The 461373-nt window shown below is 55.6% G+C and carries 415 protein-coding genes, 2 tRNA genes, 8 pseudogenes and 1 riboswitch (2 of these 426 running past the window's edge); of the genes and pseudogenes, 199 read left to right on the forward strand and 226 right to left on the reverse strand.

Going from position 1 to position 461373, the window contains the following annotated elements; translation table 11 throughout:
* On the forward strand, positions 1 to 1358 hold the 3' portion of the coding sequence (locus tag ACR0NN_RS04925) for a caspase family protein (protein ID WP_170725837.1). The gene continues 571 nt to the left of window position 1, outside the view; the window shows 1358 of its 1929 coding nt (coding positions 572-1929); its start codon lies beyond the left edge, outside the window; the stop codon is at positions 1356 to 1358.
* A gap of 19 nt (positions 1359 to 1377) precedes the next feature.
* Here ACR0NN_RS04925 and ACR0NN_RS04930 read toward each other — a convergent pair whose 3' ends face one another.
* Complete coding sequence (locus tag ACR0NN_RS04930) at positions 1378 to 2433, reverse strand: OmpA family protein (RefSeq protein ID WP_170725842.1); 1056 nt, start codon at positions 2431 to 2433, stop codon at positions 1378 to 1380.
* 127 nt (positions 2434 to 2560) lie between these two features.
* Between ACR0NN_RS04930 and ACR0NN_RS04935 the strand changes: the two genes are divergently transcribed.
* Together ACR0NN_RS04935 and ACR0NN_RS04940 are read left to right on the forward strand one after the other, a co-directional pair.
* A complete protein-coding gene (locus tag ACR0NN_RS04935) occupies positions 2561 to 4072 on the forward strand; it encodes a caspase family protein (RefSeq protein ID WP_480684022.1) in 1512 nt (503 codons plus the stop codon).
* Positions 4073 to 4351: 279 nt separating this feature from the next.
* Positions 4352 to 5263 carry an adenylate/guanylate cyclase domain-containing protein gene (locus tag ACR0NN_RS04940; protein WP_170725846.1) on the forward strand — a complete coding sequence of 304 codons (912 nt, stop codon included), beginning with the start codon at positions 4352 to 4354 and terminating at the stop codon, positions 5261 to 5263.
* Positions 5264 to 5352: 89 nt separating this feature from the next.
* On the opposite strand, the gene ACR0NN_RS04945 is transcribed toward ACR0NN_RS04940, so the two are convergent.
* From ACR0NN_RS04945 to ACR0NN_RS04970, 6 genes are all read right to left on the reverse strand, one after another.
* Complete coding sequence (locus ACR0NN_RS04945; RefSeq protein ID WP_170725851.1) at positions 5353 to 6696, reverse strand: DUF4384 domain-containing protein; 1344 nt, start codon at positions 6694 to 6696, stop codon at positions 5353 to 5355.
* A 5-nt stretch (positions 6697 to 6701) separates the two neighbouring features.
* Complete coding sequence (locus ACR0NN_RS04950) at positions 6702 to 7112, reverse strand: ExbD/TolR family protein (RefSeq protein ID WP_170725854.1); 411 nt, start codon at positions 7110 to 7112, stop codon at positions 6702 to 6704.
* Complete coding sequence (locus ACR0NN_RS04955) at positions 7109 to 7543, reverse strand: ExbD/TolR family protein (RefSeq protein WP_170725859.1); 435 nt, start codon at positions 7541 to 7543, stop codon at positions 7109 to 7111. The genes ACR0NN_RS04950 and ACR0NN_RS04955 overlap by 4 nt, the downstream gene beginning before the upstream one ends.
* Before the next feature lie 10 nt (positions 7544 to 7553).
* Entirely contained in the window at positions 7554 to 8174 is a 621-nt protein-coding gene (locus ACR0NN_RS04960) for a MotA/TolQ/ExbB proton channel family protein (protein ID WP_170725862.1), read from the reverse strand.
* Positions 8175 to 8177: 3 nt separating this feature from the next.
* Entirely contained in the window at positions 8178 to 8594 is a 417-nt protein-coding gene (locus ACR0NN_RS04965) for a hypothetical protein (RefSeq protein WP_170725864.1), read from the reverse strand.
* Between the two features lie 491 nt (positions 8595 to 9085).
* Complete coding sequence (locus ACR0NN_RS04970) at positions 9086 to 10018, reverse strand: LysR family transcriptional regulator (protein ID WP_170725869.1); 933 nt, start codon at positions 10016 to 10018, stop codon at positions 9086 to 9088.
* 93 nt (positions 10019 to 10111) lie between these two features.
* On the opposite strand from ACR0NN_RS04970, the gene ACR0NN_RS04975 reads away from it, so the two are divergent.
* From ACR0NN_RS04975 to ACR0NN_RS05020, 10 genes are all read left to right on the forward strand, one after another.
* On the forward strand, positions 10112 to 11764 hold the full coding sequence (locus ACR0NN_RS04975; RefSeq protein WP_170725872.1) for an ABC transporter substrate-binding protein: 1653 nt from the start codon (positions 10112 to 10114) through the stop codon (positions 11762 to 11764).
* A 143-nt stretch (positions 11765 to 11907) separates the two neighbouring features.
* A complete protein-coding gene (locus ACR0NN_RS04980; protein WP_170725876.1) occupies positions 11908 to 13587 on the forward strand; it encodes a BCCT family transporter in 1680 nt (559 codons plus the stop codon).
* 584 nt (positions 13588 to 14171) lie between these two features.
* On the forward strand, positions 14172 to 14429 hold the full coding sequence (locus ACR0NN_RS04985) for a hypothetical protein (RefSeq protein ID WP_480684027.1): 258 nt from the start codon (positions 14172 to 14174) through the stop codon (positions 14427 to 14429).
* A 6-nt stretch (positions 14430 to 14435) separates the two neighbouring features.
* Positions 14436 to 14714: a hypothetical protein gene (locus ACR0NN_RS04990; RefSeq protein ID WP_170725882.1), complete on the forward strand. Its 279-nt coding sequence runs from the start codon at positions 14436 to 14438 to the stop codon at positions 14712 to 14714.
* A gap of 1 nt (position 14715) precedes the next feature.
* Complete coding sequence (locus tag ACR0NN_RS04995; RefSeq protein WP_170725887.1) at positions 14716 to 14994, forward strand: hypothetical protein; 279 nt, start codon at positions 14716 to 14718, stop codon at positions 14992 to 14994.
* Positions 14991 to 15512, forward strand: coding sequence for a phospholipase D family protein (locus ACR0NN_RS05000; protein WP_170725891.1), 522 nt, complete (start codon positions 14991 to 14993; stop codon positions 15510 to 15512). The genes ACR0NN_RS04995 and ACR0NN_RS05000 overlap by 4 nt, the downstream gene beginning before the upstream one ends.
* A complete protein-coding gene (locus tag ACR0NN_RS05005; RefSeq protein ID WP_170725897.1) occupies positions 15499 to 16770 on the forward strand; it encodes a phospholipase D-like domain-containing protein in 1272 nt (423 codons plus the stop codon). The genes ACR0NN_RS05000 and ACR0NN_RS05005 overlap by 14 nt, the downstream gene beginning before the upstream one ends.
* A gap of 93 nt (positions 16771 to 16863) precedes the next feature.
* Positions 16864 to 18876 carry a hypothetical protein gene (locus tag ACR0NN_RS05010; RefSeq protein WP_170725900.1) on the forward strand — a complete coding sequence of 671 codons (2013 nt, stop codon included), beginning with the start codon at positions 16864 to 16866 and terminating at the stop codon, positions 18874 to 18876.
* A gap of 3 nt (positions 18877 to 18879) precedes the next feature.
* Positions 18880 to 19893: a ubiquitin family protein gene (locus tag ACR0NN_RS05015; RefSeq protein WP_170725904.1), complete on the forward strand. Its 1014-nt coding sequence runs from the start codon at positions 18880 to 18882 to the stop codon at positions 19891 to 19893.
* Between the two features lie 17 nt (positions 19894 to 19910).
* Positions 19911 to 20600 (forward strand): hypothetical protein, encoded by a 690-nt coding sequence (locus tag ACR0NN_RS05020; protein ID WP_170725909.1) that lies wholly within the window; start codon positions 19911 to 19913, stop codon positions 20598 to 20600.
* Between the two features lie 345 nt (positions 20601 to 20945).
* Here the strand turns inward: ACR0NN_RS05020 and ACR0NN_RS05025 are convergent, their stop codons facing one another.
* Positions 20946 to 22472: an aromatic amino acid ammonia-lyase gene (locus ACR0NN_RS05025; RefSeq protein WP_170725913.1), complete on the reverse strand. Its 1527-nt coding sequence runs from the start codon at positions 22470 to 22472 to the stop codon at positions 20946 to 20948.
* Position 22473: 1 nt separating this feature from the next.
* On the reverse strand, positions 22474 to 23481 hold the full coding sequence (locus ACR0NN_RS05030) for an ornithine cyclodeaminase family protein (protein WP_170725916.1): 1008 nt from the start codon (positions 23479 to 23481) through the stop codon (positions 22474 to 22476).
* A 130-nt stretch (positions 23482 to 23611) separates the two neighbouring features.
* Here ACR0NN_RS05030 and ACR0NN_RS05035 point away from each other — a divergent pair, with 130 nt between their 5' ends.
* Positions 23612 to 24514: a LysR substrate-binding domain-containing protein gene (locus ACR0NN_RS05035; RefSeq protein ID WP_480684032.1), complete on the forward strand. Its 903-nt coding sequence runs from the start codon at positions 23612 to 23614 to the stop codon at positions 24512 to 24514.
* Between the two features lie 270 nt (positions 24515 to 24784).
* Positions 24785 to 25573: pseudogene (locus ACR0NN_RS05040) on the forward strand (IS3 family transposase); the annotation flags it as partial.
* Between the two features lie 215 nt (positions 25574 to 25788).
* Here ACR0NN_RS05040 and ACR0NN_RS05045 read toward each other — a convergent pair.
* Complete coding sequence (locus tag ACR0NN_RS05045; RefSeq protein WP_170725930.1) at positions 25789 to 26703, reverse strand: LysR substrate-binding domain-containing protein; 915 nt, start codon at positions 26701 to 26703, stop codon at positions 25789 to 25791.
* Between the two features lie 105 nt (positions 26704 to 26808).
* Between ACR0NN_RS05045 and ACR0NN_RS05050 the strand changes: the two genes are divergently transcribed.
* From ACR0NN_RS05050 to ACR0NN_RS05065, 4 genes are read left to right on the forward strand one after another with little or no spacing between them, the layout of a single operon-like run.
* Positions 26809 to 27930, forward strand: a complete 1122-nt coding sequence (locus tag ACR0NN_RS05050; RefSeq protein ID WP_170725933.1) for a mandelate racemase/muconate lactonizing enzyme family protein — start codon at positions 26809 to 26811, stop codon at positions 27928 to 27930.
* Entirely contained in the window at positions 27927 to 28934 is a 1008-nt protein-coding gene (locus ACR0NN_RS05055; RefSeq protein ID WP_480684035.1) for an Ldh family oxidoreductase, read from the forward strand. The genes ACR0NN_RS05050 and ACR0NN_RS05055 overlap by 4 nt, the downstream gene beginning before the upstream one ends.
* Positions 28931 to 29803: a phosphotransferase gene (locus ACR0NN_RS05060; RefSeq protein WP_170725941.1), complete on the forward strand. Its 873-nt coding sequence runs from the start codon at positions 28931 to 28933 to the stop codon at positions 29801 to 29803. Before ACR0NN_RS05055 ends, ACR0NN_RS05060 begins: the two co-directional genes overlap by 4 nt.
* Positions 29793 to 30749 (forward strand): sugar phosphate isomerase/epimerase family protein, encoded by a 957-nt coding sequence (locus ACR0NN_RS05065; protein ID WP_170725944.1) that lies wholly within the window; start codon positions 29793 to 29795, stop codon positions 30747 to 30749. Before ACR0NN_RS05060 ends, ACR0NN_RS05065 begins: the two co-directional genes overlap by 11 nt.
* A 191-nt stretch (positions 30750 to 30940) precedes the next feature.
* Here ACR0NN_RS05065 and ACR0NN_RS05070 read toward each other — a convergent pair whose 3' ends face one another.
* From ACR0NN_RS05070 to ACR0NN_RS05080, 3 genes are all read right to left on the reverse strand, one after another.
* Positions 30941 to 31726 (reverse strand): SDR family oxidoreductase, encoded by a 786-nt coding sequence (locus ACR0NN_RS05070; RefSeq protein WP_170725951.1) that lies wholly within the window; start codon positions 31724 to 31726, stop codon positions 30941 to 30943.
* A gap of 66 nt (positions 31727 to 31792) precedes the next feature.
* The gene (locus ACR0NN_RS05075) at positions 31793 to 32254 is read right to left on the reverse strand and encodes an ester cyclase (protein ID WP_170725956.1); all 462 of its coding nucleotides are present in this window, start codon (positions 32252 to 32254) and stop codon (positions 31793 to 31795) included.
* A gap of 78 nt (positions 32255 to 32332) precedes the next feature.
* On the reverse strand, positions 32333 to 32542 hold the full coding sequence (locus ACR0NN_RS05080; protein ID WP_170725964.1) for a hypothetical protein: 210 nt from the start codon (positions 32540 to 32542) through the stop codon (positions 32333 to 32335).
* Between the two features lie 33 nt (positions 32543 to 32575).
* On the opposite strand from ACR0NN_RS05080, the gene ACR0NN_RS05085 reads away from it, so the two are divergent.
* From ACR0NN_RS05085 to ACR0NN_RS05105, 5 genes are all read left to right on the forward strand, one after another.
* On the forward strand, positions 32576 to 33784 hold the full coding sequence (locus ACR0NN_RS05085; RefSeq protein WP_170725970.1) for an ABC transporter substrate-binding protein: 1209 nt from the start codon (positions 32576 to 32578) through the stop codon (positions 33782 to 33784).
* Between the two features lie 88 nt (positions 33785 to 33872).
* On the forward strand, positions 33873 to 34601 hold the full coding sequence (locus ACR0NN_RS05090; protein WP_170725979.1) for an ATP-binding cassette domain-containing protein: 729 nt from the start codon (positions 33873 to 33875) through the stop codon (positions 34599 to 34601).
* Positions 34594 to 35268, forward strand: coding sequence for a branched-chain amino acid ABC transporter ATP-binding protein (locus ACR0NN_RS05095; protein ID WP_170725982.1), 675 nt, complete (start codon positions 34594 to 34596; stop codon positions 35266 to 35268). Before ACR0NN_RS05090 ends, ACR0NN_RS05095 begins: the two co-directional genes overlap by 8 nt.
* Positions 35265 to 36137 carry a branched-chain amino acid ABC transporter permease gene (locus ACR0NN_RS05100; protein WP_170725985.1) on the forward strand — a complete coding sequence of 291 codons (873 nt, stop codon included), beginning with the start codon at positions 35265 to 35267 and terminating at the stop codon, positions 36135 to 36137. Before ACR0NN_RS05095 ends, ACR0NN_RS05100 begins: the two co-directional genes overlap by 4 nt.
* Position 36138: 1 nt before the next feature.
* Complete coding sequence (locus ACR0NN_RS05105) at positions 36139 to 37137, forward strand: branched-chain amino acid ABC transporter permease (RefSeq protein WP_170725992.1); 999 nt, start codon at positions 36139 to 36141, stop codon at positions 37135 to 37137.
* A 42-nt stretch (positions 37138 to 37179) separates the two neighbouring features.
* Here ACR0NN_RS05105 and ACR0NN_RS05110 read toward each other — a convergent pair whose 3' ends face one another.
* Positions 37180 to 37758, reverse strand: a complete 579-nt coding sequence (locus ACR0NN_RS05110; RefSeq protein WP_170725998.1) for a VOC family protein — start codon at positions 37756 to 37758, stop codon at positions 37180 to 37182.
* Between the two features lie 305 nt (positions 37759 to 38063).
* On the opposite strand from ACR0NN_RS05110, the gene ACR0NN_RS05115 reads away from it, so the two are divergent.
* From ACR0NN_RS05115 to ACR0NN_RS05140, 6 genes are read left to right on the forward strand one after another with little or no spacing between them, the layout of a single operon-like run.
* Positions 38064 to 38759 (forward strand): DUF1989 domain-containing protein, encoded by a 696-nt coding sequence (locus ACR0NN_RS05115; protein ID WP_480684040.1) that lies wholly within the window; start codon positions 38064 to 38066, stop codon positions 38757 to 38759.
* Positions 38760 to 38778: 19 nt separating this feature from the next.
* Positions 38779 to 40314: an amidohydrolase family protein gene (locus tag ACR0NN_RS05120; protein WP_170726017.1), complete on the forward strand. Its 1536-nt coding sequence runs from the start codon at positions 38779 to 38781 to the stop codon at positions 40312 to 40314.
* Positions 40311 to 41198 (forward strand): polysaccharide deacetylase family protein, encoded by an 888-nt coding sequence (locus ACR0NN_RS05125; RefSeq protein ID WP_170726108.1) that lies wholly within the window; start codon positions 40311 to 40313, stop codon positions 41196 to 41198. Before ACR0NN_RS05120 ends, ACR0NN_RS05125 begins: the two co-directional genes overlap by 4 nt.
* Positions 41198 to 42481, forward strand: coding sequence for an amidase family protein (locus ACR0NN_RS05130; protein ID WP_170726118.1), 1284 nt, complete (start codon positions 41198 to 41200; stop codon positions 42479 to 42481). Before ACR0NN_RS05125 ends, ACR0NN_RS05130 begins: the two co-directional genes overlap by 1 nt.
* Entirely contained in the window at positions 42478 to 42954 is a 477-nt protein-coding gene (locus tag ACR0NN_RS05135) for a hypothetical protein (protein ID WP_170726124.1), read from the forward strand. Before ACR0NN_RS05130 ends, ACR0NN_RS05135 begins: the two co-directional genes overlap by 4 nt.
* Positions 42955 to 42974: 20 nt before the next feature.
* Positions 42975 to 43622, forward strand: a complete 648-nt coding sequence (locus tag ACR0NN_RS05140; protein WP_170726147.1) for an NAD(P)H-dependent oxidoreductase — start codon at positions 42975 to 42977, stop codon at positions 43620 to 43622.
* Between the two features lie 123 nt (positions 43623 to 43745).
* On the opposite strand, the gene ACR0NN_RS05145 is transcribed toward ACR0NN_RS05140, so the two are convergent.
* Both ACR0NN_RS05145 and ACR0NN_RS05150 read right to left on the reverse strand, forming a co-directional pair.
* Complete coding sequence (locus tag ACR0NN_RS05145; RefSeq protein WP_170726159.1) at positions 43746 to 44384, reverse strand: Clp protease/crotonase-like domain-containing protein; 639 nt, start codon at positions 44382 to 44384, stop codon at positions 43746 to 43748.
* A 2-nt stretch (positions 44385 to 44386) separates the two neighbouring features.
* A complete protein-coding gene (locus tag ACR0NN_RS05150) occupies positions 44387 to 44911 on the reverse strand; it encodes a hypothetical protein (protein WP_480684043.1) in 525 nt (174 codons plus the stop codon).
* 159 nt (positions 44912 to 45070) lie between these two features.
* Here ACR0NN_RS05150 and ACR0NN_RS05155 point away from each other — a divergent pair, with 159 nt between their 5' ends.
* The 17 genes from ACR0NN_RS05155 (at position 45071) to ACR0NN_RS05235 (ending at position 60413) form a co-directional block, all read left to right on the forward strand.
* Positions 45071 to 46543 carry an amidase gene (locus ACR0NN_RS05155; protein WP_170726171.1) on the forward strand — a complete coding sequence of 491 codons (1473 nt, stop codon included), beginning with the start codon at positions 45071 to 45073 and terminating at the stop codon, positions 46541 to 46543.
* An 89-nt stretch (positions 46544 to 46632) separates the two neighbouring features.
* Positions 46633 to 47019 carry a hypothetical protein gene (locus ACR0NN_RS05160; RefSeq protein ID WP_170687095.1) on the forward strand — a complete coding sequence of 129 codons (387 nt, stop codon included), beginning with the start codon at positions 46633 to 46635 and terminating at the stop codon, positions 47017 to 47019.
* Between the two features lie 95 nt (positions 47020 to 47114).
* Entirely contained in the window at positions 47115 to 48122 is a 1008-nt protein-coding gene (locus ACR0NN_RS05165; protein ID WP_170726182.1) for a sugar ABC transporter substrate-binding protein, read from the forward strand.
* 25 nt (positions 48123 to 48147) lie between these two features.
* A complete protein-coding gene (locus ACR0NN_RS05170; RefSeq protein WP_480684045.1) occupies positions 48148 to 49704 on the forward strand; it encodes a sugar ABC transporter ATP-binding protein in 1557 nt (518 codons plus the stop codon).
* Positions 49701 to 50690 (forward strand): ABC transporter permease, encoded by a 990-nt coding sequence (locus tag ACR0NN_RS05175; RefSeq protein ID WP_170726191.1) that lies wholly within the window; start codon positions 49701 to 49703, stop codon positions 50688 to 50690. The genes ACR0NN_RS05170 and ACR0NN_RS05175 overlap by 4 nt, the downstream gene beginning before the upstream one ends.
* A 69-nt stretch (positions 50691 to 50759) precedes the next feature.
* Positions 50760 to 51695, forward strand: coding sequence for a LysR substrate-binding domain-containing protein (locus ACR0NN_RS05180; RefSeq protein ID WP_170726196.1), 936 nt, complete (start codon positions 50760 to 50762; stop codon positions 51693 to 51695).
* Positions 51696 to 51875: 180 nt separating this feature from the next.
* On the forward strand, positions 51876 to 52988 hold the full coding sequence (locus ACR0NN_RS05185; protein WP_170726199.1) for a polyamine ABC transporter substrate-binding protein: 1113 nt from the start codon (positions 51876 to 51878) through the stop codon (positions 52986 to 52988).
* Between the two features lie 121 nt (positions 52989 to 53109).
* Positions 53110 to 53970, forward strand: coding sequence for an ABC transporter permease (locus ACR0NN_RS05190; RefSeq protein ID WP_170726204.1), 861 nt, complete (start codon positions 53110 to 53112; stop codon positions 53968 to 53970).
* A gap of 3 nt (positions 53971 to 53973) precedes the next feature.
* Positions 53974 to 54771, forward strand: coding sequence for an ABC transporter permease (locus tag ACR0NN_RS05195; RefSeq protein ID WP_170726213.1), 798 nt, complete (start codon positions 53974 to 53976; stop codon positions 54769 to 54771).
* 59 nt (positions 54772 to 54830) lie between these two features.
* Positions 54831 to 55916 carry an ABC transporter ATP-binding protein gene (locus ACR0NN_RS05200; RefSeq protein WP_170726283.1) on the forward strand — a complete coding sequence of 362 codons (1086 nt, stop codon included), beginning with the start codon at positions 54831 to 54833 and terminating at the stop codon, positions 55914 to 55916.
* Between the two features lie 22 nt (positions 55917 to 55938).
* Entirely contained in the window at positions 55939 to 56610 is a 672-nt protein-coding gene (locus ACR0NN_RS05205; protein WP_480684049.1) for an SGNH/GDSL hydrolase family protein, read from the forward strand.
* Positions 56611 to 56667: 57 nt separating this feature from the next.
* A complete protein-coding gene (locus ACR0NN_RS05210; RefSeq protein WP_170726230.1) occupies positions 56668 to 57060 on the forward strand; it encodes a hypothetical protein in 393 nt (130 codons plus the stop codon).
* A 114-nt stretch (positions 57061 to 57174) separates the two neighbouring features.
* Positions 57175 to 58074, forward strand: a complete 900-nt coding sequence (locus ACR0NN_RS05215) for a LysR substrate-binding domain-containing protein (RefSeq protein WP_170726236.1) — start codon at positions 57175 to 57177, stop codon at positions 58072 to 58074.
* A gap of 104 nt (positions 58075 to 58178) precedes the next feature.
* Entirely contained in the window at positions 58179 to 58877 is a 699-nt protein-coding gene (locus tag ACR0NN_RS05220; RefSeq protein ID WP_170726242.1) for a GDSL-type esterase/lipase family protein, read from the forward strand.
* Between the two features lie 26 nt (positions 58878 to 58903).
* Positions 58904 to 59302, forward strand: a complete 399-nt coding sequence (locus ACR0NN_RS05225) for a hypothetical protein (RefSeq protein WP_170726252.1) — start codon at positions 58904 to 58906, stop codon at positions 59300 to 59302.
* A 2-nt stretch (positions 59303 to 59304) separates the two neighbouring features.
* Positions 59305 to 59886, forward strand: coding sequence for an invasion associated locus B family protein (locus ACR0NN_RS05230; RefSeq protein WP_480684052.1), 582 nt, complete (start codon positions 59305 to 59307; stop codon positions 59884 to 59886).
* Between the two features lie 368 nt (positions 59887 to 60254).
* The gene (locus ACR0NN_RS05235; RefSeq protein WP_170726264.1) at positions 60255 to 60413 is read left to right on the forward strand and encodes a hypothetical protein; all 159 of its coding nucleotides are present in this window, start codon (positions 60255 to 60257) and stop codon (positions 60411 to 60413) included.
* Positions 60414 to 60939: 526 nt separating this feature from the next.
* Here ACR0NN_RS05235 and ACR0NN_RS05240 read toward each other — a convergent pair.
* The 5 genes and pseudogenes from ACR0NN_RS05240 to ACR0NN_RS05260 all read right to left on the reverse strand — a co-directional run bounded on the left by ACR0NN_RS05240 (position 60940) and on the right by ACR0NN_RS05260 (position 65913).
* Positions 60940 to 62056, reverse strand: a pseudogene (locus ACR0NN_RS05240) (IS3 family transposase).
* A gap of 142 nt (positions 62057 to 62198) precedes the next feature.
* Complete coding sequence (locus ACR0NN_RS05245; RefSeq protein ID WP_170723443.1) at positions 62199 to 63230, reverse strand: putative sulfate exporter family transporter; 1032 nt, start codon at positions 63228 to 63230, stop codon at positions 62199 to 62201.
* A 69-nt stretch (positions 63231 to 63299) separates the two neighbouring features.
* A complete protein-coding gene (gene pta, locus ACR0NN_RS05250) occupies positions 63300 to 64307 on the reverse strand; it encodes a phosphate acetyltransferase (RefSeq protein ID WP_480684053.1) in 1008 nt (335 codons plus the stop codon).
* A gap of 194 nt (positions 64308 to 64501) precedes the next feature.
* Positions 64502 to 65212, reverse strand: a complete 711-nt coding sequence (locus ACR0NN_RS05255; RefSeq protein ID WP_170723003.1) for an aspartate/glutamate racemase family protein — start codon at positions 65210 to 65212, stop codon at positions 64502 to 64504.
* Positions 65209 to 65913 carry a GntR family transcriptional regulator gene (locus ACR0NN_RS05260; RefSeq protein WP_170723005.1) on the reverse strand — a complete coding sequence of 235 codons (705 nt, stop codon included), beginning with the start codon at positions 65911 to 65913 and terminating at the stop codon, positions 65209 to 65211. The genes ACR0NN_RS05255 and ACR0NN_RS05260 overlap by 4 nt, the downstream gene beginning before the upstream one ends.
* 111 nt (positions 65914 to 66024) lie before the next feature.
* On the opposite strand from ACR0NN_RS05260, the gene ACR0NN_RS05265 reads away from it, so the two are divergent.
* Positions 66025 to 67719, forward strand: a complete 1695-nt coding sequence (locus tag ACR0NN_RS05265; protein WP_170723007.1) for a thiamine pyrophosphate-binding protein — start codon at positions 66025 to 66027, stop codon at positions 67717 to 67719.
* Here ACR0NN_RS05265 and ACR0NN_RS05270 read toward each other — a convergent pair.
* Positions 67680 to 68600 (reverse strand): LysR family transcriptional regulator, encoded by a 921-nt coding sequence (locus ACR0NN_RS05270; RefSeq protein WP_170723013.1) that lies wholly within the window; start codon positions 68598 to 68600, stop codon positions 67680 to 67682. The genes ACR0NN_RS05265 and ACR0NN_RS05270 overlap by 40 nt on opposite strands.
* Before the next feature lie 97 nt (positions 68601 to 68697).
* On the opposite strand from ACR0NN_RS05270, the gene ACR0NN_RS05275 reads away from it, so the two are divergent.
* The 7 genes from ACR0NN_RS05275 (at position 68698) to ACR0NN_RS05305 (ending at position 75767) form a co-directional block, all read left to right on the forward strand.
* The gene (locus tag ACR0NN_RS05275; protein WP_170723015.1) at positions 68698 to 69831 is read left to right on the forward strand and encodes an enolase C-terminal domain-like protein; all 1134 of its coding nucleotides are present in this window, start codon (positions 68698 to 68700) and stop codon (positions 69829 to 69831) included.
* Positions 69828 to 71078 carry an NAD(P)/FAD-dependent oxidoreductase gene (locus tag ACR0NN_RS05280; protein ID WP_170723021.1) on the forward strand — a complete coding sequence of 417 codons (1251 nt, stop codon included), beginning with the start codon at positions 69828 to 69830 and terminating at the stop codon, positions 71076 to 71078. Before ACR0NN_RS05275 ends, ACR0NN_RS05280 begins: the two co-directional genes overlap by 4 nt.
* Positions 71079 to 71128: 50 nt before the next feature.
* Complete coding sequence (locus tag ACR0NN_RS05285) at positions 71129 to 72106, forward strand: TRAP transporter substrate-binding protein (protein ID WP_170685755.1); 978 nt, start codon at positions 71129 to 71131, stop codon at positions 72104 to 72106.
* A gap of 68 nt (positions 72107 to 72174) precedes the next feature.
* The gene (locus ACR0NN_RS05290; protein WP_170723024.1) at positions 72175 to 72708 is read left to right on the forward strand and encodes a TRAP transporter small permease; all 534 of its coding nucleotides are present in this window, start codon (positions 72175 to 72177) and stop codon (positions 72706 to 72708) included.
* Positions 72709 to 72712: 4 nt separating this feature from the next.
* Entirely contained in the window at positions 72713 to 74026 is a 1314-nt protein-coding gene (locus tag ACR0NN_RS05295) for a TRAP transporter large permease subunit (RefSeq protein ID WP_170685753.1), read from the forward strand.
* A gap of 6 nt (positions 74027 to 74032) precedes the next feature.
* Entirely contained in the window at positions 74033 to 74965 is a 933-nt protein-coding gene (locus tag ACR0NN_RS05300; protein WP_170723030.1) for a hypothetical protein, read from the forward strand.
* A gap of 79 nt (positions 74966 to 75044) precedes the next feature.
* Positions 75045 to 75767, forward strand: a complete 723-nt coding sequence (locus tag ACR0NN_RS05305; protein WP_170723031.1) for a response regulator transcription factor — start codon at positions 75045 to 75047, stop codon at positions 75765 to 75767.
* Here ACR0NN_RS05305 and ACR0NN_RS05310 read toward each other — a convergent pair.
* The gene (locus ACR0NN_RS05310) at positions 75746 to 77122 is read right to left on the reverse strand and encodes a sensor histidine kinase (protein ID WP_170723033.1); all 1377 of its coding nucleotides are present in this window, start codon (positions 77120 to 77122) and stop codon (positions 75746 to 75748) included. The genes ACR0NN_RS05305 and ACR0NN_RS05310 overlap by 22 nt on opposite strands.
* A gap of 297 nt (positions 77123 to 77419) precedes the next feature.
* On the opposite strand from ACR0NN_RS05310, the gene ACR0NN_RS05315 reads away from it, so the two are divergent.
* The 7 genes from ACR0NN_RS05315 (at position 77420) to ACR0NN_RS05345 (ending at position 91998) form a co-directional block, all read left to right on the forward strand.
* Positions 77420 to 79201 (forward strand): type I secretion system permease/ATPase, encoded by a 1782-nt coding sequence (locus ACR0NN_RS05315; protein ID WP_170723035.1) that lies wholly within the window; start codon positions 77420 to 77422, stop codon positions 79199 to 79201.
* Positions 79202 to 79239: 38 nt separating this feature from the next.
* Positions 79240 to 80571, forward strand: coding sequence for an HlyD family type I secretion periplasmic adaptor subunit (locus tag ACR0NN_RS05320; RefSeq protein ID WP_170723038.1), 1332 nt, complete (start codon positions 79240 to 79242; stop codon positions 80569 to 80571).
* A gap of 299 nt (positions 80572 to 80870) precedes the next feature.
* The gene (locus ACR0NN_RS05325; RefSeq protein ID WP_170723040.1) at positions 80871 to 81521 is read left to right on the forward strand and encodes a hypothetical protein; all 651 of its coding nucleotides are present in this window, start codon (positions 80871 to 80873) and stop codon (positions 81519 to 81521) included.
* Positions 81522 to 81827: 306 nt separating this feature from the next.
* Complete coding sequence (locus ACR0NN_RS05330) at positions 81828 to 84518, forward strand: hypothetical protein (RefSeq protein WP_170723042.1); 2691 nt, start codon at positions 81828 to 81830, stop codon at positions 84516 to 84518.
* Positions 84519 to 84870: 352 nt separating this feature from the next.
* The gene (locus ACR0NN_RS05335; RefSeq protein ID WP_170723044.1) at positions 84871 to 87435 is read left to right on the forward strand and encodes a hypothetical protein; all 2565 of its coding nucleotides are present in this window, start codon (positions 84871 to 84873) and stop codon (positions 87433 to 87435) included.
* A gap of 293 nt (positions 87436 to 87728) precedes the next feature.
* Positions 87729 to 88103: a hypothetical protein gene (locus tag ACR0NN_RS05340; RefSeq protein WP_480684057.1), complete on the forward strand. Its 375-nt coding sequence runs from the start codon at positions 87729 to 87731 to the stop codon at positions 88101 to 88103.
* A gap of 469 nt (positions 88104 to 88572) precedes the next feature.
* A complete protein-coding gene (locus tag ACR0NN_RS05345; RefSeq protein WP_170723055.1) occupies positions 88573 to 91998 on the forward strand; it encodes an autotransporter domain-containing protein in 3426 nt (1141 codons plus the stop codon).
* A gap of 75 nt (positions 91999 to 92073) precedes the next feature.
* Here the strand turns inward: ACR0NN_RS05345 and ACR0NN_RS05350 are convergent, their stop codons facing one another.
* Both ACR0NN_RS05350 and ACR0NN_RS05355 read right to left on the reverse strand, forming a co-directional pair.
* Complete coding sequence (locus ACR0NN_RS05350; protein ID WP_170723058.1) at positions 92074 to 94167, reverse strand: tetratricopeptide repeat-containing sulfotransferase family protein; 2094 nt, start codon at positions 94165 to 94167, stop codon at positions 92074 to 92076.
* Positions 94168 to 94558: 391 nt separating this feature from the next.
* A complete protein-coding gene (locus ACR0NN_RS05355) occupies positions 94559 to 95881 on the reverse strand; it encodes a UDP-glucose dehydrogenase family protein (protein WP_170723060.1) in 1323 nt (440 codons plus the stop codon).
* Positions 95882 to 96406: 525 nt separating this feature from the next.
* Between ACR0NN_RS05355 and ACR0NN_RS05360 the strand changes: the two genes are divergently transcribed.
* The gene (locus ACR0NN_RS05360; protein ID WP_170723062.1) at positions 96407 to 99406 is read left to right on the forward strand and encodes an adenylate/guanylate cyclase domain-containing protein; all 3000 of its coding nucleotides are present in this window, start codon (positions 96407 to 96409) and stop codon (positions 99404 to 99406) included.
* An 8-nt stretch (positions 99407 to 99414) separates the two neighbouring features.
* Here the strand turns inward: ACR0NN_RS05360 and ACR0NN_RS05365 are convergent, their stop codons facing one another.
* From ACR0NN_RS05365 to ACR0NN_RS05375, 3 genes are all read right to left on the reverse strand, one after another.
* Positions 99415 to 101067, reverse strand: coding sequence for a peroxidase family protein (locus ACR0NN_RS05365; protein WP_170723067.1), 1653 nt, complete (start codon positions 101065 to 101067; stop codon positions 99415 to 99417).
* Positions 101068 to 101085: 18 nt separating this feature from the next.
* Positions 101086 to 102153, reverse strand: a complete 1068-nt coding sequence (locus ACR0NN_RS05370; protein WP_170723069.1) for a catalase family protein — start codon at positions 102151 to 102153, stop codon at positions 101086 to 101088.
* Between the two features lie 877 nt (positions 102154 to 103030).
* The gene (locus tag ACR0NN_RS05375; protein WP_480684060.1) at positions 103031 to 103465 is read right to left on the reverse strand and encodes a DUF1330 domain-containing protein; all 435 of its coding nucleotides are present in this window, start codon (positions 103463 to 103465) and stop codon (positions 103031 to 103033) included.
* On the opposite strand from ACR0NN_RS05375, the pseudogene ACR0NN_RS05380 reads away from it, so the two are divergent.
* The 7 genes and pseudogenes from ACR0NN_RS05380 to ACR0NN_RS05410 form a co-directional block, all read left to right on the forward strand.
* Positions 103397 to 103546 (forward strand): annotated as a pseudogene (locus tag ACR0NN_RS05380) (LysR family transcriptional regulator); the annotation flags it as partial. The gene ACR0NN_RS05375 and the pseudogene ACR0NN_RS05380 overlap by 69 nt on opposite strands.
* Positions 103547 to 103630: 84 nt before the next feature.
* Positions 103631 to 104305 carry a LysR substrate-binding domain-containing protein gene (locus ACR0NN_RS05385; RefSeq protein WP_480684325.1) on the forward strand — a complete coding sequence of 225 codons (675 nt, stop codon included), beginning with the start codon at positions 103631 to 103633 and terminating at the stop codon, positions 104303 to 104305.
* Positions 104306 to 104367: 62 nt separating this feature from the next.
* Entirely contained in the window at positions 104368 to 104988 is a 621-nt protein-coding gene (locus ACR0NN_RS05390; RefSeq protein ID WP_480684326.1) for a helix-turn-helix domain-containing protein, read from the forward strand.
* A gap of 260 nt (positions 104989 to 105248) precedes the next feature.
* Positions 105249 to 105533, forward strand: a complete 285-nt coding sequence (locus ACR0NN_RS05395; protein ID WP_170723077.1) for a hypothetical protein — start codon at positions 105249 to 105251, stop codon at positions 105531 to 105533.
* Complete coding sequence (locus ACR0NN_RS05400; protein ID WP_170723078.1) at positions 105530 to 105811, forward strand: type II toxin-antitoxin system RelE/ParE family toxin; 282 nt, start codon at positions 105530 to 105532, stop codon at positions 105809 to 105811. Before ACR0NN_RS05395 ends, ACR0NN_RS05400 begins: the two co-directional genes overlap by 4 nt.
* Before the next feature lie 192 nt (positions 105812 to 106003).
* Positions 106004 to 107006: pseudogene (locus tag ACR0NN_RS05405) on the forward strand (IS110 family RNA-guided transposase).
* 305 nt (positions 107007 to 107311) lie between these two features.
* A pseudogene (locus ACR0NN_RS05410) lies at positions 107312 to 107563 on the forward strand (IS5/IS1182 family transposase); the annotation flags it as partial.
* Positions 107564 to 108083: 520 nt separating this feature from the next.
* Here the strand turns inward: ACR0NN_RS05410 and ACR0NN_RS05415 are convergent.
* From ACR0NN_RS05415 to ACR0NN_RS05425, 3 genes are all read right to left on the reverse strand, one after another.
* The gene (locus ACR0NN_RS05415; RefSeq protein ID WP_480684328.1) at positions 108084 to 108554 is read right to left on the reverse strand and encodes a class I SAM-dependent methyltransferase; all 471 of its coding nucleotides are present in this window, start codon (positions 108552 to 108554) and stop codon (positions 108084 to 108086) included.
* A gap of 151 nt (positions 108555 to 108705) precedes the next feature.
* On the reverse strand, positions 108706 to 109740 hold the full coding sequence (locus tag ACR0NN_RS05420; RefSeq protein ID WP_170723081.1) for a glycosyltransferase family 2 protein: 1035 nt from the start codon (positions 109738 to 109740) through the stop codon (positions 108706 to 108708).
* A complete protein-coding gene (locus tag ACR0NN_RS05425) occupies positions 109737 to 110840 on the reverse strand; it encodes a glycosyltransferase (RefSeq protein ID WP_170723082.1) in 1104 nt (367 codons plus the stop codon). The genes ACR0NN_RS05420 and ACR0NN_RS05425 overlap by 4 nt, the downstream gene beginning before the upstream one ends.
* 426 nt (positions 110841 to 111266) lie before the next feature.
* Here ACR0NN_RS05425 and ACR0NN_RS05430 point away from each other — a divergent pair, with 426 nt between their 5' ends.
* Positions 111267 to 112580 carry a flippase gene (locus ACR0NN_RS05430; RefSeq protein ID WP_480684063.1) on the forward strand — a complete coding sequence of 438 codons (1314 nt, stop codon included), beginning with the start codon at positions 111267 to 111269 and terminating at the stop codon, positions 112578 to 112580.
* 12 nt (positions 112581 to 112592) lie between these two features.
* On the opposite strand, the gene ACR0NN_RS05435 is transcribed toward ACR0NN_RS05430, so the two are convergent.
* The 4 genes and pseudogenes from ACR0NN_RS05435 to ACR0NN_RS05450 form a co-directional block, all read right to left on the reverse strand.
* On the reverse strand, positions 112593 to 114206 hold the full coding sequence (locus ACR0NN_RS05435) for an ArnT family glycosyltransferase (protein WP_480684065.1): 1614 nt from the start codon (positions 114204 to 114206) through the stop codon (positions 112593 to 112595).
* A 43-nt stretch (positions 114207 to 114249) separates the two neighbouring features.
* Positions 114250 to 115239 carry a glycosyltransferase family 2 protein gene (locus tag ACR0NN_RS05440; RefSeq protein WP_170723094.1) on the reverse strand — a complete coding sequence of 330 codons (990 nt, stop codon included), beginning with the start codon at positions 115237 to 115239 and terminating at the stop codon, positions 114250 to 114252.
* A 414-nt stretch (positions 115240 to 115653) separates the two neighbouring features.
* A complete protein-coding gene (locus ACR0NN_RS05445; protein WP_480684067.1) occupies positions 115654 to 116043 on the reverse strand; it encodes a response regulator in 390 nt (129 codons plus the stop codon).
* 121 nt (positions 116044 to 116164) lie between these two features.
* Positions 116165 to 117281, reverse strand: a pseudogene (locus ACR0NN_RS05450) (IS3 family transposase).
* Between the two features lie 64 nt (positions 117282 to 117345).
* Here ACR0NN_RS05450 and ACR0NN_RS05455 point away from each other — a divergent pair.
* The 5 genes and pseudogenes from ACR0NN_RS05455 to ACR0NN_RS05475 form a co-directional block, all read left to right on the forward strand.
* Positions 117346 to 117494, forward strand: a pseudogene (locus ACR0NN_RS05455) (IS3 family transposase); the annotation flags it as partial.
* A gap of 214 nt (positions 117495 to 117708) precedes the next feature.
* Positions 117709 to 117916: riboswitch (cobalamin riboswitch) on the forward strand.
* A 107-nt stretch (positions 117917 to 118023) separates the two neighbouring features.
* Entirely contained in the window at positions 118024 to 118362 is a 339-nt protein-coding gene (locus tag ACR0NN_RS05460) for a DUF1636 family protein (protein ID WP_170723096.1), read from the forward strand.
* Entirely contained in the window at positions 118359 to 119144 is a 786-nt protein-coding gene (locus tag ACR0NN_RS05465) for an ABC transporter ATP-binding protein (protein ID WP_170723099.1), read from the forward strand. The genes ACR0NN_RS05460 and ACR0NN_RS05465 overlap by 4 nt, the downstream gene beginning before the upstream one ends.
* Before the next feature lie 16 nt (positions 119145 to 119160).
* On the forward strand, positions 119161 to 120108 hold the full coding sequence (locus tag ACR0NN_RS05470; RefSeq protein ID WP_170723101.1) for an ABC transporter substrate-binding protein: 948 nt from the start codon (positions 119161 to 119163) through the stop codon (positions 120106 to 120108).
* 1 nt (position 120109) lies between these two features.
* On the forward strand, positions 120110 to 121123 hold the full coding sequence (locus ACR0NN_RS05475; protein WP_170685455.1) for an iron ABC transporter permease: 1014 nt from the start codon (positions 120110 to 120112) through the stop codon (positions 121121 to 121123).
* A 39-nt stretch (positions 121124 to 121162) separates the two neighbouring features.
* Here ACR0NN_RS05475 and ACR0NN_RS05480 read toward each other — a convergent pair whose 3' ends face one another.
* Positions 121163 to 122056 (reverse strand): LysR substrate-binding domain-containing protein, encoded by an 894-nt coding sequence (locus ACR0NN_RS05480; protein WP_170723102.1) that lies wholly within the window; start codon positions 122054 to 122056, stop codon positions 121163 to 121165.
* Between the two features lie 256 nt (positions 122057 to 122312).
* Here ACR0NN_RS05480 and ACR0NN_RS05485 point away from each other — a divergent pair, with 256 nt between their 5' ends.
* Genes ACR0NN_RS05485 through ACR0NN_RS05500 form a run of 4 tightly spaced genes read left to right on the forward strand, consistent with a single transcriptional unit; the run spans position 122313 to position 128701 of the window.
* On the forward strand, positions 122313 to 124766 hold the full coding sequence (locus tag ACR0NN_RS05485) for a GcvT family protein (protein ID WP_170723105.1): 2454 nt from the start codon (positions 122313 to 122315) through the stop codon (positions 124764 to 124766).
* A 15-nt stretch (positions 124767 to 124781) separates the two neighbouring features.
* Positions 124782 to 126302 (forward strand): trimethylamine methyltransferase family protein, encoded by a 1521-nt coding sequence (locus tag ACR0NN_RS05490; RefSeq protein ID WP_170723107.1) that lies wholly within the window; start codon positions 124782 to 124784, stop codon positions 126300 to 126302.
* Positions 126303 to 126362: 60 nt separating this feature from the next.
* Positions 126363 to 127376, forward strand: a complete 1014-nt coding sequence (locus ACR0NN_RS05495; RefSeq protein ID WP_170685459.1) for an Ldh family oxidoreductase — start codon at positions 126363 to 126365, stop codon at positions 127374 to 127376.
* A gap of 11 nt (positions 127377 to 127387) precedes the next feature.
* On the forward strand, positions 127388 to 128701 hold the full coding sequence (locus tag ACR0NN_RS05500; protein ID WP_170723110.1) for an FAD-dependent oxidoreductase: 1314 nt from the start codon (positions 127388 to 127390) through the stop codon (positions 128699 to 128701).
* On the opposite strand, the gene ACR0NN_RS05505 is transcribed toward ACR0NN_RS05500, so the two are convergent.
* From ACR0NN_RS05505 to ACR0NN_RS05515, 3 genes are read right to left on the reverse strand one after another with little or no spacing between them, the layout of a single operon-like run.
* Positions 128607 to 129995, reverse strand: a complete 1389-nt coding sequence (locus ACR0NN_RS05505) for an MATE family efflux transporter (RefSeq protein WP_170723113.1) — start codon at positions 129993 to 129995, stop codon at positions 128607 to 128609. The genes ACR0NN_RS05500 and ACR0NN_RS05505 overlap by 95 nt on opposite strands.
* 12 nt (positions 129996 to 130007) lie before the next feature.
* On the reverse strand, positions 130008 to 130595 hold the full coding sequence (locus ACR0NN_RS05510; protein ID WP_170685462.1) for a helix-turn-helix transcriptional regulator: 588 nt from the start codon (positions 130593 to 130595) through the stop codon (positions 130008 to 130010).
* 11 nt (positions 130596 to 130606) lie between these two features.
* Positions 130607 to 131185 (reverse strand): peroxidase-related enzyme, encoded by a 579-nt coding sequence (locus ACR0NN_RS05515; protein WP_170723116.1) that lies wholly within the window; start codon positions 131183 to 131185, stop codon positions 130607 to 130609.
* A 283-nt stretch (positions 131186 to 131468) separates the two neighbouring features.
* Here ACR0NN_RS05515 and ACR0NN_RS05520 point away from each other — a divergent pair, with 283 nt between their 5' ends.
* From ACR0NN_RS05520 to ACR0NN_RS05535, 4 genes are read left to right on the forward strand one after another with little or no spacing between them, the layout of a single operon-like run.
* Positions 131469 to 132215, forward strand: coding sequence for an amino acid ABC transporter ATP-binding protein (locus tag ACR0NN_RS05520; protein ID WP_480684071.1), 747 nt, complete (start codon positions 131469 to 131471; stop codon positions 132213 to 132215).
* A 1-nt stretch (position 132216) separates the two neighbouring features.
* A complete protein-coding gene (locus ACR0NN_RS05525; protein ID WP_170723118.1) occupies positions 132217 to 133059 on the forward strand; it encodes an amino acid ABC transporter permease in 843 nt (280 codons plus the stop codon).
* A 36-nt stretch (positions 133060 to 133095) separates the two neighbouring features.
* The gene (locus ACR0NN_RS05530) at positions 133096 to 133929 is read left to right on the forward strand and encodes a transporter substrate-binding domain-containing protein (RefSeq protein ID WP_170685465.1); all 834 of its coding nucleotides are present in this window, start codon (positions 133096 to 133098) and stop codon (positions 133927 to 133929) included.
* A gap of 54 nt (positions 133930 to 133983) precedes the next feature.
* Positions 133984 to 134865, forward strand: a complete 882-nt coding sequence (locus tag ACR0NN_RS05535) for an amino acid ABC transporter permease (protein ID WP_170723121.1) — start codon at positions 133984 to 133986, stop codon at positions 134863 to 134865.
* 7 nt (positions 134866 to 134872) lie between these two features.
* Here ACR0NN_RS05535 and ACR0NN_RS05540 read toward each other — a convergent pair whose 3' ends face one another.
* The 3 genes from ACR0NN_RS05540 to ACR0NN_RS05550 all read right to left on the reverse strand — a co-directional run bounded on the left by ACR0NN_RS05540 (position 134873) and on the right by ACR0NN_RS05550 (position 137378).
* Positions 134873 to 135190 carry a non-heme iron oxygenase ferredoxin subunit gene (locus ACR0NN_RS05540; RefSeq protein ID WP_170723123.1) on the reverse strand — a complete coding sequence of 106 codons (318 nt, stop codon included), beginning with the start codon at positions 135188 to 135190 and terminating at the stop codon, positions 134873 to 134875.
* 3 nt (positions 135191 to 135193) lie between these two features.
* The gene (locus tag ACR0NN_RS05545; protein ID WP_170723125.1) at positions 135194 to 136138 is read right to left on the reverse strand and encodes a fatty acid desaturase family protein; all 945 of its coding nucleotides are present in this window, start codon (positions 136136 to 136138) and stop codon (positions 135194 to 135196) included.
* 154 nt (positions 136139 to 136292) lie between these two features.
* Complete coding sequence (locus ACR0NN_RS05550) at positions 136293 to 137378, reverse strand: hypothetical protein (protein WP_480684074.1); 1086 nt, start codon at positions 137376 to 137378, stop codon at positions 136293 to 136295.
* A 95-nt stretch (positions 137379 to 137473) separates the two neighbouring features.
* Between ACR0NN_RS05550 and ACR0NN_RS05555 the strand changes: the two genes are divergently transcribed.
* Positions 137474 to 138394: a LysR substrate-binding domain-containing protein gene (locus tag ACR0NN_RS05555; protein WP_170723129.1), complete on the forward strand. Its 921-nt coding sequence runs from the start codon at positions 137474 to 137476 to the stop codon at positions 138392 to 138394.
* 104 nt (positions 138395 to 138498) lie between these two features.
* Positions 138499 to 139548: an aromatic ring-hydroxylating dioxygenase subunit alpha gene (locus tag ACR0NN_RS05560; RefSeq protein ID WP_480684076.1), complete on the forward strand. Its 1050-nt coding sequence runs from the start codon at positions 138499 to 138501 to the stop codon at positions 139546 to 139548.
* Positions 139549 to 139581: 33 nt separating this feature from the next.
* Here the strand turns inward: ACR0NN_RS05560 and ACR0NN_RS05565 are convergent, their stop codons facing one another.
* On the reverse strand, positions 139582 to 140370 hold the full coding sequence (locus ACR0NN_RS05565) for a phytanoyl-CoA dioxygenase family protein (RefSeq protein ID WP_480684077.1): 789 nt from the start codon (positions 140368 to 140370) through the stop codon (positions 139582 to 139584).
* 285 nt (positions 140371 to 140655) lie between these two features.
* On the opposite strand from ACR0NN_RS05565, the gene ACR0NN_RS05570 reads away from it, so the two are divergent.
* From ACR0NN_RS05570 to ACR0NN_RS05595, 6 genes are all read left to right on the forward strand, one after another.
* A complete protein-coding gene (locus tag ACR0NN_RS05570; RefSeq protein ID WP_480684079.1) occupies positions 140656 to 141906 on the forward strand; it encodes an FAD-dependent oxidoreductase in 1251 nt (416 codons plus the stop codon).
* A 14-nt stretch (positions 141907 to 141920) separates the two neighbouring features.
* Positions 141921 to 142178 (forward strand): sarcosine oxidase subunit delta, encoded by a 258-nt coding sequence (locus ACR0NN_RS05575; protein ID WP_170723143.1) that lies wholly within the window; start codon positions 141921 to 141923, stop codon positions 142176 to 142178.
* Positions 142165 to 145035, forward strand: coding sequence for a 2Fe-2S iron-sulfur cluster-binding protein (locus tag ACR0NN_RS05580; RefSeq protein ID WP_170723145.1), 2871 nt, complete (start codon positions 142165 to 142167; stop codon positions 145033 to 145035). The genes ACR0NN_RS05575 and ACR0NN_RS05580 overlap by 14 nt, the downstream gene beginning before the upstream one ends.
* 1 nt (position 145036) lies before the next feature.
* On the forward strand, positions 145037 to 145534 hold the full coding sequence (locus tag ACR0NN_RS05585) for an aminomethyltransferase family protein (protein ID WP_170723148.1): 498 nt from the start codon (positions 145037 to 145039) through the stop codon (positions 145532 to 145534).
* Positions 145535 to 145549: 15 nt separating this feature from the next.
* A complete protein-coding gene (locus tag ACR0NN_RS05590) occupies positions 145550 to 145960 on the forward strand; it encodes a RidA family protein (protein ID WP_170723150.1) in 411 nt (136 codons plus the stop codon).
* Between the two features lie 261 nt (positions 145961 to 146221).
* Entirely contained in the window at positions 146222 to 149011 is a 2790-nt protein-coding gene (locus tag ACR0NN_RS05595; protein ID WP_170723152.1) for a bifunctional aconitate hydratase 2/2-methylisocitrate dehydratase, read from the forward strand.
* A gap of 129 nt (positions 149012 to 149140) precedes the next feature.
* On the opposite strand, the gene ACR0NN_RS05600 is transcribed toward ACR0NN_RS05595, so the two are convergent.
* The 7 genes from ACR0NN_RS05600 to ACR0NN_RS05630 form a co-directional block, all read right to left on the reverse strand.
* Complete coding sequence (locus ACR0NN_RS05600; RefSeq protein WP_170723155.1) at positions 149141 to 150373, reverse strand: Tm-1-like ATP-binding domain-containing protein; 1233 nt, start codon at positions 150371 to 150373, stop codon at positions 149141 to 149143.
* Positions 150370 to 151320: a phosphotransferase enzyme family protein gene (locus tag ACR0NN_RS05605; RefSeq protein WP_480684082.1), complete on the reverse strand. Its 951-nt coding sequence runs from the start codon at positions 151318 to 151320 to the stop codon at positions 150370 to 150372. The genes ACR0NN_RS05600 and ACR0NN_RS05605 overlap by 4 nt, the downstream gene beginning before the upstream one ends.
* Positions 151317 to 152612 carry an aminotransferase class III-fold pyridoxal phosphate-dependent enzyme gene (locus tag ACR0NN_RS05610; RefSeq protein ID WP_170723157.1) on the reverse strand — a complete coding sequence of 432 codons (1296 nt, stop codon included), beginning with the start codon at positions 152610 to 152612 and terminating at the stop codon, positions 151317 to 151319. Before ACR0NN_RS05610 ends, ACR0NN_RS05605 begins: the two co-directional genes overlap by 4 nt.
* 15 nt (positions 152613 to 152627) lie before the next feature.
* The gene (locus tag ACR0NN_RS05615) at positions 152628 to 154112 is read right to left on the reverse strand and encodes an aldehyde dehydrogenase (RefSeq protein ID WP_170723159.1); all 1485 of its coding nucleotides are present in this window, start codon (positions 154110 to 154112) and stop codon (positions 152628 to 152630) included.
* A gap of 5 nt (positions 154113 to 154117) precedes the next feature.
* A complete protein-coding gene (locus ACR0NN_RS05620; protein WP_170723162.1) occupies positions 154118 to 155650 on the reverse strand; it encodes a tripartite tricarboxylate transporter permease in 1533 nt (510 codons plus the stop codon).
* 9 nt (positions 155651 to 155659) lie between these two features.
* Entirely contained in the window at positions 155660 to 156196 is a 537-nt protein-coding gene (locus ACR0NN_RS05625) for a tripartite tricarboxylate transporter TctB family protein (RefSeq protein ID WP_480684084.1), read from the reverse strand.
* A 61-nt stretch (positions 156197 to 156257) separates the two neighbouring features.
* On the reverse strand, positions 156258 to 157187 hold the full coding sequence (locus ACR0NN_RS05630) for a tripartite tricarboxylate transporter substrate binding protein (protein WP_170723166.1): 930 nt from the start codon (positions 157185 to 157187) through the stop codon (positions 156258 to 156260).
* 108 nt (positions 157188 to 157295) lie between these two features.
* Here ACR0NN_RS05630 and ACR0NN_RS05635 point away from each other — a divergent pair, with 108 nt between their 5' ends.
* Positions 157296 to 158075, forward strand: coding sequence for an IclR family transcriptional regulator (locus ACR0NN_RS05635; RefSeq protein ID WP_170746971.1), 780 nt, complete (start codon positions 157296 to 157298; stop codon positions 158073 to 158075).
* A gap of 33 nt (positions 158076 to 158108) precedes the next feature.
* Positions 158109 to 159461, forward strand: a complete 1353-nt coding sequence (locus tag ACR0NN_RS05640) for an aminotransferase class III-fold pyridoxal phosphate-dependent enzyme (protein WP_170723169.1) — start codon at positions 158109 to 158111, stop codon at positions 159459 to 159461.
* A 34-nt stretch (positions 159462 to 159495) separates the two neighbouring features.
* On the opposite strand, the gene hpaR is transcribed toward ACR0NN_RS05640, so the two are convergent.
* A complete protein-coding gene (gene hpaR, locus ACR0NN_RS05645) occupies positions 159496 to 159936 on the reverse strand; it encodes a homoprotocatechuate degradation operon regulator HpaR (protein ID WP_170723171.1) in 441 nt (146 codons plus the stop codon).
* A gap of 105 nt (positions 159937 to 160041) precedes the next feature.
* Between hpaR and ACR0NN_RS05650 the strand changes: the two genes are divergently transcribed.
* The 7 genes from ACR0NN_RS05650 to ACR0NN_RS05680 all read left to right on the forward strand — a co-directional run bounded on the left by ACR0NN_RS05650 (position 160042) and on the right by ACR0NN_RS05680 (position 166651).
* On the forward strand, positions 160042 to 160425 hold the full coding sequence (locus ACR0NN_RS05650) for a 5-carboxymethyl-2-hydroxymuconate isomerase (RefSeq protein WP_170723175.1): 384 nt from the start codon (positions 160042 to 160044) through the stop codon (positions 160423 to 160425).
* 2 nt (positions 160426 to 160427) lie between these two features.
* A complete protein-coding gene (hpaE, locus tag ACR0NN_RS05655; RefSeq protein ID WP_480684087.1) occupies positions 160428 to 161939 on the forward strand; it encodes a 5-carboxymethyl-2-hydroxymuconate semialdehyde dehydrogenase in 1512 nt (503 codons plus the stop codon).
* A 50-nt stretch (positions 161940 to 161989) separates the two neighbouring features.
* Entirely contained in the window at positions 161990 to 162841 is an 852-nt protein-coding gene (hpaD, locus tag ACR0NN_RS05660; protein ID WP_170723182.1) for a 3,4-dihydroxyphenylacetate 2,3-dioxygenase, read from the forward strand.
* A gap of 12 nt (positions 162842 to 162853) precedes the next feature.
* The gene (gene hpaD / locus ACR0NN_RS05665) at positions 162854 to 163837 is read left to right on the forward strand and encodes a 3,4-dihydroxyphenylacetate 2,3-dioxygenase (RefSeq protein WP_170723184.1); all 984 of its coding nucleotides are present in this window, start codon (positions 162854 to 162856) and stop codon (positions 163835 to 163837) included.
* Between the two features lie 88 nt (positions 163838 to 163925).
* Positions 163926 to 164780, forward strand: coding sequence for a fumarylacetoacetate hydrolase family protein (locus ACR0NN_RS05670; protein WP_170723186.1), 855 nt, complete (start codon positions 163926 to 163928; stop codon positions 164778 to 164780).
* Positions 164777 to 165577 carry a 2-oxo-hept-4-ene-1,7-dioate hydratase gene (gene hpaH, locus ACR0NN_RS05675; RefSeq protein WP_170723189.1) on the forward strand — a complete coding sequence of 267 codons (801 nt, stop codon included), beginning with the start codon at positions 164777 to 164779 and terminating at the stop codon, positions 165575 to 165577. The genes ACR0NN_RS05670 and hpaH overlap by 4 nt, the downstream gene beginning before the upstream one ends.
* 12 nt (positions 165578 to 165589) lie before the next feature.
* Positions 165590 to 166651 carry an aldolase/citrate lyase family protein gene (locus tag ACR0NN_RS05680; protein WP_170723191.1) on the forward strand — a complete coding sequence of 354 codons (1062 nt, stop codon included), beginning with the start codon at positions 165590 to 165592 and terminating at the stop codon, positions 166649 to 166651.
* A gap of 69 nt (positions 166652 to 166720) precedes the next feature.
* Here ACR0NN_RS05680 and ACR0NN_RS05685 read toward each other — a convergent pair whose 3' ends face one another.
* The 4 genes from ACR0NN_RS05685 to ACR0NN_RS05700 are packed head-to-tail and all read right to left on the reverse strand — an operon-like array spanning position 166721 to position 169862.
* Positions 166721 to 167503, reverse strand: a complete 783-nt coding sequence (locus tag ACR0NN_RS05685; RefSeq protein ID WP_170685495.1) for an ABC transporter permease subunit — start codon at positions 167501 to 167503, stop codon at positions 166721 to 166723.
* The gene (locus ACR0NN_RS05690; RefSeq protein ID WP_170723193.1) at positions 167500 to 168252 is read right to left on the reverse strand and encodes an ABC transporter permease; all 753 of its coding nucleotides are present in this window, start codon (positions 168250 to 168252) and stop codon (positions 167500 to 167502) included. The genes ACR0NN_RS05685 and ACR0NN_RS05690 overlap by 4 nt, the downstream gene beginning before the upstream one ends.
* A gap of 9 nt (positions 168253 to 168261) precedes the next feature.
* Positions 168262 to 169026, reverse strand: coding sequence for a transporter substrate-binding domain-containing protein (locus ACR0NN_RS05695; RefSeq protein ID WP_170723194.1), 765 nt, complete (start codon positions 169024 to 169026; stop codon positions 168262 to 168264).
* A 38-nt stretch (positions 169027 to 169064) separates the two neighbouring features.
* Positions 169065 to 169862, reverse strand: a complete 798-nt coding sequence (locus ACR0NN_RS05700) for an ABC transporter ATP-binding protein (protein ID WP_480684090.1) — start codon at positions 169860 to 169862, stop codon at positions 169065 to 169067.
* A gap of 77 nt (positions 169863 to 169939) precedes the next feature.
* Between ACR0NN_RS05700 and ACR0NN_RS05705 the strand changes: the two genes are divergently transcribed.
* From ACR0NN_RS05705 to ACR0NN_RS05720, 4 genes and pseudogenes are all read left to right on the forward strand, one after another.
* A complete protein-coding gene (locus ACR0NN_RS05705; protein WP_170723195.1) occupies positions 169940 to 170596 on the forward strand; it encodes a TetR family transcriptional regulator C-terminal domain-containing protein in 657 nt (218 codons plus the stop codon).
* Entirely contained in the window at positions 170593 to 171777 is a 1185-nt protein-coding gene (locus ACR0NN_RS05710; protein WP_170723196.1) for a pyridoxal phosphate-dependent aminotransferase, read from the forward strand. The genes ACR0NN_RS05705 and ACR0NN_RS05710 overlap by 4 nt, the downstream gene beginning before the upstream one ends.
* Positions 171774 to 171932, forward strand: a pseudogene (locus ACR0NN_RS05715) (thiamine pyrophosphate-binding protein); the annotation flags it as partial. The gene ACR0NN_RS05710 and the pseudogene ACR0NN_RS05715, both read left to right, overlap by 4 nt.
* 87 nt (positions 171933 to 172019) lie before the next feature.
* Positions 172020 to 172802: an arginine deiminase family protein gene (locus ACR0NN_RS05720; protein ID WP_170723197.1), complete on the forward strand. Its 783-nt coding sequence runs from the start codon at positions 172020 to 172022 to the stop codon at positions 172800 to 172802.
* Between the two features lie 44 nt (positions 172803 to 172846).
* On the opposite strand, the gene ACR0NN_RS05725 is transcribed toward ACR0NN_RS05720, so the two are convergent.
* The 11 genes from ACR0NN_RS05725 to ACR0NN_RS05775 form a co-directional block, all read right to left on the reverse strand.
* A complete protein-coding gene (locus ACR0NN_RS05725; RefSeq protein WP_170723198.1) occupies positions 172847 to 174316 on the reverse strand; it encodes a M81 family metallopeptidase in 1470 nt (489 codons plus the stop codon).
* A gap of 16 nt (positions 174317 to 174332) precedes the next feature.
* On the reverse strand, positions 174333 to 175187 hold the full coding sequence (locus ACR0NN_RS05730; protein WP_170723199.1) for an alpha/beta fold hydrolase: 855 nt from the start codon (positions 175185 to 175187) through the stop codon (positions 174333 to 174335).
* Between the two features lie 68 nt (positions 175188 to 175255).
* Positions 175256 to 177274, reverse strand: coding sequence for a CocE/NonD family hydrolase (locus ACR0NN_RS05735; protein WP_170723200.1), 2019 nt, complete (start codon positions 177272 to 177274; stop codon positions 175256 to 175258).
* Positions 177271 to 178272: an ABC transporter ATP-binding protein gene (locus ACR0NN_RS05740; protein ID WP_170723201.1), complete on the reverse strand. Its 1002-nt coding sequence runs from the start codon at positions 178270 to 178272 to the stop codon at positions 177271 to 177273. Before ACR0NN_RS05740 ends, ACR0NN_RS05735 begins: the two co-directional genes overlap by 4 nt.
* The gene (locus ACR0NN_RS05745) at positions 178269 to 179255 is read right to left on the reverse strand and encodes an ABC transporter ATP-binding protein (RefSeq protein WP_170723202.1); all 987 of its coding nucleotides are present in this window, start codon (positions 179253 to 179255) and stop codon (positions 178269 to 178271) included. The genes ACR0NN_RS05740 and ACR0NN_RS05745 overlap by 4 nt, the downstream gene beginning before the upstream one ends.
* Positions 179255 to 180097, reverse strand: a complete 843-nt coding sequence (locus ACR0NN_RS05750; RefSeq protein WP_170685506.1) for an ABC transporter permease — start codon at positions 180095 to 180097, stop codon at positions 179255 to 179257. Before ACR0NN_RS05750 ends, ACR0NN_RS05745 begins: the two co-directional genes overlap by 1 nt.
* A gap of 16 nt (positions 180098 to 180113) precedes the next feature.
* Positions 180114 to 181058: an ABC transporter permease gene (locus ACR0NN_RS05755; RefSeq protein ID WP_170685507.1), complete on the reverse strand. Its 945-nt coding sequence runs from the start codon at positions 181056 to 181058 to the stop codon at positions 180114 to 180116.
* A gap of 54 nt (positions 181059 to 181112) precedes the next feature.
* Positions 181113 to 182672, reverse strand: a complete 1560-nt coding sequence (locus ACR0NN_RS05760; RefSeq protein ID WP_170723203.1) for an ABC transporter substrate-binding protein — start codon at positions 182670 to 182672, stop codon at positions 181113 to 181115.
* Between the two features lie 72 nt (positions 182673 to 182744).
* Positions 182745 to 183449 (reverse strand): XRE family transcriptional regulator, encoded by a 705-nt coding sequence (locus ACR0NN_RS05765; RefSeq protein WP_170723204.1) that lies wholly within the window; start codon positions 183447 to 183449, stop codon positions 182745 to 182747.
* 129 nt (positions 183450 to 183578) lie between these two features.
* On the reverse strand, positions 183579 to 185618 hold the full coding sequence (locus tag ACR0NN_RS05770; RefSeq protein WP_170723205.1) for an NADH:flavin oxidoreductase: 2040 nt from the start codon (positions 185616 to 185618) through the stop codon (positions 183579 to 183581).
* On the reverse strand, positions 185615 to 186277 hold the full coding sequence (locus ACR0NN_RS05775) for a cupin domain-containing protein (protein ID WP_170723206.1): 663 nt from the start codon (positions 186275 to 186277) through the stop codon (positions 185615 to 185617). The genes ACR0NN_RS05770 and ACR0NN_RS05775 overlap by 4 nt, the downstream gene beginning before the upstream one ends.
* Positions 186278 to 186441: 164 nt before the next feature.
* On the opposite strand from ACR0NN_RS05775, the gene ACR0NN_RS05780 reads away from it, so the two are divergent.
* Positions 186442 to 188406, forward strand: coding sequence for a CocE/NonD family hydrolase (locus ACR0NN_RS05780; RefSeq protein WP_170723207.1), 1965 nt, complete (start codon positions 186442 to 186444; stop codon positions 188404 to 188406).
* A gap of 245 nt (positions 188407 to 188651) precedes the next feature.
* Here ACR0NN_RS05780 and ureG read toward each other — a convergent pair whose 3' ends face one another.
* The 8 genes from ureG to ACR0NN_RS05820 are packed head-to-tail and all read right to left on the reverse strand — an operon-like array spanning position 188652 to position 193554.
* Positions 188652 to 189299 carry an urease accessory protein UreG gene (gene ureG, locus ACR0NN_RS05785; RefSeq protein ID WP_170723208.1) on the reverse strand — a complete coding sequence of 216 codons (648 nt, stop codon included), beginning with the start codon at positions 189297 to 189299 and terminating at the stop codon, positions 188652 to 188654.
* A complete protein-coding gene (locus ACR0NN_RS05790) occupies positions 189296 to 189949 on the reverse strand; it encodes an urease accessory UreF family protein (protein WP_170723209.1) in 654 nt (217 codons plus the stop codon). Before ACR0NN_RS05790 ends, ureG begins: the two co-directional genes overlap by 4 nt.
* Positions 189933 to 190385 carry an urease accessory protein UreE gene (locus ACR0NN_RS05795; RefSeq protein WP_170723210.1) on the reverse strand — a complete coding sequence of 151 codons (453 nt, stop codon included), beginning with the start codon at positions 190383 to 190385 and terminating at the stop codon, positions 189933 to 189935. The genes ACR0NN_RS05790 and ACR0NN_RS05795 overlap by 17 nt, the downstream gene beginning before the upstream one ends.
* 16 nt (positions 190386 to 190401) lie before the next feature.
* Positions 190402 to 192111 carry an urease subunit alpha gene (gene ureC / locus ACR0NN_RS05800; protein ID WP_170723211.1) on the reverse strand — a complete coding sequence of 570 codons (1710 nt, stop codon included), beginning with the start codon at positions 192109 to 192111 and terminating at the stop codon, positions 190402 to 190404.
* The gene (locus ACR0NN_RS05805; RefSeq protein ID WP_170723212.1) at positions 192111 to 192416 is read right to left on the reverse strand and encodes an urease subunit beta; all 306 of its coding nucleotides are present in this window, start codon (positions 192414 to 192416) and stop codon (positions 192111 to 192113) included. The genes ureC and ACR0NN_RS05805 overlap by 1 nt, the downstream gene beginning before the upstream one ends.
* A complete protein-coding gene (locus ACR0NN_RS05810; protein ID WP_170687640.1) occupies positions 192413 to 192574 on the reverse strand; it encodes a peptidase M23 in 162 nt (53 codons plus the stop codon). Before ACR0NN_RS05810 ends, ACR0NN_RS05805 begins: the two co-directional genes overlap by 4 nt.
* A gap of 19 nt (positions 192575 to 192593) precedes the next feature.
* Complete coding sequence (locus ACR0NN_RS05815) at positions 192594 to 192896, reverse strand: urease subunit gamma (protein ID WP_170723213.1); 303 nt, start codon at positions 192894 to 192896, stop codon at positions 192594 to 192596.
* A gap of 1 nt (position 192897) precedes the next feature.
* Positions 192898 to 193554, reverse strand: coding sequence for an urease accessory protein UreD (locus ACR0NN_RS05820; protein WP_480684098.1), 657 nt, complete (start codon positions 193552 to 193554; stop codon positions 192898 to 192900).
* 556 nt (positions 193555 to 194110) lie between these two features.
* On the opposite strand from ACR0NN_RS05820, the gene urtA reads away from it, so the two are divergent.
* Genes urtA through urtE form a run of 5 tightly spaced genes read left to right on the forward strand, consistent with a single transcriptional unit; the run spans position 194111 to position 200073 of the window.
* Positions 194111 to 195391 carry an urea ABC transporter substrate-binding protein gene (gene urtA / locus ACR0NN_RS05825; RefSeq protein ID WP_170723214.1) on the forward strand — a complete coding sequence of 427 codons (1281 nt, stop codon included), beginning with the start codon at positions 194111 to 194113 and terminating at the stop codon, positions 195389 to 195391.
* Positions 195392 to 195451: 60 nt separating this feature from the next.
* Complete coding sequence (urtB, locus tag ACR0NN_RS05830; protein ID WP_170723215.1) at positions 195452 to 197404, forward strand: urea ABC transporter permease subunit UrtB; 1953 nt, start codon at positions 195452 to 195454, stop codon at positions 197402 to 197404.
* A 3-nt stretch (positions 197405 to 197407) separates the two neighbouring features.
* Positions 197408 to 198637, forward strand: a complete 1230-nt coding sequence (gene urtC, locus ACR0NN_RS05835) for an urea ABC transporter permease subunit UrtC (RefSeq protein WP_170723216.1) — start codon at positions 197408 to 197410, stop codon at positions 198635 to 198637.
* Positions 198634 to 199374 carry an urea ABC transporter ATP-binding protein UrtD gene (gene urtD, locus ACR0NN_RS05840; protein WP_170723217.1) on the forward strand — a complete coding sequence of 247 codons (741 nt, stop codon included), beginning with the start codon at positions 198634 to 198636 and terminating at the stop codon, positions 199372 to 199374. The genes urtC and urtD overlap by 4 nt, the downstream gene beginning before the upstream one ends.
* A gap of 3 nt (positions 199375 to 199377) precedes the next feature.
* Positions 199378 to 200073: an urea ABC transporter ATP-binding subunit UrtE gene (gene urtE / locus ACR0NN_RS05845; protein ID WP_170723218.1), complete on the forward strand. Its 696-nt coding sequence runs from the start codon at positions 199378 to 199380 to the stop codon at positions 200071 to 200073.
* A 133-nt stretch (positions 200074 to 200206) separates the two neighbouring features.
* On the opposite strand, the gene ACR0NN_RS05850 is transcribed toward urtE, so the two are convergent.
* Positions 200207 to 201823: a GMC family oxidoreductase N-terminal domain-containing protein gene (locus tag ACR0NN_RS05850; RefSeq protein ID WP_170723219.1), complete on the reverse strand. Its 1617-nt coding sequence runs from the start codon at positions 201821 to 201823 to the stop codon at positions 200207 to 200209.
* 237 nt (positions 201824 to 202060) lie between these two features.
* Between ACR0NN_RS05850 and ACR0NN_RS05855 the strand changes: the two genes are divergently transcribed.
* From ACR0NN_RS05855 to ACR0NN_RS05910, 12 genes are all read left to right on the forward strand, one after another.
* Entirely contained in the window at positions 202061 to 203293 is a 1233-nt protein-coding gene (locus tag ACR0NN_RS05855; protein ID WP_170687649.1) for a TRAP transporter substrate-binding protein, read from the forward strand.
* 78 nt (positions 203294 to 203371) lie between these two features.
* Positions 203372 to 204037, forward strand: coding sequence for a TRAP transporter small permease subunit (locus ACR0NN_RS05860; RefSeq protein ID WP_170687650.1), 666 nt, complete (start codon positions 203372 to 203374; stop codon positions 204035 to 204037).
* Positions 204037 to 205395 carry a TRAP transporter large permease gene (locus ACR0NN_RS05865; RefSeq protein WP_170723220.1) on the forward strand — a complete coding sequence of 453 codons (1359 nt, stop codon included), beginning with the start codon at positions 204037 to 204039 and terminating at the stop codon, positions 205393 to 205395. Before ACR0NN_RS05860 ends, ACR0NN_RS05865 begins: the two co-directional genes overlap by 1 nt.
* Positions 205396 to 205406: 11 nt before the next feature.
* Positions 205407 to 206186: an IclR family transcriptional regulator gene (locus ACR0NN_RS05870; RefSeq protein ID WP_170723221.1), complete on the forward strand. Its 780-nt coding sequence runs from the start codon at positions 205407 to 205409 to the stop codon at positions 206184 to 206186.
* Between the two features lie 157 nt (positions 206187 to 206343).
* A complete protein-coding gene (locus ACR0NN_RS05875; protein WP_480684099.1) occupies positions 206344 to 207984 on the forward strand; it encodes a thiamine pyrophosphate-dependent enzyme in 1641 nt (546 codons plus the stop codon).
* Entirely contained in the window at positions 207984 to 209174 is a 1191-nt protein-coding gene (locus tag ACR0NN_RS05880) for a pyridoxal phosphate-dependent aminotransferase (protein WP_170723223.1), read from the forward strand. The genes ACR0NN_RS05875 and ACR0NN_RS05880 overlap by 1 nt, the downstream gene beginning before the upstream one ends.
* Complete coding sequence (locus ACR0NN_RS05885) at positions 209174 to 210517, forward strand: MmgE/PrpD family protein (protein WP_170723224.1); 1344 nt, start codon at positions 209174 to 209176, stop codon at positions 210515 to 210517. The genes ACR0NN_RS05880 and ACR0NN_RS05885 overlap by 1 nt, the downstream gene beginning before the upstream one ends.
* 69 nt (positions 210518 to 210586) lie before the next feature.
* On the forward strand, positions 210587 to 211492 hold the full coding sequence (locus ACR0NN_RS05890) for a LysR substrate-binding domain-containing protein (RefSeq protein ID WP_170723225.1): 906 nt from the start codon (positions 210587 to 210589) through the stop codon (positions 211490 to 211492).
* Positions 211493 to 212032: 540 nt separating this feature from the next.
* A complete protein-coding gene (locus tag ACR0NN_RS05895; RefSeq protein ID WP_170723226.1) occupies positions 212033 to 212197 on the forward strand; it encodes an RSP_7527 family protein in 165 nt (54 codons plus the stop codon).
* Between the two features lie 370 nt (positions 212198 to 212567).
* Positions 212568 to 214064, forward strand: coding sequence for a trimethylamine methyltransferase family protein (locus ACR0NN_RS05900; protein ID WP_170723227.1), 1497 nt, complete (start codon positions 212568 to 212570; stop codon positions 214062 to 214064).
* Between the two features lie 4 nt (positions 214065 to 214068).
* Positions 214069 to 216486, forward strand: coding sequence for a GcvT family protein (locus ACR0NN_RS05905; protein ID WP_170723228.1), 2418 nt, complete (start codon positions 214069 to 214071; stop codon positions 216484 to 216486).
* A 5-nt stretch (positions 216487 to 216491) separates the two neighbouring features.
* A complete protein-coding gene (locus ACR0NN_RS05910) occupies positions 216492 to 218906 on the forward strand; it encodes a GcvT family protein (RefSeq protein ID WP_170723229.1) in 2415 nt (804 codons plus the stop codon).
* A 34-nt stretch (positions 218907 to 218940) separates the two neighbouring features.
* Here the strand turns inward: ACR0NN_RS05910 and ACR0NN_RS05915 are convergent, their stop codons facing one another.
* From ACR0NN_RS05915 to ACR0NN_RS05940, 6 genes are all read right to left on the reverse strand, one after another.
* Positions 218941 to 219939 carry a helix-turn-helix domain-containing protein gene (locus ACR0NN_RS05915; protein ID WP_170723230.1) on the reverse strand — a complete coding sequence of 333 codons (999 nt, stop codon included), beginning with the start codon at positions 219937 to 219939 and terminating at the stop codon, positions 218941 to 218943.
* Between the two features lie 24 nt (positions 219940 to 219963).
* Positions 219964 to 221223: an aminotransferase class V-fold PLP-dependent enzyme gene (locus ACR0NN_RS05920; RefSeq protein WP_170723231.1), complete on the reverse strand. Its 1260-nt coding sequence runs from the start codon at positions 221221 to 221223 to the stop codon at positions 219964 to 219966.
* A 19-nt stretch (positions 221224 to 221242) separates the two neighbouring features.
* Positions 221243 to 222256, reverse strand: a complete 1014-nt coding sequence (locus tag ACR0NN_RS05925) for a glutamate cyclase domain-containing protein (RefSeq protein ID WP_170723232.1) — start codon at positions 222254 to 222256, stop codon at positions 221243 to 221245.
* Positions 222257 to 223549, reverse strand: a complete 1293-nt coding sequence (locus tag ACR0NN_RS05930; protein WP_170723233.1) for a PLP-dependent aminotransferase family protein — start codon at positions 223547 to 223549, stop codon at positions 222257 to 222259.
* The gene (locus tag ACR0NN_RS05935; protein WP_170723234.1) at positions 223516 to 225000 is read right to left on the reverse strand and encodes an aldehyde dehydrogenase family protein; all 1485 of its coding nucleotides are present in this window, start codon (positions 224998 to 225000) and stop codon (positions 223516 to 223518) included. Before ACR0NN_RS05935 ends, ACR0NN_RS05930 begins: the two co-directional genes overlap by 34 nt.
* A 111-nt stretch (positions 225001 to 225111) precedes the next feature.
* Positions 225112 to 226488, reverse strand: a complete 1377-nt coding sequence (locus ACR0NN_RS05940) for an aminotransferase (RefSeq protein WP_170723235.1) — start codon at positions 226486 to 226488, stop codon at positions 225112 to 225114.
* Between the two features lie 105 nt (positions 226489 to 226593).
* Between ACR0NN_RS05940 and ACR0NN_RS05945 the strand changes: the two genes are divergently transcribed.
* A complete protein-coding gene (locus ACR0NN_RS05945) occupies positions 226594 to 227520 on the forward strand; it encodes a LysR family transcriptional regulator (protein ID WP_170723236.1) in 927 nt (308 codons plus the stop codon).
* A 314-nt stretch (positions 227521 to 227834) separates the two neighbouring features.
* Here ACR0NN_RS05945 and ACR0NN_RS05950 read toward each other — a convergent pair whose 3' ends face one another.
* From ACR0NN_RS05950 to ACR0NN_RS05960, 3 genes are all read right to left on the reverse strand, one after another.
* Positions 227835 to 229265: an NAD-dependent succinate-semialdehyde dehydrogenase gene (locus ACR0NN_RS05950; RefSeq protein ID WP_480684105.1), complete on the reverse strand. Its 1431-nt coding sequence runs from the start codon at positions 229263 to 229265 to the stop codon at positions 227835 to 227837.
* A 126-nt stretch (positions 229266 to 229391) separates the two neighbouring features.
* Positions 229392 to 230342: a LysR family transcriptional regulator gene (locus tag ACR0NN_RS05955; protein WP_170723238.1), complete on the reverse strand. Its 951-nt coding sequence runs from the start codon at positions 230340 to 230342 to the stop codon at positions 229392 to 229394.
* Positions 230343 to 230352: 10 nt separating this feature from the next.
* A complete protein-coding gene (locus ACR0NN_RS05960) occupies positions 230353 to 231114 on the reverse strand; it encodes an aspartate dehydrogenase (RefSeq protein ID WP_480684107.1) in 762 nt (253 codons plus the stop codon).
* A 145-nt stretch (positions 231115 to 231259) separates the two neighbouring features.
* On the opposite strand from ACR0NN_RS05960, the gene ACR0NN_RS05965 reads away from it, so the two are divergent.
* Positions 231260 to 232213, forward strand: a complete 954-nt coding sequence (locus tag ACR0NN_RS05965) for a dihydrodipicolinate synthase family protein (protein WP_170723240.1) — start codon at positions 231260 to 231262, stop codon at positions 232211 to 232213.
* 57 nt (positions 232214 to 232270) lie between these two features.
* Here the strand turns inward: ACR0NN_RS05965 and ACR0NN_RS05970 are convergent, their stop codons facing one another.
* The 4 genes from ACR0NN_RS05970 to ACR0NN_RS05985 are packed head-to-tail and all read right to left on the reverse strand — an operon-like array spanning position 232271 to position 238416.
* Entirely contained in the window at positions 232271 to 233632 is a 1362-nt protein-coding gene (locus ACR0NN_RS05970) for an aminotransferase class III-fold pyridoxal phosphate-dependent enzyme (RefSeq protein WP_170723241.1), read from the reverse strand.
* Between the two features lie 29 nt (positions 233633 to 233661).
* Positions 233662 to 234765 (reverse strand): mandelate racemase/muconate lactonizing enzyme family protein, encoded by a 1104-nt coding sequence (locus ACR0NN_RS05975; RefSeq protein WP_170723242.1) that lies wholly within the window; start codon positions 234763 to 234765, stop codon positions 233662 to 233664.
* Between the two features lie 13 nt (positions 234766 to 234778).
* Entirely contained in the window at positions 234779 to 235894 is a 1116-nt protein-coding gene (locus tag ACR0NN_RS05980) for a mandelate racemase/muconate lactonizing enzyme family protein (protein WP_170723243.1), read from the reverse strand.
* Positions 235895 to 235941: 47 nt separating this feature from the next.
* A complete protein-coding gene (locus tag ACR0NN_RS05985) occupies positions 235942 to 238416 on the reverse strand; it encodes an FAD-dependent oxidoreductase (RefSeq protein WP_170723244.1) in 2475 nt (824 codons plus the stop codon).
* A gap of 216 nt (positions 238417 to 238632) precedes the next feature.
* Between ACR0NN_RS05985 and ACR0NN_RS05990 the strand changes: the two genes are divergently transcribed.
* Entirely contained in the window at positions 238633 to 239724 is a 1092-nt protein-coding gene (locus ACR0NN_RS05990; RefSeq protein ID WP_170723245.1) for an aromatic ring-hydroxylating oxygenase subunit alpha, read from the forward strand.
* A gap of 118 nt (positions 239725 to 239842) precedes the next feature.
* Positions 239843 to 240226, forward strand: a complete 384-nt coding sequence (locus ACR0NN_RS05995; protein ID WP_170685539.1) for a carboxymuconolactone decarboxylase family protein — start codon at positions 239843 to 239845, stop codon at positions 240224 to 240226.
* Between the two features lie 81 nt (positions 240227 to 240307).
* Here the strand turns inward: ACR0NN_RS05995 and ACR0NN_RS06000 are convergent, their stop codons facing one another.
* The gene (locus ACR0NN_RS06000; RefSeq protein ID WP_170723246.1) at positions 240308 to 240601 is read right to left on the reverse strand and encodes a hypothetical protein; all 294 of its coding nucleotides are present in this window, start codon (positions 240599 to 240601) and stop codon (positions 240308 to 240310) included.
* Between the two features lie 218 nt (positions 240602 to 240819).
* On the opposite strand from ACR0NN_RS06000, the gene phnC reads away from it, so the two are divergent.
* From phnC to ACR0NN_RS06025, 5 genes are all read left to right on the forward strand, one after another.
* Complete coding sequence (phnC, locus tag ACR0NN_RS06005) at positions 240820 to 241635, forward strand: phosphonate ABC transporter ATP-binding protein (RefSeq protein WP_170723247.1); 816 nt, start codon at positions 240820 to 240822, stop codon at positions 241633 to 241635.
* A gap of 58 nt (positions 241636 to 241693) precedes the next feature.
* On the forward strand, positions 241694 to 242605 hold the full coding sequence (gene phnD, locus ACR0NN_RS06010; RefSeq protein WP_170723248.1) for a phosphonate ABC transporter substrate-binding protein: 912 nt from the start codon (positions 241694 to 241696) through the stop codon (positions 242603 to 242605).
* A 64-nt stretch (positions 242606 to 242669) separates the two neighbouring features.
* Entirely contained in the window at positions 242670 to 243545 is an 876-nt protein-coding gene (gene phnE / locus ACR0NN_RS06015; protein ID WP_170723249.1) for a phosphonate ABC transporter, permease protein PhnE, read from the forward strand.
* Positions 243542 to 244867, forward strand: coding sequence for a phosphonate ABC transporter, permease protein PhnE (gene phnE / locus ACR0NN_RS06020; protein WP_170723250.1), 1326 nt, complete (start codon positions 243542 to 243544; stop codon positions 244865 to 244867). The genes phnE (ACR0NN_RS06015) and phnE (ACR0NN_RS06020) overlap by 4 nt, the downstream gene beginning before the upstream one ends.
* Positions 244867 to 245484, forward strand: a complete 618-nt coding sequence (locus ACR0NN_RS06025) for a DapH/DapD/GlmU-related protein (protein WP_170723251.1) — start codon at positions 244867 to 244869, stop codon at positions 245482 to 245484. Before phnE (ACR0NN_RS06020) ends, ACR0NN_RS06025 begins: the two co-directional genes overlap by 1 nt.
* Here the strand turns inward: ACR0NN_RS06025 and phnF are convergent.
* Positions 245481 to 246200 (reverse strand): phosphonate metabolism transcriptional regulator PhnF, encoded by a 720-nt coding sequence (gene phnF, locus ACR0NN_RS06030; protein ID WP_170723252.1) that lies wholly within the window; start codon positions 246198 to 246200, stop codon positions 245481 to 245483. The genes ACR0NN_RS06025 and phnF overlap by 4 nt on opposite strands.
* A gap of 81 nt (positions 246201 to 246281) precedes the next feature.
* On the opposite strand from phnF, the gene phnG reads away from it, so the two are divergent.
* Genes phnG through phnN form a run of 7 tightly spaced genes read left to right on the forward strand, consistent with a single transcriptional unit; the run spans position 246282 to position 251238 of the window.
* Positions 246282 to 246737: a phosphonate C-P lyase system protein PhnG gene (gene phnG / locus ACR0NN_RS06035; protein ID WP_170723253.1), complete on the forward strand. Its 456-nt coding sequence runs from the start codon at positions 246282 to 246284 to the stop codon at positions 246735 to 246737.
* Positions 246737 to 247300: a phosphonate C-P lyase system protein PhnH gene (gene phnH / locus ACR0NN_RS06040; protein ID WP_170723254.1), complete on the forward strand. Its 564-nt coding sequence runs from the start codon at positions 246737 to 246739 to the stop codon at positions 247298 to 247300. The genes phnG and phnH overlap by 1 nt, the downstream gene beginning before the upstream one ends.
* Entirely contained in the window at positions 247300 to 248388 is a 1089-nt protein-coding gene (locus ACR0NN_RS06045) for a carbon-phosphorus lyase complex subunit PhnI (protein WP_170723255.1), read from the forward strand. The genes phnH and ACR0NN_RS06045 overlap by 1 nt, the downstream gene beginning before the upstream one ends.
* The gene (locus ACR0NN_RS06050) at positions 248385 to 249236 is read left to right on the forward strand and encodes an alpha-D-ribose 1-methylphosphonate 5-phosphate C-P-lyase PhnJ (RefSeq protein WP_170723256.1); all 852 of its coding nucleotides are present in this window, start codon (positions 248385 to 248387) and stop codon (positions 249234 to 249236) included. The genes ACR0NN_RS06045 and ACR0NN_RS06050 overlap by 4 nt, the downstream gene beginning before the upstream one ends.
* Positions 249233 to 250003, forward strand: a complete 771-nt coding sequence (phnK, locus tag ACR0NN_RS06055) for a phosphonate C-P lyase system protein PhnK (RefSeq protein WP_170723257.1) — start codon at positions 249233 to 249235, stop codon at positions 250001 to 250003. Before ACR0NN_RS06050 ends, phnK begins: the two co-directional genes overlap by 4 nt.
* A gap of 3 nt (positions 250004 to 250006) precedes the next feature.
* A complete protein-coding gene (gene phnL, locus ACR0NN_RS06060) occupies positions 250007 to 250690 on the forward strand; it encodes a phosphonate C-P lyase system protein PhnL (protein WP_170723258.1) in 684 nt (227 codons plus the stop codon).
* Positions 250687 to 251238 (forward strand): phosphonate metabolism protein/1,5-bisphosphokinase (PRPP-forming) PhnN, encoded by a 552-nt coding sequence (phnN, locus tag ACR0NN_RS06065; protein ID WP_170723259.1) that lies wholly within the window; start codon positions 250687 to 250689, stop codon positions 251236 to 251238. The genes phnL and phnN overlap by 4 nt, the downstream gene beginning before the upstream one ends.
* On the opposite strand, the gene ACR0NN_RS06070 is transcribed toward phnN, so the two are convergent.
* Complete coding sequence (locus ACR0NN_RS06070; RefSeq protein ID WP_170723260.1) at positions 251214 to 251885, reverse strand: DUF1045 domain-containing protein; 672 nt, start codon at positions 251883 to 251885, stop codon at positions 251214 to 251216. The genes phnN and ACR0NN_RS06070 overlap by 25 nt on opposite strands.
* On the opposite strand from ACR0NN_RS06070, the gene ACR0NN_RS06075 reads away from it, so the two are divergent.
* On the forward strand, positions 251884 to 253077 hold the full coding sequence (locus ACR0NN_RS06075; RefSeq protein WP_170723261.1) for an alpha-D-ribose 1-methylphosphonate 5-triphosphate diphosphatase: 1194 nt from the start codon (positions 251884 to 251886) through the stop codon (positions 253075 to 253077). The two genes, ACR0NN_RS06070 and ACR0NN_RS06075, sit on opposite strands and share 2 nt — an antisense overlap.
* Before the next feature lie 97 nt (positions 253078 to 253174).
* Here ACR0NN_RS06075 and ACR0NN_RS06080 read toward each other — a convergent pair whose 3' ends face one another.
* The 5 genes from ACR0NN_RS06080 to ACR0NN_RS06100 all read right to left on the reverse strand — a co-directional run bounded on the left by ACR0NN_RS06080 (position 253175) and on the right by ACR0NN_RS06100 (position 257677).
* Positions 253175 to 253429 carry a DUF6525 family protein gene (locus ACR0NN_RS06080; protein WP_480684114.1) on the reverse strand — a complete coding sequence of 85 codons (255 nt, stop codon included), beginning with the start codon at positions 253427 to 253429 and terminating at the stop codon, positions 253175 to 253177.
* A complete protein-coding gene (locus ACR0NN_RS06085) occupies positions 253429 to 254064 on the reverse strand; it encodes a DUF1826 domain-containing protein (RefSeq protein ID WP_170723262.1) in 636 nt (211 codons plus the stop codon). The genes ACR0NN_RS06080 and ACR0NN_RS06085 overlap by 1 nt, the downstream gene beginning before the upstream one ends.
* Positions 254061 to 255275 carry a CobW family GTP-binding protein gene (locus ACR0NN_RS06090; RefSeq protein ID WP_170723263.1) on the reverse strand — a complete coding sequence of 405 codons (1215 nt, stop codon included), beginning with the start codon at positions 255273 to 255275 and terminating at the stop codon, positions 254061 to 254063. Before ACR0NN_RS06090 ends, ACR0NN_RS06085 begins: the two co-directional genes overlap by 4 nt.
* A 3-nt stretch (positions 255276 to 255278) precedes the next feature.
* Positions 255279 to 256391, reverse strand: coding sequence for a CobW family GTP-binding protein (locus tag ACR0NN_RS06095; RefSeq protein WP_480684116.1), 1113 nt, complete (start codon positions 256389 to 256391; stop codon positions 255279 to 255281).
* 149 nt (positions 256392 to 256540) lie between these two features.
* Positions 256541 to 257677, reverse strand: coding sequence for a metal ABC transporter solute-binding protein, Zn/Mn family (locus ACR0NN_RS06100; protein WP_170723264.1), 1137 nt, complete (start codon positions 257675 to 257677; stop codon positions 256541 to 256543).
* A gap of 56 nt (positions 257678 to 257733) precedes the next feature.
* Here ACR0NN_RS06100 and ACR0NN_RS06105 point away from each other — a divergent pair, with 56 nt between their 5' ends.
* Genes ACR0NN_RS06105 through ACR0NN_RS06115 form a run of 3 tightly spaced genes read left to right on the forward strand, consistent with a single transcriptional unit; the run spans position 257734 to position 259786 of the window.
* A complete protein-coding gene (locus tag ACR0NN_RS06105; protein WP_480684118.1) occupies positions 257734 to 258246 on the forward strand; it encodes a transcriptional repressor in 513 nt (170 codons plus the stop codon).
* A 2-nt stretch (positions 258247 to 258248) separates the two neighbouring features.
* Positions 258249 to 258989: a metal ABC transporter ATP-binding protein gene (locus ACR0NN_RS06110; protein WP_170723266.1), complete on the forward strand. Its 741-nt coding sequence runs from the start codon at positions 258249 to 258251 to the stop codon at positions 258987 to 258989.
* Entirely contained in the window at positions 258989 to 259786 is a 798-nt protein-coding gene (locus ACR0NN_RS06115) for a metal ABC transporter permease (protein WP_170723267.1), read from the forward strand. The genes ACR0NN_RS06110 and ACR0NN_RS06115 overlap by 1 nt, the downstream gene beginning before the upstream one ends.
* On the opposite strand, the gene ACR0NN_RS06120 is transcribed toward ACR0NN_RS06115, so the two are convergent.
* The 7 genes from ACR0NN_RS06120 to ACR0NN_RS06150 all read right to left on the reverse strand — a co-directional run bounded on the left by ACR0NN_RS06120 (position 259783) and on the right by ACR0NN_RS06150 (position 267592).
* Complete coding sequence (locus ACR0NN_RS06120; RefSeq protein WP_170723268.1) at positions 259783 to 261066, reverse strand: amidase; 1284 nt, start codon at positions 261064 to 261066, stop codon at positions 259783 to 259785. The two genes, ACR0NN_RS06115 and ACR0NN_RS06120, sit on opposite strands and share 4 nt — an antisense overlap.
* Entirely contained in the window at positions 261059 to 262255 is a 1197-nt protein-coding gene (locus ACR0NN_RS06125; protein WP_170685564.1) for a YlbE family protein, read from the reverse strand. The genes ACR0NN_RS06120 and ACR0NN_RS06125 overlap by 8 nt, the downstream gene beginning before the upstream one ends.
* Positions 262252 to 262878 carry a hypothetical protein gene (locus ACR0NN_RS06130; protein ID WP_170685565.1) on the reverse strand — a complete coding sequence of 209 codons (627 nt, stop codon included), beginning with the start codon at positions 262876 to 262878 and terminating at the stop codon, positions 262252 to 262254. Before ACR0NN_RS06130 ends, ACR0NN_RS06125 begins: the two co-directional genes overlap by 4 nt.
* Positions 262869 to 263510, reverse strand: a complete 642-nt coding sequence (locus ACR0NN_RS06135; RefSeq protein ID WP_170723269.1) for a hypothetical protein — start codon at positions 263508 to 263510, stop codon at positions 262869 to 262871. The genes ACR0NN_RS06130 and ACR0NN_RS06135 overlap by 10 nt, the downstream gene beginning before the upstream one ends.
* Positions 263507 to 264889: an aromatic ring-hydroxylating dioxygenase subunit alpha gene (locus ACR0NN_RS06140; RefSeq protein WP_170723270.1), complete on the reverse strand. Its 1383-nt coding sequence runs from the start codon at positions 264887 to 264889 to the stop codon at positions 263507 to 263509. Before ACR0NN_RS06140 ends, ACR0NN_RS06135 begins: the two co-directional genes overlap by 4 nt.
* A 219-nt stretch (positions 264890 to 265108) precedes the next feature.
* On the reverse strand, positions 265109 to 266569 hold the full coding sequence (locus tag ACR0NN_RS06145) for an aldehyde dehydrogenase (RefSeq protein WP_170723271.1): 1461 nt from the start codon (positions 266567 to 266569) through the stop codon (positions 265109 to 265111).
* Entirely contained in the window at positions 266570 to 267592 is a 1023-nt protein-coding gene (locus ACR0NN_RS06150; RefSeq protein ID WP_170723272.1) for a succinylglutamate desuccinylase/aspartoacylase family protein, read from the reverse strand.
* A 128-nt stretch (positions 267593 to 267720) separates the two neighbouring features.
* On the opposite strand from ACR0NN_RS06150, the gene ACR0NN_RS06155 reads away from it, so the two are divergent.
* The 3 genes from ACR0NN_RS06155 to ACR0NN_RS06165 are packed head-to-tail and all read left to right on the forward strand — an operon-like array spanning position 267721 to position 269932.
* Positions 267721 to 268815, forward strand: a complete 1095-nt coding sequence (locus ACR0NN_RS06155) for an aminotransferase class I/II-fold pyridoxal phosphate-dependent enzyme (protein ID WP_170723273.1) — start codon at positions 267721 to 267723, stop codon at positions 268813 to 268815.
* Positions 268815 to 269363, forward strand: a complete 549-nt coding sequence (locus ACR0NN_RS06160; protein ID WP_170723274.1) for a decarboxylase — start codon at positions 268815 to 268817, stop codon at positions 269361 to 269363. The genes ACR0NN_RS06155 and ACR0NN_RS06160 overlap by 1 nt, the downstream gene beginning before the upstream one ends.
* Complete coding sequence (locus ACR0NN_RS06165) at positions 269360 to 269932, forward strand: thiamine pyrophosphate-dependent enzyme (RefSeq protein WP_170723275.1); 573 nt, start codon at positions 269360 to 269362, stop codon at positions 269930 to 269932. The genes ACR0NN_RS06160 and ACR0NN_RS06165 overlap by 4 nt, the downstream gene beginning before the upstream one ends.
* Here ACR0NN_RS06165 and ACR0NN_RS06170 read toward each other — a convergent pair.
* The 5 genes from ACR0NN_RS06170 to ACR0NN_RS06190 form a co-directional block, all read right to left on the reverse strand.
* Entirely contained in the window at positions 269919 to 270809 is an 891-nt protein-coding gene (locus ACR0NN_RS06170) for a LysR substrate-binding domain-containing protein (protein WP_170723276.1), read from the reverse strand. The two genes, ACR0NN_RS06165 and ACR0NN_RS06170, sit on opposite strands and share 14 nt — an antisense overlap.
* Positions 270810 to 270909: 100 nt before the next feature.
* On the reverse strand, positions 270910 to 271491 hold the full coding sequence (locus tag ACR0NN_RS06175; RefSeq protein ID WP_170723277.1) for an XRE family transcriptional regulator: 582 nt from the start codon (positions 271489 to 271491) through the stop codon (positions 270910 to 270912).
* Positions 271492 to 271633: 142 nt separating this feature from the next.
* Positions 271634 to 272413 carry a carnitinyl-CoA dehydratase gene (locus tag ACR0NN_RS06180; RefSeq protein WP_170685575.1) on the reverse strand — a complete coding sequence of 260 codons (780 nt, stop codon included), beginning with the start codon at positions 272411 to 272413 and terminating at the stop codon, positions 271634 to 271636.
* A gap of 3 nt (positions 272414 to 272416) precedes the next feature.
* On the reverse strand, positions 272417 to 274432 hold the full coding sequence (locus ACR0NN_RS06185; RefSeq protein ID WP_170723278.1) for an acetate--CoA ligase family protein: 2016 nt from the start codon (positions 274430 to 274432) through the stop codon (positions 272417 to 272419).
* A 7-nt stretch (positions 274433 to 274439) separates the two neighbouring features.
* A complete protein-coding gene (locus ACR0NN_RS06190) occupies positions 274440 to 275600 on the reverse strand; it encodes an acyl-CoA dehydrogenase family protein (RefSeq protein ID WP_170723279.1) in 1161 nt (386 codons plus the stop codon).
* A 97-nt stretch (positions 275601 to 275697) separates the two neighbouring features.
* Here ACR0NN_RS06190 and ACR0NN_RS06195 point away from each other — a divergent pair, with 97 nt between their 5' ends.
* Positions 275698 to 276615 (forward strand): GlxA family transcriptional regulator, encoded by a 918-nt coding sequence (locus ACR0NN_RS06195; RefSeq protein WP_170723280.1) that lies wholly within the window; start codon positions 275698 to 275700, stop codon positions 276613 to 276615.
* Here ACR0NN_RS06195 and ACR0NN_RS06200 read toward each other — a convergent pair.
* On the reverse strand, positions 276612 to 279047 hold the full coding sequence (locus ACR0NN_RS06200; RefSeq protein ID WP_170723281.1) for a GcvT family protein: 2436 nt from the start codon (positions 279045 to 279047) through the stop codon (positions 276612 to 276614). The two genes, ACR0NN_RS06195 and ACR0NN_RS06200, sit on opposite strands and share 4 nt — an antisense overlap.
* Before the next feature lie 185 nt (positions 279048 to 279232).
* On the opposite strand from ACR0NN_RS06200, the gene ACR0NN_RS06205 reads away from it, so the two are divergent.
* The gene (locus tag ACR0NN_RS06205) at positions 279233 to 280750 is read left to right on the forward strand and encodes a trimethylamine methyltransferase family protein (protein WP_480684125.1); all 1518 of its coding nucleotides are present in this window, start codon (positions 279233 to 279235) and stop codon (positions 280748 to 280750) included.
* A gap of 14 nt (positions 280751 to 280764) precedes the next feature.
* Here ACR0NN_RS06205 and ACR0NN_RS06210 read toward each other — a convergent pair whose 3' ends face one another.
* Positions 280765 to 281739, reverse strand: a complete 975-nt coding sequence (locus ACR0NN_RS06210; RefSeq protein ID WP_170723283.1) for a LysR family transcriptional regulator — start codon at positions 281737 to 281739, stop codon at positions 280765 to 280767.
* A gap of 101 nt (positions 281740 to 281840) precedes the next feature.
* Positions 281841 to 282527, reverse strand: a complete 687-nt coding sequence (locus tag ACR0NN_RS06215; RefSeq protein ID WP_480684127.1) for a GntR family transcriptional regulator — start codon at positions 282525 to 282527, stop codon at positions 281841 to 281843.
* 102 nt (positions 282528 to 282629) lie between these two features.
* Between ACR0NN_RS06215 and ACR0NN_RS06220 the strand changes: the two genes are divergently transcribed.
* The 5 genes from ACR0NN_RS06220 to ACR0NN_RS06240 are packed head-to-tail and all read left to right on the forward strand — an operon-like array spanning position 282630 to position 287448.
* Entirely contained in the window at positions 282630 to 283232 is a 603-nt protein-coding gene (locus tag ACR0NN_RS06220; protein WP_170723285.1) for an amino acid synthesis family protein, read from the forward strand.
* Positions 283204 to 284016 (forward strand): alpha/beta fold hydrolase, encoded by an 813-nt coding sequence (locus ACR0NN_RS06225; protein ID WP_170723286.1) that lies wholly within the window; start codon positions 283204 to 283206, stop codon positions 284014 to 284016. Before ACR0NN_RS06220 ends, ACR0NN_RS06225 begins: the two co-directional genes overlap by 29 nt.
* Positions 284013 to 284933, forward strand: a complete 921-nt coding sequence (locus tag ACR0NN_RS06230) for a flavin reductase (protein WP_170723287.1) — start codon at positions 284013 to 284015, stop codon at positions 284931 to 284933. The genes ACR0NN_RS06225 and ACR0NN_RS06230 overlap by 4 nt, the downstream gene beginning before the upstream one ends.
* Position 284934: 1 nt before the next feature.
* Complete coding sequence (locus ACR0NN_RS06235) at positions 284935 to 285972, forward strand: LLM class flavin-dependent oxidoreductase (protein ID WP_170723288.1); 1038 nt, start codon at positions 284935 to 284937, stop codon at positions 285970 to 285972.
* 9 nt (positions 285973 to 285981) lie between these two features.
* Positions 285982 to 287448, forward strand: coding sequence for an aldehyde dehydrogenase (locus ACR0NN_RS06240; protein WP_170723289.1), 1467 nt, complete (start codon positions 285982 to 285984; stop codon positions 287446 to 287448).
* Positions 287449 to 287477: 29 nt separating this feature from the next.
* Here the strand turns inward: ACR0NN_RS06240 and hisD are convergent, their stop codons facing one another.
* The 4 genes from hisD to ACR0NN_RS06260 form a co-directional block, all read right to left on the reverse strand.
* Entirely contained in the window at positions 287478 to 288752 is a 1275-nt protein-coding gene (gene hisD, locus ACR0NN_RS06245) for a histidinol dehydrogenase (RefSeq protein WP_170723290.1), read from the reverse strand.
* An 8-nt stretch (positions 288753 to 288760) separates the two neighbouring features.
* Positions 288761 to 289456: a cysteate racemase gene (cuyB, locus tag ACR0NN_RS06250; RefSeq protein WP_170723291.1), complete on the reverse strand. Its 696-nt coding sequence runs from the start codon at positions 289454 to 289456 to the stop codon at positions 288761 to 288763.
* 32 nt (positions 289457 to 289488) lie between these two features.
* On the reverse strand, positions 289489 to 290502 hold the full coding sequence (gene cuyA, locus ACR0NN_RS06255) for a D-cysteate sulfo-lyase (protein ID WP_170723292.1): 1014 nt from the start codon (positions 290500 to 290502) through the stop codon (positions 289489 to 289491).
* A 229-nt stretch (positions 290503 to 290731) separates the two neighbouring features.
* Positions 290732 to 291706: a LysR family transcriptional regulator gene (locus tag ACR0NN_RS06260; protein WP_480684131.1), complete on the reverse strand. Its 975-nt coding sequence runs from the start codon at positions 291704 to 291706 to the stop codon at positions 290732 to 290734.
* A 181-nt stretch (positions 291707 to 291887) separates the two neighbouring features.
* Here ACR0NN_RS06260 and ACR0NN_RS06265 point away from each other — a divergent pair, with 181 nt between their 5' ends.
* The 3 genes from ACR0NN_RS06265 to ACR0NN_RS06275 all read left to right on the forward strand — a co-directional run bounded on the left by ACR0NN_RS06265 (position 291888) and on the right by ACR0NN_RS06275 (position 295025).
* Complete coding sequence (locus ACR0NN_RS06265; protein ID WP_170723294.1) at positions 291888 to 292883, forward strand: ABC transporter substrate-binding protein; 996 nt, start codon at positions 291888 to 291890, stop codon at positions 292881 to 292883.
* A gap of 73 nt (positions 292884 to 292956) precedes the next feature.
* Positions 292957 to 293763 carry an ABC transporter ATP-binding protein gene (locus ACR0NN_RS06270; protein WP_170685594.1) on the forward strand — a complete coding sequence of 269 codons (807 nt, stop codon included), beginning with the start codon at positions 292957 to 292959 and terminating at the stop codon, positions 293761 to 293763.
* A complete protein-coding gene (locus ACR0NN_RS06275) occupies positions 293760 to 295025 on the forward strand; it encodes an ABC transporter permease subunit (protein WP_170723295.1) in 1266 nt (421 codons plus the stop codon). Before ACR0NN_RS06270 ends, ACR0NN_RS06275 begins: the two co-directional genes overlap by 4 nt.
* Positions 295026 to 295174: 149 nt before the next feature.
* On the opposite strand, the gene ACR0NN_RS06280 is transcribed toward ACR0NN_RS06275, so the two are convergent.
* The 12 genes from ACR0NN_RS06280 to ACR0NN_RS06335 form a co-directional block, all read right to left on the reverse strand.
* A complete protein-coding gene (locus ACR0NN_RS06280) occupies positions 295175 to 296101 on the reverse strand; it encodes a carbohydrate kinase family protein (protein WP_170723296.1) in 927 nt (308 codons plus the stop codon).
* A 39-nt stretch (positions 296102 to 296140) separates the two neighbouring features.
* The gene (locus tag ACR0NN_RS06285) at positions 296141 to 297997 is read right to left on the reverse strand and encodes a family 1 glycosylhydrolase (protein WP_170723297.1); all 1857 of its coding nucleotides are present in this window, start codon (positions 297995 to 297997) and stop codon (positions 296141 to 296143) included.
* 73 nt (positions 297998 to 298070) lie between these two features.
* Positions 298071 to 299978, reverse strand: coding sequence for a beta-galactosidase (locus ACR0NN_RS06290; RefSeq protein WP_170723298.1), 1908 nt, complete (start codon positions 299976 to 299978; stop codon positions 298071 to 298073).
* A complete protein-coding gene (locus ACR0NN_RS06295; protein WP_170723299.1) occupies positions 299975 to 300835 on the reverse strand; it encodes an SMP-30/gluconolactonase/LRE family protein in 861 nt (286 codons plus the stop codon). The genes ACR0NN_RS06290 and ACR0NN_RS06295 overlap by 4 nt, the downstream gene beginning before the upstream one ends.
* A complete protein-coding gene (locus ACR0NN_RS06300) occupies positions 300832 to 301437 on the reverse strand; it encodes a 2-dehydro-3-deoxy-6-phosphogalactonate aldolase (RefSeq protein WP_170723300.1) in 606 nt (201 codons plus the stop codon). The genes ACR0NN_RS06295 and ACR0NN_RS06300 overlap by 4 nt, the downstream gene beginning before the upstream one ends.
* Complete coding sequence (locus ACR0NN_RS06305; protein ID WP_170723301.1) at positions 301434 to 302327, reverse strand: 2-dehydro-3-deoxygalactonokinase; 894 nt, start codon at positions 302325 to 302327, stop codon at positions 301434 to 301436. Before ACR0NN_RS06305 ends, ACR0NN_RS06300 begins: the two co-directional genes overlap by 4 nt.
* A gap of 4 nt (positions 302328 to 302331) precedes the next feature.
* Entirely contained in the window at positions 302332 to 303099 is a 768-nt protein-coding gene (locus ACR0NN_RS06310; RefSeq protein ID WP_170723302.1) for an SDR family oxidoreductase, read from the reverse strand.
* Complete coding sequence (locus ACR0NN_RS06315) at positions 303099 to 304808, reverse strand: IlvD/Edd family dehydratase (protein WP_170723303.1); 1710 nt, start codon at positions 304806 to 304808, stop codon at positions 303099 to 303101. Before ACR0NN_RS06315 ends, ACR0NN_RS06310 begins: the two co-directional genes overlap by 1 nt.
* 57 nt (positions 304809 to 304865) lie before the next feature.
* Positions 304866 to 306206 (reverse strand): alpha-glucosidase/alpha-galactosidase, encoded by a 1341-nt coding sequence (gene melA / locus ACR0NN_RS06320; RefSeq protein ID WP_170723304.1) that lies wholly within the window; start codon positions 306204 to 306206, stop codon positions 304866 to 304868.
* A 22-nt stretch (positions 306207 to 306228) separates the two neighbouring features.
* Positions 306229 to 307077 (reverse strand): carbohydrate ABC transporter permease, encoded by an 849-nt coding sequence (locus ACR0NN_RS06325; protein WP_170723305.1) that lies wholly within the window; start codon positions 307075 to 307077, stop codon positions 306229 to 306231.
* Position 307078: 1 nt separating this feature from the next.
* Entirely contained in the window at positions 307079 to 308005 is a 927-nt protein-coding gene (locus ACR0NN_RS06330) for a carbohydrate ABC transporter permease (RefSeq protein WP_170685606.1), read from the reverse strand.
* Positions 308006 to 308095: 90 nt separating this feature from the next.
* Positions 308096 to 309355 (reverse strand): ABC transporter substrate-binding protein, encoded by a 1260-nt coding sequence (locus tag ACR0NN_RS06335; RefSeq protein ID WP_170723306.1) that lies wholly within the window; start codon positions 309353 to 309355, stop codon positions 308096 to 308098.
* Positions 309356 to 309495: 140 nt separating this feature from the next.
* On the opposite strand from ACR0NN_RS06335, the gene ACR0NN_RS06340 reads away from it, so the two are divergent.
* From ACR0NN_RS06340 to ACR0NN_RS06350, 3 genes are all read left to right on the forward strand, one after another.
* The gene (locus ACR0NN_RS06340) at positions 309496 to 310290 is read left to right on the forward strand and encodes an IclR family transcriptional regulator (RefSeq protein ID WP_170723307.1); all 795 of its coding nucleotides are present in this window, start codon (positions 309496 to 309498) and stop codon (positions 310288 to 310290) included.
* Positions 310287 to 311345: a sn-glycerol-3-phosphate ABC transporter ATP-binding protein UgpC gene (locus ACR0NN_RS06345; RefSeq protein ID WP_170723308.1), complete on the forward strand. Its 1059-nt coding sequence runs from the start codon at positions 310287 to 310289 to the stop codon at positions 311343 to 311345. The genes ACR0NN_RS06340 and ACR0NN_RS06345 overlap by 4 nt, the downstream gene beginning before the upstream one ends.
* Before the next feature lie 64 nt (positions 311346 to 311409).
* Positions 311410 to 312432 carry a trans-3-hydroxy-L-proline dehydratase gene (locus tag ACR0NN_RS06350; protein ID WP_170723309.1) on the forward strand — a complete coding sequence of 341 codons (1023 nt, stop codon included), beginning with the start codon at positions 311410 to 311412 and terminating at the stop codon, positions 312430 to 312432.
* A gap of 26 nt (positions 312433 to 312458) precedes the next feature.
* Here ACR0NN_RS06350 and ACR0NN_RS06355 read toward each other — a convergent pair whose 3' ends face one another.
* Positions 312459 to 313040, reverse strand: coding sequence for a YceI family protein (locus tag ACR0NN_RS06355; RefSeq protein ID WP_170723310.1), 582 nt, complete (start codon positions 313038 to 313040; stop codon positions 312459 to 312461).
* Between the two features lie 98 nt (positions 313041 to 313138).
* Here ACR0NN_RS06355 and ACR0NN_RS06360 point away from each other — a divergent pair, with 98 nt between their 5' ends.
* From ACR0NN_RS06360 to fcl, 5 genes are all read left to right on the forward strand, one after another.
* Positions 313139 to 313663 (forward strand): RNA polymerase sigma factor, encoded by a 525-nt coding sequence (locus tag ACR0NN_RS06360; protein WP_480684136.1) that lies wholly within the window; start codon positions 313139 to 313141, stop codon positions 313661 to 313663.
* A complete protein-coding gene (locus ACR0NN_RS06365; RefSeq protein ID WP_480684138.1) occupies positions 313660 to 314397 on the forward strand; it encodes a hypothetical protein in 738 nt (245 codons plus the stop codon). Before ACR0NN_RS06360 ends, ACR0NN_RS06365 begins: the two co-directional genes overlap by 4 nt.
* A gap of 59 nt (positions 314398 to 314456) precedes the next feature.
* Positions 314457 to 315536: a helix-turn-helix domain-containing protein gene (locus ACR0NN_RS06370; RefSeq protein WP_480684140.1), complete on the forward strand. Its 1080-nt coding sequence runs from the start codon at positions 314457 to 314459 to the stop codon at positions 315534 to 315536.
* A 93-nt stretch (positions 315537 to 315629) separates the two neighbouring features.
* Positions 315630 to 316754 (forward strand): GDP-mannose 4,6-dehydratase, encoded by a 1125-nt coding sequence (gmd, locus tag ACR0NN_RS06375; RefSeq protein ID WP_170723314.1) that lies wholly within the window; start codon positions 315630 to 315632, stop codon positions 316752 to 316754.
* 1 nt (position 316755) lies between these two features.
* Positions 316756 to 317742 carry a GDP-L-fucose synthase gene (gene fcl, locus ACR0NN_RS06380; RefSeq protein ID WP_480684330.1) on the forward strand — a complete coding sequence of 329 codons (987 nt, stop codon included), beginning with the start codon at positions 316756 to 316758 and terminating at the stop codon, positions 317740 to 317742.
* Positions 317743 to 318289: 547 nt separating this feature from the next.
* On the opposite strand, the gene ACR0NN_RS06385 is transcribed toward fcl, so the two are convergent.
* The 7 genes from ACR0NN_RS06385 to ACR0NN_RS06415 form a co-directional block, all read right to left on the reverse strand.
* A complete protein-coding gene (locus tag ACR0NN_RS06385) occupies positions 318290 to 319726 on the reverse strand; it encodes a mannose-1-phosphate guanylyltransferase/mannose-6-phosphate isomerase (protein WP_170723315.1) in 1437 nt (478 codons plus the stop codon).
* A 66-nt stretch (positions 319727 to 319792) separates the two neighbouring features.
* Positions 319793 to 320686 carry a UTP--glucose-1-phosphate uridylyltransferase GalU gene (gene galU / locus ACR0NN_RS06390; RefSeq protein ID WP_170723316.1) on the reverse strand — a complete coding sequence of 298 codons (894 nt, stop codon included), beginning with the start codon at positions 320684 to 320686 and terminating at the stop codon, positions 319793 to 319795.
* 243 nt (positions 320687 to 320929) lie between these two features.
* A complete protein-coding gene (locus tag ACR0NN_RS06395) occupies positions 320930 to 322735 on the reverse strand; it encodes an ABC transporter ATP-binding protein (RefSeq protein WP_170723317.1) in 1806 nt (601 codons plus the stop codon).
* A 1-nt stretch (position 322736) separates the two neighbouring features.
* On the reverse strand, positions 322737 to 323666 hold the full coding sequence (locus tag ACR0NN_RS06400; RefSeq protein ID WP_170685620.1) for an ABC transporter permease subunit: 930 nt from the start codon (positions 323664 to 323666) through the stop codon (positions 322737 to 322739).
* A 10-nt stretch (positions 323667 to 323676) separates the two neighbouring features.
* The gene (oppB, locus tag ACR0NN_RS06405) at positions 323677 to 324600 is read right to left on the reverse strand and encodes an oligopeptide ABC transporter permease OppB (protein ID WP_170723318.1); all 924 of its coding nucleotides are present in this window, start codon (positions 324598 to 324600) and stop codon (positions 323677 to 323679) included.
* A 66-nt stretch (positions 324601 to 324666) separates the two neighbouring features.
* Complete coding sequence (locus ACR0NN_RS06410; RefSeq protein WP_170723319.1) at positions 324667 to 326295, reverse strand: peptide ABC transporter substrate-binding protein; 1629 nt, start codon at positions 326293 to 326295, stop codon at positions 324667 to 324669.
* Between the two features lie 392 nt (positions 326296 to 326687).
* The gene (locus ACR0NN_RS06415; RefSeq protein ID WP_170723320.1) at positions 326688 to 327917 is read right to left on the reverse strand and encodes a lytic murein transglycosylase; all 1230 of its coding nucleotides are present in this window, start codon (positions 327915 to 327917) and stop codon (positions 326688 to 326690) included.
* Between the two features lie 147 nt (positions 327918 to 328064).
* Here ACR0NN_RS06415 and ACR0NN_RS06420 point away from each other — a divergent pair, with 147 nt between their 5' ends.
* Genes ACR0NN_RS06420 through ACR0NN_RS06445 form a run of 6 tightly spaced genes read left to right on the forward strand, consistent with a single transcriptional unit; the run spans position 328065 to position 334559 of the window.
* Complete coding sequence (locus ACR0NN_RS06420) at positions 328065 to 329012, forward strand: cytochrome ubiquinol oxidase subunit II (RefSeq protein ID WP_480684143.1); 948 nt, start codon at positions 328065 to 328067, stop codon at positions 329010 to 329012.
* Positions 329009 to 331099 carry a cbb3-type cytochrome c oxidase subunit I gene (locus tag ACR0NN_RS06425; protein WP_170723321.1) on the forward strand — a complete coding sequence of 697 codons (2091 nt, stop codon included), beginning with the start codon at positions 329009 to 329011 and terminating at the stop codon, positions 331097 to 331099. Before ACR0NN_RS06420 ends, ACR0NN_RS06425 begins: the two co-directional genes overlap by 4 nt.
* Positions 331096 to 331728, forward strand: a complete 633-nt coding sequence (locus tag ACR0NN_RS06430; protein WP_170723322.1) for a cytochrome c oxidase subunit 3 — start codon at positions 331096 to 331098, stop codon at positions 331726 to 331728. The genes ACR0NN_RS06425 and ACR0NN_RS06430 overlap by 4 nt, the downstream gene beginning before the upstream one ends.
* Complete coding sequence (locus tag ACR0NN_RS06435; protein WP_480684146.1) at positions 331721 to 332047, forward strand: cytochrome o ubiquinol oxidase subunit IV; 327 nt, start codon at positions 331721 to 331723, stop codon at positions 332045 to 332047. Before ACR0NN_RS06430 ends, ACR0NN_RS06435 begins: the two co-directional genes overlap by 8 nt.
* Positions 332048 to 332067: 20 nt before the next feature.
* A complete protein-coding gene (locus ACR0NN_RS06440; protein ID WP_170723323.1) occupies positions 332068 to 333045 on the forward strand; it encodes an HlyD family secretion protein in 978 nt (325 codons plus the stop codon).
* Complete coding sequence (locus ACR0NN_RS06445; protein ID WP_170723324.1) at positions 333042 to 334559, forward strand: DHA2 family efflux MFS transporter permease subunit; 1518 nt, start codon at positions 333042 to 333044, stop codon at positions 334557 to 334559. Before ACR0NN_RS06440 ends, ACR0NN_RS06445 begins: the two co-directional genes overlap by 4 nt.
* Here the strand turns inward: ACR0NN_RS06445 and crcB are convergent.
* Together crcB and ACR0NN_RS06455 are read right to left on the reverse strand one after the other, a co-directional pair.
* Complete coding sequence (crcB, locus tag ACR0NN_RS06450; protein WP_170723325.1) at positions 334556 to 334918, reverse strand: fluoride efflux transporter CrcB; 363 nt, start codon at positions 334916 to 334918, stop codon at positions 334556 to 334558. The two genes, ACR0NN_RS06445 and crcB, sit on opposite strands and share 4 nt — an antisense overlap.
* Positions 334915 to 335436, reverse strand: coding sequence for a fluoride efflux transporter FluC (locus tag ACR0NN_RS06455; RefSeq protein ID WP_480684148.1), 522 nt, complete (start codon positions 335434 to 335436; stop codon positions 334915 to 334917). Before ACR0NN_RS06455 ends, crcB begins: the two co-directional genes overlap by 4 nt.
* A 98-nt stretch (positions 335437 to 335534) precedes the next feature.
* On the opposite strand from ACR0NN_RS06455, the gene ACR0NN_RS06460 reads away from it, so the two are divergent.
* Positions 335535 to 337115 (forward strand): FMN-binding glutamate synthase family protein, encoded by a 1581-nt coding sequence (locus tag ACR0NN_RS06460; protein ID WP_170723453.1) that lies wholly within the window; start codon positions 335535 to 335537, stop codon positions 337113 to 337115.
* 6 nt (positions 337116 to 337121) lie between these two features.
* Here ACR0NN_RS06460 and ACR0NN_RS06465 read toward each other — a convergent pair whose 3' ends face one another.
* From ACR0NN_RS06465 to ACR0NN_RS06480, 4 genes are read right to left on the reverse strand one after another with little or no spacing between them, the layout of a single operon-like run.
* A complete protein-coding gene (locus ACR0NN_RS06465; protein WP_170723326.1) occupies positions 337122 to 337778 on the reverse strand; it encodes an ABC-type transport auxiliary lipoprotein family protein in 657 nt (218 codons plus the stop codon).
* Positions 337775 to 339091 (reverse strand): MlaD family protein, encoded by a 1317-nt coding sequence (locus ACR0NN_RS06470; protein WP_170723327.1) that lies wholly within the window; start codon positions 339089 to 339091, stop codon positions 337775 to 337777. Before ACR0NN_RS06470 ends, ACR0NN_RS06465 begins: the two co-directional genes overlap by 4 nt.
* Positions 339092 to 339096: 5 nt before the next feature.
* A complete protein-coding gene (locus ACR0NN_RS06475; protein ID WP_170723328.1) occupies positions 339097 to 339912 on the reverse strand; it encodes an ABC transporter ATP-binding protein in 816 nt (271 codons plus the stop codon).
* 1 nt (position 339913) lies between these two features.
* On the reverse strand, positions 339914 to 341038 hold the full coding sequence (locus ACR0NN_RS06480) for an ABC transporter permease (RefSeq protein ID WP_170723329.1): 1125 nt from the start codon (positions 341036 to 341038) through the stop codon (positions 339914 to 339916).
* A 420-nt stretch (positions 341039 to 341458) separates the two neighbouring features.
* Between ACR0NN_RS06480 and aspT the strand changes: the two genes are divergently transcribed.
* Genes aspT through ACR0NN_RS06500 form a run of 4 tightly spaced genes read left to right on the forward strand, consistent with a single transcriptional unit; the run spans position 341459 to position 347423 of the window.
* Positions 341459 to 343129, forward strand: a complete 1671-nt coding sequence (aspT, locus tag ACR0NN_RS06485; protein ID WP_480684151.1) for an aspartate-alanine antiporter — start codon at positions 341459 to 341461, stop codon at positions 343127 to 343129.
* A gap of 18 nt (positions 343130 to 343147) precedes the next feature.
* Positions 343148 to 344764, forward strand: a complete 1617-nt coding sequence (locus ACR0NN_RS06490; RefSeq protein WP_170723331.1) for a bifunctional aspartate transaminase/aspartate 4-decarboxylase — start codon at positions 343148 to 343150, stop codon at positions 344762 to 344764.
* Positions 344765 to 344819: 55 nt separating this feature from the next.
* A complete protein-coding gene (locus ACR0NN_RS06495; protein WP_480684153.1) occupies positions 344820 to 346721 on the forward strand; it encodes a PAS-domain containing protein in 1902 nt (633 codons plus the stop codon).
* Positions 346722 to 347423, forward strand: coding sequence for a response regulator transcription factor (locus ACR0NN_RS06500; protein WP_170723333.1), 702 nt, complete (start codon positions 346722 to 346724; stop codon positions 347421 to 347423).
* A gap of 78 nt (positions 347424 to 347501) precedes the next feature.
* Here the strand turns inward: ACR0NN_RS06500 and ACR0NN_RS06505 are convergent, their stop codons facing one another.
* From ACR0NN_RS06505 to ACR0NN_RS06525, 5 genes are all read right to left on the reverse strand, one after another.
* Positions 347502 to 348812: an HlyD family type I secretion periplasmic adaptor subunit gene (locus tag ACR0NN_RS06505; protein ID WP_170723334.1), complete on the reverse strand. Its 1311-nt coding sequence runs from the start codon at positions 348810 to 348812 to the stop codon at positions 347502 to 347504.
* Complete coding sequence (locus ACR0NN_RS06510; RefSeq protein ID WP_480684154.1) at positions 348796 to 350886, reverse strand: type I secretion system permease/ATPase; 2091 nt, start codon at positions 350884 to 350886, stop codon at positions 348796 to 348798. The genes ACR0NN_RS06505 and ACR0NN_RS06510 overlap by 17 nt, the downstream gene beginning before the upstream one ends.
* Before the next feature lie 38 nt (positions 350887 to 350924).
* Entirely contained in the window at positions 350925 to 352088 is a 1164-nt protein-coding gene (locus ACR0NN_RS06515; protein ID WP_480684155.1) for a TolC family protein, read from the reverse strand.
* A gap of 166 nt (positions 352089 to 352254) precedes the next feature.
* On the reverse strand, positions 352255 to 353061 hold the full coding sequence (locus ACR0NN_RS06520; RefSeq protein ID WP_170723337.1) for a SapC family protein: 807 nt from the start codon (positions 353059 to 353061) through the stop codon (positions 352255 to 352257).
* 65 nt (positions 353062 to 353126) lie between these two features.
* Positions 353127 to 356972, reverse strand: coding sequence for an Ig-like domain-containing protein (locus ACR0NN_RS06525; RefSeq protein ID WP_170723338.1), 3846 nt, complete (start codon positions 356970 to 356972; stop codon positions 353127 to 353129).
* 222 nt (positions 356973 to 357194) lie between these two features.
* Here ACR0NN_RS06525 and ACR0NN_RS06530 point away from each other — a divergent pair, with 222 nt between their 5' ends.
* Positions 357195 to 359240 carry a M10 family metallopeptidase C-terminal domain-containing protein gene (locus ACR0NN_RS06530; protein ID WP_170723339.1) on the forward strand — a complete coding sequence of 682 codons (2046 nt, stop codon included), beginning with the start codon at positions 357195 to 357197 and terminating at the stop codon, positions 359238 to 359240.
* A gap of 20 nt (positions 359241 to 359260) precedes the next feature.
* On the opposite strand, the gene ACR0NN_RS06535 is transcribed toward ACR0NN_RS06530, so the two are convergent.
* The 3 genes from ACR0NN_RS06535 to ACR0NN_RS06545 form a co-directional block, all read right to left on the reverse strand.
* On the reverse strand, positions 359261 to 360568 hold the full coding sequence (locus tag ACR0NN_RS06535; RefSeq protein WP_480684158.1) for an HlyD family type I secretion periplasmic adaptor subunit: 1308 nt from the start codon (positions 360566 to 360568) through the stop codon (positions 359261 to 359263).
* A complete protein-coding gene (locus tag ACR0NN_RS06540; RefSeq protein WP_170723341.1) occupies positions 360568 to 362307 on the reverse strand; it encodes a type I secretion system permease/ATPase in 1740 nt (579 codons plus the stop codon). The genes ACR0NN_RS06535 and ACR0NN_RS06540 overlap by 1 nt, the downstream gene beginning before the upstream one ends.
* A gap of 393 nt (positions 362308 to 362700) precedes the next feature.
* Positions 362701 to 364017, reverse strand: a complete 1317-nt coding sequence (locus tag ACR0NN_RS06545; protein ID WP_170723342.1) for a nucleotide sugar dehydrogenase — start codon at positions 364015 to 364017, stop codon at positions 362701 to 362703.
* A gap of 244 nt (positions 364018 to 364261) precedes the next feature.
* Here ACR0NN_RS06545 and wecB point away from each other — a divergent pair, with 244 nt between their 5' ends.
* Positions 364262 to 365335, forward strand: coding sequence for a non-hydrolyzing UDP-N-acetylglucosamine 2-epimerase (gene wecB, locus ACR0NN_RS06550; protein ID WP_170723343.1), 1074 nt, complete (start codon positions 364262 to 364264; stop codon positions 365333 to 365335).
* Here the strand turns inward: wecB and ACR0NN_RS06555 are convergent.
* Positions 365332 to 366834 carry a glycosyltransferase gene (locus tag ACR0NN_RS06555; protein ID WP_170723344.1) on the reverse strand — a complete coding sequence of 501 codons (1503 nt, stop codon included), beginning with the start codon at positions 366832 to 366834 and terminating at the stop codon, positions 365332 to 365334. The two genes, wecB and ACR0NN_RS06555, sit on opposite strands and share 4 nt — an antisense overlap.
* A 153-nt stretch (positions 366835 to 366987) precedes the next feature.
* Between ACR0NN_RS06555 and ACR0NN_RS06560 the strand changes: the two genes are divergently transcribed.
* Together ACR0NN_RS06560 and ACR0NN_RS06565 are read left to right on the forward strand one after the other, a co-directional pair.
* A complete protein-coding gene (locus ACR0NN_RS06560; RefSeq protein WP_170723345.1) occupies positions 366988 to 367938 on the forward strand; it encodes a Gfo/Idh/MocA family protein in 951 nt (316 codons plus the stop codon).
* A 184-nt stretch (positions 367939 to 368122) separates the two neighbouring features.
* Positions 368123 to 369205 (forward strand): DegT/DnrJ/EryC1/StrS aminotransferase family protein, encoded by a 1083-nt coding sequence (locus ACR0NN_RS06565; RefSeq protein WP_170723346.1) that lies wholly within the window; start codon positions 368123 to 368125, stop codon positions 369203 to 369205.
* 67 nt (positions 369206 to 369272) lie between these two features.
* Here the strand turns inward: ACR0NN_RS06565 and ACR0NN_RS06570 are convergent, their stop codons facing one another.
* The 5 genes from ACR0NN_RS06570 to ACR0NN_RS06590 all read right to left on the reverse strand — a co-directional run bounded on the left by ACR0NN_RS06570 (position 369273) and on the right by ACR0NN_RS06590 (position 373775).
* Positions 369273 to 370286 carry an NAD-dependent epimerase/dehydratase family protein gene (locus ACR0NN_RS06570; protein WP_170723347.1) on the reverse strand — a complete coding sequence of 338 codons (1014 nt, stop codon included), beginning with the start codon at positions 370284 to 370286 and terminating at the stop codon, positions 369273 to 369275.
* A 140-nt stretch (positions 370287 to 370426) separates the two neighbouring features.
* Positions 370427 to 371875: a phosphonoacetaldehyde dehydrogenase gene (gene phnY / locus ACR0NN_RS06575; protein ID WP_170723348.1), complete on the reverse strand. Its 1449-nt coding sequence runs from the start codon at positions 371873 to 371875 to the stop codon at positions 370427 to 370429.
* 41 nt (positions 371876 to 371916) lie between these two features.
* Entirely contained in the window at positions 371917 to 372252 is a 336-nt protein-coding gene (locus ACR0NN_RS06580; protein ID WP_170586778.1) for a carboxymuconolactone decarboxylase family protein, read from the reverse strand.
* A gap of 10 nt (positions 372253 to 372262) precedes the next feature.
* Entirely contained in the window at positions 372263 to 373024 is a 762-nt protein-coding gene (locus ACR0NN_RS06585) for an amino acid ABC transporter permease (protein ID WP_480684162.1), read from the reverse strand.
* Between the two features lie 10 nt (positions 373025 to 373034).
* Positions 373035 to 373775 carry an amino acid ABC transporter ATP-binding protein gene (locus ACR0NN_RS06590; protein WP_170723350.1) on the reverse strand — a complete coding sequence of 247 codons (741 nt, stop codon included), beginning with the start codon at positions 373773 to 373775 and terminating at the stop codon, positions 373035 to 373037.
* 122 nt (positions 373776 to 373897) lie between these two features.
* Between ACR0NN_RS06590 and ACR0NN_RS06595 the strand changes: the two genes are divergently transcribed.
* Together ACR0NN_RS06595 and ACR0NN_RS06600 are read left to right on the forward strand one after the other, a co-directional pair.
* A complete protein-coding gene (locus ACR0NN_RS06595) occupies positions 373898 to 374668 on the forward strand; it encodes a transporter substrate-binding domain-containing protein (protein WP_170723351.1) in 771 nt (256 codons plus the stop codon).
* A 45-nt stretch (positions 374669 to 374713) separates the two neighbouring features.
* Positions 374714 to 375451, forward strand: coding sequence for a creatininase family protein (locus ACR0NN_RS06600; RefSeq protein WP_170723352.1), 738 nt, complete (start codon positions 374714 to 374716; stop codon positions 375449 to 375451).
* Positions 375452 to 375482: 31 nt separating this feature from the next.
* On the opposite strand, the gene ACR0NN_RS06605 is transcribed toward ACR0NN_RS06600, so the two are convergent.
* The 7 genes from ACR0NN_RS06605 to ACR0NN_RS06635 all read right to left on the reverse strand — a co-directional run bounded on the left by ACR0NN_RS06605 (position 375483) and on the right by ACR0NN_RS06635 (position 385927).
* Complete coding sequence (locus ACR0NN_RS06605) at positions 375483 to 377195, reverse strand: ABC transporter ATP-binding protein (RefSeq protein ID WP_170723353.1); 1713 nt, start codon at positions 377193 to 377195, stop codon at positions 375483 to 375485.
* A gap of 4 nt (positions 377196 to 377199) precedes the next feature.
* The gene (locus tag ACR0NN_RS06610) at positions 377200 to 378150 is read right to left on the reverse strand and encodes an ABC transporter permease (protein ID WP_170723354.1); all 951 of its coding nucleotides are present in this window, start codon (positions 378148 to 378150) and stop codon (positions 377200 to 377202) included.
* Positions 378147 to 379124: an ABC transporter permease gene (locus ACR0NN_RS06615; protein WP_170685658.1), complete on the reverse strand. Its 978-nt coding sequence runs from the start codon at positions 379122 to 379124 to the stop codon at positions 378147 to 378149. Before ACR0NN_RS06615 ends, ACR0NN_RS06610 begins: the two co-directional genes overlap by 4 nt.
* A 25-nt stretch (positions 379125 to 379149) precedes the next feature.
* The gene (locus ACR0NN_RS06620) at positions 379150 to 380094 is read right to left on the reverse strand and encodes a glutathione S-transferase C-terminal domain-containing protein (protein WP_170723355.1); all 945 of its coding nucleotides are present in this window, start codon (positions 380092 to 380094) and stop codon (positions 379150 to 379152) included.
* Between the two features lie 3 nt (positions 380095 to 380097).
* Positions 380098 to 381663 carry an ABC transporter substrate-binding protein gene (locus tag ACR0NN_RS06625; RefSeq protein WP_170723356.1) on the reverse strand — a complete coding sequence of 522 codons (1566 nt, stop codon included), beginning with the start codon at positions 381661 to 381663 and terminating at the stop codon, positions 380098 to 380100.
* Positions 381664 to 381812: 149 nt separating this feature from the next.
* Complete coding sequence (locus ACR0NN_RS06630; RefSeq protein ID WP_170723357.1) at positions 381813 to 383393, reverse strand: ABC transporter substrate-binding protein; 1581 nt, start codon at positions 383391 to 383393, stop codon at positions 381813 to 381815.
* A gap of 227 nt (positions 383394 to 383620) precedes the next feature.
* The gene (locus ACR0NN_RS06635; RefSeq protein WP_480684166.1) at positions 383621 to 385927 is read right to left on the reverse strand and encodes a Tex family protein; all 2307 of its coding nucleotides are present in this window, start codon (positions 385925 to 385927) and stop codon (positions 383621 to 383623) included.
* A 165-nt stretch (positions 385928 to 386092) separates the two neighbouring features.
* Here ACR0NN_RS06635 and ACR0NN_RS06640 point away from each other — a divergent pair, with 165 nt between their 5' ends.
* The 4 genes from ACR0NN_RS06640 to ACR0NN_RS06655 all read left to right on the forward strand — a co-directional run bounded on the left by ACR0NN_RS06640 (position 386093) and on the right by ACR0NN_RS06655 (position 391591).
* The gene (locus ACR0NN_RS06640) at positions 386093 to 387559 is read left to right on the forward strand and encodes a DUF4153 domain-containing protein (RefSeq protein WP_170723359.1); all 1467 of its coding nucleotides are present in this window, start codon (positions 386093 to 386095) and stop codon (positions 387557 to 387559) included.
* The gene (locus tag ACR0NN_RS06645; RefSeq protein ID WP_170723360.1) at positions 387537 to 388214 is read left to right on the forward strand and encodes a response regulator transcription factor; all 678 of its coding nucleotides are present in this window, start codon (positions 387537 to 387539) and stop codon (positions 388212 to 388214) included. Before ACR0NN_RS06640 ends, ACR0NN_RS06645 begins: the two co-directional genes overlap by 23 nt.
* Positions 388202 to 389167, forward strand: a complete 966-nt coding sequence (locus tag ACR0NN_RS06650) for a sensor histidine kinase (protein WP_170723361.1) — start codon at positions 388202 to 388204, stop codon at positions 389165 to 389167. The genes ACR0NN_RS06645 and ACR0NN_RS06650 overlap by 13 nt, the downstream gene beginning before the upstream one ends.
* Before the next feature lie 210 nt (positions 389168 to 389377).
* Positions 389378 to 391591, forward strand: a complete 2214-nt coding sequence (locus ACR0NN_RS06655; protein ID WP_170723362.1) for an NADP-dependent isocitrate dehydrogenase — start codon at positions 389378 to 389380, stop codon at positions 391589 to 391591.
* A 386-nt stretch (positions 391592 to 391977) separates the two neighbouring features.
* On the opposite strand, the gene ACR0NN_RS06660 is transcribed toward ACR0NN_RS06655, so the two are convergent.
* From ACR0NN_RS06660 to ACR0NN_RS06715, 12 genes are all read right to left on the reverse strand, one after another.
* The gene (locus ACR0NN_RS06660; protein WP_170723363.1) at positions 391978 to 393084 is read right to left on the reverse strand and encodes a transporter substrate-binding domain-containing protein; all 1107 of its coding nucleotides are present in this window, start codon (positions 393082 to 393084) and stop codon (positions 391978 to 391980) included.
* 44 nt (positions 393085 to 393128) lie between these two features.
* Positions 393129 to 394391, reverse strand: coding sequence for a transporter substrate-binding domain-containing protein (locus tag ACR0NN_RS06665; RefSeq protein WP_170723364.1), 1263 nt, complete (start codon positions 394389 to 394391; stop codon positions 393129 to 393131).
* A 23-nt stretch (positions 394392 to 394414) separates the two neighbouring features.
* Positions 394415 to 395194, reverse strand: a complete 780-nt coding sequence (locus ACR0NN_RS06670) for a protein phosphatase 2C domain-containing protein (RefSeq protein ID WP_170723365.1) — start codon at positions 395192 to 395194, stop codon at positions 394415 to 394417.
* On the reverse strand, positions 395194 to 396186 hold the full coding sequence (locus ACR0NN_RS06675) for an FHA domain-containing protein (RefSeq protein ID WP_170723366.1): 993 nt from the start codon (positions 396184 to 396186) through the stop codon (positions 395194 to 395196). Before ACR0NN_RS06675 ends, ACR0NN_RS06670 begins: the two co-directional genes overlap by 1 nt.
* A 200-nt stretch (positions 396187 to 396386) precedes the next feature.
* On the reverse strand, positions 396387 to 398576 hold the full coding sequence (locus ACR0NN_RS06680; protein WP_170723367.1) for a serine/threonine protein kinase: 2190 nt from the start codon (positions 398574 to 398576) through the stop codon (positions 396387 to 396389).
* A 340-nt stretch (positions 398577 to 398916) separates the two neighbouring features.
* Positions 398917 to 400206 (reverse strand): dynamin family protein, encoded by a 1290-nt coding sequence (locus tag ACR0NN_RS06685; protein ID WP_480684170.1) that lies wholly within the window; start codon positions 400204 to 400206, stop codon positions 398917 to 398919.
* A complete protein-coding gene (locus tag ACR0NN_RS06690) occupies positions 400203 to 402245 on the reverse strand; it encodes a dynamin family protein (RefSeq protein ID WP_170723369.1) in 2043 nt (680 codons plus the stop codon). Before ACR0NN_RS06690 ends, ACR0NN_RS06685 begins: the two co-directional genes overlap by 4 nt.
* Positions 402246 to 402313: 68 nt before the next feature.
* Positions 402314 to 403177 carry a hypothetical protein gene (locus ACR0NN_RS06695; RefSeq protein ID WP_170723370.1) on the reverse strand — a complete coding sequence of 288 codons (864 nt, stop codon included), beginning with the start codon at positions 403175 to 403177 and terminating at the stop codon, positions 402314 to 402316.
* 22 nt (positions 403178 to 403199) lie between these two features.
* The gene (locus ACR0NN_RS06700; protein WP_170723371.1) at positions 403200 to 403601 is read right to left on the reverse strand and encodes a hypothetical protein; all 402 of its coding nucleotides are present in this window, start codon (positions 403599 to 403601) and stop codon (positions 403200 to 403202) included.
* Positions 403602 to 403627: 26 nt separating this feature from the next.
* Entirely contained in the window at positions 403628 to 405277 is a 1650-nt protein-coding gene (locus tag ACR0NN_RS06705; protein WP_170723372.1) for a dynamin family protein, read from the reverse strand.
* 8 nt (positions 405278 to 405285) lie between these two features.
* Complete coding sequence (locus ACR0NN_RS06710) at positions 405286 to 407286, reverse strand: dynamin family protein (protein ID WP_170723373.1); 2001 nt, start codon at positions 407284 to 407286, stop codon at positions 405286 to 405288.
* 2 nt (positions 407287 to 407288) lie between these two features.
* A complete protein-coding gene (locus ACR0NN_RS06715; protein ID WP_170685678.1) occupies positions 407289 to 407702 on the reverse strand; it encodes a hypothetical protein in 414 nt (137 codons plus the stop codon).
* A 768-nt stretch (positions 407703 to 408470) separates the two neighbouring features.
* On the opposite strand from ACR0NN_RS06715, the gene ACR0NN_RS06720 reads away from it, so the two are divergent.
* Positions 408471 to 408555, forward strand: a tRNA-Leu gene (locus tag ACR0NN_RS06720).
* Between the two features lie 41 nt (positions 408556 to 408596).
* On the opposite strand, the gene ACR0NN_RS06725 is transcribed toward ACR0NN_RS06720, so the two are convergent.
* On the reverse strand, positions 408597 to 409214 hold the full coding sequence (locus ACR0NN_RS06725) for a TetR/AcrR family transcriptional regulator (protein ID WP_170685694.1): 618 nt from the start codon (positions 409212 to 409214) through the stop codon (positions 408597 to 408599).
* A 159-nt stretch (positions 409215 to 409373) separates the two neighbouring features.
* Here ACR0NN_RS06725 and ACR0NN_RS06730 point away from each other — a divergent pair, with 159 nt between their 5' ends.
* From ACR0NN_RS06730 to ACR0NN_RS06750, 5 genes are all read left to right on the forward strand, one after another.
* Positions 409374 to 410303, forward strand: coding sequence for an AEC family transporter (locus ACR0NN_RS06730; protein ID WP_170723374.1), 930 nt, complete (start codon positions 409374 to 409376; stop codon positions 410301 to 410303).
* 103 nt (positions 410304 to 410406) lie between these two features.
* Complete coding sequence (gene fghA / locus ACR0NN_RS06735) at positions 410407 to 411240, forward strand: S-formylglutathione hydrolase (protein ID WP_170723375.1); 834 nt, start codon at positions 410407 to 410409, stop codon at positions 411238 to 411240.
* A 3-nt stretch (positions 411241 to 411243) separates the two neighbouring features.
* The gene (gene sthA / locus ACR0NN_RS06740; protein WP_170685697.1) at positions 411244 to 412704 is read left to right on the forward strand and encodes a Si-specific NAD(P)(+) transhydrogenase; all 1461 of its coding nucleotides are present in this window, start codon (positions 411244 to 411246) and stop codon (positions 412702 to 412704) included.
* The gene (locus ACR0NN_RS06745) at positions 412701 to 413156 is read left to right on the forward strand and encodes a YaiI/YqxD family protein (RefSeq protein WP_170685698.1); all 456 of its coding nucleotides are present in this window, start codon (positions 412701 to 412703) and stop codon (positions 413154 to 413156) included. The genes sthA and ACR0NN_RS06745 overlap by 4 nt, the downstream gene beginning before the upstream one ends.
* Positions 413157 to 413285: 129 nt before the next feature.
* Positions 413286 to 413906 carry an HAD family hydrolase gene (locus tag ACR0NN_RS06750; RefSeq protein ID WP_170723376.1) on the forward strand — a complete coding sequence of 207 codons (621 nt, stop codon included), beginning with the start codon at positions 413286 to 413288 and terminating at the stop codon, positions 413904 to 413906.
* A 1-nt stretch (position 413907) separates the two neighbouring features.
* Here the strand turns inward: ACR0NN_RS06750 and ACR0NN_RS06755 are convergent, their stop codons facing one another.
* Complete coding sequence (locus tag ACR0NN_RS06755) at positions 413908 to 415149, reverse strand: MFS transporter (RefSeq protein ID WP_170723377.1); 1242 nt, start codon at positions 415147 to 415149, stop codon at positions 413908 to 413910.
* 147 nt (positions 415150 to 415296) lie between these two features.
* On the opposite strand from ACR0NN_RS06755, the gene zapE reads away from it, so the two are divergent.
* A complete protein-coding gene (zapE, locus tag ACR0NN_RS06760; protein ID WP_170723378.1) occupies positions 415297 to 416355 on the forward strand; it encodes a cell division protein ZapE in 1059 nt (352 codons plus the stop codon).
* A 67-nt stretch (positions 416356 to 416422) separates the two neighbouring features.
* Here zapE and ACR0NN_RS06765 read toward each other — a convergent pair whose 3' ends face one another.
* Genes ACR0NN_RS06765 through ACR0NN_RS06780 form a run of 4 tightly spaced genes read right to left on the reverse strand, consistent with a single transcriptional unit; the run spans position 416423 to position 422670 of the window.
* On the reverse strand, positions 416423 to 417697 hold the full coding sequence (locus tag ACR0NN_RS06765; RefSeq protein ID WP_170723379.1) for a bifunctional folylpolyglutamate synthase/dihydrofolate synthase: 1275 nt from the start codon (positions 417695 to 417697) through the stop codon (positions 416423 to 416425).
* Positions 417694 to 418626, reverse strand: a complete 933-nt coding sequence (gene accD / locus ACR0NN_RS06770) for an acetyl-CoA carboxylase, carboxyltransferase subunit beta (protein WP_170685703.1) — start codon at positions 418624 to 418626, stop codon at positions 417694 to 417696. Before accD ends, ACR0NN_RS06765 begins: the two co-directional genes overlap by 4 nt.
* A gap of 59 nt (positions 418627 to 418685) precedes the next feature.
* A complete protein-coding gene (locus tag ACR0NN_RS06775) occupies positions 418686 to 419585 on the reverse strand; it encodes a type II CAAX endopeptidase family protein (protein ID WP_170723380.1) in 900 nt (299 codons plus the stop codon).
* Positions 419575 to 422670, reverse strand: coding sequence for an ABC transporter transmembrane domain-containing protein (locus ACR0NN_RS06780; RefSeq protein WP_170723381.1), 3096 nt, complete (start codon positions 422668 to 422670; stop codon positions 419575 to 419577). Before ACR0NN_RS06780 ends, ACR0NN_RS06775 begins: the two co-directional genes overlap by 11 nt.
* 234 nt (positions 422671 to 422904) lie before the next feature.
* Between ACR0NN_RS06780 and ACR0NN_RS06785 the strand changes: the two genes are divergently transcribed.
* The 3 genes from ACR0NN_RS06785 to ACR0NN_RS06795 all read left to right on the forward strand — a co-directional run bounded on the left by ACR0NN_RS06785 (position 422905) and on the right by ACR0NN_RS06795 (position 425632).
* Positions 422905 to 423666, forward strand: coding sequence for a DUF6478 family protein (locus ACR0NN_RS06785; protein ID WP_170723382.1), 762 nt, complete (start codon positions 422905 to 422907; stop codon positions 423664 to 423666).
* A 10-nt stretch (positions 423667 to 423676) separates the two neighbouring features.
* A complete protein-coding gene (locus ACR0NN_RS06790; RefSeq protein ID WP_170723383.1) occupies positions 423677 to 424030 on the forward strand; it encodes a hypothetical protein in 354 nt (117 codons plus the stop codon).
* Between the two features lie 75 nt (positions 424031 to 424105).
* A complete protein-coding gene (locus tag ACR0NN_RS06795; protein ID WP_170723384.1) occupies positions 424106 to 425632 on the forward strand; it encodes an MFS transporter in 1527 nt (508 codons plus the stop codon).
* A 47-nt stretch (positions 425633 to 425679) separates the two neighbouring features.
* Here the strand turns inward: ACR0NN_RS06795 and ACR0NN_RS06800 are convergent, their stop codons facing one another.
* From ACR0NN_RS06800 to ACR0NN_RS06830, 7 genes are all read right to left on the reverse strand, one after another.
* Positions 425680 to 427023, reverse strand: coding sequence for a S41 family peptidase (locus ACR0NN_RS06800; RefSeq protein WP_170723385.1), 1344 nt, complete (start codon positions 427021 to 427023; stop codon positions 425680 to 425682).
* Between the two features lie 6 nt (positions 427024 to 427029).
* Positions 427030 to 428163, reverse strand: a complete 1134-nt coding sequence (locus tag ACR0NN_RS06805; protein ID WP_170723386.1) for a peptidase M23 — start codon at positions 428161 to 428163, stop codon at positions 427030 to 427032.
* The gene (gene gpmI, locus ACR0NN_RS06810; RefSeq protein WP_170723387.1) at positions 428160 to 429677 is read right to left on the reverse strand and encodes a 2,3-bisphosphoglycerate-independent phosphoglycerate mutase; all 1518 of its coding nucleotides are present in this window, start codon (positions 429675 to 429677) and stop codon (positions 428160 to 428162) included. Before gpmI ends, ACR0NN_RS06805 begins: the two co-directional genes overlap by 4 nt.
* Before the next feature lie 83 nt (positions 429678 to 429760).
* Positions 429761 to 431431 (reverse strand): sulfatase-like hydrolase/transferase, encoded by a 1671-nt coding sequence (locus ACR0NN_RS06815; RefSeq protein ID WP_170723388.1) that lies wholly within the window; start codon positions 431429 to 431431, stop codon positions 429761 to 429763.
* A 15-nt stretch (positions 431432 to 431446) separates the two neighbouring features.
* Positions 431447 to 431677 (reverse strand): (Na+)-NQR maturation NqrM, encoded by a 231-nt coding sequence (gene nqrM, locus ACR0NN_RS06820; RefSeq protein ID WP_170723389.1) that lies wholly within the window; start codon positions 431675 to 431677, stop codon positions 431447 to 431449.
* 15 nt (positions 431678 to 431692) lie between these two features.
* Positions 431693 to 432718, reverse strand: coding sequence for an FAD:protein FMN transferase (locus ACR0NN_RS06825; protein WP_170723390.1), 1026 nt, complete (start codon positions 432716 to 432718; stop codon positions 431693 to 431695).
* Positions 432719 to 432785: 67 nt separating this feature from the next.
* Positions 432786 to 432971, reverse strand: coding sequence for a hypothetical protein (locus ACR0NN_RS06830; RefSeq protein WP_170685714.1), 186 nt, complete (start codon positions 432969 to 432971; stop codon positions 432786 to 432788).
* Between the two features lie 123 nt (positions 432972 to 433094).
* Between ACR0NN_RS06830 and ACR0NN_RS06835 the strand changes: the two genes are divergently transcribed.
* Positions 433095 to 433619 carry a CBS domain-containing protein gene (locus tag ACR0NN_RS06835; protein ID WP_170723391.1) on the forward strand — a complete coding sequence of 175 codons (525 nt, stop codon included), beginning with the start codon at positions 433095 to 433097 and terminating at the stop codon, positions 433617 to 433619.
* A 4-nt stretch (positions 433620 to 433623) separates the two neighbouring features.
* On the opposite strand, the gene ACR0NN_RS06840 is transcribed toward ACR0NN_RS06835, so the two are convergent.
* The 7 genes from ACR0NN_RS06840 to ACR0NN_RS06870 all read right to left on the reverse strand — a co-directional run bounded on the left by ACR0NN_RS06840 (position 433624) and on the right by ACR0NN_RS06870 (position 440384).
* Positions 433624 to 434340 (reverse strand): metallophosphoesterase family protein, encoded by a 717-nt coding sequence (locus ACR0NN_RS06840; RefSeq protein ID WP_480684178.1) that lies wholly within the window; start codon positions 434338 to 434340, stop codon positions 433624 to 433626.
* Between the two features lie 183 nt (positions 434341 to 434523).
* Positions 434524 to 435747, reverse strand: a complete 1224-nt coding sequence (gene nqrF, locus ACR0NN_RS06845) for an NADH:ubiquinone reductase (Na(+)-transporting) subunit F (RefSeq protein ID WP_170393981.1) — start codon at positions 435745 to 435747, stop codon at positions 434524 to 434526.
* A 10-nt stretch (positions 435748 to 435757) separates the two neighbouring features.
* Positions 435758 to 436366, reverse strand: a complete 609-nt coding sequence (gene nqrE, locus ACR0NN_RS06850) for an NADH:ubiquinone reductase (Na(+)-transporting) subunit E (RefSeq protein WP_050603817.1) — start codon at positions 436364 to 436366, stop codon at positions 435758 to 435760.
* A complete protein-coding gene (locus tag ACR0NN_RS06855; protein ID WP_170685718.1) occupies positions 436366 to 437019 on the reverse strand; it encodes an NADH:ubiquinone reductase (Na(+)-transporting) subunit D in 654 nt (217 codons plus the stop codon). The genes nqrE and ACR0NN_RS06855 overlap by 1 nt, the downstream gene beginning before the upstream one ends.
* On the reverse strand, positions 437019 to 437834 hold the full coding sequence (locus tag ACR0NN_RS06860) for a Na(+)-translocating NADH-quinone reductase subunit C (protein WP_170723392.1): 816 nt from the start codon (positions 437832 to 437834) through the stop codon (positions 437019 to 437021). Before ACR0NN_RS06860 ends, ACR0NN_RS06855 begins: the two co-directional genes overlap by 1 nt.
* Positions 437827 to 439035, reverse strand: coding sequence for an NADH:ubiquinone reductase (Na(+)-transporting) subunit B (locus ACR0NN_RS06865; RefSeq protein WP_170723393.1), 1209 nt, complete (start codon positions 439033 to 439035; stop codon positions 437827 to 437829). The genes ACR0NN_RS06860 and ACR0NN_RS06865 overlap by 8 nt, the downstream gene beginning before the upstream one ends.
* Before the next feature lie 5 nt (positions 439036 to 439040).
* Positions 439041 to 440384 (reverse strand): Na(+)-translocating NADH-quinone reductase subunit A, encoded by a 1344-nt coding sequence (locus ACR0NN_RS06870; protein WP_170685721.1) that lies wholly within the window; start codon positions 440382 to 440384, stop codon positions 439041 to 439043.
* Between the two features lie 297 nt (positions 440385 to 440681).
* On the opposite strand from ACR0NN_RS06870, the gene ACR0NN_RS06875 reads away from it, so the two are divergent.
* Positions 440682 to 441797 carry a THUMP domain-containing protein gene (locus ACR0NN_RS06875; RefSeq protein ID WP_170723394.1) on the forward strand — a complete coding sequence of 372 codons (1116 nt, stop codon included), beginning with the start codon at positions 440682 to 440684 and terminating at the stop codon, positions 441795 to 441797.
* A 127-nt stretch (positions 441798 to 441924) separates the two neighbouring features.
* Positions 441925 to 442001 (forward strand) — tRNA-Pro (locus tag ACR0NN_RS06880).
* A gap of 334 nt (positions 442002 to 442335) precedes the next feature.
* Here the strand turns inward: ACR0NN_RS06880 and ACR0NN_RS06885 are convergent.
* The 19 genes from ACR0NN_RS06885 to ACR0NN_RS06975 form a co-directional block, all read right to left on the reverse strand.
* The gene (locus ACR0NN_RS06885; RefSeq protein WP_480684181.1) at positions 442336 to 442515 is read right to left on the reverse strand and encodes a hypothetical protein; all 180 of its coding nucleotides are present in this window, start codon (positions 442513 to 442515) and stop codon (positions 442336 to 442338) included.
* A gap of 3 nt (positions 442516 to 442518) precedes the next feature.
* On the reverse strand, positions 442519 to 442908 hold the full coding sequence (locus ACR0NN_RS06890; protein WP_480684183.1) for a thermonuclease family protein: 390 nt from the start codon (positions 442906 to 442908) through the stop codon (positions 442519 to 442521).
* 122 nt (positions 442909 to 443030) lie between these two features.
* Positions 443031 to 443357, reverse strand: coding sequence for a hypothetical protein (locus ACR0NN_RS06895; protein WP_480684185.1), 327 nt, complete (start codon positions 443355 to 443357; stop codon positions 443031 to 443033).
* Positions 443357 to 444748, reverse strand: a complete 1392-nt coding sequence (locus ACR0NN_RS06900; RefSeq protein ID WP_480684187.1) for a hypothetical protein — start codon at positions 444746 to 444748, stop codon at positions 443357 to 443359. The genes ACR0NN_RS06895 and ACR0NN_RS06900 overlap by 1 nt, the downstream gene beginning before the upstream one ends.
* An 8-nt stretch (positions 444749 to 444756) precedes the next feature.
* Entirely contained in the window at positions 444757 to 445212 is a 456-nt protein-coding gene (locus tag ACR0NN_RS06905; RefSeq protein WP_480684189.1) for a hypothetical protein, read from the reverse strand.
* A gap of 10 nt (positions 445213 to 445222) precedes the next feature.
* The gene (locus ACR0NN_RS06910) at positions 445223 to 445603 is read right to left on the reverse strand and encodes a hypothetical protein (RefSeq protein WP_480684191.1); all 381 of its coding nucleotides are present in this window, start codon (positions 445601 to 445603) and stop codon (positions 445223 to 445225) included.
* Position 445604: 1 nt separating this feature from the next.
* The gene (locus ACR0NN_RS06915) at positions 445605 to 445757 is read right to left on the reverse strand and encodes a hypothetical protein (RefSeq protein WP_480684193.1); all 153 of its coding nucleotides are present in this window, start codon (positions 445755 to 445757) and stop codon (positions 445605 to 445607) included.
* Positions 445758 to 445904: 147 nt separating this feature from the next.
* A complete protein-coding gene (locus ACR0NN_RS06920; protein ID WP_480684195.1) occupies positions 445905 to 446225 on the reverse strand; it encodes a DUF7768 domain-containing protein in 321 nt (106 codons plus the stop codon).
* Positions 446222 to 447292 carry a hypothetical protein gene (locus tag ACR0NN_RS06925; protein WP_480684196.1) on the reverse strand — a complete coding sequence of 357 codons (1071 nt, stop codon included), beginning with the start codon at positions 447290 to 447292 and terminating at the stop codon, positions 446222 to 446224. The genes ACR0NN_RS06920 and ACR0NN_RS06925 overlap by 4 nt, the downstream gene beginning before the upstream one ends.
* A gap of 3 nt (positions 447293 to 447295) precedes the next feature.
* Complete coding sequence (locus tag ACR0NN_RS06930; RefSeq protein WP_480684198.1) at positions 447296 to 447586, reverse strand: hypothetical protein; 291 nt, start codon at positions 447584 to 447586, stop codon at positions 447296 to 447298.
* Between the two features lie 81 nt (positions 447587 to 447667).
* Complete coding sequence (locus ACR0NN_RS06935) at positions 447668 to 447883, reverse strand: hypothetical protein (protein WP_480684200.1); 216 nt, start codon at positions 447881 to 447883, stop codon at positions 447668 to 447670.
* A complete protein-coding gene (locus ACR0NN_RS06940; RefSeq protein WP_480684202.1) occupies positions 447880 to 448143 on the reverse strand; it encodes a hypothetical protein in 264 nt (87 codons plus the stop codon). The genes ACR0NN_RS06935 and ACR0NN_RS06940 overlap by 4 nt, the downstream gene beginning before the upstream one ends.
* 10 nt (positions 448144 to 448153) lie before the next feature.
* Positions 448154 to 448567, reverse strand: coding sequence for a M15 family metallopeptidase (locus tag ACR0NN_RS06945; protein WP_480684204.1), 414 nt, complete (start codon positions 448565 to 448567; stop codon positions 448154 to 448156).
* 12 nt (positions 448568 to 448579) lie between these two features.
* Positions 448580 to 448870, reverse strand: a complete 291-nt coding sequence (locus ACR0NN_RS06950) for a hypothetical protein (protein WP_480684205.1) — start codon at positions 448868 to 448870, stop codon at positions 448580 to 448582.
* A complete protein-coding gene (locus ACR0NN_RS06955; protein ID WP_480684207.1) occupies positions 448870 to 449136 on the reverse strand; it encodes a hypothetical protein in 267 nt (88 codons plus the stop codon). The genes ACR0NN_RS06950 and ACR0NN_RS06955 overlap by 1 nt, the downstream gene beginning before the upstream one ends.
* Positions 449124 to 449474 carry a hypothetical protein gene (locus ACR0NN_RS06960; protein ID WP_480684208.1) on the reverse strand — a complete coding sequence of 117 codons (351 nt, stop codon included), beginning with the start codon at positions 449472 to 449474 and terminating at the stop codon, positions 449124 to 449126. The genes ACR0NN_RS06955 and ACR0NN_RS06960 overlap by 13 nt, the downstream gene beginning before the upstream one ends.
* A 119-nt stretch (positions 449475 to 449593) precedes the next feature.
* A complete protein-coding gene (locus tag ACR0NN_RS06965; protein WP_480684210.1) occupies positions 449594 to 450013 on the reverse strand; it encodes a hypothetical protein in 420 nt (139 codons plus the stop codon).
* Entirely contained in the window at positions 450010 to 451764 is a 1755-nt protein-coding gene (locus ACR0NN_RS06970) for a hypothetical protein (protein WP_480684212.1), read from the reverse strand. Before ACR0NN_RS06970 ends, ACR0NN_RS06965 begins: the two co-directional genes overlap by 4 nt.
* Positions 451757 to 453007: a hypothetical protein gene (locus ACR0NN_RS06975; RefSeq protein WP_480684214.1), complete on the reverse strand. Its 1251-nt coding sequence runs from the start codon at positions 453005 to 453007 to the stop codon at positions 451757 to 451759. The genes ACR0NN_RS06970 and ACR0NN_RS06975 overlap by 8 nt, the downstream gene beginning before the upstream one ends.
* Before the next feature lie 49 nt (positions 453008 to 453056).
* Here ACR0NN_RS06975 and ACR0NN_RS06980 point away from each other — a divergent pair, with 49 nt between their 5' ends.
* Positions 453057 to 453335, forward strand: a complete 279-nt coding sequence (locus tag ACR0NN_RS06980) for a hypothetical protein (protein WP_480684216.1) — start codon at positions 453057 to 453059, stop codon at positions 453333 to 453335.
* On the opposite strand, the gene ACR0NN_RS06985 is transcribed toward ACR0NN_RS06980, so the two are convergent.
* The 13 genes in view from ACR0NN_RS06985 to ACR0NN_RS07045 are tightly spaced (at most 58 nt apart) and all read right to left on the reverse strand, a layout consistent with a single transcriptional unit that may run on beyond the window.
* On the reverse strand, positions 453332 to 454975 hold the full coding sequence (locus tag ACR0NN_RS06985; RefSeq protein ID WP_480684218.1) for a hypothetical protein: 1644 nt from the start codon (positions 454973 to 454975) through the stop codon (positions 453332 to 453334). The two genes, ACR0NN_RS06980 and ACR0NN_RS06985, sit on opposite strands and share 4 nt — an antisense overlap.
* On the reverse strand, positions 454975 to 455154 hold the full coding sequence (locus ACR0NN_RS06990) for a hypothetical protein (protein ID WP_480684219.1): 180 nt from the start codon (positions 455152 to 455154) through the stop codon (positions 454975 to 454977). The genes ACR0NN_RS06985 and ACR0NN_RS06990 overlap by 1 nt, the downstream gene beginning before the upstream one ends.
* Before the next feature lie 8 nt (positions 455155 to 455162).
* Positions 455163 to 455555, reverse strand: coding sequence for a hypothetical protein (locus tag ACR0NN_RS06995; RefSeq protein WP_480684221.1), 393 nt, complete (start codon positions 455553 to 455555; stop codon positions 455163 to 455165).
* Positions 455556 to 455557: 2 nt separating this feature from the next.
* Complete coding sequence (locus tag ACR0NN_RS07000) at positions 455558 to 455953, reverse strand: phage tail protein (protein ID WP_480684223.1); 396 nt, start codon at positions 455951 to 455953, stop codon at positions 455558 to 455560.
* Between the two features lie 31 nt (positions 455954 to 455984).
* A complete protein-coding gene (locus ACR0NN_RS07005; RefSeq protein ID WP_480684225.1) occupies positions 455985 to 456386 on the reverse strand; it encodes a DUF3168 domain-containing protein in 402 nt (133 codons plus the stop codon).
* Positions 456376 to 456783 carry an HK97-gp10 family putative phage morphogenesis protein gene (locus ACR0NN_RS07010; protein WP_480684227.1) on the reverse strand — a complete coding sequence of 136 codons (408 nt, stop codon included), beginning with the start codon at positions 456781 to 456783 and terminating at the stop codon, positions 456376 to 456378. The genes ACR0NN_RS07005 and ACR0NN_RS07010 overlap by 11 nt, the downstream gene beginning before the upstream one ends.
* A complete protein-coding gene (locus tag ACR0NN_RS07015; RefSeq protein ID WP_480684229.1) occupies positions 456780 to 457109 on the reverse strand; it encodes a phage head closure protein in 330 nt (109 codons plus the stop codon). Before ACR0NN_RS07015 ends, ACR0NN_RS07010 begins: the two co-directional genes overlap by 4 nt.
* Positions 457106 to 457681, reverse strand: a complete 576-nt coding sequence (locus ACR0NN_RS07020) for a head-tail connector protein (protein WP_480684230.1) — start codon at positions 457679 to 457681, stop codon at positions 457106 to 457108. The genes ACR0NN_RS07015 and ACR0NN_RS07020 overlap by 4 nt, the downstream gene beginning before the upstream one ends.
* Positions 457678 to 457863, reverse strand: a complete 186-nt coding sequence (locus tag ACR0NN_RS07025) for a hypothetical protein (RefSeq protein WP_480684231.1) — start codon at positions 457861 to 457863, stop codon at positions 457678 to 457680. The genes ACR0NN_RS07020 and ACR0NN_RS07025 overlap by 4 nt, the downstream gene beginning before the upstream one ends.
* Before the next feature lie 57 nt (positions 457864 to 457920).
* Positions 457921 to 459183 (reverse strand): phage major capsid protein, encoded by a 1263-nt coding sequence (locus ACR0NN_RS07030; protein WP_480684233.1) that lies wholly within the window; start codon positions 459181 to 459183, stop codon positions 457921 to 457923.
* Positions 459184 to 459241: 58 nt separating this feature from the next.
* The gene (locus tag ACR0NN_RS07035; RefSeq protein WP_480684235.1) at positions 459242 to 459835 is read right to left on the reverse strand and encodes an HK97 family phage prohead protease; all 594 of its coding nucleotides are present in this window, start codon (positions 459833 to 459835) and stop codon (positions 459242 to 459244) included.
* Complete coding sequence (locus ACR0NN_RS07040; protein WP_480684237.1) at positions 459825 to 461045, reverse strand: phage portal protein; 1221 nt, start codon at positions 461043 to 461045, stop codon at positions 459825 to 459827. The genes ACR0NN_RS07035 and ACR0NN_RS07040 overlap by 11 nt, the downstream gene beginning before the upstream one ends.
* Positions 461045 to 461373: the final stretch of a terminase large subunit gene (locus tag ACR0NN_RS07045; protein WP_480684239.1), read on the reverse strand. Its footprint extends 1441 nt past the window's final position; the window shows 329 of its 1770 coding nt (coding positions 1442-1770); its start codon lies beyond the right edge, outside the window; its stop codon occupies positions 461045 to 461047. Before ACR0NN_RS07045 ends, ACR0NN_RS07040 begins: the two co-directional genes overlap by 1 nt.

The following is a 461373-nucleotide window of genomic DNA, read 5'->3' on the forward strand; positions in this document are numbered from 1 at the left end:
ACAGCTTCTTCACAGAGGCGCTACTAAGCCATATCTACACACCAGGTCAGGATGTTTCGGATCTGATGATCTCGGTTCGAAAGGATGTGCTGGCCTCTACCGGGGGGCGGCAGATTCCGTGGGATAACTCGTCGCTGACGCGTCAGTTCCGCTTTGACAATAGCCCGGTCACTGCGTCGGAAGAAACTTTGCTGTGGCAAGTGGCGGCGAATGCGCAGGACCCGTCGCTGATGCAACTCTATATAGATCGCTATCCAGAGGGCGCGCATGCAGGCGAAGTTTTGGCGTTTTTGGATCAGACTGGCCAGGGAGAGACACAGACCCGCGCTTTGTCTGTAGAGGATGCGGACGAGCAGTCTGAGCGGCTTTGGAAACTGGCGCAACGCAGCCGAATGCGACCACTGCTGGAATTCTATCTTGAACAATACCCGAACGGAAACCACGCAGATCAGGCCCGCCGACTGATTGCATCGATCCCACGCCCCGAGGACAGCACACCCGGCGGGATCTGCGAACGTCTGGCTACGCATCCACGGGATCGCACAGCCAGTATTCCGGGCGTGCCCTTCAGTCGGCTTCAAGATAATGCGTTGACTGCGATTCAGGCGTGTAGCGCGGCTGCTGCCCAATCACCCGATTTGTCTCATTATGTGGCGTTGCTGGCACGGGCGACGATTGCTGCAGGTGATGTGGACCGTGCTGTGACGCTGTATCAGCAAGCAGCGGCCGAGGGCGATTTGCGGGCAATGGTTTCGCTGGCTCAGTTGCACGAAAGCGGAACTGGTGTGCCACAGGACGTGAACATGGCGTTGGACTTGTACGAGCGTGCCGCCGAAGGTGGCAGTTCTGATGCAATGATCAACCTGGCCGTGACCCTGTTCGAAGGCCAAATCGTTCCGAAGGATGAAGCGCGTGCCATCGCACTATTGCAGCGTGCTGCTGAAGGCGGATCGGCGAAGGCCACGTTTAATCTTGGTGTTTTGGCGCAAGATGGTATTGCTGGCGAGCCAGCTCAAGCGCTTGAATATTTTCAGCGGGCAGCTCGGGATGGCGAATTTCAAGGCTATCTTGCGGCAGCAATCCTTTTGGATGAAGGGCGGGGTGTTGAGCGTGACCCGCTTGAAGCGGCGCGTATGCTGCTGCGCGGTGCGGCAGAAGATGACGGCGCGATCCTCAATCAATTGTCTCTGGCGTCTGACCAATGGTCGCAAGAAACAATGATGGAAGTGCAGAAACTGCTGCAGAAGGCGGGGTATTACTCCAGCACAATTGATGGCGTTGCAGGGCCAAACTTTATCTCTGCTTTGCAACAGTGGCGCAGCGGAGGGTTCGACCCTGTCATTCTGGCTGAGAACTGAATGTTTTTGATGCCTGCAATCAGTTCAGTGGGATAAACTCAATCCGACGGTTTCGGCGTTTGCCGTCTGCAGAGTCGTTGGACATCACCGGGCGACTTTCGCCATATCCCACCGTCACAAGACGATCCGAAGCAATGCCTTGGTCCACCAGATAGTTGTTTACGGCCTGAGCCCGCCGCTGGCTGAGGGCCTGATTGGCAGTCTCAGACCCATCGCTGTCGGTATGGCCGCCGATCTCGATTTTCAGGTCAGGGCAGCGGCTGACGATATCGTGCAAGTTTGTCAATAGCGGGATTGAGGCGTCTGACAGACGGGCACTGCCAGAGTTGAAATAGATGTTTCCGGTGCGCGACAAAATCTCCATTCGGCCTTCGCACGCTTCCCGGTCCATTTCGCCTTTAGTCTCCAGCGCTGCAGCCCCCGGTGCTTCTGCAACCTGCTCCAGTTGAGGCGGCGTGCCGGCCTTGGCCCGATCAAAGACGAAACCAAAACTGATAAAGCCAAAGGGCAGAATATCTACGCCTGCCGCTTCCTCTAGTTTGGCGCGGCCTTCTTCAAGATTGAAATCAGGCAGAGCAATCGCGATTGGTGTCGTATTCGCTACCGCTACGCGATCGTTGTCCACCAGCGTAATTGCGACCTGAGCAACACTGTCCTTCTTAACCCCATGCAGGGAAAGCGTGTAGGGCAGTTCAATGATCTTGTGACGCTCTTGATGTAGATTGACCAGCTTGTCAGATGGGAGCTTGGCGGTGATGACCGCTTCGGGATGGTTGAAAGTTTCAAAGAACAAAAACCGCATGCGTACGTTGCGTAGATCGATTTTGGTATCCACACTGTCCATTTGAATCCGGATTTCGGCATCGCCTTCTGGGTCGATCACGCCCGTAAGCGAGGCAAATCCACTGTGTTCGGCAACCGAATTCTTTTTTACGGACAGAAATTGAAGCTCTGACGCGTTGGCGTCCAACTCCCACCCATGTTCGAATGGATCAGTGCTTTGCGCAAATGCAGTACTTGCGAGCAGCAGGCTGGCTAAAGCAAAAGAGTATCGCCACAAGGTTGAATGTCGCATATGTGAACCACTTCCTATACGTGATACTCATATCGGAATATGATACGAGTTGGCCATAAGAAAGCCAAAAATCTGGGGTAGACGACTTCGCACCAGCATGATGCCCTCTTGTCACGGGCAGACTGCAATGGCGGGAAAAAAAGGAACTGACGTGCTTCGCATCTTTAGAACTGTGATTGCGATGATAACATTGCTCTGGTCCTCAGCCGTATTGGCTGAGCCGCGTATCGCGTTGGTGATCGGAAATTCTGCCTATGGTTCGGTTTCGCCGTTGGATAATCCGGTCAACGACGCCAAACTGATCACAGAGAAACTCAGCGTCCTAGGGTTTGAAGTCCGACATTTGTCCGACAGCAATCAAATTGAAATGAAACGCGCAATTGCACAGTTCGGGCGCGACCTGCGCAAGGGCGGTGAAAGCGCCGTTGGACTGTTTTATTATGCCGGACATGGCGTGCAATCCTTTGGGTCGAACTATCTTTTGCCTGTCGATGTCTCACTTAGCGACCCGGCAGATCTGGATTTGATGGCGGTTGAGGCCCGTTCGGTGCTGCACCAAATGGCGTCAGCGAACAACAAGACCAATATTGTCATTCTTGATGCCTGTCGAAATAATCCATTCGAAGAATTGGCCGATATGGATGACAATGGCCTGGCCGAGATGAAGGCGCCGACAGGTACATTTCTGGCCTACGCAACCGATCCCGGCGGCGTCGCGCTCGACGGTGAGTCAGGCAACAGCCCCTTCACGCTCAGCCTTGCGGGTCACATCGAAACGCCAGGCATGGCGATCGAACAATTGTTTAAGAAGGTGCGGGTTGATGTATTGAGCGAGACCCGCGGCTTACAAACCCCCTGGGATACATCTTCTTTGACTCAGGATTTCGCGTTTGCGATTGAAACCGAGACCAAGATTTTGGAACACGAGAACGAAGAAGATCTTTGGCAATCTGCGGTCAACTCTCGCGATCCAGTAAAAATCATGCTTTTCATGAGGGCTTATCCCGAAAGCATACATGCCGATAAGGCCAGCGAACTGCTGCAAACAGTAATGGCTGAATCTTTCGGGACCTCACCTCAGTTTGGCGTTTCGCAGATTGAGACGGATCAATCAGGGCCTGAGCCAACGGAAACCGATCGTCTCATGTATGAATTGGCGCTTGCCGACGACACGATCCATTCCTATGAAGTGTATCTTCATAGTTTTCCAGACGGTGCGTTTTCCAATGAGGCGGTGGATCGACTTGCAGCCCTGCGTCACGGCGAAGAAATTGTGACACGTAAAGCGGAGCCGAGCGCGGCCTTGCCCGAAACTGAGCAGTCGCAAGAAACTTCTGCTGACGCAGTCTTGACGCTGTCCTCCCGTCTAACCTTTGGCAATACCTATGTGCGCGGACATACCATCAGCGAGTTGGTCGCAGGATCGCCTCAATTCCCTCCTATGGAGGGACTGCCGGACGAGCTGTGGAAAGGGCAGTCATGCTCAAATTGCCATCAATGGACACCGGAAACACTTTGTGATCAGGCCGAATCTTATGTGAAACGACCTGCGGCCGGAAACATTACCAAACAACACCCCTATGGCGGCGGCTTGAAAGTTAATCTGCGCCGCTGGGCTTTGGGCGGATGTCAGAGTTAAGGCGGGGCATGCTGCGCTGACTTCACTATTCCTTCCTGGCAGGTTTATCTCCTATGTCAGCGCAAGGGTGATTATCAAAGTTGATAGAAGTGGCGACCTCTTCAATTAGTCCGCAAAATTTTTCACGAACTTTAATTAAAGGTTAAAGATAATCGTGCCTCTGAAATCACACATCAAATCCAGAAACTTCATCATAAAATACGCCCAATATGAGAATGTCGGGTATATACAGTAACACATATTGTCCGATTGTGCCTTAACTCTACCCGAGGATTGAACGTGAATTCCACTTTCGCCATCCTGATCATCGCAGATATTTCAGGCAGCACCCCGCTCTACAAAGCTGTGGGAGACGGCGAAGCACAACGATTGTTACAGCTGGAACTGGATCGATTGCGCCGCGTACTAGCAAAGCATGGCGGTGTTCAGGTCGGTCAAAAAGGTGATGATGTTCTCAGCTATTTTTCTGATGCCGATGCCGCACTTGCTGCTGCTATGGAGCTGATTGGAGGTTCGTCAGAAACTTCGCTTTCGGTGCATGTTGGAATGCATTTCGGACCGATCGTGATAGCCGAGAAAGGTGTATACGGTGAGGCCGTTAACCTGACCGCCCGTCTTGCAACCGCTGCCAATCCTGGCGAGGCTTGCGTGAGCGAAGATGCCGCTGCCTTGTTGCCCGAGGACTTGCGGCGATTGTTGAAGCCGCTCGGGCGGTTGAGCTTGAAGGGCCTCAGCGAACAGACGATGGCCTATTCCTTGGTCAGCCCTGATTCCGACCCATTCACCCAGACCAGATTGCCGTCGTCTTATGGTCGAACGGAAGATCACTGGAGAACGACCGAGCGCATAACCTTACTCCTGAGCCTCGAAGACCAGTCGTGGCAGTGTTATGAGAATGGTGAGTTAAAAATTGGCCGATCCCCCGACTGCGACGTTGTTCTGCCTCAGCCTTGGGTATCCCGGCTTCATGCCGTTATCAAAATCAAGGACGGCAAGCTTATTTTATCGGATCACAGCACGTCGGGTACCTATGTTAAAACCGACTCCGGTCGAGAAATACAGTTGAAACGTGAGACGGTGATGTTGGCCGATAGCGGGCTGATTTCTCCCACTCTGCCTATTCAACATTCAAAGGTCTGTTTGCAGTTTGATGTTCTTGGTCGACTTATTGCTCCAAAGAACGTTGCCTGAAGAATTGGGCGCGTCGATGGTTGAGTTGAAAAGTCTTTGTAGTGAAGAGCCCGCGTAGCTGTGGCGGCCGTCGGGCAAACCCGATGATCTTAACGAGCTGAGGTCGTTACGAAGAAATAGACCCATTCGCCTTTGAAGTCCGGGTGCGCGGCGCGCGCGTTGGTCACGCTCTGAGCAAGGAAGTCCAGATACGGGCCTGCGGGTTCTACAAGCGGGCGGTCGCCTGCATGTAGGGGCACTGATGAGGCAAACGCCGCTACGATCTCTTGCCCATAGGGTGGCCCGATGGTGATGAATAGGCCGGGATCACCCTGTTGTTCTGCGCCGATTTTCAGCGGTGCCTTGGCCGGAGTTTTCGTCAGCGAAACAGAACTGTTTGGGCTGAGATGTATCACCTGTCCTGCCGCATCGAAGAAATCGACATAGATATAGGCGTCATAGTCGGCTCCGGTGAGGTCCAGCACCAGCTGCTGACCTTGGGTGTATCTGAATTCGCGCGCATGGACGTCTTCGCCCACGAGCAGAGGGTTGGTGATCTGATCCGTCGATTGAGGCAGGCCGACAGATGAGATCCCGCTCAGCGCGCCACATTGCGGGCGTGGCAGGATCAGTAAATTGTCAGCCACCTGAATGTTCTCGCCCATCCGCGCCTGCAAGGCGGACAAGACGGGGTCGCGCAGACCATCTTCGGGGATATGACCGATCAGTTCTAGTGTGTTGGTCTCGGGTTGGAACTGAACCTGCAACCGGGCGCAGGGGACTTGCGATAACAGCCCGTCGATCCCGTCACGCAGGTCTTGTGCACTTTGGCCGACATCTTCAGGTCGAGTGAAGCTTTGGAACGCGGCCAGGCTAACTGGGTCTACCGGACCATCGCCAGCGGCCGAGAACACATCAGTGGCTTTGGCGGTTTCGGCTTCAGGAAGCGTCTGGGTCAACGCAACCGGCTGCGCTTCCACGGCTGTTGCGCTTTCCGCTCTTGGCGCCACAAGGGTCACCGCTTGGGTAGGCGCAATCCCGGTCTCAACCGCGTTCAGCGGCAGACTGGCTGCGATCAAAGGGGGGGCTGTAACCTCAGCAGTTTCAAGCGATAGTGGTTTATCCTGTACCGGGGTCAAAGCTTGTTCGCGCGCGGCCTGATCCTCTGGGCGAAGCTCGATTGAGGGAACACTTATGGATGTGGCTGAGGATTGCGGGATCGCGCCTTGTTGCACTTGTGCACCCGCCGCGTCTTCGCTTTGGGCGGTGGTCGTTTCGGGTTGCGCCTCAACCGCGGTGCTTTGGGTGACCTTATGTGCAGACAATTGCATTCTGGTTTCCGGCACCGGCTGTTCGTTGACAGGGTCAGGATCGACCGAGCGCAACAGAACCAAACCAGCCAGCGCATGCAGGGCAACCGAGCACAACAGGGCTGTGCCCCAAATAAACGGCACGCGCATCACCGGATCGGCCCGGGTGGAGTAACGACCAAAACCACATCCCGCGCGCCTGAGGCTTCGAATTCGGCGATCAGCGGCAAAACCTCGCGCAGCGCGGCGTCCTGATGAGCGTTGATGCGGATCAGCAGGTCGGGGTTTCCGTCCAAGGCCGCCTGCACCTGTAGCAGCGCACTTGGGCCGGTCACTTCGGTTCCGTCCAGCGCGAGTGTTCCGTCGATGCTGACCGATAGGGTCAAACCGCCTGCGGGCATATCCGCGCCGGTTTGCGCCACGGGGGGTGATACGTCGAACGGTGCTGTAGCATCCATCCGCCCGATCAACATGAAGAAGACCAGCAGAAAGAACACCACATCTATCAGGGCGATGATTGTTTCGGGGTGACGGCGAGGTACCGGGCGTGTGATCTTCATGGCCGCCCCTCAAGCCGAACGACGCGCAGATTGACCACGCCTGACTGCGTGACCACATCCATCACCGAAACCAGCGATTGCAGCCGGGCGCTGCCGGTGGGCAAGATAATGACTTGCGTGGCCGCGTTTTGCGTCAGGCGTTCACGCAGCAAAAGGGTCAGTGCCGCAGGTTCCAGTTGCCTGCCCTGAAAATGCGGAGCGCCATCCGCGCCGATGCGGATAAGCAGAACGCCTGATGCGTCCTGACGTGTGCTCACCGAAGCCGGAGCAGGGCGGTCGGATTGCGCCAGCGCCGGGATCATGTCGAGATTCAGATAGGTCGAAGTCACCATAAAGAAGACCAGCAAAATCAACATCACATCGATCATCGGCACCAGTGAAATTAGTGGCCGGGTCGGTGTGCGTCGGTTTAGGTTGATCTCGCGCGACATCTGCAGTCCCTCAATGCGCGCCGCGTTCTTCAAGTATCATAAGTTGGCCCACCGCGTTTTCGATCGATTGCGCGCCGGCTTCGGCCCGGCCTGAAAGCAATGAGGCGCCGATGGCGGCAGGAATAGCCACGAGCAGCCCGGCGGCAGTTGTCAGCAACGCTTGCCAGATTCCGCCCGCAAGGACCGACGCATTGGCTGCGCCCTGTGCAAGTTCCAGTTCCTGAAACGACTGGATCATGCCGGTCACCGTGCCCAGAAGGCCCAACAGGGGTGAGATCATCGCGATCAGTTCCAGAACACGTATCCATGTATTCATCGCCGTGAACTCAAGATTGCCGCGCCGTGTCAGTTCTGCCGTCAGGGCGGGGCCTTTGAAGCCATCGATCAGTGCTTGCATTGCGTAGGCACAGACCCGATCTGCCGGGGACTTGCCGGACGCCACAGCGGTCTGAGCGGCCTGCCGATCTCCTTTGGACCATTGAACAAGGGCGGCATCGCGCGCTGATGCGCCGGATCGCACCGAGGCGAGCTGGATGACCTTGAATGCGATCACCGTAAGCGACAGCAATGATAGCGCTCCAAGAACGATCAGGATCGGTCCACCTGTGCCCAAATCTGCAAACCCAAACATCACTTATTGCGCCAAGCTTGCTGAGGTTTTGCTCGCCAACGCAAGCAGCGGGAAGCAATCAATGGGTTCGGCATTTTGTGGCGTACATGCGGGAAGGTCGTGCAAGAGAACTTCCGAGATATTGGCACAGTCGATCTCAGGAATTTCGAATAGTTTCAAAACCGTGCGCTGGACGGGAAGGGGGGCTGCGTCGATGGACAAAAGCCGATCAATCACGCCATTGCCGTCCAGTATGGCCAGCGACATCTCGAAGGCTTCGAAACTGTTGCCCGTCTGGTTGCGAAACAGGAAGAAGGCGCGACATCCGCCGTTCTCGCCGGATTCGAACTTATTTAGCTCGATCGACAGTTTACCCTCTTCCGCATGGGCCGCCACGGGCGATAGCGCCACCAGCAGTGCCGCGACAATTCCTATTCTCATATTTGGTTCCCTGTTTTTCACGCCATGTTTCTTTTAATGAGTGGTAACTCTGACCCTTTGGTGAATCCTAGGCCATGTTTGATCATTGCAGCAACAGCGCTAAGCTAAAAAGACAAAAGCCTGTTTGCTATCTTCCTCAACGGGCAACCCTTCCGAAAGCGCGCGGTAGGTCGTTAGAAAGCATCGAAATAGGCTGATGAAGTAACAGTCTTTAGGAATTGCAGCTCAATGAATTTGAGGTTGTCAGAATACCAATTCTGAGCAGCACAATAGAGCCACGAACGCAGTTTGTACTTGCTCCCGACACAAGGCACTGTCTTGCAAAGGTGATTTGTTGCAACCTGTCGCGAACATTTTCGTCCGGACATTGCAGATCAAAAGTTACGTGGATAATCGAGCTTTAGCTGCCGATTTTATCCTCGCTGTTTGGTAGTCGATCTTCAACTTGGGGCGACCTAAAGGTGGGATCACTTGGGTAGCCCGAAGACGCGTTATTTCAAAGTTGTCGCGAGAACCTGTTCTGCGATCCAGTCGAACACAAGCTTGGGACCTCGGCCCGAGCTAGTATGACTCCGCGACATTACATAACCAGCATTGCTGGAGACCAAATCGTCCGTTACAGCGACCAGAGAACCCTTACTGAGCAGATCATCGATCAAGCCAATCCACCCCAAAGCCACGCCTTCGCCAGACAAAGCGGCCTGGGTCACCATGTCATAGTTGTTGAAACTAATGTAGTTTCTCTTTCTTTCGCCTGTTACGCCTAAATGGTCGAACCATCCTTGCCAGGTTTGCCACGCGGCAGTTGCGGGCTTTGACAAGCTAAGAAGCTGAACATTTAACAGGTCGGCGGCTGATCGGATTGGTCCAATCTTATCCAATAGCTGCGGGCTGCAAACTGCAGCTACAATCTCTTCCAACAGTAATATTTCATCTGGTCTGATTTGGTTTATTGGCGCAACGTGGATTTGAATATCGCAATCGGTATCATCCAGACCGGGTGGCACGGTTGAGGCCAGAATCTGAATTTCGATCTCATCCCCGATTTCCTCTCGAAGATACCCCAATCGCGGCAGCAGCCAGAATGTCGAGAACGCAAAATCAGCAGAAATCCGGACCCTGGGCTTCGACCTGCGATCGATCAACGAGTCAACGGCGTATCCCATTTGCCGCATCGCCGGACTGACCACATTGAGAAGTCTGAGGCCCTCATTCGTTAGCGAGACCCCTCGATGCTCGCGTTTGAACAAAACGACGCCCAGATCAGCCTCCAACCCTTTGATCCGCTGCGAGACCGAGGATTGTGTCAGCCCAAGTGCCTCACCTGCGCTGGTAAAGTTCCCATGTTGTGACACCATTTCAAAGGCATAGAGCGCCACCAGATTGCGGCTGAGGTTGGTATTAATCCTGTTAATGTCATCCATAACTACTCAGCTACTGCAAAACGGACCAGATATGTATCAAAAATTATAAAAAAGGGCTCATAAGCAGCCTTCCAAAAAACATGGGAGCCATAGATGACCGGTAACAACCACAACCAAACCATTCACCCAGCGATTACCATGCACGCCAACGAAGTAGCTGACGGCACCCTTAGTCGTCGCGAGTTTCTGACACGCGCGACTGCACTGGGGCTGTCGGCGTCGGCAGCCTATTCGATGCTTGGTTTGTCGCAGCCTGCGCAGGCCGCAACCGATATTCAGCCAGGTGGGACCATTCGAATTCAGCAAGTCGTGCGCGCTCAGCTTGATCCACCGCTTTATAACTGGCCTCAACTTGGAAACGTGGTCCGCGGATTTTTGGAATACCTCGTCCAGTATAACGCAGACGGCACGTTCGAACCCCGGTTGCTTGAAAGTTGGGAAGTGAATGACGATGCAACCGAATACGTTCTGCGTATTCGGCCAGGCGTGAACTGGAATGATGGGCGTGGCACGCTGACGGCTAAAGATGTCGCGTATAACTTTGGTCGATGGTGTGATGGGAGTTGGGAAGGCAACTCCATGGCCGCGCGCATGGGGTCCTTGCAGAATGATGCCGGCGATGGTCCAGCGGATGGAGCGCTGGAAGTGGTCGACGATCTGACGCTGAAGCTCAAGCTGACGCGACCGGACATCACCATTATTCCTGCGGTCACGGAATATCCCGCAGCAATCGTGCCTGACGGTTGGTCAGGTGATCCGGCGAATGATCCGGTTGGTACAGGGCCATACAAACTGGTTGAGTATCTGGTGGGGGAAAAGGTTGTTCTGGAGAAGAACACAGATCACGAATGGTGGGGCGAAGGCGCCTATTTGGATCGGATCGAGTTCATCGACTACGGCACCGATGGCGCAGCTCATTTGGCTGCGGCAGAAGCCGAAGAAATCGACATGACCTATGAAACGGTCGGAGAATTTGTCGACATCTATGAAAGCATTGGCTGGAATCAGAGCGAGTCCGTTTCTGCTAACACTATGGTTTTGCGCACAAACCGCGACGCCGAAGTGGACGGGGTCAAACCCTATGAGGATGCTCGTGTTCGCCGCGCTCTGGCGATGGCTTGCGACAATGCAGTGTTGCTGGAATTGGGGTACGCCAATCGTGGGACGCTGGGTGAAAACCATCACGTTTGCCCCATTCACCCGGAATATGCCGACATCGGAGCTCCGGAAAAGGATGTTGAGGGCGCACGTGCATTGCTCGAAGAGGTCGGAATGCTCGACTATGAGCATGAGATTTTCTCGATTGACGATGACTGGCGCCGAAACACAACCGACGCGCTTGCGGCTCAGCTCCGTGATGCCGGGTTGAATGTTAAGCGTACCGTATTGCCGGGCAACACGTTCTGGAACGATTGGAACAAATACCCGTTCAGTTCGACAGATTGGGGTCATCGCCCGTTGGGCGTTCAGGTACTGACCCTTGCCTATAAATCAGGCGTGGCGTGGAACGAAACCGGCCTTGCTAGCTCCGAATTTGACGCAATGCTTGAAGAAGCCTCGGCAATAGCTGACGCAGAAACGCGGCGTGGTCACATGGAAAAAATCGAGCAGTTTATGCGAGATGACGGGACGATAATTCAACCTTATTGGCGGTCTCTGTATCGCCATTCCCGTCCCGGCGTCATCGGCGCGGAAAGCCACCCGATCAACGAAATTCACGTGCATAAGTTAGCTCTCGAAAGCTGAGAAAATCGGCAAACATATTTCCCCGGATCCAATGAGATTGGCGAGGCAACTGGTGTGCGTCGTTGGTCTCATTGGTTTCTGGCGAAAAGGGTGATCAAGGCAGAATTACCCGCTCAATAATCAAACTCAGGGAGAAATTAATTATGGCAATAAAGCCACCTCTTTCAGAACTTCCGATTAAGACCGCTGACAACGGTTTTTATCGGGGGTTCAGCGTAAACGTGACGGTGATCAGTAAGATCATCATTAGCCTTCTGGTTGTCTGGTGCATCGTTTGGCCAACCCAGGCTGGCAGGATTCTCGGCGACTGGAACGCAGCCATTCTGGCTCAGTTTGCCGCGTGGTATATCTGGGTTGTCACCGGGTTTGTGATCGTCTGTATCGGATTGGCCATCTGGCCAGCTGCCGGCCGTCTGAACCTGGGTGTTGATGGCGAAAAGCCGGAATTCTCCAATTTCTCGTGGTTTTCCATGATGTTCGGTGCCGGTATCGGTGTTGGAATGTTGACCTGGGCTGTTGCGGAGCCCGTGGCCCATTTCAAGAACAACCCATCGGTTATTCAAGGCGTAACGACCGCACTTGATGCAGACAACGTGCGCACCGCTTATGTTTGGTCCTACCTGCATTGGGGTCTGGGCGCTTGGGCATGCTACGCGATTGCTGGTCTGGCACTGGCGTTCTTCAGCTATCGCCGCGGTCTTCCACTGACGATCCGCTCATCCTTAACGCCACTGTTTGGCAAGGCACTTTCGGGTAACCTCGGTCACTTGATCGATATCGTTGCCGTTGTTGCGACGATCCTTGGCGTGGCGCAGACACTTGGATTTGGTGTAGAGCAGTTCGTCGCGGGCTTGACGCGTATCGGCATCGGCGGTCTGGCGAATACCGATGGCTCAGCCACAACACTGGGTATCATTGTCGCCTTGCTGGTTATCATGGGGGCCTCGACACTGTCGGCTCTGTCCGGTGTTGGCAAAGGCATTAAGTGGCTGTCGAACATCAACATGGCGTTGTCGATCTTCCTATTGGGTTTCTTCATCCTGTTCGGAGCGACATTCTTCGGCGCCAAGGCTTTTTTTGTAGGCATCTGGGACTATCTGGTCGCGCTGCCTTGGCTCAGCTTCAATGTTTACACTTCTGACGGCGTCGAGGGTTCCGAATCCTTCCTGCTGGCACAATGGCAGGGCTGGTGGCCGGTGTTCTATTGGGCCTGGTGGATCGCGTTTGCACCTTTTGTTGGGCTGTTCCTGGCACGCATCTCGCGCGGGCGCTCAATCCGCGAATTCGTACTGGGCGCGATGATTGTGCCGTCGCTGATGTGCTTTGTCTGGTTCGCCTGGGCCGGTGGCACAGCGATTGATTTGGAACTGAATGGCGGCGCAAATGGTGTGATCCTTGATGCGGCCAATGGCGACAAGATCTTTGCCATGACAACCTATATGCTCGCACCCATTGCTGAGTTCCTGGCTTGGGCCATGGCAGTTGTGATCGTTGTGCTGTTGATGACGTTCCTTGTCACCTCAGCGGACTCGGCCGTGCTTATCGTGAATACGATCAACGCAGCTGGAGACGAAGGGCCTAAGGCACGTCCGCACATCATGTTCTGGGGTGCTGCGTTGGCCTTGGTGGTTGGCGGTCTTCTGATCTCGGGCGGAACCGGAGCCATTCAGACCGCGATGGTTATCGGGGCATTGCCGTTCTCGATCGTCATGGCTTTGATGTGCATCGCGTTGATCAAAGCGATCTGGAATGACGGACGCCGTGAAGCCGCCGGTGTTGCATCAACTATTGATCCAGAAACATCAACGATGCCTGCTGAGTAGTACTCGAGTATCCAATTGTGACCCCGGCACAAAACCGGGGTCACAAATATGATAAAGGCTCAAACAAAAATTCAAAAAAAGCGCAGGTTAAGACGCTGTGCTGTGTCTAGTTTCCAACTTGGTTCTGTCACACGCGATTACCCTTCTTATAGGATCGAATGCTGTTCAGGTATCGCACCCTTAAGGATCGCTTTAGAAGGTAAAGGCGATCTCATTCGAATGTGAAAAATTTCCGAGCTAAGTGAATTTGTATGAATTGTTCTTCTATCGCCAATTCAGAGTGCCATCCCGTGATTTGGAAGCAATTGTGGCTGAATAAGGTGTTATCCTGCATCACGCATTGTTGACCCACAACGTCAGCAAACATACGGGTCTCGTGGCTGATATTATATCGCAAAAAACTCCACACTTTCCTTCAAAGACTATTAGGGTGTTAGCAAACAGAAATATCAAGGCGAGTAGCCTCAGAAGCAGTCTGTCACAGCAGACATCTTCAATGCTTTTGATCGCGCCATTTTGGAAATCAGGCAATCTGTGTTAGCTTGAGACATATTTCTTAGCTTTTGATTGCGTACAGTCCGATGTTGACACCGATTGTTCTGAAGCCCCTTCCGTCGTCTTCTGCCGTTTCTGTCGGACAGGCGACATCCTTGACGGCGCGTGTCAACGCCGTGGGTCTTCAAGCCGCAAAAGATGAAGCGCTCAACGCCATGCTGGCGGTTTCACCGGACGATGATGCCTCCGAGCGGCAACGACTAAGGCTGCTTTATATACAGGTATATTCGGTCGATGAGCTGCGCGATCTGATCGGGCGAACCTTCGAGAAATTTGGACTGGAGTAGCGGGCCATGTCGTTCAACCTCGGCAACTGGTGGAAGGAACTGACCTGCGAAATTTGCACGGGGGATACGGACGACATCGATCTCGATCTGCCCGATGACTACTACGACCCGGACTGGGAGGACCCAGACCCGTTTGGACTGGGCGACTATTCCCCGGATCCAGATGAGCCGGGAGGGCCTTTCGACGATTTCGAGGTTCCAGGCGTCCCCCTTCCTGGGGGCGGCGAAGCGACGCCCGACTGGAACGATGGACCCGGCATCAAATTCGAATGGCCATGGGGGTGAGATGACACGCGACGAAGCCACGAAAACGCACAGGGCCGCGGTCAAACTGCAGCGGCTTTATCATGCCTACCGGGCGACGAACCGCGCCATAGGCATGGTAATCCATCGCATCGAAGGCACGATCGCCACTGATCCAAACATGTCCGATGCCGAGAAAATTGAGCGGCTGCAGCAGCTTACTCGGCGAAAGGCTCTGGCACAGGAGCAAGATCTCGCGATCGCAGAACGTATCAATCCGCTGGATCTGCGACTTGCTGAACTGAGGGATTGGAGCGCATGAGCATAGCCTTTGCAGATGGCGCGACAGCGCGGGTCGAGGATCGGTCCTATTTCGACTTCACTCTTGCAGGAGTCGAGCGGGCACGGCGGAGAGTTTGGGCGTCCGTCTTTATCTGCGATATCCGTCCGCAACGCGATATCAGGGGGTTGGTGCTTGATTTGCTGTCGGCGATCATCGAGCGCAAACGCTGGGGCGTCGATGTCAGGGTCATGGTCACCGGAGATGCAAATGCAGCCGATATTATGACGGCCAATCTGGCTTCGGCGCTGTACCTCGACCGAGCGGGGATACCGGTACGACGCACGCTCGGCCATGGGGACGGCAGGCTGGGATCGCATGCGAAATTCGTACTGTTGGATGACGTCGCAGTGGTGGGAAGCCAGAACTGGACCGATGATGGGTTCCGGCTGAACATCGAGGACGCGATACTTGTTAGCGGTGCTCCTGCAATGCGACTGGGTGCGGAGTTTGTCGATCTGTGGAGCCGAGGAAAGGGGGTGCCTCGTGCCGCTGACTGATGGTCGAGCCAAAATCGTGGTGGAGGATTGGGTAGCGCAATCCGGAGCGGCGTTTTCGGCGACAGAGTTACAAACGTTGGCAGATCAGCTCGTGTCGCTTTCTGCGGCCGTTATTCCTAGTATTGCAGAGGATATCCCAATATCGGATGCGGATCGCCAATCTTTTTTGGCACAGCGCACCGTTGCCTTCGCCGAGGATTGGCTGGCTCTTGCAGCCGCCCCGTTGAGGCGTAGTTTTGACGACGAACCGGATTGGCACGAGACCGTGCAGGCGGCCATCCCGACCGGCTTGCGCAGCGCCACGCATGCAGAACGCGTTGCATTGCCTGTGCTGGGGGATGCCCTTGCGCGAGACGTCGCGCGATATCTGGGTCATCACCCCGGTGCCGGACTGGATGATCTGCAAGACATCAATGGAATCGGCCCGGCTGGGATCAGGAAGTTGCGCGAAACTGCCTATATAGATCGTCCGCGCCCGGGATTGACCTCTCCGACGCTGGCGGCTTTTACAGGTTCGCCGGGGATAGTAACACTAATAGGAGTTTTCGAGGCGTCCGATGCGATAATTGTTTTCGGGGATTCATTGACTGTTGCGCGTCGCTTAACAGCGGCGGCAGGAAGCAGCACTGCAGAGCGGCTGATCGATGTCTTATCCACGATTGTCGCATTTGCAGAGGCCGCAAGCTTCGATGCCGGTGGAGTCTTGGCGAGCGAAGCTAAGGCGTGGTTGCACCGGCACAAGCAGTATGAGGATACAATCGCGACTGCAAAACCGGCTAGCGGCGCCATTCTGGTCAATGCTGCGTATGTCGAGGCAGTCCGCGACGCCATCAATGGCGCGCAGAGTTCTGTATGCGTGATGATGTTCCTGGGCACCTCGGCACAACCTGTCAATGGGGGTGTCGGGCCGGAAACGCTTGTCGAGGCGCTTGAAACTGTGGCTCCGAACGTGTCGGTTCGCGTGATTCTCGATCAAGACGACGGGGGCGAGCCATATTTGAGCGCGATCATCAACAAGCCCCTGTTCGACCGGCTGAAGGCGGCTGGCATCCCCACGAAGTTCGACGAAAAGAACGTGCTCTTGCACTCCAAGATCGTCGTCGTGGATGAAAAGATTGCCGTGGTGGGCAGCCACAACTGGACGCGATCCGGCCTGAACACCACCCACGAAATTAGTATTTTGGCCGACCAGGCTGAGACCGCTGCAGCCTATCAGGCCAGATTCGATGCATTGTGGAGCACCTTGCCGAATGTCTGACTGGGGGAATTCGGGAGCGTAGCGATCGCAGAATAAGCAAAAGGAGGAACGACGCTAACTTGATTTCAGGCACCAACGAGGGTTCTTTCCAAGATGAAGACGATCACTCTGAAGACGTTGACGTGTTACGCCACCGAGGATTGGGTGGGTGACGACGAATGCCGCCTGAAAGTCCGCACCGATGGCAGTCATGTAGAGACGCTTGAACGCGATATGTCGGAAGGCGACACATGGTCGATCAACAAGTCGTACCAATTTAACAATACTGTCGAGTTCAAGCTTTATGACGCAGACTGGCCCGACCCTGATGATCATCTTGGTACGCAGACGGTCAGCGGCGTAACACAGTCCATCGGCAACGCGACAGTCTCTTTTACGAACGACGACGCGGATTACGATCTCTCCTTTTCTTTAACCGTACCGGGAGCAGCGCTCGGCGGGATCGGTGATATCAGTTTTCGCAAATTCCTTTCCCGATTGGCGCCCGGCGTCATGCGCGACAACCGCCATCGCAGCGTCGTGCGCAATAAACTCATTTACAGGCAGGACGAGGAGGTCATTAGCTTTCGGGAAACCAAGGCGCATCACGCTCAGCAAGATGACACGAAGAGCAGCACGGTTTCGGTTCGGCGCTGGATCGAAACTCATTGCGATTTTTTCAGCCACGACACCATCATCACCGACAAAGCTGACTACCGGAATTGGGCATCGGTCCTGATCAAAGGCAACTGGGAGTCGGTGAAGGATCACAAGACGCGTGTCATCTCGGGCTTTGGCGACCTAAGCCGCATCACGAACACCGACAATCCGTTCAGTCATGAAACCCGCGACTGGAACATGAACATCGTTCCAGACCCGACATACATGTACCTGCTAGGAACCGGGATGAAGGGCGAGGGAAGTGGGCTTGATCTAGTGCCAATCATGCACAACGAATGGGAATCAGGGTCATTTCCAGGTCAGTGGCGGCCTTTCTGGGGTGAGTATGTTCAGCTTTGGGGGCGGCATATCTGGGATGTGGGGCATGCGCCCGTAACTGCCGAGATCCACCCGCCACACACCGTTGTTCGCCAACACACGACCGCCGCACCGCTAGGGGATAACAACGCCATGGTTCCTACGAACCGAGCCGTGATCGGCATGGGTTTGTCCGGTGGATTTCCCGGCCATTCCGATAGCCGGTGGAATGCGGAATTCAACGGCCTTCCGGGTCCGGTCTGGGGCGACACAACCGATTGCTGGCCAACGAACCTTAAGAAAAACCCACTGACCTTCCGAATCTATCCGCCAGTATCCCGGCCATCCGCTAATGCGCAACTCCGAACACGGATCGTATTGGCGCGATATATCCGGGTGAACAACTGGTCCGAAGGTGACGATTTCCTTGAGCTCACACAATATGACGATCCAGCTTTTGGCGGCGCTGACAAAGGGTTTCGCGATTTCGAGGATGCACATGGCTATCCAGCAGAGAATGCGACGGGGCCCCTGCGCCCGCAATTCACGCTTGGCACTGATAATTCTGGCGAGCCGGCGTTCTTCGATGTCGAAGTTGATCTGAGTAGCCTGTCGGGTATCCCGGTCGGCTACTACGCCATCGTGGAATGCGGTTGGAGTGAGAAGGGAAACCACACGCTACAGCGTTACAGGGCCACGTTTCAGACGATCAAGGCGATCGAGACAGATGAGTGGTGGGACGACTGGCATCTGCATTATGGGATCAACGGCCAATGGGCGTGGTGGTGGACCGACGATTTCATCGAAGAAGGCGACACCTACACCAAAAACAGAGCCTTCACAGTTTGGACCGTTGACGACTTGCCACTGGTGTTTCGCGACTGCGGTGTCGAATGGGACGGTACAGATTTTGGCAACGAACGACTCGACCAGATTGCCCTTGTCGCGACGCCAAAGGCGAGTACCGGCTTCAGCCACCTGATGCGCATCGCAGAACTGTCGTCTTCGAATTCCAACCTGAGCATCGTTTCGCCGGCTATCGAAACAATCGATCAAGGTACCTCTTCGATCCAGTTTCGCTTGACGGGCAGTGGCGGCGACACGCGCCACAGGTGGACGATCAAGCTCGACCGGCAGCAGGTGATTTGAACGATGGATACGAAATTCCTCGCGCTTTCCCAGATCAGAGACACAACCGCGGTGGTTGGCCACGCGCGCGCGCAACGGTTTCAGAGGGGTGATCCTTTGGAATACGCACTTGCGGCAGTTACAATGCTTGCCGGAACGAGGCACGAAATCGCCCGGTATTCAATTCTGACGATTGAGGAACAGAAAGCTGCGCATGTCTCGCTGAAAACTATGCGCCATCAAATCGCGCGCAGGATTCTGTCCCATCATCCAGAAATCGAGAGCAAAATCCTGAAGACGGTGCTAGCGCCGAGAAAGGTTAACGGGGGGCCGTTGCGGCGGATGCCAAGAGAAGATAGGACCGTGCGTCTTCTGTCGAAGCTGCTGCTGGATGTGGCCGAGACGGAAAAATTGAAAAAGCGCGGCTATTTCGGGTGGGATGACGGACGTGCGCAGGCGGCCCTGGTCATCGACTATGCGTGGCGATCGGCGACAGATCACAAGGAATGGCGGACGCAAAAGCCCCGGAATCTGTTGTTTGCCGCCCGATTTTTCGCCCGGTCTGTTTTTCAGGAGTTCGCCGACAATATCTGGGTCCAGGGGGTGCGTGCGCGTTACTTCATGGCTTGGCACGTGCCCGACAAGCGGGCGACCGAAACCGCGAAGGGGGTTTTCAATGACCTTTCGTCTAAGGGCAAGGGTGGGACGGATGCCGCGGACCGACAATGGTTTGCCGCAAGTTCGCTTCTTGATGTAGGGTTGCGGCAACGTGATCCCGATGGCACGCGCGCGGCGCTGCAGATGCTACGGCAGAGTATCGAGCCAATGTTCAAACGGCGAAAAGAACATCCCTTTTTCACGCTAACAGAAGCGTGGTCGCTGGCAATGGGTGGCAAGGACAAACAGGCGATGGATCTTCTGGCAACCGTAACCCGCAGCCGGAATTCCGAAATTCGGGCCAAGGCCATTCCGGTGTTTTCGTTCCTTGGAGAGCATGGTAAGGCATCGAAGCTGGAACAACAATACATAAGAAACTAGGGGGTCAGGAGGGACAAATGACAACCGACGTCAGACTGGATACTCAGGACATCGAATTGCTTGGCCGCCGGATAATGGCCCGGCGCGACAGAAGAACCGCCTCTCGCTTTGTGCTCGATTGCCGCAATGCCGATCTGACGGTGGGCGGCGGCGGTCAGGACGGCGATATAACCTGTCAGCGGTCGAATGGTGAGACGTCAGTGCACCTGAACGGACAATGGGGTAACCTGACACTGGGTGGAAAAGGCTGTGACGGGGATATCGCGCTTCTGGACCGCGATGCCGTCCACACCATCCATCTGAATGGCGATACAGCCTCGGTGCGTCTCGGCGGTGTCAATCAGGATGGCGATCTCTTTCTGCACAACAATCAGAACAAACAGACAATCCATCTGAATGGAAGCTCCGGTAATGCGATCCTCGGCGGCAACGGTCAAGATGGCGACATCACCCTGAAGCGGTCGGACGGAAGTACTGGTGCCACGATTGATGGGCAGGGCGCCAAGATCACACTACGCGATGCCACCGGCGCGATCAGCATTGTTCTCAATGGCGCGAACGGAGAAATCAAATGCCGCGCACTGAAAATCACCGATCCCGCGCCCATCGATGTCGCGGCAAAGATCACAGATCTCGAAACCAAAGTTGCCGCGCTTGAGGCGCAACTAGCAGCGCTTCAGGCCAAAGTTGACCTGCACCATCCTTGATCCGCTTCTACCAAATAGACTTTTTGACTGAGAGGACATCCAGCGATTTTCGAATGGTTTTTTGTTGGTTGATCGCGAAACTGTTTTCTTGCCGAAGGGCCCGGCTATTGCGGTTATGTTCGTGGTTGCAACGGCATTTGGAGTGAAACTAGCAGCTAGCATAAGACCCACGTTGCCAAGAAGGATCAGCATGGGAGGGATTTGCACGCTAAGCCAGCCGATTTGTAAGTGTGCACTGCCATTAGGCAAATCTGCAGGACCACGGTTCAGGAACGTCTTTATCCGCTCGCCAAAGATTGCGGATTGAAACGGCCGTCAATGCACAGAACGGATGTTCACCGCGCGTCAAGAAGCATCGGCAAGCTGATCCGGTGCAGGAATAAACCGGCATTGCATCAAGGGTTCTGTCAGATGTTCGATGTCATTCCCCAATGGCCGATCTTCCGTGAGTGCCGGGGACACTTCTCTAATCTGCGCGCAGACGTCCGACAAAAAATCACCAAGTGTGTCAATGGCCCCGCGCAGTTCCACTGCCTGACAAGCTATGAGCAATTCGATCGCAGTGAGACGTTGCACTAGATCGGCAATCCGAAGCAATGCTTTGACGGCGGTTGGTGAGCCAGCTAAACAATCCTCCACCCCGTTGGCATTGACGCTGGGCCAAATTGACACCGGTTGCGCCGCATGGGTCAGTTCACTCACCAGAGCTTCGGCCACCTTCATTACCGGCGCAAAGCCGTTAGATGCACTATCCGACCGTGCCAAAAATTTTGAAAGCCCACTGAATTGGGGATCCAGGAGTTTGGCCATCCGTGCCAGCTGTGCCATCGCCAAAGGCACCATGGAACGGCTGAGAGTTTCCACTGCGCTGGTGATCTCGGCAGTGAAGTAAGCACCGCACGAGGTGATATCGCCTGTATCCGCGAAGGCGACGGGATTGTCACTGGCGCAGTTGATTTCCAATTCGAGGCATTCATGCGCATGAAACAGTGCCAATGCGGTGGTGCCATGGATCTGGGCGATGTTCCGGAAAGAAAGAGGATCCTGTAACCTCCGCGCCTGGCCATGCTTGAATAGATCACCGCCAGCCAAGCGCTTGCGCAGCCCCTCGGCCGCCAGCAACTGGCCCGGATGAGGTTTGACATTGAGAACATGAGGTGCCAGCGGACCTGTATTGGCGCGGAAACCCTCCATCGATAAAGACGCAGAGGTTTGGGCAGCCTCAAAAACACGCGTGGCCGCCGAGACCGCCAGCGCCGCCATGCCGGCCGTTGCACAGGAATGATTGATCAGCGCCAACCCGTCACGCGGCGCAAGTGTCAACGGTGTGACACCGCGCGATTGCATCATATCCGCGCTGAGACCTGCGCTTCCTTCGGAATCGCACATACGCCCCTCACCAATCAATGCCAGTCCAATAGTGGCATTCAGGACCAAATCCGCCGCACCAATCGAGCCTATTTGCCCGGCGACCGGAGTGAGGCCCGCGTTCAGGCAGGCGGCAATGTGTTTCGCGAGTTCCGGCCGCGCAGCGCTATACCCCTTGAGCAGTGTGTTCAACCGTACGATCAGTCCTGCACGTATGACATTCGGGGTCTCTTCCGGGCCCACGGCATGGGCCCGTCCACGCAGTGTCTGAATCGAGAATTCCGTGAGCGCCTTGGCGCTGAGCACCTCGGTGGCGCGGGCACCGAGACCAGTGGTCACTCCGTAAACCGGAACCTTGTCGCGAATTGCATGCTCCACCAAACGATGGGATCGGGCCATCGTATCAAGCCCTTTAGGATCCAATTCTATCTGAGTGGCATCGCACGCTGCTTCGTTTAGCGCCTCAATGGTCAACGAAGATCCATCCAGTCGAAGAACCTGCATCTCAATTGTCCCGGTAGAGGAGGTTTTGCACGATGCCCAGTTCCCGCGCCTTGTCCAAAATACAGGCACCAAGGGCGATATCACCGGTGGACATGCCGCGATGCCAGAACAGAATTGTTTCATCGTCCGCTTCCCGGCCCGGTTTAAGCCCCGCCGCTATCTCGCCGATTTCGGCATAGAAGCTCTCTTCGCTGATCAACCCGGCATCAATATGCGGACGGAGCGCCCCAAGATGACCTGCCCGCATTTGCCCAAGGTCATCCATTACGAACTTGTCGAATCCCACGGTGAAATCCATCGGCAGGGCACTCATAGTACCGTAGGGGACGACAAAGGCTCCTTTTTTAACCCAAGAGCGGTCAAACATTGGCGTAGGTTGATTGAGGCGGGTCGCCTCGATCAGAATGTCGGCACCTTCCAGACAGCTTTTCCAATCATCTGTTACAACCACTTTCTTACCCAGATCATGACTGAGCCGTTCGCCAAACGCATTGCGGCTTTCCGGGCGACGCGAATGCACTCGAATTTCCTCAAAATCAAACAAGTGATCCAATAGCCGAACGTTCCAGTATGATGTTCCGCGAGCGCCCACATGACCAAGCACCTTAGGGTTCTTTGGGCCTAACCACTTGGCCCCTAGCGCAGTCAGGGCCCCGGTGCGCATGTCGGTGATGCCAGCGGCGTCAATTACCGCACGCGGCACTCCCGTGCGTGGGCAAAACAGATTCAACAGGGCCAGTTCAGACGGCAACCCCTTCTTGTAGTTATCGACGAAATCTCCCACTATTTTGACCCCGGCGTAGCCCAGCGGCTCAACGTAGCCGCGCAACACATTGAAATGCCCGTTGAAGGCCGGGTCCGGTGTCAGATGCATGCGCGGTTCGATCACGGTCTTTCCGTGGCCCGCGGCAATCAGCCCCTGTTCGATGGCATCCAGAATATCATCATTGTTGAGCGCCACCTGATCAATCTCTGGTTGGCCCAAATATTCGATCTCAATCTTCGCCATAAGTGTCTTCCTCATTTTTTGCCATCATGGGCCTTGAGCGCTGGAATGACAGGCCGAAAAATGTAAACCTTGGGTAAGATTTTCTTAGGCTAGTAGAGGGCGTATCATGCGGCTTCCCCCACTCAATTCATTGAAAGCCTTCGAGGCATCCGTGCGTCTAGGCGGCTTCACTTCTGCCGCAAGCGAACTGGGCGTCTCCTCTGCTGCGGTTAGTATGCAAGTCAAGAGAGCCGAGGAATTCTTAGGGAAGAAGCTCTTCATCCGCACTCACAACAGCATTTTACTTACCGACGCGGGGCGCTCTTATTACCCGGTGGTTTCGGATGCGCTAATGGGAATATCAGCGGTCACTGAGCAGATTTTGGAAACGGAGGTTCGCTCGCCCATCGTGGTCAGCACAATCCAGTCTTTGGCAGAAAAGTGGGCGGCCCCTGCGGTTTCTCGCTTTCGCACGCATCACCCCAACACAGGTATTGAGCTGCGGATCGAACCGGATCCTGTAGATCTGCTACGCAGCCGTGTCGATATTCGGCTCACCTATGAAAGCCACCTTTACCCACAGCATTCTTCCACGCCCATATTCAAAGATACAGCTCTTCCTTTCTGCACTCGAGAATTTCATGCCCGGCATATTGTCGACAACAGTATTGCCTCAGTACCGGACAATCTGTTTATTCATACGGTTTGGGGAGAACACTACGCCTCGCATCCGACTTGGGCAGGCTGGTTTCGTGTGGCAGGCACTTCCAGAAACCTGGATGATCGCAAAGGTCTTCGCGTCGGCGGAGCTGCAGTCGCATTTGCACTTGCGGCCCAAGGAAGTGGAATCGCGCTCGTTCCGAAAATGCTGATCGACGCCAGCACGAGCGATAATTACTTCAACTTCCCCGCTCGGCTCGGCATCCCCCTGCCACACGCCTATTTCGCTGTTACTCCCAAACGCGTAGATACTGAACCCCCGACCGGGCGACGGGCGCGTCTGATTCAGAGCCTTCTGGATGAACTCTCTCCGAGTCTACAATTCAGAGCATAAGTTACTTCCGCGGGAGCAACTCCTTCATCGTGCACTGGAAAGTCTGGTGTATGTGGGAAGAAAGAGCTACTCCCCAATTATTGGACAGTTTTCGGCGTAGATTAAGCTACTTTTTGTTCCTGCTGATCGGTTTGGTTTTCTTCTTTTCTCAGACAATTGACCACCGCTGGTGTCTTGCCGCCGAGGTTGGAATGAGGACGCATTCGGCTGTAGAACTCGATCCATTTCCTAACCCCCACTATTACCTCTGATCCGGTCTCCCGGGCATGCAGTTTCCCGACCAACCACCTTTGTAAGGTTCTGGATGTCAGCGAACGCGGCCTGCGCGCCTATCGCGGCCGTCCTACCAGCCAAAGGCAACAGACCGATATGGTCGTCTTGCCGTATTTCAAAGAACAATCTCGTCTTAGTCTTTGCAGTTACGGAAGACCGAGGATGACAGAAGAATTGAAAGAGCTGGGTCTGAACATTGTCCACCGTCGTGTTGGCAGGCTGATGCGTGAGAACGGTATCCGTGACGAACGGTCAAAGAAATACAAGGTGACAACCGACAGCAACCACGCCTTCAACATTGCACCCAACTTATTAAACCGGGACTTCCATGCGGGTCAGCAAAATCAGAAATGGGCTGGCGACATCAGCTATGTATGGATCCGAGAAAGTTGGCTCTACCTTGCTGTTATCCTCGATTTGCAGTCACTCCGGGTGATCGGATGGGCCGTCAGTAATCGCAAGAAACGCGATTTGGTGATCAGGGCTTTGCAGATGGCCGTGGCGCTCAGGCAACCGCCCAAAGATTGCATTCACCACACGGATCGCGGGTCGCAATACTGCTCTCATGATTATCAAAAGGTTCTGCGCCGGCATGGGTTCCGGGTGTCGATGTCGGGCAAAGGCAACTGCGCTGACAACTCCGCTGTGGAAACCTTCCTCAATACGATCAAGGCGGAGCTGATCTGGCGGCGGTCTTGGCAAACGCGTCGAGAAGCCGAAGTGGCCATCTTCAAGTACACCAACGGCTTTCGTAACCTGCGCCGAAGGCACTCAGCATTGGGCTAGAAAAGCCCTGTCGCTTTCGAACGGAAAATGGCCTAAACGAACAATGGGGGGGCACAAATACGCGACAGGTCCACAACGCACCAATGATTACTGCATGGGGGTTTTGGCATTTCGAATATCCTCCTCGGCCAGAGGGTTTCATTACAACAACTGAGTTGGGTCCTGTTATGCTCAGTGGCAATCTAAACATTAAATCGTTGTTCGTTGATCCAATTTTACCGATCAAGCATTAGTTGATTGTACAAGAGTTCGATTGCTCCCGTTGGCTTTTCGTCGCGAGGATATCCCAAGTTGTAGGAAAACCCTGTTCGCAGAACATTTGATGTTACTTCAGTCAGGTCATGATTTGCCAAGTATGGGGCGATCAAAGCACGACTGCCTAGAACCACTCCCTGTCCTTCAAGCGCTGCGTCAAGGGCCATCATATATGTCGGATAAATTGCAGTGGGAGTTAGGGTTGCCTCGCGTCCCGAAACACGGTTCATCCAACTTTGAAGGTTCAACCAACGCGAGTCTGAGAGCATATAGTCATGCAGGTCAAGCTGGAGCAGCTCAGAAGGTGTAACATCAGCTGGGTGTTTCCCTAGCCCTGCAGATTGAAGATATTGCGGGGCAGCCACTGGCGCCAATTCTTCTAGTAACAACGGAGTCAGCGACCAGCCGGGGCAGCTGCCGGCACAGTAGATGATAGCAAGGTCATTGGCGGTATCGGTTATTTCGGAAAGGGTATCTGTACTGTGCACCCGAAGAGGCACATCAGAATGCTCTGCTGCAAACTTGCGAAGCTTGTCATTGAGCCATAAATGCGAAATCGAGTTTCCTGCGGCGATGGTAATAGGAGTGGATGCGGTTTCATCCGCCAGAAACTCAAGCGTATCGCTCAATGACCCCAGAAGATCATGCAATCTGAAAAACAGCTGCTCGCCTCTTTGACTGAAGCACAATTGGCGACCATTCCGAATGAACAAATCATAACCCAATTCGTCTTCTAGATTCTTGATTCTGCGACTGACAGCTGCCTGCGAAACCAACAGCTCACGTGCCGCCGCAGAGAAATTCATGTTTTTGCCGCACACGTAGAATACCCGAAGGGCGTTCAATGAAATTCTGTCCAATGTACGTTTGACCATGACTTTTTGTGTGGGTTGAATGCAGGTATTTAGGCAGTTTGGATACCTTTTGATGGGACGTATGATCAACTCCCAGAACGTCAGCGAGCAGACGGAAGGCGACAATTGTCCATAATATCAGATATTCAAATCACCCATCACCGACAGGTTCTTGACCCACCGTTCAAGGCCAGTTGGGATGGTCGCACACGTGGACACTTTGATGTGACCATTGTTCGGGTGACGGATAGCGATGGCCGGATTGGAATTGGCTCGGGCGATCTGATGGTTGGCTTTGACGGGCATCAGGAGCTGTTTCTTGGCCACGATCCCCGTCATCTGGAACGCCATTACGAGGTGTTGTCACATCTCAATTTTCACTACGGGCGTCCTTGGGCCCTGGATTTGGCCCTATGGGACTTGTGTGGCAAAATTTCGGGTGAGCCGGTGTGGCGGATGCTGGGCGGGCGGTCCAATCGTGTCCGGCTTTATGCGTCATCAGGTGTGCTGCGGGATCCGGCAGCGATGGCTGCGCAGGCGCAGCGGTTTGCTGACGAAGGTTTTCCTGCAATGAAGGTCCGGTTCACGTCAGCTGAGGGTGGGCGCAGTGGCTGGCGCGAGGATATCAAAGCGCTTGAAGCTGTGCGCGCGGCCATTGGCGACCGAATGGAGTTGATGGTGGATTGCAATCAGGGCTGGCGTATGCCCTGGGACACAAACGCCAGCTGGATGTTGAAAGATGCGCTTGCTGTCGCGCGCGAACTTGAACACCTGGGTGTGTATTGGATGGAAGAACCCTTACACCGTGCGGACCGCAAGGGCATGGTCCAGCTACGCCAGATGACAGTTCTGCGCATCGCCGGGGGGGAAATGACCCGCGAACTGGATGCCTTCCGCGATCTGATTGAAGACCGAGCTCTGGACATTATTCAACCCGATGTGGCGCTGACTGGGGGCATCACTGGCGTGCGACGGCTGGCGCTGATGGCGCGTGAGGCAGGCGTGGTGTTGACCCCTCATAGCTGGACCAACGGGATAGGCGTGCTGGCCAATGCGCACCTGTCTGCAGGGGTGGGGGACGTCCCTTGGCTTGAATGGCCATATGATCCGCCCGAATGGTCGCTTGAACGCCGCGATTGGATATTGCAATCGCCCTTGACCGCGCAAGACGGATGGCTTGAATTAGGCGACGCCCCCGGTTTGGGGATCACGCTGACAGAGGATCTGGAGCAGGAGTTGCTACGTTGAGCGAGATCATTTCCCTGACGCCCGATGACGCCCGTTCATTGATCTTTGACGCCCTGACCGGGGCCGGTTTGGCAACTGACAAGGCTGATTACTTCACCGATGCAATTCTCGATACGGAATTGTCGGGGCTGGAGGGGCACGGTTTTTACTGGCTGCAATATTATTGCGAACACCTTTTGAATGGAAAAGTGGACGGAAACGCCGAGCCGGATGTGCGCAAAATTTCAGAGAGCGCGTTTCAGGTGGATGCATGCCATGGGTTTGCGCATCCCGCGATCGAGGCTGGATTTGCCGAATTGATCCCGGCGGCCAAGGCGCAGGGCATCGCGGCGATGGGGGTTCACAAATCTTACAATGCGGCCACTTTGGGATATCACACCGGTGTTCTGGCGCGCGCAGGTCTCGTCGCCTTTGGTGCTACAAACTCGGTACCTGCAATAGCGCCGGTTGGCGGGAATATGCCGGTCATCGGCACGAACCCTTTGTCTTTTGCTGTGCCGGATGGTGCGGGTGGAATTGCCTTTCTGATCGATCAATCGGCCTCGGCGGTCGCGTGGACCGCTGTGAAACGTGCCGCTGACGAAGGCCGCCCGATCCCGCTTGGCTGGGCGTTGAATGCGGAAGGTCATGAAACCACGGTTGCTGAGGCGGGATTGGCCGGGTCGATGGCCCCTTCAGGTGGCGCGAAAGGGTTTTCCATGGGGCTGATTGTCGAGGTGCTCTGCGCCGCCGTGGCTGGCGGAGAGCTGGGCACAACGATGGGGTCCTTTACCGACGATGATGGTCGGCCAATCGACAATGGCCAGTTCTTCATTGCAATTGACCCGCAGAAATTCTCGGGGAATGTGTTTGGTCAACGCATTGGGGCATTGAGCCAAAGTATTTTGTCCCAGAGTGGCGCACGTTTACCCAATCAGCGGCGAGAGGCCAACAAAATCACATTGGCCCAAGAAGGGTTGAAGTTGGATGCCGTGCTCTACGAAAAGCTGGCAGGTTTTCGATGACGCGGAATGCCGAAACGGTGGCTTCTATCCGAGCGCTTTTTCAACGTCTTGAACTGCAAGATATCCCTCAGCGCGTGGATCTGTTGCAAGGTGGGTATCTAAACAGCGTCTATCTGGTTGAAACCGATATACGTAAACTGGTGCTTAAGTTCTTTGCGGAACCAATCAAAGGCACGCTGTTTCCCAACTTGCCTGCTGACGAGGCAGCGGCGTCACGTCTGCTCGCACCACTGTATGTCGCGCCCAACCTGATCGGCTATTGGCCCGACGCACAGGTCATGGCCAGTGCGTATGTTGAGGGCGGAACCTGGGATGGAGACATGAGCGCTGTTGCTGCTTTGCTGTTGCGCAAAGAGGCAGCTGACCCGGTGGGTTTTAGACACGTACCGCTTACGCCGCGTGACATTCTGACCGAAGGCGATCGGTTGTTTGCCCGCAGCGATCTGCCAGCGCCAGCGCGCCCTGTGCCAATCGATTTACCGCCCCCTGTTCGGCTGTCTCTGATCCACACCGATATCGGCGCTTCGAACCTTATTGGGCAGGGAGATGGGCTTAGGCTGATTGACTGGCAATGCCCCGCCGCAGGCGATCTGTGCGAGGACATTTACTCGTTCCTGTCCCCTGCTTTTCAAATCTTGTCCCAGCGCACTCCGTTTTCGCTGCAGGACCGGCAACAATTCTTCAGTTCCCTGAACCTACCCGCTGTCGAGGTGCGCTATCACCAGCTGGAGCCGTTCTTCGCGTGGCGCATGGCCGGGTACTGCGGGCTGCGTGCATCCACGCATGCAGACGCGGATGTCAGAGCACGCTATCGCCGCGCATTAGACGCGGAAACTTTTCTTATTTTGGATCGGGCTAATGCAGATTGACCTAACCATCCATTCTTTCAGCCTTTGGCACCATTTTGAACATGTGCCCGGCTTTGATGCACTGGCCTTTGCCAGATTGGCCAAATCCTATGGCTTGTCGGGAATATCGCTGTCACTGAATGACCCCAACTATCGTCATTTGGGCGGAAAGGACCGCTCTAGGATGGATGCGCTGCGGGAGTATCTGCAATCCGAAGGTATGAGCCTGGAGGTCGATACCTCAGGCACCGATCCGGCGCACATGCGCGAACTGTTAGATGTGGCCGCATACATGGGGGCGGATACACTGCGCACCTATACGCGGTATCGGGGCACACCTTCCGAAATGCTGAATGCCACACAGAGTGATCTGGCTACCGTGGTGGACCACGCGGAGCAAGTGGGCGTTACCGTTGTGCTAGAGAACCACGAAGACTTCACCGGCCCGGAACTTGCCCAGATTGTCGAGGGTGTAGATCATCCTCGCCTGATGATCCTGTATGACTACGGCAACTCGCAAATGGTGCTTGAAGACCCTGAGGCTGCCTTGGACGCGGTGATTGAACATGTGCATTCGGTGCATGTAAAGGACCACGTGATGGTACGTGCCGAAGATGCGGGGCAATTGACGGTCGCTGGCGTACCGATGGGCGAGGGGAGCCTGCCGATCAAGCATCTAACCCAGCGCCTTCTAGATCAAGGTTTGCGCAGGTTCACTTTCGAAAACGTTTGGGCTTATTCAGCGCCTATTCAACCAGGGCGCGTTGTGCAGGGCGGTGTTGTCCTGGGTGAAAGCAGTTTCACTTTCGCTCAGCCGCCGTTTGATCCCAGCCAATTGGTACTAGACCAGTTGCAACTCACTGGACCCGATCTAGTTCGTCTTGAAGAGAGCGCTCTTGTCCGCGGGATGGCGTGGTACAAATCTGTGCTGGTCGAACTCGGCTGCGACGGGCCTTGGAATATGTAAGGCCGATCCGAAACTATCTCCAGGATGCAAAGGCGTGTCCGGATTCTCTCCGAGTTAGATTAATTTGACCAGTTGACTAACGGGAATGGGAAAGAGTGATCTCAGCGAGGTGACTTCGAAAAAGCCCACGGAGGATATCACGTTTTTTACGGGTGTGGGTTCGGCTTTGCGTAAGCCACTTCGCATCTCCCTTACCCCTGTACCGCACCCCTGTCTGCGTTCAACTTCTGCCCAGTTATGTTTGCTGCAAGCGGGGACGCTAGGTAGAGATAACTAAGCGAGATATCCTCGGCAGTTTGCAATCCGGGCAAAGATTGCCCAGCACTTATTTCCGCTTCGATCACTTCTTCGTTTACGCTACGATCCTGGGCCATTTCACGCAGTGTGTTCAGTGCAGGACCGGTCAGCACCCAGCCGGGACAGACTGCGTTCACGCGAATTCCGCGCGGGCTGAGTTCTTTTGCCAGAACCCGCATGAAGCCGATATTGGCATGTTTCGAGGCTATATAGGCTCCCAGCTCGGCCTCCGCAGTGGTGCCCCAGATCGAGGCGGTCACGATGATGCGCCCGTTGTCGCGCAGCAGGGGGACAGCAGCGCGAGTGGACAGATAGGTGCCGATCACGTTGATATCGATCACCCGACGAAAGCGGGCCTCGGCCTCGGCGCTCTGATCGGTGATGGGGGTAACGTCCTCAAGCCCGGCATTGGCCACAAACACATCAAGTGCTGGTAGCTGGGAAAACACCTCGCTTACCCGAGCGCTGTCGGTGATATCGCAGGTCCAACTAGTGACGGTCTGACCACTTTCCTCGGCCAAAGCCCGTGCAGAATCGTGCACATCCTTGCCTTGCGACAGGATATGAACGTCAGCCCCATGCAGTGCAAAGGCGCGGGCAACACCGTACCCGATGCCACGGCTTGCGCCGGTGACCATGATAGTTTGACCTGAAAAGTCGAGGCCTGTGGCCTTATCCATGTTGCGGCTCTCCTGAACGCAAGATTGCCGGGTAAGTACCCGGCAACTGATTGAATTGAATGCGGTTTACTTTTCGGTTCCATCTACGCCAGCAATAGCCAGATGCGGCAGCGGCATAACACCCAGCTGAAAGAACAGACCCAGCGTGTCTTCGTGATAGAGGTAGTCAGTCACCTTGCCGTTCTCATCGAATTTGAACCATTCGGCGCCATAGATATCGACATTGCGATCCGTGCCGGGAACACCGTAAAAGTCGCCCTTATGCGTGCCCCGCAGCCGAAAACGCGACATCACCGTGTTGCCGTCAGCGACCAGATCAATGGCGTCCTCATGGATGTCGGGAAACGCTTCGCGCCAGAATGCGACCAGCTTTTTGAAGCCATCACGCCCAGACGGCCACCCGTCCAGTAACAGGCCGTGGCGGACGTCTTCGTTGAAGATTTCATCGACGCGATTCATATCGGCCTTGTTCCAGCAAGTCGCATAAATGTCGGCCACCGTGGCCTTGTTGCGCTCTTGTTCGGTCATGTCGGTCTCCGTCTGGTTTTGTCCTGATTTGAGCGGGAAAGTCGCAGGCACAGGCGCTGTCTGTCACCCGACGAAACCTCAGGTCTGGGCTGAGGAGATTTCAGGCACGTTCTTACAAAGTTGTCGCATATGACGATTGGCAGCGCCGCAGATGTCCTGGGTTTCCGGGGTCGTGGCGCCGATCTGACCGCGCACTGCGTTTGGGTCAATCATCCGGCGGATAGGTCCGTTGCGCATTGGCATCGGGCGGTGAAATGGCCAGTCAGGCCAGTCGCTACCTCCGCTCAAGAACACGACATGTTCCAAACGGGAGGAACGACAATGGCTACTGACTTTATCAAGACCACCTTGCGGGCCGGGCTTGCCGCCGGGTTGCTGAGTGGCGGTGCTGCGGTTGCGGATACGATTGCGCTGGGTGCACCCATTCCGCTGACCGGGTATTTCGCCGCTGACGGCGAAACCATGGAGCAGGCGATAAACCTCGCCGTCAACGAGATCAACACCGAGGGTGGGTTGCTGGGCAATCAGATCGAAGTTGTAACCTTCGACATTGGTGATCTGACACCTGACAAACTGTCGGCGGCGGCTGCGAACCTGATCGAGCGTGGCGGCGTCAGCGCATTGATCAACGGCTATGGCGGTATGGGGCCTGATATTCCGGCCTTCTGCCCCTATGGCATCCCCTATATCCACAATGACGCAGTGGCTGGTGTGATCGATCTGGCCGAGCGGATGCGGTGCAATGCGATTTTCAACGCGTCCGACATCGATCTGAACTATGGAAAAGCCCAGTTTGATATGATGTTGAACACCGGATATACTTTTGAAACCAACCGCTTGGCGATTGTGCACGGCGATTTCGAATGGGATATCAACAACGCCAAATCCATGGCCGAAGCCGCCGAGGCTGCCGGTTGGGAGGTCGTGTATATTCAGGAAGTCCCCTATGACACCGTCGAATGGACCGGCATCCAGTCTCAGATCCGCGAAGCACAGCCTTCCCTGATCCATTTGGAAGCGCTGGAGCCCGCAGTGGCGACAACCTTCCTGTCGCAGTACAAGGAAAACCCAGCCGGGGATGCCTTGTTGAATGTCGGTTACATCGGTGCGACCACCGGTCTGGACGATGTGATCGCGCAAGGTCAGGCCGAAGGTCTGCTGTCGTTCACCCTGAACGCGCATCAGGATAACGAGGCGGGCAATGCCTTTGTCGAACGTTGGGAAGCAGCCTATGGGTTTGAACCTTCGGTCAGCCTGGCGGCCGCTGTCTATGACATGGTTTATATGTGGGCTGCAGCGGTTGAACAGGTCGGCGACGCGTCAGATCACACCGCTGTCGCTGATGCGATCCGGTCGATGAAATACCAGGGCCTGGTTGGCACCTTTGATTTCAACGACCGCAACTTCATCAACAACGGTTCGGACACGCAACCCGCGCAACTGTTTCAGGTTCAAAACGGTGAGCGCGTGCGCCTGGTCGTCGGTGACCGGAAGGTGGGCGAAATCGTCCAACCGGCCTGGGTCAACTGACGATCACTACAAAACCGCGCCCTTTCTCTCCCTAGTCTCCCCAGGGCGCGGTTTTTCCAATCTCCGGCTCAGCACAGGAATTCGACGCATGACGCAAATGTCGTTGGAAAATGTCACGATGCAGTTCGGGCCATTCCGGGCGCTGACCGACATGTCATTTCACATCGAGCGGGGCGAGATCCTGGGTGTGGCCGGCCCGAACGGGGCTGGAAAATCCACCTTGATGAATGTCTGCACCGGCGGGCTGCGCGCATCAGCCGGTCAGGTCATTTTCAACGGCCAGGACATCACCCGGCTCAAGCGACACAGCCGATGCGGGCTGGGGATCGCGCAAACCTTTCAGATCCCGACGCTGCTGTCCTCGGTCACGGTGGGGGAAAACCTGCTTGCAGGTCGGATTTTTGGCCGCGAGGCGCGTGGGGAAGAAACCGGCATCTCGATGGATGAAATCCTGTTTCTGACGCAGCTGGAAAGCCATCTGCACAGCCCGGCCGCACAAGCCGATCTGTTGACCCGCAAGCGGATCATGCTGGGCGCGGCATTGGCAACAGGCCCCGAGATCATCTTCATGGATGAACCCCTGGGCGGGTTGAACGCCGAAGAGATCGTCGAGTTCCTGCAAGTCATACGCCATGTGCGCGAAGAGCTGGGGATCACCATTGTGATGGTCGAGCACAAGACCCGCGCGCTGGCCGAAATCGCAGACCGCATACTGATCATCAACTTCGGCGAGTTCGTCATGCTGGATGCGCCATCAGTGGTGCTGAACGACGACCATGTGGTCGAGATCTATCTCGGAAAGAAACACGATGCTTGAGGTCTTGGACGTCAACGCCTTTTACGGCGACTTTCATGTATTGCACGACGCATCCTTGCACGTGGGCAAGGGCGAAATGGTCGCTGTTGTCGGGGCGAATGGCCATGGGAAAAGCACACTTCTTAAGGCGATTTGCGGGCTGACACCCATCAAATCGGGCTCGGTCCGCTTTGACGGGTCCGACATTGCCGGACAGCGTGCGCCGCTACTGGTCGGGCGCGGATTGGTCTATGTGGCAGAAGATCGCCGCCTGTTCCCGGACATGACCGTTCTGGAGAACCTGCAACTGGGGGCCTATCTGCCTGCCGCGCGCGCCAAGGAAAAACACAGTCTGGACCGGGTATTCTCGCTCTATCCCCGGCTGGCCGAGCGTCGAAATCAATTGTGCCGATCTTTGTCTGGCGGCGAAGCGCAGATGGTGGCGCTGGGGCGCGGTCTGATGTCGGACCCGACATTGCTGGCCATTGATGAGCCGTCGCTGGGGTTGGCTCCAAATCTGACTGAAACCATGTTGCAGACGATCTCGCACCTGAATGCGGATGGTTTGACCGTTCTGATCGTCGAGCAAAGCCTTGCTCTACTCAAAAGCATGATCAATCGGGTCTATTCGATCGAAGAAGGCATCGTCACCGAGACCGACACAGCCAATATGCAGGAGGTCCTATGACGCAGATCTTCGAAATTCTGATCAGCGGCATCACTCAGGGCGCTGTTTATTGCGTGGTCGCGGTGGGCCTGTCGCTGGTCTATGGTGCGTCCCGCATTCTGAACTTTGCCCATGGATCGCTTTATTCGCTGGGCGGGTTTCTGGCGTGGTTTCTGGTGGCTGGCGGGCCTGGTCTGCCCTTGTGGCTGGCCGTGTTGATCGTGCTGCCCATCCTTGCGCTGACCGGGGCCGGGATTGAACGGGCGATCATCCGACCGCTGCGCGGATCCGATAACTGGAAGATCAACACGATCATGGTGACTCTGGGGCTGGCGTTTATCATCGAAAACGGCTTGCAACTGATCTTTGGCCCCGGCACGCGCACCATTCCGCCTTTTGTCGAAGGATCGCTGGTGATCGGTGGGATCTCGATCACATGGTACAAACTGTCGATCTTTGTAATCTCGCTGGCTTTGGTGAGTGCGCTGGAATTCTTCCTGTCTTCTACGCGTTACGGACAAGCGGTGCGTGCGGTTAGCCAGGACATGCAAGGCGCCAATCAGGTCGGGATCAATGTCAATCAGGTGTTCTCGCTGACCTTTGCCCTGTCGGTGGTACTGACCGGCACCGCTGGCATCTTGCTGGCCCCGGTGTTTCTGGTCTCACCCCTGGGGGGATGGGCCCCGTTCCTCAAGGCCTTTGTCATCGTGGTTCTGGGCGGTTTGGGCAGCACCAAAGGCGCCTTTGTGGCGGCCTTTATCCTCGCCGTGCTCGAAGCCTTTGTCATTTTCTATATCGGCCCAAGTTGGGCAATGCCGGCCTGGCTGTTGATGCTGATCATCGTTTTGATGGTGCGTCCCAAAGGGCTGTTCGGTGTGTGGGAGAACTAAGATGTCGAACCGGAAAGACACGCAAACCTCGTTCATCCCTTCGGTCTTTACCGGGGCAGGCCTGAAACAGGATTCAGCGGTCTATTGGGGCGTGATCGCGGCCCTTGCCCTGATGGGTGGGTTGATTGGAGATAGCTATTTTCACCACATTCTGATCCTGGTGTTCATCTGGTGCATCGTGATCGCCAGCTGGGATCTTATCCTGGGCTATGCGGGCATCTTCAACTATGCGCAGTTGGTGTTCTTTACCTTCGGGGCCTACGGATCGGCGATGCTGTCGATTTATGCGGGGATCACCCCATTGCTGGCCATCACCGCCGCCGCTGGGATAGGCGCGGTCATCGGCGTGATCGTCGCCGTGCCCAGCCTGCGTCTGAAAGGTGAATACGTGGCCCTATTTACCTTTGCCGTGCATCTGGCCTTGCCGCCTTTGATCCAGCAGGGCAAAGCCATTGGCATGGGCGGCAATACCGGTCTTCTGGGAATTCCGTGGCTGAACTTGTTCGGTTATCAGGTGTCCTCGATCGACAAGCTGACATGGTATTGGGTGACGCTGGCGATCGGGTCAATCTGCGTCTACCTGATCTACTTCATCATCCTGCGCGGACGTATGGGGCTGGCCTTCATTGCGATGCGCGACGCGGATACCTTTGCGCAGGCGATCGGAGTGAACGAGTACAAGTACAAGATGCTGGCCTTTGTCGCGTCGGCCACGATCACCGCTGTCGCTGGGGGTGTCTATGCCCATTACACCAGCGTCGTCACCCCGAAAGTCCTGGGTACCGAGTTCTTCCTGATGGCGATGGTCATGCTGGCCATCGGAGGTATGGGTCGGTTCCCAGGCGCAGTTCTGGGTGTGTTCATCGTGGTGATCGGCAACGAATTGCTACGCACTTTTGACGATTACCGTTTGTTGCTTTTGGGGCTTGCGGTTGTGCTGACGGTGATCTTCCTGCCACAAGGTGTTGCAGGGCTGTTCAAAAAGCGCGGTGATACCTGAAACGTAAAGCGGCGGCAGGGTGTCTGCCGCCGTTCTACCCAGTTACCAGTTCAATTGCCCCGGCGGCGGGGCAGGGTACCAGCTTTCAGGCTCTGGGTAGTCCCAATCTTCGGGGAAATGATAGGTTTCAAACGTAGTGCCCGTTGCCTCTTCGGTTTCGAAAAAGGCAAACGCGTTCTTGCCCTGCCATTTGCCGGATTGAACCATTTTGAACCCGCGTGCCTCAAGTTCGGCCAGGCGTTCTTCCCACGGGGCATCGTTGCAATCATAGGCAACGTGGTGCAGAGCGGTTCCATTCTTGTCCAGAAAATCCTGAAAGATCGAGGGCCCCCAAAGGGGCTCCATCAGCTCCCAAATCATGTTGCCGGATTTGGCAAAACAGACTTTCAACGCAAACTCACATAGCGCACCGCGATAGGTCTGATCTGTGACCGTTTCGGGCGAGAATGTGTAAACCGCCCAAGGTCCAATCCCAAGACGGCAAAGGCCCTCCATGGTTTTGACGTGGTCGTTAGTGACGATGGCCAGTTCAACCACATTGCCAAGATATGTGTTCGAGAGTGTTTCTCCGCTGGTCACATCCGGCAGGTTTGACAATAGCGTGTTTGGTTCTAGGGGCATGGTTCTCTCCGATGGGTTGAGATACGGGTCTTAAGCCGCTGATTGCAGTTTCAGCCCTTTTAGCGACGGGTGTCACACGATGAAAAATCATCCGGGACTTGAAGGAATTTCATCCCTGATCAGGGGCAAATACCCCATGGGATCGACGGTACAACGTCATCTCGGCAAAGCTTTACCCGCACTGCATGGAAGACAACCCGGCTAGAGTGCGAATTTCCTTCAGTCAGACCTGAGATTTCCTCAGTTTTCGCCGCAGCCCATTTGGTGTGTGTTAGAAGGAACCTATTCTCATCAAGGTCAGCGCTATGTTTTCTACAGTTTCTCGTTTTGATCCAGGTGAACCAGACGGCACCAATAAGAGCCTTGAGATCGGATTGCCGAATGGCGGAACCCCCGAATTGGGCCGAACCTATGAGATCCCGGCAAGATGCGGCAGGGCGGTTAAGGTGTCCAAGGGGCAGAGCCTGACTATTACCAATCCCGTTGGGTATCAGGTATGTGATTTCTGGATCTTCAATGCGGATGATCCGGACGAATACAGCTCGATGGAGCATCTGCATACCTCGCTGCTATCGATCTTTCCCAAGGTCGGCGATGGGGTGGTTTCGAACCTACGCCGGCCGCTGATGACTATTACGGCGGATAGCTCTCCGGGTATTCATGACACGGTGATCGCAAATTGTGATCACGCGCGGTATCAGCAACTGGGTCTGACCGAATACCACGACAATTGCGCCGATAACCTGCGTCAGGCGCTGATTGCCATCGGCCTGCGCGCCCCGGCGATCCCTGCGCCGTTCAATCTGTGGATGAACGTACCGGTTCAGCCCGATGGCCGTGTAAGTTTTCAACCGCCTGTTTCCAAGCCCGGTGACTACATGAGTTTCCGGGCCGATATGGATGTCATTGCAGTGATGTCGGCTTGTCCTCAGGATGTGACACCGGTGAACGGCGAAGGCACTGTCCCGGATCGGTTGGAGTTCCGGGTCGATCAAGGCTGAGGGCGCAGGGATGTCAGCCATGCTACTTTTTGGTCGATGGGTTGTCCTGTCTGTGGATGACATACGCGCGGATTACGCCGTCCTTGTGCAGGGTGGGCGCGTGGTTGAAGTCGGCCCGATTGACGAGATGCGCCAGAAACATTCTGGCGTGATCGAACATGGCGGCACGGACTGTGCCATTCTGCCCGGTCTGATCAACGCGCATCACCACTGTTACGGGGTCGAGCTGGCCAATCAGAACGTGCCGGACGATTTTCTTGAGCCATGGATGTTTTATGGAACTTCCATGGTTGGTCTGTCTCCTTATGTCTCCAGTGCACATGCAGGGTTGAGACTGATCAAGACTGGCGTGACCGCCGTCGTCGATATGTGCTCTTCCGGGCCAACACGCGCCGATGCCGAGGATCGCCTGTTGGAAAAGGCCCAAGGCTATCGTGAAATCGGCTTGCGGACCGCTATTGCCCCGGGTGAGCGCTGGCAAAATCGCATCGTGCACGGACACGGGGAAGAGGCAGAGTTCCTGGCCAGCCTGCCGGCGACCCTGCGGACGCAGGTGCTGGACAGCGAAGCACGGCGCAACCGTTTGTCGCCAGATGCATATTTTGATCTGTTGTCACACCTAGTCCCTCAAAGCGATGGGTTGATCGATTACTGGTTCGGCCCAACAGGCCCTCAATGGACCCCGGACGACGTTTTGGCGCGTATCGCCACTCAGGCCGAACGTCTGGACACGCGCGTTCAGACCCACGCGTTGGAGAGCTTCTATGAAGGTCTTGAAAGCCCACGTATCCGCGGCAAACGTCTGATGCGCCATTTCTCGGATCTGGGTGTTTTGAACGACCGGCTCTCGCTGGCCCATGTGGTTTGGCCAAGCGATGCAGATATCGAAGATCTGGCTCGGAGCGGCACGCAAGTCAGCCACAATCCCGGCTCGAACCTACGGCTGCGCTCAGGTGTGGCACCAGTCTCTGCGATGCAGGCCGCCGGGGTGCACACCGCGCTGGGAATGGACGGGACAACCTTGGGCGGGGCCGAAGATATCTTTGCCGAGATGCGACTGGCGCTTGCGCTGAACCGTCCGCCGCATCCCGCAGCACCTGCTCTGACGACTCGAGATGTTCTGAGAATGGCGACTGAAGGTGGCGCGCGCCTGATGGGTCGCGCGCATGAGCTGGGTAAGCTGCTACCTGGGTTCTGCGCCGATGCGATAGTTGTAGATATGACGCGGGCGATAAACCCCTGGACCGCTCCGAATGTCGATCCGCTGGATTTGATCGTCGGCCGTGTCACTGCCCGGGATGTGCGCGATGTTGTCGTGAACGGGCAGATTATTTTACGAGACGGTATGGCTTGCGGCGTGGATGAGCCCGCTCTGCTGGACCGTTTGCGGGATGAGTTGGATGCGTCCCCACCAGATCCTAGCGCATTGAAAGTGGCCCAGTCGCTGCGGCCTCATCTGAAAAACTGGTATGCGCGGTGGGAGCGTGAAGGGACGCAGCCCGCGCCCGTGCTGCGCTATTGCGGCGGCCCAAATCAACAGGAGAATTCAATATGATCCGTAATCCGATTAAATGGCCGAATGGTGCGCGCTGTGCTTGCGCAATCAGCTTTGACATCGACGCCGACAGCCTGATCCATATCTCGCGCCCCACAGACGGGCATGATCGGCTATATCCAATTTCCATGGGCCGATATGGCCCGACCGTAGCAATCCCCCGGATCCTCGAGACCTACCAGAAATTTGGCCTCAAACAATCCTTCTTCGTCCCGGGGTGGGTGGTCGAGCAATACCCGGATACGATGGAAATGATCCTAAAGGATGGTCATGAGATTGGACATCACGGGTATCTTCACGAAGACCCCACTGCGCATGGTCCGTCCGAGCAACGCGAATGGTTTGAGCGTGCTCTCGACAGCCATAAGCGGATCATTGGAAACACACCCAAAGGGTACCGCGCCCCGGTCTATAATGTGAATCAGACGGTCATCGATTTAATGATCGAACATGGGTTTGAATATGAAAGCTCGTTGATGGCCGATGACATCCCTTACCTGATGAAGACGGATAAGGGGTCGCTCGTGGAACTTCCTGTGCATTGGGGAACGGATGACTGGCCGCCTTTCGCGCATTATGATGAGATTGGCTATATGATGCCGGTCGCTGGACCCAGTCAGGGTCTTGAAGGGTTCTGGGAAGAGTTCGAGGCACAATATGAATATGGTGGCTTCTGGCTGGCTATCTGGCACCCATTCCTGACCGGTCGTTTGGCGCGCTGGCGTCAGGTCGAGCGATGGCTCGAAGCTATTCTCGAGCGTGGGGATGTTTGGTTTGCGACTATGTCCGAGATTGCAGCCCATGTCCGGGCTGAAGCCGAAAAAGATCCAGCCGCCGTCCGTGTTGAAGAACTGCCTTACTATACCAAACCCGTCCTGTTTTGATGACTGCGCAAAGCAACCTTGCCCACGCTTTAGGGCGTGCAGACCAACCGTCTGCGGCTAATGTGTTTCTGACACGTGGCGCCGAGAGTGCTTTGGAGTTTGCACGCCTCATCGACGCCTCGCCTGCGGCGGATCTGGTGCTGGCTGGGCAGGTTGTGATCATCAAGGGCAATATCGATATCGAAGGCCTAAGCACCACTGCCGGAACCCGTACGTTTTCCGCGAAGCCCGCAACCGGCTCAGCCCCGTTGGTGCAGCAAATTGCTTCGGCGGGTGGCGTGCCACTAGGCCATGCCAATATGTCGGAATACGCCTTTAGCGGGCTGGGCCTGAACCCACATTTTGGCACACCCGCAAATGGGTTGGATGCCAGCTTAGTTCCGGGGGGGTCATCCAGCGGCTGCGCTTCTGCGGTTGCGATGGGCATCGCGGATTTGGCGATTGGATCGGACACCTCAGGCTCGACGCGCGTACCAGCGGCGTATCAGGGTATCTATGGGTTCCGCCCGACAATGGGCCGCTATTGTGATGCAGGTATTCTGCCACTGGCACCTTCGCTTGATACGCCGGGTCCTTTGGCCCACGATATGGCAGGCATTCGTGCGTTGGATGCTGCGATTTGCAATCAAACCCCGCTCGTTGAAAATCTCGGCCGACCGCGCATCGTGATCCCTGACGAAGACAGCCTTGGCCCGTTAGCGCCCGAGATTGCCGCGCTGTTGCCCATTGCGCAGCGCGCATTGAAAACGGCGGGTTATTCAGTCGCGTCCATTCCCATCCCGGTATTTTCGCAGGTACGAAACAGTTTTGAGCGCGAAGGTACCCTGGCCGCGGCCGAAGCGCCGGATGTTTTGGCAAGGTTCGCTCCGCTGAACCATCGGGATATGGATCCCAACGTGCGCAGGCGGATCGCGCAGGGGATGTCGATAGATCCCGGCAAGCTGACGCGACTCAGGGCGCTGCGCATAAGGGCCCAACGGGCGATGACGAGCCTGCTGGGGGACGCACTTCTGCTTATGCCCACTGTACCGAAATTGCCGCCCACACTTGCATCGGTGCAAAACGATGCGGAACAGTTCGCCTTTGAAAACGCAAAAGCGCTCAGCCTGACCATGCTGAGCGCGTTTCTGGACCTGCCTTCGTTGGCCATGCCTGTAGCAGGGCGGGTTCCTGGCCAATCCCTGATGCTGTGCGCCACCACGGGTTGTGACGATGCAATGTTGAGCGCGGCAGATGATATCGCCCAACTCCTTCTCTCCCTCGAAATCAGAGTATTCGCATGACCGACCAGACCCAAATTGCTGCGGACCGGGCCGAGATTGCCCGATTGATCAAACGCCAGTTTCGCGCCCTGTGTTGGGATGAAGCGACCCCTCCCGATCTGGACGCACTGAACGCGGCATATGTCGAGGGCGCGCAGCTCTTTGCTTCGGCCCGACCCGCCAAGGCCCAATCAGCGCAAGCGTTTGGAGAACGGATGCAGGATCTGCGCGATACCGGCAAGATCCCTGTCTTCGAAGAGAAAGGCGTTGGGATGCATGTCTGGATCGCGGGCAACGTAGCCGTGGCCATGGCGGGTTGTGAAATGCATGAAAACCGCAGCGATATTACCGAGGACATAAGCGCCTTTTTGTTGATCAAGAACCCCGACGGTTGGGCCATTGCCTCACAAGCATGGGACATCCTGCCCTCGATTGCTGACGCGTTTGTGGCAACCGGTCTGACTGCAGACCGGTTCGACGTCCGATCCCCCTGACATAACTGGAGACTATTGATATGTCGAAGAAACTACTGGTCGTGCATTCCAGCGCGCGTGAGAACCGTTCACTGACGCGCGAGCTGGCACAGATTTTTGAGGACAGCTGGACCGCCTCGGGTGGCGGAGCGGTTACGCATCGCGATGTGGGCGTGAACCCGCCCAAGTTCATCTCGGAAGCCTGGATTGATGCCTGTTTTACAGCCCCGGAAAAGCGTAGCAATACGCAGAACGCTGAACTGGCCGAGTCCGATGAACTCGTCGCTGAAATCATTGAGGCCGATGTCATCGCCCTTTGCGCTCCAATGTACAATTATTCGATGCCTGCCTCGCTGAAAGCTTGGTTCGACCTGATCGCACGGATTGGGGTAACTTTCAGCTTTGATCTCTCACGCGGAGATGTGCCAATTGAACCGATCCTGAGGGGCAAGAAGCTGATCGTTCTGTCCTCGCGCGGTGAGTTCGGATTTGCCGAAGGAGAAACGCGCGCGCACTTGAACGGGCTGGATCCAGCCATCCGTGCCAGTGCGCACTATTTGGGTGCCGAGGCCCGGGAAATGGAAACTATCGCCATCGAATACCAGGAATTCGGGGATGCGCGTTTTGATGCCTCTGTGGCCGATGCGCAGGCGCAGACCAAAGCGGTTGCAGCGCAGCTCGCCGCGTAAAGAGCGGCTAACAAAAATACGGTATGCACATCTGTGCATGCCGCTATGAACGCAACCTTTTGTCGATTCAATCTGGTTGAGAGGTTTAGCTGGCACCCTAAGGTGGGTTGCCAGCTGTTTTCGTCACAATGTTAACCGGCCAAGGCACCGCTCACTTCGCTGAGCGGCAGTTTCACCACTGGCAGGGACCGGAACGTCGCTGAGGCCAAAGCGGTTGATCTCTTCTGGGGACATCCAATGCACGTCATCAGGCCCTGCAACCTCAAGCGTGAACCAATAGAAATCGCGACTGATGCCGATACTGTCATAGAACTGCAAGTACAGTTGATGCTCGGGCGCGTCGCGTGGCAACTCAGCGCCGGTATCCAGGGCGAAACCAAAGACACCAGCCGCCCAACTGTGCACGCCGACACAAGCGCCGGGCTGGATCACGTGGCGTCTTCCCATCAGGGCCATGTCAGTCCCGCCCGAGGCCACAAGCCCGTCTGACGGCACAACCGTTGAAATATTCTCTGAGCGAATATAGCGGGTTAGCGCCGCCAGCGAGGCTTCGTCATTCGCTGAACCCGGCACGTTCTGCAGCGAAATCGTCGATATGTCGGGGTTTTCTCGGCGGGCTTCTTGAACCGTTTTCAAGGTGTCTTCGTCGATGATGCCGGTCAGAATGAACTGATCGCCGCGCGTCACAATCTCTGTCTGGGGATAGCCACACGCGCTCAACAGAATAAGCAGGGTGGCAGCAAAAGAAATCTTAAGGGACATAATCAGACGCAACCTTTTGATTGCTGAACATCAGCCAGGATTCGCAGACGTTCCTCAAGATCTTCCACCTCATATTCTGCAATGTCACTATCCAGCAGAATATCATCATCACCGGTCACAATGCCTGCAATCGTGCTTACGGCAAAGTCCGTATTGGCCTCGCCCAGACGGTATTGCAAAACGGCTTGTTCCTGCTGCAACGCCGAACAACTGCGCGCCTCATATCCGGCAGCAATTTTCTCAGGGGTTTCGCAGGCGACAAGGCCTAAGAAGCAAAAGCTGGCACCAATTTTTTTCATGTTCATTCCGTTAGGCTTTTTTTTGATTTTACGAGCAACGTCAGCCCTAGATCGAAAACGAAAGATTTCCACGCAACAACGCATCAAGATGGCGTGAGGTGGTGCTTCAGCTGATCTGCGCGTAGCTTTTGCTTGCGCCCAACCCGCGCTCGGCTTGGGTACATCTGGACGAAAGCAACTCGGCACGCTTGTCGAGCGATGACCAACGAACAGGAGTTCGTGGTACATAAGCCCTTCATGAAAAAGTGCTTTTACCTATCAAGTTGCGCGCTCACGCATTGGCTGAGCTTTTCTCAGTTGCTGGAATCTGAGGCTGAGCAATTCTGTTTGCATAACTTGCACCCAGCAAAAAACAGGGTGCGTTACGCACAACAGGGAATACGCATCGTGACAGATCTTGCCAAACTCAGCGCCACCGAAACCGCGCTTGCGATACGCGAAAGACGGGTCTCAGCGACCGAGGTGATGGAGGCCGCCATCAAACGGATCGAGGCCGCAAACCCCAAGTTGAATGCCTTCGTTTTCACTGCGTTTGACGAAGCGATGGACGCCGCCAAAGAGGCCGACGCTGCCGTTGCGCGTGGGGATGAACTGGGTGCGATGCATGGTGTGCCTACGGCGATGAAGGATCTGTTTGACTTCAAGCCGGGCTGGCCTAGCACTTTGGGCGGCATTCCCCAGCTGAAAGAAAACATTGCCGACATGAAATGCGGTTTTGTTGAAAGCATGGAAAACGCAGGCGCGATCTTTGTCGGCAAAACCAACAGCCCCGCCATGGGCTATCGTGGCACTACTGACAACGTGGCCTTTGGTCCTACCTCGAACCCGTTTGATACCAGTCGCAACGCTGGTGGATCTTCGGGTGGATCCGCAGCGGCTGTGGCGGCGAGGATGTTGCCTTTGGCGGAAGGCACAGATGGTGGCGGCTCGATCCGTATTCCGGCGGCTTGGACCAACACGGTGGGCTATCGCGCAACTGCTGGCCGCACGCCTTTGTTGGTGCGACCGAACGGATTTGCGAATACGCTGCCTTATATCTTTGAAGGCACCATCACGCGCAATGTCGAAGACGCCATTGTAAGCCTGGGTATACTCCAGGGAATGCACCCGGCAGATCCGAACAGCCACAACATGGTCAATGATTTTGCTGATGCTGGTTTGCGTGGCATCAAAGGTATGAAAATCGGCTTCAGCCCTAATTTGGATGTGTTCCCGGTTGAAGGCGAAGTGTCAGAGGTCATCGCAGACGCGGTTAAGGTCTTTGAACAAGCAGGTGCCGAGGTCGAAGAGATCAAGATCGGTCTGACCCGTGATCAGTGCGAATACAGCGATATCTGGTGCCGCCTTTTCGTGCCCATCATGCGCCACAGCTTTGATGCCATCAAGGCCAGCGGTCTGGATCTATTGTCGGACGAGCACCGCCACGGCCTTGCCCCCGACCTGCTGGATTGGGTCGAGCGCGTGGGCCCGGGTTACACCGCAGATGACCTTTATCGTGATTTGTCTGTTCGCTCCGAAGTCTTCGATGCCTATCAGGCCACATTCGCGAAATACGACCTGATCGTTTCGCCCACCGTGACAGCCCTGCCGGTGAAGAACACAGATGACGGCAATACCAAAGGTCCAAGTCAGATCAACGGCGTCGATATCGATCCGCTGATCGGGTGGTGTCCCACCTTCCTGACCAATTTCACGGGCCATCCGTCGGTGTCTGTTCCAGCAGGCCTCGGTTCATCCGGTCTGCCCGTCGGACTGCATATCGCAGGCCGCCGTCAAGCGGACTGTGATGTGCTGGCTGCCGCCGCTGCGTTCGAGCGGCTGCGCCCCTGGAACCAGCATTACGACCGTATCTCGCTCTAATCCGTAGCAACCTCCCCGACCGGCGTCTTGTCTGCCCTGCGCTTCAGGGCGTCGGTCCCCTTATGTCCAAATCCAACAGGAGAAATACAATGAAGACCACTTTGAAAGCACTTGCTCTTTCGGCCGCAATGGTTGTTGGCGCTGCCACGACTGTGATGGCGGAAAGCCGTCCTATCACCGACGCCGTGATCGTGGAATATCTGGAATTTAACCTGGTTGATGGCGCGAACCCTGATGAGTTTCTGCGCGAAACCCTTGCGATGGACGAGGTCCTAGAAGGCTATGATGGCTTTGTCGCCCGCCATCTGGCCCGCAACACTGACGGCTCGTGGGTCGAGGTGGTCTATTGGACATCGTTGGAGACGGCCGAAGCCGCCTTGCCGCGCTTTGTCGAAGATCCGCGCACCAAAGGTTTCCTTGCGCTGGTCAATGGCGACTCGCTGTCGGTGAAATACTCCAACGTCTTCGAATTCTAAAACCGACAGGTGCGGCGCAGATTCTGTGCCGCACCCAACAAAAAAATCGATGCGAAGAAACGCGTCTCTTCCCCAACAGAACAACAGGGATAACCATGAATAACCTAGCCAAGAAAATCGCTGCCAGCTTCGCGCTGGTTTCCGCCGCTGGCATGGCCAGCGCTGAAGATTTCAAATCGATCACCTCCGAGCAAGTTCGTTCCGCGGCCGCAGATGCCTGTGCCGACGGCAAGGAGTACAAAGTGGCCTATAGCCATTCGGTCTCAGAGGTGATCATTGTCAAACAGGTTCGTCGCTTTGCCACGGAACGCGCGGCTGATCTGGGCTGTGTCACCGTGCTGCACGACAACACGCAGTCGAACAATCTGGAACAGCAGATCAATGCGATCCAAGGGTGGATCACTTTGGGCGTCGACGCCATCGTGGTTCTGCCGATCGAGCCCACCGCACTGCAGCCCCTACAACGTCAGGCCCAGGCACAAGGCATCAAATGGCTGACTTATCTGGGTCAGATGGAAGGATCGGACGGGTTTGTGGGCTTCGACCACGCGCAATCCGGTCAGATCGTAGCCGATGCTGCTGTCGATTGGGTCAAAGCCAATAACATCGAAGATGCGAAGGCACTTGTGACAACCCTAACGCCTCTTCCGTCGCTCAGCCCGCGCTGGACCGAAGTCAAGCGGATCTTTGAAGAGAACGGGATCGAAGTTGTGGCTGAACAGGATGCCGCTGATCAAACCAACGGCCTGCGTGTGACGGAAACAGTTCTTCAGCAACATCCTGATCTGGATATCGTGATTGGCATGGCCGATGACGCAGCTGTTGGCGCGCTGCGTGCGATCAAGCTGGCTGGTGCAAACCCCGATGCCATGTTCGTGGCCGGTCAGGATGGCTCGGTCGAGGCGCTGACCGCGATCAAGGATGGAGGCGCTTATCGGGCGTCGGCGGCAATTCTTTTGAACGAGTTGGGTGCCAACATCGTCGATCAGGCGCTTAACGCGGTGCGCGGCAATGGTCCGGCCTTTGCCTATACGCCGACAGTGCTGGCCACCCATGACGATCAGGCGCTTCTGGATCAGTTGCTGGCCAATTTCGATAACTGAAGCCCGACCAACGAGGAGTAATTCGATGACTTTGCCAGAGCGACTTGAGGTGAAAGACCTCCGCAAGTCCTACGGATCGGTTGTCGTCCTCAAAGGGGTGGACCTTGTGGTGGAGGCCGGCCAAGTGCTGGCCTTCCTCGGCGCCAACGGGGCCGGAAAATCCACCCTTTTGAATTGTGTAAGCGGAGCACAGGATGCGGATACGGGAGATATCCTGGTCGAGAACGCATCGCTGCGGGGGCTGAACCCCCGGCAGGTTCAGGATCAGGGCGTTGCGATCATTTATCAGCATTTTCAGGTGTTCGAAGGACTGAGCGTGGCCGAGAATATCTTTCTCGGTCATGAAATCCGGCGTGGTGGCCGCGTGGACCGCCACGCTCAGAATCGGCAGGCCCGAGAGCTTTTGGAACGGTTGGGGGTCGATGGAATTGACCCGCGCACCGACTTGGGATCGCTGGGGGTCGGCGAACGCAAAGTCGTCGAGATCGCCCGTACGTTGCGTTTGAAACCCAAGTTTCTGATCTTGGACGAACCCACGGCCTCGTTGTCAGACAAAGAGGCCAAAGCCCTGCACGAGGTGATCCGCCAGGCAGTTGCGCGTGACGGGATCGGGGTAATCTACGTCACCCATTTCCTGGACGAAATCCACAAGATTGCGGATCAGGTCACAATCCTGCGCGATGGCCGCATCCTTTGGACCCGCCCGGTGGCTGAAGTGTCCATCGCTGATATGACGGATGCGATTTCACCTGATGCCTTGATGACCGGTCTGGATAAGACACCCTTTCAGGCCGACGGTCTGGAAGTTGTGCGGTTGGACGAGCTGACGACTGATTTCGTGGGTCCTATCAACGTTGCGCTACACCCCGGCGAGGTTCTGGGCATTTACGGGTTGATGGGGGCGGGGCGTACCGAATTGCTGGAATGCCTGTCAGGTGCGGCGCCGCAATCCGGGGGCCAATTGATGATCGAGGGAAACGCCTGCCATTTCCGCTCACCACGAGCGGCGCAGGAAAAAGGTGTGGCTCTGGTTGCAAGTGATCGAAAAGAGCAAAGTCAGTTCTCCAGTTTCTCGGCAGTTGAAAACCTGTTGGTGCCGCATCTGGGCCGTTCTCCGATGCCGAGGATGCTGCGTAATTTCAACCGTGAGGGGCTTGCCTTTGAGCGCGCTGCGCGGCGGCTGAACATCCAGCCTCCGAATCCGCGTATGCAAGGCCAGCGTTTTAGCGGTGGGAATGCACAAAAGATCATGGTCAGCCGCTGGTTGATTGATGGGGCAGGGGTCAAGCTTCTGCTGCTGGATGAGCCAACCCAAGGCGTCGATATCGGTGCCCGGCATGAGCTGTATGAGGCGCTGGCTGAAGTCAAGCGCAAGGGCACAACCATCATCGTCGCCAGTTCGGACGCGACCGAGATCTGTTTGCTGGCGGACAAGGTCCTGGTTCTGGGGCGGGGGCAACAGGTGGCTCTGATTGAAAATCCACATGACGAAGAACTGCTGATCGAGCTGGCTCACAGGGCCGAACATGGAAACCAACAGGATGTCCCGGCAGGTGAGACAGAGTTGGGAGTGATGCAATGACTGATACGGGACTGACACGCGGCGCAACAGGTGCTCCGCTTGAATCCAAAGCCGAAAAAGACTGGTTTGAACTGGCTGTGGCCGCCGCCCTGCCCATGGCAATCGCCTTGTTGGCGCTGTTTTTCTATATCAAGGCGCCGGTCTTTATGACGGTGAACAACTGGATCGCAATCTCGGTGCAGGTTTCGGCATTGATGACGATCTCGATCCCTTTTTCGCTTTTGTTGATGGCGGGCAAGATCGACCTTTCTGTTGGCTCAACACTTGCGCTGTGCGGAGTCGTCGCTGGTTTAAGCTTTGAGCCACTGGGGATCACTGGCGCTGTGTTGCTGACATTGGTTGTCGGGACGGTGGTTGGCACAATCAATGGCGTGTTTGTGTCATCGTTGGGCATGTCACCAATCATTGTCACGCTGGGAACGCTGACATTGATCCGGGGGCTGGCACAATGGTTGGCACCAAACCCGATCTTTGGATTTCCCGAAGAGTTTCTGATCATCGGCTACGAGCGTGTACTGGGTCTTCCGATCCTGACGTGGATTATGCTTGCCGTGATCGCGTTGGGTGTCGGGGTCATGGCATTGCTGCCAATTGGGCCGCAGATTGTTGCGCTGGGCGTAAACAAGCGCGCCGCTTTCCTTGTAGGCCTGCGTGTCAAAGCGATTGGGATCGGCCTTTATGCGGCAACCGGGTTCTTCGTGGCCGTAGCCGCGTTGATGAGCATCTCACGTATCAATTCGGCCCCAGCTGGAACGTTGGGCATTGGGGTCGAACTCAGTGTTCTGACCGCCGTCCTGTTGGGCGGCATTCCATTTACGGGCGGCAAGGGCTCGGTCCTGCGGGTGGTTTTGGGGGTCTGGTTGCTGGGCATGTTGTCAAACGGGTTGATTCTGATGAATGTGCCAACTGAGTTGAGTCTGATGACAACAGGTATCGTTCTGATTGTGGCCGCCGGGCTCGACGTCTTGCGCGCGCGACGAAGTTGATCGCAGACTGAGACGAAACGGCCTCTCCGCCCGCGGGGAGGCCGGACCTTATTGGGAGGAGGTCCGACAGTGAAAAGATTGCCACCTCTGACGAGCCTTCAAGCGTTCGAGGCCGTGTCGCGCCACATGAGCATCAAGCTGGCGGCCGAAGAATTGCTGCTGACACCTACCGCGATCAGCCACCGACTTAAGACGCTGGAAACCCAGCTTGACGTACAGCTTTTTCACCGACTGACCCGATCGCTAAAGCTGACCACCGAAGGCGAGCTGCTGCGCCCATTTGTGAAAGATGCGTTCTGCAATCTGAAGCAGGGTATCGAACAATTGGGCACCGATGAAGTCGAGGGTGAGCTGATCGTGACCACCACACGGTCTTTCGCCTGGAGCTGGCTCAGCCCGCGCCTGCCAAGCTTTAGCCGCCTTTATCCCGAGCTTGAGGTGAAAGTCATCGCCTCGGACACGGTGTTGGACTTTGCCCGTTTCAGCGTAGATGTATCCATAAGATACACGGATTCTCCTGACCCTTCGGAACATGCAGCCTGGGTGCTGGATGATTATGTGACGCCGATATGTTCGCGTCAGATGGAAAAGAACATCCGCAAACCCGAAGATCTGCTGAGTCGCGATCTGGTGGAATATGAGTGGTTAGGCTTTGAAGAGGGCGATCCGAATTGGTGCGCGTGGTTCAAGTCGGTTGGTATCGACGCCAAAGGCATTCGACCAATCGCCCATTTCAGCGATGAGATCATGTGTATCGAAGCGGCGATGGACAATCGCGCCGCAGCACTTGTCAGCGTGATTGCTGCGTCGCGCGAGATCGAGAGGGGCCGGATTGCCGCTCCGATCCCATTGGCTTTGCGCGATCGCAGCTATTTTCTGGTCTGCCCACAGGAGCGCGCGCAGTCCGCAAAGATCCGCGCCTTTCAGGACTGGTTGCTGCAAGAAGCGGATGTGTTTCGCGACAGCCCTTATGGGTTGCGGTTCATTCCGCAGGATCAGAATTGATTCGCATATTCATATCTAAAAAAATCTGAACGCAGTCAGCTGAGTTAAAACCGCTTAATCAGCTTTGTTGAGCGCCCCTTACAAGGCTGAGAAAAACTTTGCGATGGCTGAAATCTGCTCGATTGTTGGGAAGGGTCAGGTTCCGAATACTCCTTTCATCCAACAAGGGAGGAGCCGAAAATGGCCCGAACCACACTCACGAGACGCGCCTTGCTGAAGTCCGGCGCAGTCGCTGCGGGCGCACTTGCGATCCCGTCGATTGTCCGCGCTCAGTCTAAAACAGAGATGACTATGCTGGCCTGGTATGGCCAGGCCGAGCCTGATGCAGTTGCAGCCTTTGAAGAGCAGCACAACGTCAAGATCACCCCGAAATACTATGTCGGTGGCGAACAGATGCTGGCGCTGTTGGCGCAGTCACCTCCGGGCACTTATGACCTGATCCATGCGGACGCGGAATATGTTCAGCAGCTGGTTCTGGCAAACTTTGTCGAAAAGCTGGATCCGTCAGATTACCACTTTGACGACTTCTATCCTGAGTTCCACAAATTCCCCGGTCACTGGCACAATGATGAGCTTTACGCTGTCATCAGCCGCTTTGGCTTCCTTGGAATTTCGCACAACCTGGATGCGGTTTCGGTCAAAGAGGCGTCGTCTTACGACATGCTATGGAACGAAAAGAACAAGGACAAGGTTGGCCATTTCGACTGGCACCTGCCGAACCTTGGCGTGCTCAGCCTGCGCGATGGCAACAGCAGCCCCTATGACATTGGCGGCGATGACTGGGCCAAGCTTCAGGACACCACACTCAGCCTGAAACCGCAGGTGCGGGGGTTCTATGATTACGGCGGCGTTCTGTCTTCGCTGAAGTCAGGCGAAGTGACCGTGATGCCGGGAATTGGCGAGTGGATCACTGGTGTGCTGCGTCGCGATGGGGCAAATGTCACCACCACGATCCCCGAGCAGGGCGGCATTCAGTTCACCGAAAGCTTCTCGATCGGACGCGGATCGCGCAATGCCGACTTGGCACGCAAGTTCATCCAGTACACATCCAGCCCCGAAGGGCAGTTCACACTGGCGAACCTGAACGTCTTCCCGGCGATCATCCCGTCCAAAGCTGGATGGGAGCGCATGATCAACGAAAAGCCCGAGGACGCCCGTCATCTTGGGATGTTCAAAGGCGATGGCAACTCGATCGATCTGATCCGTAAGGGTCGTATCCATGTTCGACAGCTGCCTGTGCAGCAGGACTTGGCTGACTGGAACGATTTCTGGTCTGCCTACAAGAGCACCTAACCCCTTACCAACTGGGTGCTTACTGTTCCCCGCCATCATTCGTTCTCCCCGATGGCGGGGACGCCTCACATCACATGCTGACTTTTGGAAGGCTCTGCCCTAGGGGCCAAACGAGTAAATCATGACCTCTTCACTTTCCATCCGGCGACTGTCTCGCTTTGCCTACGGAGGTATCTGGAGCCTTCCGCTGCCGCTGTGGCTGGCCGGGTTCTTCCTCGGGCCGATGATCCTGCTGATCTGGTTGAGTTTCTGGGATGTGAAGAATTTCCTGCTGACGCCCGATTTCCAGTTGGAAAACTGGCAAAAGATGCTGACTGCACCGTATTTCTGGGCGGCCTATCTGCGAACCTTCGTTATCGCGATCAGTGCAGCCGCGCTTGTAAGCCTGATTGCCTTGCCCTGCGCGCTGGCGATCAGCTTTTTTCTGAGCGTACGCGCCCGAATGGTGGTGCTGGGGCTGTTTGTGGTCCCGTTTTTTACCTCGTATCTGGTGCGTGTCTATTCCTGGCAGATTTATCTGACCGAAAACGGCATCGTCATGAAGCTGTTGGCCGCCATCGGGATTGACAGCGGCAGCCTATTGAACACGCCGCTCGCACTGATGATCGGGCTGGTCACACTGACGCTGCCGCTGGTGATCGTGATCCAGTCGATCTCGATGCTGTCGCTGGATCGCACTTTGATCGACGCCGCTTATAACCTGGGATGCGGACCGCGCCGGGTGTTGTTTGCGACCGTATTGCCGGCGGTCCGTCCGGGGATCGTTCTTGGTGCGCTGTTCGCCTTTATCTTCAGCTTTGGGGATTTCGTGACCGCGACCTATCTGGGCGGCGGCAAGTTCACCACCATGTCGATCCTCATCGCCGACACCGTGAAATCCGGTCAGCAATGGCCCCGCGCTGCGGTAGTTGCGCTGATGATGATCGCAACTCTGCTGGTCACCGCGCTGGCCTCAATCGCCTACGCCTACCGGAGGAGCTGAGCCATGCGTGTTTCCCCTTTGACCCGACGTCTGGCCGTAATCTTCATGGGTTTGGCACTGGCGTTTCTCTACGCCCCGATCCTGACGAATTTCGTCTTCTCGATGAACTCGGACCGGTTCCCGACGATCCCGCTGGGTGGGTTTACGCTGGAATGGTATCGCCTGATCCTGGCGGATGCGCTGGTGATCGATGCCTTCAAGAACACCATCAAGATCGCCCTGATCGTGGCGCCTATTGCCACTATCATGGGGTTTGCTGCGGCCTATGCCGATTATCGCTTCAACTTTATCGGCAAGAAACTGGTACTGATCTTTGCGCTGATGCCGCCGCTGATCCCCCTCGTGGTCATCGGGTTGGCCATGCTGGCCTATCTTTCGCGCATCGGTCTGTCCGGCACGTTGCCTGCCATTATCGTCAGTCACATCGTCCTGACGTCGCCCTTTGCCATGGCCATCATCCGGCTGCGGTTCTCGCAAATCGACGGAGATCTGGAGTTCGCCGCGCAAAACCTGGGGGCCAGCAACTGGCGCGCCTTTTGGGAGGTCATCATCCCATCAACGAAAACCTCGATCCTGGCGGCGTTCCTGCTGTGCATGGCCGTCAGCTTTGATGAATACGCAGTCACCTGGTTTGTGGGCGGCTTGGAAGAGACCAGCTCGGTCCGCATTCTCAGCTTTCTGCAATCGGCTGTAAGCCCCCGGATTAACGCCATTGGGTCGATCACCTTCATCACCTCGATCACCTTGATCCTTGGCGCACAAATCCTGGTGCTGCGTCGCCTGACACGGGGGAATTCATGAACAGTCTGACCGAAATAAACCCCGCGCACGCCGCCGTGCCCACAGAATTGGAGCGCCCCATGTCGCACGCGAATATCTCGCTGAGGAACATCCGTAAGACCTATGGCGATGCGGTAGCGGTCGAGAACCTGAACCTCGATATCGAAGAGGGCAAGTTCGTTGCCATCATGGGCCCTTCGGGTTGCGGCAAGTCCACCATGCTGCGGATGCTGGCAGGATTGGAAGACGTCACCGGCGGCGACATCCTGCGCGAAGGACAACGCATCAATGATCTGTCGATCTGGGAACGCGACATGCCCATGGTCTGGCAATCGCTGGCCCTGTTCCCGTTCCTGACGGTGCGCGAAAATGTCGAGTTCGGCCTGCGCATGAAAAGCGTTGGCAGGGCTGAACGCAAAACCCGCGCGCTGGACTGGCTGCAAAAACTGGGGCTAGAAGGCTACGCAGATCGCGGCATTGATCAGTTGTCTGGCGGTCAGCGTCAGCGTGTTGCATTGGCGCGGTGTCTGGTGACCGAACCGTCCGTGCTGCTGCTGGATGAACCGCTTTCGGCACTGGATGCGCATTTGTCGGTGCAGATGCAGGGTGAATTGAAACGTCTTCAGCGAGAGTTGGGGATCACCTTTGTCTACGTCACCCACAGCCATTCCGAGGCGTTCTCGATGGCTGACACCGTAGTCATCATGAACCAGGGCCGGATCGAACAGGCTGGCAGCCCCGAAGATATCTATCTGCGCCCTGCAACGCCATTTGTTGCGCGCTTTCTGGGTGGGTCATCCATCTTCGGCTGCAAGGCCCGGCGCCTGAAAAGCGGCGGGATGGTTCTGGAAGGCCCCGATGGAAGTTTCAAATGTACCGGGCCGGAAATGGCCGATCTGGATGAGGGTCAGCAGATCAGCCTGATCGTGCGCGCCGACCAGATATCGGTCACCGCCAAGGCGGGCTGGGCCGAAAATGAGGTCGCCGCGCGTGTTGTGGGCGAAGAATTCATCGGTGCCCTGGTCAATCTGCGGCTAGAAACGGCGGCGGGTACGGCCATCACCGTTCAACTGCAACAGCGCGACATGCAGGCTCTGGATATCGAGGTCGGGGCCACGGTCACCGCCAGTTGGCACCCCGAAGACGGCCACATCATCAACGGATAACGACAGATTAAAGGAGCCAATTATGGCCAAGAAGAAAATCCTTGTGTACGGCGACAGCAACACCTGGGGATGGATCGGTGTTGAAGAGGCGTTTCCCTCGACCCGCTATGGCGACGACGAACGCTGGGCCGGTGTCATGGCCGCCGAATTGGGCGATGAGTATGACGTCGCCGTCGATGGCCTGACCGTGCGCGCCACCAACCTGGACGATGCGATGGATTGGAACGCCATCAAGGCGGATATGTTCAACGGGGCCAAAACACTGCCAGCCGCGATTGCACGCGAAATGCCAGTTGATCTGCTGATCATCGCACTGGGGACCAACGATCTGAACGCCGAAACCAACCGCTCGGCAGAAGACATCGCCGATGCCATCCTTGACGTCGCCAAAGTGGCGCAAGGCTGTGGCGGCGGCGTGGCCTATCACTATGACGCGCCGAAGGTTCTTGTTGTTTCGCCCGCACCGATCAACGACATGCCGCATCCCGATTTTGCAGGCATGTTCGAGGGCGGCAAAGCTAAATCCGAAGCGTTAGGAGCAGCGCTCAAATCAGCAGCCGACGCTGCAGGTATCGCCAGTCTCGATGCAAGCGCAGTTACCGGCAACGTGCAGGGCGTCGATGGCTTGCACCTGAGCAAGTATCAACACGCAAAGCTGGGTCGTGCCATCGCGGAACGGGTCAAATCACTCTGATTTTCAACACCACCACCACTCACACCTACATCTATCATGCAATAGGAGGAGTTTATCATGATGAAACTAACAACGGGCCTGAAAACCGCCGCATTGGCGACCACACTGGCCATCGGAACAATGGGCGCAGCAATGGCCGCTGATCTAAGCAAAGCCGGGACGATCGAATACGTCACCTTCCAGGCCAAGGACGGCGTGAGCGTCGAAGAGATGGCCGAGGTCGCAGCTGGTGGCAAAATCAATGCGAACATGCACGAAACCTATGACGGGTTTGTAGATCGCCACGTGGCGCTGCAAGACGATGGTGTCTGGATCGAAGTTGTTTACTGGGAAAGCGAAGAAAAAGGCCGCGCGGCTTTGGACAAGTTCGTAAAGGACCCGGTGAACAAGCCGTTTCTGGACTTGGTGAATGCTGAAACCGTGACGATCACCTATTCCGATATCCACTAATCAAGTAAACAGACCGCCCACTCGTTGGGCGGTCTGATCTTCTTCGTTTGTGCCTCTTTCATACGGTTTTTTCAGCTTTGTGTGTGCGGACCGTCCATGTCATGAAGGGACAAGATGAAACGACGTTTACCACCACTGAATGCGATACGTGCCTTTGAGGCCGCAGCCCGGCTGGAAAGTATTTCCGATGCCGCGGACGAGCTGTCGGTGACGCCAACCGCAATTAGCCATCAGATCAGACATCTTGAGAACTTGTTGGACATCAAACTGTTCGAACGCTCGGGCCGCAATATCTCGCTAACGGATCATGGCGCTCGAATGTTGCCGGAAATCACCCGGGGCATGGACAGCCTGGCAGCCGCGTTTGCCGAGACATATGGCAATCTTGATACGAACACAGTCACCATTTCGACCACACGGGAATTTGCACGCTATTGGTTGCAACCCCGGCTGGGAGATTTCTACGATGCTTTTCCGCAACTCACGCTAAATGTCTTTGCCAGCGAAAACGCGGTAGACATGAGCGGCAGCGAAATCGATGTCGCCGTTCGCTATGGTGCGAAACCGGCAGAGAACAGTGACGAGATAGCCCTATATCAGGAATACTACGTTGCCGCGGTTAGCCGTGCATTGCTGACACCTGACAGGGCTGCACGTATCGAGTTTCTGACTAAACCTCGGTTGATAGATGTGCGGTGGGAGAATTCGTTGCTTACGGCGCCGTCATGGAAAGTCTGGTTTGAAGTTGCTGGTGCAGCCAATTTCGACAGTTACCGCAGAATGAGTTTTGACGCCTATAATTTGGCATTTGATGCCCTGAAACGGGGTCATGGCGCAGCGCTGCTAAGCCGAACGATTGTCAGCTCGGTCGAATTCGACGATAGCTTTGTAGAACTCGAAGGTCCCCAGCTGCCAGGCTACTTTTATCGGGTTCTGCGATCTCCACAGGCAATGCGGAAACGGGCGGTTAAGCAATTCGTTGAATGGTTGGAAGAAACGGCCCGACATCACTGATATGTGAGCGGAATTGGGGCGGTTACCAAAAGGTGCCTGGTTCGAAACGCATTGCGAAGATGATAGTTTTGGCTTGATACGACCCCTGACCAGAGAATCCAAAGATGATCCGAATTTTTGCACTTATAGTCGCCTTGAGTTGGGTTGCGCCTTCATCGGTTTGGGCGGATTTTCGGATACTGGCTTTGGGTGACAGCAACACCTGGGGGTCAAACGCTTCTGGCCCTCGTCATGGGGCTGATGCGCGATGGGGATCGGTGCTGGATACGGCAGTTCCAAACGCCGTAGTATTTGAGGAAGGTCGCATCGGTCGCCGCACTGATCTGGGCGCGGGTCGACCCCTGAAGAATACCGACAGCCGCGTGAAAACTCCGCTGCCCGAACTGGTGGCGCAACACCTGCCGCTTGATCTGGCAGTGGTAATGCTGGGCACGAACGACTTGCAAACAGGGCAGGGACGCAGCGCTGAGCAGATCGCACTTTCGGCCTTTTCACTGGCGCGGATCTTGCTAGAGGGCGGGGTCGAGCAAGTGCTGGTTGTGACCCCTCCACCCCTGACAAATCCAGAGCGGGGTCGTCTGTCGGGTATCTTTGGTAATTCGCAAGCCCTGTCGGAACAGCTGTCTCGGGCCTATGCGAAACTCTCCGAGGACACCGGAATTCCGGTCTTTGATGCCGGAGCTCTGATCCGGGCAGATGGCGCGGATGGAGTGCATTTGACGGCTAAATCGCAGCGCGCTCTGGGGCAGGCGCTGGCACCGTTTGTGCAAGATTTGCTGCCTGCTGATGGAGCGGGCAATTGAGTTTCGAAAACAGGAGACTGACCAAGATGAACAGACGCATTTTCTGCACCACATCGCTGGCCGCAATGGCGCTGGCCTCGACGCCGCTGGCCGCTGCAGATGATCAAATCACTTTCCATTTTTACGGGGCGCTGGACTGCCCGCCCTGCATGGCGTTCAAACGCAATCACTTGGCTGACGTCCAGGCTGAGGGGGCATCGCTGGGCTTTGTCGTCGAAGAAAACATCATCGACAAAACACGAGATGTACCGAACACCGGTGTCTATGGCGCCCGCGATCCGATCCTGCGTCTGGCTGCGCCGCAACTGGAATACGTCTACCCACCAATCTTTTTCGTAAGCAGGTCTGGTGAGATTGTCTCGGTGCATGGCCACGAATGGCAAGCAGCCCTGGAAGAGGTGCGCCGTTTGGCAGGTCAAACCTAACGATGCTGGCAAAGCTGTTAAGCGCCGGTGCCAGCCTGTTTATTGCAGGCGCCGCATTTGCGCAGGATCTGCAGGGGCGCGATACCGCCAGCAATTGGCGTAATACGCATCACTCGTCCCATGGGATATGGAATACGATTTGTGATGAACGCGAAGAATACGGAGTTCTGAAGCAGCGCTGCTACATCAGGTGGGTTGATGTTTATGCGGTTCATCCAAAATTCGGGGCGTTGTTCACTTTCATTACACCCCGGGACGGCGGATCTGGCGATCAACACGATGTCATGTTCGGGCCAGAGCTTGGTACTGTTTTCCTGCCAAGTGGTTTTACCATCACAAAGGATGGTGATGAGATTTGGCGGATGAAGAACGCAAAGTGCCTTTTGCTCGCGAATTGCACGCTGACCCCTGAGGAGTCTGACGCAGTGCTTGAGGCCATGTTTTCAGGTAATTCACTTGAGTTCTCGTTTGTTGACCCGCATTTCCGCCGCATTGATCTTGAATGGTCGTTGGAGGGTTTCTCTGAGGCCTTTGATGTTTATGCAAGGCAATGGGCGTTGCGCAGCAATTCTCAATCGAATTAGGCGGGTATTTTCTTGCATTAGCTTGTCTGATCTAACAGTTCAGCGATTGCAAATACGTTTCAAGCGCCAGATGTTGTGCAATGTCAGATAGGTTTATCTTCCTGGTTGTTGGAATTTCCATTCATGCTGCCGTAGTTGTAGATCGTCCAGTTATCAAATGTGCCGATGACCGTCGCAAATGAACGGCCCAACTGTTTCAACCGGTAACCCAACCGCACCGAAACGCTTTAAGGGATTGGATCATGGCGGAAGCAAGCCAGAACCGTGGTTAGCCAATAAGCAGCACTGGTCACGTTTCGTTTCGATTTTCGGTGGGAGACGCCGGTAAGTAGTTTCCACCAGTTTGTATAGGAAATGGAGGATAGACAATGGTAAACAAGATCGAGCCTGCGCAGATGAGGTTCGAAGAAATTGTCTCGAAGTTTCGGCAGATCGAAAATCTGATGGGGCAGGGGATGTCCCGTTTTGATGCGATCAGGCAGATCGGCGTTGTTGAACAAACCTATTGCGGCTGTTGCAAGAAATGAGCCGTTACAGACGCCCATGGTTCGAGCTCAACGGCGAACTGTTGAGCCCCGCTCCACCCGTCGTCGTGACTGGATCATCTATGTACACAACCAGCTGAAGGTCTCCGAGAGACTGGCTTACCGCGTGTTAAAACAACATCAGTCCACGCAAAAACCGGTCCCTCAAGGTCGCGCAGATAAAGACCGACTGGCTTGATCGAGCTGAACCACCAACAGGGTTGACATAGCTGTCACAGGGTTTCCACACTGCCGAGAAAGTTTGAATGGACTGTAAGCGACGGACGGACTGAGTGGCGCCTACCATCTGTCTCAGACCGATGGGTCATCATAGCAAACCGGCGAGAGGGGGTGAAAGCGCCAATGAAACAACTAAAATAATGATGGTTCTGGCTGGATAACGGATCATGTGTTCCGCTTCAACCAGAGCATCGCAACCATGTGTGGAGCTATGATTTCGGTCATTGCCAGACTGAAGATGGCAAAGCCTTTGGGCGTGTCACGTTTTCGTGCTGCTCTGATTGCTCACTTAAGCGGCCTTTGCTTTGAGGGCCAAGGGGTTTTTCCAGCCGAGGGTTGAGTGCCTTCTGCGCGGGTTGTAGAAACCGTTGATGTATTTGAAGATTACGATCTCGGCGTCCCTGCGCGTTTTCCAGGATCGCTGCCATAGCAGCTCAGCTTTGAGTGTTTTGAAGAAGGTTTCGACGGCGGCGTTGCCGTAACAGTTTTCGGTCCCACTCATGGACACCCTGAAGCCATTGTGGCGCAAAATCTTCTGATAATTGTGAGAACGGTATTGGCTGCCCCGGTCGGTGTGATGGAGACAGCCGTTTGGCGTCGCCTTAGTGCGATGGCTATTATTCAAGGCGTCACGTTTCATGCGGTCCAAGACAGCCCAACCGATCACTCGCCTTGAATGCAGGTCGAGGATCACGGAAAGATAGAGCCAGCCCTCCTGCGTCCACACATAGCTGATGTCGCCCGCCCATTCTTGGTTGGGTCGCCCTGCGTAAAAGTCCCGGTTTAACAGGTTCGGAGCGATGTTGAGGCTGTGATTGCTGTCCGTCGTCGCCTTGAACTTCTTGTTCCGCTTCACCTCAATACCATTCTCGCTCATCAAACTGCCGACACGGCGATGTCCGACTTGCAGACCCCACTCTTTCAATTCCTCGGTCATACGTGGCCGGCCATAACCGCCAAGAGATAGGGCGAACTGTTCGCGGATGTACGCCAAGACAACCAGATCCTTGCGTTGGCTTTGGCTCAGGGGACGGCTGCGGTATGCACGATGCCCTCTCGGGCTGACATCCAAAATCTGGCACAGCCGCTCGATAGGCAACATCTTTGCGTTCTTTGTGATGAATGCGAACCTTATTGGCTTCGCTCCACAAAGAATTGGGTGGCCTCTTCAACACCTCCCTCTCCTCCCGGAGCATGTGGTTCTATTTCCGTAGCTCGGCGACCTCGCGCTCGAGATCAGACTGGGCGGTTGGCTTCTCAGGATTGCGCCGATCCTATTGTATCCAACGGCTTAGCGTCGAGAAGCCGACGCCAAAATCTGCTGCCACCTGCTAACGCGGCAGGCCGCTGGTCAACGCTACCAGCACTGCCTCTGAGCGAAATTCCGGGGTCGGCATTTGTGCCATGATGTCTCTCCTTTGTGGCAAAATACAAAGTCAAAGGAGCGAAACAATTCAGCGACATGTACAAACTGCTTAATACCGAAGGTTATGTACAATTCTCGGAACTGCGGGAAGCTTCGCATCAGAACTACGAAGCCCAAGTGCGTCAGGTCAACAAGCTGATCCCGGCGAGAATAACCACTGCAATAAATACTGTTTCTGCAACAATTAACGCGATTGCAGCACCGCCGACGGATAGAATCTGTTTGAGATTTGTTTTCATTCCGACAGCGGCTATCGCCACAAGCAACAACCAGCGCGATGTCTGGCTGAGGAATTCTGAAATCACAGGCGGAATCAAACCGAACGAAGATGCCGCTGCCAGAACCAGAAATCCCAGCACAAAACCCGGCAGTATTGGCGGGCGTTTTCCGTTCTCGTCCATTTCAGCAAAGCCGCGGATAATCAGCGAGGCAACCAAGACAACGGGAGCAAGCATCGCCACTCTGAACAGTTTTACCAGCGTAGCGGTATCTCCTGTCTGTTCCGAGATTGAAAAGCCTGCACCGACCACCTGCGCCACATCATGAATGGTGCCGCCCAGAAACACGCCGCCTGCAATCTCGTTCATGCCTAATGTGCGTACGAGGATCGGATAGGCAATCATGGCGATAGTGGACAGAACGGTCACACCCATCACCGTGAAAATCAAGCGCTCTTCCGAGCGTTCATCTTTGGGCAGGATTGCACTGATTGCCATAGCAGCTGACGCACCGCAAATTGCAACTGAGCCCGCCGTCAGAAACGCAAAGCGCCATTTATGGCCAAAGAACCGCGCAATGGATAGGCCGAAGCCTATGGTCAGCAAAACTCCGGCAATGACAAGCGCGATCAGGTCCCACCCCAGACCCAGCATCAGGGTCATCGATACACGCACCCCCAGTAAGGCCACGCCGAGCCGCAGAAGAGTGCGGGCTGCAAATCCGATCCCTTCAACGGTTTTACCTTCTTCGCCCAGAAAACTGACAGCGATGCCCAATAGAAGGGCCAGCAGCATCGCAGGAGTCGCATAATGTTCAGACAGAAATTTGGCTGCAACGGCAACGGTCACGGCAATCATGATGCCGGGAAAGAGCGTGCGAACGCGTTCTTTGCTCCGTTCGATGGGGGATAGGGCTGAGGGTTCGGCGGACGCCATAACGGATATTCTTTCGATTGTAGTCATTGGGTCGCGGGCCTGCGTGAATAGGCAGGCGGGCTGCCAAGTCTAGGGTTCGCGCGATTGTAGGATGGTGACAGCGATGATCTGCGTCACATCTTCGGCGCTGCATCCGCGCGACAGATCGTTTGCTGGTTTAGCGAGCCCCTGCAATACCGGGCCGATTGCCAGATATCCGCCCAGCCGTTGGGTCATCTTGTAGCCGATGTTTCCGGCATCCAGGTTCGGAAAGATTTTGACATTCGACTGACCCGCAACAGAAGAACCAGGCGATTTGCGTTCGCCAATCTCGGGGACAAAAGCGGCATCAAATTGTAACTCTCCATCCACATGCAGTTCCGGATGCTTGGAGCGAAGGATTTCCGTCGCATTGACCACTTTGTCCACTGCAGGGTGTCGCGCGCTGCCTTTGGTCGAAAAGCTTAGCATTGCGATCTTTGGCTCTGCCTGCAGTAACGCACGCGCGGAAACCGCTGACGCCGCCGCAATGTTAGCCAGTTCTTCTGAGTTTGGATCAATCACCAAACCGCAGTCAGAATAGAGCATGGCGCGCGCGCCCTCGGGAGCGGTCTCGGGCGGGTACATCAGAAAAAATGACGAAACCATTCCGGCGTCAGGCTTCATACCAATGACCTGAATGGCCGTTCTGACCACATCGCCAGTGGTGTGGACCGCCCCGCCGACGGTTCCAGTCGCAAGTCCCATCCGTACCAGCATCGCTGCATAGACCAGCGGAGTTTCTGCGGCCTTTCGCGCTTTGGCTTCATCCACACCTTTATGTTTGCGCAGCGCGTGATACTCAGTTGCAAACGTGTCTGTCAGATCCGAATGCGCGGGGTCATGAATGGCTATGCCATCCCCGGCCGTACCGCCTTCGGCCTGCAACGCCGCTTCAACTTCAGCCTTGGGTCCCACGAGGATAATGTCGGCCAACCCGGCCTTACGGGCGGCCAAACCTCCGGCAACAACGCGCGGATCAGTGCCTTCGCTCAGAGCAACAACAGGGCGGGTTTCCGGGGCGCTGGCTGCTAACAACTCGATCGGTGTTTTTGTCATGCGTCTCGGTTCCTGAACGGCTGTTACACGGTGTCAGAACAGGCCACGCTGAGTTTGACGGAGCGTCGTGTTGGTGCTGTCCCAATTTGATTTCTTGATTGCTTGGTTCCAGGTCACCGTCAAGCTGTCGCCGATAGGTCCAGATGTGTCATCTGGCTATAGACGGCTGCCGTTCTGGACTTAGTGGCCATCGGTCAGAATCTTGGTGGGTTCAGTCCGGCCTGAAACCAGTTGATGAATGTGACGATTGAAAATACCGGCAAACCCGTCGCCTTTTGAATATCCGCTGCGTAAGGGCACATATTAGTGCACTCCAGAACGATCGCGCCAAGGTCCGGGTTGCCTGCCTGCAGCGCCAGCGCCGCTTCGACATTGTCAGCGCGGGCTTTGTCTACATCCAGCGTTAATGCGTTTCCAAGGATGGCGGTCGTGAATTCGCTTCCGCCTTCGGTGGTTCCGATCGGAGTACCCTCAGGAACCCGCGCCTTTCGCAGGTGCTGGTCGGTAAGCGTTGATGCAGAGATGGTTAGGATTCCGGCGCGTTTTCCGGCGGGAAGAACCCGATTCACCATATCGACCTGCATCATTGAAGAAGTTGCGACCGGAACCGGCACAGCTTCGGCCAGTTCATCCTGGAACAGCGAGAGGAAGCCACAATTGGTGGTGATCCCACCCACACCGTCTCTTACAAGTTCCCGCGCGGCATCAATGAACGCGCCAAGCATCCCTGCGGCGCCTTGGCGGACGACAAGATCTGGCGAGGCATCACGCACGATGCGATAGAGCACTGGAAATGGCCAAGTTTGCGCGTTGCCCATATCGCCGGGAATACGTGGAAACTGTGCGTCTAACATCAGGATGCCGACAGATGCGCCGTATATCGATTTTCCGCCCTGCGCGATCATGACTGCGCCTCCTGAATGATCCTGGTCGAGATATCGTCGGACCCTTCCATATAGATGCTTGATATCCCATGGCGCACCGCGTCCTGCACCTGATCCATCCGCTTGTTGATATGCGCGCCCAAGACCTGTGCAGCCTCATCCGCATCGCGCATCATCAAGGCCCGCATGACGCGCTTATGTTCGTCTTTTGAGCGTTGAACCCGGTCAAGGCTCATAGAGATCCAGCGGATATAGCGAATACGCTCATTGATCTGTGTCAGGGTCTGCAAAAGCTCTTGGTTGCCGGAGAGTTTGGCAATACCCAGATGGAAGGCCTCGTCTCGGGCTACGGCCTCTTCAACTGTTAGCCCGGTGATTTCGATACCGGTCGCGTACAGTTCGTCATGCAGAGCTTGCAGTTGTTCTGACGAGGCTTTGGTGCATGCCGCGCGGACGGCGGCTGTTTCGATGATTTGACGAAGCTCAAACAGGTCGAACACGCTTTGAGCGTCCAGTGGACGGCAAAAGAAACCCTGTCCAGGACGGAAATCGAACAATCGCTCCGCAACCAGCCGGTTCAGCGCTTCGCGTAATGGGGTGCGGCTGACTCCCAAGTCCTTTGACAGAGCTACCTCGTTCAATCGATCACCGGGACGCAGACGGAATGAAACCGCCATCGCCTTCAACTGATCATAGATGTCATCAACGCGTGGACCCGCCATTGGTGCCGCCTTTGGTTCGTTGATTGACAGGTGCCACAGGCTAGGCTTGAAATCAATATACAAAACTGTATACAGCTCTGTGTGCAATTATCAGCAAAGGAATCGCAGACCATGACGGGGACGAATTACCTGACCGGAGCTGAGGCTATGGTGCGTATGCTTGAGGCGCATGGTGTGAAGCACATGTTTGGCCTTTGCGGAGACACAACTCTGCCATTCTATGACGCGCTGTCGCGCATGGATCACGGCATTCAGCATATTCTGACCCGGGATGAGCGTCATGCAGCCTACATGGCAGATGGCTACGCCCGGGTCACCGGCAAGCCGGGTGTCTGCGAAGGCCCGTCTGGGGGCGGTGCGACTTATATTCTGCCCGGTGTGGTCGAAGCCAACGAAAGCTCGGTCCCTATCCTGGCGATCACCTCAGATGTGGCAACAACCAGCCGGGGGAAATACCCGCTGACCGAACTGGACCAACCCGCGCTGTTCAAGCCTTTGGCCAAGTGGAATGCGTCGCTGGACGATGCGACGCGATTGCCCGCCATGGTGCGCGCGGCGTTCCGCGCGATGACGACGGGAACGCCCGGGGCAACACATCTGGCCCTGCCATTTGACACGCAGAAAGCGCAGGTGGACGAGGCCGAGATTTGGGCGGATGCGCGGCACCGCAGCTACCCGGCGGAACGCGCAGGCCCCGATCTCGACGCGATCGAGGCGGCGGCAGAGATATTGTCTAAATCGAAATCCGCAGTTGCTGTTTGCGGCGGGGGCCCGGTCCTGTCAGGGGCCAGCGAGGCGCTGCGCCGGGTTGCAAACCTGTTAGATATGCCAGTCGCCACTACGGTGTCGGGGCAGGGGTCCATTGCCGAGACCGACCCACTGGCTCTCGGGGTCGTAGGATCAAATGGCGGTGTACCTGCAACCCGTGCAGTGGTGGATGCAGCAGATGTCGTTCTGTTCATCGGGTGCCGTGCGGGTTCGGTCACGACCGAGCGTTGGAGAAGCCCCGCGCGCAACGCCACGATTATTCACATCGACAGCGATCCGATGGTGATTGGAGCCAACTATCAGACAGAAGTTGCAATATGTGCCGACGCCCGTCTGGCGCTGGAAGCTCTTGCAGATGCGCTTGCAGCGCGGCAGGACCTTCCGCAATTGGGTGGTGCGGCCAAAGCCAGCGCATCATGGGCGGCCAAAATGGCTGCATTCAAGCCACTTGCCGCAAGCCGAGAAACGCCAATCCGACCCGAAGCTGTTTTGGCCGCGCTTATGGATATCTTGGATGATGACGCAATTGTTGTCGCCGATCCGGGCACGCCGTGCCCCTATTTCAGCGCGCATTACCGCTGGCAGAAACCGGGGCGGCATTTCATCACCAACCGGGCGCATGGAGCGCTGGGCTATTCTTTGGGCGCAGCTATGGGTGCGCATGTGGGGCGGCCTTCGGTCAAGACGCTGTCTGTGATGGGCGACGGCTCGTTTGGATTTACCTGCGGTGAGTTTGAAACCATGGTTCGGCACAACATGCCGATCACATCGATTGTGTTCTCGAATTCGGTCTTTGGCTGGATCAAGGCCGGTCAGGATGCAGGGTTTGGTCAGCGGTATTACAATGTCGATTTCAACCGCACCGACCACGCCGCCGTAGCAAGCGCCTTTGGTGTTAAGTCATGGACTGTCAAAGACCCCGAAGATCTAACCAATGTCTTAAAGCAGGCTGTTGAGCATGATGGGCCGACATTGGTCGACATCCATTCCCAACCACTTCACGAGGCTGCGGCTCCGGTTTCGGAATGGGTTGCGTAGGACGCGATTGAGGGGGCCAACTGGGCCAGAAAATCCTGCGCAATTGCTGACAGGGGTCGCCCCTTGGCTGTGATGATGGCGAGGTCCAGCATGACAGGCGGTCGGAACGGGCGGGTTTGATACCCGCTCTCTCCGTCGAAGGTCACGGTGAAGGGGTCGATCATCGCGACCCCCATGCCCTGCTTGACGAAGCTCAGCAGGTTTTCTGACAGATGGGTGTGAATCTGGGTCCGCCATGTGCGTCCCGCGGTCTGGAAGATGTCCCGTGTGCGCCTGTGCGTCTGGTGTTCGGGGCCCATCACAATGAACGGTTCGTTTTCGAGGATTTCGGGCGTAAGCACCTCATATTCTGCGAGCGGGCTGTTTTCCGGAAAGGTTGCGAGCGTTTCGAATTGAAAGACCTCATAGTTCAGTGTGTCATGTAGGATCGGCATTTCCACGATGCCGATCTCAAACAGGCCAGAAATCACCCACTCTTGTATCTTGGATGAATACTGCGATTGGAAACTGACCGAGAGGTTCGGGCGGCTTTTTGCAAAGCGCGCAATCTCACGCGGCATGAAGCCGAAAGATAGCAGATGCGGAGCGGCGACCTGTAGTTGGCCCGGATGCTTGTTCTGCAGATCCGTGACAGCCTGCGCCACATGATCCAGCCCGCGCACGACTGTATCGACCTCGCGATATAAAAGCTCAGCCTCTGGCGTTGGCAGCAACCGGCCCTTGTTGCGTTCAAATAACGGCAAACGCGCTTCGCGTTCCAACTGCGCAAGCAGGTTGCTAATCCCCGGTTGCGATATTCCAAGGACCGATGCTGCGCCTGTCACGGTGCCGGTTTCCATGATGGCGTGAAAAGCCTGAAGCTGACGAAAGCGCAGAGACATCGGTTATACCATCATTTTTTCTGATGACCTCCCTAGAACATAGTATTTGAAATGATAGCTCGGTCAAGGCACGCTTTTGCCATTGGCAGGGGGCGCAATGGGCGATCTGACACAGAAAATCATTGGCTTTGATCTATGGCACCTTGAATTGCCCGTAACGTCCCGCCGTGATCATGGCATCGGGTCTGTTGAAGGATCGTGCGAAGTGGTTGTCCTGCGGCTGCGTTCCGAGGACGGCAGTGAAGGATTTGGCGAGGCCTCTCCATGGTCCGTTTTCACAGGCACGCCCGAGGCCACTTATGCCGCCCTTGACCGCTATTTGCGGCCTCTCGTTGTTGGGGCCAGAGTGGGCGATCGTTCAGCGATTATGGCAAAGGCCGCTTATGCCGTGGCTCATTGCACCGAGGCGAAGGCCGCATTGGAGACCGCTCTGCTGGATCTTGCAGGCAGGATCAGTGGGGTTCCTGTTTGGTCTCTTCTCGGCGGCAAGTGTCGAGATACCATTCCTCTCAGCTGCTCGATTGCGAACCCTGATTTTGCTCAGGACATTGATCTGCTGGCGCGTTTGCAGGCGGATGGCGTGCGGATCGTAAAGCTGAAGACCGGGTTCAAGGATCACGCCTTCGACATCAAGCGTTTGGAATATCTTGCACAGAGCCATCCGGATATGTCGGTCCGCGTAGACTATAATCAGGGGCTCAGCATCGAGGACGCTCCGGCGCAGGTGCGCGATGTCGCGCAATTCGCTCCGGATTTCATCGAACAACCCGTCCGCGCACATCATTTCGGCATGATGGGCAAGTTGCGACAAATGATCGACGTGCCGCTTCTGGCCGATGAAAGTGTCTTTGGCCCGGAAGACATGGAGCGGGCCGCGCGTGAGGGTATCTGTGACGGGGTATCTGTAAAAATAATGAAATCGGGGGGGCTAACACGCGGACAAACCGTTGCCCGCATTGCCGCAGCGCATGGTCTGACGGCCTATGGCGGCGATATGTTTGAAGCCGGATTGGCGCATCTGGCAGGTGCGCATATGATCGCTGCGACCCCTGAGATCACATTGGGCTGTGAGTTCTATCAGGCGTCTTATTTCCTGAAAGAAGATGTTTTGGAAACCCCGTTCCAGATCAGCGACGGCCAGGTTGTCGTCCCTGACGGGCCCGGCTTAGGCAACAGGCCCGAAATAGCCAAGCTGAACCATTACGCAGCGGCCAAGGCGGTGGCGGCGTGAGCGAGCAGAAGACTATAGCAATCATCGGCGCCGGAATCGTCGGCGTTTCAACGGCAATCTGGCTACAGCGGGATGGTCACAAAGTCATTCTGATCGACAAGGCGGGTCCGGGAGAGGGCACCTCGCATGGCAATGGAGGTGTTCTGGCATCTTGCTCGATCGTTCCTGTGACTGTTCCGGGGCTGCTCAGGAAAGCGCCAAAAATGCTGCTCAGCCCGTCTCAGCCGTTGTTTTTGAAATGGGGGTATCTTCCAAAGCTGATCCCATGGGTGACCCGCTATCTGAGCCACGCAAATGCCTCAGATGTGGAACGTATCGCGTCGGCCCTGACACCTATTGTTGGCGACAGCCTGAATGACCACAAAGCACTGGCCGAGGGTACAGGCGCTGAAAAGTGGATCGTGCCATCTGACTACCTGTTCCTCTACAAAGACCGCGCGCACTTCGAAGACGATGCATTTGGTTGGGATATTCGGCGCAGGAACGGCTTTAGTTGGGACGAACTCGAGGGGCCGAGCTTTCACGCCTATGACCCGGTCTATAGCGAAGATATCGGTTTTGCGGCGAAGCTATCGGATCACGGCCATATCACCGACCCGGGTCGGTACGTTAAAGATCTGGCGGCGTATGTCGAGGCACATGGGGGCACAATCCTCCGTGCAGCGGTCGATGACGTGGTTCAGGAAAACGGTTGCGTTACTGGTATACGGGCTGCTGGCGAAACCATCACATGTGATACGGCGATTGTAACTGCGGGCGTATGGTCAGGGCCTTTGGCCAAGCGTTTGGGCATTTCTGTTCCCCTTGAAACCGAACGCGGCTATCATCTTGAATTGGTGGAGCCTTCTGCCATGCCGCGCAGCCCGGTCATGGTGGTCTCGGGCAAATTTGTCGCCACGCCGATGGATGGCCGCATTCGTCTGGCGGGTATCGTGGAATTTGGCGGGCTTGACGCGCCGCCGTCGCGCGCGCCGTTCGAATTGATGCGCAAGAACGCCCGGATGGCTTTCCCGGGTTTGACATGGAAGGAGGAAGTGGAATGGATGGGGCACCGCCCTGCACCTACAGACTCGATCCCGATCATTGGTGAAGCCCCAGGGATAAGTGGTGCGTATATGGGATTTGGGCACCATCATATTGGTCTGACAGGCGGGCCAAAAACGGGGCGACTTCTGGCCCAGATGATTTCCGGCAGAACCCCGAACACAGACATGAGCGTTTACGCACCCTCGCGTTTCGCAACATAGAAATGACTGGCGGAAAACGCCGGCGTCTCAACATCATAGGGAGAAACATGATGAAAAAATTGACAAGCCTTCTGACAGCAACCGCTCTGACCGCGGCCGCAGCAGCGCCGGCGATGGCCGAGAAATGGGATATGCCGATGGCTTATTCGGCCTCGAACTTCCATTCGGCCACAGGTGCGGAGTTTGCCAAATGCGTGACCACCGGAACAGGTGGGGAGATTGAAATTGTCACGCATCCGTCCGGTTCTCTGTTCAAAGGTGGTGACATCAAGCGTGCAATCCAGACCGGGCAAGCCCCGATTGGCGAACGCCTGCTTTCGGGTCACCAGAATGAAAACGCGCTGTTCGGCTTTGATTCCATCCCGTTCCTGGCCACGTCATTCGATGACAGTGCCAAACTTTGGGACGCTGCCAAACCTTCAATCGAAAAGCTGTTGGCTGAACAGAACCTGACCTTGCTTTACGCCGTGCCGTGGCCGCCGCAGGGGCTTTATTTCAAGAACGAAGTGAATTCGGTTGCGGATATGGAGGGTATCAAGTTCCGCTCCTACAACAACGCCACCTCGCGCCTGGCCGAACTGACCGGGATGCTGCCCGTTACCATCGAGGCGGCTGAGATCAGTCAGGCCTTTGCAACCGGTGTGGCAGATTCCATGGTATCGTCCGGCTCAACCGGATATGACCGTAAGGTCTGGGAAAGCTTGAACTATTTCTACGAGGTCGATGCCTGGCTGCCGCGCAACTATGTGATGGTCAACTCAGACGTCTGGGCCGGTGTCTCGGATGCCAACAAGAACGTCATCAAGGGCTGTGCGGAGCTGGCTGAATATGCCGGCAATTGGCGCGCCAAAGAGTATACCGGCTTTACGCTTCAGGGTCTGCGTGACGGCGGCATGACCGTTGGTCCCGCGTCCGAGCAGATGACGAATGAGCTGAAAGAGATCGGCGTTACTATGACCAATGAATGGCTTGAAGCCGCTGGCGACGAGGGCAAAGCCATCGTCGATGCGTTCAATTCCTCTCAGTAAAGGCTGAGCAACGGGTGGCGGGTACCTCCGCCGCCCATTCCACACTCAATAAAAAAAGCGGGGACGGCATGGCAGCATTACGAGGGCTTCGGTCTGTACTGGATTTTTTGTATCTGGCAGCGGGCGTTTTGGCTGCGCTTAGTCTGATTTCCATTCTATTGCTCATCGTGGTCCAGATGCTGGCGCGCTGGACGGGCGAGGTATTCCCCGGCGCTCCGGATTATGCCGGATATGCGATGGCCGCGGCATCCTTTCTGGCCTTTGCCAATGCACTCAATCGCGGCAGTCATATCAGGGTGTCCATCCTGTTGAATGCGGTGCCCGATAGCTTTCGTAGAATTCTTGAAATCTGGTGCTTTGCCATCGGTTCGGCCGTCATGTGGTATTTCTGCTGGTACGCCTATCGCTTTGTGTACTGGAGCTGGAAGTTCAATGACATAAGCCAGGGGCAGGACAAAACAGCCCTTTGGATACCCCAATCCACCATGCTGATCGGAGCCGTCATTCTTGCCATCGCGCTGACTGATCACCTGTTCCACGTCCTGTTCAAAGGTGACCACCGGATCACCCGTGATCTGGCCGATCAGAGCCACGGAGAGTAAGAACATGGAAAACCTATCCGTCATCATCCTCTTCCTCTTTGTTCTCTTCACATTGCTGGGCACTGGTGTCTGGGTCGGGCTGGCCCTGATGGGGGTTGCCTGGGTCGGGATGGAGCTGTTCACGACGCGCCCGGTAGGTGACGTGATGATCACCACCATCTGGTCGGCGTCGTCATCCTGGACGTTGACTGCCTTGCCGATGTTCATCTGGATGGGTGAAATCCTCTATCGAACGCGATTATCCGAGGACATGTTCAAAGGATTGTCTCCTTGGATGGCGCCCTTGCCCGGAGGATTGGTCCACACGAATATTGTCGGGTGCACGGTCTTCGCTGCGGTTTCTGGATCCTCGGCAGCCACCCTGACCACCGTCGGAAAGATGTCGATCCCCGAACTGCGCAAACGCAATTACCCCGAGCGTATGATCATCGGTACTCTGACAGGCGCGGCTACGCTGGGTCTGATGATCCCACCCTCGCTGACATTGATCGTCTACGGGGTGACAATTAATGAATCGATCACCAAGCTGTTCTTTGCAGGCATCCTGCCCGGTCTCGTACTGGCAGCGATGTTTATGGGGTATGTCGCGATCTATTCCAAGATTGGCAAAGATTGGAACCCGAATGATGAGGGCAAGCTGACCTTCTCAGAGAAAGTCAAAAATTCTCGCTTCTTGTTACCAGTAATCCTGCTGATCATGGTCGTGATCGGGTCCATGTATCTGGGCTATGCCACAGCAACCGAAGCCGCAGCCTTTGGCGTGATCGGAGGCCTGTTGCTGGCGGCAGGGCAGGGGTCACTCAATTGGAAGACGTTCACCGAAAGCCTGATGGGTGCAACCCGCACCAGCGCCATGATTGCGCTGATCCTTGCAGGTGCTGCATTCCTGTCTCTGTCGATGGGCTTTACCGGCCTGCCGCGCGGGCTTGCAGACCTGATCGCCGGGTGGGAACTGACACGGTTCGAACTGCTGATGGTTCTGCTTGTTTTCTATGTCATTCTGGGTTGCTTCCTTGATGGGATTTCCTCGGTCGTTCTGACCATGGCTGTTGTTGAGCCAATGATCCGTGACGCCGGAATTGATCTGATCTGGTTTGGAATATTCATCGTGGTCGTCGTCGAGATGGCGCAGATTACGCCGCCCATCGGATTCAACCTGTTCGTGATGCAGGGCATGACCAATCATGAGATGAGCTATATCGCGCGCGCTGCGATACCGATGTTCCTGATTATGGTGCTAATGGTGTTTGTTCTGATCTGGTTCCCCGAACTGGCGACATGGTTGCCTGAAAACCTGCGTCAGAGCCCGGGTGGGTAGAGCGCTTTGAACCCACTCCGCCTCGCGGCACGTCACGGCCCCTATGTATTGGTGACGGGATTGGTCGCGGGGTTATTGCTGCCGGGTTTGGCCGAGCCGATGCGACCGCTCCTTCCGCCCTTGGTCATGATCCTTTTGTTTCTGACATTGCTTCGCATGAAGCCGGGTGCCATCGTCGGATCGCTCGCTGATCTACGGCAGGTTGGTGGAACGATTGTTGTCTTCCAGCTCATCATGCCCTTGTTGGTGGCATCGGTTGCTTTTGCGGGCGGGTGGACCGGCGCACCGGTTTTTCTGTCGTTGCTGATCATGGCTGCGGCACCTTCGATTTCCGGCAGCCCCAATATGTGTCTGATGATGGGGTATCCGGCCGAACACGCAATGCGCCTGGTTGTGGTTGGCACTGCAGCTTTGCCACTCACCGCGTTGCCAATCTTTTGGTTGATGCCCGAACTGGGTGACATGCAGGCCGTCCTGATGACCACACTGCGTTTGTTTCTTACAATCGTGGTTGCAATTCTGGCCGCAGTGGCATTGCGAAGGACGGTTCTTCGCGCACCGTCAGACGCCACTTTACAGAACCTTGAAGGCGCGGCGACTATCACGCTTGCAGTGTTTGTAGTGGGATTGATGCCATCACTGAGTGCGACGGCGCTGGTTCATCCCGGAGTGGCGCTGTTCTGGATCGCATTCGCATTTGCGATCAATTTCGGCGCCCAGTTTGTCTCGTTCCAATTGACGCGAAAAAGGCTGGCCCCGGCAAAGGCAACAGCGGTTTCTTTGATCGCCGGAAACCGCAACATCGCAATCTTCTTCGTCGCACTACCGCCCGAAGTGACTGCGCCCATTATGGTATTCATCGGAGCCTACCAAATCCCGATGTACCTTACACCTCTGGTCATGCGCCGACTGTATCGGCAAATGAGTTCTACTGGTTAACCTGCACGACCAACATTGACAGTTGCTGAGACCTGATGCTGTTATCGAAGAAACTGGCAGTACGCTGAGGGGTAGATCGATGCAAGACGTCGCGGATCAATCTGCAGTTCACGATGTGCGCATTTTGATTTGTGACGACGACGTCGAGTTTGCTGAAAAAGTCTGCGCGTTTCTCTCGGATAAGGGATACCGGATCGATCATGCGCCAAATGTACCGACGGCGCGGCAAATGATGTCGGATGAAACCTATGGGCTGTTTCTGCTGGACCTCGTGATGCCGGGCACAAGTGGCAAGGTTCTGTGCCACGAAATTGCGACACGCGTGGATGCCGGGATCATCATGATTAGTTCAATCGATGATGACGCCGAGCGGATTTCGCTGCTTGAGCTGGGGGCGGACGACTATATCATTAAACCATTCAACGAGCTTGAATTGCTGGCCCGTGTGCGCGCCGTATTGAGACGGCGGGACAATAGTTCACAAGGGAAAACACGCGTAACGCGGTTCGGTCCCTGGCAGCTTGTCGAAAATGAGCGACATCTCAGAAATGATGATGGTCGGATGATCACCCTAACTTCAAGCGAAGCGCGCGTGATACGATTTTTTGCCGAAAACCCAGACGTTCTGTGCAGCCGAGAGGATCTCTTGGCCGTTGCGCGCACACGGCAGCATGGCGGCACAAGCGACCGTAGTGTCGATGCGTTGATCAAACGCCTGCGCTCAAAAATCGAGGCGGATCCTGCGAACCCCGATCATATTCGTACGGTCTGGGGCCAGGGTTATATCTTTCGCCCGGGCTGATCTGGCATATCAAGGGGCAGGAGCACACTAGCCCGCAGGCCGCTACCTTCACGGTTTTCAAGAGTGACCGTTCCCCCCTGATCCAGAACAATCGCTCTGACAATAGACAGGCCCAGGCCGGTGCCAGGCTCGTTTGCTCCAAGTCTTTGAAAAGGCTCAAAGGCTGTTTCCAGTTGATCTGCGGGTATTCCCGGTCCCTCGTCGTCAATATGGATCGCGGCCAAGTCATCCACTCTGGTCAACGTGACATTTGTGCGGCCGCCAAATTTGACCGCGTTCTCAAGAAGATTTCGAAGAACGCGGGTAAGCGCGTTGTGACGCCCCTTCACAATGGCAGATTGTTCAATGGCGCAGGTTACGTCACGACCCGCTTCAACCTGCTCTTCAACCAGAGCTTCGATCAATGAGGGTAGATCCAGCCGCACAAGGTTCCCATCATGGTGAGTCTCACGGTTTAGGTTCGTGACCGAGTTAACAATCTCACTGATGGTTCCCAAACGATTGGTCAGCTGATCTTTCAAGTCGTTTGTCTCGAGGTCCTGAATTGCGTCCTGCATATGGGCGATCGGCCCTTTAAGGTCGTGCCCAAGACTTCTGAGCAGGGTCGTCTTGTATTCCAGTGCCAGAACAATCCGGGCTTCCATGCGATTGAACGCGATAATTGTTTGGCGAATATCAATGGCACCCGCCTCGACGAGCGGGCCGACCTCTTCACCCCGGCCTATCAGTTCAGCATTGACAGCCATCGCGCTCAGCGGGCGCATCACTTTCTGAATAAGAAAGGCAAGGGCACAAAGTAGTGTCAACGCGACTAGACTATCGATTGACCCTACAAAGACCAAAGGCGCGATATCTTTGTTTCGCATGAGTAAATAGCAGTTCAGCCATTCTTCATCATCCTTGAGCCGGACCGAGAAAACGCTCACTAGAAACGCGTCAACGCTTTCTGGGTCGAGAGGTTCGCCTGAGTGGCTTTTGAACAGTTGTAGCAGCGTGCTTTGATCATGTTTGGCGTCAACAACCGTGTCCGCCACCGACAGTTCCGCGACGGCGATCCCTCGGTGTTTCAGCCGCGCCGTCAGCCAGTCCGCCAGGTTCGGACGTTGGCGACCATCATCCAGAGCGGTTGCTGCATCCTGCGTGCCGACCCTGACACTCCATTCTGCGGGGAAAAAACCAAGCGCCGCTTCGGCGCGGCTGTCAGGCGGTATGTGGGCCAGGGTTGAAACGACCTGAGCAAGAAAGGCATCGCCCCGGTTTTGGATCTCTTCAGCGCGCGAGTTGCGGATCTGGACCACGTCGGTGACAACCGAGAACACGCCGACAATCGTCCAGCTGATGAGCACGATACTCATAATCTGTGCTCGAAGTGTCAGATCATTCCAGCGCATCGCACTTATGTTCCCTGTCCCATCCCCTTAGATTGGACGCTAGTTCAATTTCGGCTGCTTTCCCAAGCGGAAATGCATTTGCAATGTATCGGCGAGTGCGATGGGTTCTCGCCCTGGCTCAGAACTGGGCTGTATGTGCGGTTAAGCCACCTAGCTCAAGTCAGAGCTGAAAACCCAATTGAATCAAAGTGTGACAAACGCTTGGGGCCTTCGATGCGTGCCCCCACGTAATTCCCACAGTCATTCGAACAGGAGCCCGTCATGCAACAACATTCGTCCGTTCATCCTCAACTCGCTGCAGCCAAAGGCGCGCTGAGACGCAACTTGATTGCCACGGGTATCTTCAGCGGTGCGGTGAACCTGCTGATGCTGACCGGCCCCCTTTTCATGCTGCAGATCTATGATCGCGTCATGTCCAGTCAGAGTGTGAATACGTTGCTCGCACTCAGCACGGTGGTGGCCGGTCTCTATCTGTTTATGGCTCTGATCGATGGTGCGCGGACCCGCGTGCTGGTTGCCATGGGCCATCGTTTCGAACAACAGCTGACCCGGACCGCATTTGACTGCACCCTTACAGAACCTTCTCAAATGCGCACTGGAGGCAACCCTGTTGCAGCTATCCAGGATGTCGAGAAAATTCGTGGTTTTTTGTCGGGTCAGGGCGCCGGTGCGCTTTTTGATCTGCCCTGGATCCCGGTTTATCTGGGACTGGTTTTTGCCATGCATATGTGGTTGGGCCTGGTTGGTGTCGTGGGCGCTGTGGCTCTGATCGCCATCGCGATTGTCACCGACATCAAGGTACGCGCTGCGGCTTGTGTTCAGGCTGAGCACGCTGGCAAGCGCAGCCGTCTGGCCGAGTCCAGCCGCCGCAACGCCGAAATGATCCGGGCCATGGGCATGCAGTCCAATCTGGGCCGTGCCTGGCAGGATGTGAACGATCTGCATCTTGGTGCAAGTGCCAATGCTGCAACAACTGTCGGCGTTTCCGGCAGCTTTACCAAGGTTTTCCGCCTCGCGCTGCAGTCTGGCGTTCTGGCGGTTGCGGCTTACCTCGCGATTCACGGGCAAATCTCGGCGGGTTCGATTGTGGCTGCGTCGGTTATCATGTCCCGTGGCCTTCAGCCGATCGAGACCCTTGTAGGTAGCTGGCGCAGCCTTGTCGCGGCGCGGCAGGCTTGGGCACAGTTGAAGAACACGCTGTCGGGTGACGAAGCCGAGCAGCGAATCTCGCTGCCCAAAGCTCAAAAATCACTGACCGTCGACGGGGTGATCGCGGCCCCGCCGATGGCAACCAGCGCTGTTCTCAAAGGCGTAGGTTTCGACATGAAGGCCGGAGAAGCGCTTGCTGTGATCGGTTCGACCGGCAGCGGTAAATCGACCCTGGCCCGCACATTGGTTGGCGCATGGTCGGCAGCCAAAGGGAACATCAACCTCGACGGTGTACCGATTGACCAGTACTTGCCCGAGGAACTTGGACCGCAGATCGGCTTTCTGCCGCAGGATGTCGAACTTTTTGACGGCACTATCGCCCAGAACATCGCACGCTTTGATCCCGATGCGAAGGACGAAGAGGTCATTGCCGCCGCTAAAGCTGCGGGTGTCCACGAACTGATTGCTAGCTTCAAAGACGGCTATGCCACTTCTGTCGGCGAGCGTGGAGCGGCCCTTTCCGGTGGTCAGCGGCAGCGCGTTGCTCTTGCCCGTGCACTATATGGAAATCCATTTCTGGTGGTGCTGGACGAGCCGAACTCGAACCTAGATGCAGTTGGGGAGGCTGCGCTGAACCATGCGATCCAGGCAGCCAAGGCGCGCGGAGCGATTGTGATCGTCATTGCGCACCGGGCCAGCGTGCTGGGTTCGGTCGACAAGATCCTAATCATGGAGGAAGGCCGCGTCGGAGACTTTGGCCCCCGCGCCGAGGTGATGGAGAGGTTGCGCCAGCGCAATCAAGCCGCTGCTGCCGCGCAGTCACAGCAAAAGACAGTCGATGAAACCCCACAGGCCGAACCTGCAGAGGCGACACCTGCCGCCGTCGCGGGCTGACATCAGCCTGTACTGAAATCGAATGAATGGAGGAAGTCATGAATATCAACCCGAATTCAAACACCCATGCCGAAGGCTTTAAGGACCGCTCTATCCGATCCATCGGATTTGGCCTAGCCGCCATTGCTTTACTTGCTATTGGCTTCGGCGGCTGGGCGACGACGGCACGCATGTCCGGCGCGGTTGTGACATCTGGCAACGTCGTGGTCTCATCTGACCTGCGCGATGTACAACATCCCGATGGCGGTATCGTGGGCGACATTAACGTCAGAAACGGAGATCGTGTTCAGGCCGGAGATGTGGTTCTGAGCCTCGACAACCAGTTGTTGTCTGCCAATCAGACCTTGGTTGATGACAGGCTTGTCGCGATCGAGGCGCAATTGGCTCGTCTGACGGCCGAACGGGACGGATTGGACGAATTGGCATTGTCCGACGAACTCGTTTCGCGAAACGACGAGGAAAAAGTTCAACGCGCGCTTGCAACTCAGATCGCCATGATGGAAGCGCGCCGTTTGTCCCAGGACGGACAAGTCGCCGCGCTGAACGAGCAGATCACGCAGATCGAGCAGGAGATCACCGGCCTCGAAGCGCAGCGCGACGCTGCAGACGAGGAGATCCAGCTCATTGAAAGCGAACTTGCGGGTCAGCAGAAATTGCTGGAGAAAGGCCTGACACCCGAGACCCGCGTGACTGCCCTGAAACGTCAACGCAGTGGTTTGGTCGGCAATAGCGGCGGCCTGATATCGCGGATCGCCGTCGCCCGTGGTCGGATCAGCGAGACGCAGATCAACATTTTGCAACTCGAAAAGACCTTTCGCGAGAAAGTTATGAACGAGATTGCGGCGCTTGAGGTTGAACGGGATGGCTTGAAGGAACGCCGCAGCGCCGCTGAGCTGCAAATGGCGCGGGTCGACCTTCGGGCTCCGGCAGACGGTATCGTGCATGAATTGACGGTTAATACTGTCGGTGGTGTTGTAGCTCCTGGCGAGACGCTGATGCAGATCGTACCTGAGGGAGAGGGTTTGGTGGTGACAGCCAGTGTCATGCCGCAGGACATCAACAATGTCGCGGTAGGGCAGTCGGCAAACGTGGTCATCGCAGCCTTCGACCAACACGTCGTGTCCCGACTGGATGGCAGTGTCGAATTTGTTTCGGCTGATCTCAAGACCGATCCTGTGACGGGAATGTCGTATTATGAAGCCCGGGTCGCTTTGGACGATGAAGCGTTCTCGCTTTTGGAAGACCGTCAACTCAACCTGTTGCCGGGCATGCCAGCTGAGGTCTATATCGCGACCGGAGAACGGACTTTGTTCGAGTATCTGATTGACCCGCTCAGCAAGCAGATCCGGACTACGTTCCGCGAAGTTTGAACGCCTGATGGTGTGACCATCACCCACGGTTCTGAAGACCCTCAAAACGTTAAACCAGCGTCAGAAATGGCGCTGGTTTTTTACGATCTCAAGACAGGCCAATTCCGGGCTGAAATGGCATGTCCTATTCGGTCAAAATTCAGACCAAACTGGCGAATTTTGTCATACTTTGTAACATTTTAGCGCCCTTTTGCGCGTTGTAATGATCAGCCCGGATAACCACCTTTTCAATGTACCCGAGGAGGAAGTTTCAAACATTTTTTGGGTGTTAAACAACGTATGTAACAAGGAGAAATACAATGAAACATGAAACAGCTACGAGCTTCGAAATCGCCAATGACGACGTCACCGCAGTGACCCCGATCTTGCCTGATCCTCGTTGCGGCACCCCGGTGCCTCAGGACGGTGAGGACTTGGTTGCGGTAAATCCGTTGCCGATTGATCCCCTGGTCGCAGATCCTATCGAAGAGTTGGTTGCGGTGAACCCGCTGCCCTTTGGTGCGGTCCCGGCTGGTGAGGGCGATGACGTCAACGCGGTCTCGCCGATCATGCCGGACCCCCGTTGCGGCACCGAGGTTCCGCAGGATGATGACCTGGTTGCGGTGGCTCCCCTGCCTTACGGTGCAGTTCCTGCCGTTGAAGGTGGTGACCTCACTGCGGTTTCCCCGATCATGCCTGATCCTCGTTGCGGTACCCCGGTGCCTCAGGACGGTGAAGATCTGGTTGCAGTGAACCCACTGCCCTTCGACCTGATCGTTTTGGACCAGGGTGACGACGTTATCGCAGTGCCGCCGATCATGACGGACCCAAGATGCGGCACCGAAGTACCGCAGGACGAGATGGAAATGACCCCTCCGCCCCTGTGCGAGATCGTACCAACCGCGGGTGGCGAAGACATCTGCGGAACCCCTGTTCCGACCGACAGCTTCTTTGTTGATCTGGTCGTCTAAGTGGGGCGAAGCTCAGCGATCATCCATCGCTGCTCAATTAAAATCCGGGTGTCTTTGTTCCTTGCGAAACAGGCACCCGGGCAACCAAAAGGAAAAACTATCTCACCGGTTGGGGCCCGAAACGGCGCCAGCCGGGTTCGTTGTTTTTCAATGCCTTTGTTTCTATTTTTGTCATACTTTGTAACAGGTTAAGGCAATTTCCGGCGTTGAGATGATCACCAAGAACGACCACATCTTTCTTATGATCTGCGATGCGTATGGGCCCGAAAACCGGGCACCGACCATCCAGAATAAGGAGGAAAGAATATGAAACATGTAATGAAATCCAATAACCAAACTTTTGCGATGGGTTCGGTCAATACGGATGATGTTATCGACGATCAGATCGAAGTTGCATCAATCGTGCCAGAAAACATGGCGGACTCGTCCGATGACGTTCTGCCGCCGCGCATCGTCAATGGAATTGATACCGAGATTGGGATGACGCCCGATCAGATGCACTTCGACAGCTATGATCATGAGTATTGGTCCAGGAATTGGCAGGAATATACCACATATAACAGCAGGCTCGATGTGACCGAAAAGGTCATTGCCGGCTTCGTCAAGGTCTTGGGTGAGAATGAGACCAATTTCACCAACAACATTTGGCATCATTTTGACCACAAGAAAGGCGCTAATAAAGACATCGTCTATCGGGTCGAAGCAGGCGTGATCGGGAATGACAAAGGCAACGTCATCTATGGCGCGGACACGCATCGCGGTACTTCATACCAGCACGATGACAAGATCTTTGGTATGGGCGGAGATGACGTGATCTTTGGTCTCGCTGGCAACGACACGCTCAGCGGTGGGTCAGGCAATGACTATATCGATGGCGGTGCTGATGACGACGTAATCTATGGCGGCACCGGCAACGATATACTTTTAGGCGGCACCGGCGTGGATGTGATTTATGGTGGCGCCGATAATGACTGGCTCTACTCGGGCAACAGGGATGGCCAGGTCGGTCATGACCAGTTGTGGGGCGGTTCAGGCTTTGACACATTCGTGCTTGGCGATGCAAATGCGCCCACCAGCGATGGCAAAGACTTTACGGATTACATGGCCAATGGATTGTGGACAGGCTTGGGTGCCGCCGCCAAGGCCATTCTGCCCGGGCCGATGGGCGGCTTGGTAAAACTGTTCGTCGGAATGGGAGAAGCGCTCTCGAATATGGGTGGCCAATCCAGTGGCGAGTTCAAAGATGGCAATGCTACGTATGTGCGTGATTTCGATCCAACACAGGATACGATCATCATTCCTTTGACCGAGCACAACTTCAACCACATCGTTTTCGAGCATGAAGGTCTGCCAAAGGATCAAGCGTTCCGGATCTATGATGAATCGACAGGCAAACGCGAACTGATTGCTGTCATCCATTGGGACGATCTAATAAGCTCTTTCCCATCAAGTTTGAATTGGGACGATCTTTCCATCCGTAAGGCTTGGGCAAATCAGGTCATCGAAAGCGCACTTTTCATCGACAAAGACGGTGTCGACATGCAGTCGGGCCAGTCCTTTGATTTGCCGAGCGGTTCTCTTGACGGTTTGGGTAGCGGCAAGTTCCTGATGCTTGGCGCCTATGGCGGCACCGAACTCTATGGCAAAGCCAATGCTGATTACCTCTTTGGGACGGATTACGGCGATATTCTTATGGGATATAACCGTTTCGGCCAGCATGGTGAGGAAAGCAAGGCGGGCGATGACAGCTTTTGGGGCTTTGGCGGCGACGACCTTTTCATCGCCGGGTCTGGCTTTAACCACATCTACGGTGGCGAAGGCGACGATACCATCGCCTATCTGGATGCCAGCAATGGCGTGACTGTGGACATGCGCAAAGAAGACGGCAATAGCCACTTTGTTGTGAATGGCGTCGAATATGACGGTCAATCGAACGCGCAATGGCGTGACTATGTCTTTGAGATGGAAAACGTCATCGGCAGCCAATTCGATGACCATCTGATCGGCGATAGTGGCGACAACATCCTGAACGGGATGGATGGCAATGACATCCTGGATGGCGGCGAAGGCGACGATACATTGGTTTCGGGTAAAGGTAACGACACTTTGACCGGCGGCCAGGGTAAAGACACCTTCGTCCTGAATGGTGGCGAGAACACGATCACAGATTTCAACGCCGATGATGGCGACCGGATCGAGATCGACCTCGACGCTTACGAGATGACCGGCTGGTTCGACCTGGATCATCGTATCGAGAATGGCCAGATCGTGCTGTTCAGCAAAACGACCGGTGAAGACATCGTGCGCTATGACGATGACGGGAATGGATTTGACCCATCCTACATCGATCTGCGCAGCCTTCAGGACGGTGAAATCGTCTATGAGCCTGCCTTTGCTTCGAACACGCTGGCGTGGTTCGAAAAATACGGCAACCGGTTCGATGTTGAAACCGGCGAAACCGGTCATGGTACCGATAGCTGGGACTATATGGTTGGTGGTGACGGTAACGATCTGACCAACCTCTATGGTGGCGCCGGAGACGACTTTCTCATCGGCGGTGGCGACTCACTGACCACACTTGATGGGGGTGAGGGGAATGACATCCTCATGATCCGCAAAGGCGCGTTGTTCACCAACGCATACGGCGGAGATGGAGATGACGTGATCATTCTCGATGCGGACCAATCGACTGAGGCAGGTTTTGCCGGCCTATTCGGCGGTGAAGGCAGCGATACTTTTGTCATCACCGGTCCGGGCAGCCAGTATGGCGGTCAGGTGATCCGGGATTTCGAGGCCGATGACTCGATTGTCATCGATCTGGAAGGGTTCGGGATCTCATCCCTGGATCAACTCCAGATCGAATGGATGGGAAACACACACTGGATCAAGGCCAACGGCCAAAAGGTGATCAGCGTTCAGGGTGTTGACGAGCATTTCGATGTCATGCAGCACATCAGTGAACTTACAACTCAGCAGTCGCAGGACTGGGGTCTCTGATCGTCACCAATTCACGAAAACGCCTCAGCCGGTCTGGATCGGCTGAGGCTTTCTTAACAATTCGATCCAGCAATGACGCAAAGTTAATTATTACGAAATTGCATATATGGCGAAGACTCGCGCATCTGCGCCGGTCTCTTGCTCAAACTTCGCTATAACCCACTGAGCTGCGGCGTTTTTCTGCGCATCACTAGGTTAATCTAAGCCCACATCCGCGCAGATTAATTCGTTAATGAACTCTTAACGTTTCTCGAACTTCAGGCTTGTTACCCAAGTTGGGTCCGACGCGATCGGGCAAAATTGGCCGAGATAATTGGGCCGAAACAACGACAATATGGGAGTCTGTTTCAACATGAGTAATGGTACGTATGAAGAGTTTCGCGACGCCTTGCGTGCGTTTGAATCTGGTTGGGATCGAGAACGCTATGACGCCGGTGTCATTCAAGACTGGCAACTGAATCAATGGGCCGGAGGGACGGTTGCAGAGTTCTACCCCAGCTATTCCAGTTGGTCGGATCTGAGCAGTGATGAATGGGATACAATGTCCTATCGTTCAATGAACTCGCTGGGATTTGTTGGATACCAGTTCGGCGAGGCACTTTTGATCGACCTCGGGTATTATACTGACGACGTATATTACGGAAACGGTGCGGCTTCGAATACATGGGATGGAAGCTGGACCGGAAAAAACGGGGTTAATTCACTAGCGGGCTTTACCACCGCCGAAGCGCAGGAACGCGCGATACAAGAGGCCTTTGGGTACAACCTTCAGGTCATAGAAACCGGGCTTGGGTACCAAGGTGAAAGCCTGTCCGACTATATCGGATCAACGCGGACCTATACGGAAAATGGACAGGAAGTGTCCGTAACCCTTAGCTTGACCGGCATTATGGCTGCTGCACATCTACGGGGCGCGTGGGGAACGCTTGCGCTTTTGCAGGGCGGGAACGTCTCGGTCGATGAATACGGCACCTCAATCCTACGCTATATTTCACAATTTGGTGGGTATGACGCGCCTTCGGTAGAGGATGCAATCAAAGTCTATACTGATGGTGTTTTGCCCACTGAAACCGGTGGTGGGAATACTTCTCCTCCAATCCTTCCGCCAACAACTCCACCGCCGCCTACCGAGCCGACAGGCAATGGTACAGCCGATACCACCGAGAATACTGCGGATGTTGTGATCACATGGGCTTGGGGCACAAACAACACGATTTCCGATTTTAATCCGGCGACCGATACGATCTTCATCTCATGGGTCGGCGCGGATGCACTTGATGTCAGCGAAGTGAACGGCTCGGTTGTGTTCGCAATTCCATCGAACAATCAATCAACGACACTCAGCGGTGTTACCCTTGCCGACCTGAGCGCTGCGAATTTCACCATCCTCGACGATACTGCAGCGACCGAAGTGCTGGGCCTTGTCGGACCTGACAGTACGGCACCGGGCGGAGGTGGCCATGGTGGGGGGCACAATCATCACCATATGCACATCACCCTGAGCCTTGCCACTGCAGCTCAGGTTATAGAAGGCTTCATGCCCGCAATGGGCGACGTTATCGAAATCGGCGCAGATATTACCGCCGAAAACTTTGCGATTTTTGAAGAAAGCGGAGATGCTTTGGGCCAGACCGTCCGGATCGAATTGACCGATGGAAATGTCACTAAGCAGATCGTATTCACAGGATTTGGTCTATCCGATCTGGATATCAGCAATTTCTCGGTCACCGATCAGGCCGTTCTGAACGAGCTGTCTTCGGCCCTTGGGCAAGTTGTCATCACGCCGGGGGCGGGCCAAGGATTTACCCTCAGCTATGACTCTGACGGTTCAAATCCGCCAGCCGTAACCGGAAACACGGATGCCGGTGGTTTGCGATATCGGGCCGACAGCAATGCAGACGACATAACGGGCTTCCGACCGGGCGTTGATGAGTTGGATTTTGGTGGCACCTCGGTTCATGGCATGATTGTCACCAAGTCGGCTGCCGGTGAAATTGTTATCGACAGCCCGTGGTCCGACGCGGCGCAGATTGTACAAGGCGTCACCTTTCAGGACGTCACGATTGATGACTTTGGCATCGTTGGAAACGAGCATTTTCGTCAGGATATGGGCGGTGTTGTCAGCTGGGAACAAGGGATTGGCCCTCGTGATGCTGATACCGTCTATGTCCGGAGCCATGAGTACGGTGTGCACGAGGTGATCGACGGGTTTGATCCCGCAACCATGAAGATCAGTTTTCTCTATTTCGGTACTCGCGAGCGCCTGTCAGTCGAGGACAGCAACGAAGGTCTTGTCATCTCTTCCCTGCCAACCGGGCAGAGCGTCACGCTCGCAAACGTCACCAAGGCCGATCTGGTACCGGGTCGGGTCGAATTCCACCACGATCAGGTTATGGAAGATAACCTCGAGGTTCCATTTGGCTTCGATCAGAACGACGTGACACTTGTTGACCGTACCATGTTGCTGACCCCACAAGCGCCTGCGGGCGACACGACAGATGGGTATCAGATCAGACACGGCAATCTGACCGGAACTGACAATGGCGGTGGCACCGATGGTGGCCCCTCGGTCCCGGACAATGGCCAATCTGCAGGTGATCAGACCTTCGGTGAAGGCAGGGATGTTGCCGATCTCACATGGAACTGGGGTGTTAAAACCGAAATCTCGGGTTTTGATAACAGCGAAGACGTCATCGACTTCAATGCTTTGGGTGCGTCAGATCTGTCCGTGATTGAGAGTGGCGGAGATCTAATTTTCGAAGTCATCGGCAACGGAGGGCATACCCTCACTTTGCAAGACATACAGGCCGATGACCTGAGCCTCAGCAATCTCACAGCAGATGACTGGAACACGATCACCGACGCAGAGAGTGCGTTGGTTGATCAACTCGAAGCGCTGGGCATGTCGATAGCTTGACGCCGGGTTCGGACAGCACCGGGTTACTCCGCTGACCCGGTGTGTTTTGAAAACATGATGGTTTTCACTGCTGATCGAAGAGCAGGAGAATTGGGCAAGTATGCGAAAGTGATGCTCAGTACACTGGGCGCTCCTGCGCCGTTTGATTGAGCATACGAGTCTTCGCAAGATATTGTGGGCTCTGCGCGACCGCCTAATTCATCATACTGCTCCCAACACAATTCATGGGCTTGTGCGTCTTTCAGGTTTTACATAGGCAGCCGCGACAATCCTCAACTGCTGTGGTCACAAACATGCCTTCGATAAAACGCCTGACATTCTCGTTCTTTGCCTCGCTCTTTTGCGCGTGTGTGATGCTGTTCGAAGACATCGGCGAAGCGATGGGAGTTGCTTGGATCGATGAATGGGACGATATCCATGTCTGGGAAGTTCTGATCATGTTGTCGTTGTTCGGTGCGATCTTGGTGCTTGGGAACGAGGTGCGCAAACTGCGTCGCTATCAGGAGACGCTGGAAGACAAGGTCGCACGGGCCTCTGGCGCGTTCGAAGATCTCTTGAACGCCTATTTCGAAGAGTGGTCTTTTTCGGATGCCGAACGAGAAGTCACCCGGCTGCTGATCAAGGGTTGCTCGACGGCTGAAATGGCCGAGATCCGCAATGCCAAGTAAGGTACGATCAAGGCCCAGACCAACTCAATCTATAAAAAATCGGGATACGCCGGAAAGGCGCAGCTGCTGAGCGCACTGCTGGAAGACTTGACAGATGGCGGATCGGTTGCCTGAAGGTTCTTTGCCATCTCCGAGGTGTTTGGAGCGAAATCGGGTGTTTAGTCTCAAAGTGGCATAAAGCCCAGTAAAATAAGGCATAAACCAAAGTTCTAAAGTGCTGATTCAGCCTTAATCCTGCCTCTATTAACCCTTTAACCACTTTCGAACGCGTGCCTAAAAGGGGCGCGTTAGGTGTGTGTACCTCGGAGCAAACCGAGGGCACGGGGAATGGAAATATAGCTGGTTGAGGCGGGGTCTTATGCTGACTGGGCAAAGTAAACGCGCGGTTGCGCGCAGTGGTCGTTTGACGAAATTTAAAGGTAAAGTGGCAAGTATCGCGCCATCGTTTTTCCTGGGCACGGTCTCCCTGGTGGCGCTTACCGCAGGAAACGGCAGCGCCGAAGTCGTCTCGACCGCACGGACTACTCCTTTGGTCAGCGCAGTGGACGAAGATCATAAGATCACCAGTACGGGGTCGATCGTAGTAGACCCGCTGACCGGATCGGGATTGGTCGTCGTAAATGTGCCGGACTATACCAGCAACCTTACCAATGCTGGGCTATTGTCGTCACCAGAAGGGATCAACAGAACCCGTGCAGCGATTGACATAAACGGAGACCTGACCGGTTCGGTTCTGAACTCAGGCACAATCACAATGGGTGCCGCGATTGGTGACTCGGCAGACTTGAGAGGTGTCGATGTTCAAGGCGAAGTTAACGGTACGCTGCAAAACACCGGGACAATCGACATTGCAAACTCGGCTTTGACTTTCGGCACGGCTACGGGTGTTCTGGCCGGCAACGTGGTTGGAGCAATCTCGAATTCGGGTACCATTGACATCAACGTCGACACAAGCGGCAGTGCTGACGCATTCGGTATCGTGGTCGACGACATAAGCGGGAGCCTTACAAACACCGGTGATATCGTTGCGAGTGCTGTTAATGCATCCAGTGGTGAAGCTTACGGCATTATCGCCGGAAGCGTTGCAGGTACGCTGAACAACTCGGGCACGCTTGACCTAACTATATCCGCAACAAGCCACGCAACTGCTTACGGGATCGAAACACGCGACGTATCAGGCAGCCTCACAAATTCCGGAACGATCCGTATAAATGTGCAGGGATCCAGCATTGAGGCGGACGGGTTGCGCCTGTCTACCATTTCGGGGTCCGTGACCAATAGCGGCACAATCGCCATCAGTGCTGACGGGTCCGACGCACGTATCGAAGGAATTTCGGCGAGCACCATTTCTGGAAGCCTTCAAAACAGCGGAGCGATAGGTGTCAGCATTAACAACGCGAGCGAAGCAAATGCTGAAGGGATCAGCGTTGGCAACATATCCGGCCAAATGCGGAATAGCGGCAACCTGACGATTTCGGCCAATGCGACATCTTCGGCGACGGCAGCCGCAATCAATGGCAGCAATGTTTCTGGTGTGTTAACGAACTCGGGCACGATCGCAGTAAATGCAGATGGCAATTCTGCGTTTGCTGAAGGTATCAACCTGCGCGATGTCTCGGGCACTCTCGTAAACAGCGGAAGTATCGAGGTTCGAGCTGATGCCGGATCATCCGCGCATGCCAACGGTATCGACCTGAGCGACATTACCGGGCAGGTCTCCAATTCTGGTTCGATCCAGGTTGTCGTTGATGGTGAGTTTGCCTTTGCAGATGGCATCGAGACAGGCGACGTTTCCGGAGTTTTCCAGAACTCGGCCACAATCACAGTCGAGGCGATTGGTAGTTCCTCGGCCAATGCGGCAGGACTTGAAATCGACGACATTAGCGGCAGCGTCACCAATTCGGGCGCTATTCAAGTCAGTGCTATCAGCAACTCTTCGTCAGCCTATGGTGCCGGGATCGACATGGGCACGCTTGAATACGAAGGATTCTTCTCGAATTCAGGGACACTGTCTGTTTCGGTTGAATCCAACGGATCATTCATAACCTCTGCAAATGGTATCGACGGAGACGATGTCGACGGAGCGTTCTCAAACACCGGCGACATAGATGTGACGCTGCAAACTCAGGACGGATTTGTCGCCGAGGCTTTTGGTATGGATTTGGGCGACATCTCGACATCCGGATCATTCAACAACTCCGGTGCGATCCAGGTCGATGTGACAGCGCAAAACCTGTGGGGCGCTTTCGCTTATGGGATCGATATCTCTGACGTTGAGAGCAGTTATCATAACGCGGGCGATATCATGGTATCGCTAGGTGCGAACAACGCATCGCGAGCGGAGGCCGTAGGCATCGAACCAAGTGATATTGTGACCGGAGGATCGTTCACGAACAGTGGTTCAATAACTGTCAGCGCGACCACGCAATCTGTTTTTGAGACAGCTGTGTTGGGGATCTCAGCCAATGACATTGATGGCAACTTGGATAACAACGCTGATATCGACGTATCGGCGTCCGGAGAGGGAGATACCTTCGCTTACGGGATTTTTGCAGAGCAGCTATCGACAGATGGGGTGATAACCCATAGCGGTGAAATCCGAGCATCAGCGAATGGAGACTTTGTGGAAGCCTACGGCATATTCGTCGAAGAAGCGCAGGGTACGGTCAACGTCACCGGCGATATCTCGGCAACGTCTTCGGGCGAAAGCTATTCGGTGTTTCTAGGTGACGGAGGCGGCACGCTGAACGTCGAGACCACGGCCTCGATCGAAGGAAAGCTCAGAGTCAGCGATCACGATGTCAATCTGATCAACGTGGGTGGTCGAGAGGTTTACCGCTTTCAGGACGATGATACGTCTCAGGGTGCTTTTAGAACACGCATCACAGCACCAACCCAAGGTTGGTTCGTAGAGGGCGAAGGCGGATCAGCGCCGGTCTATGCGTCGTTTGACACCGAGGACGCCCGCCCGAACCTAAGCCAATCCTTCGAGATCGCAGGCTTGTCCTACGACCTTGCCAATCAGGTGCAAGGAGCCCCTAATCTGGGCGGTAGCAATGAACAGACAGTGCTCAGCACAAGTGGAAGCGGCCCGATCGAAGGTTACCGCCCCTATTTCTTGATCAGCGGCAGCCAAAGTGACGCAGATGCGAGATCAAACATGCCTGCGCTGTCATCGAATATGTGGAGCGTAAGCGCCGGGGTCACCCGCGATCTGGGCACAGGTTTGCGATATGGTATCGGAGCCAGTTATCTGGAAAACGATGGGACATTCGGTTCGACGTCTTTTGATACGACGGGTGTTTACCTCAGCGGGCTGGTTGCCCAGAACTTCGGGTTCGCAGATCTGAGTTTCGGGCTGGGGTATGGCCATCTTGACCACGACGAAACGCGCGCCGTTGACGGCTCGGATGCGAGCGCTGACTACTCCAGCGATATGATCACGGCACTGGTCGCGGCTCAGCGGGATTTCACGTTGCAAAACGGCGCTGTGCTTACGCCTCGGGCGAGTTTCCTCTACGGTCGGCAAGATCTGGACGGCTATACCGAAACCGGTTCATCCGCCAACGCAACGGTCGGCGAGAGAGAGATCACATTTAACGAAACACGTTTGGGCGGAACCTATTCGACCTCAGTTGCGGGTGGAACATTCTCGGCTTCGCTTGCAGCGGTGCACCGCGACTCGGATACCCCGTCTACGTTTGATGTGACGATCTTTGGCAATACGCTCGCTTTGGCGTCCGGCGGCACTGGCAGCGAGACCTTTGGCGAAATCGGCCTGGGCTACCAGAAAGCGTTTGACCATGGCGGTATCTTGAACCTTGAGGCCCGATCAACTGCAGGTGCCGATGTGACGACACAGGTAGTCTGGGCGTCATATGAGTGGCGGTTCTAACCGGGCACTAACCATATTGATCGCAGCAAGAATGGCCGGTCAATCGACCGGCCATTTTCATCCGTAACCCTATGTTCAGAATCGGATAGCGTTATCGCCAATCGTATCGATCAGGGGCTGTAGCTGCGCTTCATAGTTGCGCCATTTCGCTTTTGACGAGTTGTACAATGGCTTTCGCACCTGCTGAACACTTGCGGTACGCACGCGGCGCTTTGACTTGTGAAACTCCAGGCAGGCGTCATCCCAGTCCAACCCGCAATGTGCAATGATCCGCCGCGCTTCGTGTTCAAGGTCATCGACAAGGTTTTCATAATGTACGGTCAGAAAAGCATCTGACGGCAAGATACGCCGCCAATGGTTCATAATGCGGACGTAGTTATTGAAATAACGTCCAAGTTCGACAAGGTCATAGCTGTGCAACTGGCTGCGTTCGAACAATCTGGTGTAGCAGGACATGCAGGTATCAAAGGGGTTGCGGGCAATGTGGATAATCTTGGCGTTTGGTAAGATACTGTGAATCAGGCCCACCAGCTGGAAGTTTGCGGGCATCTTATCGACGACATATGCGGCTTCGGGGGCGTGTTGCTTCAGAACATCAACGTAATTATCCGCACGCCGTTTCAGCTCGGCATCTGACAACCTTGCAAGTGCGTCGGGCACATCTGTCTGCTGGTCTCCGACCAAACCGAATTGGAATTGGAGATCGTTGAGTTCACCGGCTCCAAAAACGCTGGGGTGCGCGTTCAGAATGGATTCGGTCATGGTTGTCCCAGATCGGGGCATGCCAACCACAAACACCGGACAGCTGCTATCGTTTGAGCATCTTCGGAGACGACTGATTGTCTGGGTACCAAAGGTGTCGATCAGTGCGTCCGTCAGACGATCCAGTTCATCGGGATCGTATTTGATCAACTGCCGCTTTAATCCAGCACCTGTATCGAAGTGCTGAAACGCTTGATCAAAGTCTTTCAATTGTTCGAAACACTCCCCTATCGCAAAATGAAACGCGACTGCTTTTTGGGGCAGCATCTCAGCTGCTGACGGGATTTTCTGCCGCAGCGCTGTGAACACCTCACTGTCAGGCGTTGCCTTTTCCAGTTTGGAAAGGGCAATAAGGGCGCTCAGTTTGTCGCCCTCCATTTCAGCGGCGATCTCAAAATGTGCGCGCGCACTTTCAGAGTTTCCTTGCTCCAGTTCAAGGTGCCCAAGCGCCAATCGACTTGCCACCATGTCTGGCTTCAGCCCAATTGCCTTGTGATAGTAAGCGATTGCAAGGTCGGTATCGCCAAGATGTGCCGTCGCTATTGCAAGCTGGTGAATGGCCGAAGCGGAGTCTGGATCAAGGCGTACAGCCTGTTCGGCCTCAACCAGGGCAAGCTTGGGGTGGTTCTTTTCAAACAATACCTGCGACAGACCGGTGTAACTGTCAGCTTTGTTTCGATCCAAAGCGATCGAATTGCGAAAGGCGCTCTCGGCCTTATCCAAATCGCCCTCCAACAGGAATATGCGCCCGAAGTTTCGGTGAAGTTCTGCGTCTCGCGGCAATTGTTTGAGCTGCGCCTCGGCGAATGCGCGCGCGTCCTTCAGTCTTTCGTCCTCGATGAGAACCGAAAGCAGATTGTTGATGGTTTCAGCCGACCCAGGCGCGATATCCAAGGCTTGTTGATAGAATTCGGCCGCCTTCTCTCGATCCCCGCGATCCCTTGCGATACTTCCCAGATTGTTGAGCGCGCGGTCGAATTTCGGATCCGAAGCCAGAGCACGGGATTGCGATGCTTCGGCCTCGTCCAAATTACCCTGATCATAATATGCAAGGCCGAGATTGGACTGCGCAATAGCACTGCCCGGAGCAATAGTGACCGCCCTTTGCCCTGCTTCGACGGCCTCATTGACCGCGCCTGCAGAGCGCAAGATCTCAGTGTAATTCGCGAGGAAACCCGCGTCAGCTGGCTGAAGGCGAACGGCTTCGGCCATCGCCCGAACCGCTTCTTCTTTCTTGCCAGAACGAAAGGCGATCAGTCCAAGCATCTGGTGGGAAAGCGCGTGCGCAGGAACCTTTTGAACGATGTTGAAAAAAATGGTTCCCGATGCTTGATAGTCGCCTTTATTGAAATGCGACACACCCAATTGGACGGCGTCTTCCAAAGGTATCGTACGAGCTTGCGTCATGCGTCTCAGTTCCGGCAATAAGTGAACCAGAGCCACCATGTTCTTGACATGTTGACTAATAGTCTGGCGAGCAAACAGGGTTTACCATCCGTAGTTTTGATTTCAACAGGCCTTGAATGCACTCGATTCCGACAGCTGGAGCTCAGTGAAAGGCATGATCAGCACTCAACTGTAACACTATCCCTTTTTTGTGTCCGGGCAGATGCAGCGACTTTCAATCATTCATCGCGCTTGCAAGTGGTCTGTGCTGATACGCGTGCCGACCTTTATGGGTGTGGTAGTCGAACAGCGCGATACCAAATGCGCCAACAAAGCTGCCTGGTTTTTGGCCAGGCAGCCTTACCTTCGGAATGTGAATTCTTCCGGTCAATTCGAATGGGCAAACGCTTTTTCAGAATTTAACCTGCCCACCCATGCCAACGCCGACATAGGTCTCGAAACCGGAACTCAAAACCATAGCTGAGGAGTAGATATTGCGCAGATCGACCATCCGCGCTGATCTCATCGATGCGGCCAGTTCGTTCAGGTTCAGCGCGCGGAACTCGTTCCATTCGGTCAGCAAGACCACCACATCTGCGTCCGCCGCGGCTGCATAAGGGTCGTCCAACCATTCGACACCCGGAAGCAACGCTTCACCCTCAGCTCGGCCCTGAGGGTCAACCACGCGCACGCGGGCCCCTCCACCGATCAAGGCGGGTACAATTGTCAGAGACGGAGCATCGCGCATGTCGTCCGTATTGGGTTTGAAGGTGACACCAAGCACCGCGACGGTTTTGCCATTGAAGCTGTCGTCACAGGCATCGCGGATCTTTTCGATCATCCGCTTCTTTACCTCGTCGTTAACGCGAATGACGGTCTCGGTGATCTGCATTGGATGTGCGAAATCCTGCCCGATCCGTGCAAGTGCTGCGGTATCTTTCGGAAAACATGAGCCGCCATAACCGGGGCCCGCATGCAGGAATTTGTTGCCAATCCGCCCGTCCAGGCCGATGCCACGCGCCACTTCTTTGACGTCGCCGCCTGCGCGTTCACATAGGCCAGCGATTTCATTGATAAATGTGATCTTGGTCGCAAGGAAAGCATTGGCGGCGTATTTGATCATCTCAGCGCTTTCCAGATCAGTGGTCAGGATCGGGAAGTCGCGCAGATAAAGCGGGCGGTAGATTTCGGCCATGACCTCGGCGGCGCGCTCGCTTTCAACGCCAACGACGACACGGTCGGGGCGCATGAAGTCATCTATGGCGGCCCCTTCACGCAGAAACTCGGGGTTCGAAGCGACATCAAATTCGGCTTTCGGATTAGCCGCTGAAACGACCGCATGTACTTTGCGGTTCGTACCTACCGGAACAGTCGATTTGGTAACGACCACAGTATAGTCGGTAATTGCATTGGCGATTTCTTCTGCTGCAGCCATCACAAAAGTGAGATCGGCGTGCCCGTCTCCGCGCCGAGTTGGGGTGCCAACCGCGATAAATACCGCATCTGCCCCATCGACAGCCGCAGCCAGATCAGTGGTAAAGGTTAGCCGACCGGCAGCCACGTTTTTGGCCATGAGCACATCGAGGCCAGGTTCGTAGATCGGCACTTCGCCATTCTGCAGCATATCGATCTTGTGTTCTGATTTGTCGACGCAGATCACGTCGTGACCAAAATCCGAAAAGCATACACCGGATACCAGGCCGACATATCCGGTGCCAATCATCGCAATGCGCATTTATCGAATTCCTTCCTTTGGTTTTCGCCGGAGGCGCATTTTTTGGCCCCGTTTGACAGCTGGGCGAACAGTCATTCGAGGACTAAGTCAACGCAACCGTCTATGAATTGCCTGCTCGCTTCAGTTGCTCAGAAAACATGGCAAAACTCTTCAGGCCGCTTCTTGGCGACCGAATATGCTTTTTGTGGAGCAATGTTCAAGTGCTGATAGCTCTGTGTACTGATCTGGCGCAAATCATTTGGTTACTGGTGGCGCTGCTTCGACCAACCTTGCCGCATGGCTTGGTTGAGCAACTCAATATGCGCCCGTGTCTCCTAAGGTGCATTCATGGGTCTTGGGCATAGCCAGATCGCAAAGCTTCATATAGTCTCCAAGTTAGCTTTCGTTGTGTCGAGCGGCGGTTAGTGCAGTCATTTTATTATTGTAAGGCTTCGCGATGAGAGGCATGTTCTCGGTTTTGGGTTCTGAAAGAGGCGTTGCTTTGACACCTCAAAACCACAAGAGCGCCGGTTTCGGAGAGGGCTGATGGTTCTGCACCCAAGTAGTCCGGAAACCGATCTTGGTGCTATGGAGCACCGCCATCTAACCGTAATGATGGTGGATCTTGTCGAGTCGACCGTTCTAGCACAAAAGCTGGAACCAGAAGACCTGCTTTCGACGACGCTGCGCTACCATAAGCTGGTTGAGCACGTCGCGGACGAGCTTGGCGGTCGGGTGCTGCAGATTGTGGGCGATGGCATCCTTGTCGCGTTTGGGTGGCCTTCTGCATCCGAGAACAATGCGGAACGTGCGCTGCGGGCGGCTTTGCGTATCCATTCCGATCTGCCGGCTATGGGTGGCCCCTTGGATCTGAGGTGCCGGATCGGCATCGCGTCGGGTGTGGTTCTGGTTGGGGATATTGCGCTGGGCGCCAATGTTCAGCCAGATGCTATCTTCGGATCGACGCTTAATCTTGCTGCACGGTTGCAGTCGCTGGCGTCGCCGGGTGAAACAATGGTCGCGGCCGCAACACGCGCGCTAGGTGCCGAAAATCTGGAGTTCGAGCCGCAAGGCGCCCAAAATCTCGCAGGGTTTGATCGACCGGTTCCCGTTTACCGATTGAAGGGGGAAGGCAGGGATCAGATGCGCGGGCATAATCGTATGCCACTGCTTGGTCGCAAGGCCGAGCGCGCGCAACTGCGCCGCGCATGGAAAGACGTCGAAGCAGGTAGGGGGCGCGTCATCCACATTCTGGGCGAAGCTGGAATCGGGAAATCGCATTTGATCCGCGACCTCCGGTCTGCGGTTGGGCCTCAGTCATGGGTTACCTATCACTGCAGCCCGTTCCATGTCAGCACGCCTTTCTTCCCGTTCATATCGCAGGTCGAACGGTGGTGCGGCATTCTCAGCCAGGATGATATCGCCACGCGGCGCAACAGACTGACGGGCCATTTGTCTGAGATTCTGGACGAAGCACAACTGCGAACGCTGTTTTTTTTACTTGCTCCAGGCCCCGGAGACAGCGGAACCACCAGCGAAGAGGAGCTGCGTGATCAACTGAGCGCCATTTTCATTCGCGTTTACGAAACACTCAGCCGCGAAGGTCCTGTGCTTGTTGTGGTTGAGGATATGCAATGGGTCGACCCGTCGACCTTGTCGATTCTTCGTGACGTGGCCGAGCATCTCACATCACTGCCCATCCTTATGCTGATGGTTTCGCGAACGCCTGCGCCAGGTGTGATCAAAGATAGCAGCCCATCGCTTGAACAAATGTCGCTCCCTCCGCTTGATGAAGAAACATCGGTAGCACTGGCCGCTGCCGCTTCGGGTGCGCGTCTTGATGAACGGACCACGGCCCAAATTCTGGCCCGGGGAAACGGTGTCCCGCTGTACATCAAAGAGTGCTCCGCTGCGATCGCCGCATCGCCGGAACGGATCGTCGATAATATCCCCGCCACTCTTCATGATCTGTTGGCACAACAGGTTGACGAAGTGGGCGAGCTTCGGCGCGCCGCGATCGAGGCTGCAGTGATTGGCAACGCCTTTGGTGCACCCTTACTTGCGCAGATCAGTGATCTGACCGAAGACGAATCCGAAGATGCGATATTCGGACTCGCTGCAACCGGGATTTTGCAGCACCTGCCCGGAACCAATGATGACGCTGAGCCGATTTGGCGCTTCCGTCATGAGTTGGTGCGCGAAGCCGCCTATCAAAGCCTTGTGCGCGACCGGCGTGTCTATCTGCATCGCCGCACTGCCGAGGCTCTCGCAGCCCAGCCCGAAGCTGCGCGCCAACCTGAGCAGATTGCGCGGCACTGGGAATTGGCTGGTGAAACCGCGAAGGCCGTAGCCACTTGGACCGAGGCTGCGCGGTTGAACCTGAGGCGCCACGCCAACCGCGAAGGGGCGCAGCACGCCCGAAATGGGTTGCGGCTGTTGGATGGATTGCCCGCAGACAAACGCGATGAAGCTGAGTTGCATTTGCAGTTCTTATTGGCTGCTGCTGAGCGTGTGCATGTCGGATATGGGGCCAAGCCATCAATCGATGCCTTCGGTCGCAGTTTCGAGTTGGCAGAAAAGCTTGGTGACAGGCGCACATTGGTGCGCGCGGGCAGGGGGCTTTTTACTGCTGCAATGGTCAAGGGCGATTACAACGGCGCTGAACATTGGGGTAAGGCGATCATTGATGCCTATGATGATCATCACACACGCATGGTCGGAAATTATATCTGCGGGGCCGCCCTATACCCGCAAGGCCGGTTCACCGAGGCAGAAGCAGCGTTGGAAAAGGCAACTTTGCACGCCGATGCGCATAGGGCTGAGGCTGGCAACAGCCCTGACATTGCCGCTGTGATACAGATCGAGAGCATGGCTGCCCTGATTGACAGCTTTAGGGGAAACCCGGAAAGAGGGCTGGTAAAAGGCAAAAGAGCAGTCGACGCGGCGATGGCGTCAGGACAACCCTTGATCATCGCCAACGCGATGCACTGGCTGACCGAAATTCATATGCAAACGGATCATCCCGATTATCCGCAGATGGCTGAGGCACTGGGTCAAGCTGTGCGAGACAAGGGTGGGCCCTACTATCAGGCCGTTGCAACTGCGCATCTCGCCGGTGTCGCCATCCGATCCGGAGAAGCTTTAAAGGGAGTAACCTTGCTGCAAGCAGCATGGGATAGAATGAAGGCAACAGGGGCCGAGGCAGCGGGTATGCTTGTTAACACCGAGATCGCAAGGGGGTTTCTTGCACTCGGGGAAATCCAGCAAGGATTGAATGCGGTCGAGGCCGGGCTGGCCTGCGCGGAAAGCACCGATGAACGAAATTATGAGGCCGAGATCTACCGGATCAAAGCTGCTCTCTTGCTGGAAAACGGAGGCCCGATCGACGCCGTTGAGTCTGCGCTCAGAAAATCTATCGCCGTTGCCCGTGAGCAGGGCGCGACGATCTATGAACTGCGCGCTCTGAATGATTTAGTCAGTATTCGGCCTGCTGACCCTGATATTTCTGAACGTATCACTGAGCTGGAAGAAAGCGTTGCGTCATAAGTCCGAGTTCAGGATCGTCGACCCATGGTGCAATCTTCTGGCGGCAGGTCCAACCCGACGAAATTCGCGACTTGGGCAAACGAGGACGTCTTCTGCAGCAACTGATGTCCCTTTGCTGAAAACGTCTGTTCTGAATACAGGTTCTTGGACACCATCGGGTTGTTCAATAGCTGCGTGATCGCGTCATAGGCCACCATTGATGTCATCAAGTCACCCATGATTACAGTGCCCTTATGCTGCTCGGCAAACAGGCCCGGAAACATCTCGACGCGATTGACATCGCAGTACAGCCGACTGAGATCCGCAATCAATTCATCCGCAAATGGCTGATCTCCAACCATCTCGGTAAAGCTGGCGTGCTTTCTGCGTCCAAAGTGTTCACGATATACATTCAGGGACGGCAAACGGGCCCTCCGGCTTACGGCGATTGTGGCTTCGACAGGAGATAGGGCGCCCGACGCAGGCCTCTGAAACAGAAAATCTGGAGTGTTCCGAAGCGATATGCGCCCAGCTTGCTGGCGGGACAATGAGCGGATCATTTCGGCAAGCCCTGTCTGTTCAACCAGCCGCGGATTGAACCGGAATCCTTCCGGTCCAACTTGTGCGCCGTCGATGATAAAGCGCTCGGGGATCATCGAGTGCCATCGGTAAAGCAGATTAAACTCGATCGCGATTTGGTTAGCGTGATGCCACGGCTGCCACCGATTGGCACCAACGGGCATTTTGAACGGCATATTGGCGACATGGGCGATGTAGTCTTCAAGCACCAGTTTGATCAGAAGGGCAATCAGGGTGCATCGCGTGGTTTGAAACACGCGCTCTTTGTCCCAACCCGCAGTTCCGCGTTTCTCACGCCAAAGCAGATCGGCAAAGGTATTATGCGCGCGCAACATCAGCGTGTTGATGACGATATAGCCGATTGTGCCATTGCCATTGTCGAGCCCGGTCGCGTGAAAATCGAGCAGAAGCTGATCAATAGCACGCTTGCTCAGCCCCGGATGCGCGCGCTTCACGGCATTCCACAGTTTGCAGGGATCATGTAATGGCTTTCCGCAATTGTTCCCTGTGGCAAGGCTACCATCAAAGGGCGGCGCAAGTTTCACGCCCCCAGATTGGTCCTTTTGAAACAGTTTTGGTGCCCACATTTCACCTTGTGCATCCAGTCGAAAGGCCAGGCGATGGGTCAATTCTTTGGTGTCGGGGTCGCGTTCGCGCAACATGTCGGTCTGAAAATCATTCAGCCCGTAAATCTGGCACAAGTCGACTTCGTGGTTCGAATCCGTCTGACCAAACGTATCCGGCGCTACGAATGTGCGCAGAAAACTATCGGTAAACCACTGTGCCGCCGATATGAAAAAGAGTGTCGATCCCTGAGGGCACAGCAGGGTAAGCGGGCTGCCGTCAATTTGCGTTCTGCGCCGAAACAGGTCGGCGACCTCGCTTTCGGAGGGCAAGATTGGCGAGGGATCCTCGGGCTGCGTATGCCGACCAATCCAACGTTGTGAATACACCCCCGGCCAAGTCGTATAGTCCTTATTCAGGATATATGGCCTTGGTCGGTGCATCTTGGCGGCGTTCGCAAGCCTGATTGCCGTGACATAACTTGTAAAGCGTGGGGCGACCTTGAACCCGAGGTCGATCAGATCATCAACATCCAGCATCAAAACGTCTCCGTCTGGTCATTTGTTAGGGAACCGGGCACGCGCCAGGCTTAGGTAGGTTCTCAGCCGGATCGCATTGATCGGCCCCAGAGGCTCATGCTCTGCCGTGACGCGCCAAGGCGAAAAGCTCATCGCGTCGCCATCATGAGGATCAAAGGCTGCGCCCTGGGAAATGGTGATATCCGCAACCGGCGTGACCGAATGGTGGTGAGGGTCGAGCGGCGCATCGGGTTGCGGATCACAAGCCCACCGAATGCGATTATCGAGCGCATCGAAATCTGTGTCGCTGCGTGGCGGCTCAATTACGCAAAGCTCAAATTGATTGTCGCCCTCAGACACATCGTTCCGCAAGTGTTTGCCGATATCGTCAGGGCCATCCACAGGTGTTGTGGGAATGTTGGGCCGTGCGCTGCGTGCCAGATATCTAATCGTCAGATCAGGCCCCAGTCGATAAGGTGTTGTAGACCAGAAATGAACTTCGAACGGTGAGTGCATGTATTTTGATGCAAACTCACTCGCAACGCCGAATTGGCGTTTACCTTCACGGGTGAAGCGGGCGCGAAAGGCTGCGCCCAGGCCTTTGGCCACCAGTTTCAAACTCCATTTTCGCCGTCCCATGAATGCGTGTTGCACCGCTTGTAATGTGGCGACAAGCTTACCTAATCGCTCGTATTCTTCGGGGACATAGCTGGGAAATACATCTTGATCGACCAGTACAAAATCAAACTCGTCGCTGAGCTGCGAGATGCCCAAATGTGCAAGCGCTTCGGCGTCGATCAGCTTGGGTCCGGGCACGTCAAAGAGTTTGATCGCCATCCCGTGCGCATCTGATTTTCGGTCATCAAGATGTGCGCCGTTGGAAAACCGAACTGCGGCCACGTAGCTTGCAGGCTGTTCAAAAAGCCCATGGCGCAGGTGGTCAGGTAAGTTCTTCCTTACAGTGAACGTTGCGGTGACACATCCGTGGCTGCGCCCATGCTGTGCCCTCAGACGACGGCCCTTCCATTGAGCGACAGCCTCGGCATTGTGGTCGATAACATCTTCAACAAGATCTGGGGTTAATCCATTTTGCGAAACATGTGTCAAGTAACCCTCTCCTTGGATAAGCCCAGGCAATGATCAATCACGCGTAAGGTGCAGGCAAAACCATTCCTCTAAATCCGAACAGCTTAACGCAGATTCAGATTTTTCCAACCATGTGTGCCTGTGGAAACGATAAATTCGACATTGGACTATATCACTCGAACAGCTCAAGAACCTAGCGAGCAGGCTCTCATTGAATCAGTGATTGGTCTTATCCGGCCCAAAGCCCTGCAACTGATCACCACAAATCTATTGTCTACCAAAACTATCTGACGTCATCCCCGATGGGACAGTGTAGTTCGATTTGATAAGAGAAGGTTGTTGGCTCATCGTCACTGAAAGTGAGTTGAGATGAGAAAGGTCGAAGCGTCAAGCCTTTGATCCAGTGGATCAAACTTGGCGCATGACCGGAATCAAGCAGATGCACGGTGAGAATGTCGGAATAACATTCGCCGTGTGTAACTCTTTCCGGCAGTTGGTACGCAGAATAGATGAGAGGGACGCAATCAGCTTTCTACAGGAATGGCGCTTTTGAAAGCGGTCTCTTCCACTCACTGCCCTGTTTTATTGGTCCACGGCCCTCGAAAGGTGTTGCAGACTGGACTTTCAACGGCACGGCTTGTCAAGCTCGAACGCTGTGGGCACAAGCCATGGCATGAAATCCACGCGAATGATGATTTTTATCAAATGATAGAAATCGCGATCCCAGCAGGGCATGCAAAGCACACAATGTGTCTCGCACCACACTGGTGCTGGTATCGGAGATTGCCAGCTTTACTAAAGTACAATTTGTTGTCGTCAACTGTGGAGTAAAAAGAAGCGTTCAGCGCGGTCAGATATCAACTGCTCTGCCCATGGCCGAACCCGATACGATGCGCGCTCATATCTTCGGCAAGGACAGCATCGTTACATCAGAGGCCGCGTCGCGCAGCGCATGAATGCTTTCGAGTTCCGGATCATTCAGCCAGTCTTCAACATGCTGCGCCGATGGAAACTCCAAGACTACGCCTCTCGTCGGCTCATGCGCCTGTTGCAGCACCTTCGTTTCCGGGCCGCCTGCAAAAGGTTTTCCGCCGTGTTTGGCAACCGCAGGCCCGCCGACTTTGAAATATTGTTCTAGTTTTTCCTGATCTGTCACCGTCAGGATGATCGAAACATAGTGCGCCATGTGGGGTCTCCATTTCTTTGACGACATCTTTTTCGCACTGCAGTAGCCTGTGAGAAATTCGTCAAATCTGTAAAAGCCATGTACGAAAATAAAAGCCTCATCTCTGACTGGGATACTCTGCGCCTGGTCCTGGCAATCCACAGGCATGGCGGGGTGTCTGGTGCGGCCCGATTTCTCGGTGTTACGCACGCGACGGTTTCGCGCCGGTTGAGCCGCGCTGAGGCAACTGCGGGCACACTTTTCTTTGAACGCCGCCCAGCCGGTTTGACAATGACTGAATTTGGTAGGGCTGTTCTTGCGCAAGCCGAGCAAATGGAACCTGGTATTGATCAGTTGGAACGCCAGCTTATTCGTCAAGACAACGAACTGAGCGGTCCCTTGCGCGTGACGCTGCCTCCTTTGCTAATGATGGACGACACTGCGCAAGACATGGCTCAGTTTGCGCGCGAGCATCCCAAGCTTGAGTTGCAGTTTGTCGGCGACAACCAATTGGCAAATCTGCACCAACGCGAAGCCGACATCGCCATTCGCGTCTCGCACAAACCGCCAGAGACCCTTTGGGGGCGCAAAGTGGCGGATCAGCACGCGGGCTTTTACGCTCAATCAGAATGGTTGCAAGACAGCGCGATTGCTAAAGGCGATCTGTCATCGGAACTACCAGTCATTTCGTTTGTCCATTGGAAAACGCCGCTTCCCAAGATCATACAGCGCTTTTTTCCGAAGGCTTACGTTGTCGCGACGTGCGAAGATATGGTCACAGCCGTCAATCTGCTGCAGGCAGGGTTGGGGGTGACGCGGATGCCGCGTTTTCTTGGTGAGAAACTGGCCGGAGTCGAACGGATCGATGTTCTGCCGTGGGAGCCATACTATCCAATCTGGATGTTGACCCATCCAGAGCTTCGAGATGCACCACGCGTCAAAGCCTTTATGATGTTTATTGCGCCTCGGTTCTCCAAAAGAGCCCGGCACTATCGCGTGCCTGACTAAGGCGCTGGTTGGGCGAAAAATAAACCACCATTCGTTCCCAGGTTTATATAGCGTCCGAGGTTATCCGTCGCGTCATGAGCGCAAAAGGCAAGCGTTGGGCGCGCCGGGACCGACAGGGCAGTGTGGTTACCGCAACTGAACTGTCCTTTATGCCCTTGTCTGAAAGGTATGCCGAGTTAATCCAAGACGCCCAGAGGCATGCTGATCGCGCTCTCGAATCCACTTTACTCCGCGACAAGGTATCGGCCGCTCTGGTTAACCTCAGAAAACTCGTAGCAGACGATACGGCGATTTCAGATTTGATGGCCACCGTACGCAATGCTCTGCGTCGCAAACCAGATGCATATGTAATAGGCAACCTTCTGGCAGATATCTCTGTGGAAATCTCTCTTATAAAACATTCAGATACAGAAAATTTGAAGGCCAATGACCATGAAATTGAGAAGCATAAAGAGGACTCTTTGAATTCGATAGTTGAGAAAGAAAAACGTTCTCAGATTCAAGTTTCTCCAGATCAAATAGAGCGCAGCTTTCCACGCTTGTGCTCCGAACTTCGCTTCGCCCGGGATCAGATGCATTGTGACCGTCTTATGGATGATATCGCCGAATACCTACGACTTGGTCAGACTTGGTATGCTATGAAATCAACACATGGCCCAGCTCTCCGTTTTATGGTTTTGTGAAATATTTTCCAACGAGCGGAGAACATAAGATCTCACCAAGCCTATTTGATTTCTCTGAACTCCAAAATCGATCGGGGAGAAATGCAGCCATTTGCTTTGCTGAAGCAAGATTCAAAGAAACCACAGAAGTGAGGGCCGTACCTATGTAATCTTATCTCGCTCATGAGCTCAGAGCAACAGATAACGTTCATGCCATCATCTATTGAGAATAGAGTGCCAATGTATTGCATTGTAATACATACAGGAAACAGGTGATTGCGATGAGTACCAGCCCATATTCAATCCGTCTCGAAGAAGAATTGAGAAAGTCTCTGGAAAGAGAAGCTGCGATCGAAGATCGGCCGCCTGCGCAGCTCGCTGTACGAGCAATTAGAATGATGTTGGAATCCAAGACCGCAAAACGTGCAGCCATTGATACCGCTGTTGAAAATGCAGATCTAGGTAAGTTCATCGCGGCAGACGAAATGAATGCCTGGATAGACAGCTGGGATACCGAGAATGAGCTCTCGGCTCCGGTCGCAAGCGGGGAATCCAATAGCCAATGAAAATTGTATTTCTCGAAGATACGGCCCGGGACATTCAATGGTTCCGCTACTACCACACGTCGGTTTTTACTGAAGGCAGCGAAAGGGCGCGAGCTCAGCTCAAAGCCATTCAGCTTACTCTAGCAGCCAACCCTTATGCAGGTCACCCAAGTGACGCACGGCAAGCCATACGGGAGCTTTCAATGTCACGATCCCCATTTACGCTAATCTATCGTGTAATGCCCACTCAGATAGAAATTCTGCGTCTCTGGGATACCCGCCAGGGCGCAGACTATTAAAACCCAGAGTCTAAACTGGCGGCATCAGGCGGGCAGGGTAGGGGGCAAGCAATCGAACCAATTTTGTTGTTTGACCTACAACTTCTCCACAGAACCCGCATTGCTGATGGGGTGGATGGCTCCTGCTCTAATCGGCGCCGCAATGCGCCATATTGCAGGTGTCGTTGACTGCTTTCTGAGAGGAGCCACCCCATGCAAGTTACCAGCATTGATCTGTATCTGACCAAGAACGTTTTTCAAGTTCACGGCATTTCTGAGGATGACGCGGTCGTCTTCAATCGTCCGCTTCGGCGTGCACAAGGTCTGTCGTTCTTCGCGAAACTGGAGCCGTACCTGATCGGCATAGAGTCCTGCAGCAGCGCCCATCATTGGGCCCGAGAGCTTACCGCCTTGGGTCGCGACGTGCGTCTTATCCCGCCAATGTACGTGAAGCCTTAAGTCAAACTTGGCAAGTCCGATGCGATAGACGCAGAGGCGATCTGCGAAGCGGTCACGCGGCCGACCATGTGCTTCGTGACGATCAAAACAGTCGAACCACAAGCTCTACTGTCCTTACACCGAGCTCGTGATCTTTTGGTCCGTCAAAGAACATAGCTGATCAATGGCTCGCCTGGATTGGTCGCCGAGTTTGGTATTTACATCCTAAGAAGCCTAGCTCGTGTGATTGGCTTTGCTGAAGAGATAACACTCGGTGAAGCTCTTGATTTAAGCGACATTGCCAACGAAGTGATCCGAAACCTGTCCGAGCAGCTCATTGCTCTGCACTAGAGGGTATGTTGGTACGAAGGACGGTTGAAGCAGGTCGCCAAAGAAGACGCGCGTGTTCGTCTGCTACGCACACATACCTGGCGTCGGCGTTGTTACAGCCTTGGCACTCATCGCCAGCATCGGCGACGGCCATCAGTTCCGCAATGGACGCGAGTTCGCTGCATGGCTCGGTCTGACACCGGCAAACAAGTCCAGCGGAGGGAAAGAGAGGCTCGGTCGGATCACGAAGATGGGCGCCCAGTATCTCAGGCAACTGCTGGTCGTCGGGATGACATCTCTGGTGCGGCAAACCCGGTCACATCCGGAACGCGCAATGCTCGAACGCAAACCCGCTCGGGTTGCCACAGTCGCCATGGCGAACAAGACAGCACGGATTGTCTGGGCCGTTCTCATCCGCAATGCACCTTACAATCTACATATGGTGTGAGTAGAAAAGAACCACGAGCAAGCAAGACCTACGAGATGATGGTGCATAAGTCTGCCGCCAAATTCAGGACACTCCGTCGAATGGCTCGGGTATTGCGGCCCGCAACGCGGATAAGAACTTGGTTAGCGGAACCCATTAGGGCCAGCGATCAAAACCGCGCAAACAGGCCGGACACATGGCTGCTTCTGACAAATGCACACATCAGATCAAAAACGTCTTGCTGTACAGGAGCCATCCTAACATGCCGTTCGCTGCGGGCCATTCCGAGATGGAACAGGTTGAAAAGCCAACAACGTCCTATCTGACGGTGGGAACATGAAGATGTTTTGGAACGCACTCAAGAACTTTTGGATAAAGACCCCATCTAGCTCGCAGTGCGCAGCATGACTGTCGAACATCTCTAAGGCACGATCAAATCGTTTATAGGAGCGACCCACTTCAAAATGCGCCGCTTGAAGAACGTGGCTGCAGAAATGACGCTACACGTCCTTACTAATAATATGACCCGCGTTATAAATCTGATTGGAATGCCTGCCTTGATCGCCGCGATGGAGGCAAAGGCGGTCTCTGCAGTCGAAAAATCTGCCACAGAACCTCTCCAATCGAGCTGGATCACCCAAAATGGCCTCCAAGGTTATTCTGAGACACGAAAATAAAAAATCCAGGAAAACAACCGCACCAAAACTCACAAATTCAGAAAGAGACTAGATCCGGTGCGTTTCCACACAGCCTTTCCGCGTCTTGCTCATTGCCTGACAAATTCTCGCTGCGCCCGGTCCGATCAGCCGCTCTTTGAACCGGTAATGTGGTTCGGTTTCGAGATGACGGATGGCCAGCTTCACCTCTGAGGAAACGTTGCCGCCTAAGGTGATTTAGTAGGGCAAAAACCTGCTAAAACCTTCAAAGTTTTGCCGTTTTCTTTTTGGCGCGCCGCGATTTTGGGATCTGATGCCGGAGCAAACAGGTTCCTACGTTTAGACGACTTGCTCGGCTTTGGGCCAACTGTATTTGCAGGTCAGGAGTATATCTCGCAATAAAGCAAACTAAGCGCGCGACCATGGGTCGGGGTGGTCGGCTCTAGGTCTTCGCGGTAAAGTAGAAGGCGGCCTGATCTGCGGTGCCGAGACGGTTGGTTAATGACGCGATCCGACAAGAACGGCTCCACCCGAATACGACTTGCGTTACGACTGATGCGATTGGTTGGCCCGTATGCGGCCGCATTCCCGCCAGGGTCGCCTCACGCCCGGCAACCACGAAGCTTGTCGAATCAAATGCCACCTCTCTGGTTTCAAACCCCACACTGTCCGCAAGCGCTTTCATGCCCACTGGCGAATAGAGATGCGCATGGCGGGGCGCGTCGAGCTGCACCCAATAGCCTCCGTAATAGCTTGCGCCGAGCGGAATGCAGACAATCAGGACGCCGTTTTGGCCAAGTTTCTCCTTTAAGGCGCGCAAGGCGGTCTCGCCGTCCGCGATATGTTCGAAGGCATGGTGGATCGTCACTAGATCGAAGCTCCCGTCGATATCCTGAACGTCGCCTTTGATCAGCCGGACGGATCCCTATGTAGCATTCTCTGGCAGGAACGGATCAATCCAGGTCAGATTGGTAAACCCCTGATCCGAAAGCTCCTTGAGCCACTTTCCCGCCCCGCGGACCACATTTCTATTGCGGTCGCCTTTGTTGAATCGCGTCGGGGATCTAGTCATTTTTCAACGGCCTGTCAGCCAGACCGGTCAAGATTGCGCGTGCAGATGCTGTATCACGCCGAAGAAGGCTTGCCAGAGATGCCGCCAGCCCCAAACCGAATAGCGCCACCAGCCCCAATGGCGCATAGGTCTGGTTATAGCGTCGCCTGGCCCGCCAGAGATAGTAGGACGACGACGGGCTTCGTGTCCGACCATGGGTCTTCGAACCTGTCGACAACCCTTTCTTGTGGTAGATGATGCTGTTTTCGGCCAGTGCCAGAGAGAATTGGCCTTTTGCCCGGGTAGCCCAATCGATTTCTTCGCAATAGAGGAAATACGCCTCCGACATCAAACCCACAGTCTCCAGAAAGTCTCGCGAGACGAGACAGGAGGCACCCGAGATATACCCCAGTTTCGCTTCCAGAGCGCGCCAGTCGAAATCACCGCTGCGCTTCTTTTCGGCAGCCAGTCGTCTGGAGAGACCGATCATCGGATAACTCACACATCCACCGGCTTCCTGGATGACGCACGGATCTTCATAGTAGCAGATAAGAGAGCCGCAAAGGCCGGCGCCCTCCACAGCCTCTAGACGCGATACCAAATGCGTCAGGGCGTCGGGCTCAACGACCGTATCCGCGTTCAGAACCCAAAACAAATTGAAACCCTCCTCCAGCGCTTGGCGCAAGCCCGCATTGTTGCCGGCGGCAAAACCCAGGTTTGACGAGTTTTCGATCACCGTCAGGTGCGCGTTGGTGGGAGTCTTTGTCAACGGGGCGGCTTTTGTCTTGAAGCCGGGCGGGGTGACGTATTCCGCAAAATCCGGCCGCGCGGGAAGTATACAAAGCTCGCCCCGCGCCCATTGCTGCAAGCGTTCAAGGGATGCATCGCTAGAAGCATTGTCACAAACGAAGATATGGAAGTTCGGATAGTCCAAACGAGCTAGGGACTCGAGGCATTCGATCGTGTCCGCCCAGGCATTCCAATTCAGAACAATAATGGCGACAGCTGAAACCTCGGGCACGGTCTCGCCGTCGGGTGCGATCGTCATATTTTGGCCCTGGCGTTCTCGTCGTCGCATAGGATCATGCTGACGAACTTGCTCCATGTCAGTTCCCTGGCCGATCGACCGACCGCTTCACTCGCGTCTGCCAGATCATCATGACCCAGTCGATCAATGGTTGCGGCAAGATCCGCGGCATCCCCGGTCTTGAAAAGCCACCCGGCCCCGGACGCGCGAAGTATCTCGGCAAAGCCCGGCAAATCGGAGGCGATAATCGGTTTTTGATAGTTAAAGGCAAGCGACACAACACCGGAACCCGAGACCGAGCGATAGGGTAAAACCACCGCATCAGCCCTATCAAACAACTCGGCCATCTCATCATCGCCCACATATCGCGCCAGAAGCTCCACCGAGTGATCGGGCCCGAGACGATCTATCTTGGCTTGGGCTTCCTCCTGAAGCTGCCAGAATTCGCCTGCGATCGTAAGGGAAACGTCGTCTCGTGTCACCAGCGACATCGCATCCAACAGAATATCAAGACCCTTGTAGGGTCTGACCAAACCGAAAAACAAAAGCTCCAGCTTTGATCGTCGCACCAGATGCCCCGTCGCGGTCGGTACATCGTCAAATGTCGGATGCGGAAACACTTCAGCCGGTTTCTTAGGAAACCGGGTCTCCAGTTCATTCGCCAGGGCGACGTTATGGGTAACAAAGCGGTCCGCTGCGCCCAGCTGCCACGAGGTCAGTCGATCCTTCAGCCCGTGTTTCTCATGGTCATAGGCGTTGTGGACGATCATGCAGACCTCACTGCTCGGTGCCGATATCTGGCGTGCGATCCAGCCAAGTGCCGGTGCTACGGCGAATGTCCACGACGGCATGATCAGAGTCGTGGGACTCCAGAGCTGAATTTCGCGCGCTGTTCTTAACCAGGTCAGTGGATTGGGGCCGCTCAGACTTTCAACTACACCGCTTGTCTGGGCACCTTTGTCGATGTCCCGTTCGGACTCGCCGGGATAAAGGACGGCGGGATACTGCTTGGAAAACCCCCATCTTCTAACCTCGATATCTTCGCGCGCCTCGAGGGCGCGTGCTACGGCTTCGGTGTGCTTGGCAATACCACTGCGGATCGGCGGAAATGGTCCGATCACCGCGATCCTTTGGCGATCAACTACTGATTGGGTCAGAGCACGGTTCCTTTTCCTTTCCCACAGCAACCCGATTGGGTGCTGCCTGGACTTAAGGATCACTTCTAAGTCCTAAAAATCACGCCTTCAATCGCCTAGACATCCCAAGCTGCAAATTGCGTTTCGCCTGAGGTTTTCAGGCAGTAATTGCAACAATGATGGATATTTTTTCACTTGCGATACTGCGAAGCGTTCACATGACTGCAGTATGGAACTAGTGACGTTATCGCGGGTGGTAGCAACAAACGACAGGCCAGCCATGATATCGAACCCATTTCCCCCAGAAGGCACTCCGACAGAGGGTCTTGAAATATCTGATAGTATCGGGCCGGGGCACCATGCCTCTTGGCGTGGATCATTGGTGCACGATCGCCCCAGAGCAAGCCCCGCATGCTGATCCCAAGATTGCCCAACGCCGCCCGCACAAAGATCGCCAATGTCGGTTGGATGCTGGGCGAGCGCGCCATAGGCGTTCTTATCGCGTTTTTCGTTATGACCCTCGTGGCGCGCGCGCTCGGACCCGAGGGGTTCGGTGCCTATGTCTATATCTTTAGTGTCACCATGCTTTTGTCGCCGATCGCGCATTTCGGCATGTCTGAAATCCTTGTCCGTGAGAGCGTGGCCCGACCAACAGACCGCCACGCCCTTTTTGGCAGCGCAATGGCACTGACGTCGTTTTTCGCGCTCATCAGTGTCCTGGCCGGGGTTGTAATCGTGGCGGTTTTCGGAGGTCCCTCCGGGGTCACACCCTGGCTCATGCTTCTGGCCTGCTCGCAGTTGATGATCATTCCGATCGAGACAACATGGGCCTGGTTCAAGGCGGACGAGCGAATGGGGCTGGTTGTGATGCCCCGCATCATCGTTGCCCTCGGCATCGCTATTGCCGCGATCTACCTCGTCCAAAAGGGATATGGGCTGGCGGCATTCGTTGCTTTGAGGGCCTTAGAGCAGGCTGGGATCGCGCTTTCGGCACTTCTAGTTTTTGCCTGGGCGACCGGCGCGCTACATCGCCTTAAGGTATCCCGGCACGAGATCCGCCACCTTTTGTCACGAGGGTTGCCGTTGATGATCTCGATGATGGCGACGATCCTCTACATGCGCATCGATCAGGTCATGCTGGGCCAGATGGCCACTGCCGATGAGCTTGGTCGCTACGGGCTTGCGGTGCGTGTATCTGAAGTGGCGCTGGTGGTGCCGATGGCACTTGGCACAAGCTTTTTCGCCAGCATCATCCGCGCCGAGGCGCGCGGCACGCTTCCAGAACAGAGTCAGCGTCTTTACGACGCGATGACGCTTGCGACTCTCCTTGCCGGGGTGATGCTTGCCGTTGCCGCGATCTTCCTCTTCGAGCCGATCTTTGGTCCCGCTTTTGCTGATGGCCTCTGGCCTACTCTCTTTCTCATTTTGGGCCTGCCCTTCTATAGTTGGGGCATTGCGCGGGAAAAGGTGCTGCTGGCGCGGCATCAATACTGGCTCACACCGGTTATTGCGCTTTGTGGGGCCGCGTTGAACATCGGTTTGAACCTCGCGCTCATCCCGCATTTTGGCGGCATCGGTGCGGCCTGGGCCACGGTCGCGACCTTCCTCGCCACCGCCCTTGGCGTCGCCATCATTGTTCCGGCCCTGAGGTCCGAAGCTCGTGGCATGCTGCGTTCGCTCAACCTCTGGCGTGCCACGCAAAGATTGCACCGCGCCCTCGCCTAGCCGTCAAAGCTGTCAGAACCCGGCATAAAGCCGGCCATGAGGCAGTGCGCCAACGTCCTGAACCGCGTCCGTATGCCAGACCAGACGAACATCTGTGCCGACGGGGCCACTTATCGTGACCACTCCGCTCCCCTCGATGATGTCTCCATCCGACACGCGCCTGCCGTCGATTTTCAACGCAACCGGACTTTCCAGACGGTATCGCCCCGGGATAGGCAGCGCGCGTTCTGTCGTTTCGAACTCAATCGTCATTTCCAGACCCGCAAGCCATATGGTGCCGGAATAATGAACGTAAGATGCCCTCAATACGGCCTGATCCTCGGGCAAAAGCGAATATGGAAGATCGATTATGTCAGATGCGGTCATCGTGTGATGGAGCGTCCAGCGATTGGTTAGGAGAAACGGCGGTGCGTGCTTTTCGAGATAGGCGGCCATGACCGGTTCGCCTTTGCCACGATAGCCTTCGATTCCCCAACTCGACATAAAGAAGAGCTCACGTGGGAAGGTCGAGATCATCGCATTGTGATCGATGTAGTGGACGGGCTCGGGAAACAGGCGATGGACCTCGGCAATGGTCGCACGCTGCAACTCGGCATTCTCGCCAAGCGCTTTCATGCCCTGCCAGATGCCACTTACCAGCGAAAGGGCGATGAGGCCCCTCAGAAGCGAACCATGCCCGACGCGCATGGCCCCGAAGGCGACGACCACCATCAGGGGCGGCACGACATAGGGGAAGAAATACGGGAATGCGTTGCGATAGAAAATTACTGACGCGAGAAGCGGCAGTGCAAAGGACACAAGCATTATTCCTCGTCGCAGGCTTCCCGCGCGAAGTATTCCGATGGCCGCCAGAGTGATGGGGCCAAGCGACAGGACTGCCCATAAAAGCGCTGTCTCGGACCGAGGGAAAAATCCCGATTGCACCAATGTCTTACTGGCGGCGGCACTGGCATTGTCCACGGCGCTTGCCTCGGGTGGCGCGGGCAGTGAGGCGACATGAAGCGTGAAAAGAGCTGCCGTGATGAGCAGAGCGATCAGGCCGGCCAACACGATCCGCCCTGCGACAGCGATGCGATCCGACCGCCAGAACAATACACCCAGAAATGCCGGAAGATAAAGCACTGCCTTGATTGTCACCAGAAGTGCAAGCGCGCTCAAAATCGCAACCGCGATAATCTGCCAAAGCGACATGCGCCCTGTCATCATGATCGAAAGCGCCCCCATAAGGCAGGCCGCAGCGACTGGGTCGGCGCGAAAACTGGTGCCATGTGCCAATGCGAAACCCGAGGTTAGGAACGCCAGAACAGCTATATCCGCCGCGCGGCGGTCGCTCAGCTGCGTCGCGATCCGGTGAATGGACCAGGTAGTCCAGGCAAAAAGGCCGGTCATAAACAGTCGGGCCACGAAAATCTGCATCATCTCGTTGCCCGGCACATGCGCAAGCCATCCGAAGACATGCACATAGAAAGTCTGCATCGGGGTTTCGAGACGGCCGGCAAGATTGTCATGGATTCGCGAAAGAAAATAGAATTCGTCCCAGTTGACGTTCCGCATCCAACTCAAGACCACGAGAAGCGCAAATCCGACCAGAATCGCGCCCCGTATCACCCCCGATGAGGTCAGCATGTCTGATCGGCTGGATTCTGGCGCAGCGCCCGACAGTGTCGCCTCAGGAGGCATCGGCCAACTCGGCAATGCGGATCGGCACCGCGTCGCTGCGATTGCGCGGTGCGCGAAGAAGTTCCCGCGCGCGGATGTCTTCCAGCAGGCTCCGGTTGGCCGAGATCAGATCTGCAAGCACGCCGACCGCCAGAAACACCGCCGACATGGCCAGAAGCGCTGCGGCAAGGATCAGCGACTGAATGTGTCCGGACCCATCGCCACTGGCATAAAGGATTAAGAACCGGCCGATGACGATCAGTCCGGGCAGAGCCACAACTGCGGCGATCGTGGAAAAGAATGTCAGCGGCGCATAGATGACGAATACGCGCAGAATCGTCTTGGCAGAGCGAAGAATGTATTCGCGCATTCCTGAAAACAGCCGTGAGGGGCGTGTCACCGTGTTGACCCGTACGGGCACGGACGTCATCGGAATACGCTTCCGCCCGGCCTGAATGATGGTTTCTAGCGTGTAGGTATAGGTATTGATTACGCAAAGCCGCGCCGCAGCGTCGCGTGCATAGGCGCGAAAGCCAGACGGAGCGTCAGGAATAGTGGAGCCGCTGGCCTGCCGGACAACCCAGCTTCCCAGCCTTTGCAGTGCCTTTTTGAGGGGCGAAAAGCTCTCAATTTCTGTGATCGGGCGTGCGCCTACGACGATCTGGGCCTGTCGGTCGAGAACTGGCTGAATCAGTGACGGGATGTCATCTGCACAGTATTGATTGTCGGCATCCGTGTTGACGATGATGTCCGCGCCAAGCGACAGTGCCTCTTCGATGCCGGCGGTAAAGGCGCGCGCTAGGCCCACATTGCTTGCCATGCGCAGGATATGATCTGCCCCCGCTTCTTTCGCGACCTCGACCGTTCGGTCAGTGGACCCGTCATCGATGACCAGAATCTCGACACTTGAAATGCCGGGAATGTGGCGGGGAATGGCCCTGATGGCGGTGGCGAGGGTTTCCTCTTCATTCAGCGCGGGAATTTGAACAATTAGTTTCATGACATCTCTTAGCGAGCATAAAATTGTCCAATGTCTGGCCAGTCTTTATGGCAAGAATGCGGCTTGCTCATGGAATTGTTGCAGTTTTCTGATTTTTTCTCAGGCTTTCGCGTATTGTCGCCAAGCGTGCGACAATCTCGGTCCGCGAAGGGATGCCGATCATTGCGGACCATTTAGGTTCGGGCCGTACGTCGATGATATGGATCCGGCAGCGGGCGAAAACGACCGTTTCAAGCGAAAGGGTTGTGGCAGTGGATTATGCATTGCTTTGAGATCTCTGATCCCACGGATGTGGGGGTAATGGGCAAAGGTCTGATGAGAACTTTCTTTGTCCTTGGACGAAAATCTGATCTTGAATAGGCAAAACTTCGTCAGGACGCCGACAGTAGTTTTTCCATTATGGCAAGTAAACGACTAAGTTCGACTGGATTGGTATAAAATCGTCGCAACCCGCGTCCAGTACCTTTTCCCGGTCACTGGCCATTGCATGTGCCGTAAGCCCACCACAGGGATCGAGGCCGTCTCCGCCGCCGACTTGATGCGTCGCGTCGCCTCCCGCCCGTCAATTTCGGGCAGGCTCAGATCCATCAAAATAACATCAGGGCTTTCATTTCCGGCCATGGACACACCTTCCAATCCGTCCTTTGCGACGACAACTTGAAGCCCTTTACGCTCCAACCGGCGTGACAGCATATTGATATTCATTTCATTGTCTTCTACCAACAGCACTTTAGCCAAATTTCCCCCCTTTTTTCGCATCCGCGCATTTTGACGGCCCACGAGACAGAGCGGTTCCAGATTCATTTCAAAACGTCGACTATGTCGTATGATTGGGCTAGTCGTCTCGGTTGAAGCATCCTTTCACCAATCCAGCTCCACGCAATGTTTGGGCGTGTCACGTTTTCGTGCTGCTCTGATTGCTCACTTAAGCGGCCTTTGCTTTGAGGGCCAAGGGGTTTTTCCAGCCGAGGGTTGAGTGCCTTCTGCGCGGGTTGTAGAAACCGTTGATGTATTTGAAGATTACGATCTCGGCGTCCCTGCGCGTTTTCCAGGATCGCTGCCATAGCAGCTCAGCTTTGAGTGTTTTGAAGAAGGTTTCGACGGCGGCGTTGCCGTAACAGTTTTCGGTCCCACTCATGGACACCCTGAAGCCATTGTGGCGCAAAATCTTCTGATAATTGTGAGAACGGTATTGGCTGCCCCGGTCGGTGTGATGGAGACAGCCGTTTGGCGTCGCCTTAGTGCGATGGCTATTATTCAAGGCGTCACGTTTCATGCGGTCCAAGACAGCCCAACCGATCACTCGCCTTGAATGCAGGTCGAGGATCACGGAAAGATAGAGCCAGCCCTCCTGCGTCCACACATAGCTGATGTCGCCCGCCCATTCTTGGTTGGGTCGCCCTGCGTAAAAGTCCCGGTTTAACAGGTTCGGAGCGATGTTGAGGCTGTGATTGCTGTCCGTCGTCGCCTTGAACTTCTTGTTCCGCTTCACCTCAATACCATTCTCGCTCATCAAACTGCCGACACGGCGATGTCCGACTTGCAGACCCCACTCTTTCAATTCCTCGGTCATACGTGGCCGGCCATAACCGCCAAGAGATAGGGCGAACTGTTCGCGGATGTACGCCAAGACAACCAGATCCTTGCGTTGGCTTTGGCTCAGGGGACGGCTGCGGTATGCACGATGCCCTCTCGGGCTGACATCCAAAATCTGGCACAGCCGCTCGATAGGCAACATCTTTGCGTTCTTTGTGATGAATGCGAACCTTATTGGCTTCGCTCCACAAAGAATTGGGTGGCCTCTTCAACACCTCCCTCTCCTCCCGGAGCATGTGGTTCTATTTCCGCAGCTCGGCGACCTCGCGCTCGAGATCAGACTGGGCGGTTGGCTTCTCAGGATTGCGCCGATCCTATTGTATCCAACGGCTTAGCGTCGAGAAGCCGACGCCAAAATCTGCTGCCACCTGCTAACGCGGCAGGCCGCTGGTCAACGCTACCAGCACTGCCTCTGAGCGAAATTCCGGGGTCGGCATTTGTGCCATGATGTCTCTCCTTTGTGGCAAAATACAAAGTCAAAGGAGCGAAACAATTCAGCGACATGTACAATTTCGCACGCTGAACATCTTGATGAGTTCAGCCGGGAGTGCCTCGCAATTAGAGTGGAGCGCAAGCTGAGCTGGATCAACGTTATTGGTGCCGTGGCGGATCCGTTCATACTTAGGTGGTCACTTCGTTTCATTCGTTTAGACAAGGGGTGGAAAGCGTTGTCCAAGTCGCCTGAGATTGGATTATCGACACCAGCGCCTGAAACCATCATCCCGATGGAGCAAAAACCAATAAGGCATTAACACTCAATTTTAACAAGTTATACGAGGCTGCTCATCGTTCCTCAGGAAGTCGTGTAACCTCGCCGAAACTCTCCAGGGAGCGAAGCATTCGACTTTATCATTGACGTAACTCACGATCTCGGGCAGTCAATCGAGAGATGGTTCCCGATGGTGCGTCCAAGGGATGAAAAGGGAATACGGTGAGGTTTACCGATAGGTGCCAATTCCGTAACTGCCCCCGCAACTGTAAGCGGCGAGCTAGGCCAAACAGCCACTGATCCAATGGGTCGGGAAGGTTGGCTGAGCTAGGACCCGCAAGTCAGGAGACCTGCCATCAAATGTTCAACCAACCCAGGGCGGGGTGTCCTGGAAGGAGGCTTTATGGCACGTCAGATGCGTGTTTACATCGTTGGCAGCTTCCGCATGCGTCTGGAATCAGGTGAAGTGGAGGGTGCGAATGGTTGCTGATCACTTCGTTCTTATATGCGCGAGCTGCCGGGACCCCAATTTCACGGATCACGTGATTAACACGCTGTCGGACAGGCTACCGGATGGCTTTGCAATTCGCACTGTCGATTGTATGGCTGGGTGTGACCGACCTGCGACAATCGGATTTCAGGCACTTGGCAAGGCTCAATACCTGTTTGGCGACATAGCAACAGGCAACGATCTGGACGCGGTTGTAGAGTTTGCAGAACAGTACCAGCTATGCGCGGATGGATGGACAAATGCCACGGAACGTCCGAGGGCATTGTTTAAAAAGACCCTTTCGCGCATGCCGAGGATTGCGCCATGACAGAGCAAAGCTTTCTGGTTGCCGAGAACCTCGAATATTATGCACTCAACGGGGATATCTTGCTGCAGGGTGTTTCCTTCGAATTGTTCGAAGGATCGATCCTGGCCATCGCCGGACCGAATGGCGCAGGTAAGACGACCCTTCTGAATTTGCTTTGCGGTGCCGAACCGCTGGCCCTTGGCGATGTTCGCATCAAGGGGCGGAGTCTGAAACAGCTTTCGGCCAAAGAGCGTGCGCGCATGATCGCGGTGGTGGGCCAGCAGGAATTGCCTGACGGGCGTTTGGGATTGCGGGACTACGTTGCGTTAGGGCAAATACCCATTCGTGCTGATCGCTCAGCCGAAGCACATGCCAAAGAATTGGATCGGATTCTTGACCTGACCGGTCTTGCCAGCTTGTCGGGTAAGCGAATGGCTCAACTATCGGGTGGAGAGCGTCAACGGGCGCACATCGCGCGCGCTCTGGCGCAGAATCCATCCTTGCTGTTTCTTGACGAACCGACCAACCATCTAGACCCCGATGCCAAAGGGCGGATGCTGTCCTTGGTCGCTGAACTTGGGATCACCGTGGTAATGATTGTGCATGATTTGGTCATGATCCCCGAATTTGCCACCCATGTGGCGCTGATGAAATCGACCCGCATGATTGGATTCGGTTCGGTGGAAGAGGTGCTAACGCCCGAACGGGTGCGCGAAACCTTTGGCGTCGATTTCCTCTGCTTTCATCACGAAGGCCGCATTATCCCGGCCCTTGATATCCGAAAAACAACTGTATCCACATAAACTCAGGAGAAGTCTCATGAAACAAATCTGGTCTGTGGCATTGGCCACTGCCATGGCAAGCGGCGCTGCTGCGCACGAGGTCACTGTTGACAATTGCGGCGAGCCTCTGGTCTTCGAAACCCAGCCCGAGCGACTGGTCGTCCATGACATGAACATGACCGACATGGCTTTTGCTTTGGGACTGCAGGACAAGATCGTCGGCCTGACCGGCATCACCGGATGGTACAAGACCAGCCCCGATTTCGATGCGCTGCGCGGCGACATCCCCGAGCTTGCACCGAAATACCCGACTGTCGAAAACCTTGTGGCGGCTGAACCTGACTTGTTCTTTGCGGGCTGGTACTATGGCATGAAGCCCGGTGGCGATGTGACGCCTGATACGCTGGCGCCGTTCGGAATCAAGACCATGATCCTGACCGAAAGCTGCGTGCATCTGGATAAAGACCGGCCACAAGCCAGCATGGACCTGCTGTTTGACGATGTTCTGCGTTTGGGAACGGTCATGCATGTCGAAGAAAAGGCCGAGGCATTGGTTGCGGACTGGAAAGAGCAGCTGGCATCGATCGAAGCCAAAACCGCTGATCTGCCCAAGCCGCGCGTTTTCTTGCTGGATGGCCCGGCGGATGCGCCGTTCACAGCTGGCAAATTCGCGATTCCCGATGCGATGATCTCAGCTGCCGGTGGCGAAAACGTCACCCATGATATGGACACAAGCTGGGGCCGCACTTCATGGGAGGCGGTTGCCGCGTCCAATCCGGAATTCTTGGTGCTGTTGGATTATCAGACCGGTAATGGTGCCGAAGATACGTTCAAATTCCTGCAGGAACATCCGGTCATGTCGCAGACCGACGCGGTCAAGAACGAGCGCTGGATCGGTTTGCGCTACGAAGAACTGACCCCGGGACCGGCAAATATCGATGCGATCTCGAAAATGGCACGCGCGATGCATCCGGGTCAGAGCTGACATGGGCCGACTGGGCCTGACGTTATTGCTGGGGGCGGTCGTTCTGGCCGCCCTTTTGCTGGTTTCCACGATTTATGGCACGACATCAATTCCACTGTCCGACACCCTAACCGCAATTCTTCGCGGCACCGGGCTGGAGGATGGTGAGATGTCGCCGCTGCATCGGATCGTCTTCGACCTACGCTTGCCCCGTGCGTTGTTTGCTGCTGTGATCGGTGCCGGGTTGGGCATTGTTGGTGTGGTTTTGCAAACGACCACCCGAAATGACCTTGCCGATCCCTTCCTGTTCGGCCTGTCTTCGGGCGCGGCGGCCGGGGCGGTTTTTGTGATTACCGTAACCGGAGATGTTTTGGGCTTCTGGACCCTTCCGCTAGCTGCCTTCTGTGGCGGGCTTGTGGCATCCGGTATCGTGCTAGCGCTGGTCCACGGGCTGCGCACCAGCGCGCCGGAAAAGCTGATCCTTGCCGGGTTGGCCGTCTCATTCCTGTTCTCAGCCATCACCAATTATCTGATTTTCGCAGGTGACAGCCGCGCCGCCCATTCAGTCATCTTCTGGATGCTGGGCGGCTTGGGCCTTGCCAGATGGGAGACCTTCCCACTGGTTTGTGTCGGCCTGTTGCTGATCCTGAGTTACTCACTTTATCGCAGCCGCTGGTTGGACGCGCTGCTGACCGGGGATCTGACCGCCGCGACACTGGGTGTGCCGGTTCAAGGGCTTCGGTTCAGCATGTTCTTCACAGCTGCTCTGGCAACTGCAGTGTTTGTCTCTGTCGCTGGGGTCATTGGTTTTGTCGGCCTGATGGTGCCGCACATTGCCCGAGGGATTGCTGGGCCCCTGCACAAGCATCTGTTGCCAACCGCTGCAATCGTCGGCGCAGCCTTGTTAACTGGTTCGGACATCCTCAGCCGACTGTTGCTCGCACCGCAGGAATTGCCTGTGGGAATTGTCACAACCTCGATCGGATCAGTGTTTGTTTTCCTGCTATTGTTCAGAACGGCAAGGAACCAGCGATAAGGCCCACGAACTACTTCTAGAAACAGATCGAAGTCATATTCAAACCTTCCCGTCAGCGGCCTCGCCAAGCCATTTGAACACAAGCTTGGCGCGGTCGGACGATGTGTTGTGTAACTTCACGTAGAAGTCCAACTGCGATGAGATTGTCTGCGGTAGAAACTTTACCAGTTTTCCGGATGCGATCAGATCAGAAGTCAATCCCTCCCACCCCAGAACCACGCCCATATCGTCCTGAGCCGCCTGAAGTGCAATCGTATAGTTGTTGACCCGGTGCGCTGAATTCAGTGGGCCTTGGTATCCCAGTTTTTGGGTCCAAGCACGCCAATCGGTCCAACCTGTATCCGGCGCATCGAGATGAATAAGAGGCACTTGGGCGATCTCTTCGATACGCTCGATGGGGTTTTGTTGCGCAAACCGCGGGCTGCATAAGGCCATGATATTGTCGTGAAACAGGGTCTTGATAACACCTGTGTCGCGACTTGAATCACCGAAGTGGATGCTCAGATCACATTTTGTGCCATCGACACCGAGATCGGTCACGACTTGTGTCACCGAAACATGCCCGTGCTTCTTCCAAAATTGCGCAAGGCGGGGCGTAAGCCAAAGCGAACTTACTGCCGTGGACGAACGTATCGTCACACTTTTGTGGTCATACTGGCGGCGCAACTGGCCAAGCGCTTCGCTGATACCTTCAAGGCCACGCTGAAGGGCGACCAGCAGATAGGCCCCGCTTTCAGTCAATTCCACACCGCGATGATGACGCAGGAACAATGCGCATTGCAGATCGTTCTCCAGCGCTTTGACCTGATGGCTGATCGCGGCAGGAGTGACATTAAGCTCTTCAGCAGCCGTTTTGAAACTCACATGCCGCGCAGCAGTTTCAAAGCTGATCAGAGAACTGAGAGGCGGAAGATCATATGGGCGGTTGGGCAAAATGTTTTGACCTGTGACAAGTTGATGGCCCGATAATTCACAAGCGATCAGCGGTAATTTGGCTTAGTTCATCTTATGCATCATGAATCTTTTTGCAATTGATCAACAGTGGTCCACAATGAAAATTCACTCCAACCGTTCGGGGTGTGAATCAGATGTGAACCAAAGGCCGTCATACGCCTTGAGTACCATCTAGTTCAGTCGTGACGCGGTACGATCCCGGGATGGCCGTGGCACTAATTGAAGGAGTAACAGCATGCAATCACATGCAAAGGTCGTGGTTGTCGGAGGTGGATGCGTCGGTGCGTCAATTCTGTACGGGCTAACCGAACACGGATGTACTGATGCCGTTATGCTGGAGCGCACGACGCTGACATCGGGTTCCACCTGGCATGCGGCCGGGTTGCTGGTCACCTTTGTGCGCTCGCACAATGTATCGAAGATGACGATGGAGACCATCCGCATCTACACCGAGGTCGAGGAAAAAATGGGCAGTTCGGTCGGGCTGCGCAAGGTTGGCCAGCTGCGGGTGGCCAATACTGAAAAACGCTGGGATGAATTTCAGTCTTATATCTCGATTGCCGAGGCGGCCGGGGTGCCGTGCAAGCTGCTGACCCCTGAAGAGATTGCAGAGGTTCATCCGCTCCTGAACCAGAGCCCGGATATCCGGGGTGGCATTCTTCACACCGAAGACGGTTATGTGAACCCCGCCGACATCACCATGGCTCTGGCCAAGCTCGCGCGGGATGCCGGTGCCACGGTCTACCAGAACACCGAAGCGCAGGCTTATGAAAAGCTGGACAATGGCCACTGGAAAGTCACAACCAATCAGGGTGAAATCACGTGTGAGCATCTGATCTTTGCCACGGGCAACTATGCCCGCGAAAACGCGCGTCGTGTGGGCCTGGATTTGCCCTGTATTCCCATCGTTCACCAATACTGGACGACCGAGACGGTACCGCTGTTGAAAGAGCGCCGGGCGCAGGGCCTGCCCGAGTTCCCAATCCTGCGGGACGAAGATTACGGCGCCTATCTGCGCGAAGATGTGGGTGGCATCCAGTTTGGTCCGTATGAATTCACCAAAGACCTGAAGTTGTTTGCTGAAGATCGTGTTCCGCCCGAGTTTGGCGCCGATCTGTTGCCCGAGGACTTTGATGCCGTCGAAACCCAATGGGAGCGTGCCATCGAACGGGTGCCAGCTTTGGGTGAGGTTGGCATCAAAGCCAACACCCGTGGCCCGTTCCAGATGACACCTGATGAGTTGCCTCTGGCCGGTCCCGCACCGGGGCACGACAACCTGTGGCTGGCCGAGGGCATGCCCGGTGGCATTCTGTGGGGCGGCACCGTCGGCAACCGTCTGGCCAAATGGATCGTCGACGGCGATCCGGGCATGGATATGTCGGAACTCGACCCACGCCGGTTCTCGGATTATGCGTCTAAACGCTGGACGATGGACAAGGTGCGCGAGACCTGGGGCACCCATATGAACGCGCATGTGCCGGGTGAGGACTTCCCAGATGCACGTCCGATGAAGACCGTCGGATCCTATGATCTGCTGACCGCACAAGGAGCAGTCTGGACCAGCTTCAATGGCTACGAATTCCCGCGCTGGTTCGCCAAATCACCCGAAGAAGCGATCCCCGAGCATAGCTTCCGCCGCACCAATCATATGGAGCGGGTGCAGGAAGAGGTGAAGGCCACCCGAGAAGAGGCTGGGTTCATCGAAATGTCTCCGATGACCAAGTTCACCGTGCGTGGTCCTGGCGCGGCTGCTTGGTTGGACGGCCTGATGGCGAACAAATTGCCCAAGATCGGCCGTATGACCCTGTCGCTGATGCTGAACGAAAAGGGCGGCATGGATGCGGAATACACCATCGTGCGCTACGCCGACGATGATTTCTATTTGATCTCGACCCCGAACTGGCGCGCCTATAACTGGGATCAGTTGCAGCGCGTGCTGCCGAAGGATGGCTCGGTTGTTCTCGAAGATATCTCGGAGCAATTGGGCGTGATCGCTTTGGCCGGGCCAAAAGCGCGCGAGATTCTGCAACCGCTCACCGATAATGACCTGTCGAACGAAGCTTTCCCGTGGCTGTCGGCGCAGATGGGTGAGGTTGGCTATGCTAAAGGCGTTCACCTGTTGCGCGTGTCTTATACGGGCGAGTTGGGATGGGAACTTCACCATCCGGTCGGTTACAACCGACACCTTGTCGATTTGCTGCTGAAAGCGGGCGTCAAACCGTTTGGCCTTGAGGCGTTGGAGTCGATGCGCCTTGAAAAATCCTATCGCGCCATCAACCGCGAGATCTGCAAAGATTTGACCCCTTACGAGGCTGATCTGGGCCGTTTCGTTGCGCTGACCGAAAAGACAGGCGGGCAGGTTGCCGAGCGCGAGTTCATCGGGAAAGCCGCGCTTGTGAAACAGAAGGAAGAAGGCACTTACAGCCAGTTGGTTACCCTGAAACTGCCGTTCTGCGACACCTCGGTGATGTTTGACGAAGGCGTCTATGCCAACGGCAAACTGATTGGTCGCGTCACTTCGGGCGGATTCTCATATTACTGCAACCACGACATTGCGATGGCGCTGGTGCCGCAAGACATGACAGCGCCCGGTACGAAGATGCAGGTGCTGGTCCACAATGAAATGCGCGACGCTGAGGTGATCGATACCTGCGCCGTTGATCCAACCAGCGCCCGTGCGCGAGCCTGATCCGGAGGATATGAGATGGCACAAGTAAGAGCACGCTCAGGCCGAGGTGGTGGACGCGCAGCGCGGGTTCAGGCCCGCACCAATCCGCCCCCGGTCTATCTGTCGACGCTGAATCGCAAGGTCGGCCCGATTGATCTGCTTTGCCCAGAAGGGGTTGAGAAAATCCACAATGCGGCAATGACGATACTTGAGACCACGGGTATCGAATTCCGCGATACGGTTGCGCTGGCGGATTGGAAGAAATACGGCGCGGACGTGCAGGGTGAACGGGTCCGCATTGGCCGCGAGATGCTGATGGACTTGATATCGGCGGTTCCCGCGGAATGGAGCTATGCCGCGCGCAATCCTGATCGCTCATTGCGCGTTGGCAATCAGTATTCGGTGTTCGCGAATGCCTATGGCGCGCCGTTTGTCTATGGATTGGACGGCGTGCGCCGACCTTCGATGCTTGAAGATGCTCAAAACTTCTTCAAGCTCAGCCAGATGAGCCAATCGATGATGGTGCCCGGCATTTTGCCGGTCGAGCCGCAAGATGTTCCGGTTCCACAACGGCATCTGGAGCTGGTTCACGCCGCGCTGACATTGACGGATAAGCCGATCAAGGGCTCGGTCCTGTCCGAGCAGGCGGCACGCGACTCGGTTGAGATGGCGCGTATTGTGTTTGGCGCGGATTTCGTGGATGAAAACGTCGTGATGGCCGCCCTGCTGAACTGCAATACGCCTCTGGTCTGGGATGAGACCATGCTGCAGAGCCTGCGCGTCTACGCGGCGGCAAATCAGCCGTGTCTGCTGTCGCCCTTCGTTCTGGCCGGGGCCAGCACTCCTGCCAGCCCACAAGGGGGCGTCGCGTTGCTGATCGCGGAATCGTTGGCTGGCATGGCTTACAGCCAAATCATCCGGCGTGGTGCCCCGATGGTTTTGGGCGTGGCAATCATGGGTGTGTCGATGAAGACAGGTGCACCGATGATGGGGTCCCCAGAGCCCGGATTGATGAACCTGCTGGTGGGTCAGATGGCGCGGTTCTATGGCGTGCCATGGCGGACCTGTACGATGTGGACGGGATCGAAAACGCCCGACATGCAGGCCGCTTTTGATACAGCCAATTCCATGTGGCCCGTGTTGCTTGGCGGGGCCAACTACATCGTCCATTCGGCGGGTTTCCTTGAGGGCGCGCTTGGGGTCAGCTACTCGAAATGGGTGCAGGACGCGATGCAGCTAGAGAATTTTCATAAGTTCTTTAGTGGCCTACAAGATGAAAATCTGAATGCTCTGTTGGGTGACATCGATCAGATCGGCCCCGGAGGTCATTTCCTTGGCACGGATCACACGCGTAAAAACCCCATGCACATGAACCACTTGCAAAACAATGACAGTTTTGAACAGTGGGAAGCGGAAGGTTCGAAAACCGCAGAAACCGTTGGCACGGAAGAGGCGATACGCATGCTAAACACCTATGTTCAGCCGCCCATGCCGGATGATAAACGGGGCGCGCTGGACGAATTCGTTGCCAAGAAACGGGTGGAATACAGCGCCTGAACAGATCGGCAAGCGGGCGCTCAAGTGCCCGTTTTACAACTCAAGGACAGGATCAATCTCGTGACCGACAACTCCACGACTACTCTCTCACTTGACGAAGTCAGCGAATTGGCCAAATCCGTCCTTTTAACTGCGGGAATGGATGACCATGGCAGCACCATACTGGCCGAGATTGTGCGCATGTCCGAGCGTGATGGGCCACGCAGCCATGGGCTGCGGATGTTGCCTGTCTATGCGCAAAGTTTTTCCTCTGGCTATGCCAATTCTGTATCCAATCCCAGCGTCGAACGGATCGCGCCCGGTGTTCTACGAGGGGATGGTGATAATGGCTATTATCAGATCGCTGCTGCCAAAGCGCGCGACGAGTTGATTGCTATGGCCCACGAGAATGGGATTGCCGCGTTCACCTGCTCAAATTGTCATCATCTGGGGGCACTACGGTTCGATACCGGCCCCTTGGCCGAAGCAGGGCTGGTCGCGTTGGGCGTTGTAAACTCGCTTTCCATGGTGGTGCCACAGGGCGGCGTTCGCCCGGTTTTCGGCACAAACCCAATGTCTTTCGCCTGCCCGCGGCCGGGCGGTGAACCGGTTGTCTGGGATCAAGCCTCAGCAATGGTTGCGCTGATGGATATTCGCATGGCTGCCGCTGAGGGGCACGATTTGCCGCGTCCTGCGGGCCTTGACCCCGAGGGTCAGCCGACCCGCGATCCAAACGCGATTTTGGAGACCCGTAGTTTACTGCCGTTCGGCGAACATAAGGGCGCTGCGATTGCTTTCCTGATCGAAGTTTTGGGGGCCGCGCTGGCCGGTGGAACATTGTCGGTCGACAACAAAAACCGTGAAGCACACGGAGCGTTGAACATCAAGGGTGGCAATACGCTAATCGCGATCGATCCGGCACGTTTTGGCAATGCTGCGTTCGGAGATTATGTCCAGCGTATCTGCGCCGAGATTGAAGGCAACGGTGACGCACGCGTTCCCGGTGATGGCCGATTGAAAAACCGCGCAGCAGCCGAAGCAGATGGCGTTCGCGTCACCGCTGACCTGATGGCGCAATTGCGCGAACTGCAGTAGGGGCTGCGCGAATGTCTCAAGTGGCCGTGATCGGTGGCGGCATCGTTGGAATATCCTGCGCCCTGTCACTGCAATCTCAGGGACATGATGTTTCGGTCGTGGAACCGGGGCCGGTAGGCGAAGGCGCTAGCTGGGCTTCCTGTGGCTGTATTGCAGTGGGCGAGATCGTGCCATTGTCGCAACCCGGTATGCTTTTGAAGGTGCCCGGATGGTTGCTGGATTCCGAAGCGCCATTGGCTCTGCGCCCAGCATCTGCCCTGAAGCTGCTGCCATGGTTTGCGCGGTTCACAGCGAATGCGCGGCGTTCCAAGATGCGGGCGATCACCGCTGATCTGGCGCGACTCACATTTGCGGCCACTGACGATTTCAAATCACAGATTGCAGATATTGGTCACCCGGATCTTTTGGTCGAGCGGCCGGTGGTTAAGCTCTTTGATGACGATAATGACTTTGAAACCATGCGAGCAGCTTTTGATCTGGCACGTGAGTTTGGGTGCACGATTGATCAAGTGTCTGGCCATGACGCGCATGATATTGAACCTGCAATTGCACCTGATTTCAAACATGCCGCTTTGCTGCGGGACTGGAGCTTTGTGACGGACCCAAAGCACTTGGTTGAAACTCTGACGCAGAGTTTTGTCAGCCGGGGTGGGACGATCGTCACCGGTGCAGCGATCGATTTTGTGCGAGATGGCCGTACTGTCCAAAGCCTGCGCCTCAGTGACGGGCAGGCGCTCAGCGCGGATGAATTTGTCATAGCGGCGGGTTCTTATTCGCGAATGCTGGGGAGCAAGCTAGATATTCCCCTGCATATGGAGGGGGTTATCGGATATTCCACTGCACTACAGGACAGTGGTGTCGATCTGCGTCATACGGTGTTTTATGCAAAGGGCGGGTTTGGCATAACGCCCTATCAGGATGCGCTGGCGGTGGCCGGGACTGCAGAATTTGCGGACCTGAATTCAAAGCCCAACTGGAATCGCGCGGACGTTCTGGTCAAACGTGCGCACCGCGTTCTACCCGGGTTGAAGACTGAAAAAGCCGAGCGCCGCATGGGTCGACGCCCCTTTACGCCCGACACGCGCCCGATCATTGGCCGCAGCAGTCGTCTGGCCAATGTCACTTTCGCGACGGGGCATGGTCAGCTTGGTTTGACCTTGGGTGCAACAACGGCACGGCTGGTTGCGGATGTGATTGCAGGCAGAACGCTGGATATCGATATTCAAGCCTTTAGCCCGGATCGGTTCTCGGCCAGAGCCAGAGCCCTCCCAACTCTTTTCGGGAAACATAGGATGCCACCAACAGCCCGATCATCCAGCCGGTGATTACGGCACAAGCGGTTCCAAACCACACGCCGATTTCGTTGAATCCGAGCAATCCAATGAAGACCCAGACAAAGAAAGCAACTCCAAATCCCTGACGATAAAGGCTGATCCAAACTGTCCAAATTGGGCGTTTCAACGCTTGCAGCAGTGAATTGATGGAAAACAGCATCATATAAAACGGGAGGATTAGGCTGTCGACGCGCAAATAGCTTAACCCTACGCGGATCACTTCGGGGTCATTGGTAAAGAAGCCAAGCAGCGCTCGACCAAATATCCACAAAATCGGGATCGCTATCGCGGTCATGATGAAACCGACCTTCCAGCAATAAAACAAAGCTTCGCGCACCCTGTCATAATCACGGGCTCCGAAATTCTGGGATGCAATGGGTAGAAGGGCACCGGTGACGCCCAGCACAGGCAGCAACAGAATTTGTTCAAGCCGAATTGCAACCCCGAAGCCCGCGATTGCGTGTTCGCCAAAGATCTTCAATGCGAACTGCATGACGAAACCGGACAGAAGCATCACGATGAATGATGTAGCCGTAGGAAGAACCTGGACTGAGATTTCCTTGAACGTTTTCAGACGCGGGATGAAGTTTCTTGCCCGCATACGCCTCATCCTGCGGCGTCTGAGTACCTGACGTATCATGAAAGCCATCACGCCGGTCTGGCTGATGACGGTCGACACCGCGAGCCCGTCGAACCCAATTCCGGGAATCAGGCCGGGGATGCCATAGATCAACAGGGGGTTCAGACCGATATTGGCGAAGAATGCAACGATAAGCGCGCGTTGCATCGAAACCGCATCCCCGTGCGCCTGCAGTATACCATTGCAGCCAAAGGCTAAAAGGAACCCGGGCAAGGCGAGCAACAGCCAATGAAAATAACGTAAGCCCGCATCGCGGTAAGGCCCCGGTTCCGATACCAGATTAATGAGCGCGGGCCCGTACCAGAGACCCGCAATAGCTAGAACTAGTGCCGCAATCAGCCCATAGATTATCCCTTGCGCTGCAAACCTTCGCGCCGCGCGATTATCCCCGGCGCCCAATGCATTGCCGACGAGGGCGCCCATTGCTGAGCCTAGACCGACCCCAACCGAGATCGCGATAAAGAAGGCTTGAAATCCCAATGCCAATCCGGCCTGAGCACTGGTTGAGAGCAGCCCGGCGAAGAACATATCAACGACGTTGTAGAGCGTGTTGAACAGCATCCCGATTGCTGCCGGGATCGCCAAGGTTCGAAAATGGGTCGAGATCGGACCGCGTGTCAGATCAATATCGGTGGGGTCGGCCATTTTGCTTAGCTACTAAGGGCGCTCGGCTTGAACGGTTAAAAAGACGAATTCGGGGGTTAGTACCTCTTCGAAGCCGTGATTCAGTTCCGCATCAACACTGATGCTGTCGCCGGCGGATAGTGTGAAACGAGCCTCGCCATAGCGATAAATGGCCTGCCCTTCAAGTACTTGCACGAAAACAACACCGTGCCCAACATAGGTGGGCGGCCGCCCTTCGTCCCGCAACAATGTCACGCGGCGGGCCTGAAATCGCAGGTCTTTGCGGGAGTGCAATGCAAGGTTGACGTATTCATGCGAATGACCGCCCGCCAAACGGGTGGACTTCAACCCTTGCCCGTGGCGCACCAGCGTATAGTCGGTGTGATCCGTTCGCGCTTCGCGAAACAACGAGACGATCGGCACTTCAAGCGCCTCAGCCAGAGCGGCAAGTGTATCAATCGAAGGCGAAACCAACCCATTCTCGATGCGGCTGACCATGGCTGCTGAAATACCCGACTGCTCGGCTAGCCGACGGGCGGATTGCTTTCGGCTTTGGCGCAATTCTCTCAGCGAGGCGCCGATGGCGCGGTCAATCTGTCTTCCCGGTGTGTCATCCTGCATGATACATTCCGTTAATCTTCGGCGTAATAGCCTACGACGTCTCCTTCCGTTGTGACACCCAAACCATTCAACAATCGGTTGGCATAGTTGAAATACCCCACGATCTGATTGATCTCGAGTATCTCACCATCCTCCCAGCCAGACTCTTTTAAAGCCGCAACATCAGATTCTGTCATCGTGCCGGGCGAGCGGGTCAGCTTGTCTGCATAGATCAATGCAGACAATTGAGCCCCTTCAAACGCGTCCTGAGGTCGATGCGCTTTCAGCGCTGTCTCAATCGCATCGGCGCGTGGTTCGTCTCCGATCAAATGGCGGGCATTGGCCCAATGATTGGCATAGGAATAAGGGCAGTTATTTAGCGTCGAAACATAAGAGCTGATGACTTCCTGAAACCACATGGGTACTGAATTTGCGTCATCATGAAGGCAGGCCCGATACAAAATAACGTGCCCTTTCATGGTGTTAGGGCGCAGCGAATGAACGCGCATCACATTATCTACGGTTCCATGCGGAGTACGCGCCAGATCCAGAGTAGCACTCAGGTGCTCGTCAGCATCTTCGTCAGAAATCATCCGAATCCAGGCGGACATTCTGGTCACCTCCCACAATGGTTTGTTCAAATTTTCAGCAGCCTGAAGCGGCCCGTTGAGTTTTTTATTGACGAATATTGCACATTAAGCAACCATATTGAACAAGGCGCAACAGATTTGAGGAGTCTGAAGCTTTGCCAGTTCACTCCACTCTGCTTTATTCTCAGCCGACCGGGGTAGGCCCAATCGCGCGTGGCGCTGAAACGCAGCCTATAGCGCGAGTGCATTGTGTCCGCACGCTTGCACAGAATTTGCGTCTAACCCGAAAATCGACAGGTTTGGCATGACGCAGCCCGCCCCCATGATCGAAGTGACCAATCTGGATAAGTACTACGGTACGTTCCATGCGCTCAAAAACATCGATCTGACCGTTCATCAGGGTGAAAAAGTTGTGATCTGCGGCCCGTCGGGGTCGGGAAAATCCACTCTGATCCGCTGTTTCAACGGCTTGGAATGGCACAATTCCGGACGTCTCGTGATTGATGGGATCGAAGTCTACAAAGATGCGAAAGAAATCCGTGAACTTCGGCAAGAAGTCGGGATGGTCTTTCAGCAGTTCAACTTGTTTCCGCATTTGACCGTGCTTGAAAACCTGATGATCGGGCCAATGAAGGTGCGCAAGATTTCCAAGACTCAGGCTGAGGAAACAGCGCGCAACTACCTTGATCGCGTTCACATACCCGAGCAGGCCGATAAATATCCGGCGCAACTGTCTGGCGGGCAGCAACAGCGCGTCGCCATTGCGCGGTCCTTGTGCATGGAAACCCGGATCATGCTGTTTGACGAGCCGACCTCAGCGCTTGATCCCGAGATGATTAATGAGGTGCTGGATGTGATGGTTGAGCTGGCCGATACCGGCATGACCATGGTTGTTGTCACCCATGAGATGGGGTTTGCCCGCAAGGTCGCTGACACCATGGTTTTCATGGAGGCAGGGCAGATCGTTGAAATCTCGCCGCCTGAACAGTTCTTTACCAACCCGTCCAGCGAACGCTGCCGCTTGTTCCTGAACCAGATATTGGAGCATTGACGTGACCGATCTGGGCATAACACGGGGAAAGGGACAGCCTCTGCCGAAACCGCCATTCTACAAGCGGTTCTTCGGCTCGGTGTTTGTTTCAGTCGTGATCTATGTCGTCGTCGTCGGGCTGATTGCTTATGGATCATATGTTGGCGCTCAGGGGATGGGATATAACTGGCAATGGTACCGGGTGCCGCAGTTCCTGTACCGCGATACCGAGATCGGATTCGAGTGGGGCGAGATTCCCATCGGGTTGGTTGCCACGATCAAACTGTCCGTCATCTCGTTCTTGCTGGCCACGGCTATCGGGCTGCTCGTGGCTTTGCTGCGCATGTCTGGATTGGTGATCGGGTCGGCCGTCGCCGTTGCGTTTCTTGAGTTGATCCGCAACATACCCCTGCTGGTTTTGCTGTATCTCTTCTACTATGTGCTTGGGCCAATCTTTGGATTTGATCGATATACCGCCAGTATCCTGACTTTGGCGGTGTTTCACTCGGCCCTAATATCCGAAATCCTGAGGGCCGGGATCAATGCGATCCCAACAGGCCAATGGGAGGCCGCCAAATCCATCGGGATGTCCCCCTATCAGACTTACCGGTACATCATCCTTCCGCAATCCATACGATTTATGTTGCCACCGATGACAGGTGAGGTCGTTCACCTGATCAAATCGTCTGCCATCGTCAGCGTGATCGCCGTGGCCGAGCTGACCACCTTTGGGCGCAACATCATATCCGATACTTACATGAGTTTTGAAATCTGGTTCACCATCGCACTGGTTTATCTGGTGGTGACCCTGATCCTGTCGATCGGCGTGAGCTATCTGGAGAAAAAATATGCCGTCGACCAATAACCACAAGATTTTAACCGGACAACAAGGAGAACCAAGATGAAGCTTTCTCGCAGAATGCTCGGGGCTGCCCTGGGCGCGGTCGTGGCAACAGGTATGGCGACCTCAAGCTGGGCGCAAAGCGCAACCCAGGAACTGTCCAGCGAAAGTGTAATTGAAACGATCAAGCAGGATGGGGTGATCCGGATTGGCCTGTCGCTGTTCGTGCCGTGGTCGATGCGTGACAAAAACGGCGATCTGATCGGGTTTGAACTGGATGTCGGGCGCAAACTGGCTGAAGACATGGGGGTTGAGGTTGAGTTTGTACCAACCGCGTGGGATGGCATCATCCCGGCGCTTGTATCGGGCAATTTCGATGTGATCATCTCGGGTATGTCGGTGACCGCGCAGCGGAACCTGACGATCAACTTTACCGATCCTTATGCGTTTTCGGGCTTAGCTATTTTGGCGAACAAAGAACTGACAGCAGGTATGTCGCGTGAAGATCTGAACTCGCCTGATGTTACTTTTACGGCGCGTAGGGGTGCGACACCCGCAACCGTGATCGCCAAGGCATTCCCGGAAGCTAACCTGCTGCTGTTTGATGAGGACGGAGCATCGACCCAGGAAGTACTGAATGGCAACGCCCATGCCACCATGGCATCGCAACCAACCCCAAACCGCGAGGCAGGGCGCAATCCTGAAACGCTGGTTGTGCTGGAAGGAGAACTGTTCGACCCGCGTGGTGAAGCATTTGGGATGCGCAAAGGTGATCCTGATGCGATGAACTTCTTCAACAACTGGATTGCCCAGCAATGGCGGTCTGGCTGGCTGGAAGAGCGTCACAACTATTGGTTCGCCACGGAAGAGTGGGCCGATCAGGTTGCCCAATAACAAATCTCGCTGGGGGCGGCCCACCCGCCCCCGGTCCAGATGCGGAGCGCCTTGGTGCAAGATTTTCTCAAAAAACTCAGATGGCCTGATTATCTGATCGCTGCAGTTCTGATTGCCTTTTTCGGGTATATCTGGCTGTCGATCGAAGGCACGCTGAACTATAAATGGCGTTGGGAACTGATCCCCAGCTACATTGTTGGCTGGCATTCCGGGCGCGAAGAATATTTTGCCAATCTGCTTCTGCAAGGCCTGGCGGCCACCGTTCGTATCAGCATCTATTCCGGTATTCTCGCCCTCATTCTAGGCACAATTCTGGGAGTTGCGCGCTGTTCGGCCAATCTGACGATACGCATGCTAGCGCGCACCTACCTTGAGTTTCTGCGCAATGTGCCCCCGGTTGTCGTCGTCTTCATATTCTTCTTCTTCCTGTCACAGCAACTGATCGACGCGCTGAACCTGGAACGCTGGGCACGCGGCATTGCACGGCAGGAAGGCAACCAGATCTGGACCTTCTTCTTCGGTGAGATGCGGCGCTTTCCATCGCTTGTTTCCGGTGTCATCGTTCTGGCGCTGTTTGAGAGCGCGTTTGTCGGTGAAATTGTCCGTGCAGGTATCCAGTCGATCCCGAAAGGTCAGCGCGAAGCTGCACGCTCGATCGGTATGAGCCGCATACAGGAATTGCGCTATGTCGTTCTCCCGCAGGCGATGAAAAAGGTTGTGCCACCGTTAGCGAACCAGTTCATCTCATTGATCAAGGACAGCTCAATCTTGTCGCTGATCTCGGTTCAGGAACTGACCTACAAGACCGTCGAACTGGTCGCGTCGTCTCGAATGATCTTCGAGGCATGGATCACAACGGCGGCATTCTACTTCGTTGTCTGTTTCGGTCTCAGCCGTATTTTCGCGCGGCTCGAAAAACGATCTGATAAGCGCTAGGTTCAGGTCACATACGGACCTGAACCATCCCGTCTATTATGCGCGTTTCGAATACGCGCATGGCTCGGGTCGCAGGTGCAGAAACAGGCTTGCCATCCCGAACGTCGAACGCGCCCTGATGCAAGGGGCATTCGATGACATGGCCGTCGAAATAACCATCGCAGAGATCTGCGCCACCGTGATTGCACAATGCCAGTGAGGCGTAAACACCGCTGGGTGTGTCATAGACCGCAATCATTCGTGGCCCAACCTCAACCCGCGTGACCCAGTTTTTTTCCAGTTTAGATGCCTCGATCAGATCGCGCCATGGTTTGTCTGCCTTCATCGCTCAGGCCTTCGCTTTGCGCTGCATGATCTGGCGCAGAATGTCGCGATGCGCGGCAAGATATCCGCCCCTTTCGACAAAGATATGATCCTTCAGCTTCTCATGCAGCCGGGGCAGGGCGTGGAATGGGACCGAGGCGACATAGTGATGTTCAGCATGATAGTTCATGTTCCAGCACAGAAAGGACATCGGCTTTGAGACCAGATTGGTGCGTGTATTCTCTGACATCTGAGCCACGGTTGGCCGCCCAACATGTTCGGTCATGCGCACAAATCGCATCACAGGCTCGCCCAGAAACAATGGTATGATCCAGTACCAGATCAGGCCCCACCACCCGGTGATCGCCATAGCAACAAAGACAACCGCGTAGATGGCGAGCATACGACGCGCGTCCCAATAGACTGATTGGTGTTCTTCTTTTGGAATAAAGCGCAGCTCGGCCTCACTGAGTTTGCCAAATGCATGGCGAAACAGCTCGGTAAACTTGGCGCGCCAATAGGGCAAGGCGGACAGATACAGAAGATACTCGCCAAGCGTTTTGGGCAGCGGGATTAGTTCGGGGTCTTCGCCAGTCAGTTGGGTATAGGTGTGGTGATCGCAATGCTCATACCGAAAGAACCGATGCGGCAGGATAATGATCAGCCCGCATATCTGGCCAACCAGATCGTTCAGCCAACGGGTGCGAAACACAGTATAGTGCACACATTCATGTTGCAGTGAGAAATGGTGCACCAGAACGGTGCCTTGCAGGAACATCGCGGGCCAGATCAGCCAGCTGTTCCAGGCTAGAGTGATCAGCGTTGTCGTGCAGGCCAGAACCAGAACCCAAAGCGCCAAATGGCGCAATCCGGGGCCGTTCGAGCGTCGCATGAATCCTTTAAGCTCTTCGCGTGTCAGTTTTCCTTCGGCCAGAGCCTGAGTCAGCGGCGTGACGATTGCTTTTGACATGTGATTTCCATGATTTTGCCGGAGCGGGGGTCGTGCCCTCTACGCATATTCCGGCACCGGAGACGGGAGTGCTCCGCACCATAGGACCAACTCGGACAGGCCCTATTAACATCGAGTATTTCGCTGGTACGTGATTCGATCAAGTTGCGATTGCTTAGCCCACATTGCGCAGCCCGATATCCGGGTCGGGATTGGCAAATAACGCAGCCGCGCAAGGGTGACGATCAAGGACAGATTGCCCGCCGGGCAACCGTTCCGCATGGAATACACCTCGGTCCCAATAGGTTACCCCATCAATCACGATGGATGCATCAATAACGTTCCAGCTGATTTCACCGGGCGCGTAGGCACCACAGGTGTGGAAATGCAGGATACGCGGATTGCCAAAGGCTGACCCGCCCCAGCGTTCATAGTTGTCGCGCATATCCCAGGGGTAGCCGCATCCGGGATGAATGCCCGCGTGCCAGGAATGTATAAAGTTGCGGTCAATTCCCAGCTGATTGGCGACGCGATCATAGTGCGCTTCGGCCCGCGCAGCATCTACCGGGTCGCCATCAAATCGTAGCAACCGTCCGTTCTCCATCATCGCAAATACCGGCCGGTCGAATTCGATCGTATAGTCATCATAGTATTTCGATCCCGTGCCTGTCAGAAAGCTGATGGCTATACGACCGGAAAAACTGTGTGCAGGAACCGGGGTGAAAACAGACATCGGAAACCGCAGTATCGAGGTGTCGCCGGTGTGATGCAGGTTCATCACCGGGCGACCGCGAACATCCGTACCTAAGGGGCAAGTGATCCGCACTTCTTCGGCTGAATTCAACACCGAGTTGATATCAGCCTTCAGCTCCATGAACGCGTCGTGATGTCCGTTGGAAAATCCAGACCCCAACATCTCTTTGTTTAGTGCGAAGCTGACGATTATCTTTTTTCCCTGAGGCATGTCCGAGAACCGCAACTGATCCCCAAGCCGGGCGAGAAACAGGATGATGTCCGCCGCTTCAAACCGCTCTAGTAGATCATGGGACAAATGCGGATTGTCGGGGTTGAATCCGACATCAACCGTTTCAACCCGCAACCCAAGTTTATGGGCAGCCTGTCTGACGACATCCACGCCGTCGGCATCGAAATACCCAAACTCCGGAGGTTCATAGGCTATCAGCAACCTGTCAGCCGCCGCTGCATGGGCGCAATTGACCAACAGATTGTAAGCGCCGCGCTCTGGCGTCATGTCGGGCATCGACATCTCCTGATTGCTTGATGTCCTAGATTTAAGACCTGACGCCTGCACCAATCCATTTGAAAGTGATAATGGCTATCATTAGGGTGACTAATATGATCTTGAACTTGCCATATTCCGCGCTAAGGGCATTCGAGGCGGTTGTACGCCACTCGGGTTTTTCATCCGCTGCCGAAGAGTTGGGCGTCAGCCAAAGTGCCGTCAGTCAGCACGTCAGAACGCTTGAGGAATGGTTGGGGCGAGAACTGCTGGTTCGCGGTGCAAGGCAATCGCGGCCAACCCGAGATGGCGAGCAACTGGCATTGGCTATCACCGAAGGTCTGGGTCGTATTTCGGATGTCTGTTCGCAACTGCGCGACAAAACGCGAACTGACAAGACGATCGTGATCTCTTGCCTACCAGGATTTGCGTTTAATTGGTTGTTTCCACGGCTTTTGCACTTTGATCTGGCCCATCCGGACCTGTCGATTTCGATTGCCACCGATACCGGGTTCTATCCATTTTCTGGCGTAGATTCCGATATCGGTATTCGATATGGCCTGGGTGAATACCCAGGATTTCAGGTGGACCTGTTGATGGGCGAACGGCTGTTTCCGGTTTGTGCACCTGCGCTTTTACAAACGTTAAAAGGTACAAAGGATTTGCCGGACCATACCCTTTTGGTCGATGAAAATTTACACCATGGGGCATCCAGCCCGACGTGGGAATATTGGGCGAGGCAAAGTAACCTGACTTTACCGCCAGACCTGCGCACCCGTCGCTTCGGGCAATCAAATATGGTGGTGCAGGCTGCAATTGAAGGGTTGGGTGTCGCGTTGGGGCGCGAGCCATTGGTGATAGATGCATTGTGCGATGGCCGCCTAGTGCGCCCATTCGATTATTTGACACAATCGCCGCTGTCTTATTGGCTGGTCCGTCGACCTGAAAGCAAGGATAGCCAAAAAGTCAGTGAGTTCTTGAACTGGATCAAATCCGAAGCTAATTCACAGCCCGATTTGCCGCCGTCACAGTCGTGACCGAATTAGTTATCCTTATATATGTCATTACAAATCCAACATGGCGCATCGCTCTGACCCTGCCATAATGCCCATAGCCACCTGACTTAATAGGAGAGCACAACATGTACCTCAGGAATTGTTGGTATGTCGCAGCCTGGAGCAAGGATATCGGGCGAGACCTTAAAGCTGAGACGTATCTGGGTGAGAATATCGTGCTCTATCGTCAGCAAGATGGAACGCCGGTGGCGCTTGAAGATGCTTGCCCGCATCGCAAACTGCCGCTTTCCAACGGCAATCTGATGGGTGATCTCGTTGAATGCGGGTATCATGGTTTGACATTCGATTGTTCGGGCACTTGTATTGACAGCCCGACGCAGCGCGGGATGACACCGCGCCGAGCGGTGGTAAAATCATACCCTGTTGTTGACCGCTATCGTCTGCTCTGGATCTGGATGGGCGATCCTGAACTGGCTGACCCGGATCTGATTTTTCCAATCGAGAACTTTGAGAATGCCACCTGGGGCATGACTGATGGCGGAGTGATGGACATTGATTGCCACTATCTTTGGGTTTGCGACAATTTACTTGATCCCAGTCACGTAGCCTGGGTTCATGTCTCGTCCTTTGCCGGGGCGGGGACGGATGAAGAGCCATTGAACGTCGAAAAGACTGATCGCGGTGTGATCGTCTCGCGCTGGATTGAGAATAAGCCACCTTCGCCCTACTACGCCAAGATTGTCGCGTTTCAGGGCGATTGCGACCGCTTGCAGCATTACGAGATGTGCATGCCTGCCATCGGGTTGAACAAGTCGATCTATACGCCTGTTGGCACCGGTGGTTACGACAAAGATCCTGTCGACGAGACATTCATCAACATCTCTTACAACTTCATGACGCCGATCAATGAGGATCAGACCAGATACTTCTGGTTCCAACATCGCAACTCAGACCCGGATAATGCCGAGGTTTCAAAGTTCATGAATGACGGGGCCCGAATGGCGTTTCTTGAGGATAAAGAAGTGTTGGAGAAGGTGCATCAGGGTATGAAACACGCCCGGACGCCCCATATCGATCTGGGTCTGGATGCCGGCGCCAAAATGTTCCGGCGCGTTCTTGACCGGGCGATTGAGGCTGAGGCTGCGCAGCCCGAAGGCACGTTGCTTCAGGCCTGAGTTTGGCAAGGGCCGGGTAACCGGCCCCGCACCCTAGTCGGCCTTGTAGATGACGGGGAACCGCCCCCCGGCAAAGGGCGCGCCGGGTGTCAGACTGTCATCATGCAGCCATTCGGTGACCATATCGCGTGGCTCATAGGTGGCACCTTCGACGGCAAATCGTATCGCATACCCGCGCCTGCGCCGGGTCGTCGTTCGATTGCCCATAGCCGAATGCACTGTCATTCCATCGAAAGCCAGCGCATCACCGGGCTCCATGTGTTCATGGTGGAAGATGTCATATTTCTCTCGGTCCGCCTCAAAGTCAGGCATGTCGATATAGTCCGGATTGTCCTGTTCCAGATAGTGAAGAAACCCGCCCAGCTGATCGGTCTTGAAGGGACGGTATTTTGCGCCCCAAGCGTGCGAACCGCGCACGAATTCCAGCGCTCCGTTATCCGGATCAACGGGGTCGAGCGCGATCCAAATCGTCATGATCGGGCCAGCCACGGGCCAATAGGGTTGATCCGTGTGCCAACCGGTCTGCGTGCGTGCTCCCGGTTCTTTCACAAAAATCTGGTCGTAGATTAGCGAGGTCCATGGGCTGCCAGCCACCTCGGCCACGCGCTGCCCGATGTTCGAGGTCAGACAGTAATCCTGAAAGACGCCCGGGCTTTCACGCATATTCTTATAGGCAAAGTACCGGTCGCCTTTCTTGACCTCGGTATCAACTGCATCGCGCAGCTTACCAAGCCACTCATCGGAAAGGATATTTTTCAACAATACGACGCCGTCGCGTGCATAGGTTTCCTGCACGGTCGACATTTGCATGGTCGTTGTCATAGCTCATTCATCCATCACTTTAGTCCCAAGTCTGGGCGCGTTTCATTGGGGCGCGTCGCGCCATTTTCGCATGGAGTTACAGAGCCGGAGAGCTGCGGCAATTTATGATGAAACAGGGCCATCTGGAACGTGCCGACCATTTTCCGGCAAGACTTCGATGAAACTGTTCCACTTGAAAAGCCATGAGGCATCATAACCGAACTTTGCGGATCATCCAAGTGAGATTGCGTGATGGTAAATAAATTTATTGACGATACATTACCAAAGGTAAATAGTATAACTGTCATGCAAAGATATTCGATATTCTCGCTCGCGCGAAATGCACTTTCGGGTCACAAAAACTGGCCTCGGGCTTGGCGTAGCCCTCCACTCAAAGATCAGTACGAGGTTGTGGTGATCGGGGCAGGGGGTCACGGGCTGGCCACCGCTTATTATCTGGCCAAAGAGTTTGGTATAACCGACGTGGCTGTGTTGGAGCGCGGCTGGTTGGGCGGGGGCAACATCGCGCGCAATACGGTGACGATCCGATCCAACTATATGCGGGACGAGTCGATCCCGTTCTACGTCAAATCTGTCGAAATGTACGAAGGGCTCACGCATGAGCTGAACTTCAACATGATGCACTCTAAACGCACGATGGTGGATGTGGTGCAAACTTGGCCCAAACTGCGAGAGTTGCGGCGTCGACAGTTGGTAATGGATATATATGGTTCAACCTATGAGCAGATCACAACAAACGAGCTGCGCAGGCGCATACCTGCGCTGACCGGTGGAGGGCCAGATGCGCGCCTGCCGATCATCTGTGGCATGGTCCATACAGATGCGGGTGTGAATCGGCATGATGCTGTGGCTTGGGGCTATGCCCGCGCTGCGGATGCGATGGGTGTCGAGATGCACCAACAGACTGCTGTGCAATCATTGATACGTGGCGCTGATGGTCACATCGAAGGTGTCGAAACCAATCGCGGCACCGTGCGTGCGAAGAAGGTGGTTGTGGCCGTGTCAGGCCATACCACCACACTGACCGAGACTGCCGGGCTTAAGTTGCCGTTGCGCACGATGAACCTGACAGCTTTTGTGTCCGAGCCGGTGAAGCCCTTGGTGGATGTCATCGTGAACTGCCCGGACAGTGGATTCTATTTCAGCCAGTCTGACAAGGGTGAGATGGTGATTGGCGGGGCGCCCGACATGGGCCAGAGCTTTCGTCGCGATATTAAGCAGCATGTCTTTGAAGACACGGTGACCGCGATGCTGTCGCTCTTCCCGAGCTTCAAGAAGCTCAAGCTAATGCGCCAGTGGGGCGGGCATCTGGATATTGCCCACGATGCTTCGCCCATCATGGATCAGACCGAGGTGCCGTCGCTGTTTGTGACAGCAGGTTGGTGGGGCGGGTATAAGGCGATCCCAGCCGGGGGACTGACGCTTGCACATCTGGTCGCCAAGGGCGAACCGCATCCGCTGATGGCCTCATTCACTTTGGACCGCTTTCGCCATCTGGAATTTGTGATGGAAGCTGGCACCACGACAGCGAGATAGAAAAGGACAGGACCATGATGCTGATCCCCTGCCCATTCTGCGGCAAACGTAATGAGAGCGAGTTCACCTATGGCGGCCCTGTTGGTGCCGACCGTCCTGATCCCAACGCCGTCACCGATGCTGAATGGGTGGAATACCTGACGGTCGCGCCCAACCCGCTGGGGCCGGTTCAAGAACGGTGGTGGCACGCGCGTGGCTGCGGCGAATGGCTGACAATCTGGCGGGATACCGTGACCCATGACATTGTGGAGGCGCCCGATGGCTCAGAGTAACCGTCGTGCATCCGGTGGTCGTATTGATCGCAGCCGCCCTCTGACGTTCCAATTTAATGGTAGAACTTACGAAGGGTTCGAAGGGGACACTCTAGCCTCGGCCCTATTGGCAAATGGGGTGCGGGTGACCGCCCGTAGTTTCAAATACCACCGCCCGCGCGGCATTATTGGGCACGGGCCTGAAGAGCCGGGAACCTTGGTGGAATTGGACGGCGAGGACGCATCGGGCAACCGCCCGGCAACCACGGTTCCGTTACGCGAAGGGCTTAGCGCACGCTCGGTCAATTGTTGGCCTTCACCCGAGTTTGATCTGGGTGGGATCAATCAATTGCTGAGCAGGTTCATTCCTGCGGGCTTTTACTACAAGACATTCAAATGGCCCAACTGGCACCTGTTTGAACCATCCATTCGCAAGGCGGCCGGGCTGGCAGCGGCACCAAAACACCCGCCACCATCGGGTCATTTCGAGGCACGTCACGCGCATGCCGACGTTTTGATTGCGGGCGCAGGCCCAGCCGGGTTGCTAGCCGCGCTTGAGGCCGGTCGGGCAGGAAAGCGGGTTTTCCTTGCGGATGAGGGCACTGAGGCAGGTGGAAGTCTTCTGAACCGGAACCTAACTATCGGGGAACGTCCCGCGATGGATTGGGTTGCTGACGCAGTAGCCGAGTTGCGCGACATGGCAAACGTGACCCATCTGCAGAACGCAACTGTCTGGGCCTATCGCGAACACAACCTAATGATCGTTAATGAACGTGAGGCGGATCAGGCCAGCATTCTGGAACGTAGCTGGCGGGTTCGTGCGGCAGAAGTCGTGATTGCCACCGGGGCCACCGAAAGGTCGATGGTGTTTAGTAACAACGACCGACCGGGGGTCATGCTGGCCTCGTCCGTTCAGGCCTACGTAAACCGATGGGGTGTTAGCCCCGGGCAACGCGTGGTTCTGTTTACGAATAACAACAGTGCCTATGCCGTGGCAGCTGATCTGGTCGCAGCAGGGGTTACCGTTCAGGCAATCCTCGACTCTCGTGATGTCGTTCCGCAAGTCGCGCTGGACATGGTGCCTAGGATGACTGTCCACGCTGGAACGGTTGTTGCCGACATTCGCGGTCACAAACGCGTACGCGCCGTCAAAGCCCTTCCCAAGGCCGGAGGCGTGGGCAGCTGGATCAACTGCGATCTGCTGGTTCACTCCGGAGGTTGGAACCCGACCGTGCATCTGTGGTCTCAGTCCCGCAGCACATTGCAGTTTGATGAGGACCTCTCTGCGTTTATGCCGGATCGGGCGGTCCAATCCTGTCGTGCCGTAGGCGCAGCGGAGGGTGATCTGACACTGGATCGGATTATCGACGGCGGCACAGATCTGCCATATGCAATCGAGCCACTATGGTGCGTGGATGTGCCTGGGCAGGGCGGAAAGGCTTTCCTGGATATCCAGAACGATGTCTCGGTTGGTGATGTGCATCTGGCTCTGCGCGAAGGATATGACAACGTTGAACATGTCAAACGCTATACCACTGGCGGGATGGGCATAGATCAAGGCAAGACGGGCAATATCAACATTATCGGCACTGTCGCTTTGCAAAAGGGTGTTCCATTACAAGAGATTGGCACGACCACATTCCGGTCCCCCTATACACCGGTTTCATTCGGCGCGATTGGAGGGCTGCGTGAGGAATCGGTGTTGTTCCCCTACCGGCACACGCCGGTGACGCAATGGAACAAGGATAATGGCGCTGTGATGTATGAGGCTGGTGCCCGCTGGCGCCGCCCAGGGTACTTCCCAAAACCCGGCGAAGGCCTGCAAGATGCGGTGAACCGGGAATGCCGTGCGGTGCGTGAGGGTGTTGGCGTCTACGATGGATCTCCGCTTGGGAAATTTGAGCTTAAGGGGCGCGATGTGCCGCGCCTTTTAGATTTTCTGTACTCCAACATCATGTCCAGCTTGAAGCCCGGCGAGGGCCGGTATGGCCTCATGCTGTCTGATGATGGGCTGATCCTGGATGACGGGGTGGCGTTTCGGCTGGATCAGCATCGCTGGATGATCTCAACTTCCACGGGCCATGCGGATGCGGTCAATCAGCACATGGAAAAACTACTTCAGACCGAGTTTCCAGACTGGCAGGTCATGATCACTACGGTGACAAGCCAATGGAATAATGCCACCATTTGTGGGCCACGTGCGCGCGAAGTCATGCACGCTCTGGGTACAGATATCGATTTGTCACCAGAAGCTTTTCCCTTCATGACATTCCGGGACGGCGAGGTCGCAGGATTTCCTGCGCGGGTCGTGCGTGTCAGCTTCACCGGCGAGCTGTCCTTTGAGGTCAACGTCGCCCCACGCCACATGGCGGCCTTGTGGGATAAGGTGATGGATGCAGGCGCGCCTTTTGGCATCCTGCCGGTCGGCTCGGAATCCAGCCACGTTCTGCGGGTTGAGAAGGGCTTTCTTTCTTTGGGTCACGAGGTCGACGGTACTGTCGACGCCTATGACCTAGGCATGGGATGGGCCATGTCCAAGAAGAAGCGCGACTACTTGGGCAAGCGTTCGGTCCTTTTGCGTCGCAAATCGGAATCGGCGCGTCGAGAACTGGTTGGTATTTTGCCGGAAGACCCGAACCAGCAGGTGCCGGAAGGCGCGCCGCTTACACCAGAAGGCAGGAAAAATGCCACCGAAGGCTTGGTCACAGCCTGTGTCTGGAGCGTCGTCAACAACCGTTGGATTGGGTTGGCTTTGCTGAAGAACGGTCACCAACGCCACGGACAAACCGCACATGTTCGATTGAAAGATGAGGTGATCTCTGTGAACATAACAAAGCCTGTCTTCCACGACCCTGAGGGCAAGTTGCTGAGGTCTTGAGATGAGCTACGACGTCCAAATCAAACGCCAAAACTTGAATGCACTGTTTGACCTCAAGGGAAGTTCCGGGGCGGTTCAGAACTGGATCGGAGACGCTTTGCCTTCCTTGCCCAACAGGCCCAATACCCGGGCAAACAAGGGCACAACCGAATTGTATTACATCGGTCGTGATCACTGGTTTGTAAGGGCCCCGTTGGAGGCGGAAGAGATGCTGCAGGCGCAGTTCAAACCTGCGGATTGCCCTGCCGATATCAGTATCGTCCGGGTCTCGGACACGATGATATTCTTCAGCGTCACTGGATCAAAAGCATCAGAAATCATGTCCATTGCCTGCCCGCTTGATCTTCACGACACTGTGTTTGCAGACGACGCGGTCACCTATTCCGAAGTGTTTGGCCTCAAAGCGTTGGTGATGCGGTGCAATGGCGGTTTCGAATTCGCAGTCGAACAGAGCTTTGGGGACATGGTCGAAGATTACCTGGCCCGCGCCTTGGCCTGACAAAAAGGAGAGCTTATGGCCCGTACGCATATTCACAAGTATCAGACCCGCTATCACGCGCAGGCGACTTATTCCAAAGCCATCCGTGCGCGTGGTGATTTCGTGTTCATGCAAGGTCAGGTTGGCACTTTGCTGGACGGGACGCTCATCGGTGAAGGTGATCCCGGAGCGCAGGCCGATCAGGCGTGCAGAAATATCCAGCGATGGATGGAAGAGGCTGGGGGCAGCCTGTCCGATGTATGCAAGCTGACTGTCTATGTCACCGATATCTCGTACCGCCCGGCTGTTTACGAAGCGATCAATCGTTGGTTTGAAGGCGTTCATCACTGTTCGACCGGAGTTGTAGTGCAAGGATTGGCTGATCCCACACTGTTGGTCGAAATCGACGCTATGGCAGTGATCGATGATGTTGGGGCGGGCACCTAGGCCTCAGGACGCTTTGCCAAATATCAGTAGCGCCGACAGCGCTTACTTTGCCCGATATTCGGCTTCAAAGAATCCGTTCAATCAGTCTCAAACCCTATCGTGATCGATATTCGAAAATTTGATCTGCACGGGACATCGCGCCACACGGGTAGGGCTTGCAAGTTATTCTGATTTAGTATACCGCCGCATACAATCAGAAATTCCCGGCGTTCAAAACATCCTTGAATGCCCGCAATCGAGCCACATTGATCGGAACGAGCCATGAGCCTTTACACTGAATACCTCGATGAAATCGAAACCCGCAAGGCGCAAGATCTGCACCCGAAGCCGATCGATGACGGAGCGCTTGTCGAAGAGCTGGTTGTGCAGATCAAAGACGATGCGCATGAGCATCGAACAGATTCAATGCACCATTTCATCTACAATACGCTGCCGGGCACAACCAGCGCCGCCGGTGTTAAGGCGCGCTTTTTGAAAGAGATCATTCTTGGCGATGTAACAATCGAAGAGATTTCGGTTCCGTTTGCATTCGAGCTGTTGTCGCACATGAAAGGTGGCCCGTCAGTCGAGGTTCTTCTTGATCTCGCATTGGGAGAAAACGCAGAAATTGCAGGGCAGGCCGCCGAGGTGCTGAAAACGCAGGTCTTCCTGTACGAGGCAGATACAGACCGTTTGAAAGCGGCTTATGACGCCGGAAATCCGATCGCGCGCGGCATCCTTGAAAGCTATGCCAAGGCAGAGTTCTTCACCAAACTACCCGATATCGACGAAGAAATCGAAATTGTGACCTATGTCGCCGCCGAAGGCGATATCTCGACCGACCTATTGTCGCCCGGCAACCAGGCACACTCGCGCGCTGACCGTGAACTGCATGGCAAGTGCTTTATCTCGGTTAAGGCACAGCAAGAAGTCGAGGCGTTGAAACTGCAGCACCCTGGCAAGCGTGTGATGTTGATTGCCGAAAAGGGAACGATGGGCGTCGGCTCGTCGCGCATGTCGGGTGTGAACAACGTGGCGCTCTGGACCGGCAAGCAGGCCAGCCCTTATGTGCCCTTCGTCAACTTCGCCCCGATTGTGGCGGGTACCAACGGTATCTCTCCTATCTTTCTGACGACGGTCGGCGTGACCGGAGGTATCGGTCTGGACCTGAAAAACTGGGTCAAGAAGGTGGACGAAGATGGCAACGCGATTCTGAATAATGACGGCAATCCGATCCTTGAAGAAAAGTACTCAGTCGCGACCGGAACGGTTCTGAAAATCAATACCAAGGATCACAAACTGCTCAGCGAAGATGGCGATGAACTGGTGGATGTGTCTTCGTCTTTCACCCCGCAAAAAGTTGAATTCATGAAAGCCGGCGGTTCCTACGCCATTGTGTTCGGCAAGAAACTTCAGACGCTTGCCGCCGAGACTTTGGGGGTTGAGGCGCCGCTCGTCTTTGCTCCGTCGAAGGAAATCAGCCACGATGGTCAGGGCCTGACAGCGGTCGAGAAGATCTTCAACAAGAACGCCGTGGGCACAACGCCCGGCAAGACGTTGCACGCTGGATCAGACGTCCGTGTAAAGGTCAACATCGTCGGTTCGCAGGACACCACCGGTCTGATGACGATGCAAGAGCTTGAAGCGATGGCTGCAACGGTCGTGTCACCCAGCGTTGACGGTGCCTATCAGTCGGGCTGTCACACAGCTTCGGTCTGGGATGCGAAGGCACAGGCAAACACACCGCGTCTGATGAAATTCATGAATGACTTTGGCCTTGTGACCGGTCGTGACCCGAAGGGTGTCTATCACTCGATGACGGACGTGATCCATAAGGTGTTGAATGATATCACGGTGGATGACTGGTCGGTCATCATCGGCGGCGACAGCCACACCCGAATGTCCAAAGGCGTCGCCTTTGGTGCCGACTCGGGAACCGTTGCGCTGGCGCTGGCAACCGGTGAAGCCTCGATGCCGATCCCGGAATCGGTCAAGGTGACCTTCAAGGGCAAAATGGCCGGGCATATGGATTTCCGCGACGTAGTGCACGCCACCCAGGCGCAGATGCTGGAACAGCATGGCGACAACGTTTTCCAGGGCCGGGTGATCGAAGTGCATATTGGGACGCTGCTCGCGGACCAGGCATTCACCTTCACTGACTGGACCGCCGAGATGAAGGCCAAAGCCTCGGTCTGTATTTCGAATGACGAAACCCTGATCGGTTCGCTGGAACTGGCCAAATCGCGCATCCAGATCATGATCGACAAGGGCATGGAGCATGAAAACGGCATGCTGCAAAAGCTGATCAACATTGCCGATGCGCGCATTGCCGAGATCAAGTCAGGTGAAAAGCCTGCGCTGACCCCGGATGACAATGCGAAATACTTCGCTGAGGTCGTCGTGGATCTGGATCAGATTGTCGAGCCGATGATCGCCGACCCGGATGTACATAACGCCGATGTCTCTAAGCGGTACACCCACGACACGATCCGCCCGATCTCGTACTACAATGCTGAAAAGCATGTGGATTTGGGCTTCGTTGGCTCTTGCATGGTGCACAAGGGTGACATCAAGATCGTAGCCCAGATGCTGAAGAATCTTGAGAAGGAAACCGGCAAGGTCGAATTCAAGGCTCCGCTGGTCGTCGCCGCCCCAACCTACAACATAATCGACGAGTTGAAGGAGGAAGGCGATTGGGAGGTTCTTGAGAAATACTCGGGCTTCGAATTCGACGATCTGTTCCCGAAGCAGAAGGCTCGCACAGAATACGAAAACATCCTGTATCTAGAACGTCCGGGTTGTAACCTCTGTATGGGCAACCAAGAGAAAGCCGCCAAGGGTGACACGGTTCTGGCCACCTCGACCCGCCTGTTCCAAGGCCGCGTTGTGGCAGATGCGCCGGACAAGAAAGGTGAATCTCTGCTCGCATCCACTCCGGTGGTGGTCCTTTCCGCCATTCTGGGGCGGACACCGAAAATGGAGGAATACAAAGCCGCAGTCGAAGGGATTGACCTGACTCGATTTGCGCCACCCGTTGCAATACCGGGGAACACCAACTCAGCACATTTCTAAACGAATAGGGCCGGTCGCCACTTGGGCAGACCGGCCCTTATCATCAAGTGAGTTGGCGGATAGCATCGCCGACATAGTTGCTGCTTTTCCCGTAGCCCGGCTTTTTTGGGAGAAGGGCAAATTACCGTGCTATTTCATGATGACGCCTTCCGCGACCCATTTGTCGAATTGTGCAAGGACACTATCGCAAAACGCTTTGTCATTGATATGCGCCTCGACTTCGGTCATCGGGACCCGACCGGGCATGGTTTTGCGCGCTTCGTCCACCATATCCGTCAGTGCTTCGGGATCGTGTGCCTCTTCGCCTTCTTTATCCCAGGCTTCGACGCCTTGGATTGGCAAGAAGAAGTGAACCGGACCGGTCGCTGCCTCGAGCCGGTTGGTAAGCTCTCGCACCCACGCGCGGCGTTCATCACCTGTGAAGACCGAGCTTTTTATCAGCCGGTTATGTTCATGGAATGGTCGATCCGCGTACTGGTCAGGGATGTCCTGCCAACCGGCAAAATCCAGAAGATCCAGGGCGCCCGGCGCGACCATTTGGGGGGTGCCCGCACGTCCCGCATTTGTGACACGGTCATCTCCACTGGAAACCACGGACCCGGCCATAAGGTTGCCGAACTCCTGCATGCAGAAATCCATGACGCAGGCGAATGCGCCTTCTGCGGCCAATTTCTCAAAAGCCATGCCACCCATGCCCGTCGAGTGAAAAACTGCGACCTCGAACCCACGATCTTCGAGCGCTGGTTTGAGCGTTTTCATATATCGCAGGCAGGATGAGCCCAAGCTTGTCATTCCGATCAGCGGTTTGCTGCGATCCGGCGCGATCGCCGCTTTAGTTGCTCCAACTACTGCTCCGGCCGCCTGCATAAGCGACGATTTACAGATCGAATTCATTCCATACAGCCCCCCTGCCCAGAGGATCATTTGGATATCCGGTGCCAGCCGATGCGGAGGGATCAGGGGTGAGAAACTGACGGTCGATACGATGTATTTTGGAACACCCATGGGCAAAGCCTGCGCGCAATCCAGCGCCAGATCGGTCCCCATGGTGCCTCCGGTTGCCAACATTCCGTCAAACCGTCCCTCAGCATAGGTCTGCGCAACCACTTTTGCAGCACCCGCCGACATCACGCGAAAGGCTTTGTTTTCATCTCCCTGAGCGATGACCTCATCGATCGTCATTCCGCCAGCATGGGCAACTTCGTGTTTGGAGATATCAGTTGGTTCAGACGGGTCACCCAGAACCGAGACATCCATAGTCAATACTTCGGCGCCCTGAGCCTTAACGGCCTCTTCGATGAAACGCATTTCAGGTTCTTTGGTATCGTAAGTCCCAATCAGCAGGATTGTCTTTTTGGTCATTGGTTCCTCTCCCTTTGTTTCAGGTATTGGGACAACAATTCTCGGGCGTCTTCCACGAAACGTCTGTTGCGCTGAACTGAGCCCTCCTCCTCAAGACGGGATGAAACCCAGCCGACATAGGTTGCGGCGCGCAGGGCCATGAATAAAGGAAGATGGTCGGTGCAAATCTGCCGTTCAGTGCGATACCCTGTTAGCAAAGCGTCACATAACTGATCGTAGTCAGGCTCGCGCATGTTCTTGAGCAGCGTTGTGGCGATGTCAAACAGTCGGAAACCAAACCCGGAATCATCGAAGTCAATCAGCCAAACCCGGCCTGCATCGACTATGATGTTTTCGCGGACAAGATCGGCGTGGATCAAGCCATAGTCCAGATTGTTTTCCAACCGCTGCAAATCACTGTTTGCGGCATTCCTAAAGTCCATCAACAGCGTACGATCGTATGTGCCTAGAGTCGGATTTTCCCAAAAACGACCCCACAACGGGGTGTCTCCCAGCAAGCCGGATCGATCCCAGGACCAACGCGAGAACGCGCTTGGGCGCTTCCAGCTATTGCTAATTTCATGCAGTCGTGCCATTTCCTGGCCAACTTTCTGAAAAATGCCAAGCCGGTCTCGGTGATCGATGCCTGACCCGGTTGCACCCAAAGGGCGACCAGGCAGCCAATTGAGAATGTCGATCTGAACGCCATCAATCATATGCAGGAATGAGCCGTCCGTGGCGGGCACAGGTGCCGAAACTCCAATATCTTCACGGCCCAACGCGGCCATCCATTGCAGTTCAGACCGGAGTTCTGCATCCGTGCGCAGGTCCTCACGATGCAAACGCAACGCGTAAGATTTCTGAGCAAATTCTAAGCGATAGACATGGTTCTCCCGTGCCGCGACGAGCGACCATTGAGCGCCTCGCATCCCCCATTTGGCAATGGCCTGTTCGACGATCTGCTTCATATGATCAGCGGTGTTTCCGCCAGAACCTCGTCCAGCGTATCGAACAGCAGATCGGCGTTTTCGATTGAAAACGGCATCGGTGGGCGGATCTTGAGTGTGTTTTTGTGGCGACCCAGCTTGGAATGAATGATCCCGCGACGACGCATTGCGTTGATGACGCGATCAGTGAACGCGCTTGCAGGTTCTTTGTTGTCGCGATCCACGACCATTTCAGCCCCGAATATTAGGCCCGAGCCGCGCACGTCTCCGATAAAGTCATATTTCTGTTTCAGCGTATTAAGTCGGGAACGCGCGTGGTCCCCGACGGATTTTGCATTTGCGACCAGGCCCTCGTTTTCAATTTCCTGCAGCACCGCCATTGCTGCGGCGCAAGACACGGGGTTGCCGCCAAACGTGTTGAAATAGCGATATCCTTTGCGGAATGTCGCAAGGATTTCTCTGCGCGTCACAACCCCGCCTACAGGATGGCCGTTTGCCATGGGCTTGCCCATAGTAACGATATCCGGCACCACACCCATTTTCTGATGCGCCCACAGATGGGTCCCGGTGCGGCCAAATCCGGATTGGACCTCGTCGCAGATCAAAAGACCACCTGCCTTGCGCACCACCTCGGCTGCGGGTTTCAGCCAACCATCGGGATGATCCGGAAAGCCTTCGTTCAGGAAATAGGGGCAGACAATTAAGGCTGCAAATCCAGTTCCCGCTTCTTCATGCGCAGCAATCTGCTCTGCAACGGTATTTGCGAATTTTGTACCATCTGGATCGGGGTTGCGATAGCTGTCCGGGGCTTGGACAAAGCGGAAGTATTGATCTAGCCCGAAACCAACCGTCGGAACATTTGACGTGCTCAATTGGCTGACCAGCGCGGTGTTTCCGTGATAGGTCGCATCCGTGGCGATGATCCCGCGATTGCCGGTCATGCCTTCGGCCGTGCGCAACGCGATGTCGTTTGCCTCGGACCCGGTGCAGGTCAGGATCGCCGTGTCCAGCGCGGCATCCATTGTATCTGTCAGTTTCTCAACGTAGTCCAGAATACCGTCATGAAGATATCTAGTGTGGGTGTTCAGGGTTGATGCCTGACGATGAATCGCTTCTACCACCCGTGGGTTGCAATGGCCGACATGAGGTACATTATTGTAGCAATCCAGATACTTGCGCCCGTCGGCATCCCACAACCAAACCCCTTCACCTTTCACGAAGTGCACCGGCTCTTCGTAGAAGGTCGAGACATAGGGTCCCAGCAGCCGCGCCCGCCGATCGATAAGTTCAACAGATTTAGACGGAAGCGTCATTCAGCGATCCCTTGGTCATAGCTTTATCCAGGCGGTTTTTAGATCGAAATACTTCTCAAGCGCGTGCAGCGACTTGTCGTGCCCGTTTCCGGATTGGCCCACGCCTCCCAACGGTACGGTCAGGTCTGCACCGCCATATGTATTGACGTGCATGACCCCGGTCCGCACTTCGGCAACCATCCGGTGCGCGCGGCTGAGGTTCGAGGTCCAGACCGCGCCTGCAAGACCGTAGACTGTGGCATTGGCAAGCCGGATCGCTTCGGCTTCGTCTTTGAAGGGAGTTACGGCCAAGACCGGGCCGAACACCTCGTTCTGGAACAGATGGTCCGATTCTTTGACGCCAGTCATCACCGTGGGCGACATATAGTAGCCGCCGGTTTCGGCCAGAATGCGGTTACCACCTGTGCGACGTTCGGCACCTTCAGCTTCGGATTTCGTAACGAAATCCAAATTGGCTTCCAGTTCGGGCAAGCTATGTACTGCGCCGATCTGGCTGCTCAGGTCCAGCGGATCGCCCACACGGAAGGCTTCGGCATGGCGCGTGATCTCGGCCACGAAATCCTCGTAAATATCCTGTTGCACCAGCAAGCGTGAGCCGGCGATGCAGACCTGGCCAGAATTGCGGAAAATCCCGGCGGCTGAGACTTTGGCTGCTTCCGCCAAATCTGGCGCATCCGCAAAAACGATGTTTGGCGATTTCCCGCCCAATTCCAGATAGCAACGCTTCAGATTGGACCCTGCCGAGTATTCCAGCAGCCGCCGACCCGTCGCACCTGATCCGGTGAAGACCATGATGTCCACATCCATGGACAAAGCCAGCGCTTCTCCCACGACCGATCCGCGCCCGGTCACCACGTTGAAGACGCCATCCGGAACTCCGGCTTCGGCGGCTAATTCAGCGATTTTCAACAGGCTGAGTGAGGCGCTTTCGGCTGGTTTCAGGACAATGGAATTCCCCGCCGCAAGGGCCGGCGCGATTTTCCAACTGCCGATCATCAGCGGAAAATTCCAAGGAACGATTGCCCCTACAACTCCGACAGGGGCATGATGCACAAGACCCAGAACATCGTGGCTGGTCGGGGCGACCTGACCGTAAACTTTATCGATTGCTTCGGCGTAGTATCGGAATGTCGCAGCTGCCGAGAGCGCCTCGGCCTTGTAGGCCATGTTGATCTCGGTACCGTTGTCCCGCACACCCAGCACTGTGATTTCAAGCGCGCGAGATTCGATCAGGTCTGCCAGCTTCAAAAGGATCTTTTTGCGGCCTGAAGGGGCCATGCGTGACCACCGGCCATCCTCAAACGCCGTCCGCGCGGCGCGCACCGCTGAATCTACATCCGCGGGGCTTCCTTCGGCGATTTTGGCAAGTGGCTGGCCATCGATAGGTGATAGCACCTGATGCAAGGCACCGGTTTCTCCGGCATGGAAGGCGCCATTGATAAAATGGCCGCGTGGGGCAATCTCCTGCACGCACAATGCATCGATTGAAGACTGATCCATGTAGATTATCCTTGTTGATTCGGGTGGTCAGAATCCACGGCGGGCACATGGGGTTCAGGCCGAAGCTTGTTCTTGAATTCGTAGTACAGCGTACGGAAATGAAGGATCAGGATCAGCACGATCAGGCCAAACAGGATAGCTGCGATTGGTCGGTCAATGAAATCCAGCGGTGTTTTGACCCGTGCCATCGCACTGCGCAGCTTGGTTTCCATAATGCCGCCTAGAACCATGCCCAGGATGATCGGCACAATCGGTAGATCGAGCCGTTTGAGGATCAGACCAAAGACCCCAAACCCGGCCGCAATGGCGCAATCGGTGATCGAGTTGCGCAGGCTGTACACGCCGACAAAGGCAAGGATCAGGATCATCACGCCAAGGAAGCGTGTGGGGATTTGAATGATCTTGAGCAGCAGGTTTGTCGAAAACAGCAAAAAGATCAGAACGATCACATTCAGGAGGATCAGCGCCATATACAGCGCCATGACGAAATCCATCTGGTTTTCGAACAGCTGCGGGCCGGGGATCACATTGTGAACATAGAAGACCGATAGCATCATCGCGGTCAGCGCTTCACCGGGAATACCAAGGGCAAGCAGCGGGATCATCGCAGCCCCCGGCACTGCGTTATTCGCGGCCTCTGACGCCACCAAGCCTTCGGGCGATCCGTCGCCGAATTTGTCAGGGTCCTTCGATGACTTCTGAGCATAAGTGTAGGACAGAAATTGCGAGGTGAACTCACCCGTTCCCGGCACCATGCCCATGAAAACCCCGATGCTTGAAGAAACGGTAGCGATCCTTTTCAAGCCCAACAGTTCCTTCAAACCGGCAAAGATATTACCGCTGACATGGGTGTCTTCCGGTGCGTGGTTCTTTTCCAGAAGCAAAAGAAAAGCTTGGCTGAGCGCAAACAGACCCAGCACGACTACGATCAAGTCAACACCTGAGGCCAGCCAGCTTTGATCGAACGTATAGCGGCGGGTATATTTGACAGGCTCCAGCCCGACCGTGTTCAGAAAGACGCCAAAGGCTGCCAGCATGCCTGCCGCAAAAATCTGACCCCGGTGGGCCAGAACGACCAACACGATCCCCAACAGCGCAGCCAGAAAGATCTCTCGGCTGCCGAAATGCGGGGCGATCATGGCCAATACGGGCGAAAGCACCATCAGACAGATGATTGCGAAAACACCTCCGAAGAACGAGGCAGAATAGGCCAGCGACAACGCCCGGTGACCTTGGCCGCGCTTGGTCATGGGATAGCCGTCATAGGTGGTCAGCGCATTGACGGCAGTGCCGGGTGTGTTGATCAGGATGGCCGGGATTGCGCCGCCATACATAGAGGATCCGTAGATACCCAGCAGCAGAGTCAGCCCGACGATAGGCTCAAAGGCAAAGGTTGCGGGCAGAAGAATGGCGATGGCGACGGCGGCGCCCACGCCGGGCAACGCACCGATAATGACACCGCCGATTGATCCGATAAACAAGGCGACGATGACTTGCCATTGCAGCAGGATCGAAACACCGGACAGAAGCGTTTCCATAATAGCCCCCTACAGGTAAGTCAGCGCGAGGGCGCGGACTGAATCAGGAAGGTATTCATAGATGGCTCCGGCAGGGATTTTGACTTGCAGAAACCCCCGAAACACGATGGTCACAACAAAGCCGAACAGGGCCGCGATGCCAATTGCGCCCGAGCCATGGAAACCTGAGCGAAGGGTCAGAAAAACCGCGAATAACATCGTGGAAGCTAGATAACCAAGCTGGGGTACCAGCAGGACGTAGATTAGGAAATAGGCCACATATTCCAGCGACCTGACCCAAAATCCGACCTCGGTCCAGCGCCCATCGATCCGATCAGACAAGGCAGAGCTGAGCCAATGCAGGAAGCTGAACAGAACCATGCACCAAACTGCGATCGTGGGCCATAATCCGGGTTGTGCAAACCATTTGGTGCGCTTGACGACCTGTGTCTGTTCGCCAAGCTGAGACAGAAGAAATACCGAAAAGGCAAGAAACAGAACGGCAAATACTATATCGCCCGGACGGCGATATCGCTTGAACATGTCTTGCAGCGTCTTTGCGATCATGTCTTCCTCCCGACCCTAAAAGCAGGGCGCGGAAATCTCTGCCCGCGCCTTGCTTGGGGATTTATTCGCCCAGAATTTCTTCGATTTTTGCGAACGAAGCTTGGTCCTGCTCGATCTGCGCATTTGAAGCGTCAGGATCCTGCCAATAGATCAGCGCACCGGTTTCCTCGGCCAGCTGTTTGGCCTTGTCAGACTGCAATGCTTTTTGGGCTGCTGCGGTGATTTTCTCACGGGCGTCTGCTGGCGTGTCCTTATGAACAAACAATCCGTTCCATAGCGCCAACGGCAGTTCTGGGTTCAGCTCAACGACAGTCGGCGTATCTGGAACCAGTGAAATTCGATCTCCACCGATGCTGGCCAGAACATTCACCTGATCAAGGCAGGGCAGAATGAGTTGCAGTGTGGTGTTGATGACATCTACATCACCCGACGCCAGAGTGTTGCAGTCCAGTGCATCAAACGCGGCCTCGCTGGCAAAATCGAACCCGCTGCTGACTGCGGCGGCAAAGGTGACCTGGGTGGGTGGAAGAACCGAACCAAAATGGCCAAGGGCCACATCATTTGATTTGCCGTGCTCTACCAGTTCGCCCCAATTCTGGAACGGAGCATCTTTGCTTGATGCAATCACGAACGGGTAGGTCAAGAATATGCCGATTGGCTCAAACGGATTTGGGTTCAACTCGGGAATGCCAATTTCCGGCCCGATGACAGGTACGCCAATCACGAATGAGCCGACCGTGTACCCGTCTGCCGGTGCAGTCGCGACTTCAACCGCGCCGGGGAATGGGCCACCGCCGCCACCGGGTTTATTCACCACCGCTGCAGGGACGCCGTACATCGCCTGAAACTCATCCGCGATCATCCGCGTGAGGACGTCTTCCAGATCACCCGGAGGCCACGGAACTACGAAGGATACCGGCTTTTCTGGATACTCTGCCAAAGCAGCGGTCGCAGAGGCTGCCATCAGGGCTGCCGCTAAAAACTTTTTCATTTACACCTCCCGATAAGTGGTTCATTATATGAACCGAGTTAACAATAATAATCTTGCTTTGTTAAGTTCATTCTGTCAAGTATAACCTCAGCGGGAGGAAGCAATCTCATGGGCGCGGCGCTTAATGCATTAAAAATGCTAGATTTATTTTCGAACACTATGGCTGAAATCGGCCTGAGTCAGATCGCGCGTATGTCCGGATTGAATAAAGCAACAGCATTGCGTCACCTGAGGGCGCTTGAAGAATTCGGGCTGATAGAACAGAACCCTCAATCAAAAACCTACGCAATTGGACCGGCTGCTTTGCGACTGGCCGCGTTGCGCCAAATTGCCAAACCTGGCCTGGAAGGCGCGCGCCAGAGAATGCAGATGGCCATGCAGGAGGTTGGTGAAAGCCTGCATCTTACCCTGTTGGAGCAAGGGATATTGCAGACTGCAGTGGTGGTTGAGACCACCATGCATAGCGTCCGAGTCAGTTTCGACCCAAGCGAGATAATCCCTGTTAATGCTACAGCAGCGGGTCTATGCATGCTCGCCTTTGGTCCATCCTTCCTGTTGGACGGTCTGGATCAATCGGAGCAGGTGCGTTTCACCGAATCCACTTTGACCGATCCCAAGCTTATCAAAGAAAAGGTCGCTCAGGTTCGACAGGCCGGCTGGGCCAACAGCAATGGCAGCTTTGAGGAGGGCGTATTTGGTTTCGCCACCCCCATCTTCGGCATCGATCAGATCGCCCTGGGAACGATCTCGATCGCTGTTCCCGAGAACCGGGCGACCCGCGAACGCCTGCCAGTGATCCTGAAATCACTTCAATCTCTCTCGCGTGATCTGACCGCAAATTTCGGCGGTCAGTTGCCTGAAAATTTTCCAACCGTGTTCCACCCATGACCGTTGGTGGACGATCCTCCGGAGAACCGTGACATGAAAGACTCCAACTTCCTTAAGGAAAACAATGCCCGCCATTTCTGGCATCCAATGGCGCATCCGGCAGATAGCCAGAACAATCCGCCGACGATCCTGACTGGTGGAGAAGGGGTTTGCATTATCGATATTGATGGTCACAAGGCGATTGATGCAGTGGGTGGTCTGTGGAATGTCAACTTGGGTTATTCCTGCGAACCGGTGAAACAAGCGATCAACGATCAGCTGAACGCGCTGCCGTACTACTCGACCTTTCGGGGCACCAGCAATGACAAGGCGATTGAGCTGTCCTATGAGTTGGCGCAGTTTTTCGCGCCTGACGGGCTCACGCGGGCGTTCTTTACCTCGGGCGGTTCGGATTCCGTTGAGATCGCGCTGAAGCTTGCGCGTCAGTACCATAAAGTCCGCGGGGAGGCTGGTCGCACCAAGTTCATCAGCCTCAAGCAAGGATATCACGGCACCCATTTCGCGGCTGCCTCGGTTAACGGCAATCAGAAGTTCCGCGCGGCATATGAGCCAATGATGCCCGGCTGTTTCCACGTGCCGGCCCCTTGGACCTACCGCAACCCGTTTGATGAAACCAACCCCGAGCGGCTGGCCCAGCTGTGCGTCAAGGCGTTGGAGGCTGAGATTGCCTTTCAGGGTGCGAATAGTGTCGCGGCTTTCATAATGGAGCCGGTTCTGGGGGCAGGGGGCGTAATTCCACCGCACAAAAGCTTTATGCCCATGGTGCGCGAGGTTTGTTCGAAGCACGGAATTCTGTTGATCTCGGACGAGATCATCACAGCCTTTGGCCGCACCGGAAGCGAGAGCGGCGCGCGGCATTGGGGGGTTAGGCCCGATATCATGACAACAGCCAAAGCCATTACTAATGGCTATTTCCCGTTTGGTGCGGCGATGATTTCGGGCTCGGTTGCTGAAGTGTTCGAAAGCGATACCACCGGAATGGCTTCGGTCGATCAGGGCTATACGTATTCTGGCCATCCGGTTGGTGCAGCAGCGGCCTTGGCGGCGCTTTCGGAAATCAATCGTCTGCGGATTTGGGAGAACGCCGCAGCCTGCGGGGATGAGCTGTTCGAGGGCCTAATGAAACTGGCTGATAAGCATGACGCAATAGGCGATGTGCGCGGCGGCGAAGGGCTGATGTGCGCGCTGGAGCTGGTCTCGGATCGCGAAACCAAGGCCCCGATAGCGAAACACTTACCGTTGCAAGTGCAGAGAGGGGCTTATGAGGACGGTGTGATGGTCCGGGTCTCTGGCAACAACATCATCCTTTCGCCACCGCTGATCGTTACATCCGACGATGTGGCCAAGATACTCTCAGCGCTGGATACTGGATTGGCGCGTTTGTGATTCCGTTATGGCCCTGCTTCTCAATCAAGCGGGGTCATGTTTTGACCGCCTGTAGCTCTTCGAGCAGATCCAGCAGCTTGTCCAGCTTCTCCTGACCCATCTGTGCCTCGATGCTTTTGGAGATTGCCAGCGACGTTGCTAGGTTGTCTTTCAGGATCTGACGCCCCGTATCTGTGATCGTCACCATGGTACGCCGTTTGTCATGTGCGCTCTGGCGGCGGGTGACCTGCCCATCTGCCTCCATCGTTCGCAGGATGCGTGTAAGACTGGGCAGTAACAAGCAAGCCTCGTTGGCGATCGTGCTTTGTTCGACTTCGCCCAGCTCATCCAGCACGCGAAGGATGCGCCACTTTTGTTCGGTTATTTGAATGCCTTGCAGCATGTCGCGGACAGGTGCCATCACGGTCTCGCGTGCGCGCAATAGTGCAATCGGCAGAGATCGGGATGTACTTTTTGTATGGCTCTGAGCGTTCATGCTGTTTTGTAGATTGCTGCCTTGGGAATTGCAAAGATTAACAAAGCAACATCTTGACGGTGTCGAAATCATAAAGTAAACATGTTAACTAAATGAGGGAGAATCATGCCGCATTTCCACGTCGAATATTCCGGCAATCTTGACGACTGGGTCGACATAAGTGGGCTGTGCGAATGCATTCGTAAGACGGCTGCCGGGATCGAGACTTTCCCGACGCCCGGCATTCGTGTCCGGGCAATGCGCGCTGATCACTATGCAATCGCCGATGGTAATCCTGCGCATGGCTTCGTCGATATTTCGATCCGGTTGCGCGCTGGCCGGTCAGACGCCGTTAAGAAAGACGCAACGCAGCGTATTTTTGAGGGCGCCCGATCCTATCTGGAGCCCGCTATGCGCCAACATTCTATCGCGCTGTCGGTTGAGATGCGGGACATCGATCCTGACCTCTCTCCCAAAACCGGCACGATCCGAGACCATCTGGAGACCTGAAAATGAGCGATCTGAATAAGAACATAGAAAAATTGGATGGCTTTCTTGCTCGCTTTAAGGAAAACGGAATTAAGAACCGGGTCGCAGGTGAAGACAGGGACGGCTCGGGTGGGGTGTTTCAGTCGGTTTCACCGGTCGACAAATCGATAATCTGCGACGTCGCTCATGGTACTGCGGAAGATATCGATGTGGCCGCGCAGGCAGCACATGATGCATTCGCGGATTGGCGAGATATGCCTGCTGCAGAACGTCGTCGGATTCTACTGAATGTTGCGGATGGGATTGAGGCTCGTGCGGAAGAGATTGCGCTGTGTGAGTGCTGGGATACTGGACAGACCATGCGGTTCATGTCCAAAGCGGCCCTGCGCGGGGCTGAGAACTTTCGGTATTTCGCCGATCAAGTTGTGCAGGCACGGGATGGTCAGCACCTAAAATCTCCGACCCTGATGAACATCACCACCCGCGTACCGATTGGACCCGTTTGTGTGATTACCCCATGGAACACGCCGTTTATGTTGTCGACGTGGAAGATCGCTCCGGCACTGGCTGCTGGTTGTACGGTCGTCCACAAACCTGCTGAAGATTCACCGCTGTCAGCCCGGCTACTGGTGGAAATCGCGGAAGAGGCCGGGCTTCCCAAAGGCGTACTGAATACCGTCAACGGCTTTGGTCCAGATGCCGGTAAGCGGCTGACAGAGCATCCTTTGATCAAGGCCATTGCCTTCGTCGGTGAAAGCCGCACGGGGAGCATCATCACGAAGCAGGGTGCAGATACATTGAAACGGATGCATCTGGAATTGGGTGGTAAAAACCCGGTCATCGTGTTTGACGATGCCGATTTGGATCGTGCGCTGGATGCAGCGATCTTCATGATCTATTCGATCAACGGCGAACGGTGCACATCCTCTTCCCGCCTGCTGGTGCAAGACAGCATCAAGGACGAGTTTGAGGCCAAGCTGGTTGAGCGGGTGAACAACATCAAGGTCGGGCATCCGCTTGATCCAGCCACAGAGATTGGCCCGCTTGTAACAGAAGAGCATTACAACAAGGTCACCTCATACTTCGACATCGCCAGAGAAGACGGCGCGACAGTTGCTGCCGGTGGAGTCAAGGTTGGGGACGAAGGGTATTTCGTGCGGCCCACCTTGTTTACCAACGCTAATAATCAAATGCGCATCGCGCGCGAGGAAATCTTTGGCCCTGTCCTGACCGCGATTCCGTTCTCGACCGAAGAAGAGGCGCTGCAGATCGCAAATGACACGCAATACGGCCTCACCGGCTATGTCTGGACCAACGACCTGACCCGCGCATTGCGTTTCACAGACAAGCTTGAGGCCGGAATGATCTGGGTCAACTCGGAAAACGTGCGCCATCTGCCGACACCATTTGGTGGGGTCAAAGCATCCGGCATCGGCCGTGATGGCGGCGACTGGAGTTTTGAATTTTACATGGAACAAAAGCACATCGGCTTTGCTACGGGCCAACACAAGATCATGCAGTTGGGCAAGCTATAGCGGCCCCTCAGACAACAATCGCGCGAAAACCATAACTCCAGGAGGAGACCATGGGAGAAATCGTTCTTGCCGCCAAAATGACCCATGTGCCCACATTGCTCATGTCCGAGCAGGAAGGCCCGGTGAAAGGCAAACGCCAGCCCGCTATTGATGGCCATCGCGAGATCGCGCGCCGCGCCAAGGCGCTGGGGGCGACCACGGTGATCATCTGCGATACGCACTGGGTAATCAATGCCGGGTTCCACATCAACGCCAATGATAAGTTCGAAGGCCTGTTCACTTCGAACGAATTCCCACAGTTCATTCAGGACCTGCCGTATTCCTATACGGGCAATCCTAAAATGGGCGATTCCATCGCAAAGATTGCGTCGGACAAGGGCGCGTACACTTTGGCGCATCACCTGGACAGTCTTGAACTTGAATACGGCACGCTGGTCCCGATGCGGTTCATGAGCCGCGAACATGAGATGAAAGTTGTCTCGGTCGCGGCCTGGGCCACTGTGCACAGCCATGATGAAAGCCGCATTGTCGGCGAGGCCATTCGCGAAGCGGTTGAGGCCAGCGATGAAAAGGTGCTGTTGGTCGCGTCAGGCTCGCTGTCGCACAAGATCTGGGCGAACAAGGACTATGCGGCCAATAACGGCACTTTCACCATCAGCTCGGAATTCAACCGTCAGATGGACTTGCATGTGCTTGAGATGTGGAAGAACGGCGATCATGTCGCCTTCCTGAAGATGCTGGGCGATTATGCCAATTTCTGCTGCGGTGAAGGCTCGATGCATGACACGTCAATGCTCTACGGTGCGTTGGGGTGGGATGCCTATGACAAGAAATGCGAGGTTGTGACCGAGTATTTCCCAAGCTCCGGCACCGGCCAGACTAACGTTATCTTCCCAGTTTAACAGGAGGTTTCTATGCCCGTTCCAGCCCCTAACCTGTACCCCGACTTCAACACGATCCGGCTGAGCCATGTTTGCCTGAACGTCAGCGATCTGGTTGCATCGCGCAAATTCTACTCAGAGGTTCTGGGCCTTCAGGTTTCGGATGAAAGTGACACGCATGTCTACCTGCGCGCGATGGAAGAACGCGGGCACCACTGTGTGATCCTGCAGAAGTCCGATCAGCCGGGCACCGTTGAAGTCATGGGTTTCAAAACCTTCGACGAAGGGGATCTGGATCGGGCCGAAGCGTATTTTCAATCCAAAGGCCGCCCGACCTCGTGGGTCGAGCGCCCTTATCAGGGTCGGACTCTATTAACCTCGGACAATATTGGCATACCGCTGGAATTCTATCACAAGATGGATCGTCTGGAACCGATCCATCAGAAATACGCGCTGTATCGCGGTGTGAAACCGCTGCGGATCGATCACTTCAACTGCTTCTCGACCAATGTCGACGACAGTGTCGCCTTTTACAGTGATTTCGGGTTCCGCGTGACCGAGTACACTGAGGATGAAGACAGCGAAAAATTGTGGGCCGCCTGGATGCACCGCAAGGGTGGGGTGCATGATATGGCCTTTACCAATGGCAAAGGCCCTCGGATGCATCATGTGGCCTTTTGGGTTCCAACGCCGTTGAACATCATCGATCTGCTCGATTTGATGGCAACCACCGGCTATGTCGACAACATCGAACGCGGGCCGGGACGGCATGGCATTTCGAATGCTTTCTTCTTGTACATATTGGACCCGGACGGTCACCGGATCGAGATTTATTGCTCGGATTATCAGACTGTTGACCCCGATCTTGAGCCGATCAAATGGGATTTGAAAGATCCGCAACGCCAAACGCTTTGGGGTGCCCCGGCACCGCGCAGTTGGTTTGAGCATGGCACTCCCTTTGTTGGCGTGGGTGTTAACGAGCCAGACCTTGATGCGTCCCCCATCATCGCCCCATGAGACAATTGCTTTCATGTTCCGGGCTGGAGGATGTCGTGGAACTTACCTATCTCTGAACCGGTGGGCATAGTTCCGCCAAGGAGGCCTGATGCGCTTTGCAACCTACACTGTCAACGGTGAAACATTTTTTGGTGCCATCACCGATGCTGGCGCGATCGCGTTGAATGATGACTTTCCCAGTCACAAAAGCCTGTTTGAGGTAATCGCCTCAGGGGCGTTCAGCCAGTTGGCATTGGCAACCGAAGGCAAATCCGTGACACATACCGACTTCACCTATGAGATGGTGATGCCTGATGTCCGGCGTATTCTCTGCGTTGGAGTGAACTTCCCGGATCGCAATGCGGAATACAAAGATGGCAGCGCACAGCCAAAATACATGTCACTGTTTCCGCGGTTCGCCAGCGGCTTTACCGGCCATAACCGCCCTTTGATCCGCCCGCCCGAGAACCATACACTGGATTACGAGGGCGAAGTGGCCATCGTCATCGGCAAGTCCGGTCGCCGGATTTCCCAGGATGATGCCTATGATCATATCGCCGCCCTGACCTTGTGTAACGAAGGCACGATCCGCGACTGGGTTCGCCATGCAAAATTCAATGTCACGCAAGGCAAGAACTGGGATCGCTCGGGTGCGATAGGTCCTTGGCTGGTGCCATTCACCGATGCCGCCCAGCTGGATGAGGCTCGTATTCAGACACATGTAAATGGCGAGCTTCGGCAGGACGACACGTTAAGCCGAATGATGTTCCCGATCCGGCGCGAAATCGAATACATCTCAACCTTCATGACCTTGCAGCCCAGCGATGTCATTGTCACGGGCACACCCACGGGGGCAGGGGCGCGGTTTGATCCTCCTAAGTATCTGGCTCCCGGCGATGTGGTGGAAGTCTCGGTCGAGGGTATTGGTACCCTGCGCAACACTATCGAGGATGAACAGGTATGACCCCAGAAGACCACGTGCGCGCCGCGACCGATTTGCTACGGGCCGAGCAGACTCATGAACAGATCGGCCTTCTGACGTTGCGCCATCCCGAAATGGGGATGGACGATGCCTATGAGGTTCAGAACGCCATCTATCGCGCCAAGCTGGCTGAAGGGCGCAAAGTGATCGGATGGAAGATCGGGTTGACCTCCAAAGCGATGCAATATGCGCTGAATATTGATATTCCCGACAGCGGTATTCTGTTTGATAACATGTTGTTTGAGAATGATGCGACGGTGCCCGCAGGCCGCTTCATTCAACCCCGGATTGAAGCTGAAATTGCATTTGTCATGAAGGAAGCTATCGGGGGTACCGGTGTGACCCACGAGCAAGTTTTGCAAGCAACCGACTATGTAGCGCCCTCAATCGAGATCCTCGACACCCGCATTCAGCCAACGGACCCCGCGACCGGAAGATCTCGTACTGTTTTTGATACGATCAGCGACAACGCTGCCAATGCCGGTATCGTGTTGGGCGCCGAACGCCACGCGGTAGATGCTTTTGATCTACGTTGGGTTGGTGCATTGACCTTCCGCAATCGTGAGATTGAAGAAACGGGTTTGGGGGCCGGTGTGCTGAACGATCCGGTTGAAAGTGTTGTCTGGCTCGCCCATCGTATGGCGCAATACGGTCAAACCATCGAACCGGGCCAAGTCATCCTTTCGGGCAGCTTCATTCGCCCAATTGCCTGCCCACCGGATACAGAAATCCACGCCGATTTTGGGGCCTTCGGGTCTGTTGATATCAATTTTGCCTAAAGGAGCAATGCCATGCCCGCACCCACAAACGCCTTCAAGGCCGCGCTGAAGGCCGGACAACCTCAGATCGGGTGCTGGATCGGGATGGCTGATGCCTACGCTGCGGAAATCGCCGCGACTGCGGGATTTGACTGGCTACTGGTTGATGGCGAACATGCGCCCAATGATCTGCGCTCGACGCTTGAACAGGTGCGCGTGATCGAAGGCTCACGCAGCGCTCCGGTCGCACGTTTGCCGATTGGTGAGACCTGGATGATCAAGCAATACCTTGATGCGGGTGTTCAGAGCATTTTGGTTCCGATGGTCGAAAGCGCGGATCAAGCGCGTGAACTGGTACGCGCGGTGCGATATCCGCCATTCGGTATCCGAGGTGTAGGTTCATCCCTAGCGCGCGCTTCACAATTTGCAGCAATCCCGGACTACCTTACGACAGCGGATGACCAGATTTGCTTGTTGATACAGGTCGAGAACAACGCTGGCATGGCGGCGTTGGACGAGATTCTGACGGTTGATGGTGTTGATGGCATCTTTATCGGACCGGCTGACCTTGCCGCCGATATGGGCCACATCGGCGATGCTGGCCACCCGGACGTCATACAGGCGGTTGAAGACGGTCTGAAACGCATTGTCGCGGCGGACAGGGCTGCGGGAATACTCACGTTAGACCCGGCCATGCAGCGCAGATGCCTTGAAATCGGGGTAACTTTTCTGGCCACGGATATTGATGTCACGCTGTTCGCAAACAGTATGCGATCCAAAGCGCAAAGTGGTCTTGCGTTGTTGCCTAGGCAGACAGCATCCGGGCACGCGGCGACTGAAAATGCGGGCAAATACTTACAACAATTGTGCAAGCACTGGTCGCATAAAGGTCAGGTTGAATTCGACGCCAATCAGGGGACAGTGACTTTTGACAACGGCAACGTAGTTAAGATGACAGCCAACCCTGAAGGTCTGGAAATAGACGCTTCAACCGGGCCACGTGGGGATCTCAACTCATGGAAAATTGTCATCACGGACCATCTGAAACGCTTCGCCTTTCGCGAAGAGTTTGAGTTGAACTGGGAAGCTGATTGATCGAATTGGGCGGAAAGTGTTCAAGGACTGGTTCAATGAGGCGCAACAGGTTTGGCTTAGACCCGCAGGCTATCGCTGCCCAGAGCCGAGAACCTTTACCTCTAACCAATGGAATGCTAGCGCGATCAGCCCCGCGACCAGTATGTAGAACACCGCCAGCAGCAGCAGTGGTTCATAAATGATGAAGGTGTCCGAGCGCACGCGTGACGAGACTGCATAGATATCGACCACGGTGATCGTGGCGACCAGTGGAGTTGCTTTCAACTGCAAAATGGTTTCGCCGCCCAATGTCGGCAGTACGTTACGGATCGCCTGTGGTAGCCAGATGCGGCGGAACATGGTCAGCCTTGGCATTCCAAAGGACTTGGCGGCCTCAAGCTGGCCTTTTGCTACACCTTTAAAAGCCCCGCGCATAACTTCGCCCTCATAGCCCGCATAAGACAGGGTCAGCGCCAGAACCGCGTATGGCCAGGCTTGCCGTAGGTAGGGCCAGAGCTCGGACGAGCGTATCCACGGAAACTGCGGGAAGAGCGAGCCGAGCCCGTAGTAGAGCAGCCAAAGCTGCAACAGCAGTGGCGTGCCCCGGATGATGGTGCAAAAGGCTTTTGCCGGGGCGGCGAGGTACCAAGGGCCAACAGCCTGCGCCAAGCCAAGCGGGACGGCTAGAAAGAAGCCAAGAACAACCGTGACCACCAGCAGCCAGATTGTGGTCCAGATGCCCTGAAGTGCTAGCGGGGCGTAGTTGGGTATCCAGCTCCAATTGAGCGAGACCGCGCACCAGACGACGACCCCGGCGAAGATCAGCATCATTACGATGCGATGCGGTTGCATCAGGGATTTGAGATCGATCATTTGCCCCCTCCTTTCAGAGAGGGTTGTCCGCGACGGGCCCATTTCTCGATCCGCCCAAACACTGCCCCCGAGCACAGTGTGACCATGAGATAGAGAAAGCCCGCCGCAAGGAAGAAAGTGAAATAGGCGCGCGTACTGCTGGCCGCCTGACGGGTTTCTAGTGTCAGTTCGTTAAAGCCCACTACCGCAAGCAGCGCCGTGTCTTTGGTGGCGATCAGCCATAGGTTGGCGAGGCCTGGTACCGCGAAGCTCATCATCGCCGGGATTGTCACGCGGCGCATGGTCATGAAGGCGGGCATCCCATAGGATTTGGCCGCTTCGATCTGTCCGGGAGGCACGGCCTGAATGGCACCGCGTAGAATCTCGGTCGCATAAGCCCCCTGTACAACACCAAGCACCCAGATCCCGGCCCCAACGCCGCTGACCTCGACCCGGCCACCACCCATGGTAGCGGAGATTTTGTTGATGATATCCGAGCCCACGTAATACAGGATCAGGATCAGAACAAGTTCCGGCACAGCCCGGATCACGGTCGTATAAATGGCGAGAAGATCGCGTGTGACCTTCCCGCCATAAAGTTTGCCATAAGCTCCGAACAATCCGATCACGAGGCCAAGCGCATATGCGCCAAAGGCGATCTGCAGCGAATGGGACAATCCACGCAGCAGATTGCTGCCCCATCCCGGTGGCGAGAGCGACAGAAGCTCTGCGCTCTGCGCCAGGCCCAGCGTGTCCAACAGTTCGGTCACGGCAGCGGCTTAGTAGATGCTGGCCGAGAAATAGTTCGAGGTGATTTCCTCATGCGTGCCATCGGCCAGAATGGCCGCGATGCCTTTGTTTAGCGCATCCAGCAGGTCATCCTGCCCCTTGCGCACACCCGCACCAACACCGCGGCCCAAGATGGCCGGGTCATCTGCAACAGCGCCTTTGATTTCACAGCAGGCACCCGCATCCGAGTTTACAAAATCAGCCATGGCGATGCTGTCGGCCTGCGTGGCGTCGATGCGGCCCGCAAACAGGTCCTGATTGGCTTCATCCTGCGTTTGATAGACACGCAGTTCGGAATCCTTGAAGTATTCCTGCGCATAAGCCTGATGAATGGTCGAGGCCTGAATGCCAACCACCTTGCCCGCTAGCGATTCAGGCGTGGCTTCGATATCCATCGACTTGTCGGCCACGATGACTGCAGGTGTGTTATAATATGGATCGCTGAAATCGATGGTTTTCAGCCGTTCTTCGGTGATCGACATCGAAGCCATGATGGCGTCGATCTGCTGGCCGGTCAGCGACGGGATGATACCGTCCCATGCGACCGGAGTGATTACACACTCTAGCTCCGCCGCTGCGCAGACCGCATTGATCACGTCCACTTCCCAGCCGACCCAGTTGCCGGAACTGTCAAGCGAGGCGAAGGGCGGATAAGGCTCTGCGGCGATGCCGATCTTGACCTCTTCGGCGCTGGCGATGCCTGCCGACAGGACCGCGGCGGCAAGGCTGGATGCGAGCAGTTTCTTGATGTTCATTTGGATTCTCCCTGTTGATTTTGTTGCGTTCTGTTGGATCAGGCTACCGAACTGAGGAATTGCTTCAGCCGTTCGGATTTTGGATTGCCAAAGACCTCGGCAGGTGGTCCCTGCTCTTCAATGCGGCCTTCGTAGAGATAGACGACGTGGCTGGCGACTTCGCGGGCGAACTTCATTTCATGGGTCACCAGCAACATGGTACGCCCTTCCGCGGCCAGATCACGGATCACGGTCAGAACCTCGCCCACAAGTTCGGGATCGAGCGCTGACGTCGGCTCGTCGAACAGCATAACCGACGGATCCACCGCCAGCGCCCGCGCGATGGCGGCGCGTTGCTGCTGACCGCCGGAAAGATAGGCGGGGTAGGTGTCGGCCTTGTCGCCCAATCCAACACGCTCTAGCAATTCATGCGCCCGGGCAATTGCCTGCGCTTTGGGGACCTTGAGCACATGCACTGGCACCTCGATCACGTTTTCCAGAAGCGAGCGATGGGTCCACAGGTTGAACTGCTGAAACACCATGGCCAGCCGGGTCCGAATTCGTTCGATCTGACGGCGGTTTGACGGGCTGCCATCGGCGTGCATCTCAACCAGTTCACCCCCGATGGTGATCTTTCCCGAGCTGGGGTTTTCCAGAAAGTTGATGCAGCGCAACATGGTGGACTTACCGGACCCCGACCCCCCGATGATCGCAACTACATCGCCCTTATGTGCGGTTAGTGAGACACCTTTCAAAACCTCCAACTGACCGAAGGATTTGTGCAGGTCTTCGACCTTTATCGCCTCTCGCATCGTGGCAGCGTCGTCTTCGGGTGTGGCGGCTTTGGCTGTGTCCATATCCAAGATTCTTCTGATTTCGGGTTGCAGTAAGCCTCGAATCTCGCAATTATGCAAGTGTATAATAACTTCATGCCATGGATGATCCCAACGTGCAGGACAACGCCCGCAAATTCACTCGCGAGTCGGCCGAGTTTCGGCGGGAAGCGCTGATTCATGCGACGCTGAATCTGATCGCAGAGGTGGGTATTCGCGGGGCCACTGTGCGCGGGATCGCAGCTCGGGCAAATGTAACGCAGGGGCTGATCCGGCATTATTTCTCAACCAAAGAGGATCTGGTGCAGGCATCTTATGAATACCATATGAATACGCTGACCGATCAGACGGCGGCGGCGTCCGGTCAGGGGGGCGCAGTGTCTCAGCTGACGAATTTCGTGGATGCATCGCTCCGCCCGCCGGTGATAGACCCAAGCGCGGTGGCCTTGTGGGCCGGGTTCCTGAACAAGGTGCAGCATGATCCAAAGATGCAGCGCATTCACCAGCGGACTTACAGCTATTTCCGGGATCAACTGGAAACGCTGATCGTTGCGGCGCTGCGGGAAAGCGGGCGTTCGGTCGCCCCAGGTGAAGCGACGCGGCTGGCGATTGCCTGCAACGCGGTGATTGACGGACTGTGGCTCGAGGGAGGCGCGCTGCCCGATGCCTTTTCCGAAGGTCAATTGGCGCAGATCGGGCTGGAATCGGTCGGCGCCATTACAGGGATTCCATTGACCAAAGAGGTGGAGCAATCATGAAAACCACAGCCGTTACAGAGCGGTTAGCGGGCTTGGGTGGCGCAAAATGGGGCGTTCATCTGAAAGCGCGCGAGCTGATCAAGGCCGGGGCCGATATCGTTGAGATGACGATAGGGGAACCGGATGTTCCGGTACCGGATTCACTGATTGAAGCTACGGTAACTTCGCTCCGCGCGGCGCGGACCGGATATTCCAACGGGCGTGGTGAGACTGGCCTGCTGGACGCGCTGGCCGAGCGCTATTCGGCCACGCGAGGTCGCGAATTTGGGCCTGAGAACTTCCTGTGTTTTCCGGGCACCCAGACCTCTCTTTTTGCGGTTATGGCCGGTGTAGCCGAGGCTGGGGATGAGGTGCTGGTCGGTGATCCGATGTATGCCACTTATGAGGGCGTTGTGCGGTCGTCCGGAGCTGAAATGGTGCCGGTTCCGCTACGGCCCGAGTACGGATTTCGGATGCAGGCCGATGATATTGCCGCACGCCTTACCCCGCGCAGTCGCGCCATTTTGTTGACGACTCCGCACAACCCGACCGGCGCCATCCTGACCGCCTCGGAAATCGCGGAAATTGGGCAATTGGCCATAAAGCATGATCTCTGGATCATCTCGGATGAAGTCTATGAAGAGCTGGTTTTTGAGGGCGCTGAGTTTGTGTCACCTCTGGCCGATCCCAAGCTGGCAGACCGGGTCATCGGGGTCTCTTCCATCTCGAAATCCCACGCCGCACCCGGGTACCGCAGCGGCTGGTGTGTGGGTCCGGCGGCATTTTGCGAGGCGCTGCTGCCTTTTTCCGAGACCATGCTGTTCGGAAACCAACCCTTCATTGCGGACATGACCGAACTGGCGATCCGCGAAGGCTCAGATGTCGCGCCCGGCATGATCGAACGCTTCTCACGCCGGGCCAACCTGCTTGCCGATCGGCTGGAGGCAGAAACTGAATTGACCGTGCACCGGCCCGAGGCGGGGATGTTTGCGCTTATCAATGTCACGGCCACCGGTCTGGATGGCGAGGCCTATGCCTGGGACCTGCTGCAATCCGGTGTGGCGGTCATGCCCGGCTCTGCATTCGGGGACGGGTTGAAAGACTGGGTGCGCGTCGCACTGACGATCAGCGATGCGGAATTCGCCACTGCCGTCACCCGCATCATCGACCATGCCAACAAATCCTCGCGCGAGGTTGCATGACCAAACAGACTGTAGGTGAGGCTCTGGTTGCAGAGCTTCGGCAAAGAGGCGTGAGCTGCGTGTTCGGGATTCCCGGCGTGCGCACTGTTGAGCTGTACCGTGGGCTTGCAGCGTCTGGCATTCGTCATGTGACGCCAAGGCACGAACAGGGCGCGGATGCAACGAAACACACTGCCGATGCAACTGGACCAACCATGATCGAAGTGATCGCCCCAAAATTCGAACCGCTGAAAGGCTAAACAATGCCCGATCCGACCTACGAGTTCACTCGCGCGATCACACGCCGCCCCGCTTTAACTATCGCGAGCGGGCTTCGAGCCGAGGATATCGGCAATCCCGATTTTGGCGGCATGACTGCAGCACACGAGGCTTATGTGGCAGCGTTGAAGAGCACGGGGGCCGAGATCATCGAGCTTGACCCGCTCGATGCATATCCGGACGCACAATTTGTCGAGGATACAGCACTCTGTTTACCTCAGGGCGCAGTGCTGATGCGACCCGGCGCGCCGTCGCGCCTAGGTGAGGTCGCGGAAATGGCTCCAACTCTGCGTGCCTGTTACGACACGGTCCGCGAGATCAAAGGGCCTAGCCATATCGAAGGTGGAGATATACTTGTAACCGGTCGCGAAATACTCGTTGGCCGATCAGACCGCACCGACGCCGAAGGCGTTGCCGAGCTAGCGCGGATCACGTCCGATTGGGGCCACACCGTGCGCGAGGTATTCACTCCCGAAGGGGTTTTGCATTTCAAGACGGATTGCTCGCTGATGGATGCCGAAACGATCTTATCGACCCGGAGGCTGGATGCGTCCGGTTGCTTTGCTGGTTACCGTGTACTGCATGTTGCCGACGGGGAAGAGGCCGCCGCCAACGCGATCCGATTTAACAATCTGGTGCTGATGGCAGCGGGATTTCCGCGCACCGCTGAGAGGCTGGATCGCGAAGGGTACGAGGTGGTCGAGATCGACAACACCGATTGCGCGAAATTGGATGGTGGGATGTCCTGTCTCTCTCTGCGGTTTTGAGAGAAGTATGCCTGTTTTGGAATCAGCAGGCAGGTGAAAACGACCTAGTTTTGAAGAATTCGAACCCCTGAACGCAGCTTTGTGTAGGTTTCACAGCTGAGTTGGCAGGGAAATTGTCCGGGCGCAGCACATGTCAGGATCTTCTGCGCTATGGGCTCAAAGTCGGCGCGAAAGTGGGCGGTGCTTTTGACGCATACGATCCGCGCGTCTTGTGGTTCCAAATTGAACAACCGAATTTGCGCCAGATCCAGACATTGATTTCGAATGCTGGTGACGATGACACAGATTTGCGTTCCGATCAGCCTTAACGCGACCGAGGGGCCTAGTGTAGCGATACCACCCCCGTACATTTCTCCTGTGTAATGGCACTGGCCGTCGCTGAGGTGATGCACACTCACGCGCGCGTTGAAGGGGGTGTCGCCGGGACCTTTCCCGCCGATCTCGGCCACGAACTCTGCACCTTCGCCCAGCTCGTGGGCTTTGGCCGCAAGCTGTGGGTCGTGCAGTAGCCCTAGAATGGTCGATGGCGTATTCCGGCGCACCAACTCGCGCAGCAGACCTGTTGTGTCGGCTGTTGCACCGGCGCCCGGATTGTCCTGCACATCCGCTATCACAACCGGCCCAATGCCACCGGTGGCTAGGGCCGCATCGACAGCGTCTTTTGGGTTTAGCAATGTGGTATCGAATGCGGTCTCAACTGCTTGCAACTTTGCAAGCATCTGGGCAGCCAAAGCCTCGGCATCGGAGCTAGAGGAACCATACGCCAGAACCGAGGGCCCACAATCGGGCGTGTCCGATGCTGTAAATCCCAAGGCGAGTTCCACAAGCTGCGCGCTTGATCCGTCGAATGCATCGAGCGCGGAGTATAGCGTTTTGGCCGGAGCAACCTCTGTATACTGGCAATGTAACGGGATCAGATAGGAGCCTTGCCGCCAAGCCTTCGCTGGTGGTCCGTTTGCAATGATATTGCGCAACATCCGAAACGCTCGTGCGCCAGTTTCTGCCATGTCGAGATGAGGGTAGGTTCGGAAAATGGTCATCGCATCCGAAAGATCTACCATTCGTTTTGAAACATTTGCGTGCATATCCAGGCTTGAAACAAGTGGCAGATCCGGTCCGATGACCTTTCTGATCCGCGCTAGCAATTCTCCTTCGCCATCATCCCAGGACTCTGTAACCATCGCGCCATGCAGGTCCAGATAGACCCCGTCTAGCGGCGCCATTGTGGCAAGCGCATTTGTGATGTGACCGGTAATGCTGTCATAAGCATGATCTGTGACTTTGCCGCTTGGCTCAGCCGCGCACCACAGAATGGGTAATATTTCAGCACCTGCCGCTTCAGCGGATTTTGCGAAACCCACAATGGGTAGGTTCATACCCTGTGTCTTGTCCAGAACATCCTGACCCCACAGCAATTCCGGCCAGCTGTCGGCCTGTTCAAAATCACTTAGCGTCGTTGGAGTGTCGACGAAGGTATTGGTTTCATGCTGAAATCCAGCAATTGCTATTCTCATAGTGGACAGTCGATTATCAGGTTGGAACCAACGTCGTGTTCAGGATTTCACGCAGCTTATCCGCGACGACATCGGGTTTGTGGCGCGTCATTGAAACATGCCCAAGACCGGGAATCTCGTGGAATGTGCCGTTCATGGCTAGGTCAGAAACCACCTTGCACATGACCGGTGCCGTTTGAACATCTTCTGAGAACGCTACCACATGCATTGGAACCGGGCAGGTCTTCAGGGCTTCGCGGCAATCGAAGTCCAGACAGGCTTCCCACTGATCGATTGTGGCCTGAGGGTCGCGATCGCTGAAGCGTTCGGTATAAGACGCCTTGAGCTGTTCCCATAGTTGGGGCTCGTGCAAGGCTTTGGCAGGAAAGGCATAAACAGCATAGTGCGGGGCCAGAAAGTAGTCGGGCAGGGTGATGCCATCTTTGCGCAGGTCGATTTCGGCTTGCATCCAGTCGCGGGTGAATCCGTTGATATACGCTGAAGTGCCCATTGGAATGGCAATCCGCACCTTTTCTGGAAAATCGATGGCGGTTTGTTGTGTAACCAATCCCCCCAGCGACAGGCCGCATACAGCGGCTTCTCCATCGGCGAACGCATCAACTACCGCGGCACAATCGGCTGCATAATCACTCATCTTCCAAGGGGGCGGAGGGGAAACGGTTTTGCCTGCGCCTCTTGGATCGTAAGTGATGCATCGGTAGGTATCGGACAGGCGCGCGAACTGCTCCGAATAGGCCTCGGCAGTCTGATCACCACCCGGCACAAATACTATGGCTGGCCCTTCACCTTCCGTGACCACACGCATCGTCACACCTCCAACCGAAAGCTGGTGGGTCTCAGCCCGCGGACCGAACTGCAAGAACGCTGACATTACTTCTCTCCTGCGATCATTTGCCTGGCACCAAAACCATGGCTCGATATTTGTTGGGTATTTGGCGACTACATTCCGTTGCGCGGAATGACATGTGTTTTCTCCTCCTCAAATATGAGCTCGTTTCCTGACCACGCTTTCAGACGCGATATCAGATGAAACTCGGTCGGGGTCGCCTTCTGTTCTGAGTAGGTCCAGATCTTGGCGGACCAGTCTTCACGGTCGAAGCCTGCGGTTTGTTCCATCGTGGCAACGGCAGAAAGTGGATCACTTGGATGGATCGTGTAGCGTCGATCGGAAACGTCACTGAGCACTGTACCGATTTCATCAAGGCGGAAATCACCCACGGGGCCAAAAACACCGCCATCAAGGAAAAACCTATGAGTCATTTCACCATTGGTGAGGTCGGTATGAACAGACCGCTCCATCGAGCCTGCTCTGACCTTCGTTTTGCGGGGCTTCGCTGAGGGCAGGGAGGGTTCGGGCAGCGCACGAGGCTCCGTAGCGTTATCAGTCTGGCTGCGGAGCGGTAGTTTCAACCGCGATGACCCCGGTTGCACTGTCAGCGTGACGGGTTCAGGCGATGGCCAGAGGATGGGCCAATAGGCCGAGGCGATTTGCAGAACGATGCGATGATCGGGCATCACGCGGTAACCGGTTCCGTAGAGCGGGACTGTCACGGTCATTTCCTCGCCGGGCGTGATCGCCTGGGGATTTGTATCGCTGGTCCGGTGGTTCAGATTACAGAATCCCCGAGATATCAGTGTTTGTTTGCCGTCTGGGGCTTCGTCGATCAACAGCGCGGCCACAAAGCCCTGTTCGCGATCAGCTGAGAGTGTGATGTCGACTGAGGGCTGTCCCAATATATCCATAGCCTTTGCAAGCGGCGCGGCTTTGAACTGCAGCGCTCCTCCGGCCTCGATCCGACAGTCTTCAGCCATATCGCCGGGAATGGCGAATGAACACATGTCTCCAGCAGCAGCCCCAAATGTCTGCGGCGAACATATGGACAGCGTCGGACCTGATTTGGGTTCTGTGTCCAGTAGCCCATCATTAAGCCAAAGCGCATAATCTTGTACATTTGGTGAGGGCCAACTGGCCTCTTGGACCCAATGCCCGTCTCGGTGCAAATGTGTGCCGGAAGGTGCCGCACTGTCTTGCATATAGAACCGCAGTGGCGGCTCATCCATCAATCCTGTGTCGATGCCTTTCAGATGGTGATCCCAGAACCGCAGGACCTCACCGACGAAATCGGCTTTGGGGCCTGGCACGCCTTCATGCGGGTACAGATGGGCCCAAGGTCCCATCAGGATCTTAACCGGTCCGCTGAGGTGCTCTGCGATCCTGAACGGTGTGTCGCGATACAAATCCATCCATCCGCCGAAAAAATACACCGGAATTTCGACATCAGCGTAGTATTCGCAGATCGAACCTCGCCGCCACATTTCGTCATGGGTTTGGTGTTCCAGCCACATGGCGGGCCAGAAATCGGCCCCTTGCAGCCGCTCGCGCCACATATCGATCCAGCGGTCTGCACCGACGATCTGCGGGTCAGGCGGCATGGCATTGTAGAGCTGCATGATCGAGCCCCACCAGAAGTTGTCGTTGGCGAGACAACCGCCGTAGAAGTGGATATCTTCGCGCCAGCGATCATCGGTTCCCATGACCGGCGCAATGGCCTTCAATGCGGGGGGGCGCTTGGCTGCGACTTGGAACGCATTATACGCCCCCCAGCTTTTTCCAAACATACCCACATTTCCATCACACCAATCCTGATCCGCGATCCACTGAATGATGTCATGGCCATCCTGGGTCTCTTGATGCGAATACTCGTCCTCGGCCACACCTTCACTGTCACCATAGCCCCGGATATCAACGCGAATCGAGGCATACCCGGCGGCGGCGAAATGCGGATGCATGCTTTCGTCGCGCATCCGCGTGCGATCCCGGCGTCGATAAGGGATATATTCAAGAATACAGGGCATTGGGTTGGTCTTTGCCTCTTCGGGCAACCACAACCGCGCGGCAAGTTTGGTTCCGTCAGGCATGGGAATCCAAAGGGTTTCGATGACCTCAATTGGGCTCATGATGCTGCTCTTTCTTTTAGTTCGGGTGGGCGGGCCCCGGGTTCTAGCGGGTAATGGCACGCAACGGCGCGTCCATCTGTAATCTGACGGTTTGGAGCGTCAACACTACAACGCGACTGCGCCCAGGGGCAGCGGGTATGGAACTCGCACCCTGATGGCCGGGCCAGCAATGACGGCACCTCAGCAGGCAAGGTGATCCGGTCATGGGTTTTGTCCGGGTCGGGTTCTGGATTGGCCGACAGAAGCGCCGCAGTGTAAGGGTGTTGCGGTGCGCCAAAGACTTCTTCGGTGTTTCCGGCTTCGACGAACCGACCCAGATACATTACGGCGGTCCTGTCAGCCACATGATGTACCACGTGCAGATTGTGGGTAATGATCACCATCGCCAGTCCAAGTCGTTCGCGTAGATCGTTCAGCAGATTCAGTACCTCGCCCTGAACGGATACATCCAGTCCGGCTGTAGGCTCGTCTGCGATGATCAGGGCCGGATCCAGCGCGATAGCACGCGCGACACCGACACGACGGGCTTGTCCGCCCGATAGCTGATGCGGAAAGCGCGATGCGAAGCTTGTGGGTAAGCCCACTAGCGTCAGCAGTCGCTCGGCCTCATCCCGAAGGTTGCGGCCCTCATTGCCGTGGATACGAAAAGGCTCGGTCACCAGATCGCCTACGGTCATGCGGGGCGAGAGCGATCCTACGGGGTCCTGGAACATCATCGACATGCGCTTGCGCACCGGCTTCATAGCCTTGCGGTTCAGTTCGTCGATACGCTGATCCTCGAACGTTATTGTCCCGGCGCTGATCTCTTGCAGGCCATTTACGGCACGTGCAAGCGTCGTCTTGCCAGAGCCGCTTTCACCCACAAGGGCAAAGGTCTCACCCCTGTTGACCTCAAAGCTGACCCCGGCCACGCCGAGGATCGCGCTTTTCCGTCCTAGCCCCCCGACCGGAAAAGAGACCTGAACATCTTCGACCTTAAGAATGGGATCACTGCTCATGCCATCGCTCCGGTTTCTGCTGGGGTCTCCGCGACAAAGCAGCGGGCAAAGTGACCGTCCCCGATGTCCTTATCGGGTGGGGGCGCCGAACATACGTCACTGACGCGGTCGCATCGATTGGCAAAAATACAACCCGCGGGCCGCGCCCTTAGGTCAGGTATTTCGCCTGGGATGGTTGGTAGGTGGCGGGTACGTTCGCTCTGTCTTGCTGGATCGCATTCCAGCAGTCGCGCCGTATAGGGGTGGCGTGGGTCCTGAAAGATTTCCCGGACCGTGCCGCGCTCGACCACTTCTCCGGCATACATGACCACCACGTCGTCACAAAGTTCGGCTATGACACCGAGATGGTGTGAGATGAACATGACCGAACAGCCGATCTTTTGCTGCAGATCCTTGAGCAGTTCGATCGTCGTCACTTCCAACGTTGCATCCAGCGCTGTTGTAGGCTCATCCGCGATCAACAATGCGGGCTCCATCATCAGAGCCATGGCGATGGCGATCCGCTGCTTCATCCCGCCTGAAAACTGGTGCGGATATCGTGCCAGTGCCGCGCGAGCGTCGGGAATGCGAACCAGTTCCAGCATCTCGACCGCACGTTCCATCTTCTCCTCTTTTGACAGAGAAGAGCGATACTGGATATTTAGCATCTGCTTACCCACCGAAATCACCGGGTTCAGCGCTCCCATCGGGTCTTGAAACACGGTCGCGATGCGCGGACCGCGCAGGTCGCGCATCCGCGACGGGGATAGGGTGGTCAGATCATCCTGCCCCTCAAACAAGATTGAACCGCTGTCGATACTGCCATTGTCAGCCAGTAGGCCAAGAATGGCATTGATCAGCGTGGACTTGCCGCAGCCGGATTCGCCGACGATGCCAACGATCCGGTTCTCAGGGACATCGAAGCTGACGTTTTTCAACGCATGTAGCGGCCCGGCCTCGGTCGAGAAGCTGACATTCAGGTTTTCAATACGCAGAGTGGTCATCAGCGTCCTTTCAGCCGGGGGTCGAATACGTCCCGCAGCGTCTCACCGAGGAATGTAAAGCCCAGTGTTGTGATGATGATCGGCACGCCGCCTGCGATCGCAATCCAGGCGGTGTCGCGAATATTGGTGAACCCGTCATTCAGGATCGATCCCCAGCTAGGGGTGGGCGGACGAACGCCGAGGCCCAGAAAGCTCATTCCCGCTTCGATGCCGATGACGACAGGAATGTCCATCGACGCAAGGATAACGAGCGGTCCGATCACGTTGGGCAGAATATGTACCCTCAGGATACGAGCCGAAGAGGCGCCCATGCTTTGCGCGGCAGTGACATATTCCGAGGTCTTCAGGGCGATGGTCTGGGTCCGAATGATCCGTGCGTATCCGGGCACTGTGACCAGAACGACCACGACCATGACAGCGGTCAGCGACGGCCCCATCAGGGTGACCAGCGCAAGGGCCAGCATCACGGTCGGAAAGCTTTTCATCGCGTCAAAGATCAGGATCATCAGGTTGTCCAGCCAACGCGGTCCATAGCCCGCGATCAAACCCAGGATGATACCGATCACCAGCGAGACGGCGGTCGAAACCAGCGCCACGAACAGCGCGATGCGCCCGCCATAGAGAACGCGCGCAAACAGGTCGCGCCCCAATTGGTCGGTGCCCATCAGATGCTCACCGCTTGGGCCTTGAAAGCGGTCGCGCGGGTTGATTTTTGTTGGGTCCCAGCCGGTCAGCAGATCGGCAAACAAGGCGCCGAAGATGACGAAGAGCACAAGGAACAATCCCAACGCGCCCAGAGGCTCGCGCAGGATTTTGCGGATCGGACGCCAAAGTTCGGCCATGCGCCCGGGGGCGGGGTTAGAAACTGCTTCTGACACGGGGATCCAAAGCTCCGATGATGAGGTCTGCCAACAGATTGAGCAGAACGAACAGAACGGTTGTGATAAGGACAGTGCCCGTCACGATGGGGAAATTACGGGTCAGGATGGCGTCATAGACCAGCTTGCCAACGCCGGGGCGTGCAAAGACGATCTCGGCAAACACTGCCGAGGACAGCATCTGACCGATTCCAACGCCCAGAAGGGTCACCGTGGGCAGGATCGCAATCGACAGCGCATACCGATATGTGATTGTTCGATCCGGCAGGCCAAAGGCACGCGCGGTGCGGATATGGCTGGCCTCAAGCACTTCGAGCATCGAGGCACGAACCATGCGGGCGATATATCCGACCCAACCCAAGCCAACGGCCAGAGACGGCAAGATCAAATGTGTGAGTTGATCGCCGAGATTGCCGGGTTCCCCGGCACCAATTGCGGGCAGCCATCGCAGTTCAACGGCGAAGATCAATAGGGCATAGATTGCAATCACAAACGAAGGCACTGCGATCACGGCCACGGAAAGGATGCCAACGATCCGGTCAGCCCAGCTGCCCCGGCTGACAGCCGCCCAGCAACCCAGAGGAATGCCCAGTGCCACCGACCACGTGATGCCGCCGACGATCAGGGCCAACGTGTATGGCAGCTGTTCGAACACAACGGTTGTGACGGGGCGACCCGACAGAACTTCGTCGCCCAGATCGCCAGTCCAGGCGCCGATGTAGAAATTCCAGAACTGAACCAGAACCGGCTGGTTCAGCCCCATTTTCTCGCGCAGGGCGGCGCGCATTTCCTCGGTCGCCCGAGGCCCCAGCGCAACCGAAGCCGGGTCGCCGGGGATCAGATAGATCATGCAAAACAGCAGGAACATGGCGACTGACACGATCGCAGCGGCCAGCCCAAGCCGTTTGAAGAAGTAGCTTATCATACGCGCCCCCTCTAGGCGTGCGGACGGCGATTGTTCGCCGCCCGTTTGCGTGGATCAGGCGGGTTTGAACTTCGGGAACAACGGGTCACCGTTTGGCTGCAAGCCCGGGCTTACCGTATCCTTGTGGATCAGCCCGACGACCTCATGCGTCAGGAAGACATAGCAGCCACTTTCATCCATGAGACCCTGCATCTTCTTGTAGATCTCGTCGCGCTTGGCCGGATCGCTTTCCTGTAGGCCTTCCTCGTGCAGGGCCTTGTATTCGGCGTTGTCAAAGCGTTCCCAGTTCCAGACGCCAACCTGTTCCGGTGTAAACCAGACCGTTGCCCAACTGGGGTCGGGGTTCATCGAGAAACGGCTGAGCACCAACTGCAGATCCATGAAATAGTCGCCATCCTTGGAACCCAGCGTCCAGAACGTACCACTGTCGTTCTGCTTGATCTCGCAGGTGATGCCGACCTCGGCCAGATTGGCCTGAATGACCTGCGCCGCTGTCAGACGTTCCGACTGGTTCAGGATATCCAGGGTGACCGTCATGCCCTCCGCACCCGCTTCGGCCAGCAATGCGCGCGCCTTGTCAGGATCATAATCATAGGTCACGCTGTCCCGGCTGCCGGGCAGGCCCGGAGCGATGATGCCATTGCCCACGGCTGCGGCGCCGAAATAGGCGGCGTCAACCACGGTTTGCCGGTCAATCGCGTGCTGAATGGCGCGGCGGATGCGCTCGTCTTTCAACGCTTCGTTATCCTGGTTCATGCCCAGCCAGACATAGGCGAGCGAGGGTTTTTCTTCGACAACCGAGCCCGCAGGCGGGTTTTCCTTGAGACGCGGCAGCGACGAAACCGAGGTCCAGGTGTAGTCCAGATCGCCCGCTTCAAAGCCAAGCTCGGCTGTCGCCGGGTCTTCGATCGGCAGAATGTGGATCTCTTCATACCCACCCGGCTCATACGCCCAATCCGGGTTGCGTTTCAGAACGGTTCTTTGCTTGGGGACCCATTCGGTCAGTATATACTGACCGGATTGCGCCACCGGTTCAGCCCCGATCTTACCCCCGATTTCTTCAAACGCCTTGCGCGAAACGATACAAGAGGCAGGTGTCGGCAGAGTGGTTGTCCACAGTGGTACGAACTTGTTCTTCAGATGGATCAGGCCCGATAGGGTGTCCTTGACCTCAACCTCTTTCAGGGCGCTCCAGTCGCCTGCATAGGGGCTTTCATTGGCAGGATCTGCGATCCGCTCGATAGAAAACTTTACGTCATCGGCGGTCATCTGACCAAAGCCGTCGGTGAAGCCGATCTTGTCGCGCAATTTGAAGGCGACGGTCAGATCGTCCAGCTGCTCGATGCTTTCGACGGCAACCGGACTCCAACCCCAAGTATCCCCGGGCTGAGACGCCACCATCGGCGCGAAAATCGAGCTGATGATATGGTCTTCGGGCAAAGACAGCCGGAAGGCAGGATCGAGGATTTGAAGGTCGCTATAGGACCGAACGGTCAGTATCTTTCCATCCGCGCTGACGGCCATATGCGGAAACGCAAGACTGGCCGCGCCAAGCGCACCGGCACCGGCCAGAACCGAACGGCGTGATACGTCGCCTTTGAACATTGAACTCATGAGATGACTCCCTGTTGTCATTCTTGTCGGATTATCCCGACGAGGTTGAGCGCAGGCCCTAGGCCCGCAGATTTAGCCGCCAGCAGATGCGCTTTTCTTCTTTTCTTTCTGTGGCAACGTTTCAGTGGCATCGGATTCCACATATTTCGGAATGATGACCGGTGAATTCACCCAAATCAGTCGTGCAGGCTTGTCCGAGACGTTGTTGATTGTGTGAACGATATCGCCAGGGATGCTGAAGCTGTCACCAGATCGAAGGGTGATAGTTTCATCCTCCAGTTTAAGCTCCAATTCCCCATCAACAATGATGCCATGCAGCTCGCCATCGCGGGAGGCGTACCTTTCGACCGACTGTTCTGAGTGGGGCAGGTATTCAGAGATGCCCAGATAAAATGCGCCACCGATAGAGCTGGAAAGCAGTTGGTCAGAATACCCGCTTTTTTCAACGGATTCGTCATACAGCAGATTCAAATTTCGACGATTTGTGTGGCGTACAACATGGTTGCGTTCGAGCCGCCCAGTACCCAGACGCCTATTGAAGAACCATTCTTCAGGGACAGCCAATGCATCCGCTATTTGTGAAACTTTACGTAATGAGGCGCTGACGGTACCCCGTTCGATCGCGCTGAGATGGCTGACAGAAACACCACTGATGCGTGCCAGTTCCGCAAGCGTCATCTGCCGTGTTTTTCGCAATTGACGAACTTCGGATCCAAAGGCCGCAAGGCTTTCTTCGGTTGCAGATTGATCAGACTTTTTAGCTGGTCCCTTGCTCACGAATTCCCCCGCTTAATCACGTGGCATACGGGATCATTACGTTAAGATTTGTTTTCTGCAAGAATTTTTAATCATTTTTCTCGTGAAACTATAGATAACTGCTGGCCGTTGAGGGTGGAGTGGCGATTTTCACCACCTGATTCCGAAGCGCAAAGCATCGTAGATCGCCGCATGCGTGTTGCGGCAAGATACGGCATCCCCGATCCGATAAAGATCAAAGCGGCCTTCAGGGTTTTTCTGGGGAAACAGCGTACCATCACCACTGACCAGTGCGTCTTGATCAACCGCACCTAGATTGCGTGACAGGGGTTTGAGATCAAAATACAGGTCGTCCAATGGCAACGTCCCTTGATTGACAACCACTTGATCATATTGCCTGTTCTCGGTCAGGTCAGAATAATCCGTACCAATTGTGGCCTGCAGCTGATTTCCTGAACGCTCCAAAACTGTCAAAGTTCTGGCAACGGTGAAAACGGTGCGGGTTTTTTGCAAGGCGCGCATGTAAGGCACCAGGTTCATCCCCATCACCTCGGGTGCAAAGCTGCGGTCGCGGGTCATGATCTCAACCTTTGCACCGGCGGCCGCGATGACCTCTGCGGCCATAAGTGCTGGATGGTCGCCGGCATCATCATAGATCAGCACATTTTCACCCGGTAGCACGTCGCCTGATAGGATATCCCAAGCGGAAATCGCTAGTTCATTGCCCGAATCAAGGATTGTTGTATCTGGCAGTCCACCTGTTGCGATCACGACCATATCAGGCGACAGGGCGGTCACGTCCTCGGTATCTGCAAACGAATTGAAATGGAACTGCACGTCGCGCGCGGCGCACTGCGCCATACGCCAATCAATGATCCCGATCATCTCGGCCCGGCGCTTGGATTGCGCCGTCAGGCGTACCTGCCCTCCAGGCTCGGGGGCGGCTTCCAGGACTGTCACTTCGTGCCCGCGCTCTGCCGCGACCCGGGCAGCTTCCAACCCTCCGGGGCCTGCGCCGACAATGACTGCGCGACGTCGGGTTTTAGCGGCCGGGATGACATGAGGCATCGATAATTCGCGCCCCGTCGCGGGGTTGTGAATGCACAGGGCCTCGCCAGCCTGATAAATGCGATCAAGGCAGTAGGTCGCGCCAACGCAAGGGCGGATTTCGTCTTCTTTTCCGGATTTGATTTTGCTCACGATCATTGGATCAGCCATATGCGCGCGGGTCATACCGACCATATCCAGCAAGTCAGAAGCCACTGCGTGCCTGGCCGTTGCAACGTCCGGGATGCGGGCTGCATGGAAGGTCGGCATTCCGATCTCGGCTCGCACACGTCCAGCGAAATCCAAGTGCGGTGCGCTTTTCATTCCTTGAACCGGGATCACATCCGTCAATGCCGGATCGGTATGTATGCGCCCTCGAATGACGTTCAGAAAGTCTACCTGACCGCTGTCGCGCAGCCTTCGCGCGATCTCGAGCCCTTCTTCCTCGGTTATACCGCCTTGTTCGGCTTCATCTGCGGTGAAACGAACCCCGACAATGAAATCCGGACCGACACGGTCGCGGATCGCATCCAAAACCATGGTTCCAAATCGTAGCCGGTTGTCGAGGCTCCCTCCGAACGGAGCATCCATAGTGTTCGTCAGCAGGGACCAGAACTGATCCAGCAGGTGACCATAGGCCTGCAACTCGATCCCATCCAGACCAGCCGCTTGCATCCGTTCTGCGGCATCGGCGTAATCAGCCACGATGCGCTCGATATCGAAATCTTCAACCTTTTTTGGAAAGGCCCGATGCGCCGGTTCGCGATAGTGCGAAGAGGATACCGAGGGCAGCCAATCCCCTTTATTCCAGCCTGTGCGCCGACCCAGATGGGTCAGTTGGATCATTACGGCGCAGCCATGGGAATGACAGGCATCGGTAAGCTCGCCCATCCAGCGCACAACTTCATCCTTATAGGCGAGAATATTGTTGAACACAGGCGGGCTGTCTCGGCTAACCGTGGCCGATCCTGCAGTCATCGTCAGTGCGACACCTGCTTTTGCGCGCATTTCATGATAGGCGCGGTAACGCTCTTTGGGCATTCCGTCTTCGGGGTAGGCGGGTTCATGACTGGTTGTCATGATCCTGTTTTTCAGGGTCAGGTGTTTCAGCTGATAGGGCTGTAAGAGGGCATCGTGGCTCATATTGAAGTTTCCAGATCCGAAGTCCGAGGTTCAGCTACATCCTTGGGTATCACGACCGGAGACACCGCCCATATCAAACGGCAAACCTGATCGGTCCGGTTCCGCGCATGATGAGGTATGCGCGCGTCAAAGCTATAGCTGTCTCCGGCGCGAAGCGTGATAAATTCATCGCCAATCCGCATCTCGAGTTCGCCTTCCAGGACCAACCCGTGCTCTTCACCCTCGTGCTTTTGAAGTCGCTCTTCCGGGCGCTCGGAATGGGGCGCATAGACTGCGAGGCCCATATAGAATTGTCCTCCGATCGAGCTGGAAAGAAGTTGATCAGTATATCCTAACTCAGCCGCGTCCTGACCATACAGCGTGTTAAGCGCGCGCCGGTTCTGAGCGCGAACGACAAATGCCTGTTCCATCGGGCCGGGCCCTGCGCGGCGGGCAAAGAACCAATCGGGCGTAACGCTGAGTGCGCTGGCAATGGCCTGTAAGACGTCAACTGACGGTTTCGACACGCCGCGTTCGATCGCAGACACGTGGCTGAGTGATATTCCGGCCCCTTCGCTGAGCTGTTTCAGCGTGAGTTGGCGTGCTTTGCGCAGCTGCCGAACTTCGCTTCCTAACGAGGAGATTGCAGAGGGTAAGGCGACGACATTGTCAGAAGGCATATTGCTCTCAGAGTTTGGATGAGCGGATGTTTAGTGCAAATAATGAAATCAGACTAGAATTTTAATGTCAAATTCTATCAAAGGTCGAATATTATGGGCCTATTGCAAGTTTGTTATGAATTTGCAGAAGTGAAGCAGGCGTAATGTGCAAATAGCGGATCAACATGGCAGACCAAGCCGTCTATCCCTTTGAAGTATCAGAGACCGACCATTTGTGGATCGAGATGCCGGACGGCGTGCGACTTGCCGCTCGGCTCTGGCGTCCAGTAAAGCAAATGCCCGTGCCAGCGATCCTGGAATACATACCCTATCGTAAGTCTGACATGGTCCGCGCGCGCGACGAGCGGAACCATCCCTTTTTTGCAGCCCATGGATATGCCTGCATCCGCGTTGATATGCGAGGTTCTGGCGACAGCGAAGGGCATATGCCTGACATGTATGCCAATGCTGAACTTGATGACGCGCGACATGTCATCGAGTGGCTGGCCGCGCAATCCTGGTGCAATGGGCGCATCGGAATGTTTGGAACTTCATGGGGCGGGACTGCTGCTCTTCAGGCAAGTGTCAACGCACCTGAATCGCTAAAGGCGACGATAGCCGTTTGCGCCACGCATGATCGGTTTGAGGATGACATCCACTATATGGGTGGGTGCGTGTTGTCTGACACATTCGAATGGGGTGCAACGCTGCCCTCGATCCTAGCCTCGCCGCCGACGCCGAATGTAGGGGCAGGTTGGCAATCTCTTTGGAAAGAGAGGATCGAGAACCTCACCTTCCCGCTTGAGAATTGGCTGCGTGAAAGGCACCGAGGAGAGTATTGGCGACACGGTTCTGTCATCCATAATGCAGATTCACTTACCGTTCCGATCTTGTCGGTTGGCGGGTGGAGCGATCGCTACTCAAACTCGGTGATGTCTTTGTCTGACGCGCGGCCTGATCTGGTGTGGGGGGTGGTTGGCCCTTGGGGCCATCACTACCCAGACCATGGTACACCAGGGCCAGCGATCGGGTTTCAAGCACTTGCGCTTGACTGGTGGGATTATTGGTTGAAGTCGGACAGGTCTGAAGCACCAAAATGGCCACGCCTGCGAACGTGGATGCGCGAATTCGATATTCCCGGTGACACTTTGGACGAAAGGTCGGGAAAGTGGGTTCAAAGCAACCCAGCGCGCGAAGAAACGGTGGTGGTGGACCTATCTCTGTGTGCATTTGAAACAGTAAACACCGAGACGCCTTGGAAAATTCCCGCAGATGTGACGGCTGGGCAATGTGCAGGAGATACAGGATATTTTGGTCGTATGGGTGGATTGCCGCTGGATCAAAACCCGGACGATAGCCGTTCTTTGGTTTTTGAAATGGCTCCATTGACCGAAGACTTGATAATCTACGGCTCGATTGTTGTGCGATTGAGCGGAAACGCTGGCGGCCAGCCGGGCCAAATCATCGCCAGGCTTAATGATGTGAACCCCGACGGCATCGCCGCGCGCATCAGTTATGGCGTTCGAAATCTGTCGCTCGACGATAACTTGGATCGTACCGAAACAGCGGCTGGCAACGGCGAATTTACCGCCGATATCAAGCTTCACTCGACCGCCTATCGCGTTCGCAAGGGGCACAGGCTGCGCGTTGCGTTGTCTTCATCCTACTGGCCTTTAGTCCACACGTTTACACGCACCGAAGATATCCTGCTGGATAGCGGCGTGCTGTACATACCAAGTATGCAGCGAGAGCCTTCTGATCTGAAGAAATCACTACCTCCGGTGCAGGATCTGCCAGCGCAAAAACCTCATGCAACTAATGCAGTAGGTGAATTGGAGCGTTGGACAGCAAGTCCTGGCGGCATGATTGAAATGGGCTGGCATCAACCACTGCTCGAAACGACCTATGCGCAAACCAATACGGTATTCAGTTACGAAACAAGCATCGTGCATTCATTGGATATATCGGGTACAAATACGCAAGAGACGCGTGTCAAACACAGGATGGTTTTTGAGCGGCCCGATGGGGTTGCAGACGTTTCGATTGCCTTGAATGCGCGCTCTACGACTGGAAGCGTCACGACCAATGCCGAGCTAAGTGTACTTTGGAACAACCTTCCTTTCGCGACCAGGCGTTGGTGCGTGCCTTGAACTCATCCGGCGAACCCGGGGCGGTTCGAGCTGATAAACGAATTGAATTCAATCGCTCTAAGACATTGTACGAAGGATTGTAGCACTATCACGGATCGTGCGTCCGCCCGAGATTGAAGCAGTGAGACCAGGTTAAGCCCTATGACTTTGCCCAATGCTGCTACGATGACATGGAGGCGCAAGTTGGAAAACTGATGATCATTTGCTTTGGAAACGGCCAAAATTAGGCTTCTGGGTCCAAAATATTATGCCGTCAAAGCCTTGGCTCCTTTTTGCGATAACATCAATCCGCCAGATTGAACCAGAAAATCAACGATTTCGCTTACGCCTTGTCGATGACGCAGAGATGTGAAGACAAAGGGTTTTCCGTTGCGCATTCTTTTTGCGTCGCGCTTCATCACTTCAAGCGATGCACCAACATGTGGCGCCAAATCGGTTTTGTTGATGACCAGGATGTCAGATTTGGTTATGGCCGGTCCGCCTTTACGGGGGATTTCCTCTCCGGCGGCCACATCGATTACATAGATCGTCAAGTCAGCAAGTTCTGGGCTGAAAGTGGCGGACAAGTTGTCACCGCCACTCTCGATCAGAACAAGATCCAGATCTGGATGGCGCGCTTGCATCTCGGCGACAGCTGCAAGATTGATGGAGGCGTCTTCGCGAATTGCCGTGTGTGGGCAGCCACCGGTTTCAACGCCAATGATCCTGTCCTGAGGCAAGACCTGTAGACGCATCAAGGCTTCTGCATCCTCCTGCGTATAAATGTCGTTGGTAATGACGCCAAGCGAGCAGGCATCTCGCAGGGTTTCGGCCAATGCGGCGGTAAGGGTGGTTTTTCCGGCCCCAACCGGGCCTCCAATACCTACACGAAGGGGGCCGTTCATGCTGCTCATGTTCTGAAAATCCTTGAATATTGAGTTTCGTGTTGCATCGATGCGATGTCGGTCAAAAAGGCGGTGGAACTCAGGTCATCCAGATCGGCAGTTTGGGCCAATTCAGCGATGCGGGCGCATCGAGGGGTCAAATCCCGGATCAGGTTTTGGGCCTCGGTCTGTCCCAAAGGGACAAGCCGGGTCGCGCACGCAACCAGATTGCTGACAAACCCTTGTAGAAACAGCTTTGTCGTCAACAAAAGTGGAAGGTCCTGCAGCCGCGCGGCGCGACCAAGTGAAACGGGATACGTGGATGCTCCTAGGTCCAAGCCCCAGACATCGCTTGTTACAGTCCCGAATGCTTGACCCAGATTATTGGTCTCCATCAGACGTTCTGATGAGGCGCAAAAAGCCCGCGCCGTGGCATCGACATGGGACAATTCTACGGCATTCCGGGCCAGATAAGCCGCAACAAGAAACAACGCGTCGTTCCAGCCCGAGCCATGTTCCAACACTTCCAGAACCCAATCTGCCGTCTCGTCCGCGTTTGTGACTGATCCGTTTTCAATCGCTGCTTCTAGGCCGTGAGAATAGGCAAATCCTCCGACAGGGTAAGCTGGCGATAACCACTGGGCCAGCGTAAGGATATGGGCGTCAGTGGGCGTGGCCATGGGTCCTGCCGTGGCCATAGGCGCCACCTTCGGGCGTAAAGGGTTCAATAACCATTGAAACCTCAGCGCCCAACTTGTTGAGCATATCTTGAATAACGTGATCGCGTTGGATCAACAATCTTTGGGACTCGACCTGACAAGGCGTGTGCCGGTTACCGATATGCCACGCTAGTCGAGGCAGGTTCTCCCCGCGGATCTCCAGCAGTTCTTCGGCCGCTGCGATGATTTCGATCTCACGCCCGTCCTCCAAAATCAGCACTCCACCGTGGTTGAGCGACTGAGTTTGCGCCAGATCGACAAGAAACGCCTCACCTCCATCGGTGGCCAGCATCTTGCGGCGCAGGAAACGACCGTCATAGTCCAATGAAACCTGAGCATATGCCTGCGCGTGATGATGATCGTGATAGATGCGCGCGGTTTTGATCGCGGTGGTCATCGTTGGCCTCCTAGTTTCAGAACATAAAATAGCGCTGCGCCATCGGCAGCACTTCGGCGGGTTGGCAGATCAGCAGCTCGCCATCTGCGCGAACCTCGTATGTTTCGGGGTCCACCTCGACATGGGGGGTGGCGTTGTTCAGCAACAAATCCTGCTTGCCGATATTCCGCGTGTCGCGGACGGCAACCGTCTGTTTAGCCAGGCCGAGCGTTTCCCCAATGCCATCGGCTTTTGCGGCCTCAGACACAAAGGTGATCGCCGAGTTTTCAACTGAGCGGCCATAGGCACCAAACATCGGGCGACTATAGACCGGTTGAGGCGTTGGGATTGAGGCGTTGGGATCCCCCATCTGCGCGCACGCAATAGTACCGCCTAACAAGACCATTTCGGGTTTGACTCCGAAAAAGGCCGGGTTCCACAGTGCAAGGTCTGCGCGTTTGCCTTCCTCAACGCTGCCTATTTCATGGCTAAGCCCATGCGCAATCGCCGGATTGATCGTATACTTGGCGATGTACCTGCGAACCCGCAGGTTGTCGTTCTCGCCGGTTTCTTCAGGCAGGCGTCCACGCTGTTTCTTCATTTTGTCCGCAGTTTGCCAGGTGCGGATCAGAACCTCGCCGACACGCCCCATGGCCTGACTGTCCGATGCGATGATCGAGAAGGCGCCCATATCATGCAGGATATCTTCGGCGGCGATAGTCTCGCGCCGGATACGGCTTTCGGCAAACGCAACATCCTCGGGGATGGATTTGTCGAGGTGGTGGCAGACCATCAGCATGTCCAGATGCTCTTCGACCGTGTTTACGGTGAAGGGTCGTGTTGGGTTGGTCGACGATGGCAGAACGTGGTTTTCGCCGCAGATCTTGATGATATCAGGGGCGTGGCCTCCGCCCGCGCCTTCTGTGTGAAAGGCATGAATGGTACGGCCCTTCATGGCAGCAACTGTGTGCTCAACGAACCCGGATTCATTCAGCGTATCGGTGTGGATCATGACCTGCACGTCCATGGCATCGGCAACCGACAGGCAGCAATCAATCGCGGCAGGGGTTGTGCCCCAATCTTCATGCAGTTTCAGCGCGCAAGCCCCAGCCGCAACCTGTTCTTCAAGCGCTGCAGGCAACGAAGCGTTCCCTTTACCCGCGAAGGCGAGGTTCATTGGAAATGCGTCTGCAGCCTGCAGCATCCGTCCGATATGCCAAGGGCCGGGTGTGCAAGTGGTCGCCAGCGTACCATGGGCTGGGCCGGTACCACCACCAAGCATAGTGGTCAGTCCTGAATGCAGGGCATCTTCGATTTGTTGCGGGCAGATAAAGTGGATGTGGCTGTCAAAACCACCGGCCGTCAGGATACGCCCCTCACCGGCAATGATTTCGGTGCCTGGGCCGATAGTGATGTCGACACCAGATTGTGTGTCCGGATTTCCGGCCTTGCCAATCTTGGCGATCCGTCCGTCTTTCAGTCCGACATCCGCTTTATAGATCCCAGAGTGATCGACGATCAGTGCGTTGGTGATGACCGTATCTACGGCCCCTTCGGCGCGCGTGACCTGTGACTGTCCCATCCCGTCACGGATCACCTTGCCACCACCGAATTTGACCTCTTCGCCATAGGTCGTCAGATCGCGCTCGACCTCAATGATCAGATCAGTATCGGCCAGCCGCAGTTTGTCGCCCGTCGTGGAGCCGAACATCGCGGCATAGTCCGAGCGATTGATTTTGGCTGGCATCAGAGCGCTCCCATGATCTGCTGATTGAAACCGAACACTCGGCGATTACCCCCGATCGGGATCAGCGTAACCTCGCGGCTTTGACCCGGTTCAAAGCGCACCGCGGTGCCCGGCGCGATATCAAGGCGTCGCCCGCGTGCCTCTGTGCGGTCGAATTCCAGAGCCGGGTTTGTTTCCGCGAAGTGATAATGCGAGCCCACCTGGATCGGGCGATCGCCGGTATTGGCCACCATCAACGTTACCGTCTGGGCGTCTGCGTTCAGGGTGATCTCACCCACACCCGGAAACAACTCTCCCGGAATCATTTTGGTAGCTTCGAGATCACTGCAATCGCCAGTACCACAATGGCCCCCAGACCGACCGCAAGTAACGCATAGTCCGTGCCATGGGCGTGGAGATGTGTGCCGGTGTGGGCCGAGGCAGGTCCTGCGAGAACAAACGCTGGAAATAGCATACGGTTCATTTACGTACTCCTTGATAGATTAGCGAATGGGGTTGTGGACGGTGACAAGTTTTGTCCCGTCTGGGAAGGTTGCCTCGACTTGCACCTCATGGATCATCTCGGGGATGCCTTCCATGCATTGGTCGCGCGTAATGACCTCGGCACCAGCCTGCATCATGTCAGCGACCGAACGACCATCGCGCGCGCCCTCAACCACTGCGTCCGTGATCAGGGCGATGGCTTCGGGGTGGTTCAGCTTGACCCCCCGAGACAGCCGCTTCCGGGCGACTTCAGCGGCCATAGCGACCATCAGTTTGTCTTTTTCACGAGGTGTCAGGTTCATCTCAAAGCATCCAGCATCGGGGCAAATTGTCGTTGTTCAACAGGCGTAAAACCGGGATCAGTTCGCGGCGCAGAAGAAAGCTGTCTTTGGCCAGTATGCGAATAACCATCAGATCACGTTGGACCAGACTGGCTCCGGCTGTGTCTGGCAGCATTTGGCGAATGGTATGCAACTGGCCCTCTGCAGCCGAAGAGGCAAAAACGACCAACGCCATCGCCCCAGCCCCATTTGCGCAATGCGGCTTGGATAGCCGTTCATTGAGGTTGCCGGAGAATCTGATCGTGTCCAGAAAGGCAAGCTGTCCGTTGCACCAAACCTCAATCCGGTCGCGTAGTCGGACGTCTGTCAGCGTCTCTCCCATGGCCGAGCGTCCAAAAACCAAGGGCTCAACTAAAAGCATCTCGGCACCGGCTGACACCTCAACCCTTAGACGCCGGTCCAATGCGCTTCTGTTGAATAAAATCGTTTCTTGCGGCAACCAGTTCATTCGCGCATCCGGCGCAACAACCAAGTGGTTGGTAACCAGCCCGAAGGCCCCGGGCTGCGATTTGTAGGCCCGTTCGCAAGCCTGCGTCGTAAGCGACAGAGAAGTTGCTTCTGAAGCCTTGGCTGAGAACCGGAAAGCGTCTCCACCTGTCACGCCTCCTGCCGTATTCAACAGAACGGCCTCGAGATTGTTCGCACTGTTTCTGGGAAACAGGCACTTCAGCGACCCTGATTGCCGAAAATTGTCTAAAACTGATCGCTCACCCAGCAGTTTTGTACTGAGATTTACCGCCCCCGCCGCGCGTGGCGGTTTGTGGTGTTCGACGACAGATATGTTTGGAATCTGAGTAATAGTGCACCCGCAAACAGACTTTCTGTGCACTTTGTCTCCCAGTTGCAGGGCCGGAACACTATTCTGTGTTGCCGCAGACTTGGGAGTTTCCGCATCATTTGATCAGATTTTAATCACACACCTAAGTGTTGGTCTAAAAAATGGGCAGAAACAGCCGAAGACCAGAATTGGCTATCCAGCAGGTTGCCAAGATTGCTGCGATGCAGAAACCGTATGTGTGCCCACCGCGGAGACGACCCGGGGGTGTGTGACGGCTGCGCGAATTGGACCTCGGACACAACCGCCACACGGAACGCAACAACAGTTGCGGGGATCAGGTAGAAGAAGAATGCGTCACGACGCAAGCCCTCTCTCCCGGCCCCGTCAGGAGAATGACATGACCTCTCTCAAATCCTCGCTCGCCGGATCGGTTGTATTTGCTGCCATGGCCACCGCTGCGCTTTCAGCGGAAGACACCATCAAAGTGGGTGTTCTGCACTCGCTATCGGGCACGATGGCGATTTCGGAAACCACTCTGAAAGATACAATGCTGATGTTGATCGATCAGCAAAACGCCAAGGGTGGATTGCTTGGGAAACAACTTGAGGCCGTTGTTGTCGACCCTGCATCTGACTGGCCGCTGTTTGCCGAAAAAGCGCGCGAACTGCTGACAGTGCACGAAGTTGACGTCATCTTTGGCAACTGGACTTCGGTGAGCCGCAAGTCAGTCCTGCCGGTTATTGAAGAGTTGAATGGCCTGCTCTTCTATCCAGTTCAGTATGAGGGCGAAGAATCCTCAAAGAATGTGTTTTACACGGGGGCAGCCCCGAACCAGCAGGCGATCCCCGCCACTGATTACTTCCTAGACGAGTTGGGTGTTGAGAAATTCGCGCTGCTGGGCACTGACTATGTCTACCCTCGCACCACCAACAACATTCTGGAAAGCTACCTGACGCAAAAGGGCGTCGCGGATGACGATATCTTCGTAAACTATACACCGTTCGGCCATTCCGACTGGTCCAAGATCGTTGCTGACGTTGTCGCGCTGGGTGCTGATGGCAAAAAGGTTGGCGTGATCTCTACCATCAATGGCGACGCAAACATCGGTTTCTATAAAGAGCTGGCCGCTGCTGGCGTTTCCGCGGATGACATTCCGGTCGTTGCGTTCTCGGTCGGCGAGGAAGAGTTGTCGGGTCTCGACACCACTAACTTGGTCGGTCATCTGGCCGCGTGGAACTACTTCCAGTCGGCGGATACCGAAGCTAATGCTGAATTCGTTGACACTTGGAAAGCCACCATGGGTGACGAGCGTGTGACCAACGACCCGATGGAAGCGCATTACATCGGCTTCAATATGTGGGTTAACGCGGCGACCGAGGCCGGATCGACCAAAGTCGATGACGTCCGCGCGGCGATGTATGGGCAGGAGTTTCCGAACCTGACCGGTGGCACTGCAGTCATGCTGCCGAACCACCACCTCGCCAAGCCGGTTCTGATCGGTGAAATTCAGGAAGACGGTCAGTTCGACATCATCAGCGAAACCGACGTCGTGCCCGGCGACGCCTGGACTGACTTCCTACCGGAATCGGCAGTTTTGATATCGGATTGGAAAGAGCTTGGCTGCGGAATGTACAACACCGAGACCGAGACCTGCGTTCAGACCCTGTCGAACTACTAAACGACACGCAAGGCGGGTGTGATGCCCGCCTTGCCCTAAAGACACCTCGGGTTTCACCACATGTTACGACTATTCCTTGCGGGTCTCGCATTCGTGTGCGCTTGCCTGACCGCCAACGCGCAACAGGGCGGTCTGCAACCGATCCTGCAAGAGCATCAAGAGATCATCGCCAAAAGCTCGCGCAAGACGATTGGACCCGCGATTGATGCGATTGCCTCTAGCGGGTTGCCTCAGGCACAGGTGATGCTTGAGACATGGGCTGCCAAGAACATGTGGATGCGCAAGTCAGACGGCTTGTTCTTTGCCGGCAAGAAGGATGAAGGGCGCACCTATGAGTTGACCGACTTTGATACCGGAGAGGTTGTCGGCACGTTCGAGAAATCCGACCTGAAGCAATTGAAACCCAACAGCGGCATTCGCGCGATGATCGGGACTGCTCTGGTGCAGTTCCAACTGACTGATCCAGACCGCGCTCGGCGGCTGGCCGCTTTGCTATCCATCCAACGCGATCCCGAAGGGGCCTTGCTGGAGCCCCTGCGGGCGTCGATTGCCGATGAACCCGACACGGACCTGAAAGCCCAGAAACAACGCCTCGAACGGTTGCTGACGATTGGATATGACGCCGACACCACGGCGCGTGTGGCCGCGATTGAGCAAATGTCTGACGATCTTGGCGTCGACGTCCGTGGCGCTTTGAACCCAGTGATCGCGACGACGCGACAGGCGGCAGCCGAACTACCATCTGATGCGAATATCGCTGACGTATTGGAGCCGGGTTCCAGCGAGTTGTCGCGCGATGAGGCCTACAACTTGCTGGTCACTGGTGATCTAGCATCCCCGCAGGTTTCACCTGATGATATCCGAGCAGCTCTTGCGGCCAATATTGAGGGTGGCCGCGTTGGTGACATTCCGGTCGCGCAACTGAATACGGACGCTGCGCGCGCTCGGGCCTATGCGGCTTTGGCCGCGGTCGGTGTTGTACCCGCCTTGGTGACCGAGGCCGACATAGATGCGGCACTGGCTGAACATGTGTTCTTTGATATCTACACCGAGCCCTCACCCGAAGTGACCGCTGCCGCAGTGCTGGCACTGGAACAGATCGAGTTGAAGGTCGGCCTGAACCAAACCCTCGATCTAACGCTGGACGCAATTTCTCTGGCCTCGATCTATTTCCTTGCCGCCATCGGTCTGGCCATCACCTTTGGTGTGATGGGCGTCATCAACATGGCCCATGGCGAGTTCATCATGATGGGCGCCTACACCGGTTACGTCGTACAACAGTTCATCTCCGACCACACGCTTTCCATCGTCGTTGCCATCCCGATGGCTTTTGCCATCACCTTCGCAATGGGCGTCGCGATGGAGCGGCTGGTGATCCGTTGGTTGTATTCACGCCCACTGGAGACTCTGCTGGCGACGTTTGGCATTTCGATCGCATTGCAACAGTTAGCCAAGAACATTTTCGGCACGCAGGCTCGCCCGCTGACCGCGCCGGGCTGGCTAGATGGGGCCTGGGTGCTGAACGATGTGGTCTCGATCAGCTATATCCGTATCGCGATCATTGTGCTGGCGATGATCTTTCTGGGGCTGTTTCTGTACATCATGAAACGCACCCGGCTGGGGCTTGAGATGCGCGCTGTGACCCAGAACCCGCGCATGGCTGGGTCGATGGGGATCAACCCGGAGCGGGTGAATATGCTGACCTTCGGTCTGGGCTCGGGTATCGCCGGGATTGCCGGGGTCGCGATTGGTCTGTTCGCCAAAGTCACCTCGGACCTGGGCAGCGATTACATCGTGCAGAGCTTCATGACCGTCGTCGTCGGTGGTGTCGGCAACATCTGGGGTGCTCTGGCGGGCGCGGGTATGATCGGTTTTCTGCAGAAAGGGATCGAATGGGCCAACCCTTCGAACACCCTGGCCGCGCAAACCTATATGATCGTTTTCATCATCATTTTCATTCAATTCCGGCCAAGGGGCATCATCGCCCTCAAAGGTCGCGCGGCGGGGGATTGAGCCATGGAACGCAGTTTTGTCGCCAAAAACCCCTCGGTGCTGGTCTTTCTGGCCATCCTGTCCCTGTTCACTTTGGGCGTGACCGTCCTGTCCGAAGGGTTCGGGATCGGTGTCATCTCGACCAGCTTCGTCAAAACGCTAGGCAAAACCTTGTGCCTTTGTCTGATCGCGGTGGCGATGGATCTGGTGTGGGGGTTCACTGGCATCCTGTCTTTGGGTCATTTCGCCTTTTTCGGGTTGGGCGGGTACATGATCGGCATGTGGCTGATGTACGAGCGCACGCGCCTGATAGTGGTCGAGTCACTATCGCAAGCCGAAATCCCACCCACACCTTCCGAGGTCGTGGACGCTATTGGCACACAGATTTTCGGCGTCGTCGGGTCGTCAGAATTTCCGCTAGTCTGGGCCTTCTCGGACAGCCTGTTCCTGCAACTGGCGCTGGTGGTGTTAGTGCCGGGTCTTCTGGCGCTAATCTTCGGATGGCTGGCCTTCCGAAGCCGAGTGACGGGCGTGTACCTGTCGATCCTTACCCAAGCGATGACCTTGGCGCTGGCACTGTACCTGTTCCAGAATGACAGCGGCTTACGCGGCAACAATGGCTTATCTGGCTTGCAGAACCTTCCGGGTGTCACAGCCTCGCAGGATGTGGTATCGGTCTGGTTTCTCTGGGCCTCGGCGCTAGCCTTGGGGCTGGGCTATATGCTGGCGGCGTGGCTCGTATCAGGCAAGTTCGGCTCAGTCATTCGTGGCATTCGCGACAATGAGGCGCGGGTGCGGTTCCTCGGCTATTCGGTCGAGGTCTACAAGCTGGCCGTCTTCACCCTGACTGCCTGCATCGCCGCCATCGCGGGTGCGCTCTATTACCCACAGGCGGGCATCATCAATCCTGAAGAAATGGCGCCCATCGCGTCGATCTATCTGGCCGTTTGGGTTGCCATCGGCGGGCGTGGTCGACTGTATGGCGCGGTCATAGGTGCAGCTTTCGTCAGCCTGCTGAGCACGTGGTTCACCGGCGGGCAGGCCCCCGATATCCCGTTGGGCTTTTACACGATCAAATGGGTCGACTGGTGGCAGGTCCTGCTGGGCGTATCATTTGTGCTAGTCACTCTGTTCGCCCCGCAGGGGATCGGAGGCCTTTTCGATCTCTGGACCAATCGCCGCGCGCCGCTGCGCCACGGCGCGACCCTTGGGCCTGACGATGGGGCGCTGCGCGAGAAGGAGGCCAGCGAATGAGCACTTTGTTAGAAGTGAGTGGTGTATCTGTCACGTTCGACGGTTTTCGAGCCATCAACAACCTGTCATTCCAGATTGGTAATGCGGAACTCCGTGCTGTGATCGGGCCGAACGGGGCGGGCAAGACGACTTTCATGGACATTGTCACCGGCGAGACCCGACCCGACGAAGGCCACGTGATCTGGGGCGAGAAATCCATATCGTTGCTACGAATGAGCGAGGCGAAGATTGCACAGGTAGGCATCGGCAGGAAATTTCAGAAACCGACAGTGTTCGAAGACCAGACTGTGCAGGAAAACCTGCTGATGGCTCTTAAAAACAAGCGCGGTTGGCTCGGGGTTCTGTTTTATCGTCCTTCAGCGGAGGATCTGAAGCAGGTTGAAGAATTGGCTGCCGAGATCGGGCTGAAGGAGGAGTTGAATCGTAAATCCGGTGAACTCAGCCACGGTCAGAAGCAGTGGCTGGAAATTGGGATGTTATTGGCACAAGAACCCCGCTTGTTGCTGGTCGACGAACCTGCCGCCGGGATGACGCCACAAGAACGCGAACATACGACCGACCTGCTGGTGCAGGCCGCCAAGACCCGCGCCGTGGTTGTGGTGGAACACGACATGGAATTTGTCCGCCGCCTGAACTGCAAGGTCACGGTCCTACACGAAGGATCGGTTTTGGCAGAGGGTTCACTGGATCACGTCACTTCAAATCAAGACGTCATCGACGTTTATCTAGGACGCTAAGCGATGCTGAAACTGACCAACCTGACCCTGCATTATGGGCATTCGCAAATCCTTAACGGCATTTCGATGGAGGCCGCGACCGGAGAGGTGACTTGCGTGATGGGAACCAATGGTGTTGGGAAAACCAGCTTGATGAAAGCGATATCGGGAACGCATCCACGCTCGGGTGGTGACATCTCGCTGAACGGAGAAAGCTTACCCCGATTATCCGCACACCAGATGGCATGGAAAGGCGTCGCCTATGTTCCGCAGGGTCGGGAAATATTTCCATTGCTCTCGGTACGTGAAAACCTGGAAACCGGTTTTGCTTGTCTGCCATCTGACGAACACTTCATCCCGGATGGGATTTTTAATTTATTCCCTGTCCTCAAGAAGATGCACAACCGTCGCGGGGGTGATCTTTCCGGCGGGCAACAGCAGCAACTTGCGATTGCGCGCGCGCTGATTACAAAGCCCAGGCTTTTGCTGTTGGACGAACCCACAGAAGGCATTCAGCCCAACATCATCCAACAAATAGGTGAGGTGATACGGCATCTGAGAACAAGCGGCGAAATGGCAATTGTCCTAGTCGAACAGTATTTCGATTTTGCATATGATCTTGCCGACCGTCTTGTCGTGCTGCGCAGGGGCGAAGTCATTGCAAACGATATCCGCGCAAATCTGACTCGTGATGAGGCTTTGCAGGCCGTATCAGTTTAGAACTTAATGCGGCCGTTCAGTATCGTCGTAGCCCAGTTTACCAATATGGATGCTGAGCATTTGCTAAGAAAAGCAGGCGCGTTGTCGGGGGCAATTAGATCAGTTGCCGCCCTGAACGATTGCATCAAAGCGATCAAACCGATTGCTTGCGGTCTTCCAGAACAAGATCGCTACATTTCTCACCAATCATGATCGAGGGTGCATTGGTATTCCCGCTGATGATGTCAGGCATGATCGAGGCGTCTGCTACGCGCAAACCGGCAATCCCGTGAACGCGAAGTCGCGGATCCACCACCGCCATGTCATCGATACCCATTTTGCAGGTCGACGTCGGGTGGTAAATTGTCTGAGCCAAATCGCGTGCCGTTTCAAGGTGTTCTTCATCCGTTTCGACCCGACCTTCGGGAACATGCTCGCGTACAATGAAAGGTGACAGCGCCTTGGTTTTGGTCATGGCACGCGCGAATTTGACGGCACGGATCGCGCAGAGTTGGTCTGCTGTCGCGGACAGATAGTTTGGCACAATTTTCGGATAAACATGCGCATCCGGTGACGAGACGTGAATATGACCCCGGCTTTCGGGGCGTAACTGACACACGGAAGATGTGAATCCCGAGAACGGATGCATTTCAATCCCGGGCTTGTCGGCCGAAAGCGGTTGGAAATGGAACTGAATGTCTGGTGTGTCCAGCCCTTCCATCGACTTGGCAAATATAGCGACCTGAGACGCGCCAAGGCTCATCGGTCCTGTCCGGCGCAGGGCGTATTCGATGCCGATACCTGCACGGTTGATCAAGTTGTTGATCGCATCATTCAAGGTCGGCACGTTGACTTCGTAAACCAGTCGTATCTGCAGATGATCCTGCAGGTTCTCACCGACACCGGGCAGTTTATGACGGGTCTCTATCCCGGCTGCTTGCAACACCTCAGGGTTGCCAATGCCCGAGATTTCAAGAAGTTGCGGTGAGCCAATCGCGCCCGCCGACAAAATGACTTCGCCACCCGGATTCAGAAAAGCCTTCTGCGGCGTGCCTTTCCGGTCATAGGCAATGCCTGTCACAGTCCGGGGTTCATCGGTCGCGAATAACAAACCCTTTGCGTGGGCATGGGTTTCGATGTCGAGGTTGTTCCGGCTGTCCTTGATTGGCGTCAAAAATGCTTTGGCCGATGAGCAACGGAAACCACCCTTTGCTGTTTGGTGAAAATACCCTGCGCCCTCTTGAGTGTTCCCGTTATAATCGTCGGTTCGTGGCACACCCATTTCGACTGCGGCATCAATAAACGCTTCTGAGATCTTGGATTTGGCGCGGATCAGCGAAACGGCCAGTTCGCCGTCCTTGCCATGTAGGTCAGAGTCAGACTCTTCGTGGTTTTCTGAGCGCTTGAACAGTGGTAATACGTCATCCCAGGACCAACCGGTGTTACCCAATTGGGCCCAACGGTTATAGTCCTCCTTCTGCCCGCGTACATAGAGCAACCCATTGATCGAGGACGAACCGCCCAACACTTTGCCGCGCGGCCAGTCGAGCGAGCGATTGTTCAAGCCGGGATCGGGTTCAGACTTATAGCACCAGTCCGTTTTGGGATTGTGGAGCGTTTTGAAATATCCAACCGGAATATGGATCCAGGGGTTCAAATCTCTACCGCCTGCTTCCAGTAGCAAGACACGGATATTGGGATCGGCAGATAGCCTGTTCGCGATCACGCATCCGGCAGAACCTGCACCTACGATTATGTAGTCATACGACATTTCTGAAACCGAATTTTTGGCAGTGGGAGCGTTGGGAGAAACGCAGATTTTCTGCGAGGCGAGACCGGATTCGACCCATTAGTCTGTGAATGGAAAAGCCTAAGAAGACAGAAGCGCCCGTTATCTCCATTTCGGTCCCTCATCATTTGAGTCGAAAAACATCTATACAATTTGAGTCTTTTAAGCTAGCTTTTTTGATACTAAACGTCTCATTTTTTGCTATCAGGGAGGTAAGCAATGGAGATCGGTAAGAAACTGAGCGGTATTTCGCGTCGGGATTTTTTCCGGGTCGCAGGCCGCTATGGCATGAGTTCCACTTTGTTGGCGGCTGGAGGTTTCGGAGGCGCGATGAGTCTCGCAAATCTGGCTCAAGCTGCTGAATCAACTTACGAAAAACGGTTCTCGAAAGAAGCCAAGCACACGCTGAAATTTGGTGCCTCGGGCTTCAACACACGAAATCTGCTCATCGAGCGTGCCGGTGCGATCGAATTCGCGCGTGATCTTGAAGAACGCACTGACGGAGAGATTCGCATTGAGTTCATTGGCGACAACCAGATCTGCGGCCAGCTGAGCTGTGTTGAGAAAACCCAGCAGGGTATTGTCGACATCTATGCGGCCTCGACGCAGAACTCAGCCGGTGGCGCGCCGTATCTGAACGTCTTGGACTACGCTTATATGTTCCCCAGCCGCGCGGCTCAGTATCACTTCTTCTATAGCCCCGAAAGCCAGCGCATTCTGCGCGAGCCTTTGGAAAAACGGCACGGGCTGAAGTTCCTGTTTACGCATTGTGAACTGCGTGGCCTGCAGATGGGTTCGACATTCTCTGACAAGCCGACGGTCACCAAGCTGGAAGAGCTGTTCGGCACGAAAAACCGCGTGACAGGGACACAGCTTGGCCGCATTGCAATGCAGCTGCTGAACCTGAACCCGGTGCCCGTGGCTTGGGAAGAGACACTGGACGCATTGAAAACCGGTTTGATTGATGGTGCAGAAACCTGGGCCTCGGCCGTGGCATATGCCAACATGGCGCCTGTTGTGTCACAATCTGTGAACCTCAAGTTCTTCTGCGGAACCGAACATACTTCCATGTCGGCCAAAGTCTTTGATGGGCTGAGCGGCGAATTGCAGGATGCGGTTATGGAATCCTCATATTTCACGCAAGCTCTGATTCAGGGCGCAAACGAAGCGGCGCTGTTGAATACAGTTGGTTTCTCGGAGCCGCAGCTTCCGGATACGATCTTCGCTGAAAACGGCGTACGCCCGGCCTTCCTGCCGGATGATCAGATCAAACTGGCCGAAGAAATGTGCGCTCCGAACTACAACCCGGAACCTTGGGCACAGTGGCGTGAGCGCCTGAACAAATGGGCCGGTGGCATCGATACCTACCAGGAAATCTACGACATTGCGCGAGAAATCCCTGCAGATACACTGCCGGAAAACGTCGAACCGCGCCGTTGGTGGAAGTCCTAAGATAGCGGATAATTTGGGCGGTCTTGGATCAGGACCGCCCAAATTAGCACAAGAAGACGAGATGGGAGGGAAGGTGCAATGTCTCTTTGGGCAGACATCGGTACGATTTTTGGTGCATTTCTGAGTCAGGATTCGTTTGAGATTCAATCCGCCTTACAATCAAATGCTGCCTGGGTGGTGGGTGCGGTGGTTGCTGCGATCGGCGGACTTGCAGTGTTGGCTCTGTATCGTGCCTCACCATTCATCGAGCGCCACCTTGAGCGATCGGTTATGGTGTATTCCTATCTGGCCATCGCACTGATCATCTTTTGGGGGGTCATTGATCGCTTTGTCTTTAATGACCAAGAGCCTTGGTCCACCACAATTCCTCCGCTTCTGTTCATGGTCATGGCTTGGTTTGGGGCGTCTTACAACGTAAGACTGCGCACGCACCTTAGCTTCAGTGAATTTCGCACCGCCATGCCGCGCGGCGGGCAATTGGCATGTCTGTTCCTGGACGCGATATTATGGTTCATCTTCGCGGTCATTATCATCGTTACGACCTCACGTTTGGTGGCACTTTCGGCCTCAAACTTTCAAATCGTTCTGGGCACCGACAATGTCATGCAGTGGTGGTTTTTGCTGGCCGCGCCGTTGTCGTTTTTTCTGATGGTAGGGCGTGTGTTCCAGAACCTCGCAGATGATCTTCACAATTGGAGAACGGGCGAACCGCTCATCAAACAAGCTGTGATTGGGGCAGACTGATGGCAGATGGAACTTTGGTTACGCTGATCTCTTTAGGGGTCACCTTTTTGTTCATGCTGGGTGTCCCGGTGTTCCTGGTTATCGGGTACTGGGTGATTGGCTGCTCGTTCGTTCTGGGCCTGACGCTGGACAATATGGGCGCGGAGTTGTTGAACGTGTTCAACAAGGGCTTTGCCCTGCTTGCGATGCCGCTGTTTATCCTGACCGGCGACCTGATCAACAAATCCGGTATTGCGCGGCGACTGAGCGATTTCGCTTATGCCTGTCTGGGCTGGATACGCGGCGGTTTGGCAATGGCGTCGCTGGGGGCATGCGGTCTGTTCGCTGCAATCTCGGGGTCAAACTCGGCCACCACCGCGACGATTGGATCGATGTTGCACCCCGAGATGGTCAAGGGTGGCTATGATGAGAGGTTCAGTGCTGCCACAGCGGCTGCAGGTGGGACCGTGGGGATCATTATCCCGCCTTCGATTATCTTCATCGTTTACGGGTTCCTCATGAACCTGCCGATTTCCGAATTATTCGTGGCTGGCATTTTGCCTGGGGCACTGATGGTCATGGGTATGCAACTGGCATGCTGGATCATCTGCCGCATGAATGGTTGGGGCCACCTGATCCCGCTGCAACTGAACCGCATTCTGAAAACCGCATTCGGTGCATGGCTGGGTTTCTTCGCCATCGGTCTGGTTTTGTGGGGAATCTACACGGGCAAATTCTCACCGACCGAGGCGGCTGGTGTAACCGTCGGGTTCTGTGTCATTGCCGGTCTGGTCAGCTATCCGATCAACCGGATCATGGGCGCGCGGAACGACATTCCACCCACCGAGAAGAGCTTTGCCGAAATGTTCGTCGTCGAAGGGTTTACCGTCCCCGAGATACCATCGATCGTTATCCGTTCGGCTCAGATCACCGGCATCCTCGCTCCGCTGATTGCCGTATCGGTAGTAATGCAGCAAATCCTGTCTTTGCTTGGTGCACAGCAAACCATTGGGGATTTCGTAACGTCAATGGGCGGATACTATGCTGTTCTGTTTACGTCGATGGTGATTGTCTTCTTCTCAGGCATGGTGCTTGAGAGCCTTCCGGTGACCATCATCCTTGCTCCGATCCTTGCGCCAATTGCGGCCTCGGTCGGAATTGATCCGATCCATTTCTCGGTGATCTTCCTTGTGGGGGCATCCATCGGCTTTATCACGCCACCTTATGGTCTGAACCTCTATGTCGCTTCTGGCGTAACCGGAGTGCCGTATTTCCGACTGTTGCGGTATACGGTTCCTTATCTGGCTGCGTTGCTGTCCGTCTGGATAATGGTTTCGCTGGTACCTGATCTGGCCTTGATCCTGCTGCCAAATAACTAGAATGTGGCAGGATGGCCGAGCTAGATGCACAAGACAAAGAAACACAGATCCCGACAAACCTGCGCCTGTTGCTGATCCTGGAAGAGGTCGCAAAACGTGGCGCAGCCGTCAAACCGTCAGACCTGATTGATGCATTGGGTCTGGCTAAACCAACCGTACATCGGTTGCTGCAGACAGCCGAAGCCGAGGGTTTCCTCCAACGCGATCTGGATGGGCGCTCATACGGACCGGGCCGGCGATTGCGACAGCTTGCGGTTAACACCATCTCGACCGAGCATCTTCGTATTGCACGTTTGGCGATCTTGCGCAGTGTCGCTGACGAAGTCGGCGAGACCTGCAACCTGGCGATCCCGGACCGGGAAGGAATGATCTATCTCGACAGGGTCGAGACCAAGTGGCCGCTCAGAATCCAGCTGCCGATCGGCACTCAGGTACCGTTTCATTGTACAGCCAGCGGCAAGATGTACTTATCTACATTAAGGCCAAAGACATTGAACGGCTTTTTATCCGCAGGACGACTTACCCCCCAGACAGAGCGCAGTTTGACAGATCCCGAAACCCTGCGAGCCGAGCTAAGACAAGTCCTTGCGAATTCCTATTCAACGGATGACGAGGAATTCATGCCTGGTATGGTCGCAATCGCCGTACCGGTTCTGGACGGGCATGACCGATTGGCAGCGACGCTCTCTATTCATGCACCTGTACAACGTCACTCTGTCGAAAGCTTGTTGACGCATCTAGAGCTGCTACGAGACGGTGCTGATAATTTATCCAATATCATCGTCAGCTGATCTTTTGATGAGCTTTTTAAGCGGCGCTCACTGAACTTTAAAGTGCCGATCTGGCATCCGCCTGCGACGGGATGAATTTGATTCAACCCGATCGTGAGATTTTCATTTTTGGATTCGCGCCGCTGCTGAAACAAGGATGGGAAAAGGAGAAATCGCGATGCGGACAGGTGGACAGGTTCTGATCGACATGCTGAGGATTAACGGCGTCGAAGCCATTTTCGGCGTTCCCGGCGAAAGCTATTTGGCCGCGTTGGATGCGCTGCATGATTGCTCGAATACGTTGAAATACTATACCACCCGGCAAGAAGGTGGCGCGGCATTCATGGCGGCGGCCTATTCGGATGCCACCGGCAAACCCGGGGTGTGTTTCGTTACACGTGGGCCGGGTGTCACCAACGCATCGATAGGGGTGCACACCGCGCAGCAGGGCTCGACCCCTTTGATTTTGCTGGTCGGTCAGATTCCGCTCACGCATCGCGATAAGGAAGCGTTCCAAGAGGTCGATTATCGACGCTATCTGGGCCATATGGTCAAATGGGTGGCTGAAATCGATGACCCGGCCCGCATTCCTGAATATGTGAACCGCGCATTCCGCACGGCGCTGTCCGGTCGTCCCGGGCCAGTGGCGCTGGCTTTGCCAGAGGATATGCTTGCCGAATTCACTGACACCGCCGATCTGCCGCAGGTGAAACTGACGCCCACAGCACCTACGCATGCGGACTTAGAACAAGTGGCCGAGCTACTCGCCAAAGCAGAGCGACCGCTCTTGCTGTTAGGCGGGACCTGTTGGACCAAAGAAGGGCAGGCTGCCGTAATTCGGTTTGCCGAAGATCATGGGCTTCCAGTTGCAGTTGGCTTCCGTCGTCAGGGTCTATTTCCACATGATCATCCGAACTACATCGGCAACTTGGGATTTGGTGGCAACCCGATGCCGAACGCGTATGCAAAAACCGCTGATCTGGTGATTGCGTTGGGAGCGCGCTTGAATGACGGTACCACGCTGAAGTTCAGCCTCATTAATTCTCCGCAACCGAATTGCGAATTGATCCATATTCTACCGGGGGCCGAAGATTTGGGGCGGCTGTATCAGGCCGATCTTCCGATATTGGCTGATCCGAATGAGGCGGCGAAATCTCTGGCACTGCTACAGGTGGCCAAGCGTCACTCGGCTGCAGATGCGCGTTCCGAATATGAGGCGATGCGCAACTTGCCGGTACAGCGCGGTCCCGTGGACATGGCCGAGGTGATGCGTGTTATCAACTCCACCTTGCCGCCCGAGACGACGATGACCACCGGCGCAGGCAATGCCGCCGACTGGCCCAATATCCACTATGCCTATCGTCAGTTTTTGGGTGCTCTGGCTCCGATCTCGGGTGCGATGGGAATGGGTGTTCCAGCGGCCGTTGCGGCAAAGGTTGCGCGCCCGTTCGCGCCAGCCGTCTATATTGCCGGGGATGGTGATTTTCTTATGAACGGGCAAGAGCTGGCGACGGCAGTGCAATACGGGCTCGATCCGGTTTTCATCATTGTCGACAACGGCATGTATGGCACCATTCGAGGTAATCAGGAACGCAAGCACCCCGGTCGTGTTTCCGGCACCACGTTGAAGAACCCCGATTTTGCGGTTGTGGCACAGGGCTATGGCGCACATGGTGAGCGGGTGGAAACCACTGCTGAATTTGCCCCTGCCTTGGAACGCGCTTTGACTTCGGGCAAAGCGTCGGTCATCCACATTCTTGTTGGGTCAGAGAGCCTGGGCCCAAATCAAACACTAGCTGATCTTGCGGAGGCGTCGTGATGCTGTCTCAACTGGTTGATGCGTTGCCACCATCACCGATCATTGGCGTGTTCAACAAAGCGTTTGAAATGCGCCAGTCCGGTGCTGACCTCATAGACTTCTCGGTTGGTGAGCCAGATTTCGACACACCCGCCCATATTTGCGAGGCCGGAATTGCGGCGATCCGTGCCGGGGACACGCGTTACACTCCGACCGATGGCAAAGGGTCCGTAAAGGCAGCTGTGATCGAGAAGTTTCAACGCGACAATGGACTGACCTTTGCACCTTCTGAAATCATCGTGTGTTCCGGGGCCAAACCTCTATTAGCTGCAGCCATTCAGACGGTATTGAATCCAGGGGATGAGATGATCTTGCCTGTACCGCTCTGGGCATCTCATCTTGGAATGGTGCAGGCCGTGGGTGGAGCGCCAATGCTGGTGGATACGGCAGAATCATCTTTCAAATTGACCCCCTCGGCGCTGGAAGAGGCGATTACACCCAAGACCCGGCTTTTGATGATCTGCTCTCCGTCCAATCCGACCGGAGCGGTTTATTCGGCGGCCGAGCTTACAGCGCTGGCAGCAGTTCTGCGGCGGCATCCTCAGGCCAACGTCATCTCGGATGATCTCTATGAGCATATCATTTTCGACGGGGCAGAATTCGCGACTCTGGCGGCCGTAGCACCCGATCTGCGTGACCGGATTCTTACCGTCAATGGGGTTTCAAAATCTTACGCAATGACCGGTTGGCGCATTGGATTTGCGGGTGGTCCCAATTGGTGGACCGCAGGTATCCGAAGTCTGTTCAGCCAGACCAATGGCGGACCGTGCTCGATCAGTCAGGCAGCAACGGTTGCTGCTCTGACGGGACCGCAGGACTTTCTGAAACAGTGGTGTGATACCTATCAACGCCGTCGCGATATTGCTTTGACCGAGTTATCTGAAATCGAAGGTTTGTCTACGCAAATACCGGGGGGCGCGTTTTATCTTATGCCAAATTGTGGCGCGTTGCTGGGCCACACTACGCCTGACGGTCATAAACTAAAAAGTTCGACTGACTTTGCGGCCTATCTGCTGGAGCATGGCGCGGTTGTCGTTCCTGGGCCGGGATTCTCGTGTGATCCGTTCTTCCGAATGTCGATCGCAACGTCCGAGGCGAACATCGTCGAAGGGATCAAACGCATGAAATCTGCTGTGGAGAGGTTGTGTTGATGGCACCAAGGTTTGATCAATTCGCATCTGATTTAACCTACGGTGATCTGCCAGAGGCCGCCTTGTGGACTCTGCGTCGATCGTTTGTCGATACAATGGGTGTCGCGGCCGTCGGGTCGACGACCGAACTGTCAGGCATTGTACGCCGTGTTGCACCCATGATCTTTGGCTCTGGCACATCCGGGTCGGCAAAAATGCTGATGGATGGGCGCGCGGTCAGCCCTGTTGGCGCGGCCATGGCGGGGGCATTCACGGTTGACAGTATCGACGCCCATGACGGTACGACGCCGTGTAAGGGGCATGCAGGATCGGCTGTTTTTCCCGCGCTGATCGCCATGACGCAGGCACATGGCACAAATATCGACGGCAAGCGGTTCGCTGAATTGCTCGCGACAGCTTATGAGGTTTCGTATCGCGCAGGGCTCGTTCAGCATGCTACCTGCGCCGACTATCACACCTCAGGTGCTTGGACTGCGGTGGGAGTCGCCGCGGCGGGCGCCAAGCTTTTGGGTGGCGATGTAGATCAAATCCGGCAGGCAGCCGGGATCGGGGAATATCACGGTCCGCGCAGCCAGATGATGCGCTGCATCGATCACCCGACCATGCTTCGCGACGGAGTTGGTTGGGGTGCGCCATCCGGTGTGACAGCCGCTTATCTGGCGATGGAAGGGTTTACCGGTGCCCCGGCGCTGACATGCGAGAGCGAGGAGGGGGCCGAATACTGGGCTGATCTTGGCGCCGGTTGGCGACTGATTGACCACACGCATTATAAGGCCTACCCCTGCTGCCGTTGGGCCCATCCTTCGATGGATTCCGTTCGGGACATGATGCGTCAACACGGCTTTACCCACGAGCAAGTGGACAGTGTCGATATTCGCACCTTCCACTATGCCACGCGCTTGGCCGGGCATGAGCCGCAAAATCCCGATGAGTTCAGCTATGCGATCGCATTCCCCGTAGCCGCAATGATTGTGCGGGGTCAGGTTGGTGTCGAAGAGCTAAGCCAACAAGCGCTTCAAGATCCGGACATCTTGCGCGTCAGCCGCTCTATCAAACTGATCGACGACCCTGAGATGACCCGCATTAGCACCGAAAAACGCTGGGCTCAGGTGACGATCACGTTAAAGGATGGTCGCAAGATTGAGGACGCTCCGCGCACGCCGCGTGGAGATGCTGATATGCCGCTTAGTGATCAACAGATCACGGAAAAGTTCTACCTCTTGGCTGAACCAGTTCTGGGCAGCGCGCGGGCCCGGGAAATCCACGAATTATCCTCTGGATTCGATCATCTGAGCGTATCCGAACTGCGGCATCTGCTGGATCTTTGTACCAATAGCACATGAGCCCTAAGGACTGGGATGGGTGAATAAACTGCATTAGTCTTCGAGCATTACGCGTTTCCGGAGATACAGATGTCACGCAAGATCCCGCCCTTTGCCGCAATCCGGGCGTTTGAGGCTGTTGTCCGCTTGGGCCGCAATGTGGAAGCTGCTCGAGAACTGAACATCAGCGCTTCGGCCGTTAGCCATCAGATACGGTCGCTGGAAGCATTTGTTGGTGCGCCGCTTTTGAAACGCCGCGCAAACCAGACCGCAGAATTGACCGAAGAAGGCAAAGTGATCTTCGAACCCGTCCGTCAGGCGCTGGACACGCTTGATGCGACCTTTGCCCGATATACCGCTGACAAAAACGACCAGACGGTTTCGGTCCACATGTTCCAGTCCCTCGCCAACATGTGGTTTATCCCGAAACTACCGCATCTGCGCGAGGCCGCACCAGGCATCACCGTCAACGTTGTTACCATGCCCGAGGAAATCTCGCTCAGCGGCAGCGAAGTTGATATGGCCATCGTCTTTGCAGACAAGCCTCCGCAAGACGCACGGTGTATCAAACTGTTTGATGAGGTGATTCAGCCAGTTTGTTCTCCTAAATACCTAGCCGCACGGGGATTGGTTCCCCAACCCGAAGAAATGGCATCAGAACCGCTGATCCGAAGCCGACATCACGCAAATGAATGGGATCGATGGTTTTCTGCCGTCGGGTTGAGCCAGACTTCATGGAAACCGATCGCCGAGATGGATAATCGCTCCAACACATTGCAGGCGGCCCACAGCGGTTTGGGTTGGGCAATGGATCGCCGCCCGTTTGGAGAGGAAAGTCGACGCAAAGGGCAGCTTGTTGCACCGTTCGAGTTTAACCTGCCAACTGGTAACGCATATTATCTTCTGACTTCCTACCGCGCAGACGGATCCCGCGCGGTGACCCAGTTTCGCAATTGGCTGCTGCGTATTTGTGCCAAAGAATTCTTGCCTAGCTAACCCTCTGGAAATTTGTTCCGAGAGGGACTTCGAGCCATGGTGATCTTGTAAGTACGTAGAGCATCGTGGCTAATTTCTTCGAGCTTATTGATTGGTTTCGGCGCGCTCACTTGCCAAGGCAGGAAGATTTTCATTCCCCCGGCTGTGCGAGCAGATCGGCGCGCGCAGAAGTGATATGTGCGATCACAGCCAGTAGGAACGGTCCGGTGGACGGCAACGATCTCAGCAGGCAGCAAGGTTAGCAGCTCTGCCAGGGAGCTGGAGTTTGACGATTAATCCAGAACTGAACGATGGGGATGGAACTGTGCAAAAACTGTATCCCGGTTGCCAATAGCGACGATAGTTTCTTCGCACGATTCTAGATAAAATTAGGATGAAACTCAGCAAAGGATCTCGATCCAACCAAGCGGCTACAGTCGCGATTCTATTTTGGCTAGTTGGTATCCGCTGTGTGCATAGCGGGTTCTCGATAAAACACGGTGCTGAGTTGATCGCGATCACTATATCATCGCTGTGACGCAATCAAATTGGAGTATTCAAATGCTGAACGGTGAATACAAAGTGATCTCGAACGATGAGTTGGATCGTCTGATTGTAGAAGCTCACCAGATGCGCAGCGAGCATATCGGCGCTTTGGTTTCCAGTAGTTTACACACCTTTGCCAAAGCGTTTCGCCATGTGTTTGGCCGTGCTCAGACGACCTGAGCATCGGCTGTACTTTTTCACATTCTAAATACTTGATCCGCAATCTGACCCTTGTGAATGAGGTCGGATAGGTATCTGAGCCAGGGTCACGTGGCTACTTACTTGCCAGGGTAACCTGACGGCAATTCTAACCTCTGTCTTTTGGCTTGGTGCCGCCTTTCGGGCCACAGCAGAGTCTGCGCACTTACCTCAATTGCCTGCGACGCCCTATTGCCGCTTAAATCTCTGCTGCAATACTACATTGTCGGGCCCGCCAATAGGTTATGGCTTTGAGTGAATATCATTCACCAAGAATGGAAAATAATGGAATTGAGCTAAATTTAAGCCCTCCATAAGATGCGCAAAAATGAACTTTGCCGAGGGCGCTCTCATGAGGCGTACAAGAACCAAACGGGGTGCCAAATCAACAGCCCCACAAATGACAGCTCCACCAATTGGTGGACGCTTTATGCCGCTGGATGATGCCAAGCTTAGGCATATAACTGATACGGCCTTTGACATTCTGGCTCGCATCGGCGTTTCAGGTGCGCCCAATGATATCCTTGAACTGGCGCTGGAAAACGGGGCGACCGAACGCGAAGATGGGCGCATAGTCTTCTCGCGCGATCTTGTTGAGGATGTGATTGCAAAGGCCTGTAAACGGATTGAATTGCCAGGGTTTGTTCGCGACCGAGGCATCGAGGTTGGCGGCGGTCGGGTTCATATCGGGACGGGTGGCGCCGCTGTACAGATATTAGATGCCCCCACTAACACGTTCCGCGACAGTACGCTGCAGGACCTCTACGATCTGATGCGCATCGTCGACGCAAGTGACAGCATCCATTATTCGTTGCGACCGGTTGTGGCGCGGGATCTCGAAGACCCGCTGACGCTGGACATCAACACGGCCTTTGCCGCGATGAAGGCAACGTCAAAACCCATCGGCACAAGTTTCTTTGAGCCCGCCAACGTTGCGCCTGTGATCGAGATGTTCGACCAAGCCTTGGGCGGAGAAGGCAGTTTCAAAACGCAGGCTTTCTGTTTCGCTTCGGTTTGTCACGTGGTGCCTCCGTTGACGCTGGCCGAGGAAGCCTGTGGCGTGATGCGCGAATGTGTTCGGCTGGGCATGCCGCTGCAAATCTGTTCGGCGGCGCAGGCAGGTGCGACCAGCCCGGCGTCACTGGCGGGGGCCTTGGCGCAAGGTCTGGCAGAGTCATTGGCGGGTCTTGTCCTGGTCAACATGATGCAGCCGGGTTTCCCCTGTATCCTGGCCTTTCTGCCGTTTATCTCGGATCTGCGCACCGGGGCCATGACCGGCGGTTCCGGCGAGGCTGCGGTCGCCAACGCGGCGGCTGCGCAGTTGCTGTTGAATCTGGGCCTGCCCTCAACCGTTTCCGCCGGGATGACAGATGCCAAAACGGCGGATGCACAATCCGGATATGAGAAAGGTTATACCATCGCGCTGGCAGCCCAGGGCGGTGCAGACATGATCAACCTGTCGGTGGGCATGTTGGGCTCGATCATGGCTGCCAGCAAGGAAGCGTTGGTGATCGACAATGACATGTGCGGTGCCATTCTGCGCACCGTGCGCGGGGTCGAGATGTTTGAAGGCTCCATCGATCTGGACATGATCGAAGAGGTCGTCACAGGAGAGGGTCATTTTCTGGGAACAGCGCAGACGCTGGACCTGATGACCAAGGAATATGTCTACCCTACCCTGGGTGATCGCCAAAGTGTCAACGACTGGTTGGAAAGCGGTGCGCAGACGGTTTGGGATCGCGCCATCGCTCGCGTGGCCGAGATTGAGGCTCAACCTGCACCGTCGCACCTGCCCGCTGATATTGAGGCCGCGCTGCGCGCGCGCCTGCCCATTCATCTGAAAGCCTGAAGCCATGAAAAGCCAAGCCAAAGTCGTGATCATCGGAGGCGGCGCCGTTGGTGTGTCGACCCTGTATCACCTCGCCAAAGCGGGTGTGACCGACACTTTGTTGATTGAGAAAAATGAACTGACCAGCGGTTCGACATGGCACGCAGCGGGCAACATTCCGACCTATGCCAACAGCTGGGGCGGAATGCGTGCGGGCAACTATGCGTGGCGGCTGTACAAGGATCTGGCCGACGAGGTCGATTACCCGATCACGTATCGCCACACTGGAGCCATTTGGCCCGCACACACGCCCGAGCGTATGGACCTGTTCCGCCACCTCGTCGGAATCTCCAAAGGGCTGGGATATGACATGGCGATGCTGACCCCGTCCGAAATGGATGACATGCATCCTTATTTCAGTTCGGGTGACAGCATCATTGGCGGGATTTTCGACCCCTATGAAGGTGACGTGGACCCCTCGCAGCTGACTCAGGCCTTGGCCAAGGGGGCTAGGGACCTTGGCGCATCGATTGCGCGGTTCACAAAAGTCACCGGCATTATGCGCCGCGCGTCGGGTGAGTGGGAGGTCCAGACCGACAAGGGCAATGTGGTCTGTGACATCGTGATCAACGCGGGCGGCTATTACGGTCGTCAGGTGGGTGAGATGGTCGGGCAGAAACTGCCCGTCGTCACCCTGGAGCACCAGTACCTTGTCACCGAAAGCCTGCCCGAGCTTGAGGCCAACTCCGAGAACTTCCCGCTCGTCCGTGACCCGGACATCATGTATTACCTGCGGCGCGAACGGAACGGCCTGCTGCTGGGATCTTACGGCCACGAAGGCCGCCCGGCATGGCTGGACGGAATGCCCGACTGCTTTGCCAATCAACTCTATCCCGACAGCGTCGATGATATCGCCGAAATCCTTGAGGCCGCGCTGGACCATGTCCCGCTGTTGGGTGAGGCTGGTGTCAGCCGGTTTGTAAACGGCCCGATCCCGTACAGCCCCGACGGTGCACCGCTGTGTGGTCCGGCGTTCGGCTTGCCGAATTTCTACCACGCCTGCTGTTTCCCGGTCGGCATTACACATTCCGCTGCGGCGGCAAAAACCCTGACCGAGTGGATCACCCAAGGTGAAACCGAATGGGACATGTCTTTCTGGGATCCGCGTCGCTTTGGCGAAGAATGGGCAACGTTTGACTATACCGTGAAACGGTCCAGCGAGCTTTATGAGCATCAATATGCCATCCCCTATCCGCACCGCATGTGGAAGGCAGGTCGCCCGGTTCAGACCACGCCGCTGTATGACACGCTCCAGTCCAAGGGCGCTGTTTTCGGGCAGGTTGCCGGGTGGGAACGCGCCTTTTGGTTTGAAACGGACAGCGTCAAGGATGATGGCCAGCTCAGCTTTCACCACGAGGTCTGGCATGATGCGGTCAAGGCCGAGTGCGAAGGGGTGCGCGACAGTGTCGGCGTGATGGATCACGGCGGCTTCACCCGGTACGAGGTCGAAGGTCCGGGTGCGACCGCGTTCCTTGATCAGGTGTTTTGCGGAGCGATGCCATCCGTTGGTCGGGTTAAGCTGTCTTACATGCTGACGCCCAAGGGCAAAATCTGGTCCGAAGCCACAATCGCGCGGCTGGATGAGAACAAATACCTGTTGTGCGGTCCGACGCTGGCTGATCAACGCGATCACGACTGGATGTCGCAATTTCTGCCAGATGCCGGGGTCTCTTTGACCCGGGGGTCTGAATTTGACGCGGCCCTGATGGTGATGGGCCCGAAATCACGCGACGTGCTGCAACCGTTGACCGATGGTGATCTGTCAAAAGACGCCGCGCCTTGGATGTCCGTGCGCGAGATCACGATTGCCGGCGCCCCGGTGATCGCCCTGCGCGTCTCATATGTGGGTGAGCTGGGGTGGGAGTTGCACATGCGCAGCGCTGATCTGGTTTCTGTCTACTCCGCCATCACCGAGCAAGGCGTAGATCACGGTATGGTCGAATTCGGGTCCTACGGGCTGAACGCCATGCGGCTTGAAAAGGGTTATCACGGCTGGGGTGCGGATTTTGGCATCGAATACACTGCCTTTGATGCGGGTCTTGACCGGTTTGTCAGCAAGAAGAAAGACAGCTTTGTCGGGCGTGACGCGTTTTTGGCGCAAGCTGAGCAACCGAAAGACTATCACTTCACTGCCTTCGTGCTGGACGGCCACGGCGCCGACGCTTTGTCCTCAGACCCGATCTGCCGCGATGGCAAGCCCGTGGGCTATGTCAGTTCCGGAGGCACCGGTTTCCGGATCGGAAAACGTATTGCCCTTGGGTACCTGACCGAAGCCGCACAGCCCGGCGAGGTTTACCAGATCGAAGTGCTGGGCGAACCGATCAACGCAACCGTGGCGACGGTTCCGTTCTATGACCCGGAAAACGAACGCTTACGGGGTTGAGAACGATGGCAAAACCCCTACCCAGTGACGTACAAGTCGCCATTATCGGCGGTGGAATTGTCGGCTGTGCCACCGCATACCACCTTGCAAAAGCTGGCTGGTCGGTCGCTTTGCTTGAGCGCAAAAAGCTGACTTCGGGCACCACATGGCACGCGGCTGGATTGGTCAGTGAAACGCAAGGCGTGCCGGTTATGTCGGCGCTGGCCAAATATGGCCTTGATCTGATGGAAAGCCTTGAGGATGAGACCGGTCAGAACACCGGCTTCAAGCGCAATGGTTCGATGACTGTTGCGTTGACCGACGCCCGCATGGAAGAGCTGCGCCGCAAGGTCGACTATGCCCATGGTTGCGGTCTGCGCGCACAAGAGATCAGCCTGTCCGAAGCACAGGATCGCTGGCCCTTGCTGTCGGTAGATGGCGCAAAGGGTGCGTTCTGGTTCCCGGGTGACGGCTATACCAACCCGATCGACACGACCATGGCGCTGGCCAAGGGCGCGCGCATAAACGGGGCGCAGATCTCTGAGGATACCAAAGTCACCCGCGTCGTGATGGAACAGGGCCGCGCCGTGGGTGTTGAAACCGACGAAGGGCTGGTGCGCGCTGAACATGTTGTCAACGCAACCGGTATGTGGTCGCGCGAGTTCGGTTTGACCCATGGCGTCCAGATTCCGCTGCATTACACGAACCATTACTACGTGGTGACAGACCCGATTGAGGGCGTGACCGGTGATTTGCCTGTGCTTCGGGTGATGGACGAATATGCCTATTACAAGGAAGATGCGGGCAAGCTGCTGATTGGCTGTTCCGAACCGAACGCCACCCCGTGGCTGCCGGAAAACGGTTTGCCGGACAGTTTCGAATTTGACGAGCTGCCCTGCGATGAAGAACACCTTTACCCGATCCTGGAAGCCGCCATGGAACGTGTTCCGGCGTTGGCTGAATCAGGCATCCGCAAGTTCTTTAATGGGCCCGAATGCTTTACCCCCGACGCCAAACACTATTTGGGGCCGGTCCCGGATGTGGCGGGGTACTGGGTTGCGGCTGGCTTCAACTCGACCGGTATTCAGAACGGACCCGGGGCAGGCAAAGCGCTGGCCGAGTGGATCATGGCCGGTCACATGACCATGGACCTGACCGATGTTGACAGCAGACGCATTGTGCCGGGCCTGAATGCACGCAGCTACACGGCGACCAAGGCGGCGGAAACGCTTGGCCATGCTTACGCGATGCACTGGCCTTATCTGCGTAAAACTGAGGCCCGAGGCCTGCGCCGCACACCATACTACACGCATTTGCGCGACGCAGGCGCGCAGTTCGGCAGCGCCAATGGCTGGGAGCGCCCGCTGTACTACGGCCGCGAGATGACCGATGGGTTCGGACGCCAGCAATGGTTTGACGACTGGCAGGCTGAGCATCAGGCGTTGCGGTCTGACCTGGGCTGCATCGACCTGACATTTGGCCGGTTCATCGTGGACGGACCGAATGTCGAGGCACATATGCAGCGGCTTTGCGGGGCAAACATGGCGGTTGATCCGGGCGCGCTGATCTATACGCATATGTTCAACGCACAAGGCGGGATCGAGGCTGACGTGACCGTCGCGCGCCTCAGCAAAACGCGTTACTTGGCTATGGCCTCTGCCGGGGCCGAACCTCAAACTGAGTTCTGGTTGAATACCCAACTGGCTGGTTCCGGGATTTCGGTCGTGAATGTGACGTCATCCGAGGCCACGCTTGCGCTGATGGGGCCGCGCGCGCGGGACTTCCTGGCAGGCTTGGCGGATGCTGACCTGTCAAACGACGCCTTCCCGTTTGGATCATGGCAGGCGCTGCATCTCGGCCATGCTCCGGTCCGGGCGCAGCGCATTACCTATGTGGGCGAACTTGGATGGGAACTGCATATCCCTGCCGAATTCGCCCAGCAGCTTTTCGAAACCATCATGGCCGCGCCGAACCCGCCGCGCATATGCGGAGGTATGGCCGTAGACTCCTGCCGGATCGAAAAGGGCTTTCGTCATTGGGGGCATGATATCGGACCCTTTGACAACCCTGTGGACAGCGGGCTGACATTCGCGTGTGATTTCTCGACGAATTTCACCGGCAAAGAAGCGGTCGAAGCGCGCAAATCGGCTGGCGCTGCCAGCCGTTTGCTCAGCTTCCGGCTTGAAGACCCAGATGCACTGGTCTTTGGAAGAGAACCCATTCTTTTCGGAGATCAAATAGTCGGCCGCCTGACTTCGGCCAGCTATGGTTGGACTGTTGGTGGTGCCATTGGCATGGGTTACATTACGCGACCATCAGGTATGCCACTTAGCGAACTCACCGCGCGTCGCTATCAGATCAAAGTGGCTGGTCATTCGGTTCCCGCTCAGGCAAGCCTGCGCGCGCTTTATGATCCTGACAATTCCAGAATGCGAAATTGACCCACAGATTTTGAAATGCAGGGCAGGGCGGAGCTCAGGCTCCGCTCTGTTCTATATGCGGCGAGACGCCAAATTGCCGTCGATAAAGTCGAGAGAAATGACTGGCGGTAGAAAACCCGCACGCCAGCGCCACATCAATGACCCGCATATCGGTTTGCTGTAACAGCCTGCGCGCCCGGTACAGCCTGAGCTCGGTCATATAGTTCTTGGGCGTGCTACCTACATATCGCGCAAAGAGCCGTTCAAGCTGTCGCGTTGAAATGCCGACCTGATCGGCGATCATCGATGTCGGCAAAGGGTTTTCCAGACTGTCCTGCATGACCGCCACAGCCTCAGAAAGTTTCTTGTTCCGATGCGGCAATCGGCAAAGGTCAGTCATGGTTTGGCGGCTGTTACCTGGCCGCATCGAAGAACACAGAAGGTGATCAGCGACCTGATTTGAGGTTTGCGTGTCAGACCTTTCGCGGATCAAAGCCGAAAACAGATCGAGCGTCGCGGCGCCACCGCCGCATGAGATGATGTTGCTTTCATCTTCATATATCGTGCAAACAGGGTCCAGTTTCTGAAAACTCTCCTGAATCACGGGCTGCAAACGCCAGTGTGTGCTGATCCGTCCTTTGTCCACCAGACCAATTCGGACCAGGAACAAAGCACCGCCCCCCAAGCCGCACAAGCGCGCTCCAGTCCGCTTCGCCTTGCGCACCCAGGCTGCGACTTTTTCGGAGGGCGCAGCCCGTAATGAATCCAACGGCCCGCAGATCACGATGCAATCGTCCCGGCGCACTTCAGTCAGCGCACTTTCAACCGCGACCATCATCCCCGACGAGGACTGAACCGGATCGCCGCTTTCGCTAACGATATCCCAATGGAAGATTGGCTCGTCTCTGGCGGTGTTGGCAGCGGACAGCGAGTCAATGCCAGCCCCCAGATCCAACGCCGAGAAGCCGGGCATCACCACGAAGACGAACCGATGCCTGATGGCCCGATTATCCTCGGTGGCGATGTAGTCTTCCTGTGAACGAACCAATCCCATCAGTATGACCTGCCCAGCCTTAAATTAGCCGTCCGGGCCCAGCACTTTGATCGCACCCAGAAGACGGGCGATCTCTTGCTCGGTGTTGTAGTGACAGAACGAGATACGGATACAATCAGGCAGGCCCAACGGATCAAGCACGTTGCCAGAGTAATGATCCGCCTTGCGCGTATGTGTTCGGATGCCCTGCTGGTTCAAAATCTCGACTACATCTTCCGAGGCTTTACCATCGACCACAATCGACACAAGCCCCTCACGCGCGGGGTTGTCACTACCGGCTAGGATCGTCACATGTTCCATATCGCGCAGGCCGGGCAAGTTGCCGGTCCCGTTGATTGCGGCGTTCGTCAGGTGCGTTTCGTAGGCGTGGATCGCACGGCCTGCGGCCTCGATGCGTTTTCTTGGGTCGGTCTCATCCGAAACCTCACCGCCCAGCCAGTCGAAGTAGGACACCACATCCGAAACGGTTGCGTAGGACCCGGTATCGCGCGTTCCGAACTCCCATCCTGTGGCCGGGGCATTGATCAGCATGTCGTGCGGTGTGCTGCTCAGCCGATCAGAAATCCAGGCGATGCCATACCCGTGGCGCGAGAACACCTTGTACGGCGAGATCGCATAGCCATCGACATGGTAAGCGTCCAGGTCCAGCTGCCCATGGGCGGCGTGTTGAATACCGTCAACGATGATCATGCAATCCGGTGCCACGGCGCGAATGGCAGCCGAGATTGCAGCGACGTCCATGCCCATCCCCGTAACGGGAGACGCGTGCAGGATCGTTGCCACGGCCACATCCGGAGTCATCAAGGCAGTATAATCTTCGGCTGTGACCAGTCCGGTTTCGTCGTCATGCGCGACATTCACATAGTCCAACCCTGCGATCTCGGCCCAACGCCGCGCAGCCGAACGGGTGGCGGGATGTTCGATCGAAGAGCCGATGACCTTGGCACCCTTCGGTGCCGCCAGACAGGCTGTGCGGATCAGGCGAAACAGCAATTCGGTGCCGCTCTCTCCCGCAAAGAACTGACCGCTTGACGCATTCATAAAGACAGCCAGATCCTGTTTGGCCTTGTTGATCACATTCTGCGTACCCTGCCCCGCCGGGTTTATACGCCCGGGATTGTCCGGGATCGCCGCGTAAAATGCCGAGGTTTCGGCCACAGACTTCAAGGTCAGCGCGCCCCCTGCGTTTTCAAAAAAGATACGGTCGCCTTGAAAGGGGCAGGTATCGACATGGGCGAACCGGTCGCGGATAGCGTCGATAAGGTCAGGATTTTCTTGGATCATGGGTCAGTCCTGTGAGTTGTCAGAGCGCGCGGCTCACGATCGTGCGGCAGAGCTCGGCCACCGCGATATGGCTTTGGCGCGGGAAACCGTCGACATTGTCGTCAACGATCCCGTGCGTTGAATTGATCAGGCCGTTTGCGACCATTGTGTCCAGCAACAACGCCTCGCGTTCGGGCGTATGCAGAAGTGTTGCGTTCCCAGCGCGCGCGGCTATTGCTGCAACAATCGCTGTGCAGCCCCAATTCGAACAGGCTGCCGTGACCAGAACATCGCAGCTGGTAACCGCGCCAATTCCGCCACCGCATCCGCATTGGCATGTGTCACCATAGGGCACGCGGGCCTTTACGTGATCTGCGACCTTGCCCATGCCGATCTCATTGCCACCATCACCGACAGCAACGACAGGAATGCCGCGTTCCAACGCCAGATCGAACAGAAAGTCGACGCGCGCACGCCCCATGCCATAGTCGATCCCACGCATGGAGTGGTAAACGCCGAATTCGTTCCGTCCGACCCGCTCGGTCGAGAACAACAGGTCGGGGTCCAATTCAGCAAGCAGTGTTTCAGCCTGTATCTGACCGCCTTCGTCATCCGTGGCGTATGGCAACATCACAATCGTGGAGAGGCTTTTGTCAGCCTTGGCGATCTGAGCCTGCTCCAGCGTGACGGGAAAAAGCCCTGCCGCCTGACACGTGCTTTGAATGGCAGGCAGAAGCGTTTCTTCACACAGCATCACGCAGGTTACGTTGCGCGCTAGGACCAGAGCTCTTGCGACTACAGCCGCACCTGATGGGCCATCGTTTTCACCCAGTTCGGGTGTTATCCAGGCGCGTGAAACCGATCCGGTGGTCAACACCACCGTCCCGCCTTCGGGCACTGCCATCAGCGCATCCGCCGCTGCACCGACCAGCGAGCCGCTCTGCAAGGCCCGGGCTGCTTCGTACAGGTGTTCGACCCCGCGCTCGCCCATGTCGATGTTCACCAGCTGGTCTAGCCGGTTGTCCAGCCGTGTGATCAAAGCCGTATCGGCCATTCAAACTTCTCCAAACAGCGTTGCCGCTGCCCACTGCTTGTCATTCAGATGGGCTGCCGTCTTTCGCATTGCCGACATCAGGCAGTCTGCCACCGCCATCGCGCCCCCAGCGCGGGCCACCGCACCCGAGGTCGGCTTAAGACGGATCGATACGCGCCCACCGGGCTGGCCATGAGTGTTGACCGTCACGATCCCCTTGTCCTCAAGCATGAGCATCCCAATCGCGGCGGTCACTTCGGCGGGCACCAGGTCGGTGCTATTCGTTCCAGCCATTGCCAGTACGATCTCTAACACGTCCTGCTCATCGATCTTTGGTCCTAGCGCCGAGCGTGTGACGCAACCCGCGCCCAGTGAAGCCTCTAGTGCGTTGGCTAAATCCTGACCGTCCTGCGCCTCTTGCAACAAAAGATCTGGCGTGAACCCTTGCAGGCTACGCATGGCGCCGACCGCAATGGGCGCGCGCGCCTCCATTCCCAATTCGCTGGCTTTGGCCTGAACGGGAACCAGCGCCTTTGGGTCACCGCACAGCACCCCCGCGCGTGGTCCGGACAAGCCCGCCTTGTCGGCATTGGTTATTACTAAATCAGCACCAAACGATAACGATGCACCGCCGCCATGCAGAACTGGGCGGAATCGCGCACCATAGGCGTCATCCAGAAATACGACGCAACCTGCAGCTTGCCCTGTGGCGACAGCATCGCGAATGAGCGTATCATTCAGCATCGATAGTTCGGACGTGACCGGCGTGATCACGAAAAGCGCTGGCTTTTCTTCTGCCAATGCGCGCTTTACCGATTCCAGATCGTGCTCTTCACGTACCGGAATGCCAGCCAACCGTGCACCACGCAGAACCGACGCGTGGCTTCGATCTCCGGCGGCTACCAGTGATAGTACTGGTTTCTGTGCAGAATGAGCCAATATGGTCGCCACGATCCCGGCGCTGGTGCGGTTGACTACCGCCGCCGCCTCGTGCCCTTGCCCACCCAGATGGATGATGGCAGCTTGGCGTAGCTCTTCGCCGAACAATCCCGGCCCGATCCATTCTTCGCACAGCACGCTCAGGTCGTCCGGCGTTGCGGGATAAAACCGCAAGTTACCGGTGCAGATGGCGATTTTGTTGATGCCTTCGCGGGCCACAAAATCTGCGGCAACACGGCCAGCCTGGGCTAGCCTTCGCACCTCATCCGCCGAGCTTTTCAGCAGTGTTCCGCGCGCATATCCGACCGAAGGATCGAGGGTGTTTCCAAAGCGATCCGTGTTCACACGCCGCCCTCGATATTGATCGTGACGCATTTGCGGTAGGTATAGGCCTCAAGCGCGCCTTCAATGGAATACTCGCTGCCGGTGCCCGATTGCTTGGTGCCGCCGTACGACATGCCGGGGATCTGACCGCCACCCTGATTGACCTGAATCCAGCCAGCATCAATGGCACGAGTCAGACGCGTGATGCGGCTGACATCGTGGGTGAACAGGAAGGCTGCCAACCCATAATGGGTGTCGTTTGCCATCGCGATCACTTCTTCTTCGGTCTCAAACGGAATGGCGACCATGACGGGGCCAAACACTTCCTCACGTGAGATGCGCCAGCTATTGTCGACACCAGTGATGATGGTCGGGTTCGGGCAAAAGCCAGCGGGATCTTCAGCGGGAGTTTCGCCGATTAGTAAGCGAGCACCCTGCGCCTCTGCCTCGGCCACATAGGAGCGGATTTCGCCATAACGCTCGGCATTAACCACAGCGCCCATGTCAACATCCGGGTCCAGCGCATCGCCAACCTTCAGCGCCGCCGATTTCTCGGCCACTTTGGGCATAAGTGTGTCCCAGATATCCTTGTGCACGAACAGGCGAGATCCGGCGGTGCAACTTTGCCCCTGGCGCGCAAATCGCATCGCGTTTGCAACCTGCTGTGCGGTACTGTCCAGCCGTCCATCTGCAATCGCATCCGGGAAGACGATGGCTGGGGACTTGCCGCCGAGTTCCAGCGTCAGCTTGGCGATCCGGTCCGCTGTGGCTTTGCCAATCAGCTTGCCCACTTCGCTTGATCCGGTGAATGACACCTTGTCGATGCCGGGATGTGCAACCAAAGCTGCGCCGGCCTCTTCACCCAGACCGGTGACAACGTTGAAGACACCCGGCGGGAACAATCCATCTGCCAACTCTGCCAGTTTCAAGATCGCCAATGGGGCGTCTTCGGCAGGCTTAAGAACCAGGCAATTGCCAGTCGCCAGCGCCATCGAAATTTTCACCGCTCCCAACTGCAAAGGCGAATTCCATGGGATGATCGAACCTACCACTCCATGCGGTTCTCGGGTGGTATAGCTGAACAGGCCGGGACCTAAAGGCAGTGTTTCGCCTTTTTGTTCAACGGCGACGCCGCCGTAGTACTTCAATACGCCAGCTGCCCCCATGGCCTCGCCACGCGATTGGGTCTTGATCGCATTGCCGCTTTCGGCTGCAAGGACACGCGCGATTTCTTCAGCATTTTCTTCCAGACGACGGCCCAGTTCAGTCAGCAGCTTGCCGCGCTCGCTCGCGGCCAGTGCGCGCCAGGCGGGCAAAGCGGCCCGGGCGGCGTCAACGGCCAAATTCACTTCGGTAGAGGTGCCGCGGCCGATTTCGCAAATCGGCGCACGGCGCGAAGGGTTCTCGACCACAAGCCGTCCCTCGGGCCAGTGCCAGGCCCCATTGATATAGCTTCCGGCCAAACCTGCGTCGGGCAGTTTAGGTTCCAGATATGTTGTCATCCCGGTTCTCCTCGGCAGGATTTGGGCGTTCCAGAAATAGAGCGCGCCGCCTTGAGGAACTTAGGCGACGCAGGGATCGGATGAGAGCTGAGCCCGACCCCGAATTACTGATCAGATCTTGGCGCGAACGACTTCCCATGCGTCATCCAAGGCACCTTTGAAGCGTTCTGTCGCGATGTCGATCTCATCTTCATTGATGATCAGAGGCGGCATAAAGCTGATGCGATCTCCGATCGCTCGCAGGTACAATCCCCGATCATGGGCGAAGTTCTGCACAAGCTCACCAACTTTCCAAAAAGGATCGAACGGTTCACGAGCTTTTGCATCTTTCATCAGCTCAAACCCACAGAACAGCCCGACGCCGCGCACTTCGGCCACAAGCGGGTGGTCGGCCATGGCGTGGCATTTTTCCAGGAAGCGGGTCGACACCCCGCGGACATGGCCGATCAGGTCGATTTCGTTGTAAATATCCAGCGCCTCAAGCCCAACGGCGGCCCCCACAGGATGACCGGCATAGGTGTAGCCGTGGCCGAACGTGCCGACCTCATCCGAGTTTTTCATCATGTCCGCGTACATCTCGTCCTTGAACATCAATGCAGAGATCGGGAAGAACGCAGCCGAGAGTGCCTTGGCGCATGAGATCATGTCGGGTTCCAGGCCCCAGGTTTGGGAGCCCCACATGTTGCCAGTGCGACCAAAACCGCAGACCACTTCGTCGGCCAGAAACTTGATATCATATTTGCGCAGAACTGCCTGCATTTCCTTCCAGTAGCCTTCTGGCGGCATCAGCGCGCCGCCACCCGAGATCGCGGGTTCGGCAAAGAAAGCAGCCACTGTTTCGGGGCCTTCGGCAAGGATCAATTCCTCAAACTTGGCCGCCATCCGGGCCGAGAACTCTTCCTCGCTCTCGCCATCGATGTGAAAGCGGTAATAGTTGGGCAGTTCGGTATGTTTGAATTCGGGCAAGGGCAGGCCGAACTTGGCATGCATATGTGGCTGGCCCGACAATGAAACGGTTGCGATGGTGTTGCCGTGATAGCCACGTACCCGACCAATGATCTTGCGGCGGTTCGGCTCACCGCGTGCGGTATTAGTGTACCACAGCAGCTTGATTGCGGTATCGTTGGCCTCAGACCCTGAGCACTGGAACATCACGCGGTTCATTTGCACAGGTGCCATTCCAATCAGCCGTTCGCCCAATTCGGCGACACGCGGATGAGACCGGTTGTAGAAAGTCGGGGCGAAAGGCAACACATCCATCTGCCGTTTGGCCGCATTGGAAAGCCGTTCGTTGTGATACCCCAACGAGACGCAGCCTAGGCCAGAGAATCCATCGATGATCTCGCGCCCCTCGCTGTCATAGATAAAGACCCCTTTGCCGTGGGTGATCATGGTTGGGCCTTGTTCCGAGTGCTGACGCAAATTCGACTGAGGATGCACATGATGTGCCTTGTCCTGTTCGATCGCGCGTTTCGCGTCTACATTCATTGGGGATCCTCCAAGTCAAAACCTTGCGCGATATCACATTCATATTGACTGAATTTCAATTTCGAAGTTTTTTCTGTTTCGTGAATCCTATTCAGCCTAGAAATCATGAAACCACTGCTCGACCTACGCCATCTTCAACTCATACAAGCCATCATTGAAACCGGCAGGATCACAGACGCTGCCAAGAAATTGGGCGTGACGCCCTCGGCGTTGTCACATCGCCTGCGCGAAGCTGAGCGCAGGCTTGATGTTCCGCTGTTCACGCGAATGCATAAGAAGCTGCGCAGAACCCCGGCTGCCGATTACATGGCATTGGTCGCTGAGCGCATTTTGACCGACCTGAGCCGCGCCGAAGATGATGTGAGGCGGATGAACGCCAATGTTCAGCACGTTGTTCGCCTTTCGGTCGAGGCTTACAGCAACTATCGCTGGTTGCCGTCCTTCATCAAATTCGTGAAGTCGCGCACCGAAGGGATCGACATACAAATCATGGCCGGTGCACGCAGTGATCCGTTGCATGGTTTGCTCAACCGTCATCTTGATATTGCGGTCATGTCGGGGACAATTGCGCAAGCTGGGATCAGCAGCATGAAGCTGTTTGAGGACCCGCTGCTATATATCATGCCACCGACCCACCGGTTAGCGGATCGTGAATATGTAGAGGGCACGGATATCGTTGGCGAGCCGTTCATCACCTATACCAAGATCCCCGAACCGGATCGTGAGTTTGCGTTGCTGTTCCGACCGACCGACAGCTATCCCAAATGGGCCGCTACAGTTGAATTGCCCGAAGCGATTGTAGAACTTGTTGCTTCGGATCTAGGCACAAGCGTCCTTTCAAGCTGGGCTATTCAATCCGCACTAAACGAAGGCAGAATTGTCGGAAGTCGCGTTACAAAGAATGGTATCTCAGTCCCTTGGAGCGCGGTTATGCGTAGCGAGGACGAGGAGGAAGATGATCCTATATTCCAGATCGCCCAACTGCTTACTGAATGGTGCCATATGCCCAACAGCGGATTTCACGTGTTTTAGGATCAGTTCACACCACCAACAGATGGCGGTTGCAGCGAGTGTTATGGCCAAGGGGAAGACCTTTGTGCATCTGTCGTATCAGGTCGCCTCACGTCCCTAGTCTTTTTTTCTACTGAGCATGATCTTGATCTGATTTCGACGTTGGTACAGGCGCTTGTTATGCTACACAGGTATTTTGCACTCTTTGCTACCAGAGATGCACGCGCATATCATTCTGTCTTCCAATGCGTCTCAGAACCAATCTGCATCATAGTCGCGATCAGCGATCGGACCATCGACATAAGGCGGGCTGCTGAGCAGTGTCGATGCGTCCGTCAAACAATCTCGCGCGTGTGCCAGACGTTCTTCGTCGTCAGATAGTTGTGCAACCCTTCGGTGCCGCCTTCGCGCCCGTAGCCGCTTGATTTCACGCCCCCGAAAGGTGTTTCGGGCAGCGAAGCCTCAAGTGTGTTGATCGAAAAATTGCCAACCTCGACCTCGTCGATCATCCGGTCGATATAGTCGGCCCGATTGGTCATGCCATAGCCTGCAAGGCCATAAGGTACGGAATTCGTCTCTGCAATCGCTTCGTCCAGATTGGCGACCGGGTTCAAGACTGCAATGGGACCAAACGGCTCTTCCTGCATGATCCTTGCGGATTTGGGCACATTGGCCAGAACTGTCGGCTGGAAAAAATACCCCTTGTCACCAAGACGAGAACCGCCGGTCAAAAGCTGAGCCCCCTTTGCAACAGCATCTTCGACCAAAGCCGTTAACACGGGTATTCGGCGATCATTGGCGGTCGGCCCCATTTCGACACCATCCTCGATGCCGTTGCCGACAACGGTCGCTGCCGCGCTTTCAACGAACTTCGTCTTGAATTCCTCAAAAATACTTTCGTGCACAAAGAAACGGGTCGGGGACGTGCAGACTTGGCCCGTATTGCGCATTTTTCGGATCGCACCGCTGTCAGCCGCTTTTTCGACGTCCACGTCCTCGCAAACTATGACCGGTGCATGCCCGCCCAACTCCATAAGCACTCGCGTGTCATGTTGCGCGGCGATCCCGGTCAGATGACGGCCCACCGTGGTTGATCCGGTTAATGCAACAAGTTTCACAGAAGGCTGCGGGATTAGGAATTCTGAAATTTCGGAAGGCACACCAAAGACAAGGTTCAAGACCCCTGCTGGCAGCCCCGCATCCTCGAATGCACGAACGATGTGAACGGCACCGCCAGGGGTCTCTTCGGCAGCTTTGAGGATGACCGAACATCCGGATGCAAGGGCGCCTGCGACTTTTCGTGCGGGTTGGCTCATCGGGAAATTCCACGGCGAGAATGCAGCGACGACACCAATAGGCTGATGATGGACCGACAGCTTAGAACCATGCGCGGCTGGAATTACGCGGCCGTATGTTCGCATTGCCTCACCAGCGTCCCATTCAAAAAATTCAGAGCCACGTATAACCTCAAGCCGAGCTTGGGATAGGGGTTTGCCATGCTCTGCCGTAATTGTCTGGGCGATTTCCTCTTGTCGGTCTCGCATCAATGATGCCGCCTTGAGAATAAGGTCGGATCGATCCCGGGGCGAGGTTTGACGCCAAATCTTCAAACCTTTCTCGGCTGCGGCCAGCGCATCCTGCAGATCGTTTTGGCTGGCGCATGGAAGCCTTCCCAGCTCTTCCTCAGTTGCCGGATTAACCACTGAAATATCGCGGGATGCTTTGCGCCATTTGCCGTCGATATACAGGTTGAGATCGGGATACATATGCATACGCCTTTAGTACAGTACGGGTCGAATAGGGGCAGGATCAGCGCCAACGTTCAACTGATATATGGGAAAGCAGGTATTGGGAAATATGATACCGCTGCCTCAAGCGGAGGCCCTGTTGTGTCAGGCGTTGATCGTGCGCGCCACCGACTTGAGAATTGCAAGAAACGCCGCGCTGGCTGGCGAAAGCGAGTCTTCGCCCCGGTGAGTCACACCCACTGGCCCTGATCCGAAAGGTGGCGCCCAATTCAATTGCGCCAATAGGTTCCGTTCGATGTCGAGCGCAGCGACATGCGCCGGCATGAGGCCGATGAAGTTATGCGCTCGCAGCAGCGATCGGTTTGCAAGATAAGACACTGATTCAATCGAGACAGCGGGATTGGTCTGCCCGGTTTTTAAGAAAAACTGATCGGCCTGCCGCCTCAGGGTTGTCTCAGCCGGGGGCAAAATCCAGCCGAATTCCATCATGTCTTCGAAAACGACGCTAGCAACCTCATTCAAGGGATGGTGCGGGCCGACAACGGCAATCACACGCTCATCGTATAGCTTCAGTTGCTCAGTCTTGGCGCGGTGGCGAAAACTGGGCAGACGTCCAAGCACCATATCGATCTCACCAGATGCCAACGCGGGCATCAAAGCTTGGTTGGTGCCCTCAACAATCTTTACGGTAACATTTGGGCGTTCAATCAATAGTCGTTCGACAGCCATTGGCAGCAGATTGGTTGATGCAGCCAGCAGAGTTCCGATGACGATCCGCCCCGCATTACCCTCGTTCAGATCGTCCAACTCCTGCGCCGCGCTTGAGACCTGTGCTAATATGAGCTTGCCGTGCCGGATCAGAGTTTCACCATAAACCGTTGGGATAACGCCCCGGTTGTTGCGCTCAAAGAGCTTGACTTCAAAATCGACTTCCAGGTCTTGAATCATCTTTGTTGCGGCCGGTTGCGAGATCCCAAGATCGCGGGCTGCATTCTGAATGCTGCCTTGCTCGCCCACTGCGATCAGCAGGCGCAACTGTCGCAGTTTAAGCCGCGAAAGCGCTCGGTCGAGAATGCGGGTGTGTTTCGCGCCCATTGTCCATTCCTTATCCGGTGATCGGAGACTGCAAGCGCTGGATCGCGGCGACTACGCTCATGGCGGCAAGGGCCGAGCTTTTGGGATTGTCTGGTAAGGCACGCCCTTCGACCCTGAATGAAAACGATCCAAATGAACCAAACGCCGATACCTCATGTATGTTTGCGGTTACCGAGGGATCAGCGATCAACTGTACCCTGGTCTGCTCAAATCCAATTCCTGCCAATGCTACCGCTGCTGCCACATTCGCATTTTTAGGATAAGTGATTGCCGCATCATGGGCATTGCCTGCGAAATGGACCGCCGCTGATGTCATTGCACTCAAATCCAAGCAATTTTCGGCCGGCGAACCGATCCAACCTTGTGGAGGTTTACGCCCGGTATAGGTCACTGATTCCAGTCCGCCAACCTGCGCAGCACGTAAGCAATCCAAGGCACCGATGGCACCGCTGGCCAAATGCAATTGGCTGCCACCGCTCTTCGCTGAGGATTCGAGGGTGGCATAGAGCTGATCATCAGCCAACGCGCCCAGCGAAACGGTGACCAGATCAATCCCTCGTCGCAGAATGTCTGGCCCGTGTTGAGCCAATGCAGCATGTCCCGCACAGTCGATCATCAAATCAATATCTGCAGGGATGCTTGAAGCTTCTGTAACGCGGAGATGGCTGTTGTCGCTGGATATCTTTCGACGCACCAGAGCGACATGGACCGAGCTTAAATGCGCGCGCACATAATGGGCGATTGCCCCGTCACCTATTATCCCGATCTTCATCACCACTCCTGTTTTGATGTATTCCATATACAGAACTCAAGGGGCTCCGATATAGAATATTGGGATAGCTATATAAGCCCAAATCGATTGGCATTTGAAAAGCCTTAAGGTCTTTTCAGGGCAAACCGACTGCTGAGGCAACCTGATGCAATACAAAAAGCACGAAGCAAAAGCCTATGCGCGCGAAACGATGCGCGGGATCTGGGCTGCCGCGTTGAATCCGTTCAACGATGACGGATCGATGAACGAGGAAGGCCTGCGCAGCAACATTCGCCATTGGATAGATGATCTTGGGATAAAGGGCCTGTTTATCGCTGGCAAACAGGGTGAGTTCTGGTCCATGTCGCTGGATGAGCGCAAGCGCAATATGACGATAGCGGTCGAAGAATGTGCGGGCCACGCCGGTACAATCATGTCGATCTCGGACCAAAGCGTCAGCACCGTTCTAGAGCTTGGTCGCCACGCGCAGAATTGTGGTGCCGATTATGTTGTAGTCCATGCGCCCATGTTGAGCTTTTGCCATGATCGGGATGAGGTTTTGTATAATTATTACAAATACCTCTGTGACCGCTTGGATATTGGAATCGCAATGTGGAGCCATCCCGATAGCGGTTACTTGATGCAGCCGGAAACCTGCGCCCGGATCGCGGGATTGCCAAACATCATGGCGATCAAATATTCAGTCCCACGCGAGATGTATGCCCGTTTGACGCGGATGGCAGGAGATAAGATACTGGTATCGACCTCGCTTGAAGATGATTGGCTGGACAATATCGAAGAACTAGGTTGGCAGCTGTACCTATGCTCTTCACCGCCATACCAGATTCAGACCAAGAACGATCAACGTATGAACGAATATACCGAACTGGCCTTTGCGGGTAAGTTTGATCAAGCCCGCAAGGTGCGCGACAGTCTTGATCCGGTTCGCTCAGCGATCAGATCGACCAAGCCTGGTGGCAAGCCCACCGCGCATGGAAAATACTGGCAGGACCTTTTGGGTCAGGTCGGGGGGCGCGTGCGCCATCCCATGCTGGAATTGTCCGAGGCCGAAAAGGCCGCCACCTTGGCGGCGTTTGAAACCTGCAGGCTACGCCTCTGATATCGCGCAATGCGTAGACCAATCGTGCCTACACATCTTGGTCAAACTGATCATCGCTCAGGTGCACTCACGGTCGGCGATATAGAGCGTGCGGTCCAATATCTCCAATCCTGTCATCAGGTCGTCTTCGCTGATGTTCAGCGGCGGCGTCAGGCGGATCACGTTTGAATAGAACGATAGGTAAAGCCCTTCGTTCATTGCAAAGCTCATCATGTCACTCATGGGCTTAGCGTCCGCACCTTTGGCGGCAAACGGCACCAGCGGTTCACGAGAATCGCGGTTCTTGACCAGTTCGATGCCGTTGAACATGCCCTTGCCGCGAATATCCCCGATCGAGGGGTGTTTCTCGGCCAAATTGTGCAGCTCTGCGCGCAACTTTTCTCCCATCGCGGTGGCATGGGCTAGCGTGCCCTCTTCTTGCATGGCGCGGATCGCGCCAACGCCAGATGCGCAGGCCAGCGGATGGCCGGCATAGGTCAGCCCCCCGGGCAGCGGGGTGTCGCGCAGCCAGTCATGCAGCTCGGTACTGACGGACATGGCGCCAAGCGGCACGTAACCCGAGTTGATGCCCTTGGCTGAGGTTATGATATCTGGCTGCACGCCCCAGTGATCCACGGCGAACCATTTCCCGGTCCGGCCAAACCCGGCCATGACCTCATCCGCGATCAACAGGATGCCGTATTTCTCGCAGGTTGCCTTGATCGACTGCAAATATCCGTCCGGAGGCACGATGATCCCGTTGGTACCAACAATAGGTTCCAGAATAACTGCGGCCACGGTGTTGGGGTTTTCATACATCAGGATTTCTTCAAGATGCGGCCCACCTTGTGCGACCGGGCAATGGGCGGGGTCTTTGTGGCCTGTTGGCAGGCGATAGACATAAGGGTCAAGCATCCGAACGACGCCCGGCATATCGGCGCGGGTCAGATGGTGGCGCGGGTCGCCAGTAAGCGACAGCGTGCCACCGGTTGCTCCGTGATAGGAACGGTAGCGGGCGATGATCTTTGTCCGACCGGTGTAATGCCGCGCCAAACGGATCGCGGTTTCGTTGGCGGCGGACCCTCCGGTTGTAAAAAAGGTTGATGAGATGTTGGCGGGCGTGATCTCGGTCATGATTGCCGCCAGTTCTGAGCGCACATCCGAGCCCATGGCCGGTCCGATATAGCAAAGCTTGTCCGCCTGATCCTTGATCGCTTGTACGATCTTGGGGTGCTGATGACCCATATTGGCGTTCACCAATTGGGACTGGAAATCGAGGTAACGCTTGCCATCGCTGTCCCAGAACCAACTGCCCTGAGCGCCAGCTATGACGCGCGGGCGGCTGCCCTGTTTGGACCAGCTTTGCAGGTAATGGTCCGCGTGCATGTCTTTGACCCACTCGGGATTATGTGAGGGGTAGGCGTTGCTGAAGTCTTCCATAACAGGCCTCTTGGCGTGCGGGGTTTGGATCAATCGATGATGGTGGCGGGTTGGCCCAAGGCGTCGGCATCAGGAGTGACACCAAGGCCCGGGCCTTCGGGTGGGGCAATGCGACCGTTGCGGCGGCTGGGGGCATTCGCATCGAGGCGCGGCCCAACATAGTGGGACAGATCGCAAGTATTCATGATGCCGCGCGCCGGGGTTGAGGCTGCAAGATGCAGCGAGGCGGCCGTCGTAACATCGCTGCCCCAAGTGTCCTCGATGCACATCTGCGTGCCTAGTGAAAGGCAGAGATCGCGGATTTGGCGCATCGCTGAAAGGCCGCCCATCTTCGACAGTTTCAGCGCAGCAGCATCCATGCAGCCAGCGCGGTGTCCTGCCAGTACCGAATGAATGTCACAGGCACTTTCGTCCAGCTTCATGGGCAGACCCGTGGCTGCTCGTACATGGGCGCATTCCTCGATCGTGGCGCAAGGTTGTTCCAGCATTATGTCCAGATGCGAGACAGCGCGGCCAACTCGTGTGGCGGTCAACGTATCTGACCCGCAATTCCAGTCTCCATAAACCAACGGGCCATTTCCAACGGCCTCGCGCACCTGAATCAAACGAGCAACGTCGGCTTCCCAGTTGTCATCTGCACCCAGCTTCACCTGAAACTGTCGCATACCCTGATTAAAGGCATCGCGCGCCATGCGTGCCATTTCCTCCGGTGCGATACAGGTGATCGAGTGATAGAGCGGCATATCCGCGACCGCCCGTCCGCCGAGCAATGCATATAGCGGCAGACCCGCTGCCTGTGCGGTTAGGTCCCAAAGCGCTGTATCAATGGCTGATTTGGCGTAGCCATGCCCGTTCAGATGCTTGTTGAGGCGCTCCATCAGGGCTTCGGGGCCAACGGGGTTAGCGCCGATAAGAACAGATGCCATTTCTTCAAGCGCCGGAACCACGCCCTTGGCATAGGCGGGCAGGTAATGTGGGATCGGACAAACCTCTCCCCAGCCCGATGCGCCGGTATCGGTCTCCAGACGGACAACCACTGAAACCGTCGTATCGCAGGTCTTGCCCTCGGCCATGTAATAGGTGTCATGCGAGGTCAGCGGGACTTCCCAGGCGGTGATGCGAGTAATCTTCATGAGGGGGTTTCCATCAGGCGCAGGATTCGTAGGTTGCGACAGGTGGGCCAAGGCTGTCAAAGTCCGGTGTCACCCCAAGCCCCGGAGTATCTGTGGCATAGAGCTTGCCGTGACGCACTGTAGGGCCGCCAATCCCAGTGTTTCGAGTATTGTAGTTCATCAGATCGGTCGAGTTGATCAACATCTCTTGGGGTGTCGAGGCCGCAAAATGAGCCACCGCAGCAGTGGTGATCTGCCCACCCCATGTGTCCTCGGAGACAACCGGTATACCGTGATCAATCAGAAAATCACGCACCCGGCGAGCTTTGGACAGGCCGCCAAGGTTCGAAATCTTCAAGCAACAAATTTCGGCACCCCGATCATTCACGATGCGCCGGGCCATTTCGATCCCGGTCACACATTCATCCAGCTTCATCGGTTGCTCGGCTAAGCGACGCACCTGCTGGCACTCGTGATAACTGTGGCAGGGTTGTTCGAGGATATAGTCCAGATCGCGGGTTGCGCGGGCCACACGGATGGCATTGTCAACGCGCCAACCCTGATTGGCATCTGCCATCGCCTTTTCACCGGGCTGCAGCAGGGGCACGCCTTCGCGGATACGGTCGATATCGGTCACCCAGTCTCCACCTACCTTGATCTGGAACTGCCGGTATCCCGCTGCGCGGTGCTGCTCCATCTCGGCTTTGGTTTCTTCCAGGACAGGCTTTTGCGGCACAACCCGGTACATCGGCGCACCATCGGTGAGTTTGCCGCCCATCAGCATCCAAACAGGTTGTCCGGTGGACTGCCCCAGAATGTCCCAGCATGCCGCATCAAAGGGCGCTTTGGCGTAGCCGTGACCTTGGACCGTGCCATCCATCAATCGTTCGATCTTGGACAGCTGGCGGGGATCTTCCCCCAGCAAATACGGGGCGGCGAGGCGAGCAAAGGCCTCGACCCCTTCGGAGTGGGCGATCATATAGTTCTCGCCGCAAGGGGCAAACTCGCCGCATCCTTGCAGGCCTGCATCCGTATCGATCACCACAACCGATGACATCGACGTTGTGATCGCGTTACCCGCGCCCCAGCCGTATGATCCGCCGACATAGGGCAGGGGGGTCTTGAACACACGGATGCGGGTTATCTTCATGGTGTCACCATAGCGCTTCCGCGATTGCCGATGCTCTGGTTTTCAGATCACGCCAATTCATGAACAGCATCCGTGCGTGGGCGTTCGGATTTCGGATCATAGGCCGCTTCGTCGAGGATACGCCCCTTGCGCGGTACACCTGCGACAATAACCTCGACCTCGGTGCCTGGAATATTCACCTTTGGCTTGACGAAGGCAAATGCAAGGATTTTGCCGACGCTGTGGCCATAGGCGACCGAAGCGGTGGCGCCAACGACCTCCCCATTGATCCGAATAGCCTCACCGCCATGACCATCTTCGAGCCCATCCGGTTCGATTTCCAGATAAGCGCATATCCATGGCATCTCGCCCGCTTCAGCCTGAGCGGCGCTAGCACGCGTTGCTTCGACACCCAGATACTCTTTATCCAGCTTGTAGAACCGGCCCACATTGGCCTCGGGTAACGTGACCTCATTGGTCAACTCGCCCGCTCCGGGGAAGGCTTTTTCCATGCGCAAGCTGTTCATCGCAAACGAGCCGTAGTTCTCGATGCCATGTTCTTCACCGGCAGCCCATAGTGCGTTGTAGACGTCAACACAGGCTTCATCCGGCATGTGGAATTCCCAGCCCAGTTCGCCCGCATAGGACATGCGGAAGGCCCAGACCTTGTGCCCCGCAATGGTGATTTCCTGAGCCGACAGCCAGCGGAACCCGGCGTTGGACAGGTCTGCGTCGGTGCATCTGGCCAGCACCTCGCGGGATTTTGGCCCGTTCAGGGACAAAGCCGACCAATCTTCAGAGAGCGTTTTTACAAAGACGGTCTCTCCCTCGAGGTTCTGGTTCAAGTGATCGACAAGGCGCTGTTCAAAGAACACCGCGCAGACCAGATAATAGCGGTCTTCCGCTATGCGAACGATGGTCGTCTCAAGCTCGATACGGCCTCGGCGGTTCAGAAAGTGGGTCAAGGTAATCGAGCCATCTTTCTGTGGCATCTTGTTGGCCGTCAGCCTGTCAAGATAGGCATAGGCATCTGGGCCTGATACTTCGACCTTGGTGAACGCGGTCACGTCCATGATGCCGACCCGTTCGCGAACGGCCTGGCATTCCAGCGCCACCATGTCGAAAACCTCATTTCGGCGGAAGGAATAGTGGTCACGCTGTTCAACACCATTGCGCGCGAACCAGCGGGGGCGTTCGTGGCCGAAAACCTCTTCATAGACCGCGCCCTTTTGTTTGAGGATCTCATAAAGCGGCGAGGGTTTGATCGGACGCCCTGCAAGGCGGTTGAAATGCGGAAAGGGGATCTCGTGCCGCAGCTTGTAATCCTCGTGCGCCTTGATGACTTGCCAGTCTTTCTTGGCATAGCTGCCAAAGCGGCGCGGATCATAGTCGCGCATGTTGATGTCGGCAGCACCGTGCACTATCCATTTGGCCAGCTCACGGGTCAGGCCGGGGCCCCAACCGATGCCGATCTGCGTACCGCAGCAGCACCAGTAATTCTTGACGCCCGGCGCGGGGCCGACCATCGGGTTACCATCTGGCGGATGGCTGATCGCGCCATGGACCTCGCGGGTGATGCCCAGTTCCGCAAAGATCGGCATCCGTTCCAACGAGTTTTCCAACCATGGCATGACACGGTCATAATCTGCCTCGAACAGCCAGTTTTCGTACTCCCATGGGCATTCATCGTGCCAGACGGAGTTCGAGTTCTCTTTTTCGTAGATCCCGATCAGGCCCTTCTTTTGCTCCATGCGGATATAGCCCGAAACCATCTTGTCATCGCGGATGACCGGTAGTTCGGTCTTCAGGTCTTTGAACTCCGGCACGTCTTCGGTGACGAAGTAGTGATGGGTCATTGAGGTCATGGGCAACTGCAGGTTCGACCATTCGCCCATCTGACGGGCATATGTGCCACCGGCGTTAACCACGTGTTCGCAGGTGATGATACCTTGCTCGGTTTCCACCACCCATTCCCCAGCATCATTCTGGGTGATATTCGTCGCGCGGCAGTGGCGAAAAATCCTCACCCCATTCTGTCGTGCACCAGCGGCCATGGCCATTGTCACGTTCGAAGGGTCGACGTGGCCGTCATCTGGCGTGTAAAGCGCGCCAATGACACCGTCGAGATTATAGTAAGGGTGCTTTTCTGCAATGAAATCAGGCCCTACCAGCTCGATGTTGAACCCCAGCGCGCGGCCAACTGATAATGTGTGGCGCAGCCAGTCCATCTCATCCTCGGTATAGGCCAATCGGAATGAGCCGCAGCCGTGCCAAGTGACCGCCTGACCGGTTTCTTCCTCAAGTGTCTTGGAATAAAGGCCAATATTATAGTCGACCATTTTGCCCAGCCCATATGAACTGGTGGAATGGGTTATCTGACCCGCCGCATGCCAAGTGGAACCTGAGGTTAGTTCTGCCTTTTCCAGCAGCACTGTGTCTTCACCCCAGCCTTCATGGGCCAGGTGATAGGCCAGGCCGCAGCCCATGACGCCTCCGCCGACAATGACGACCTTTGCGCGTGCGGGCAGTTCCTTCTTAGACATCGCAAGTTTCCTGTTCCCGAGACATGGATTTCTGTGGACTTCCTATTGCTACATATGTACCAAAGTCAACAAGTAATGGCACAAATGTACATACCGAGGTAAGCGATGCGCGGTACAGATGTTTCGGATGGTGTTCTGACCCGTACGGATGTTACGAATCCTGAAGCGATCTTTTTGCCTGAATCATCAGCTTGGCTTGAATCGGGAGGAACTAAGATGAATGCCCCTCTGACCCATTCGCTGGAGGCCAGATATTACACCGATCCTGACATCTTCGACAAAGAGATGAACGGCCTGTTGTTTAGAACCTGGCAATACGCAGGTCATGCGGCGGATATTCCAAACGTAGGTGACTATTTTGCCTTCGAGATCGCCGGTCAAAACCTCTTTGCCATTCGCGGGCGCGACAACATTATTCGGACTTTCTACAATGTGTGTCAGCATCGCGCGCATGAGATGGTGACCGGAACTGGCAATACGCGCGTTGTGGTCTGCCCATATCATCAATGGACCTATGAGCTGACCGGTGGTCTGCGTGCCGGTCCGAATATCAAAAGCGTGCTTGGATTTGACCGCGAAAAAATCTGCCTGACTGAAGTGCGGACCGAAGATTTCCTAGGGTTCATTTTTGTCAATCTCGACAATGACGCGGTCCCGATGGATGAATGGTATCCAGGTGTTCGGGACGAGCTGTCAGAGTTCGTGCCCAACATCAACGAACTGGCGCCTCTGGAATGGGTCGAGATTCCTGAAAAATGTAATTGGAAGGTATCGATCGAGAACTATTCAGAATGCTACCATTGCCCAACAAATCATCCGACCTTTGCCGAAGGCGTTATCAAGCCGGAAACCTATGACATTCAGCCTGATGCGAGCGGCGGCTATGTGCTGCGTCACACGACCGAATGCCAAAGCCTCGACAAGATGACATATCCGGTCGATCTGGAAAGCAACAAACACGCGGGCGACTATCAAAGTTGGTTCCTGTGGCCTATGTTCTCGTTTCAATGCTATCCCGGCAATGTGCTGAATACCTATCACTGGCGGGCAAGTTCTGTGGACACCTGTACCGTCTGGCGTGGCTGGTACACCGAAGGCGGCCATGAAAGCGACGTGATCCGGGGCCTTGCCGTGCAGGATCGAGAAACCACGGTGGCCGAGGATATCCGGTTGGTAGAATCCGTGCATCGCGGCCTGAAGTCCAAGGGATACAAGCCCGGCCCCTTGGTGTTGGATCCGGCCTGCGGCGTGATGAGCGAGCATTCTGTCGCCAAGCTCCAGCAGTGGATGCGTGAGGCCGTCGAGTAATATCCGAAGCATGAGTTGAGCGTTCCCTCAACCCGTTAGGAAAGGGGGGTTGCGTTGTAGTACATCGAAAAAGGACCGACCAACGTGTAAGTCGGTTGTATCATCTAGGGAGAAATAAATGGACGACAATCTGTTTGAAACAGGCCTGAGACAACGGAAATCAACGCTTGGCGATGAGTATGTTGAGAAAAATCTGGCCGCTGCGGATGATTTCACCCGTCCATTCCAAGAAGCTATGACCGCCTGGTGCTGGGGCTTCGGCTGGGGGGATGACACGATAGATCCCAAAACGCGCTCGATGATGAACCTGGCCATGATCGGGGCGCTTGGCAAAATGCATGAGTGGGAGATTCATTGCAACGGTGCCCTGAATAATGGCGTTAGCAAAGAAGAAATCCAATCGATCATCCACGTAGTCGGTATCTATTGTGGGGTTCCGCAGTCGCTAGAATGTTTCCGTGTCGCGCGCAAAGTGTTGACCGAACGCGGTCTGCTGGATTGATCTAAGTAAGCTAACAATTAAAGGGCGCAACCGAATTTCAGGTTGCGCATCCGCTGTTCGCGCGAACCGCGCTCCAATCGTCTAGGCTGGGTCTGGCACTTCACCCTGCCAATGCTCACCCATCGCTACAATGCATGAGGTGCCATTGGCGTAGTTCTGGACGATCATCCAATCGCCGCTTGTGCGTTTGACCCAAACTTCCAGCATCGTTTCGGGATCGCGCAGGCCCATGCCTTGGCGTTCGGCTCCTAAAACTTGCTTCAACGTCTGGGCCATGCGTTTGCTGTCATCACAACTGACATCCGACATTTGGGCCCGCGTGATTGAGGGCACCGCAAAGCAGATAAGTAGTAGGCACAAAAGATGTCGGGTCATTGGGGAAGGCCGCTCCTTTCTCTGACTAAGCGCAACAGTTTTATGACGCCCTGTGGATAAAATTTGACCGAAACTCGGCGAGATCAACCGCCTGCCAGAGAAACAGGCAACCACCGGGTCTGTCACAAATCTTTCGTTCAAATGTAAAGGAACCGATTCAAAAGCGTCACGCAGCTTTTGTTTTGACCTTCTATCCGCCTCGCAACGATGGGGGCGATATGCTGAGAATTGAGAAGCTGACCAAACAGTTTGGCGACAAGCGGGCCGTGGATTCGGCGAACATCAATGTCGACAAACCAAGCATGATCGGGATTATCGGCCGTTCCGGCGCAGGTAAATCTACGCTTCTACGCATGGTCAATCGCCTGAGCGATGCAACGACAGGCACGATCACCTTCGAAGACCAAGAGATTACCGCTCTGAAAGGCGCTGCCAAACGAGAATGGCAATCGCGCTGTGCGATGATCTTCCAGCAGTTCAACCTTGTACCGCGCATGGATGTTGTATCGAACGTTTTGCATGGAACGCTGAACAGGCGCTCAACCTTTTCGACCATGTTCAATCTGAACCCGCGCTCGGACATACATCAGGCGATTGAAATTCTGGACCGGCTGGGGATCGCCGAACAGGCGCCCAAGCGGGCCGAGGCCTTATCGGGTGGTCAGCAGCAACGTGTCGCGATCGCGCGCGCGCTGATGCAAGACCCAAAGATCATTCTTGCGGATGAGCCTATCGCCTCGCTTGACCCAATGAATGCGCAGGTTGTGATGCAGTCGCTGCGGGCCATTCACGAAGAAGACGGTCGCATGGTCATTGCCAATCTGCATACGCTGGACACCGCACGCCGCTATTGCGACCGGGTCATCGGAATGCGTGATGGCCGGATCGTGTTTGACGGCACGCCTGCACAGCTGACCACGGGCGTTGCGCGCGACATCTACGGTGCAGGCGCGGATTTTTCCGAGGCCGCGACCTCGACCGAGATCGAAACACTGGACAGGCCAGAGGTCCGCGAAGCGGAAGCCTACGTCTGAGCCAGTTTCCACCCGCGTCTGTCGCGGGCCACCTTCATCTAACCGAACGGAGAGAATGATGAAAAAGACCCTCGCACTGGCGCTTGCCGCCTCAACAGCCCTGAGCACCACCGCTTTGGCCGAAGAAATCACCGAATTTCGCATCGGCCTGCTTGGCGGAGAAAACGCACAGGACCGCGTGAATAGTTATCAGTGTTTGGCTGACTATGCCTCGGAAGCACTGGGTGTTCCGGTCAAAATCTTTACCCCAGCCGATTACAACGGCGTCATTCAGGGTCTGCTGGGCGGATCGCTTGACATGTCCTGGCTTGGTGCGTCCTCGTACGCCGCGACCTATCTGCAAGACCCCGAAGCGGTTGAACCCGTTTTGGTCAAAGTCAACGTTGACGGCTCGATCGGGTATCATTCCATCGGCTTTGCGCGCAAAGACAGCGGTGTCACCTCGCTGGACGACATGGAAGGCAAAGTCTTCGGGTTCGGCGATCCGAACTCAACCTCGGGCTATTTGATCCCTTCGATCGAGATTCCTCAGTACAAAGATGGCATCACCATGGAGTCTGGCGAGTATTTCGGTGAAGTGAAATTTACCGGCGGGCACGAGCAAACCATTGTTGCCGTGAACAATGGCGACATTGACGGTGGTGTGACCTGGGCCGATGGTCAGGGCAACTGGGAAGATGGCTACAACTCAGGTGCTCTGCGCAAAGCCGTGGATGCCGGCCTGGTCGACATGAATGATCTGGTGCAGATCTGGAAATCCGAAGTTATTCCAGAGGGTCCGGTTGTTCTGCGCAAGGCTCTGCCTGCTGAAGTAAAGGCAACCATGACCGAGCTGATCGACAACCTGTACGAAAACGATCCCGAGTGTTCGTATGGTGTGTTTGCGGGTGACAATCTGGGCGCGCAGCCTGTGACTCATGACACCTACATCTCGATCGTCGAGGCCCGCAAAGCCAAGATCGGCGGCTAAACCAAATTCAGAACGTTTCCGGTAGCCCGTTCGGGCTGCCGGATTTTGTTTATCCGGGGGCGGAATGTCAGACATCTCACTCAGCAGCGCGCCGTATAGCGTTGAGAACATTCAAGCCAGCTACATGGCGCAGGTGCAAAGGCGCAGGCTCTATGGAGGTCTGACGCTGATGATTTTTTGCGTGTTGATGGTGTCAGGCTTCAACATTGCCGACGCACGAAATGCGGGTGGTTTCTGGGACGGTATCCACCGTGTGTTCGACTACCCAAGTGATGTCCTCTCGGAGGCTTGGGAAAAGCGGGCCGATCTGCCTAGCCTGATGCTGAAGTATTTCCCGGCGCTGGTCGAAACCGTGAATATCGCTGCCGTTTCCACATTGATCGGAGCGATCGGCGGCTTGTTTCTGTCGCTCCTTGGCACCCGCGGGCTGGCGAAATGGCCTCGTTTGATCCCTGTGTTCCGGCGTATTTCGGATATCATGCGCGCCGTGCCGGAAATCGTCATCGCGCTTGTTCTGATTTTTGTCCTCGGCGGCGGGCCAGTTCCGGCGATGATCGCCATCTCAATCCACACCGCTGGAGCGCTTGGCAAGATGTTCTCGGAAGTGTCTGAAAACGCTGATCTGAAGCCCGTTGAGGGGTTAGCTTCGACCGGGGCGACTTGGTCAAAACAGATGATGCTGGGCATCCTTCCACAAGTGGCACCAAACTATATCAGCTATGCACTGCTGCGCTTTGAGATCAATATCCGGGCTTCTGCCATCCTCGGTTTCGTCGGCGCAGGCGGTTTGGGATACGAACTGCGCAACGCTATGGCTTGGGGACCCGGGCGCTTTGACGAGGCGGGCGCGATCTTCATCCTGCTGTTCAGCACGATCGTATTCTTTGATCAGGTGTCCAGCCGCTTCCGCAACCGTCTGACCGAGGGGCAGGGCCAATGACTGCAATTGAATTGAACTTCGGGCTCGACGGGGCCAAGCTTGAAGCTGAACGGCGCTTTCAGCGCAAACGAATGATCGGATTTGGCATTCCCGCCGTGATCCTGCTGTATCTAACCTACATCTTCTTTGCATTTGATCTGCCGGGGCTGGCGCAGCGTGCCAATCTTGAAAATGCAGTTACACTTGCTTCGGACAGTTGGTCACACAAGGTGCACGTCACGCGCGACAATCGATCTGGCGAGGTAACCTATGCTGTCGAGGGTGAGCGCAAAGGCACTTATCCCGAAGGGGAGCGCCCTGATTGGGTGTCCGGTGATGAGGTGATCACTATCGATCTGGGCCACAACCATGTCGTGCGCTTTCTGTCGGACAGCCGGACCGAGGTTCAAGTTCCCGACTTCCCGTTGATCGAGGTGCAGGCAGAAGGGCGGCGCTTGACCACCAATTTGCCCACAGACCTGCCCAATTGGATATCTGCCTCAGATCGGCGTGTCGCGATCACCACGCCTGAAGGTCGGATCACTCTGACCGGTGCCCGATCCGAAGTGTTCAACTATTTCCCCGGATGGGAGCTGTTCTGGTTCACGCTCGACAGCCCTTATTACGGTCATGGATTTGGGGAAATCTTGTTTGGTGCGCAGATTGATGCAACCCGTTCGAACATCGCAGGCGCAATCTCGGATTGGTGGAACAATGCGATGTGGCGGCACAAGGATGTGGCCTGGGCGATTGGTGAGACAATTCTGATGGCATTTCTGGGTACGATGGGCGCTGCGATGATCGCGCTGCCTTTGGCCTTTCTTGCAGCCAAACGCTTTTCACCTGTTATGTTGCTTCGCGCTGCAACCCGCCGTCTGTTCGACTTTGTGCGCGGCGTAGACGCATTGATCTGGACGGTGGTGCTGGCGCGGGCATTCGGGCCCGGACCGCTGACAGGCGCCCTGGCGATCTTGATCACAGATACGGGTACGTTTGGCAAAATCTTCTCGGAAGCGTTGGAGAATGTAGATCAGAAGCAGATCGAAGGGGTGTCTTCAACCGGGGCTAAACCACTGCAGCGTTATCGGTTTGGTGTAATTCCGCAGGTCGTTCCGGTGTTGCTTGCCCAGATTCTCTATTTCCTCGAATCCAACACCCGTTCGGCAACGATCATCGGCGCGATCACTGGCGGTGGCATCGGACTGATGCTGACGCAAGCGATCCAGACCCAGAAAGACTGGGAAGAGGTCGCCTATTACATCGTCCTGATCATCATCATGGTGATGTTCATGGACTGGTTCTCGGGCTGGTTGCGCGGCAAGCTTATCGGACGGAAAGACTGATGGCACGGCTTGCGGCGGAACAGCCCTTTCTTCACCCGGATTGTGAGATCACCGACTGCAGGTTTGGGGCCTATGTCGAGATCGGCAAAGGCAGCCGCGTCGCGCATTCAGAACTAGGCGACTATAGCTACTGTGATCGGTATGCTGACATCGCCAATGCGCAGATCGGAAAGTTCGCCAATATCGCCGCCTTTTCGCGAATTGGTGCGACGGATCATCCGCTACATACGGCCTCTTGCCATCATTTTCTGTATCGCTCGAGCGACTACTGGGTTGATGCAGAACGGGATGAGGCGTTTTTTGATCACCGTAAATCCCGTATCGCAACGATAGGTAACGATACCTGGATCGGTGCAAGTGCGATGATCAAGCCCGAGGTCACGCTGGGTGATGGGGCTGTCGTGGCTGCGGGCGCAGTGGTGACCAAAGATGTAGACCCCTACACAATTGTCGCGGGCGTCCCAGCCAATCCCCTCCGCCTACGCCAGCCGCGCGACCTTGCGGAACGGTTGATCGCGCTGGCGTGGTGGGACTGGTCGCATGACAGGCTGCGCGCAGCGCTCGATGATTTCCGTACGCTGGCTGCCGAGGCGTTTTTAGAGAAATACGAGCCTTAGCTTTCAAGCGTCAGCGTTACTCGGTCTCCAACAAACCAGGTTCGGCCAAATTCGACCGGTTGGCCGTGTTCGTCTACATTCACGCCTGACGATCTGAGAAGCGGGTCTCCTTCTTTAACCTGCAAGTGCAGCGCCTGAGTGGCAGTTGCCCGAGTGGCAGTCAGCCGGGTTGAGGCCCTTGTATAGTCGGTAACACCTGACCTGCTTAACGCCTCGGTCACGCTGCTGGTATCTTGCAGTGCGGCGTTGATCCCGGGCAGCCGCTTCAGGGGAAACATGCTTTCGAACACGGCGATGGGATGCCCGTCCGCTAGAGAAAGGCCATGATAGGCACAAATTTGATCGCCGGGTGACAGGGCCATAGCGCTGGCCTCGCCTTCAGTCGCCGCGCGTTCTTCAACATTAAGCACCTGTTTTTCCGGCTGACGGCCAGCAGCAATGAGGTTTTCATGGAACCGCACCCGCGCGCCGATGGGGTAATCGGTGGGCGTGGCTGCAACAAAAGCACCTGCACCACGGCGGGTTCGGATCAAGCCTTCATCGACAAGGGCCGAGATGCCATGGCGCACCGTGTGGCGGTTCACGCCAAACCGCTCGGCCAGCGCCGCCTCGGTTGGAATTTTGTCTCCGGGGCGATAGCGCGCTTCTGCTAGGTCACTGCGCAGGGCGTCTGCGATGGCCTTCCAAATCGGAGTTTTGGTTGGAGTGTCACGCAAGTTTCACAAAATTCCTCTGTCGCGGATCGGTAAATATGATAGGATATGTATAGTTGTATAGTATATGGAAAAGTTGTCGAGATGAAAGACACTTTTGATGAAAACGCCGAGCGAAAGGCTTGGATGGGGCTACTGGCCAAGGCGCCAGAAGGCCGCGTTGCCGCCCTATTGGATGCGGCAATGACCCGCCCCGATTTCAAATGGCTGCGTGCGCCAGAGATCGGCAGCACCATGGTTCGTGCCCGCGCAGGTGGGACCGGTGCGCCGTTCAATTTGGGTGAAATGACCGTGACGCGCTGTGCTCTGACGCTGGAATCGGGTGAAGTTGGGCATGCCTATATTCAGGGTCGCCGCAAGGGTGACGCCGAAGCCGCCGCGCTGGTTGATGCGCTGATGCAGACAGATACGGCGGATCATTTGCGCGCCAAGTTGCTGGCCCCACTGCAGGACGAGTTGACCGGGGCAAAGACCGCCCGCACTGCCAAAGCCGCTGCCACCAAGGTCGATTTCTTCACAATGGTAAGAGGAGAGGATTGATGCTGTCAGAAACCCTGACCGGCGGTTTCACCGATCCCGCAATCCATTCCGCCCACGCCTTTCGCAGCGTCATGGAAGCAATGGCGCGTCCCGGCACTGTGCAAGAGATTTCCGGCGCAGTTCCTCCTGCCCCGTTGTCACCTACGGCAGGGGCTGTGTTGTTGACGCTTTGCGACACTGAGACGCCCGTTTATCTGGCCGGTGTTTTGGATTGCGACGCAGTGCGTAGTTGGCTTGCCTTCCACACCGGCGCGCCGTTGACCGGCCCATCACATTGTATGTTTGCGGTTGGGGCGTGGCCGGATTTAATGCCGCTGAGCACATACCCAATTGGGACGTCAGAATATCCGGATCGCTCTGCCACGTTGATCGTGGAATGCTCTGAACTCGCCGCTTCCGGGGCAACCCTAGCGGGTCCGGGCATCAGGGAAAAAGCCGCTCTTTCATTGCCCGAGCTTGAGGCGTTTCAGCAGAATCGAATGCTATTTCCCCTGGGGCTCGACTTCATCTTCACGAATGGCAACCGCCTGGCAGCTCTGCCAAGAACGACCGAGGTGTCCTGATGTATGTTGCAGTAAAAGGCGGCGAGCGTGCGATTGAAAATGCGCATGCGTGGCTTGCCGAAGAACGCCGTGGTGATACCTCGGTCGCCGAGCTGAGTATTGCGCAAATCCGCGAACAGCTGAGCCTCGCGGTCAATCGGGTCATGGCCGAAGGTTCGCTATTTGATCCTGATCTGGCCGCGCTTGCGATCAAGCAGGCGCGCGGGGATCTGATCGAGGCGATCTTCCTGATCCGCGCCTATCGCACCACTTTGCCGCGTTTTGGCGCGTCAGAGCCTGTTGATACTGGCGCGATGGTCTGTGACCGGCGCATTTCAGCAACCTTCAAAGATTTGCCGGGCGGGCAGGTACTGGGGCCGACCTTCGATTACACGCATCGTTTGCTGGATTTCAAACTGGCTGCCGATGGTGAGGTGCCCGAAGCCCCCGTTCGCGAAGCGGAACCGGGCGATGTGCCCCACGTCACGGGATTTCTCAATCGCGAAGGTCTGATTGAGGAGGCACCGCATGACGATACGCCGCCACCCGATCTGACCCGTGAGCCGCTTGAGATGCCCGCCGATCGCGCCTTGCGCCTGCAAGCCCTGACCCGCGCGGATGAGGGATTTACCCTCGGTCTGGCCTATTCCACACAGCGCGGGTACGCGCGAAATCATGCCTTTGTCGGGGAACTTCGGATCGGATCCGTGCCGGTTGAAATGGAGATCCCTGAACTGGGTTTTGCCATCGAAATTGGTGAAATCGTTTTGACCGAATGCGAAACGGTCAACCAGTTCACGGGATCGAAAACCGAGCCACCGCAATTTACTCGAGGTTACGGGCTTGTGTTTGGTCAGACGGAACGCAAAGCCATCTCGATGGCCTTGGTGGATCGCGCATTGCGCTGGGAAGAACTGGGTGAGGACAATGTAGGCGCACCTGCTCAGGACGCCGAATTTGTCCTCTATCATGCGGACAACATACAGGCGACGGGCTTCCTGGAGCATATCAAGCTACCGCACTACGTTGATTTCCAGTCTGAATTGGAACTGGTGCGCAAACTACGCCGCGAGGCTGGCGCGGATCAGGTGCAGGAGGCTGCGGAATGAACGCCTATAACTTTGCTTATCTGGACGAGCAGACCAAGCGGATGATACGCCGTGCAATCCTGAAAGGTTTGGCAATTCCGGGCTATCAGGTGCCATTTGCCTCGCGCGAAATGCCCATGCCCTATGGCTGGGGTACGGGCGGTGTGCAGGTCTCGGCGGCTGTGTTAACCCCGGATGACACCTTCAAAGTGATCGATCAGGGCTCAGACGATACCACAAACGCGGTCTCGATCCGCACCTTCTTTGAGCGCACTGCGGGGGTGGAGACGACCACGACGACCAGCGAGGCGTCCGTCATCCAGACCCGCCACCGGATTCCCGAGGAGCCATTGCAAGAGGGCCAAATCCTTGTTTATCAGGTCCCGATCCCCGAACCCTTGCGTTTTCTCGAGCCGCGAGAAACCGAAACCCGTAAGATGCACAGCCTTGAAGAATACGGGCTGATGCATGTGAAGCTGTACGAAGACATCAGTCGGCACGGGCATATCGCGACGTCTTATGCCTACCCCGTGAAGGTCGAGGGCCGCTATGTGATGGACCCGTCGCCGATCCCGAAATTCGATAACCCGAAATTGGGTGACATGGCTGCGATCCAGCTGTTTGGAGCGGGGCGTGAGCAACGGATTTATGCATTGCCGCCTTATACACAGGTTGTCTCGCTGGATTTCGAGGATCACCCGTTTGAGGCGTCCAAGGCCGAACATGCTTGCAGCTTGTGCGGAGCCGAGGACAGCTATCTTGACGAGGTGATCATCGACGACGCGGGCGGGCGGATGTTTGTCTGCTCGGATACCGACTATTGCGAGGCGCGCCAGGCGGCGGGCCACAAAGGAAAGGACGCCGCATGACACCTTTGCTGTCTGTTCGGGGCATCACAAAGCGCTATGGCCCACATATTGGCTGTGCCGATGTGTCATTCGACCTCTATCCCGGTGAGGTCATGGGGATCGTTGGCGAAAGCGGGTCGGGCAAATCGACTTTGTTGAACTGCATGGCCGGGCATCTGACCCCGGATGCCGGAGAGGTTGTGTTCGACACCCGCGCGAATGGTCCGCAGGATACCGTGACTATGTCCGAGCCCGAACGCCGGATGCTGAGCCGCACCGATTGGGCCTTTGTCCACCAACATGCCCGCGACGGTCTTCGCATGGGTGTCAGTGCCGGGGGCAATGTGGGTGAACGGCTGATGGCCGTGGGGGAACGTCACTACGGCGACATTCGCGGCAAGGCCACGGATTGGTTGCAACGAGTGGAGATCGATGCCTCCCGTGTGGATGATCGCCCGACGACTTTTTCGGGCGGGATGCAGCAGCGCCTGCAGATTGCACGAAACCTCGTGACCGGTCCTCGGCTGGTGTTCATGGATGAGCCAACGGGCGGTCTGGACGTGTCCGTTCAGGCGCGGTTGCTCGACTTGTTACGCGGGTTAGTTCGCGACATGAGCCTGTCGGCGATCATCGTCACGCATGATCTGGCCGTGGTGCGCCTGCTGGCGGATCGGCTGATGGTGATGAAATCGGGCCGCGTGGTCGAGGCAGGCCTGACCGATCAGGTGCTGGATGACCCGCAGCATGCCTATAGCCAACTTCTTGTCAGTTCCGTTTTGCAGGTGTGAGCAATGATTGAGCTTAACAACGTCTCAAAAACCTTCACCCTCCACAATCAGGGCGCGGCCGTGATCGAGGTGCTGAGTGATGTATCATTCTCGGTCTCACCGGGCGAATGCGTCGCACTGACGGGTGCGTCTGGGGCGGGAAAGTCCACTTTGATGCGCATGATCTACGGCAATTATCTGGCCCGAAGCGGGGAAATTCGCATCGGTGATGTGGATATCGTGAAGGCTGAACCTCGATCTGTCATTGCCCTGCGCCGCGAGGTTCTGGGCTATGTCAGCCAGTTCCTGCGTGTGGTGCCGCGCGTGCCCACAGTTGATGTGGTAGCCGAGCCTTTGCGGGCGGTGGGCATTTCCGCTGCTGACGCGAAGGCGCGCGCCGAAGCCTTGTTGCAGCAGCTAAACATTCCCGAGCGTCTCTGGACCCTTTCGCCAACTACCTTCTCGGGTGGTGAACAGCAGCGCGTCAACATCGCGCGCGGCTTTGCCCATTCTTATCCTGCGATGCTGTTGGATGAGCCGACGGCCAGCCTGGATGCGGCCAATCGCGAGGTTGTTCTGAAACTCATCGAAGAGGCAAAGGCGCGCGGCGCGGCGATCATTGGCATCTTCCACGACGAAGCCGCTCGGGCGCGCGTTTGTGATCGCGAAATCGACGCCAGCCAATTTGCCCCCGAGGTCGCGGCATGAAACAGGGGCGCCTCATCGCCGTTGTTGGCCCGTCGGGGGTTGGCAAAGACAGCGTGATGCTGGCGCTTTGTGACGTGTTGCCCGATCTGCATCTAGTGCGCCGCGTCATCACTCGGGCGCCGGAGTTGGGCGGAGAAGACTATGACGCAGTCGGGCCTACCGAATTTGAGAAGATGGCGGCGAACGGTGCCTTTGCGGTGCATTGGGGGGCGCATGGCCTAAGCTATGGGATACCAGTCGACATCAAGGATCGGCTGATTGATGGCGCAGACTGTCTGGTGAATTTCTCGCGAAAGGCTCTGCTTGATGCCGCTGAAGAATTCCCGCGCTTCACCGTCCTGAACATCACTGCAAAGCCGGAAACCCTTGCGCGTCGTCTGGCGGCACGCGGGCGAGAAAGCGAAAGCGAGATTGCAAAACGGCTTGCTCAGGCAGAGAAACCTTTGCCCGAAGGGTTGGACGTGATCACGATTTCCAACGATGGCCCGCTGGTCGAAACGGTTGCACGCGCCGCCGAGGCGCTTCAACCTGAAAGTGTGTATCGATGAATAAGCTCGAACCGCCCATCCATGCGCTCGCCGCACAAGGCTATTTGGTCGATTACGAAGGGCTCGGGCAAGACCGGCAATTGGCTTTGCAGGATCTCAGCCCATGCTGCGATATCGCTCTTGGGCAACCGACCTGTCAGCGTCATGTGAAACCGGAACTCGTCCATCACATAAGGGTAGCCCCATTCGGTCAGCAGCTCGTCCTGACGCGAGCTAAGCCTCGTACCGCGACGCCGCTCAAGCTCTGCCTCGTTGGGCGGGGCGCGAAATGGGTCAAGATCACGTACACAGGCCGCCGCAACCCGCTGCAAATCGCCGAGATCACCCTTTGGGGTCAAAGCCAGAAACCGGCCCAACGGCGTCAGGCTCAGCCCCTCACAGCTGGCAGGCGACAGCCCAGAGGCAAGCTTGGATGCCGTTGCTTTCAGAGCATCAAGCGTGAATCCCTCGGCCAGTCGAAAAGGCGGTTTCAGCGTTCCGTGAAAACCATATTTGCGCGGTGTCATGGTGGCGTCATGCAAATCGGGCAGATCGGGTTGGGGCACCTCGCAACCCTGAACAACATCCCAGCCCAGCCAGCGCGCGCCGAATTGTTCCAAAGGCCCTTCGGGCGGCACATAGTAAATTGCAAATCGAGAGTATGACATGAATTCCCCTTTTCTCGCGCCCTCTTTGGCAAAGGCTTGTGACAGCGATATGTCAGGCGATTTGTACCTCGCGAATGCCCAGCTAGTACTGCCCGATCGGGTAGTAACGGGTTCGATCACAATCGAACAGGGGGTGATTACCGAACTGGCCGAAGGCGACCGCGTTCCGACAGGTTCCATCGATTGTGGCGGTGACTACGTACTTCCCGGCCTGGTCGAGTTGCATACCGACAACGTCGAACGCCACATCGAGCCACGGCCCGAAGTTGACTGGCCCCATCTACCGGCCCTGATCGCGCACGATGGTGAGTTGGCTTCGACCGGCATAACAACTGTGTTCGACGCGATGCGCGTGGGATCGATCCACAGCGGGAAAGGACGTTATTTCGACTATGCCCGTAAATTGGCGGACGAATTGTTGGCTGCACGTGCCCAAGGTTATTTCAAAATCAGCCATTTCCTTCACCTGCGCGCGGAAATCTGTTCAGAGACTTTGCTGGACGAGTTGGCGAACTTTGGACCGGAAGATCGGGTTGGCATCGTAAGTCTGATGGACCACACTCCGGGTCAGCGCCAGTTCCGCGATCTCACAGCATTAAAAACCTACGTCGCCAAGAAACGCGGGATGAATGACGAAGAATTTGCCGCGCATGTCGAGAATCTGCGCGGCCTGCAAGAGCGTTTCGGGGAAAAGCACGAAGCAGGCGCGGTAGTCGAAGCCGGACGCTTGGGTGCGACGCTAGCCAGTCATGACGACAGCACCGCACAGCATGTCGCAAAATCGGCCCAGAACGGTGTAGGATTTGCCGAGTTTCCAACGACGTTTGAGGCGGCTGAAGCCTGCCGGGCCAACAATATTGCTGTCATGATGGGTGGGCCAAACCTGATCCGTGGCGGCTCGCATTCGGGCAATGTCGCAGCAGAAGAACTGGCCAAAGCAGACCTCCTGGATATCGTATCGTCTGATTATGTGCCGTCTGCTTTGTTGTTATCGGCATTTCACCTCGCCGACATCTGGGGCGATCTGCCTCGCGCGGTGGCCGCCGTAACGCGCAACCCGGCACAGTCGGTGGGCCTCGATGATCGCGGGGCATTGAAGGTCGGGTGGCGCGGCGATGTACTGCGGGTGCGTCGTGTTGAGCAATCACCGCTTTTGCGTGGTGTTTGGAGTCAGGGTTCCAAGGTAGGGTGATCGCTGCCCAGACAATCCAATAATGTTGGCGCAATCCAATCCTGACGCGGACTGGGGTAAGTTCCGTCGGCTTCGGAATGCAGGCGCTCTGCAAGATTCAACCGGCAAAAAGCAGGTTGTCTTTCGCAAGCTGTACAGATTCAAGACGTCTGAGTTCATCCAGCGCCCGGCTTTGGTCTCCCGTTCTTGCGAGCGCTGCATTATAGGCCCGTAATACAGAGCGTGGCCGCCAGGGGAGTGCAGCCTGTGAAACCCAACTCCGCAAGATTGGTGGAAGACGGTCGAACTCCTGCATCGGGTTTTCGTTGCGCCGCCGTTTCCTGAGTTTCGTCTGACCAAGGTTGCGGCCCATCACTCGGCCTCATCAAGTTCAAAGATAGGATCGAGGACGAGGACCAGTCGCGTTTCGCCAGTGCCGGAGATGGGTGGCGAGCGGTGGAGCATGCTTGCCGCGGGCGCCTCAGGCCACAGCGTGCCGCGCATGATCATGGGGGCTCCGGTTGCGACGGTGAACACGCGCTTGGGCTCTTCGCCTCTGGCGGCGATGCCATACTGGGTCCCTGTGCCTCGATAGGTGCAGATCAGGCGCGCATGAATAGCGTCGATATGGAACTTGCGGCACGCATTTGTGTCAATCACATCAAGACGTACACGCAAATAAGGTGCTTGCATGATCCCGGCGAAGCGTTTGGCCAGATCAGAGATATCATTTTCCAGCCAACACCGTTCGGCCGAGGCGCCAATGCGGGCAATATCGCATAAATGTTGGACAGCTTCCGGAACGGCGGTGGGGTGCAAAATTAGTCGCGCTTTCGGCAACACAGTGGGATCTAAATCATCGATCCACGCGTGAAAATCTGGCGTCAGTTGACGTCGCCAGATCATCGCAGCACATCCGGGTTCTTCTATTCCGCCCAACCCTTCTGCGGTGTCGGTGATACCGATACCTTCCGCAGATTTTTGGACTTCCACCTGAGCGGAGGTCATGCGGCATCCTCCACCCGGCGCCACAATGGGAACGGATCAGGCAGGTCAAGCGGTAGCGAGTCTGGTCCGGGCGCTTGAGCCTGGGACAACAAACATGCATCCAGGCGGGATTTCAAAGTCGGCCAATCAATACCTGCGCCAATAAAGACGATCTCTTGCCGCCTGTCGCCCCAAGGCTCCGCCCAATGCTGTTTGATGTAGCTCATCGCGGACTCATGATCAGGCCAGCGCGATTCAGGGACCGAGGCCCACCATGTTCCAATCGGCTGAACGCTGGATAGCGCGCCCGCAAGCGAGAACTCGGCCACCCAATCGGGACGTGTTGCGATCCAGAAGTGCCCTTTCGATCGGATCACACCCGGCAGGTCGCCGTTCAGCAGCGCCAGAATTTTTTCGGGCTCAAAGGGCTGTCGTGCTCGGTAGACGTAAGAGGAAACCCCGTATTCTTCCGTTTCCGGGACGTGATCTGCGAAACCATACAGTTCTTTTGCCCACATCGGGTGTTGATGGGCGGCTTCGAAATCGAACAGCCCGGTGTCCAGAATGGCCTCGCTGGCGACCTCGGAATGGTTGGTTTCGATGACCTTTGCGTCTGCGTTCAGGCTGCGGATGATCTTAAGTGCGGCATCCGTACGTTCCGGCCCCGCATCATTGATCTTGTTAAGGATCACGACATCCGCAAACTCAATTTGGTCGGTCAGAAGATGAACAAGCGTACGCTCATCCTCTTCGCCCATCGTCTCGCCGCGGTCACTGAGGAAATCATGGCTTGAAAAGTCATTTAGCAGGTTCACTGCGTCGACCACCGTGACCATGGTGTCAAGACGCGCAACGTCTGACAAGCTCTCACCGTATTCATCCCGGAAATCAAACGTCGCAGCGACCGGTAGGGGCTCTGATATCCCGGTGGATTCAATCAGCAAATAGTCGAAGCGCCTTTCTGCGGCCAGTCGTTTTACTTCGTCAAGCAGGTCGTCCCGCAGCGTGCAGCAGATGCAGCCGTTTGACATTTCAACAAGTGTTTCGTCGGTGCGGCTGAGTTCAGTTTCGGCGCGCACTAGATCGGCATCGATGTTCACTTCGGACATGTCGTTGACGATCACGGCAACGCGGCGACCTTCGCGATTGTTCAGAACGCGGTTCAGAAGGGTGGTTTTTCCAGCGCCAAGAAAGCCGGACAGGACAGTGACGGGAAGGCGGGTATCGGTCATGGCTCAGAACACTTCTTCTCTGGTGGCTGTTTCGGTTTGATCGGCGCGCAGCATGTCGAGGCTGCGTTGCAGTTCAGGTCGGCTGAGATCGCGGGCAATGACCACAATGCGCGAGCGGCGGTCATCGCCAGACCAGTTCTTCATCGGCATTGGTGGATCGAATATGTGCTGCACTCCGTGAAACACGAACGGCACTTCGATATCTTCGAGGAACACGATCCCTTTGACGCGCAATATATCAGGCCCCCGAAGTGCGATCAGCGTATTCAGCCAGTTGTCGAAGACTGTATCTTTGAGCGGTTCTTCGAGCACGATTGAGGCAGACCCAATCCGCGTATCATGAGGAGCGTGTGCTAATACCTCGGCTTTGGGCTTGGACAGGCCCGAGAGGTTTGCCAGCGGGTCGGCCACGGGCTTATTTGCCGGAGTTGTCCATTCAATCACGTTCTGTCGGGTTGCAGTCTTGCGAAGACCGCTGAGCCCCCAAAGCTTTTGGGGATCGAACTTTCCCGCGATCGGTCGTTCGATCCGCGCCGTGGGGTTCAGTTCACTCAGGCGATTGGAAAACGCCTCTGCAGCTGACCTTGAAACCAAATCGGTTTTACTGAGAACGACCAGATCGGCCATTGCAACTTGCGATACGGCTTCGAACTGCGCATCCAAGGTCTGGGGCCCGTTGGCCGCATCGACAACCGTGACAAGCCCATCTAGGCGCGTGGTGCGGGCCAATTCTGGATCAACAAGAAGCGTCTGCAGAATAGGACCGGGATCAGCTAGGCCCGTGGTCTCAATCACGATCCGATCGAACTGCAAAAGCCCGTCATCCCTCCGCTCAACCAGATCGGCAATTGTTCCGGCCAAATCGCCGCGAATTGAGCAGCACAGACAGCCGGATTGCATCAGAACGACCTCATCCTCGACGGATTCAATCAGATCGTGGTCCAATCCGGCCTCGCCGAACTCGTTCACAATGACCGCGATTTTGCCTGCAGAGGTTTCAGACAGGACAGCGTTTAATAGGGTGGTCTTTCCGGCGCCGAGGAAGCCAGTCAAAATAGTGACGGGTATCCGCCGGACTTTGGTTTGGTCATTGCCAAGTTCTGCCTGAGAGATCACCGTTCACCTCTTAGATCAATAGGTAATAACATTACTTTAATGAGCCGAAAAAACAAGTTTGCGGGCTAGAAGATGCCTCTGTCAAAGATGAGTTCTCGGTTTGTGATCAGCCCGGTCGGGATTTGGGAGGGACCGGGCTTTCATTAGTTTCAGAGGCACTCTGACAGTGTATTGGCCAGATTGCGAATGAGCTGCGGGTACAGATCTGCGCCAGGCTCGAGATCGGATCCCAAGGGGTCCATAATCCCGGTTCTGGCTTCGGTGCCATCAAGGACTGTCGCAACAATGCCGGGGTTGAATTGCGGCTCGGCCATCACGCAGTTGATGCCCTCATCGCGGATACGACCCTGAATTTCTGCGATGCGGGCCGGGCTTGGATCAGATGCATCACTTAGAGAGATCGCGCCTGAAGCCGGGAAGTCAAAAGCAGCTTCGAAGTACTGATAGGCATCATGGAATACGATAAAGCTGCCACCTTTGATTGGTTCCAGAGCCTCAGCCACTTCTGCTGACAAAGCCGCCATCTCTTCGCGCGCAGTTGCTGCGTTCGCAAAATAAGCTCCGGCATTGTCCGGATCAGCCGCCGAAAGCTGCGCTGCGATTGTATTCAGCCAGATTTCTGCATTGGCCGGAGATAGCCAGGCATGAGGATCATGTTCGCCATGCGCGTGGCCCTCATGATCATCATGTCCAGCGTGATCTTCATGGTCGTCATGATCGTGGTCATGCTCGTCCTCATGTGCATGTTCTTCGTCATGATTGTGATCGTCATGCTCATTGTCTTCGGCATGGTCGTCATGATCATGATCATCGTCTTTTGCATGATCATCATGGTCATCGTGATCGTGCCCTTCGTCCTCAGCATGGTCGTGATCGTCATGATCGTCATGCCCATGGTCATCGTGATCCTCATGGTCATGCGCCTCGAACAATGCACTTTCGCGGAATTCAAGCAGGACAGTCCCGTCCGATTCCAGCAACGCGGTGACGTTTGCCCCGTCGCTGAGCGTGTCAATTGCGCCTTCCATCCACGGCGTCAGATCTTCGCCAATCCAGAAGACCAGATCAGCCTCCTGCAGCGCGGCAGCTTCTGAAGGGCGCAGGCTATATTCATGAGGTGAGGCGCCAGGCTGCACAATCAGGTCGGGCGTTCCAACACCCTCCATCACGCGGGTGACTAGTGAATGTACCGGCGCGATATCAACCGCAACTTTGGGGGTATCCGCCATGGCGGTTCCGCCCATCAATGCAGCGGTAATCGATAGTGGGAGCAGCTTTCTGGACATCAGACCCTCTGTGTGATTTTATAACGTTACGAGCGGCATATATGATATGGAATAACATGACAAGTGAGACCTCCCCCATTCCGGTTGACGAAGATGCACCGGTCGGGTTTCAGGAGCACGACCACAAGAATTGCGTTGACACGGCGCTGGCCACAGCAGAGGCGCAGTGCAAGGAAGAAGGCCTGCGCCTGACCCCTGTGCGGCAAAAAGTTCTTGAGATGCTATTGCAAGACCACAAAGCCCTTGGCGCTTACGCAATTCTAGATCGTTTGCGCGATGCCGGTTTCGGGTCTCAACCGCCGGTGGCGTATCGTGCGCTTGATTTCCTTGTTCAGAACGGGTTCGTCCACAAGATTGAGCGCTTGAACGCGTTTGTTGCCTGTTCTCATCCCGGGGCATCCCATTCACCCGCCTTTATGATTTGCAGAAAATGCGATGCTGTAGCCGAAGCCCAGTCAGCACCGGCCAAAGGCGTCTTGGGCGAGGCTGCGCGCGCGACGGGTTTCGAAATCGAACGAACCGTTGTAGAAGCCGAGGGACTCTGCCCAGACTGCACCGAGAAGGCGTAGACATGACCCTGATCACCGTTGAGAACCTCAGCGTGCGTTATGGCGCGAATACCGTTCTGCGCCATGTCGACATGACGATTGAGGCCGGTGAGATCGTTACGATTGTAGGCCCGAACGGATCGGGCAAGACCAGCCTGCTGCGCGCCATCATCGGCGCGACGAAGCCATCGGTCGGACAGGTTTCGTTGAAACCTGGGCTGAAGATTGGGTATGTGCCGCAGAAGCTGCACATCGATCCAACCCTGCCAATCTCGGTCGAAAGATTCATGCGCCTGACCGACCGTGTATCGAGGCAGCAATGCGTGGAAGCGCTTGAAACTGCCGGGGTGCCAGATCTGTTGAAACGCCAGATGTCGCAATTGTCTGGCGGCCAGTTTCAGCGCGTTTTGCTGGCCCGCGCCCTGATTAACAGACCTGATGTCCTGTTGTTGGATGAGGCAACTCAGGGCCTCGACCAACCCGGATCAGCGGCGTTTTATCATCAGATCGAAGAGGTCCGACGCGAGACCGGCTGTGCCATCGTGATGATCAGCCATGAATTGCACGTCGTCATGAGCGCATCTGACAGGGTGATCTGTCTCAATGGCCATGTGTGTTGCCAGGGTTCGCCCGCCGTTGTGGCCTCGGCCCCGGAATACCGTGCCTTGTTTGGAACAGGAACCGGGGGTGCACTGGCCCTCTATCGACATGATCACGACCATGATCATGATCACGCTGAACATTCTCAGGAAGCCGCCGAATAATGCTTGACGATTTCATGATGCGCGCAACGCTTGCTGGTGTTGGCGTTGCTTTTGCGGCGGCTCCTCTTGGGTGTTTTGTAGTCTGGCGACGAATGGCCTATTTCGGGGATGCCACAGCGCATGCCGCGATCCTCGGCGTTGCCTTGTCGCTAACGTTTCAGATGTCAGTCTTCGCTGGGGCGCTGGCCGTTGCACTTGCAATGGCGCTGACCGTGACGCTGTTGTCCCGACGGGGCTACGCGATGGATACGCTTCTGGGCGTAATGGCGCATTCCGCGCTTGCTTTCGGTCTTGTCGCGGTCTCTTTCTTGTCGGGCGTTCGCATCGACCTGATGGCATATCTCTTTGGGGATATCCTTGCAGTTTCGCGCACCGATCTGGTTGTAATCTGGGGTGGCGCGGCGCTTGTGGTAGGGCTTATCACTTGGCGTTGGTCGCAGCTTTTGACGGCGACAATGAATGAAGAACTGGCTTATGCCAGCGGTTTCGACCCCAAACGAGAGCAATTGATCCTTACACTATCCCTTGCGGTAACCGTCGCGGTGGCAATCAAAGTCGTGGGTGTTCTTCTGATCGCTGCGATGCTGATCATCCCGGCTGCGGCCGCGCGCAGTTTGGCGCGGTCACCTGAGTCGATGGCTTTGATTGCAGCGGCGATCGGTGCGTTTTCTGCGGTGGCAGGGCTGAGGGCTGCTTATGTATTTGACACGCCAGCCGGACCATCCATAGTTTGTGTGGCAGCTGTATTGTTCGCATGTCTCAGCCTGATCGGATGGCAATCGCGCAAGGGCATTTAGGGCTCAAGCACGCCGCTGACCCAATGCGCAATATCTAGAAGGTGAAAATCTCCGCCACGAGGGGCTATGAGTTGCACGCCCAGGGGAAGCCCAGCCTGATCCGTGCCGAAGGGGATAGCTACAGTGGGGACTTGCAGCAAGTTCCACATGCGCGAATACAGCGGATCACCCGTTGCTTCCAAACCTCGCGGAGCCGGCCCAGCCGCAGATGGCACCAGCAAAGCGTCAACGTCTCGGAACAATTGATCCAGTATTAAGCTTGCACGATCCCGGGTCTCCAAGGCTTGGTGATAGTCTGCATCGCTGATCTGTTGACCCGCAACCAACAAGGCGAAGAATTGCTGACTGATTGAGGGCTCACCGATTTCGAACTCCTTCTCCCGCAGTCGGGCGGCTTCATAGCTCATTACAGTGTGATGGGCCGCCGTGAGCTTTTCAAAAATCTGAGGATGGCTCACCTCACCCGTCTCTGCCCCTGCGGCGGCTAGTGCGGCCAAAGCGCGGGTGCAGGTGTCTCGCATTTCGATCGAACCGTCCGCCCAATGCGGGCCCCGCATCAGGCTGACTCTGGGCAATCCATCCTGGAATTGTGGTTCGGGCGGTGGATCGATACTACGCAATACGGCGTCAGCGAGCGCTAGATCACGCGGGTCTCGGGCCAGAACACCCAATGTATCCAGACTTTGCGATAGCCCCATGACTCCATCCAGCGGGTAGCCGTGGATCGTTGGCCGAAATCCATATACGCCACAGTAGGCGGCTGGACGGATCAAGGAAGCAGCCGTCTGGGACCCAAAGGCCAGTGGGGACATGAAATCTGCGACGGCCGCAGCGGAACCCGATGAGGACCCGCCCGGTGTGTGGTTCGTATTGTGCGGGTTGGCTGTTTTGCCGGGGCGGAAATAGGCGAATTCCGTGGTGACCGTTTTGCCCAAGGGAATCGCGCCCGCGTCCAGAAAGGCCTGCACGCAGGCGGCAGTTTGATCTGGTTGGCGATCCCAGTACAAATCGCTACCCCAGCCGGTCGGCATGTCATCGGTATCGACAATGTCCTTGATGGCAAAAGGTACACCATGCAGCGGCCCTCGATCACTCTGTTTGTCCGCGAGCCGCGCTCGTTCTATGGCCCGCTCAGCATCCAGATATTGGAAAGCTCCGACCTGGGCTTCTCTCAACGCGATGCGATCCAAATGTGCTTGCATGACCTCCGAAGGTTTAACCGCGCCCTGTTTGATGAGCTGGGCAAGGTCCGAGGCGCTGAGCTGGTTCAGCTTATTCATGCTCCAAAGCTCGTATGGCGTCTGCGAACGGATCAACTGGCATGTCATAAATACCGCCACCCAATCGACCCGCTTGACCCAGCCGGTCAAGGATTCCAAGGCCAATCATCGGACCTGATCCTTGGGCCATTGCGCCGCGCGCGGTCGAGCCCAGCTTCACGTTAAGGGCCTGAAAATAAGGGTGTTCACCAACCGAGAGGCTTTGTGTCCGCGCTCCTGCGTTGCCGGGCAGATAGGCGCCCAGCCCCTTCTTCTGTTCGGGGCTTAGATCGATGGCCATTGCACCCAGACCAAATGCCTCAACCACGGCACTGTCGCCGATGGCACCAAGCGCCCGGTCTGCGGGCAAATCGGTGTCGAATTTCCCTTTTGGAGGCGTCGCCGGGATTGAGAACCAGCGCCCTGGAAGGCCTGAAATCTGGATGCCAACCTCGCGCCCGTTGCCGCCTGCCGCGGTCACAAAGCTGGAACCCTCGACCCCCTCGGCCAGCTTCATCATGATCTTGGTGGCCGCCATCCACAGGTTGAGAAACAGTGACGGCGATTGCGCCATGAACTCTAGCACGTCGTCATCTTGGATACGGGTGGGTGAGCGATCCCTTAGCTCTTCAATCAGCGCATTGGTTGCGACAGGAGTGCGCCCATGGCAATCGTCCCCACCGATCAGGCCTTGAACAGCCAACGGAACCAAGGCGATACCCTCGGCCAATCCGTTCTGCAAAACCTCCAGAAACCGCGTGTTCAACCATCCGATATGGTTCAATACCGCCTCGGACCTCAGCCCTAAGCGTAAGGAAGGCCGCGCGCCACCATTGATCGGAGTGAAAACCCGGTTCTGACCGCGCCATGCATCATAAACGGTGTGCAATGGCATATTCGCCGAAACCACAGCCGCCAACGGTGTGACCACATCATGATCCTGTGCAGGGCGCAGAATAATTTCACCGGCCCTGATCATCGCTTCGGCCTGATCAAAGTCTTTGGCCAGACCATCCCAAACAGCCGCGACGCAGGCCGAGTTCAGAATTGGCGCTGTCACATCCTCAGGCCTGGCAAAAGCAGGGCCCGCATGCAACAGGACATTTTCGGGTAAGCCGAATGCATCAGCGGCAGTATCGAACCGATTCCAAACCGGCTGTGTCACCATGGCTCGGTCAAACGCCAGCCGATCAGCGGGATGCAGGGTCATGACCCCTCCGGCGGGATGATCCAGGTTTCTGAGAAATACAAGAAGGCCGTCGTGGTCTCATACCCGGCCTGAACCCGTGTCCCCAACTTGCCCGGCAGCGCGCGGCCATTAACAATGATCTGTGCCGAACGGGCAGGGACCAGCAGCGAGAACATGTTCTGCTCGCCCGAGGCGACCTCATGCGGTGAAAGCTCCAGCGCGCGGGGCGGTTCAAAACCTTCCCAGACAAGCTCGATCGTCAAGGTGCCGCCCGAGATGGTTTCGGTATAGCGATGGCTCATCGGATCACCGGATGAACGCACCGCCAGAGCGCCAATTTCAGGCAGGGTGGCAAAGGCTGGCGCAGTTGCGAACGCAGCGAGCTTGCTGATGAAATTCTGTTTCAGAAACGTGGTCAGTTCGGGGTTGTCACTGAGAATGACATTTGGTGCTTCCGGCGGTCCTTCAATCTGATTGGGGGAGCCATATAGCAGCAGCACCTGCCCTTGTCCCACCGGAGACCAAGCGACGCGGAAGAACAAAGCCATTGCACTGAAATTGTCGTCCTCATCCTTCAAAAGGATGCCGGGGTTTTCGCCGGTCCAATCGACAATCCCCGGTGTGATCGGTTCATTCAGAGGCATTGCGTATCCTCCTGCGGCGTGACCCATGTCTCAGAGAATGCGAGGAAAGCGGTGCTCATCCTTCGACCAAAGAACTGCCGATCCGCCACCCGACCGCGTAGGGCAGTGCCGTTGATCCTGACTTGAGCCTTCTTGGCTTCGAGGAAGACCGAATACATCTCATGCTCTTTGGTGGCCGAATTTTCTTTGGTCACTTCAACCGGTAAGGGCGGCCCCATGTCTTCCCAGATCATCTCAAGGGTCACACCCGAACCGCGCAGGGTTTCCGAATAGCGTGTCTTTAGATCGCCGGGGCGCTTTTCGACACTGTCACAATCCAACCAGCTCATCGCATTCAGGCCGGGTTTGCCAACAAAAGTAGGCATTTTGCTAACCCATCCATCGACAATCCATCGCATCATGCGCTGGTTATCCGTCATGATCAGGTTTGGCACATGTGGCCAGCCGCGCGCTTCGTCCGGAGCACCCAAAACGATCGCGGCGTTCCCGCGCCCGTAGGGGGACAGAACGACGCGGAAGAACAATGCTAGCGTGTCATAATGTTCCTGATCGGGGCTTTGTTTGAGGTAAATACCGGGGTTTTCACCCGACCATTCGACCCGTCCGGGGTTGTGAGGAATGCGGCCTGTCATGCCCAGCTTGCCTCATATGCCTTCAGGGCATCTTCGATAAAGGCGCGGCGCTCATGTCCCTGAAGATGATCACCGGATTTCAGTATTTCCGCCACTTTGAATGAGACTTCCTTTTGTAATGCGCCATCGTCGCGGTTTTCTTGCAAGGGGATTTTCAGCACCGTGTCACCAGCATAGGTCGGGATGATTCCGTCGAAATTGTCGGTTGGCTGCGCCGGGGATTTCCCATCCTGTAATGCCCGGATGGCATTGCGCAGCATTCTGCGCGCTTTCGCCACCCCCCGATCTGTGAAGGACAGGTTCTCGCGCGCGTGAATGTTGATTGGTCCCTGGCTGACCCACGCATCGTAATCCCCGGGATCACGTTGGCGCATCTCATAGGGACGATCTGGCCCCTGACCGTAGAAATCGGTCGTGCCATACCCGACTTCATCGCGATTGGTCATGCCGCGTGGGTCATCATTGAACCGTTCCTCGCGGAAATGGCGCCACGCGATGACCATGGTGTTCATGTCGTCAATTGGCGTGATCCAGCGAGTCAATCCACCCCGGCCAAAGTATCGAGAGCGATCCGGGATCGGGAAATGCCCTCCATTCTGAGTAAACGAGGGTAACATATGATCATGCACCCGGACCCAGATGAAATCGCCGTCTCTTCGCACATTGGTGTAAAAATCTCCGGTCTGGCTTTCGTGAAACTCGATCATCGGCATGTGCGCGAATGCTTCGTGAAACTGCACGCGTGCTGCTTTGGTATGCAGATAGACCACATGAAACGGGTCCCAGGCGTTTTCCATCACCTGCAGCCAGTTGCAGGGCGATTTTATCAGATAGGGTACAAGTTCATCGCCGTCATCATCGAACGTATCCATAACCGGGAAGGGTGGGATACTGTCTGTCGGCCCCATATATGCAAAGGCCAACCCTTTGTATTCAATGATCGGATAGGCACCCAGACAAGCTTTCTTTTTGACCTGAGACGCGGGCGGTTCGCAGGGCGTTTCCAGAACTGTTCCATCCAAGCCATATTTCCAGCCATGGTACGAACAGCGAATACCGCCTTCTTCGACGATGCCAAATTCAAGGCTCATGTTACGATGACAGCAATGTAAATGTGTGCAGCCTAGCCGCCCATGCTTCTTTTCCCGGAACAGCACAAGATCTTCACCCAGAACTCGAATGCGATAGGGCAGATCGCTAATCTGATCTGTCATTGCAATCGGCATCCAGAACCGGCGCAGATACTCGCCGCAGGGGGTGCCGGGGCCAACTTCGGTTAGTTCCGGATCGTGCTGCTGTGACCAGACGCTTTGCTGATCGTGACCTCGGAAGTTTCCTTCGGGGGTTGCGAAGGAACCGTGTTTAACCGGTTTGCTCATCCATTACCTCCACTTGTGCAGTTTGTTTCTGTCCCGCCTTTCGAGGAGACCCGATCACTGCTAGCGCCGAGCAGGGCGCCACCTTTCAAATCATGATATCAATGTATTCATAACGCCTCCCACATGTCAAAAAGTTATAATAGGATGGATGGGTATTTGGTGCGGAACAGCGGGCTGAAACGTTAATTTGGCCTTGGGCCGAGGCGTATGCACCAGCCATTACGGAAACGGATCAGGAACGGGCGCGGTGCCAGTCCAGATGGACTTTGCCTGTAAGTAGTCCTTGATCGCGTCCGGCCCCAATTCGCGTCCATATCCTGACAGCTTTATGCCGCCAATCGGGCTGCCGGGATCGACACTGCGATAGTGGTTGATATAGACTGTGCCGGACAAGATGGCCCCGGCCACCCGCGCGCCTGTGGCTGAATCCGCTGTCCAGACTCCAGCGGCCAAGCCATATTCACTGTCATTGGCAAGATCGATGGCTTGGCCTTCGGATTCGAATGTGGCGATGGCCAGAACCGGGCCGAACACTTCTTCGCGCCAGATCTGCATATCCCGGTTGACCTGATCAAATATCGTTGGGCCAACATAATATCCTGAGCGACCTGCCGCTGTTTCAAGGCCATCAAGCAGACAAATGGCACCTTCGGCCTTCGCCTGCGCAATCATCTCGGTGACCTTACGCAGATGCGGATGGTTCGATAGCGGCGCGATCTGAGTGGTTGGAGCCATCGGATCGCCCAACTTTAGCGCCCGGGCACGATTCAGCAATCGTGATACAAACCTGTCTTTGATCGAGGCCTCGACGATCAACCGCGACCCAGCAACGCAGGTCTGCCCATTCGATAGAAAGATCCCCGACATCACGCCGTTTACAGCGTTCTCAAGATCGCAGTCCTCAAACACAATCTGCGGGGATTTTCCGCCCAGCTCGAGCGTGGTGGGAGTAACGTGGCAAGAGGCTGCTTCGGCCACTTTGCGGCCACCAGCGTCTGAGCCTGTAAAGCTTACTTTGCGAGTCAATGGATGCCGCACCAATGCCTCTCCAACTTCATGGCCCAGTCCGGTTACGACGTTCAATACACCGGGCGGTAGTCCAGCCTCAGTCATCAGCCGCGCAAATTCGAGGGTCGAGGCCGTCGCCATTTCAGAGGGTTTCACTACCACCGTGTTGCCGGCAGCCAAGGCCGGGGCGAGCTTCCATGCAAGGATCATAAGGGGGGAGTTCCACGGTGTAATGGTGACCACCACGCCATAGGGCAACCAATGCCCTGTGCTCGTTACGCCGGGGGTGGCGTTGTTTTGTTTTACGGGGGCAAGTGCGCGTGCCTCGGACGCAAAGTGGCGATACCAACTGTGCAATCCAGAAAACTGGCCGCGCACTTCGGTGATACGTTTGCCGTTGTCCCGGATTTCTGGTTCAACCAGTTCTTCCCAGCGCTCCTGCAGCGTTTCGGCCAACCTATCAAGCATATCAGCACGCCCCGCCGAGCCCAGATCGGCCCACGGACCGTTGCGGAATGCGTTGTCAGCATCGCGGATCGCTGCATCGGCTTCTGCCGCGCCACATCGGGCGATGCGGCTCCATTCCTGGCCATCTGCCGGATTAATGCTGGCGATCGTATCACCCTGCCATGGAAGAAATCTGCCCGCGATAAATGGAGAATATGTTCGCATCTAACTGCTGTCTGTTACGTCCTGTGCAACCAGCGCCAGCAGGTCGCCACGCCGCACCATGCCGCGATTGCCATGCGCCAGCACAAAGCCGCTATCGGGGAATTTTTGTTCAAGCGCCGACCGGCCCGGATCATCGGGAAAGCGTAGATATCCGGCAAGATCGCCCGCTTGCACCTCTTGGCCCGCTGATGCACATCGATCAAACAAACCGTCTGCTGGGGCGTAGAGTGAATCAAGAGGCGATGTGATTTCGACCTGACGCGCCGACGTCGGGGCAGGGAAAGTTTCATCAAGTATCCCCAAATACGTTAGACAGCGCATTAGCCCGGCTTCTGCGGCGTTCACGATTTCAGGGGTCACATTGCCACCGCCGCCCAGTTCAGTCGCGATCATCGGCACTCCCGCGCGGGCCGCGGCCGAGTTGACCGAGCGATTGTCGTTGTGCTCACCCAGCATCCAGATCAGCGGAAGTCCGAATGCATTGGCAAGATCAATGTTTGCTTGGGTCAGGCCTGCGTCCGCACATCGCGACGCCAGAGCGCAAGGCGCAAAGACCGATGCTTTTCCTCCTGAGTGCAGGTCAATTGCTGCATCGGCGCGCGGCAGAAGAACGGTTTCGACAAAATGGGCGATCATCGCAGTGGGGCCGCCATTCGGATCGCCAGGAAATGCGCGATTCAGGTTTTGCACGTCCAGCGGCGAAACTCGCGAAGATATTGCCAGCGCGGGGGCGTTCAGCGCAGGCATCAAGATAACCTGCCCAGACAATTGTTCCGGTTTCAACGTTTCAGCTAGCCGCAGAATTGCAGCCGGGCCTTCAAACTCATCCCCATGTGTCCCGCCTAGGATCAAAACTGTGGGCCCGTCTGATCCGCGCAAACTAAGGATCGGGATGGGATGATAGCCAAGCGGTATAGAATTATCCGACCATTTCAGCATCACATCCCCCGCATGTCGGCCGGGCGTGTCCAGATCAATGGTCAGTTGTAATCTGCTTTTTTGCGAGGGCTGTGTTTCGCTCATGTCCGTCTGCATTGCTGAATGTTGCAACTCTTATATCATAATTTATTTGCAAGTGAATCTATAATATATGATCAATATGTAATATTAGGTCGGTTACCAAAGCGAAAGACGAGCCCTGGGGGTATCCAATGGTTGTAGCCCGAGCGAAAGTAGGAATAGGTAGTATTGCGCCGCATATGAAAGGCTCGGCCATCGAGGGGTGTACACCTGCGTCCATCCTTCTGAACTCGAACGAAAGCGCCTTTGGTCCGAGCCCTACTGCGCGGGCGGCAGCGCGGGCGGCGATGAGCGATATTGAAAGATATCTCGAGAACCCAGACAGAATTCTTGCACCTGCCATCGGTGCGCATTTCGGCCTTGATCCTTCGTTGATTACAACCGGGCAGGGGTCGGATGACTTATTGGCACGCCTAGCACGGGCTTATCTGGGCCCGGGGACCGAGCTGATCCGCAGCGCAAATGGCTATCTGAAAGTGCCAAACTATGCGTATGCCAACGATGCCAATGTGATCTCGGTACCGGATGATATGTTCAAGCCTTCAGTTGATCGGATGATTGCGGCGCTGACGGATAAGACGCGTATCGTGTATCTGGCCAATCCCGAAAACCCGGCTGGGACCTACCTTAGCGGGGCCGAAGTGCGACGATTACACGCCGCGCTGCCAGACAACGTATTGCTGGTGATCGATGCGGCGTATGAAGAATATGTTGATGCTGAAGATTACGAACCTGCACACAGGCTGGTGGAAGACGCCTGCAACGTTGTCATGTGCCGAACGTTCTCAAAAATCTATGGCCTAGCTGGCGCACGGGTCGGATGGTTATTCGGACCGTCAGACGTTGTTGATACAGCCCGCCGGATTGCTCTGACCTTTCCGGTTGCATCATCTTCTGCAGCCGCAGCCATCGCAGCTCTTGATGACCGGGCGCACACGCAATTTGTGTACGAGGCCAATCGTAGGGGACGTAATTGGATTATTTCAGAATTGCAGGCCTTAGGTTTGCCGATTGTGCCCAGTCAAACAAACTTTCTGCTGGTTCATTTTCCTGATCCAGAAAAGTCAGCCGAAGCGGTTGAACGGTTCCTGCGCCTAAAGGGCATCGCCGTGCGCCGCTTCGCATCACCTGCCTACAAGGACTATATCCGTATCACTATTGGCCAACCTCACGAGCTAATTGCGGTAAGGGATGGCATTGCCGAGTTTCTGGAGGGCGCAGAATAATGGGCGCGGCGATCCATCCGGCAAGTGATGCAGCCGCCATCGCTCATCCGTCAGGTGTGGAAATCATCGCGCGGATCAAAGCCTCGGGTATCCGAGAGATTGTTGCGCTGCCTGACATAGTGACCAGCGACGGGTTGCTCTGGCCGATCTCAAATGACCCCGAATTTCGACTGACGCGTATCTGCAAAGAGGATGAAGGTGTCAGCATCTGTGCGGCGATGTCCTATAACGGAACCCGTGCCTTGCTGATGATGCAGCAGACAGGACTGATGGATTCACTGAATGCCATCCGTGCAATTGGTATGGACTATGAACTGCCTGTCGTGATGATGGTTGGGTTGCAGGGAAAGGAACCTGATGTCCATCCTGATCAATCCGCGTCTTATGGAGTGCGGATCATCCGTCCTGTGCTGGATGCGATGGCGATATCGCATTCGCTGATCGAAGAGCCTGAAGATATTGAACATATTCCTCAGGCAGTCGCGGCGGCCTATGCCGGGTCACACCCTCATATCTTTCTGATTGGCCGCACTCCGGAGGTTCAATGATCATAGATCGCGACACCGCGCTGAGCGCGTTGGTTCCACATGTCCGCGAACGTGATATCGTGGTCGCCGTATATCAAAGCTGTTTTGACTGGCTGCACCTGAATCCACGTGACCTGAATTATGTGGCTGTTGGGGCGATGGGGCAGGCGAGTTCGCATGGGCTGGGTTTGGCTCTGGCCAATCCGGATCGGAAGGTGATCGTGCTAGATGGGGATGGCAGCCTGCTGATGAATCTGGGTTCACTGGTTACGATTGCCGCCGCCAGCCCCGCCAATCTGTATCATTTTGTGGCGACGAACCGTGTGTATGAGGTAAATGGCTCACACCCACTGCCCGGTGCCGACCGAGTTGATTTTGTCGGCTTCGCCCGGTCAGCCGGGTATGTCGGATCGCAAGGTTTCAGCGAGTTGGACCTGTTCACAGATGCGTTGCCTCACATATTGGCTACGCCTGGTCCGCAATTTATCTCAATGGAGGTTCGGGCGGGAAAAACTTATCCGCGTGATTATGGCTATATTCATAGCGCGGAGGCCCGGCAGACGTTTCGAACTGCGCTCAATCAGAGCTGAGCGTTTCTTTTGCAAGGTTTAGAAAGATCTGCGCGACCGTCGAAAGGGGCCTGTTCTTTGACCAGAAAAGTACCGTTTGAAAGTTCAACGGCGCTGCAAATGGGCGGGTGATACACCCCGGGATCATTCCCGAATGCCCTTTTGACATACCAACAATCGAAACGCCAAGCCCACGCGCAACCAACCGGCATACACCGTCGGTTGTGCGCGTCTCATATTTCATGCTGCGCGATATGGACTTGGCCTCGAAAAAACGGTCAACTTCAAACCGGAAACGCGACGAACCCATGTAAGAGACAAAGCTTTCATCGGCCAGATCACGCGCTTGAATAACTGCTTTGTCAGTCAGCCGATGCCCTTCTGGCAGAACACAGTGCACATCATCATCCGCTAGCATCAAACTGTCGAAGGAGGGGTTTGATGGAATGCTGGATGTAATCCCAAAGTCATAGTTCTGCGACACCAGCCATTCGACGGAATCATCGTTGGCCTCAAATTCGAGCCGGGCCATGGCTTCTGGACAGGCAGAGGCAAAGGCGCGGATCAGATCCGGGGCCAGTTCCGAAGCAAAGGCTGGTGTGGTCACCAAACTGAGCCGCGCATGGCCAAAATTACCAATCGCCTGTGCCGCTTGCTTGATATGCTCCATGCCGCTGACTGCCTGGCGCACTTCTTCAACCAGAAGGCGCGCCTCGTCCGTTGGAACAAGCACCCGGCCAGAGCGTTGGAATAAGGCAAATCCAACTTCGGCTTCTAGATCGGACAACAGTCGGCTAACCGCTGGCTGCGAAATGCCCAGCATGGTCGCGGCTTCCGTCACTGTCCCGGTGGACACGACGGTTCGGAAAGCATCGACCTGTCGGAAGGTAATCTTCATGTCCAAGGTATTTCCATTACCGAGCATCTTTCGCAAGTTGTTTTAGTAACCGCAGGGTTGGCAGCACAGAGATGAGCAAAATCGTTACACCCACGCCGCTTCAATGTGGGCGCGTCGATACGGTGATAAACTCTATTTCATCCGATAGAATTTCACGCACCCCGTGTGGAAGCTTTGCATCAAAGCTAAGTGTGTCACCTGCCGAAATCGGAAACTCTTCGGTCCCACAGCCATACGTCGCATTCCCCTCGATCATATAGATAAAGACGTAACCTTCGTGCTGATAGTTCGGCAGCGTATTTTGGTCTTGTTTTGATATGCGGATTCGAGCGGATTGAAACGACCCGCTAGGCCCGCTGTGCTTACCCAAGAGAGAATAGTCATGGGCGTGATCTTGTGTAATCCGACGCGAGGGCAGGCCTGTGCCTGACTGCACATGATGCACATCTGCTGCCGTGTCTGTATGGCTGAACAACGCCATCAATGAGACTGAAAGCGCATCTGACAAAGCGTGCAAAGTGCCGAGTGAAGGCGACACGTGACCGTTTTCGATCCGGCTGATCATGGGGGCAGACACTTTTGCCTGGGCGGCAAGCTCGGTGACAGTGAGGTTCCGCTCTTGCCGTAATCGCTGCAAGGTGCGCCCGATCTCAAGCTCTGGTTCTGATTTCTTGTCCTGCATAGGGCCGCTTTGAAGCTACATCATATGTATAAACTTAGCTGTGGCCTGAATCGCGGATTAAGGAAAGCAGGTTCTGAGTAAAATTGCCTCATTACATTGGTGCCAATCTGCGCCAATGTGATGGGCGCTGTTGTATCGATCCCTATTTTCCCTTCCAGACCGGTTCGCGTTTTTCGGCGAAGGCCTTTGCCCCTTCCAACTGATCCTCGCTGGAATAGAGAACATCAACCGTGCGCAGCTTTCGATTGGTTATACGATTCATTGCGTCCTGGAACTTGCTGTCTTCGGCATCACGCACAACCTCTTTGATTGCTGCATAAACAAGCGGCGGGCCAGATGCGAGCAATCTCGCCAGTTCCCAAGCGCGGTCCATCAATTGGTCGGCGGGCAGGATTTCATTGACTAAACCCCAGCGGTGGCCCTCTTCGGCATCGAACCAGCGCCCGGTCAACAAAAGCTCCATGGCAATGTGATAAGGGATGCGCTTGGGCAGCTTGACGCTTGCCGCATCCGCAACAGTGCCAGACCGGATTTCAGGCAGGGCAAAGGTTGCATGTTCGGCGGCCAGGATCATATCGGCTGAGATCGCAAGCTCCAGCCCGCCGCCGCAGGCGATCCCGTTGATCGCGGCGATCACCGGCTTGTTCAGATCACGCAGCTCTTGCAGACCACCGAATCCACCAACGCCATAGTCCCCGTCAACCGCGTCACCATCGGCGGCGGCCTTCAGATCCCAGCCGGGGCAAAAGAACTTCTCGCCCGCGCCGGTCAGAATGGCAACGCGCAGCTCGGGGTCATCGCGAAACTCGGCAAACACTTGCCCCATAATGCGGCTGGTTGCCAGATCGATCGCGTTGGCCTTGGGCCGGTCCAGTGTCACCTCAAGGATTGCACCGTCGCGGCGGGTCTTGATCGGGTCCATATGTCAGGCCTTTCTGATAAGGGCGTCCACTGCAACCGCCTTGCTCGGCGTGCAGAGAAGCGGATTGATTTCGACCTCTCCGAGCGTATCGGCATGTTGCACGACATAGCTCTGAACGGCCAGAACAGCATTGATAATTTCATCCAGATCAGCCGCTGGCTGACCACGATAGCCAGATAGAAGAGGTGCGATTTTCAGCGCGCCAAGCGCCTCGCGAATGTCGTCCGAGGTCGCCGGGATCAGCAGCGACGCGGTATCACGCAATATCTCGGTCAGGACGCCACCCGCGCCGAGGGTCAGAACAAACCCATGGGCGGGATCGCGCACAACACCGACCAGCAATTCGGCCACGGGATCGTTGACCATCTCTTCGATGAGAATCTCGTCGGTTCCAATCTCTGCCGCAACTTTCGCCACATCAGAGGACTGCACACCCAATCTCACTGCGGCATGCTCAGACTTGTGCGCAAGACCAACGCCTTTGACGGCGAATGGGGCCTCCATCTCATGGGCGGCCTGAATCGCATCTTCTGCGCAATGGATCGAACGGTTCCGAGGTACACGCAACCCATATCCAACCAGCGCTTGTTTGGCCTCCGCTTCGGTCAAAGTGCGGTTGGCTTCTTGCTCGCCTGGCAAGCAAAGTTGGTCCCTTGCTGGCGGCGCGATCTGAGCCGCCGCACGTATGGCGGCAAGTGCTTCGCGCAGGCCCATAAACGGTACTACTCCACCCGCCATCAAAGTTTGCGCGACATCGTCGGGCAGCAACTCGGGCAGGGTAGAGGCCACGGCAAAGCGCGCATCTGTCTTTTCTCGCACCATTAGGGCTGCGCGCGTCGCACAAGCCCAATCCGTTGAATCGGTGGTTGGGTAATCCACGATCGAAATGGTCAGATCGATGTCGTCTCCGGTCATCCCGGCCCAGGCTTTCGCCATCGCATCTTCATCGCGCCAGATATAAGTGTGATAGTCCAACGGGTTGTTCAACGCCACCATCGGACCAAGCGCGTCCCTCAGTTGGGTTTGTTTGTCTTTGGTCAGCTTCGGAAATGTAAGCCCGGTACCCACTGCCATATCTGCGATTAGACTGGCTTCACCACCCGAACAGCTGATCGAAGCAATCTTGGTGCCTGACAGTGGCCCACAACAATGCAGCAGCTTCAGTGTTTCCAGAAACTCAGGCAGGGAAGACAGGCGCGGGATGCCGAGGCGATCTAACAACGCTTGCGCACCTGCATCGCTGCCTGCCAGCGACGCTGTATGCGAAATCGTTGCCGCCTGCGCCTGTTCGGACGCACCAACCTTGAGCGCGATCAGGGGAACACCTTTTTCATAGGCCTTGGCGGCGAGTGCTTCCCATTCGCGGATATCCTTGAACCCTTCGATATGCAGACCAACCGCCGTGACCCGCGGGTCATCGATCAACGCCATCGCAATCTCGGACTGGCTGGTCTGCGCCATGTTCCCACAGGCCACCATATAGGCAATCGGCAGAGCACGTCGCTGCATCGTCAGGTTGATTGAGATGTTCGAGCTTTGGGTCAGAATGGCAACGCCGCGATCCACTCGCGACGCCCCATGCTGGTCGGGCCACAACAGCGCACCGTCCAGCGCATTGATAAAGCCATAGCAGTTCGGCCCAAGAATGGGCATGCTTCCTGCCGACTTGATCAGTTCGGATTGCAGGTCTCCACCCGTCTCGTCCTCGGCCACAGCTTCCGAAAAGCCTGAGGCAAAGCAAACTGCCCCGCCGCTGCCCATGCCCGACAGAACCCGAACCGCCTCAAGCGTCGCGTGGCGGTTGATGCCAACAAAGGCCGCGTCCGGAGCCGAAGGAAGGTCTTCTAACCGTGCATAGGCTTTGTGACCGGCGATTTCATTCGCTTTAGGATGGACGGGCCAAATCTTCCCCGCATAGCCCATACGTTCAGATTGCAAAACAATCTGTTGGCACCATGTGCCACCGCCGATCACGGCGATGGAGCTTGGTCGCAGAAGGCGAGAGATGTCTTTGCTCATTGACGCCTCAGGCACCCAGTGGCCGCAGCAGATCGCGGCTTATGATGTGACGTTGGATTTCGCTGGTGCCATCCCAGATGCGCTCAACCCGTGCATCGCGCCAGAACCGCTCGATCGGGAAGTCATCCATCAGACCCATACCGCCATATATCTGCAACGTCGTGTCCGTTACCCGCGCCAGCATTTCAGAGGCGTAGAGTTTGGCCGAAGCAATTTCGCGGTTCGATGGCAGGTTCTGATCCAGACGCCACGCGGCTGAGAGCGTCAGCCAGTCGGCGGCGTCAATTTCGGTGATCATGTCCGCGATTTGAAAGCTGACGCCCTGAAACTTGCCAATCGGCTGGCCGAACTGCTTACGCTCAGCCGCATAGTTCAGCGCATAGTCAAAACAGCGCCGCGCCCGTCCGACCGAGAAGGCGGCAACTGTTAGGCGTGTCGCATAAAGCCATTCGTTCATTACTGCGAAACCGCCGTCGACCTCGCCCAAAACCTGCGCGTCTGGCAGGCGGCAATTGTCGAAGTACAGAATATAATTCTTGTATCCTTTGTGGCTGACTGAATTATACCCCTCGCGCACTTCAAAGCCCGGCGTGCCGCGATCTACAAGGAATGTGGTGATGCGTTTCTTTGGGCCTTTCGGGGTCTCGTCCACTCCGGTCGCGATGAACACAATGAAGAAATCTGCGTGCTCTGCGCCTGAAATGAAGTGCTTTGATCCGTTGACGATCCAGTCTACGCCATCCTTTACGGCCTGACATTTCATTCCCCGCACGTCCGAGCCAGCATCCGGTTCGGTCATTGCAAGTGCGTCCATCTTCTCGCCGCGCACGGCCGGTAACAGATAGCGTTCGCGCTGTTCGTCGTTGCAGGCCATCAGGATATTCTGTGGGCGACCGAAGAAATGGGTCAAAGCCATGGAACCGCGACCAAGCTCACGCTCAACCAGAGTGAAGTCGAGGTGGGACAGACCCGCACCGCCGACCTCTTCAGGGAAGTTGCAGGCATAAAATCCCAGATCGATACATTTCCGCTTGATCTCTTCGCCTAGTTCATTCGGCACCTGACCGGTCCGTTCAACCTCGGTCTCGTGCGGATAGATTTCATTCTCGACAAAGCTGCGCACGGTCGAGACGATCATGTCCTGCTCTTCAGATAAGCCAAATTGCATAGCGAGGTTTCCCTAGATGTTTGTATGGGAATGAAACCGCATTGTTCGCGCATCTGGCATGCGGTATTCGTGAATTATCGTGCAGGATTAGAATAAATTGACTCAGACATATAACTTCTTGCTGTTCGACGGGTTCTCGAACCTGTGCCTTGCCAACATGGTCGAGCCACTGCGCGCGGCGAATACTTTGGCGGGTCAGTATCTATATGCCTGGCAGTTCTATTCGCCGGATGGCGCGCCTGTTCAAAGCTCCAGTGGGCTGCAAGTAGCGCCTCAGGGTGCGATGAGGGATGCGGCGGGTGATGCACTGATCGTCATGCCGTCGTACGGATTTCTGGAGCATTCCGTCTCTGATACGCTGCGTGCTTTGCGTCGGGTCGCTACCCGACATTCCCGACTGGCTGGTCTGGATACCGGAAGCTGGTTGCTTGCGGATGCTGGCCTGCTCGAGGGGTATCGCGCAACCATTCACTGGGATGAACTTTCGCGGTTCGAAGAGGCATTTCCAGATGTCGAGGTGGTTCAAGAACGCTTCGTGATCGATCGTAAGCGCATCACGTGCTCGGGCGCGATGGCGGCATATGATTTGGCCGCCGCGCTGATCCTCGGGGATCATGGGCCATTGCTGTCGATGGAGGTCGCCCATCTTCTGATGAACCGTGGTGAGCCAAACTCTGCTTCGCCGCAGATTAAATCCGAAGACAGGTTGGTGAACCGGGTACTGGCCCTGATGCAGAACACTTTGGACGCCCCCCTTTTGATCAAGGACATCGCGCGACAGCTGGGCTGTTCGCAAAAGACAGTTGAAATTCGCGTGCTGGCCGAGTTGGGCGTAACACCGCAATCGCTCTATCGTCGATTGCGTCTGAACCTTGCGCGTAAGTTGGCCGTCGAAACACAACAATCCGTCGCCGAGATCGCCAGCCGCTGCGGGTACGAAAACCCAAGCGCCATGACGCGGGCGTTTCGGGCGCAGTTCGGGCAACCTCCGACAGCGTTTCGCAACCGAAGTTAGCTGCGCACGCGCGAGAGATCTGGATCATAAGGTGACGGTGCGATCACTTCGACGCTGACCAACTCACCACACAAATCAAGCTGCATCTTGCTCCCAAGCTGCGAAACGTCCGGGTCCACAAACCCATAGGCGAGGTTCGTTCCGGTCCGATGGCCCCAATCGCCCGACGTAATTGTACCAACGACATTGCCCCCCAACATCAACGAAGCACCCCCATGTGCAGGCGCTTTGGCCGTGTCGACCTTCAGGCTCACCAATTTCTTTTGCGGACCGTTTTCTTGGCGTTTCATCAATGCGTCCCGGCCCACGAAATTGCCCTTTTCCAGTTTCACGAACCGATCCAAACCCGTTTCAAACGGATCAAATTCAGTGAGCAGGTCTGCCTTCCAATGCAGGAAGCCCTTTTCCATTCGCATGGAGTCCACGGCACGAGCACCGAATAGCTTCATGCCATAAGCTTCACCCGCCTTTCGCAACGCAAGATAGGCGGAATAGAGCGAAGCATTTGGGACGTGGATCTCAAAAGCCAACTCTCCCGAAAAGCTGATGTTGAGAACAGTTGCCGGTGCGAAACCGACAAAGCACTCGCGCACTGAGAGCCATGGGAAGGCGTCTCGCGACCAATCTCCTCGGGTGCAGGCTGACAGCACGTCGCGGGATTTGGGCCCGGCCAGAATCAATATGGTCTGATCATTGGTGAGCGACCGGATTTGCACATCTTCGCCTTCGCGCAGATGCGCCTGTAACCAGTCCATGTCGTGATACTCACTGGCTGCTGCCGAGCCGTACCAGACCCGCGCCGGGCCGCGATCGCTTGCGGGCAGGTTGGCGATTGTGGCCTCAGCTTTGATCATGCCGTGGTGGTTTAGAAGATAACCAAGGCCAACCCGCCCGTCGCGCTTCGTCACTGCGCCGCACATCATCCGATCCAGAAATGCGTGCCGGTCGGCTCCCGTAATTTCCAACCGATTGAAGCCGTTGACCTCGGCCAGACCGACGTTGCTTTGCAGGCTTCCGATCTCTGCCGCTACGACATCAAAGGTTTCATCAAAATCGAAGCTTAAGGATGGATGAAAGTCCGGCGCGGGTTTGATGTAGTCGACCCGTTCCCAACCGTTGACCACAGTGAACTCGGCCCCTTCGGCGGCGAGTATCGGGGTTAACGGAGTGGTTTTTGCAGGCCGACCAGCGGGCCGGTGTTCGTGTGGAAAATGGAACCGGAACTCGTTCTGATAATCTTCGATGGCTTTCAGTGCGGTCAGTTCCACATTGGTGTGGCCCGTGAACCGGCGCGGATCAAGGCACCAGGTGTCATAGCAGGCTTCGCCGTGAACAATCTGCTGTGCCAGCAACCAGCCATGGCCACCGCCTTCGCCCAGACCCGCGCGCAGGCCGATGATACAGAAGGCGTTGCGTTTGCCAGGGATCGGCCCGACCAAAGGTGCGCCGTCAATTGTGTAAGTAATCGGCCCGTTAACGACGGTGTGGATGCCGACCTCCATTAGCGCGGGCATACGGGCAAATGCGCCTTCCAGCACGTCCGTCACCCGGTCCAGATCATCAGGGCAGAGCGCATTGACAAAGTTCGGGTCAATCCCGTCCATGCCCCAGGTTTTGCAATCCTGTTCGTAGAATCCGACCAGCAACCCGTTCTTTTCCTGTCGGCAGTAATAGTCACTGATCGGGCAGCGCAGCAGGGGCATGCGGTGTCCGGCGTCTCGGATCGCGGCAATCTCTTCGGTCAGGAAATATTGATGCTCCATCGAGGCAACAGGATGATGCACCCCCATCATCGCGCCCACCTCGTTGACCCGATAGCCACAGGCATTGACTACGATATCGCAGTCGATGTCGCCATGTTCCGTGTGCACCGTCCATGTGTCGTCTTTAAGCTGGGTCAGCGCTGTAACCGGAGTATTGCGATAAACTTCCGCCCCGGCCTTTCGTGCACGCCGCGCCAATGCCTGACACAGCTGAGCCGGATCGATGTCGCCATCCAATGGGTCCCAGAGCCCACCCAGCAAGTTTTCCGTCGAAATCAGCGGGTGTCGGCGCGCGCATTCTTCGGCATCGATAACTTCAAAATGCACATCCATGCCGCGCGCCATTGAGGCAAAGTGGTGATACCCCTGCATCTGCTCAGGCGTATTGGCAAGTCGGATTCCTCCATCTCCGTGGTGGTAGTTGATCGGATAATCCGGATCTTCAGCCAGTTCCTTGTACAGGTTGATCGAGTGGGTCTTTAGCCCGACCATGGTCTGGTTCATGCCGAAATTGGTAACCTGCGCAGCCGAATGCCAGGTTGTACCGCTGGTCAACTCATTGCGCTCGACCAGTACCACATCGCTCCATCCTTCTCGGGTCAGATGGTACAATGTCGAACAACCGGCGATACCGCCGCCAATGACGACAACCTTGGTGCGCGATTTCATGAAGAATCCTCCGGCTCGTTTGCATGGGATTAGCCTGCTCCACGCAGCCGACCACAAGGGGCGATGCATTAGTGGCAACTTATCAAAAATAAAAACTCAATATCTCGTATTAAATCGATTGCGATTGAAACCCTCATTGGGCGTTCGATTGTATTGGCAAGCCAGATACGGTTGGAGGATCACAAATGGCGGCGCCGCAGGCGAAACGATCCGGTCGAAAGGTGCGCATTGCACAGCGGGCCAAGAAGCCCGCGCTTGACCCTTGCCCACCCGGTCAGCCCGGTGGCACCTACAAGCCGCTGACAGAATTTGAGCTTGAGCGTATTTACGGCACAGCGCTGGACCTGCTTGAGAAGCTCGGGATCGGCGAGGTGCCGGATCGCCTGCGCGACGATCTGCTGGCGGTTGGGGCGCAGGAGAGTAGGGAAAGAAGGATGGTATTCCCGCCTCAGCTTGTTGAGCAGGCCATTGATCAGGCCGCTAAAACATTCGTTCTGCATGGGCGAGATCCAGCCCGATCTATCGAAGTTGGTGGCAACCGTGTCTATTTCGGAACCGGAGGGGCGGCGGTTCAAACGCTTGATCTGCAAAGTGGCCTCTATCGGCCCTCTACCTTGCAAGACCTGCATGATTTCACCCGTCTTCAAGACGTATTGCAAAATGTCAGCTGGTTCACTCGCTGTTGTGTAGCAACGGACCTAGAAGAACCGATCGATCTGGATGTGAACACCGTTTATGCGCTGTTGAAAAACACCACTAAACCCACGGCAACGTCGTTCACAATAGCTGAGCATGTTGCGCCGATTGTCGATATGCTTGACATCGCCGCCGGAGGACCCGGTGAATTCGCAAGGCGCCCCTTCATGAAGACACATATCAGCCCCGTGATCTCTCCGATGCGATATGGCGAGGATGCGGTGGATGTGGTCTATGCCTGCATCGAACATAATATCCCGATCTCTTGTATCACCGCCGCGCAGGCTGGCGCGACTGCCCCTGCGACATTGGCGGGTTTCTTGGCACAGTCTTTGGCCGAAACATTGGCCAGTCTGGTGATGGTCCACGCAATTCAGCCCGGGTTTCCAATGGTCTTTTCCAACTGGCCTTTGGTCATTGACCTTCGAACCGGCGCATTCTCGGGCGGCAGCGGAGAGACTGCGGTGCTGAACGCTGCATCCGCCCAGTTGTCCAACTGGCTTGGGCTGCCCTCGGGTGTGGCGTGTTCCATGAGTGACGCCAAAGCCATCGACGCACAATACGGGATGGAAAAGGGCCTGACCTCAATGGCGGCAGCGCTGGCAGGTGGCAATTTGATCTACGAAAGCTCAGGCATGACAGCATCATTGCTGGGGGCAAGTTTCGAGGCATTTGTTTTGGATGATGAGATGCACTCTCATACCTACCGCGCGTTGCGAGGCATTGAAGTGACAGACGACAATCTGGGCTTTGATGCGATCTGCGAAGCGGTGCTGGGCGAAGGGCATTTTCTGGGCGGTCAGCATACCTTTGCTGCCATGGAGCGGGATTACTTCTATCCTTCGCTTGCGGACAGGGATGAGCCCCGAACCTGGGCAGAAAACGGTGGGCAGGATGCCTGGACCCGCGCACGCCATCGGGCCCAAGAAATTTTGCAAACGCATACGCCTGCGTATTTAACCGATGAACAGGACCGACAAATCCGGGATCGCTTCAACATTCTTTGAAAGCTGACCGATTGCTACTCGACCAACTTGAAACTGTCCGCAAGCCACGGAATATCAGCGTGCAGCGGGGCGATGATACGGTCACTGATCAGAGATCGGGTTTTGGTATCAACAAGCTCGATCACCGACCTTGAACAATCCGGCGTCGCGACCAACGCCAGAGTACGAGCAAAGCTTTTACCCGGAAACGGATGCACGCGCAGCTTTGATTGAAAACGTTTTGCCCGAGAGTACAGCAGCGGAGTTGTGATGGTCCATCCTGCCCCGGCAGACACCATCGACATCATCGTCTGGTTATTGCTGCATTCGAATCTTTGAGAGGCTGAAATCCCCATCCGGCGCAGTTGCGATTCGATCTGGCGCGCGATGTACAAGTTGCTTGAGTATCGCAAGAAGGGCAGCTTGGTTCGCCCCTCTACAATATCTGCCAGCGACTCGTCGCTCACCTTGGGCAATGCGATGACGAACGGATCGCGCAGCAAGGGACGATCTTGCAGGTCACGCATGCGTTCACTGGGCGTGGTGGAAATTCCCAAATCCAACTGCCGGTCACGCAGCATGTCGATGATTGCGTGGCTGGAATCCGTGTGGAACATGAAATCGCAGGCAGGCATGCTTGCGAACAGATAGACCGCAAGCTCGGGAATGATGTCGCTGTCGAAATCCTCGATCGTACCAAAACGCAGGTAACTGGCCTCGGTTATGCTGCCAGCGGATGCCTCGGCCTTGGCTTTTCGGATCAGGTGCAGTGCATCATCAATATTGCGCAGGAAGGCCCTGCCTTTCGGGGTTGGAACCATTGGCCTGCGCGTGTGATTGAACAACTCAACGCCCAGATGATCTTCGAGATTGCGCAGGTGATGCGACACGGTGCTAATCGTCAGACCGGTTTCTTTTGAGGCCGCTTGTAGCGATCCTTTCTGCGCGCATATCTGAAACAGCTCCAGCCATTTGAGGCTGAGGTCCTTCGGAGCAGGGTGACGCGGCATATAAGTTCTTTCTCAGTATCAGGGGCGTTTCCCGTCAACTTACGTAAATGTTGAGAACTTTGATAATAGAAACTCGGAATTCTCAACCAATCGCCGACTATTCAGGCCTCAGAGTTCTCCAAAAAGCCGCGCGCGGTTTGTGCTGCGTCTGCGATATGGCTCTCTACCGCTTGCCGCGCATTGGTCGGATCACCGCTGAGGATGGCATCATGGATGGCGGTCATGTGGCTCATCCCCGAGCGCTCTCGATTTTGGGCAGCAAGAGTCAACGCGCGCAGGCGGCTGATCCGGCCGTTCAGGCGTTGCACGATATCCCAGGCGATGCTGTGCCCAGCCTGTTGAAAAATCAATTCATAGAAACGGGTTGTGGCCTGCAGCAGGTTCGACCATTCAGTATCGTTTTGTGCAGCGCCCACTGCCTTAAGCGCCCGACCCAGATCTTTTTCGAACCCTTTTTCGTACGTTTGTGCACAGGACGCGGCGGCTGAGCCCTCTAATTGTAGGCGTATCTCGTAGATTTGCCGCGCTTGATCCCAACTAAGTGTCGCGACGATCGGCCCACGATTAGGGATAATCTCAACCAACCCTTCGGCTTCCAGAAACCGTATTGTCTCACGTATGACGGTGCGGCTGACGCCCAGTTGATCGCAAAGCGGGCGTTCGACCAGCCGCTCGCCCGGGGCAAAATGCCCGGCAATGATCGCTTCGCGCAGGCGTGCCTGCACAATATCCCGCAAGGTTTGCGGGGCTTTTTCAATCCTTTGCAGGGCGGGGTCAGTGTTTGTCATCAACGCTTTCATATCTCCAGCATTGGTTGGGAACAAGTATGATTGACTTATGGTATGATGGTATACCATATTCTTGATTGAAAGTTCTCCAAAGGAATCGCAATGCCCGCCGAAATTCGAAAAACGCTTTTGTATGTCGAAGACACTCTGATCGAGGGTGGCAAGGTTGCGGACACACCGCTGAAACTGATTGCTGCAATGGCGGTCCTTCGGAACCCGTGGGCTGCTCAGGGGTTTGTCGAAGATCTCGGCCCAGCAATCCGAGATTGCGCACCCGGTCTGGGCGAGTTGCTGACCGGGATGATACTTGATGCGGCAGGTGGCGGTGACAGGGTAGAGGCCTATGGCAAATCCGCGATTGTTGGCCTGAACGGCGAGGTCGAGCATGCATCGGCCTTGATCCATACGCTGCATTTCGGGAATCACTATCGAAAAGCAGTGGGTGCTAAGTCCTACCTTTCATTCTGCAATACGCGCGGCCCGGCCAATGCACCGCTGCTGATCCCGCTAATGGATAAGCATGATGGTGGGCGTCGCTCTCACTACCTTACGATCCAAACCTCGGTTGCGGATGCACCTGCGGCGGATGAGATCCTGATTGCTCTGGGCGCATCGATCGGCGGGCGCCCCCACCATCGGATCGGGGATCGCTATCAAGACATCAAGGAATTGGGCCATGACGTTGAGAACCCTGCGGCTGTCTAAGTCCGGCCAAACAGTTGCGTTCCGAGAAGCGGGCAACGGGCCTCCTGTTCTAATGATCCATGGCGTTGGATTGCAATCCGCGGCTTGGGGGCCTCAGTTCTATGCATTGAGCAGACATTACCATGTGATCGCAGTTGACTTGCCAGGACATGGAGGGAGCGACCCCCTGCCATCCGGGAGCCAACTGCCGGACTTTGTCGACTGGCTGCATGATGTGGTCCACGCCCTGAACCTGGGTCCCGTCGCGCTCATCGGTCATTCGATGGGGTCGTTGATTGCTGCAGGTTTTGCGGTGGAATTCCCAAGTGAAACCACCCGCGTCGCCCTGTTGAATGGCGTTTATTGCCGCGATGCCTCCGCGCGCGCAGCAGTTGTCAAACGCGCCACCGATATCTGCGCGGGTCAGATCGATCTGGAAACACCTTTATCACGCTGGTTTGGAGACGCCCCACGCGAACGCGCCGCCCGCGCGCAGGTTGCGGAATGGCTTAGTGCGGTAGATCACGAAGGCTATGCCATCGCCTATACTGCTTTTGCGCAAGGCGATGCGACTTACGCCAGCAAGATGAACCGGATTTCGTGTCCGTTTCTTGCATTTACCGGTGATGGAGATCCGAATTCCACCCCAGCGATGTCAGAAGCAATGGCCGCTGTCGTTCAGAATGGTCGGGCTGTTGTGGTCCAGGGCCATCGGCATATGGTGAACCTGACCGCACCCGAACTGGTAACGGCGCATCTGGTTGAATGGCTCGGCCAGCTAGCCGAAGAAAGGATCGCGCAATGAGCTCAATTGATCCCCGCGCGTTGCGCAATGCATTCGGTGTGTTCATGACAGGTGTAACGGTGGTGACGTCGCATGATGCCCAAGGTCATCCGATCGGATTTACCGCGAATTCTTTCAGTTCTGTTTCGCTTGACCCGCCGCTTGTTCTGGTTTGCCTCGCCAACAGTTCAAAGAACTATGATGCACTGATTGCCGCCGACGGGTTTGCCGTAAATATCCTCTCAGAAACTCAGATCGAAGTGTCCAATACATTCGCCCGGCCTGTCGAAGACCGGTTTGCAAGCGTCAAATGGCGACAAGGGCCGGCAGGGTCACCACTGATCGACGGCTCGTCGGCCTGGTTCGACTGTGCCATGCACAAAACGGTTGAGGCCGGAGATCACGTGATCCTGATCGGCGAGGTCAAAGCCTTTGACAACACTCCATCGCCTGGCCTTGGATACGTCCGCGGGGCTTATCTGACACCAGCAACGGCCGCAGGTGCCTTGACACAGGATACCGGCCTGATCGTCTCAGCATTGATCGAGCGCGCCGGCGAGGTGCTGCTGATCGATGTCGGTGAAGGTGCGTTTGCATTGCCCGATGCAAAGGTCGGATCAGAGGGCGTATCAGCGGCGTTGAGCAAGCTGATCGAGTCCACCGGTCTGACCGCAGAACCCGGCTTTGTTTATTCGGTCTACGAGGATGCAGAGAAAAGGCGTCAACACATCGCGTTCCTGTGTCAAGCCGCCGATGGTGAGCCCACGAGCGGCACATTTGTCCCGCTCGACGTAACATCCTTTTGCGCAGTATCCGACAAAGCGACCCGAACCATGCTTGAACGATTGTCCGAGGAAAACCGGTTGGGAGATTTCGGCATTTATTACGGCGACAAAAACAGCGGCGAAGTTCGCCCCGTCACACGAGGAGGTCACTGACATGCGGTTTTCGCTTTTCGTTCACATGGAGCGCACCTCACCCGATCAGGACCAGCAGGAACTGTATGAGAGCTTTGTCGCCCTGGCCAAGATTGCTGACGCGGGTGGCATGCATGCGGTCTGGACGGGCGAACATCACGGGATGGATTTCACCATTTCGCCGAATCCGTTTCTGAACCTGATTGATCTGGCGCGCCAAACAACCAATGTGCGGCTGGGAACCGGTACCATTATCGCCCCATTCTGGCACCCGATCCGGCTGGCCGGAGAGGCCGCGATGACCGACATGATCACGAATGGTCGTCTGGATCTGGGCATCGCGCGCGGCGCGTACAGCTATGAATACGAGCGGATGGTGCCGGGTCTGGATGCATGGGAGGCTGGTCAGCGCATGCGCGAGCTTGTTCCGGCGGTGCGCGGCCTTTGGGAAGGTAACTATGCGCTCGAGGGGGAATTTCATTCGTTTCCGGCCACCACATCTTCGCCCAAGCCCCTACAACAAAACGGGCCCCCAATCTGGGTCGCTGCGCGCGATCCCAACAGTCATGAGTTTGCGGTCTCGAACGGTTGCCATGTACAGGTCACTCCACTGTGGCAGGGTGATGAAGAGATCACTCGGTTGATGGATACGTTCAACGCCGCCTGCGCCAAATTCCCGAACGTTCCACGCCCTGAAATCATGCTGCTGAACCATACTTATATTGCCGCGGATGAAGCAGATGCCCACCGTGCGGCCGAAGAGATCAACCGCTTTTATTGCTATTTCGGTGCGTGGTTTAAAAACGAGCGCCCTGTGTCGCAGGGTCTGATCCAGACGCTGAGCGATGAAGACATCGCCAACCACCCCTTCTATTCGCCCGAGGCGATGATCCGGGATAACGTAATCGCCACGCCTGACAAAGCAATCGAACGCATCAAGGGCTATCGCAATCTTGGATATGACGAATATTCTTTCTGGATCGACAGCGGGATGAGCTTTGAGCGCAAGAAAGCCTCGCTTGAGCGTTTCATTGCGGACGTCATGCCCGCCTTCGCCTGAGGAGAGACTATGCGGCAGTTTCAGCACTATATCGGCGGCGCGTTTTCGGATGGGGCTGCTCAGTTCGACAGCATCGATCCAGCGACGGGTACCGCATGGGCGAAGATGCCCGAAGCAAGAACCGACGATGTGAATGCCGCGGTCAACGCCGCACGTTCGGCACTGACCGCGCCCGAATGGGCGAATATGACGGCGACGGCGCGTGGCAAGCTGCTGTATCGGCTGGCCGATCTGGTGGCCGAGAACGCTCAGACCCTAGCCGAACTTGAAACGCGCGATACCGGCAAAATCATACGCGAAACATCCGCTCAGATCGCGTATGTTGCGGATTATTATCGCTATTATGCAGGGCTGGCGGACAAGATCGAAGGGGCATACTTGCCGATCGACAAGCCGGATATGGAAGTTTGGCTGCGCCGCGAACCGGTCGGCGTGGTGGCCGCAGTGGTGCCATGGAATTCGCAACTGTTCCTGTCTGCCGTCAAGATTGGACCCGCGTTGGCCGCGGGCTGTACGGTTGTCCTGAAAGCCTCGGAAGACGGCCCGGCCCCGATGTTGGAGTTTGCGCGTATCTTCGATCAGGCAGGCTTTCCACCTGGAGTTTTGAATGTCATCACCGGCTTTGGGCCGGAATGCGGAGCTGTTCTGACCAGCCATCCGGATGTCGATCATGTCGCCTTCACCGGCGGTCCGGATACGGCGCGGCACATCGTGCGCAACTCGGCGGAAAACCTTGCGTCGACGTCGCTGGAACTGGGTGGAAAATCCCCGTTCATTGTTTTCGAAGATGCCCATATCGAAAGTGCCGTGAACGCTCAGATATCGGGAATCTTCGCCGCGACCGGTCAAAGCTGCGTCGCTGGATCGCGGCTGGTGATCGCCGACAAGATCAAGAACGAGTTTCTGACCCGGCTTACGGAAAAAGCGGGTGAGATCGTGATCGGTGCGCCTGACGACCCCCAGACAGAGGTCGGACCGCTGTGTACCCAAGCCCAGTTGGCGACGGCCACGGAACTGGTTGCAGAATCTATCGCTGCGGGAGCCAACGTGATAATCGGCGGACAGCCTTTGGGCCGCGACGGGAATTATTTCCCACCAACCATCATCGATTGCACGGATGCGCCAGATGCGCCTTGCCTGACGCGTGAAGCCTTTGGCCCGATCCTTTCGGTTGCCAGTTTCAAAACTGAAGCGCAGGCGGTTCAGATCGCCAATGACACTGCATTTGGACTGGCGTCTGGTGTCTTTACCAAAGACCTGACCCGTGCCCATCGCATGATCCGGAACCTGCGGGCAGGGATCGTATGGGTTAACACCTATCGGGCGGTCAGTCCGATTGCTCCGTTCGGCGGCCATGGACTATCTGGACACGGGCGCGAGGGGGGTTTACAGGCGGCGCTAGATTACACGCGGGTCAAGTCGGTCTGGCTTCGTACCAGCGACGACCCGATCCCCGATCCATTCGTTATGCGGTGAAACCAGCTTTTTTCAACTGTTGTCCAAGATTAGCACACTTTGGACAACCGCATCTCTGCCGCACGCGCGTGGCCTTCCATGCCTTCCATGCGGCTAATCCTGGCGGTGCGTTCTGCAAGCTCATACGAAGCTTGTGGGGTGCAGCGCTGCCATGTCACCGTTTTGGTGAACTTGTGCACGGACAATCCGCCGGTATATCGGGCCGCCCCGCTTGTTGGCAAGACATGATTTGGCCCAGAGGTCTTGTCACCGAATGGAACCGTTGTCTCGGCACCCAGAAACAGTGACCCGTAGGCTGACAGCCGATTTAGCCACCAATCCAAGTCTTCAGCGATCACCTGCAGATGCTCGGGCGCGTAGTCATCGGCCACTTTTGCGGCCTCTTCGCGCGTATCGCAGAGGATGACCTCGGCCCGGTCGCGCCATGCTGTGCGTGCCGCTGTGGCGTTCGGCTCGGGGAGCATATTGATCAGCGCATCAGCCCGCGCAATGACACCTTGGGCGAGCGTTTTGTCGGTGCTGACCAACCAGACCGGGCTATCAACGCCGTGCTCAGCCTGGCTAACCAGATCCCAGGCGACGGTTTCGATCGAAGCGGTATGATCTGCAATGACAAGCGAATCCGTGGGGCCGGCAAACATATCAATGCCGACCTTGCCGAACAGCATACGTTTGGCTTCAGCGACGTAGGAGTTTCCGGGGCCCACAAGAATGTCGGCAGGGCGCGCACCGAACATACCGTGGGCCATCGCGGCAATCCCTTGTACGCCTCCCAGGTTCAGGATCAGGTCCGCGCCACTTAGGTCCATCGCATAGATGATTGCATCAGGGATGCCTGTGCTGGGACGCGGGGGTGAAACCGCAGTGATATGGGGCACACCGGCCACTTTCGCCGTTGTGATCGTCATCAACGCACTTGCGATGTGGCTATATCGACCGCCGGGAACATAACACCCAGCGCTGGAGACGGGGATCTGCTTTTGTCCTGCAAGCAGCCCCGGTATTACCTCGATTTCGCACTCGCTGATTGTTGTCATCTGCGCTTCGGCAAAGCGTCGGATGTTTGCATGGGCAAAGCGAATATCGTCTTTGACTTGTTTAGGCACGCGCGCACAGGCGGCCTGGCGTTCTTCATCAGACAGAACGAAGTCTCCGTTCCAGCCATCGAGCTTTCCGGCATAGCGTCGAACGGCATCTTCGCCCTCACGCTCGATATTGGACAGCATGATCGCGACGATATCGCGGATGTCCGAATTCTCGGCATCGGGGCGGGGCAGGGCGGTTTTCAGATATGTGACGGCCATGGGTAACCTCAACGCGTCAGAGAATGTGTGTGGATGGCGTCAGCCAGAACGTCAACCGTGTCGATGATTGGAACGGTTTGGGGCAAGTCGCGGGTTAGCAGAGAGAACTCGGAACAGGCCACAAACAAAAGCTTGGCACCCTGCGCCGATAGCGCTTTTGCTGCGTCAGAAATTGTGCGAAGCGCTGTGCCGGTCGGCCCCTGCGCCTTGATATGCCGGATCGTGCCGAGCATTCGGTCTTCATCCTCGGGCCACACCGGCTCAAACCCCGCGTGATTAAGTGAAGAGTTGAATATGCCCACCCTGCGCAGCGCTGGTGACGCCAGGATTCCGACCCGACTGCCGGCAGGCAAGTGTAGTGCCGCTTGTTCTACGGACAGGTCGACCATATTCAGAAATGGGATCGCGACGGCCTCTTCGATTTGCTCCGCATAGTGATGAGCCGTGTTGCAGGGCATGGCCAGAGCAGTTGCCCCAGATTGTTCAAGCCCACGGGCCATTTCGGCCAGAACCGGCCCCGGATCAGCCCCAGTACCTTCGATCAAATGTGCGATGCGGGAAGGCACCTGTGGATTCATGTCGATCAGCAACGGCAAGTGATCAGCGTCGTCTTTCGCCTGAACAGTGGCGAGAACGCGCTGCTGCAACAGGATCGTCGCCTCAGGGCCCATCCCGCCCAATATGCCGGTTACGCGCGGTTTCATGCAAAGACCTGCTGTTTGCTCTCGCTACTGCTTTACAGATTGACCCAGCGATCAGCGTGATCGAAGGCGAAATCATAGCCGAACAGACCGACCGAGCCACCAGTATGCAGGAACACGACCCGCTCATCCTTGAATGTGCCTTTGCGCGCCAGATCAATCAAACCTGCGGCTCCTTTTGCGGAATAAACTGGGTCGAGCAGAATCCCTTCAAGCTCGGCGAACATGCGGATGGCTTCAATCCCGCTTTCTGTTGGCAGGCCATAGCCGTCGCCGACATAATCGGTGTTAGCCATCACATCTTCGCGCTCCACCACGCCCGGGCAACCGAGTTTCTCGGCGGTTTTACAGGCCAGATCATAGACCATCTGCTCTTGCTTTGGTTGCGGTGCGCGGGTGCCGATGCCCAGCACCGGAATTCCTGTGTTCATGGCGCAAAGCCCTGTAACCAGCCCGGCCTGAGTCCCCGACGAGCCTGTGGCATGCACCACGCGGTCGATCTTTAGGTCGGCATTGTTTGCCTGGCTCACCAACTCCAAAGCGCAATTCACATAACCAAGCGCACCTGTCGGGTTCGATCCTCCGCCGGGGATCACATAGACATTGTGGCCTTCTGCGCGCTTTTTCTCGGCTGCCCGCTCCATCTCGGCAGGCATGTCGTGGCCACCGGGAAATTTCTCGGTGGTTGCACCATGCAGGTGGTCCAGAAGGACGTTGCCGTTGTTGTTGTAATTGGAGTTGTTATAGCTTGTTCGGTCTTCCAGAAGGATGTGGCACTTCAGGCCTAGCCGTGCGGCGAAAGCGGCGGTTTGTCGGGCGTGGTTCGATTGGGTCGCACCTTGGGTCATCACCATGTCCGCGCCCTGAGCCTGTGCTTCTCCGAACAGGAACTCCAGCTTGCGGGTCTTGTTGCCCCCCGTCGACATACCTGTGCAGTCGTCTCGCTTGATCCACAAATCAATACCCAGCGCCTCGGACAGGCGATCCATCCGTTCGAGCGGTGTGGGCAGATGGGCAAGAAAAACGCGCGGGAATCGAGAAAGATGCATCAAGCTATCCTGATCTGGACCCGGCACTTGGTTCAAGACCGACGCGTTATCCCTGGCTGGGCACAACGCGGGTTGCCGGGCTGGTTTCTGGTTTCGGAATGCCGCCTGAAGTCATGCGGCAAAGTTAAGTCTAATCACAGCAATCATTGCCTATCGGTCAAGCACCCTGAGATCGGTTTCGAAAAAGCCGGAAAATAACTTCGAATTTGCCCACTAGCGATTCACCCTTTCATTCCGCAGGTGCGGTTATCGTTCGGAAGTCTTCGCTAAGCCACGGAAACCGCGATATCATTGGTTCGGTCACATGCTGGCAGATCAGATCCTGCAGCGTGGTATGAATCAACCGGGTGGTCGATGACGGATACACATTGGTTGTGAACAACGAGACGGTTCGCGCAAAGCTTTTGCCCGGAAAAGGCAATGCGCGCGCATTTTCGTGGAAACGCCGCGCGCGGTAATAGCTTGCGGCAGTGGTGATCGTCCAACCGCTGCCGCCTGCAACAAGACCGATAATGGATTGATTGCATTCAAGTTCGAACCGGTTGGGCAAATTGATCTTGCTGCGCGTGAGTTGAATCTCAATGAGCTTGCCGATTATGTGATCTCGCGAGTATCGCAAAAGCGGCAGGGGGCTATTCGGGTTCAACAGATCTTCGACCGGGCCGTTATACGAGGGCGGCAGAATAACAATGAAAGGATCGCGAAGCAGCGGAAACTCAACCAATCCTTCAACATTTCCTGAGGGTCGCGTGGCAACGCCAGCATCCAGCTTTTGAGACTGCAGCTTATCGAGAATCTCGTGGCTGGGGCGTGTGAAGTGGCGAAAACTGCACCGTGGCAAGCTGGCTGAAAGGTGTCGAAACAGGTCAGGGGCGACACGGCTATCGAAATCGTCGATGAGGCCAAGGCGAAGATCCGTTGCGTGTTGCCAACTGCCAGACCTCAGTTCGGCCTCGCCGCGTTTGAGAGACATCAGACCTTCGTGCACATGGCGCGAGAACACAGTGCCCGCTGGGGTCAAACCCATTGGCCTGCGTCCGTGGTCCACCAGATCCACATCCAATGCCTTTTCGAGGCTGCGTAAGTGGTTGGAAACAGTACTGATTGACAGTCCGGTCTCGGCTGAAACTTTCTGGATTGATCCCAATTTGGAAATCAGCTGGAATACTTCGAGCCATCTGAGACTAAGCGATTTGTTTGACACTGGATTCTCCCCACATGCCACGCATACCATAAGCTAAAAGCGAAACAAAGTTTCGGTTTTTGCGTAACTAGTATTTTGATTTACTAATTTGGCTCGCAATGATTATGGTTTTTTCACTGTTCCAGTGCTCGAACCACAGTAAAGTCGGATGCACGGAACCAGCAGGGAGAAAATAGTAAAAATGATCAAAAAATATCTGCTCACCACGGCTTTCGCCGGGACCGCAGCCATTACCGCCACTCAAGCCGCTGCGCTTGATGAACTTACGGTTGCTTATTTCCTCGAATGGCCGATGCCGTTCCAATATGCAAAAGCAAATGGCACCTACGAAGAAGAGCTTGGGGTCAAGATCAACTGGGTGTCCTTCGACACCGGAACTGCAATGTCTGCAGCAATGGCTTCGGGTGACGTTCAGATCGCAGTCAGTCAGGGTGTGCCGCCTTTCGTTGTGACAACTTCGGCGGGTCAGGACATTCAGATTGTCGATGTGGCCGTCAGCTACTCAGACAATGACAACTGCGTCGTTGCTGAAGCTCTTGAAATCGATAAGACCAATGCTGGCGAACTGAACGGCAAGAAGGTCGGTGTTCCGATCGGTACTGCCGCGCATTATGGTTTCCTGTCGCAAATGGGCCATTTCGGTGTCGATGTAGGCTCGATGGAAATCGTTGACATGGCTCCGGCTGATGGTGCAGCGGCGTTCGCCCAGGGCAACCTCGATATGGTCTGCGGATGGGGTGGTGCGCTGCGTCGCATGACTGAGCATGGCAACATCCTTCTGACCGGTGCCGAAAAAGAAGAGATCGGTATCCTGGTATTCGACGTGACAAGTGCACCGGCCAGCTTCATTGAAGAAGAGCCCGAGCTTCTGTCCAAGTTCCTGAAGGTGACTGCGGATGCAAACGCCAAATGGAACGCAGGCGACGCCAAAGATGAGATGCTGCCGGTAATTGCGAAAGATGCTGGTATGGATCCCGCAGATGCTGAGGCCACAATTGCCACGTTCACCTTCCCATCGGTTGATGATCAGCTGTCTGACAAATGGTTGGGCGGTGGCGCACAAGAGTTCATGAAAGGCGTCGCAAACGTGTTCGTGTCGGCAGGCAGCATCGAATCCGCTCTGGATTCATACGATGGCGCCGTCAACGCCGCTCCGCTGACAGCTGCAAGCAACTAATACAATCGAACATTTCATGAGATCGGCCCCAGAGCGGGCCGGTCGTCAGCTATGAAAGCAGGAAGGAGGCAGGATGCCTGAACTGGACATCGTAGATTTGTCCATGCGCTTTGACTTGCCCAACGGCTCCTCAGTACAGGCCCTTCAGGATGTATCGCTGAGCCTCAAAGAAGGCGAGTTGATGTCCGTGCTCGGCCCATCGGGCTGTGGTAAAACAACGTTGCTGAACATCGTTGCGGGATTTCTGGCGCCGACATCTGGTAAGATTGAACTGAACGGCCATTTGGTCAAAGGCCCCGATGCTGAACGCGGAATGGTGTTCCAGAAAGGCGCTTTGTTTGAATGGATGAATGTGCGCGAAAATGTTGAGTTCGGCCCGCGCATGAAAGGCATGCCAAAGGCGGAACGAGATCAAATCTCGGACCATCTGCTTGAGGTTGTTGGACTTCAGGATTTCAAAGACAAGGCAGTGTATGAGCTGTCCGGCGGGATGCAACAGCGTGTCGCCTTGGCGCGGTGTCTGGCCAATGAGCCGGACGTTATCCTAATGGATGAGCCCTTGGGTGCGCTGGACGCTCTGACCCGTGAGAAGATGCAGGGCCTTGTCCTGAAGCTTTGGAAAGAAACGGGCAAGACGATCATCCTGATCACCCACTCGGTGGAAGAGGCATTGTTGCTGGGCGAACGACTGATCGTCATGGCTCCCAGACCAGGGCGCATTCACCGCGAATACAATCTGCCATTTGCCGAGCGAGGCGTGAATGCAGACCTGCGCGATGTGAAGAAATCCGAAGGTTTCGCTGAGAAGCGAGATGAGATTCTCTCGATGATCTGGGAGATGGAAGAAGAGATTATGGGTCGGACGGAGCAGGCATCATGATTGTACTCCTCTTTTATATCGGCCTGTTCGGTGGTGCGTTTTTCATCGTCTACGCATTGCGGCGTGGCCTTCAATCGCGTCAGGATTTCACCAGCCTGAAAACTGTGACCTTTGGTGACGAAAGTGCCGTACGCGCAGACAGGGCAGCATCGATCATCTCGGTCCTTGTGATCTTTGTGATCTGGGCGGCGTTCACCGGTTCCAAGCTGTTTCCGATCCACGTTCCGGGGCCGTTTGTCGGTGATACACAATTCACCTACACGCTGGAAAATGCGGACGGAAGCACGGATGAGGCAACAATCTATGTTCGCGTTCCTGCCTTTGGTGACGAAGCAGAGAAGTTCGAGGTTGATCCCGGTAGCGGGTTTGCCAAGGACGACGCCGTCGCTGCGGCCGCGGGCCGTTCATCGACGATCTTGTTTGACAAGAATGATGACGCCAAGCGCAACGAAGGCGCCAAGATTGTCGCGATTAACGGTACACCCATCGGTGAAGGCCAAAAGGTCGACACAGGTGACGGCACTGTAACGTTGACCGGAAAAGGTGCGATCAGTTTCACCCCGAAACAGGGTCTGCAGATGAACCCCATCTGGCTTCCTGCACCAGAAACCGTTGTCGCTCGATTCTTCGAGATCGCCAGCGAGGGTTACCAGAACTTCTCACTCTGGGAGCATTTGGGCTGGTCGCTGCTGCGCGTTATTGCCGGGTTCATCGCTGGTGCGCTTGTGGGCATCCCGTTGGGCTATGCGATGGGCTTGTCTGGCTGGTTCCGTGGCTGGTTTGATCCGATCGTCGAATTCATGCGCCCGGTCCCACCATTGGCGCTGATCCCACTGGTGATCATTTGGTTCGGCATCTGGGAAACTGGCAAGATCGTTCTGCTGTTCCTTGCGGCGCTTTGGATCATGACCATTGCAGCACGGGCTGGTGTATCAGGTGTGAATATCTCAAAAATCCATGCGGCTTACTCGCTGGGGGCGTCGAAATGGCAGATCATGCGCCATGTGATCGTACCCAACTCGCTGCCTGAAATTTTCACCGGCGCGCGTGTGGCCATGGGAGTTTGCTGGGGCACGGTTGTTGCGGCAGAACTTGTTGCGGCACAAAAAGGGGCCGGGATGATGATCATCGCTGCGTCCAAGTTCCAGCTGACCGATATCGTCATCATGGGGATCGTTCTGATCGGCGTGATCGGCTATGGCATCGATATTCTGATGCGTAAGGCCGAGAACTGGCTTGTCCCATGGAAGGGCCGGAGCTGATAGGTTTCTAAAACACGGCGAAAACAAATTTGGCCCCCGAGCAATCTCGGGGGCCTTTTTGACTGCATAGCGAATAGCTGGTGCTTTACCTGTCGGCTGTTCAAATTTGAACGCAGCATCAAAGCGTCAATGCTAAGCGTACGTAGCGTTCAAAGTTCCTCGGCCCAAGGTGGGTTCGCCCCGGCGCGTGATACGGTAACGGCCGCAACTTTAGCGCCGAACGTTAAAGCGTCGCGCAGACTGTTCTCTGACAAGCTGCGCAGGTTGGGTTTGCTGAGATGACCAGCTTGGCTGAGCGCCGCCAATACACCTGCATTGAACGTATCCCCTGCACCAACGGTGTCCACGACGTCAACCTTTTGAACGGGGACAGACACCTCGGACCCATCTGACAGATAACCCGTCGCGCCGTCGCCCCCTTTGGTTACGATCACAACCGCCGGGCCGGCTTGAAGCAGCAAAGGGATTTTCTCGGCATGGCTTTCAGGCCCCGGGATGATCCAATCCAGATCTTCATCTGAAACTTTGACAATATCAGTCTGCGCAATCATGTGGTTGAGGCGCGTGCGATAACGGGTCTGGTCTTTGATAAACCCGGGACGAATATTTGGATCCAGCATCACGGCGCGATCAGACCCATGGCGCTCAAGCAGGGACGCATATGCATCGGCGCAGGGTTCGCAAGCCAGACTGATCCCACCAAAATATAAGGCCGAAACACCCGGCAGTTGATCCGGCATATCCTCGGGCCGAAGCATTCGTCCTGCCGTATTCTCGTCCACAAAACTGTAGGTGGCATGACCGTCCTGCAGCTGAACAAAGGCAAGCGTAGTCGGACGATCCGAGCGGATTACATGCGAGGTTGCAACATGGCTGATTTGCAATGCGGCGATCAGCTGCTCGCCAAACATATCCGTCGAGAGCCCGGACAATAGCCCGGGTTGTGCCCCCAAACGCCCCAATGCGATTGCGGTGTTGAAGATCGCACCACCGGAATGCGGCACAAACCCATTTGCACCAGAAACCGTAGGCTCGGCGATCATGTCGATCAGAGCTTCTCCACAGCACAGGATCATCGTGTTATCCCCCGATTGTTCAGAAAACGCGCGATGCAGCTACCGTGCGAGCGCATTCTTGCAGAAATTGTTAGCGCCAACAATACCGAATTCATCTTGCTCTGACACATACAAATTCATCGATTGGCGCAGCTCATCAAACCGACCGCCAGCGTTGAAGGCACGCAGAAAATCCTGACCAAACAACCAGCGGTTCTTTTCGGCGACGCCACCAACCAGAAATACACCGCCTGTCGGCATCAGCGCGACGGCGAGATCTCCCATGACGGCACCAAGGTGCTCGGTGAACATTCGGGCTGCTTTAACGGCGCAGGGATCCGAGCCGTCTTGTGCATCTTGCAGAATATCTTTTGCCGGACGCTTGGCGACATCGTTCAGACCTTCGGCCATCCCAATCGCTTGATAGAGAACCGGCAGGCCCGTACCGCTTAGGAACATCTCAGCTTCGATAACGAGGGTGTCGTCGAAAAAACACTCGGGCACAATCCGGCGAGCGGCTCTAAAAACCTCAACCTCATCCAGATGGCGCGGCGACAATCCAACATGTCCACCTTCCCCCGAAACGGTATGAAAGTGACCTTCAGAAAAGAGCAGGGCACCCACACCAAGCCCTGTGCCCGGGCCGACAACCAGCCGTGTCCCAAGCGGTGGCGTTGCAACGCCCTGCAGAACCTCAATATCTTTGTCAGTGATTTCAGCGACCGACCAAGCAGCGGCGGTAAAGTCGTTGATAACATAGGTGTGGTGTGCGCCCGTAGCTTTGGCCAGAGCATCCTCGGACAGATCAAGATTGGCATTCGTCAGGCGAATGGTGCCATTCTGTACCGGACCTGCACCCGCAGCGACAACCGCGCGCGGTTGGGTGCCGATCTCGTCACACAGATCATGCAAAGCATCTTGCAGATCGCTGACTGTGCCGGTGGGATGTTTGCGCAGATCGGTCAGTTCACCTTCGGTCACGACACCCAGTCTCGTGTTGGTGCCACCGATATCGGCGACAAGGTTCCAATGTGCGTGCAGCCCTTCTTTGGGCCGAACCCAAGGTGCAGGCTGATCACCACGACTTAGAACCGGGCGCAGCGCCTCGATTGAGTTGGTTTGCTCGGAATGAACAAAAACGCCTTGAATCAAGCCGTCTTGGGCAAGGGCGGCGTGCACGGTTTCCAGGCCATGGGTTACGCCCCGTTCAGTATCTGAGTTCACAGTTGCAAAAACTGGAATTGACTGCGCGTGTTTACGCACTGTGCGCAGCACCGAGCCGAATTCAATGTCTTCCGCATTGGTTATGCTCAGCCAATCGACAGGCTCTGCAATGATTGCAAAGTCATCCGTCCAGTTATCAGGAAGGTTTTCTCCCAGCCGATCCAGAAGTTGCTTAGGGTATTGCTTGCTGAAAACTGCTTCCAAGAGATCTGATTCAAGCTCGGCACCAAGATTGCTCATTCCATAGCTCCGCATCTCTTGTCGAGCAGAGCCTTGAGCAAGAAGCTGATGATGAAGACTACGCGCTTCGGTGCGTGAATCTCTGTTGCTGTCGAAGGCCAGTTTAGAGGTCGAAATCCCGAATATGCGATCACCCATCCGCGCAACGATTGCCTCGGCAAAACGCGCGAAATGATCCGCCACCTTTCGATTACGCCAACCCCCGATATCGACCAATTCGGCGGGAAGCACCGCTTGATCCAGTACGACACAGGGACGCATGTTCTGCTCCAGAATCTGGTCAATCTGATGCTCATAACGATCCAGCGCAGCCAAATCAGGCGTGCGCCCATCTGGCAGAATGTCAGCCCAACGGATCGAAATGCGGTACATGTCCAACCCCAAGGCCATTTCGGCAGGGGCGACCGCCCCAAAAAGGAAGCCATCGGGAAAGTCTGAACGGGTGTATTTCATTGTCGCAACCTGTAGGAGCCATGACCTGCGCCATGCCCTCTATCAGGTTATGTTAGCGGTATCTAGATTAACGTTAATATGAGTCACGCTTCCTAAAGAGAACGTCACAACCATCAATCTGCAGGTCGTTCCATGAAACGGAATGCGCCTTGTAGTTGATCAAGACTTCGTGCGACTGCGTCTCGCGTCGTCTCAGCCCGGCAGGCATCGGATACAGTTTCATACCGATTTCATGTGCAGCCAATGCAACGACACGATCCCAAAGCTGTTCATCCGGGAACCCCGCCAGATACCAAAGCCCGGAGTCCCCCTGCAGAGCTGGTGTGCCATCGGTGAACGACAACAGTGTTTTGGCTTCGCCCGATAAGCGTTCAACCCAGTGTTTTGCACTGCCACCGCCATCGACTACGCGTGCCACATTAGGTGGCAGCGTTTCGATCAGATCCACATGTGCATCAAGACCGACAAGGCCAGGACGTCCAGTGCTAGGAATTTCAAAGTCCTCAGTGATTGCACCACTGCGCGGCCCCAGAATTGCCAGATCGCAACCTTCTAACAAGCGCCGTTCAAGATCGCCCAACACAGCCACACCCGGTGCAAGGATAAGGTTATAGCGTTCGTTGCCGACCTCTTCAGGGGGAACAATATCCACCGATAGCCCAGCACGGCGCAGAGCGCGGTAGGCCGAGAACACCAGCCTGAAATAGTCAAATCCAGCGCCCTGAGGCTGCGTGGCCCACGCCCAGTCCGATGCATAGTCGAACATAATGGCCGCTTGGGCGCGTGCGGGTTTAACCTCGCCCAATGCCGCCAGATCATCAGCGGCCTGGCGCGCCTCGGCCAATCCGGGTGCATCGTGCCCATGCGGGGTTAACAGACCCGCATGCATCTGTTCCTGTCCGAATGGTGCTTGCCGCCAGCGGAAATAGCTGACCACTTCGGCTCCATGCGCCACCGCTTCAAGTGTCCATAACCGGACCATACCCGGCAGGGGGGCCGGGTTGTATGGAGCCCAATTCACCGGGCCGGGCTGTTGTTCCATCACCCACCAGCGCCCCCGACCGACAGCGCGGTAGAGGTCATGGTGAAATGCCTGCATGTCAGGATCACCCTGTTGCAAGAACTCGGTCTTATGCGCCTCATCCGCTTCCAGACGATCCGAAAGGAACCCGATCGGATAGCTGTCCCACGTGGCGATATCCAGGTCTTTGCCGACATCGAAATGATCGAACTCCAACACGCGGCCCATGTAATTATGTAGCAGCGGCGCATCCGTTAGCGGGCGCAGTTCATCGACCTGAGCCTTGTTGAACGCCACAACTTGATCTGAACTGAAACGGCGAAACGCAAGAACATGCGCCGGGTTCGGCTCGGTCACTGTTTGGTTCGGCAGTTCGATCTGATCGAAGCTGTTATACTCCATCGACCAGAACACATTTCCCCAGGCGCTATTAAGCGCATCGATCGAACCGTATCGGTCTGATAACCAGCCGCGAAATGCTTTCAGGGCCGCGTTACTGTAGCTGATCGTCGTATCATGGCAGCCATATTCATTATCGATCTGCCAGGCAGCGATATGCGGATTGCTACCATACCGCTGACCCATGATCCGGGCGATCCGCTTGCATTCGTCGATGTATCCCGCGTGACTAAAGCAATAGTGCCTGCGAGAACCAAACTTGCGCGGATCGCCATTTGCGTCCACGGCAAGCATATCGGGATACTTGTCCAGCATCCAGCGCGTCGGTGTGGTCGTGGGGGTTCCCAGAACAATTTTCAGGCCCGCACCGCCCAACGTCTCGATCGCGCGATCCAACCAATCAAACTGCAGATCACCTAGAGAGGGTTCCATCCGGCTCCATGCGAATTCCCCGATCCTGACCCAGGACAGACCGGTTTCGATCATGCGCGCCGCATCTTTGGCCCAGTTTTCCTCGGGCCAATGTTCGGGGTAATAGCAGACCCCAAGTTCTGGTTTCATAGTATTACTCTGTGCTCCGCCTGACCTTGCCCGATATTGTGCGCAGCAAAAGTCATACCATTTGAAGGCGTGTTTGTAAGCGTGTCTGCATCAAGCCCCTGCCGGGCGGTGGTGCAGAAAAGCGTGGTCAGATCGTCCCCGCCGAAGCTTGGGCAGGAGGTGTGCAAGGCGTCAAATTCAACGGCCCTTAGGAATTGGCCGCTTGGTGAATAAGCCGCGACGCGGCTCGCACCCCACTGTGCAATCCAGATATTTCCGCTGCTGTCCACAACTGCCCCATCCGGGTTCAAGCCATCACTTTGTAGATCAAGGAATAAGGCGGCTTCACCGATAGGCCAGCCAGTTGCATCGTCCAGCTCCCAGCGCATGACCTGTTTGGTGACGGTATCGCTGTAATAGGCGCAGGATCGATCCTGAGCAAAGCAGATCGCGTTTGAGATGGTTACATCTCGGACCAATGGCCGAAGCTCACCTTGCCAATATCGATAAATTGACCCGGCACCTGTTTCTGCGTTTTTCCCCATGGTGCCAATCCAGAACCCGCCCCAAGGATCGGCGCGGCCGTCATTGGATCGGGTCACGGGATTGTCGGCCTCAAGCGGCACAATCAAATCCATGGAGTGGCTTTCCAGCCCAAACCGCCAAAGTCCGGTTTCAGATGCGATCAGCAAAGTGTCGCGATCGACCCAACCGGCGGCTGAGACATGTTCGTCAAACGCCCATTCTCTTGCCTTGCTGCTTTCTTGGGACATCAGCCGCTTGCTAAGGATGTCAAACCAGAACAGCTGATTGCGCTCGGGATGCCACAACGGTCCCTCACCCAACTCGCAAGGGCGATCATCATAAATGTGGCTCATTTCACCGCCTTATCATAGGCGGCCACGATTTGCTGGGCATGGTTCGATACTGCGTCGACCGACATACCCGGTTTATACAGCGCGGACCCTATGCCAAAGCCATCAGCGCTGGCTTTGATCCACTGATCAAAATTCTCAGGACCCGCACCGCCGACAGCATAAATCTGGCTGCCAGTCGGCAGAATTGGACGCATCGCAGCTAATCCGACGGGTCCGGCCATCGATCCCGGGAACAGTTTCAACCCCGTTGCCCCTGCCTGCAGGGCGGTGAAAGCTTCGGTCGGGGTGAAAACGCCCGGCCAGCTTTGCAGCCCAAGTGCGACCGAGCGTTCGATCACCGAAACATCGCAATTTGGCGACACGATCAGTTTGCCCCCGACCTCAGCGACCGCCTCAACCTGCTCCGTGGTTAGCACGGTGCCGGCTCCGACCAGCGCGCAATCTCCGATCTCGGAGGCGAGTATACGGATACTCTCCAACGGATCGGGCGAGTTGAGCGGTACTTCAATTCTGTCAATGCCCGCTTGCAGCAGGGCGCGCCCGACCGGGGATGCTTCGGCGGGTGTCAAGCCACGCAAGATGGCGATGATAGGACGGCTCATGCGGTTTGCCTCGTCAGTGTTCGGGCCTGCGCCAGCCCTGCAAGGGTTGTGGCAGTAGCGTCGGCGGTTTCGACCAGCGCGCCTTGCTGTTGCAACGCCGCCGCATAGGCCTTGGTCAACCCTTCCGAGCCTATTATTGCCAGTTGTTGACCCAACCAATAGGGCCGTGATGCAGCTAGTTCAGCGCCAATCAGAATTCCCGACAGGCGTGCACTTGCGATGCTCTTGTCTTGACCGTGCAGCAGGTCCGCAGCACGAAGGCCAAACAACCGTGCAGCAAGTTGCTCGGGTTTTGACAGCGCGTCAGCCACAGCATCGGAAAATGCATCGTCATCCCAACCTTCATCAATCGAATGCCGCAGGACGGATTGCCCGCGCAGCAGATCAAACATCTCGCCGGTCATAAAAGTGCGGAAACTGACGACCTCGCCTGCGCTGATCTGCACCCACTTGGTATGGGTGCCGGGTAGACAGATGACGCCGTCCCAATTTTGATGGGTACTGAGAAACCCGGCGATCTGTGTTTCTTCCCCACGCATAACATCGGGGGGTGAGTTTTGTTTCAACCCGGGCACCACGAAGGCCCTTATGCGCGGATCGGTGTTGGGCACGCGGAACGGGACAACCGGGATCGGCTTGGAAGGAACCGCAGAATACGGCGCCTCGACCCAACCCTGTCGTGCGCCGACCATGCCACAGGCGATCACGTCCACCGGATGTCCGGGCAGCCAATCTTCGACCAGAGCCAGCAGGGCTGCCTGAAAATCCCCACCTGCAGTGCGCGACATGCCATCCTGAGAAGAAGCGTGAGCGACTGCGCGGTCTCCTTGCATGGCCCAGGCGCGCAGATGCGATGTTCCCCAATCGACGGCGATCCAATCGACATTCATAGCATCACCCCGTTCCTACGACGCCGCCGTCGACCACCATGCATTGCCCGGTCATCGCACGGCTTGCGTTTGAGGCAAGGAACAGGGTCGGCGCGATCATGTCTTCGGGCGTCAAATGCTCTTTCAGACACTGGCGATCCATATGCGCCGCCAGGTCTTCTGGTGTGGCCCACATGTCCAGCTGCTTCTGGGTCAGGACCCATCCCGGAGCCAGCGCGTTGACGCGGATGTTCTGCGGCCCAAGCTCGCGCGCCAACGACCTTGTCATGCCGGTGATCGCGGCGTTTGAACTTGTGTAGATCGGATAACCCGCATTTCCCATCATGTAGCTAATCGAACTGAAATTGATGATTGAACCGCCGTGGTCTTTCATCTGGCGGGCTGCTTCCTGACAAGCGAAGTAATAAGCTTTGAGGTTCACCTCGATCATCCAGTCCCAGAAATCAGTCGTGGTTTCTTCCAGCGAATGGCGCTTGTCATTGGCCGCATTGTTGACCAGCACTTTGATCGGACCATGCGCTTCGGCCGCTTTAGCCATGGTGGCTTGCAACAGCTCGGTATCCGTCATATCCCCCTGAAGGAACAAAGGTGCGCGCCCATGCTTGTCTCGCATCTCATCGACGAAAGCTCCTGCATCGGAACGACCGATAAAGGCAACTTTTGCGCCTTGGCCCATAAACCCGTCGGTCAGTGCGGCACCAACGCCAGATCCGCCGCCAGTAATGTAGATGGAAGCGCCGTTCAGGTCGGGAAAGATAGCAGGATGATCCATCAGTGGCTCTCTCTGGTCACAAGGCGGGTATCTTTGCCGACCAGGAAATCAAGATCAGCGCCCTGATCGGCCTGCAATACGTGGTCGATATAAAGTTTTGCATACCCGCGTGTGTAATGTGGATCGTCCGGTTGCCACAGGGCGCGGCGGGCGTCCAGTTCCTTTTCATCAACCAGCAGTTCCAGCTCGCCCTTGCTGGCGGACACGCGGATACGGTCACCGGTTTTGACCAGGGCCAGCGTGCCACCTGCCTGCGCCTCGGGGCTGACATGCAAGATGACGGTTCCGAAGGCTGTGCCTGACATGCGCGCATCTGAGATACGGATCATGTCGCGTACGCCTTCTTTGACCAGCTTCGCCGGGATTGGCATGTTCCCAACTTCGGGCATACCTGGATAGCCTTTGGGACCACAGCCCTTGAGAACCAGAATAGTCTCAGATGTCACCGGCAGGTCGTCGCGATCGATGTTGGCTTTCAGGTCTTCGATGCTTTCAAAGACATACGCTTCTGCCTCGGTTTCCAGCAGCGAATCCGTGGCTGCCGAAGGCTTCACGATGGCCCCGTTGGGCGCGAGATTGCCGCGCAGAACCCGCAGGCCTGCGGCTGGTTTGATGGGATCATCGAAGGGGCGGATGACGTCTGCGTTGAAACACTCAGCCCCCTCGTAATGGGCCGAAATATCCTTGTTCAAAACTGTTTTCGCCGGTCGCAGGAAAGGCTTTAGTTCGTTCAGAACCACAGGCACTCCGCCCGCGTAACAGAAATCCTCCATCAGATATTTGCCCGAAGGCATACAGTTGACCAGCAGAGGTATTTCTGACCCGATTTCAAAATCTTTCAACGTCAGTTCGATGCCCACGCGACCTGCAAGCGCCAACAGGTGGACCACTGCATTTGTCGAACCTCCGACGGCTGCATTGGCAAGGATGGCGTTTTCAAAGGCTTCCTTGGTCAGAATGTCCGAGGGCTTGAGGTCTTCGTCCACCATCTCGACAATGCGCTTGCCCGTCAGATGTGCCAGCGCCATGCGGCGGGCATCAACGGCGGGAAGGGCCGCATTGGTGGGCAGGGACATGCCCATCGCCTCCACCAGCGAGGCCATGGTGCTGGCCGTGCCCATGGTCATACAAACGCCTGCACTGCGCGACATGCCGGATTCGGCGTTCATGAAGTCCTGCAGGGTCATTTCCCCGGCACGGACAGCCTCAGAAAATTTCCAGACGTCAGTGCCCGACCCGATATCCTGACCGCGATACTTGCCGTTGAGCATGGGGCCAGAGCTGACCACGATAGACGGCAAATCGACCGAGGCCGCTCCCATCAATTGACCCGGTGTAGTCTTGTCGCAGCCGCCCAAAAGGACAACACCATCAATGCCATAGGCGCGGATGGATTCTTCGACATCCATCGCCAGCAGGTTACGAAACAGCATCGCAGTGGGCTTCATCTGCGTCTCGCCGAGCGACATCACCGGGAATTCCACAGGGAAGCCGCCAGCCTCCCACACGCCGCGTTTGACGCCCTCGGCGAGATCGCGCAGGCCCGAGTTGCAGGGGGTCAGTTCTGACCAGGTGTTGCAGATGCCGATGATGGGGCGCCCGTCGAAAGCATGGTCTGGAAAGCCCTGGTTTTTCATCCAGGACCGGTGAATGAACCCGTCCTTGTCGAGTTTTCCGTACCAATGCTGTGAACGGCGTTTTTTGGTCATTTTTGGCTCTGTCTGTCTGGCTGACGTTGGAATTGAGTATTTTTGAAAAGATGAAGATCAGGCGGCGCGGGCCGGCCGGCACCAATCGGGCAGCCAGTCGCCATGGGCGGAAAGAAGATCGGTAACGAGGCTGCGAATTTGGCGCAGATCCAATTCGGCCGCAGTATGGGGATCCATCATTGCGGCGTGATAGATGTATTCGGGGTTCTCTTCGGTCAGCGCACGAACCGTTAGCTCTTGTACGTTGATCTGGGTCCGCATCAGCGCGATCAGTTGTGGCGGGATATCCGTGACCACGGAAGGTTGGACACCATTCGAGTCAACCAGACAAGGCGTTTCGACCACGGCACCCAATGGCAGTTGGGGAATCTGACCCGTATTCGGCAGGTTGCCATAAGCCGCGTATGGGGTGTCTGTTACGACTGCGTTCATCAAGTCAGCAGCAAATTCGTGGCTTCGATTGACCTCGATGTCGCGACCATCAGTCAGAGTTTTGGCCTGCTCTTTCCAATTGGCCACCTGCTCGACACAGCGGGTCGGATATTCATCCAGCGGAATGCTGAACTGTTCGATCAGGTCATTGCGACCGTCTTTGATGAACCAAGGTACGTATTCTGCAAAATGCTCGGAACTTTCGGTGCAGAAGTATCCCAAATGGTCCATTACCTCATAGCGCACTTTGTTCGGACAGCGCGGCATGAGCAGCGGAGGCTTGGGCAAGTGCCCGGCACGATGGCCCTGGCGCAGAGCGGGATAAAGATCGCGCCCCTCGTGTTCGAGTTTAAGGAAGAATGCGACGTGGTTGATGCCTGCGACTTTGTAGCGAATATCTGCCTTGGGCAGATCCAGATCATGCGCCAGTTCCTCAACGGTATTCTGGACGGAATGGCACAGACCCACATGTTTCAGCGCTGGGAAGCGCTCGGCCAGTGCCCAAGTGTTGATCGCCATCGGATTTACGTATTGCAACAGCGTGGCATCAGGGCAGAGTTGCATCATGTCCTGCGCGACGCCCCATAGGACGGGCACGGTGCGCAAACCGCGCATGATGCCACCCACGCCCAGCGTATCAGCGATAGTTTGGCGCAGGCCGTACTGCTTTGGGATTTCGAAATCGGTCACCGTGCAGGGTTCATACCCGCCAACCTGAAAGGCCGTGATCACGAAATCAGTGCCATCCAGCGCGGAACGGCGATCCGTGTGGGTCGAGACCGTCGCACCAGCGCCGACTGAGCGGATCATAGCCTTGGCCACGGCCTCACTTTCGGCCAAGCGTACCGGATCGATATCCATCAATGCAAAGTGGCTATCAGCCAGTGCAGGGGTGAGCAGGGCATCGCCCACGATATTCTGCATGAAGATCGTGGAACCCGCACCTACAAAGGTGATCTTTGTCATGAGGTAAACCTCTGGTTTGACGTTATTTTACGGCACCGAGGGTCAGGCCCGCGATGAAGTGTTTCTGCATCAGAAAAAACATGGCCACAGGCGGCAGGGCTGCCACGATAGAACCGGCACTCATCAATTGATAGGCGGCGCGGAATTGCGCGTTAAAGCTGGTTATCCCTGCCGTGACAGGTTGGCTTTCGGCCCCTTGGGTCAGCACAACGGCCCAGAAATAGTCGTTCCAGATGAAGGTGAAGATCAGCACGCTGAGTGCGGCAATCGCAGGCTTCATCAAGGGCAGAACGACATACCAGAAGATCCGCCATTCGCTTATGCCTTCGACCCGTGCGGCCTCGATCAACTCGAAAGGCAGGGCGCGGATAAAGTTTCGCATAAAGAGCGTGCAGAAGCCGGTCTGGAACGCAATATGGAACAGCACAAGACCGGTTTTAGTGTTATAGAGGCCCAACTCGAGCGTCAGGTCACGCACAGGTACCATCAGGATCTGGAAGGGCACGAAGTTGCCTGCCACAAACATGAAGAAGATCCAGAGGTTCGATTTGAATTTGTAGATCCCCAACGCAAACCCGGTCATACAGCTAAGCGCCACGGCACCGATCACAGTTGGGACGGTGATCAGGAACGAGTTCAGCAGGTACCGCGGCATATCCGAGTTAAAGAAAACTTGCCCGTAGTTGAACGCGCCTTCAAAGCTGGACGGCATGCCCCAGTAGTTTGCGTTGGTGAAATCCGCCGCTGGTTTGACCGAGAACAATGCGACCGCCAGCAAGGGTCCAAGCCAAAGCAGCAGGGCCACCGGTAACATTGCCTGATAGGTGAACTGGGCCGCGCGGGGTTGTTTTTCGATGGGTTTGGGAAACATCTCAGTGCCCTCTTTCTTCGCGGTACATCGACCACAGGAAGTAGGCGATGAAGCAGAGCATGATCAGGAACAGGATCACAGCGATAGCGGCGCCATATCCCATGCGGAAACCATATTCGGACAGGGCGACCTCGAACATGTAATAGGCCAGCACGCGGGACGACCCGAAAGGCCCGCCCTGGGTCATGATCGAGATCAGGTCAAAGCTGCGCAACGCGCCGATAATGGTAACGACGAAGGCGATGAAGGTCGCAGGGCGCAGTTGCGGCAAGATAATGTGCCAAAGCATTCTGCCACCTTTGGCACCATCCAGCCGTCCGGCCTCGATCTGTTCAGGGTCCACGGCGTTCAGGCCAGTGAGATAGAGAATCATGCAATAGGCGGTCTGCGGCCAAAGGCCCGCGAAGATGATGCCATATGTGACGAAGCGTTCATCACCCAGCACATTTAGTGGGCCCATTCCAAACAGGCCTAGGAATTCGTTCAGAAGGCCAAAGGTCGGATCATAAAACCACGTGAAAACCAGGCCCACAACGACCTGAGAAATCACAAAGGGGAAGAAAAACAGCGATTTATAGAGGCGGATGCCCCAGACAGTCTGGTTCAGGAATAATGCGATAAACAAGCCAGCAGGGATCGCGGCCAGATATAGGATCAACCAGATCAGGTTGTTTTTCAGTGAGATATAGAATGCGTCCCGATCGACCCATTCCCAATAAAGGTCTTCGTAGTTGCGAAAGCCCACATATTCTGCCGCGCCCAAGCCGTCCCATTCATAAAGAGACAGATTGAAGGACTGAAAAACTGGGATGATCACATAGACCATGAAAAACAAAAGACCCGGGGCCAGAAACAACCACGGCGCGATACGTTGTTGGTTCCTGTGGAACCAGCTTTCTTGTTCTTGGACATCGGCGATTGTGGTCATATCGGTTTCCCGGGTGAAGGTGTGGCGGACTAAATACCGCCCTAAATTATACGGTGAAGTAGGCCGGGTTTTCGCCCGGCCCGTTCATGATCAGTTGTCGTAGATACGCTCGCGCGCACGTTCCAGCTTGGCGAGAATCTTGTCCGCGTTGTCCGGCTTGACCATAAACTCCTGGAAGCCTTCCATAGACGCTTTGGCCATTTCTGCCGGAGCGTCACGGTCCCAGAACTGGGCAACACCACCTGGGCTGTTGGACGATAGCATCGCAAAGCCCTGCTGCAGGAACTTATCGTCATCCACAGAAGATTGTGCGTTTACTGGAAGTTGACCGAGGTTCGCACCGTTGTTGATCTCGGTCTGCTCGTCTGCGGAAACCACGAAGCGCAAGAACTCACGCGCGGCTTCTTTGTTCGAGGCGTTGGCCGGGATATGGAACGTATCGGTTGGTGCATCTTCCGCCAGTTCAACATCGGGATTGATGGCAACAAACTGATAGAAGTCCAACTGGTCATCTGTCAGGCCTGCCTCGCGCAGCGGAGCCACGGCGAAGTTGCCCATCAGATAGGCGGCGGCTTCACCATTGACCATGAAGGGCAGTGCTTCTTGCCAGCTATAGGTCTGGTGGTTGTCGATGAAGGCACCCATGTCGATCAGTTGCTTCCAGTTGGCAAAGGTCTGCTTGACCCGATCGTCTTCCCAGCTGATCTCACCATTGGCGAGTTGGTTGTGGAAGTCGTAGCCGTTGGTGCGCATGTTCAGATAGTCAAACCAACCACCAGCGGTCCAAAGGAACTTGGTCCCGATAGTATAGCAGGCGCGTCCCGAATCGACGATCTTCTGACAGTTGGCCAGTTCCTCTTCCCAAGTGGTCGGCTCGGTCAGGCCCAGTTCATCAAAGATGTCTTTGCGATAATAAACACCCCACTGATAATAGGTGTAGGGTACCCCCCACTGCTTGCCATCAATGGTCATCGCACCTTTGGTGGATGCCAGATTGTCGGCGATCTCAGGCTCTGCCCACAGGTCCGATACGTCTTCGAACAGGCCCGCTTCGACATATGGTTTCATCCGGTTGGCCGCGTACCAGGTTGCCACATCCGGTGTGTCCGCTGTGAGGAAGTTGCGAATCTGGGTCTTATAGGCCTCGCGGTCGATCACGGTGGTTTCGATTTCCAAGCCGGGATGCTCGGCCGCGAATCGATCGATCATTGCTTCCATCGTCGCGCGCGGCGCCGGGTTGGATGTATCGAGAAAGATTCGCAACTCGCCTGTCAGCTCGGCTGCAACGGGCGCAGCAAGTGCCACACTGGCAGCCAGAGCCGCCGCTGTGCGCTTGAACATGGAATGCATGGTTTCCTCCCTTAAGCTTCCATATTGGTTCCAAATATTGAAACCTTGTTTTATATATTGAAAACTACACATCGACTCGGCTAGTCTTGTCAAGACCCTCGTGTCCAAGGCCGGGGGAAAGTGGAGGAGAATGGGCACCCGTGGCAGGTGACGGAACAATAGGCAAAGCATGTGATGTGCTGGAGCAGGTCGCTGCGTTTGAGCGTCCTGTGAGATTTGGTGAGTTGCTGGAATGCAGCGAGTTCCCCAAAGCGACGCTGTACCGGTTTCTTCAATCGCTGACTAATCAAGGGATGTTGTATTACGAACCGGAACGTCAGACCTATTCTCCGGGGATGCGGCTGGTAAGGCTGGCGCATTCGGCGTGGACCCAAAGCTCGCTGGCGCCCATTGCACGACCCTTCTTGGACGCGCTCAGCGCCGAGACCGGGGAAACAGTGCATTTGGCGCAGCTTGATTCCGGGCAGGTGCTTTACGTGGATAAACGCAATGCTCAACGTCCGGTCGAGATGTTTTCAGAGGCCGGTAAGGTCGGTCCGGCCTATTGTACCGGCGTTGGCAAAGCGATGATGGCGTATCTGGACGAGGCACAGCTGGAAAAGATTGTCTCGCAACAAAGTTTCCATCGGTTCACCGACAAAACCTTGGCGTCAGAAAAGGCATTGCGGGCTGACCTCGCGCTGATCCGAAGCCGGGGTTACGCCGTTGATGATGAAGAGCATGAGCCCGGCATCATCTGCATCGCGTGTCCGATTTTGACCACCGGGGGGCGCATGCTGGGCGCGCTTTCGGTGACGGGGTCCACCGGGCGAATGAATTTCGAGCAGTTGCAATCTTGGGTGCCGCGCGTTCGGCGCGTCGCTGAACAGATTGGTACAGAAGCACAGGCATGGCGGTTCCCTGAGGGCCAACAGAATAGGATGCAAGCAACATGACAGGTGTAACCCTGAAAGGCGCGATCAAGCGGTATGGTCAGACTCAGGTCATCCACGGCATTGATCTGCAGATTGAAGATGGCGAGTTCTGTGTGTTCGTTGGCCCGTCGGGCTGCGGCAAGTCTACGCTATTGCGGATGATCGCGGGTCTTGAGGAAACTTCGGATGGTGAAATCCATATCGGTGCACGCGAAGTCACGCATGTGGATCCGGCCAAGCGTGGAGTGGCGATGGTGTTTCAGACCTACGCGCTCTATCCCCATATGACGGTGGCCGAGAATATGGGTTTTGGTCTGCGGATGAACGGTGTTGCCAAGGCCGAGATTGATCAGAAGGTTCAGGAAGCGTCGAACATACTGAAACTCGACCAGTATCTGAAACGCAAACCCAAAGCGTTGTCCGGTGGCCAGCGTCAGCGGGTGGCGATCGGGCGTGCTATCGTGCGTGGCCCCGAAGTGTTCCTGTTTGACGAGCCCCTTTCGAACCTTGACGCGGAATTGCGTGTTGAAATGCGGGTCGAGATTGCGCGACTTCATCAAGAAATTGGCGCAACGATGATCTATGTTACGCATGATCAGGTTGAGGCAATGACCATGGCCGACAAGATCGTTGTCTTGCGCGATGGCAGGATCGAGCAGGTAGGCGCCCCCATGGACCTGTATCGCGACCCCGACAATAAGTTCGTGGCAGGCTTTATTGGTTCGCCGGCGATGAACTTTTTAGAGTGCGATGTCGTTGACGGTATGGTTCGGCACCCTGCGCTGACCGACTCGATCCCTGTCACTGAAAGTGTTCCGAACAGAGCGACAAAGGTGACGCTCGGGATTCGACCCGAGCATATTCAAGTGGATCGAAGCGGTGATGCCTGTACGGTCGATCTGACAGAAGCGCTTGGCGGTGTATCCTATTCGTATCTGCTGACGCCAAATGGCGATAAGCTGATTGTGGAAGAGCGAGAAGACCAACGCAGCACAACCGGTGAACGTATCGGCCTCTCGATCCGTCCCGAACGGGCGATGCTGTTTGATCCTGAATCGGGTCAGCGTCTACGTTAGTTCTTGCCTGAGGCGATCAATTTTGGATGACTGCGCATAGACCGGCTGTTTTCGAGGAGGCCCGATGCGCAGCTCCAAAACCATCCATGTGATCTCGGCCCATGCCGAAGGTGAAGTGGGCGACGTCATTGTCGGAGGTGTCACTCCGCCCCCTGGGGAAACGGTTTGGGACCAGAGGACCTTTATCGCCGAAGACCAGACCCTGCGGGAATTCATGCTGAATGAACCCCGCGGCGGTGTTTTTCGCCATGTGAATTTGCTGGTGCCGCCCAAAAACCCTGAAGCCGACGCGGCCTTTATCATCATGGAACCGGAAGACACGCCGCCCATGTCCGGGTCTAATTCTATCTGTGTCTCTACAGTCTTGCTGGATAGTGGCATCCTTCCGATGCGCGAGCCTGAAACCCATCTGACTTTGGAAGCGCCCGGTGGGCTTGTCCGCGTCCGCGCCGAATGCCGCAATGGCAAGGCCGAACGTATCTTTGTGCAGAACGTTCCAAGTTTCGTCGACAAACTCGATGCCCGGATTGAGGTCGAAGGTATCGGGACACTTCGGGTCGATACCGCATTTGGTGGCGACAGTTTTGCAATCGTCGAGGCCGCCGATCTGGGGTTTTCTCTGACGCCAGATGAAGGTGCCGATCTGGCAAGGACCGGAGCGCGGATTACTGACGCCGCCAATGAGCAGCTTGGCTTCAATCATCCCACCAAAGATTGGAACCACATTTCATTCTGCCAGATCGCAGGCCCGCTGGATCGGCAGGGCGACGTCCTCACAGGTCGCAATACCGTCGCCATCAAGCCGGGTAAGCTGGATCGCTCGCCCTGCGGCACCGGCGCATCGGCCCGGATGGCCGTTTTGCTGGCCAAAGGAGAGATGACGTTGACCGACCGCTACCATGCGCGGTCGGTTATCGACAGTGAATTCCGCTGTCGTATCGTTGATCAGTTTGATCTGAACGGTCGCTTGGCGATCACGCCGGAAATATCGGGCCGAGGTTGGATTACGGGCACACACCAGCATATGCTAGACCCCGATGACCCATGGCCCGGCGGCTATCGCCTGAGCGATACTTGGGGGGCCTAAGCCGGGGCCAAACTCTTGCGCTGTGTTCAGCCATCAAGGCTGAACATCAGTCGCGCCGTAACAGGCACGGTACGGGTGATGCTGGGCAGCTGCGCCAGTTCCATCAATTTGTCGACGCCTGCAGAAACGCCCGCATCCTCGGTGCTGATGAAAACCATGTCGTTGGTTGACACCATGACCGCGTCTTCGGCTACGCGCAGGATGAACATGTCGGTGTAAAATTCGACCTCGGTTCCTGCCAGAGCCAGTTTTGCATCCACCTCAACCGTGTTGCTGGCACCCACGTCCAGCTTGGAGACCTCGTCCATATCAATCTCCGCGGTCAGGGTCGCGGTCGGGGCTTTGCGGAACACATATTCGATCATCCTTTCATTGCGGATGTCGATATTCGTTTCAACCGAAGACAAATCGATATCGATCTCGACCTTACCGTCGCCGCTGACATGGCCCGAGAGATTGGTAAAGGAATTGACCTCGCCCACATCCTCAATTTTGACCGTTCCATAGGCCAGATGAGAGGCGTCAGGGTTCAATGTCCAATCTGCGGCCAGTACCGGACCTGCAACAAAAGCCGACGCAATCGTGATTGATTTGAGCAGAAGTTTCATTTCATTCCTCCAGAGTCTATGACAGTTCTGACCAAGCGGACCCGGTCCCATGACAAATCAAACACGCACAGATCGCGAATTATTCGATGAGTGTTGAAATGAGCAGCGAGCAAGCCGTACGCGGCGCGATCCAGACCCATTCAAAACGGGTCTGGCGGTTTGGGCTGGCGCTATCAGGGGCCTCGGATATAGCGGACGATCTGATGCAGGCAACGGCCCTGCGGGCGTTGGAAAAACACCACCAGGTCACATCACATGAGCGGCTGGATAGCTGGCTGATGACGATCTGCCGCTCAATCTGGCTGAATGAGATACGGGCGCGGTCGGTGCGCAAGGCCCAGGCATTGTCGGTGACCCCTGAGGCAGAGCTGGTCGCAAGAGGTCCTGATTCAGAAACGAATATTTTCGCCGCTCAGGTGTTTACCCAGGTGATGCAACTGCCAGAGGCGCAGCGCGAAACGGTTATGCTTGTGTTTGTTGAAGGCTACAGCTACCGCGAAGCAGCAGCTATGCTGGACGTTCCCATCGGCACGATCATGAGCCGGCTGTCCAATGCCCGGCAGAAACTGAAAACCGTAATGCAGCACGAAGCGGACAGCGCAGTGCGACGGAGTGGCAAATGAAGTTTTCCGACGAAACACTTCTGGCCTATCTGGAAGGCAGCCTTTCTGAGGCCGAATCCCGCGCCATAGAAGACGCGGTGGCGGAAGATTCTGCGCTGGAAACCCGCTTGATGGCATTGGATCCGTTCGCCCCGATTGTGCAGCAGGTTTTCAAAGACGTTCCAGTTGAGGCGCCGTCGGTCGATCTGCCCGCGCCCACCGCGCCACAGTCTAACTCAGGGCCACTTCGTCTGCTGGCAGTCGCCGCATCAGTTGCCGTTATCGCCGTTTCCGCAACTTTCTGGGCGACGAGGCCCGAGGCACTGGGATGGGCCGAGCAAGCCGCGATCTACCAATCCCTTTATTCACCGGACACAATCGCAAATTTGGACAATTCTCAGCAAAGCCTGGATGCGCAGTTTGCCCAGGCCGAAGCCAAGCTGGGGCGGTCGCTGAATCGCGATGTTCTGGAGAATCTGCCGGGCCTTGATCTGAAACGTGCCCAGGTGCTCTCATTCAACGGTAAGCCGCTGGTGCAGGTTGTGTTCGCAGATGCTCAGGGCAACCCGCTCGCGTTTTGTGTGATACGGCAAGGGGCCGCAGCGCCGTCCAAAGATGTGAATCTCGCGGTCCTCAGTGGTCTCGCAACCGCGACATGGGCCAAGGATGGCTATGGCTACATGCTGTTGGGCAGCGATGCGCAGACGGATTTGAGCGGTGAGCTGGATGTTCTGACCGAGGCGTTTACCGGCTGATCCTGAGGACGATGGAAAACCTCTTGTGAACTGCGGCAAATGTCCGAAGAATACATGACATGAAGCCGAACCCTCAGATACCGGACCCCGATGATGAGGCCTTGGACGAAGGGCCGCGCAGCATCTACGATACCGATCCGCCGGAAGATGAGGATTTATGGTTCCTCGCGCCTTCTGACGAAGATGAACCAGAAGAATTCCTGCCCTCGGTGCCCAGGTCTGATCAGCGCATGTTGTTTGATCCCCGGGACTGGCGTGCGGCCCAATCTGAACTGTCCGCTGAGCTTGCCGATCTGGCGGTAACCTTTGGTGCATTGGACGAAAGGCTGCGTGCAGGCCCAAAAGGGTGGGGCCACCGGCTGGCTTTAATGGAAGTTTCAGATTTGGGCTGGTGGACTGGTGACAGGATCAGCGTCGACCGGCTCGCGCTTTGGACCGGATTGCGGATCGGGGCGACCGGTGATGATGTGCAGGCGCTCTACCGGGCTGGATGGGCCGTTCGTCGGTTATCTGCGGGTGCTGGTCCATCTGAGGGTGGGTGGGACGCTGGATTGACAGCGTTTCTTGACCGTCAGGCGCAAGGGATCGAGGACGTGCCCGAGGCAATTATCGATCTGGCGGAAACGATGCGAAATGTAGCTGGTTTACACCCGGTGACCCAGTCCGCAATCGGATTTCATGCGTGGCGCGCGTTGTCTCCGGGCATTGGACAGGACACCGAAGCCGCCGTAATCGCGGCCCGCCATGCCGCCACAATGGGCCGAGGTGGAGCATTGTTCATGCCGCTTTCTTTGTCTGGCCCCGGTGCGCTGCGCGGGGCAGGGGCGCTAGACGAAAAGCTCTCGGCCTGGATCAGGGGTGCGGGCCAGGCATCCCTTGCCGCCCTGTTACATCTGGATCGGATCAGCGCCTGGGAAGACCGCGCCCGTGAGGCCATATCGGATCTAAGCGGTCGGACGCCGCCCGTTTTGATCGACGCGCTGACCGCTTGGCCTATGGTATCTGCCCCCTTGGCCGAGGAACTGACCCAAGCCTCGCGCGCAGCGGCGCAGCGTAATCTGGACAAGCTTAGCGACAGAGGGCTGATCCGCGAAGTTACCGGCCAAGGTCGGTATCGCGTTTGGACAGCGGCCTTGTAACAGGCGGCGAACAACTGCGTTGGCTTGCAATCGGCTGAGTCTTGCTGTTTCTGGAAGATCAGGCAGGCGAAACTGATCCATCGGGGCACAATTATGAGCAAAACGGCACTGATCACCGGCATAACGGGTCAGGATGGCTCTTATCTGGCCGAGCTATTGCTCGCCAAAGGTTATGAGGTTCACGGTATCAAACGCCGGGCCTCGTCGTTCAACACGCAGCGGATCGACCATATCTATCAGGACCCGCATGAACCGGACCCCAGATTGCATCTGCACTATGGCGACCTCAGCGACACATCAAACTTGACGCGGATAATTCAGGAAGTGCAGCCAGACGAGGTCTATAACCTCGGCGCACAGTCCCATGTTGCGGTGAGTTTTGAATCGCCTGAATACACCGCGGATGTGGATGGTCTGGGTACTCTACGTCTGCTCGAAGCGATCCGGTTTTTGGGGCTTGAGGGCAAAACGCGGTTCTATCAGGCCTCGACCTCGGAACTTTATGGTCTGGTACAGGAAACTCCGCAGCGCGAGACAACGCCGTTTCACCCTCGTTCACCCTATGGGGTCGCCAAGCTGTATTCCTATTGGATCACAGTAAATTATCGCGAAGCCTATGGGATGTACGCCTGTAACGGCATCCTGTTCAACCACGAAAGCCCCCGGCGCGGCGAGACCTTTGTGACACGTAAGATCACGCGGGGCCTCGCAAATATCGCGCAGGGATTGGATGATTGTCTGCACATGGGCAATATCGACAGCCTGCGCGATTGGGGGCACGCCCGGGACTATGTGAAGATGCAGTGGCTGATGCTACAGCAAGATACGCCCGAAGACTTTGTGATCGCGACCAGCCAGCAATATTCCGTGCGCCAGTTCATCGAGTGGTCTGCCAGCGAGTTGGGGATCATTCTGGAGTTTTCGGGCGCGGGCGTCGACGAAATCGCAATTGTCCGCGAGGTAATCGGGGACATGGCACCGGCATTGAAAGCCGGGGACATCGTGATGCGTATCAACCCCCGATACTTCCGTCCAGCCGAGGTGGATTCGTTGCTGGGTGATCCGTCCAAAGCCAAACAGAAACTTGGTTGGGTACCTGAGACGTCAGTGCAGGACCTGTGCGCCGAGATGGTTGCCGAAGATCTTGAAATCGCACGGCGCAACGCGCTGCTTAAGGAACATGGGCTTGCGGCACCTCTAACGCGGGAAAATGGCTGAGATGGCTGGGGCACGCAGAGTCTACGTGGCAGGGCATCGCGGTATGGTCGGCAGCGCGATTCTGCGAAAACTGCAGCAGCGGCAGCAAGCGGGTGAAGAAATTGAATTGATCACGCGCACGCGGGCCGAATTGGATCTGACCGATCAGGTTCAGGTTCAAACTTTCTTGCGCTCGGAACAACCCGACATTGTGATCCTGGCCGCAGCGCGCGTTGGCGGCATCCATGCAAACAACACCTATCCGGCAGATTTTATCTACGAAAACCTGATGATCGAATGCAATGTGATCCATCAGGCGTTTTCGGCAGGTGTAAATCGGCTGCTGCAACTTGGAAGCTCTTGCATCTATCCACGCGAAACCACCCAGCCAATGCGTGAAGACGCGCTTTTGACCGGCCCGTTGGAGCCGACGAACGAACCCTACGCCATCGCCAAGATCGCTGGGATCAAACTATGTGAGAGCTACAATAGGCAATACGGCGTCGACTATCGATCTGTCATGCCAACCAACCTCTATGGCCCCGGCGACAATTTTCACCCTGCAAACAGCCATGTACTGCCCGCCCTGATCCGCCGCTTTCACGAGGCGAAAACTGACGGGCATGAGGAAGTTGTGATCTGGGGAACCGGAACACCCCGGCGAGAGTTCCTGCATGTCGACGACATGGCCAAAGCGACCCTCTTCGTACTGGACCTTCCGCGCGGCATCTATGATGCCAATACGCAACCGATGCTAAGTCACATCAATGTTGGCACGGGTGAGGATATTTCGATCGCTGAACTGGCCGCAATTGTGGCCCGTATCACCGGCTTCACTGGCCGGGTCAGTTATGACCGGGTCAAGCCGGATGGTACGATGCAGAAATTAATGGATGTATCCCGGCTGACCAATATGGGTTGGAGCGCCAGCATTGGTCTGGAGGAGGGGATACGTCAGACCTATGCATGGTTTCTGGAACAATCGGAAACCGGATTGCGTGAAAAATGACCGTCCGGGCGTTCACCCGAACGGTCTCGTGCGTCAGAACCAGCGGCCAATTGCGATTACTGTGGGTGCCGTATTTGGAGTACCTGTAGAGGACCCTATAACCTGATCAGTGATCTGCGATTCTGATGGTGCGTCGATTCAGACAAAGCAAGCTCACCATCTCTAGCCGACCCAAGGCTCGGTGAGAGCAGCACCAAGCCGCATACGTTTCGCCCTGTTTTAGTGCTGCAGTGTGCTTGTCGCATCGACCGAGGCAACGCTCAGCTTTACCTCCAAATCCAATGCGCATAGGGCTTCGTTGTTCGCCATGTGGCTTTGGGCCTGCGCAGTTGCGACAAATAGAGATAAAAACGGGGAGAATTCAATGGTGCCGTTCCAATACCGATTGCGCGTTACCCTGCGATGATCCGCGTGAATTTCGCCGGACCGAACCGAACACCTGGGTTTCCATTCGTTAATGATTTGCTTTGGCAATCGGTAGTCGCCCGCCCAGTGTGCAGCTACCGCTTACGTACCTACTTAGTAGTATAGCTACTGAGCTTAAAACTCAGTCTCGGGCATAAACATCTTCGTAGCGAATGATGTCATCTTCACCCAGATAGGTCCCGGTTTGCACTTCGATCAACACCATGGGCACTTTACCGGGGTTAACCATCCGATGCACTGCGCCCAGAGGCACGTAGACCGATTGGTTCTCGGATACGAGTTGAACTTTGTCATCAATTGTCACCTCAGCAGTCCCTTCTACTACAATCCAATGTTCGGATCGGTGATGATGGGACTGAAGGCTTAGAGACGCACCAGGATTTACATGGATACGTTTCACCTGAAAGCGATCCCCAATGACAAGGCTTTCGAACCATCCCCAGGGGCGGTGATCAATGGGCAGCGATTCCGCCTGCTTTGCGCCCTTTGCTTTCAGAGCCGAGACCGCTTGTTTGACATCCTGTGCCCGGTCCATGCTGGCGACAAGAACTGCATCAGGCATTGCGACCGTAATCACATTTTCAAGCCCCATTGCCACGACCTCTTGCGCGGGCGTTTCAGAACGCACAAGCACGTTGTGGCAATCGATTGCAGTCACTTCTCCTGCTGTAGCTACGCCATTAGCATCAGGCGCGCTCAACTCTTGCACCGCGGACCAACTGCCAACATCGGACCAACCGGCGCTATAAGGTACAACACTCAGATTGCTGGCCCTTTCCATTACCGCATAGTCGATCGAGATATCCGGAACGCTCGCCCATGCCTGGGGATCGAGCCGGAGAAAACCCAAGTCTGATTGCGCCTCGTCGACCGCCTTTTGAACAGGTGCCAAGAGATCATGGGCATGCCGATCGAATGCCGTAAGGATGTCGCGAACGGCAAACAGGAATATACCGGAATTCCAAAGGTAACTCCCTTCGGTGACCATTGCCTTAGCACTGTCCAGATCAGGTTTTTCAACAAAGCGGTCGAGCGGAACGGAAGCGCCCGAAGCATCAGGTGCGTGCCGAAGTTTCAGATAACCGTACCCGGTCTCAGGCCGGTCTGGTGTAATCCCAAAAGTCACAAGGTCGCCACTCTTGCCGATTGCGCGCACCCCTTCGGCGACGGCTGCGTGAAAGGCTTGGGTGTCTGGAATGACGTGATCCGATGCCGCCACAAGCATTATCGCATCAGAATCAATCGAAGAAAGGTGCAGGGCAGCAGCCAAAACCGCCGGAGCAGTATTGCGCCCTTCCGGTTCGATAAGGATTGAACCGGGATCAATCCCGATGGCCATCAACTGCTCGGGTACAACAAAGCGGAAAGCTTCGTTGGTCAGGATCATGGGCTTGACGTAAGGCGTATCTTCGGGGCCTCGCAGCCGATCTGCACATTGTTGCAACAGGCTGGTTTCACCAATCAGCGGTACAAACTGCTTGGGATAGCTTTTGCGCGATAATGGCCAAAGTCGCGTACCGGACCCACCACATAGAATTACTGGATAGACCTTGCTCAAGATGCCCGCCTTCTCTGAAGCACTCAAAACAAACTAAACACGCTGATCAGACAATACAATTTTGGGCTATTGTGCGGCCCGGTCTGAAACAACAATGTCATGTATGTATTGGTTCAGATCGTCGCGCAGATCGTCCCTGGCTAAAGCGAATGAAACCGTTGCTTGTAAGAAGCCGGCTTTCGAGCCGCAATCGAACCTCTGGCCGTCGAACTTGTATCCAAATACAGGTACGCCGTTCTGAATATCTTCGGCAATCGCGTCGGTTAACTGGATTTCTCCACCACTGCCTTTCTTCTTTTGGTTCAAATTATATAGAACCGAAGGCCCCAAAATATATCGACCGATCACCGCAAGATTGGATGGCGCCTCTTCAGGCTTCGGCTTTTCCACCATTCCTTTGGCTCGGACAACAGTGCCAACATTTTGACCCGTATCCAAAACACCGTAGGAGCTTGTCTTTTCATGTGGGACCTCCATCGCGGCAACCATGTTGCCACCCGTTTCTTCATAAGCCTCGACCATCTGTTGCAAGCAGGGCTTGTCGGCGGCAATCACATCGTCGGGCAACATGACAGCAAACGGTTCATCTCCGATCAGCCGACGTGCGCACCATACGGCGTGCCCTAACCCCAATGCCTTATGCTGGCGGATATAGGCAATCGCGCCGCTTTCCATATTTGTCGCGTTCAATACCTCAAGCAGATCGTCTTTGCCCTTGGATTTCAGGTCTTGTTCCAAAATGAGATTGTGGTCGAAATAGTCCTCGAGCGCCGATTTTCCGCGAGATGTTACAAAGATGAACTCGGTGATACCAGCGGCACGTGCCTCATCAATGGCGTACTGAACCAAAGGACGGTCGACGAGTGTCATGATTTCCTTTGGCACCGATTTTGTCGCCGGAAGAAAACGCGTGCCCATTCCTGCAACAGGGAAAATTGCCTTAGTGACCTTACGTACCATATTACCTCACAAATTCTGTATATTACCGATGCCAAGTGGAAACGCCGGAGCACCCACATAAGACCAAAATACCTATCAATCAATCTCACCCAGCAGGTCTGCCGTGGCTTGCAGAAATTTGCCATTAACTTATGGGCAGAGTCAAAACGAAACATGACTGATCGTAAGTGCCCAATACATTTCTCCGGCGGCCATGCAATCCATGTTGACTAACTTGCACCCCGGAGACCGGGGTGCAATGCCTCAAGCATTCGCCATTATGGCTTCCAAAGAATCGTGCTCTGCGACGAAATGGTCCGGGGCTACCTCGCTGAGCTTGGGAACATAGCTTGTTTCGCCCAATGTCAGCCTGCTAGGCAGGAATCGCAAGGCCGCCTTGGGATCCATGGGGGACGGCAATTCTCCGGGCAATTTAAGCCGTTGGCGGCTGCGTTCGACATCCGGATCAGGGATGGGAACGGCTGAGATCAAGGATTTGGTATAGGGATGGATCGGTTCGGAACAGATCACTTCGCCATCGCCCAACTCGACGATGCGACCCAGGTACAGAACCATGATCCGGTTTGAGACCGCGCGCACCACCGAGAGATCATGGCTGATAAAGATCATCGACAAGCCGAACTCCTGTTGCAATTCACGCAACAATCCAACGATCTGGGCCTGAATGGACACGTCTAGCGCCGAGACTGCTTCATCGCATATGATCAGCTTTGGCTTGTTGATCATAGCGCGTGCGATTCCCACGCGTTGATTTTGCCCACCCGACAGTTCGTGCGGGTATCTGTTGATCATATTGGCTGGCAAGCCAACGCGCTCCATCATCTCGGAAACCAGTTCCTTGCGCTCGCGTTCAGTCAGGTCCGGGCGATAGGTTTTCAAAGGTTCCGCGATGGAGGCCGATATTGTCATCCGTGGATCAAGGCTTGCCAACGGGTCTTGGAACACGATCTGCAAATCCTTGCGGTATTTGTTTAGCTCAGCACGTTTCAGCCCGACGATTGGCGTGCCCAGCCAACTGACATTTCCACCGCTGGGCTCAATCAATTGCAAAACGGCGCGCGCCAATGTGGATTTGCCGCAACCAGATTCACCGACAACGCCCAGAGTTTCACCCTTGCGAATATCGAAGCTGACACCATCGACGGCCTTCAAGGGCACCTTGCGCCCGAACAGGCCACCTGAGACATGGATCGGGAAATGAACCTTGACGTCATCCACTTTCAGCAACGGCTCTTCCACTTGGGGCAGAGCTTTGGGTGCATCACCGGCGTCGATGCGTGGCATCGCCTCAAGTAGCGTGCGGGTATAGTCATGCTGGGGCGCTCGGAAGATTTCGCGTGTGTCCCCGGCCTCGACAAATTCGCCCATACGCATGACCTGAATATTGTCACACATGCGTGCGACAACGCCCATATCGTGGGTGATCAACGCAATCGCCGTACCTTCGTCCTTTTGTAGCCGCACCATCAGATCCAGAATATCCGCCTGTACGGTTACATCCAGCGCGGTCGTTGGCTCATCCGCGATCAGCAGTTTTGGATTACACAGCATCGACATCGCGATCATCACGCGCTGACGCATACCTCCGGACAGTTCGTGCGGATACTGATCCAATCGCCGCGCCGCTTCGGGAATGCGCACGCGGTTGAGCCAGTCCAAACAGCGCTGTCGGGCAGCCGAACCTTGCAGGCCCTCATGCACCTGCAACACTTCGCGCATCTGCTGACCAACCCGCAAATGCGGTGTCAAGGCGGTCAGCGGATCCTGAAAGATCATGCCAACGTCAGAGCCTCGGATTTTGTTGATTTTGTTCACGGGCAGATTCAGGATATCTTGACCATTCAGCATTGCGGAGCCGGTCGCGTGGCCAGCAGTGGGCAATAGCCCCATCGCCGCCATGAACGTCTGGCTCTTGCCCGACCCACTTTCGCCGACGATGCCGAGACATTCACCGGGGTCGATGTTGAAACTGATGCCTTTCACAGCCTCAACTACACCGTCGGGCGTATCAAATCGGACGCTCAGGTCCTTCACGGAAAACAGACTCATATCAGCGATCCTTCGGGTCCAGAGCGTCGCGCAACCCGTCACCGATGAAGAACATGGTGATGATGATGGCGACATAGAAAGTGAGTGGGAACATCAGCTGCCAGAGCGTGCCATACGCCATGGTGCCAGCCCCTTCGGCAATCAGACGACCTAACGACGTATAGGGTTCCGAGATTCCGAGACCGAGGAACGAGATGAAGCTTTCCGTCAGGATCATCTCAGGCACCAGCAGCGAGGCATACACGATGACGACGCCCAACAGGTTGGGCAGGATGTGGCGGTACATGATGGTGAACTCACTAACACCGGCGGCGCGCGCGGCTTCGATAAACTCGCGGTTCTTCAAGGTCAGGGTTTGCCCCCGAACAATCCGCGCCATTGTCAGCCAACCGACCGCGCCCAAGGCGATGAACAGCATGAAAAAGGATCTTCCCGCTACAACGAGTAGAAGAATGATAATTAACGTTGCCGGGATCGCCAGCAGGATATCCACGAACCGCATCATCGCACTGTCCGTGCGCCCGCCAATATATCCTGCGGTGATGCCATAGCATGTGCCGACGATCAGAGCAGTTGCGGCCCCAATCAGACCAACCAGCAGCGAGGTGGTCGTGGCCTGAATGACGCGGCTGTAAAGATCGCGCCCCAGATCATCGACGCCGAAATAGTGACCGGATTCGATGGATGGCATTCCCATGCCGCGCACGTCACCCATGACGTTCCAATCGATCTCTTCATTGTTCCAGACCGCAAAGTACGGTCCAAAAATCGTGAACAACACGATCAGAGCCAGAATGAAAACGCTGGCCATTGCGGCCTTGTTGCGGACAAAGCGCATCCGTGCGTCCTGCCAGAGCGAGCGCCCCTGAATGACCGTGTAATCGGTGATTTCCTCGGCCAGATGGGCGGCTTTTTGTGATTTTCCAAGCATTGCCTGCCCCTCAGTAACGGATTTTTGGATCGAACCAGGCATAAGCCAGGTCGGTCAGAAGGTTCACAACCACGGTCAACGCGCCATAAAGGATGGTGACCCCCAACAGCACGGCGTAATCCCGTGACAACGCGGAACCCACATAGGCCTGCCCCAGACCACCAGTCGAAAAATAGATGTCGACAAAGACCGAACCGGTCAGGACATAGACAAATACAGGCCCGAGATACGAGACCACCGGCAGCAATGTTGGCTTAAGCGCATGGCGCCAGATCACGGTTCTTGTCGGCAATCCTTTTGCCCGCGCGGTGCGAATGAAGTTCGAGTTCAGAACCTCCAGCATTGACGACCGTGTGATCCTTGCGATCGAGCCCATGTAGGACGTCGCCAATGCGATGACCGGCATGACCAGATATTGCCACTGGCCACCATGCCAACCTCCACCCGGCAGCCACCCCAGCCAAAGTGTAAAGGTCAGGATCAGGATCGGGCCCATGATGAAGTTCGGAAGGGCCTGTGCGGCAATACCCAGACCCACCGCGAAATAGTCGATCCAACTATTGTGTTTGATCGCAGCGGCAATTCCCAGCGCGACGCCAACGGACGTTGCCATCAGAAAGGACAGCGAACCGTAGGTCAGCGAGATTGGGAAACCCTGCGCGATGATGTCATTGACGTCCCGGTCCTTGAACTTAAAGGATGGGCCAAAGTCAAAATGCACGACGATGTTGTACAGATAGTCCCAAAGCTGTTTCCACAGCGGTTGATCCAACCCGTACCGCGCCTCGATATTGGCCAGAACCTGCGGCGGCAATGGCCGTTCCGAGGTGAAGGGCCCGCCGGGCGCAACATGCATCAGGAAAAAACAGGCGACGATCAACAGCAGGATCGTCGGAATGGCGACAAGCAGTCGCCGAACACTATAGGCAAGCATTTGATGCCCCCCGTATTTATTGGCCTTGCCCCGGTGAACCCGGGACAAGGCGAGGTTCAATGACGATTATTCGGCGATCTTGTAGAGATTCTTCGAATACCAATTCTGCTCGACGTTGTTCACCGGCCAGTTCCCCACGTCACTGTCCATCATGTAAACACCAGCATAGTGGTAGATCGGAATGACAGGCGTTTCCTGCGCAATGATGCGCTCAACTTCGGTATAGAGAGGCGCAGGATCGTCCGAAGTTTTGGCTTCGGCCAGCAATTCGTCTACGCGGGCGTTATTGTATTTACCGTCGTTGTAGCCGGAATCTGATTGCAGCAGATCCAGGAAGGTCGATGCTTCGTTGTAATCCCCGCACCATGCGCCACGGGCCAGTTCGAAGTTCTGGTTGCCACGCTCTTCCAGAAAGACTTTCCACTCCATGTTCGCCAGCTCGGCGTTAACGCCCAGCTTTTGCTTCCACATCTGGCTCAGAGCGACCGCAACCTTTTTATGTGCTTCGGACGTGTTGTAAACCATTTCGAAGCTCAGCGGATTGTCGGGGCCATAACCAGCATTGGCCAGCAACTCTTTGGCCAACTCATCGCGCTCGGCCTGAGACATTGAAGTCATTTCAACTTCTGGCGCAGTAAAGTCAGCGGTTGCCTCTGGTGCAAACGTGTAGGCCTCAGGCTGACCACCGGCCATAACTTTTTCCGTGATGATCGCACGATCAACGGCAAGCGACAGCGCCTGTCGCACATTTGGGTCCTTAAAGGCTTCGGGGCCGCTATCTGAGACGTTGAAAGTGTAGTAATAGTTACAAAGGCGCGGGAAACTGATGGCTTCTTCCGGGTGCTCTTCCTTTAGGCGCGGATACTGACCCGCAGGAATTTCGGTGCGGTCTAGCTCGCCAGCCAAATAACGCGTCAGGGCAACGTTCTCGTCATTGATGACCAGAGAGACGACTTTGTCGATGATAGTATTGTCGTTGTCCCAGTACATCTCGTTACGCTCACGCACAGAGCGTTCTTGCGGCAGGTGCTCGGTCAGTACATAAGCGCCGTTCGAGACTATGTTTCCAGGCTTGGTCCACGCATCACCAAATTCCTCGATCACTTTCTGCGGCGCGGGGAAAGTTGTCGAGTGTGTGGTCATCTGCGGGAAATAGGGCAGGGGGGCGCTCAGCCGGACTTCCAGTGTTTTGTCGTCGATTGCCTTAACACCCAAATCGTCAACCGACTTCTCGCCCGCAATGATCTCAGCGGCGTTTTCGATCGACATGAGTTCCATGAACCATGCGTAAGGCGACGAAAGTTCGGGATCGACGGCACGTTTCCAAGCATAAACAAAGTCGCCTGCAGTTACCGGATCACCATTCGACCACTTCGCCTCATCGCGCAGGGTAAAGGTGTACACGTCTTTGGTATCATTGACCGAGAATTCGGTGGCGACACCGGGTACAAGGTTGCCGTCTTCATCCTGGTTCATCAGGCCTTCAAACAGGTCGCGTACAATTTCGGCGCCCGATACATCTTCGACAACCTGCGGGTCTACTGAGCTGTGCTCATCTAGAATTCGGTAGGTGAAGGTTTGATCGTCAGCCAGCGCTTCCCCGGTCTTTGGATGCGTGCCCGCTGCGATTGCAGTGCCAGCGATGATGGTCGAGGACAGCAGTCCCGCCAATGAGGTTCGGATAATTTTGTTCATGTGATTACTCCCATTTTATGTGGTTTACGGCGTCCGGACCGCATCAGCGGTAGCACGCTCGTCTGCCATTATGTCTCCGGCATTTGTCAGGACTTGACCTTGATCTAGATCGCATCAGGATCGAGTATTTTACCCTCTTCAATCAGGCAATGTCGGAGATCCGAGTGCGAAAGTCATCTTTCACTGCATAAGAACCTGTCAGTTTTGGAGCAAAGGTAAAAGGGTTTGCAGTTGGCGATGGCCACAAAGGTTGAAATGAACTGTAACCCGCAGGGCTGTAGAAATTTTATTTTGAAACACTTCGCAGCAGTGACATTTTCGTGAAATTCAAGATATCACCAAGGATGAATATGTTGTGCTTGATACGCGTATTTGGCGAATCACTTCATGCGCTACGGCATTAAAACGGCTTTCAAAGCGGCATCCGGAAAGCAGGTAGGTGCGCGGCCAGATGCCTCTTGCCAGCGCCCGATTGAGCGTCGGGTTTTATATCCTGGAAGGCCATCGACACCGCCGACGTCATGGCCCTGTTGAACAAGTGCCAGCTGCATGCTGGCGACATCCGATCGGTAGAGGTTCCCGACATCGCCCCAACGACCGCGAAAGTCGCCGACTCCATATTGAATGCGATCACCCACATGGCCCACAAACAGCGCGTAGAGATCGCTGGTGTTATAGTCCTTAAGGACATAGAAATTGGGTGTCACGATAAAGGCTGGACCGCTGCGCCCGGCGGGCATCATCAGATAACCCTCGGCGTTGAGTTCGTGCGCCGGAAAGGGCCTGCCTGAAACGCGACTGACGCCCATAGCGACCCAATCGCTGATCAAACGCCCCTGATCTGGGCCCTCCAGCGCGCATGAAACCGCTGTCGGAACTCTGACTTCGAACCCCCAATCGCGACCTGTCACCCATCCGTGCTCGTCTAGATATGTTCCGATCGATGCAATCGTATCAGCGGGCGAGCCCCAGATATCAGCCCGACCATCGCCGTCACCATCACGCGCATAGGTCAGAAAATTTGTGGGCATGAACTGGGGCTGACCCAGTGCACCAGCCCAGCTGCTTTTCAGGGCGTGGCCGTTACCGGACTCGGCAATCTGCAATGCGGCAATCAGTTCATTGGTGAAATAATCCGCCCGCGTGCTCATGAACCCTTTGGTGCCCAGTACCTGAAACGCATTGTGGCGGATCGGGACCTGACCATAGCCGCTCTCGCGTCCCCAAATAGCTAGAATTATACGGGCAGGAACGCCTGTTTCTGCCTCGACTCGGGTCAGCGTATCTGCGTGACGCTTCGCCATCTTGCGCCCAACAGATGTGGCACCCTGAACCGATCCCGCATTGAAATATCGCCCAGGTGAACCGAATTCGGCCTGGCGTTGGTGCTTGGGCGTCTTTTCCGGGCTTCCCGGGGGAACCAAATCCGGAAGGTCCCAGTTCAAAGTCACTCCATTGAAGGCGCGGTGGAATGTGTGTTTCGAAACGCCCTTGGCCTTTGCCTTTGGCCAGACGGTTTGTTCCAGCCAACTTTGGAACTGACGCTCAACCGCAGCGCGATCCTGCGCAAGCGAGGGCGGTGCGAGACAAAGCAGGGTGAAGAAAGCAAGAACCAAACGCATACAATCGGTCTCGCGCGCGCAAGACCTTATGTCAACAGCAGCCCGTCGGGGCGGTATTGCGAAAGTCCTTGAGAAATTCCGTGACTCTGCCGATAGTTGCCGGGAACCCCCGTCGTAAGAGGATCAACAGGCGTGACCTTTTCCCGGATGTCAGTCATCACAATGCTCACCTCGGTGACGCTGGTTATCTTGTTGCTGATGGCTCACCCTGCCGAGGCAAGCGACAGCTTCATGGATCCCCAAGGCCCTATTGCAGCGGTGCAAAAGACGCATCTTCTGCGTGCGACCGCACTGATCCTGATTGCTGTGATACCCGTTCTGGTTCTGGTGCCCTTGATCGCCCTTCGCTACCGCCGTCGTAAGGGTGGGCACGCGGCCTACACACCGCACTGGGATTTTTCCGCAAAGCTTGAATTTCTGATGTGGGGCGTTCCTGTGGTGATCGTGATGATCTTGTCCTTTTACCTCTGGAAAGCGACGCATCGCCTTGATCCCTATTCCGCGCCATTCGGGGATGAGCCAGCCATGAACGTGCAGGTGGTTGGTCTCGATTGGAAATGGCTGTTCATCTATCCAGATCACGGCATCGCCACGGTGGGAGAGCTAGGCATACCAATCAAACAGCAAGTCGCGATGACGCTGACCACAGACACTGTGATGCAGTCTTTCTTGATCCCGGCGCTGGCAGGGCAGATCTATGCCATGCCTGGCATGACAACTCAGCTACATGTGGTAGCTGACGTGCCCAAGACGATGCAGGGAGAGAACACGCAGTACAATGGCCGGGGTTTCACCAAACAGAAGTTCCTGACGCAGGCCATGGCTCCTGAAGATTTTGAAGCTTGGGTCGCAAGTGTCAAAACGCACGGCATTCCGTTGACCGAAGATACTTATCAGACGCTGGCCATGCGCACCGACCGGGATGAAGTTCAGGCAGCGTTGGGCACGGCGCTCATGCCACTAAACGCGCTCTATTTCACACTTGAAGAGGGCGATTTGTTCCATTCAATCTTGCATCGTTATCACAGCGGAGAACCTCTGCCATTGGACCAGCAACCGGGGACGGTTGAATACGGGCAGGAGGCAAACGAATGACGACTCCAGAGACCGGTTTCTTTGGCCGTTTGAGCTGGGATGCATTTCCCATCGCAGGTCTGATCCAGAACCCAGGCGCAAATGAGATCATCGCAAATGCGGCTGCCGCAATTGTGATTGTGGGCGTTGTGGCCGTGGTTGGCATCCTGACGTGGTTCCGGCTGTGGGGGCCTCTCTGGCGGGATTGGCTGACCAGTGCTGATCACAAGAAGATCGGCATCATGTATATCGTCTTCGCGATCGTCATGCTGGCACGCGGTGTGCTGGAGGGTGTGGTGATGCGCGCCCAGCAAGCAGCGGGTCCGGGGGACGGATTTCTGGAACCCGAGCATTTTGCGGAACTGTTCAGCACCCATGGCACTATCATGGTGTTCTTCGTGGCGGTTCCATTCGTCTTTGGTGTTGCAAACTATGTGATCCCGCTGATGATCGGCGCTCGCGACGTGGCCTTTCCGGTGATGAACCAGATCGGGCTTGGCTTAACCGTCTCGGCCGGGCTGATGCTGATGGTTTCGCTTGTGGTGGGCGAATTCTCAACAGGTGGCTGGACCGCGTATCCGCCCTATACAGGGGCCGCGTTCAATCCAGGCGTTGGACCGGATTACTGGATCTGGGCGATTGTGGTCTCAGGCGTGGGCACCACGCTGACCGGCATCAATTTTGCCGTCACGATCTACAAGCTGCGCGCGCCGGGGATGAAGTTCATGCGGCTGCCGATGTATTGCTGGACGATAATCTGCAGCTCGATTCTGATCATCTTTGCCATGCCCCCGCTTGGCGTAGCTGCATTGTTGCTGGCGGCTGACCGATATCTCGATTTCCACTTCTTCACCAATGACCTTGGTGGCAACATGATGAACTATGCCAACCTGTTCTGGCTGTTCGGTCACCCCGAAGTCTACCTGCTGGTCCTGCCCGCCTACGGCATTTATTCCGAGGTTTTTGCCACCTTCTCGGCCAAGCGGCTCTATGGCTACAACTCACTGGTCATCGCTACAATGTCGATTGCGGTCATGTCCTTCACCGTCTGGTTGCATCACTTCTTTACGATGGGCCAAAGTGCTTTGATCAACGCAGTATTCGGCATTGCAACCATGCTGATCGCGATCCCGACCGGGGTGAAGGTCTATGACTGGATGGCGACGCTCTATCGTGGTCGCATTCGGTTCTCAGTTCCGATGCTTTACAGCCTCGCGTTTCTGATGCTGTTCGTCATTGGCGGGCTCAGCGGAGTGGTTCTCGCCAACCCAACTGTAGACTATCAAGTGCACAACACCCTGTTCCTTGTTGCGCATTTCCACAATGCGCTGCTGCCGGGCGTACTGTTCGGACTGCTCGCCGCATATAACTATTGGTTCCCCAAGGCTTTCGGGTTCCGACTGAATGAGTTTTGGGGCCGCGTCTCAGTGTTCTGTTGGACCGTTGGGTTTCTGTTGACCTTCATGCCGCTTTATTTCGTTGGCCTCATGGGGATGCCCCGCCGATCGTTCAGTTGGGAAGACCCGAGCTTTCACCCTTATATGATCACCGCTGTCATCGGGGCTTTGGTGATTACCTGTGGTCTGCTCTCGGTTCTGATCCAACTTTGGGTCAGCATCCGCGATCGCAATCAGTCTCGCGCCCCTGTAGGCGATCCGTGGGATGGGCGCACGCTGGAATGGTCGATCCCGTCACCACCACCGCCCTATAATTTCGCTATTATCCCGCAGGTCACTGATCGCGATGATTTTGCTGCCGCTAAGGAACGTGGTCAGGCCTATCCCGACCCTGAAGCCTATGAAGATATCGAGATGCCGCGAAACACCGGTATTGGTTTCATCCTTTGCGTGCTTAGCGGCATCTGGATGTTCGCTCTGGTCTGGTGGATTTGGTGGCTGGCAATCGTAATGACCATCGCGATAGTCCTCGCTATTATCATCTGGAGTTTCGACACAAGCTCCGAAATCATCATCCCCGCCGAAGAGGTACGCAAGGATCACGAGGCGTGGCTGGCGTTGGTTCACAGCACGGCCGCCGTGGATCGCGATCACGAAAGCGCGCCCGAGAATCGCGGCCTCGCCCGCCCGGATATGGAGGCTGTGACATGAGGCGCGCACCCAAGCACAGCTATCCGGGGATCAACCTCGGCGAAGATCACGCGAGCGCCCACAAAGCGTCCGAAGTTGTCACCTTTGGTTTCTGGGTCTTCTTGATGAGCGATCTGGTCTATTTCGGCCTGATGTTTGCGATCTATATCACCATGATTGATGCACAGGCCGGAGGTCCCGGCCCGCATGAACTGTTCGATCTGAAAAGCATCTTTGCCCAGACCCTTATTCTGTTGACCAGCAGCCTGACCGTCGGACTGGCAATGCTGGCGCTGAAATACAACCTGCCACGAGCAAGGATCGTGTTGTGGTTTGGAGTGACCTTGGTCTTGGGCCTCAGCTTTCTTGCTATGGAAATCCGCGATTTCATGAACATGGCGGCTCAGGGCGGCATTCCACAGCGCAGCGGGTTTTTGTCGGCCTATTATGGGCTCGTTCCGCTGCACGGGTTGCACGTTGCTGCAGGATGTCTGTGGCTGATCGTGCTGGGCATTCAGCTAAGGGTGTTTGGCCTGACCGATCTTTTGATGTCGCGCATGGTAAGACTTGCGCTGTTCTGGCACTTCCTCGATCTGATATGGATCGGCATCATTACCATCGTCTATTTCGGAGGGCTGGCCTATGGATAAGCGATCCGAGATGCATAAACGTGAACGGCGGCGCTATGTGATCGGCTACGGTGGTTCGCTGTTGCTGACATTGATCGTTTTCGCTCTCGCGCATCAGTTCGGAATCGAAACCCCGGGTGTCTATATGGCCATCGGCCTATTGGGGATTGCGCAGTTGGTCGTGCAACTGGTCTATTTCCTGCATATCGATCGCCGTCGCAGCAGTCGTGAGGATCTTGATCTGATCCTGTTCTCGACGCTTGTTCTGCTGATTATTATCGGCGGCACCGTCTGGATTCTGGGCAATCTGGCCATACGAATGCACATGCACGTGATGTAACCCTTGAAGGAGCGCTGCTGATGAAACGTTTAAAAGCAGTAGCCGTCGCTGGAATTATTGCTGCGATTGCGGTGGGCCTATTGCTGTATTGGCGGCATGAAGAGCGCTATCCTTCGACCAATGATGCGTACATTGGGGCCAATATCATTTATGTGGCTGCGCAGGTGACCGGGCAGGTATCAAACCTCGCGGTGATCGAGAACCAGCCGGTCAAGTCAGGTGATTTGCTGTTCACAATTGATCCGACACAGTTCAAGGCCTCGGTCGATCAGGCCCAGGCTAATCTGGATAGCGCCATTCAGCAGGCCGAGTCTTTCTCGCACCAGATCACCGCTGCGCAGGCCGCCGTCGAAAGCACCTCTTCGTTCTACGATACTGCGCAGAGTAATCTTGAACGCGCCCGAGCCTTGTTCTCGGACGGAGATCTGGCTCAGGCTTCGCTGGATCAAACCACATCCGAATTCGCGCAGGCTTCGGCCCGATTGACCACTGCCCGATCCGAGCTTTCCGCGTTGCAAAGTGGTCTCGCGGCCCGGCAGGACAATGTGTTGTCTTCACAGGCTGCATTAGAGATCGCGCAGGCCGATCTTGCCTGGACCAAAGTCTACGCCGCGGCCGATGGCTGGATTGCGAATCTGGCTCTGCGGCCAGGGTCGTCGGTTTCGGCCAATGCACCGCTGTTTTCCATCGTCGAGTCGTCTGAGTGGTGGGTGGACGCCAATTTCAAGGAAACATCGCTGACCCGCATTCGCCCGGGTCAGTCCGTCACCGTGCAAGTCGATATGCTTCCGGGGACAACCCTGACCGGCAAAGTCGCTTCTATCGGCCGCGGCTCGGGTGATACGTTTTCTTTGCTACCGTCCGAAAACTCCAGCGGTAACTGGGTAAAGGTCACCCGGCGGTTCCCGGTGCGGATTGAGCTTGATCCCACTGACGCACTGCTTCGCGTCGGGGGCAGCAGCAAGGTCATAGTGGATACCACCGGAACCGATCAATGACCGAACCAGGCCACATCAATCGTGTGATTGTCGTGGCCGTTGTGCTCAGCGCCATACTCGAGGTTCTGGACAGCACTATTGTCAACGTTGCATTGCCGCATATCCAGGCGGCGTTTGGGGCTACCACCGATCAGGCGACATGGATATTGACCAGCTATATCGTCTCGGCTGTAGTGGTTATGCCGCTGACCGGGTTTGTCGCGCGCCGCGTAGGACGGCGTCGGCTGATCCTGACTGCCGTCACAGGTTTTGCAACCATGTCTGTCATGTGTGGTCTGTCATGGAGCCTAGAGACCATCGTCGCGTTTCGCCTTGCACAGGGCATGTTCGGCGCGTTCCTGATCCCGCTATCTCAGTCCATCTTGTTCGATGCGTTCCCACGTGAGAAACGGGGGCAGGCAATGGCGGTTTTCGGCCTCGGCGTTGTGGTCGCACCAGTGTTGGGCCCAACTGTGGGCGCGGTATTGACCGAGTATTTCTCGTGGCGAATGGTGTTCTTTGTTAATCTTCCTGTCGCTGCAATGGCCCTGCTGCTATTGGCTGGCGAACTGCCCGATGACGAAACCGAGAACGTCGGCATCGATTGGAAAGGGCTGGCACTGCTAGCGCTTGGTATTGGCTGCCTGCAATTTGTGCTTGATCAGGGTGAGACGAAAGATTGGCTCTCTTCTCGCATCATCCAAATCGCACTGATTGCGTCGGTCATGGGTGCTGTGGGCTTTATTGTACATGCACTGACGTCCCGGAGCTCGGTCGTTGATCTACGGCTTTTTGCGGATCGCAATTTTGCCTTGTGCAATCTGATCATCGCGGGTTTTGCGATCTCTTTGTTTGGCGGGATCGCCATCCTTCCAACCTTTGTGCAGAACTTGCTTGACTATCCGGTCATCGAGTCCGGTCATCTGTTCATTCCTCGCGGCATCGCAGCTGGCGCTTCCATGGTATTGACGGGCGCTGTTCTGGTTACGCGGTTTGATCCGCGAGTTTTGGCAGGACTGGGGATGCTTCTGACTGCAGTCGGAAACTTCATGGTAGGGATGCTCAACCTGAATGCCGGGTTCTGGCAATTGGCATGGCCAGGTTTTGTCAGCGGCCTAGGGATGGGATTGGTCTTTGTGCCTATGTCGATTTTGGCATTCGAAAGCATCAGCAAGGCCCGACAGGACGAGGCCTCGGGCCTGTTCAATGTAACAAGACAGCTGGGATCATCAGTGGGTATCTCGTTGGTTGGCACTTGGGTCGTGCGAGGCTTGCAGACCAATACCGCAGCGCTAAGCCAGAATGTGACGCCCTATAATCCTGCAGCACAGGCTTACCTTGCCCCGCTCGGGCTGACACCCGAAAGCGCAGAAGGCGCCGCAATTCTGGGGCAGGAGATTTCCCGGCAGGCCGAGATGATTTCATACCTCACAGTGTTCAACAATCTTGGATTGCTTGCCTTGGCGACGATCCCGTTGCTGTTCTTCTGCCGTGCCCCGAAGCCTGATCAAAGGGCTTCGGCCCCTGTACACTAACGTGTCAGAACAAGACCCAGCCAAAGCGCGGACCAGCACAAGACGAGGCTGAGAATGATATTTCCAACGGCAAAAACGATTGTCCGCTCGCGATGCAGCTGCAGTGACTGATAGGCAAAGCTCGAAAACGTGGTGAAGCCGCCGCAAAACCCAAAAACAAGACGTTTTTCCTGTTCACCCATTTCAGCCGAACCGCCCAAAAAGCCGATCCACAGCCCCAGCAGGAGACTGCCCAGAACATTCACAATCAGTGTCGCGTAGGGTAGGTCATGCGTCACCCGAAGCGTCAGCCAATGCCGCAATACGGCCCCCAACCCTCCGCCCAAAGCAAACATGGCGTGTAGATACAGGGCCGTCATTGCCGGGTTTCCCGGAATTGGCGTCGCCCCAATGCTTCGCCCAGAACCGCTGCGGCGAGGCCAAATGCAATTTCTGCACTTACGGCGATAATTACGAACCAGTTTCCAGTTTCTGCAAGTCGTTCCAACTCGGCAACGAACGAAGAAAAGGTGGACAATCCGCCGCAAAACCCGACGGCACCCAGATGCAGAACGTGCGCATGAACCCGTTTTCGAATGGCATAGAGCCAACCAAGAATAAAACAGGCTACAATATTGATGCCAAACGTTGCTGTGAGGAACGGAGCACCTGGGATTTCCAGCGAAAAGAGCTCTCTTAGCAACGATCCGGCAGCGCCGCCAACAAAGACGGCTGAGTACATGAGCGCGCGATGACTGAATGCAGGGGCTGAACTAGACACTGCGATTATCCCTGCGTTGACCGGTCTTCCATTCGGCATACAGATTGCGATTGTGCGGATCAACCGGCCTTGCTGACCCAAAGGTTGCGCTTGTTTGAAACGCAGGGGCTTGCGCATTCAGACCAATCTGTTCCACGCTCTGTTTGAAGGTTCGGTTCATGGACCTGAAACCGATCAAGGTCACGCTGTTTCAGCGCTACTCAGGGAAGCATAAAATGATTGTTCGCAGGCTTTATTATATCCTCAGCTATGTTTGCCTCCCGCTGACTTTGCTTTGGGGTTTTTACTGGCCACCTGCCCATTGGCTGCTGATCATTCTGATCCCCTACGCGATCATCGGTCTCTACGATATGCTGACGACCAAGCATAACGTGCTGAACAACTATCCGGTTCTGGGGCATTTCCGCTATATGCTGGAGTTTGTCAGTCCTGAGATCCGGCAATATTTCGTTGAAACCAACGAAAGCGGGCGGCCTTTTAATCGGATCATCCGCAGCCTGGTTTATTCCCGCGCCAAGGGGCAGGTTGATACTCAGGCGTTTGGTACCCAATACGATATCATGACCGTAGGCTATCACCGGGCCGATCATTCGCTGGCCCCCAAGCACGTTGAAGAGAGCGAAGAGCGGGTGGTGCTGGGGGGACCGCAGTGTGACAAGCCTTACAACGCCTCGCGCCTGAATGTATCCGCGATGAGTTTCGGTGCGCTCAGCGCCAATGCGATCCGCGCTTTGAATGGTGGCGCAAAAGATGGTGGTTTTGCGCATAACACGGGCGAGGGCGGTCTTTCGCCCCACCATCTGGCCGAAGGTGGTGACATCATCTGGCAGATCGGCACAGGGTATTTTGGTTGCCGCACAGCTGATGGCGGGTTCGATAAGGATCTGTTTGCTGAAAAAGCCAGGAAAGACGTCGTCAAAGCGATTGAGATCAAGCTATCGCAGGGGGCGAAGCCGTCTCACGGCGGAGTTCTTCCGGCTGCTAAGGTCGATGAAGAAATCGCCGAGATTCGCGGAGTTCCGGTGCATCAGGATGTGATTTCTCCACCCATCCATTCTGCTTTTGATGGGCCGACGGGGTTGATGCACTTTGTCCAACATCTGCGAGAGATGTCTGGTGGCAAGCCCGTGGGTTTCAAACTGTGCATCGGGCGTCGGTCCGAATTTATGGCAATCTGCAAAGCGATGCTGGAAACCAAAATCCTGCCCGATTTCATAACGGTGGACGGCGCGGAAGGGGGGACAGGCGCTGCACCTGTCGAGTTTACCAACCGCTTAGGAATGCCTCTGAATGAGGCCCTGATTTTTGTGAATAATTGCCTGCGCGGCGTAGGTCTCCGGGACAAGATACGCGTGATTAGTTCAGGCAAGGTTGCGACCGGGTTCGATATGGTCGAGAAATTCGCTTTGGGTGCGGACATGTGTAACGCAGCGCGGGCGATGATGTTTGCAGTGGGGTGTATTCAAGCGTTGCATTGTAACACCAACCGTTGCCCCTCGGGCGTGGCGACTCAGGACCCGATCCGTGGTCGTGCGGTAAACGTGCCCCAAAAACGGCAACGCGTGCACCGGTTCCACGATGCGACATTAGAAAGCTTCCGCGAAATACTGGGGGCTATGGGCAAAGCAAAAGTATCGGACTTGCGGCCTGCCGACATCCGTCGTCGCACAGCAGATGAACAAGAGCGCTCTTATGCCGAACTATTCAGCTTTTTGGATGATGGTGCATTGTTGGGCAAGAAGATCCCAGAAGAATTCGCTGCAGACTGGCAAGCTGCTTCAGCCAGCCAATTCTAGCGCTACCTAGCTTGGGTTTGATCTCGGATTATTGAGCGTGTGGGTGTGGATTCTGCGAATGCTCCATTCAACCGCATCTCGCATGGTCTTGCCCAAAGCGACATCAAAGGCCTCAACCAGATCAGGTGTCTGATCTGTGGCCGCTAGCACGGCTTCCTGAAAAGAACTTGAGGCTATGATCTTGTCCTCGTACTCATCGATGATCTTGATATTTATACGAACCTCTACGCGAACCGTCTTCGAGTTCTCGGTTTCGCTGATGACGATCCCCTGAAATTCTCGCAGATCAGGCGCGATCACATAATCCGCACGTAGGCCGACTGTCGAGCGTCCAACGGCGGCAACTTTGCCCGAATTCTCATAGCTTTCGACCATTAAGGCCTGCACAATCAGCGGTGCGCGATCAACCCAGCGGGCTCGGGGCAGATATTGAACCTGCAACAAGGTCGGTTGCACGGCTATTTGGTCGGTGTTTACCGCAGCCGTCGCCGTGGGTTCTTCGACAACGATCTGTTTTTGGATACGCGGCAAAGACGTAGAAAACGTGCTTTTTGGTGTCAGCAAATACAGGTCGTTCGGCTTGGACGCTTGCCGGAGCGTCCCAAGGCCAGTGCAACCCGTCAGAGCAGCCAATATCAGAGTGAAAGCTAAGGTCCGTATCATTGACGAAACTCCGATGCTTGGGTGCCTAATAAAAAGCGGGCCGGGTCACGTTCGACCTTGTCGACCAACCGATCGAGACTGATGACCAGACGTTGCGATTCCTCGATGAACCGGATGAATTGGGGCAAGCCGACGCGCAAGAAATCCGAGACCTGACGCCGGTTATCCTGAACGACGCCATCAATAGTGGCCAACAAATCTGAAGCCGATTTCGAAGCACTGAGGACATCGTCAGAAATTTCGTCGATCTTTTGGGTGATATTCGAGACGGTTTCCGCAACCTGATTGGCCGCCTTGCTCACATCCGCTGCGACCGGAGAAATATCTTCGTCCATCACGCGGTTGGCCGAGTCAAACGCTCTCTCTGCCGAAGCAAGCGCCCCTTTTGCCGAATCCATGGTCGATGTAACTGATTCAAGAGTGGTGTTTGCGTTCAAAACAGTTTCGCTTATCACGCCAAGCGTGACGCTGCCCTCATCAGACAATTGGGTCAGCCTCTCAGCAAGGATTGAGCCACGTTCGATAAAGGGCCTAAGGTCTTCCTGAATCACTCTTTCAGCACTGACAATGGCGCTGTTTGCAGTCTCTAGCGTCGTTTTGGCAGTGTCTGAAGTCTCTCTGATACTCTTCAGCGTGTCAGTTCCAGTGCTCAACGTCGTCTCGGCAGTATTCGCCAAGGTATCCAGCCTCTTGGTAAATTCTCCAACGTCTTTGGCAGCACCGCCCAAATCAGACGAGAGCGACTGGAAATCCGTCAGAGTTTTATCCAGTTTACCCGACGCGTCCGCCAGATTGGTCAGGATATCCGAAACGGCCTTGCGGTTTTTGTCATCGACAACGGAATTGAGATTTTCCAACAGCGTGACAGCCTTTTCCAGCACCTCTGGCGCTCCTTCCAGCAAGGACTGGATCGAGCTGCGTTTGCTTGGGATAACGCTGTTCTGGGCCAGCTTTTCTGCAGTCGGAGACCCACCGGAAAGCTCTACATAGGCCACCCCGGTTACGCCCAGAGATTGCAACTGTGCAATGGTTTCCTTTGTCACCGGAATATCGGCGTCAACTTCAAGTCGCACCCGCACTTTAGAGGGATCATCTTTATCCAAATTAAGTGAAATAACCTGGCCGACCGGCAAGCCATTATAGTTCACACCGCCCGCTGCTGAAAGGCCCGAAACATTGTCGAAAAGCACATCATAATAGGCGTATTGCCGGGTCACTTCGAATTTGGCGAGCCATAGAAAGAACCCGAAGGCACCTAGAATGCCCGCCAAGGTAAACGCACCGATCAGGATATAATTCGCTCGGGTCTCCATCGCCTCTACCTGTCCTGCCCCTTCTGCTGGGCCGCGCGGGCGCGGGGGCCTGTGAAATATTCCTGAACCCAAGGATGATCGACCTTGGTCATCTCTTCTATTGGACCTTCAACCAGCACACGCTTTTCCGCAAGTACCGCGATGCGGTTACAAATGGCATAAAGACTGTCCAGATCATGGGTCACCATGAATACGGTCAGCCCCAGCGCATGCTGAAGTTCCCCAATCAGGTCATCATAGGCTGCAGCACCGATTGGGTCTAATCCAGCAGTTGGCTCATCCAAAAACACGATCTCGGGGTCCAGCGACAAGGCACGGGCCAAGGCCGCACGTTTGCGCATTCCGCCGGATAATTCGGATGGAAACTTGCTGCAGCTCAACTGAGGCAGACCAACCAGACTGATCTTGAGGCCCCCAAGCGCGGCCATCAGTTTTTCGCTGATACCAGTATGTTCGCGCAGCGGCGCCATCACGTTCTGCAGCACGGTCAGCGAAGAGAACAACGCCCCGTCTTGAAAGGCCACACCCCAGCTTTTTTCGATCCGCTGACGCTCTTCTTCCGGGCCGTTGAGAACATCGACGCCCAGAACCTCGATACTACCGGATTTTGGTTTGTTCAGGCCTACGATCGTGCGCAGCAGGACCGACTTCCCGGTGCCCGAGCCACCAACAACACCCAGTACCTCACCTCTCCAGACATCGAGGTTAAGGTTGTCGTGAACCACCTGCTCGCCGAACTGGTTGGTCAGATTGCGTACCCGAATAACGGCTTCGCGTTTGGTGTCGGATTGCGGTTTGTCTGTTAGCGGGGTTCCGTCCATGTCAGACCCCCAACTCTGAGAAGAAGATCGAAAAAAGGGCGTCGATGGCGATGACCATAAAGATAGATTGCACCACCGAGGCCGTCGTGCGCTGACCAACGCTTTCGGATGACCCTTTGACTTGCATGGCCTGCCAGCAGGCAATGACGCCGATCACCAGCGCGAAAAACGGTGCCTTGATCATTCCGACCGCAAGTTGTGCGACACCGGTATTTTCCTTAAGCCGAGTCAGGAACATGCCCGGGCTGACGCCAAGGTCGATCCAACTCATCAACGCGCCGCCGATCAGGCCCGCCATGTCGGCGACAAAGCCCAGGATCGGCAACATGATCAGCAGCGCTAGAACGCGCGGAATGACCAGCACTTCAATCGGGTCCAGCCCTAGCGTTCTCATCGCATCGATCTCTTCCTGCACCTTCATCGACCCGATTGAGGCCGTAAACGCCGACCCGGACCGGCCCGCGACAATGATCGCGGTCAACAAGATGCCCAGCTCACGCAGGATCGAGATCGAGATCAACTCGACCACAAAAATCTCAGCGCCAAACTGTTTCAACTGCGTTGCACCCTGAAAGGCCAAAACGACGCCGATTAGGAAGCCCATCAAGGAAACGATCGGCAGCGCCTTGAAGCCGACCTGCTCCATTTGCGAAACCAGTGCAGCACGGCGCAGCCGCCATGGCATGATCAAGGTCCGGACCAACCGATGCAACGTAAGACCCAGAAAGCCGATGATCGACAAGGTATCTTGCCAAGCGCCAAATGTCTTTTGCCCGATCCGGGCCACCCAGTTGATGAGGCCACGAGGCGGGAGTTCTTCTCCGGTTTTTTCGGGAATGTTCTGCGATACCGTCTCGATCAACGAAGAATGCGCCGGTTCCAACCCGTCGAACTTGACCTGAACGCCTGTCGATCCAAGGCGTTGCACCAGATTGGCAACAAGCCAGGCCCCTCCAGTATCCAACGCCTCGACCTGAGACATGTCGACAGTCGTATTTTTCCCATTGGGTTTTAGGGCCGCGAAATCCCGCTCGACACGATCGAGGGATTGCGTCCGCAAATCGCCCGCAATCCTTATACAAACGCCGGTTGCGTTGGTCTCAGAAATAATCGTCGGCCGTGTCATAGCGGTATGTGATGGCAAACGACGGGTACCTGCAATGGAATTGTTCAAAGAAGCCGGTATTTTGCGGATACGCATTGCGATGGTGCGACAGTGGCCATCTCTGTCTGGAGTCTTGTTGATGTCGAGCGGCCGTGCGATGCGAGAATTGTTACTATAACGATCTTGTCCCGCTGCTCAGAAGTAGCAAAGCATCAAAGGCGGTGATTAGTCGCCACAGTTGTTAATATTCAGATAATTATAGACAATTACTGTTCTTGCGTTATCGTGAGGCCTAAATTTTCCTGTTGTGGCTGAATTATTCGAGCATGCGGCTTGGTCGGTTTGCGTACTAGAATTTCAAGGCGTCTGGCCTTGTCACCGACTCTTGCCTCGGAGGCCTGTCTGGCGCGGATTGAGAGGTGAAAAATGGTTGGTTGGTTGGTGAATATTCTTCAAACCTACCCTGAATTGGCGGTGTTCCTGTCCATCGGCATCGGGTTTCTCGTTGGGCCTTGGAAGCTGATGGGTTTCAGTCTGGGTACGGTCACAGCAACGTTGCTGGCGGCGGTTGTGATCGGACAGGCCCATATCGATATCGACTCGGCAGTCAAATCGACCTTTTTCATCTTGTTCATCTTTGCAGTAGGCTACGGAGTAGGACCACAATTCATCCGTGGTCTGAAAGCCGATGGCGCGAGAGAGGTGTTCTTTGCGCTCAGCGTATTGGCCCTATGTCTGGTTATCCCGATCATTGCCGCCAAAGTGGCGGGGTTAGAACTTGGATATGCAGCTGGGTTTTATGCAGGGTCGCAAACGATTTCAGCGGCAATCGGCGTGGCCACCGACCAGATCGGCCAGCTAGGGCTGCCGGCGGAACAGGCCAAGACCTATGCCAACCAAATCCCAGTGGCCTATGCAGTAACTTATATCTACGGCACCATCGGATCAGCCATCATTCTGGCCAAGATCGGCCCACGTCTGATTGGCGTTGATCTGGTCGCTGCCTGCAAGGAATACGAAGCCAAGCTGGGCGGAAGCGCCGCAGTCGAAACCGGCGACGGCATCGTTTCGGCCTATCGCGCGATTGAAGCGCGGGCCTTTGAGATACCTGAAGACAGCAATCTGCTGGGGCAACCGGTCAAAGATCTGATGCCCGGTGTACGCATCTATGCTGAACGCCTCAGGCGCGATGGACAGATTATCGAAGTTGACGACAACACCATGTTGCAAGCTGGGGATGTTGTGATGTTCTCCGGCCGCCGCTCTGATTTAGTAGGACTGCTTGAGAAAAATTTGACCGAGGCCGACGCGCCGGAACTGCTGAGCATCCCTTCGGAAAAGCTGGATGTGCTGATCACCAGCAAAGAAGTGCACAACAAAACACTCGAAGAGCTAAGCAAACTGTCAATCGCGCGGGGCATCTATGTTACAAAGCTGATGCGAAATATGCAGGATCTGCCTCTGCTGCCGGGTACTGTTGTGCATCGTGGTGACATCGTCACCATTCAAGGCAGCAAGCGGCATGTTGAGGCCGCAGTTGCCAAGATCGGTTATGCCGATCGCCCGGTAGACACAACAGATCTGGCCTTTGTCGGTTGGGGGATATTCATCGGCGGCATTATCGGAACACTGTCCGTCATGATGGGTGGCTTCCCGATCAGCCTGTCCACCACCGGTGGCGCGTTGCTTGCCGGGTTGGTACTGGGCTGGCTTCGCACGGTTCACCCAACCTTTGGACGCATTCCAGGCCCGGCGTTGTGGTTGATGAACACGCTGGGACTTAACGTCTTTATTGCAGTAATTGGGATCACCGCTGGGCCAGGATTTATCGCTGGGCTGCAGCAGGCTGGTATCGCATTGTTGTTATGGGGGATCGTCGCAACATCGTTGCCGATGATCTTCGCGGTTTATGTCGGGCATTACGTGTTCAAGTTTCACCCGGCCATTCTGTTTGGTGCCTGTGCAGGCGCACGAACCACCACGGCTGCGCTGGGGATGATCCAGGAAGCCGCGCAAAGCCGCATTCCTGCGCTTGGCTACGGAATGCCGTACGCGATCGGGAACACTTTGCTAACCATCTTCGGGATGGTTGTTGTTTTGATCTTAAGCTGATTTGGAAAGGTTCATGTTATGGATAGAGTAACGCTGCACGATTACGAAGCACTCAGCCCGTTTCAGATCAAGGATGAGTTGATCAAACTGGCATCGGCCGAAGCGCGAAAGGTCAACAGCGCTTTTCTGAACGCAGGTCGCGGCAATCCCAACTGGGTCGCCACTCGCCCGCGCGAGGCGTTCTTTGCCCTTGGTCAATTTGCGATTACCGAGTCCAAACTTGTGATGAACCACCCCGCAGGATTAGGCGGAATGCCTGCGCAGAAGGGTTGCTATGAACGGCTGAAAAGCTGGGCGACTGACCATTCTGACACTCCGGGTGTGGATACGCTGCTAGAACTTGTAGCACATGCCATTTCCGCGTTTGACTTCGATGCAGATGAGTTTGTGCATGAGCTGACAGATTCCATCATCGGTGACAATTATCCGGTCCCCGACCGCATCCTGAAACACAACGCCACCATCGCCCACGAATATCTGATGTGGTCCATGTGCCGGGGGCACCGGCCTGATGCGCAATTTGATCTGTTTGCGGTCGAAGGTGGCACTGCAGCGATGTGTTACATCTTCAAATCGCTCAAGGCCAACCGGCTGCTGAACCCGGGTGACACGATTGCGCTGTGCACGCCGATCTTCACACCATATCTGGAAATGCCTGAGCTGGAGGATTACAGCCTTGAATCCGTCCATGTGGAAACCGATGAGGAGGATGGGTTTCAGCTAACCGACGCAGCGGTAGAAAAGCTCAAAGATCCCAAGGTCAAGGCGTTCTTTCTGGTCAATCCCGGCAATCCGTCTTCTGTTGCTCTAAGTACCGCATCACTGCGCAAACTGGCGGATCTGGTGGAAAACCACCGCCCGGACCTGATCGTGCTGACGGATGACGTGTATGGAACCTTCGTACATGATTTCACCTCGGTCATGGGTCACCTGCCTCGCAATACGATTGGGGTTTATTCCTACTCGAAGTATTTCGGCTGTACTGGCTGGCGTCTTGGAGTGATCGCCGTTGCGCAAGACAACATCTTCGACCTCAAGCTGGCGGATCACCCGGATGAGATCAAACAAGCATTGGATAAGCGCTATGGCACGCTTAGCCTCACGCCGCGTGAAATCCGCTTTATTGACCGGCTGGTCGCCGACAGCCGCGATGTAGCCTTGAATCACACCGCCGGGCTATCGCTGCCCCAGCAGGTAATGATGGCCCTGTTTTCCTTGAGCGAACTCGTCGACACCAAGAAAATCTACCAAACCGCTTGCATGGAACTGGTTCAGCGACGCTTTAGACTCCTGACCGAAGCTTTGGGGATCGAAGTACAAGCAGGGGAACATTACGACGCATATTACGGGATCATCGATTTCGAATACTGGCTACGGAAATACGTCGGCGAGGATGTCGTAGCATGGATCAAGCAGAATGTTCACCCGCTGGATATCGCGTTCAAACTGGCTGAGGACTATGGCATTGTCCTTTTGAACGGCAGCGGGTTTGACGCGCCAGGCTGGTCGGCCCGCGTATCCTTCGCCAACCTGCCGGATGAGGCTTATTCGCAAATCGGAACGGCTGTTCGATCGGTCGCGCGCGGCTATGTTCAGGCCTACCGTTCCGCGAACAATATGCCGCTGCATGGGTAGCTAAATCTCCCTACACCTGCGCTTGAACTGGTGTTACCCATAAGCGCAGGGGAGGATGATTTTGGACATATCCGAACAGCGCATCAAGGCGATGACGACGGCTGGCCTGAACCTGATCGGGCAGGCACTGTCGATCTATGATAGCCAACTGCGGCTGGTGGTCAGCAATCTGCGGTTTCAGGAAATGTTTGGTTTGCCGGACGCATTGGTCGAACCGGGCGCCTTGTTTCGCGACACGATTCAATTTCTCGCGAGCCGAGGAGAATACGGCGCTGAAGGTAACGTTGACGAAATGGTTGAGATCCGGGTCGCGCAGGCTTTGGCATTTGAGCCGCACTATATGGAGCGCACCCGCCCCAATGGCCAGGTGATCTCGGTCGAAGGTGCGCCTTTGCCAAATGGAGGTTGGGTTGCTGTCTATACCGACATTACGCGAACCAAACAGGTCGAAGAGTTGTTGCGGGCCCGGTCGGAAGAATTGTCAGACCAACTGCTGAGCCGCGCCGAAGCGCTTTCTGCAACAAACCGAAAGCTAGAGGCGAGCATCACAGCGCTGGAAGAAACGAAGCGCCAGTTGACTGAGATCGAGGCTCGCACGCGGATGACGACCGAGATGATGCCGGCCCATATTGCGCATTTGGATGCTGATGGGCGTTACGACTACTCAAATCGTCGCCTCAGCTCGGTCATGCCCGGGCGGCCATCGGACATTTTGGGCCTTCATATTTCACGGGCTTTGGGATCATCAGCCTATGGCCGCGTGAAGCCGCATCTGGAGCAAGCCTATGGAGGGCAACCGTCGGTTTTCGAATTTACCGAGGATCAGGATTCGCGCCGCATCCGCGTGTCATTCACGCCGGATAAGGCGGGGGGTGTTTATATCATGTCGGTGGACATCACCGAAGAAACCCAGGCGCGTGTTGCCCTTCAGCAAACACGGCGTCGGGCTATGGCTGCGCAGATGACTAGTGGACTTGCGCATGATTTCTCGAACTTGCTGACCATCATTCTCGGGATGCAGGCCCGCTTGGAGAAAATGGAACTACCGGCAGAGGCTGGCCAGCTCGTCTCGGCCACGCAGCAAACAGCGCGACGCGGTGGCCAATTGCTGAATCGCATCGCCGATATGACCGGCAATCGTACACCTCAGCCACAGGCAACCGATATGAGCGGATTGCTTGAGGATTTGCGTGTGCTCGCCACGCCTTCCTTGCCGCAGGGCGTGGGATTGTCAGTCGTGAATACGCTTCCCGACAATGCGTTGATGCTTGATCCTGGGATGGTGCAGGACGCGTTGTTAAATCTGGTGCTAAATGCACGGGATGCTTGTGGCACTTCTGGCCAAATCACGATCACTGCGCATGCAATTGGGACAATTTGGGTCGAGATCACGGTATCCGATACAGGCCCGGGATTTTCCTCGGAAGCCTTGGAAAAGGCGTTGAACCCATTCTTTACGACGAAAGGCAGCGATGGATCGGGGCTGGGGCTGCCCATGGTCTATGACACCGTTAAACTGGCCGGCGGTGATTTGAATTTGCGGAACACGCCTTCGGGCGCTTCAGTTGTGATACGTTTGCCTTATCGTCCGGCGCCACAAACGCAGGCAGGTCTCGTACTGTTGGTTGAAGATAGTGATGAGCTACGTAGCCAGTTCCGGGATATGCTGGTCGAGTTGGGGTGCTCGGTGATCGAGGCAAGCTCGGCCGATGAGGCTTTAGCGTTAACTTCCGACATCAGCGATATCGCACTGGTGCTTTCGGACATCAGGCTGGAAGGAAACAGAACTGGGATCGATATTGTCGACCGCTTGGACGGTGCGTTGCCCTGTATTTTAATGACATCGCTGCCGCTTTCTGATCCGCTGCATCATCAGGCGCTGACGCGCGCACCAGTTCTGAGCAAACCCTTCACGCCGTCACAATTGTCGGCGCTGATCCGAACCAAGGCCGCTTAGATGAAACAACCATTGGTGACCATCCTCGATGACGAACCAGAAATCCGCCGTATCTTGACCGATGCTCTGGAGGATGCCGGTTTCCGGACTCAAAGCTTTTCCCGTGCCCGTGAATTTGAGGCTTCACTAAAACGGGTCACGCCGGATCTTTGTCTGGTGGATCTGTCTTTGCCGGATACCGACGGGCTGGCTCTTGTGCATCGATTGGCGCTTGAACAAGGCGCCGCTGTCATCATTATCTCGGGCCGTGCCCAGGTGCAGGACAGGGTGACAGGGCTAGAGCTTGGGGCTGATGACTACATCACAAAACCCTTTGATCCTGCCGAAGTGATCGCTCGGGTCCGGGCGCGCCTGCGCTCGTCTGGGCCAGCGACGCAGAATTCGGATATTGCCGAGTTCAATGGGTGGACTGCGCATTTTGACCGGTATCTGCTGATCGATGCAGAAGGCATCGAAACCCCTTTCAGCCATGCCGAAGGTGAGGTTCTGCGCCTCTTCCTTGAAAGCCCCAAACGCCTCATCAGCCGTGCCCAAATGCAAGAAATGCTGGGTGGCGCAGCTGGTGACAGCTTTGACCGGGCTATGGATGTAAGGATTTCCCGCTTACGGACGAAGCTCGGAGAAGACCCGAAAAATCCGCGACTTATCAAAACGATATATGGCGCCGGATACATCTTTCTTGGCGAAGTTTCATGGTCTTAGATAGGAGATATCCGGACCTGGACTACCGATTGGTAGTTCGACAACGCCTTGCCTGCTATTCCAGCTTAGGCTCAACCTTCATTCGCGCAAAGCTTGATCCTTGATTTTCAGAACAGGTTGGATTAGGTAATCAAGCACTGATTTTCGACCCGACAAGATGTCGACCTGAGCAATCATACCAGGAATGATTGCAACTGCGACCCCACCTGAATCCAGCATCGTGTCTGTGGTCTGAATCTCAACTACGAAAACCTCTTCTTCGCTCCGTTCTGAACGCGTAATCGTGTCTGCCCCTATTCGGATGATTTCGCCATCCAGGCTGCCATAACGCGAGAAATCATACGCCGTAATCTTGATTTTCACCTTTTGCCCGGCGTGCAGGAACGCGATGTCCTTTGGCCGGACATAAGCTTCGACCAACAAGCGCTCGTCCAAAGGCACAATTTCGATCAGCTCCTCGCCACTTCTTGCCATCCCGCCAATCGTTGTCTGATGAATCCGGTTTACGACACCTCGAACCGGCGACCGAATTTGTGCCCGAGATGCACGGTCGCGCAAGGCGGGCAGGGCAGGCTGCAGTGCAGCCAGTTCTGCCGAAACCAAGGCCAAATCCGTCAATGCAGCACTGCGAAAACGGCTGCGAGTCGCTCGGACCTTGTCATCAACCTCTTCAAGTCCAGCCTTCAATCGGCTGACGACTGCCTCGGCCCGCACCTTGCGACCCTTCCATTCCGCCTCGCTTCGGCGCAGGGCCAAAAGCGTTGTTGCAGGCTCCATTCTCTGTTCCACCAGTGGCACCATGATTGCCCGTTCTTCGGCCAAGACACTCAGCGTTTCTGTTGAAGTTACCTGGTCAACCAAGCCTTCTTCATACTCGCGTTGCCTCTGTTCGCGCTGCCTGGAGAGAATTGCAATTTCGGCTGACAGTTCCGTTTGTCGTCCGTGATACAAAGCTGTTTCAGACCGAACCACCTCCGGCGCACCCGTCATAAGCGTCTTGTCAAACTCAAGCTCAGTCCCGTCGATTTCGGCCCGTAATCGTTGCGCGCGCGCCATGAGCCCGTAGACGCGTTGTTGTTCCTGACTTAGCTCCCGTTCAATCTGGTTGGTATTAAGTTCCATCAGCAAGGTTCCAGCTTCTACTACCATACCCTCGCGAACTTGCACGGACTGCAAAACGCCTGGCTCAGTCGCTTCGATAACTTGGATATCCCCAGACGGAACGATACGACCATCCGCCCTCACGACATCATCCAGTTCAGTAAAGTGCGCCCAAATAACCGCGCTTGCCAGACAACCGAGGATAAGCAACAGCAATAGTGAACCCCGTATGGGCGCCTTCCCCTGCAACTCGCGCGCAAGGCGCTCCAAATCAGGATGCTGCGACATTCAGATGACTCCCAGAGGTGCGCACTTGGCGTGTTAGGATGTTTTTGGCGCCATCCATAGCAACTTTACCGTCTTCTATAACGATGACCCGATCGACCAATTCCAGAAGACTAGTCCGGTGCGTAACGATCACCATCGTTGTATCTGGTGTTGTTTCTTTCAGCCGACCAATAATTTCGGCTTCGGATTTGACGTCCATCGCGCTTGTAGGCTCATCCAGCAACAGGACAGGCGGGTGGCCAATGAGTGCGCGGGCCAGCGCAATCGCCTGCCTCTGACCACCGGAAAGACCTTCTCCACGCTCAGCAATCTGCTGGTCATAGCCACGTGGGTGCCGCGCGATGAAGTCTTCGACACCGGCGATACGTCCAGCATGGATCAGTTCGTCATCACGCGGACGTACAGACCCGCTGGCTATATTGTCGCGTACCGTCCCAGAGAAAAGCCATACATCCTGCAGGACCGAACCGATGTTTCGTCGCAAGTCCCCTGGATCGATCTGCCGTATATCGAGCCCGTCCAACATCACAGACCCGACCCTCGGTTGGTAAAGGCCAAGCAGCAACCGAGCGATCGTGCTCTTGCCTGACCCGATCTGGCCAAGGACCGCTACTTTTTCGCCAGGCTCAATTGAAAAGGAAACACCTTTCAGTGCGTCATCGGATTGGTCAGGATAGGCAAAGTAGACGTTGTTGAACGTTATGCGCCCGGAAAATTCAGATCGGCTTATCCAGGATCGACCGGCAGGCCGTTCATTGCCAGCCTGCATCAATGCATTTAGATTGCGATAAGCGCTGCGGGCCTGATTGACACGTGTCAGGGTTTGCGCGAGCTGACCAAGCGGTGCCAACGCGCGACCTGTAAGCATAACAGTTGCAACAAGCGCGCCCATGCTTGTCTGACCGTCCGAAATCAGGAACACCCCGTAGAACACGATAATCACTTGCGCCGCCTGTTGCGTGAAGCCTGTCAGATTCAGGGCAAACTGAGTCACAGCTCTGCTGCGTGCTCCGTGGTTTGATTGGCGTTTGATGGCGCCTTCCCACCGCGCCCGCATCTGGCGCCCGGCTGAGGTCGTCTTGATGGTTTCCAAGCCAGACACCGCCTCAACCAGAACTGATTGTTTGGATTGACCTTCGGAAAAGCTTTGCTCTGCAAGACGTGACAGGATTGGCTGGACGGCCAATCCGCTCAGCAAGACAACAGGTACAGCAAGCGCCGGAACCACCGCTAGTGGTCCGCCGACCAAGTAGATCGTGAAAATAAACACGGCAATGAACGGAAGATCGACGACAGCGACAAGTGTCGCAGACGTAAAAAACTCTCGCAGTGTTTCGAATTCGCGAATTGTGCTGGCCATGGCACCGGTGGAGCCCGTGCGCGACGACATGCGTATATTCAACACCTGGTCAAAGACCCGTCGTCCCATGGACATATCCGCATTCTGACCAGCGCGATCAATGAAACCTGCCCTCAGAAGTTTCAACGTGAAATCAAAGATCAACGCTAAGCCGACCCCAAGCGTCAATGCAATTAGCGACTCGGTCGCTTCGTTTGGCAAGACCCGGTCATATACGACCATGATGAAGACCGATGTTGTAAGTCCCAAGATGTTCGCCATCGCGGCGGCTAGCGCGACTTGAACATATGACCATCGGTTTGCGGCAAGCGCGGACCAAAACCAGTGCCCACCTTGCTCTGTCGTTGGGTTGGTCGCTACGTCTCGGTGCATTGCCCGAAATAGCAGCGCATAGCCTTTATACACCTTCGACAGATAGCTTTCGGCAACTTCGCCAATTCCGTCATCCAACGCTGGGTCAAAAACCAATAGGTCGCCAGAGGGAGAGCGCCCATGATAAACAACCGCCCGATCTCCTTCCAGCAGTAGAATCGCGGGGGCTAATGCCGCATCAAAGGCAGACAGCTTGCGCGCACCAAATCCGACCTGCAAGCCAACACGTTGTGCGACGCTCATCGCATCACGCACGGTTACTTCACTCGCCTCGCCAGACTGTGCAGCATGTAATGCCGCCACAGTCAATGGTCGGTCAAGCACAGTGGCAACATGCAACATGCAAGCTTCCAAGTCGGTTAACTCAGCACACTTTTTCCTCATAGCGATCCGTTCCATGTGTTCAGCGTGATCCCAAGCAAATCCAGAATGTCCCCGGTCAGGCTCAGAGCAGCATAGTTCGTCAGGAAGAAGCTTTGTTCGGCCAGGATCAAGCGCTCCTGCGCGGTCACGTAGTCACGCTGCGCATCCAGAATCTCGATCAAACTTCGGCGCCCGATGGTAAATTGGGCCTGCGCTGCAGCGACACTATCGGCATTCGCTTTCACCGCGACCCGCGCCTCGCGGAGGCGTTCGGCGCCTGCCTTTTGATCTGATCTGATAAAGCCAAGTTCACGACCAATTTCACGGATCAGCACTTCGCGCTCTGCCTCGGCCTGATCGACTTGTGCCGCTGCGGCGGCAATCGCCGCACGACGCTGTCCTGTGCTGTCCAGTTCATAGTTTACGGAAAGGTCGACACCAAAGTCAGCCTCATCAAAATCATCGTGATCTGCAAAAGCCGCAACGCGAATATCAGGTTGACGACGTGCTTGTGACGCAGCCCACTCCGCGCGGGCAGCGATCACCGTTGCATCCGCTCGCCGGACCTGAGGGCTGTCTAATACAATCTGCATATCACTTCGCTTGAGATTCGGAGCGGGTACCGGCGACGGCAACTCTCCCGGAGGTACGCCAAAGACCTCTCGAAAGCGTGCCTCTGCGCGATCAACGCGTGCCTGCGCATCTGCAAATTGAGTTCGTGCATCGGCTGTGCGCGACTGCGCCGTCAACAAATCCGCATTTGAACCAAGCCCTCCGGAGACGCGTTCTGTAATCTGCTGCGCAATGTCTTCATGGACAGCAACGTTTTGCCGTGTGATCTCCAAAAGCTGTCGCCGATCCAATACCATGACGTAGGTTTCTATCGCTGCCAAAGCCGTGGCCGATGCAGCTTGCAGCTGATTGCCCCGACTTTCAAAAACACGTGCGCGTGCGGCGGCCAGTGAGTTCGCCGTAGCCCCCCCGTCATAGACAAGCTGGGAAACTCTTAGGTACGGAGATACCTCACCGTTGTTGGAATTCGTTTGAGTTGAGCGCGCATTTAATCCCAACGAGACTTGAGGCAGAAACGCACCGCTTGCAGCATCCTGATTTGCTTGCGCGATCCCCAACTGAGAGGCGCTGTCTGCCACGGTTGGGCTGGTCTTTACGGCCTGCCGCACTCGTTGACCAAAAACACTCTTAGTAAGGGTGCTCGAAGAAGCAACTGCACCCGCGCCAGTAGAACCGGACGCAAAAGATGTTTCAACCTTGGACAGATCTGGTGTCGGCGCACATGCAGAAATCAATAGGGGCATAGCCAACAAACCCAAGACGCCGATCCCACGCTTAACCCATTGCATGGAGCACCTCGGCGTTGCTTTTGTTTTTCAGAACGTCTTCTGCAATCGCGTTCACAAACCCACCAAAGGTGTTACTTTGAGTTTTAGTCTTCGAGATTGTCTGCTTCTGAACGCGATACAGCCAAGTGCAATGAGATAGAGACAGTTGGTGGGCATGAAGCAGCTGAAGCGCGCCGCTGGAAAACAGGCTAAGCTTGAATGCCTCGGGCAACCGTTCTAGCCGTTTTGTGTCGATGCCCCACAAACCATCAGGAAAAGTGATTTCTTTCTGTCCAGTCAGCGGTTCAAATAGCTCCATCTCAGCGATCAAAGCGCAGATTTTTGCTGTTTTGATAGCGGAGGCATGGCGTGTTTGTAGAAAGCGCCGCACATCACAAAGATCCGGCGTCAACACACCATCTTTGGTAAAAAAGGGATCGTCGCGCGCGTCATCTGTGACAAACCCTGAGTCCTCATCAACAAGAAGACGGCTCTGGCTGTTGCCGCTGGTACAAAATTCGGCTTGGAACGGAAAGCAACGCAACGCAGATGGAACGTAAGGTGCAAGCCAACGTCCGTTCGGGTCAATGAATGGTGACGCCATTCCTGAGGCGACAGAGAGCAATACGACTGGTCCAAATCCTGATCGGTTCAAACGGAACACAATCGGGAAGGATGTCGCAATCTGGGGAACCTCCGCGATAACGATGGGGCATGCGTCCATATGCTCCGCGAAATGGTATGATGTGAAGCGCCGCCAGTATCGTGTCTGGTGGCGTTCGAGACTGACGGGGAATAGGCCGTTCTCTGCCATGTGATCCTCTTGTGCTGGGGTAGAGAGGCCACGATTGCGGCCCCTCCTTAAATTGTGCTCGCCGTTCAGGCAGAGGCGCCAGTTGGGTCCGTGATCAGGATGTTGTCGGCGGTCAAACCACTCAGATCTGACAAGCCGTCAAATTGTGCGATGGTTTCTACCGATGCCGAGCCCGGACCAGAATAATCCACTTTGACAAGAAGGCTGTCAGTGCCGTCGGTTGCGAGCAAATACAACTCATCGCCCGCTTGCGCTCCATTCAGATTCTCGGCTGCAGTGGCAATCGTGCTCTGGCTAAGATCGGCCAGTGCTGTCTCTAGCCCGACGAACCCGGTGTTTATGCCGATTGTATCGCCCACCAAGAGCGTTTCGACACCAGATCCATCTCCACGCAAAGTTGCAGGGTTCAGACTTTGGAACATCAATGCATCTGAAACATCTGCTGCAGGGCCCAGTGTGAAACCACTAATACTGTCAATGCCATTTGCGGAAGGGTCTGCCTCAAAGACAACCACATCTCGACCCCCACCGGTCAAATCGATTGTATCATCGCCTTGATTGCCTCGGATGACGTCATCAACGTCCGATCCCGTGATGATATCGTTACTATTCGTACCGAGATGGAACTGCGATGGTCCTCCGTCTGGCGTTATCATTGTCAGTACAATGGGCTGGGCCGCATCTTGGATCGTCATGTTGAATGTCACCACGGGCTGCGACAGATCCCCATAGCTCGTGGCAGCGCCTGCAAAACTGATTGCGGACGCTCCATTCGGGTTGGCTAGAAAGAGGTTGAAGTCTGGGTTTTCGGTCTCGGAGCCTCCGTCATAAGTGGCCACCAAAGGGTCGAATCCCAGCTCAGCAGTAAAGGCCAGCCCGCTTGAGATATCGCGATCAGGGTCGGCGTATACCTCAAATGTTACTGTTGTCCCGCTGCGCCCGGCCTCGACAATGGTATAAGCTGCAGGGACATGAGCGAACGCTTGCTGGGAAACAGGATCAGGGTCGCTACCGCCCGAAACAGAGGCCTGCGCAGCGATATCAAGGGTATCGCCAGCTTCGATTGCGGAAAAATTCGCTGCAGGAATGGATAGACTCCAACTGCCATCGGCCGCGACTGAGGCGGTCCCGAGTGAGGCTGAGTTGAGGGTGACTTCAACTGCTTGCCCGGCCGCCAATCCAATGGAACTTCCCGTTACCGTCAACCCGCTGCTTTGTGCATCGCTGAGCGAGACCGCTTCGTTAGCACCTAGTTGATCAATATAGAGAATTGGTCGAAAATCAGTTGTCAGTGTTGTTGTAGCATTGGTTGCCGGGTTTCCAGCTGCATCCTGTACTGAGGCAGTCACTGTAAAGCTGCTACTATCTGCCAATACTTTCAGATCAGCCGAAGGCACGTTTGTGCTCCAAGTCCCGCCTGAAACAACCGCCGTGTAGCTCTGGCCATTCAGGCTTACAGAGACAGTCTGCCCATCCTCTGCGTTTGTTGTCCCCGATATGCTGAGATTGGAACCTTGTTCGATAATATCCAAGACCGATCCAACCGAAAGCGGATCCAACGCGAGGGTTGGCGCCGTGAGATCGGTTCCAAAGCTGGTTGTCGCGGTGTTGGTGTTACCTGCCGCGTCTGCTATCGAAGCGTTTACATCATAGGTTTGACCGTCTTGCAGGCTGCTCAAGTTGGCGGCCGTCGCTGTGTAGGCCCAGGTTCCACTATTGACGGTTGCTGTGCCTGCGACCAACACGCCACCGCCAGATTGAATGATTTGAACGTTAACTTGCGTACCGTCGGCAGTATCCGAGGTTCCTGATACGATCAAATCAGTCGCTTGCTCGGCCAAATTCACCACGGCCCCATCCGATAATGATGTAATCGCGATGGAGGGGGCGGTGAAATCGGTATCAAAACTTCCGGTCGCTTGAGGCGCAGGGTTACCTGCCGCATCAGCAATATCCGCTGTCACGGTGATCGTCGACCCGTCTGCCAACGCTGCCAGATCGGCCGCAGGGACAGTCACCGACCATCCCCCGCCTGCCGCCTGTGCAGAGTAGGTTTGACCGTTCAGGTCTACTGTAACTATCTGACCATACTCTGCAGATGTGGAGCCTGTTACGGTCAGATCAGTCCCGCGTTCCGCCGCATTCATGACGGCCCCATCCGAAAAACTGTCGATACTCAGAGACGGAGCTGAAACATCTTTGGATAAGCCAACGCTGGCTTGCGGGGCCACAAGGCCGTCCGCATCTGTCACATCCGCAGTAATGCTAAAATCACCACCATCGGAAAGTGCCACGAGATCCGCTGTCGGGATAGTCACACTCCAACCGCCACCTGAGACCGACGCAGTGTAGGTCTGACCGTCCAGGGTCACGGTAACTTGCTGCCCGTCAGTCACGTTTCCGGTGGTACCGCTTACTGTCAGGTCCGAGCCCGCTTCGACGGCGTTCAAGGCAGATCCTACTGGCAGCGGTGTGATAGCGATTGAGGGGCCTGTTAGGTCAACGGGTACGGATACCGAGATAGGTGTCGCCTGATTACCTGCAGCATCGCTAACCGATACGGCGACAGAAGCGGGCACGCCCGTTGCCAAGCCCGACAGATCGGCATTGGGAATGGTCACAGACCAAAGACCACCAGTCACCGAGCCCAGATAGTTCTGACCTTCGAATGACACTGTAACCACCTGACCATTTTCGGCGGTAGACGTACCTGTCAGGATGAGATCACCAACCACATCTGCCAAATCGATGGAGCCACCCGCTACTGGATTGAGCGTAAGACCGGGGGCGATCAGATCAGTGTCAAAACTGTTGCTGGCCTGAGTTGCCGGATTGCCTGCCCGATCCGACACATCTGCGGTTACCGATATGTTGGACGCGTCCGGAAGGGTGGCAAGGTCAGCCGCAGGGACTGTAACGCTCCAACCGCCACCTGAAACCGTGCCGCTATAGGTCTGACCACCCAAAGTCACAGTCACTGTTTGCCCATTCTCTGCGTCCGTGGTGCCTGAAATCTCAAGGTTTTCTGCTTGCTCTGAGGCATTCATGACTGCACCGGCGGAGAAGTCAGTGATTGCAAGGGTCGGCGGCACGGTATCAACATCGAACCGGGCCGTATCAACCGACAATTCCACACCGTCGCCATCAAGATAGCGCACCGAAACGTCCGATATCCCCTGCGGCACACCGGAAGCATCAGCCTGTGTCAGCGAGACGCTCCAACTTCCGTCGCCTGCTGGGACAGCCGTTTTGGTTATCGAACCTATGGTGACCTCAACCGTATTGGTTCCGTCCGGCGTTGTTGTCTGGCTGCTGACATTGTTAAGCGCATTTGATTGGAGCTCAGCCAGATTAAGGCTGGGTGGTCTTGGCGGTTGAGGCACAGTTTCGATTTCATCGCCACCATCATCATCGTCACCACCTCTGCCGCCTCCGCCGCCAGCGGCGGCGCCAGCTATTCCAAGCCCACCCAATGCCAGCCCGGCACCGCTGATTCCACCCGAAGCAGCGGTTGCACCAGCGGCCTCAGCCCCCGCACTGAATTGAGCAATCTCTCCGACCACATCGTCAGCGACCAGGATTGCGCCGTTTTCCAGAACCTGTACGTTTTCGGCAGCAACGACGATCGTCCGACCATCCGTCAGTTTCAATTGAACGTCGCCGTTCGAAAGCAGCTTGGCCGACCGCACGCCGGGAAGTGACTCGGCAAATTGAAACGACGCCAGCTGTTCATCAGTAGCCTGCGCAAGGGCAGGCAGCGCCAACAGTGTTGAGCCAAGACCACCAGCAATCCCGCGTCCGGTCCAACGCTTGAGCTTCTTGCCGATCCATTTTTGGATATTGCGCTTGCGCGGTTCATCGGGCTGGCCCTTTACAATCGATTTGCCGGCCGAAACGGTATCTTTGGTCATTTTGCCCTCTCACTTGTCAGACGCCTTTGGGCGCGCGTTGCGCTGTTTCCGGTCCGAAACTATTCATCGGTGTTGCGATCAGATTTACCGTGCGACCGAACCGAAAAATTTGAGTTAATCTGAAACTGAAGTCCTTGTTTTCACCACATTTCTGCTCTGGTTCAGGCCTGGGCATCGTTTCATCCTGTTTTTGTTGCCAGGGGTGGCAGGGGGTAACGGGCGATGATGCTTCAATTCGAAAGAGTGGTTGCAACGGGGACCGCAGCGCTCGATTCAGGTATCGGCGATACGGCTTTAAAAACGTTTAACGGTGAAACGTATCTTTACAGCATGACGGGCACCGGTGGCGGGATCGTATCTTGGCAATTGGTGGAATACGCAGCTCCGCAAGAGCAGGATCAGCAGTACTTCGACGCGACGATTGTGCATCAGGTTGGTCGAAGCGGTGTTCCGATCCGGCTGGCAGGCAGTGATCAGCTTGTTTTGGATGTTGATACTGCTACCGGCCTAATCGGATATGATCTGAACCCCGATGGCACTTTCGGGACGCTTCAGGAAACAGGAGTTCTGTCGGGGGGAGGTGACATCTCTGCAGCCGTACAGATGTCGATCGGCATTGGCGATCTTCTTACATTGGCGCATGAAGATACCAACCAGATCGGAACTTACATCATCAACGCCGACGGTTCTCTAAGTCTGGCAGATAGCATTGGTGTAAGTGCGGATGCCCTGCACTCGGTTCAGTCAGGTTCGAATCAATTTGTCATTGCCGTCGACACAGTGGGTAGCACGCTCTCTTCATATCAAGTCGATCAAAGCAGCGGCGGTTTGTCAGCAGTCACTGGCAACGATGGCATTCAAACACTCGGGATCAACTCGCCAACCGCGATCGAAGCTTTTCAGGCCTATGGACAATCCTGGATCATAGTGGCCGGGTCTGGCAGCAACTCACTCAGTGTGATGGAGCTGAGCAGTACAGGACAGCTGATACCAACAAACCATGTCCTCGATTCGCTGCATACTCGGTTTGCCTCGGTACAAGATTTGTCGGTTGTTCAGGTCAACGGCAGGGTGTTCGTCGTGGCCGGTGGCGGGGATGACGGGATTACTCTGTTCACCATGACTCCGGACGGGCAACTCATCCATATGGATAGTTTTGCCGATACGTTGGAAAGCGGCTTGCAGAATGTTCAAACAATCAGCATTGCGCATATTGGCGATGAATTGCAGATTTTCGCAGCCTCACAGCAGGATGCCGGCCTTACGCAGCTTAGTGTGTCGCTTGGCGAACTTGGAGAGGTTACAGAAGGGTTTGGGATCGTAACGGGAACCGCGCAAGATGACATGCTGAAAGGGGGAATATTGGATTCGACCTTGAATGGCGGGGCAGGGGACGACATCCTGATTACGGGTACGAGTACCACGACTATGACAGGCGGCGCCGGGGACGACATTTTTGTTATTCGCCAAAGCAGCGGGCCAACTGTAATCACGGATTTCCAAGCCGGTAGCGACCGGTTGGATTTGTCCAACTATCCTTTTCTCCGTACGCCTGCTCAGCTGGAATTCACTTCAACCATCAAAGGCGCCCAAATCGTCTATCGGGGTGAAACAATCGAACTTGTCTCGGATACCGGAGATTCGCTGACTAGCGCGCAAGTTTTTGGAGCAGGATTCGTTGGGCCAGACCACATCCCGGTGGATCTGGGCAGTGGACCAGACAACAATTCCTCCGATGGGTTGGCCGGAACATTCACGCTAAACTCGGCCTCATCAAATCCAGCACTAAGTGATGCTGAAATCCGGTTCACCCCTGACGGAGGTTTGGCAGTCGTAGCCCAGGCCAATGCGCAAGGTGAGTTCGACCTTGATATACCTGACGGTTCATTTCCCGGTCATCTGGGCATCATCAAATCTTACTCGACCGCAAGCCAAGAGATCACAGCTCTGGATGCATTGCAGGTGTTGCGCATGTCGGTCGGTCTCGACCCTACGTGGGGTCCGGCAGAGGCCGAAAACTTCATTGCGGCTGACATCACACGCGATGGGTTCGTGAACGCATTGGATGCGCTGGCGATCCTTCAAGTCGCCGTTGGTCAACCCACCGAACATGATGCAGAATGGATATTTCTGGACGCAAACGCAGATCTGTCCGGGATCTCACGAAACAATGTCACGTATGAAACCGGAGCGGAGGTCACCATAGTTGACGGGGATATTTCGATTGACATGACTTCGATATTGTTAGGAAACCTCGATGCCGTCTAAGCCAATTCAATTAGAACTGGCTATTCCCTAAACGCGCGATAGAAATAATCAGCCAGGGGTTTGACCAGATAAGACAGCGGAGTCCGCTCGTCCGTTTTAATCATGGCTTCGACAGGCATGCCTGGCAACAATTCCTGCCCGTTCAATCGGTCCAGCTGACCGTCATCGGGCACGACTTCGGTGCGATAGAACGTGAAACCGCTGGCCTCATCAGTGAAGGTATCCGCTGAAACGTTGATAACATGCCCGTCTAACTCGGGCGTATCACGCTGATTGAAAGCCGGAAAGCGCAGCGCAACCTCCTGGCCGCGATGCAATTGATCTACATGTAACGCGTCTACGCGTGCAGCGATCAGCAGGGGTGTATCCTGTGGCACCAAGTACATCATCGGTTCACCCGGCTGGATCACCGACTGGATAGCAAAGACCTGGCTATCATAAACAGTACCTGCGACGGGTGCACGAATGTCGAGACGCGACAATCGTTCGGTCAATGACAAACGACGCTCTGCCAATTCCACGGCGCGGGACTGTACGTCTCGCAGTTCGGTGATTGCTTCTTCACGTCGCGTGGCCTGCAGTTCAACGATCTGAATCTCGGTCGTTGCAATCTGACCAGTCAACCGCGCCACAGTAGATTCGAGGCGGCCGATCTGACCCGTAAGATTTGCTTCTTCTCTTTGCAGCGCTGAAACGCGGCTGGCCTGTGTCAGGCCACGATCAAGCAGACCTTGCTGGTCCTTTAGTTCTGTCCTGATCAACTCAACCTGAGTATTCAGCGACGTAAGCTGCGCTTGCGTTCCTTCAATCTCATTTTGAATCTGGATTTTCTGCTTGCCCAACTGGTCAATCTGCTGAGTCAACGTGTCGAGCCTCGCGTTGAACAAGCGTTGCTGGCCTTCCAACAGATCATCATCGACAGATTCGCGCGCTTTCAGCTCCTGTAGACTTTGACCAAGCGCGTCTGCATCTTCACCGTCTCGCTCGGCTTCCAATCGGGCTTTGCGTGCCAGCAGTTCGAAGAGTTGCGATTCAACAATCGTGTTTTCAGAGGCCAGAAACGTGTCGTCGAGCCTCAGCATCATGTCTCCGCGCGCAACCGCGTCTCCATCCCGCACGAAAATCTCGCCTACGACGCCACCATCAGGGTGCTCGATGACCTGGCGATTGCTCTGCACTTCAACAACACCTTGCGAAATGATCGCGCCGGCAAGTTCGGTACGGACACTCCATACACCCAGGCCCAAAACCAATACGGCCAAAGCCAAAAGGCCCACGAAAGCCGGAGCTTTGATGCTCCAAACAGGACGAGAATTCTTTTTAGACATTATTCACCCACCTTATTCAGGTGTCGTTTGATGACATTGGCGTTTTGTACCATCGTGTTCAGAACCTCATCGCGACCACCGGACTTTACGATCTGGCCTTTTTCGACCACGACAAGATCATCGCACTCCGAAATTGCCTGAGGCCGGTGCGTCATGATTATTGTAGATTTGCCCGCTTTCTTAAGTTCACGCACAGCGTTGTTCAAAGCGAGGGTACCGTCCGCGTCGAGCGCCGAGTTCGGTTCATCCAAGATCAGCAGAACCGGATTTCCATAAAGCGCCCGCGCCAATGCAATCCGCTGTTTTTGCCCGCCTGAGAGTTGACTGTCGTTCCCTTCGAGAAAGGTATCGTAACCTTTCTCTAGACCTAAAATAAGATCGTGAGCATTGGCCGTTTTGGCAGCTGCAACAACGGCTTCTGGATCAGGGGTCTGGGACATTCGCGCGATATTTTCAGCAACGGTTCCATTAAACAAAGTTACCTGCTGGGGCAGATATCCTATATGCTGCCCAAGGTCGTCAGGGTCGTACTGATCGAGTGTAGCGCCGCCTAGACGGATTTCACCTGCAGCGGGAGCCCATAGTCCAAGCAACGCTTTGGCAAGCGTCGTTTTCCCCGAACCGCTTTTGCCAATGACACCAAGCGCTCTACCAGGTTTTAGTTCTAGTGCAGCGTTGCGCAATGTCGGAGCCTTAGCACCCGGGGGAATAACGGTTAAACCGCTTGCCACTAGATGAGCCTTGGGGATCGGCAGTTTGATGCGAGTCTCTTCCGGAGGAGTCGAATCAAGAAACGTATTAAGTCTGATCCAAGCAGTTCTTGCACGTTCGATCATCGCCCATTGGCCAACAGCCATTTCAACAGGTGCCAATGCGCGCCCAAGCAAAATCGTACCTGCGATCATTGCACCAGGCGTCATCTCATTGCGCAGCACCAACAGCGCACCCAATGCCAACATCGCAGATTGAAGAAACAATCGTATCGATTTGGTCAACGAGGTAAAGCTACCCGTCCAATCGCTGGCAGATATCGACTGGGACAGTGCCTCGGTGCGTTGGGTCAACCAGCGTTTTGAAACATCTTCTTGCATACCCTGAGATCTGACAACTTCAGCAGCCTGTCGGGCGTGTTCAGAGAAGGCATTGGCTTTGGCTGTTGCTACCTGTGCTTCGGCTACCTTACGGTGGGTCAATGCCTGGTTGAGCAAAGCGATCACGACTAAAAACGTACCACCTGCCACGGCCAGCCAGCCCAACAACGGATGGAACAAAAAGATAGCAGCCAAGAAAATCGGCGTCCAAGGGATATCCATAACCGCAAGCAAAACCGGCGAGGCACACAATGATCGGATAGATTCCAAGTCGCGCAGTGCGGTCGCTGGAGCAGATCGTATCTGTGGGATTAATGCGCGCCGCATCGTTCCCTCGAAAACGCGCTCATCCAGCGATGACTGGAAACGAGCCCCGAACCGAGCGACAATCCGACCCCGAGCGTAATCCAACATCGCCATCAAGGCATAAAGTAGCGCGACCAACAGAAACAACGCCGACAGCGTCTCGACCGAACGGGATCCAAGTACGCGATCATAGACCTGCAGCATGAACAGTGGCCCGGTCAACATCAGGAGATTGACGAAGATGCTAAACAAGAAAGCCAACGCAATGAAACTATTCCCCTGATTACGTACCTTTCGCAGTTCGTGGCGCTGAGGCGGGGTGTTACGATTCTTCAAACTCAAGCGTTTCGGCCTTTGATTGCTCACAAATGGAACTCGTCAAAAGCCAATCTTCTTCATCCCGAAGGCGGCCTGACATTTGCTAGAACTATATCTGCGTGCCTGAATAGGAACAACGTGAGTTTCGTGCGTTCCGAATTGATTAGGCGGTTAACGTGCCGTCTTCGAGGTCAGAACGGCAGGAAAGCGCCGAAGGCATTTGGGTAATTTCCTCAGCCCGCATGTATTAGCTACACAGCGTTGGTCGGTCATTTGTGCTGGTTCGTTCCTGCTTTGTTATCTGCTTGCGTTGCGCAAACCACTTGGACTGTCACAAACAGCCAATTGAGTGGAGGTGATCTCTACGCCCCTCCGCTACTTACTCCAATCGAACGACCCCGAACCCTGAAGAATTATCTACGCACGGACAATATGCTGATCTGTCGTGCGGAATTTCCCACGGGTATCGAGTAAGAGTTTTGAGTGCTCTTTGATTAATTCATAATCAAAAGCATCGTGATTGGTTGCCAGAATGATTGCATCCTGTTCCGCCAGAATTTCTGGGGTTAGCGTTACAGATGATAGCTCGAAGAAGTGCTCCCGCATCGTGGGGAAATCTGGAACATGGGGGTCCGAGTAGCTGAGATCACCCCCGTTGTCTCGAATCAATTCCATCAGGGTGACCGAGGGGCTTTCGCGCATGTCATCGACATTTTTCTTATATGCGATACCCAAAACCATGATCTTGCTGCCACGAACCGCCTTGCGACGCTCATTCAGTGCGGTGGCAAGTTTACCGAAGACGTATTCCGGCATGGCCGTGTTGACTTCACCCGCAAGTTCAATGAATCGGGTATTTATTCCGTATTCACGGGCTTTCCAGGTCAAATAGAACGGATCGATCGGAATGCAGTGCCCACCAAGGCCTGGACCTGGATAATACGGGGTAAATCCAAAAGGTTTGGTTGCCGCCGCATCGATCACCTCGAAGATATCAATACCCATCCGGTCGGCTACAATTTTCATCTCGTTGACGAGACCAATGTTTACCGCGCGGTGGATATTCTCCAGAAGCTTGGTCATCTCCGCTGTCTCGGTGGAACTCACCGGAACAAGCTTATCAATCGCGTGCTCATAAAGCGCAATACCTGCTTTCAGGCAGGCGTCGGTGTGTCCACCCACAACTTTTGGGATTGTATTCGTGGTAAAATCCGGGTTGGCAGGGTCTTCGCGCTCGGGTGAGTAGACGGCAAAAAGGTCCTCACCAACCTTAAGCCCATTTTTTTCGAGTCGCGGCAAAACCTCTTCTTTGGTCGTGCCAGGATACGTCGTGCTTTCGAGAGCGATTACCTGACCCGGGCGCAGATGATCAGCGATCTGATCGCAGGTATCCGTAACAAAGCTCAGATCAGGCTCGCGATATTTGTTCAAGGGTGTTGGCACACACAGCATGATGCCATCAGCCTCAGCGATACGTGAGAAATCGGTGGTGGCTTCGAACCCGTTTTGCCGTGCTTCCGCGATGCGGGCATCATCGATATGCTCAATCGAACTATGCCCTGAGTTCAAGTCCTGTACTTTCGTGGCATCCAGATCGAAGCCGATGACACGATATCCGATCTCGGAATATCTTAGCGCCAGCGGTTGCCCGACATATCCCAGCCCTACAATGCCAATCACCGCCTGCTTCTCGGAGAGCTTTGTTAGCAGGTTCTTTAGTGATGTCTGTTTCATGAGAAATAGCTCTTTAACTGTATCTGCCGGGAAAGATGGTTGTAACTCGAATGTGAGTTCGCGTCTCTACTAGTCGCTTCAACGAAAAAGGCAATGGGTATTTGCTCGGCCAGAGGACATGGACGGCACTTAGGTCTCAATTGGCACCAGACATCCAACAGTGCTTTGGCTTCAAGAATTCGCGTGGTATGTTCCGCAACCTTATGTTAGCGCGGTGTCAAAACAACACTTGGATGGAGCTACCGTGAAAATCGCAGTCGTAGTAGGCGCTCGCCCTCAGTTTATCAAATTGGCACCGGTGAGTAAGGCGCTTCGCTCGCTGCCCGGAATGACTGAGATTCTAATCCATACGGGGCAGCACTATGACGATTCAATGTCAGGCATTTTTTTTGATGAGCTAGAAATAGCAAAACCCGATATCAACCTCTCGGTGAACTCAGCCGGTCATGGTGCCATGACCGGTTTGATGATGCAAAAGCTTGAACCAATCATCCAAGAACATAATCCGGACGCACTGCTCGTATTCGGTGATACAAATTCAACATTGGCGGGAGCACTAGTAGCTTCAAAGCTCCATATCCCTGTCGCTCATGTCGAGGCGGGATTGCGCTCATTCAATCGAAAGATGCCTGAGGAAACGAACAGGGTGCTGACGGATCACGTTTCTGACCTATTGTTCACGACATCGGCTGATGCGATCGCGAATCTACGAAGAGAGAACATCCCAGACGACAAAATCTTTGGAGTCGGTGACGTAATGTACGATGCCGCCCTGCACTTTGGTGAAAGGGCAGGGCAGAAATCAACAATTATGAATGAGATTGGGGTCAAACCGAAAGGCTTTATATTAGCCACGGTTCATCGCGCTGAGAACACGGATTCCCCCGCGGTATTATCAAATATTGTGGATGGCCTTGAGGCTGTTGCAAGACACCACCCAGTAGTCTTGCCGTTACATCCTCGTACAGCGGCGAGGTTGAAAGATATTGGACGTCAGTTCGAAAATGTTCGGACAATAGAACCGGTCGGTTATTTGGACATGGTCGCGCTAGAAAGCAATGCAATGCTGGTGGCCACAGATTCCGGCGGCGTGCAAAAGGAGGCATATTTTTACGGTGTCCCGTGCGTCACGCTGAGAACAGAAACAGAGTGGGGCGAGCTCGTGGATAGCGGATGGAATCGTATTGTGCCACCTTTAGAGGGGGATATTGAGCACTCTATTCTGAACGCAATTGGGACCACAGGAGAACAAGAAAAAATCTACGGTGATGGAACCGCATCTCTTCAAATAGCACAGATTTTGGCCTCGCGATTCTAAATAACTTCGTAAAGCGTTTCCAATTTCTTGGTTTGTGCTGGCCAACTGTATGATTCCCAAAGCTTCTTCTTGTTTTCAGGAGTCAAACTGTAGCGTTCGGGATTGTCCAAGACATCCTGAATGGCGTCCGCAATACTCTGAGGATCAGTTTCGTCCATGGCACGGCCGAAGCCGAGCGACTCGGCAAACTGGCGCATCTCTGGAAGATCTGAAACGCAGATTGGGACACCCGCAAATGCAGCCTCAAAAAGTTTGTTTGGCATAGCATAGCGATGATTTAGCGACACGTCCTGAAACGGGCAGATTGCAAGGTTCGCTGTACTAATCGCGACCGGTACATCAGGAGCAGCCACGGGCGGGAGCAAAGTGATCCGGTCATCCACTCCAAGGTCACGAGCCACTTTCATGAACCATTTGTCATTTCGATGATGTCGCGGGCCCATTGTCGCCAACTTAACACCTGGTAGATGAACAAGGGCCTCTAGCACTTTGTCCAAACCCCGGTGTGACATCTGAATACCGCCTGTAAAAATCACCAAAGGTGTTTCATCTGCAACTTTCGCCTGAGCTCGAATCGAAAGCTGAGCCAAAGCCTGGCATTTGCGTCTTTCCATGTATTCGACATCGATTTCTGGGGCATTGAGTATCAGGGTTGGCTGGTCCCTGAAGCGCTCGGCATACAAGTCCGCAATTGACGACGATACTGTAATCATGTGGTCAACAAGTGGAAGGCAATCATCTTCGAGCTTTTCCGCAAAGTTTGACCCATCTGCCGGGTTCTTCGTCGCGCGAGCCGGTTCATACTCATGCGCGTCGTATACAAGCCTGGCCTGAAACCGGTTTGCAAGGACCACACCAGCCGGGAGACAATAGATGTCATGAGCGTGGATGACATCAGGGGTTTCATCAAAGTCAATATGGCTGATATTTTCCGCAAATATCAATGAACTAAGCTGATAGAGCTCTCGGAACTTCTCTCTTACCTCCCGAGCACTCGGACTAAGTGACTTTAGCTTTTGTGAGGCTTCACCGAATCCATGCTGGAATCTAGATTTCCAAAGAAGTCGTTTGTGGGCAAACTTTCTCTTGCGCCGCTCTCGGCCATCGTGGGTCTTATAGTACATAGGATCAAGCATTTGCACTTCTTCGTCCGTGAAGTACGCACTGAACCAAGCTTTGAGTTCATTCAAATTCGCTGCAGCCTCGACATAAGGCTTTACCCGCAGTTCCACCTCACTCGATACACGTTCGAGAAAGAAAAAACGCTGCAACATATCTTCACTGATGTGCTCAGGCGATTGCCAGTTAAAGCGAGTGACTCTGATACCATCAATATCGTCTTCTTGTGGCAATCCGCCCGGCCAATCACAAAAGATGCGAACTTTGTGACCTGCCGCGTGCAGCGCACGCGCTTCCTTCAGTACTCGCGCGTCTGCAGTTATCTCATGGTAAGTTAGACAGAAAATAGTTTTCCGATATTCGCTGGGGGTGCCTGACATGAAGCAAAGACCAATCTAGCTTTAACAATTCTGGTCTGCTCTAACAGAGGATGATATGGGTTTCCAGCGCGATCGAACGGCCCTCGTCTATTGACTTCCCGGAAAATATCTTGGATGCGCAAAGGCAAATTTTGAGCACGTGGGACGCATGAAATGAGCAACTTTGCACTGATTGGAACCGCCGGATACATCGCTCCGCGCCACATGAAGGCGATAACGGATACTGGCAATACTTTGCTGGCAGCTCTGGACACGAGTGACTCGGTCGGCATTATCGATAGCCATTTTCCGGATGCTCATTTCTTCACCGAGTTTGAACGTTTCGACCGCTATATGGACATGTTGCGCCGCAGTGAAAAAGGCAAGGTCGACTATGTCTCGATTTGCTCACCTAATTATCTTCATGACAGCCACATGCGATTCGCCCTTCGGTCTGGTGCTGATGCGATCTGTGAAAAGCCACTGGTCCTGAACCCCGAGGATATCGATGGCCTCGAGATGATCGAGAAAGCGACAGGTCAGACGGTTAACACCATTCTGCAGTTGCGGGTTCATCCCTCGATCATTGCGCTGCGCGAAAAAATTCAAAATAGCCCCAAGGGCACCAAGTATGAGGTCGATCTGACGTACATCACGTCGCGCGGACGCTGGTATCTGGAAAGTTGGAAAGGGGATGTGCGCAAATCCGGCGGTATTGCGACCAACATTGGTGTGCATTTCTTTGACATGCTGCATTTTCTGTTCGGTGATCTGCAGGAAAACCGGGTTCACATGAATGCCCCCACAAAGGCCGCCGGGTATCTGGAGTTCGAGCACGCTCGGTGCCGTTGGTTCTTGTCTCTGGACATCAATGACGTTCCCACTGAAGCACGAGAGAACGGGGCCAGGACATATCGATCGATTACAATCGATGGTGAAGAGATCGAGTTCTCTGGCGGGTTCGCTGATCTTCACACGCGCAGCTACGAAGAGATCCTGAATGGCAACGGCTTCGGTCTAAATGAAAATCGTCCGGCGATTTCAATGGTCAGCCATATCCGCAATGCACCGATTGAAACCAGCAAAGGCGAACAGCACCCGAAGCTGAAGACTGGCAATTCTTAGCTGTTTGACGTCACTCGGTTTGCTGGCCATGTGAATATCGGCGGATACAGAATGGCTTGAATGGAAGCTCATGCAGTGTTTGTTTGCACGGGTGGCCTGAGCCGAACGAGTTTAGGTTAAGGAATGGCTTTGAATACAGTACTCCTGTGCTGAGCTTCCAAGAATAAAGGGCGTCCGAAGAAACATGCAGTTTATTGACCTCGCAGAACAACAAAAGCGCATCAAAGATCAGTTGGACGCGCGCATGGCAAATGTGCTGGCGCACGGGAAGTACATTCTCGGCCCCGAGGTTGCCGAGCTGGAAGAACGACTGACAGCGTTCACGGGCGCAAAGTACTGCATTACCTGTGCCAACGGGACGGATGCGTTGCAGATCGCCCTTATGGCGGTAGAGGTTGGGCCGGGGGACGAGGTCATCACGCCCGGATTTTCTTACATCGCGACAGCCGAGGCGGTCAGATTATTGGGCGCGGTGCCGGTTTATGTCGATATCGACCCGAGCAGCTATAATCTGGATCCCAGCAAGCTGGATGCCGCGATCACACCGAGAACGAAAGCCATTATTCCCGTATCGCTTTATGGTCAGCCCGCTGACTTTGAACGCATAAACGAAGTTGCCTCAAAGCACGGCCTGCCAGTGATTGAAGATGGTGCGCAGAGCTTTGGGGGATCATTGCAAGGGAAACGTTCCGGGAACCTGTCCACGATCTCGTGCACCAGTTTTTTCCCGTCTAAACCGCTTGGATGCTATGGAGATGGTGGGGCTATCTTTACCTCGGATGAGGGCCTGAGCGTTGTTCTTCGCCAGATTGCGCGACACGGACAAGACCGGCGCTATCACCACATCAGAGTCGGCGTGAACAGCCGTCTCGATACGCTTCAAGCGGCCATTCTGCTCAGCAAGCTTGACATCTTCGAAGATGAATTGGAGCTGCGAAACACCGTCGCTGACCGATACAAGTCGCTGCTGAAAGACACCAACATCGCAGCGCCAACGCTGATGGAGGGGGCCACCAGCGCGTGGGCGCAATACACAGTTCGCGTTGATGGGCGAGACGATGTGCAGGCCAAGCTGAAAGAGGCAGGCGTGCCAACTGCAGTGCACTACCCACTGCCGTTGAATAAGCAACCCGCCGTATCTGACCCCAACGCAGATCTTCCTGTGGGGGATCAGGCTGCCGCGACCGTTATCAGCCTGCCGATGCACCCGTATCTGCCGTCAAATACGCAGGAAAAGATCATCGCGGTCTTGAAGCAAGCGATCTGATCATCGCTGCAATTCTTGTTGTCTTCCCTAAGCGTCACACCCTTAAGGAGAGGCCAATGCGCAGAGCCTATTTCCCGTAATAGTCGCGGTACCAGTCAACAAAGGCCTGAATACCGTCTTTGATGTCTGTCTTGGGGCGATAACCAGTTAGTCGTTGCAGCAATTCGGCATTGGCCCAAGTCGCGGGGACGTCGCCCATTTGCATTTCCATGTAGTTTCGGACAGCAGGCTTGCCGAGGCTTTCCTCGATCGCATCGATGAAATCCAACAAACGCACTTTGTCTGAATTCCCAATATTTACAACGCGATAGGGCGCGACCGGGCTTAGGCTGTCACCCTCAGCGATTTCCTCGGAAGACCCGGGCCGTACCGGTACGACATCGATCAGCAAAGAGATCGCGCGCACCAAATCATCCACATAGGTGAAGTCGCGATACATGTCCCCATGGTTGTAAATATCGATCGCACGATCTGATAGGATCGCGTCCGTGAATTTGAAGAATGCAAGGTCTGGGCGCCCCCATGGTCCATAGACCGTGAAGAAGCGGAACATGGTTGTCGGAATATTCCAAAGGTGTGCATAAGAATGCCCCATGGCCTCGTTGGCCTTTTTGGTTGCGGCATACATCGTAAGCTGATGATCGGCTTTTTCACACTCGTCAAATGGCATGTCAGGGTTCGCGCCGTAAATCGACGAGGTAGAAGCCATTAACAAATGCTGTACCTTGTGGCGACGCGCCGCTTCCATCACGTTGAAGGTTCCAACAACATTGCTTTCGACATAGGCGCGCGGGTTTTCGAGGCTGTACCGAACGCCAGCCTGTGCCGCGAGGTGGATGATCACGTCCGGCTCAAAAGCATCCGCGATTTGGTCAAACTTGGCCGTATCCTCCAACATGCCTTCATCACAGGTGAAGTTCGGATTCTCCAGCAACAATGCGTGTCGGCTCTGCTTGAGACGGACATCATAGTAGTCCGTCATTCCGTCATAGCCGTGTACACGATTTCCGTTTTCAAGCAAAAGTTTGGCAAGATGAAAGCCGATAAATCCGGCGGTACCTGTGATCAGAACCTTTTGCATGGAGTTGTTTCCTTGTCTGGCCGGGGTTGGCGTATGCGTTCAGGGGACATATGACGCCTATGGCACAAGGGCTCAAGCGATCATTTTCTGGCTGATCACCCAATGGCGACAAAGCCTAATTGCTGATTTCGGCGGCTAGATCAACAGGGCCAGGGGAGTGAGTAGGTTTTTACATTCGTAAAAAACTTCATAGCCTCAATGACGCCTTCTTTGACACCGTTGCCAGAGTCCTTAATGCCTCCGAAAGGAGACATCTCGATTCGATATCCGGGTTGCTCCCAGATGTTGCAGGTGCCGACATTCAGGCCATTGATAAAGGCAATGGCGCGGTTCAAGTCGTTGGTGCAGACGCCCGAGGATAAGCCAAATTCAGTAGAGTTTGAGATGCGCATAACCTCTTGATCATCATCAGGAACGCGAAGGATTGGGATTATGGGACCGAAGGTTTCCTCTCGTACCAGCTCACTGTCGCGGGGAACCTCATCGACTACAATCGGAGGAAGCAGCGCGCCTTTACGTCCGGGGTGATATAGGATCTTGGCGCCTGCTTCGGCAGCCATGTAGACGCGGCCCTCGATCAACTCCGCAGCTTTGTCATGGATCACGCAACCCAGTTCGGTTTCGGGGTCCTGCGGATCTCCGAATCTGATCTTCTTGGCTTTTTCCAGAACCAGCGGGACAAACCGGTCCGCCACGCTTTGTTGCACGAGAATGCGCTTGATCGCGGTGCAGCGCTGGCCCGAGTTTCCAATTGCGCCCGCCACAGCGATACCCGCCGCTTTGTCCAGATCAGCGTCGGACAGGTCATTCAGAACGATCAGAGGATCGTTACCACCCAACTCCAGCGCTTGTCGCTTATAACCCGCCATATTCGCAATCATCTTACCAACCGGAACGCTACCGGTGAACGTGATTATGTCGATGTTCTCATTCGAGATCATCTCATCGCCAATATCCTGCGGCCAGCCCGTGACAACCTGAAACATCGCGGGCGGTAGCCCCGCTTCATATAAGATATCCGCCAACGCTAGTGCGGTCAGGGGCGTAAGTTCCGTGGGCTTGCAAACCATGCAATTGTTGGTGGCTATCGATGGTGCGACTTTGTGCGCGACCATGTTCAACGGGTGATTGAATGGAGTAATCGCACTGATGGCATTCACCGGCTCACGCATGGTGAAAATCTTACGCGCCTTGCCGTTTTGCGTCAGATCACACGAAAATATCTCACCGTCATCCTTCAGCGCCTCGGCGGCAGCGAATTGAAAGACATCCTGCGCGCGTCTTGTCTCGTAAACGGCGTGTTGGTGGCAAATCCCTAGCTCAAGAACCAACCATTTGGCCAGATAGTCTCGCCGCTCACCGATCAACTGACCCGCGCGCTGCAGAATCTGGCTGCGCTCATATCGCGTCAGGTTAGGTTTGTAGTTGGCGGCGATCTCAAAAGCGCGGCGCGCGTGTTCTGCCTGCCCAGCAGGTACATGACCCACAACCTCATTGGTATAGGGATAGTGAATCGGGATGGTCTGATCGGTGAAAACGATTTCACCCCCGATGCGCATTCCTTCATTACGAATTTCAGCAGCCGCCATACTGAAAACCACCCAGTGAATTGGGGCCGCTCATCGGTCCATCATTCTGAAAAAACATCAAACGCCTTCAACGCCTTGGCGCTGTAGGCGTAAGATGGGCCACCTCCCATATAGGTGGCCATGGCCAAAGCTTCGCACAGTTCGTCTCGGGTTGCGCCGAGCCTCACCAGGGATCGGACATGAAAGCCAATGCAGCTGTCGCAGCGGGTGGCGATTGCTATTCCAAGCGCCATGAATTCTTTGGTTTTCTCGCTCAGCGCGCCATCTGTTTTGGCGGCTTTGCCCATGATCCCAAATCCACGCACGGTTTCCGGCACTTCTTTGGAGAACGCACCGATATTGGCCTCAGTCTCGGCCATAAAGTCTTTCCAATCCATCTTGTGCTCCTTATCCGCGTTCATCCGCACCCATGCGACGTTCCAGCCAGCGCACACCAGCGCTGATGATCAGAACCAGAACCAAATACTCGAAGATCAGCAATGTATAAATCTCAAGCGGGCGGTATTCCGTCACAACAAGTTCGTTGGCGCGTCGTGTTAGTTCTTGCATGCCGATGACGCTAGCAAACGCGCTCATCTTCACGATGTAGATGAATTGGTTGGCCAATGGGGGCAAAATACGTCGGATGGCCTGAGGCAGGATCACAAATCGCATGGTTTGATAGTAGTTCAGACCAATCGTCTGAGCCGCTTCGCTTTGGCCTTTGGCGATGGATTGAATACCGGCGCGATAGATTTCGGCGGTAAAGGCGCTGTCTGATATCGCAAGCGTGATAATCGCGCCCCAAAATGGATCAATCGGAATGTTCATACCCATCGATTGGAAGACGATCGGCAGGCCATAGAAAACCCAAAACAGCATCGGTAACAAAGGGATCGAACGGATAAACTCGACATAAACCCGGTTCACCAGCCGCCAGCCGCGTTTTTCGGACAGGCCGGGCAGGGCAACGAGCAATCCGATAGCAATAGACATGACAGCCGCGATCAGAGAAATCTGAATCGTCGCCCCCATGCCGGAAACTAGAAATTTGATGTTGGTCCAGCCTGAGCTTGTAGTCGGATCGATGACGTACCAACCCCAGGTTTGGGACGACGAACAACCCGCGACAAACAAGAGCAACGGGAAGAAGAGAAGTGTTTTTTTCATCGGACCCAACTCAGTGCTGCAATATCTGGCTCAGGAATTTCTGACACCGTTCAGATTGTGGATTGGTGAAGAAATGCTCGGGCTTGCCTTGTTCGACAATCTCACCTGCATCCATGAACACCATATTGTCAGCCACCTTTCGGGCGAAACCCATCTCATGGGTGACCACGACCATGGTCATGCCTTCCTCGGCCAATTCAACCATCACATCCAGCACCTCGGAAATCATCTCAGGGTCTAGCGCTGAGGTAGGCTCGTCAAACAACAGCACCCGTGGCTCCATACACAGCGAGCGCGCGATGGCCACGCGCTGCTGCTGCCCGCCAGACAGTTGTATGGGGCGTTTTTCGGCCTGATCGGGGATGTGAACCCGCTCAAGATAATGGCGCGCTTTGTCTTCAGCCTCTTTCCGGCTCAACCCGCGCGCCTTGATCGGGCCAAGGGTTAGGTTTTCGAGCACTGTCAGATGCGGAAACAGATTGAACTGCTGAAACACCATTCCAACCTCTGATCGGATGGTAGCGGCGGATTTGGCATCGTCGGTCAGCTCGACCCCATCAATACGGATGGTACCTTTCTGGTGCCTCTCAAGCTGGTTGATGCATCGGACGACAGTTGATTTGCCGGACCCGGAAGGACCGCAGATCACGATCTTTTCACCGCTTTCAATTGTCAGATTGATGTCCTTGAGCACATGGAATGTGCCATACCATTTGTTTACGTCGACAAGCTCGATCGCGGCGTCTGGCATCTGATGGCCTGCCTTTGATTACTACGAGTTAATTAGTTGCTTGAGGTTATCTTTGTCTTTACGCTTAAATCAAGAAGCAATGTCCTACAAATAATGCCAAACGCCACCAACGGGAGAATTACATGAAACGTTTTTTGAAAGCCGCAGCCGCTGCTGCACTTGGACTTGTGATCAGTAGCGCAGCACAGGCGCAATCAGCGCTGAATGAAATTCTCGATAGCGGTGTGATGAAGGTTGGTACAACCGGTGACTGGAATCCGATGTCTCTGCGCGACCCTGCAACCAACAGCTACAAAGGGTACGATATCGACATCATGAACGCGCTGGCCGCAGACCTGGGCGTCGAGGTTGAATATGTACCGACCGACTGGAAAACGTTGGTTAATGGCGTGGTTGCGGGTAAGTACCACATTACCGGTTCAGCTTCGATTTCGCCGCCGCGCATGAAAGTTGCGGGTTTTTCCGACAGCTATATCGCCGTTGAACTTTTTCCTTACACAACCAAGGACAAGGCCGACAAATTTGACGGCTATGACTCCATCAACAAGCCGGACGTGAAAGTCGCAACCACTCTGGGCACAACCTTTGAAAAGCGTGTGCGCGAATGGTTCCCGGATGCCGATATCAAAGTGGTCGAAGCGCCTGCACGCGGTTTTCAGGAAGTCCTGGCGGGGCGCGCAGATGTGTTTATTACGTCGAACATCGAAGGCTCGACCCTTGAGGAGAAGTTCCCGGTTGTTCGCGTCAAAAACGCAGGGCCCCGGTCGCCGTCCCCAATCGCAATGCTTTTGCCGCAAAATGATCAGGTCTGGATCAATTACGTGAACAACTGGATTGAGGTGAAAAAAGCACAAGGCTTCTTTGACGAGAACCGGGAACGGTGGGGTCTCTGATCTGACGCACCATCGGCTTAAGCGATCAGGAAGGATTTCCGCGCGATGAAGCTTGAGCACATGACTTGGTACGAGGTTGACACTCGTATCAATGCCGGTGCGGCCGTGTTGCTGCCCGTCGGTTCGACCGAGCAGCACGGCCCGATGGGTCGCATAGGCACTGACACGATTTGCGCCGAAGCCATAGCGCTTGCTGCTGCCAAGCAATGCGATGGGATTGTCGTTCCGGCACTGGTTTATACGCCGGCACCATTCAACACTGGGTTTCCAGGCACGGTTTCCATTTCGACCGAAACGTTCCGAACCGTTGCGCAAGAAGTGATACAAGGTTTGTTGAAGCAAGGCTTCAAAGGCGTATTCGTGGTAAACGGACACGGGGCCAACCTAGGACCCCTTCGGCAAATCCAGAACGTGGTTCCGGCTGGCCAGTTGCTTATCCGTAGCTGGTGGGAGCCGGAACCCGTGAATGCCTTGCGGCAACAGCTCTATGGGGATTGGGAGGGGATGCACGCAACCCCTTCTGAAATCGCAATCACCCAGTCATTGCTTGGAGCTTTGCCAGCCAAACAGGCCGTTGAACCGCCCCAAAAGCTAAGTGCCGAATACATGCATGCGCATGCCGGGGATCGCCATGGCCTACCAGCCGAGCACCGCGCAGCCTTTCCGGATGGCCGGGTCGGGTCACACTCAGCCCTGGCCACCCCTGAAGATGGAGAGCGCTTGTTAGCAACAGCGGCGGCGGCAATCGCTGCCGAGTTTCGAGCATTTGAACAGGATTTGTGATTTCAAAGCTCTGATTTGCGCACTCGCCAATCTAGTCGGTACCCACTCCAAGCCCTTCAGTTGACAGGTCGTCAAGTTTTGGCATCAGACGCAGCAATTCTTGCGCGTATTCGGTCTTGGGATTGGCAAACAGATCGCTGGTCTCTTGAACCTCGACAATTTGACCCTGTTTCATCACCGCAACCCGGTCGCACATCTGACGCACCACTGGCAGGTCATGGCTGATAAACAGCATTGTCAGGCCGAGATGCTCCTGCAAATCCTTCAAGATGTTCAGAATTTGCGCTTGGATCGAGACATCCAGCGCGCTGGTGGGTTCATCGCAAATAAGGAAACGCGGCTGCGTTGCCAGCGCACGGGCAATCGAAATTCGTTGCCTCTGGCCACCTGAAAACTCATGCGGATATTTTAGCCCTGCCTCATGCCCCAGCCCGACTTGATCCAGCAGTTCATCAACGCGCCGCTTGATATCTGTGCCGCTCATCAACCGGTGGTGGCGGATTGGCTCAGCCACGATCTCGTCCACCCGCATACGCGGGTTGAGTGAGGAATACGGGTCTTGAAAGATCATCTGGATATTCTTGCGATAAGCATCCTGAACGGCTCGATTACTTAAATCGCTGACCAGTTGCCCATCAAAGGTTATGGTGCCGCCATCTACCGGATAGAGCCCCGCGATCATCCGCGCGACTGTGGACTTGCCCGAACCTGACTCGCCTACCACTCCAAAGACCTCACCCGCCTGAATATCAAAGTTGACGTCATCAACGGCGGTGAAATAGCTCCGGTCCCAGGGCAGCAGCCCTTTGCGCAACAAGAACTTCTTGGTCAGGTTTCGGATTTCAAAGACCGGCTTGCTGGCGTCGTTAGTCACCTTGGGCCAGTGACGGGCCATATCATCAATGGCGAAACGAGTCTCGCGCCCGCCATAGCTGATTTGCGGGAAGCGGTGCAGCTTCAACGTCGGACGCGGCACCGCAGCGATCAGAGACTTGGTGTATTCGTGTTGCGGCTGGCCCATCACCTGCGCCGTGGTCCCGCTTTCGACCACTTTACCTGCATACATCACAGTCACTTTGTCGGTTGTGTCGGCAATGACACCCATGTCGTGGGTGATAAGGATGACACCCACCTGACGCTCTTGTGCCAGTTCTTTGATCAGGTCCAAAATCTGCGCCTGAACTGATACATCCAATGCAGTGGTCGGCTCATCCGCGATGATCACATCCGGTTCGGTGCATAGGGCAAGTGCAATCACCACGCGCTGTCGCATTCCGCCCGAGAACTGGTGTGGGTATTGATCCAAACGTGTGTCAGGGTCGGGGATGCCCACGCGATCGATCAGGTCACGTGCGCGTTTGCCCGCCTCGGCGTCTGAACCGCCAAGATGAGCTTGGATCGTTTCAACCAGTTGCTCGCGCACCGTGAACAGAGGGTTCAGCGAGGTCAGCGGATCCTGAAAGATCATGGATATCTTCTTGCCGCGCAGCCCACGCATCGCCTCGGCGTCAATCCCGCTGATCTGATCGCCGCCCAGCTTGATCTGGCCGCTTGCGATACGTCCGGGGCGTTCCAACAGGCCCATAACGGCGGCACCGATGGTGGACTTGCCCGCCCCGGATTCCCCGACAAGCCCGTGAATTTCACCGGGTTCGACGGACAGGCTGGCGTGATCCACCGCTGTGAATAACTGGCGGCGGGTTGGAAACTCAACGGTGAGGTCTTGGATAGTCAGAAGGCTCATGAAATCACCGCAATTTGGGGTTCAACGCGTCACGCAACCAATCACCCAGAAGGTTTACCGAAAGGGCGAGTGCCAGCAGCGTGCAAGCTGGGAAGAAGAGAATCCACCACTCACCCGAGAACAGGAAGCCCTGACCGATGCGGATCAAGGTTCCCAGTGAGGGCTGCGTCGGGGGAGCGCCCACACCCAGAAAGCTCAACGTGGCCTCGGCGATGATCGCAAGTGCCAGCGAGATCGTGGCAATGACCAGAACCGGGCTGAGCACATTAGGCAGGATGTGGCGGAACATGATAGGGAATGATCCACGCCCGATCAGGCGGGCGGCCTGCACATATTCCTTGTTTTTCTCAACCAGAGCAGCACCACGGACGACCCGTGCGAACTGCACCCAATCCGACAGCGCAATCGCGATGATCAAAACGTAAATTGCCATCTCATCACGGTATTCCGGCGGAGTGATCCCCTTGGCGATGCCAAAGATCAGCATGGCGACAAGAATGGCCGGAAAGGTCAACTGAACATCGGCAATCCGCATGATCAGTGTCTCGATCCATCCACCGAAATAGGCCGCGACCAACCCAAGGATCACACCTATGATCAGCGCCAGTAGAACCGCAGAAGTACCGACAAACAATGAGATGCGCAGGCCATAAAGAATGGTCGAAAACACATCTCGCCCTTGATCATCCGTACCCAGCAAAAACGTTTCCTGCGTGAAAGCGTTTGGCGTGCCCGGAGGCGTAAACCCGTTCATCAGGTTCAGTGTCGCCGGGTCGAACGGGTTATAGGGTGCAATCAACGGAGCAAAGATCGCGGCCAGCACCAAAACCACAACAACCAAAGATGCAATCACAGCCACTGGCGAATGCCGGAATGACCACGCAAAATCGCTGTTCCAGAATTTGGCCACGCGCGATTTGGGCGTGGCTTTCGGAGTTTCCATCGTATCGGTCATGTGGCCCTCGCGTCGACACGCAGGCGCGGGTCAATGGCATAGTAGAGAAGATCGACAATCAGGTTGATCGTCACGAACATCACCGAAATCAGCATCAGATACGCTGCCATAACCGGGATATCGACGAATTGGATTGCGTTGATAAACAGCAGGCCTACGCCAGGCCACTGGAACACTGTCTCAGTGATGATGGCAAAGGCGATGATCGACCCCAATTGCAGGCCGGTGATGGTGATCACCGGAACCAGAGTATTTTTCAGCGCATGGCGGAAGTTGATCACGCGGTCAGACAACCCCCGTGCGCGCGCAAAGCGGACGTAATCGGCGCGCAAAACCTCAAGCATCTCGGATCGTACCAGGCGCATGATCAATGTCATTTGATATAGACCCAGCGTAATAGCGGGCAATATCAGCGCCTTAAGACCCGAAGCGGTTAGAAAACCAGTGGACCAATTGCCAATCATAACGGTCTCGCCCCTCCCAAAGCTGGGCAAGAGATCAAGCTCGACCGAGAAGATATAGATTAGCAAAATCCCTATGAGGAAAGTTGGTAATGAGACTCCGATCAGGGATACGGTCATGATCACATTCGCTGCAATCCCTTGTCGTCGGATCGCGGTGAAGACGCCAAGGGCAATGCCCATTGTGATGGCCAGAAAACCGGACACAAACGCCAGTTCCAGCGTGGCTGGGGCACGTTCCACCAAGATTGTCGAAACGGGTCGTCCCTGCCGATACGACACACCAAAATTGCCCTGGACGGCGCCCTGCAGGAACTTGGCATATTGCACCACAAAAGGCTGATCCAGCCCAAGCTCGGTCCGCAGGCGGTCGATATCAGCCTGCGTACGCTCTTGCCCCAGCATGTTGTCGATCGGATCGCCAACAAAGCGAAACATCGAGAATGCCACCAGACCCACGACCAGCAAAACGATGATGGATTGGAACATCCGTCGGACGATATATGCGAACATTTGTTTTCCCCATTGGTGGGTCTGTCTATGCGTTCCCCGACCGGATGGTCAAGCAATCTCGGCCGTGCGGAGCGGTCCAATCAACATCCGGACCTAACGGCACGATGCCCAGCGGGTTGCGCAGCTCGGACGGAGTGAAATAGCCCTGCTTGTAGATGTCGAATTTCACCGTATCCGCGATGCCGGGCAGAGCGTAAATCTCACGCGCATAGCACCAAAGATTGGGGTAATCGATCAAACGGCGTAGATTGCATTTGAAGGCATAGTGATACGCCACATCAAAACGCGCGAGCGTCGGGAACAGGCGCAGGTCCGCTTCGGTCAGAGTGTCACCGCAGAGATAGCGGTAGGTGGCCAAGTGCGCTTCGATCTCATCAAGCGTGTCGAAGACATCGCGGAACCCGGCCTCATAGGCCTCTTGTGTTCGGGCAAATCCTGCGCGGTAGACACCGTTGTTGAGGCGCGCGTAGATTTTCTCATTCCAGGCATTGATCTGGTCCAGCTTTTCTGTTGGTGCAAGGCTAGGACCGTAGCCCGGCAAAGTACCGAGCATACGCACCAGATCAGCGGATTCGTTTGAGACAGCCTTGTCGTGAACCCGATCCCAAAGCAGCGGCACGGTGATCCGACCGGTGTAAGCAGGAGACACGCGAGCATAGGCGTGATGCAACGCAGTTGCGCCATAGGCCGCATCCGCACCCTCCGCATAGACCCAGCCATCTGCGGTACGTCGCGGTTCGGCATAGGCGACCGAAATTAGTTCGTGCAGACCTTTGATTGCGCGCACCAAGAGAACCCGATGTGCCCAAGGACAATTCCAAGCGGCATAAAGGTGAAACCGTCCCGGTTCCAACGCAACCTCTGGTAACGCATTGCGAATAGTCGAGGCCTGACGGCGAAATTCGCCGTCAAGAGTGCTGTCCGGTGCCGGGTCTTCGCTGTGGTAAACACCGGCAATCATCAGGCCCATGGCTTAGTTCACCGTCACCCAGCGCAGTAGGAAGAAGTTATCCGGGCGCTGCGTCAGTTCGACATTATCGCGCGTCCCCCAGACCAGCGGCTGGACATACATCGGCACATAGACATGTTCATCCTGATAGATCTGAGTGACCTCATCCAACATGGCCTGACGCTTCGCCTGATCCAGCTCGGATTGAATCATTGGCAGGAGCTCATCGACCCGCGCGTTTGAGAACCCGCCGAAATTCCAGCTGCCCAGCTTCTTCTCTTCGTTTGGAGTCGCGACGAGAAAGCGGACCGGATGTTCGGCGTCGAACGTACCCGGGCTCCAACCCAGCAGGTACATATCGTAGTTGTCCTCACGCAGCTCTGGCCAATAGTTCCGGACCGGCATTGCATCCAGTTCGGCAGTGATACCGATCTGCGCAAGCATGCCAACGACCGACTGACAGACGGCTTCATCATTCAGGTAACGGTCATTGGGGCATTTCAGCCCAAACGAGAACCCATCAGCATAGCCTGCCTCGGCCAACAAGGCCTTGGCGGCCTCGACGTCGAATGCGGGACGTTCCGAATTGGCTTCGGAGAACCCACTCATCGCAGGGCTAACGAGTTGAGAGGCGGGTTCGGCATTGCCACGCATAATCGTGGCTAGAATCGCATCCACATTGACGGCCTGTGCAACCGCCTGACGCACACGCGCATCGCGGAAGGGGTTCGGTTTGCCCGCATCATCGGTGTATTTCAAGGCTTCGGCCTCATGGTCAAACCCCAGCATGATCACGCGGGCCTCAATGCCCTGAATGACGTCAACTTCACCGTTTTGCTGAAGCCGCGCCACGTCCTGAATCGGAACCGGGTTGATCATGTCAACGTCACCAGACAGAAGCGCAGCAACCGCAGTCGCTGGGTTCTGGATCGGGTTGAATTCTGCGCGCGTGATGTTGTGTTCCACATCTCCCCACCAGCCCTCAAATGGTTCCAAGACGGTTTTCAAGCCCGGCTCACGCTCGGTGACTTTGAATGCTCCGGTACCATTGGCGTTGATGGTGGCGTAGTTGCCTGTTTCTTTGTCAGGCACCACCGCGTCGTTGGCCTCGGTCCAGCCCTGATCCATGATCATCCAGTTGGCAATCGACGACGGGAACAGAGGGTTCGGTGCAGTGGTCATGATATCGACGGTATAGTCATCAACCACGATGACATCGCTGACAGGGGCAAACCAACTGCGGGTATCTGCTGCCTCGCCCGAAGCGCGCTGATAGCTGAACAACACGTCCTGCGCGTCAAAGCTGCTGCCATCATGGAAGGTCACACCCTCACGCAGTTTAAAGCGCCAGCCCTCTCCGTCACCAATTGATTCCCAACTGACGGCCAGAGCGGGTTCAACGCTCATATCCTTGCCGCGGCGGACCAGACCCTCGTAGACGTTGTTCAGGAACCCTAAGACGGGGGCTGAGTTGACCGCGTGCGGGTCCATTGTTTGCGGATCGGTGGTTGAGGCCCATTTGAAATCGGCGGCCTGCGCGGTACTGGCAAGCAACATGGCCAGACCAATGGCACTTTTTCTGAGGATCATGGCGAATTCTCCCTGTTAGCGCTGAAACAATCCCGCTTTTTCGCCACCACGTAAAGCGGTTCTCAAATTGAGATCACAGGTCTGTTACTGAAAGCAGGAATAAGGACAGGGCGCGAGATAGCGCCCTGCTTGATGTGCTACGAGATGATTTAGTTCATCTCAAAGTATTTGATCTTGGGCGAGTCTTCAGGCTCGACAATGGTGCCCACACCCGACTTCATACCCCAGTTCAACACCTGATGGTGGATCGGGATGTACAGTTGGTCATCCTGTACGACCTGCCAGATTTCCGCAATCTGCTGATCGCGCGCAGGTAGGTCGGTTTCCGAAGCCAACGCTTGAATTTTGGCATCCAGATCCGGGTTGCTGTACCGGGTAGCATTCCACGATCCGTATTTCTCACCCTTGGTGTGGACGAGGAAATTGAAGATGTATTCCGAGTCATAGGTCGGAACACCCCAACCCAGCATGTAGAAATCTGTCTCGAGATTGGACAGCAGCGGGAAGTGCTGCGCCTTGGGTTTGGCGTCGAGATTCACGGTAATGCCGATCTGAGCCAGCATCCCCACGGCCGCCTGACAGATCGCCTCGTCATTGATATAGCGGTCATTCGGGCAGTTCAGTGTCAGCGAAAAGCCGTCGGGATAACCTGCCTCGGCCATCAGTGCCTTGGCCGCTTCGATATCCGTGGTGGATGATGCATCCATATCCGCATCCCAACCATTAACAAAGGGCGGCGAGATCATCCCCGCAGGGGCTGACTGGCCACGCATCACAACCTGCTTGATTGCATCACGATTGATCGCTTTCGACATTGCCTGACGCACCCGAACATCCGCTAGCGGGTTGGCACCCTCAACACTGTCCGAGCCCAGATCAGCATCGCCCATGTTCATGCCAAAGAAGATAACCCGGTTCTGAGGTGCGGTACGCACATCCAGACCATCAGTTCCGGCGACGCGCTGAAGGTCTTGAACAGGCACGTCCTGAATGAAATCAACTTCACCCGACAGCAGGGCAGCAACACGAGTCGCGGCGTTCTGGATCGGGGTATAGATGATCTCGGTCACCTGAAGCGGGAACTCGTCTTTGCCCCAGTAATTTTCGTTGGCGGTCAGAACGGTTTTTACATCAGGTTCGCGGCTGACCAGCTTATAGGGGCCGGTGCCATTTGCGTTCTTGGCTGCAAATGTATCCTCACCACCCTCATAGTCCTGAACTTTGACCGCGTTGTTCGCTTCGGCCCAACCCTTATCCATCATGAACATGTTGGTCAGGTTATTTGGCATGATCGGGTTTGGGCCATCGGTCTCGATCTCAACCGTGTATTTATCCGGCGCGCGCACCTCTTTCACCGAGGCCAGCAGCTCTTTGTAGTCAGAATCCGGTGTCATCGCACGGTTCAGCGAAAAGACAACGTCTTCACTGTCAAATTCTGCACCGTCATGAAAGCTGACGCCCTCACGCAGCTTGAACACCCAAACGTTCGGGTTTTCTTCCGACGGTGCCCATTCGGTTGCCAATGACGGCACAAGTGCGCCGGAATGGTCGCGCATGACCAGTGTTTCCATGATCTGGTGTGCAAAGGTCGAAGTCGGACCTTCGTTCTGTGCGTGTGGATCAAGTGTCAGCGCGTCACCAGCACGCGCCCAACGCAGCGTTTCCGCCGAAGCGCCAGCCGCAATCATCGCCGTAGCGCTGGCGGCAAGCATCAGAGTTTTGAATGACATTAGTCGTCTCCCCATTTTTTGTTGTGCCCGCATTTTCATGCGGTTGGCCAAATTTTCAGCCATCATGGGTCAGCATCATCCAGATCATTCCCCAAGTTGCAACACCCGAATGTTAGCGCCCCGCCAGATGGTCTAAACCACCAAGCCAACGATAGTCCGAAAGATGCAATGGGTCGCATGAATGACTGGGTCGCACCCCGCCTCTAAATCTCTATGAATGAAGATGACTATCGTTTGTTGTAAGCATCTCTGAGAGCGTCACCAAATGCGCTGCTCTGGGCACTTTGCCCACCGCGATCTCGCTTGCTTGTCTTTGACTTCGTCGGTCGCGCTGGTTTTCCGTTACCACGCATTGCTTTGTCCTCGCGGGCCGAGGCACCGTCGTCTTTACGCATCGACAGCCCGATGCGTTTGCGCGGCACGTCGACCTCAACCACCGTCACTTTCACAACCTGACCGGTTTTGACCACCTCGTGCGGATCTTTCACAAACCGGTCAGCCAGCTGACTGACATGAACCAACCCGTCCTGATGCACACCGATATCAACGAACGCACCGAAGGCGGCAACGTTGGTTACGGTTCCTTCCAGAACCATGCCGGGTTTCAGGTCTGTGATCTCTTCGACACCATCAGTAAACGACGCCGTTTTGAAACTTGGGCGTGGATCTCGGCCCGGTTTTTCCAGCTCGGTGAAGATGTCTCGCACCGTTGGCAAACCAAACGTCTCGTTCACGAACTGTTCGGCGCGCAGGCCTTTCAAGGCACCGTCATGCCCCATGATCTGGCGGATATCACGCCCGCAGGCAGCAACCACGCGGCGCGCGACATCATAGGCCTCGGGATGAACCGAGGAGGCATCCAGCGGCTCTGAACCGTCGCGTATTCTCAGGAAACCCGCACATTGCTCAAAAGCGCGCGGACCGAGGCGAGCGACCTTCAGCAAGTCCTTGCGAGATGCAAAAGCGCCATGGATATCCCGGTGCGTGACGATCGACTCGGCCAAACCCGGGCCCAAGCCCGAGACGTGCGAGAGCAGGGGGGCCGAAGCCGTATTCAGATCAACTCCTACGGCATTCACCACATCTTCGATTACTGACTCCAGCGATTGCGACAGCCGGTGCTGATCAACGTCGTGTTGATACTGGCCAACGCCGATGCTCTTGGGTTCGATCTTGACCAATTCGGCCAAGGGGTCTTGCAGTCGACGGGCGATTGAGACCGCTCCACGAAGCGAGACGTCAAGGTTGGGGAACTCGCGCGCGGCCAGTTCTGAGGCAGAGTAGACCGAAGCTCCTGCCTCGGACACAACGACTTTGGTCGGCGCTTTGACGGTTTTTGGCAGCAGCGACAGCGTATCGGCCACCAAACGCTCGGTCTCGCGGCTTGCCGTGCCGTTGCCGATGGCGATCAGCTCAATCTTGTGGGCCGCGATTAGGTTCAGGATCGCGGCCTGCGCACCGCGCAGATCATTCTTGGGCTGAAACGGATAGAGCGTATCCGTCGCAACCACTTTGCCCGTCGCATCCACCACGGCTGCTTTAACCCCAGTACGAATGCCGGGATCGAGGCCAAGCGTTGGACGGGCTCCAGCCGGTGCCGCAAACAGTAGATTTTTAAGGTTGCGTGAAAACACCTGGATGGCTTCCTCCTGCGCGCGGCTGCGCAGGTCTGCCATCATCTCGACCATCATGGAAAGCGAAAGCTTAACCCGCCACGTCCAGCCCGCGACCTTTCGCAGCCAATTGTCGCCCGGCCCGTCACCACGCGTATTCAGATGGGCCGCAACCATGGCCTCGGCGCGAGCAGCCCCGGTTTCAGGCTCTGGCGCGATGTCAAGCGTTACGATCCCTTCCTTTGAGGCACGCAGCATCGCGAGCGCCCGGTGCGACGGTGTTTTGGACCAGAGTTCTGTGTGATCAAAGTAATCACTGAATTTGGCACCTTCCTGCTCCTTGCCTTCGACCACCTTCGCGCTCAGCAACGCTTCGCGTTGCATGAAATTGCGCAGCTCACCCAACAAAGCCGCATTCTCGGTCAGCCGTTCCGTGATGATATCCCGCGCGCCGTTCAGAGCGTCTTTGACGGTGGGAACGGCTTCCTTAACATACCCCTCTGCCAGTGCCTCCGGTTCTGCCAATCGGTCAGAGAGAATGGCGTCGGCCAGAGGCTCCAACCCATTCTCACGGGCAATCATCGCCTTCGTTCGGCGTTTGGGCTTGTAGGGCAAATAAATGTCTTCCAACTGCGCCTTGGTCTCGGCCTGCGCAATCGACTTCACCAGATCATCTGTCAGCTTACCCTGATCCTTAATCGAGGCCACAATCGACTCACGCCGTGCCTCAAGCTCGCGCAGATAGGTCAGGCGGTCAGACAGGGTACGCAACTGGGTGTCATCAAGCCCGCCGGTCACTTCCTTACGATAGCGTGCAACAAACGGCACAGTCGCACCTTCGTCCAGCAACCTGACCGCAGCCCCAACCTGTTCCGGACGGGCGTTAATCTCGTTGGCGATGGTGCGGGCGATACGGTCCAAAGTGGCCTCCTGACATGCGGTTGGAAGATTGTCTTAGCCACCGACGCGGGCGAGGGGAAGGGCCGCACAGCAAAAAGCGCTTCTGCACAAGAACTGCACGACCGCTACGCGATGATCTGCACCTGCCAAAGCCAGACAAAGCCTACATAAACAAGGAGCAGTGATATGGGTCAGTTCATCGTGCGCGGCGTACCCGCGACGGTTTTGCAAGACAGCTGGTGGCTGGATGCCCCCAGCGATGAGCCAAGCCAAGGTGTCGACAAGACAGAGCGGCGGAATAGACACGCTCTCATTGGACTGGTCGTTCTGATCGCACTCGCAGACGTTTTATTCTTTGATCATGCTCTGGGTATTTCTTTGGCAGTTTTTGCTTTGGTGGTTGCCGTCGTCGTATTTGTATTGTTGCGCCGCCGCGCTGGCCTCACAGGGCCTGCGATCCTCTTGTTGCTTAGCGTATTGCCCGTGGTTGAGTATGTTCAGGCTCTATCCTTGGCGTTCTTGATTGCAGGGTCTGCTATTGCACTGTGCTGGGCGGCGACAGGAACACGCCAAGGTGCATCGCTCCGACGCTTATTGGCGATTTATCCTCTGCTGGCTATGCGTCATGCGATTAAAGCCTTCCAAATCGGCCCGACCACCAAGCGCGATGATCGCATAGTAACTCGCATACTGCGCGACTGGAGTTTCCCAGTTGGAGGCGGGTTGATCCTTGTATCTCTGATGGCCACTGCCAACCCTGTCTTATCCGAGCGGATTGATCAAATATGGCGATTTGAACTTCGGCCTGAACGGCTGTTGTTCTGGCTTGGAGCAGCCATCGCAATCTGGCCTATACTGGCTGTTGCGACACAGCCGGAGTTAATTGCACCCCGGATTGGCCCCAAGCGGGCACGTGACCGGTCGGCCTTTGGTTTGAATGCTCAATCCGTTGCGAATGCCCTGATCTTGTTCAACCTGCTACTGGCTGTCCAAACCGGGATGGACATGATTTTTCTCTGGGGCAGCGCGGGCTTGCCTGACGGGATGAGCTACGCTGAATACGCCCATCGCGGGGCCTATCCACTTTTAGCAACGGCCTTACTGGCAGGAGCCTTCGCTCTGGTCGCGCGGCCTTTTCTGACCGAGAGACGCGGACTGACAAGATGGATGATGCTGTGGCTTGCGCAGAATGTTCTGCTGGTGATCTCGTCCCTGATGCGTCTGTCGCTTTATGTCGAGACATATGGGCTGACTTATCTGCGCATTCACGCCGCCATTTGGATGGTGCTGGTTATTATAGGCTTGTGGATGACCGGCTGGCAAATCCTGCAGGGCAAATCGAACCGCTGGCTGTTGCTGCGATCAGCAGGGCTGGGTATCTGTGTGCTTTATGCATGTTGTTTTGTGAATTTCGCAGCCTTGATTGCCCGCTGGAATCTTGAGCACCCGGTTCGGTTCGACATCTACTACGCGTGCCAATTGAACCAAATGGCAGCAGCTGAGTTGCAGAAAGATCAAAGGCTTCAGGACTGCGCGACTCCTCCGGTCATCGACAATTGGAGGGATTGGGGCTTTCGCGCAGAACGGGTGATCCGTAATCTGTCCACTGAACCTATGCCGGAGAAGGTTGATGAAAATCCTCGTCGTGGATGACGATCCCCGCCTGCGCGAACTGGTTTCGATCACGCTGGAACGTGCCGGATACCAGACGATCACCGCACGCGATGGTCAGATCGCGTTGACCCATGCCATACGTGAGGCACCTGATCTGGTCGTTCTGGATGTGGGTCTGCCCGAGATTGATGGGCTTGAAGTTTGCCGCCGCCTGCGGGCGCGCTCGGACGTTCCGATCCTGTTCCTGACCGCGCGCGATGATGAGATTGATCGCGTTCTGGGCCTTGAATTGGGGGCAGATGACTATGTCACAAAACCCTTCAGCCCGCGTGAGCTGGTGGCGCGGATCAAAGCCATCTTGAAACGCAGCAAGGCGGGTGGTGTTGAATTACTCCTGCGGCATGGTCCGGTTGAAATGGATGTCTCGGCGCATTCGGTCCGGGTCGACGGCAACGCGCTTGCTTTGACCGCTACCGAGTTATCGATCTTGCGCCGGCTGATGCAGACGCCCGCGGCCATCGTATCGCGACCGCAACTGGTTGATGCGATTTATGGAACGGGCAGTCCGGTGTCGGATAGAACACTGGATAGCCACTTGCGAAATCTACGGCGCAAGTTGGGCGATCAGGGTTGGGGCGGTGCCATCGAGACCGTGCACGGGATCGGGCTACGGATGGGTGCATGGCCGGGCTAAGGCGCAAATGGCGTCCATCTCTGGGGCTTGTTCTTGGTGGAGGTCTTGCGGGTACACTCGTCTTATCCCTGCTGGGCTTGATTGCATTGCGCTATCTGGGACCTGAAATTGGGTTTCGAAATGCTGCAGGCTTTCTGACGATCCTGATTGGATGCGCGACAGGCGTGCTTGGCTACTTGCTTGTCCGGCTTTTGTTGCGCCCAATCTCGGCGCTGGCAGTCTTTTCCGAAGCGGTCGAGCAAGGCCAAAGCGCCGAACCACCCGATCACTATGGAACGCAAGAGCTATCTCGTCTCGCAGGTTCGGTGCTGGGTATGGCGGATACATTGCAGCGGCGCGAGGCATCAATCCGCGTGTTTGCAGATCACGTCACACATGAACTAAAAACGCCCGTCACCGCCATCCGAGCAGCCAGCGAATTGCTGACCGAGGCCGACACGCTTTTTGATCAGGACCGCGAGTTATTGCAGCAGATACTCGGCGCGAGCGACCAGATGCAAACACAGCTCGACGCTCTGAATCGTGTCGCGAAGGCGCGGATCCCCGAACACCATGGCGCAACCTTGCTCAATGACCTTGCCGGTGAGTTACGAGCATCCTTCCCGGACCTGAACCTTGCGTTTCAAGGTGGGGATCAGACGTTGCCGTTGGCAGCCTCGGGTCTGCGGATCGTCCTTAAGCAGCTAGTGGACAATGCCCAACGTCACGGGGCAGGGCGGGTGACTTTGACGGCAGGGCCCGGAACCCTGACGGTTCGCGACGATGGACCGGGCATTTCCGCGGGCAACCGGGATCGCATCTTCAATCCCTTTTTTACAACCACACGCGAGCGAGGAGGGACCGGCATGGGGCTAACCATCGCAGCAAGCCTTCTTGCTGCGCATGGCTGGCACATTGCGCTGGTCCCATCCGATACCGGAGCATTGTTCAGAATTGAGTTTCCGAGCGCCTGAAAACAAGGCGCAGCGCAACTCTGGCACCACCCGTGTCAATTTGCGCGGCGTAATACGATTGATCCCAAGCCATTCCTCATTTAAGGGAGGCCCTGTCAAATCAGAGTCACCCGTGGGGCGATTGCGTCTCGTTACGGCTCGGTGCCTAAGTCATGACGGCACACACTCTTGGATCGCACGCCCCTGAAAGGCTAAAAAAGGTAAGTGAATATGGCAGAAAAATCGAACTTCGACGTATTGTATACCATTGTAGACGAAGCACCTGAATTGGCGAGCGCCTCGTTCCTGCCCATCATTCGCAAGTTTGCATCAGCCGCTGGCGTCAGTGTTGGAACCAAGGATATTTCTCTGGCCGGGCGCATCATAGCGACCTTTCCTGAGAACCTGACAGACGAACAGCGCATCACTGATGATCTGGCGGCACTGGGTGAGTTGGTAAAAACACCAGATGCGAATGTCATCAAACTGCCCAACATTTCGGCTTCGGTCCCACAATTGGTAGCCGCCATCGAAGAGCTACAGTCACAGGGCTATGACATTCCGAACTACCCTGAAGAGCCTTCAACAGGTGAGGAAAAAGCGATCCGTGCGCGGTATGATGCGATCAAAGGCTCGGCCGTGAACCCTGTGCTGCGCGAAGGTAACAGCGATCGACGCGCCGCTCGGGCAGTAAAGAACTATGCCCAGAAGAACCCGCATTCGATGGGGGAATGGAGCGCAGACAGCAAAACCAAAGTTTCCTCGATGCCGGGCAATGACTTCTACGCCAACGAGAGATCCGCAACGATCACAGCAGCACAGGCTGGCGATGCCAAGATTGAGTTTGTCGGCAAAGACGGAAGCGTTACGGTTTTGAAAGATGGCTGGCCCCTCGCTGAAGGCACCGTGGCGGACGCAACTTTCATGTCGGTCAAGGCGCTGTCGTCTTTCCTGGCTGATGCCATCGAAGACACCAAGAAAGACGGCACTATGTTCTCGCTGCACATGAAGGCGACGATGATGAAGGTCAGCGACCCGATCATCTTTGGCTATGCGGTCAAGGCTTGGCTGGCACCGGTATTTGAGAAATTCGGCGCAGAACTGGATGCGTTGGGTGTAAATCCAAACTCTGGGCTGGGTGATTTGCTTGAGCGGGTTCAGGGCAATGCAGATATCGTTGCAGCGATCGACGCGATCAAAGGCGATCGCCCGTCGATGTACATGGTGGACTCGGATCGCGGCATTACCAACCTGCATGTCCCGTCGGATGTGATCATCGACGCCTCGATGCCAGCCGTTATCCGTGCCGGTGGCAAAGGTTGGGATGAGACCGGAGCCAAGGGCGACACCAACTGTGTAATCCCTGACCGCTGCTATGCGCCGGTTTATGATGAGGCCATCAATTTCTTCAAAGCAAATGGTGCGCTGAACCCAGCGACCGCAGGCGCCGTCGCAAACGTTGGCTTGATGGCGCAGAAGGCCGAAGAATACGGCTCGCACCCCACAACGTTCGAAGCGCCTGCAGATGGTACTATCCGCATCGTACTGGCCAATGGTGAAACGCTGCATGAGCATGCGGTTGAAAAGGGTGATATCTGGCGCGCCTGCACCGTCAAAAAGGCCCCGATCGAGAACTGGATTCAGCTGGCGATGGACCGTCAACGCTTGACTGGTTCCGAAGCCATCTTCTGGCTGGATGCCAACCGTGCCCATGACGCTGAGCTGATCAAATACGTCAGACCGGCGCTTGAGGCTGCTGGCGTGGCCGACAAGTTCCTGATCATGGCCCCGCGTGAAGCGACGCGCCAATCGCTAGATACCATCACAGCAGGCAAGGACAGCATTGCGATCACCGGAAACGTATTGCGGGACTACCTGACCGACCTGTTTCCGATCCTCGAATTGGGGACTTCGGCCAAGATGTTGTCGATCGTCAAACTGATGAATGGCGGCGGCTTGTTCGAGACTGGGGCGGGCGGCTCGGCCCCGAAACACGTGCAGCAGTTGGTAGAAGAAAATCACCTGCGTTGGGACTCGATGGGCGAGTTCTGCGCTTTGGGTGAATCCCTGAACTTCCTTGCCGACAGCAAAGACAACGCCAAAGCCGGTGTTCTTGGTGCTGCTGCAGAGGCCGCGACGCAAGGCATTCTGGACAATAACAAATCGCCCAGCCGCAAGGTCGGCGAGCCTGACAATCGCGATAGCCACTATTGGTTCGCCCGTTACTGGGCTGAGGCGCTGGCCGCACAATCTGATGATGCGGAACTTGCCACCGAATTTGCTCCGCTCGCAAAAGAGCTGGCAGACAAGGAAGAACAGATCCTGTCAGAGTTGGCAGCGGTACACGGCGCACCGGCGGATCTGGGTGGCTACTACCACACTGATCCGGCCAAAGCTGCTGCTGTGATGCGCCCCAGTGCAACGTTGAACGCGCTTATCGGATAAGCTGCACTTTACCCAAAGTACCAAAGAAGAAACCGGCCTAAGCAGGCCGGTTTTTTTCCGCACCAGAATAAGAAAAAGGCCGGCCCCCATAGCCAGCCTCTTTCTGAGTGAGTGGTGGGGCTGACGCCTCACCGGTGCAGTTAAGTTAATCCTAAGCCTATTACTCGCGCTGAATATTGGGGGATTCCCGTAGACGGGCCGATTTATTTAACGATAAATGTTATTTTTAACTCAAATGTCTGCCCATAATGATCAATACACTGATTTTGGCGGTTTTTCACGCCCTTGTAACTGACCGACAAGAACCACATTGAAAACCGAAAGCAGACAAAAAAAGGGCCGGTCCAAAGACCGGCCCCAAAGAATGGTCATATATGACCGAGGGATTAGTTAGATGCTGCGTTCAATTTTTCATTTTGCTCGCGCAGCGTATCCGAGATAATCGCATACCACTCGCCGGATTCGCGCATCTCGACCAGACCTTTATTCATCATCGCAATGTATTCACGCGCGAACGGGTTTGTACGGTGCGCTAGGAAGCTCATCGACGACAGCGTGGACACATAGGGGTTTTCGACGATGTCTGCTGACGTCAAACCCATGTCTTTCATTGTCGAAGCGAACAGCTCAACTTCAAACGCCGCAACGTCAGCTGTACCGGTCAGTACAGCGTCAAGACAATCGCGCGCTGAATTTGGTTGTACCACAGTTGTGTTTTTGCGGTTCAGGCCAACTTCTTCAAGTACCACCATGCTCCAGCCTTGCATACGGCAGATGGTGGAACCTTCGAGATCCGAGAATTTGGTCGCGTTGGAGTATTCGCTTTCTGGCAGGGTATAGAAGCCCCCAACAACATCGTAAACTGGTACCGAAGCGACGAATTGGGTACAGCGCGCTTCTGTTTCTGCCGACCACTCATACGAACGGTTGCTACAATCCGGAACTGTCCATGCAATCGAGATATCGAATGCACCAAGTGGCAAAAGTGTTTCGAGGTGTGAGTTCCAGTCATCCACGAAGCTGACCGAGTAATCGCGGCTGTTTCCCGCGCGCTGTAGACTGGTGGTCGCCAGGCGGGTCATGATACCGCCACCGCCCAGAGATTCTGTGGTAAATGGTTCCCAACCGTTGCCGGCTACCATTTTGATCGGTGGAGCATAAACGTTCGAGCGCTTCACGCTGGCTGCACGCTGTTCCTCTGCTGCAATCAGTTCCTGAGCGCTTTGTCCGTTGGGCAGGCTGCCGTCCTCACAGGGCAGAGCCAGAACCAGACCTTCTTCGAGCGAACCAGGATTGGTAATCGCATTCCGGTTGGCGTTAAAAACCGGCTGATAATTCGAGGTACCATAAGCCGCGATTGCGATGGTTGCCAGCGTATCGCCGTCTTGAACTGTATAGTTGGTGCAGGCCTCTTGCGCGGCTGCGGCGCCAGCGCTCAGGACAGTGAAGGCTGATGCCGACAGTACTGCTTTCTTCAGTTTCTTATTAAACATGTCCACTTCCTCCAGACGTTTGTTTTGTTAGGCCAACCAAGGCCTTAGCCATTTTCCATTTGATAGCGCAGCGCGGTCGAAACGATATCGCGCCATTCGCCGGATTGCTGCATGATTGCCAGACCCTGGTTGAGCGTCTCAAGGATCGCTTCCCCATCCGGATTATCTTTGTGGGTCATAACGTTAAGCGACTTAATCGCCGCCAGGTTGGGGTTTTCGATAATCTGATGTTCATAGCCCAAGCGTCCGATTGCCTCGACAGCCAGGTGGGCCTCAATCGCGACAATATCGGCTGAGCCATCCATGACTGCGTGGAAGCAATCATCCGGTGACACCGGTCGCATCAAAGTTACTGCGGGCTCGTAAAGACCCACCGCATCCATATGCGACAGAGACCACCCTTCCGGACGGCAAATCGTTGTGCCTGCAAAGTCTGAATAGGTCAGAGTCTCTTCATATCCGGAACCGTCCTTCGCAAAGAAGGTATCCACAACTTCGTAGAAGGGGTTCGAGAAGTTATAAGTCTCGCACCGAGAACGGTCCTTTTCGGACAGCGCTTCGGCCTCTTCGCAATTCGGGCGCGACCATGGGAAGGTTGCGTCAAAGGCAAGAGTTGGCATCAGCAGATCCAGATGCGACGACCAGTCATTGACGAACTGGATTTTGTAGGCTTGTTCCGGCGCGGCGCGCAGCATGGCGGTTTCAACCAGGCTGGTGTAGAGCCCGCGATTAGGCAGCGCCTCATCCGTAAATGGGGCGTAATTACTGCCGGTAATCATCAGAATCTGACGATCACGAACCTCGGGGCGCTCCCCAGCATCAGCGTTGCGGATCAGCGCCGCTCCTTCTGCCCGTGCTGCCTCGATCTCTTTCTTGGCTGCGGCTCGCGCCGCGATCACTGCATCCTCGCTGGCTTTCTTGGCTTCGGCTTCGGCGGCAGCAACGCGAGCTTCGGCTTGGGCGATAGCTCTCTCCGCACGTTCCTCGGCCGCTTTTACCAGTTCAGAGGCCATCTCGGCTGCCATGCGACCAGCTTCGGTATCCGGCAGCTGCGCGGTCCGTCCGATGTCTTCAAGACACGGGAAAGTCAGAAAATCGCCAACACGGATAATGTTGGGGTTCGAACCGATAACGTCCCGGTTTGCATCATAGATGAACCGATAGTCTTCGGTGGCGTAGACCGCGATTGCAAGCTCGCGCAAGCTGTCGCCAGGTTGGATTTCATAGGTCGAACACGCCTCTTGCGCCGAGGCCGTGCCCGTTGCGGCCGCTAGAGCCAGGCTGGATATGATAAGATGGTTTCTCATTTGGTCCTGTTTCACTGCCTTGTTTAAGCTTGTGCCGGTTTGACCACGGCGATTGAGATATTGTCCTGATCCGGATCCGCCTTGGCATGCAAAGCCCGAAGCAAGGCGTCCGCAATGTCGCGGGCGGGGGATTGGATATGCGTGCGCAGCAAGGTTTCAATCTCGGAATTACTAAGGTACTGAAGCCCATCACTGCCAAGGATCAGAACATCCCCGGCGACCAACGCCAGCGGCTGTTCTGGACAATCCACCTTTGGAATCGCGGCACCCATGATGACCGAGGTCAGCTGGTTGCGATCTGGATGCGCCTGCGCCTCTTCCACGCTAAGCAAACCCTGCTCTAGCTGCGCATCAATCATTGGCGCTAGCGAGTGGTCTTCGTTGATCTGCGTCATCGCATCGTTGCGGAACAGGTAAAGCGGACTGTCACCGATCGAAATCCAGAACACACGCTGATCCAACATCAGCATGCCCAGAAGGGTGGAGCCCAGGTTGACCTCATTTTCCTCGCTATGACTGGCCATAGCGGCGTTGGCCTGCATTGCGGCCAACGGCAGAGCGTCGAGCAGTGCGCTCTCGGCAAGGTCGGGCCCATCCAACTGGGCATCCATAGCATTTCGCCAGGCAGAAATGACCAACTGCGAAGCAACTTCGCCCGCTTCATGACCACCCATACCATCAGCAACAACAACATAACCCGCGTCTGCCGCGTCAGAGACCCGCGCAGCAATCGCGTCTTCCTGCGAGTCGCGCTGACCCTGGTCCAGGATCAGGGCGATATCATATGCAGGGTTCGCCAGCATTAATCGGCATCCCGCCAGTCAAAGCCATCATCACAGAATGCGGTGAAGCGGATCGAGGTTTCGCTGATCCGGATCAGGTCACCGCTGGACAAAGCAATCGTGCTGAGCACTGGCTTGCCGTTGAGCCGCACCAAGTTGGCCTTACCACCGTGGCCCAGATAGCATTTCCGATCCTCAGGGTCATATGCAATGACAGCGTGATTGCTGCGAGAGATCCCGGTGTCGCCGAAATCCAGCTGAATGGCCTGATCGTCATTCCGACCGATCTGCATCAGCCCCTCGGTCAGGGTGACTGCAGCACCCCGTCCTGGTCCAGCCGTCACAACCAGCCAACCAACCGGGAAGGTCTGTTGGGCTGCTTCTTTTTTCTCAACGGGCTCAGCCGTTTCCATGAGCTCCTGAACATGCGTGTCTGCACGCTCGAAACCCAAAAATGTGGTCTTCACACGAGAGCGGCGATCCTCAGCAGGTGCAGGTTCGGGCGCAGGTGCAGGTGCGACCAAGGTTGGTTCCGGGGCTACGTCAACAGGCTCCGGCTCAGGTGCAGGTGTAGGTTCATCGACGATTTCCGCCTCGACCGGAGCTTCGGAAACAACTTCAGTTTCAACGGCTTCTGGTTCTTCAACGATGACTTCAGGTTCGTCGTCTTGAACCTCGTCTTCCGGGGTCAGATGAAGTGTGACAATCTGCTCGTCTTCTTCTTCAACCTCTTGAACCTCAGCCACTTCTTCTTCGGTGACCTGATCTTCGATCTGGTCTTCCGTGAACTCGGGCATTGGTTCTTCTGGGATCAGTTCGTCTGCTTCCTCGTAGCTGTCCGAGCTAACGTTTCCACCCGCAAGGGCTGCTCGCAAGGCGTTGAAATCCGCGATCGGAGCGGGGCTTTCTGTTTCTGCCGTTTCCGCAACGGTTTCAGTTTCCACCGCATCTTCTTCTTTCGGTTTTCCGGCACCTTCTAGAAGCCGGCTCAGAGGGCTTTTGTATTTAAACATGGTGTCGTCACCTTCTTTGATTTCTGATGCGGGGCTTTTCCCGCAGGACTGCTACAAACCGCTTCGCCTAAGGCGCAGGGCACTGATGAAGAGGAAACAGAGAAACATTTACGTCGCGACGAGCCGGTCCCCGACGGGATGACGCAATCGGCGGCACCCCCAGCAAACTGAAACTGGCGAAATTTACATGAACCGGGCGATCACTCCTGCGTTAGCTGCATGACCGCAGTACTTTCAGTTCCGTCGCGCAGAATATTCAGGCGCGCTTCGGGTTGGTTCTGGGAAACCAGCTGAGTAAGGATGCCATCCAAACTCTCGGGCTCGTTGATCGCGGCCCCAGTCTGGGCTTCAAGCAACAACACGTCTCCCTGCCGCAGACTACCAGACACTCCTTCTGGAACAGATGTGACAACGGTTTGCCACCCTGCATCACCGGCATGACGCACATCAAATGTATACCCGTTTGCGAGGCCAAAACTGCGGTGGGCGGGCAGTGCCAGCAATCCGTTTTGTGCACGTGTTTCACCCCGACTGCGATAGCGGGCTGCCACACGGATGTATCCGTCTGGGTCAACCGAGAAATTGTCCAGCACTTGTGAAGCAAGTGTCGCATCCGCGCGAATAGGTTCACCGTTCAGGGTGAAAATAGTCGCGCCACGCTCGACCCAATCACCGATTACCGACTTATCTTGACCTTCGTTCAGGCCATTGATCCCGATAGTATTCCCGGTCGAACTACGACGCTTGGACATCGCAAAGGGGATTTCAATGTCCCAGTGTCCAAATGCCACTTGGTTTTCTGCCAAGTTAATCGGTGTTGCGGTTTCGAGAGGTGCCACTGCCTCAGCTTCGGCAGGCGCGGCTGCCTCGGCCATAGGCTCCGTGACGTCGGGTTCCGCAACAGCAACTTCCTCAGTTTCCGGCGCTGGCGCAGAAGCTTCCGGCGCATCTTGTACCTGCTCGACAGGTTGTTTTTGCGCCACCTCTGGTTCTGATGCCAAAGCAACCTCGGCCTGTTCCGGCTCTGTTACGGCTTCGGCAGTCTGCTCGACCGGTTCCGATGCTGCTTCGACGGGCGCCGGCGTGGTCGGAGCCTCTGCAGTAACCGGAGTTGCCTCGGGCGATTGCTGATCGCCCGTCATCACGAAAAATCCACCTCCGGCCAATGCTGCCAAAACAACCGCAATACCTGCAATCATTTTACCACTGCCGCCTGAGCCACTTTTAACAACGGTGTCTACCGCTGTCATTGCCTCATCCTGAGGGGTGAACTTGGCCAGATTGTCGTCGGGCTCTTCTTCGTGCCCGAGGGTCAGATCAGCGTTTCCAGCCAGAAGAGCTGTTACAACAGCCTCGGCATTTTCGCTTTCGGCTTTGATGCGCGCTTTCTCGGCCTCTTCGTCTTTGCGATCCATGCCGACAATGACCGAAACCGGACGATACGCGAAACTGTCGAACATCACATCGGGCCCACGGAACATGCGCAGCCACTCCAGTGCTGTTTGCAATCGATCAGTTGCGTGAACCTCCATCGCTTTGTCGATCGCTTCAAGGAAGCCATCCGGATAGCCTTTGAAGCGCCCGGCAAGCGGGGTGTAAGGATCGTCCTGGCCGTTGTTGAAAGCGTTCAGTCGGGTCTGGCCATCAATCGGGCGCTCACCACTAATCGCGTGATAGAGCGTCGCAGCCAGCACATAAAGGTCACTGCTTGGGCCTTGGTCTGCACCACGCACATAGAACTCATGAGGTGAATACCCATCCTTGATCACCCGCAGTGTCAGCAAGGCCGCTGATTTGTTCGCCGCCTGCTCGCGCGCTGCGCCAAAGTCGATCAGAATGGGCTCACCATTTTCATCGATCAGGATATTGTCCGGCGAAATGTCGCGATGCAGCATGCCGCTTTGGTGAATGAACGACACCGCCGACAACATCTTTTCGGTGACTTGAATGATAAAGTCCGGACCACTCTTGTTTTCAGGGTTCTCGACATAATCCAACAGGTCACAGCCGCGGATCAAATCCATTGCGATGTAGGCTGTGTTGTTGTCTTCAAACACCTGATGCACATCAACGATGTTCGGATGCACCAGGCGCGCATGATTGCGCGCTTCTTGAATAAAGAGATCAATGATCGCGCGCAGATCATCTTTGTGATCAGGATTGGCCGGTTCTACCAGATCTCCGTTCCGCTGGCACAGCGCACCCGGATAGCATTCCTTGATGACGACATCGCGTTCCAGACTATCGCGTGCGAGGTAAGTTATTCCAAACCCGCCATTGCTGAGAAACCGAAGAATTTCGTACTGACCGCGCAGCAGTTTTGCTCCGGGTTTCAGTCCTTCGATATGAGGTTCGTCGTGCGATGCATCGACTGCCTGGTTGTGGCTCATTTCTTCCCGCCCATATTACTCGTTTTTTGCGGTATAAATTACCAGGGCTTCAGCCCACGAACTCACAACCAAACACAACCGCAGGACACTTAAGACGGTTAGACGTTTCAAATTTGACTTTATTGGGGCCGCCTGATGGCTTCACTAAGGATCAAAAATACCTGAATCGCATATTTAGTATTCTAGTTCATTCCGATCGCCATATATGGTGACCTGTTGATAATTTATTTGGATTCTATATCGCTGAAATACAAGCTTGGTCCACGAAATCGAAACAATAGCGGAGTGATTCCGATCCGTTCGAATCGCTGCAATGCGGCTCAATTAATGCGGGAAATGCTTAGGTACCGGTTTTGGAAGGTGCTGACGCGAGCGAGCTACCAGCCCAGGCAAGATTGTCACCAAGCTGCGCAAGAATGCTTACCGCATCCTTCAAGGGCGCGTCGCCGCTTTCGAATTGCAGCAGCAAAAGCAGGTCTGTGGCCTTTTCAAACTCTGCCGGAATCCAGTCTGCCTCGGGGTCGATTTCAGACCCGGACTCCAGCCTTTCGGCAAAGTCCTCGACGATTTCCTGACAGCTTTGCAAAAAGGCAGCCGGTTCAATATCCGAGCTTTCACGAAGATCGTTGTAGATGCTTGCGATCGCGGCGCGCCAATCCTCAAGGATTGGATTGTCCAGGGGGGGAAGGGAGGATTCCAGGCTTGCCTGTACGGCCTTGGTGTCCGACTCTGCGTCATTTGCAGGGGCTTCACCAGTGAGGTCTTCCAGATAAGGCAAGAACTGTTCGGCCAAATCTCTTTGAGCAGCTTCCAGGTCGTGGCGTCGGTGATCAGACGCGACGCGCAAGACCTGTTCTGCAAGGTCTTGACCGCCGCATGTTTTCCAAAGCTCAAAATCAGGTTCTGGTTCCTGCTCCATCGCGCGAACGGCAATTGGGGTACCAATTGGCACGACCGCACGGAACAGATCGCCCTTTTCCTTGTTCAGACGCGCAATTACCCGATCCAGCGAATCTCGAACCGGAGGAAGATCAGCATGTGTCACTGCGAGCAGGCTGTTATCGCGCAGTTTTTGCGGAACTTGTGACCAAAGGTGACGTTCTGTTTCACGCCAGGCGTTGGTGCCATTCGTGCACCAGATCGCGCAATCAACATAATCCAGCAAGCTCAGAGTCTGTTTGTAAGTGTCATCCAAAGCACCCGCACCGGGCAGATCAAACAGCGAAATTTCCTGCAGGGCAGGGGTGTTCAACCCGACCGAAATGAAATCGGGTTCGTCCGCTGCCGCCTTTTCCAGCGCAATGCCAGAATAGACCTTGGGTTCCTTATCCCACCAGCCAACAGTGGTTTCCGGTGTCTCGGCATAGGCCACAATGACAAGGGGCAGCTTCAGATGTTGCGGCCCTGTGGGCAGGATATCAGCCCCCGCTAACATGTTGGCAAGGCTAGACTTCCCGGCACCAAATTCCCCCGCAAAACCAATTGAAACCGCGTTCGAAAGACGCTCGGCATAGGCCAGCGCACGGGCACGCATGTCATCAAGTTCCGCCGATGAGGGCGCGTTTTCGGTGACGGTCAGGAAACGCTCCAGCTGGCGCACTTCCTTCTCGGTTCCGGGGAATTCAATCATTCTGCGGCCTCTGCCTGTCGATTATCCACGGGCGCGGCTCCATGCACCGCACCCAGTTCATCGCTTATACGACGTGCTTGGTCAACCGCACGTTGCGCTTCTGCGCGCGCATTCGACCCATCCGGGCCAGCGCGGTGTTCGAGATGCCCGGCCAGCAGCGCCAGATAGTGATCAAGAACAGTTTTCATTCGTTCTGCCAGATCACTTCTGGCGGTATCCACCAGATCATCTCCGATCATTTCAAATTCCTGAACGATCATCCGTTCGGCGCGGTTCAGGACACTGCGGCGCGAAATCAGTCGCGACAACCATGTCACGCGCAGCTCTACCGTGATGCCACGCGTCAACGCGCTTGTATCCGGTCGGAACCAGCGTACTGCACTTGTGTTCATGCGATTGTCTACCGGCTCTTGCCAACCTGGAAGGGCACGCAGGGCCGCATTGGTCTGCATATCAATCGCATAGAGTTCGCTGAGCATGCGCTGGCGTACGACTTGCGTTGCACCTTGGACAAGTTCTCGCATCCGCTCGCGCAGCGGGGTGAAGTTCAGCTCAGTATCCCCATCTTTGGCCAGCAAGGGCGATTGACCATCCGGGCCACGCACCACGATCGAAACGGCCTCGGCGACAGTGTCATCCATAACGCCACGCAGATTGGCCAGTACATCGTCCATATCACTGGTGATGGATTTGGTTTTCTCGTCAACAAGCGCCCGCAACTCTGCGAGCGTTTTGTTGTTCACCTCTACATCCGCTGTGTTCGGACCATCATTGTCCTCTACCGCGCGCAGCCGCGCTGTGCTGCGTTCCAGCTCACCCTGCGCAAAGCTGTTGAGGTGTTGCCAAGCAATGTTGAGTTGTTCTTGACGCGGTCCTTCCGTCAAAGCCTTGGTCACATGGCGACGCAGATCAGGCAGGCCAGATGCGATCATCGCGGCAAAGCGCAAAACACCCTCACGGCTGATAGGGCCGGGGCCTTGCTTGATCTCTTCGACACCCTCAAGATATTGTTTCATCTGGTCAGGGTGGGCGCGCAGCCACGCCAAAATCTGATCATGATCGATGCCGGATTCGTCACCGGTCAACGCATAATGGGCCCATTGGGCGCTGCCCATGAGAACGTCAATTTCCGAATTTCCAAGCGCTTGTTCGAGGCCGTCCAACACATCGGCACGCACCTTGGTTGCATCTTCGGCACCACCGCCCAACTCGTCCACGCGATTGATGAAAACCACGATCTGACCCAGCTCTAGCGCCTGCATTAAACGGAACAGTTTCAGGTCAGCCCGTGACAGAGCCTGATGCGCAGAAAGAACCACAACAAAGAAATCGGATTCCTTTAGATACTGGCGCGAGATTTCTTCGCGGATCAGCAGCGGGTCATTGACGCCGGGCGTATCGGTAACAGTAACCGGATATGGGAAATGGCCGATGTCGAAATAGACTTCAGCCTTGCGAGTGATATCGCTGTAAAGTCCACGATCTGAGCCGGGATCAAGTTGGCCTTCATCCGTAGGATCATCCCCGGCGCAAACATAGCGCGCCAGATCGTCCGAGTTTAGTTCGTCCAAGTCGTGATGCTGGCCGAGCAGGTGTTTATAGCTTTCACCCAAGCGCAGTTTGGCGCGGGTCTTCATCGCCTCAACCTGCTCTTCGATCATTTCGCGCTTATAGCTGTCCTCCTCATCAGGGAACATGTTGCGCAATTCTTCTCCCTCGGCGATCAGAGCCTGCCACTGGCGGTTATCGAAGAAATGGAACTCAGCACCCGAAGTTCGCCCCGAAGGATGGCCGAAATGCATGTCGGTGATAACGGTCGTCCAGGGATTAACATCTGAGGGAAGATATTCCGCCTGTCCGGTGAAGCCATTGATCAAGCGTGACTTACCCGCCTTGATCTGGCCTACGAAAGCAATCGAAGGCTTGAGGTTCGACAGGTCGTCAACAATGCGCGAGATGAAATGACGTGTTTCGTCATTGCTCATCCCATTCATATCTTCTGCGATGCGAATAAGTTCGCGGCGGTTTAATTCACTCATAAGATTTACCCTGGTAACTCATATTTTACATAATTTTGCAAAGTGGACACTATTTGGCAGGAAAGCGGTTATTCAGCGGCGCTTTTCAAGGTTTTCAGCAGGTTAACAACAGCGCCCAGTTTGCGGGCGTCATGAACGGCTGCCGCGGTTTCCTGACCGTCGCGCAAAATGGCGATACCGGCCCCTTGCCCGCCCGTGGGGCGCATGACGATCAGTTGTGGCACAGACAAAGCATCGGAACCATCAGCTTGCCAACCAGACAGATCCCGGGTGAGCCGGTCCAGTAGATCCCTGTCTGGGTGCAATGGCTGACCCTGTGCGCAAAGCCCGTCCATTTCAGCTGCGTCTTCGGTTGCCCCTACCAATACACGCCCCAGCGCAAATCGGCCCGAGCCTTCATAGAATTGTCTGGCAACGCCATCCGAATCCTGAGATGCAGCCGCAGGCTGGGATTCAGGTTCTGGGGTAGGGTCGGGGACAATGGACATGCGCGGTTCATCTGGCAACTCAATCCGGGCGCAGGCCGCATCGACTTCGGAAAACGTGATGCCCACATCATCCGCTTCAAGCGTTATATCGGGTCGTAAGGATACCAACTCCAACGGACCGGGGGCCGTCGCGATGTCGGATACCAACTGGGCCAGCCGTTCGGTCAAGTTCTCGCGTGCTTCGGTTTCAAAATCCGGTAACGGGCCCGATACACAGCGAAAAACATCCGTAATCCGAGAGCTGTTAACTTCGATGGCCAACACCGCGCCGTCTGACGCCGTAAATTCAAGGCGGCGTGGCAAGATTGTCCCTCTGATGGCGCCAAGAACTTCATCCCGACGTAGCTGCGCGCTGTTCCCAGTCAGGTGAACCGCAGGCGACAATCGCGCGACCGAAGACCGCCCGATCCCTTCGAGCATGTCCAGTATTTCACTATCCATCATGCGTGACCCCCTCTGGTCCCGTCTAAACTGCGGCCGCTACCGGCCCGAGGCTGAGATGTGACTTCGTAAGTGCCAGCCCGATATTGGCACTGTCTCGGCAAATGTAGCACACCACGTGATCAGGATATTCCTTCGTCCTGAGAAAGATGTGCAGACGATCATTTGAAAACACCGCGATTTCCCCAAATCCCGGATGGTCCGTATCGTCTATATTTGCCGAGCGCAGAAGGTTTTCGATCCCTTTCGTCCCTCGACCTTTGAACAAATTGGCGACCGCAAGCGCAAGATTTTCAAGCGCATCTGCGCTGTCCTGATCTGAGGCGTCGATCCCCAACAACATGCCTGTTTCCATGTCGATATACCCGGCTGCGATGCAGTCGGGTATTGTCTCGATGGCAGAAGCCAGAGCAGATTCAAGCGACATTCAGATGCCCACCTCTGCGATTTAACCTAGATCGCATGCCATTCCGCTCCGCCGTTTTTACGAGCTTCGGGCACCGCGCGCGGCATCACTTGGTTTCTTTTGGCGTCATGTTCCAGCGCTATCTGATCGAACTCGGTTAAGAACGCTGCAAAGGCGCTTTTGAGACCCTTCGCATCATCGGGAAGGTCTTGATGCGCGACGATTTCGCCCCACATTGCCGCTGCACTGAGAGGCGATTCAATGGGCTGATCCTCTGCAGCTTCCGCCTTGTCATCAGTTGTTCCATCAATATCTTCGCCAGACAGCTCACCGGTCAACGACACGACGCGGCTTGGCTCCAACGAATTTGAATCCGGCTCCGGTTCGTATTCTTCGGCAGAGCTTTCTGATTGTTCTGTCAACAGAGCGGTAATTGACGAGACAGAAACCTCTATGTCCGAGCTTTCTTCGGCCTCTGTCGGTGTCTCTGCCTCAGCTTCCGCAGATTCTACAGCCTCCGGTGCTTCTTCTTCTCCGATGACGATCAATTCAGCGTCGTCAGCATCATCTTCGTCATCGTCATCCATAAAGGCAAACTCATCCACGTCGGTGACGGGATTCGCCAGCAGGTTCAGATCCAGCGGATTTTCTGGTTGATCCGAGAACAAGGCGCGCAAATCCTCGTCAGCAGGTTCCGCTTCGGTCGCCATTTCAGCGCGCATCCGTTCAGCTTCTTCTGCATTTATCCGTGCGTGTTCGGTTTCCTCAGACCGGCGCTCTACACGAGCAGGGCGAACCGGAAAACTTGTAATCACTTCGTTCTCGGGCGTAGAGTCATCCTCGGTCGGTGTGACAAGCTTCAACGAAGCGTCGCCGTTTGTTTTATCCGGCCGCGATGGTTGCACTTTGGGTGCATCAGACATGGATTTATCGATCTGATAGCGTGCCAGCATTTCTGCACGGCTGTCCATTATCTGCTCGGTGATCTCAAGGAAGCTATCGACCATCTTGCCGCCGCCACTGCGTGACCAAAGTTCAGCATCACCAGTTTTGTCACGGGCCAAAATGGCATCGCGCGCCGAAAATAGGATTGTGCGATTGAACAAATGACCCGCCTCGCGGTTCACGCGTCGCAATACCTTCTGGCGGTCTTTGTGGCTCAAGGCATCCGCCCGGGTCACCAGCAACAGCGACTTGTGCTGCAACCGTTCAGGGAGCGAAACCCAGGTCGCACGTTCCGTCTCGCGCCAGGCTTGTGTCGAGTGGGTGCACCACAAAACACCATTGGCCTGACCGACAGCACGTTGCCAAACATCTGTCGAGATCTTCGGGTCCGAAATACCTGGCGTATCAATCAGGTCGACTGCTTCCAGAATATCGGCCTGAAGAAAGATGCGAACGAATTGAGCGTCATTGACGCCAACCTGTTCAAGCTGATCCAACTCGATGTTCTGGGTACTCCCATCATGGCGTTTGACATAGGCGGGCCGATTGCCCCAGCTGAACCATATCGGCGGCAACTGGGTTGCGGTGACCTGTGTCGGCAGAGCCTGCTTGCGCAGCAGGAAGTTCATCAACGTCGATTTGCCTGCACTGAATTCCCCCATAAGCGCAAACACAGGTTTGCGGCGGGACCACTGCTCGATGCGGTTCCAGGCCTTGGGAGAGACGAAGCGGGTTTGTGATTCTTTTACCATAACTCTTCTTATGCTGCTTCGTTACTAAGGTCTTTCAGGATGTCGCCCAGAATATCATCACGCGATTTCTGTGGCTTTTGCTCGCTCAGCTGTGCTGCTGCCCTGTCGGGCGACTGCGAGATGCTGAGCAAAGTATCTTTCTGTTCGGCCATAAAGTCGGTCAGCGCGGCGCGCACATTCTCTAAGACTGCGGCGATCTGATTTTCCTCAATGTCCTTGGTGATCGAGTTTGCCTCGGACGCGATCAGACGTGTGTAGTCTGCGGCATAGGCTTCAAACCCCTTGCGACGTTGCCACCAACGACGCCACCAAGTACTTTGCAGATCAAGCGCGATGGTGCGCCCGATACCCAGTGGAGGCGGGACACGCGGCACGATAGGCGCTTCGATACTGAATTCACCCAGATGATTGCCCAACAGTTTCTGGTACAGCGCCTCAACATCCGCAGCCGCAGTCGAATAAAGTGCGCCGGCATCCTTTCGCATGGATCGCGCAAAGCTAAAGTAAGCCGCCTTTTGCAAAGTACGCAGGCCAGCCGGATCATATTGCCAAGTTCCCTGCTCGCCATTTTGTTCCAAGTGTGAAATCAGCGAATCCGTCGCGCGTTTGACGAAATTGGCCTCGGCGGATGTCAGTCGCTCCAATACTTTGTCACGCAGCTTGGTTGTCAGCTCCGAGACTTTCTTTTCGTATTCTGACGAAACCTTGGCGATTGCCTCTTCTGGTGAGGCACCATCCAGATCCCGAACAATGCCGTCCGAGTTTGAGAGCGTCTTGGCCACTGCCGTCGCCCTAATCTGGCTGGCTATGTTGCGTGCACGATGGCGGACACGATCCAGCAAGCGCGTTCCCGCACCCTCAGCGATCCGCTCATTCATGGCAAGCAACAAATCTGGTAGGCCCGACAGCGCCCAAATTTTGTCCAGCGACGCAGCCTGATCGCCAAACCCGGCAGCGAGGTAGAACGTATTCAGAGCTTCGCGCGAATCTTCGGTCAGAATATCCGGATTTCCGGTCAATGCGGCCTCGGCCCATAGCGCACTGCCAAACACGACGCTTGTATTTGTGTCGATGTTGTTCTGCTTCAGCGTATCCTGAATTCGGTCGCGGATCTCAGGCACTTGAGTGACCGGATCAGACAGCTCATCAATGCGGTTCACGAACAGGATTATCTGACGGTTTTCGAACTGCGCGATGATCCGCATCAGCGCCATATCCATAGTGGTCAGCGCCTGGCTGGCGGCCAATACGACAACGCACACCTCTGACCCTCGCAGGCTGCGCAGGGTAATCTGTTCGCGAACCATAAAGGTATCGTTCACACCCGGCGTATCGCAGAGTTTAAGCGAGATTGGATATTGCGGGATATCCATATAAAGCTCGGCAGACTTCGTGACGTCTGCAAACCGACCAGTTTTGGGGTCGATATCCGGATCGTCCTCATCCCCGAGGCAGACATACCGCTGAATCAGTTCATCGTCGAAGTAATCATACTGATGGCTTTGTCCGAGGATCAGATCAAAATGTTTACCAAGCCTTTCTTCGGATTTGGCCTTCATTTCTCCGATCTGACGACGAATATCATCCATTTCATCATCAGCGCCTGCGCGGTTGGCCAACTCACCCAGACGGCCGCCACCAACCATAAGGTTGTCCCATTCTTCTTGCTCAAAGAACGTGAACTTGGACCTGGTATCGCCCTCGGTCCTTGTATTGATATTCAGCGTGGTCACCACAGATGTCCACGGGTTTACATCCGAGGGCAACAGGTTCGGTCGCCCTGACAAAATGTTCACAATCGATGATTTGCCCGCCTTCACCTGCCCGACCAGCGTGACGCTGGCGGTGAAGTGTTCCATTTTGGTCTTAAGCGCAGCAAGCCGAGCGGAAGAACGCGCATCCGCCACCTCTGTCAATTGGTCGATCTGCGTCGTCAGCGAGGTCATGGCCTCTGTCATTTCGGACAGAGCCTCGTTTCCTACAGACAGAAGGTGGTCGTTACGCGCCATGGTCAGCCTCCGGTACCAGTTGCAGCGATGTGGTCCCCTGCCCCGTCAGGCAGGCACGCAAGCGTGTCGATTCGTGCGATCAGGTCCAACGCATTACCGAGAATCGCAGCCTCGGTTCTTGGAGAGATCGATTCATACGCAAAGGAGTCAGCCAGCACTTCGATCGAGCTGAAGCCTTCACCGTTCTCCAGACAGGCCACGCGTCGACCGGTCGGGAAATCTTCGGATTTGTTGGCAGGCAGCGGCATGCGAGCGTTGGCCAGCAAGTAACGATTGCCCGAGTGTGTTCTGAGTGCGACGCCGAAACCCGTGCCAGGATGCTGACGGTTCAAGGTTTTCAGTTCGCCAATAAAGCTCTCGCGGGCAAGACTGACAGCGTCTTGCTCGGAAGCAGCGGATTTGATCTGGTTGGTCACGATAGAGACCCTTGTTCTGGAGTTGAGCAGAAACTCGCACGGTGCCCGAAGGCAAAAAGACTCATTAACTCCTGCGCCCAATCAATTACGATTACCGCGGTGTTATTTTGACGCGAATAGGATATTTTGACGTTTGAATTGTGGCGCAATTATGGTGCGGCCCCATGGAAAAGCCTCAACCCTAGATAGAAATCCACTTACGCGTTTGAGCTTTCAATGAATACAGGCAGGCCAAAACTTTTTCGAATCGCGAGACGAATGACTTCGCGATCGCCTTCGCAAACTTGATCTATACCTTTGTATTTTATGTATAATGTCGATAAACTTGGCTTAGAACGAATTGGCGAAGAGCCATTCTGAGCCACGCGCCCGGCACGAACAAATAGTTCAGCAAAAACACTTTGGTATACTCACAGGATTCGACTACTCAACGTATGAGAGTTAAATCACATGACCTAACGCAGATTCAATGTTCCCTATTTGGAAACAAATAACGGGTTAAAATTTGATGCGTGAAAAGTTCATCAGCTAGGCAAAATAATCCGCTTCGCCCCCACCAGACTCACATTCTTCAAGGTCATCAGGCTCATCGCCGTCTAAGCATGGCTGGATCGTGTTGAGAGCAACAGGAAACTGAGCGCCTCAAAGCAGCGCGCGATTGTTTCCTTTTTCGGGGCAATATTCTTCTATTTTTGGCAATTTTACCTCTCGCACTCGCTCAAAAGCTTTGCTATTCAGCGCGTCGTCGTGATGCTTCGGCATCTGACTGCGGGTGTGGCGAAATTGGTAGACGCACCAGATTTAGGTTCTGGCGCCGCAAGGCGTGGGGGTTCAAGTCCCTCCACCCGCACCAATACCTTATTGTAGATCGAGGTTGGCTATTGGCGTTGTTGTTTACACGCCATAGCGGGCCATGAACATGTCGACGGCCTGTAATGCGACCTCATCGATTTCTTGCTGACTAAAGTTATTCTGGATACCAAACGCAGCACGAACCCAGAGCCTGACTTTGCACAACTCAGAGAATTGCTCGGCTGCAATGTTTACGTCTTCTACCGCCAACTCTCCTTTGGCGACGGCCTTGCTCAGGTATTCCGCCATCTGGCGCTGCCCGTTCTGAGGTCCTGCATCGTAAAATGCGCGACCGAGCTCCGGGAACCTGTCGCGCTCGGCCACGCAGATGCGGAAAACCTGCTGCGCAAAATCCGAGACGAGAAAGGCGGTAAGCTGCGTGGCGGCAATGGTCAGGACCTCACGCACTGGTTTGGTCTCGTCGATCATCGCGAGGACGCGCTCGGACATCAGTCGACACTCGGTTTGCGCAACCTCGGTAAATAGCAGGCGCTTATCAGGAAAATAGCTGTACAGCGTCGCTTTCGAGACACCCGCAGCGCGCGCAATATCGTCGACGCTTGCGCCTTCAAACCCGTCCGCCATGAACACTTCTCGAGCCCCGCGCAAGACCTGGTCAAATTTCCGGCCAGTACGCAGAATGGTGGCGGCTTGGGTCATGATGTCTCCTGAAAGTGATATCCTGCAACACTATAAACCGTTCGGTTCAGTTTCAACGCTTTTCGCCCCCATCAAGTTTTTATCACAATGTTGCGGCTGCAATTGCGCGATGCGAGACAATGGCCTTGAGACCCTCAGCATCCGTGCTAACACATTGTCATGGTCGAGATATTTCTGCGCACCCTACCTTTTTTTGCAATCATCGGCCTGGGCTACTGGGCTGGGCGCAGTCGCTTTTTTCCACCCGAAGCGACAGCATATCTTACCAAATTTGTGTTTTTCTTTGCCTTATCGGCGATGTTGTTTCGCTTTGCGGCCACTTTGCCTTTTGCCGAAATCTTCAACGGTCGCTTGGTGATCGGGTACTTGATCGGCACAGCAGGTGTTTATGCCATTGCAACGATAGTTGCCTACTTGCGTGGGCTGGATGTCCCCACCGCTGCGGTCGAGGCCCAGTGTGCAGCCATCGGAAATGTTGGATTTCTGGGCCTGCCCATGCTTGCGCTTCTGTTCACCGAAGCTGCCATAGGCCCAGTTATGCTGGTTCTGACTGTTGATCTGGTCGTGTTCTCATCGTTGATCGTGATCTTGATAAACGGAGGCAGGGACGGTCGTCTTAGTTTTGGAACTATGCGCTTGATCGGCATTGGCTTGCTGAAAAACCCGATGATCCTTTCAATATCTGCTGGCTTGATCTGGTCGGCGTTAGAGGTGCCCGTCCCCGCCCCGTTGAATGATTTTCTGACCATACTGGGCGGCGCTGCTACGCCAGGAGCACTGTTTGCGATTGGCGCTTCACTGGCGGACAAATCAGCTGAACGGATTCAAATTGCGGGCTGGCTAAGCTTTTGCAAACTGGTTCTGCATCCACTCTTCGTGGCTCTTGCGGTGATTTGGCTAATCCCGGTCAGCGCGTTCCCGGCGATGGTCGCAATTGCGGCGGCGTCACTTCCGGTGGCGGGGAATGTTTATATTCTGGCTGCTCATTATGGCGTGGCGGCACAACGTGCATCCGCCGCTATATTGTTCTCAACTATGGTCAGCATTTTGACTGTTCCGTTTGTGATCGGCTGGTTCAGCGAATTTTGATCCTCATCCTCTTGGAAAATTGCGCATACCGGTGATGCCCGCACTTTACGCCGACGCTGCCGGACGTTAGCCATGGCGCAGACACAACGTGAGGATCAGCGCGATGGAAACCCTTTCGGAAAATGCCTGTTTTGGTGGTGTGCAAGGCGTCTACCGCCATGCGTCCTCGGCTTGCAAATGTGACATGACATTTGGCCTTTTCCTTCCGGCCGAGGCCAAGGACGGCCCCGTTCCAGTTCTTTGGTATCTATCTGGTTTGACCTGCACCCATGAAAACGCAATGACCAAAGCCGGGGCGCAAGGCTGGGCGGCCGAGCAAGGTATCGCGCTGGTGTTTCCCGACACATCGCCGCGTGGCGAAGGTGTGCCCGATCACGAAGATTACGACCTTGGTCAAGGCGCTGGGTTCTATGTAAATGCTACACAGGAGCCTTGGGCCCCTCATTTCAACATGTGGGACTATGTTGCCGAGGAATTACCCGCGCTGTTGGCTGAGAATTTTGCAATCGATGCAGACCGTCAGGCGATCACCGGGCATTCGATGGGCGGACACGGCGCATTGACACTGGCGATGAACCTGCCTGGGCGCTACCGGTCAGTATCGGCCTTTTCGCCGATCTCGAACCCGATGGGGGCTGATTGGGGCCGCAAACAACTCAGCGCCTATCTCGGCGACGATGAAGCGGTATGGGCGAAACATGATGCGTCCGCGATGATGAAAAGCGCGGGATTCGATGGCCCTGTGCTGATCGACACCGGTGCACACGACCAGTTCATGGATTTGCTGCGCCCCGAGGCGCTGGCACAGGCCATAGCCGAACGTCGTCAGCAGGCAACCTATCGCCTACAGCCCGTCTATGATCACTCATACTATTTCGTGTCCACGTTCATGGAAGATCACATCTCGTTCCATGCCGAAGCGCTGTACGGGGATTGATGCATGAGCAAATATGACTATGACCTGATCATCATCGGCTCGGGTCCTTCAGGGCGTGCGGCGGCAATACAGGCCGGAAAACTACAGCGCCGAGTACTGGTGATTGACCGCAAAGACCGTTTTGGCGGCGTCTCGGTCCATACTGGCACGATCCCCTCAAAAACTTTGCGCGAGACCGTGCTGAACCTGTCGGGCTGGCGCGAGCGCAGTTTTTATGGGCGTTCCTACCGGGTCAAAGATCAGATTCGGGCCGAGGATCTGAAGGCGCGACTGCACATGACACTCGATCACGAGGTCGATGTGTTGGAACATCAGTTCAACCGCAACCATGTTGAAACGCTGAACGGGCTCGCAACGTTCACAGGGCCGCACGAGGTAGAGGTTGCGACCGATGCAGGCGAAACCACGCGCCTGACGGCAGCCAAATTCCTGATTGCGACAGGCACCAAGACCTATCGACCTGATTACGTGCCATTCAACGGCAAAACCGTTGTCGATGGGGATGACTTTCTTGAAATGGAGGAAATCCCGCGTTCGCTTTGCGTGATCGGTGCAGGGGTGATCGGTGTTGAATATGCCACCATGTTCTCGGCGCTTGACGTGCGGGTCACGCTGATCGAGCCGCGCGAGACGTTTCTGGATTTTATCGACAAGACACTGATCCATGACTTCACGCATCAGATCCGGGAAAATGGCGTCGATCTACGATTGGGATCGGCCGTCGAGAGGATCGAAGATGCAGGCGGCCATGTCGAGGTGACGCTGGACAATGGACGTCATGTGCGGGCTGAGATGCTGTTGTTTGCGGCTGGACGCATGGGCGCAACTTCAGCCCTTAATCTTGACGCGGTTGGTATTGAAACAGACCACCGCAACCGGATCAGTGTCGACCGCAAGACCTATCAAACCTCGGTGCCACATATCTATGCAACGGGGGATGTCATCGGGCATCCGTCGCTGGCCTCCACGTCATTGCAACAAGGACGGGTCGCGGCCTGCCACGCGCTTGAGACGCCAACCTTGCCGGAAAGCCCCTGGTATCCGTATGGAATTTACTCGGTTCCCGAAATTTCGACCTGCGGTATGTCCGAGGAAGAGCTGCAAGAGCGTGGTATCCCCTATGAGGTCGGCGTGGCTAGATTCCGCGAAACCTCGCGTGGGCACATCATGGGGCTCGAACATGGCATGCTGAAAATGCTGTTCTCGCTCAAGACCCGCCGGGTTCTGGGGGTGCAGATTGTCGGCGAAGGAGCAACCGAGTTGATCCACATTGCACAAGCGGTGCTGAACCTGAAAGGTACGGTGGATTATTTCGTGCAAAACACGTTCAACTATCCCACCTTGGCAGAAGCCTACAAAATCGCGGGGCTGGACGCGTTTAACCGGATGCCCATCCCCGACGAATTCAAGGTCCGAAAATCGGCACCAAAGGCCAAACCTACCGCAAAGGCCAAAGAGGCGTGACGACGCTTTACATCGATGGTGACGCCTGTCCGGTAAAAACCGAAGCCGAACGGGTCGCGATGCGGCACAAAGTGCCGATGGTTCTGGTCTCGAATGGAGGATTGCGGCCCTCGGCCAACCCATTGGTGCAAGTGGTGATCGTTGCCGCCGGAGCGGATGAGGCCGACAAATGGATCGCCGAACGCTGTGGCACCGGTGATATTGTCGTAACGTCTGACATCCCGCTGGCCGCCAAGTGTGTTGAGGCCAAAGCACGCGTGTTGCGCCCTAATGGCGAGGCTTTCACCGCAGCCAATATTGGCCAACAACTGGCCATGCGCGATCTGATGGCTGACCTTCGCGCCGCAAACCCGCTTGGATCCGGCGGTGGCGGCAAGCCATTTTCCAAAGCAGACCGGTCGCGATTTCTGGACGCTCTGGAACGGGAAATACGTGCAGCTTTGCGCGGGTAGTGCTCCCGCCTGTCAGATGCGCATCTTCCCGTTGGGCCGGGCAGCGCGTACCGCGCTGCGGTTGGCGCTTGCATCTCTTGCAAGCACTTGGTTCATTCGGCGTTGAATGATGAAAATTGGAACATAAGCATGGCCATCGAAGCTGTTGTATTTGATATCGGAAACGTACTGATCGAATGGCAACCCGAGCGTTATTATGATCGCGTGATCGGAGAGGATCGTCGCCGCGCCATGTTTGCCGAGGTCGACCTGCATGGGATGAATGATCTGGTGGATCAGGGACATCATTTCACGGATACAATTTACGAATGGGCCGAGAAATACCCAGAGTGGCGTGATGAAATCCGAATGTGGCATGACAATTGGATTGAGCTAGCTGCGCCCGAAATCCCGCATTCAGCGCGACTGTTGCGTGCGCTCCGCGTTAACAAGGTTCCGGTTTTTGCCTTGACCAATTTTGGGGTACAGAATTTCGACTATGCGACCACTGTCTATCCGTTTTTGAACGAATTTGATCGCGTCTATGTCTCGGGCCGGATGAAAGCGGTGAAGCCGCATGCGCCAATTTATGAAATGGTCGAAGCCGATTGCGGCATCGATCCAACCGCCTTGCTATTTGCTGATGACAGGATCGAAAACCTTGAGGCGGCTCAGGCGCGCGGATGGCAAACCCATCATTTCACCGACCCCGAGGGCTGGGCCGATCGGTTGGTGTCAGAGGGGCTGTTGACCAGAGAAGAGGCCACTTAGTTCAGGCCGCTGCGCCAGTCGGCGCACGGTTTTCGCGGATGGGAAGATGAATGATGGCGCTGAAAGCTCCGATAGCGACACCGATCCACCACACCATGGTATAATCACCAAATTGATCGTACATACGTCCGCCCAGCCAGATCCCCATGAAACTGCCGATTTGATGGCTGAGGAAGACGATCCCGTACAGCGTGCCCATGTACCGGACACCATAAAGATGCGCGACCAGACCTGAGGTCAGAGGAATAGTCGCCAGCCAAAGTGAGCCCATCACCAGTGAGAATGCAATAACGGACAAGGGTGTGATCGGGATCACGATAAAGGCCGCTGCGGCAAGTGTCCGGCCCGTATATACCGCTGCAAGCAGATATTTCTTTGGAAAGTAGTTTCCTGCCCAGCCCGCCAGAAGCGTTCCGCCAATATTGGCCAACCCGATCAATGAAATAGCAATAGCGCCTAGGGCCGATGTTGTCGTGATACCCATGGAATACAGCAGGCCCCCGGGCTGGATTGGGCCACACATTTCAGTGACGAAGGCCGGGAAGTGGGCGGTGATAAATCCCAACTGATAACCGCAGCTGAAGAAGCCAATCGCAATCAGAGAATAAGAGGGATCGCGTAACGCTTTGGCCAGAATTTGCGCCATGCTTTCTTCAAGCGCCACCTTGCTGGCTGGATGAGGCGCGCGCATGAAAGGCATGGTTAGTATCAGCGCAAGAATGGCCACTGCGAAGACAAGGAAAACCTGCTGCCAGGGCAGAAATGTCAACAACCATTCGGCCGTGGGCGCGCCTATAACTTGACCAAAACTGCCCGCCGCCGTCACAACCGCCAATGACATAGATCGGTTCGCATCGGTCGACGCGCGACCAACAACCGCTAGAACAACACCAAAACCTGTTCCGGCGATCCCGAACCCCACAAGCCACGCATACATCTGATGCTCAAAGGGTGTGACGGACCAAGCTGACAGGACTATGCCCGCCGTATAGGTCAGCGCACCTAGAATAATGGCCCGACGGTCCCCTATCTTTTCTGCGATGGCTCCGAATATCGGTTGCCCGATTCCCCACGCTAAATTCTGAACGGCAATCGCCATTGAGAATTCTGTTCGCAACCATCCGAACTCGTCCGCGATGGGGATCTGAAACACGCCAAACGACGCGCGCACCGCAAAGCTGACGGTGATAACAATGCAGCCGACGATTAGGATCGGGTTCAACAGGCGAGTGGTTTGGGGCATCAAGGCTCCGGTAATTGGTATTGGAAGATTTACCGGCACGCCACCGTGCGTCAATTCAGGAGTTTTGCGATACCAGTTCAGCAAAATTGATGTGTCAGTAAAAAAGGTTTCTTTTCAACCTACGAGCCGGGCGGTATGGCTCAAACTATGACGGATTTGATTTCGCATTATGAAGATCTTATCGCCGACGGGACATTGACCCGGGACGATGCGCAAGAGGCTGTCCTGCCGCGGTTTGATCGAATTCGCGCAGCACTGGCAGAACCGGTAAAGCGCGGGTTCTTCCGCAAGGCGCCACCACCGCCCAAAGGCTTGTATCTTTGGGGGGGCGTTGGGCGTGGCAAGTCGATGCTGATGGACATGTTTGTTGAGACGCTGGGCGATATCCCTGCACGCCGAGTCCATTTCCACGCGTTCATGCAGGAAATACACACAGGGCTACACAAAGCACGAGAGGATGGCGTCGAAGATGCACTGGCACCAGTAGCAGAGGCTGTCATCAAGTCTGTACGTGTGCTGGCCTTTGACGAGATGCAGATCACCGACATCACAGACGCAATGATCGTAGGCCGGCTGTTTGACCTACTGCATCAGGGTGGGGTTGTTGTCGTGACGACTTCGAACCGGCACCCTGATGATCTGTACAAAGACGGGCTGAACCGGCAGCTTTTTCTGCCCTTCATCCAGCACATCAAAGAGCATCTTGAGGTGTGGGAACTGGTGTCGCCCACGGATTATCGGCAGAATCGGCTTGAAGGCTCGCCGGTGTATTTCTCCCCGATCGGACCCGAAGCCCGCGAGAAAATCCGCACCGTTTGGACTGATCTATCTGGTGGGCCAGCCGAACCGCTGGCCTTGCAGGTCAAAGGCCGCGAAGTTGTGCTGCCCGCCTTTCGCAATGGCGTAGCGCGGGCGTCATTTTACGATCTGTGTGGGCGGATGCTGGGGCCCGGGGACTATCTGGCTATCGCAGACGCACTGAAGGTGCTTGTGTTTGAGGATATCCCACGTCTGTCACGTAACAACTTCAATGAAGCCAAGCGCTTTGTTACCCTTATTGATGCGCTCTATGAGGCCAAGGTGCGGCTGATATGTTCTGCCGCCGCCGAACCAGAAATGCTGTATGTCGAAGGGGAAGGCACGTTTGAATTCGAGCGTACAGCTTCAAGGCTGCGCGAGATGCAGGACAAGGATTGGGGCACGTAGGGGCTCTGCCCCCGTCCAGCCCTGATCGGGCTGGCCTCCCCCGGGATATTTTTGGCCAGATGAAGAATCAGGCGTTTTCTCGGAGGATATTTCCCGCGAGATAAAGCGATCCGCATATCAAAACCCGCGCGTCCGGTGTCTGTGCGGTGATCACTGCCAGTGCCTCTGCGACACTGTCGGCTGTCGTCGCAGCTAGGTTCACCTTGGCAGCGGCTGTGGCAGTTTCGTCGGCGCTCAGCGTGTTCTGCTCACCAGGGATCGAAACAGCCGTAAGACTGTCGGCCTTTTGAGCCAGTGGTGCGAGATAGCCGGTGATGTCTTTGGTATTCAACATCCCGCAAATCATATGCGTAGGCCGCTCTGGCAATGAGGCCAACACATCCGCCAGCGCGATTCCTGCCGCAGCATTGTGACCGCCATCCAGCCAGAGTTCAGCCTGCGGGGCCTGTTCAACCAGAGGGCCGGTTTTGAGCCGTTGCATACGCGCGGGCCATTCCGCTTTGGTAACCGCGGCCTCATACGCGTCATCGCCCATTTGCAGGTGGCGTAACACGGCCAAGGCAGCACCTGCGTTTTCAATCTGATGAGCCCCCAAAAGATTTGGCATCGACAGATCGCGCAAACCGGTTTCGTCCTGATAAACCAGTCGTCCGTTTTCCGTATGCACATGCCAGTGCTGCCCGTGGACCATCAGCGGTGCACCCAGACGGGCAGCGGTATATTCAATAACCTCTAGCGCTTCGTCCTGTTGAGGGCCAACAATACAAGGAACACCCGGCTTGATGATCCCGGCTTTTTCAGCGGCTATCTTTCCCAAGGTGTTGCCAAGAAATTGTTCATGGTCGATCGATACCGGGGTGATCACCGTCAATTCAGGCTGCTCAATCACATTGGTGGCGTCCAGACGTCCACCCAAGCCGACTTCGAGCAAAGTATAGTCAGCCTTTACGCGTGAGAATGCGAGCAAAGCGGCGCAGGTTGTGATCTCGAAATATGTGATGTTCTCACCACCGTTGGCGGCGTAGCACTCATCCAGCACGGCGGTCAGGTCTGGCTCGGAAATCAACTCGCCGCCCAGTCGAATCCGTTCGTGAAACCGCGCGAGATGGGGCGAGGTGTAAGCATGGACCGAGCGCCCTGCCCCCTCTAAGCCTGCCCGGATCATGGCTTGAGTCGACCCTTTGCCATTGGTTCCAGCAATATGAATGACCGGAGGCAATTTGGTCTGTGGATTGTCCAATGCCGCCAGCAAACGCCACACCCGATCCAAGGTCAGATCAATGATCTTGGGGTGTAACGCCATCATCCGATCAAGGATGACATCCGAAGTTTGAGTGGTCATTTTTCGACCGCGCCCTCGGCGGGCGTTTCTTTGGTGCCTTCTTCCGGTTTAGGCGCAGGCAGATCGCCTTTGACCGCAGGTGGTTGGTTCATCAGCATCCGGGTGATGGTGATCAACTCTTCTCGCATCTCAGTACGCTTGGTCACGCGGTCGAGCATGCCGTGATCCAAGAGATACTCGGCACGCTGGAAGCCCTCAGGCAATTTTTCGCGAATGGTCTGTTCGATCACGCGGGGACCGGCAAAACAGATCAAAGCATTGGGTTCAGAAATGTGGACGTCCCCCAACATGGCATACGATGCGGTCACGCCGCCGGTGGTCGGATGGGTCAGCACGACGATGTAGGGCAGGTTTGCCTCTTTAAGCATTTCAACTGCAACAGTCGTCCGGGGCATCTGCATCAGGCTCAGAATGCCTTCCTGCATTCGTGCACCACCAGCGGCCGAGAATAGGACGAGCGGGCGTTTCAGCTTCACCGCCTCTTGCGCAGCGGCAATGATCGCATTGCCCACATACATGCCCATCGACCCGCCCATGAACGAAAAATCCTGAGCGGCCGCGACAATCGGGGTGCGCCCGATCTCACCAACAGCGACCAACATTGCTTCTTGCTCGCCGGTCTTTTTCTGGGCTGCTTTCATGCGGTCGGGGTATTTTTTCTGGTCCCGAAACTGCAGAGGATCATCTTTGGGGGCCGGAACATCAACTTCTGAGAATATGCCGCCGTCAAACAGATGCGTGAACCTGTCACGCGGCGTGATCGCCATGTGATGGCCACACTGGGTGCAGACATTCTGGTTCTCTGCAAGTTCGCGGTGGAACAGCATGGTTCCGCACTCATCACACTTGTGCCAAAGATTTTCGGGCACTTCGCGGCGCGAGAAGATCGAGTTGATCCGGGGGCGGACGTAGTTTGTGATCCAGTTCATATCGGAACCTTGATAATGCGGCGTTGACGTCAAATAAGACGCAATGCAGGGAAATGCAATCAGCGCCTAAGGACCAATCGCGCCGTCAGCCATGCGACGATCATCAGCGCAAAGTCAACAAGCAACCAGGGTCTTAGGGCATCGGCATCCGACGCGTCATAAGGCAGATGATATAGCGCCAGACCGCTCAGACTGTCGGGCAAGGAAATGACAAGCAGCGCCGCAAAATTATTAAAAAAATGCAAAGCGATAGCCGGTCCCAGAGTCCCTGCCCTCGCCGTGATATCAGCTGTGAAAAGCCCGAAGGCCAGCGCCCAAATAGCAATCAGCGTTGCATTGTCGCCGACTGTGCCAGGGCTATAATGCCCTGCAGCAAACAAAATCGAAGGCAGCCCCATCCAAATCAATGGAGATCTGAATCGCGCGGCAAGGCTTTGTTGCATGTAGCCTCGAAACAGAATTTCCTCGGCACTTGTTTGAACCAGAACTGCAAAGGCAGATAACGGCAGCAAGAGCAGCCATGTAGTTAAAGCCAGGTTTGCAACCAATGGGGCGCCCAGATCATAAGGCGGCAGCACGAATATGACGGCGCTTAGAAAAACCAATGCCCGAAGGACCTGCCAAAACTGCCTTATCGTTAAAGATTGTTCTCCGAGTATCGAGACAAGTGATCGATGCTGAAACAGTCTTGCACCCAGCTTCACACCAAGAGTGGCAAATACAAAGCTGGAGAGAACGACGAGAAGTGCTGTAGGTGACGAACCCGTTAGAAACGCGGCCGCTGACCCCGGTGTGCTGATATTGGCGACAATGGCGAACAGTGCCGCATTGAGCACGACCACGACCACCGCAACCACCGCGAGACCTGCAAGCAGCCGCCAAATCTGGGGATATCGACGAGCGTCGCCAATTAGCCGTCGATGGCTCTCATAGGCGCTTCGCCTTTGCTCAACGTTCATCGCCGTGCTCGGCACCGATGGCAGGCATATCCTCTCCGATCGGAGTGCTGCGGTCACGCAAACGCTCGGACACGGTGGTCAAATAGCCTGCGACTGTTTCAAGAAGCCGCACGGCAACGCCTGCGTCACTTTCGATGACAGCACGAAGCTCTTCCGCACCAATCCGCAAGAATGAACAATCCGAAAGAGCCACCAGGTCCAATTGCCGAGGTTCATTGGTGATAATCGCAAGATCCCCGATCAGCCGACCAGGTTCGACCGTCGAGATCGAACGCATTTCGCCATGTTCATCCATCCAGTTTAGACTGGCCTGACCTGAAATACATAGATACGCCGCATCCGGCGCTTGTCCGCGCGCGAAAATGGTTTGCCCGGCTGCCGCCTCGTACCATTGCGCTGAGAACGCCAGAAGACGTTGGTTGCGGCCGTCCACCCGCGAAAATAGCTCGTTCGATGAGATGATCTTGAGCTTTCTACTCAGATCGTCAGGACCTTCGTCCTCGACTTCGGAAGACACGCGCGAAACTCCATCAATGCGACCGTCCTTGATTTCGACAAACAGATCATAGGCTTCGGGATGGGCAAAGTGATCTTCCATGAAGATCATGATCGAATCCGGCAACAACTCGCGCAGTTTTAGGCGGGTACGCAATCTGCTTTCGGAATCGTGGCTGGCCAATGCCTTGTCGAGGATCAGGATGTCAGGGCGCTTGATCCCGGCGCGCGAGAAAGCCGCACGCTCCTGGAACACTGTTGGCAGGTTGTTGCCGCCCAAACCGGAAGGAAGGTCATAGATAATTGCTGCCGCCCTACGGCGCAGCCCGGCTTCGTTCAGGACTTCGGCCACAAGATCTTCGATTGCTTCCGCATGAGCCCCCGCCATGATCGATACCCGGCCATAAAGAGCATTCTCCATTGCTGTAAGGCGCGGAACGTAGACGTCCGGTGACACGGGTACGAACATCGATCCCATTGCGCCCCTTAGCCTGTCGGCCTGACTGCGGCGAATCGAGAGGATCTTGTCCTTGTACTCTTCCGGGAAGCTGGCGCCGATTTGTTCGGCTGTCAGCATGAATGGGACGGTCAACAGCAGCGCGCGTTCCTGATCACCAATTGAATCATCGCCCTTGGTTTTGCGACGCTCCTCGATATCGAGGAGGCGATGATACATATCCTTCGACATGCCGAGCCGCAGGAACAGCGGGTGGTCCGCCCCATCCCGGCCAAAGGTCTGGTTCAGCGTTTCCAACACAGCCTCTGCGATGCCAAGCGCATCGTCATCCAAATCATTGGCCTTCAGCAGTGATAGGAACCGCCCATCCCCGGCGAGGATATCGGGCGCAATGTCATGGGTCGGAGACGCGAACAGCAGGTTGCCTCCCAGAGGTACTGCCGGGTTGAACTGATCCGGATCGAACCGATAGACATATTGATCCAATCCCCGCTCTTGCAGACGTGTTGCGACCGTATCTCTGAGATTGACGATTTCTTGCGCCAAAACCGGGTGCACTTCGGGGTCGAACTGCGATCGCAAGGTGCGACGGAACATGAACTCATCAATGCCCATGGCTTCGACAAGTTGGAACCACCAGTCGCGAATATCCTCGATGTCGTCGAGGCCAGCCAAACTTGGGTCAATCCATTCATCTGACAAGGAATCAGGGGGATTACCCGCGCGAACGGCTTCGATCTGGCGACGTGTTGGAACCCGCAGCGCCTCAACCTCGTGCTGCGGATGCGTGCGCAATGGCATCAAAAGGTTGTCCCCTAGTGTGCCGTCAAACAGATAGGGCCGCGAATAGGCATAGCCAATCCGCGCGGCGATCACAGCTTGATGCAAATCGTTCAGATTGTGGCCAGCCATCAATACGTCGCCTTGAACCGGCAACACTTCGCGCGTCAACAGTTGTGCGAGCGCGCTGCGCTCGGATGCGTGTTTTGACTGAATGGCGACCCGTGCACCTTGGGGGATTGTCAGGTCAATGTCTTCGAGTATGGTTTTGCCATCATCGTCACGAACCGTCACGTTGCGCAGCTCGATATCGCCTGTCAGATGCGGGATGCTTTTAGGGACACCTTCGAACAGGTGTTCAGGTATCATGTCTGACGGGGCAAACCGTTCGGTCACGATCTCCCAACGCAGCGACATATCTTGCACCTGGTTGTAATATGTCAAAAGATCCTTCCACGGGCCGCTAAGATCCTTGTAAGCCCCCAGCGCCGCCACCAGCGCACCGACAGTTACCTCGCCGGTGATCGCAAGATAGCCACCCACTGAATAAAACAGGAATGGTGTCATCTGAGTGATCAGATTGTTGAGGAACTTCATAAAAAACTTCTTGTTGTAGATCTTGAAACGGATCTCGAACAAGGTTCCCAGGCGATGGCTGAATTGCGCCAGACGATAACGCCACCCGCCATTGGTACGCAGATCGCTGATCCCGGCTGCGCTTTCGCCGATTTCCGAGCTCAGCCGACGGACTTCCTGAATACGATCTTTGTTCAACAGGTTGATCTGGCGCTGCAGTTTGGGGATTAGCCATGCCTGCAAAGGGATCAGCGCAATACTGGCCAGACCGAACCACACGCTTTGCATGAACAAAAAGGTAACAATCGTCATCATCTGACCGAACTGAAACACCGGCTGTGCGATGGCATCACCCATCAGACCGCCCATTGGCTCGGCCTCGGATGTGATCATCGAAACAAGCTCACCCTGACTGGTGGCAGCAAAGTACGATTTCGGAAAGCGCATCGAACGGCTGATCAGGGTAAAGCGCAGCCGGCGCAGCATCCGCTCGGCCAAGACACCTTTCATAGTATTGATACGCATCTTCATCAAACCGCTGGCAATGACAGTCGCCAAGAACGCGAAACAGAGAATCAGAAGGTACTGAATCTGACTCACAGTAATTCCGAACACCGTCACAGTGTCAGCCGGTGCACCGATCGCGTCATTGATTATCTGCTTTGGCAGCTCCAGCGAAGCGTAAAGGAATGGAAAGGAAAATACGGTCAGCAACAGCAGAACCAACTGCTGTTTCTTCGAATGCTTCCAAATGAACGAAAATAGGGTGGGTTCCATTCCCCTGCCTCGTAATGAACCTGTATGATATTGAGACAACTGCTGATTGCCAGAGCGCTGACGGTAAGCCTCAGCACGCCCTATTGCAAGAATGGCGGCCGCTAGCAAAGCAGAAACCAGTCATACACAAGATCACATTTATGAATCGAGAAGAAATATCCGCTATTCAGGTACGAGTGATTTGTCCCCTGCCCCGACTTTGACTAAAGAGGGGCAGTCTTGAAAGATGAGGCGATGGGCAAATATCTGGACTGGTATATTCAGCACAAGTCACTGGGGCGTTGGCAGCGTGCCGCACAGCGGTCCGATCAAATCGCATTGCCAGAATTGCGCCGTCAGCGCGATGAAGCACGGCAACTGCGTGGGCAGCTAGAGCAGGTGATCCAAAAGGCTGATGGCCGACTGACAAAACCTCTGATCGGGGCGAGTCAGTTTTCAAGACCTTTGGGAACAGACTGGTCATGGCGCCCTGACCTTTGGCGTACGCCGTTGACCCGGCGGGGCATTGCTCCGGCTTCGCGCAAGGCAAGGATGGATGCGCAAGTCACGTTGTTTCATGATTGCAGCCAAGCCGATATCGGGATGCAGCAAATCCGAAACCGACGCGACAAGGATTTGGCTCCTTTCAGCATGGCCATCGAAGCATTTGATTTTAAAGGATCATTCTTATCTCTTTCGGTCGAGCTGCCCACTGAAGCAGCCACCAGACTAACGCGTCAGCATCTAATGCGCGTTGAGACGATGATCGAATGTGAACGCCCCACCGTCCTGTTCGCACGCCTCAACATCCAGCATGGCCCCAATGCAGAACAGGTGTTGCGCGAACTTGATCTATCAGCACCATCGACCGCAGTGGATTTTGATCTGGCCCATCTAGATCTGAATGAGCGTCGCATCGAAAAACTTTGGCTGGATCTGATCATAGAGGAACCTAGGATGAACCGCGTTGTGTTTCGCGATCTGACGTTCTGCCGCTATCATCGGGCCGATTTGTAAAGGGCACATCATGACACAAATCTCCCTGACCCCGATCCGTTTTGAAAACGCATTGTGGGAAGGCCATGTGACCAGCGACAGCCTTCCACAGATCGAGGTGTCGTACCTTGGTCACCCCCTTACCGATGTTGAGCTAGCGCCCGATCAAGATGGCTGGGCCTTGCGCATTCCTGTGCCTGCCGTTGCTCTATCAGAAGGTGTTCACTGTATACTGATCCGCGACGAAACTACGGGACAGAAACTGGGCGATTTCACAATCATCGCGGGTTCACCCGCCGCAGATGATCTGAGGGCCGAAGTCGCGTTACTGCGTGCCGAGCTGGATATGCTAAAGCGCGCCTTTCGCCGCTCTCAGGTCTCTTAAGACGTATCCTGATAGCCGGATCGGCAGACTTCTCTCTATCTTTTCAGATCCATACATGCATCAATGGATGCGTCTGTGGATCGCAAAAGCATCATAAAAGTCATCGCGTTGATGGTGACCGGCTTCGGAATCGGGATCGATTTTACCGGAGCCTTGTTGCTGGTCCCTGCCATCGAAAACAGCTTTGATGCCGACATCACCAGTACCCAATGGGTATTGAATATATACGCCCTGTTCTTTGCCATGACGATGGTGGCCGGGGGTCGATTGGGTGACATGTATGGTCACCGCAAAATGATGATCATTGGATTGTCCATATTCCTCTCGGCATCGGTCCTGTGCTTCCTCTCTCCTGGATTGGATTACCTGATCGGCGCTCGGGCCTTGCAAGGGATCGGAGCAGGCTGTGTCTGGCCTTGTACATTGGCCTTCGGCGCCACCAAAGTCTCAAAAGACGAACATCGCGCGCTGGTGATGGGGCTGATACTGGCCGGTGTCACAACAGGGAATGTTTTTGGCCCAATGATCAGCGGAGCAGTCGTTAATTTGGGCGATTGGCGCTTGTTTTTCCTCGCCAATGTGGTGTTTTCAAGCGTTTCGATGGCAGCGGCGATCCTCTTGATGGAGCGTGAAACCGAGCACAAGAAGGGCGAGCATATCGACTTTGCCGGGATGGCTATCTTGTCTTTTGCCGTTCTGCTGCTCCTTTACGGATTGGACGTTGGGGCCGATTGGGGGTGGACTTCACTGCCGCTGCTTGCGTTGTTTTTTGTCAGCGCGGTGCTTTTCTTTCTTTTTCCGAGGGTCGAAAAGAGAGTCAAAGAACCATTGCTGCTGCCCCAGCTGATGCAGAATCGCGAATTTCTGATCACACTAGGGCTCAACATGTTCAATGTGTCCGCAGCGTTTGTTGGGCTGCTGTACTTTCCGCAGTACATGCAAAAAGTATTAGGCTGGTCTGTTTTCCAATCGGCTCTGGGGTTGGCACCGTTGACCGTATTGTTGGCGGTCGGCTCAATCGTATCGGGTACCTTGTATAATGATTTTGGGCCCAAGCGATTGCTCTTTTGGGGATATGTGTGCGCCACGGTCGGCGCAGCAAGTGTGGTCGTGATGCCCGCTGGCACAGGGTATCTTCAGATCCTGCCCGGAATGGCTTTGATCGGGTTGGGGGCAACACTCACGGTCGGCCCTTCGGGAACCGCTGCGGTATGCGCCGTCAAACCCGAGCGCGCCGGGCTGGTGGGTGGGCTGAGTTTTATGACCCATCTGGTCTATGGCGCAATTGCCGTCGCCTGCGCCACAGCGGTTATGTACGTATCAAGCCTATCAAGCCTGAAAACGCGCCTTGCCGCCGAGGGCATCAATATGTCTGACGCGGATCAGAAAGCGATCAATGGCGGGACTTTGACGACAAAGTCCGCGCAAGCAGTTCTTGAGAAATTGAATTCCGCCGAAGTTGAAAAAGTCCACGCCGCAATTGCAGCAGCCTTTGATACCGGCATGAACATGGCTTTTGTCTTTGCAACAATCTCGGTGGCGGCTGGTATCGCTCTTGCCCTGATGCTGGACGAGAAAAAGCTGCACAAGGTCGAGGGGTAGGCCGAACTTGGTTGGTATTGGGGCCGCGATAAGCGACCCCAAAGCCGTTATTGAGAAGGCCCGACCGGATTGAAGGCTGACAGACCTTTGAGAATATCGATGGCGTATGCCAGTTGATAATCCTCTTCCCGCAACTCAGCCGTTGCTTCGGCTTTGGCGCGATCCTCTTCGATTTGACGAATCTCATCTTCGCTGAGGCTGTCATTGTTCAGGCTACCGCGTAAGTCAGCTTCGGACCGTGCGGGCGTGTTTGTATCTTCCGCTTCCTCATCAGCCGGAGTGTTGCGCGGCTGTTCGACGATGATGTCAGGGCTGACACCAAGCGCCTGAATCGAACGACCTGACGGAGTGTAGTAGCGAGAGGTTGTAAGACGCATCGCCCCATCACCCCGGAGCGGCATGACCGTCTGGACCGAACCTTTACCAAAGCTCTTGGTGCCAACCACAATGGCGCGATGATGATCTTGCAATGCACCCGCGACGATTTCAGACGCAGAGGCCGAACCGCCGTTGATCAACACGACAATTGGTTTGCCACCCGTCAAATCACCAGGCGTTGCGTTGAACCGCTCACCGTCTTCGGGATTACGGCCACGGGTCGAAACGATCTCACCCTCGTCCAGAAACGCATCAGAAACCTTGATGGCCTGTGTCAACAGCCCGCCGGGGTTGTTACGCAAGTCCAGAACGACGCCGTTGACATTTTCGATGCCTCCAGCCTCTTCGATCTGCTCTTCCAACCCTTCCTTTAGGTTCGGATACGTCTGATCGTTAAAGGTGGTGACGCGCAGCACAACGCTGGTGCCTTCGGTGCGTGCGCGGACCGCAGTCAGTTTGATCGTATCTCGGACGATGGTTACGTCGAACGGCTCTTGCTCGCCTTCGCGGACGACAGTGATCACGATCTCTGAACCCACCGGGCCCCGCATTAGGTCCACGGCTTTATCCAAGGTCAGCCCCAGAATGCTCTCGCCATCGACATGCGTGATGAAATCGCCCGCTTCGATCCCGGCAGCATCCGCAGGGGTATCATCGATGGGCGAGACAACTTTGACAAAGCCTTCTTCCTGCGTGACCTCGATCCCAAGGCCACCGAACTCACCGCGTGTCTGCACGCGCATCTGCTCGGCATCATCTGGCGAAAGGTAGCTGGAATGCGGATCAAGCGAGGTCAACATCCCGTCAATCGCAGCCTCGATCAGCTCATCGGTTTCAACTTCTTCGACATACTGGGCGCGGATACGTTCGAAAATGTCGCCAAACAGGTCAAGCTGCTGGTAAACACTCGCCTTGTTTTCCACCTCTTGCGCCAGCAGAGGGCCTGCGATTTGAGTTGTTGCAACGATCCCTGCCACGGTGCCGGCCAGTCCGGCCATCACAAATTTCTTCATACTCGTTTATCCATCCTTGTCAGTCCGGAACCATTCGTCCGGGTCCACTGGGCTGTTGTCTTGTCTTACCTCTATATAGAGCGTTTCTGACCAATCAGTTCCAGTGCCTTCACCGCTTGTTGACATAATAGCGCCGATTTGAGGGGTTTCACCCGGCATTAAACCCACTGGCGTGCCTTCGGGGATCACTTCTCCGGTCTTTCCGTACACCTCTTGCAGTCCCGAAAATACGAACAGCAATCCGGGCTGAGGTTCAAGGATCACGAGATTCCCAAGATCCAATAGAGGTCCACGATAGCGGATCGTTGCGGCAGTGGGTGACGTGACGAGGGCGCGGGGCCGTGTGCCCAGCACTAGCCCGGGGCGCGTTACCCCTGCTGCATCCGTTTCACCCGCGCCATGCAGCAAGACCCCTTGTGCCGGCAATGCGATCTGGCCTTTTCTGCCCGAGACATTCGCATTGGTCTCCTCAATCTCGCCATCGGATATCTCAGACAACCCGCTTGCAAACCCATCCAGCGTTTCGGTCGAGGAAATCAGTATCGCCGTACGCACCGGATCTTCCACAAACCGCCGCGGCAGATCGGTTCGATCCGCAATCGCCTCACTCAGTTGCGTGCGCGCATCCTGCACACCGGTCAAACCTTCGGTCAGCGTATTGGCGGCGCTTTGTTGTAGTTGTCGCAGCGTCTGAACTTCTTGTAAGTCACCGGCCAGGGCTTGCGCCCGCGCATTCAGGCCGGGAGTAACCTCGGACAGCATCATGCCGGTGCGCGCAGCCCCCAATGGGCCGGAAGGGTGCAGCATCAAAACCGGAGGCGCAGTGGTTTCGATCGTCTGCAGCACGCCCAATAACTGCGCCACTTCCTGTTCCCGTACCTGCAATTCGGCGGTCAGTTGGGCCTCACGCAAGGCCGCGCGGCGCAGGCCGTCGCGCATCGCCGTCAGACCCGCTTCATAAGCTTGGATCGTCTGGGTCAACGCCTGAACCCGGTCGCGCGCGCCATCGGCTTCAGTCAATGCAATCGAGGCTTGCTCAAGCATCTCGGCCGCCTCTAGTGCCGCCGCCGAAGGACCGGTCTGCGCGACAACGGGCGTCGACCATAGAAAAGCGGCAGCGAAGAGCGCGCGAAACCTCATGTCAGCAAGGTTTTCCCTGTCATTTCGGTGGGTTTCGGCAGTTCCATCAAATGCAACAACGTCGGTGCAAGATCGGCCAAGCGCCCGTCGCGCAAGCCTGCGCCTTCAGGGCCGCCCACAAGAACAACGGGTACGGGGTTCAGCGTGTGCGCGGTATGAGGCCCACCTGTTTCTGGATCGACCATCATTTCACAATTGCCGTGATCTGCGGTCACAATCATCGCACCACCAACCTCTTTCAAAGCCGCGACAACCTGTCCCAAGCCCTGATCCACGGCTTCACAAGCGTCAATCGCGGCCTGTAAATCACCTGTGTGGCCAACCATATCGGGGTTCGCATAGTTGGTGACAATCAAGTCATACCCGGCATAGATGGCTTCGACGAATTTTTCGCTCACCTCGGCCGAGGACATTTCGGGTTGCAGGTCATACGTCGCCACCTTGGGAGATTTCGGCATATGGCGATCTTCGCCGCCCTCGGGTTGCTCTTTTCCTCCGTTCAGGAAGAAGGTGACATGCGGATATTTCTCGGTTTCAGCCAGCCGGAATTGGCGCAAGCCCTGTTTGGCGACCCATTCACCCAGCGTGTTCACGATATCCCGTTTGGGAAACACCGTCGTCATATAGTCGTTGTGCCCGTCAGAGTATTCGACCATTCCAAGCAGCGCGGATAGCCGCGGACGTGGGCCAGTGTCGAAATCTGCAAAACCGGGTTCTCCGATCGCACGCAGGATTTCACGAGCGCGATCAGCGCGGAAATTCAGGCAAAAGAAGCCGTCACCGTCCTTGATGCCTTCGTAACCGCTTAGCACCGTAGGCGCGATGAACTCGTCGGTCTCGGACTGGTTATAGGCGTGATCGACGGCCTCATGCGCCGAGAAAACGGTGCGCCCCTGCCCCTTGACTATCGCATCATAGGCCTCGGACACGCGCTCCCACCGATTGTCGCGGTCCATCGCAAAATAGCGCCCACAAACGGTGACGATCTTTGCCCCATCGGGCAGTCGATCTTCCAACTCAGCGATGTAGGTGAAGGCAGATTTAGGGGCCACATCGCGGCCATCGGTAATAGCGTGCAAAGCCACTGTGACACCGGCATCGGTGATTGCCTTGGCGGCAGCCACAATGTGATCGAGATGTCCGTGTACTCCGCCGTCCGAAACCAACCCCATCAAATGGGCTGTGCCGCCAGTCGCCTTTACCCCCGCGATGAAATCCTGCAGCACGTCGTTGTCAAAAAACGAGCCATCTTCGATGGCCAGGTCAATCTGACCCAAATCCATCGCAACCACACGCCCCGCCCCGATATTGGTGTGCCCAACCTCGGAATTGCCCATCTGACCGCTGGGCAGACCCACATCTGGCCCGTGCGTGATCAACTGTGCATGAGGGCCCTTGGCCATCAGGGCATCGAAGGTCGGGGTATTGGCCAGATAGGGCGCGTTGGCTTTGGTGTCAGCGGACAAGCCCCAACCATCAAGGATGCACAAAACGACGGGTTTGGGGGCGGTCATGAATGCTCTCCGATTGCGGCCTCGCCATCTTCTACCCCCTGCCCGAGCAAGGTTGAACCGTCTTTTACGGCGATAGGGCAGAATTAATCTGACTTGTAGTCCCCAAAGGGTCGCGCCTTGCGGTTGCGGTATTTCACGGTCAACTCAAGTGGCATGTCGTTTTCATCATAGATACCGATCACAATACCGGTTCCACCGCTGGAGCCACGCATGCTCAGCAATTGCTCTTCAGATCGAGTTGTCCGCTGTGACGGGCGCCGCGTCCAGGCAAAGAGGTGGTCGTACATCTCGGCGATGACATCAGCGTGTTCGGCGCTGTCGCCCAGATCGATCAGCTCATCCGGATCGTTTTCCAGATTGAACAAAAGCGGGCGAATTCCCCCTTCGCAATGGATCAGTTTCCACTTTTTGTTCGCGACCATGAACATCACCGCGTCACGAACTGACACATTCAGTGTCTGAGCAATCGGGGATGCAGAATAGTCATATTCGCAGATCGCCACATTGCGCGGCGTGCTGTCAGCCTGACCGTGTAATATCGGCAGCAACGAGTGCCCTTCGAGAATGTGGCCTGCCGGCTCTCCGCCTGCAACCTCAAGAAATGTCGGGGCCAGATCGATGGATTCGACCAAGGCATCACAGGTAGAGCCGCGCGTGGCATCGGCTTCGGGCGATGGATCATATATGATCAGCGGCATTTTGGTCGAAGCGTCGTGGAAGAAGGTCTTTTCTCCCATCCAGTGATCGCCCAGAAAATCACCATGATCCGAGGTTAGCGCGATCATGGTATCCTGCATCCGCCCGCTCTGCTCCATCCAGTCAAACAGCCGTCCCATTTGGTCATCGGCCTGTTTGATGAGGCCCATATAAGCCGGGATCACAGCCTCTCGCACATCCTGACGCGAAAAGGTCTGGCCAATCTTGGTGTCCATAAACGCCTTTAGAACCGGATGCGCATTCTGGCGCTCAGCCTCTGACCGGACCACCGGCAAGACATGCTCGGGCCCATACATCGAGGCATAGGGTTCAGGCACAATGTAAGGCCAATGCGGCTTGATATAGCTTAGGTGACAGCACCAAGGGTCGTCGTGACTTTCCATGAACTCCATGCCACGGGTGGTCAGATAGGGTGTTTCGCTATCTTCCTCGGCAATATTCGCGGCTTCAGTCGAGTTCTTCAGGAACCAACCCGAAAGAACATTGCCATCTGCATCCAGCCCCGAATTGGCAAAGTCGTGCCAAGGATTATCGCTCTCGTAGCCTTTGTCTTTCAGATATTCGTTGTACTTCTTGGCTCCGTCGGGATCGTAGAAACCATCTGGCCCCTCTGCCCGCAACCCGTCGTCGCGTTCGAACACGTCGAACCCGCATTCGGCCACACGCGCACCAATGACACTATCAGGCTCCAACCCCAGTCGGGCCATGCCTTCGGCATCCGCCGCCATATGCGTTTTGCCGACAAGCCAACAATCCATTCCCGCTTTTCGCAGGTGATCACCCAAAGTGATCTCTCCAACTTTCAGCGGAATATTGTTCCACGATGCGCCGTGCGAATGCACATAGCGACCCGTATAGGTCGACATACGAGAGCTGCCACAGATCGGCGATTGAATGTAGGCCCGCGTAAAGCGCACCCCCATCGAAGCGAGCCGATCAATATTCGGTGTATGAAGATGCGGATGTCCGTAGCAGCTGAGGTAATCCCAGCGCAATTGGTCGAACATGATGAAGAGGATGTTCTTGGCTTTGCTCATGCCAAGAGGGGTACCCTAGCCTTCCATTTGTTGCAGCATCTTTTTTGCACGCTTGCACTGCAACTGGTCGCGTAACGGGCTGTCCGGATCGATATCTTTCTGACAAACCACGCATTTATCTGAGCCCGAGATCGCGTTAAGGCCACCACAGCTGCCTTTGATGGTTTTACCCATCAGCATCACACCCAGCGCCATGCCGACCATGACGATCAACAACAGGAAAAAGGCCAGAATAAAGGTGCTCATTGCGATTCCCAGCGGTCAGTTGGTCCCCAGCGCATCTTTGAATGCGCTGCTTTGTACGGTGATATAGGCTTCTTCCCCGCTTGTCACATCCCGCGAGATGAAGAACACAGCAAGTTTATGCTCTTCGGCCAGTTCCAGACCCTTTTCCTGACCCAAAGCCAGCATCGCCGTTGCCCACGCATCTGCCATCATGGCGTTTTCCGCCAGCACGGTGACCGAGGTGGTCCGGTGTGTGATCGGGCGACCGGTGGTCGGATCAATGATGTGCGAATAGCGAATGCCATCTTGTTCGAAAAAATTCTTGTAATCGCCCGAAGTTGCCATACCCAGATCGTCCAGTGGTACGATCATCTGAATGGCCTGAGCATCAGCTTCCGGCTTTTCGATTCCGATCCGCCAGCTTTCGCCTTTGTCGTTTTCACCCATGGCCACCAGATCGCCGCCGATCTCGACCATATAGTTTTCGACACCAGCTTCGCGGAGCTGAGCGGCCACCGCATCGATCCCATAACCTTTGGCGATGGCCGATAAGTTGATCCCAACACCCGCCTGAGACTTGCTCAAGGTCCCCGCACCGCGATCCAACGTTAGCAACCGCGATTGCCCCACTTGCCCGAGCGCCGTAGCGATCTCATCATCAGCTGGAACCGGATCCTCGGGCTTGCGCGGTCCGAAGCCCCACAATTCGATCAGAGGACCAAGGGTTACGTCAAACGTCCCGCCGGACTTCTGGTGCACGTCATTTGCAGCCTCAATCACAAATGCGAACTCATCTGATACTTGCATAGGATCAGTGCTGTCAGATGCCGAGAAGGTCGAAACCTCAGAATTTGGGTCCCAATTGGACATCTTGGCATTGACTTGCGCCAGAGTCTCTTGAACTGCTTCACCCAGCGCAGCTTCGTCCAAATCATCGCCGATTGCAGTGATGTTGAACGTGGTCCCCATCGTCTCGCCAGACAGCCGCACCACGACTGGTTCCTTGTCGAATAAGCAGGCCGAAACAAACAGCATCGAGGCCAGTGCAATCAATGGGCGCATGTGGCGATCTCCTGGGAGTGGTCTTGCACGGCATATGCCAGCGACCCTGTTCAGAGTCAAACCAACCTCAGATCTTGAGCGGTAAAAAAGCCAGCGCAATAAGTCCAATGGCGGCAGGCACACCAAACAACCACGCACGTCTTTGCCACCCTTCTGGCTGCTGTTTCCAAGCCATGCGAAAATTGTGACCACATACAACAACCGCAAAGAAGATAAGCGCGGCGACGGGCGGGGTCAGATACAGGTTGCTCACAGGCAAGGAACTCCTTGTAAAGTGGTCAAGTTACGCCGGTTTTCGAAATTGCACCCTATACAGGGCCAGTCCCTACGGTAAGGTGGAAGACAAGAACGCAATCGGCGAAAGAGGAGACCGACCATGGCCCCAAGCTCTTACCAGCCCCCCACCCGCGGCGACAAGGCCGAGTCGACCAATCGCAGCCAATCGGTTGAGACCAATCTGTCGCATTCCCAGACAATGGTTGCGAAACTGTTGGACGGAAAAGGCGACGCGGTTTTCTCGGTACGACCTAACGATACGATTCATTCGGTTGTGGATATTCTGCGCGAAAAACGCATCGGGGCGGTCGTGGTGACCGACCAAAACGGAACCCTGCAGGGCATCCTTTCTGAACGTGACATAGTGCGCCGCATGGCGGAAACGCCGGGTCAGACCTTGCCCCAATCAGTCGCTGATCTTATGACCACAGAAGTCAAAACCTGCAGCCCCGAAGACTATCTGAATGACGTGCTGAAAACCATGACGGAAGGTCGATTCCGGCATATGCCTGTGCTGAGTGATGGCAATCTGCGCGGGGTGATCACCATCGGCGATGTGGTTCATTTCCGGCTGAAAGAGCTGGAATATGAGGCGCTCAGAATGAAGCAAATGATCGTCGGTTAAGAACCTAAGCTGATATTCTTTCAATGCCGGTGCGACTTGTCGATATGAATTGAACACAGCCCGGCGAGATTTCTGCTGCCGTCAGCCGATCCGTGACAAAAGCGCCTGTATCAATTGAAACGACATTGTGCTCGATCTGTGGCCTGTCCACAATCGTATGGCCGTGTACCACCCATTGTCCGTCCTTCCGACGTTTCTTGCGGAATTGTGGATGCCCCCAAAGGCACGTCCTTTCCTGTTGCCTGTCAATCGGCTGCGCCGGATCAAGTGCGGCATGAACAACCGCTACATTGCCGCTCGTCCAGGTCGTTGGTCGGTCTTGCAGCCACTCCAACAACGGCTCGCCCATTGCCTGGCGAAGCTCGATCGCTACTTTTGTTGGGTCGGACAGGTCGATCTCAGCGAGGCCGAATGAGGCCAGTGTTTGCGCACCGCCATTGTGGAACCAAACACGCTCAAACCTGATTGGATCATCAAGAAAGCCAAGCAACATGTCCTCATGGTTTCCCTTCAGGCATGTCGCGTTCTTGTCCGAACTTGTTTCCAGGTGGTGCAATTGTCGCAAAACCTGCGCACTGTGCGCACCCCGATCAACGTAGTCACCCACAAACACCAAGGGGCAATCTTCATCCAGCGCAGAAAGTAGCTGCTGCAACAGATCAAGCCTGCCATGGATGTCCCCAATCGCATAGAATCTTTCTGCAGGTGCGAGCAACGACAAATCCGCTAACGGGTCAGGCGGGGTGCCCGGCGCAAAAATTCTTTTGATCCATCCGGATAGCATATGCCCCACAGCCTACAGGTGCGAAATCGACGTGGTATTCATAAGACTTCGGCAACTGGTAACTGTTGCCTGACCAACCACAATAGATCGGCTCCAGTAACTGGAGCCGATCGATAATACCTACCCGCCGAAATCGTCGAGCATGATGTCTTCGCGGTCCACGCCCAGATCCAACAACATGTTGATGACCGACTGGTTCATGATTGGCGGACCACACATGTAGTATTCGCAATCCTCAGGCGCCGGGTGGTTCTTGAGGTATTCTTCGAACAGAACGTTATGGATAAAGCCAGTGTAGCCTTTCCAGTCATCCTCGGGCTGGGCGTCCGACAGGGCGACGTGCCATTCGAAATTGTCGAACTCTTTGGCCAGAGTGTCGAAATCTTCGACAAAGAACATCTCTTTCTTCGAACGCGCGCCATACCAGAAGCTGATCTTGCGGTTGCGGTTCTCAAGGCGCTTGAGCTGGTCAAAGATATGGCTGCGCATAGGGGCCATGCCAGCACCACCACCGATGAAGACCATCTCTTTTTCCGTTTCGCGCGCAAAGAACTCACCAAACGGACCTGAGATCGTGACCTTGTCACCCGGCTTCAGGTTAAAGATATACGACGACATCTGACCCGGCGGGATACCTTCGGAACCTGGAGGGGGCGACGCCACGCGGACGTTCAGCATGATCATGCCCTTCTCGTCCGGGTAGTTGGCCATGGAATAAGCACGTTCGATCGGTTCGGCGACGACGGATTTGTACTGCCACAGATTGAAGCGATCCCAATCCTCACGGTACTCCTCTTCGACGTCGAAATCCGTATAGGCCAGCTGGTGCGCAGGCGCTTCGATCTGGATGTAACCACCAGCGCGGAAGTTCACATCCTCGCCTTCGGGCAGGTCCAGCGTCAGGGCCTTGATGAAGGTCGCTACGTTCTCGTTCGAACGCACCGTGCATTCCCATTTTTTGACGCCGAAGACCTCTTCCGGAACCTCGATGTCCATATCCTGCTTAACTGCAACCTGACAGGACAGCCGGTCGCCACAAGACGCTTCGCGCTTGGTAATGTGGCTTTCCTCAGTCGGCAGGATCGACCCACCGCCGGAATGCACCCGCACGCGACATTGTGCACAGGTACCACCGCCACCGCAGGCGGACGGCACGAAAAGCTTCTCGGCTGCCAAAGTTTGCAGCAGCTTGCCACCTGCTGGGACTGAGATGGTTTTCTCACCATTGATGGTGATGTTCACATTGCCGGTTGAGACCAGCTTAGACCGCGCCGCCATGATGATGGCGACCAGACCCAGAACGATGACGGTGAAAAGGGCTACACCTAAGCCAAAGGTTTCCATTCCGCCCTCCTTACAGTTTCACGCCCGAGAAGGACATGAAGGCCATCGCCATCAGTCCAGCGGTGATGAAGGTGATGCCAAGCCCCTGCAGTCCGTCGGGGATGTCTGAATATTTCAGCTTCTCCCGCACGCCCGCCATCGCGGTGATCGCCAGCGCCCAGCCAAAGCCCGAGGACAGACCGTAAGTCGCCGCCTCAGCAAAGTTATAGTCGCGCTCCACCATGAACAGAGAGCCACCCAGGATGGCGCAGTTCACCGTGATCAGCGGTAGGAAGATACCCAGCGCGTTGTAGAGCGGCGGGAAGTACTTATCGAGTACCATCTCAAGGATCTGAACCATCGCAGCAATCACGCCGATATACGAGATCAGGCCAAGGAACGTCAGGTCCACATCCGGGAACCCGGCCCAGGCGAGCGCCCCCGGTTTCAACAGATAGTTCAGCAGCAGATTGTTGGCAGGCACGGTGATGGCCTGCACCACCATGACCGAGATGCCCAGACCCAGCGCAGTTGAAATCTTCTTCGAAACAGCGATAAAGGTACACATCCCCAGAAAGAAGCTGAGCGCAAGGTTTTCGACAAAAATGGCCTTTACGGCCAGTGAGATTAGACCTTCCATCAGTGAGCCTCTACCTGCTGAATTTTGTACTCACGTTCTTCCACTTGGTTTGGCTTCCATGTGCGGAAGGCCCAGATTATCAGACCAATGATGAAGAACGCCGACGGGGGCAGTAGCAACATGCCGTTGGGCACATACCAGCCGCCGTTGTTGACGGTTTCCAGGATGGTGACGCCAAACAACGAACCCGCACCGAACAGCTCTCGAATGAAGCCAACCAACAGCAGGATCAGGCCATAGCCCATGCCGTTGCCCATACCGTCTATGAAAGACGCGACCGGAGGGTTTTTCATGGCAAACGCTTCGGCCCGGCCCATCACGATACAGTTGGTGATGATCAGGCCCACAAAGACCGACAGGGTTTTTGATATTTCAAACGCATAGGCCTTGAGGATCTGATCCACCAGGATCACCAGCGAGGCAATGATCACCATCTGCACGATGATCCGGATCGATCCCGGGATCTGGTTGCGCAGGCATGAGATGAAGAAGGACGAGAACGAGGTCACGAAGATCACCGCCAGCGCCATGACCATCGACACTTGCAGCGACGAGGTTACCGCCAACGCAGAACAGATGCCCAGCACCTGCAGTGTGATCGGGTTATTGTCGACAAGCGGGTCGACCAGCATCTCTTTCTTGGTCTGGGCCATCAAATCTCTCCTGCTTGCAGTTTGGCCAGGAACGGAGCGTAGCCCGCATCGCCCATCCAGAATTTCACCAGGTTGTCCACACCAACCGAGGTCAGCGTGGCGCCAGCCAGCGCATCGACATAGAAGTCAGGCCCGGCTGCAGGCTGCGACTTGGCAACGGTGATTTGCAGATCGCCTGCATCGTCACGCAGCTTCTTGCCGTTCCACAGTGCCCTCCATCGAGGGTTGTCCACCTCGGCACCCAAGCCTGGTGTCTCGCCGTGCTGATAGAACTGCAGGCCAAAGATATCGTTGCCGTTGTTTTCTAGTGCGATGAAACCATAAAGCGTCGACCATAGACCGTATCCGTGCAGCGGCAGGATTACCTTATCCAGCGCACCTGCATCATCACGCAGCAGGTAGATCACGCGGTACTTGGACCTACGGCCTATCCCGGCAGGATCGTCGTCAAGTGCAACGCTCAGGTCTGGATCACTGGCAGCAGCGATATCATCAAAAGTGGCTGGGTCGAACTGATCGTCGACAAACTCACCCGTAGATAGCTCCAGCACATGTGGCTCGAACGCTGCAAAGGCCTCGGTCACGTCGATGCCGCGCTTATAGACGCCTGCCACCTGCAAAACGTTGATCTGTTTGTCTTTCAGCGCATTTGCTTCTTGCACCGGTCGCAAGCTCACCGCAGCAGCGGAGACAACCATGGAGGCGACCAGACAAACCGCCACCGCGATGATGATCGTTTTGCCGACCGAATCCGGCGAGGCCGCCAAAAACTTGGCAATCGCGCCCTTGGGTTCGTTGGATTGCGTATCAGACATGGCGACGCGCCCTCCGTTTGATGTTGGCCTGAACGACGAAATAATCGATCAACGGCGCAAAGACGTTTCCGAACAAGATTGCCAGCATCATGCCTTCGGGGAAAGCGGGGTTAATGACGCGGATCATCACAACCATGATACCGATCAACGCGCCGTAGATGTAGCGACCCATGTTGGTATGGCTGGCCGAAACGGGCTCGGTAACCATAAAGGCCAAACCAAAGGCATAACCGCCCAGTACGATGTGCCAGTACCACGGCATTGCAAACATCGGGTTGGTGTCGGACCCGACCAAGTTCAGCAACAGCGTGAAACCAATCGTGCCAGCAAGACAACCTACGATAAGGCGGTAATTGGCGATTTTGGTCATCAACAGGAAAGCCAGGCCGATCATACAAGCCAGCGTCGAAGTCTCACCAAAGCTGCCCTGAATTTGCCCGAAGAAGGCATTGGCCCAGGTGATCCCGTCGGCCGCCAGCGCCTGAACACCCTCAGCTGCGGTGATCCCTAACGCAGTCGCACCCGAGAAGCCGTCCACCGGCGTCCAGACTGAATCCCCGGACATCTGTGCGGGATAGGCAAAGTATAGAAACGCGCGCCCTACCAGTGCTGGGTTCAGAAAGTTTTTACCCGTGCCGCCAAACACTTCCTTACCAATCACGACACCGAAGATGATCCCCAAAGCGACCTGCCACAAGGGTGCAGTCGCAGGCATGATCAGTGTGTAAAGCATTGAAGTTACAAGGAAACCCTCGTTGACCTCATGACCCCGAACAGTGGCAAAGATGACTTCGAAAATACCGCCTGCAACCAGCGTGGTGATGTAGATCGGGAGGAAATACATCATCCCATGCATCACATTCGCGAAAATGCTGTCAGGGTTCAGCGAAATGCCGAACATCTGCAGGATCGCGATCCGCCAACCCGTTGCCGAGTCCGGCCCCAGCGCGGCGATGGCCGAGTTCGCCTGATACCCCGTGTTATACATCCCCCATAGGATACAAGGGATCGTGGCGATCACGACGTAGGTCATGATCCGCTTCATATCCACGTAAGACCGCGCATGCGGCGCGACGGTGGTGACGGTTTTCGGAGTGTAGATAAAGCTTTCAACCATCTCGTAGATGGGGAAATACTTCTCGTACTTGCCGCCCTTGGTAAAGTTCGGCTCAATCCGATCGAAGAAGCTGCGCAAACCCATGTGGATCAGCCCTCCTTTTCAATCTTGGTCAGGCAGTCGCGCAGCGCCAGCCCGTATTCATATTTTGCCGGGCAGGCAAAGCCCACCAGTCCCAGATCCTCTTCGTCCAGCTCCAGCGCACCCAATGCCTGCGCGGTATCGGTGTCCATCACCAAGAGCGCCCGCAGCAGTTGCGTCGGCAGATAATCCTGCGGCATAAGTTCTTCGAACACGCCCGTCGGAACCATAGCGCGGCGACCACCATTCAGGTTCGAGGTGAACGCATAGAGCTTTTTGGCAAAGGCTGATCCCAGAACAGGCTGTACCGCATATTTCGAGGGCATCGGAAGAATCCAGCCCAGCGTGTGCTGATCATGATCTTCGCGAATGATGCTGATTTGACGCGCAAAACGGCCCAGATAGGCGGTTGGCCCGTCCGCATGCTGCCCCGACAAGATCGAGCCCGAGATGATCCGAGCGGTACCGTCGACATTCACTTCATCTCGGGTCAGGTCATCTGTCGACGCGCCCATCACGGTGCGGATCAGGCGCGGTTGGCGTGCCCCCGGCCCTGACAAAGCAATCACGATATTGGGGTCCAAATGGCCGGTCTGCATCAGGCGACCGATCGCGATCACGTCCTGATAGCCAATGGTCCAAACCTGCTTGTCACCTGCCAACGGTTCAAGGAAGTGAATATGGGTTCCAGCAAGGCCCGAAGGGTGCGGACCGGAAAACGCAGCCGCTTCGACGCCCGGCAGATCAGCCCCAGGGATCGAAGCACCCTCTTGCTGACACAAATAGGTCTTGCCCTCGGTCAAGTGCGAGACAGCTGCGAGGCCTGCGGCAAACGCCTCGCCCGCATCGGCAATGATCAATGCCGCATCACCCGCCAGCGGATCGCTATCCATCGCGGTTACGAAAATCGCAGCAGGCTTGGTGCCAGGTTCAGGCATCTTTGAATAGGGGCGTGTCCGGAATGCAGTCCACAACCCGGCAGCACACAGCTTGCCCGTGACACCTTCAGCGGTCTCAGACTCTCCGATGCCAGAGAAATCGACGCCGCCGTCATTGGCATCCGAGACCTCGATCACAACGCTTTGCAGCACCCTGCGTGCCCCGCGGTTGATCGCTACGACCTTGCCGGTCAGCGGCGCAACCACCATCGCATCAGGCGCATCCTTGTGACAGAACAGCGGCGTTCCGCGCTGTACCTCGTCACCTTCCTGCACCAGCATCCGCGGTTTCAGGCCAAGATAATCGCCCCCCAACACACCAACGCTGGAAAACTCAGGCCCCGGTTGGATCTTCTGCTCAGGTGCGCCTTCAACTGGCAGATCCAACCCCTTTTTTAGTTTGAAAGTTTGCATGTCGCTACGTTCTTCCAGGCCTCTGTACTGCGCTTGCTGCTGGTCATCTTACAATGGTGCCAAGAAATAACACGAAATTTCCGATCAGCCCGGGCGCAAAAGCGCCAAAAACCGACCAGAATCCGCAAGCGTAATTCCGATCACGGACCCTTTACGCGGGGATGCGGGCAAACGCAAACCTGTTACTGCCCAATCTTGAGGTGGTTTGTCACTTTCTTTTGAGTCTGTCATGCTTCGAATGCTGCGCTTGTCCAAATTGCGTTCGCACCTGCTGGCTTTCCGGTGTAAGCAGCCGAAATGGAAGACAACAATGATTTCGAAATTTTCCTGATCGCCACGCCTGGACTGGAAGCACCTCTGTGCCAGGAAGCAAGCGAACGGGGATTTTCAGGCGCACGTGTTGTAGCAGGCGGTGTCGTTTGCCGTGGCGGTTGGCCCGAAGTTTGGCGCGCCAATCTTTTGCTGCGCGGTGCCAACAAAGTCCTGGTTCGGTTGGGCAGCTTCCCCGCAGTGCATCTGGCACAGCTGGACAAACGAGCCCGAAAGTTTCCGTGGGCAGATTATCTGAGGACTGACGTTCCAATTAAGGTCGAAGCAACCAGCCGCAAATCACGTATCTACCACGCCGGGGCCGCACGACAGCGGATTGAACGGGCAATATCCGAGACGCTGGGCGCACCAATCTCAACCGAAGGCAAACTACGCGTTTTACTTCGAATCGAAAAAGACATCTGCACGCTATCGATCGACAGCTCGGGTGAGCCACTGCACAAACGCGGCCACAAGCCCGCTGTCGCCAAAGCTCCGATGCGCGAGACGATGGCGGCCATGTTCCTTCGCGAATGCGGATTTGATGGGTCTGAACCGGTACTGGACCCGATGTGTGGCTCTGGCACGTTTGTCATAGAAGCCGCCGAGATTGCCCTTGGCTTGCCACCAGGCCGCTCACGCCATTTTGCGTTTGAAGAACTGGCTGGTTTTGATCAGGCTGCCTGGCAAAGAATTCGTGCCCAAGCACAACCAATTGAGACTGACCTGAAGTTTCATGGTTCGGATCGAAACACCGGGGCAATCGAGGCGTCGCTTTCCAACGCAAAACACGCAAAAGCCGATCAATGTACCCGATTTCAGCATCGTGCAGTCAGCGACATCAAACCTCCCGAAGGTCCTGCAGGTTTGGTCATTGTAAACCCACCCTATGGCGCGCGTATTGGCGACGAAAAACGTTTGCGCTCGCTCTATGGCAGCTTGGGCAAAGTTCTGATGAGCCGATTTAAAGGATGGCGCGTGGGCATCGTCACAACCTCGTCCGGACTTGCCCGCGCGACGCGATTGCCGTTACTGTCCCCAGGTCCAATCGTCGATCACGGAGGCACAAAAATTCGATTGTATCGAACGGATCCGCTGGCGTGATCGACGACTGGAACACGGAACTCAGAGCGCAGTGCACATATGACCAAAACCCAACGTGTTAATGTTGGCCTCGCCCAGAATCCCGCTTGCATATCCAAAAGACCGAGTATAGATCACCCGCCACGGTCGGAGTGTAGCTCAGCCTGGTAGAGCACTGTCTTCGGGAGGCAGGGGTCGGAGGTTCGAATCCTCTCACTCCGACCAATAAAATCAAAAGCTTAGGCTGAAACAAAGCCTCTCGAAAATCCCGAGTTTCTGTTACACGTAACTAAAACCCGCGTAAAATGACCAAAATCCTACCCCTACCCATAGCCGATATCCCCGAGGGGTTCGGGCTGCACGTCTGCTGTGAGGATCGGATATGTCACCGGGGCCGGGACTTCTGGCCGGGTGAGTTGCTGGAAAAGCTGGGGCCGGATTCGACGTTCCACGACATACTGAACCGTATGCGGTGTTCACACTGTGGCAGGCGTCCTGTGGGGATTAGGCAGTTCTATAGGTTGGGGGTGCCTTGAGGTATAGGGTGGGGTTCTATGGCTCAGTCGGTGTATTTGCGTTTTAGTCGCTCTTTAGCGTCCTGCCAGTCGTGATATGCAGCGCCGTCGTCATCGCTGAGTTCGAATTGCAGTTCGAGAAGCTTTACGTGCGCCTCTTCCCACTTGCGAAGCTCTTCACGCAAGCGCCTGTTCTCTTCACGCAGCTTTTCGAGTTCGCTCATATCTCACCTACAATACTTGGCCCGTCTGAGCCGTGATTTAGCTGGTGGTGTCTCAAGGTGCCTGTATCTGCCACCCGAGTATCTACGGCAGTCTAAGGCATGCCCTGCAGCGATTACAGCGGCCCCGATGTCCTGCCCGTCAGCGTAACAGACACCAACGTATCGGTCATGGGTGCGTTCACCGTTCAGTTTGCACTCGATAGATTTGCCGCGAAGATAGTTAATCATCCAGCGCTTGGCGTTCTGCCCTGAGCGGGTGCCGAGTTCGGGCGCGTCAACGCCGTTCAGCCTAACCGGAGTGCCTTGAACAACGATTGTGTCCGCGTCTCTGACATGCAACTGAGCCTGTGCGGCGGTTGCGAAAATTACCAAACAAATAGCTAACCGTATCATGCTTGTAATATAGTGATTCAGTGGAAGAATTGCACGGTTTAAGCGTTAAAAACCCCTGACTTTACATATTTCTAAAGACAAAAAAACGCCCCAGCCGAAGCCGGGGCGAGTTGGAGGGAGGCTTATAGAGAGGGGTCTATGAGGAAGTTGTACTTACCTCGCTTGGGCCACGTAATGTCTCGCCCGTTGGCAAAAACGACGTTTACCTCAGACTCGAATTCACCGGGGGTGGCCGTATCGGTGTCTGTGAATTCGTAGGAACAGGTACTAGCGTCCAGATCCTTGTCCATGGCGGCTTCAATCATGTTTGTCGATTCACCTAACCGGCGCACCTTTAACGTCGCCACGTCGCCAGAAACAAAGGAAACATCAGTTCCATCTGGCAGCACCAGGGACACCTGAAAAGAAACACCCTTGTCGCCTTGTTTGAGTTCTACTTCAAAGGCCATTATCCCACCTCACTTGAACGTCTCTTGATTGTGACTGTGCTAGACCGGCTACCACTGGTGACTGTTGAGGAAGAACCGCTGCGGTAGATAAGCCTCTGACTTGGGCTTGTGCCTGAGCCGAGAATTGCTGGGAGAATCCCTGCCCCAGCCCCTGTAATAGCCCCAGTGGCGGTTCCAGTGCCGGACCCGGTGATAACCGCCAATATGCCCGCACCTGAACCAGTACGACCAAGGGTTCCAGCACCGTTTCCGGTAATACTGGGTATTACACCAGCCCCGGTACCCGTTTTGACTATCTCACCAACACCAGCCCCGGTTATTGCAGGTAACGTTCCTGCCCCTGTTCCTGTGGTGACATTCCCAACAATCCCGGAGCCTGCGCCAGTAACGGCAGGTAAATCCCCTGCCCCGGTACCAGTGCGCCCTATAACGCCAGAGCCTGCCCCCGTGATGGTGAGAAGCGTACCAGCGCCCGAACCCGTCTTTTCAACTTCGCCGGTCGCCGCTCCGGTAACACTTGAAAGCGTCCCCGCACCTGTTCCCGTGATTGCGCCGCCTACGGCCCCTGTTCCGGTTCCAGTAATCGCAGGTAAGTCACCTGCTCCGGTTCCGGTCTTGGTGATTTCACCTGTTCCGTCACCTGTGGCGCTCGGAAGTGTCCCGGCCCCCGTACCTGTTACGGTACTTGCAACCGATCCTGTGCCCGCGCTTGTAACTGCTGTGAGTGTACCCGCGCCGGTTCCGGTAATTGTTCCTGAGCCACCGCTTGTAGGCTCAATCGCAATAGAGGCCGACAGCGCCCGAGTGGAAGAGGAAAGAGTCCATGTTGAGTCAGCCAGTAAGCCTGCTGTCGCGACGACTTCGGAAGCTACCGCTTGACAAACACCACTGTCATTCGCGGGGCCTTCGGAATTGTCCTGTTCTTCATTCGTCCCTGCCGGGGGAGTTTGGGTTCTGCTGCCGCCCCGAAGTGTATTGAAATGAAGGACAAGGCTGTCATCACCAGTTGTCGTAAGTCCTGGTGCAGTTGGGGTGGTTGTGGTGCCGCTGGAGCTTGGACCCCCTACAACAATCGACGCTGCGGAGTCCCAGCCGGAAATCCGAAACATCGTAATGATACACGGCTCACTAGAGCCAAGCGTAAACGTGTATGTGCTTGGTTCGGTTCCGTCGGCCTCTAAATAGAATGCGCCCAATCTCAACTGAGTTGCCGAGCTGTTAACCAGTTCTGTAAAGTCGGCAGGCTCCGTAATGGTTGCAGTAAAGTCAGGACTGACAATCGCAACCAACAACTCACCCGACGCCAGACCAGATGGCACATTTGCGATGTGCGACGTGCTGTCCGACGAGCCTATATAGGCTGTTTGCGCTTCAATGACAGGTGCGGCCATGGCTCACCTCAGTCAATCAGAGCGACAAGAGCATCCAATAGCCCGCGCAGGGTTTCAGTTGTAGCGACGTCGAACTCACGGTCAGTAGTTGTAAAGTCCGGGTTTAGCCGCGTGGTCAGAAGGTATCCGTCAGCGTCAGTCGGTGCCTTTGTCGTGATTTCTGCAAACGCCGCCATGAGGGCGGTTTTGATGTCAGCAAAATCTTTAGTGACCTCGGCTTCAGTTCGCCCACCGTGTTCCTGCGTCGAGATATACGCATCAATCCCGGCCAGCTTGGACACCTCATCAAGCACCCGCCAAGTCCCTATCAGGTTCTGAGCAAGCGCGAAGATGTAAGGCGCAGTCACCGGGCCAGCCGCCATAGCCGCCCGGTTGTTCTGAGCAATCCGGTTAATGCTGTCGATTTGGTTAGCGGCGCGGTCATATCCCTTTTGCAGGGAAAGCGCCTGTGATGGCCAAGCCATAAGCGCCCCCTTAAGATGCAGGCATTGTCATTGTCAGCGACGAAACAGAAACCGTGTCACCCGCGCCGATAGTCGTGCTGGACAGGTTAAGGTCAGCGCCCGAGGTGCCAACAGAGCCTTCCCAGACTTCCGCGTTGTTGCGGTCCTGCGCGATGTAGTTTGCCGCTGTGCCGCCGGTTGCGTTCGTGTCATCGGAGATAGCGTTTGCAGTCGCTACGCCAGCCGCACCAGCACCGAAGGCCGGGTTGCTGAATGCCAGGGTTGCAACCTCAACGTCACCGCTTGTGCGGATAACAAGGTCGCCAGTTGCGTCGGTCGAGCCTACGTCAACCAAATCGACAACAGCATCGATTGCGGCGTTACGCGCGCCGGTTGTCAGTGTGATAGCCATTTTAGATTCCTAACTCTTTGCGCTCATCCTCTGTGAGCATTGCTTTGATTGGTTCCGGCAAGTCGTTGGGGTTACCGTCAATGCGAGGCTTGCCGTCCTTGTCCCGCACTAAACCGAACATCTGCACTTTTACTTTTGGGGTGTTGGTGTTCATTTCGGATACCTCAGCCAGTCGTTGATTTCGTGAATCAGTTGGTGGCCTTGGCCTTTGTTCAGGACGACGACTGCAATCAGTTCATGGTCCCTGTGAATCGTGAGCTTCCCGTCGATAAACTTGACTGTCTCAACGGCTTCGGGCCGGTCACCCGTCAATCGCTCGATACTCAATCGGAATTCCTGCCTCTTCAGCGGCCTTAATGCCGTATTTCATGCCTGTGCTAATGCCATGGTCGGTGTAGACCACTGAGGCTTGCGCGACCTCTCGCCAAGCAAGCCCTGCGTCTATGCCCCACTGGCGCTCTGCAGGAATGTCGTCGTCCAAAATGCCGGGCTGGGTGTAGAGAAGGTGCGAAGCTATTGGAGCCTCACCGCGTCCAAGGCTATCCCGAACCGCGCGGCGCGCGTATTCAATGTTTGCCTCAACGTCGCCCGCGAAGGGGCTTTCAACTATTACCAGTCTCATGCTGTCTCGAAGTCGTTTTTGCTCATCTGGTGCTGATGAACTGCCCGCGCAGTATTGAAGTCGTAGAAAAACTGAGCGCGGGTGTGTGAGGTTATGGGTTCCCTATCATCCAGAACCATCCAGACAACGGGCGGAGTGTCAGCCGACATAAAGCCCCGGTCGTTTGCGTAGTCGTCCAGCCGCTTGAAAGCCGAAACAGCAACCAGCTTTGACACCTTTTGGTCAGAGGGGCGGATATGCACCCGGCACTCACCTTTGTGGAAGTGGCCCCCGACAATCACGTCGTCATCGGTGTGCCCAAATGTGGCCGCGCGCTTTAAGTTATGCGCCTCGGAATACTGGCTGTTACCTTGCCAGATGTGCCGCATCGCAACCGTGATAGGGTTCCCGGACCCAAGGTCGATAATGAACCGCCCGCCAGAGCGACGGAATAGAATTCCTTTGTTCCGCATGAACTCCACAAGGAAGTCAGCCGTTCCACTCGCCCAGAGGTCATGATTGCCCGAGATGGCGAATAGGAATGGATGGTTTTCCATCCAGTATTGAAACAGCGTCCAAGCCGCCGAAGGGGTTGCAGCGTCCTTGTACAGCCGTTGTAGCTGTCCGACCCAATTGTCGAACATATCACCGACACAGGCCCCGTATATGCGCTGTGACGGGTCTAATCGGCTTACCTCTTCCTCGAACAGATCAAGGTCAGTGCCTGGATTGTCTAAGTGCGGATCACCGAACAAGCCAAGGATAATCGGCCCGGTGCCACATTTGGTTATCAGCGAGGGCTTACGCCAATCACCCTTGTTTGCCTTTGCTTCGTTTCTCAGGCCCAGCTCTACCCGGGCGCGTGCAAGGTCTTCTTTGATTAACCCTTTAGGAATCCTGTCTGCAAACAGCAAATCGGGGTTAATCCGTTCATCCCCGCTGTCATACGCTTTTGTCAAACGGCGCGACGTGTTGCGACGATTGCAACCAAGAATGCGCGATGTTTCATTGATGCTACCGGTCTGATTGAACACCTCAATCATCCGCTCTAATGGGATGCCCTTTTTCTCACCTGTTGGATTTGCCATGATTTACGCCGGGTCGCCTTCAGCGATCGCCTCGTTCAGCGACTCGTAAGATTGTCCCGAAGCAAGGAGGCAAGTTAGCCCGTTCGGAAGGGTTACCGTAATTGTCCAGCTACCGGTACTGTCAGAGGCGAAGACTTCCATAACAGCGCCCTGCCGCGCGATCCCAATCCCTTGACGTGTCTCACCGTAGGTTTCCGCAAGGCGTTTAAGAACGTTCTCTCGTGGTGCACAGTTCTGCGCCCAAGCCGGACACGCCAAAAGGACGGCCAAAGCCGTTGTTGCAATCAATCTCATGGTAAGTTTCCCCTCCGGGTTGGGCTGAGCGTTGTTCAGGTGCAGCCAGAGCCTGTCTTTGAAATCACAGAGTGTGATTGGTTAGAGCTTGAGCGTCAGGTTGTTTTTGGCTGTGAAACGACCAACAGCCGTTAGGATAAGCCCGACAACACTTACAAGCTCCAACACAAGGTCATTCAGTTCCTTGGCGTCGTCTGCAGTGAAATCGACACCGAGCAACAGCGCGAGTTGAGGCAGCACCGTAATGATGAGGCCCCAGACGGTTTTTGATTTCAGGATGAACTTTTCGTCAATCATTGCGCTACCTTTCCAATAACCGCGCAGGCGTCTGCCAAGTCTTGCGCGTATCCGGGATAAGCAATGCCACCAACGGCACAGCCGCTAGCGATGATTGCCTGTGTTTCAGGAGATGCGTTGATAGGGTCGATGCCCTGAGCGTTCAGAACGTCAATCTGGGTCAATGCAGCGGCCACAAGAGCCTGCTTTTGCTGTGGGGTCCATTCGGCACATGCCGACACGAAAAGAGCCGCCGCAAGGGCGGGGATAGCGAGTTTCATGGTGATTTCCTTATGCGTGAATTTTCGAGGTCATGTCGTCTTTGGCGTAGACCTTCCAAGGCAGTTGCCAGTGCGGACCGTCCTTGAAGGAACGCCAGTCGCCGCCCCACTCAAGCTCTACGCCCAGCTTTTCCGCGCAGCGCTTCACGACCGGAGCCAACGTGTGATAGTGCGGCCAATGCCATGAGATACCGCCGTCCACATAGGGAGCAATATCAACCGCGTGGCCCGTCAGGTGGCGGCTGTTCATTGTTCTGGACGCGCCGTTACGAACCAACTTTCTCTGCCGCTCAACGCTGCGCAGACCTTCCAGAACGGTGAAGTCAATTGGTGTTTCCTTAATGGCGAAATTCATGACCGCCACAATGTCAGGGTGCACACCTTTAAGGCGCTCAAGCGAGCGCTTAGAAAATCTAAATGTCATGTGAGGTGACCTCTAGGGTTGGTTGGTAAGCCGCTCCAAGCGGCGATCCATGCGTTCAACAATGTCCAGAATGTTTTCCAGCTTCTGGCTTTGGGCGACGTCTTGGCGCTCTGCCCGGTTAATGGCTTCAGTCTGCTGCATGTCTACGATGCGTTGACGCTCAACATCGCGCTCAAGCGTGTCAATTCGGCTTGCTACCGATGCCGCAAACCATCCAGCTAAAGCCGTTTGGCCTAGAATGGTCAGTATAAGCGCCAAAGGGACACGCTTATCTAAGTGCCAAGGCTCTTTCATTCCGCCCATTAGTAGTCTTCCCCTGCCTCGTGGCGCTCTATATTCCGGCGTGAGCGCTGTACTTCCCATTCCCACCACTTTCGGCAGTGGTCTTTCTCTCCGAACAGGCGAAAGAAACCGTCAATCCAGCGCTCTATGGCCAGTTCTTCTATGTGCGATGCTGCTGAGAGGGTGACGTCTGCTGAGCCCCTGCCGGTAAGCAGGAACCGGATAACGTTCATGAGCCGCGAAAAGACCGAGAACAGCTCGAACAGGAAGCCCTTCAGCCTTTCCACAGCGCGTCGTCCTTAATGTCGCTCGGAATGGGGGCCATCGCTTCAATCTCGCCGGACTTGGCGCGGATGGCTTCGACCTTGGCCCAAATCGCATCGCCAGCTTCAACCTGGGCCTTCTCTTCAGCGGTCCATTCCGACATTGGCTTACGGTTCAGTATCGCTGCCTGTGCAAGCAGATTACGCTGCTTCCATTCTGGACAGATTGCGATTATGCGGCGATTTGCTTCGGCTTTAACCTGTTCAGGTGTGGCCGCTGGTGCGACGTATTCAGCAATGGTCACATCGCTACCTTCATCCGCATCCGCAGCGATAATGGCTGAGAAAAGCTCACGCCCCATTGCAACACTGTCGCTCGGGTCAGCAGTGAATGGAATCCACCCAAGATCAGGATGGTTGATTTCGCAATCAATGCTCCCAAAGCGGTTACGCTTCGGGTTTCTGTATTCTATTTCTGCCATCAGGAAACCCTAATAAAGAGCGTTGTTTGAGTGTCGCTCGTGCTGCCGCTGTTGGCCCAACCCAAGGTGCGCCACGTTCCAGAAAGGTTCGCATAACCACCGTCCGTGCCAGCCGCATTGGATGGGTCGAGATTGGAACCAGCAACGGTTTCGTTAGGTGCCTGCGTGTCACCGCCGTCTAGGTTCCGGGCAAGGCAGAGAGCCCCTACTTCATTGTGTTGCGTTGGCGCATATCCAAGCCTGATCCAATCGTTTCGGGCTGCAACATCACCGGTTGATAGCGCCGCCACCACAACACGCGGTGCCCCAACATCCCCATTCGCAATAGCAATCGGATTGTCGCGCAAAGCGGTCATCAAGGGCTGAGTAACCGGGCTATCTGTATCGATGTCCGCATTATCAATTGTGGTCCAGGTCATGTGATCCTCGCGCAGTCTGAGCCATCAGACAAAAGCCCGCTGGCATCGCCGATGTATGCGTTTCTGAAGGGAACAGCGGTTGCGCCGGGATAATCCGCAGTGCCAGCCGCCATGATGTAGTAAATGCGCCCGTTGAGGGTCGTATCTTCGGCCACGTACTCGATGACCTCACCGGGCCGTTTTTCTTCTGCAGAAATGATCGTCCAGTTCGTTTGCCTGCGCGCGCCGTACTGATCCACGTCCAGGTAGTGCTCCAGTGTGAACACATCACTCACCCAAAGCGACCTGTCCTTAGCGTCCACTTGAAATATCGCTTGTCGCGGTACGTCCGTGTAACGTGTGATGGTTCTTGACGCCGTGGTTTGCGCAAGTGCCGCTGTTGGAAGCCAGCGCGCATAGATCTTTCGTATAGATTTTTCGCCGTACTTCTCGGGCGTTTCACTGTCTAGGTCAGCGAGAACGAATTGCGGCTGATAGGCCTCTTGGTCGTCCCACTTTTTCGTAAAGTCCGTCTGGTTGTAGTAAATCCATGTCTGGGAAACGCGTTGCTTTGGCTTCTCTACGATCCTGAAGTTATCGGCCCTGATGTTTTCCCCATCGGTCAGCAATGGGGGAGTAAAGTCGATGCCGCGAATGGCCTTGAGCTTGATTAGGCTGTCCCGCTCATCCCACCAAATATAAACACCGCATTGCTCATGAATCTGCGAAACAAGAGACGTTGCTGCCTCCGGTTCAGTCACCAGTGTCGTCAAGTCGTAGAGACTGCGGTGATCCGAGATTTCAGTTGCCCAATTTGCGGTATCAAGCCACGCCGCATCGATCCCGGCTTCAAGGCAGATGCTTTCAAGCGCTTCATCGACACTGACACTCGAGTAACGTCGACACTCTTGCACAGCGTCATCAACGCTATGAGATGTAGCTGATGTGTTATCCGTTCCTCTTGTAACGCCTGTGAATGTCACTCCATTTGAACTAGCGGAACGACCCGTGTAGGTCATAATTTCATCATTGATGCGAAGCGTTCCGGTGGCCGGATAGTCAGCCTCTACCGACCTTGTAACTTCAAAGCTTGAAGAGGCCGCGCTGATGCCTGTGTGAAGCAATCCAGGGCTAACCGGGGGTATTTGGGTTTTGCGTTCTTCTAGCCGTGCAAGTGGGTCTTTACCCTTGAAGGTAATCCGGTCCTTGGAAAACTGCGGCGTGTCGGTCAGAAAATACCGGCGCTTTGTCATCTCTGACAACGACTGCCCCGCATATCCTTCATAGACCACGATCTGCAAGTTTGTGCGGTACTTGTTGCGCGCCAACCAACGAGACCAGAACGTGCCCCTTGTGCCATCCATAGGGTTCCAAGAACGGCCATCAATGTAAGGGTCAACGATCCTGTCTGTGTGGGGTGCATCCTTCAATGTAATTGTGCAAACCGCCCGCTGCCCGATGCCCTGGGCATCCCCGTCAGAGCCAGCCAGATTGATCTTTGTAGGGGCAGTCGACACGCTCATTAGATACGGGAAGATGTAGCCAGCACCGGGAACGTCCCGCTCTGCAACATGGCCACGCGAAAAGAACAGGCTTAACGGTGTGCCAAGGCTAAAGTTCTCCGCGTCCTGGCAAGTCCCTCGCGTGTTGTAGCATTTCAGGTCATCTGGCCCGCTGGCTGTGCACGGGGCCACGCCAAACGTATTCGCACAGAAAGGCTGCAGCAGCTCAACGATTTGAACCGTTTCACGCCCAACGGTCGTTTCAGTCATGGGAATAGCCCTGGAAACTAAACCCGACTGTCATCAGATCCCGCAGACCCATGTTTGAAGCCGAAGGTGTGCCGGTCACCCGACCGAACCCAACCTCTCCGAAGGTATCGGGACGCCAAGCAATAAATACGGTGTCATCCTCTACAGCCCGCTGAAAGTCTCCCCAATTGCTACGCACCCACGACGCGCTGATGTGCTGCCACTCATAGGACGTTGTAAGAGAGGTGCGTTGCTTGGTAATGCCCAAGGTTTCGCCTGTCTCGGACACGTTCGTTCGGTACTCGGTACGCCGCCCGTAGTCCAAGGGGCTATGCCCACCATAAATCGGGCGCTCCATCTGTAGCGTTTTACCGACCTTCACCACTGCAGCCTGTGGCATCGCCGCGTTGTCAATTCTGATGCGCCAATCCTCAGACGTGACTGGATCGAAGATGAGCATTATGGGGCTGTCATCCAGAGGCGTGATGGTTTCAATCTGGGTAAAGTTTCCGTCACCGTTGTCATCGTGAGAGAAGACAATCGAACCACCACGAGAGCCGATGTTATGCCCGGCAATGCAGAGCACGTCCGCTTCCTTCGCGCCCAGATTGCGCATCGTTAGAAACGCCTGATCCGTGTGCGCAAAGGTGCTAATGACCCTTAGCTGACGGTTTTCGCCGGTGTAGTTATTGGACTCGCCGCCCTCGCCCATCTGGATTTTGACAAACCCAGTTCCGGCAACGGCTGTCACCATAATGCGGCACAAATAACGACCATTCCCAAGATCACGAATTGCGGCGTCCGTGGCTCCACCCGTTCCACTTCCGACTGTTCCATCAGTCAGATTAAACCAGCGGCGTGAAACAGTGGTGCCGTCGAAGGTATGCAGAAACACCTCGGGGCAGTCGATCGATTCAACAATGACACCAAAAACCCAGCCATCAGCCGTAAACGTGACGGGATAAGAAAGGCTGTGAAAGTTTGTCGTGGTGCCTTCGTCCATCACATTTGTGCCGACAACCGTCACATCCTCGACCGTCCAGCCGACGCCGAGGTCAACAGTGTCTGGCAACGTGTTCTCAAACGGACGCCAGACCTCATATGTCAACGAGTTCGACAGTGCCGACACCGGGTAATCTGGGTTTCCCGGAGACGTGCTGAAAGCATGCGGATTGCGCCAGTTGCGGGCGTGTAGAATTCGCGCATGGGTCAAGGGTTCGTCACCACTTGGCAACGAATACCCCGTTTCGAAGAACACTGACATTCAGATTTCCCACATTGACATTCTGCGCCAAGCCTCAAATCTTAAGGTTATGAAACGGATACTATTTGCCGCCCTCGCGCCAACGGCGCTGCTTGCTTCTGAGTTCGCAGAGGTGAAGGTTGCCGGGCACGAGATTAGGGGTAACTTTGTCACCGTGTATTTAGAGGGCACGGTCAAAGACCAGGAAGTCAGTTGTGCTGTTTACGACGCCAGTGGAGCTTTAATCGCATCGAATACCTGGACCACTGACAACCTCGCGACTACGGTCAGGGTCAGGACCGAAAACGCCGATAAGGTTGCTTCCGCGCGTTGTGTCGTTAACGACTAAACCAGTCTGATTTCCGCTCCATCACCAACAGCATCATTGATCGCTTCGACCATTTGGCGGGCGTATTCCGGTGGAATGCCTCCGATCAATTGAAGGTCAACAACGCGCGACTGAGACGTTTCTTGTCTCTGTGGCGCTTGAGTAAACGAAGGGGTGGACGAACCGCCGCCGCCAATACCGCTATTCCCCGGCGATGACGACTTGATTGACGAAATGGCCTGCGCGCCGGTCGCCATAACTTGCGCAAACGCGGCCAAGCTCAAAGGAAACGGCTGCTCTAAAGCTTTTGCCGCTCCGACTGCAGTAGAAACACCAGCCTGAGCAACGCCGAATGCTTTGTTAATTCTCAGAAGTGTTTCGCTGTTTCCCTTAGTGAGCGTTCCGAGGGTCTTAAAGAAACCCTGAGCATTAGACAGACCGCCTGAAAACTTTGCACCCTCAATCTGCTGAATCTGGTTGGCGGTGTCTGATGTAACACCAACCTCTCGCGTAGCATGGTTGACTATCATTTCTGCCCGACGCGATAGGAAGTCATTCAGCCGACTTAAGGACGCGTCATAAGCCTCCTGCTGAGCATCGGGCGAACCAAGCCCTAGCATATCGCCTTCCTGCCCACCCTGAACCTCGTCAGAGCCACCGCCGCCAAACAGGCTATTGATGGGGCTATTTGAGTTGCCACCGAATTGATCCGTGATCGAACCAGCACCGGGGGTTATGGAGGTTGCGGGAAGTTGACCAGGTTGAACCTCTTCGAAGTTTAGGCCCAAATTCGAACGCAGTGTCTGGTAAGCTTCGCCCCACTTCGCATATCCTTCAGCGACGGTCCCGAGAAATCCGACCAACTTACTGATTGCCGGGATAAGCCCGTTATTGATTAGATCAACGATCGCTTGAATTTCTTCTTTATTCTCAAGAAACGCAGTGTTCACAGTGGTGCGCATAGAGTCGCCCAGTAAACCCATCTCAACTTGCAGATCGGACGCGCCTTTGACGGCATCGTTCGACATGATGGCCCCGGCTTCTTTGGCTCGGCTTCCGAGCCTCTGTAGCTCCAGGCCATTGTTTGCCAGGATTGGTATCAGCGCCGAAGCATCCGATGCTAAGTTTTCCAGGTGAAAAATCATCTCAGACTGCGGAGTGTTGGCTTGTTCAAGGATCGATACGTATTTTTGAAGCGCCTCCGTTCCCGATAGATCCCTGAAAGACTCTGCGGTTTCACCGACAAGTGGGGCGATGTCCTCAAAGAAATCTTTGAGCTGACCGCCACCCGTTGCCTGAAAATCACCGATCTTGTCATTGACGTCTTTTAAGATGTCCGAAAGCTTGTCTCGCCCAACGCCGACCTTCTCAGCCGCTGCGGCCATGAATTGAAAGCTTTCCGGGGCACTGTTGGCGATTTGGCTTAAGCGCTCAATTTCAGCGCCCGCGTTTACGGCTGCTTTCGCCATTGCGCCCATCGCAACACCAACACCCGTAGACGCTACACCCACCTTCGCAGCGCTCCGGGCGATGCTTTCACCCATGCGCGCATACCGGCCCTGAAAACCCGTAACCGACTTGCCTGCGCGCTTCATACCGTCAACGAAGTCGGAAACATCCGCGCCGACGGTTACAGCAATGTCACCTACAACTTTTGCCATTACATCGGATCTTTCATTTTTGCGGATTTCACCATTCGGACAACTTCCGACATATCGCGGGCGCGCTCTACGATCTGAGCGGGCGTCTTAGCCTCAATGAGCCACCAGATTTGACCGGGCGTCATGCGCCAGAAATCAAACGCATCGACCCAACCCCGGCTAACCACCAGGTCATGCATCGATCGAACTAGCCCGGGTCCGTGTCGCTCGACTTTTTTTTACTGTCACCAAAGGACAAGGCGAACGCTACAGGCGGTGCCACGATCGCCAGCAACCCCATCATTGCTGCCTGAAGCTTCAACGAAACCTCAGCGTTACCTTCAGCAAAATCGTTCATGATGCTGAGATAGATATCTTCATCGGTCACATCTGCGCCGCCGTGGCGCAGAGCAGCGCCATAAGCGCGTGATAAACGCAGGTGAGAAATGCCTTCAGGCTGCGTAAGCAGAACGACCGCCTGCACCCCTGTGCCGCCTGTCAGGGCGTCCTCAATTGTCGCAATTAACGACATCTGCTCGTTTGCCGGAATAGTGTAGTTCTCACCCTTCCAACTGAGGGTAACGGGCTCAAATCCTCTCATAATTATGCCGGGGTGTATGTCCAGGTGCCATCACTGCCGAAGGTGCAATCGAACGTCTGACCATCCTCGAAAGCGCCAGTTTCAGAATACGCCGTCATAACGAAATTACCGGTGATTGCGTCACCGTTGGGGAATTCGAAAGAGAGGTCTGTCATGAATTTTCCCGACACCGCACCCAGCGAGATATCCCGAAGTACATTGTCCTCTTCATATCCGTCGATCGTCAATTCAAGCGACTGACCCGTCATCACATCCGCTAGATACGTCGCAACGCCATTGTCACCCTGATCTTCAACGTTAATCGGCGTTCCGTTCACGGTAATTCCGACGTTCCGACCACCCGCAATCGTGGTGGCGTTTTTCTTAATGACGCACAGGCGTCCTGCTGCCTTTGCCATGGTTAATCTCCATCTATGGGGCTAGTTCGAGCTAAGCGCTCTCGATAAGGGCGCGATACTCGCAAACCCCATGAATTCTGCCGTCCTTCTCAAGAAAGCAGTCTGTATCTTCACGCAGGAGCGAGAAGTTATTGAATCCGGTGACCGTCAATTCAGCCCGATGCAGCGCGGCGTACATCGCCCCCTGAATACCCTTGCATTCAAGCATTTCACCGCTTCGGCTCCATGTGTGAATACGCATCTGTACCGCAAAGCCATTCTTTGTCTGCGTGTCCAGCTCAGAAACGATTGTTCGACCAATGGTCACATAAGGAAATGGGCTGTCATCGCCGCCATCTGGTGCTTGGGGTACGACCTCATAAACGCCAGCCCCGATCGAGGCACCGTTGAGGCGGGTATAAAGCGCCCTTTGGGCTTCAACCTCAACGCCCATTTCGTTTTGCGGCGCGTTTCAACGCCGCCTCCCATTTCTTGCCGAATTGGACTAGGAAATACTTATTCAGGTTCTGCCGGAACTTATCGACCGCCCGCATGAAGAATGCATGTTCTACGCCATCAGGCCCCTGCCCGTATTCAAGAAACCGCCAGTAGAACACACCCACGCGCACCGTTGAAGAGATTACACCGAACTTCAAACGCTCCCGCTTGGCTTTGATTGAGTCCACGAGGTCGCCGGTGTCTTCTGGTGCCCATTTCTTCGCGTCGTTTCGGATTTCGCCCGCTACGCCATGAATGGTTGCGCGCATGATGTTATTTGCCTGCCGGGGCGCTACCTTAGAAAGTAGGTTGTTGACGTCATCTACGCCGGTGATTGTGACTGTAGGTTTCAATTTGAAACGCCCCTTTCAGCCTCAATCTTCAAATACATTGAACGCGGGCTTTCGCGCATGATTGACCGGATATTGTAATTCTCGCCGCGCCATTGAATGCGCATCGTTTCGTTCAGATCTGAACGCTCTCGTATAGTGAATTCATAGGTTGCGGAGGCATTCATGCGCCCCTCGATCAGCCCTTCAATGCCGCGCTTCGGCCCCACATGCGCCCAGACCGACGGTACAGACGAAAGGTTGGCCCATGTCTTAGTGAAGCCACCAGCACCGTTAGACACCTCGGAATAGCCTTGAAACGTGATCCGCTCGGACATCTTTCCAATCATCCGATCCACCCGACACGCTGCTGAGAGGTTAAATGATCGTAGGCCAATGGTAGGCTTACCATGCGTCTGTCGACTGGAACGCGGTGTTCAAACCAGTGCCCGATCAAGAGCAAGATTGCTTGCTTGAACTCTTCCGGCACCTGAGAGGCGATACCAAAACCAGCTACAAACGTTATCGTTAGCGCGTCGGCCCGGTCCTGCATCGAGGGCCAGTTTACACCGTCTTTCGGCTCAACCCATGCCCGATCCTGATCGGATTGAAGATAGAAATCCGATACAGTCAGCGCCTGCGAAACATCATCCTTGTCGAAGTAGGACATAGAACTGACGCTCGACACCGGCGATAGCGGCAGACGAACACACCCGGAAGGCCCCTGAACCTTGTAATCCCAGGTTTGAGAGGTCAACGCCTTTCCTGTATCCAGCTCAACGGTTTTGACTGCCGATCGAATAAGCGACTGGATCAGCACGTCCTCGTCTGAACCATCCACCCGCAAGTGTTGCTTGGCAGTGGTTAGGCCCACAGGTTCCTGTGTGGGGCCTGTATTGAGGGTAAGCAGGCCGCGTGTCACTTGACCGCCTTTTCAGCCTTTGAGCGCTTAACGGCGCGCTCTGGTGACTTGGTGCGCAGAATAGTTCCTTGTTTGCGCGCAATCATGCGCTCAGCCTCGTCGGAAGGCACTTCAACTACGTCACCTGGAACAAAGGAACCACCCGGCCCAATGCGGGAAACAGCGAGTTTTATCTTGACCATGAAAACCTCCAATCGGCTTGAGAAAGAGGGCAGTCACCCGCCCTCTCAGAAAGCCGATTAAGCTTGAACCAAGTGCTTGATTGCTGCGGTGTCGGCCAATTCGCCGTCGATCCGCTTGTAACCAGCGATACCAACACCCGGCCAGAAGTCCTTATCTTGGATAACACCCAGCAGAGTTTCACCAGCCATACGGACATAGTATTTGCCGAAGTCACCGAACAGCATGGTGCGCTGACCGGTAGCAAGCGACGCCATCGCTTGGTTGACCCAATAAGGCTTGCCCAGAAGGGTTGCCGGTGCATCCGCGCGAACATCGCCCATCTGCCACAGATAGTTGCCCTGGCCGTCCTTCAGTTTGCGCAGATATTCAAAAGTCGAGTCATTGAACATCCAGGCAACCTTCGGTGCCATGCGATAAGCCGGATCAACCGAGTGCATCAGTTCGATAACTTCGTCAGAGGTAATCGCGGCTGTGCCTGCAGCGGTCACACCAGCCGCAGACGCGGTGACAACGCCATTTGGATCGCCGGTGCCATCGCCCGTGGTTAGTTCGGTGTTAACGCGACGCGCCAGACCTTCGCCCAACAACTCACCAATGAACTGAGTGATTGGGAATGCGCTATCATCCAGCAGAGGCTTGGAAATGCGCAACCACTCAGTGTCATAGGCGTATGCGTCAAGAGTCGCTTCACCGAACGTCACATCCGAACCACCATCATCAGTCAGGGTCACGCCTTCGGCAGTCTTTGCAATAACCCGCGCTGTGTCGTTGACAGTTGGGATGGTGATTTGACCACCACCAGCGGTGCGGATGACCGAAACAGCCGCTTCATTAGCCATCGGACCCCAAGCCGCAAGAGACTTTTCAATGAAAGTCGCCATTTCGGTTGGAACCGTGTAACCGCCAGCGGAATCAGAGCCTGCAGTCTGTGCGCGAACTTCAACGTCTTGGAAGTTACCGCGAAGAACAGCTTGCTCGTTGCGGGTCAAAAGCGCTTCGTTGCCACGAGCGCGGATAAACGAAATCACTGCGTCTTCATACGAAACACGCTCTTCGCCGTTGTCAGCACCGCTTGCGCGCTTGTTCTGACCTTTAGGGGCGTCCACAACTTCGTCCAGGCTGCGCTCTGCAGCCTCCAGACGCGCCATACGCTCGATCTTTTCGCCGATCTTATCGTGATCCGCCATCATGGCGTCGAACTCACGCTCAATATCTGCGGCGCGCTCTGCCGGTGTGTCGTCGTTGATTTCTTCAAATTTGCTGCGCGCTTCAGTAGCAATATTTAGCTGCTTCTCGCGCAGATCCTTAATGGTAGCCATGGTTAGTCTCCATCTATGGGCTAGGCGTCGCCATCACGGCGGGCCGGGTTGATAGGGCTCAGTGCCCGTTCTCTCGCTGCGTGAGGTCTGCTTTCATACGCAGGCGCAACCGCACCGCGTTGAAATTCTGTTTCTTTTGACTGTCGCGGAAATCCTTCAGGCTCCGCAGGCCAATTTCTGTGCCGTCATATGCGGGCTCAGTTACTGCCGAGACGTCGAACAGAGCAGCTTGCTTGATTGTGCGCAAAGGCACGTCTTCGCTGTCGTCCCACTCCTGAACTTCAGGCATAAATGCAAAAGACATCTTATTGACGTTTCCAGCCCGCATCTTGGCAGTAAGGCGCTGCACGTCTGGGTCATCGTCGCTCAGCTTGGCGTCGATCCGTAGGCCGTGGTCGTCCTGCTCAAGTGTTAGGTTGCCCGCCGAAGTGCGAGCCATGACGGTATCGCTGTTATGGTTGAACAGAAAAACCACTTCATCCCGGCCAATCGCATCTGTGAAGGCACCGGGGGCAATAACTTCGCGGAAGTATCCGCCAATATCTGTTTCTTGATTAAATACCGCTGCGTACCCTTCGACACGCAAGCCGTCATCTTCGGCGCGAACCTCTACGGGAAGTCGCACCCACTTTCCGCGCTGTTCACACGTCATTGTCTACTCCTGGGTTTTGACCCGCCTCACTTAGCGGAACTGTTGCCCCTTGGATAAACAGGCTGTTACCGCCTTCCTGCTGGGGCAGGTTTTCTAGTTGCCTCGCCTCGTTTGGCATCAGAATGCCGTTTTGAACGCCTGCCGAGTAAGACTCGAAGCGGGTTTTCACATCACCGCGCAGAAGGCCGTCCATGCTGAACTCCGCGAAAAGCCGGTTGTTATTCCGACCCCATAACTTCAGGTTCAATTCTTGTTCAAACTGCTCGACCCACCGCTTCAGAGTGTGTTTCACAAAGTGCAAATCCTGCTGTTCTGTATTGCTGTACGTTCCATGCGTCAGGTCCTGCAGGAATGTCGGCGGAATAGAGTAAATCCGCGCCACCTGCTCGACACAGAAGCGATTCAGCTCCAGCATCTGCATTTTTTCCGGGTCGCTGCCGATCGGTTTGATTTCCAGGCCATTGGGCAGTGTAAGGGCCTGCCTGCCTTCTGAGGCAGCGCGCTTCACCGCCTCCTGCAGATCGTCTGAAGCCCGATTTAAGGCTTTGCCGCCCTGAAAGTTGCCAGTTACGGCAAAAGGAGGAACCCCGCCATTCGCGAAGAACCGCGCCGAATACTCTTGCACAGCAAGGCCCAGCCCGATCGCCTCTTTGCCTGCTGAAATTGGCCCGAAATGCGCCAATCCGTCGTCTTTCAGCATAAAAGGCAGGTCAATGATGTCCGCCGCCTCATAAACCCGATCACGGCCATTCTCTTTGTAGATGTAGAACGTAAGACCGTCTCGACGCTCCACCGTTACATTCGTCGGATTCAGCGGAGCTAGATCACGAACTTGGCCCCGACCATCCCGCAAAATCAGCGTAAAAGCGCGCCCTTGCGTTAAAATTCGTTCGAAAGTGTATTTGCGCCAAGTGAATGACGTCATTTCGTCTGAAACGTTGTCGTGCAGTATCTTTGAGATGGGGCTTTGTGAGCGCTTCCGGCCATCCCGCGTTCGCTGATAGACGTGAAGTGGCAGGCCCGCGATTGTGCCGCTGATAAAGTTCACGGCCGCCCAGACTGCGGGAACCTGAAGCATCGTAGTGGTGTTAACAACCTGAGTTGTTGTGGTCATGTTCCCAAGAAGGCCCGCGCCCACCAAGACACGGAAATCATCTGTCGCCTGGGTTACGCGCTCTTCAGGCTGTTTGTTTTTGCCAAATCCGAACATCAATCCACCAGACTAAATTCAGGGTCCAAGTCCCACGGGGTCGGATCTTCGCCGTTATCATCCCGCGCCGTCGCAGCACCGACCGCCATTGCCAGCGCAACAGCCATGTCGATACGCCTTGCGGCCTTGTGTTTCGTGAAGCGCCGCAAATCTGCAGGCGAAGTGTCAAACGTTGCACCGGACACAGCCGATCGCAGCGCTGGGTTCACGTGAACCCGTATTCTTTGTTCAAGAATGAGAGTTTCCAACTCATCAACCGAACCGGGCATCCAGAGCGTTATTTCCTGCCCGTCAATTTCCCGCTTTCGCTTCGTCCAGCCCTGCGGGT

It is taken from the genome of Ruegeria sp. BA2, from assembly GCF_056539605.1.

Excerpts from the sequence above, each read along its gene's own strand:
- ACR0NN_RS06400 (WP_170685620.1), bottom strand. The coding sequence starts at position 323,666 with ATGCTTGGAAAATCACAAAAAGCCGCCCATCTGGCCGAGGAAATCACC.
- ACR0NN_RS05550 (WP_480684074.1), bottom strand. The coding sequence starts at position 137,378 with ATGCCCGACATGACGCCAGAGCGCGGCGCTTACAATCTGTTGGTCAAT.
- ACR0NN_RS05125 (WP_170726108.1), top strand. The coding sequence starts at position 40,311 with ATGATCCGTAATCCGATTAAATGGCCGAATGGTGCGCGCTGTGCTTGC.
- ACR0NN_RS06710 (WP_170723373.1), bottom strand. The coding sequence starts at position 407,286 with ATGGCGCGTAACGACCACCTTCTGTCTGTAGGAAACGAGGCTCTGTCC.
- ACR0NN_RS06600 (WP_170723352.1), top strand. The coding sequence starts at position 374,714 with ATGAAGCTTGAGCACATGACTTGGTACGAGGTTGACACTCGTATCAAT.
- ACR0NN_RS06890 (WP_480684183.1), bottom strand. The coding sequence starts at position 442,908 with ATGATACGGTTAGCTATTTGTTTGGTAATTTTCGCAACCGCCGCACAG.
- ACR0NN_RS06970 (WP_480684212.1), bottom strand. The coding sequence starts at position 451,764 with ATGACTGAAACGACCGTTGGGCGTGAAACGGTTCAAATCGTTGAGCTG.
- ACR0NN_RS06690 (WP_170723369.1), bottom strand. The coding sequence starts at position 402,245 with ATGAGTGAATTAAACCGCCGCGAACTTATTCGCATCGCAGAAGATATG.
- nqrM (WP_170723389.1), bottom strand. The coding sequence starts at position 431,677 with ATGAGCACCTTTATTCTGGCCTTTTTCCTGTTGTTGATCGTCATGGTC.
- ACR0NN_RS06360 (WP_480684136.1), top strand. The coding sequence starts at position 313,139 with ATGAGCAGCGAGCAAGCCGTACGCGGCGCGATCCAGACCCATTCAAAA.
- hpaR (WP_170723171.1), bottom strand. The coding sequence starts at position 159,936 with ATGAACGCTCAGAGCCATACAAAAAGTACATCCCGATCTCTGCCGATT.
- ACR0NN_RS05570 (WP_480684079.1), top strand. The coding sequence starts at position 140,656 with ATGCAAAGATATTCGATATTCTCGCTCGCGCGAAATGCACTTTCGGGT.
- ACR0NN_RS06675 (WP_170723366.1), bottom strand. The coding sequence starts at position 396,186 with ATGTTTAAATACAAAAGCCCTCTGAGCCGGCTTCTAGAAGGTGCCGGA.
- ACR0NN_RS05110 (WP_170725998.1), bottom strand. The coding sequence starts at position 37,758 with ATGCCCCTAGAACCAAACACGCTATTGTCAAACCTGCCGGATGTGACC.
- ACR0NN_RS05100 (WP_170725985.1), top strand. The coding sequence starts at position 35,265 with ATGACGCAGATCTTCGAAATTCTGATCAGCGGCATCACTCAGGGCGCT.
- ACR0NN_RS06295 (WP_170723299.1), bottom strand. The coding sequence starts at position 300,835 with ATGAGCCACATTTATGATGATCGCCCTTGCGAGTTGGGTGAGGGACCG.
- ACR0NN_RS05340 (WP_480684057.1), top strand. The coding sequence starts at position 87,729 with ATGCCTTCGATAAAACGCCTGACATTCTCGTTCTTTGCCTCGCTCTTT.
- ACR0NN_RS06210 (WP_170723283.1), bottom strand. The coding sequence starts at position 281,739 with ATGCCGCGTCACCCTGCTCCGAAGGACCTCAGCCTCAAATGGCTGGAG.
- ACR0NN_RS06560 (WP_170723345.1), top strand. The coding sequence starts at position 366,988 with ATGAGCAACTTTGCACTGATTGGAACCGCCGGATACATCGCTCCGCGC.
- ACR0NN_RS06565 (WP_170723346.1), top strand. The coding sequence starts at position 368,123 with ATGCAGTTTATTGACCTCGCAGAACAACAAAAGCGCATCAAAGATCAG.
- ACR0NN_RS05030 (WP_170725916.1), bottom strand. The coding sequence starts at position 23,481 with ATGGCGAAGATTGAGATCGAATATTTGGGCCAACCAGAGATTGATCAG.
- ACR0NN_RS05215 (WP_170726236.1), top strand. The coding sequence starts at position 57,175 with ATGAAACGACGTTTACCACCACTGAATGCGATACGTGCCTTTGAGGCC.
- ACR0NN_RS05065 (WP_170725944.1), top strand. The coding sequence starts at position 29,793 with ATGCAGATTGACCTAACCATCCATTCTTTCAGCCTTTGGCACCATTTT.
- ACR0NN_RS05635 (WP_170746971.1), top strand. The coding sequence starts at position 157,296 with ATGGGCGCGGCGCTTAATGCATTAAAAATGCTAGATTTATTTTCGAAC.
- ACR0NN_RS05295 (WP_170685753.1), top strand. The coding sequence starts at position 72,713 with ATGGAAAACCTATCCGTCATCATCCTCTTCCTCTTTGTTCTCTTCACA.
- ACR0NN_RS05325 (WP_170723040.1), top strand. The coding sequence starts at position 80,871 with ATGAAACATGAAACAGCTACGAGCTTCGAAATCGCCAATGACGACGTC.
- ACR0NN_RS06145 (WP_170723271.1), bottom strand. The coding sequence starts at position 266,569 with ATGCGAACATATTCTCCATTTATCGCGGGCAGATTTCTTCCATGGCAG.
- ACR0NN_RS06505 (WP_170723334.1), bottom strand. The coding sequence starts at position 348,812 with ATGTCGCAGCATCCTGATTTGGAGCGCCTTGCGCGCGAGTTGCAGGGG.
- ACR0NN_RS06305 (WP_170723301.1), bottom strand. The coding sequence starts at position 302,327 with ATGAATGTCGATTGGATCGCCGTCGATTGGGGAACATCGCATCTGCGC.
- ACR0NN_RS05610 (WP_170723157.1), bottom strand. The coding sequence starts at position 152,612 with ATGACGCTTCCGTCTAAATCTGTTGAACTTATCGATCGGCGGGCGCGG.
- ACR0NN_RS05185 (WP_170726199.1), top strand. The coding sequence starts at position 51,876 with ATGGCCCGAACCACACTCACGAGACGCGCCTTGCTGAAGTCCGGCGCA.
- ACR0NN_RS05530 (WP_170685465.1), top strand. The coding sequence starts at position 133,096 with ATGAAGCTTTCTCGCAGAATGCTCGGGGCTGCCCTGGGCGCGGTCGTG.
- ACR0NN_RS05555 (WP_170723129.1), top strand. The coding sequence starts at position 137,474 with ATGATCTTGAACTTGCCATATTCCGCGCTAAGGGCATTCGAGGCGGTT.
- ACR0NN_RS06395 (WP_170723317.1), bottom strand. The coding sequence starts at position 322,735 with ATGAGTCTGTTTTCCGTGAAGGACCTGAGCGTCCGATTTGATACGCCC.
- ACR0NN_RS05445 (WP_480684067.1), bottom strand. The coding sequence starts at position 116,043 with ATGAATCTGGAACCGCTCTGTCTCGTGGGCCGTCAAAATGCGCGGATG.
- ACR0NN_RS05315 (WP_170723035.1), top strand. The coding sequence starts at position 77,420 with ATGCAACAACATTCGTCCGTTCATCCTCAACTCGCTGCAGCCAAAGGC.
- ACR0NN_RS06300 (WP_170723300.1), bottom strand. The coding sequence starts at position 301,437 with ATGAGCCGTCCTATCATCGCCATCTTGCGTGGCTTGACACCCGCCGAA.
- ACR0NN_RS05965 (WP_170723240.1), top strand. The coding sequence starts at position 231,260 with ATGCAATACAAAAAGCACGAAGCAAAAGCCTATGCGCGCGAAACGATG.
- ACR0NN_RS07000 (WP_480684223.1), bottom strand. The coding sequence starts at position 455,953 with ATGGCAAAGGCAGCAGGACGCCTGTGCGTCATTAAGAAAAACGCCACC.
- ACR0NN_RS05995 (WP_170685539.1), top strand. The coding sequence starts at position 239,843 with ATGGACGACAATCTGTTTGAAACAGGCCTGAGACAACGGAAATCAACG.
- phnE (WP_170723249.1), top strand. The coding sequence starts at position 242,670 with ATGTCAGACATCTCACTCAGCAGCGCGCCGTATAGCGTTGAGAACATT.
- ACR0NN_RS05430 (WP_480684063.1), top strand. The coding sequence starts at position 111,267 with ATGCTGATCCCAAGATTGCCCAACGCCGCCCGCACAAAGATCGCCAAT.
- accD (WP_170685703.1), bottom strand. The coding sequence starts at position 418,626 with ATGAACTGGATCACAAACTACGTCCGCCCCCGGATCAACTCGATCTTC.
- ACR0NN_RS05880 (WP_170723223.1), top strand. The coding sequence starts at position 207,984 with ATGCTGTCTCAACTGGTTGATGCGTTGCCACCATCACCGATCATTGGC.
- ACR0NN_RS06455 (WP_480684148.1), bottom strand. The coding sequence starts at position 335,436 with ATGCGCAAGCCCCTGCGTTTCAAACAAGCGCAACCTTTGGGTCAGCAA.
- ACR0NN_RS06900 (WP_480684187.1), bottom strand. The coding sequence starts at position 444,748 with ATGGCCGCACCTGTCATTGAAGCGCAAACAGCCTATATAGGCTCGTCG.
- ACR0NN_RS05560 (WP_480684076.1), top strand. The coding sequence starts at position 138,499 with ATGTACCTCAGGAATTGTTGGTATGTCGCAGCCTGGAGCAAGGATATC.
- ACR0NN_RS06205 (WP_480684125.1), top strand. The coding sequence starts at position 279,233 with ATGGCGGCGCCGCAGGCGAAACGATCCGGTCGAAAGGTGCGCATTGCA.
- ACR0NN_RS05195 (WP_170726213.1), top strand. The coding sequence starts at position 53,974 with ATGCGTGTTTCCCCTTTGACCCGACGTCTGGCCGTAATCTTCATGGGT.
- ACR0NN_RS06100 (WP_170723264.1), bottom strand. The coding sequence starts at position 257,677 with ATGTCCAGAAAGCTGCTCCCACTATCGATTACCGCTGCATTGATGGGC.
- ACR0NN_RS06555 (WP_170723344.1), bottom strand. The coding sequence starts at position 366,834 with ATGTCAGGCACCCCCAGCGAATATCGGAAAACTATTTTCTGTCTAACT.
- ACR0NN_RS05925 (WP_170723232.1), bottom strand. The coding sequence starts at position 222,256 with ATGGCCGATACGGCTTTGATCACACGGCTGGACAACCGGCTAGACCAG.
- ACR0NN_RS05120 (WP_170726017.1), top strand. The coding sequence starts at position 38,779 with ATGCTACTTTTTGGTCGATGGGTTGTCCTGTCTGTGGATGACATACGC.
- ACR0NN_RS05020 (WP_170725909.1), top strand. The coding sequence starts at position 19,911 with ATGACAACCGACGTCAGACTGGATACTCAGGACATCGAATTGCTTGGC.
- ACR0NN_RS05960 (WP_480684107.1), bottom strand. The coding sequence starts at position 231,114 with ATGAAGATCGGGATAATAGGTGACGGGGCAATCGCCCATTATGTGCGC.
- ACR0NN_RS05755 (WP_170685507.1), bottom strand. The coding sequence starts at position 181,058 with ATGATAAGCTACTTCTTCAAACGGCTTGGGCTGGCCGCTGCGATCGTG.
- ACR0NN_RS06775 (WP_170723380.1), bottom strand. The coding sequence starts at position 419,585 with ATGAACGTTGAGCAAAGGCGAAGCGCCTATGAGAGCCATCGACGGCTA.
- ACR0NN_RS05225 (WP_170726252.1), top strand. The coding sequence starts at position 58,904 with ATGAACAGACGCATTTTCTGCACCACATCGCTGGCCGCAATGGCGCTG.
- ACR0NN_RS06220 (WP_170723285.1), top strand. The coding sequence starts at position 282,630 with ATGCCCGCCGAAATTCGAAAAACGCTTTTGTATGTCGAAGACACTCTG.
- hpaD (WP_170723182.1), top strand. The coding sequence starts at position 161,990 with ATGGGAGAAATCGTTCTTGCCGCCAAAATGACCCATGTGCCCACATTG.
- ACR0NN_RS05885 (WP_170723224.1), top strand. The coding sequence starts at position 209,174 with ATGGCACCAAGGTTTGATCAATTCGCATCTGATTTAACCTACGGTGAT.
- ACR0NN_RS06610 (WP_170723354.1), bottom strand. The coding sequence starts at position 378,150 with ATGACCGATACGATGGAAACTCCGAAAGCCACGCCCAAATCGCGCGTG.
- ACR0NN_RS04975 (WP_170725872.1), top strand. The coding sequence starts at position 10,112 with ATGACCGGTAACAACCACAACCAAACCATTCACCCAGCGATTACCATG.
- ACR0NN_RS05730 (WP_170723199.1), bottom strand. The coding sequence starts at position 175,187 with ATGTCAGCGTTCTTGCAGTTCGGTCCGCGGGCTGAGACCCACCAGCTT.
- ACR0NN_RS05385 (WP_480684325.1), top strand. The coding sequence starts at position 103,631 with ATGGAACCTGGTATTGATCAGTTGGAACGCCAGCTTATTCGTCAAGAC.
- ACR0NN_RS05440 (WP_170723094.1), bottom strand. The coding sequence starts at position 115,239 with ATGAAACTAATTGTTCAAATTCCCGCGCTGAATGAAGAGGAAACCCTC.
- ACR0NN_RS06595 (WP_170723351.1), top strand. The coding sequence starts at position 373,898 with ATGAAACGTTTTTTGAAAGCCGCAGCCGCTGCTGCACTTGGACTTGTG.
- ACR0NN_RS05955 (WP_170723238.1), bottom strand. The coding sequence starts at position 230,342 with ATGGGCGCGAAACACACCCGCATTCTCGACCGAGCGCTTTCGCGGCTT.
- ACR0NN_RS05175 (WP_170726191.1), top strand. The coding sequence starts at position 49,701 with ATGACTGATACGGGACTGACACGCGGCGCAACAGGTGCTCCGCTTGAA.
- ACR0NN_RS05165 (WP_170726182.1), top strand. The coding sequence starts at position 47,115 with ATGAATAACCTAGCCAAGAAAATCGCTGCCAGCTTCGCGCTGGTTTCC.
- ACR0NN_RS06430 (WP_170723322.1), top strand. The coding sequence starts at position 331,096 with ATGAGGCGCGCACCCAAGCACAGCTATCCGGGGATCAACCTCGGCGAA.
- ACR0NN_RS05400 (WP_170723078.1), top strand. The coding sequence starts at position 105,530 with ATGAAAATTGTATTTCTCGAAGATACGGCCCGGGACATTCAATGGTTC.
- ACR0NN_RS06215 (WP_480684127.1), bottom strand. The coding sequence starts at position 282,527 with ATGACAAACACTGACCCCGCCCTGCAAAGGATTGAAAAAGCCCCGCAA.
- ACR0NN_RS06630 (WP_170723357.1), bottom strand. The coding sequence starts at position 383,393 with ATGTCATTCAAAACTCTGATGCTTGCCGCCAGCGCTACGGCGATGATT.
- ACR0NN_RS05395 (WP_170723077.1), top strand. The coding sequence starts at position 105,249 with ATGAGTACCAGCCCATATTCAATCCGTCTCGAAGAAGAATTGAGAAAG.
- hisD (WP_170723290.1), bottom strand. The coding sequence starts at position 288,752 with ATGGCCGTCACATATCTGAAAACCGCCCTGCCCCGCCCCGATGCCGAG.
- ACR0NN_RS05115 (WP_480684040.1), top strand. The coding sequence starts at position 38,064 with ATGTTTTCTACAGTTTCTCGTTTTGATCCAGGTGAACCAGACGGCACC.
- ACR0NN_RS05875 (WP_480684099.1), top strand. The coding sequence starts at position 206,344 with ATGCGGACAGGTGGACAGGTTCTGATCGACATGCTGAGGATTAACGGC.
- phnN (WP_170723259.1), top strand. The coding sequence starts at position 250,687 with ATGAAACAGGGGCGCCTCATCGCCGTTGTTGGCCCGTCGGGGGTTGGC.
- ACR0NN_RS06500 (WP_170723333.1), top strand. The coding sequence starts at position 346,722 with ATGAAACAACCATTGGTGACCATCCTCGATGACGAACCAGAAATCCGC.
- ACR0NN_RS06765 (WP_170723379.1), bottom strand. The coding sequence starts at position 417,697 with ATGACCACTCAAACTTCGGATGTCATCCTTGATCGGATGATGGCGTTA.
- ACR0NN_RS05130 (WP_170726118.1), top strand. The coding sequence starts at position 41,198 with ATGACTGCGCAAAGCAACCTTGCCCACGCTTTAGGGCGTGCAGACCAA.
- ACR0NN_RS05680 (WP_170723191.1), top strand. The coding sequence starts at position 165,590 with ATGCCCGCACCCACAAACGCCTTCAAGGCCGCGCTGAAGGCCGGACAA.
- ACR0NN_RS06930 (WP_480684198.1), bottom strand. The coding sequence starts at position 447,586 with ATGAGATTGATTGCAACAACGGCTTTGGCCGTCCTTTTGGCGTGTCCG.
- ACR0NN_RS06910 (WP_480684191.1), bottom strand. The coding sequence starts at position 445,603 with ATGGCTATCACACTGACAACCGGCGCGCGTAACGCCGCAATCGATGCT.
- ACR0NN_RS05685 (WP_170685495.1), bottom strand. The coding sequence starts at position 167,503 with ATGATCGATCTCAAATCCCTGATGCAACCGCATCGCATCGTAATGATG.
- ACR0NN_RS06410 (WP_170723319.1), bottom strand. The coding sequence starts at position 326,295 with ATGAACAAAATTATCCGAACCTCATTGGCGGGACTGCTGTCCTCGACC.
- ACR0NN_RS05485 (WP_170723105.1), top strand. The coding sequence starts at position 122,313 with ATGCAATCACATGCAAAGGTCGTGGTTGTCGGAGGTGGATGCGTCGGT.
- ACR0NN_RS06475 (WP_170723328.1), bottom strand. The coding sequence starts at position 339,912 with ATGGACGGAACCCCGCTAACAGACAAACCGCAATCCGACACCAAACGC.
- ACR0NN_RS06070 (WP_170723260.1), bottom strand. The coding sequence starts at position 251,885 with ATGTCATACTCTCGATTTGCAATTTACTATGTGCCGCCCGAAGGGCCT.
- ACR0NN_RS06330 (WP_170685606.1), bottom strand. The coding sequence starts at position 308,005 with ATGACCACAATCGCCGATGTCCAAGAACAAGAAAGCTGGTTCCACAGG.
- ACR0NN_RS06615 (WP_170685658.1), bottom strand. The coding sequence starts at position 379,124 with ATGTTCGCATATATCGTCCGACGGATGTTCCAATCCATCATCGTTTTG.
- galU (WP_170723316.1), bottom strand. The coding sequence starts at position 320,686 with ATGGTACGTAAGGTCACTAAGGCAATTTTCCCTGTTGCAGGAATGGGC.
- ACR0NN_RS06605 (WP_170723353.1), bottom strand. The coding sequence starts at position 377,195 with ATGAGCCTTCTGACTATCCAAGACCTCACCGTTGAGTTTCCAACCCGC.
- ACR0NN_RS05255 (WP_170723003.1), bottom strand. The coding sequence starts at position 65,212 with ATGATCGCGCAGGGCGGAAAATCGATATACGGCGCATCTGTCGGCATC.
- ACR0NN_RS06325 (WP_170723305.1), bottom strand. The coding sequence starts at position 307,077 with ATGTTTCCCAAACCCATCGAAAAACAACCCCGCGCGGCCCAGTTCACC.
- ACR0NN_RS05760 (WP_170723203.1), bottom strand. The coding sequence starts at position 182,672 with ATGAGTTCAATGTTCAAAGGCGACGTATCACGCCGTTCGGTTCTGGCC.
- ACR0NN_RS06445 (WP_170723324.1), top strand. The coding sequence starts at position 333,042 with ATGACCGAACCAGGCCACATCAATCGTGTGATTGTCGTGGCCGTTGTG.
- ACR0NN_RS06335 (WP_170723306.1), bottom strand. The coding sequence starts at position 309,355 with ATGCATTCCATGTTCAAGCGCACAGCGGCGGCTCTGGCTGCCAGTGTG.
- ACR0NN_RS05150 (WP_480684043.1), bottom strand. The coding sequence starts at position 44,911 with ATGTACCACGAACTCCTGTTCGTTGGTCATCGCTCGACAAGCGTGCCG.
- ACR0NN_RS05545 (WP_170723125.1), bottom strand. The coding sequence starts at position 136,138 with ATGTCAAAAGCAATCGTCACGCCGCTGACTCAGGCTCTGGCCGAAGGA.
- ACR0NN_RS04995 (WP_170725887.1), top strand. The coding sequence starts at position 14,716 with ATGACACGCGACGAAGCCACGAAAACGCACAGGGCCGCGGTCAAACTG.
- sthA (WP_170685697.1), top strand. The coding sequence starts at position 411,244 with ATGAGCAAATATGACTATGACCTGATCATCATCGGCTCGGGTCCTTCA.
- ACR0NN_RS05505 (WP_170723113.1), bottom strand. The coding sequence starts at position 129,995 with ATGGCCGACCCCACCGATATTGATCTGACACGCGGTCCGATCTCGACC.
- ACR0NN_RS05815 (WP_170723213.1), bottom strand. The coding sequence starts at position 192,896 with ATGAACCTGACACCTCGTGAAAAAGACAAACTGATGGTCGCTATGGCC.
- ACR0NN_RS06520 (WP_170723337.1), bottom strand. The coding sequence starts at position 353,061 with ATGGCAGAGAACGGCCTATTCCCCGTCAGTCTCGAACGCCACCAGACA.
- hpaE (WP_480684087.1), top strand. The coding sequence starts at position 160,428 with ATGAGCGATCTGAATAAGAACATAGAAAAATTGGATGGCTTTCTTGCT.
- ACR0NN_RS05095 (WP_170725982.1), top strand. The coding sequence starts at position 34,594 with ATGCTTGAGGTCTTGGACGTCAACGCCTTTTACGGCGACTTTCATGTA.
- gmd (WP_170723314.1), top strand. The coding sequence starts at position 315,630 with ATGAGCAAAACGGCACTGATCACCGGCATAACGGGTCAGGATGGCTCT.
- ACR0NN_RS06350 (WP_170723309.1), top strand. The coding sequence starts at position 311,410 with ATGCGCAGCTCCAAAACCATCCATGTGATCTCGGCCCATGCCGAAGGT.
- ACR0NN_RS06310 (WP_170723302.1), bottom strand. The coding sequence starts at position 303,099 with ATGGATCATCCTGCTATCTTTCCCGACCTGAACGGCGCTTCCATCTAC.
- ACR0NN_RS07035 (WP_480684235.1), bottom strand. The coding sequence starts at position 459,835 with ATGACGTGTGAACAGCGCGGAAAGTGGGTGCGACTTCCCGTAGAGGTT.
- nqrE (WP_050603817.1), bottom strand. The coding sequence starts at position 436,366 with ATGGAAGGTCTAATCTCACTGGCCGTAAAGGCCATTTTTGTCGAAAAC.
- fcl (WP_480684330.1), top strand. The coding sequence starts at position 316,756 with ATGGCTGGGGCACGCAGAGTCTACGTGGCAGGGCATCGCGGTATGGTC.
- ACR0NN_RS05575 (WP_170723143.1), top strand. The coding sequence starts at position 141,921 with ATGATGCTGATCCCCTGCCCATTCTGCGGCAAACGTAATGAGAGCGAG.
- ACR0NN_RS04955 (WP_170725859.1), bottom strand. The coding sequence starts at position 7,543 with ATGTCGCGCGAGATCAACCTAAACCGACGCACACCGACCCGGCCACTA.
- ACR0NN_RS05855 (WP_170687649.1), top strand. The coding sequence starts at position 202,061 with ATGGAGATCGGTAAGAAACTGAGCGGTATTTCGCGTCGGGATTTTTTC.
- ACR0NN_RS06510 (WP_480684154.1), bottom strand. The coding sequence starts at position 350,886 with ATGTTGCATGTTGCCACTGTGCTTGACCGACCATTGACTGTGGCGGCA.
- ACR0NN_RS06355 (WP_170723310.1), bottom strand. The coding sequence starts at position 313,040 with ATGAAACTTCTGCTCAAATCAATCACGATTGCGTCGGCTTTTGTTGCA.
- ACR0NN_RS05160 (WP_170687095.1), top strand. The coding sequence starts at position 46,633 with ATGAAGACCACTTTGAAAGCACTTGCTCTTTCGGCCGCAATGGTTGTT.
- ACR0NN_RS06140 (WP_170723270.1), bottom strand. The coding sequence starts at position 264,889 with ATGAGCAAACCGGTTAAACACGGTTCCTTCGCAACCCCCGAAGGAAAC.
- ACR0NN_RS04950 (WP_170725854.1), bottom strand. The coding sequence starts at position 7,112 with ATGAAGATCACACGCCCGGTACCTCGCCGTCACCCCGAAACAATCATC.
- ACR0NN_RS06725 (WP_170685694.1), bottom strand. The coding sequence starts at position 409,214 with ATGACCCAAGCCGCCACCATTCTGCGTACTGGCCGGAAATTTGACCAG.
- ACR0NN_RS05320 (WP_170723038.1), top strand. The coding sequence starts at position 79,240 with ATGAATATCAACCCGAATTCAAACACCCATGCCGAAGGCTTTAAGGAC.
- ACR0NN_RS06670 (WP_170723365.1), bottom strand. The coding sequence starts at position 395,194 with ATGCTGGCGAACCCTGCATATGATATCGCCCTGATCCTGGACCAGGGT.
- hpaD (WP_170723184.1), top strand. The coding sequence starts at position 162,854 with ATGCCCGTTCCAGCCCCTAACCTGTACCCCGACTTCAACACGATCCGG.
- ACR0NN_RS06815 (WP_170723388.1), bottom strand. The coding sequence starts at position 431,431 with ATGAGCAAAGCCAAGAACATCCTCTTCATCATGTTCGACCAATTGCGC.
- ACR0NN_RS06915 (WP_480684193.1), bottom strand. The coding sequence starts at position 445,757 with ATGAACACCAACACCCCAAAAGTAAAAGTGCAGATGTTCGGTTTAGTG.
- ACR0NN_RS06975 (WP_480684214.1), bottom strand. The coding sequence starts at position 453,007 with ATGTCAGTGTTCTTCGAAACGGGGTATTCGTTGCCAAGTGGTGACGAA.
- pta (WP_480684053.1), bottom strand. The coding sequence starts at position 64,307 with ATGACAAAAACACCGATCGAGTTGTTAGCAGCCAGCGCCCCGGAAACC.
- ACR0NN_RS05775 (WP_170723206.1), bottom strand. The coding sequence starts at position 186,277 with ATGCCTTCTGACAATGTCGTCGCCTTACCCTCTGCAATCTCCTCGTTA.
- ACR0NN_RS05025 (WP_170725913.1), bottom strand. The coding sequence starts at position 22,472 with ATGCAGGTTCTTCGACTGGATGGATCTTCGTTGACCATTGAGGCGCTA.
- ACR0NN_RS06370 (WP_480684140.1), top strand. The coding sequence starts at position 314,457 with ATGAAGCCGAACCCTCAGATACCGGACCCCGATGATGAGGCCTTGGAC.
- ACR0NN_RS06290 (WP_170723298.1), bottom strand. The coding sequence starts at position 299,978 with ATGAAACCAGAACTTGGGGTCTGCTATTACCCCGAACATTGGCCCGAG.
- ACR0NN_RS06170 (WP_170723276.1), bottom strand. The coding sequence starts at position 270,809 with ATGAAGATTACCTTCCGACAGGTCGATGCTTTCCGAACCGTCGTGTCC.
- ACR0NN_RS05330 (WP_170723042.1), top strand. The coding sequence starts at position 81,828 with ATGAAACATGTAATGAAATCCAATAACCAAACTTTTGCGATGGGTTCG.
- ACR0NN_RS06885 (WP_480684181.1), bottom strand. The coding sequence starts at position 442,515 with ATGAGCGAACTCGAAAAGCTGCGTGAAGAGAACAGGCGCTTGCGTGAA.
- phnY (WP_170723348.1), bottom strand. The coding sequence starts at position 371,875 with ATGGCGGCTGCTGAAATTCGTAATGAAGGAATGCGCATCGGGGGTGAA.
- ACR0NN_RS05870 (WP_170723221.1), top strand. The coding sequence starts at position 205,407 with ATGGCCGAGCTAGATGCACAAGACAAAGAAACACAGATCCCGACAAAC.
- ACR0NN_RS05915 (WP_170723230.1), bottom strand. The coding sequence starts at position 219,939 with ATGGGATTGGTTCGTTCACAGGAAGACTACATCGCCACCGAGGATAAT.
- ACR0NN_RS06075 (WP_170723261.1), top strand. The coding sequence starts at position 251,884 with ATGAATTCCCCTTTTCTCGCGCCCTCTTTGGCAAAGGCTTGTGACAGC.
- urtE (WP_170723218.1), top strand. The coding sequence starts at position 199,378 with ATGCTGAAACTGACCAACCTGACCCTGCATTATGGGCATTCGCAAATC.
- crcB (WP_170723325.1), bottom strand. The coding sequence starts at position 334,918 with ATGACGGCCCTGTATCTACACGCCATGTTTGCTTTGGGCGGAGGGTTG.
- ACR0NN_RS05190 (WP_170726204.1), top strand. The coding sequence starts at position 53,110 with ATGACCTCTTCACTTTCCATCCGGCGACTGTCTCGCTTTGCCTACGGA.
- ACR0NN_RS04930 (WP_170725842.1), bottom strand. The coding sequence starts at position 2,433 with ATGCGACATTCAACCTTGTGGCGATACTCTTTTGCTTTAGCCAGCCTG.
- ACR0NN_RS05895 (WP_170723226.1), top strand. The coding sequence starts at position 212,033 with ATGCTGAACGGTGAATACAAAGTGATCTCGAACGATGAGTTGGATCGT.
- ACR0NN_RS06935 (WP_480684200.1), bottom strand. The coding sequence starts at position 447,883 with ATGATTGACGAAAAGTTCATCCTGAAATCAAAAACCGTCTGGGGCCTC.
- ACR0NN_RS06175 (WP_170723277.1), bottom strand. The coding sequence starts at position 271,491 with ATGCAGGACAAGAAATCAGAACCAGAGCTTGAGATCGGGCGCACCTTG.
- ACR0NN_RS06265 (WP_170723294.1), top strand. The coding sequence starts at position 291,888 with ATGATCAAAAAATATCTGCTCACCACGGCTTTCGCCGGGACCGCAGCC.
- ACR0NN_RS06950 (WP_480684205.1), bottom strand. The coding sequence starts at position 448,870 with ATGGGCGGAATGAAAGAGCCTTGGCACTTAGATAAGCGTGTCCCTTTG.
- cuyB (WP_170723291.1), bottom strand. The coding sequence starts at position 289,456 with ATGAAACCGCGCGTAACCGGCATATTGGGCGGGATGGGCCCTGAGGCG.
- ACR0NN_RS05235 (WP_170726264.1), top strand. The coding sequence starts at position 60,255 with ATGGTAAACAAGATCGAGCCTGCGCAGATGAGGTTCGAAGAAATTGTC.
- ACR0NN_RS06705 (WP_170723372.1), bottom strand. The coding sequence starts at position 405,277 with ATGGTAAAAGAATCACAAACCCGCTTCGTCTCTCCCAAGGCCTGGAAC.
- ACR0NN_RS07005 (WP_480684225.1), bottom strand. The coding sequence starts at position 456,386 with ATGGGCGTTGAGGTTGAAGCCCAAAGGGCGCTTTATACCCGCCTCAAC.
- ACR0NN_RS05940 (WP_170723235.1), bottom strand. The coding sequence starts at position 226,488 with ATGAATGTAGACGCGAAACGCGCGATCGAACAGGACAAGGCACATCAT.
- ACR0NN_RS06425 (WP_170723321.1), top strand. The coding sequence starts at position 329,009 with ATGACGACTCCAGAGACCGGTTTCTTTGGCCGTTTGAGCTGGGATGCA.
- ACR0NN_RS06790 (WP_170723383.1), top strand. The coding sequence starts at position 423,677 with ATGACACAAATCTCCCTGACCCCGATCCGTTTTGAAAACGCATTGTGG.
- ACR0NN_RS04980 (WP_170725876.1), top strand. The coding sequence starts at position 11,908 with ATGGCAATAAAGCCACCTCTTTCAGAACTTCCGATTAAGACCGCTGAC.
- ACR0NN_RS05905 (WP_170723228.1), top strand. The coding sequence starts at position 214,069 with ATGAAAAGCCAAGCCAAAGTCGTGATCATCGGAGGCGGCGCCGTTGGT.
- ACR0NN_RS06155 (WP_170723273.1), top strand. The coding sequence starts at position 267,721 with ATGGTTGTAGCCCGAGCGAAAGTAGGAATAGGTAGTATTGCGCCGCAT.
- ACR0NN_RS05335 (WP_170723044.1), top strand. The coding sequence starts at position 84,871 with ATGAGTAATGGTACGTATGAAGAGTTTCGCGACGCCTTGCGTGCGTTT.
- melA (WP_170723304.1), bottom strand. The coding sequence starts at position 306,206 with ATGACAAAGATCACCTTTGTAGGTGCGGGTTCCACGATCTTCATGCAG.
- ACR0NN_RS06875 (WP_170723394.1), top strand. The coding sequence starts at position 440,682 with ATGGAAGACAACAATGATTTCGAAATTTTCCTGATCGCCACGCCTGGA.
- ACR0NN_RS06365 (WP_480684138.1), top strand. The coding sequence starts at position 313,660 with ATGAAGTTTTCCGACGAAACACTTCTGGCCTATCTGGAAGGCAGCCTT.
- ACR0NN_RS06685 (WP_480684170.1), bottom strand. The coding sequence starts at position 400,206 with ATGATTGAATTCCCCGGAACCGAGAAGGAAGTGCGCCAGCTGGAGCGT.
- ACR0NN_RS05585 (WP_170723148.1), top strand. The coding sequence starts at position 145,037 with ATGAGCTACGACGTCCAAATCAAACGCCAAAACTTGAATGCACTGTTT.
- phnL (WP_170723258.1), top strand. The coding sequence starts at position 250,007 with ATGATTGAGCTTAACAACGTCTCAAAAACCTTCACCCTCCACAATCAG.
- ACR0NN_RS06050 (WP_170723256.1), top strand. The coding sequence starts at position 248,385 with ATGAACGCCTATAACTTTGCTTATCTGGACGAGCAGACCAAGCGGATG.
- gpmI (WP_170723387.1), bottom strand. The coding sequence starts at position 429,677 with ATGACCGCCCCCAAACCCGTCGTTTTGTGCATCCTTGATGGTTGGGGC.
- phnK (WP_170723257.1), top strand. The coding sequence starts at position 249,233 with ATGACACCTTTGCTGTCTGTTCGGGGCATCACAAAGCGCTATGGCCCA.
- ACR0NN_RS05170 (WP_480684045.1), top strand. The coding sequence starts at position 48,148 with ATGACTTTGCCAGAGCGACTTGAGGTGAAAGACCTCCGCAAGTCCTAC.
- ACR0NN_RS05935 (WP_170723234.1), bottom strand. The coding sequence starts at position 225,000 with ATGACAACATATCTGGAACCTAAACTGCCCGACGCAGGTTTGGCCGGA.
- ACR0NN_RS05580 (WP_170723145.1), top strand. The coding sequence starts at position 142,165 with ATGGCTCAGAGTAACCGTCGTGCATCCGGTGGTCGTATTGATCGCAGC.
- ACR0NN_RS05900 (WP_170723227.1), top strand. The coding sequence starts at position 212,568 with ATGAGGCGTACAAGAACCAAACGGGGTGCCAAATCAACAGCCCCACAA.
- ACR0NN_RS06185 (WP_170723278.1), bottom strand. The coding sequence starts at position 274,432 with ATGAGCAAAGACATCTCTCGCCTTCTGCGACCAAGCTCCATCGCCGTG.
- ACR0NN_RS06345 (WP_170723308.1), top strand. The coding sequence starts at position 310,287 with ATGACAGGTGTAACCCTGAAAGGCGCGATCAAGCGGTATGGTCAGACT.
- ACR0NN_RS07040 (WP_480684237.1), bottom strand. The coding sequence starts at position 461,045 with ATGTTCGGATTTGGCAAAAACAAACAGCCTGAAGAGCGCGTAACCCAG.
- ACR0NN_RS05650 (WP_170723175.1), top strand. The coding sequence starts at position 160,042 with ATGCCGCATTTCCACGTCGAATATTCCGGCAATCTTGACGACTGGGTC.
- fghA (WP_170723375.1), top strand. The coding sequence starts at position 410,407 with ATGGAAACCCTTTCGGAAAATGCCTGTTTTGGTGGTGTGCAAGGCGTC.
- ACR0NN_RS06200 (WP_170723281.1), bottom strand. The coding sequence starts at position 279,047 with ATGAAATCGCGCACCAAGGTTGTCGTCATTGGCGGCGGTATCGCCGGT.
- ACR0NN_RS06695 (WP_170723370.1), bottom strand. The coding sequence starts at position 403,177 with ATGATGGATAGTGAAATACTGGACATGCTCGAAGGGATCGGGCGGTCT.
- ACR0NN_RS06315 (WP_170723303.1), bottom strand. The coding sequence starts at position 304,808 with ATGACCAAAAAACGCCGTTCACAGCATTGGTACGGAAAACTCGACAAG.
- ACR0NN_RS05625 (WP_480684084.1), bottom strand. The coding sequence starts at position 156,196 with ATGATCGCAAAGACGCTGCAAGACATGTTCAAGCGATATCGCCGTCCG.
- ACR0NN_RS06480 (WP_170723329.1), bottom strand. The coding sequence starts at position 341,038 with ATGACACGGCCGACGATTATTTCTGAGACCAACGCAACCGGCGTTTGT.
- phnC (WP_170723247.1), top strand. The coding sequence starts at position 240,820 with ATGCTGAGAATTGAGAAGCTGACCAAACAGTTTGGCGACAAGCGGGCC.
- ACR0NN_RS05710 (WP_170723196.1), top strand. The coding sequence starts at position 170,593 with ATGAAAACCACAGCCGTTACAGAGCGGTTAGCGGGCTTGGGTGGCGCA.
- ACR0NN_RS05615 (WP_170723159.1), bottom strand. The coding sequence starts at position 154,112 with ATGGATCAGTCTTCAATCGATGCATTGTGCGTGCAGGAGATTGCCCCA.
- ACR0NN_RS05470 (WP_170723101.1), top strand. The coding sequence starts at position 119,161 with ATGAAACAAATCTGGTCTGTGGCATTGGCCACTGCCATGGCAAGCGGC.
- ACR0NN_RS06135 (WP_170723269.1), bottom strand. The coding sequence starts at position 263,510 with ATGACAGGCCGCATTCCTCACAACCCCGGACGGGTCGAATGGTCGGGT.
- ACR0NN_RS06490 (WP_170723331.1), top strand. The coding sequence starts at position 343,148 with ATGGATAGAGTAACGCTGCACGATTACGAAGCACTCAGCCCGTTTCAG.
- ACR0NN_RS06870 (WP_170685721.1), bottom strand. The coding sequence starts at position 440,384 with ATGCAAACTTTCAAACTAAAAAAGGGGTTGGATCTGCCAGTTGAAGGC.
- ACR0NN_RS05810 (WP_170687640.1), bottom strand. The coding sequence starts at position 192,574 with ATGAACCGTATGCTATTTCCAGCGTTTGTTCTCGCAGGACCTGCCTCG.
- ACR0NN_RS05985 (WP_170723244.1), bottom strand. The coding sequence starts at position 238,416 with ATGTCTAAGAAGGAACTGCCCGCACGCGCAAAGGTCGTCATTGTCGGC.
- ACR0NN_RS05520 (WP_480684071.1), top strand. The coding sequence starts at position 131,469 with ATGACGCAGCCCGCCCCCATGATCGAAGTGACCAATCTGGATAAGTAC.
- ACR0NN_RS06680 (WP_170723367.1), bottom strand. The coding sequence starts at position 398,576 with ATGAGCCACAACCAGGCAGTCGATGCATCGCACGACGAACCTCATATC.
- ACR0NN_RS04970 (WP_170725869.1), bottom strand. The coding sequence starts at position 10,018 with ATGGATGACATTAACAGGATTAATACCAACCTCAGCCGCAATCTGGTG.
- ACR0NN_RS06920 (WP_480684195.1), bottom strand. The coding sequence starts at position 446,225 with ATGAGACTGGTAATAGTTGAAAGCCCCTTCGCGGGCGACGTTGAGGCA.
- ACR0NN_RS06660 (WP_170723363.1), bottom strand. The coding sequence starts at position 393,084 with ATGTTTAATAAGAAACTGAAGAAAGCAGTACTGTCGGCATCAGCCTTC.
- cuyA (WP_170723292.1), bottom strand. The coding sequence starts at position 290,502 with ATGCATCTTTCTCGATTCCCGCGCGTTTTTCTTGCCCATCTGCCCACA.
- phnG (WP_170723253.1), top strand. The coding sequence starts at position 246,282 with ATGAAAGACACTTTTGATGAAAACGCCGAGCGAAAGGCTTGGATGGGG.
- ACR0NN_RS05085 (WP_170725970.1), top strand. The coding sequence starts at position 32,576 with ATGGCTACTGACTTTATCAAGACCACCTTGCGGGCCGGGCTTGCCGCC.
- urtB (WP_170723215.1), top strand. The coding sequence starts at position 195,452 with ATGTTACGACTATTCCTTGCGGGTCTCGCATTCGTGTGCGCTTGCCTG.
- ACR0NN_RS05010 (WP_170725900.1), top strand. The coding sequence starts at position 16,864 with ATGAAGACGATCACTCTGAAGACGTTGACGTGTTACGCCACCGAGGAT.
- ACR0NN_RS06440 (WP_170723323.1), top strand. The coding sequence starts at position 332,068 with ATGAAACGTTTAAAAGCAGTAGCCGTCGCTGGAATTATTGCTGCGATT.
- ACR0NN_RS06995 (WP_480684221.1), bottom strand. The coding sequence starts at position 455,555 with ATGAGAGGATTTGAGCCCGTTACCCTCAGTTGGAAGGGTGAGAACTAC.
- ACR0NN_RS07025 (WP_480684231.1), bottom strand. The coding sequence starts at position 457,863 with ATGGTCAAGATAAAACTCGCTGTTTCCCGCATTGGGCCGGGTGGTTCC.
- ACR0NN_RS06925 (WP_480684196.1), bottom strand. The coding sequence starts at position 447,292 with ATGGCAAATCCAACAGGTGAGAAAAAGGGCATCCCATTAGAGCGGATG.
- ACR0NN_RS05970 (WP_170723241.1), bottom strand. The coding sequence starts at position 233,632 with ATGGAAGACTTCAGCAACGCCTACCCCTCACATAATCCCGAGTGGGTC.
- ACR0NN_RS05245 (WP_170723443.1), bottom strand. The coding sequence starts at position 63,230 with ATGGCGTCCGCCGAACCCTCAGCCCTATCCCCCATCGAACGGAGCAAA.
- ACR0NN_RS05695 (WP_170723194.1), bottom strand. The coding sequence starts at position 169,026 with ATGAACATCAAGAAACTGCTCGCATCCAGCCTTGCCGCCGCGGTCCTG.
- ACR0NN_RS05950 (WP_480684105.1), bottom strand. The coding sequence starts at position 229,265 with ATGTATCCCGATCTCAACCTGTATATCGACGGCAAATGGCGCAAAGCA.
- ACR0NN_RS05355 (WP_170723060.1), bottom strand. The coding sequence starts at position 95,881 with ATGCGCATTGCGATGATTGGCACCGGATATGTCGGCCTGGTATCCGGT.
- ACR0NN_RS06730 (WP_170723374.1), top strand. The coding sequence starts at position 409,374 with ATGGTCGAGATATTTCTGCGCACCCTACCTTTTTTTGCAATCATCGGC.
- ACR0NN_RS06980 (WP_480684216.1), top strand. The coding sequence starts at position 453,057 with ATGAAACGGATACTATTTGCCGCCCTCGCGCCAACGGCGCTGCTTGCT.
- ACR0NN_RS06420 (WP_480684143.1), top strand. The coding sequence starts at position 328,065 with ATGTCAGTCATCACAATGCTCACCTCGGTGACGCTGGTTATCTTGTTG.
- ACR0NN_RS05565 (WP_480684077.1), bottom strand. The coding sequence starts at position 140,370 with ATGACAACGACCATGCAAATGTCGACCGTGCAGGAAACCTATGCACGC.
- ACR0NN_RS05640 (WP_170723169.1), top strand. The coding sequence starts at position 158,109 with ATGAAAGACTCCAACTTCCTTAAGGAAAACAATGCCCGCCATTTCTGG.
- urtA (WP_170723214.1), top strand. The coding sequence starts at position 194,111 with ATGACCTCTCTCAAATCCTCGCTCGCCGGATCGGTTGTATTTGCTGCC.
- ACR0NN_RS06125 (WP_170685564.1), bottom strand. The coding sequence starts at position 262,255 with ATGACCCTGCATCCCGCTGATCGGCTGGCGTTTGACCGAGCCATGGTG.
- ACR0NN_RS06650 (WP_170723361.1), top strand. The coding sequence starts at position 388,202 with ATGGCCGGGCTAAGGCGCAAATGGCGTCCATCTCTGGGGCTTGTTCTT.
- ACR0NN_RS06985 (WP_480684218.1), bottom strand. The coding sequence starts at position 454,975 with ATGGCAAAAGTTGTAGGTGACATTGCTGTAACCGTCGGCGCGGATGTT.
- ACR0NN_RS05090 (WP_170725979.1), top strand. The coding sequence starts at position 33,873 with ATGACGCAAATGTCGTTGGAAAATGTCACGATGCAGTTCGGGCCATTC.
- ACR0NN_RS05990 (WP_170723245.1), top strand. The coding sequence starts at position 238,633 with ATGAATGCCCCTCTGACCCATTCGCTGGAGGCCAGATATTACACCGAT.
- ACR0NN_RS05790 (WP_170723209.1), bottom strand. The coding sequence starts at position 189,949 with ATGGCCACGCCCACTGACGCCCATATCCTTACGCTGGCCCAGTGGTTA.
- ACR0NN_RS04965 (WP_170725864.1), bottom strand. The coding sequence starts at position 8,594 with ATGAGAATAGGAATTGTCGCGGCACTGCTGGTGGCGCTATCGCCCGTG.
- ACR0NN_RS05805 (WP_170723212.1), bottom strand. The coding sequence starts at position 192,416 with ATGATTCCGGGAGAGTTGTTTCCGGGTGTGGGTGAGATCACCCTGAAC.
- ACR0NN_RS05910 (WP_170723229.1), top strand. The coding sequence starts at position 216,492 with ATGGCAAAACCCCTACCCAGTGACGTACAAGTCGCCATTATCGGCGGT.
- ACR0NN_RS06645 (WP_170723360.1), top strand. The coding sequence starts at position 387,537 with ATGAAAATCCTCGTCGTGGATGACGATCCCCGCCTGCGCGAACTGGTT.
- ACR0NN_RS05735 (WP_170723200.1), bottom strand. The coding sequence starts at position 177,274 with ATGAGCCCAATTGAGGTCATCGAAACCCTTTGGATTCCCATGCCTGAC.
- ACR0NN_RS05605 (WP_480684082.1), bottom strand. The coding sequence starts at position 151,320 with ATGAAGCAGATCGTCGAACAGGCCATTGCCAAATGGGGGATGCGAGGC.
- ACR0NN_RS04960 (WP_170725862.1), bottom strand. The coding sequence starts at position 8,174 with ATGTTTGGGTTTGCAGATTTGGGCACAGGTGGACCGATCCTGATCGTT.
- ACR0NN_RS05945 (WP_170723236.1), top strand. The coding sequence starts at position 226,594 with ATGAAACCACTGCTCGACCTACGCCATCTTCAACTCATACAAGCCATC.
- ACR0NN_RS06270 (WP_170685594.1), top strand. The coding sequence starts at position 292,957 with ATGCCTGAACTGGACATCGTAGATTTGTCCATGCGCTTTGACTTGCCC.
- ACR0NN_RS06805 (WP_170723386.1), bottom strand. The coding sequence starts at position 428,163 with ATGAGGTTTCGCGCGCTCTTCGCTGCCGCTTTTCTATGGTCGACGCCC.
- ACR0NN_RS06535 (WP_480684158.1), bottom strand. The coding sequence starts at position 360,568 with ATGTCTAAAAAGAATTCTCGTCCTGTTTGGAGCATCAAAGCTCCGGCT.
- ACR0NN_RS06085 (WP_170723262.1), bottom strand. The coding sequence starts at position 254,064 with ATGACCTCCGCTCAGGTGGAAGTCCAAAAATCTGCGGAAGGTATCGGT.
- ACR0NN_RS05920 (WP_170723231.1), bottom strand. The coding sequence starts at position 221,223 with ATGATCCAAGAAAATCCTGACCTTATCGACGCTATCCGCGACCGGTTC.
- ACR0NN_RS05015 (WP_170725904.1), top strand. The coding sequence starts at position 18,880 with ATGGATACGAAATTCCTCGCGCTTTCCCAGATCAGAGACACAACCGCG.
- ACR0NN_RS05750 (WP_170685506.1), bottom strand. The coding sequence starts at position 180,097 with ATGGCCGAACTTTGGCGTCCGATCCGCAAAATCCTGCGCGAGCCTCTG.
- ACR0NN_RS05595 (WP_170723152.1), top strand. The coding sequence starts at position 146,222 with ATGAGCCTTTACACTGAATACCTCGATGAAATCGAAACCCGCAAGGCG.
- ACR0NN_RS05745 (WP_170723202.1), bottom strand. The coding sequence starts at position 179,255 with ATGACCACTCTGCGTATTGAAAACCTGAATGTCAGCTTCTCGACCGAG.
- ACR0NN_RS06750 (WP_170723376.1), top strand. The coding sequence starts at position 413,286 with ATGGCCATCGAAGCTGTTGTATTTGATATCGGAAACGTACTGATCGAA.
- ACR0NN_RS06495 (WP_480684153.1), top strand. The coding sequence starts at position 344,820 with ATGATTTTGGACATATCCGAACAGCGCATCAAGGCGATGACGACGGCT.
- ACR0NN_RS06800 (WP_170723385.1), bottom strand. The coding sequence starts at position 427,023 with ATGAAGAAATTTGTGATGGCCGGACTGGCCGGCACCGTGGCAGGGATC.
- ACR0NN_RS06640 (WP_170723359.1), top strand. The coding sequence starts at position 386,093 with ATGGGTCAGTTCATCGTGCGCGGCGTACCCGCGACGGTTTTGCAAGAC.
- ACR0NN_RS06275 (WP_170723295.1), top strand. The coding sequence starts at position 293,760 with ATGATTGTACTCCTCTTTTATATCGGCCTGTTCGGTGGTGCGTTTTTC.
- ACR0NN_RS05975 (WP_170723242.1), bottom strand. The coding sequence starts at position 234,765 with ATGAAGATTACTCGCATCACCGCCTGGGAAGTCCCGCTGACCTCGCAT.
- ACR0NN_RS05590 (WP_170723150.1), top strand. The coding sequence starts at position 145,550 with ATGGCCCGTACGCATATTCACAAGTATCAGACCCGCTATCACGCGCAG.
- ACR0NN_RS06165 (WP_170723275.1), top strand. The coding sequence starts at position 269,360 with ATGATCATAGATCGCGACACCGCGCTGAGCGCGTTGGTTCCACATGTC.
- ACR0NN_RS05145 (WP_170726159.1), bottom strand. The coding sequence starts at position 44,384 with ATGTCCCTTAAGATTTCTTTTGCTGCCACCCTGCTTATTCTGTTGAGC.
- ACR0NN_RS05795 (WP_170723210.1), bottom strand. The coding sequence starts at position 190,385 with ATGACCACCGCGATCAAAACCGCGCGCATCTATCACGATCATCATCAC.
- ACR0NN_RS06130 (WP_170685565.1), bottom strand. The coding sequence starts at position 262,878 with ATGCCTCTGAATGAACCGATCACACCGGGGATTGTCGATTGGACCGGC.
- ACR0NN_RS05060 (WP_170725941.1), top strand. The coding sequence starts at position 28,931 with ATGACGCGGAATGCCGAAACGGTGGCTTCTATCCGAGCGCTTTTTCAA.
- ACR0NN_RS06965 (WP_480684210.1), bottom strand. The coding sequence starts at position 450,013 with ATGACCTGGACCACAATTGATAATGCGGACATCGATACAGATAGCCCG.
- ACR0NN_RS05725 (WP_170723198.1), bottom strand. The coding sequence starts at position 174,316 with ATGAGAATAGCAATTGCTGGATTTCAGCATGAAACCAATACCTTCGTC.
- ACR0NN_RS05865 (WP_170723220.1), top strand. The coding sequence starts at position 204,037 with ATGGCAGATGGAACTTTGGTTACGCTGATCTCTTTAGGGGTCACCTTT.
- ACR0NN_RS05350 (WP_170723058.1), bottom strand. The coding sequence starts at position 94,167 with ATGACGCAAGCTCGTACGATACCTTTGGAAGACGCCGTCCAATTGGGT.
- urtC (WP_170723216.1), top strand. The coding sequence starts at position 197,408 with ATGGAACGCAGTTTTGTCGCCAAAAACCCCTCGGTGCTGGTCTTTCTG.
- ACR0NN_RS05850 (WP_170723219.1), bottom strand. The coding sequence starts at position 201,823 with ATGTCGTATGACTACATAATCGTAGGTGCAGGTTCTGCCGGATGCGTG.
- ACR0NN_RS06150 (WP_170723272.1), bottom strand. The coding sequence starts at position 267,592 with ATGAGCGAAACACAGCCCTCGCAAAAAAGCAGATTACAACTGACCATT.
- ACR0NN_RS05460 (WP_170723096.1), top strand. The coding sequence starts at position 118,024 with ATGGTTGCTGATCACTTCGTTCTTATATGCGCGAGCTGCCGGGACCCC.
- ACR0NN_RS05230 (WP_480684052.1), top strand. The coding sequence starts at position 59,305 with ATGCTGGCAAAGCTGTTAAGCGCCGGTGCCAGCCTGTTTATTGCAGGC.
- hpaH (WP_170723189.1), top strand. The coding sequence starts at position 164,777 with ATGACCCCAGAAGACCACGTGCGCGCCGCGACCGATTTGCTACGGGCC.
- ACR0NN_RS05285 (WP_170685755.1), top strand. The coding sequence starts at position 71,129 with ATGAAAAAATTGACAAGCCTTCTGACAGCAACCGCTCTGACCGCGGCC.
- ACR0NN_RS06990 (WP_480684219.1), bottom strand. The coding sequence starts at position 455,154 with ATGCATGACCTGGTGGTTAGCCGGGGTTGGGTCGATGCGTTTGATTTC.
- ACR0NN_RS05075 (WP_170725956.1), bottom strand. The coding sequence starts at position 32,254 with ATGACCGAACAAGAGCGCAACAAGGCCACGGTGGCCGACATTTATGCG.
- ACR0NN_RS06620 (WP_170723355.1), bottom strand. The coding sequence starts at position 380,094 with ATGGGCCTGATGATTGCCGGTGTTTACCACAGCGAAGACCCGGCACCG.
- ACR0NN_RS06525 (WP_170723338.1), bottom strand. The coding sequence starts at position 356,972 with ATGACCAAAGATACCGTTTCGGCCGGCAAATCGATTGTAAAGGGCCAG.
- ACR0NN_RS06230 (WP_170723287.1), top strand. The coding sequence starts at position 284,013 with ATGAGCTCAATTGATCCCCGCGCGTTGCGCAATGCATTCGGTGTGTTC.
- ACR0NN_RS06115 (WP_170723267.1), top strand. The coding sequence starts at position 258,989 with ATGCTTGACGATTTCATGATGCGCGCAACGCTTGCTGGTGTTGGCGTT.
- ACR0NN_RS05780 (WP_170723207.1), top strand. The coding sequence starts at position 186,442 with ATGGCAGACCAAGCCGTCTATCCCTTTGAAGTATCAGAGACCGACCAT.
- ACR0NN_RS05360 (WP_170723062.1), top strand. The coding sequence starts at position 96,407 with ATGGTTCTGCACCCAAGTAGTCCGGAAACCGATCTTGGTGCTATGGAG.
- ACR0NN_RS05210 (WP_170726230.1), top strand. The coding sequence starts at position 56,668 with ATGATGAAACTAACAACGGGCCTGAAAACCGCCGCATTGGCGACCACA.
- ACR0NN_RS06180 (WP_170685575.1), bottom strand. The coding sequence starts at position 272,413 with ATGGACCCGATCAAGACCCGCCGCGACGGTGCAATCCTTGAGGTGACA.
- ACR0NN_RS05365 (WP_170723067.1), bottom strand. The coding sequence starts at position 101,067 with ATGCTGGATGTTGATGATCTGATCGACCTCGGGTTCAAGGTCGCCCCA.
- ACR0NN_RS06700 (WP_170723371.1), bottom strand. The coding sequence starts at position 403,601 with ATGTCGCTTGAATCTGCTCTGGCTTCTGCCATCGAGACAATACCCGAC.
- ACR0NN_RS07030 (WP_480684233.1), bottom strand. The coding sequence starts at position 459,183 with ATGGCTACCATTAAGGATCTGCGCGAGAAGCAGCTAAATATTGCTACT.
- ACR0NN_RS06655 (WP_170723362.1), top strand. The coding sequence starts at position 389,378 with ATGGCAGAAAAATCGAACTTCGACGTATTGTATACCATTGTAGACGAA.
- ACR0NN_RS06190 (WP_170723279.1), bottom strand. The coding sequence starts at position 275,600 with ATGCAATTTGGCTTATCTGAAGAGCAGGACATGATCGTCTCGACCGTG.
- ACR0NN_RS06785 (WP_170723382.1), top strand. The coding sequence starts at position 422,905 with ATGGGCAAATATCTGGACTGGTATATTCAGCACAAGTCACTGGGGCGT.
- ACR0NN_RS05140 (WP_170726147.1), top strand. The coding sequence starts at position 42,975 with ATGTCGAAGAAACTACTGGTCGTGCATTCCAGCGCGCGTGAGAACCGT.
- ACR0NN_RS06895 (WP_480684185.1), bottom strand. The coding sequence starts at position 443,357 with ATGGCCTTTGAAGTAGAACTCAAACAAGGCGACAAGGGTGTTTCTTTT.
- nqrF (WP_170393981.1), bottom strand. The coding sequence starts at position 435,747 with ATGGAAACCTTTGGCTTAGGTGTAGCCCTTTTCACCGTCATCGTTCTG.
- ACR0NN_RS06280 (WP_170723296.1), bottom strand. The coding sequence starts at position 296,101 with ATGATCCTGTGCTGTGGAGAAGCTCTGATCGACATGATCGCCGAGCCT.
- ACR0NN_RS05070 (WP_170725951.1), bottom strand. The coding sequence starts at position 31,726 with ATGGATAAGGCCACAGGCCTCGACTTTTCAGGTCAAACTATCATGGTC.
- ACR0NN_RS06855 (WP_170685718.1), bottom strand. The coding sequence starts at position 437,019 with ATGGCCCAGACCAAGAAAGAGATGCTGGTCGACCCGCTTGTCGACAAT.
- ACR0NN_RS05135 (WP_170726124.1), top strand. The coding sequence starts at position 42,478 with ATGACCGACCAGACCCAAATTGCTGCGGACCGGGCCGAGATTGCCCGA.
- ACR0NN_RS05260 (WP_170723005.1), bottom strand. The coding sequence starts at position 65,913 with ATGGCGGGTCCACGCGTTGATGACATCTATGATCAGTTGAAGGCGATG.
- ACR0NN_RS06865 (WP_170723393.1), bottom strand. The coding sequence starts at position 439,035 with ATGGGTTTGCGCAGCTTCTTCGATCGGATTGAGCCGAACTTTACCAAG.
- ACR0NN_RS05465 (WP_170723099.1), top strand. The coding sequence starts at position 118,359 with ATGACAGAGCAAAGCTTTCTGGTTGCCGAGAACCTCGAATATTATGCA.
- ACR0NN_RS05045 (WP_170725930.1), bottom strand. The coding sequence starts at position 26,703 with ATGGTCAAACGTACATTGGACAGAATTTCATTGAACGCCCTTCGGGTA.
- ACR0NN_RS06530 (WP_170723339.1), top strand. The coding sequence starts at position 357,195 with ATGATGCTTCAATTCGAAAGAGTGGTTGCAACGGGGACCGCAGCGCTC.
- ACR0NN_RS05305 (WP_170723031.1), top strand. The coding sequence starts at position 75,045 with ATGCAAGACGTCGCGGATCAATCTGCAGTTCACGATGTGCGCATTTTG.
- ACR0NN_RS06825 (WP_170723390.1), bottom strand. The coding sequence starts at position 432,718 with ATGCGCCCATTGATTGCACTGGCCTCGATGCTGTTTGTTTCGGCCTGC.
- phnE (WP_170723250.1), top strand. The coding sequence starts at position 243,542 with ATGACTGCAATTGAATTGAACTTCGGGCTCGACGGGGCCAAGCTTGAA.
- ACR0NN_RS05740 (WP_170723201.1), bottom strand. The coding sequence starts at position 178,272 with ATGAGCAGTGATCCCATTCTTAAGGTCGAAGATGTTCAGGTCTCTTTT.
- ACR0NN_RS06110 (WP_170723266.1), top strand. The coding sequence starts at position 258,249 with ATGACCCTGATCACCGTTGAGAACCTCAGCGTGCGTTATGGCGCGAAT.
- ACR0NN_RS06665 (WP_170723364.1), bottom strand. The coding sequence starts at position 394,391 with ATGAGAAACCATCTTATCATATCCAGCCTGGCTCTAGCGGCCGCAACG.
- ACR0NN_RS05290 (WP_170723024.1), top strand. The coding sequence starts at position 72,175 with ATGGCAGCATTACGAGGGCTTCGGTCTGTACTGGATTTTTTGTATCTG.
- ACR0NN_RS06285 (WP_170723297.1), bottom strand. The coding sequence starts at position 297,997 with ATGAAATACACCCGTTCAGACTTTCCCGATGGCTTCCTTTTTGGGGCG.
- zapE (WP_170723378.1), top strand. The coding sequence starts at position 415,297 with ATGACGGATTTGATTTCGCATTATGAAGATCTTATCGCCGACGGGACA.
- ACR0NN_RS05600 (WP_170723155.1), bottom strand. The coding sequence starts at position 150,373 with ATGACCAAAAAGACAATCCTGCTGATTGGGACTTACGATACCAAAGAA.
- ACR0NN_RS05630 (WP_170723166.1), bottom strand. The coding sequence starts at position 157,187 with ATGAAAAAGTTTTTAGCGGCAGCCCTGATGGCAGCCTCTGCGACCGCT.
- ACR0NN_RS05420 (WP_170723081.1), bottom strand. The coding sequence starts at position 109,740 with ATGACGATCGCACCCGACGGCGAGACCGTGCCCGAGGTTTCAGCTGTC.
- ACR0NN_RS06585 (WP_480684162.1), bottom strand. The coding sequence starts at position 373,024 with ATGAAAAAAACACTTCTCTTCTTCCCGTTGCTCTTGTTTGTCGCGGGT.
- oppB (WP_170723318.1), bottom strand. The coding sequence starts at position 324,600 with ATGCTTGCCTATAGTGTTCGGCGACTGCTTGTCGCCATTCCGACGATC.
- ACR0NN_RS06240 (WP_170723289.1), top strand. The coding sequence starts at position 285,982 with ATGCGGCAGTTTCAGCACTATATCGGCGGCGCGTTTTCGGATGGGGCT.
- ACR0NN_RS06415 (WP_170723320.1), bottom strand. The coding sequence starts at position 327,917 with ATGCGTTTGGTTCTTGCTTTCTTCACCCTGCTTTGTCTCGCACCGCCC.
- ACR0NN_RS06160 (WP_170723274.1), top strand. The coding sequence starts at position 268,815 with ATGGGCGCGGCGATCCATCCGGCAAGTGATGCAGCCGCCATCGCTCAT.
- ACR0NN_RS06905 (WP_480684189.1), bottom strand. The coding sequence starts at position 445,212 with ATGGCTTGGCCATCACAGGCGCTTTCCCTGCAAAAGGGATATGACCGC.
- ACR0NN_RS06435 (WP_480684146.1), top strand. The coding sequence starts at position 331,721 with ATGGATAAGCGATCCGAGATGCATAAACGTGAACGGCGGCGCTATGTG.
- ACR0NN_RS05515 (WP_170723116.1), bottom strand. The coding sequence starts at position 131,185 with ATGTCCGCCTGGATTCGGATGATTTCTGACGAAGATGCTGACGAGCAC.
- ACR0NN_RS05375 (WP_480684060.1), bottom strand. The coding sequence starts at position 103,465 with ATGCCTGTGGATTGCCAGGACCAGGCGCAGAGTATCCCAGTCAGAGAT.
- ureG (WP_170723208.1), bottom strand. The coding sequence starts at position 189,299 with ATGAGCAGCATGAACGGCCCCCTTCGTGTAGGTATTGGAGGCCCGGTT.
- ACR0NN_RS05265 (WP_170723007.1), top strand. The coding sequence starts at position 66,025 with ATGACGGGGACGAATTACCTGACCGGAGCTGAGGCTATGGTGCGTATG.
- ACR0NN_RS05860 (WP_170687650.1), top strand. The coding sequence starts at position 203,372 with ATGTCTCTTTGGGCAGACATCGGTACGATTTTTGGTGCATTTCTGAGT.
- ACR0NN_RS06045 (WP_170723255.1), top strand. The coding sequence starts at position 247,300 with ATGTATGTTGCAGTAAAAGGCGGCGAGCGTGCGATTGAAAATGCGCAT.
- ACR0NN_RS06945 (WP_480684204.1), bottom strand. The coding sequence starts at position 448,567 with ATGACATTTAGATTTTCTAAGCGCTCGCTTGAGCGCCTTAAAGGTGTG.
- ACR0NN_RS05105 (WP_170725992.1), top strand. The coding sequence starts at position 36,139 with ATGTCGAACCGGAAAGACACGCAAACCTCGTTCATCCCTTCGGTCTTT.
- ACR0NN_RS06780 (WP_170723381.1), bottom strand. The coding sequence starts at position 422,670 with ATGGAACCCACCCTATTTTCGTTCATTTGGAAGCATTCGAAGAAACAG.
- ureC (WP_170723211.1), bottom strand. The coding sequence starts at position 192,111 with ATGCCAGCCAAAATCAATCGCTCGGACTATGCCGCGATGTTCGGCTCC.
- ACR0NN_RS04990 (WP_170725882.1), top strand. The coding sequence starts at position 14,436 with ATGTCGTTCAACCTCGGCAACTGGTGGAAGGAACTGACCTGCGAAATT.
- ACR0NN_RS06570 (WP_170723347.1), bottom strand. The coding sequence starts at position 370,286 with ATGCAAAAGGTTCTGATCACAGGTACCGCCGGATTTATCGGCTTTCAT.
- ACR0NN_RS06590 (WP_170723350.1), bottom strand. The coding sequence starts at position 373,775 with ATGCCAGACGCCGCGATCGAGCTTGTCGACGTAAACAAATGGTATGGC.
- phnD (WP_170723248.1), top strand. The coding sequence starts at position 241,694 with ATGAAAAAGACCCTCGCACTGGCGCTTGCCGCCTCAACAGCCCTGAGC.
- ACR0NN_RS04935 (WP_480684022.1), top strand. The coding sequence starts at position 2,561 with ATGGCGGGAAAAAAAGGAACTGACGTGCTTCGCATCTTTAGAACTGTG.
- urtD (WP_170723217.1), top strand. The coding sequence starts at position 198,634 with ATGAGCACTTTGTTAGAAGTGAGTGGTGTATCTGTCACGTTCGACGGT.
- ACR0NN_RS05670 (WP_170723186.1), top strand. The coding sequence starts at position 163,926 with ATGCGCTTTGCAACCTACACTGTCAACGGTGAAACATTTTTTGGTGCC.
- ACR0NN_RS06120 (WP_170723268.1), bottom strand. The coding sequence starts at position 261,066 with ATGAATAAGCTGAACCAGCTCAGCGCCTCGGACCTTGCCCAGCTCATC.
- ACR0NN_RS05620 (WP_170723162.1), bottom strand. The coding sequence starts at position 155,650 with ATGGAAACGCTTCTGTCCGGTGTTTCGATCCTGCTGCAATGGCAAGTC.
- ACR0NN_RS06235 (WP_170723288.1), top strand. The coding sequence starts at position 284,935 with ATGCGGTTTTCGCTTTTCGTTCACATGGAGCGCACCTCACCCGATCAG.
- ACR0NN_RS07015 (WP_480684229.1), bottom strand. The coding sequence starts at position 457,109 with ATGATTGGAAAGATGTCCGAGCGGATCACGTTTCAAGGCTATTCCGAG.
- ACR0NN_RS05500 (WP_170723110.1), top strand. The coding sequence starts at position 127,388 with ATGTCTCAAGTGGCCGTGATCGGTGGCGGCATCGTTGGAATATCCTGC.
- ACR0NN_RS06090 (WP_170723263.1), bottom strand. The coding sequence starts at position 255,275 with ATGACCGATACCCGCCTTCCCGTCACTGTCCTGTCCGGCTTTCTTGGC.
- ACR0NN_RS06940 (WP_480684202.1), bottom strand. The coding sequence starts at position 448,143 with ATGAAACTCGCTATCCCCGCCCTTGCGGCGGCTCTTTTCGTGTCGGCA.
- ACR0NN_RS05200 (WP_170726283.1), top strand. The coding sequence starts at position 54,831 with ATGTCGCACGCGAATATCTCGCTGAGGAACATCCGTAAGACCTATGGC.
- ACR0NN_RS06835 (WP_170723391.1), top strand. The coding sequence starts at position 433,095 with ATGGCCCCAAGCTCTTACCAGCCCCCCACCCGCGGCGACAAGGCCGAG.
- ACR0NN_RS05490 (WP_170723107.1), top strand. The coding sequence starts at position 124,782 with ATGGCACAAGTAAGAGCACGCTCAGGCCGAGGTGGTGGACGCGCAGCG.
- ACR0NN_RS05435 (WP_480684065.1), bottom strand. The coding sequence starts at position 114,206 with ATGCTGACCTCATCGGGGGTGATACGGGGCGCGATTCTGGTCGGATTT.
- ACR0NN_RS05770 (WP_170723205.1), bottom strand. The coding sequence starts at position 185,618 with ATGAGCCACGATGCCCTCTTACAGCCCTATCAGCTGAAACACCTGACC.
- ACR0NN_RS06580 (WP_170586778.1), bottom strand. The coding sequence starts at position 372,252 with ATGGATTGGAAAGACTTTATGGCCGAGACTGAGGCCAATATCGGTGCG.
- ACR0NN_RS06960 (WP_480684208.1), bottom strand. The coding sequence starts at position 449,474 with ATGGGGCGTGAGCTTTTCTCAGCCATTATCGCTGCGGATGCGGATGAA.
- ACR0NN_RS06225 (WP_170723286.1), top strand. The coding sequence starts at position 283,204 with ATGACGTTGAGAACCCTGCGGCTGTCTAAGTCCGGCCAAACAGTTGCG.
- ACR0NN_RS06755 (WP_170723377.1), bottom strand. The coding sequence starts at position 415,149 with ATGCCCCAAACCACTCGCCTGTTGAACCCGATCCTAATCGTCGGCTGC.
- ACR0NN_RS06460 (WP_170723453.1), top strand. The coding sequence starts at position 335,535 with ATGATTGTTCGCAGGCTTTATTATATCCTCAGCTATGTTTGCCTCCCG.
- ACR0NN_RS05270 (WP_170723013.1), bottom strand. The coding sequence starts at position 68,600 with ATGTCTCTGCGCTTTCGTCAGCTTCAGGCTTTTCACGCCATCATGGAA.
- ACR0NN_RS06545 (WP_170723342.1), bottom strand. The coding sequence starts at position 364,017 with ATGAAACAGACATCACTAAAGAACCTGCTAACAAAGCTCTCCGAGAAG.
- ACR0NN_RS06465 (WP_170723326.1), bottom strand. The coding sequence starts at position 337,778 with ATGATACGGACCTTAGCTTTCACTCTGATATTGGCTGCTCTGACGGGT.
- phnH (WP_170723254.1), top strand. The coding sequence starts at position 246,737 with ATGCTGTCAGAAACCCTGACCGGCGGTTTCACCGATCCCGCAATCCAT.
- ACR0NN_RS06025 (WP_170723251.1), top strand. The coding sequence starts at position 244,867 with ATGGCACGGCTTGCGGCGGAACAGCCCTTTCTTCACCCGGATTGTGAG.
- ACR0NN_RS05000 (WP_170725891.1), top strand. The coding sequence starts at position 14,991 with ATGAGCATAGCCTTTGCAGATGGCGCGACAGCGCGGGTCGAGGATCGG.
- ACR0NN_RS05475 (WP_170685455.1), top strand. The coding sequence starts at position 120,110 with ATGGGCCGACTGGGCCTGACGTTATTGCTGGGGGCGGTCGTTCTGGCC.
- ACR0NN_RS05510 (WP_170685462.1), bottom strand. The coding sequence starts at position 130,595 with ATGCAGGATGACACACCGGGAAGACAGATTGACCGCGCCATCGGCGCC.
- ACR0NN_RS05930 (WP_170723233.1), bottom strand. The coding sequence starts at position 223,549 with ATGCGTCACGATCAATATCGAGGGCGGCGTGTGAACACGGATCGCTTT.
- ACR0NN_RS05205 (WP_480684049.1), top strand. The coding sequence starts at position 55,939 with ATGGCCAAGAAGAAAATCCTTGTGTACGGCGACAGCAACACCTGGGGA.
- ACR0NN_RS05705 (WP_170723195.1), top strand. The coding sequence starts at position 169,940 with ATGGATGATCCCAACGTGCAGGACAACGCCCGCAAATTCACTCGCGAG.
- ACR0NN_RS05700 (WP_480684090.1), bottom strand. The coding sequence starts at position 169,862 with ATGGACACAGCCAAAGCCGCCACACCCGAAGACGACGCTGCCACGATG.
- ACR0NN_RS05275 (WP_170723015.1), top strand. The coding sequence starts at position 68,698 with ATGGGCGATCTGACACAGAAAATCATTGGCTTTGATCTATGGCACCTT.
- ACR0NN_RS05980 (WP_170723243.1), bottom strand. The coding sequence starts at position 235,894 with ATGAAGATAACCCGCATCCGTGTGTTCAAGACCCCCCTGCCCTATGTC.
- ACR0NN_RS05220 (WP_170726242.1), top strand. The coding sequence starts at position 58,179 with ATGATCCGAATTTTTGCACTTATAGTCGCCTTGAGTTGGGTTGCGCCT.
- ACR0NN_RS05540 (WP_170723123.1), bottom strand. The coding sequence starts at position 135,190 with ATGAAGGCAGACAAACCATGGCGCGATCTGATCGAGGCATCTAAACTG.
- ACR0NN_RS06105 (WP_480684118.1), top strand. The coding sequence starts at position 257,734 with ATGACAAGTGAGACCTCCCCCATTCCGGTTGACGAAGATGCACCGGTC.
- ACR0NN_RS05720 (WP_170723197.1), top strand. The coding sequence starts at position 172,020 with ATGCCCGATCCGACCTACGAGTTCACTCGCGCGATCACACGCCGCCCC.
- ACR0NN_RS06080 (WP_480684114.1), bottom strand. The coding sequence starts at position 253,429 with ATGGGCCGCAACCTTGGTCAGACGAAACTCAGGAAACGGCGGCGCAAC.
- ACR0NN_RS06860 (WP_170723392.1), bottom strand. The coding sequence starts at position 437,834 with ATGTCTGATACGCAATCCAACGAACCCAAGGGCGCGATTGCCAAGTTT.
- ACR0NN_RS06000 (WP_170723246.1), bottom strand. The coding sequence starts at position 240,601 with ATGACCCGACATCTTTTGTGCCTACTACTTATCTGCTTTGCGGTGCCC.
- ACR0NN_RS06625 (WP_170723356.1), bottom strand. The coding sequence starts at position 381,663 with ATGATCCTCAGAAAAAGTGCCATTGGTCTGGCCATGTTGCTTGCCAGT.
- ACR0NN_RS06470 (WP_170723327.1), bottom strand. The coding sequence starts at position 339,091 with ATGGAGACCCGAGCGAATTATATCCTGATCGGTGCGTTTACCTTGGCG.
- ACR0NN_RS05310 (WP_170723033.1), bottom strand. The coding sequence starts at position 77,122 with ATGAGTATCGTGCTCATCAGCTGGACGATTGTCGGCGTGTTCTCGGTT.
- ACR0NN_RS05890 (WP_170723225.1), top strand. The coding sequence starts at position 210,587 with ATGTCACGCAAGATCCCGCCCTTTGCCGCAATCCGGGCGTTTGAGGCT.